The sequence below is a fragment of the Anabaena sp. TISTR 8404 genome (assembly GCF_056847745.1).
This window is the reverse complement of the sequence record NZ_CP180578.1, coordinates 519,045-980,417: the sequence shown is the minus strand read 5'-3', so window position 1 is coordinate 980,417 and position 461,373 is coordinate 519,045. Positions and strand designations below refer to the sequence as shown.

At 40.0% G+C, this 461,373-nt stretch carries 354 protein-coding genes, 10 tRNA genes, 6 rRNA genes, 7 pseudogenes and 2 CRISPR repeat arrays (2 of these 379 running past the window's edge); of the genes and pseudogenes, 185 read left to right on the top strand and 192 right to left on the bottom strand.

The annotated features are described in order from the left end of the window. Positions 1-376, top strand: the final stretch of a protein-coding gene (locus tag ACMX3D_RS04205; protein ID WP_482750214.1) for a carboxylate-amine ligase. 818 nt of this gene lie to the left of the window's left edge; only the last 376 of its 1,194 coding nucleotides appear in the window; the start codon falls outside the window, past its left edge; its stop codon occupies positions 374-376. 63 nt (positions 377-439) lie between these two features. Here ACMX3D_RS04205 and ACMX3D_RS04200 read toward each other — a convergent pair whose 3' ends face one another. Then, complete coding sequence (locus ACMX3D_RS04200) at positions 440-1,303, bottom strand: DMT family transporter (RefSeq protein WP_482750213.1); 864 nt, start codon at positions 1,301-1,303, stop codon at positions 440-442. A gap of 66 nt (positions 1,304-1,369) precedes the next feature. Here ACMX3D_RS04200 and ACMX3D_RS04195 point away from each other — a divergent pair, with 66 nt between their 5' ends. After that, positions 1,370-2,380 carry a proline racemase family protein gene (locus ACMX3D_RS04195; RefSeq protein ID WP_482750212.1) on the top strand — a complete coding sequence of 337 codons (1,011 nt, stop codon included), beginning with the start codon at positions 1,370-1,372 and terminating at the stop codon, positions 2,378-2,380. Between the two features lie 45 nt (positions 2,381-2,425). Further along, positions 2,426-3,037: a chymotrypsin family serine protease gene (locus ACMX3D_RS04190; RefSeq protein ID WP_482750211.1), complete on the top strand. Its 612-nt coding sequence runs from the start codon at positions 2,426-2,428 to the stop codon at positions 3,035-3,037. Positions 3,038-3,321: 284 nt separating this feature from the next. Here ACMX3D_RS04190 and ACMX3D_RS04185 read toward each other — a convergent pair whose 3' ends face one another. The 5 genes from ACMX3D_RS04185 to ACMX3D_RS04165 all read right to left on the bottom strand — a co-directional run bounded on the left by ACMX3D_RS04185 (position 3,322) and on the right by ACMX3D_RS04165 (position 7,840). Further along, complete coding sequence (locus ACMX3D_RS04185; RefSeq protein ID WP_482750210.1) at positions 3,322-4,320, bottom strand: L-lactate dehydrogenase; 999 nt, start codon at positions 4,318-4,320, stop codon at positions 3,322-3,324. A 69-nt stretch (positions 4,321-4,389) separates the two neighbouring features. After that, positions 4,390-4,716 carry a hypothetical protein gene (locus ACMX3D_RS04180; RefSeq protein ID WP_482750209.1) on the bottom strand — a complete coding sequence of 109 codons (327 nt, stop codon included), beginning with the start codon at positions 4,714-4,716 and terminating at the stop codon, positions 4,390-4,392. Positions 4,717-5,039: 323 nt separating this feature from the next. Beyond that, positions 5,040-5,363, bottom strand: a complete 324-nt coding sequence (locus ACMX3D_RS04175; protein WP_482750208.1) for a hypothetical protein — start codon at positions 5,361-5,363, stop codon at positions 5,040-5,042. A gap of 36 nt (positions 5,364-5,399) precedes the next feature. Further along, on the bottom strand, positions 5,400-5,684 hold the full coding sequence (locus tag ACMX3D_RS04170) for a hypothetical protein (RefSeq protein ID WP_482750207.1): 285 nt from the start codon (positions 5,682-5,684) through the stop codon (positions 5,400-5,402). Between the two features lie 212 nt (positions 5,685-5,896). Then, on the bottom strand, positions 5,897-7,840 hold the full coding sequence (locus ACMX3D_RS04165) for a GAF domain-containing protein (protein ID WP_482750206.1): 1,944 nt from the start codon (positions 7,838-7,840) through the stop codon (positions 5,897-5,899). 342 nt (positions 7,841-8,182) lie between these two features. Here ACMX3D_RS04165 and ACMX3D_RS04160 point away from each other — a divergent pair, with 342 nt between their 5' ends. From ACMX3D_RS04160 to ACMX3D_RS04115, 10 genes are all read left to right on the top strand, one after another. Continuing rightward, positions 8,183-8,944, top strand: coding sequence for a photosystem reaction center subunit H (locus ACMX3D_RS04160; protein WP_482750205.1), 762 nt, complete (start codon positions 8,183-8,185; stop codon positions 8,942-8,944). Between the two features lie 2 nt (positions 8,945-8,946). Beyond that, complete coding sequence (locus ACMX3D_RS04155; RefSeq protein WP_482750204.1) at positions 8,947-9,879, top strand: ribose-phosphate diphosphokinase; 933 nt, start codon at positions 8,947-8,949, stop codon at positions 9,877-9,879. Between the two features lie 12 nt (positions 9,880-9,891). Then, the gene (locus ACMX3D_RS04150) at positions 9,892-10,554 is read left to right on the top strand and encodes a phosphoribosyltransferase (protein WP_482750203.1); all 663 of its coding nucleotides are present in this window, start codon (positions 9,892-9,894) and stop codon (positions 10,552-10,554) included. A gap of 15 nt (positions 10,555-10,569) precedes the next feature. After that, positions 10,570-11,238: a dienelactone hydrolase family protein gene (locus ACMX3D_RS04145; protein ID WP_482750202.1), complete on the top strand. Its 669-nt coding sequence runs from the start codon at positions 10,570-10,572 to the stop codon at positions 11,236-11,238. Between the two features lie 90 nt (positions 11,239-11,328). After that, positions 11,329-11,484: a hypothetical protein gene (locus ACMX3D_RS04140; protein WP_482750201.1), complete on the top strand. Its 156-nt coding sequence runs from the start codon at positions 11,329-11,331 to the stop codon at positions 11,482-11,484. A 177-nt stretch (positions 11,485-11,661) separates the two neighbouring features. Then, positions 11,662-12,231, top strand: a complete 570-nt coding sequence (locus ACMX3D_RS04135) for a pentapeptide repeat-containing protein (protein ID WP_482750200.1) — start codon at positions 11,662-11,664, stop codon at positions 12,229-12,231. Positions 12,232-12,295: 64 nt separating this feature from the next. Further along, positions 12,296-13,921 carry an alpha-keto acid decarboxylase family protein gene (locus tag ACMX3D_RS04130; RefSeq protein ID WP_482750199.1) on the top strand — a complete coding sequence of 542 codons (1,626 nt, stop codon included), beginning with the start codon at positions 12,296-12,298 and terminating at the stop codon, positions 13,919-13,921. Positions 13,922-13,941: 20 nt separating this feature from the next. Beyond that, the gene (locus ACMX3D_RS04125; protein ID WP_482750198.1) at positions 13,942-15,099 is read left to right on the top strand and encodes a Glu/Leu/Phe/Val family dehydrogenase; all 1,158 of its coding nucleotides are present in this window, start codon (positions 13,942-13,944) and stop codon (positions 15,097-15,099) included. 184 nt (positions 15,100-15,283) lie between these two features. Next, positions 15,284-17,278, top strand: a complete 1,995-nt coding sequence (locus tag ACMX3D_RS04120; protein ID WP_482750197.1) for an ATP-binding protein — start codon at positions 15,284-15,286, stop codon at positions 17,276-17,278. 123 nt (positions 17,279-17,401) lie between these two features. Beyond that, a complete protein-coding gene (locus tag ACMX3D_RS04115; RefSeq protein ID WP_482750196.1) occupies positions 17,402-17,917 on the top strand; it encodes a GNAT family N-acetyltransferase in 516 nt (171 codons plus the stop codon). 496 nt (positions 17,918-18,413) lie between these two features. Here the strand turns inward: ACMX3D_RS04115 and ACMX3D_RS04110 are convergent, their stop codons facing one another. The 5 genes from ACMX3D_RS04110 to ACMX3D_RS04090 form a co-directional block, all read right to left on the bottom strand. Next, positions 18,414-18,650, bottom strand: a complete 237-nt coding sequence (locus ACMX3D_RS04110) for a DUF4327 family protein (protein ID WP_062297131.1) — start codon at positions 18,648-18,650, stop codon at positions 18,414-18,416. A gap of 1,230 nt (positions 18,651-19,880) precedes the next feature. Next, positions 19,881-20,264, bottom strand: a complete 384-nt coding sequence (locus tag ACMX3D_RS04105; RefSeq protein ID WP_482750195.1) for a metal-sensing transcriptional repressor — start codon at positions 20,262-20,264, stop codon at positions 19,881-19,883. A 142-nt stretch (positions 20,265-20,406) separates the two neighbouring features. Then, positions 20,407-21,798, bottom strand: coding sequence for a metal-dependent hydrolase family protein (locus tag ACMX3D_RS04100; RefSeq protein WP_482750194.1), 1,392 nt, complete (start codon positions 21,796-21,798; stop codon positions 20,407-20,409). Between the two features lie 296 nt (positions 21,799-22,094). After that, positions 22,095-22,778: a hypothetical protein gene (locus tag ACMX3D_RS04095; protein WP_482750193.1), complete on the bottom strand. Its 684-nt coding sequence runs from the start codon at positions 22,776-22,778 to the stop codon at positions 22,095-22,097. 237 nt (positions 22,779-23,015) lie between these two features. Then, positions 23,016-23,264: a DUF4926 domain-containing protein gene (locus ACMX3D_RS04090; protein ID WP_482750192.1), complete on the bottom strand. Its 249-nt coding sequence runs from the start codon at positions 23,262-23,264 to the stop codon at positions 23,016-23,018. A 373-nt stretch (positions 23,265-23,637) separates the two neighbouring features. On the opposite strand from ACMX3D_RS04090, the gene ACMX3D_RS04085 reads away from it, so the two are divergent. From ACMX3D_RS04085 to ACMX3D_RS04075, 3 genes are all read left to right on the top strand, one after another. Next, positions 23,638-24,861 carry an HhoA/HhoB/HtrA family serine endopeptidase gene (locus ACMX3D_RS04085; RefSeq protein WP_482750191.1) on the top strand — a complete coding sequence of 408 codons (1,224 nt, stop codon included), beginning with the start codon at positions 23,638-23,640 and terminating at the stop codon, positions 24,859-24,861. Between the two features lie 622 nt (positions 24,862-25,483). Further along, a complete protein-coding gene (locus ACMX3D_RS04080) occupies positions 25,484-25,699 on the top strand; it encodes a hypothetical protein (protein WP_482750190.1) in 216 nt (71 codons plus the stop codon). 385 nt (positions 25,700-26,084) lie between these two features. Then, complete coding sequence (locus tag ACMX3D_RS04075; RefSeq protein ID WP_482750189.1) at positions 26,085-27,266, top strand: aldo/keto reductase; 1,182 nt, start codon at positions 26,085-26,087, stop codon at positions 27,264-27,266. Positions 27,267-27,371: 105 nt separating this feature from the next. Here the strand turns inward: ACMX3D_RS04075 and ACMX3D_RS04070 are convergent, their stop codons facing one another. Then, on the bottom strand, positions 27,372-28,700 hold the full coding sequence (locus ACMX3D_RS04070) for a hemolysin family protein (protein WP_482750188.1): 1,329 nt from the start codon (positions 28,698-28,700) through the stop codon (positions 27,372-27,374). Between the two features lie 327 nt (positions 28,701-29,027). Here ACMX3D_RS04070 and mfd point away from each other — a divergent pair, with 327 nt between their 5' ends. The 6 genes from mfd to ACMX3D_RS04040 all read left to right on the top strand — a co-directional run bounded on the left by mfd (position 29,028) and on the right by ACMX3D_RS04040 (position 36,700). Next, a complete protein-coding gene (gene mfd / locus ACMX3D_RS04065) occupies positions 29,028-32,555 on the top strand; it encodes a transcription-repair coupling factor (RefSeq protein WP_482750187.1) in 3,528 nt (1,175 codons plus the stop codon). 219 nt (positions 32,556-32,774) lie between these two features. Next, the gene (locus ACMX3D_RS04060) at positions 32,775-34,160 is read left to right on the top strand and encodes an AAA family ATPase (RefSeq protein WP_482750186.1); all 1,386 of its coding nucleotides are present in this window, start codon (positions 32,775-32,777) and stop codon (positions 34,158-34,160) included. Then, positions 34,160-34,720 carry a hypothetical protein gene (locus tag ACMX3D_RS04055; protein WP_482750185.1) on the top strand — a complete coding sequence of 187 codons (561 nt, stop codon included), beginning with the start codon at positions 34,160-34,162 and terminating at the stop codon, positions 34,718-34,720. The genes ACMX3D_RS04060 and ACMX3D_RS04055 overlap by 1 nt, the downstream gene beginning before the upstream one ends. Positions 34,721-34,852: 132 nt before the next feature. Next, a complete protein-coding gene (locus ACMX3D_RS04050) occupies positions 34,853-35,236 on the top strand; it encodes a hypothetical protein (RefSeq protein ID WP_482750184.1) in 384 nt (127 codons plus the stop codon). A gap of 22 nt (positions 35,237-35,258) precedes the next feature. Further along, positions 35,259-35,573, top strand: a complete 315-nt coding sequence (locus ACMX3D_RS04045; protein WP_482750183.1) for a DUF5615 family PIN-like protein — start codon at positions 35,259-35,261, stop codon at positions 35,571-35,573. A 734-nt stretch (positions 35,574-36,307) separates the two neighbouring features. Then, positions 36,308-36,700 (top strand): response regulator, encoded by a 393-nt coding sequence (locus ACMX3D_RS04040; RefSeq protein ID WP_482750182.1) that lies wholly within the window; start codon positions 36,308-36,310, stop codon positions 36,698-36,700. Here the strand turns inward: ACMX3D_RS04040 and ACMX3D_RS04035 are convergent. The 4 genes from ACMX3D_RS04035 to ACMX3D_RS04020 form a co-directional block, all read right to left on the bottom strand. Further along, the gene (locus ACMX3D_RS04035; RefSeq protein WP_482750181.1) at positions 36,669-37,073 is read right to left on the bottom strand and encodes a Na-translocating system protein MpsC family protein; all 405 of its coding nucleotides are present in this window, start codon (positions 37,071-37,073) and stop codon (positions 36,669-36,671) included. The two genes, ACMX3D_RS04040 and ACMX3D_RS04035, sit on opposite strands and share 32 nt — an antisense overlap. An 854-nt stretch (positions 37,074-37,927) precedes the next feature. Then, entirely contained in the window at positions 37,928-38,563 is a 636-nt protein-coding gene (gene upp / locus ACMX3D_RS04030; RefSeq protein ID WP_482750180.1) for a uracil phosphoribosyltransferase, read from the bottom strand. A gap of 75 nt (positions 38,564-38,638) precedes the next feature. After that, positions 38,639-39,874, bottom strand: a complete 1,236-nt coding sequence (locus tag ACMX3D_RS04025; RefSeq protein WP_482750179.1) for a URC4/urg3 family protein — start codon at positions 39,872-39,874, stop codon at positions 38,639-38,641. Positions 39,875-39,953: 79 nt separating this feature from the next. Continuing rightward, positions 39,954-41,213 (bottom strand): GTP cyclohydrolase II, encoded by a 1,260-nt coding sequence (locus tag ACMX3D_RS04020; RefSeq protein WP_482750178.1) that lies wholly within the window; start codon positions 41,211-41,213, stop codon positions 39,954-39,956. A 484-nt stretch (positions 41,214-41,697) separates the two neighbouring features. Here ACMX3D_RS04020 and ACMX3D_RS04015 point away from each other — a divergent pair, with 484 nt between their 5' ends. The 10 genes and pseudogenes from ACMX3D_RS04015 (at position 41,698) to ACMX3D_RS03970 (ending at position 49,246) form a co-directional block, all read left to right on the top strand. Next, entirely contained in the window at positions 41,698-42,168 is a 471-nt protein-coding gene (locus ACMX3D_RS04015; RefSeq protein WP_482750177.1) for a tetratricopeptide repeat protein, read from the top strand. Positions 42,169-42,198: 30 nt separating this feature from the next. Beyond that, on the top strand, positions 42,199-43,266 hold the full coding sequence (locus tag ACMX3D_RS04010) for an ABC transporter substrate-binding protein (protein WP_482750176.1): 1,068 nt from the start codon (positions 42,199-42,201) through the stop codon (positions 43,264-43,266). After that, positions 43,263-44,015 (top strand): ABC transporter ATP-binding protein, encoded by a 753-nt coding sequence (locus tag ACMX3D_RS04005; protein WP_482750175.1) that lies wholly within the window; start codon positions 43,263-43,265, stop codon positions 44,013-44,015. Before ACMX3D_RS04010 ends, ACMX3D_RS04005 begins: the two co-directional genes overlap by 4 nt. A 16-nt stretch (positions 44,016-44,031) precedes the next feature. Further along, positions 44,032-44,844: an ABC transporter permease gene (locus ACMX3D_RS04000; RefSeq protein ID WP_482750174.1), complete on the top strand. Its 813-nt coding sequence runs from the start codon at positions 44,032-44,034 to the stop codon at positions 44,842-44,844. 105 nt (positions 44,845-44,949) lie between these two features. Then, positions 44,950-46,302, top strand: coding sequence for an FAD-binding oxidoreductase (locus tag ACMX3D_RS03995; protein ID WP_482750173.1), 1,353 nt, complete (start codon positions 44,950-44,952; stop codon positions 46,300-46,302). 41 nt (positions 46,303-46,343) lie between these two features. After that, positions 46,344-46,511, top strand: coding sequence for a hypothetical protein (locus ACMX3D_RS03990; RefSeq protein ID WP_482750172.1), 168 nt, complete (start codon positions 46,344-46,346; stop codon positions 46,509-46,511). Positions 46,512-46,536: 25 nt separating this feature from the next. Continuing rightward, the gene (locus tag ACMX3D_RS03985; RefSeq protein WP_482750171.1) at positions 46,537-47,697 is read left to right on the top strand and encodes a glycoside hydrolase family 2 TIM barrel-domain containing protein; all 1,161 of its coding nucleotides are present in this window, start codon (positions 46,537-46,539) and stop codon (positions 47,695-47,697) included. After that, positions 47,676-48,451: pseudogene (gene galT / locus ACMX3D_RS03980) on the top strand (galactose-1-phosphate uridylyltransferase). Before ACMX3D_RS03985 ends, galT begins: the two are co-directional and overlap by 22 nt. Positions 48,452-48,563: 112 nt before the next feature. Next, positions 48,564-48,851 (top strand): hypothetical protein, encoded by a 288-nt coding sequence (locus ACMX3D_RS03975; protein ID WP_482750170.1) that lies wholly within the window; start codon positions 48,564-48,566, stop codon positions 48,849-48,851. Further along, positions 48,851-49,246 carry a type II toxin-antitoxin system VapC family toxin gene (locus ACMX3D_RS03970; protein WP_482750169.1) on the top strand — a complete coding sequence of 132 codons (396 nt, stop codon included), beginning with the start codon at positions 48,851-48,853 and terminating at the stop codon, positions 49,244-49,246. The genes ACMX3D_RS03975 and ACMX3D_RS03970 overlap by 1 nt, the downstream gene beginning before the upstream one ends. A 400-nt stretch (positions 49,247-49,646) precedes the next feature. On the opposite strand, the gene ACMX3D_RS03965 is transcribed toward ACMX3D_RS03970, so the two are convergent. After that, entirely contained in the window at positions 49,647-50,237 is a 591-nt protein-coding gene (locus ACMX3D_RS03965; protein WP_482750168.1) for a hypothetical protein, read from the bottom strand. A gap of 222 nt (positions 50,238-50,459) precedes the next feature. After that, positions 50,460-50,744 (bottom strand): hypothetical protein, encoded by a 285-nt coding sequence (locus tag ACMX3D_RS03960; protein WP_482750167.1) that lies wholly within the window; start codon positions 50,742-50,744, stop codon positions 50,460-50,462. Between the two features lie 344 nt (positions 50,745-51,088). Here ACMX3D_RS03960 and ACMX3D_RS03955 point away from each other — a divergent pair, with 344 nt between their 5' ends. Further along, entirely contained in the window at positions 51,089-51,541 is a 453-nt protein-coding gene (locus ACMX3D_RS03955) for a hypothetical protein (protein ID WP_482750166.1), read from the top strand. Here the strand turns inward: ACMX3D_RS03955 and ACMX3D_RS03950 are convergent. After that, positions 51,453-52,313 carry a hypothetical protein gene (locus ACMX3D_RS03950; protein ID WP_482750165.1) on the bottom strand — a complete coding sequence of 287 codons (861 nt, stop codon included), beginning with the start codon at positions 52,311-52,313 and terminating at the stop codon, positions 51,453-51,455. The genes ACMX3D_RS03955 and ACMX3D_RS03950 overlap by 89 nt on opposite strands. A 76-nt stretch (positions 52,314-52,389) precedes the next feature. On the opposite strand from ACMX3D_RS03950, the gene ACMX3D_RS03945 reads away from it, so the two are divergent. Further along, positions 52,390-52,530 carry a hypothetical protein gene (locus ACMX3D_RS03945; RefSeq protein ID WP_482750164.1) on the top strand — a complete coding sequence of 47 codons (141 nt, stop codon included), beginning with the start codon at positions 52,390-52,392 and terminating at the stop codon, positions 52,528-52,530. Here the strand turns inward: ACMX3D_RS03945 and ACMX3D_RS03940 are convergent. Beyond that, positions 52,527-53,093: a hypothetical protein gene (locus ACMX3D_RS03940; protein ID WP_482750163.1), complete on the bottom strand. Its 567-nt coding sequence runs from the start codon at positions 53,091-53,093 to the stop codon at positions 52,527-52,529. The genes ACMX3D_RS03945 and ACMX3D_RS03940 overlap by 4 nt on opposite strands. A gap of 49 nt (positions 53,094-53,142) precedes the next feature. On the opposite strand from ACMX3D_RS03940, the gene ACMX3D_RS03935 reads away from it, so the two are divergent. The 4 genes from ACMX3D_RS03935 (at position 53,143) to ACMX3D_RS03920 (ending at position 55,591) form a co-directional block, all read left to right on the top strand. Then, a complete protein-coding gene (locus tag ACMX3D_RS03935) occupies positions 53,143-53,280 on the top strand; it encodes a hypothetical protein (protein ID WP_482750162.1) in 138 nt (45 codons plus the stop codon). After that, on the top strand, positions 53,281-54,030 hold the full coding sequence (locus ACMX3D_RS03930; protein WP_482752272.1) for a phytanoyl-CoA dioxygenase family protein: 750 nt from the start codon (positions 53,281-53,283) through the stop codon (positions 54,028-54,030). Positions 54,031-54,098: 68 nt separating this feature from the next. Next, positions 54,099-55,088, top strand: a complete 990-nt coding sequence (locus tag ACMX3D_RS03925; protein ID WP_482750161.1) for a glycoside hydrolase family 43 protein — start codon at positions 54,099-54,101, stop codon at positions 55,086-55,088. Positions 55,089-55,351: 263 nt separating this feature from the next. Continuing rightward, a complete protein-coding gene (locus ACMX3D_RS03920; RefSeq protein WP_482750160.1) occupies positions 55,352-55,591 on the top strand; it encodes a hypothetical protein in 240 nt (79 codons plus the stop codon). Positions 55,592-55,646: 55 nt separating this feature from the next. Here the strand turns inward: ACMX3D_RS03920 and ACMX3D_RS03915 are convergent, their stop codons facing one another. The 5 genes and pseudogenes from ACMX3D_RS03915 to glf all read right to left on the bottom strand — a co-directional run bounded on the left by ACMX3D_RS03915 (position 55,647) and on the right by glf (position 63,195). Continuing rightward, positions 55,647-56,930, bottom strand: coding sequence for an ATP-grasp domain-containing protein (locus ACMX3D_RS03915; protein WP_482750159.1), 1,284 nt, complete (start codon positions 56,928-56,930; stop codon positions 55,647-55,649). Between the two features lie 521 nt (positions 56,931-57,451). Further along, entirely contained in the window at positions 57,452-57,853 is a 402-nt protein-coding gene (locus ACMX3D_RS03910) for a hypothetical protein (RefSeq protein ID WP_482750158.1), read from the bottom strand. 284 nt (positions 57,854-58,137) lie between these two features. Next, positions 58,138-58,276: pseudogene (locus ACMX3D_RS03905) on the bottom strand (NAD-dependent epimerase/dehydratase family protein); the annotation flags it as partial. Positions 58,277-58,478: 202 nt separating this feature from the next. Then, complete coding sequence (locus ACMX3D_RS03900; protein ID WP_482750157.1) at positions 58,479-60,695, bottom strand: family 1 glycosylhydrolase; 2,217 nt, start codon at positions 60,693-60,695, stop codon at positions 58,479-58,481. Positions 60,696-60,798: 103 nt separating this feature from the next. Then, positions 60,799-63,195, bottom strand: a pseudogene (gene glf, locus ACMX3D_RS03895) (UDP-galactopyranose mutase). Positions 63,196-63,660: 465 nt separating this feature from the next. On the opposite strand from glf, the gene ndhI reads away from it, so the two are divergent. Further along, positions 63,661-64,281: an NAD(P)H-quinone oxidoreductase subunit I gene (gene ndhI, locus ACMX3D_RS03890; RefSeq protein ID WP_482750156.1), complete on the top strand. Its 621-nt coding sequence runs from the start codon at positions 63,661-63,663 to the stop codon at positions 64,279-64,281. Between the two features lie 193 nt (positions 64,282-64,474). Here ndhI and ACMX3D_RS03885 read toward each other — a convergent pair. The 3 genes and pseudogenes from ACMX3D_RS03885 to ACMX3D_RS03875 form a co-directional block, all read right to left on the bottom strand. Continuing rightward, positions 64,475-65,203 (bottom strand): annotated as a pseudogene (locus ACMX3D_RS03885) (manganese catalase family protein); the annotation flags it as partial. Positions 65,204-65,371: 168 nt separating this feature from the next. Next, a 5S ribosomal RNA gene (gene rrf / locus ACMX3D_RS03880) occupies positions 65,372-65,489 on the bottom strand. 60 nt (positions 65,490-65,549) lie between these two features. Further along, positions 65,550-68,369, bottom strand: a 23S ribosomal RNA gene (locus ACMX3D_RS03875). A gap of 20 nt (positions 68,370-68,389) precedes the next feature. Between ACMX3D_RS03875 and ACMX3D_RS03870 the strand changes: the two genes are divergently transcribed. Beyond that, entirely contained in the window at positions 68,390-68,545 is a 156-nt protein-coding gene (locus ACMX3D_RS03870; RefSeq protein WP_482747343.1) for a hypothetical protein, read from the top strand. A gap of 50 nt (positions 68,546-68,595) precedes the next feature. Here ACMX3D_RS03870 and ACMX3D_RS03865 read toward each other — a convergent pair. The 3 genes from ACMX3D_RS03865 to ACMX3D_RS03855 form a co-directional block, all read right to left on the bottom strand. Next, positions 68,596-68,668: transfer RNA gene (locus tag ACMX3D_RS03865), tRNA-Ala, on the bottom strand. A gap of 87 nt (positions 68,669-68,755) precedes the next feature. Continuing rightward, a tRNA-Ile gene (locus ACMX3D_RS03860) sits at positions 68,756-68,829 on the bottom strand. A 118-nt stretch (positions 68,830-68,947) separates the two neighbouring features. Further along, positions 68,948-70,436, bottom strand: a 16S ribosomal RNA gene (locus ACMX3D_RS03855). The 16S, 23S and 5S rRNA genes sit together here with 2 tRNA genes alongside, the layout of an rRNA operon. Before the next feature lie 315 nt (positions 70,437-70,751). Here ACMX3D_RS03855 and ACMX3D_RS03850 point away from each other — a divergent pair. The 4 genes from ACMX3D_RS03850 (at position 70,752) to ACMX3D_RS03835 (ending at position 73,453) form a co-directional block, all read left to right on the top strand. Beyond that, the gene (locus ACMX3D_RS03850; RefSeq protein ID WP_482750155.1) at positions 70,752-71,018 is read left to right on the top strand and encodes a hypothetical protein; all 267 of its coding nucleotides are present in this window, start codon (positions 70,752-70,754) and stop codon (positions 71,016-71,018) included. A 266-nt stretch (positions 71,019-71,284) separates the two neighbouring features. Beyond that, positions 71,285-71,956 carry a transposase gene (locus ACMX3D_RS03845; protein ID WP_482750154.1) on the top strand — a complete coding sequence of 224 codons (672 nt, stop codon included), beginning with the start codon at positions 71,285-71,287 and terminating at the stop codon, positions 71,954-71,956. Further along, positions 71,883-72,593, top strand: coding sequence for a hypothetical protein (locus ACMX3D_RS03840; RefSeq protein WP_482750153.1), 711 nt, complete (start codon positions 71,883-71,885; stop codon positions 72,591-72,593). The genes ACMX3D_RS03845 and ACMX3D_RS03840 overlap by 74 nt, the downstream gene beginning before the upstream one ends. 629 nt (positions 72,594-73,222) lie before the next feature. Next, a complete protein-coding gene (locus tag ACMX3D_RS03835) occupies positions 73,223-73,453 on the top strand; it encodes a hypothetical protein (protein WP_482750152.1) in 231 nt (76 codons plus the stop codon). 7 nt (positions 73,454-73,460) lie between these two features. Here the strand turns inward: ACMX3D_RS03835 and ACMX3D_RS03830 are convergent, their stop codons facing one another. After that, positions 73,461-74,243: a TrmH family RNA methyltransferase gene (locus ACMX3D_RS03830; RefSeq protein WP_482750151.1), complete on the bottom strand. Its 783-nt coding sequence runs from the start codon at positions 74,241-74,243 to the stop codon at positions 73,461-73,463. A 73-nt stretch (positions 74,244-74,316) separates the two neighbouring features. Beyond that, a tRNA-Leu gene (locus ACMX3D_RS03825) sits at positions 74,317-74,398 on the bottom strand. 346 nt (positions 74,399-74,744) lie between these two features. On the opposite strand from ACMX3D_RS03825, the gene murA reads away from it, so the two are divergent. The 4 genes from murA to ACMX3D_RS03805 all read left to right on the top strand — a co-directional run bounded on the left by murA (position 74,745) and on the right by ACMX3D_RS03805 (position 78,674). After that, positions 74,745-76,121 carry a UDP-N-acetylglucosamine 1-carboxyvinyltransferase gene (murA, locus tag ACMX3D_RS03820; protein ID WP_482752271.1) on the top strand — a complete coding sequence of 459 codons (1,377 nt, stop codon included), beginning with the start codon at positions 74,745-74,747 and terminating at the stop codon, positions 76,119-76,121. Between the two features lie 185 nt (positions 76,122-76,306). Further along, positions 76,307-77,182, top strand: a complete 876-nt coding sequence (locus ACMX3D_RS03815; protein ID WP_482750150.1) for a M48 family metallopeptidase — start codon at positions 76,307-76,309, stop codon at positions 77,180-77,182. Positions 77,183-77,252: 70 nt separating this feature from the next. Further along, positions 77,253-78,173 carry an RpnC/YadD family protein gene (locus ACMX3D_RS03810; RefSeq protein ID WP_482750149.1) on the top strand — a complete coding sequence of 307 codons (921 nt, stop codon included), beginning with the start codon at positions 77,253-77,255 and terminating at the stop codon, positions 78,171-78,173. 48 nt (positions 78,174-78,221) lie between these two features. Further along, the gene (locus ACMX3D_RS03805) at positions 78,222-78,674 is read left to right on the top strand and encodes a hypothetical protein (protein WP_482750148.1); all 453 of its coding nucleotides are present in this window, start codon (positions 78,222-78,224) and stop codon (positions 78,672-78,674) included. Positions 78,675-78,854: 180 nt separating this feature from the next. On the opposite strand, the gene ACMX3D_RS03800 is transcribed toward ACMX3D_RS03805, so the two are convergent. Next, a protein-coding gene (locus ACMX3D_RS03800) for an ISAzo13 family transposase (protein WP_482752268.1) occupies positions 78,855-80,080 on the bottom strand; the annotation gives its coding sequence in 2 pieces (ribosomal slippage) (positions 78,855-79,600 and positions 79,600-80,080; 1,227 coding nt in all). A 247-nt stretch (positions 80,081-80,327) separates the two neighbouring features. Here ACMX3D_RS03800 and ACMX3D_RS03795 point away from each other — a divergent pair. From ACMX3D_RS03795 to ACMX3D_RS03780, 4 genes are all read left to right on the top strand, one after another. After that, the gene (locus ACMX3D_RS03795) at positions 80,328-80,714 is read left to right on the top strand and encodes an AraC family transcriptional regulator (protein WP_482750147.1); all 387 of its coding nucleotides are present in this window, start codon (positions 80,328-80,330) and stop codon (positions 80,712-80,714) included. 86 nt (positions 80,715-80,800) lie between these two features. Then, entirely contained in the window at positions 80,801-81,502 is a 702-nt protein-coding gene (locus ACMX3D_RS03790; protein ID WP_482750146.1) for a DJ-1/PfpI family protein, read from the top strand. A 65-nt stretch (positions 81,503-81,567) separates the two neighbouring features. Then, a complete protein-coding gene (locus ACMX3D_RS03785; protein WP_482750145.1) occupies positions 81,568-82,668 on the top strand; it encodes an alpha-hydroxy acid oxidase in 1,101 nt (366 codons plus the stop codon). A gap of 60 nt (positions 82,669-82,728) precedes the next feature. Further along, positions 82,729-82,812 (top strand) — tRNA-Leu (locus ACMX3D_RS03780). 360 nt (positions 82,813-83,172) lie between these two features. Then, positions 83,173-85,244: direct repeats of the CRISPR family, unit length 37 nt; unit sequence CTTTCAACCCACCCTGTACTAGAAGGGTTGTTGTCAC. 448 nt (positions 85,245-85,692) lie between these two features. On the opposite strand, the gene cas12k is transcribed toward ACMX3D_RS03780, so the two are convergent. After that, on the bottom strand, positions 85,693-87,612 hold the full coding sequence (cas12k, locus tag ACMX3D_RS03775; RefSeq protein WP_482750144.1) for a type V CRISPR-associated protein Cas12k: 1,920 nt from the start codon (positions 87,610-87,612) through the stop codon (positions 85,693-85,695). An 81-nt stretch (positions 87,613-87,693) separates the two neighbouring features. Here cas12k and ACMX3D_RS03770 point away from each other — a divergent pair, with 81 nt between their 5' ends. Then, entirely contained in the window at positions 87,694-88,146 is a 453-nt protein-coding gene (locus ACMX3D_RS03770) for a MerR family transcriptional regulator (RefSeq protein ID WP_482750143.1), read from the top strand. A gap of 111 nt (positions 88,147-88,257) precedes the next feature. Here the strand turns inward: ACMX3D_RS03770 and ACMX3D_RS03765 are convergent, their stop codons facing one another. From ACMX3D_RS03765 to ACMX3D_RS03755, 3 genes are all read right to left on the bottom strand, one after another. Next, positions 88,258-90,123, bottom strand: a complete 1,866-nt coding sequence (locus ACMX3D_RS03765; RefSeq protein WP_482750142.1) for a GmrSD restriction endonuclease domain-containing protein — start codon at positions 90,121-90,123, stop codon at positions 88,258-88,260. A gap of 127 nt (positions 90,124-90,250) precedes the next feature. Beyond that, complete coding sequence (locus ACMX3D_RS03760; protein WP_190871333.1) at positions 90,251-90,565, bottom strand: hypothetical protein; 315 nt, start codon at positions 90,563-90,565, stop codon at positions 90,251-90,253. Positions 90,566-90,723: 158 nt separating this feature from the next. Then, positions 90,724-91,041: a hypothetical protein gene (locus tag ACMX3D_RS03755; protein ID WP_190871332.1), complete on the bottom strand. Its 318-nt coding sequence runs from the start codon at positions 91,039-91,041 to the stop codon at positions 90,724-90,726. An 851-nt stretch (positions 91,042-91,892) separates the two neighbouring features. On the opposite strand from ACMX3D_RS03755, the gene ltrA reads away from it, so the two are divergent. The 11 genes and pseudogenes from ltrA to ACMX3D_RS03700 all read left to right on the top strand — a co-directional run bounded on the left by ltrA (position 91,893) and on the right by ACMX3D_RS03700 (position 103,889). After that, positions 91,893-93,791 carry a group II intron reverse transcriptase/maturase gene (ltrA, locus tag ACMX3D_RS03750; RefSeq protein ID WP_482749175.1) on the top strand — a complete coding sequence of 633 codons (1,899 nt, stop codon included), beginning with the start codon at positions 91,893-91,895 and terminating at the stop codon, positions 93,789-93,791. Between the two features lie 239 nt (positions 93,792-94,030). Then, positions 94,031-96,359: pseudogene (gene hsdR, locus ACMX3D_RS03745) on the top strand (EcoAI/FtnUII family type I restriction enzme subunit R). A gap of 121 nt (positions 96,360-96,480) precedes the next feature. Further along, entirely contained in the window at positions 96,481-97,113 is a 633-nt protein-coding gene (locus ACMX3D_RS03740) for a hypothetical protein (protein WP_482750141.1), read from the top strand. 34 nt (positions 97,114-97,147) lie between these two features. Further along, positions 97,148-98,587, top strand: coding sequence for a type I restriction-modification system subunit M (locus ACMX3D_RS03735; RefSeq protein WP_482750140.1), 1,440 nt, complete (start codon positions 97,148-97,150; stop codon positions 98,585-98,587). Positions 98,588-98,640: 53 nt separating this feature from the next. After that, a complete protein-coding gene (locus tag ACMX3D_RS03730) occupies positions 98,641-98,856 on the top strand; it encodes a hypothetical protein (protein ID WP_482750139.1) in 216 nt (71 codons plus the stop codon). A 2-nt stretch (positions 98,857-98,858) separates the two neighbouring features. Beyond that, complete coding sequence (locus ACMX3D_RS03725) at positions 98,859-99,290, top strand: PIN domain-containing protein (protein ID WP_482750138.1); 432 nt, start codon at positions 98,859-98,861, stop codon at positions 99,288-99,290. Further along, positions 99,287-100,501, top strand: coding sequence for a restriction endonuclease subunit S (locus tag ACMX3D_RS03720; RefSeq protein WP_482750137.1), 1,215 nt, complete (start codon positions 99,287-99,289; stop codon positions 100,499-100,501). The genes ACMX3D_RS03725 and ACMX3D_RS03720 overlap by 4 nt, the downstream gene beginning before the upstream one ends. A gap of 167 nt (positions 100,502-100,668) precedes the next feature. Continuing rightward, positions 100,669-101,802: an ISAs1 family transposase gene (locus ACMX3D_RS03715; protein WP_482747696.1), complete on the top strand. Its 1,134-nt coding sequence runs from the start codon at positions 100,669-100,671 to the stop codon at positions 101,800-101,802. Between the two features lie 282 nt (positions 101,803-102,084). After that, a complete protein-coding gene (locus tag ACMX3D_RS03710) occupies positions 102,085-102,897 on the top strand; it encodes an ATP-binding protein (RefSeq protein ID WP_482750136.1) in 813 nt (270 codons plus the stop codon). Positions 102,898-102,927: 30 nt separating this feature from the next. Continuing rightward, positions 102,928-103,272: an STAS-like domain-containing protein gene (locus tag ACMX3D_RS03705; protein ID WP_482750135.1), complete on the top strand. Its 345-nt coding sequence runs from the start codon at positions 102,928-102,930 to the stop codon at positions 103,270-103,272. 2 nt (positions 103,273-103,274) lie between these two features. After that, positions 103,275-103,889, top strand: coding sequence for a PIN domain-containing protein (locus ACMX3D_RS03700; RefSeq protein ID WP_482750134.1), 615 nt, complete (start codon positions 103,275-103,277; stop codon positions 103,887-103,889). A gap of 109 nt (positions 103,890-103,998) precedes the next feature. Here the strand turns inward: ACMX3D_RS03700 and ACMX3D_RS03695 are convergent, their stop codons facing one another. Then, positions 103,999-104,133, bottom strand: a complete 135-nt coding sequence (locus tag ACMX3D_RS03695) for a hypothetical protein (protein ID WP_482750133.1) — start codon at positions 104,131-104,133, stop codon at positions 103,999-104,001. A 395-nt stretch (positions 104,134-104,528) separates the two neighbouring features. On the opposite strand from ACMX3D_RS03695, the gene ACMX3D_RS03690 reads away from it, so the two are divergent. Genes ACMX3D_RS03690 through ACMX3D_RS03680 form a run of 3 tightly spaced genes read left to right on the top strand, consistent with a single transcriptional unit; the run spans position 104,529 to position 108,252 of the window. Then, on the top strand, positions 104,529-105,968 hold the full coding sequence (locus ACMX3D_RS03690) for a 3'-5' exonuclease (protein WP_482750132.1): 1,440 nt from the start codon (positions 104,529-104,531) through the stop codon (positions 105,966-105,968). Between the two features lie 3 nt (positions 105,969-105,971). Further along, positions 105,972-106,652 (top strand): DarT ssDNA thymidine ADP-ribosyltransferase family protein, encoded by a 681-nt coding sequence (locus tag ACMX3D_RS03685; protein ID WP_482750131.1) that lies wholly within the window; start codon positions 105,972-105,974, stop codon positions 106,650-106,652. Further along, positions 106,645-108,252: an ADP-ribosylglycohydrolase family protein gene (locus tag ACMX3D_RS03680; protein WP_482750130.1), complete on the top strand. Its 1,608-nt coding sequence runs from the start codon at positions 106,645-106,647 to the stop codon at positions 108,250-108,252. Before ACMX3D_RS03685 ends, ACMX3D_RS03680 begins: the two co-directional genes overlap by 8 nt. A 71-nt stretch (positions 108,253-108,323) precedes the next feature. On the opposite strand, the gene ACMX3D_RS03675 is transcribed toward ACMX3D_RS03680, so the two are convergent. From ACMX3D_RS03675 to ACMX3D_RS03660, 4 genes are all read right to left on the bottom strand, one after another. Next, a complete protein-coding gene (locus tag ACMX3D_RS03675; protein WP_482750129.1) occupies positions 108,324-108,830 on the bottom strand; it encodes a TniQ family protein in 507 nt (168 codons plus the stop codon). Further along, positions 108,827-109,657: a TniB family NTP-binding protein gene (locus ACMX3D_RS03670; RefSeq protein ID WP_482750128.1), complete on the bottom strand. Its 831-nt coding sequence runs from the start codon at positions 109,655-109,657 to the stop codon at positions 108,827-108,829. The genes ACMX3D_RS03675 and ACMX3D_RS03670 overlap by 4 nt, the downstream gene beginning before the upstream one ends. Before the next feature lie 3 nt (positions 109,658-109,660). Beyond that, entirely contained in the window at positions 109,661-111,400 is a 1,740-nt protein-coding gene (locus ACMX3D_RS03665) for a Mu transposase C-terminal domain-containing protein (RefSeq protein WP_482750127.1), read from the bottom strand. 297 nt (positions 111,401-111,697) lie between these two features. Beyond that, positions 111,698-112,165: a hypothetical protein gene (locus tag ACMX3D_RS03660; RefSeq protein WP_482750126.1), complete on the bottom strand. Its 468-nt coding sequence runs from the start codon at positions 112,163-112,165 to the stop codon at positions 111,698-111,700. 425 nt (positions 112,166-112,590) lie between these two features. Between ACMX3D_RS03660 and ACMX3D_RS03655 the strand changes: the two genes are divergently transcribed. After that, positions 112,591-112,851, top strand: coding sequence for a hypothetical protein (locus ACMX3D_RS03655; RefSeq protein WP_482750125.1), 261 nt, complete (start codon positions 112,591-112,593; stop codon positions 112,849-112,851). On the opposite strand, the gene ACMX3D_RS03650 is transcribed toward ACMX3D_RS03655, so the two are convergent. The 6 genes from ACMX3D_RS03650 to ACMX3D_RS03625 form a co-directional block, all read right to left on the bottom strand. Beyond that, entirely contained in the window at positions 112,810-113,532 is a 723-nt protein-coding gene (locus tag ACMX3D_RS03650; RefSeq protein ID WP_482750124.1) for a dienelactone hydrolase family protein, read from the bottom strand. The genes ACMX3D_RS03655 and ACMX3D_RS03650 overlap by 42 nt on opposite strands. Positions 113,533-113,624: 92 nt before the next feature. Continuing rightward, the gene (locus tag ACMX3D_RS03645) at positions 113,625-114,524 is read right to left on the bottom strand and encodes a helix-turn-helix domain-containing protein (protein WP_482750123.1); all 900 of its coding nucleotides are present in this window, start codon (positions 114,522-114,524) and stop codon (positions 113,625-113,627) included. A 443-nt stretch (positions 114,525-114,967) separates the two neighbouring features. Then, positions 114,968-116,335, bottom strand: coding sequence for an NAD(P)/FAD-dependent oxidoreductase (locus tag ACMX3D_RS03640; protein ID WP_482750122.1), 1,368 nt, complete (start codon positions 116,333-116,335; stop codon positions 114,968-114,970). A 72-nt stretch (positions 116,336-116,407) separates the two neighbouring features. After that, complete coding sequence (locus tag ACMX3D_RS03635; RefSeq protein ID WP_482750121.1) at positions 116,408-116,647, bottom strand: hypothetical protein; 240 nt, start codon at positions 116,645-116,647, stop codon at positions 116,408-116,410. Between the two features lie 273 nt (positions 116,648-116,920). Beyond that, the gene (gene hrcA / locus ACMX3D_RS03630; RefSeq protein ID WP_482750120.1) at positions 116,921-117,997 is read right to left on the bottom strand and encodes a heat-inducible transcriptional repressor HrcA; all 1,077 of its coding nucleotides are present in this window, start codon (positions 117,995-117,997) and stop codon (positions 116,921-116,923) included. A 395-nt stretch (positions 117,998-118,392) separates the two neighbouring features. After that, complete coding sequence (locus ACMX3D_RS03625) at positions 118,393-118,752, bottom strand: rhodanese-like domain-containing protein (protein WP_482750119.1); 360 nt, start codon at positions 118,750-118,752, stop codon at positions 118,393-118,395. 122 nt (positions 118,753-118,874) lie between these two features. On the opposite strand from ACMX3D_RS03625, the gene ACMX3D_RS03620 reads away from it, so the two are divergent. From ACMX3D_RS03620 to ACMX3D_RS03600, 5 genes are all read left to right on the top strand, one after another. Next, on the top strand, positions 118,875-120,509 hold the full coding sequence (locus ACMX3D_RS03620; RefSeq protein ID WP_482750118.1) for a DUF3352 domain-containing protein: 1,635 nt from the start codon (positions 118,875-118,877) through the stop codon (positions 120,507-120,509). Between the two features lie 270 nt (positions 120,510-120,779). Beyond that, positions 120,780-121,271, top strand: coding sequence for a hypothetical protein (locus ACMX3D_RS03615; protein ID WP_482750117.1), 492 nt, complete (start codon positions 120,780-120,782; stop codon positions 121,269-121,271). Positions 121,272-121,401: 130 nt separating this feature from the next. Next, the gene (locus ACMX3D_RS03610) at positions 121,402-121,923 is read left to right on the top strand and encodes a CIS tube protein (RefSeq protein WP_482750116.1); all 522 of its coding nucleotides are present in this window, start codon (positions 121,402-121,404) and stop codon (positions 121,921-121,923) included. Positions 121,924-122,133: 210 nt separating this feature from the next. Next, positions 122,134-124,101: a VgrG-related protein gene (locus ACMX3D_RS03605; protein ID WP_482750115.1), complete on the top strand. Its 1,968-nt coding sequence runs from the start codon at positions 122,134-122,136 to the stop codon at positions 124,099-124,101. A 117-nt stretch (positions 124,102-124,218) separates the two neighbouring features. After that, positions 124,219-124,506: a PAAR domain-containing protein gene (locus ACMX3D_RS03600; RefSeq protein ID WP_482750114.1), complete on the top strand. Its 288-nt coding sequence runs from the start codon at positions 124,219-124,221 to the stop codon at positions 124,504-124,506. Here the strand turns inward: ACMX3D_RS03600 and ACMX3D_RS03595 are convergent. Then, positions 124,419-126,212: a GAF domain-containing sensor histidine kinase gene (locus tag ACMX3D_RS03595; protein ID WP_482750113.1), complete on the bottom strand. Its 1,794-nt coding sequence runs from the start codon at positions 126,210-126,212 to the stop codon at positions 124,419-124,421. The two genes, ACMX3D_RS03600 and ACMX3D_RS03595, sit on opposite strands and share 88 nt — an antisense overlap. 787 nt (positions 126,213-126,999) lie before the next feature. Here ACMX3D_RS03595 and ACMX3D_RS03590 point away from each other — a divergent pair. From ACMX3D_RS03590 to ACMX3D_RS03545, 10 genes are all read left to right on the top strand, one after another. Further along, a complete protein-coding gene (locus tag ACMX3D_RS03590) occupies positions 127,000-127,401 on the top strand; it encodes a GPW/gp25 family protein (RefSeq protein WP_482750112.1) in 402 nt (133 codons plus the stop codon). 95 nt (positions 127,402-127,496) lie between these two features. Beyond that, on the top strand, positions 127,497-129,662 hold the full coding sequence (locus ACMX3D_RS03585) for a putative baseplate assembly protein (RefSeq protein ID WP_482750111.1): 2,166 nt from the start codon (positions 127,497-127,499) through the stop codon (positions 129,660-129,662). Positions 129,663-129,705: 43 nt separating this feature from the next. Continuing rightward, the gene (locus ACMX3D_RS03580; RefSeq protein ID WP_482750110.1) at positions 129,706-130,080 is read left to right on the top strand and encodes a four helix bundle protein; all 375 of its coding nucleotides are present in this window, start codon (positions 129,706-129,708) and stop codon (positions 130,078-130,080) included. Positions 130,081-130,095: 15 nt separating this feature from the next. Continuing rightward, positions 130,096-131,169 carry a phage tail protein gene (locus ACMX3D_RS03575; RefSeq protein ID WP_482750109.1) on the top strand — a complete coding sequence of 358 codons (1,074 nt, stop codon included), beginning with the start codon at positions 130,096-130,098 and terminating at the stop codon, positions 131,167-131,169. 58 nt (positions 131,170-131,227) lie between these two features. Beyond that, complete coding sequence (locus ACMX3D_RS03570) at positions 131,228-132,460, top strand: DUF4159 domain-containing protein (RefSeq protein ID WP_482750108.1); 1,233 nt, start codon at positions 131,228-131,230, stop codon at positions 132,458-132,460. Between the two features lie 94 nt (positions 132,461-132,554). Further along, positions 132,555-134,717, top strand: a complete 2,163-nt coding sequence (locus tag ACMX3D_RS03565) for a hypothetical protein (RefSeq protein ID WP_482750107.1) — start codon at positions 132,555-132,557, stop codon at positions 134,715-134,717. A gap of 77 nt (positions 134,718-134,794) precedes the next feature. Further along, on the top strand, positions 134,795-137,527 hold the full coding sequence (locus tag ACMX3D_RS03560; protein ID WP_482750106.1) for a COG1470 family protein: 2,733 nt from the start codon (positions 134,795-134,797) through the stop codon (positions 137,525-137,527). 62 nt (positions 137,528-137,589) lie between these two features. Further along, positions 137,590-139,947 carry a CHAT domain-containing protein gene (locus tag ACMX3D_RS03555; protein ID WP_482750105.1) on the top strand — a complete coding sequence of 786 codons (2,358 nt, stop codon included), beginning with the start codon at positions 137,590-137,592 and terminating at the stop codon, positions 139,945-139,947. 85 nt (positions 139,948-140,032) lie between these two features. Continuing rightward, on the top strand, positions 140,033-141,790 hold the full coding sequence (locus ACMX3D_RS03550; RefSeq protein WP_482750104.1) for a ShlB/FhaC/HecB family hemolysin secretion/activation protein: 1,758 nt from the start codon (positions 140,033-140,035) through the stop codon (positions 141,788-141,790). A gap of 88 nt (positions 141,791-141,878) precedes the next feature. Beyond that, positions 141,879-142,127, top strand: a complete 249-nt coding sequence (locus ACMX3D_RS03545; RefSeq protein WP_482750103.1) for a type II toxin-antitoxin system Phd/YefM family antitoxin — start codon at positions 141,879-141,881, stop codon at positions 142,125-142,127. A 59-nt stretch (positions 142,128-142,186) separates the two neighbouring features. On the opposite strand, the gene ACMX3D_RS03540 is transcribed toward ACMX3D_RS03545, so the two are convergent. Next, positions 142,187-142,420 carry an Arm DNA-binding domain-containing protein gene (locus tag ACMX3D_RS03540; protein WP_482750102.1) on the bottom strand — a complete coding sequence of 78 codons (234 nt, stop codon included), beginning with the start codon at positions 142,418-142,420 and terminating at the stop codon, positions 142,187-142,189. Positions 142,421-143,496: 1,076 nt separating this feature from the next. Between ACMX3D_RS03540 and ACMX3D_RS03535 the strand changes: the two genes are divergently transcribed. The 7 genes from ACMX3D_RS03535 (at position 143,497) to ACMX3D_RS03505 (ending at position 159,045) form a co-directional block, all read left to right on the top strand. Continuing rightward, positions 143,497-147,156, top strand: coding sequence for a CHAT domain-containing protein (locus ACMX3D_RS03535; RefSeq protein WP_482750101.1), 3,660 nt, complete (start codon positions 143,497-143,499; stop codon positions 147,154-147,156). Between the two features lie 456 nt (positions 147,157-147,612). Then, the gene (locus ACMX3D_RS03530) at positions 147,613-149,904 is read left to right on the top strand and encodes a caspase family protein (RefSeq protein ID WP_482750100.1); all 2,292 of its coding nucleotides are present in this window, start codon (positions 147,613-147,615) and stop codon (positions 149,902-149,904) included. A gap of 50 nt (positions 149,905-149,954) precedes the next feature. Continuing rightward, positions 149,955-153,113: a tetratricopeptide repeat protein gene (locus ACMX3D_RS03525; protein ID WP_482750099.1), complete on the top strand. Its 3,159-nt coding sequence runs from the start codon at positions 149,955-149,957 to the stop codon at positions 153,111-153,113. A gap of 145 nt (positions 153,114-153,258) precedes the next feature. Then, positions 153,259-153,480, top strand: a complete 222-nt coding sequence (locus tag ACMX3D_RS03520) for a hypothetical protein (RefSeq protein WP_482750098.1) — start codon at positions 153,259-153,261, stop codon at positions 153,478-153,480. 78 nt (positions 153,481-153,558) lie between these two features. Continuing rightward, entirely contained in the window at positions 153,559-156,174 is a 2,616-nt protein-coding gene (locus tag ACMX3D_RS03515; RefSeq protein WP_482750097.1) for a CHAT domain-containing protein, read from the top strand. 346 nt (positions 156,175-156,520) lie between these two features. Then, positions 156,521-157,855 (top strand): tetratricopeptide repeat protein, encoded by a 1,335-nt coding sequence (locus ACMX3D_RS03510; protein WP_482750096.1) that lies wholly within the window; start codon positions 156,521-156,523, stop codon positions 157,853-157,855. Further along, positions 157,852-159,045: a tetratricopeptide repeat protein gene (locus tag ACMX3D_RS03505; protein ID WP_482750095.1), complete on the top strand. Its 1,194-nt coding sequence runs from the start codon at positions 157,852-157,854 to the stop codon at positions 159,043-159,045. The genes ACMX3D_RS03510 and ACMX3D_RS03505 overlap by 4 nt, the downstream gene beginning before the upstream one ends. Positions 159,046-159,119: 74 nt before the next feature. On the opposite strand, the gene ACMX3D_RS03500 is transcribed toward ACMX3D_RS03505, so the two are convergent. Beyond that, positions 159,120-159,431: a hypothetical protein gene (locus ACMX3D_RS03500; protein WP_482750094.1), complete on the bottom strand. Its 312-nt coding sequence runs from the start codon at positions 159,429-159,431 to the stop codon at positions 159,120-159,122. Here ACMX3D_RS03500 and ACMX3D_RS03495 point away from each other — a divergent pair. From ACMX3D_RS03495 to ACMX3D_RS03480, 4 genes are all read left to right on the top strand, one after another. After that, a complete protein-coding gene (locus ACMX3D_RS03495; protein ID WP_482750093.1) occupies positions 159,406-160,059 on the top strand; it encodes a plasmid pRiA4b ORF-3 family protein in 654 nt (217 codons plus the stop codon). The genes ACMX3D_RS03500 and ACMX3D_RS03495 overlap by 26 nt on opposite strands. 17 nt (positions 160,060-160,076) lie before the next feature. After that, positions 160,077-161,498 carry an ISKra4 family transposase gene (locus tag ACMX3D_RS03490; protein ID WP_482750092.1) on the top strand — a complete coding sequence of 474 codons (1,422 nt, stop codon included), beginning with the start codon at positions 160,077-160,079 and terminating at the stop codon, positions 161,496-161,498. Positions 161,499-161,663: 165 nt separating this feature from the next. After that, positions 161,664-162,296, top strand: coding sequence for a tyrosine-type recombinase/integrase (locus ACMX3D_RS03485; protein WP_482750091.1), 633 nt, complete (start codon positions 161,664-161,666; stop codon positions 162,294-162,296). 717 nt (positions 162,297-163,013) lie between these two features. Then, positions 163,014-163,724: a hypothetical protein gene (locus ACMX3D_RS03480; RefSeq protein ID WP_482750090.1), complete on the top strand. Its 711-nt coding sequence runs from the start codon at positions 163,014-163,016 to the stop codon at positions 163,722-163,724. A gap of 48 nt (positions 163,725-163,772) precedes the next feature. Here the strand turns inward: ACMX3D_RS03480 and cobO are convergent, their stop codons facing one another. Then, positions 163,773-164,468 carry a cob(I)yrinic acid a,c-diamide adenosyltransferase gene (cobO, locus tag ACMX3D_RS03475; protein WP_482750089.1) on the bottom strand — a complete coding sequence of 232 codons (696 nt, stop codon included), beginning with the start codon at positions 164,466-164,468 and terminating at the stop codon, positions 163,773-163,775. A 360-nt stretch (positions 164,469-164,828) separates the two neighbouring features. On the opposite strand from cobO, the gene ACMX3D_RS03470 reads away from it, so the two are divergent. Next, positions 164,829-165,347: an O-acetyl-ADP-ribose deacetylase gene (locus ACMX3D_RS03470; protein WP_482750088.1), complete on the top strand. Its 519-nt coding sequence runs from the start codon at positions 164,829-164,831 to the stop codon at positions 165,345-165,347. A 41-nt stretch (positions 165,348-165,388) separates the two neighbouring features. Further along, positions 165,389-166,564 carry a homospermidine biosynthesis protein gene (locus tag ACMX3D_RS03465; RefSeq protein WP_482750087.1) on the top strand — a complete coding sequence of 392 codons (1,176 nt, stop codon included), beginning with the start codon at positions 165,389-165,391 and terminating at the stop codon, positions 166,562-166,564. A 54-nt stretch (positions 166,565-166,618) separates the two neighbouring features. Here the strand turns inward: ACMX3D_RS03465 and ACMX3D_RS03460 are convergent, their stop codons facing one another. The 3 genes from ACMX3D_RS03460 to ACMX3D_RS03450 form a co-directional block, all read right to left on the bottom strand. After that, complete coding sequence (locus tag ACMX3D_RS03460) at positions 166,619-168,952, bottom strand: PAS domain S-box protein (protein WP_482750086.1); 2,334 nt, start codon at positions 168,950-168,952, stop codon at positions 166,619-166,621. Positions 168,953-169,275: 323 nt separating this feature from the next. After that, positions 169,276-170,178 (bottom strand): phosphotransferase, encoded by a 903-nt coding sequence (locus ACMX3D_RS03455; RefSeq protein ID WP_482750085.1) that lies wholly within the window; start codon positions 170,176-170,178, stop codon positions 169,276-169,278. 35 nt (positions 170,179-170,213) lie between these two features. Next, positions 170,214-170,585 carry a hypothetical protein gene (locus ACMX3D_RS03450; protein ID WP_482752270.1) on the bottom strand — a complete coding sequence of 124 codons (372 nt, stop codon included), beginning with the start codon at positions 170,583-170,585 and terminating at the stop codon, positions 170,214-170,216. A 193-nt stretch (positions 170,586-170,778) separates the two neighbouring features. On the opposite strand from ACMX3D_RS03450, the gene ACMX3D_RS03445 reads away from it, so the two are divergent. Next, positions 170,779-171,729 (top strand): RpoD/SigA family RNA polymerase sigma factor, encoded by a 951-nt coding sequence (locus ACMX3D_RS03445; protein ID WP_482750084.1) that lies wholly within the window; start codon positions 170,779-170,781, stop codon positions 171,727-171,729. Between the two features lie 288 nt (positions 171,730-172,017). Here the strand turns inward: ACMX3D_RS03445 and ACMX3D_RS03440 are convergent, their stop codons facing one another. Then, positions 172,018-172,683, bottom strand: coding sequence for a DUF4142 domain-containing protein (locus ACMX3D_RS03440; RefSeq protein ID WP_482750083.1), 666 nt, complete (start codon positions 172,681-172,683; stop codon positions 172,018-172,020). A gap of 826 nt (positions 172,684-173,509) precedes the next feature. Here ACMX3D_RS03440 and ACMX3D_RS03435 point away from each other — a divergent pair. Genes ACMX3D_RS03435 through ACMX3D_RS03425 form a run of 3 tightly spaced genes read left to right on the top strand, consistent with a single transcriptional unit; the run spans position 173,510 to position 176,774 of the window. Further along, positions 173,510-174,145: a recombinase family protein gene (locus tag ACMX3D_RS03435; RefSeq protein ID WP_482749427.1), complete on the top strand. Its 636-nt coding sequence runs from the start codon at positions 173,510-173,512 to the stop codon at positions 174,143-174,145. Positions 174,146-174,160: 15 nt separating this feature from the next. Then, entirely contained in the window at positions 174,161-175,795 is a 1,635-nt protein-coding gene (locus ACMX3D_RS03430; RefSeq protein ID WP_482752269.1) for a transposase family protein, read from the top strand. Then, complete coding sequence (locus ACMX3D_RS03425; RefSeq protein ID WP_482749428.1) at positions 175,785-176,774, top strand: ExeA family protein; 990 nt, start codon at positions 175,785-175,787, stop codon at positions 176,772-176,774. Before ACMX3D_RS03430 ends, ACMX3D_RS03425 begins: the two co-directional genes overlap by 11 nt. Positions 176,775-177,038: 264 nt before the next feature. Here ACMX3D_RS03425 and ACMX3D_RS03420 read toward each other — a convergent pair whose 3' ends face one another. Next, a complete protein-coding gene (locus tag ACMX3D_RS03420; RefSeq protein WP_482750082.1) occupies positions 177,039-177,200 on the bottom strand; it encodes an NmrA family NAD(P)-binding protein in 162 nt (53 codons plus the stop codon). Positions 177,201-177,321: 121 nt separating this feature from the next. Between ACMX3D_RS03420 and ACMX3D_RS03415 the strand changes: the two genes are divergently transcribed. Beyond that, positions 177,322-177,465, top strand: a complete 144-nt coding sequence (locus tag ACMX3D_RS03415) for a hypothetical protein (RefSeq protein WP_482750081.1) — start codon at positions 177,322-177,324, stop codon at positions 177,463-177,465. A 284-nt stretch (positions 177,466-177,749) separates the two neighbouring features. Here the strand turns inward: ACMX3D_RS03415 and ACMX3D_RS03410 are convergent, their stop codons facing one another. The 5 genes from ACMX3D_RS03410 to ACMX3D_RS03390 all read right to left on the bottom strand — a co-directional run bounded on the left by ACMX3D_RS03410 (position 177,750) and on the right by ACMX3D_RS03390 (position 185,523). After that, on the bottom strand, positions 177,750-179,117 hold the full coding sequence (locus ACMX3D_RS03410; RefSeq protein WP_482749839.1) for an NAD(P)/FAD-dependent oxidoreductase: 1,368 nt from the start codon (positions 179,115-179,117) through the stop codon (positions 177,750-177,752). A 703-nt stretch (positions 179,118-179,820) separates the two neighbouring features. After that, a protein-coding gene (locus tag ACMX3D_RS03405) for an ISAzo13 family transposase (protein WP_482752268.1) occupies positions 179,821-181,046 on the bottom strand; the annotation gives its coding sequence in 2 pieces (ribosomal slippage) (positions 179,821-180,566 and positions 180,566-181,046; 1,227 coding nt in all). 280 nt (positions 181,047-181,326) lie between these two features. Then, positions 181,327-182,502 carry a M20 family metallopeptidase gene (locus tag ACMX3D_RS03400; RefSeq protein ID WP_482750080.1) on the bottom strand — a complete coding sequence of 392 codons (1,176 nt, stop codon included), beginning with the start codon at positions 182,500-182,502 and terminating at the stop codon, positions 181,327-181,329. Between the two features lie 175 nt (positions 182,503-182,677). Beyond that, positions 182,678-183,241, bottom strand: coding sequence for a pentapeptide repeat-containing protein (locus ACMX3D_RS03395; RefSeq protein WP_482750079.1), 564 nt, complete (start codon positions 183,239-183,241; stop codon positions 182,678-182,680). Between the two features lie 524 nt (positions 183,242-183,765). Continuing rightward, the gene (locus ACMX3D_RS03390; RefSeq protein WP_482750078.1) at positions 183,766-185,523 is read right to left on the bottom strand and encodes a serine/threonine protein kinase; all 1,758 of its coding nucleotides are present in this window, start codon (positions 185,521-185,523) and stop codon (positions 183,766-183,768) included. Between ACMX3D_RS03390 and ACMX3D_RS03385 the strand changes: the two genes are divergently transcribed. Next, positions 185,494-185,616: a hypothetical protein gene (locus ACMX3D_RS03385; protein WP_482752463.1), complete on the top strand. Its 123-nt coding sequence runs from the start codon at positions 185,494-185,496 to the stop codon at positions 185,614-185,616. The genes ACMX3D_RS03390 and ACMX3D_RS03385 overlap by 30 nt on opposite strands. A gap of 57 nt (positions 185,617-185,673) precedes the next feature. Here ACMX3D_RS03385 and ACMX3D_RS03380 read toward each other — a convergent pair whose 3' ends face one another. Beyond that, complete coding sequence (locus tag ACMX3D_RS03380) at positions 185,674-187,275, bottom strand: peptide ligase PGM1-related protein (protein ID WP_482750077.1); 1,602 nt, start codon at positions 187,273-187,275, stop codon at positions 185,674-185,676. A gap of 364 nt (positions 187,276-187,639) precedes the next feature. Between ACMX3D_RS03380 and ACMX3D_RS03375 the strand changes: the two genes are divergently transcribed. Then, positions 187,640-188,578, top strand: coding sequence for a phosphoribulokinase (locus tag ACMX3D_RS03375; protein ID WP_482750076.1), 939 nt, complete (start codon positions 187,640-187,642; stop codon positions 188,576-188,578). An 18-nt stretch (positions 188,579-188,596) separates the two neighbouring features. Here the strand turns inward: ACMX3D_RS03375 and ACMX3D_RS03370 are convergent, their stop codons facing one another. Together ACMX3D_RS03370 and ACMX3D_RS03365 are read right to left on the bottom strand one after the other, a co-directional pair. Further along, positions 188,597-188,725, bottom strand: a complete 129-nt coding sequence (locus ACMX3D_RS03370) for a hypothetical protein (RefSeq protein WP_482750075.1) — start codon at positions 188,723-188,725, stop codon at positions 188,597-188,599. A 126-nt stretch (positions 188,726-188,851) separates the two neighbouring features. Continuing rightward, entirely contained in the window at positions 188,852-189,703 is an 852-nt protein-coding gene (locus tag ACMX3D_RS03365; RefSeq protein WP_482750074.1) for a hypothetical protein, read from the bottom strand. A 326-nt stretch (positions 189,704-190,029) separates the two neighbouring features. Here ACMX3D_RS03365 and ACMX3D_RS03360 point away from each other — a divergent pair, with 326 nt between their 5' ends. Continuing rightward, positions 190,030-190,791 (top strand): class I SAM-dependent methyltransferase, encoded by a 762-nt coding sequence (locus tag ACMX3D_RS03360; protein WP_482750073.1) that lies wholly within the window; start codon positions 190,030-190,032, stop codon positions 190,789-190,791. On the opposite strand, the gene ACMX3D_RS03355 is transcribed toward ACMX3D_RS03360, so the two are convergent. Continuing rightward, positions 190,784-191,821 (bottom strand): VOC family protein, encoded by a 1,038-nt coding sequence (locus ACMX3D_RS03355; protein ID WP_482750072.1) that lies wholly within the window; start codon positions 191,819-191,821, stop codon positions 190,784-190,786. The genes ACMX3D_RS03360 and ACMX3D_RS03355 overlap by 8 nt on opposite strands. Before the next feature lie 332 nt (positions 191,822-192,153). After that, on the bottom strand, positions 192,154-194,379 hold the full coding sequence (locus tag ACMX3D_RS03350) for a CHASE2 domain-containing protein (RefSeq protein ID WP_482750071.1): 2,226 nt from the start codon (positions 194,377-194,379) through the stop codon (positions 192,154-192,156). A 138-nt stretch (positions 194,380-194,517) separates the two neighbouring features. On the opposite strand from ACMX3D_RS03350, the gene ACMX3D_RS03345 reads away from it, so the two are divergent. Both ACMX3D_RS03345 and ACMX3D_RS03340 read left to right on the top strand, forming a co-directional pair. Next, positions 194,518-194,904, top strand: a complete 387-nt coding sequence (locus ACMX3D_RS03345; RefSeq protein ID WP_482750070.1) for a nuclear transport factor 2 family protein — start codon at positions 194,518-194,520, stop codon at positions 194,902-194,904. Between the two features lie 100 nt (positions 194,905-195,004). Further along, positions 195,005-196,027 carry a S66 peptidase family protein gene (locus tag ACMX3D_RS03340; RefSeq protein ID WP_482750069.1) on the top strand — a complete coding sequence of 341 codons (1,023 nt, stop codon included), beginning with the start codon at positions 195,005-195,007 and terminating at the stop codon, positions 196,025-196,027. 195 nt (positions 196,028-196,222) lie between these two features. Here the strand turns inward: ACMX3D_RS03340 and ACMX3D_RS03335 are convergent, their stop codons facing one another. Further along, entirely contained in the window at positions 196,223-197,581 is a 1,359-nt protein-coding gene (locus tag ACMX3D_RS03335; RefSeq protein WP_482750068.1) for a GTPase family protein, read from the bottom strand. 256 nt (positions 197,582-197,837) lie between these two features. On the opposite strand from ACMX3D_RS03335, the gene ACMX3D_RS03330 reads away from it, so the two are divergent. After that, complete coding sequence (locus ACMX3D_RS03330; protein ID WP_482750067.1) at positions 197,838-198,695, top strand: metal ABC transporter permease; 858 nt, start codon at positions 197,838-197,840, stop codon at positions 198,693-198,695. A gap of 76 nt (positions 198,696-198,771) precedes the next feature. Further along, positions 198,772-198,844, top strand: a tRNA-Phe gene (locus tag ACMX3D_RS03325). A 992-nt stretch (positions 198,845-199,836) separates the two neighbouring features. Here ACMX3D_RS03325 and psbA read toward each other — a convergent pair. Further along, positions 199,837-200,919 (bottom strand): photosystem II q(b) protein, encoded by a 1,083-nt coding sequence (gene psbA, locus ACMX3D_RS03320; protein ID WP_482750066.1) that lies wholly within the window; start codon positions 200,917-200,919, stop codon positions 199,837-199,839. Positions 200,920-201,182: 263 nt separating this feature from the next. Continuing rightward, positions 201,183-201,527, bottom strand: a complete 345-nt coding sequence (locus ACMX3D_RS03315) for an ArsR/SmtB family transcription factor (RefSeq protein ID WP_482750065.1) — start codon at positions 201,525-201,527, stop codon at positions 201,183-201,185. Between the two features lie 183 nt (positions 201,528-201,710). On the opposite strand from ACMX3D_RS03315, the gene ACMX3D_RS03310 reads away from it, so the two are divergent. Then, positions 201,711-202,595, top strand: coding sequence for a pirin family protein (locus tag ACMX3D_RS03310; protein WP_482750064.1), 885 nt, complete (start codon positions 201,711-201,713; stop codon positions 202,593-202,595). A gap of 253 nt (positions 202,596-202,848) precedes the next feature. On the opposite strand, the gene ACMX3D_RS03305 is transcribed toward ACMX3D_RS03310, so the two are convergent. Then, complete coding sequence (locus tag ACMX3D_RS03305) at positions 202,849-205,872, bottom strand: PAS domain-containing hybrid sensor histidine kinase/response regulator (RefSeq protein ID WP_482750063.1); 3,024 nt, start codon at positions 205,870-205,872, stop codon at positions 202,849-202,851. 345 nt (positions 205,873-206,217) lie between these two features. Here ACMX3D_RS03305 and ACMX3D_RS03300 point away from each other — a divergent pair, with 345 nt between their 5' ends. Together ACMX3D_RS03300 and crtW are read left to right on the top strand one after the other, a co-directional pair. Beyond that, positions 206,218-208,467, top strand: coding sequence for a carotenoid oxygenase family protein (locus ACMX3D_RS03300; protein ID WP_482750062.1), 2,250 nt, complete (start codon positions 206,218-206,220; stop codon positions 208,465-208,467). A 233-nt stretch (positions 208,468-208,700) separates the two neighbouring features. Further along, entirely contained in the window at positions 208,701-209,468 is a 768-nt protein-coding gene (gene crtW / locus ACMX3D_RS03295) for a beta-carotene ketolase CrtW (protein WP_482750061.1), read from the top strand. A 135-nt stretch (positions 209,469-209,603) separates the two neighbouring features. Here crtW and ACMX3D_RS03290 read toward each other — a convergent pair whose 3' ends face one another. The 5 genes from ACMX3D_RS03290 to ACMX3D_RS03270 all read right to left on the bottom strand — a co-directional run bounded on the left by ACMX3D_RS03290 (position 209,604) and on the right by ACMX3D_RS03270 (position 215,299). Beyond that, a complete protein-coding gene (locus ACMX3D_RS03290) occupies positions 209,604-211,013 on the bottom strand; it encodes a TolC family protein (protein WP_482750060.1) in 1,410 nt (469 codons plus the stop codon). A gap of 12 nt (positions 211,014-211,025) precedes the next feature. Further along, positions 211,026-211,697, bottom strand: coding sequence for an ABC transporter ATP-binding protein (locus ACMX3D_RS03285; RefSeq protein ID WP_482750059.1), 672 nt, complete (start codon positions 211,695-211,697; stop codon positions 211,026-211,028). A 150-nt stretch (positions 211,698-211,847) separates the two neighbouring features. Continuing rightward, positions 211,848-213,137 carry an ABC transporter permease gene (locus tag ACMX3D_RS03280; protein ID WP_482750058.1) on the bottom strand — a complete coding sequence of 430 codons (1,290 nt, stop codon included), beginning with the start codon at positions 213,135-213,137 and terminating at the stop codon, positions 211,848-211,850. A 77-nt stretch (positions 213,138-213,214) separates the two neighbouring features. Next, positions 213,215-214,774, bottom strand: coding sequence for an efflux RND transporter periplasmic adaptor subunit (locus ACMX3D_RS03275; RefSeq protein ID WP_482750057.1), 1,560 nt, complete (start codon positions 214,772-214,774; stop codon positions 213,215-213,217). A 147-nt stretch (positions 214,775-214,921) separates the two neighbouring features. After that, entirely contained in the window at positions 214,922-215,299 is a 378-nt protein-coding gene (locus ACMX3D_RS03270; protein ID WP_482750056.1) for a hypothetical protein, read from the bottom strand. Positions 215,300-215,778: 479 nt separating this feature from the next. Here ACMX3D_RS03270 and ACMX3D_RS03265 point away from each other — a divergent pair, with 479 nt between their 5' ends. The 3 genes from ACMX3D_RS03265 (at position 215,779) to ACMX3D_RS03255 (ending at position 222,752) form a co-directional block, all read left to right on the top strand. Then, the gene (locus ACMX3D_RS03265) at positions 215,779-219,486 is read left to right on the top strand and encodes a two-partner secretion domain-containing protein (protein ID WP_482750055.1); all 3,708 of its coding nucleotides are present in this window, start codon (positions 215,779-215,781) and stop codon (positions 219,484-219,486) included. A 110-nt stretch (positions 219,487-219,596) separates the two neighbouring features. Continuing rightward, complete coding sequence (locus ACMX3D_RS03260) at positions 219,597-221,915, top strand: CHASE2 domain-containing protein (RefSeq protein WP_482750054.1); 2,319 nt, start codon at positions 219,597-219,599, stop codon at positions 221,913-221,915. 18 nt (positions 221,916-221,933) lie between these two features. Continuing rightward, entirely contained in the window at positions 221,934-222,752 is an 819-nt protein-coding gene (locus ACMX3D_RS03255; protein WP_482750053.1) for a DUF928 domain-containing protein, read from the top strand. A 3-nt stretch (positions 222,753-222,755) separates the two neighbouring features. On the opposite strand, the gene ACMX3D_RS03250 is transcribed toward ACMX3D_RS03255, so the two are convergent. The 15 genes from ACMX3D_RS03250 to ACMX3D_RS03180 form a co-directional block, all read right to left on the bottom strand. Then, positions 222,756-225,524, bottom strand: a complete 2,769-nt coding sequence (locus ACMX3D_RS03250) for a CHAT domain-containing protein (RefSeq protein ID WP_482750052.1) — start codon at positions 225,522-225,524, stop codon at positions 222,756-222,758. Between the two features lie 40 nt (positions 225,525-225,564). Next, on the bottom strand, positions 225,565-231,555 hold the full coding sequence (locus tag ACMX3D_RS03245) for a two-partner secretion domain-containing protein (protein ID WP_482750051.1): 5,991 nt from the start codon (positions 231,553-231,555) through the stop codon (positions 225,565-225,567). A gap of 251 nt (positions 231,556-231,806) precedes the next feature. After that, complete coding sequence (locus ACMX3D_RS03240) at positions 231,807-232,802, bottom strand: phage tail protein (RefSeq protein WP_482750050.1); 996 nt, start codon at positions 232,800-232,802, stop codon at positions 231,807-231,809. Positions 232,803-233,005: 203 nt separating this feature from the next. Beyond that, a complete protein-coding gene (locus tag ACMX3D_RS03235; protein ID WP_482750049.1) occupies positions 233,006-235,237 on the bottom strand; it encodes a putative baseplate assembly protein in 2,232 nt (743 codons plus the stop codon). Between the two features lie 83 nt (positions 235,238-235,320). Next, entirely contained in the window at positions 235,321-235,755 is a 435-nt protein-coding gene (locus ACMX3D_RS03230; protein ID WP_482750048.1) for a GPW/gp25 family protein, read from the bottom strand. A gap of 94 nt (positions 235,756-235,849) precedes the next feature. Next, entirely contained in the window at positions 235,850-237,766 is a 1,917-nt protein-coding gene (locus ACMX3D_RS03225) for a VgrG-related protein (protein WP_482750047.1), read from the bottom strand. A 70-nt stretch (positions 237,767-237,836) separates the two neighbouring features. Next, the gene (locus ACMX3D_RS03220; protein WP_482750046.1) at positions 237,837-238,556 is read right to left on the bottom strand and encodes a CIS tube protein; all 720 of its coding nucleotides are present in this window, start codon (positions 238,554-238,556) and stop codon (positions 237,837-237,839) included. Positions 238,557-238,600: 44 nt separating this feature from the next. Next, positions 238,601-241,666, bottom strand: a complete 3,066-nt coding sequence (locus ACMX3D_RS03215) for a hypothetical protein (protein ID WP_482750045.1) — start codon at positions 241,664-241,666, stop codon at positions 238,601-238,603. Between the two features lie 69 nt (positions 241,667-241,735). Next, a complete protein-coding gene (locus ACMX3D_RS03210; RefSeq protein WP_482750044.1) occupies positions 241,736-242,236 on the bottom strand; it encodes a phage tail protein in 501 nt (166 codons plus the stop codon). Between the two features lie 5 nt (positions 242,237-242,241). After that, on the bottom strand, positions 242,242-242,388 hold the full coding sequence (locus tag ACMX3D_RS03205) for a hypothetical protein (RefSeq protein WP_482750043.1): 147 nt from the start codon (positions 242,386-242,388) through the stop codon (positions 242,242-242,244). A gap of 9 nt (positions 242,389-242,397) precedes the next feature. After that, a complete protein-coding gene (locus ACMX3D_RS03200) occupies positions 242,398-244,758 on the bottom strand; it encodes a PstS family phosphate ABC transporter substrate-binding protein (RefSeq protein ID WP_482750042.1) in 2,361 nt (786 codons plus the stop codon). 79 nt (positions 244,759-244,837) lie between these two features. Beyond that, positions 244,838-245,185, bottom strand: coding sequence for a hypothetical protein (locus tag ACMX3D_RS03195; protein ID WP_482750041.1), 348 nt, complete (start codon positions 245,183-245,185; stop codon positions 244,838-244,840). A gap of 6 nt (positions 245,186-245,191) precedes the next feature. Further along, positions 245,192-245,683: a phage tail protein gene (locus tag ACMX3D_RS03190; protein WP_482750040.1), complete on the bottom strand. Its 492-nt coding sequence runs from the start codon at positions 245,681-245,683 to the stop codon at positions 245,192-245,194. 79 nt (positions 245,684-245,762) lie between these two features. Then, complete coding sequence (locus ACMX3D_RS03185) at positions 245,763-246,230, bottom strand: phage tail protein (protein WP_482750039.1); 468 nt, start codon at positions 246,228-246,230, stop codon at positions 245,763-245,765. Between the two features lie 101 nt (positions 246,231-246,331). Continuing rightward, complete coding sequence (locus ACMX3D_RS03180; RefSeq protein WP_482750038.1) at positions 246,332-247,990, bottom strand: phage tail sheath family protein; 1,659 nt, start codon at positions 247,988-247,990, stop codon at positions 246,332-246,334. A gap of 376 nt (positions 247,991-248,366) precedes the next feature. Between ACMX3D_RS03180 and ACMX3D_RS03175 the strand changes: the two genes are divergently transcribed. Beyond that, positions 248,367-249,704, top strand: a complete 1,338-nt coding sequence (locus tag ACMX3D_RS03175) for a Pvc16 family protein (protein WP_482750037.1) — start codon at positions 248,367-248,369, stop codon at positions 249,702-249,704. Positions 249,705-249,796: 92 nt separating this feature from the next. On the opposite strand, the gene ACMX3D_RS03170 is transcribed toward ACMX3D_RS03175, so the two are convergent. The 7 genes from ACMX3D_RS03170 to ACMX3D_RS03140 form a co-directional block, all read right to left on the bottom strand. Continuing rightward, on the bottom strand, positions 249,797-250,654 hold the full coding sequence (locus ACMX3D_RS03170) for an eCIS core domain-containing protein (protein WP_482750036.1): 858 nt from the start codon (positions 250,652-250,654) through the stop codon (positions 249,797-249,799). A gap of 227 nt (positions 250,655-250,881) precedes the next feature. Continuing rightward, positions 250,882-252,012 carry a hypothetical protein gene (locus ACMX3D_RS03165; RefSeq protein WP_482750035.1) on the bottom strand — a complete coding sequence of 377 codons (1,131 nt, stop codon included), beginning with the start codon at positions 252,010-252,012 and terminating at the stop codon, positions 250,882-250,884. 225 nt (positions 252,013-252,237) lie between these two features. Further along, a complete protein-coding gene (locus tag ACMX3D_RS03160) occupies positions 252,238-252,939 on the bottom strand; it encodes a hypothetical protein (protein WP_482750034.1) in 702 nt (233 codons plus the stop codon). 62 nt (positions 252,940-253,001) lie between these two features. Beyond that, entirely contained in the window at positions 253,002-255,008 is a 2,007-nt protein-coding gene (locus ACMX3D_RS03155) for an ATP-binding protein (protein ID WP_482750033.1), read from the bottom strand. 117 nt (positions 255,009-255,125) lie between these two features. Beyond that, positions 255,126-257,795 (bottom strand): COG1470 family protein, encoded by a 2,670-nt coding sequence (locus ACMX3D_RS03150; protein ID WP_482750032.1) that lies wholly within the window; start codon positions 257,793-257,795, stop codon positions 255,126-255,128. A gap of 1 nt (position 257,796) precedes the next feature. Then, positions 257,797-260,115 (bottom strand): hypothetical protein, encoded by a 2,319-nt coding sequence (locus ACMX3D_RS03145; RefSeq protein WP_482750031.1) that lies wholly within the window; start codon positions 260,113-260,115, stop codon positions 257,797-257,799. Between the two features lie 267 nt (positions 260,116-260,382). Continuing rightward, on the bottom strand, positions 260,383-261,564 hold the full coding sequence (locus ACMX3D_RS03140; RefSeq protein ID WP_482750030.1) for a DUF4159 domain-containing protein: 1,182 nt from the start codon (positions 261,562-261,564) through the stop codon (positions 260,383-260,385). A gap of 199 nt (positions 261,565-261,763) precedes the next feature. On the opposite strand from ACMX3D_RS03140, the gene ACMX3D_RS03135 reads away from it, so the two are divergent. Together ACMX3D_RS03135 and ACMX3D_RS03130 are read left to right on the top strand one after the other, a co-directional pair. Further along, positions 261,764-263,224 carry a hypothetical protein gene (locus ACMX3D_RS03135; RefSeq protein ID WP_482750029.1) on the top strand — a complete coding sequence of 487 codons (1,461 nt, stop codon included), beginning with the start codon at positions 261,764-261,766 and terminating at the stop codon, positions 263,222-263,224. 37 nt (positions 263,225-263,261) lie between these two features. Continuing rightward, on the top strand, positions 263,262-264,302 hold the full coding sequence (locus ACMX3D_RS03130; RefSeq protein ID WP_482750028.1) for a DUF1822 family protein: 1,041 nt from the start codon (positions 263,262-263,264) through the stop codon (positions 264,300-264,302). A gap of 82 nt (positions 264,303-264,384) precedes the next feature. Here the strand turns inward: ACMX3D_RS03130 and ACMX3D_RS03125 are convergent, their stop codons facing one another. From ACMX3D_RS03125 to ACMX3D_RS03110, 4 genes are all read right to left on the bottom strand, one after another. After that, complete coding sequence (locus tag ACMX3D_RS03125) at positions 264,385-265,893, bottom strand: ATP-binding protein (RefSeq protein ID WP_482750027.1); 1,509 nt, start codon at positions 265,891-265,893, stop codon at positions 264,385-264,387. Between the two features lie 33 nt (positions 265,894-265,926). After that, complete coding sequence (locus ACMX3D_RS03120) at positions 265,927-271,251, bottom strand: trifunctional serine/threonine-protein kinase/ATP-binding protein/sensor histidine kinase (RefSeq protein ID WP_482750026.1); 5,325 nt, start codon at positions 271,249-271,251, stop codon at positions 265,927-265,929. A 582-nt stretch (positions 271,252-271,833) separates the two neighbouring features. Beyond that, entirely contained in the window at positions 271,834-272,466 is a 633-nt protein-coding gene (locus ACMX3D_RS03115; protein WP_482750025.1) for a ThiF family adenylyltransferase, read from the bottom strand. A gap of 127 nt (positions 272,467-272,593) precedes the next feature. Next, complete coding sequence (locus tag ACMX3D_RS03110; protein WP_482750024.1) at positions 272,594-273,421, bottom strand: hypothetical protein; 828 nt, start codon at positions 273,419-273,421, stop codon at positions 272,594-272,596. Positions 273,422-273,851: 430 nt separating this feature from the next. Between ACMX3D_RS03110 and ACMX3D_RS03105 the strand changes: the two genes are divergently transcribed. Continuing rightward, positions 273,852-274,004, top strand: a complete 153-nt coding sequence (locus tag ACMX3D_RS03105; protein WP_482750023.1) for a DUF4351 domain-containing protein — start codon at positions 273,852-273,854, stop codon at positions 274,002-274,004. A 60-nt stretch (positions 274,005-274,064) separates the two neighbouring features. Here the strand turns inward: ACMX3D_RS03105 and ACMX3D_RS03100 are convergent, their stop codons facing one another. Beyond that, positions 274,065-275,498 (bottom strand): vWA domain-containing protein, encoded by a 1,434-nt coding sequence (locus ACMX3D_RS03100; protein ID WP_482750022.1) that lies wholly within the window; start codon positions 275,496-275,498, stop codon positions 274,065-274,067. Positions 275,499-275,525: 27 nt separating this feature from the next. On the opposite strand from ACMX3D_RS03100, the gene ACMX3D_RS03095 reads away from it, so the two are divergent. After that, entirely contained in the window at positions 275,526-275,663 is a 138-nt protein-coding gene (locus tag ACMX3D_RS03095) for a hypothetical protein (protein WP_482750021.1), read from the top strand. A 60-nt stretch (positions 275,664-275,723) separates the two neighbouring features. Here ACMX3D_RS03095 and rplL read toward each other — a convergent pair whose 3' ends face one another. From rplL to ACMX3D_RS03065, 6 genes are all read right to left on the bottom strand, one after another. Continuing rightward, a complete protein-coding gene (rplL, locus tag ACMX3D_RS03090) occupies positions 275,724-276,104 on the bottom strand; it encodes a 50S ribosomal protein L7/L12 (protein ID WP_482750020.1) in 381 nt (126 codons plus the stop codon). A gap of 80 nt (positions 276,105-276,184) precedes the next feature. Next, positions 276,185-276,255 (bottom strand) — tRNA-Leu (locus tag ACMX3D_RS03085). A 32-nt stretch (positions 276,256-276,287) separates the two neighbouring features. Continuing rightward, positions 276,288-277,013, bottom strand: coding sequence for a hypothetical protein (locus ACMX3D_RS03080; RefSeq protein WP_482750019.1), 726 nt, complete (start codon positions 277,011-277,013; stop codon positions 276,288-276,290). Positions 277,014-277,376: 363 nt separating this feature from the next. Then, entirely contained in the window at positions 277,377-277,577 is a 201-nt protein-coding gene (locus tag ACMX3D_RS03075) for a hypothetical protein (RefSeq protein WP_482750018.1), read from the bottom strand. A gap of 106 nt (positions 277,578-277,683) precedes the next feature. After that, positions 277,684-277,755 (bottom strand) — tRNA-Ser (locus ACMX3D_RS03070). 890 nt (positions 277,756-278,645) lie between these two features. Beyond that, positions 278,646-279,521, bottom strand: coding sequence for a hypothetical protein (locus ACMX3D_RS03065; protein WP_482750017.1), 876 nt, complete (start codon positions 279,519-279,521; stop codon positions 278,646-278,648). A gap of 635 nt (positions 279,522-280,156) precedes the next feature. On the opposite strand from ACMX3D_RS03065, the gene ACMX3D_RS03060 reads away from it, so the two are divergent. After that, the gene (locus ACMX3D_RS03060; RefSeq protein ID WP_482750016.1) at positions 280,157-281,020 is read left to right on the top strand and encodes an alpha/beta hydrolase; all 864 of its coding nucleotides are present in this window, start codon (positions 280,157-280,159) and stop codon (positions 281,018-281,020) included. 107 nt (positions 281,021-281,127) lie between these two features. Here the strand turns inward: ACMX3D_RS03060 and ACMX3D_RS03055 are convergent, their stop codons facing one another. Continuing rightward, positions 281,128-281,637, bottom strand: a complete 510-nt coding sequence (locus ACMX3D_RS03055; RefSeq protein WP_482750015.1) for a GNAT family N-acetyltransferase — start codon at positions 281,635-281,637, stop codon at positions 281,128-281,130. Between the two features lie 338 nt (positions 281,638-281,975). Here ACMX3D_RS03055 and ACMX3D_RS03050 point away from each other — a divergent pair. Next, a pseudogene (locus ACMX3D_RS03050) lies at positions 281,976-282,236 on the top strand (IS1 family transposase); the annotation flags it as partial. Positions 282,237-282,471: 235 nt separating this feature from the next. Here the strand turns inward: ACMX3D_RS03050 and ACMX3D_RS03045 are convergent. The 7 genes from ACMX3D_RS03045 to cysE all read right to left on the bottom strand — a co-directional run bounded on the left by ACMX3D_RS03045 (position 282,472) and on the right by cysE (position 286,573). Beyond that, positions 282,472-283,011, bottom strand: a complete 540-nt coding sequence (locus ACMX3D_RS03045) for a (2Fe-2S) ferredoxin domain-containing protein (protein WP_482750014.1) — start codon at positions 283,009-283,011, stop codon at positions 282,472-282,474. Between the two features lie 252 nt (positions 283,012-283,263). Further along, on the bottom strand, positions 283,264-283,467 hold the full coding sequence (gene nifT, locus ACMX3D_RS03040; protein ID WP_482750013.1) for a putative nitrogen fixation protein NifT: 204 nt from the start codon (positions 283,465-283,467) through the stop codon (positions 283,264-283,266). Continuing rightward, positions 283,442-283,729, bottom strand: a complete 288-nt coding sequence (locus ACMX3D_RS03035) for a nitrogen fixation protein NifZ (protein ID WP_482750012.1) — start codon at positions 283,727-283,729, stop codon at positions 283,442-283,444. The genes nifT and ACMX3D_RS03035 overlap by 26 nt, the downstream gene beginning before the upstream one ends. Further along, complete coding sequence (nifV, locus tag ACMX3D_RS03030; protein ID WP_482750011.1) at positions 283,716-284,849, bottom strand: homocitrate synthase; 1,134 nt, start codon at positions 284,847-284,849, stop codon at positions 283,716-283,718. Before nifV ends, ACMX3D_RS03035 begins: the two co-directional genes overlap by 14 nt. 428 nt (positions 284,850-285,277) lie before the next feature. Beyond that, positions 285,278-285,475 (bottom strand): DUF2949 domain-containing protein, encoded by a 198-nt coding sequence (locus ACMX3D_RS03025; RefSeq protein WP_482750010.1) that lies wholly within the window; start codon positions 285,473-285,475, stop codon positions 285,278-285,280. A 125-nt stretch (positions 285,476-285,600) separates the two neighbouring features. After that, positions 285,601-285,834, bottom strand: a complete 234-nt coding sequence (locus ACMX3D_RS03020) for an Asr1405/Asl0597 family protein (protein WP_482750009.1) — start codon at positions 285,832-285,834, stop codon at positions 285,601-285,603. Further along, the gene (gene cysE, locus ACMX3D_RS03015) at positions 285,824-286,573 is read right to left on the bottom strand and encodes a serine O-acetyltransferase (RefSeq protein WP_482750008.1); all 750 of its coding nucleotides are present in this window, start codon (positions 286,571-286,573) and stop codon (positions 285,824-285,826) included. The genes ACMX3D_RS03020 and cysE overlap by 11 nt, the downstream gene beginning before the upstream one ends. Before the next feature lie 882 nt (positions 286,574-287,455). Here cysE and ACMX3D_RS03010 point away from each other — a divergent pair. Then, a complete protein-coding gene (locus ACMX3D_RS03010) occupies positions 287,456-289,030 on the top strand; it encodes an alkaline phosphatase D family protein (protein WP_482750007.1) in 1,575 nt (524 codons plus the stop codon). Positions 289,031-289,182: 152 nt separating this feature from the next. Here ACMX3D_RS03010 and ACMX3D_RS03005 read toward each other — a convergent pair whose 3' ends face one another. Both ACMX3D_RS03005 and ACMX3D_RS03000 read right to left on the bottom strand, forming a co-directional pair. Beyond that, positions 289,183-289,434, bottom strand: coding sequence for a ribbon-helix-helix domain-containing protein (locus ACMX3D_RS03005; protein WP_482750006.1), 252 nt, complete (start codon positions 289,432-289,434; stop codon positions 289,183-289,185). A 57-nt stretch (positions 289,435-289,491) separates the two neighbouring features. Beyond that, on the bottom strand, positions 289,492-291,408 hold the full coding sequence (locus tag ACMX3D_RS03000) for a GTPase family protein (RefSeq protein ID WP_482750005.1): 1,917 nt from the start codon (positions 291,406-291,408) through the stop codon (positions 289,492-289,494). Positions 291,409-291,603: 195 nt separating this feature from the next. Here ACMX3D_RS03000 and ACMX3D_RS02995 point away from each other — a divergent pair, with 195 nt between their 5' ends. The 4 genes from ACMX3D_RS02995 to ACMX3D_RS02980 all read left to right on the top strand — a co-directional run bounded on the left by ACMX3D_RS02995 (position 291,604) and on the right by ACMX3D_RS02980 (position 294,994). Continuing rightward, positions 291,604-291,975 carry a hypothetical protein gene (locus tag ACMX3D_RS02995; protein WP_482750004.1) on the top strand — a complete coding sequence of 124 codons (372 nt, stop codon included), beginning with the start codon at positions 291,604-291,606 and terminating at the stop codon, positions 291,973-291,975. A 17-nt stretch (positions 291,976-291,992) separates the two neighbouring features. Continuing rightward, a complete protein-coding gene (locus ACMX3D_RS02990; protein ID WP_482750003.1) occupies positions 291,993-292,229 on the top strand; it encodes a hypothetical protein in 237 nt (78 codons plus the stop codon). Positions 292,230-292,333: 104 nt separating this feature from the next. Next, on the top strand, positions 292,334-293,167 hold the full coding sequence (gene blaOXA, locus ACMX3D_RS02985) for a class D beta-lactamase (RefSeq protein ID WP_482750002.1): 834 nt from the start codon (positions 292,334-292,336) through the stop codon (positions 293,165-293,167). Positions 293,168-293,488: 321 nt separating this feature from the next. Beyond that, the gene (locus ACMX3D_RS02980) at positions 293,489-294,994 is read left to right on the top strand and encodes a S8 family peptidase (protein ID WP_482750001.1); all 1,506 of its coding nucleotides are present in this window, start codon (positions 293,489-293,491) and stop codon (positions 294,992-294,994) included. 258 nt (positions 294,995-295,252) lie between these two features. On the opposite strand, the gene ACMX3D_RS02975 is transcribed toward ACMX3D_RS02980, so the two are convergent. Next, positions 295,253-295,477 (bottom strand): hypothetical protein, encoded by a 225-nt coding sequence (locus ACMX3D_RS02975; RefSeq protein ID WP_482750000.1) that lies wholly within the window; start codon positions 295,475-295,477, stop codon positions 295,253-295,255. A gap of 384 nt (positions 295,478-295,861) precedes the next feature. On the opposite strand from ACMX3D_RS02975, the gene ACMX3D_RS02970 reads away from it, so the two are divergent. The 12 genes from ACMX3D_RS02970 to cas5 all read left to right on the top strand — a co-directional run bounded on the left by ACMX3D_RS02970 (position 295,862) and on the right by cas5 (position 309,987). After that, positions 295,862-296,260, top strand: coding sequence for an ester cyclase (locus ACMX3D_RS02970; RefSeq protein ID WP_482749999.1), 399 nt, complete (start codon positions 295,862-295,864; stop codon positions 296,258-296,260). 36 nt (positions 296,261-296,296) lie between these two features. Then, positions 296,297-297,349: a tRNA dihydrouridine synthase DusB gene (gene dusB / locus ACMX3D_RS02965; RefSeq protein WP_482749998.1), complete on the top strand. Its 1,053-nt coding sequence runs from the start codon at positions 296,297-296,299 to the stop codon at positions 297,347-297,349. A gap of 383 nt (positions 297,350-297,732) precedes the next feature. Continuing rightward, a complete protein-coding gene (gene psaC / locus ACMX3D_RS02960; protein ID WP_012411495.1) occupies positions 297,733-297,978 on the top strand; it encodes a photosystem I iron-sulfur center protein PsaC in 246 nt (81 codons plus the stop codon). Positions 297,979-298,211: 233 nt separating this feature from the next. Further along, positions 298,212-300,080 carry a glutamine--fructose-6-phosphate transaminase (isomerizing) gene (glmS, locus tag ACMX3D_RS02955; RefSeq protein WP_482749997.1) on the top strand — a complete coding sequence of 623 codons (1,869 nt, stop codon included), beginning with the start codon at positions 298,212-298,214 and terminating at the stop codon, positions 300,078-300,080. 134 nt (positions 300,081-300,214) lie between these two features. After that, positions 300,215-301,033 carry a TnsA endonuclease C-terminal domain-containing protein gene (locus ACMX3D_RS02950; RefSeq protein ID WP_482749996.1) on the top strand — a complete coding sequence of 273 codons (819 nt, stop codon included), beginning with the start codon at positions 300,215-300,217 and terminating at the stop codon, positions 301,031-301,033. Between the two features lie 22 nt (positions 301,034-301,055). Further along, on the top strand, positions 301,056-303,290 hold the full coding sequence (locus ACMX3D_RS02945) for a Mu transposase C-terminal domain-containing protein (RefSeq protein ID WP_482749995.1): 2,235 nt from the start codon (positions 301,056-301,058) through the stop codon (positions 303,288-303,290). Beyond that, positions 303,277-304,938: an ATP-binding protein gene (locus ACMX3D_RS02940; RefSeq protein WP_482749994.1), complete on the top strand. Its 1,662-nt coding sequence runs from the start codon at positions 303,277-303,279 to the stop codon at positions 304,936-304,938. Before ACMX3D_RS02945 ends, ACMX3D_RS02940 begins: the two co-directional genes overlap by 14 nt. A 7-nt stretch (positions 304,939-304,945) precedes the next feature. Then, complete coding sequence (locus ACMX3D_RS02935; protein ID WP_482749993.1) at positions 304,946-305,896, top strand: TniQ family protein; 951 nt, start codon at positions 304,946-304,948, stop codon at positions 305,894-305,896. A 259-nt stretch (positions 305,897-306,155) separates the two neighbouring features. Next, positions 306,156-306,761 (top strand): type I-MYXAN CRISPR-associated protein Cas6/Cmx6, encoded by a 606-nt coding sequence (gene cas6, locus ACMX3D_RS02930; RefSeq protein WP_482749992.1) that lies wholly within the window; start codon positions 306,156-306,158, stop codon positions 306,759-306,761. 13 nt (positions 306,762-306,774) lie between these two features. Then, positions 306,775-308,307, top strand: coding sequence for a type I-MYXAN CRISPR-associated Cas8a1/Cmx1 (gene cas8a1 / locus ACMX3D_RS02925; protein WP_482749991.1), 1,533 nt, complete (start codon positions 306,775-306,777; stop codon positions 308,305-308,307). A gap of 35 nt (positions 308,308-308,342) precedes the next feature. After that, complete coding sequence (locus ACMX3D_RS02920; RefSeq protein WP_482749990.1) at positions 308,343-309,353, top strand: type I-B CRISPR-associated protein Cas7/Cst2/DevR; 1,011 nt, start codon at positions 308,343-308,345, stop codon at positions 309,351-309,353. A 1-nt stretch (position 309,354) separates the two neighbouring features. Then, positions 309,355-309,987, top strand: coding sequence for a type I-MYXAN CRISPR-associated protein Cas5/Cmx5/DevS (gene cas5 / locus ACMX3D_RS02915; protein WP_482749989.1), 633 nt, complete (start codon positions 309,355-309,357; stop codon positions 309,985-309,987). Between the two features lie 276 nt (positions 309,988-310,263). Continuing rightward, positions 310,264-310,734: a CRISPR direct-repeat array (repeat unit 36 nt; unit sequence GTGCTTTACCATTAGATGTCGTTAGGCGTTGAGCAG). 267 nt (positions 310,735-311,001) lie between these two features. Here the strand turns inward: cas5 and ACMX3D_RS02910 are convergent. Next, positions 311,002-311,232 (bottom strand): hypothetical protein, encoded by a 231-nt coding sequence (locus ACMX3D_RS02910; protein WP_482749988.1) that lies wholly within the window; start codon positions 311,230-311,232, stop codon positions 311,002-311,004. A 294-nt stretch (positions 311,233-311,526) separates the two neighbouring features. On the opposite strand from ACMX3D_RS02910, the gene ACMX3D_RS02905 reads away from it, so the two are divergent. Then, positions 311,527-313,437: a TnsD family transposase gene (locus ACMX3D_RS02905; RefSeq protein WP_482749987.1), complete on the top strand. Its 1,911-nt coding sequence runs from the start codon at positions 311,527-311,529 to the stop codon at positions 313,435-313,437. Positions 313,438-313,479: 42 nt separating this feature from the next. Here ACMX3D_RS02905 and ACMX3D_RS02900 read toward each other — a convergent pair whose 3' ends face one another. The 6 genes from ACMX3D_RS02900 to ACMX3D_RS02875 form a co-directional block, all read right to left on the bottom strand. Beyond that, positions 313,480-313,785, bottom strand: a complete 306-nt coding sequence (locus tag ACMX3D_RS02900; protein ID WP_482749986.1) for a hypothetical protein — start codon at positions 313,783-313,785, stop codon at positions 313,480-313,482. 128 nt (positions 313,786-313,913) lie between these two features. Continuing rightward, positions 313,914-314,177, bottom strand: a complete 264-nt coding sequence (locus tag ACMX3D_RS02895; protein ID WP_482749985.1) for a helix-turn-helix domain-containing protein — start codon at positions 314,175-314,177, stop codon at positions 313,914-313,916. Between the two features lie 262 nt (positions 314,178-314,439). Then, positions 314,440-314,766 carry a helix-turn-helix domain-containing protein gene (locus ACMX3D_RS02890; RefSeq protein ID WP_482749984.1) on the bottom strand — a complete coding sequence of 109 codons (327 nt, stop codon included), beginning with the start codon at positions 314,764-314,766 and terminating at the stop codon, positions 314,440-314,442. Further along, entirely contained in the window at positions 314,751-314,936 is a 186-nt protein-coding gene (locus ACMX3D_RS02885; RefSeq protein ID WP_482749983.1) for a hypothetical protein, read from the bottom strand. The genes ACMX3D_RS02890 and ACMX3D_RS02885 overlap by 16 nt, the downstream gene beginning before the upstream one ends. Further along, entirely contained in the window at positions 314,923-318,492 is a 3,570-nt protein-coding gene (locus tag ACMX3D_RS02880) for a WD40 domain-containing protein (RefSeq protein ID WP_482749982.1), read from the bottom strand. The genes ACMX3D_RS02885 and ACMX3D_RS02880 overlap by 14 nt, the downstream gene beginning before the upstream one ends. Before the next feature lie 318 nt (positions 318,493-318,810). After that, the gene (locus ACMX3D_RS02875) at positions 318,811-320,172 is read right to left on the bottom strand and encodes an AAA-like domain-containing protein (protein WP_482749981.1); all 1,362 of its coding nucleotides are present in this window, start codon (positions 320,170-320,172) and stop codon (positions 318,811-318,813) included. Between the two features lie 294 nt (positions 320,173-320,466). On the opposite strand from ACMX3D_RS02875, the pseudogene ACMX3D_RS02870 reads away from it, so the two are divergent. Then, a pseudogene (locus tag ACMX3D_RS02870) lies at positions 320,467-320,628 on the top strand (transposase); the annotation flags it as partial. A 41-nt stretch (positions 320,629-320,669) separates the two neighbouring features. On the opposite strand, the gene ACMX3D_RS02865 reads toward ACMX3D_RS02870, so the two are convergent. From ACMX3D_RS02865 to ACMX3D_RS02830, 8 genes are all read right to left on the bottom strand, one after another. Next, positions 320,670-321,617 (bottom strand): bestrophin family protein, encoded by a 948-nt coding sequence (locus ACMX3D_RS02865; protein WP_482749980.1) that lies wholly within the window; start codon positions 321,615-321,617, stop codon positions 320,670-320,672. Positions 321,618-321,955: 338 nt separating this feature from the next. Next, a complete protein-coding gene (locus ACMX3D_RS02860) occupies positions 321,956-322,891 on the bottom strand; it encodes a bestrophin family protein (protein ID WP_482749979.1) in 936 nt (311 codons plus the stop codon). A gap of 102 nt (positions 322,892-322,993) precedes the next feature. Beyond that, positions 322,994-326,611 carry a nitric oxide synthase oxygenase gene (locus ACMX3D_RS02855; RefSeq protein ID WP_482749978.1) on the bottom strand — a complete coding sequence of 1,206 codons (3,618 nt, stop codon included), beginning with the start codon at positions 326,609-326,611 and terminating at the stop codon, positions 322,994-322,996. Between the two features lie 123 nt (positions 326,612-326,734). Further along, positions 326,735-327,133 carry a hypothetical protein gene (locus ACMX3D_RS02850; protein WP_482749977.1) on the bottom strand — a complete coding sequence of 133 codons (399 nt, stop codon included), beginning with the start codon at positions 327,131-327,133 and terminating at the stop codon, positions 326,735-326,737. Between the two features lie 258 nt (positions 327,134-327,391). Further along, complete coding sequence (locus ACMX3D_RS02845) at positions 327,392-327,745, bottom strand: slr1659 superfamily regulator (RefSeq protein ID WP_482749976.1); 354 nt, start codon at positions 327,743-327,745, stop codon at positions 327,392-327,394. Between the two features lie 45 nt (positions 327,746-327,790). Further along, entirely contained in the window at positions 327,791-328,411 is a 621-nt protein-coding gene (locus ACMX3D_RS02840) for a slr1658 family protein (RefSeq protein ID WP_482749975.1), read from the bottom strand. 72 nt (positions 328,412-328,483) lie between these two features. Then, a complete protein-coding gene (locus ACMX3D_RS02835; protein WP_482749974.1) occupies positions 328,484-330,073 on the bottom strand; it encodes an MHYT domain-containing protein in 1,590 nt (529 codons plus the stop codon). A 150-nt stretch (positions 330,074-330,223) separates the two neighbouring features. After that, entirely contained in the window at positions 330,224-331,561 is a 1,338-nt protein-coding gene (locus tag ACMX3D_RS02830; protein WP_482749973.1) for a hypothetical protein, read from the bottom strand. A 67-nt stretch (positions 331,562-331,628) separates the two neighbouring features. Here ACMX3D_RS02830 and ACMX3D_RS02825 point away from each other — a divergent pair, with 67 nt between their 5' ends. Together ACMX3D_RS02825 and ACMX3D_RS02820 are read left to right on the top strand one after the other, a co-directional pair. Beyond that, positions 331,629-332,021 carry a helix-turn-helix domain-containing protein gene (locus tag ACMX3D_RS02825; protein WP_482747409.1) on the top strand — a complete coding sequence of 131 codons (393 nt, stop codon included), beginning with the start codon at positions 331,629-331,631 and terminating at the stop codon, positions 332,019-332,021. Further along, on the top strand, positions 331,979-332,575 hold the full coding sequence (locus tag ACMX3D_RS02820) for a transposase (RefSeq protein WP_482747408.1): 597 nt from the start codon (positions 331,979-331,981) through the stop codon (positions 332,573-332,575). The genes ACMX3D_RS02825 and ACMX3D_RS02820 overlap by 43 nt, the downstream gene beginning before the upstream one ends. A 336-nt stretch (positions 332,576-332,911) precedes the next feature. Here the strand turns inward: ACMX3D_RS02820 and ACMX3D_RS02815 are convergent, their stop codons facing one another. Further along, entirely contained in the window at positions 332,912-333,604 is a 693-nt protein-coding gene (locus ACMX3D_RS02815) for a class I SAM-dependent methyltransferase (RefSeq protein ID WP_482749972.1), read from the bottom strand. Positions 333,605-333,711: 107 nt separating this feature from the next. Continuing rightward, positions 333,712-334,278, bottom strand: coding sequence for an EF-hand domain-containing protein (locus ACMX3D_RS02810; RefSeq protein ID WP_482749971.1), 567 nt, complete (start codon positions 334,276-334,278; stop codon positions 333,712-333,714). A gap of 470 nt (positions 334,279-334,748) precedes the next feature. Between ACMX3D_RS02810 and ACMX3D_RS02805 the strand changes: the two genes are divergently transcribed. From ACMX3D_RS02805 to ACMX3D_RS02795, 3 genes are all read left to right on the top strand, one after another. Then, positions 334,749-335,498 carry a helix-turn-helix domain-containing protein gene (locus ACMX3D_RS02805; RefSeq protein ID WP_482749970.1) on the top strand — a complete coding sequence of 250 codons (750 nt, stop codon included), beginning with the start codon at positions 334,749-334,751 and terminating at the stop codon, positions 335,496-335,498. A 405-nt stretch (positions 335,499-335,903) separates the two neighbouring features. Further along, positions 335,904-337,037 carry an ISAs1 family transposase gene (locus tag ACMX3D_RS02800; protein WP_482747696.1) on the top strand — a complete coding sequence of 378 codons (1,134 nt, stop codon included), beginning with the start codon at positions 335,904-335,906 and terminating at the stop codon, positions 337,035-337,037. 266 nt (positions 337,038-337,303) lie between these two features. After that, positions 337,304-337,489 carry an AAA-like domain-containing protein gene (locus ACMX3D_RS02795; RefSeq protein WP_482749969.1) on the top strand — a complete coding sequence of 62 codons (186 nt, stop codon included), beginning with the start codon at positions 337,304-337,306 and terminating at the stop codon, positions 337,487-337,489. Positions 337,490-338,126: 637 nt separating this feature from the next. Here ACMX3D_RS02795 and rrf (ACMX3D_RS02790) read toward each other — a convergent pair. Continuing rightward, positions 338,127-338,244 (bottom strand): 5S ribosomal RNA (gene rrf, locus ACMX3D_RS02790). A gap of 60 nt (positions 338,245-338,304) precedes the next feature. Beyond that, a 23S ribosomal RNA gene (locus tag ACMX3D_RS02785) occupies positions 338,305-341,124 on the bottom strand. Between the two features lie 20 nt (positions 341,125-341,144). Here ACMX3D_RS02785 and ACMX3D_RS02780 point away from each other — a divergent pair. Continuing rightward, positions 341,145-341,300, top strand: a complete 156-nt coding sequence (locus ACMX3D_RS02780; protein ID WP_482747343.1) for a hypothetical protein — start codon at positions 341,145-341,147, stop codon at positions 341,298-341,300. A 50-nt stretch (positions 341,301-341,350) separates the two neighbouring features. On the opposite strand, the gene ACMX3D_RS02775 is transcribed toward ACMX3D_RS02780, so the two are convergent. The 3 genes from ACMX3D_RS02775 to ACMX3D_RS02765 all read right to left on the bottom strand — a co-directional run bounded on the left by ACMX3D_RS02775 (position 341,351) and on the right by ACMX3D_RS02765 (position 343,191). After that, positions 341,351-341,423, bottom strand: a tRNA-Ala gene (locus ACMX3D_RS02775). A gap of 87 nt (positions 341,424-341,510) precedes the next feature. Next, a tRNA-Ile gene (locus ACMX3D_RS02770) sits at positions 341,511-341,584 on the bottom strand. A 118-nt stretch (positions 341,585-341,702) separates the two neighbouring features. After that, positions 341,703-343,191, bottom strand: a 16S ribosomal RNA gene (locus ACMX3D_RS02765). A 315-nt stretch (positions 343,192-343,506) separates the two neighbouring features. Between ACMX3D_RS02765 and nadC the strand changes: the two genes are divergently transcribed. The 3 genes from nadC to gorA all read left to right on the top strand — a co-directional run bounded on the left by nadC (position 343,507) and on the right by gorA (position 346,667). Continuing rightward, entirely contained in the window at positions 343,507-344,370 is an 864-nt protein-coding gene (gene nadC, locus ACMX3D_RS02760) for a carboxylating nicotinate-nucleotide diphosphorylase (protein WP_482749968.1), read from the top strand. Positions 344,371-344,670: 300 nt separating this feature from the next. After that, positions 344,671-345,219 carry a redoxin family protein gene (locus ACMX3D_RS02755; protein WP_482749967.1) on the top strand — a complete coding sequence of 183 codons (549 nt, stop codon included), beginning with the start codon at positions 344,671-344,673 and terminating at the stop codon, positions 345,217-345,219. A gap of 95 nt (positions 345,220-345,314) precedes the next feature. Next, positions 345,315-346,667, top strand: a complete 1,353-nt coding sequence (gorA, locus tag ACMX3D_RS02750; protein WP_482749966.1) for a glutathione-disulfide reductase — start codon at positions 345,315-345,317, stop codon at positions 346,665-346,667. A 70-nt stretch (positions 346,668-346,737) separates the two neighbouring features. Here gorA and ACMX3D_RS02745 read toward each other — a convergent pair whose 3' ends face one another. Continuing rightward, positions 346,738-347,250 (bottom strand): GNAT family N-acetyltransferase, encoded by a 513-nt coding sequence (locus ACMX3D_RS02745; protein WP_482749965.1) that lies wholly within the window; start codon positions 347,248-347,250, stop codon positions 346,738-346,740. Between the two features lie 82 nt (positions 347,251-347,332). Between ACMX3D_RS02745 and ACMX3D_RS02740 the strand changes: the two genes are divergently transcribed. After that, positions 347,333-349,213: an ABC transporter ATP-binding protein gene (locus tag ACMX3D_RS02740; protein ID WP_482749964.1), complete on the top strand. Its 1,881-nt coding sequence runs from the start codon at positions 347,333-347,335 to the stop codon at positions 349,211-349,213. Positions 349,214-349,356: 143 nt separating this feature from the next. On the opposite strand, the gene ACMX3D_RS02735 is transcribed toward ACMX3D_RS02740, so the two are convergent. The 4 genes from ACMX3D_RS02735 to ACMX3D_RS02720 form a co-directional block, all read right to left on the bottom strand. Continuing rightward, entirely contained in the window at positions 349,357-350,340 is a 984-nt protein-coding gene (locus ACMX3D_RS02735; RefSeq protein WP_482749963.1) for a sucrase ferredoxin, read from the bottom strand. A gap of 647 nt (positions 350,341-350,987) precedes the next feature. Continuing rightward, positions 350,988-351,527, bottom strand: coding sequence for a hypothetical protein (locus ACMX3D_RS02730; protein ID WP_482749962.1), 540 nt, complete (start codon positions 351,525-351,527; stop codon positions 350,988-350,990). 58 nt (positions 351,528-351,585) lie between these two features. Next, positions 351,586-352,209, bottom strand: a complete 624-nt coding sequence (locus tag ACMX3D_RS02725; RefSeq protein WP_482749961.1) for an exopolysaccharide biosynthesis protein — start codon at positions 352,207-352,209, stop codon at positions 351,586-351,588. 81 nt (positions 352,210-352,290) lie between these two features. Then, entirely contained in the window at positions 352,291-352,896 is a 606-nt protein-coding gene (locus tag ACMX3D_RS02720) for a DedA family protein (RefSeq protein WP_482749960.1), read from the bottom strand. 124 nt (positions 352,897-353,020) lie between these two features. On the opposite strand from ACMX3D_RS02720, the gene ACMX3D_RS02715 reads away from it, so the two are divergent. The 6 genes from ACMX3D_RS02715 (at position 353,021) to ACMX3D_RS02690 (ending at position 362,919) form a co-directional block, all read left to right on the top strand. After that, entirely contained in the window at positions 353,021-353,803 is a 783-nt protein-coding gene (locus ACMX3D_RS02715) for an ABC transporter permease (RefSeq protein WP_482749959.1), read from the top strand. Positions 353,804-353,961: 158 nt separating this feature from the next. After that, complete coding sequence (locus ACMX3D_RS02710) at positions 353,962-354,339, top strand: response regulator transcription factor (RefSeq protein WP_482752267.1); 378 nt, start codon at positions 353,962-353,964, stop codon at positions 354,337-354,339. Then, on the top strand, positions 354,336-355,757 hold the full coding sequence (locus ACMX3D_RS02705) for a sensor histidine kinase (protein ID WP_482749958.1): 1,422 nt from the start codon (positions 354,336-354,338) through the stop codon (positions 355,755-355,757). The genes ACMX3D_RS02710 and ACMX3D_RS02705 overlap by 4 nt, the downstream gene beginning before the upstream one ends. Before the next feature lie 388 nt (positions 355,758-356,145). Beyond that, entirely contained in the window at positions 356,146-356,610 is a 465-nt protein-coding gene (locus tag ACMX3D_RS02700) for an Hsp20/alpha crystallin family protein (RefSeq protein ID WP_482749957.1), read from the top strand. Positions 356,611-356,721: 111 nt separating this feature from the next. Then, positions 356,722-358,599, top strand: coding sequence for a molecular chaperone DnaK (gene dnaK, locus ACMX3D_RS02695; RefSeq protein ID WP_482749956.1), 1,878 nt, complete (start codon positions 356,722-356,724; stop codon positions 358,597-358,599). 903 nt (positions 358,600-359,502) lie between these two features. After that, a complete protein-coding gene (locus tag ACMX3D_RS02690) occupies positions 359,503-362,919 on the top strand; it encodes an ATP-binding protein (RefSeq protein ID WP_482749955.1) in 3,417 nt (1,138 codons plus the stop codon). Positions 362,920-363,320: 401 nt separating this feature from the next. Here ACMX3D_RS02690 and ACMX3D_RS02685 read toward each other — a convergent pair whose 3' ends face one another. Next, on the bottom strand, positions 363,321-365,549 hold the full coding sequence (locus ACMX3D_RS02685) for an HAD-IIB family hydrolase (RefSeq protein ID WP_482749954.1): 2,229 nt from the start codon (positions 365,547-365,549) through the stop codon (positions 363,321-363,323). A 511-nt stretch (positions 365,550-366,060) separates the two neighbouring features. On the opposite strand from ACMX3D_RS02685, the gene ACMX3D_RS02680 reads away from it, so the two are divergent. Then, the gene (locus ACMX3D_RS02680) at positions 366,061-367,419 is read left to right on the top strand and encodes a UDP-N-acetylmuramoyl-tripeptide--D-alanyl-D-alanine ligase (protein WP_482749953.1); all 1,359 of its coding nucleotides are present in this window, start codon (positions 366,061-366,063) and stop codon (positions 367,417-367,419) included. Positions 367,420-367,438: 19 nt separating this feature from the next. On the opposite strand, the gene ACMX3D_RS02675 is transcribed toward ACMX3D_RS02680, so the two are convergent. The 7 genes from ACMX3D_RS02675 to ACMX3D_RS02645 form a co-directional block, all read right to left on the bottom strand. Then, positions 367,439-370,165 carry an EAL domain-containing protein gene (locus ACMX3D_RS02675; protein WP_482749952.1) on the bottom strand — a complete coding sequence of 909 codons (2,727 nt, stop codon included), beginning with the start codon at positions 370,163-370,165 and terminating at the stop codon, positions 367,439-367,441. An 850-nt stretch (positions 370,166-371,015) separates the two neighbouring features. After that, positions 371,016-372,287, bottom strand: coding sequence for a tetratricopeptide repeat protein (locus tag ACMX3D_RS02670; RefSeq protein ID WP_482749951.1), 1,272 nt, complete (start codon positions 372,285-372,287; stop codon positions 371,016-371,018). Positions 372,288-372,473: 186 nt separating this feature from the next. Further along, entirely contained in the window at positions 372,474-372,800 is a 327-nt protein-coding gene (locus ACMX3D_RS02665) for a hypothetical protein (RefSeq protein WP_482749950.1), read from the bottom strand. 127 nt (positions 372,801-372,927) lie between these two features. After that, positions 372,928-373,887 (bottom strand): orange carotenoid-binding protein, encoded by a 960-nt coding sequence (locus tag ACMX3D_RS02660; protein WP_482749949.1) that lies wholly within the window; start codon positions 373,885-373,887, stop codon positions 372,928-372,930. 347 nt (positions 373,888-374,234) lie between these two features. Beyond that, positions 374,235-375,962, bottom strand: a complete 1,728-nt coding sequence (locus tag ACMX3D_RS02655) for a GAF domain-containing sensor histidine kinase (protein WP_482749948.1) — start codon at positions 375,960-375,962, stop codon at positions 374,235-374,237. A gap of 148 nt (positions 375,963-376,110) precedes the next feature. Next, the gene (locus tag ACMX3D_RS02650; RefSeq protein ID WP_482749947.1) at positions 376,111-376,560 is read right to left on the bottom strand and encodes a response regulator; all 450 of its coding nucleotides are present in this window, start codon (positions 376,558-376,560) and stop codon (positions 376,111-376,113) included. 44 nt (positions 376,561-376,604) lie between these two features. Next, on the bottom strand, positions 376,605-378,866 hold the full coding sequence (locus ACMX3D_RS02645; protein WP_482749946.1) for an ATP-binding protein: 2,262 nt from the start codon (positions 378,864-378,866) through the stop codon (positions 376,605-376,607). A gap of 1,184 nt (positions 378,867-380,050) precedes the next feature. Here ACMX3D_RS02645 and ACMX3D_RS02640 point away from each other — a divergent pair. Together ACMX3D_RS02640 and ACMX3D_RS02635 are read left to right on the top strand one after the other, a co-directional pair. Continuing rightward, positions 380,051-382,756 carry a transcriptional regulator gene (locus ACMX3D_RS02640; RefSeq protein WP_482749945.1) on the top strand — a complete coding sequence of 902 codons (2,706 nt, stop codon included), beginning with the start codon at positions 380,051-380,053 and terminating at the stop codon, positions 382,754-382,756. Between the two features lie 402 nt (positions 382,757-383,158). Continuing rightward, entirely contained in the window at positions 383,159-383,572 is a 414-nt protein-coding gene (locus ACMX3D_RS02635) for a DUF6636 domain-containing protein (protein WP_482749944.1), read from the top strand. A 221-nt stretch (positions 383,573-383,793) separates the two neighbouring features. Here ACMX3D_RS02635 and ACMX3D_RS02630 read toward each other — a convergent pair whose 3' ends face one another. Together ACMX3D_RS02630 and ACMX3D_RS02625 are read right to left on the bottom strand one after the other, a co-directional pair. Beyond that, positions 383,794-384,462, bottom strand: coding sequence for a 2OG-Fe dioxygenase family protein (locus ACMX3D_RS02630; protein WP_482749943.1), 669 nt, complete (start codon positions 384,460-384,462; stop codon positions 383,794-383,796). A gap of 323 nt (positions 384,463-384,785) precedes the next feature. Further along, positions 384,786-386,000, bottom strand: a complete 1,215-nt coding sequence (locus ACMX3D_RS02625; protein ID WP_482749942.1) for an MFS transporter — start codon at positions 385,998-386,000, stop codon at positions 384,786-384,788. A 218-nt stretch (positions 386,001-386,218) separates the two neighbouring features. On the opposite strand from ACMX3D_RS02625, the gene ACMX3D_RS02620 reads away from it, so the two are divergent. Next, the gene (locus ACMX3D_RS02620; RefSeq protein WP_482749941.1) at positions 386,219-387,133 is read left to right on the top strand and encodes an ion channel; all 915 of its coding nucleotides are present in this window, start codon (positions 386,219-386,221) and stop codon (positions 387,131-387,133) included. Between the two features lie 63 nt (positions 387,134-387,196). Here the strand turns inward: ACMX3D_RS02620 and ACMX3D_RS02615 are convergent, their stop codons facing one another. From ACMX3D_RS02615 to ACMX3D_RS02550, 14 genes are all read right to left on the bottom strand, one after another. Further along, positions 387,197-387,475, bottom strand: a complete 279-nt coding sequence (locus ACMX3D_RS02615) for a DUF7219 family protein (RefSeq protein WP_482749940.1) — start codon at positions 387,473-387,475, stop codon at positions 387,197-387,199. Between the two features lie 773 nt (positions 387,476-388,248). Further along, positions 388,249-391,311, bottom strand: a complete 3,063-nt coding sequence (locus tag ACMX3D_RS02610; RefSeq protein WP_482749939.1) for a hybrid sensor histidine kinase/response regulator — start codon at positions 391,309-391,311, stop codon at positions 388,249-388,251. A gap of 91 nt (positions 391,312-391,402) precedes the next feature. Continuing rightward, entirely contained in the window at positions 391,403-393,685 is a 2,283-nt protein-coding gene (locus ACMX3D_RS02605; protein ID WP_482749938.1) for a methyl-accepting chemotaxis protein, read from the bottom strand. A 60-nt stretch (positions 393,686-393,745) separates the two neighbouring features. Continuing rightward, positions 393,746-394,243, bottom strand: a complete 498-nt coding sequence (locus ACMX3D_RS02600; protein WP_482749937.1) for a chemotaxis protein CheW — start codon at positions 394,241-394,243, stop codon at positions 393,746-393,748. Positions 394,244-394,247: 4 nt separating this feature from the next. Beyond that, complete coding sequence (locus ACMX3D_RS02595) at positions 394,248-394,625, bottom strand: response regulator (protein ID WP_482749936.1); 378 nt, start codon at positions 394,623-394,625, stop codon at positions 394,248-394,250. Positions 394,626-394,674: 49 nt separating this feature from the next. Next, entirely contained in the window at positions 394,675-395,727 is a 1,053-nt protein-coding gene (locus ACMX3D_RS02590; RefSeq protein WP_482749935.1) for a response regulator, read from the bottom strand. Between the two features lie 2,645 nt (positions 395,728-398,372). Further along, positions 398,373-398,498 (bottom strand): DUF6760 family protein, encoded by a 126-nt coding sequence (locus tag ACMX3D_RS02585; RefSeq protein ID WP_482752266.1) that lies wholly within the window; start codon positions 398,496-398,498, stop codon positions 398,373-398,375. 17 nt (positions 398,499-398,515) lie between these two features. Further along, positions 398,516-398,887, bottom strand: coding sequence for a phage tail assembly protein (locus tag ACMX3D_RS02580; protein ID WP_482749934.1), 372 nt, complete (start codon positions 398,885-398,887; stop codon positions 398,516-398,518). Between the two features lie 120 nt (positions 398,888-399,007). Then, the gene (locus ACMX3D_RS02575; RefSeq protein ID WP_482749933.1) at positions 399,008-399,313 is read right to left on the bottom strand and encodes a hypothetical protein; all 306 of its coding nucleotides are present in this window, start codon (positions 399,311-399,313) and stop codon (positions 399,008-399,010) included. 1 nt (position 399,314) lies between these two features. Then, positions 399,315-399,806, bottom strand: coding sequence for a phage tail protein (locus ACMX3D_RS02570; RefSeq protein ID WP_482749932.1), 492 nt, complete (start codon positions 399,804-399,806; stop codon positions 399,315-399,317). Between the two features lie 166 nt (positions 399,807-399,972). Next, positions 399,973-400,437 carry a phage tail protein gene (locus ACMX3D_RS02565; RefSeq protein ID WP_482749931.1) on the bottom strand — a complete coding sequence of 155 codons (465 nt, stop codon included), beginning with the start codon at positions 400,435-400,437 and terminating at the stop codon, positions 399,973-399,975. Positions 400,438-400,493: 56 nt separating this feature from the next. After that, positions 400,494-400,979 (bottom strand): phage tail protein, encoded by a 486-nt coding sequence (locus ACMX3D_RS02560; protein WP_482749930.1) that lies wholly within the window; start codon positions 400,977-400,979, stop codon positions 400,494-400,496. A 191-nt stretch (positions 400,980-401,170) separates the two neighbouring features. Next, positions 401,171-402,841 carry a phage tail sheath family protein gene (locus tag ACMX3D_RS02555; RefSeq protein ID WP_482749929.1) on the bottom strand — a complete coding sequence of 557 codons (1,671 nt, stop codon included), beginning with the start codon at positions 402,839-402,841 and terminating at the stop codon, positions 401,171-401,173. Positions 402,842-402,918: 77 nt separating this feature from the next. Further along, complete coding sequence (locus ACMX3D_RS02550) at positions 402,919-403,461, bottom strand: Pvc16 family protein (protein WP_482749928.1); 543 nt, start codon at positions 403,459-403,461, stop codon at positions 402,919-402,921. Positions 403,462-403,913: 452 nt separating this feature from the next. On the opposite strand from ACMX3D_RS02550, the gene ACMX3D_RS02545 reads away from it, so the two are divergent. The 4 genes from ACMX3D_RS02545 to ACMX3D_RS02530 all read left to right on the top strand — a co-directional run bounded on the left by ACMX3D_RS02545 (position 403,914) and on the right by ACMX3D_RS02530 (position 409,488). Further along, on the top strand, positions 403,914-405,104 hold the full coding sequence (locus ACMX3D_RS02545; RefSeq protein WP_482749927.1) for a sensor histidine kinase: 1,191 nt from the start codon (positions 403,914-403,916) through the stop codon (positions 405,102-405,104). A 181-nt stretch (positions 405,105-405,285) separates the two neighbouring features. Continuing rightward, a complete protein-coding gene (locus ACMX3D_RS02540) occupies positions 405,286-405,969 on the top strand; it encodes a response regulator (protein ID WP_482749926.1) in 684 nt (227 codons plus the stop codon). A gap of 85 nt (positions 405,970-406,054) precedes the next feature. Beyond that, the gene (locus ACMX3D_RS02535; protein ID WP_482749925.1) at positions 406,055-407,320 is read left to right on the top strand and encodes a Pvc16 family protein; all 1,266 of its coding nucleotides are present in this window, start codon (positions 406,055-406,057) and stop codon (positions 407,318-407,320) included. 158 nt (positions 407,321-407,478) lie between these two features. Then, complete coding sequence (locus ACMX3D_RS02530) at positions 407,479-409,488, top strand: ATP-binding protein (RefSeq protein ID WP_482749924.1); 2,010 nt, start codon at positions 407,479-407,481, stop codon at positions 409,486-409,488. Between the two features lie 72 nt (positions 409,489-409,560). Here ACMX3D_RS02530 and ACMX3D_RS02525 read toward each other — a convergent pair whose 3' ends face one another. After that, a complete protein-coding gene (locus ACMX3D_RS02525; protein ID WP_482749923.1) occupies positions 409,561-413,133 on the bottom strand; it encodes an eCIS core domain-containing protein in 3,573 nt (1,190 codons plus the stop codon). Positions 413,134-413,522: 389 nt separating this feature from the next. Here ACMX3D_RS02525 and ACMX3D_RS02520 point away from each other — a divergent pair, with 389 nt between their 5' ends. The 3 genes from ACMX3D_RS02520 (at position 413,523) to ACMX3D_RS02510 (ending at position 418,104) form a co-directional block, all read left to right on the top strand. Further along, positions 413,523-414,164, top strand: coding sequence for a hypothetical protein (locus ACMX3D_RS02520; protein WP_482749922.1), 642 nt, complete (start codon positions 413,523-413,525; stop codon positions 414,162-414,164). A 172-nt stretch (positions 414,165-414,336) separates the two neighbouring features. Further along, positions 414,337-416,025 carry an eCIS core domain-containing protein gene (locus tag ACMX3D_RS02515; protein WP_482749921.1) on the top strand — a complete coding sequence of 563 codons (1,689 nt, stop codon included), beginning with the start codon at positions 414,337-414,339 and terminating at the stop codon, positions 416,023-416,025. Positions 416,026-416,361: 336 nt separating this feature from the next. Further along, positions 416,362-418,104 carry an eCIS core domain-containing protein gene (locus ACMX3D_RS02510; RefSeq protein WP_482749920.1) on the top strand — a complete coding sequence of 581 codons (1,743 nt, stop codon included), beginning with the start codon at positions 416,362-416,364 and terminating at the stop codon, positions 418,102-418,104. Positions 418,105-418,341: 237 nt separating this feature from the next. Here the strand turns inward: ACMX3D_RS02510 and ACMX3D_RS02505 are convergent, their stop codons facing one another. Continuing rightward, positions 418,342-419,661, bottom strand: a complete 1,320-nt coding sequence (locus ACMX3D_RS02505; protein ID WP_482749919.1) for a D-alanyl-D-alanine carboxypeptidase — start codon at positions 419,659-419,661, stop codon at positions 418,342-418,344. Between the two features lie 330 nt (positions 419,662-419,991). Between ACMX3D_RS02505 and ACMX3D_RS02500 the strand changes: the two genes are divergently transcribed. Further along, positions 419,992-421,830: a HEAT repeat domain-containing protein gene (locus tag ACMX3D_RS02500; RefSeq protein ID WP_482749918.1), complete on the top strand. Its 1,839-nt coding sequence runs from the start codon at positions 419,992-419,994 to the stop codon at positions 421,828-421,830. Positions 421,831-422,044: 214 nt separating this feature from the next. On the opposite strand, the gene ACMX3D_RS02495 is transcribed toward ACMX3D_RS02500, so the two are convergent. Beyond that, on the bottom strand, positions 422,045-423,115 hold the full coding sequence (locus ACMX3D_RS02495) for an LOG family protein (RefSeq protein ID WP_482749917.1): 1,071 nt from the start codon (positions 423,113-423,115) through the stop codon (positions 422,045-422,047). Between the two features lie 140 nt (positions 423,116-423,255). Next, positions 423,256-424,755 (bottom strand): amidase, encoded by a 1,500-nt coding sequence (locus tag ACMX3D_RS02490; RefSeq protein ID WP_482749916.1) that lies wholly within the window; start codon positions 424,753-424,755, stop codon positions 423,256-423,258. A gap of 54 nt (positions 424,756-424,809) precedes the next feature. Here ACMX3D_RS02490 and ACMX3D_RS02485 point away from each other — a divergent pair, with 54 nt between their 5' ends. Beyond that, positions 424,810-425,409: a TetR/AcrR family transcriptional regulator gene (locus tag ACMX3D_RS02485; protein WP_482749915.1), complete on the top strand. Its 600-nt coding sequence runs from the start codon at positions 424,810-424,812 to the stop codon at positions 425,407-425,409. 1,179 nt (positions 425,410-426,588) lie between these two features. Here the strand turns inward: ACMX3D_RS02485 and ACMX3D_RS02480 are convergent. The 3 genes from ACMX3D_RS02480 to ACMX3D_RS02470 form a co-directional block, all read right to left on the bottom strand. Next, complete coding sequence (locus tag ACMX3D_RS02480) at positions 426,589-426,861, bottom strand: hypothetical protein (protein WP_482749914.1); 273 nt, start codon at positions 426,859-426,861, stop codon at positions 426,589-426,591. Beyond that, entirely contained in the window at positions 426,842-427,087 is a 246-nt protein-coding gene (locus tag ACMX3D_RS02475; protein ID WP_482749913.1) for a hypothetical protein, read from the bottom strand. Before ACMX3D_RS02475 ends, ACMX3D_RS02480 begins: the two co-directional genes overlap by 20 nt. A gap of 270 nt (positions 427,088-427,357) precedes the next feature. After that, positions 427,358-427,810, bottom strand: a complete 453-nt coding sequence (locus ACMX3D_RS02470) for an SRPBCC family protein (protein ID WP_482749912.1) — start codon at positions 427,808-427,810, stop codon at positions 427,358-427,360. Positions 427,811-428,220: 410 nt separating this feature from the next. Here ACMX3D_RS02470 and ACMX3D_RS02465 point away from each other — a divergent pair, with 410 nt between their 5' ends. Then, on the top strand, positions 428,221-429,867 hold the full coding sequence (locus tag ACMX3D_RS02465; protein ID WP_482749911.1) for a mechanosensitive ion channel: 1,647 nt from the start codon (positions 428,221-428,223) through the stop codon (positions 429,865-429,867). Between the two features lie 77 nt (positions 429,868-429,944). Here the strand turns inward: ACMX3D_RS02465 and ACMX3D_RS02460 are convergent, their stop codons facing one another. Continuing rightward, the gene (locus ACMX3D_RS02460) at positions 429,945-430,922 is read right to left on the bottom strand and encodes a DUF1517 domain-containing protein (RefSeq protein ID WP_482749910.1); all 978 of its coding nucleotides are present in this window, start codon (positions 430,920-430,922) and stop codon (positions 429,945-429,947) included. Positions 430,923-432,438: 1,516 nt separating this feature from the next. Between ACMX3D_RS02460 and ACMX3D_RS02455 the strand changes: the two genes are divergently transcribed. After that, positions 432,439-433,650, top strand: a complete 1,212-nt coding sequence (locus ACMX3D_RS02455) for a glycosyltransferase family 4 protein (protein ID WP_482749909.1) — start codon at positions 432,439-432,441, stop codon at positions 433,648-433,650. Here ACMX3D_RS02455 and thiS read toward each other — a convergent pair. Both thiS and ACMX3D_RS02445 read right to left on the bottom strand, forming a co-directional pair. After that, positions 433,647-433,859, bottom strand: coding sequence for a sulfur carrier protein ThiS (gene thiS / locus ACMX3D_RS02450; RefSeq protein ID WP_482749908.1), 213 nt, complete (start codon positions 433,857-433,859; stop codon positions 433,647-433,649). The genes ACMX3D_RS02455 and thiS overlap by 4 nt on opposite strands. 36 nt (positions 433,860-433,895) lie before the next feature. Beyond that, entirely contained in the window at positions 433,896-435,011 is a 1,116-nt protein-coding gene (locus ACMX3D_RS02445) for a thiamine phosphate synthase (protein WP_482749907.1), read from the bottom strand. 293 nt (positions 435,012-435,304) lie between these two features. On the opposite strand from ACMX3D_RS02445, the gene ACMX3D_RS02440 reads away from it, so the two are divergent. After that, on the top strand, positions 435,305-437,182 hold the full coding sequence (locus ACMX3D_RS02440; RefSeq protein WP_482749906.1) for a DUF1565 domain-containing protein: 1,878 nt from the start codon (positions 435,305-435,307) through the stop codon (positions 437,180-437,182). 230 nt (positions 437,183-437,412) lie between these two features. On the opposite strand, the gene ACMX3D_RS02435 is transcribed toward ACMX3D_RS02440, so the two are convergent. Both ACMX3D_RS02435 and ACMX3D_RS02430 read right to left on the bottom strand, forming a co-directional pair. Then, on the bottom strand, positions 437,413-437,907 hold the full coding sequence (locus tag ACMX3D_RS02435; protein ID WP_482749905.1) for a peptidoglycan-binding domain-containing protein: 495 nt from the start codon (positions 437,905-437,907) through the stop codon (positions 437,413-437,415). Between the two features lie 583 nt (positions 437,908-438,490). Next, positions 438,491-438,563: transfer RNA gene (locus tag ACMX3D_RS02430), tRNA-Ala, on the bottom strand. 72 nt (positions 438,564-438,635) lie between these two features. Here ACMX3D_RS02430 and trhO point away from each other — a divergent pair. From trhO to ACMX3D_RS02380, 10 genes are all read left to right on the top strand, one after another. Continuing rightward, positions 438,636-439,541 (top strand): oxygen-dependent tRNA uridine(34) hydroxylase TrhO, encoded by a 906-nt coding sequence (gene trhO, locus ACMX3D_RS02425; RefSeq protein ID WP_482749904.1) that lies wholly within the window; start codon positions 438,636-438,638, stop codon positions 439,539-439,541. An 873-nt stretch (positions 439,542-440,414) separates the two neighbouring features. Next, positions 440,415-440,708 carry a hypothetical protein gene (locus tag ACMX3D_RS02420; protein ID WP_482749903.1) on the top strand — a complete coding sequence of 98 codons (294 nt, stop codon included), beginning with the start codon at positions 440,415-440,417 and terminating at the stop codon, positions 440,706-440,708. A gap of 331 nt (positions 440,709-441,039) precedes the next feature. Continuing rightward, positions 441,040-441,651, top strand: coding sequence for a thioredoxin family protein (locus tag ACMX3D_RS02415; RefSeq protein WP_482749902.1), 612 nt, complete (start codon positions 441,040-441,042; stop codon positions 441,649-441,651). A gap of 6 nt (positions 441,652-441,657) precedes the next feature. Further along, positions 441,658-442,347, top strand: a complete 690-nt coding sequence (locus tag ACMX3D_RS02410) for a cytochrome c biogenesis CcdA family protein (RefSeq protein WP_482749901.1) — start codon at positions 441,658-441,660, stop codon at positions 442,345-442,347. A gap of 228 nt (positions 442,348-442,575) precedes the next feature. Beyond that, entirely contained in the window at positions 442,576-443,085 is a 510-nt protein-coding gene (locus tag ACMX3D_RS02405; protein WP_482749900.1) for a DM13 domain-containing protein, read from the top strand. A 309-nt stretch (positions 443,086-443,394) separates the two neighbouring features. Further along, on the top strand, positions 443,395-444,003 hold the full coding sequence (locus tag ACMX3D_RS02400) for a cytochrome b/b6 domain-containing protein (RefSeq protein WP_482749899.1): 609 nt from the start codon (positions 443,395-443,397) through the stop codon (positions 444,001-444,003). A gap of 7 nt (positions 444,004-444,010) precedes the next feature. After that, positions 444,011-444,733, top strand: coding sequence for a molybdopterin-dependent oxidoreductase (locus ACMX3D_RS02395; RefSeq protein ID WP_482749898.1), 723 nt, complete (start codon positions 444,011-444,013; stop codon positions 444,731-444,733). A gap of 53 nt (positions 444,734-444,786) precedes the next feature. Beyond that, entirely contained in the window at positions 444,787-445,674 is an 888-nt protein-coding gene (locus ACMX3D_RS02390) for a DUF928 domain-containing protein (protein WP_482749897.1), read from the top strand. Between the two features lie 14 nt (positions 445,675-445,688). Further along, the gene (locus ACMX3D_RS02385; RefSeq protein ID WP_482749896.1) at positions 445,689-446,624 is read left to right on the top strand and encodes a DUF928 domain-containing protein; all 936 of its coding nucleotides are present in this window, start codon (positions 445,689-445,691) and stop codon (positions 446,622-446,624) included. A gap of 29 nt (positions 446,625-446,653) precedes the next feature. Further along, the gene (locus tag ACMX3D_RS02380) at positions 446,654-447,412 is read left to right on the top strand and encodes a DUF928 domain-containing protein (protein ID WP_482749895.1); all 759 of its coding nucleotides are present in this window, start codon (positions 446,654-446,656) and stop codon (positions 447,410-447,412) included. A gap of 39 nt (positions 447,413-447,451) precedes the next feature. Here the strand turns inward: ACMX3D_RS02380 and ACMX3D_RS02375 are convergent, their stop codons facing one another. The 4 genes from ACMX3D_RS02375 to ACMX3D_RS02360 form a co-directional block, all read right to left on the bottom strand. Beyond that, positions 447,452-450,124: a two-partner secretion domain-containing protein gene (locus ACMX3D_RS02375; protein WP_482749894.1), complete on the bottom strand. Its 2,673-nt coding sequence runs from the start codon at positions 450,122-450,124 to the stop codon at positions 447,452-447,454. Positions 450,125-450,299: 175 nt separating this feature from the next. After that, positions 450,300-452,981 carry a two-partner secretion domain-containing protein gene (locus ACMX3D_RS02370; RefSeq protein ID WP_482749893.1) on the bottom strand — a complete coding sequence of 894 codons (2,682 nt, stop codon included), beginning with the start codon at positions 452,979-452,981 and terminating at the stop codon, positions 450,300-450,302. A gap of 96 nt (positions 452,982-453,077) precedes the next feature. After that, a complete protein-coding gene (locus ACMX3D_RS02365) occupies positions 453,078-453,815 on the bottom strand; it encodes a hypothetical protein (protein WP_482749892.1) in 738 nt (245 codons plus the stop codon). A gap of 298 nt (positions 453,816-454,113) precedes the next feature. After that, positions 454,114-455,931, bottom strand: a complete 1,818-nt coding sequence (locus ACMX3D_RS02360) for an ABC transporter ATP-binding protein (RefSeq protein WP_482749891.1) — start codon at positions 455,929-455,931, stop codon at positions 454,114-454,116. Between the two features lie 175 nt (positions 455,932-456,106). On the opposite strand from ACMX3D_RS02360, the gene ACMX3D_RS02355 reads away from it, so the two are divergent. Beyond that, positions 456,107-458,035: a protein kinase domain-containing protein gene (locus tag ACMX3D_RS02355; RefSeq protein WP_482749890.1), complete on the top strand. Its 1,929-nt coding sequence runs from the start codon at positions 456,107-456,109 to the stop codon at positions 458,033-458,035. A gap of 150 nt (positions 458,036-458,185) precedes the next feature. Here the strand turns inward: ACMX3D_RS02355 and ACMX3D_RS02350 are convergent, their stop codons facing one another. Further along, positions 458,186-458,449: a hypothetical protein gene (locus ACMX3D_RS02350; RefSeq protein WP_482749889.1), complete on the bottom strand. Its 264-nt coding sequence runs from the start codon at positions 458,447-458,449 to the stop codon at positions 458,186-458,188. 372 nt (positions 458,450-458,821) lie between these two features. On the opposite strand from ACMX3D_RS02350, the gene infC reads away from it, so the two are divergent. Then, positions 458,822-459,313 (top strand): translation initiation factor IF-3, encoded by a 492-nt coding sequence (gene infC / locus ACMX3D_RS02345; protein ID WP_482752265.1) that lies wholly within the window; start codon positions 458,822-458,824, stop codon positions 459,311-459,313. A 191-nt stretch (positions 459,314-459,504) separates the two neighbouring features. Here the strand turns inward: infC and ACMX3D_RS02340 are convergent, their stop codons facing one another. The 3 genes from ACMX3D_RS02340 to ACMX3D_RS02330 form a co-directional block, all read right to left on the bottom strand. After that, positions 459,505-459,795, bottom strand: coding sequence for a hypothetical protein (locus tag ACMX3D_RS02340; protein WP_482749888.1), 291 nt, complete (start codon positions 459,793-459,795; stop codon positions 459,505-459,507). Positions 459,796-459,972: 177 nt separating this feature from the next. Then, entirely contained in the window at positions 459,973-460,278 is a 306-nt protein-coding gene (locus tag ACMX3D_RS02335) for a P-II family nitrogen regulator (RefSeq protein ID WP_482749887.1), read from the bottom strand. 145 nt (positions 460,279-460,423) lie between these two features. Beyond that, on the bottom strand, positions 460,424-460,723 hold the full coding sequence (locus ACMX3D_RS02330; RefSeq protein ID WP_482749886.1) for an RNA recognition motif domain-containing protein: 300 nt from the start codon (positions 460,721-460,723) through the stop codon (positions 460,424-460,426). Between the two features lie 339 nt (positions 460,724-461,062). On the opposite strand from ACMX3D_RS02330, the gene ACMX3D_RS02325 reads away from it, so the two are divergent. Further along, positions 461,063-461,373, top strand: the 5' portion of a protein-coding gene (locus ACMX3D_RS02325; RefSeq protein WP_482749885.1) for an alpha/beta fold hydrolase. The gene runs 529 nt beyond the window's last position; the window shows 311 of its 840 coding nt (coding positions 1-311); its start codon is at positions 461,063-461,065; its stop codon lies off the right edge, out of view.

Here is a 461,373-nt window from a genome sequence, read left to right as displayed (position 1 = left end):
AACTCCTCTTCCTTGGTTGATTGAAAGAGAAAACTACTTTCGCGCCTCTCGTTGGGGTTTAGATGCTAATTATATTGAAGATGAACAAGGCAATAGCAGACCCATCAGGAATATAGTTAAAGATATCTTGAATGTACTAGCAGAAACTGCCGATACTTTGGGAAATAGTTCATATCTATTCCAATTAGAAAAAAGATTAGACCAAGGAGCAAGTTATATTCGACAACGGCGAGTGTTTGAAAGCACAGGTTCTGTAAAAGCAGTAGTTGCTTCTTTAGTCAGCGAGTTAGAGGATGACTTATGTAATGTAAGAAAACAGGAAGTAGAAAATAATCAGCTTTCTTCAACAACTTTTTCTCTGTCTGCACTTGATTAGTTATTTATGCCAAGCATTACTTATATATTCTACAGATTTTTTTGGCATTTTTTAAATTATACGCTATTGGTTTTTGCTTAAAAATAATTGTAAAATTCCACTAATAAATATTATCAAGCAACCTATTATTTGTAATCTTGAAATAGTTTCTTCATAAACAGATAAACCTAAAATAGTTGCTGCCAAAGGTTCTAAATATGAAATCATACTATATTCGTATGCCTCTAACCTTTTGAGAGAAGATATAGCCAATGTCACAGCAATAAAACCATGCAAAAAACCTATAGCAATTAACCAATATAAATCTGTGTATTTCAATTCTATTGAAGTAATATCGAAGCAGAATAAAAGTGCAATCACGCCAAACATTAATTGCCAAAAAGACCGAACCAAAGAAGATAATTCTGAGTTTATTTGTTTATTTTCCACTATAAATAGTCCATAAAATATAGCAGACAAAATTCCCCAACAGTATTTGTTTAAATCTATTTGATTAAAAGATAGTTTAAACTCAAGTAGAAATAAACATCCTAAAAAAGCAAAACTGAGTAATAATATTTTTGATAATGTCAAGCTTTCCTTCAAAAAAATTACTGCTAGTCCCGTAGCAATTAATGGGCCAAGATACAGTAAAAATACAGCATTAACTAAGCTTATCGTATTAATAGCTTTTATGTAAAACAAAATACACAAAGATAAAAATATTCCACTTGAGATTAGTGCAAAAGAGAATCTTGTACTTTTAATTAAGTTAATTCTATTAGTTAGGAAGAGATACAATACTAAAAAAAAGAATCCAATTCCAAAACGTGACAATGTAATGATTTGTGCATTTGCTGAAGTATTCCGCACAAAAAATCCCAATGAAGCCATTATAACTGATGCAATACTTCCTAACAGATACCCCAGAAATTTTTGCTGATTCATTACTTTTTTCATCTATCTTTTGACAGAATCAATAATAAGATATCTAACTTTTTAGCGTATTTATTTATGACAAACTTTTCTCAAATTATCTCAGCTATTGACACCCACACCGCAGGAGAACCAACGCGAATTGTTATGAGTGGTTTACCAATAATTCCAGGAACGACAATGGTAGCAAAAAAGCATTACATAAAAAATCATTTAGACTACATTCGTACTCTTCTCATGCACGAGCCTAGAGGACATAAAGAAATGTTTGGTGCGATTATTACTCCACCAACAACTAATCGCGGTCAATACGGCGTTATTTTTATGGATAATGCAGGTTATGTCGATATGTGTGGGAGCGGAATCATTGGCATAACTACAGCTCTCATTGAGATTGGAATGATTAATAAAACAGAACCAGAAACAATTATTATGTTCGATACGCCCGCAGGCTTAATTGAAAGTCATGCTAGGGTTAAAAATAACCAAGTATATGAAATATCTGTTGCTAATGTTTCTTCTTTTTTATACGCCAAAGATATAGAACTAGTGCTTCCTAATTCCAGAAAAATTACTATTGATGTTTCTTTTGGGGGTAACTTTTTTGCTATCACTCACGCAAAGATTCTAGGTGTTTCACTTCAAGCTGAAAATATTTCAAAACTAATCGAATTGGGAATGATGGTGAAAAAAGCAGTTAATGACCAATTTAAAGTGCAGCATCCCATAGAACAGCATATTAATACAGTAGAATTAACTGCTATTTATGAGCAACCTAAACCTTATCAACCTTACTCTAAGAATGTAATCATTTTTGGTAATGGTCAAATGGATCGTTCTCCCTGTGGTACTGGTACTTCAGCTATTATGGCTACACTGTATGGTAAGGGTAAACTTCAATTAAATGTCGAGTTTACTAGCGAGAGTATCATTGGTTCTAGTTTTAGGGGAAAACTGGTTAGGGAAGTTCAAGTTGGTGACTTCGTTGCAGTAGATCCCATGATTACTGGAGAAGCATTTATTACAGGAATTCAACAGTTTGTAATCGATCCAAGAGATCCAATTAAATACGGTTTTGTTATTACTTAATAATTAAGTTTTGCTTAATTCAAGCTAATTCAATCGTTTCTAGGAGTGCATGGTGTTGGTACTCCATCCCGTTACTATATTCTCAGCAATAATCACGTTTTGGCTAACAGTAATGATGCTGCGGTGGGTGATCCGATATTGCAACCAGGCCCCTTTGATGGCGGAAATGCTTCCACAGATGTCATCGCTCGTCTGAACCGATTTGTAACGATTGACTTTGAACCAACAATTCCTAGAGAACAACACCGCAACCTTGTAGATGCTGCGATCGCAGAAGCACCATTCCATGATATTGATCGGGAAATCTACTGGTTGGGTTATGTGCGAGGCTGGCGGCGCAAGCAGGATGTAACTGTGGGAATGCCTGTGTTTAAAACTGGACGCACTACGAACTTTACAAGCGGTAGAATTACAGCGATTAGTGCCACTGTTGATGTCGGCTATGGTAACGGTAGAACAGCCCGTTTCAAGGATCAAATTATTACCACTAACATTTCTGCTGGTGGTGATTCTGGTTCATTGGTGGCGACTTTGGTAAATAATACCCCAGTGGTTGTAGGATTACTATTTGCTGGCTCGTCGGTAGCAACTATTGTCAATCAAATCGAGAATGTGCGATCGCTCCTGCGGGTGGAAATGGCAGAACAGATGCTCTAAGAGTTTGTTTGAAAAGTCTTAAAGTATACTACAAACCCCTCTCCAAACCTCTCCCCGAAACGGAGAGAGGCTTTGAAACCCCCATTCTCTCGTAGGCAAGGGGGGCTAGGGGGGTTAGGTTTTTTAGACTTTGATGTTAATGAACATACTTTTCAAACATCTTCTAAAAGATTAGTCCACTAACCCAACAATATTACTTATGGACTAGAAAAACGTTAAAGGAGGAAAGAGGAATCAAAAACCTTTCCTCTTTGTTCGTTTTTCAGCCAAACGCCATCCCGAAGTTAAATATTCAGTTGCTCAATAGTCTGGCGGAGAATTTTACTAGAATGTTGTAACTGTTGTAATTCAGTTTGATTCAACGAGAGATTCAAAATTCTCGTAACACCCTGACGGTTAACTACCGCAGGTAAACTCAAACACACATCTTGAATACCATGAATATCATTAATGAGGCTGCTGATTGTTAAAACTCGGTTTTGATTACGTAGAATTGACTGTGTAATTTGGGCTACTGCCAAGCCAATCGCATAGGAAGTTGCTCCTTTACGCTGGATAATCTCGTAAGCAGCATTCTTCACTTGTGCAAAAATTTCTTGTAATTGCGGATCTATCTGTTTGCCTTCTTCCCACTTTTCATCTAGAAAGTGCATTCCAGATATATTTACCTTGCTCCAAACCGGAACTTCACTATCACCATGTTCTCCAATAATGTAAGCGTGTAAACTACGCGGGTCAAGTTGAAACTTTTGGGATAACAAATAGCGAAAACGTGTAGTATCTAAGACTGTTCCCGACCCAATTACACTAGAACTAGGCAACCCAGAAATTTTGAGACAGACATAAGTCATGATGTCTACTGGATTGGTAACAATCAGCAAAATCGCTGTTGAACAAAATTTAACAACTTCTGGAATTAAGCTTTGAAAAATTTCTACGTTTCTGTTTACTAAATCTAAACGGGTTTCTCCTGGCTTCTGCTTGGCTCCAGCAGTAATAATGACAATATCTGCATTCTCGCCATCCGCTAAAGTTCCCGCCCTAATTAATGTTGGTTCAACAAAGGGGAGTCCATGTTGTAAATCCATGACTTCCCCTTCTAATTTGTGCTGATTGATATCAACAATTACTATTTCATCTAAGATATTTTGGATCAGCAGTGAATAAGCACAAGCCATCCCTACCTGACCTGCACCAACAATTACTCCTTTACGAGGTTGGCGAATGATAGGAGAAATAAATTTCTCCCCTGATGAGGATGTAAATAAGTTTCCAAAAAACATACAAACAATTAACCTATGTAATGCCCATCTTCCTTTAACCTTAGAGCCTCATTTGACAGACCGAATGATTTAACTCGTTGACCAACGCAGCATTGCACAAACTGCTGTTTGATCTGTGGTGTTGGATTGATTTGTCCACTCTTTCAAAAGAGTTTTTGGCAGCGTTCTCACCATTTCTACCATAACTCCTGCGACATCGTTTTCTGAAAACTGTTGCGGGATTTTAGCTTGCAACTCTGGCGATCGCAGATAATCCAAAAACCCGTGAATTAAAATGGGAGCGTTGCCCGCAGGAGGCGTAAAAATTAACGCCTCATTCTCGGCGACAGCCCGCGAGCGAAACTGCTCTAAGTTTCCCCAACCGATATATTCACACTGCAACGATTTGCCAATCATGGTTGAACTCCTTGGCTCCAATCGGGACAGAAAATTAAATTACATCCATCTTGACAACTCAATCACGACTCACTGCTGACCCCTTGAGTTGTTCGCCCAGTCAAAATCGAAAATGTGCGATCGCTCCTGCGGGTAGAAGTTGCAGAACAGATGCTCTAAAAGTTTGTCTGAGTCCATTAAGTCCGCTAACGTGATGTGAGTTGACGACTGGAACAACCTCTTCTCCAAACCTGTCCTTACAAGGAGGGGTTTGGAGAACTTAAGTTAGGACTAACTTGTAGTCCTAACTTCTCGCTTGTGGCTGGCAAAAAGTTAAAATTGAATTATTTTTTTTCTCCAAAATAAAACCCCAATGCTGAGCCAATTAAACCGACTTGAGCAGTAATTATTAAGGTGGAAAAATCTTTTGCACGGTTGTCATTAAATTTATTATTATTACTATTCTTGTTATCTGGATCTATAAAAAAAGCAATAAATGATAAAGAAATAGTTAATGTAAATATAGCCAGTAAGCACAATGCTAACTTTTCACGAGTAATATTTATATCTACTTTTTTTTCTTCCAGTTGAGTTTTAGGTTCATAACTCACTAATTTCATTGGCGGCATTTTATCCTCAGAGTTAGGATTTTGTTTTTCATTATTCATAAGAAATAATATATAAGGTCAATAAGTTTAATTTATCTAGTCTGTAAATTTTAATTCCTTTATTGTATTGTTACTAGTATTTTCAAGTAAAAGCCTTACATTTGGATTTTTAAGTGTCTTCCATAGATGCACTTCTGTGGCAATTGCTTGTAATATTACTGTGAATATACCATTCTCGGCTCTTCGCTCTTTAGCTATTTTATCTAAATCATCAAATAGCTGTTCGGGAATAATGAAAAAGTATTCATCACCCAGTTTCAGTGTTCTATTAGTATCTGATTTGTATGAATTTTGTGGTTCGTATGAATTTTGTTGCGACATATTTGGTTAAAAATATATTCTAGTAATAATTGATAGAAATTGTAAGGATTTAGGTGGAACGTAGTTGATAAAGGAGATAAGAGTGCGAGAGCATCACTGCCATAAGCTAAAACACAGTAAAAGCCATTCCAGAAAAAGAACTAAACCAATTGTCAAAGGAATAGCTTCCGTAATTTTAGAGCTGAATCCTTACTAAAAATTTTCCCAGCTACTTAAAATTTTAGCCTTTTCATTGTAATAGCTGCCCAAGTAGCAAGAATATCAAGAAAGTGTATTTCCTGAGTGGAAAATTCAAAATGTCGTCGATAACTAATAAATATAACTCCACAAACAACGCCTTTATCTAATTGGTCTACAGTAGTTAAGCTATTTTTTGGTTGACTTTTGACTTCTGTCCTTTCCATCATTTCCATTTCCACCAACGCACCTTTTATTGAATTAACCACCCAAGGTAATGGTAAAATTGTATGTACTTTAAATTCATCTTCTAGCTTTAACAACAAGCCAACTACAGATTTAATATCTTCTCTAATAGAAAAATTTGAATCTTTAAATAGCTCTTCTTCTGGTGATTGAGGTTCATAGACATCTAGTTGCGGAATATAGACACTTTTTCCTTTGTTTATCAGCCGATATGGTACTTCATCTTCATTAATATCTTTATATGATGCTTTGTCGTTTTTGAGTTTTCCTGCACGATATGGTGGGAATATAAGTTTTTTGTTTTTTGCATCATATTCGTAGATAGTAACAATATCTGCACCGAGAATATTCTGAATCATAGCAGCCAAATGTTGCAATAGTTCATTCCTATCTGTCACATAAGAAAGATATGCCGTCAATGAGTGTAGCGCAATTAATTGATGTGTATATTGACGTAGCTTTAAATATGATACAGCGTGTTTAATAGCATTGTTTGCTGTAATATTAAAAGACTCCAACAACCGCTTTTCATCAATAGTAAATTGATGCTCATCTCTAAAATGAATATACAAAACTCCTTGTTGATGATCAGCAAACAATGGCAAAGCTGCTATAGATTTTATTCCTTCTGCATATAGCTCTGAATTAAAATATTTTAGCTCTTGAAGATTATGTCTTTGAATAGGTTCTGGTATTAACTGAACTGTTTTTTCATTGATTGCTTGTTGTCCAATTCCATTTTTACGAGGCAAACATGATTGAATTATGTGACGACCAGTACGACCTGCAAAAACTCCATAAAGAAAATTTATATATTCTGAGTCAGATTGTTGTACTTTTCTGTCATTTGGTAGTTTTAGAAAATGTAGGCTGGCTGAGTCAGCATTCACAAGTGATATTGCACTTTGTGCAATAGTTTCTAATAAATAAGAAAATCTGGTCTGGAGAATTTCTACAGCCTTACTACAAATAAATTTGGTTAATTGAATCGCTTGTTGAGGCTCAATAGCTTTACCGTGATTACGATCTTTATAGACTACCTCCACTGTACCAATCACTTCTAATTCCAAATCTTTAGGCAAAGTGGGTGGTTCAATAATAGTATGCTGTCCCTTACTTTTGTCACTGTTGTCATTTCCCTTAAACCAATCTTCGTTAAAATCCGTTTCATGCCATTTCCTTGAATAATGCCAATTATAATTTTCAAACCAATTTTTTTGTATTTTGCCTTCTATATCTCTACATATAAAAATAGGTGTAAAAATACGGACTAAATTTTGATGGTTATAGCGATTATATACCCATTCATCAAAGCGTGAGTCCCATCCAGCAATAATCTCAGTTTTATGACTGAAAAAAATATCTGCTTGAATATCTCGCAAGTCTGGATCTTCTTCTAAATAGTGTTTAGCTATACCAGCCCACTCACTTCCAATTACCGTCTCAATTGTTCTTTCCCAAGAACTAACTAACTGTATTGCTACAACATCAAAGTTTTGTGATGATTGAATTTCTTGAGAAATTTGATGAAGAATTTCTTCCTGATTGGCTATTTTAGAGGTAATATTCTCTATTTCTATGCCAGCATTGAGAATATTTTCGTTATGTCGCTGGACATTGCCTACTGCATCAACAATTTTGGTAATAGCAACATCTACCTGGTTTCCAATTGCACGGATAGCTCCCACTTGTTCTATTATTTCTAATTCTGTTTTTTCACGATGAATAACCATAATAGCCTCCGCAAGAATCTTGAAAATGAAATTGCAATTAAATTATTTTCTGACGAAAAATAAACTATTAAGTAAATATCAAATCTAATAAGTTGTATGCTTTCATCAAACTTTTGGATTAAGATAATAATATTTTTTTATTTCTAAAGGCAGATGAAAACCTTAATCACAAGAGAAGCTTATCTAAAAAGTTTAAGTCCCCAACAATTCCTCACATATTCCTCACATTTTGTTTATAACCTCAAAGTAGAGTCCACATTTCAAACAGCAAAGTGGCAAAAGATGAGCCACTGTATATATTCATCAAACTCCAAGAGAAATAGAGAGTATTGGAGGAAAAGTATGCTCAATGTTGTGCGTCGCAGTCAAATTATCGGTTGGATAGCAATAGATAGCTCAACAGCTAATAGTTTTGGTGAGTTAGAAGAAGTTTGGTTAGATGATTCTGGGCGTATTGCTTATTTTTCGGGTGGAGAAACTTATTTACCAGTAGAGGGAATTGCTGGGGTAGGCATGGGTGCAGTTTCAATGTATTATCCCCCAGTGGTTGATACTCCAGAAAATCTTCAACGCTTGCATGAAATTACTGTTGAATCTACGCTGGGTGAGCCTCTTGGTTGGATAGAAGATTTTTTATTTGATTGGCAAACGGGAGAAATTGCAGCTTACATTGTGGCTGGAGAAATTGCGGCTCCTTTTGATGGACGCGCAGTGCTTTATCCTGAGGATGTTGAGGAAATTGCCACTGATAAAGTCATTATCCGCGAAGATGTTAAACATCAACTTGAGGCTGAGTCAGAGGGATTAAAGGGTTTCTTCAGCGAGAAATCACAACAGGTGCAACATTTAGTACATATCATAGGCGATCGCCTACATTATCTTATTTCCCCCAGCGATAAACCAGAAGTTGTTCGCGTCAAAATCAAAGAAGTTAGCGATGAAGTAGCAGCTTCTACTAATCACCCACATCATGCTTTGCAAGAAGCTACGGAGTTTTTGCAAGAGCAATGGCATAGTTTGCAACAAAGTATTTCCCGTGCAGGCGATCGCGCAAAATCATCTCTAGATGCCGCTTGGAAGCAAATCCACCAAATAAAGTCTTGATTATGGACAATTTCATCCTCTTTGCTGGCACAGCTAACCCCGATTTAGCTGCCGCAGTTGCCCAGAAACTGGACATCCCTTTGGGTAAATCTCTGGTTGAACGCTTTCCAGATGGTGAGGTAAATGTGCGACTACTGGAATCGGTACGCCAAAAATCTGTATTTATCCTCCAGTCCACTGCACCACCTGTCAATGACCATCTAGTAGAACTTTTAGCTTTTGCAGATGCTTGTCGTCGGGCGGCGGCTACTCGAATTACAGCGATTATTCCTTATTTTGGCTACGCCCGTGCAGATAAACGTCACGGTAGGCGCGAGCCAATTACCGCCAGTATGGTAGCTGAAGTGTTACAGGCTGTCGGGGTAAATCATGTTGTCACCCTGGATTTACACACGCTGCAAATTGAAGGTTTCTTTCGCATTCCTGTAGACAGTTTGACGGCTGTACCCATTTTTTGCGAGGCTATACGCCATTACTTACCGCCTAATTTTGTAGTTGTATCGCCAGACACGGGGCGGGTACAGATGGCAACCCAGTATGCCCAAAAGCTCGATAGTTCTGTGGTGGTGCTACACAAACACCGTACAAGTGGAACGGAAACTGAGGTAACTCGTGTTGTCGGGGATGTCAAGGGTTGTGCCTGCTTAATTATCGATGACATGATTTCCACTGGCGGCACTCTTGCTAAAAGCATTGAAGCCTTACTTAAAGCCGAAGCACGTCCAGAAATAATTATTGCTGCTACTCATGGGTTGTTTGTCAAGGAAGCACGGGCTAAGTTAAGCCATCCCAGCGTTAAGGCGATTTTTGTCACCGACAGTGTGACTCCCAAAGAAACTGACTGGCCGCAATTAAAAATTGTCTCGATCGCACCTTTAATTGCTACTACTATTCAACGATTTAAAACTGATGGTTCAATTAGTGATTTATTTTAGAGGTATAAAAATATGCGACAGAAATTTTATAATCGAACGGAGGCTGGCAGACTGTTAGCTGCTCGGTTAACAGAGTATGCCAATCGTCCAGATGTTTTAGTATTAGGGCTTCCCCGTGGCGGTGTGCCTGTAGCATTTGAAGTAGCAAGGACACTTGATGCACCATTAGATGTTTGCTTAGTGCGGAAACTAGGTGTACCAGGACATAAGGAACTGGCGATGGGTGCTATTGCTACCGGAGGAGTTCGTGTATTGAATGAGAATGTCGTAGATTGGTTGCGGATTCCCCAAGCAACTATTGATGAAGTAGCAGCAATCGAAATGCGGGAATTAGAGCGCCGCAACCAAATCTATCGGGGTAATCGTCCGCTACCAAAAGTCAAAAATCATACAATTATTCTTGTAGATGACGGTATTGCTACGGGTGCAACCATTCGTGCAGCGATCGCCACATTGAAAAAACAACAGCCCCGCGAACTGGTGGTTGCAGTTCCAGTTGCAGCAGCATCCACCTGTGAAGAACTACAAGCAGAAGTGGACAAAATTGTCTGCGTGATGATACCTGAAGATTTGTATGCGATCGGTATTTGGTACGAGGATTTTGAGCAAACAACCGACGCAGAGGTATGTGAACTTTTGACAAGGCAAAAATTACTGGTAGCAAACGACTCGTAAGTAGAGGTTGAGTCAATGGATAGGACATTAACACAGAATCCCCAAGAACATCTTGTGTCAGTAACCGCAGGTGAGGTTAAGCTAGAGGGCAATTTGGTGATTCCTGATGGTGCGACAGGCATAGTGATATTTGCTCATGGTAGTGGTAGCAGTCGTCATAGCCCGCGCAATCGCTATGTTGCTGAAGTCTTACAACAAGCGGGACTTGCAACTTTGTTAATTGATTTGCTGACGCTGGAAGAAGAAGAAATTGACCTGCGGACAAGACATTTGCGCTTTGATATTGGTTTGTTAGCCTCGCGGTTAGTTGGGGCTACAGATTGGCTGACACAAAACCCAGATACTCGACATCTAAAAGTAGGTTACTTTGGCGCTAGTACAGGCGGTGGTGCAGCCCTCGTTGCAGCCGCAGAACGTCCAGAGGCGGTACAGGCGATTGTTTCTCGTGGCGGACGACCTGATTTAGCTGGTTCAGCCTTACCTCATGTCAAAGCGCCGACATTATTGATTGTTGGTGGTTACGATACACCAGTGATAGCGATGAATGAGGATGCACTAGCAAAATTGCGATCGCCAAAACGCTTAGAGATTGTTCCCAAAGCCACCCATTTATTTGAAGAACCAGGTAAGTTAGCCGCAGTCGCACAACTGGCGAGTGAATGGTTTAGTCACTATCTCAAGTAAACAAGAGTTCTGAGAGGATGTTTGAAAAGTGGTAGGTTCTGATTATCATCACTTACTAATCCACCCTTTTTAAGGCAGGGTTGTCACATCATGGCACAAGCACAAGGTTTAAACCCTTGTTATTTTGTGCCGGAGTTCGTCAAGAGTATGGTAGAGATTAACACCACACCAGCTTACACTGGCACAGAACTAGCGAGAGAATATCTGCGCGGACTAACAGAAAATCAAGTTTTGAAACCCACGTAGGTGGGTTTGGTCTGTGTAGACGTGATTTCTAATCGCTGGGTGCAGTAATCTTTTCAAATCCTTCTTCATAAGTTCCTCATATTTTTCCTTTACTATTTAAATTGAGAAGATAATTTGGTTGAATTTTTAATTTTCTATTCAAAGTATTCCAAATAAATTTAGTCACAACTCAAGGCTATGGATGTTAAAGAACTTCTAAATCGATATACAGCAGGCGAAAGGAACTTCTACGGTATTGCCTTACCAAAAGCTGACCTCAGAGGTGTGAACTTGGGTGGTGTAGACTTTGGTAGAGCAGACCTAAGTGGTGCTAACCTGACAAAAGCATCTATGAATGGTGCTAATCTATGTGAGGCAAATCTTCAAGGTGCGAACTTAGAACACGCAAATTTATCAGAAGTGATTTTAAGTGGTGCAGATTTGCGTGAAGCTACTCTATCAACAGCTAACCTAAATGAATCAGACCTGAGTGGTGCATATCTTTGTGATGCAGACTTATGTAATGCAAGTTTGCACATGGCATCACTCAGTGCGGCAAACTTGCAGCGTGTGAACCTCTGTGATGCCAAAATGAGCGGAGTTAGGATGTGGAAAGCTGATTTGCGAGAAGCTGACCTCACTGGTGCTGATTTAAGTGATGCCAATTTGAGTGACGCAAACCTGACTGGGGCGAATTTAAATGCAACTGATATCAGTGAAGCTTTTTTAACTGGGGCAATTATGCCTGATGGTACTGTCCATCAATAGTGTTGCAGGATATCGTTTGATTTGAAGGTCGGTTCTGAAAAAACAGCCTTTGGGGAGGTAGAAAATGCCCCAACTAGCACCGCATATATTTGATATTCTGTATCAACAGGGCGTACAACACGCGTTTGGTATACCTGGGGATTTTGCCATCACGCTATTCGATGCGCTTGCAGCCAGCAAAATTGAACCTATTGTGATGACCCACGAACCCTGTGTAGGCTTTGCTGCTGATGCTTACTCCCGGATGCGGGGTTTGGGTTTGGCGGTTGTTACCTACGGCGTTGGTGGTTTGAATATGGTGAATGCTGTAGCAGGCGCTTATGCGGAGAAGTCACCATTGGTGATTTTAAGCGGCGCACCAGGTATGCGGGAACGAAAGGAGCATGACTTGTTGCACCATAAGGTAAAAACCTTCGATACGCAACGGCGTATTTATGAAGAAGTCACCCTTTACGCCACAACACTAACCGATCCCAAAACAGCCGATACCAAAATTCATCGCGCCCTAGACTATGCAACGACATTCAAGCGTCCTGTGTATCTGGAAATCCCCCGCGATATGGTTTATGCGGAGATTACAGAATCAGAACATTTGTTACCACCAATTAAGCGCACAGATCCAGATACTTTAACAGAAGCCATTGCAGAAACCTTGGAGATGTTGCAGCGATCGCACTCACCAGTGATTCTTGCTTGTGTGGAAGTTCATCGCTTTGGCTTGCAACAACAGCTTCTCGGCTTGGCAGAAAAACTCGCTGTACCAGTCTGTTCAACCATGTTAGGGAAATCTGTTTTTCCCGAAGGACATCCTCAATACATCGGTATCTACAATGGTGAGGCTGGGGATTTAAATGTGCAAAAAATCGTTGAAGAATCAGACTGTGTGCTGATGTTGGGTGTATTTATGACCGATATCAACCTGGGGATGTTTACCGCTCATCTCAACCCTAGTTGTACAGTCTATGCAACCTCAGAACGTATTGCCATTAAGCATCACCAATATCCCAATATCAGGTTTGAAGATTTCATCACCGCTTTGTTAAATAGTCCAGATTTGCCGCATTGGGATGCATCTGGTATCAATACGATGAAACCGCGTGTTGCGCCATCTCTGGGTAAGATTTCCATGAGTGGATTACTTTATGAACTTAATCAGTTCATTGACAGCAATACTCTATTAGTGACGGATGTCGGTGATACCTTATTTGCCGCAGATGATATCCAGACACAACAAGGCACGTCCTTTTTATGTCCCGCCTTCTACGCCAGTATGGGTTTTGGTGTTCCTGGTGTGATTGGCGCTCAATTAGCCGATCCATTCAGGCGGGCGATCGCACTGGTTGGTGATGGCGCATTCCAAATGACAGGAATGGAATTGCTCACAGCTAAACGCTTAGGACTAAACCCAATTGTGATTGTCATCAATAATGGCTCATTTGCTTGCCTGCGGGCGATGGGACATCAAGAAGCAGCATTTGTCCAAATTCCCACAATTGACTATGCCCAGTTAGCCCAAGTCCTTGGTGGTCATGGCTTTACTATCCACACAGATACACAACTACAGCAAGCCTTACACATAGCTCAAAATAGCCAAACTTTCAGCATTCTTGATGTACATCTTTCACCTGACGATGTTTCGCCAGCCTTGCAAAGATTAAGCGCATTATTTACCAAAACCCTAAAAGGTTAAAGCTTTTGTGAGTAAATATTATGACTACATTAGAACCAAAAATTATTATTAATTCGCCACAACAGCTGAAAGTAGATAATATTTTTCGGTTTGCTGACGAACTAGGCCCAGCCAAGATTATTCACATCTACGAGCCGGAAACTGGCTTAAAAGCGATTGTCGTTGTAGATAACATTGCTTGTGGCCCGGCGATCGGTGGAGTCAGAATGGCGCTAGATGTGACAACAGAAGAAGTTTTCCGACTGGCGCGAGCGATGACCTTGAAGAATGCTGCTGCTGACTTACCTCACGGTGGCGGCAAATCTGCAATCTTAGCTGACCCAAAACAGCCTTTAGCCAATAAAGAACGCTTGATACGTGCTTTTGCCCGTGCTATTAGAAACATCACTGAGTATATTCCCGGCCCAGATATGGGAACAGATGAACAGTGCATGGCTTGGGTCAAAGAAGAGATTGGTCGCGCTGTCGGGTTACCTAAAATCATGGGTGGTATTCCTTTAGATGAAATTGGCGCTACTGGTTTTGGTTTAAGTATATGTGCAGAAGTTGCTTGCCAGTTTTGTCACTTTAATTTGGCAGGTGCGCGGGTAGTAATTCAAGGTTTCGGTTCTGTTGGGAAACACGCCGCACGCTTTTTAACTGCTAAAGGAGCAATACTTATAGGTGCAGCAGATTCTCAAGGAACAATATTTAATCCTGGGGGAATTGATGTCGAGGAACTCATCAAATTGAAAAACTCTGGTAAAAGTGTGATTGACTATCCACAAGGAAAGAAACTAGACCGCGACGCAGTTATCGACATCGAATGCGATATTTGGATACCAGCCGCCAGACCTGATGTTATCCATGCAGATAACGTTGACCGCTTGAAAACTCAGCTTGTCGTCTCAGGTGCTAACATCCCATTTACGGAAGCAGCAGAAAGAATCTGTCATGAACGAAATATTCTCTTAGTACCTGATTTCATTGCCAATGCAGGTGGTGTGATTTGTGCTGCGGTTGAGTATGCTGGCGGCAATCAAGCAACAGCTTTTGAAGCGATCGCCCAAAAAATTAGCCGCAATACTACGATAGTGTTAGAACAAGCTACCCAAACAGGCAGACAACCACGACAAGTTGCTGTTGAACTTGCTCAACAACGAGTATGTTTAATTCCTCACCCAACATACTGCTCTTAACCCTTCTTAATCACTATTGGTAGAGAACAATCTAACATCTTTGTTTTTCAAAACTTTTATCCATTTAGGCATAGGTTAGAACAGAAAATTGGGTTCAACCGTGTTAAATATGAGACATTCAACTTGGTAACTTGGAACTGTTACCAAAGTTTGATGTTTTTCTGTCTGCCTAGTTTTGAGTGGTATGTACGAATTTATAATAAATTTGTTTAGCGGCGGCTCATTTATTCCTCATGGTCACTGCTACCTGTGGCAACCTGAGTTAGTGTGGTTGCATTTAATTTCTGATGCCATCACTGCGCTGGCTTACTATTCAATTCCTTTGACGTTATTTTACTTTGTTCGCAAGCGTCAAGATTTACCTTTCTCCTGGATATTTTTGTTATTTGCTGCTTTTATTATTTTCTGCGGCACAACGCATATTTTTGAGATCTGGACACTGTGGCATCCCACCTATTGGTTATCAGGTAGCCTCAAAGCTGCAACTGCGATCGTTTCATTTTTTACAGCAATAGAACTAGTGGCATTACTTCCGCAAGCACTAGCGCTGCCAAGTCCGCTGCAATTAAGAGAAGCAAACAAGGCATTGCAGACAGAAATTGAAGAGCGCTTGCGAGTTGAAAACCAACTAAGGCGACTTCAAGAAGAACTAGAGCAGCGTGTACAGGACAGAACTGCCCAAATAGTAAAAGTTAACCAGCAATTACAACAAGAAATTGATGAGCGATACCGAGCGGCTGCTGCTTTGCGGGCAAGTCGTGAGCGGTTAGTTTTAGCACAACAAGTTGGCAAAATCGGTACGTATGAATGGAATCTCCAAACTGGAGAATTGATATGGACAGAAGAAATGGAAGCATTGTTTGGGCTGGCACCTGGCAGTTTTGAAGGTAGCTATGAGCATTGGTTAAAAAGAATACACCCAGATGATCGCACTGATGCAGATCATGCCGCGCAACAAACTATTACCCAAGGAGCCGAATTAGATACTGAATTGCGGATTATGCTTCCTGATAATAGGATTCGCTGGGTAGCCGCCAAAGCAAAGATTTTTGCTGATGGAGGTCAGCCAGAGCGTTTGATTGGGGTGAATATGGACATCACGGAACACAAGGAAGTGCAACAAGAACTCCAACAAACGCTACAAACTTTAAGTACACTGATCCAAGCTTCACCGTTACCAATTGTGGTAGTTGAACCAAATATGACGGTGACACTTTGGAGTTTAGCCGCAGAGCAATTGTTTGGTTGGAGTGCAGCCGAAGTTATAGGTCAACCAATTCCTCTAGTTTCTCTTGTGGAACCAGAGGAATGTTGTCAATTTCGAGAAGCGATCGCTCAGGGAAAAGTGTTTACTGGTGTCCAAACCTACCGTTGTAAGAGCGAGAATTCAAAAGTGGTGGTCAGCATTTCTACAGCGCCACTCTACGACGAACAAAATAATTTCAAGTGGATTTTGCTGATTTTTCAAGATATTACGGAACAGCAAGCTATTGAGAAAATGAAAAATGAGTTTATTTCCATTGTCAGCCATGAACTTCGTACCCCACTCACAGCCATCCAAGGATTTTTAGGTTTATTGAATACTGGTATCTACGACAATAAACCAGACAAAGCTAAACGGATGATTCAGCAGGCTTTAACTAATAGCGATCGCCTCGTGCGTTTGGTTAATGATATTTTGGACTTAGAGCGATTGTCTTCCGGGCGAGTGCATCTGGTGAAAGAAGTCTGCAATGCCGCCGATTTAATGCAACGAGCAGTAGAGGAAGTACAGTCCATCGCGCTGGCAGCAGCCATCACAATTTCTATAACTCCTACCTCAGCTTGCGTGTGGGCTTCACCTGACTTGATCATCCAAACCTTAACCAATTTGTTGAGTAACGCCATCAAGTTTTCGCCGCGCGACTCAGAGATTACTTTGTCTGCCCAACCTCAAGCCGACTGGGTGCTGTTTCAAGTCCAAGACCAAGGTAGAGGTATTCCTGCTGATAAACTAGAAACCATCTTTGAACGTTTTGAGCAGGTTGATGTCTCTGATGCTCGCGCTAAGGGAGGAACAGGCCTTGGCTTGGCAATCTGTCAAAGTATTATTCAACAGCATAATGGTAGTATTTGGGCAGCCAGCATTCTCGGTGAAGGCAGTATATTTTATTTCACTTTGCCAATTGCAGTATGTTAATTCTCTATAATATCTGGGTTAGTTTAGGTAGATTTTCAGCGATATCTTTCCCTAATGGGGGTGGAAAAGTCAAATAGAGAAATGATGATCTAAGCTAAGACAAGTTTGACGTTCAAAAAAGTTGTGATTAACCTACGCTCCGCCACCTTGGCTGATTTGGATTTATTACGCCACTGGGATGAGCAACCCCATGTGATTTCCTCAGACCCTAACGACGACTGGGGCTGGGAGGTGGAACTGGGATACGCTCACGATTGGAGAGAGCAATTGATTGCTGAAATTGATGGTCGTCCTATCGGATTTATTGAGATCATCGATCCGGCGCTTGAGGACAGTCATTACTGGGGTGATGTTCCGGCGAATCTTCGCGCCATTGATATTTGGATAGGAGAAGAGACCGATTTGGGCAAAGGCTATGGAACAAAAATGATGCAACTAGCTATTAAGCGATGCTTTGCTGACCCACTGGTGACGGCGGTACTCGTTGATCCGCTGGCTAGTAATACTCGCGCCCACCGCTTCTATGAACGTCTTGGTTTCCAATTGATAGAGTATCGGCGATTTGGTGACGATGATTGCTTCGTTTATCGCCTGAGCCGAATAGATTGGCTTAATCAAAGTGAGATGTCCAACTCATAATTCATTAGTCAACAGTCAACACTATTAAAAATATAGGAACAGCTTATATAGCAGTCGAAGCATAGATAAAGACAAATACTAATTATCAAACATAGACACTGAGCGACTTTAAAGCCTGTTTTCTATTCCCTGCTATACAATGCAAAACCTCTATAAAAAAATCACCGGAGCAGTTGGATAGAGAAAACTGCCCCGGTTAGCTAATGTAGATAAAATACTCAAAGTTATGAACGTGGATTTACGCAACAACTTTTCTTGATAAATTCACTTTAGGCTATGATTTCGTCGATACTCTTAAGAAAAGTTGTTTAAATCAAACTTTAATGATTCTGCAATGCTTTATTGCTTAGAAAAATAATAGAAGACTCTGGATCAGGGAATATTTGTAAAAAACTAGAGACTATATCTTCAGAAGGTTGGGCGGTAAATTGTTTTTTGTTAAAGTTAAACATTCAAAAAATATACTCCCAATCCAAAATCTGAAATTATAGACTGATTAGTCATTGTCCCATTGTTCACGACCAATGAGGTCGCCAATGCGATCGCGTAGGAGAAAATCGCATTTTTCTAACTCACATTCAACGCACACCCACTCTCTTGCAGGGATGTATTGGCAGAGTGTATATATTGGCTGTTGTCGGCTAACCATCCCCTTCTGCACCAGGCGGCGTGCTTCGTCTTGGATTACATCTAGAGAGTAGTAATTGATAGAAGGCACCGTATTCACACTCATGATTTGTACTCACACATTTATACGTAGATAGTATTCCCACTTATGATGGGGAACAAACATGACAGAGATTAAACTTGTGGCTAGGGTTTTGTATTTTGCTATACGGAACTAATTTCATTTTGACGCTACACACCCTCAAATTATCTAAAGAAATGTTGAGAAAGTCAACATTTTCTGACATTAGTTTCAAATATAATCAATACAAAAATCCTACGGTAGTTAAATTTACTTCTTGTAAAGATTGTGTTATTTGCTTTAAAGAAGTTCTAAAGCTTGACAGTAACTAGCTTCAAGCATAATTAATCAAAGAATCATAGTTCATACTGCAAATTTAGTTGTGTAGTAAATTGTTATCCAGCCTTGTTTAAATATGCTGGAATCTGTCCATCGCTAAACACCGAAAAGTTTTCCGGCAAGCATTGGAGTATAAACTGTTGCAAAACATAAGCGCTAAAGTACACTACGAAAACTTGCACAGCAGCATATATTAATCATTTCTTAAAAAATAACCGCAGTCTTATTTGTTAATTGTCTCTGTGAATACGTTAAATTCAGCTAGATTTCGATCTATAGCTGTGGTGCGAGAATGATGGCAAAGAAAAACTAACATTCATCTACTGTCATCAGCATTGAGATATATTTTTATAAATAAAATAATAAATTTTTATTGAGTTACTAATTTGTATCGAGAGAAAATATATGAATCCGGTTTGATTTCTGAATTTACTTGAGTAGACAGGGAGTAGGGAGTAGAAAAGAAATCTTGTCTGAGTATACTGATTTTTTTCTTAAATCAAATATGAGTCCTATATATAAGTCATAAGATATTTAAATTTGTAACAATTTTGTGCGCTTACCAAAGTAGTTCGCTTGTGTTGAATTTGAAGATTTGTATTTACCTTTGTTAACTTGTTATACCATTTCACGAAAATCCTGATATACAGCAGGGAACAGGGAACAGGCTTGAAAGTCTTTTTTTACATAGCTTTTTAATGAAAACTTGTACCTCATTCATATGCAATCTGCTGTAAATTCATTGGTTGTTTACTCTTTCCCCCTGCCCCCTGCGGCCTATTTGTATCAAACTTAAAGTGAAACGGTATTACTCTGCCACTAAACCCTGTTGATGTAATAGTTATATTGAAACAGACGCACTTTCGTTACGTCTGTCAACTTCTTGGCGAATATCCAGACATTAATTGTTCTCAAGTTCCTTTTAAATAAACTTGATTAAGGCATAAATCTATCTAAAGCAGCTTTTAATTGTTCAATTTCAACATCTATATTGCCGTCCTTTGCGGCTCTGGCAATACACTCAGTCAAGTGTTCATCTAGCACGATTCTGGCAACCCGATCTAATGCACCTCGAACTGCGGCAATCTGCAATAATACATCAGGGCAGGGAGTACCCTGTTGCACCATTGTTTTAATGCCGCGAATATGACCTTCTATACGTGATAGCCGATTAACAATTTTGCGTAAAGACTCTTCACTATGGACGTGAGCATGACCAGAATCTCCATGCCCATGATGATCTGTATCGTGAGTATGAAAATTTTCTGCTGGCTGGGAGATAGGCAAGGATTCTGGAGTTAATCGGTTTGATCCATTCATGAGTTATTCAAGCACTGGTAGTACTTAAGATCCTAGCCTAGAGAAGCAAGTAGGGAGTAGGGAATGGTATTCTTACATAGATTGTGACAGGCGATCGCATCTAAAATTTTGACTAAAATATAAGCCTCACTCAAGTTTTCCGTTACCTGAGGAGATTCTTATATATCTTTCCGTCCTTCATAATCACAATAAAGTTCTTGCCTGGGTTCTCGATTAGCTTGATGTTTTCCAGCGGATTACCGTCCACCAGCAGCAGATCAGCCAGTGCGCCTTCTTCAACTACACCCAGTTTGCCTGGGTAGGGATTGCGTGGGCCAGACAATGCCAGCAGTTCAGCATTTGTGCTGGTTGCCATCTTTAACACTTCAGCCGGGGTATACCAGCGAATCATTTTTGTTAGCTGCACTCCTTGCCGGGTAGCTAGTTTCGCATCGAATAATAAATCAGTTCCCCAAGCTGTTTTGAGATTGTATTTCTTCGCTAAGGCATAGGCAGTATCTGTTCCCTTGGCTACTTCTAATTGTTTGGCATGGTTAGCCGAACCTTCCGAGAATGGAATTGCATCTTCATCATTCAGGAAAGGCTGTATACTAAGCCAGATGCTTTTTTCAGCCATCATCTTCGCCGTCGCTTCATCCATCAGTTGCCCATGCTCGATGCACTTGACACCAGCCCGAATCGCCTTTTGAATTGCGCGAGGCGTATAGGCATGGACTGTGACATACGTGTTCCAGTCTTCGGCGGCCTCGACTGCGGCACGTAACTCAGCTTCCGTGTACTGACTGACATCTAGCGGATCGTAGTTCGAGATGATACCGCCACCAGCCGCCAACTTAATTTGAGTAGCGCCTTGCATCAGTTGTTCACGGGTGCTGCGGAGTACTTCATCCACACCATCAGCGATCGCAACACTGCCCAAGGCTTCTGGACGACTAATAGTTGTATGGGAAGACCAGACAATATCTTGTGGTGTGCGGTAATCGCCATGTCCGCTAGTCTGGGAAATCATCGCACCACTGGGATAAATGCGTGGCCCCACTGCATTACCTGTATCAATTGCCTGCTTGAGGTCAAACACTGGCCCCGCCATATCACGGACGCTGGTGAATCCCCGCAGCAGCATTTGTTCCGCTGCGGTTTGCGCTTTCTGATTCAAGACTTCAGAACTAACGTCTGGCGATAGTAACTCCTCACTTGTGCTGTTAATCATAAACAGATGGACATGGTTATCAATCAGTCCCGGCATCAATGTGTGATTATTTCCAGCAATTCTGGTCAACTTTATGCCCGATGCTGTGGCAATTGGAGTTTGAGAAATTGTTTGAATTTTATTACCGACGACTAAAACATTCGATGGTTCAGAAAGCTGAGCAGAAGTGCCATTGAAGATACGAACATTCTCGAACAGGATGCTGTTGGGTTCCTGAATGTGAACACCGGGGGATGAGTGAATTTGAGCATAGCCTGTTTGTGCAATAAATCCGAGCAGTGCAAGTATTAAAGCCCCTAATGCAATTTGGTAGCGAAATTGCATATGCTGTCTCCTTATTATTGGCAATTCTAAATGTGGAAGATTAAAAACGACTTCAGGGGCTTTGCAATACTCTCAAAAATGGTTTGTGCGTTGAGCAATTAGTATATAGTAGGGATTCATGAATTTCCTTGCTGTATTAACAAGCCATACAGCAATTTTGGTAACTCTCGGTAAAGGCAAAATGCAGTTGCGGTAAGTAACCTCAAACTCCATACCAACAGTCTCAACCGTCTGCTACATCTGAACCGTTAGCTGTAGCAATGCATATTGGACAAAATTTAACTCAACTTTTAATGCTAAGTCATAGTTTGACTATTATTAATAATTGATGGATTAAGAGCCACTTCGGTTTTACGTTTTCCATATTCAAGAAGTAAACTCCAATCTTCTAAAGGAATATTTGAAAAATTTTCTCCATCAATAATTTTCCCTTTCAATCTGCCAGCTATTGTCAAGCACTTGAATGATTTTTCTGGTATTTGAAATCCAAGAATATCTACTTGAGAATCTTTCAATTTATGTAAAAATAATTCTTTAAATCTATCTTCTACAAATTGAGTGAACTCAAAGTCAACTCTAGGAATAGCGAGCTTTACTATTGCTTTATTGCTTGGAGCATTATTATCTGGTTCATTATATAAACAAATAGGCTCATTGTATTGCAAATAAAATTCATTTTTGTTTTTCAGATAAACTCCCTTAAGAACAATATTTCCGTACGAGGCGTGTACACATAGGTCAAGTTGAAAATCAACTAAACCTGGAACTCTCTCAACCATATTGAATCGTTTAACTTCAATCCTGGCAACTATCCCTCTAATTTGAGAGTAAGCTTTTGGAAGATTTACTATCAAAGCAGTAACTGTAGCTATTGGTGCTAAAGTGCTAAAAATTTTTGGAATCAATGGCAATTTTGTGAGCCATTGCCACAAAGCCGAAAAATCAATATTACTCACCAAATTAAATAAATTTCGTACCATAAGTATATGACTATTAAAGGTTAGCTTTGATGTTATCCCAAAACTACCTAATTTAAAGTAAATATCAGGAAATTTGCTGGGTATTATTCGCAATTCTGTAATTATATTTAACTATGGTGAAAGAATAAGATTTACTTGCTTTGTGTAATCGCAAGCTGTTGAGTAATTTGTTAAACCTCGGTAACTACTTAATACCCCGTTGCAGAAGATATCCATAAACTTTCGTAAGATTGGATATTAACCTGCTTTGGGGAAAGAACGAACTGTTAAAATAGCATCGGGGCGTAGAGCCTCTACCGCAGAAATGGAGACAGCTATCACAGAGAGAGATTCGCCAACAGCATTAAACACTTCCAGTAAACATCCCTGTTCACCACCATGAGGGTGAGAAACAAAATCAACTAGTGTGGCAATATCTCCTGTTCTCAGACTATATTCTGGTAAGTCACAAGTTAAGGCGACTTCCTGGTATAACTCAACTGTCATATCAAGGCTCCCTAAGAGGTTTGAGTGTCACAAACTGGAATTTTCAAACCGCTACCTCTACCACCTTTATCATTAACTCACTATTTCACCAATAACCTAATTACCTACATAGCGTAAAATAGTTTACTTATACATCATGGCACTGGTGATAGCCGAACCTCCACAGGGTAAATGTCCGTAATAGCTATCAAGGGAAATTTTCAATTAATTTAAATTACAGGTAGCACGTACCATGCTTTAGTTTCAGTATTGAGTATCTAAAGCAATAAACAAAAGTTAGTACACAGGAATTTCATCCTAGCTGTAAAAATAACTTTAGATAGATTTGTCACGACTAAGCAAAAATTCGGCTTCTAAATTTAAGGTTGTGATTATGCGATTGTCCAAAATAACCCGTTCTATACGTAGACTCAGTACCCATATTTTCGCCATATTTTTGGGAGTCGTGCTAACCGTTAGCACTCTGCGGGTGTTACCTTCTCAAGCGGAACCTGCACCCAGTTTAGAGAAAGTTGGTGATGCACCAGAACTCATTGCTCAACGGCAATCACCAGCAACTGCGGCTATAGGTAATAGTAGTTTTGTCACAGCAGCAGTGAATCGTGTCGGTACAGCAGTGGTGAGAATTGACACAGAACGGACTATTACGCGCCGCCGCGTTGACCCATTTTTTGAAGACCCATTTTTCCGGCAGTTTTTTGGTGATGCTTATTCTCAACAATTACCGCCAGAACAATTGCGCGGTTTGGGTTCTGGATTCATCATTGATAAAAGTGGTTTGATTTTAACCAATGCCCACGTCGTTGATAAAGCCGATAGAGTAACAGTCCGCCTTAAGGATGGTCGTACCTTTGACGGCAAAGTTCAAGGCATTGACGAAGTGACAGATCTAGCGGTTGTGAAAATTAACGCTGGTAAAGATTTACCCGTTGCACCTTTGGGTTCTTCTAATGCTGTACAAGTCGGAGATTGGGCGATCGCAGTTGGTAATCCTTTGGGCTTTGATAATACAGTTACTTTAGGTATTGTCAGCACCCTCAAGCGTTCTAGCGCTCAAGTAGGAATTGCCGACAAACGCTTAGACTTCATTCAAACTGATGCAGCCATTAACCCTGGTAACTCCGGCGGGCCATTGTTGAATGAGCGTGGAGAAGTAATTGGCATTAACACCGCGATTCGTGCTGATGCGATGGGTATTGGTTTTGCAATTCCTATTGATAAAGCAAAAGCGATCGCAACACAACTGGAACGCAATGGTAAAGTTGCTCACCCCTATCTAGGTGTGCAAATGGTCACTTTGACACCCCAGTTAGCTAAGCAAAATAACACTGACCCCAACTCTACCTTTGAAATTCCAGAAGTTAACGGGGTTTTAGTCATGCGAGTTGTACCAAATTCTCCCGCAGCTAAAGCAGGTATTCGCCGTGGTGATGTTATCGTCCAAATAGATGGGCAAGCAATTACTAGTGCAGAACAGTTGCAGAACTTTGTGGAAAATACCAACCTTGGTCAACTATTACAGGTAAAAGTCCAACGGGGTAGTCAGACACAACAGCTATCAGTACGCACCGCTGAGTTGCAAAATGCGGCTTCGTAAGTGCTGAGTTGAAAGTACTGCGGTGGGGGTAGGCTGAGGCTTATCCCCATATTTGTTTGAGAATAGTTGTCAAGACTATAGCAGGTGACAGGTAATATCATGTCCGGCAAATCAGTTATGATTCAGTATATCTGTGCAGAAAGACAAAACCCTTCCTCCCCCTGCACCCTGCGGTCTTTATGATAAGTCTATTACCGGACACGATATAACAGGTGACATTACCCACACACCCTTACATCCACTCTCAATAATCAATCTGAGTGCGTAAGTCCTAGTTGTATTAAGTTGATAGAAAAGCGATACAGCTTCAATCATGCTGGCATTATGACTTTAGTCAATTATAAATTTATGACTGAAGTCATCTGAGGATTACTACTTTCTTCACGTCCTTATTTCTGCTGAGTTTTCTAAACTGAATATGAAAGTTTCTCAGCAATACCATTGAGAATTTGAAAATATTTTATACTTTGCTTACCGATGTAAATACTTTTCTCAATAGTAAAATCCCGTAGAAGGAAATGCTGTTGTTTAAAGCCTTATACCCAGGTAACAGGTTTAATTGACAAATTCTTGAGGAACGCTGTAGATAACTCAACTCAAAAAAACTACAGGAGATTTGACCATGATGAAACGTATCCTTGCTGGCACCCTACTAGCCATCCCACTCTCAATAGCTGCTGTGCAAACCCAAGCATCAGCTGCACAAGTTATTATCAGACCTAATAACCATAAACCTGTTGCAGTACGCAAAGTCGTTCGTCAGAGATGGGTTCCAGCACACTGGGAAAGAACACCACGTGGTCGGCGTTGGGTTCCTGGTCACTATGAAAGATATTAATCAATCTGCTATACTTGGCACTCTTACTATAGTGCATAACTAAATAGCAGATAAAAACTAGGTGCAAATACCGGAATTGGATAGTTTAAAACTACAGTTTGTCAACAATAAGCAATTGCTGAAATAGTTGGTTATATCAGATTTAGACTAACAAATCCTTTGGATGTGTTGGTCTAATTTCTTTGGTGAATTTTTGAAGTGACTTGCTACTAGCGGGCAGGATGTGGTAATTAGTCTTTTGGGACTGGAAAAAGTTCGCTATCTGACCATCAAAAACCTGACTAATTTTACGACTCGATGGATATTACCAGTGTCAGGACTTGAAAAGATGTGACTAAAGTAATCGCTTGATTGAGACTTGATACCAAAAATCCAAAATTCACTAATGCTATACAGACGATTTGGACGCACAGAATTACAGATGCCGGTGTTTTCCTGCGGCAGTATGAGATATCAGTTCAAATGGCAAGATGTTTCTTGGCCAGAAATTCCCGCAGATAACCAGAAAAATCTCGAAGCAACAGTTCACAGAGCAGTAGAACTCGGAATTAATCACATTGAAACTGCTCGTGCTTATGGTAGCTCAGAAATGCAATTGGGAAAAATACTGCCCAAGTTTCCGCGCAAAGAATTGATTGTTCAAACTAAAGTTTCACCTGTTGCTAATCCAAAAGAATTCCGGCAAAAATTTGAACAATCGCTGCGTAATCTTCAGTTAGATTATGTAGACTTGTTTAGCTTGCATGGAGTGAATAATGCTGAGTTCCTGGAATATAGCATTCGTCCTGGTGGTTGTTTGGAAGTGGCAAAGCAACTACAAGCCGAGGGGAAAGTTAGATTTATTGGCTTTTCAACCCATGCGTCTATCGATGTAATTTTACAGGCAATTAATACTAACCAATTCGATTATGTAAATCTGCATTGGTACTACATTAATCAATGGAATTGGCCAGCAATTGAAACTGCTACCCATCTGGATATGGGGGTGTTTATTATTAGTCCTTCCGATAAAGGAGGAATGCTATATAAACCACCGCAAAAATTAGTGAAGCTTTGTGCGCCTTTGAGTCCGATGGTGTTTAATGATTTGTTTTGTTTGAGTCATTCTCAGGTGCATACTTTGAGTATAGGCGCAGCCAAACCCCAAGATTTTGATGAACACTTGAAAACATTAGCATTATTGGATGACTCATCGGAAATTTTGCCCCCAATTTTAGCGAGATTGGAACAGGAAGCGATCGCCATCTTGGGGGAAAATTGGGTAAAGACTTGGCATACCAACCTACCAAAATGGGAAAACACTCCAGGCGGGGTCAATATTCCGATGATTTTGTTGCTGTGGAATTTAGCTACTGCCTATGATTTGGTAGACTACGCTAAAAAGCGCTACAACCTCATGGGTAATGGTAGCCACTGGTTTCCTGGTAATAAAGCAGATCAGCTCAATCAATTAGATTTACGCCAATGTCTTGCCCACAGCCCACACGCGGATAAAATTCCCCAAATTCTCGTTAAAGCCCATGAAATGTTGGGCGGTGAGGCAGTAAAAAGATTATCTCAATCTTAGGTATTGGGGAGTAGGGAGTGGGGAGTAGAGAATAGGAAATACGGGGTAAAGAGTAGGTAATTTAAAATACTTTACCTTCACCCTTCATACTTCATACTTCACACTTCATTCATCTTCTTGTGCTACTTCTGCTTGATTCACCATTGGCACAACTAATACCTTATCCACGCGATTACCGTCCATATCCATTACCTCAATTCGCATCCCCTCCCATTCAAAATGATCGGCGGCGGCGGGGATGCGTCCTAAATGGGTAATTACAAAGCCTCCTAGTGTTTGATAGCTACCGCGTTCTTCCGATTCCCATTCTTCCATGTCGAAAAGTTCAAAGAACTCGTCTACAGGTAACATCCCATCCAGTAACCATGAACCATCTTCTCGCTGCACTGCTTGGGGTTCATCTTCTCCTGGGCCTGCGGGAACATCGCCGACGATTTCGCTCATGATATCGTTAAGAGTCACTAGTCCTTGAATTACGCCGTATTCATCCACTACCAATGCCATATGCGTGATGGTTTGCTTGAATAACTCCAGCACCTTTAAACCACGGGTGCTTTCTGGGACAAACACAGGTTGGCGTAATCCTACTGTTAAATCTAGGGATTCTCCGCGAAAACTGCGGGCGAGTAAGTCTGTCACAGGGATGATCCCCAGTACATTGTCAAGTCCTCCTTGACAAACGGGATACCGAGAATAACCATTCTCAGTCATTTTTTGGCGGTTTTCTTCAGGAGTGTCTTCTAAATCTAGCCAGACGATATCAGGACGGGGTGTCATAAAAGAATTAACTGGGCGATCGCCAAGGCGAAAAACGCGCTCTACCATATCCTGTTCGGCTTCCTCAAAGGTTCCTGCTTCTGTGCCTTGCTCAATCAGAATTTTAATTTCTTCTTCGGTAACTTGCGGTTCTTCTGAAGGTGTAATGCCTAAAATCCGCAGTACCAATTCTGTGGAAGCACTTAACAAATGCACCGCCGGGGAAGCTATAGCCGCTAAAGCCCGCATCGGTATCGCAACAAACGCCGCTATTCTTTCTGGGTTATTTAATGCCAACCGCTTCGGCACTAATTCCCCGATAATCAGAGATAGATACGTAATAATTAAAACGACTATCCCAAAAGATACTGGTTCGCTGTAAGCAGCCAAAAAGGGGATAAGTTTTATATATACTGCCAGCCGATTAGCAATTGTCGCTCCCCCAAAGGCACCAGTCAGGATACCGATAAGAGAAATTCCAACTTGAACGGTAGACAAGAAATTATTGGGAGACTCTGCTAGTTTCAATGCTGCCCTGGCTTTGGCATCTCCTTGATTGGCAAGCTGCTGAAGCCTGACCTTCCGCGCTGAGACAACAGCCATCTCCGACATCGAGAAGATCCCGTTGGCAATAATTAGTACCAAAATGATTAAAATTTCAGAAGTAATGGAGGACATGTTTGGATTTGCCGCTATAGGGAGCGAACTATGCTTAACCCCTAGTATGTAGTATTAAACGTTATTAAAGTGCTGACATAAGTGCTTCGACCAAAAAAGGATAAAGGCTCAAGGATGAAATTTCAATTTAGACTTCATACTTTACACTTCATACTTCCGTTGACTATGCACAAAGTCGTAGTTTAACTTTTTAAATTTATATATTTATATGTCAATCATCATTCTTCCATAGAAGTAATAAGCGGGGCGTTAACACTTCTAAAATGGTGAACATAAACTACCTATAGATTTTCTTATCACTGACGACTTCCACCTCTAGTAGAACTTATGGCATTTTCTTCTATTGTGCGTGCCTTGGCGCGATCGCCACTCACCACAGAACTACTTTCTAAGCTCAATCGGCAACAAGATTTACGCTTAAATGGTATTCCCCGCCTACCCAAGGGCTTGGTAGCATCGGCATTAGCACAAAATTCAGGAAGGAATTTATTTGTCGTCTGTGCCACCTTGGAGGAAGCCGGACGCGCCTACGCTCAATTAGAGGCGATGGGCTGGCAAACAGTACATTTCTACCCCACTTCGGAAGCATCCCCTTACGAACCTTTTGACCCTGAAACCGAAATGACTTGGGGACAAATGCAGGTTTTGGCGGATTTGGTGAAGAGTCAAGAGTTGGTCAAGAGTCAAGAGTCCATAGTCAATGGTCAAAATAAGACAATAGCGGTGGTTGCCACTACTAATGCATTACAGCCGCATTTGCCACCACCAGATGCTTTTACACCCCTTAGCCTTACCCTGAAGAAGGGTATGGAATTTGACCTCAATGCCTTCAGTACCAAAATTACTACGCTGGGTTACGAGCGAGTCCCCCTAGTAGAAACAGAAGGGCAATGGAGTCGGCGCGGTGATATTGTCGATATTTTCCCTGTGTCTTCAGAATTGCCTGTGCGCTTGGAATGGTTTGGCGACGAAATCGAGCAGATTAGAGAATTTGACCCGTCTACTCAGCGTTCTGCCCTTGACAAAATCAATCAAGTCGTGCTTACCCCGACCAGTTTCACTCCGATCATCCTAGAAGCACTCAAAGATAATGCTGAGTTCCAACTGCTGAGTGCTGAGTTGAAGAATGAATCAGAACTTGCAACCGAAGAAACAGGAGTTTTAGAAGGTAGCCGCAGGTTTTTAGGGTTAGCTTTTGAAAAACCTGCATCGATTTTAGATTATCTGCCCGAAAATACTTTAATTGCTATTGATGAACCAGAACAGTGTCATGCACATAGCGATCGCTGGGTAGAAAGTGCCGAAGAACAATGGTCGCTAGGGACTGGTGAATTAGATTTGGGTTCTCTACAACTGCCCAAAATTCATCGCTCTTTTGATGATTGTCTAGCTGAACTTACCCAATTTCTTACTGTATATTTATCTGAAATAGCAGAAGAAAACAACGGCATTAATTTAGCGAGTCGTTCTGTACCCGTTACGCCGCACCAGTTTGGTAAACTGGCGGAGACATTAAGACAAGAACGCGATCGCAATTTCTCTATCTGGTTAATTTCTGCCCAACCTTCCCGTTCTGTCTCCTTACTCCAAGAACACGACTGTCCGGCGCAGTTTATCCCGAATCCGCGCGACTACCAAGCAATTGAAAAGCAGCAAATCAACCACGTACCAGTCGCCCTGAAATATTCAGGTTTGGCGGAACTCGAAGGGTTTATTTTACCAACTTTCCGCTTAGTAGTTGTCACCGACCGCGAATTTTATGGACAGCACTCCCTCGCCACGCCGGGATATATTCGCAAGCGTCGTAAAGCTGCTTCTAAGCAAGTTGACCCGAATAAACTGCGTCCGGGAGATTATGTAGTTCATAGAAGCCACGGGATTGGTAAATTTGTCAAGCTGGAAAGTTTGACGATTAACGATGAAACCCGCGATTACATAGTCGTGCAGTACGCTGACGGCCTGTTGCGGGTGGCGGCTGACCAAGTTGGTTCTTTGTCAAGGTTCCGCGCCACAGGCGATAAAGCCCCAGAACTTCACAAAATGACTGGGAAAGCTTGGGACAATACCAAGAATCGCGTCCGTAAAGCGATCAAGAAATTAGCGGTAGACTTGCTGAAATTATATGCAGCGCGATCGCAACAACAAGGTTTTGCCTATCCTCAAGATATGCCTTGGCAAGAGGAAATGGAAGATTCTTTCCCTTACCAACCAACTACCGACCAGCTAAAAGCCGTCCAAGATGTCAAACGAGACATGGAAAGCGATCGCCCAATGGATCGGTTAGTATGTGGTGACGTTGGTTTCGGTAAAACTGAAGTTGCAATCCGCGCCATTTTTAAAGCTGTGACGGCTGGTAAACAAGTCGCACTCTTAGCACCAACTACCATCCTTACCCAGCAACACTACCACACCCTCAAAGAACGATTTGCCCCTTACCCTGTGAATGTAGGCTTACTCAACCGCTTCCGCACTGCTGAAGAACGCCGCAATATTCAAAAGCGATTAGCAACGGGTGAGTTAGATATTGTTGTCGGTACGCACCAACTTTTAGGTAAAGGTGTATCATTCCGGGACTTGGGTTTATTGGTGGTGGATGAAGAACAAAGATTTGGGGTGAATCAAAAAGAGAAAATCAAATCCTTGAAAACACAGGTTGATGTACTAACACTTTCCGCCACACCCATTCCCCGTACCTTGTATATGTCCTTGTCGGGGATTCGGGAAATGAGTTTGATTACCACACCACCCCCAACTCGGCGACCAATTCAAACCCATCTTTCACCGTTGAATCCCGAAACAGTCCGCAGTGCAATTCGCCAAGAGTTAGACCGAGGCGGACAGGTGTTTTACGTTGTTCCGCGCGTGGAAGGGATTGAAGAGACGACAGCCAAATTGCGAGAGATGATACCGGGGGGGAGATTTGCGATCGCTCACGGGCAAATGGACGAAAGCGAGTTAGAATCAACCATGCTTACCTTCAGCAATGGTGAAGCAGATATCTTGGTATGTACAACAATTATTGAATCAGGTTTAGATATTCCCCGTGTCAACACCATCTTAATTGAAGACGCGCACCGTTTTGGATTAGCGCAACTATACCAATTGCGCGGTCGTGTCGGTCGTGCAGGTATTCAAGCCCATGCTTGGTTATTCTATCCCAAGCAGCGAACATTATCTGATGCGGCACGGCAGAGGTTACGGGCAATTCAAGAATTTACGCAACTCGGTTCCGGGTATCAATTGGCGATGCGCGACATGGAAATTCGAGGCGTGGGTAACTTGCTAGGTGCAGAACAATCCGGTCAAATGGATGCGATCGGTTTTGATTTGTACATGGAAATGTTAGAAGAGGCGATTCGAGAAATTCGCGGTCAAGAAATTCCCCAAGTTGATGATACGCAAATTGATCTCAACCTCACTGCGTTTATTCCAGCAGATTACATTCCTGATATTGATCAAAAGATGAGTGCATACCGTGCGGTAGCGGCGGCGAAATCCAAAGAAGAACTAACGCAGATTGCAGCTGAATGGAGCGATCGCTATGGTACTTTACCCGTGCCTGCCAATCAACTTTTGCGTGTTATGGAACTAAAACAAGTAGCGAAAAAATTAGGCTTTAGCCGGATTAAACCAGAAAACAAACAGCACGTAATTTTAGAAACACCAATGGAAGAACCTGCATGGAATTTACTTGCAGCCAACTTACCAGAACATCTGAAAACGCGTTTTGTTTACTCTCCTGGTAAAGTCACAGTCCGAGGTTTAGCGGTGATGAAAGCCGACCAACAATTGCAAAGTTTGATTGATGCAATGGGGAGAATGCAAGGAGCGATCGCAGAAGCAACCGTTGTTTGATAAATATTTTATTAGATGAAACAGCAATTTTTCATTCGTCTCAGTGAGATATGATTTAAAGGCTAATGTTCTGATGTCTTCACCCAAGTGGATACAAATATTAACTATGCTGTAGCTTGGAATTTGTTTATTGAGTTCGATAACTCATCTATAACAAGTTTTAGGCTTAAGTATAGCTGAACAGAAATTGTAGAGCATGATCGCTAAAGGAATACGGCAATGAAAATTAAAGTCAAAAATCTTGGTGCTTTAAAGCAAGCCGAATTCACACTTGGCGAATTGACTATAATTTGTGGCTGCAATAATACTGGCAAGACCTACGCTACTTATGCCTTATTTGGCTTTTTATCTACTTGGCAAGATAGGTTGTCAATCAAAATTAATACTGATAAGATTAACCTGCTTCTTACTGACGGTGTAGTTCGTCTTGATATACAAGAATATGTCAAACACTCTGAACACATTATTACTAAAGGTTGTCAGGCTTATACTAAAGAATTATCAAAAGTTTTTGCAGCACCAGCCGAACGATTTAAAACAACAGATTTTCAGATCAGTCTTGATGTCCAAAATATTCCTCTGAAAAGCGGATTTAATCTAAAAATTGGTTCTGGTGAGGTATCACTTTTTTCTATTACCAAAAGTGAAGAAAGTACAGAATTAGTTGTAACTCTACTGGTTGAGAAAGAAAAAGTAAAAATCCCCACCGAAATCATTGAGGAAATCATTGGAGACGCACTAAAAAAGATCATTTTTGATCAGTTTTTTCCTAACCCTTTCATCGCCAGTAGTGAACGAACTGGGGCTGCAATTTTTCGTAAAGACTTAGATTTTGATCGTAATCGCTTGCTAGAAGAAATTAGTCGTGTTGGACAAGATATCAATCGAGTAGAACTGCTACTTAAAGATTTTGGAGATTATGCTCTACCGATAAAGAAAAATGTTGATTTCATACGGCGACTTGAAAGCATTGTCAAAAAAAATAGTTTTATCGCGGAAAATCATCCTGATGTGCTGGTGGATTTTGCCAAAATCATCGGTGGTGAGTACACAGTTACCCGCAATGATGAGCTTTACTATTTGCCTACGGGTAAACGTGTCAAGCTGTCTATGGATGAAAGTTCTAGTGCGGTGCGTTCTCTACTGGACATTGGCTTTTATCTGAGACATGAGGCTCAACTTGGCGATTTACTCATGGTAGATGAACCCGAATTGAACTTACACCCCGAAAATCAACGTTGTGTCGCACGGCTATTTGCTCGATTAGTAAACCTGGGTATTAAAGTTTTCATTACCACACACAGCGATTATATTATCAAAGAACTGAATACGCTGATCATGCTCAACCATGATAAACCTCATCTTAAGCGAATTGCTGAAAAAGAAGGTTATCGACAAGAAGAACTAATATCTGCTGAAAAAATCAAAGTCTATATTGCGGAAGAAGAACTGATAATACCAGATGGTAAAACAAAAAGACAAAAATGCCAGACCCTGACACCAGCAGATATTGATCCACAACTAGGTATTGAAGCCCGTAGTTTCGACAAAACCATCGAAACAATGAATCGCATTCAGGAAGCGATCGTTTGGGGTGAAGAGTAATGTCTGATATCGCTATCCTCAAAGAGATGATTCAGGAAAACGCCACAGTACCATTGCAAGAACACTACAACAAAAAGAAAGTCATACTCACAGAACTGACAGATCCTAAATATTCGGTAACTATTTATGGGATGCCTAAAGATGATGAAGTCATTGTAATTAAGGCAGATAATTTTGAATCACCAAAGACGATATTTAAAGGAAATCGTGGTGAATGCAAACGTGCAGATTTTGTAATTATTGCTGATACAGAAGACAAAAAAGTTATTCTCTGTATTGAAATGAAGGGAGGAAAAGGCGGTTTAGAAATAGAAATCATTCAGCAACTTAAAGGAGGACAGTGTTTTATTGCTTATTGTCAAAAAATTGGTCAGTCATTTTGGAATCAGCAAAATTTTCTCAGCGATTATGTATATCGTTTCGTCAGCATTAAGGAAATTAGTATTGCCAAGCAAAAAACACGCATTAGTCGCCAAACTAACAATCATGATCATCCAGACAAAATGCTAAAAATTAGCTCACCACATTACCTTCATTTCAATCATTTGATCGGAGGGTGATAGGTAATGCCTCCCCTCAACTTTGTTCACAACTTAGTGCGATCGCCTGCTCCCTAGTTTCCTTTTACACTAACAAACCCAATAATCAAATGTACTAAAATTAAGATCCAACCTCTTTTAGAGTGTTTTCTTATGTCCTTGCAAGAGCTTAAGGAACAAGCTTGTAAACTGCCTGTGAGCGATCGCCTTGCGCTTATTAGTGCTGTCATTCAATCCCTACAAGACACGCCTCAGATGGATACCTGGCAATATCTAGTTGCACGTCCTCACCCTTGGCGCAAACAACTTTACATTAAAGGGCGTAAACTACTTGCCTCAACTGTTTGGCAAGATATGATTGCAAACCAGATGTCACCAGAACAAGCAGCCGAAAATTGGGATTTACCGATATCTGCTATTTATGAAGCGATTAGTTACTGTGAGAGTCATCAAGAACTACTGAAATTAGAAGCGGATGAAGAACGTCACCGTGTAGAAGCAAAAGGAGTTCCACTTGAGTCTACGAATGCTGCTTGATGAGGATTCACAGGCAAAATATTTGGTCAATCTTCTTCAAGCAACAGGACACGATGTAGTCACAGTCAATGCAGTGGGTTTGATGAATCGGCCTGATTCAGTAGTGCTAGACTACTCTAGACAAAATCAGCGAGTCCTACTTACACGCAACTGTGATGACTTCCTAGAGTTACATCAAGCCAACCCAATACATTCAGGAATTTTGGCTGTTTATCAAAATTCTGATGCTACCAAAAACATGAGTTATCAGTTAATCGTCAAAGCGATCGCAAATTTAGAGACAGCAGAATACATACTTAATAATCAATTCGTGATTCTCAATCAATGGAATTATTGACGCTCAACCTCTGTAATCACCACCTCATCTCCCCAACGAAAAGCCTACTCTGAGGTGATTGCCGAATTCCCTACTGCTAACAAGTATGGTTGTTGGTATATTCTGAAAAAATAGCTTCACAAGTGTATGAAAATTAATGGCGTTGCTGTCAGTCTCGCCATCGAAAGACAAACGCAGAGTATCGCAAAGGTAAACGCAGAGGAATACAGAGATATCTCTGCGAGACTCTGCGTTAATAAATATATGACCAATAAATTCAACTTCTTCTCGTATATTTACTGCTATTTTTAATTATTGCGATCGCTTTGTTATCATTGGTAGGATTAGCTGGTAAAGCCACATCTCTAAAGGCTTTGGGCGTGTCCTATCATCCAGACAATCGTCAACTAAGGTAAATACTATAATTATCTTCAGAAAAATTTATACTTGCTGTAGTTGCAAATCACACTTGACGAAATGTACACTTTTAATCATGATGTTTGCTTGATACTGCCACTAGCTTGTTATTGTCTACCCTTAACTTCAGCATAGACAATCAACCTAGTGAGTCATGCACGAGCTAGTCCATTTCAAGCCGCCTATTGCCGGGTGAAGATAACCTCGTACAACCGTTAAATAATTACCAGAGAACTTGACCTCGCTTTACCTTGCTTTTAGTGGGGTCATTCTTAGGCTGAAAATGTAGAAGTCGGGTAGGTAGTCTTTAATTTAAGGTTAAGGGTGACTTGTTGTTTATGGATGGACAGCCACTAATTTTAGTTGTAGAAGAAAATCTACACAATTTAGAACTACTCAATTATCATCTCAAATCATTAAATTTTTCTTGCATTTGTGCCAAACAAGGTATTAAAGCTTTGATTTTGACACAAACACATCAACCTGATTTAATCATCTTAGATATGATGATTTCAGATATTAGTGGCGGTCAAGTTATTGATTTCTTAAAGCGAGAACAAAAAACCGCAAGAATTCCCATCATTGCAGCTATTCCTTGGTATTTAGAACAAAACTCCGAACGTCTCTTTCTCACAGGTACTGATGGCTATCTCACAAAACCCTATGATTTTAGTAAATTAAATGTATTGTCTCGCTATCTCACTCAGTTAAATTCTTCAAGTTTGCTTTAGGTATAGATTCAGGATTACGCACTTCTGGTAGCTGTTGTAAAATCACAATTATCCCAGTACGGCCTGTAGCTAAATTTGTATTAGTCATCAGGTCAAGTATTGGCTTGCCAATTATTTCTTCAATCAAATCTTGAAGTTGTTTTTTAAGGATTTTATCTAAAAATAAGCGTACTTGTTCTGCTAAATTTTCATGACCTCCAGATCTGAGCGTAATTTCAACTTGGGTAGTAGATTTTTCTAAAGAAATAACTAATTCTGAATCAAAAAAATGACAAATAACTTGGCTAGGACGTTGCCCTAGTTGTTCATAATATAAAGCACTAATACGCTGTGCAATTTCTCTTTCTAGTTGTCCAATTGTTGGGTGTGACATTAGTCAGTATATATGCTCTAACAATTAATTTTATGGAGTGAGAAATTTTGAACTATGAAATAAGTTTATATATTTAATGTTGCAGGGACATTATTGTATTGATTTTGTTTAATATCCATAACATATATATAAGTACTTTTAAACAATCAAGGTCAACATAAATCCTATTTATATGCATTATAGTTTTATGAAAAAATGTTTATAACGAATAATCGCCTTAGCTATGATACCTGAATAACAAGCGATGTCAACTAAAATAGTGATTATCTGGGTACAGCAGTCGGGAGAATAAAAAACTTTTATAAGTTAATTTTTTATTCATAATTTACCTAGTAAATTGATCACCTAATAGAGCTTGGTCTATATTTTTTGGTTAAAAATAACTGGTGGTTTGGCAATTTCCCATAACCATCATTATTTGTATAAATAATATATATGAAATCAGATAATTTGTTTTAACTATATGTTGCTATAGCTAAGTGTTGAGTAAAAACTTCATTCCTTTCAATACTTGTTTCCCGTCAGGTAAATAGTAAAAAATCACACTCAACAAAAAATTTAAGGATGTGAAATTTTATGTTTAATTTGAGCCGCCCAACGCACTGGCTCAACTTTTCGCAAAATCTAAAATCCAAAATCCAAAATGGTATTAGCTATTATCAGAACAATAATAAATATAATTATACTTGCTCTCTGCCTCAAGATAGATTTAATGGTATCAAAGGTTAACAGTCAACTATCCCATTAAGTAATTATGCGTTATAGCCTTACTAAAAATCAGCAATAGCTAGTCAGCATGGAAGTAAAAAGTTGATGAGATTTTTTAGCTTTTTACTTCCTGAAGAAATCTTGGCTTATTTTGTACCAAATAAGCGATCGCCTGCATCTCCCAAACCTGGAATAATATAGCCATGTTCATCCAAATACTCATCAATGGCAGCCGTATAAATCGGTACATCAGGATGAACACTACAGAAATGTTGCAGACCTTCTGGGGCGGCTAGTAAGCAAACAAACCGCATCGATAAAGGGTTGGTAGATTTCAATCTTTCCACAGCCGCGACAGCAGAATTTCCGGTTGCTAACATTGGGTCAACAATAATCATGTCTCGTTGCTCAACATCGTGGGGAACTTTAAAATAATATTCAACTGGAATTAATGTTTTCGGGTCACGGTATAAACCAATATGTCCAACTCGTGCAGATGGAATTAACTCCAACATTCCATCTAAGATTCCTTGTCCTGCACGCATGATAGAAACTAACACCAACTTTTTATCCGGTGCAAGCACGGGTGCATTCATTGGGGCGAGGGGTGTTTTAATCTGTTCATATTTCAGAGGTAAATTTCGCGTTACTTCATAACCTAACAACAGACTAATTTCTTTGAGGAGGTTACGAAATTTCGTCGTGCTAGTTTCAGCTTTCCGCATCAAAGTCAGTTTATGTTGAATTAATGGATGCTCAATAACTGTTACTTGATTTTGCATTTTGGTCAAATTAAGTATGAAGTATGAAGTATGAAGTATGAAGTGTCAATAATTTCAGCCTTCATTCTTCATCCTTTAAAATACTGTGCCATCACTATCAATTTGGATAGGGGGTTGACCACCTTTTCTGCGTTCTGCGGCAATTTTGCGTCCTGCTGTCCAGGTTCCGCCTTGGAGGATTTTTACTAACGGGAGTTCTTCCACACTCATCCCCAACTTTTCGCGGACGGTTGCAGCAATTTCATCTAACAAAATCACAGTTAAAGCACGCCATTCAACTATTAGTTCTGAACCAACCGAATGGGATGAATGCAAAATTTCTGGGTTTTTCAGCTGAATTAATCCTAAATCAAGACATAACCCACCATTACGATATTCTGGTAAGCCAGTGAGGGCATCTAACTCAGTAATTATTAAACCCAGTTCTTGTAATGGTTCTAACAAAGAGTATGTCAACCACTGAGACAGTTTGTGAAACGGTACTAACTTATCATCAGCTACCGCTGAATGTTGCCATACATCACCAAGATTAACACCAGCAATTGCTAATCTTCCTGGCCAAATATCACTTAGCCCTTCTAAAACTGCACTTAATACCTTTGTTGCAGCTAACTGCCCATTTTGGGATTTACTCACAAGATAATTAACTAAATTTCCGGGACGGGGGTTTTCTTCGCCAAATAAATGGGGGAATGCAACTACAACTTGTCCCAATTTCTGTAATAATTGCGATCGCCCACTAATTCCCACAAGTGGATTTTCTGCACTTACCTGAAACCCAGCGGCTAATTCTGCCTCAGTTAACTTTAGCAATTTCACCGCATCCACTTGCGGTAAGCCTGAAACAGAAAACGCCCCTTGACAAAACATCTCGAAACTAGCAACGGCCAACCCTTCAGAACGTCCCAAACTCAGCCCAGTTTCCTGTTCATGATAACGCCAACTATCTCCCGCCCCCGCATCTAACAACACACTCACTATTGCCAAATCAAACTTGGCTATAGCTTGTTGTAAAGGCGTTAGTCCCGCTAACAAATTATTCAACTTTGCCAAACGCGGTATACCTTGCGCCTCAAAATGTCGCCAACGACTATGAAAGGGAATATTTAAATCTGGATACTCGCAACGCATTACCTCAATTACATAGTCTGCTACTCGTCCCAACTGCGACAAATCACAAGTAAAGTGACGCGACTTACCCTCATTCACCAGCGCAAAAATTTGCCCACAACGTTCTCTAATAGCTGTGGGAGAACGAAGATATTCAATTATTCTATGTGAACTCTGCGCTTCTGCGTTGAATATATCCACCCTTTACCTCACACGCATAATATAGGGGTGAAAGATGAAACTTTCCATCCTTCACCCTTCAGACTTCATACTTCACACTTCACACTTCTAGCGAACGTCCCTTCACCTCAGCCAAGCCGTCTGTATCTAACACATCTCCTGTCGTGTAGTAACCAGCAGCTTTCTTCGCTTCAATTTCTACCCGCGCATCTTGGGGAATTAAATCTTCAGGTATGGGTATGCGTTCGACAATTTCGATGCCTGACTGAGTAATGGCGTTGTATTTCATATTACTCATAGACACCATACGGTCAATACGGGTAATGCCCAGCCAATGCAGTACATCTGGCATCAGTTCTTGGAAGCGCATATCTTGCACACCTGCGACACATTCTGTCCGGGCAAAGTAAGCATCAGCGCGATCGCCTCCTTCCTGACGCTTACGGGCGTTGTATACTAAGAATTTCGTGACTTCGCCCAAAGCCCGACCTTCTTTGCGACAATAAACAATTATCCCCACACCGCCTTCCTGTGCTGTTTGGACACATACCTCAATGCCGTGTACTAGATAAGGACGACAGGTACAAATATCTGAACCAAAGACATCAGAACCGTTACATTCATCATGTACCCGCACCGCCACAGGTTTACTAGGGTCAGTAATTGCTGCTATATCGCCAACAATATATACAGTTAAACCCCCAATTGGTGGTAAAAATACTTCTAAATCAGAACGCGTCACCAGTTCCGGGAACATCCCCCCAGTTTGTTCAAACAACGCCCGCCGCAAATCTCCTTCAGTTATACCAAAGCGCTTGGCGACACCTGGTAAATACCACACTGGTTCTATGGCTGCTTTGGTAACAACTAAATCACCGCCAGGTTTCATAATTTGCCCATCTACCTGCAAGCGCCCTTTGGCTACAGCATCTTGCAGTTCTGGCATATTGATATGCGCCTTCGTAATCGCAATTGTTGGGCGGATATCGTAACCTTTTTGTAAATAAGTAGAAAAAACTTCCGGTGCGATCGCTCCCAACGGATCGAGTGAGACAATTTTATCAGGGTCAGCCCAACTCGGATAAGGGCCGATATGCTCAATTGGCGAAGTATTCGTTAAATCAGCGCGATGATCTGTTTGCAAAGCGCCACTAGCCACCGCTAAAGCACGATAAATTGCATAACCGCCTGAATGCGTGCCAATTACATTGCGATGTGCTTGGTTAGTCAGCGTCGCAATTACCGGGCCACGTTCTATCGGGTCACTTACGCCCCAGCGAATTGGTATTGGCTTGGGGCCAAAATTACTCGGATGGGATGTTAAAACAATATGCCGGGAAACACTATTTGGCTTTGGCATAGTCATACGTTTATGTAATGTTTTTAGAAATTATTCAGCAGGTTAGTACAAATCAATCTAACTAGTTAGAGTCTTTATTTGCCATTTGTCCCTCGTTATGAGTAACAGGTTTTGATATATAGCAATCCTAAATGAGATGCAAACAAATCTGTTCACTGTTCCCTGTTCCCTATTCCCTGCCTCCACGAGTAGTTTGTAAATCAAATAGGATTGCTATATTTATTTTCACTGAAATAATTAGTTACTAAGTACTTGTCAACTATCAAGGGTAAGTTTTTTGTTTAGTGACTAATTATTTACAACTCTGTTATGTGGAGTTTCGTATTTTCAGTATTGGTTAATACAATTACTAACACAAAATTTGCTGATATTTCATACTAATGCCAGATAATTTTAAAGATGACTTTAAACATGCCTGAAGAGATAATTTTGTGCGAAAGTTATTACTAAGGTAAAAACACTAATCTCTGTTTCTCTCAAATTCATGGATTCTTTATCTATTAATTCCTTACTTGAAGATTTAAAAAACCCCAACGCCTCAGTTCGGGAACAAGCAACGAAGAAACTCTGGCGGATCTGGTTTCAGCAAAAGGGAATTCATGGGCTAGAAAAAATCGACCAAAGTCAAAAATTGCTGGATGCAGGTAAAACCACCGAAGCAGAATCACTGTTGACCCAACTGATCAAAGAACAACCTGATTTTGCCGAAGCCTGGAATCGCAGAGCTTTTCTGTACTACAGTGTCGGTAAATATAAAGAATCTCTGGCAGACTGTCAGATGGTTATCCAGATTAATCCGGTGCATTTTGGGGCATTACATGGCATGGGCTTATGTTATGCCGCTATAGGTCAGTATGTTGATGCCATCAAAGCCTTTAAACGCGCTTTGGCAATCCAGCCTTATTCTTTAGTCAATCAAAAATTGATTTTAGAATGTACACTCAGACTTAGTTAAAACATCTGTCTGATTACATTCTCTTGTTCTTTGAATTTGTTACCACCTTCAACAACAGTGATTCATCGCCTAACTCGCCGCCAGTTTATTCAGTATGGTTCTATCTGTATGGGTAGCAGCTTGCTTGCAGCTTGCACCAACAGCAACGAACCAGCAAATTCGAGTTCACAGTTAGATAAAGTCAGCTTTGGCACAAACTGGTATGCACAAGCAGAACACGGCGGATTTTACCAGGCGATCGCGACAGGTATTTACCAAAAGCATGGTCTAGATGTCACCATTAAAATGGGTGGCCCACAAGTACCAAGCGGCACTCAGTTGTTAGTAGGGGGTGCAGTTGACTTTTTCATGGGATATGGCATCGATGCAATTAACGCCATTGCCCAAGAAATTCCCAAAATTACCGTAGCGGCCATCTTTCAAAAAGACCCGCAGTGCCTTATTACCCATCCCAACACAGCAATCAAAACTCTTGCAGACCTCAAAGGCAAACCAATTTATGTCTCGGCGGCTGCTAACGTTACATATTGGCCAGTTCTCAAAGTTAAGTATGGTTTTACCGACGACCAAAAACGCCCCTACAACTTTAATCCCGCCCCCTTCTTGGCAGATAAAACTTCAGCACAGCAAGGCTACATCACCTCAGAACCTTATGCTGTGGAAAAACAAGGCGGATTTAAACCCACAGTCTTTTTATTAGCAGATTATGGTTACTCTACCTACGCCACAACCATTGAAACCAGAAAAGAACTAGTAGAAAAAAAACCCGATTTAGTCCAGCGATTTGTTGATGCCTCAATTAAAGGTTGGTACAGCTACCTCGAAAATCCCCAACCAGGGAATCAACTCATCAAAAAAGATAACCCCGAAATGACCGATGACCAATTAGCATACGGCATTCAAAAACTGAAAGAATATGGGATTATTACTTCTGGTACTGCCGCAAAACAAGGTATTGGCGCAATGAGCCAGGAACGCTGGAAGACACTCTACGATAGCATGGTAACTGCTGGGGTCTACAAGCCCAATATTAACTACAAAGATGCGTTTACCTTGCAATTCGTCAATAAAAGCATAGACTACTACAAGTCTTCATGAGTAACTATCCGGCGATTACACTCCATCAGATTAACAAAGTCTACGCTAATGGCACAGTTGCCTTGCAAGACCTGAACTTAGAGATTCCAGAATCGCAGTTTGTCAGCTTAGTAGGCGCTTCGGGATGCGGTAAAAGTACGGTATTACGGTTAATAGCTGGATTAGGTAAAGTCAGTTCCGGTAAAATTGAATGGGGCATACCTCAAACAGCGCGAAAATTAGCATTTGTTTTCCAAGATGCTGCACTGATGCCTTGGGCAAACCTTAGAGAAAACGTCCGCCTACCGATAAAATTGGCAGGAATACCCAAGGAAGATGCCCAAAATTTAGTACAACAAGCCTTAGCTTTAGTAGGACTCACAAATTTTGCCGATAGTTATCCTAGGCAGTTATCTGGGGGGATGAAAATGCGAGTTTCCATTGCTAGGGCTTTAGTTACTCAGCCCAATATTCTTTTAATGGATGAACCATTCGGGGCATTAGATGAAATTACCCGCAGCAAACTTAACAGCGATTTATTAGATTTGTGGCAAAAATATCGTTGGACAGTGCTGTTTGTGACTCATAATATTTACGAGGCGGTGTATTTATCTAATCGCGTGTTAGTTATGGGAACAAATCCAGGACGAATTGTGGCAGATATCGAAATTGATGTCCCATATCCTCGTGATGAAGAGTTTCGGACATCAGTGTTATATAACGAATATTGTCGGAAAGTTTCCCATTGTTTAGCGGAAGGAATGAATTAACCGCAGATGGACGCAGATGAAGATTAGTGATAGAAATACAAGTAAATTTATCTCTGCTGAGGTTTTAGCACCTATCTTAGTTGGTGTGATAGTTTTGCTGCTATGGGATGTTTTGGTGCGGGTAACTAATTCACCACCTTATATCTTGCCGAGTCCTTTATTAGTATTTAAAACGTTAATTGCCGACTGGAACGAGTTATTTGCTTCGTTATTAATTACGTTACAAATTACAGTAGTTGCTTTTATTGCGGCTGTGGTTTCTGGTTTATTAATTGCAATTTTGTTTACGCAAAGTAAGTGGATAGAAAAAAGTTTATTTCCTTATGCGGTCATTTTACAGACAACACCGATAGTAGCGATCGCACCTTTAATCATTCTTTGGTTTAAAAATAACACCTTTGCCGCCTTAGTAGTCTGTGCCTGGATAGTCGCCTTTTTCCCCATCGTCTCTAACACTACCCTCGGACTCAACAGCGTTGATCGCAACTTACTCAACCTCTTTCAACTCTACAAAGCTTCACGCTGGCAAACCCTTTGGTATCTCCGCCTACCCAGTGCTATGCCTTATTTTTTAGGTGGGTTGAAAATTAGCGGTGGTTTAGCCTTAATTGGCGCTGTCGTCGCGGAATTTGTCGCCGGAACAGGTGGGGCAAAATCAGGTATTGCCTACCGTATCCTAATTTCTAGCTACAACCTGCAAATTCCCCGAATGTTTGCGGCCTTATTCCTTACCACTGGCTTAGGCGTACTAATATTTGTCAGCCTCAGCTACCTATCAGACCTTATATTAAGTAAGTGGCACGAAAGCGCCGTTAAACATGAAAACTAATAAAACGCAAAGGTGCGCTGAGGTTGACGCAAAGGTGCGCAAAGAGATAAATTCTCAGCGTCACTCTGCGCTTACCTCCGTGTAAATCTGCGTTAAAAAAAGACTATGGCAACTACCAATTTAGATACCCTCCGCGCTGCTTTTACAGGCATAGAAATTATCACAGACCCCCACCAAGTAGCCAAATTATCCCAGGATTACCACACTTTTAGCCCCGTTCTTGTACCCAAACTTGCTGGCAAAGTCGGGGATATCGTGGTGCGTCCTGCAAACGAAGCAGAAGTGTTAAAAGTTGCAGCCACCTGTGCAGAATTACGTGTACCTGTAACGGTACGCGGTGCAGGAACCGGAAATTATGGGCAGTGTGTACCGATGCACGGCGGCGTAATTTTAGACATGACCAAAATGCAAGAAATTCTCTGGGTAAAACCAGGGGTAGCGCGAGTAGAAGCTGGGGTGAAATTAGCCGCCTTAGATAAAAAAGCAAAGGGAAGTGGCTGGGAAATGCGGATGTCTCCCTCTACCTACCGCACAGCCACTATTGCCGGGTTTGTGGCTGGTGGAAGTGGTGGTATTGGGTCGATACAGTATGGGTTACTTGGCGATCGCGGCAATCTTTTAGCACTACGCGTGGTAACTTTAGAAGAAGAACCCCGTGTCATCGAACTGCGTGGCGACGATGTACAGAAAGTCAACCATGCTTGGGGAATTAACGGTATCATCACCGAAGTCGAAATACCTCTAGCACCTGCTTATCCTTGGGCGGAAGTAATTGTCACCTTTGACAACTTTATGACAGCAGCAAAGTTTGGGCAGTCTTTAGGTAATGCTGATGGTATGATGAAAAAAATCATATCAATCTTTGCATCACCCATCCCGGAATACTTTAGCGCCCTACACCAATATATTCCTGATGGCACTCATGCAGCGTTATTAATGGTTGCAGAACCCAGTTTAGAATTCTTACCTGGTTTGGTACAGCAATACAACGGTCAAATTACTTATCAAAAGCCAGCACAAGAAGCAGGTAAAGGATTGAATTTGGCTGAATTTACTTGGAATCACACCACCTTACACGCCCGGTCTGTAGATACTTCACTTACCTACTTACAATCTATCTTCCCCGCCGACAAAGGTTTAGAACTAGTAGAGGAGCTATATCATTATTTCGGTGATGAAGTGATGATGCACTTAGAATTTATTCGCGTCAACGGCCAAGTAATTCCTGCGGCTTTACAACTTGTGCGTTACTCCACCGAAGCACGCCTCAATGAAATTATTCACTACCACGAAGCTAAAGGTGTGTTTATTGCCAATCCTCACACCTATATTATTGAAGATGGTGGCAGAAAAGTAATTGACCCTGAGCAATTGAAATTTAAAGAAATGGTCGATCCTTATGGGTTAATGAACCCTGGTAAGAGTAAAGTACTAGAATTCAAGGTAACAAGAAATTGATTTATCCTAGCTTTTTTTTAACGCAAAGGTGAGGCAGCGCGTTGCGGAGGACAGTTGTGTGGGCGGGTTCCCCCGTTGTAGCAAGTGGCGTGGGAAACCTGCCGATGCGGCTGCCTCCCCGTTGTAGCGACTGCGATCGCAGAAAGCCTGCACAAATGGAAGGAAAAGTACCAGAAATCCCTACACGACCCAACTGGCGCAAAGATTGAGAAAGAATTTTAAATTATTGACTTTGTGAAGTTGAGCGTTGATGGACTGGTGTTAGCCTGCGATACATACGAGGTATTCAGTGGAGAAGTTAGCCGCCGCATTGCTTTAGGTGATCCAGGTATTGACGACTGTCGGAATGAATTACTGTGGAGTCCAGAAAAGCCGACGCTGATTGATGCGGAAATTCAGCTATGGTACAAAGACCAGTTGCTAGATCATGTGCAGTCTTATACAGCAATGCGGACTGTGAGTATTCAGCGCGATCACTTTATGCTCAATGGTCGTCCTTACTATCTGCGGCTTATTCTCGACCAAGGTTATTGGCCTGATACCTTAATGACTCCACCCAGTGATGAAGCATTGCGGCGGGATGTAGAACTTGTCAAAGCTATGGGTTTTAACGGAGTCCGCAAACACCAAAAAATTGAAGACCCCCGCTTTTTATATTGGGCAGATTTGTTGGGGTTGTTAGTATGGGAAGAGATGCCCAGTGCTTACCGTTTTACACCGACAGCCGTAGAACGCATGACCCGTGAGTGGACTGAGGTAATCAAACGAGATGTCAGTCATCCATGTATTGTGGCATGGGTTCCCTTTAATGAATCTTGGGGAGTGCCAAATTTAGTAGAGACGGCGGCTCATCGTAACTACGTCTTAGCAATGTATCACTTGACCAAAACCCTCGACCCGACGCGCCCAGTCATTGGTAACGATGGTTGGGAAAGTACAGATACAGATATTCTCGCTATCCACGACTACGATAGGAAGCCTGAGCGATTAGCCCATCGTTATCGACCTGATATCAAGATATCGGATTTATTTGAGCGTAGCCGTCCAGGCGGACGCATCCTCACCCTCGATAACTATCCCCATCAAGGACAACCAGTCATGTTGACTGAGTTTGGTGGGATTGCTTATGTACCACTTGACCAACCTAATGCAGATCAAGCTTGGGGATATGAGAATTGCTCAAATATCTCCGAACTAGAAATGAAATATGCTGCTTTGCTGAAAACAGTGAATGACATTGAGCTATTTAGCGGTTTCTGTTACACACAATTCACAGATACCTTCCAAGAAGCTAACGGTTTATTGTACGGCGATCGCACACCGAAATTCCCTATTGAAGCCATCCGCGCTGCTACCCTTTCAGGACAAGGATTATGTACTCCCACCAGCTGTTAAAGCCCGATGGACGAAAGTTAACTTTATATAGTCGCTATCCTATTGCCCATGAACTAGAAGCTACTAGCCCTAGTAATGAGCCAGTGCAAGCTAATCCTCACCTGCGCTGGCATCCCTTGCGGGGTGAATGGGTGGCTTATGCTAGTCACCGTCAAGGGCGGACATTCATGCCGCCTCCAGAATATAACCCCCTCGCGCCAACTATGGGCAAATTTACGCTTATCCGTTTATACCACCTGTACCAGCGCGGATGTTAGCCATGCAGCAGGAGTATTATCAAGAACATCAAAGGGGTTTGCTGCAAGATTTGATTCAACAAGAGATTGCTGATCACCAACGGATTATATATCAGGATGAAGATGCGATCGCTTTTGTCCCGGTGTGTGCGCGTTATCCCTATGAAGTTTGGGTTGCACCAATTCAGCCAGTGAGCAGTTTTATGGAACTAACTCCAAAACAACGCTTGGGACTGGCTAAAGCATTGAAAACCGTCACCCTCAAGTATGACGGCTTGTGGAATCGTCCATTTCCTTACCTTATGGCTTGGTTTCAAGCAGCTACGGATGGTTTAGCTCATCCTGAAGCACATTTACACGCGCAGTTTTATCCCCCATATCGCACCAGTGACAAGCTGAAGTATTTGGCGGGAACGGAACTTGCAGCCGGGATGTTTGCGAATGATGCTTTACCAGAGGAGAAGGCGAAAGAGTTACAGGCGGTGAGCGTCAATTTGCAAATGCCAATTTCTGCATAAAGGGAAAATGGCTAACTGCTAAAAGGCGCATTTTATAAAGAATGCGCCTCATGTTGAATAATTGGTTAATATCACAATTAGAATATATAAAAATACTAGAACTTAGGTAAACATGAGAGTTAAAGGTATAAAACGCGGGCAAAATATTGAACTGTTAGAACAACTGAATAATATTCCCGATGGTACAGAAATAATAATTGACTTGGAATTAATTGAAGAGCAAATAAACAAACAAAAACTACCTTTAACAGAAGAAGAGAGATTAGCTAAATTAAATAAATTATTTGGGGCGTGGAAAAATCAACCAGATTTAACAGAAATATTTGCAGAAATTGACCAACAACGCCATACTTACCAAGGTAGAACCATAGACTCAATTGATAATCAGGAGAACGGCTAATGTATCTGTTAGATACTAACATTTGCATTGCACTTCTCAAAGATAACCCTCAAGCAGTGACTAAATTTAATCGCTACTTTAGCCAATGTTATCTATCCACAATTATAGTTGCGGAACTTTATAAAGGCATTTACTATTCTCAACAGGTAGCTAAGAACCTGAAGACTTTGCAGCAATTTACTGAACTATTACCCATAGAACCATTTGACTTAGAAGCAGCTATTGAATTTGGCAAGATTCAAAGCGAACTCAAAAAAAATGGTAAACCAACTGGAGAATTAGATGCATTAATTGCGGCTGTTGCTCGTTCTCGCCAGGATATCCTCGTAACTAATAATATTAAAGATTTTACTAATATTTCTAACTTACAATTAGAAAACTGGTTAGAGAAATAAATATAGATTAATACAGTAGTCATTCTTAATCAGTTTGGGAAGATACTCTGTTAATAGTTCTTTGTACTTTTCTGCATTAAAAATAAGGGTAATTTTTTCAATTAACCTTCATAATGTATGCTCATTTTTATCCTCTGGAATAACCTCCACGTTTATATTCAACAAGTGCATCACAGAACCTTTGAACTTCTGGATCTTCTTTAAACAATAACTGAGATGCGAACTTCCTAGATAATAAAAACTTATGCCATTGATTACAATCGTTTTCTTGTAAACCTTGATAAACTGGTAAAGTATCAAACAGCCTAATGTAAATAGAAGCAATACTTTGGATTATTTTTTCATTATTTCTGTTGAATTGATTCAGATAATTTAATTTTTTAATAGCTACGATTAGTTTTTATTTTAGATGTAAAACATGAGTGGGTATAGCAGTGCAATTAAGTTTCAATAATTGATATTCAATCAATAAATATAAATCTAATAGTTCGATAAAGTTACTGGGCAATTCTTTGAGAGTTAGGCATGAGATAGGATATCTAAAATATGCTAATTTTTCATCCCATCCTTGTCTTAATAGGCATTCTCCTCCTGAGTATAATTTATTGTCTATATGAAAGTTACTATGAGATGTAAATTTTAATCTATCGTACCATGTTGTATCTGTATTTTTCTTTTTTGTTCGATTAAGCGACCAAAGAATAAAATCCGTTACCTGAATTCCTGCATTTTTTTTGTCACTAATTTTAGTGGCTATTTCTGGAAAATAAGCCGGAATATCTGGTTGTTGAACTAAGATTCTTTCTACAATTTCATAGAAATGCTCTAGCCATGCCTTTACATTAGATTCTTGAAAATCCTCTCTTTCTTCAAATACAATTTCTATAGGTTCATTTTTGTAAGTAAACGCTAAACAAGTGCGAGTAAGAATATCTAGAAATATACTTTTATCATCATAATCATACCTAAATTTTCCTTGTATAGGACTCATATTTGATTAGTGAAAAAAATCAGTACACATCTAACTTTCCTGTTATCTGTTCGAGAGAGGCAACAGGGAAGAGGCAACGGGTAACAGTCAGATGTCATCAGGAGGAAAGCTTAACAGGCAACAGGTTGTTTCTTTCTATTCCCTGTTCCCTGTTCCCTATTCCCCATTCCCTGTTAAGAGTTCCCTACCTACACAAGGATTTTCAGTAATCAATTCGGATTCCTATATATATTTCCTGATAGATTTACATAAATGACTGTGAGCATTTTTGCTGTCTTCACAAGCATGAAAAAAGCTTCTAGAAAGAGTTTTAGAATCAGCTTCTTTAGATTCTTCTTTATGAATGTCAGGATCTAGCCTGAGATCGTTTAAAGCTTCTATAATTACATCTGTTTCTTCTACGCGATATTTTGTTATTAGCACCCCATAGCCGTAAATATTTATAGGTTGACCATCATGATTGTCTAACTCAAATTTTGTTTCATCAGCATAAAAATATAAAGTCATATCTTACGGCCCATTTTAGTTGGTAGTATTACAAAAGCTTAATATACTTCCCATTTATACAACAAACTCTTCTTTCGCTTGCTAATTCATATTTGGACTAAGCAATACCTAATCTCTCCCCATAGCCTTACCCTTTAAAGATTTCTGAATAGAAGTGCTTGCAGCAACTTTCTCCCGTAGCTAATAGTAATAAACCCTGTCACATACATATGTAAACAGCAGCCAACACTGCCATATCAGGATTGTTGAGTAATCCGGCGGTAATAGCGATCGCTAAACCTCAGACAGACGCAAAAAGCCGCAGATGAATTTGATAATTATCTGTATCTATATATGTTCTTCCTATGAGTGAAGAAGTCTCGACGAAACTAGGATTCATCAGGGAAACTATCTCTCAAACTGAGGTTGGGGGTGTGCGCCTGCGTGGTACAGATTGGTTTGCTTGGGCTACTGCTGGTGCTTGTAATACCGTACTGTTGACTGCTGAAACTGGTGTAGCAGAATTATTGATCACTGGACAAGATGCGTGGGTATTGACGGATGAAATTGAAGCCCAACGTCTCAAAGATGAGGAATTACCCAGCCATTTGAAACTGCATATTAACCCTTGGGCTGATGCTGCGGCTCGTGAGGCTTTTGTTCGTGAGGCTACAGATAAAGAAACGGTGATGAGCGATCGCCCCACTTCACAAGAGCAACCAATACCCCCTAGCTATCTAATTGGTATGAAAGAGCCTGAGACTCAAGCACACAGAGAATTTTTTGATGTTGATGAACTAAACTTTGTATTGCGCTAACTGGATCATGATGAAGGCGATGTTTTTGTTGACGAGGGGCTTCGGACAAGGCTAATTTACGACGTTGAGCTTTGTACTCGTTTACAGGTACTTGCTGAATTTGTTCAAGTAGCTGTTTTTCATTTTCAGCGATGAAAAGAACTTGATATTGCCCAAAATCACGTAATTCGACAGTTGATTTCCGCCCACTAATACGCCGCTGGTGGCGACGTAAATTGCTGAACATAGCTTCCATTTTCAGGTTATCAGGTGGTAAGCCTGGAATATCATAGCAGTGCAATAAGTTAGTCCCGTATTTATCCCATAAACGTTGTAGCTTTTTCTTCAAGGCAAACTGTGCGGGATGATGTTGAGGATCAGGTTGAAACTGCTCTAATAACTCTTCCATGTCGCGCCGAACTTGAAGGCTGGTTAAGGATATTTCCGCAGTTTGTGTAATATCAGTTACATTATCCGCGTTCTGGTTGGAGTATTCAGGATAGCGTAAACAATCAGCAATTTGTCGCAACCACTTGTGCGCTTGGGCCAAATCCAACGCTACAGAAAGATTGTTGTTTAAAGCTTGGTCAATCCAGACTGACAACAGAGATAAATAATCTGTATCAATTTCTCGACATGGTAAACTACGTAGTATTGAACCTATCGCTTCTAATTGCTCATAACCGTTTAAACCACCCCAACGAAAAGGTTTGCGACTAGTACGATTTAAACAATCTCTAATTGCCGCGCGAATCTGGGATTCGATGGAGATTAACTGTGCATCTCGTGACAAATAGGGGATGGCTAAAAAAAAGGGGGAGTATCTGGCTGCTTTGAGCCAGTAGGGTCTTGGGGTCTTTCAGAGTAAGATGGTACTTTTGGCAGCCCATCCAAATCTGCCTTTAATTGTTGCCGTAGCTTTGTATCGAATGGCAGCGCAGATTCACTCAGATTGTTCAAAAAATGTGCCTGACAACGTTGATGCGGTACATTTGTCCAAGTTGATTTAATGGCAGTTATGATTGCTGATTCCCCATCTGACCAATGTTGCCAACACTTTGTACGGTAACTCTTTATAGGGTTGCAACCATTCAGTTAACAGTTCTGCCTGCGCCTGTGCTAACTGAATTCCACTTACTGGTTTGCCACTTAATACCTCGTATAACACATACAGCAAAGTCCCATGACCCTCTGGCTGTAAGGCATCAATTGCCCAAATCAACCCGCCATGCTCATGAGCTGTAGCCCCTAATTTCTCTTGGGTATCTGCCATCGTTCCACCCAACAGTGCCAAAAACTGACGATATAACTTACCTACATTACTCTCGTTAATTTTCACACCACGCTGATTTAATTCCTGTTGAATTTCTACTAACTGTTGATGCTCATGCTCATGTTGCCAACCTATGAATGCCAGCACGTCTAGCCCGTAGGTACTGTAAGGTAAGCTGTATTTTAGTACGCCAGTAGCGTAGTAATGTTTACCATAATGTGGGCAACTGGAATTGGTACATTCTTTACTCTTGCCTGCCACAAACACTGCACCATCCATTGTTTGAATGGTTTTACGCATATGTCTTGGTCGGCGTAGCACTAATTCTGCTCCACAATGTACACATTCAATGAGTGAACATTCTATTATTATTCGTTTGGTATTACTGAATTTTCGTTCCGGGCGATGGCGAGGCAACTTTACTATCACTAATTTTTTACTGCTGCTAGGTGCTTTCCTCAGCTTACCTGCTTTGTATACCAACTAGATAGCTAGGGATCAAGACGGAATTTGTGTAATTCCTCATCTTTTTGAGCAAAAATTGATTGATGAGTGGTTAGAAGCGTTTGAAAAGTTATTTCACGATCGCCAAAATCAAGCAGGTGGTTTAGCTCCTCGGGAAGCTTCCCGGTATTATCTAACTTTGCCTTGGATTTACCCATTTGCTCATGAGTTGGTTTTTGCTAACCCAATAATTATGAGTGTTCTAGAGCGTGTCTTTTATCAAGAATATGTCATGGTGCAATTGGGGGTTGATGTTCCATTCCAGGGTTCAGATTATCAGGAAATCCATCGAGACTTTCGCCCATTATTTTGCGATCGCATAGTTACGCCACTTTACGCTGTAGCAGTTAACTTTCCCTTAATGGAAGTAACCCCAGACAACGGCCCGTTTCAAATGGCCAGGGGAACTCATCTTTTACCACGCGAAGAAGGATTACAAAAGATTGCTAGGGGTGAAATTCCGATGGAATCATTTTATATGCAGCCTGGAGATGTGATGGTGCGATCGCCTTTAGCACTGCACCGAGGTTCACCAAATCGGACAAACCAGCCCAGACCTATGGTAGTCATGGGTTACGCTATGCACTGGTTACACACACCAAAGGTAGATTTAACTTTGCCACAAGACTATTATGATAGTCTCCCAGCAGAACTGAGGCAGATGCTACGGTGCGAGGTTGTAGAGCAATTATCTAAGGAAAAAGTCGAAACTTATATCAATTTCAAGTATTAGTCATTGGTCAATAATTATTAGTTTTTAATGGCTAATAACTATTGACTATGGACTATTAGCTATTAAATATGGAATACACTAATCCCGTTTACCAAGGTTATTTTGCTGATCCCTTTGTTTGGCAATACGAAGGGGTATATTATGCGATCGGCACTGGTGCAGCAGAGGCGGAAGGAACAAAACAATCGTGTGTATTTCCTCTGTTACGTTCCTTTGATTTTGTCAATTGGCATTTTGTTGATCACGCACTGTTGCGGCCAGACCCAGCCCTTGGTGATAATTTTTGGGCCCCCGAAGTTGCTTACAATGATGGACTTTTTTATCTCTACTACTCTGTCGGACATGAAGATAAAAACCATCAGTTGCGAGTAGCTACAAGTGATCAGCCTTTGGGGCCTTATCAAGATATTGGCGAAGCACTTACAGACCTAAATACTTGTCCCTTTGCTATTGATCCACATCCATTTTGTGATGACGATGGACAGTGGTATTTGTTTTACGCCCGTGACTTTTTGCACACAGAAGGCAGTGTGCGTGTTGGTACAGCTTTGTTTGTAGACCGACTCCAAACTATGACCAAGCTGGCTGGACAGGGAAAGGTGGTTTTACGAGCGCGTTCCAATTGGCAAAGATTTTTAGCCAACCGTTTAATGTACGGTGAAATCTATGATTGGCCTACTTTAGAAGGCCCTTGTGTTCGTAAGTATGAAGGTACATACTATTGCTTTTATAGTGGTGGACGCTGGGAAACTGAGGACTATGGAGTAGATTATGGTATTGCCGATAATGTGATGGGGTCTTACTCTGATGCTGGTAACGAAACCGGGCCACGGGTGCTAAAGTCTGTGCCTAATTTTGTCATAGGGCCGGGACATAACTCTATTGTGCTTGGGCCAGATGGTCAAACTGAGTATGTTGTTTACCATGCTTGGACACAAAACATGGATAAACGGCAAATTTGTTTAGATAAACTCATTTGGACACCAGAGGGGCCACGTTGCCAAGGCCCTACTTGGACACCACAGACTATTACTATAGGAACCCGACTTGATTATTGAAATTACTTGCGTAGGTAGGGAACAGGGAACAGAGGTGTACCTAGCTTCGCAGAAATCAAATATGATTCCTATAGCTCTTGAAATTACTTCAGAGAAAATTTGATTTTATTTTTGGTAGTTGCAAAAAATTAATTACTCAATTTATGTCATACACAGCGTATTTTTCCTGAATTAGTTATAGGAATAGTTCTATCTGGGGATAGTAAAGCTAGTAGAAACTAAAAACTAACATTAGAGAATAACTGATTACAAGGTGCAAAGATATGACATCAAAAAACCCTCCCGATAATCGGCAAGATGAAACTAAATACGAACCAGAAGATAATCCTGGGACTCAAACAACTGTTCCCACTACAGAAGAAGGGGATACTCCTCTTGATGAAAGATATCGGATGACTGGTCAAGAATCAGGTACAGAAACTCGTCAGGGTGCTGAACCTGAAGCTCCTGGAGGTACTGTTACAGTTCCTGGTCTTCCCAATCAAGGAACAGAGTCTCGTTAAGATGATTATTGAATTTTTGAAAATCCCCAAAATTAAAGCTTTGGGGATTTATACTTTACATAAATTCCCATGAATTTACATTTAATACGCAGCTTAATTTATGCTCTGTCTGCTGTATTTCTTCAATTGTAGTTCCTGAAATAATACCGTATATTTCTGTATAAATTTGTTCTGATTCACTTTTTTCTAGAGCAGATAAAATCATCAAATCTTTACTATCTAATTCTGCCTTTAAATTCACAAGAATTGATGCTAATGAGCCAATTATACGGTAATTACTAGAATATTTAGCTACTTCTTTCCCCAGATTTAATAAACTATGACGTTGCAAGCAAAGCGGGGTTGAACCATTGACACGGAAATTAACATCAATTACATAAAGGTTTCCATCTTTGTCTTCTAAAACGTCAAAGCCGATAACGCCGAAATATTGGTGCTGGAGAGCATACTGACTAATAGCAGCAATCATTTCAGAGAATCGATTCATTTCTGTTTCACGGGAGTTAATAATACCGCCCACATAGTTACCCGCAGAGGTGACAAGCTGCTTAGTAGTGCCGATGAGCTTAATATCACCTGTTTTACTTACATAAAACTGAACACAGTAGTTTTGTACAACATTTTTGATGTACTCGGAAACAATAATCGTATTGAGTAACTTAATATCAAGATATTTCCTCAGTTCTTTTAAGCAGTAATTCAAATCGCTGGGGTTGTTAATAATATAAGTGCCTTCTCCAGATAGCCCATGAGAGGTTTTGATTAGGTAAGGAAATTGTTCTGGTAAGTGAATATATTCCAGATTAATTTGGTCGAGATGATAAGTTTCGTATTGCGGATGTGGTACTCCGAGTTCGGCTAATGTTGCTTTATTGAGCAAGTGATAGTGAGTATCTGGATGAACGGCGTGTTTTTCTTTTTTGAGATGATCAAAGGGAAATAGAGTAATCAATTTGTGAAAGCGATCGCGATAATTTAACTCATCCAGATATTGCGATCGCGGCATTACCTCTATGTTGTTATAGTTAAACCCAAAATGTTCTTGCCAGTAATTCACTAACAACGGTGGCGGTAGACTGGTAACAATTCCAGGAATAGCGTTACCCAACACAGCCAGATTTTTCCAAGGTTCTTGCTGAAAAATCTTATCGGAGGAAGTCTTAGTGGCTTCACTACTACCATCTTGAAGAAAATATTTTTTCGTGTTGGGATAACTAGCCCAACTAGCAGTCGCAGGATAATTCAGGATGAAGGCATAGCTTGCATTTGTGATATCTTCAGCAAACAGATCAGAAAAACTGCTCCCCTGAAAGTAATCAAAATTGTATTTTAAGTTCATGTCTAATTGAGGAATAAAGCTGGAGACTAAAGAAGAAGCTAAATATGCATAGTGTTCTGTAGGAGAGAGGGATTATAGGGATTCTGAGTTAAGTAAGGTACATAAACAATATTTTTTAACGCAGAGGGATGCAGAGAAAAACGCAGAGTTACGCAGAGTTTTGCTCAATTTGATTAGCAATTTACTCAGTACTTCAACAGGTTAGGAAAGGCTATATAGGACTCATATTTGATTTATGTGAAGCTAGGTACACTTTTATTCCTTTTTACCTGTTCCCTGTCTCTACGAGTAGTTCTCCGAATCAAACCGGATTCCTATAGTAATTACGAATTGGTAGTTGTAACTGGATTATTTTCTAGTAAACACAGCTATCCCATCCATTTTTTCAGTCATATAAGCAACAGCCATAGCTTTATCTTCAGAGATGGTTTTTGCTCCACCATAAACAATAATACTTAGCACCATAATTTTCCTGCCGATTTTATGAATTTTGCAATACAGGCATTACTTCAACAGATTCATCAATTAGTTGTAGTAAATGCTGTTTTAAAGTTTCTAAACCTAACTAGAGCATCTAAATGCTGGCGTGCCATTGCTACTAACACTGCCGTATCAGGAGGTTCTGATTTAAATTGAGTAGCAATACAACGAACTCGGCTTAAACGTTCTGCACTATGTCGCGGTAATTCGGCTTCTGGGATTTGAGTTTGACTTGGTGTGCCTACAGCAATTCGGATTAATTGTCCGCGCCGATTAATATAACAATAAATCGGTTGATGGATGGTTGTACTAATTACAGCTAAGGCTTGAGCAAATTCCGGTGTAATGAATCTATCCGCTGGTTGCAGTTCTTCGTAAAGCTGCTGTAATTGTTTTATGTGGCTCGCTTTTATGCCTTGAATATTGCCATAAACTTTTTGCATAAACTAATATCTGAAACTGTTTTCAAATGAATTAGTTTATATTTATCTTTTTTAAATTGAGAGTTAATCTACCAAGCGAAACAAGATAATATACTTGCTTTATCTCCCAAAAGAAAGCCTATAATATAATTTTTGATAACAAGCAAACTAAACTATTAACTACGCAACTGTAAAATTATAAGTATCACCGTGGTTCAGATACTTAATTTTATGTTCTAAGTCTGTATTTAATACTGCTTTTTTAAAATTTTCCAGAGCCGACTTGAACACAGTTGACTTCTTTGGCAAAACCTCCTCTACAATTTCTCGATGCCCATTGGAAAGATTATCTAAAACAATAACCTCATAACCAGCATTTTTCAGGACTCATACAGCATGAGAGCCAATATATCCTGCTCCGCCTGTAAATAAAATTGTTAACATAATTAGGAACTGGGGATTAAAAATAAAGAATGTAGAGCGTTACATTGCTTATGTATGGCAATACATTATTAATGCAGGGGGATACATTGCTTATGTATGGCGATACATTATTAATGCAAAGAGACACATTGCTCATGTATGTCGATACATTGTTAATGTAGGGCATGACATTGTGAATGCAGGCTAGTGAATAACGAATAAGTTAGCCTCTATCATCAAAGTAGCGAGACATAGCATTATCAAGACAAGGCATTAATTCACCGCGATCGCTACCAAGTACGCTATAAGTAGGACGTTTAGCAGGTAAACCAATTTCTCGCATAGGCAGAGTAATGAGATTCTTGATACTCACACCAGCTTGTTTTGCTGCTAATCGCGCCAAATCAGACCAAGCGATACCTTCGGTAAGCTGCGCTGACGCACTTTTGTTAGCCAAATGCCACAAGCCGCTTTCACCATCAATTAATAAATCGAGACTTGCGTGAACCAAATCCGGCACATAAGTAGGTGACACAACCGCATCCTCAGCCGCCACAAAAGCATTACCAGCACTCAGTTCACGTAAAGCAATCGTCACAAAATTGTACTCATCCCACGGGCCGAAAAATGCGCTGGTGCGAATCACAAGCGATGCAGGATAAGCTTGCAATACTAGCTTTTCTGCTAAAACTTTACTGCAACCATACACATTGAGAGGCGCAGCGTTATCGCTTTCTACATAAGGGTTAGTTACAGCACCATTGAATACTAAATCTGAGGAAAACGTTAACAGTGCGGCGTTATGTTGAGCGCAAGCAGTAGCTAAAATGGCTGCACCTTCAGTATTTATTTTCAGGCAAATATGGGGTTCACGCTCCGCATCATCTACTCGCACATATCCAGCCCCGTTGACAACTGCCCAAGGTTTTAACTCTTCTAGCACCGCATTCACAGACGCAGCATTGGTAATATCCATTTCTTGACGCGTCAGTAAGCGATATTTAATACCTCGCATCTCACACAATCGAGCAAAAGCTTTTCCTAATGTGCCTCTCGCGCCGACTATGATTAAAGGGGGAGTAGGGAGTGGGGAGTAGAGAGTAGGGGTTGTTTCTTTCGCAGTCCCTTTATTGAGACAACTAACGGCTGGGTAGAGTAAACGCTCTGGTCGATGCCACCATCCTGGTGTATCAAGTAAAGGATGATGGGGTTGATGACCAGTAGCTAAATCACGAACTAACTTAGCGATCGCAGTTGGTCTAGGATGTGGAGAACGCAAATCAAATACACCTGATTCGTAATAGCCAACTGAGCGAGTTACTAAACTGTTCCAATTGTAGCTACCCAGCAGTGACCAAGCCGTGACAGCACGAATATCTACACCTTCATTTTGTAATTGCTGGGCAGCATTCCACACTTCATAAAACCAGCGCAATTGCTCCTCACGAGTGCAACTCAGGTGAACTTCAGTAATAGCAAGGGGCAGTTGGTAGCGTTCCCATGCTTCTTTAAGTAATGTGTAAGGGCCTGCCACATTTTCAGCACAAACTCTTACAGCCTCAACATCTGCATATTTATCACGGCCATTACCACCATGTGTCCAAGCGGGATAGTTTTCTAAGTGTTCATCCAAAAAGCGATCGCTCGTTAGATAATGATTAATGCCAATAATATCCGGTGGGCAATAAGAATTTTCGCAAGCGTCTTCTAGTTCCGTCTCAGTGATACCGCAGTAGCGTAAGTAGCCCCAAGTAGGATGAAGCGGGGTCATGTAACCACACAATAAATCAAAGCTCAACCAACGCCGTTCATTTTCCAGATCCGCTTGATAGATTAACCTCCTTGTACTGTAAATCTTACCCAAATCCTCGGTTTGTACAAGTTGAGCATTGGGGTTAACTTCTCGGATTGCTTGCATGGAAAGGGCGATCGCTTGACATTGACCCAACAAAGCACGGGCAAAAATTAAATTATCCCGTCCATGCGGATACCAGTGACCGTACATTCCACTAAATCGTGCTGTTGTTAATGGTTCATTTATCGGCGTGTAATGTGTCACCCAAGGATAGCGTTCAGCCACCGCACGGGCAAACTGGGCTAATTTCTGCGGAAATTCAGGGTCTACCAAACTAGTGTCACGAGGGCCACTACCATGATGCACCAATCCCACAATCGGAGTAATACCAAGTTCCCGTAACCTCTCTAACCGCACATCCACCCAAGACCAATCAGCATTCTCTAACCCATCAGGTGCAACTCGCTCCCACAGTACCGGGTAACGAATTTTCCGTATCCCCAATTGAGCAAACAACTCTAAGTCATCCAAACGCCTAGCATGACCATTACATTCCAACTGGTCAAAATACTCCTCACCCACACGATTAACCGTACACTCCACCCCAGCCCAAACTTCCACCGGATATCTCGCATCGAAGACCATAACTCATACCAATTCGCAATTCCTAGCAAAACACTCCGCGCTTACTCAGCGTACATATGCGTTTAAAAACTACGCCCTAACACAAAGCATTACAAACTAAACCTCAAGCCCTCACAGCCATTTGCTTGTAAACAGACAAAGCCTGAGCCACACATTGATCCATGTTGTAATACTTGTAAGTCGCCAACCGTCCCACAAAATATATTCCGGGAGTGTCATCTACCAAATCCTTATATTGCTTGTAAATCTCCTGATTTTCAGGACGCGGTACAGGATAATAGGGGTCGCCCTCGGCTTTGGGAAACTCATAAACCACACTAGTTTTAGAATGTTCCTGTCCAGTCAAGTATTTAAACTCAGTCACACGCGTATATAAGTGTTCATTCGGATAGTTGATAACTGGCGCAGGTTGAAATACTGGTGTATTGTGTGTCTCATGCTTGAAATCTAGCGAGCGATAAGGTAACTTGCCATAACGGTAATCAAAAAACTCATCAACAGGCCCCGTATAAACCATCTCCCGGCAAGGTATCGCCTTTTCAATTTCTCGATAATCGGTATTCAGCATCACCTTGATGTTGGGATGATTCAACATATTCTCAAACATCCGGGTGAAACCGTGGAGTGGCATAGCTTGGTATGTATCAGTAAAATAGCGATCGTCTCGATTGGTGCGGGTAGGAATTCTCGCTATCACTGATTTATCAAGTTCCGATGGATCTAGTCCCCATTGCTTACGGGTATAACCCCGGAAAAACTTTTCATATAAAACTCGCCCAACTTTGCTGACTACCACATCCTCTGAAGTTTGTATGTATTCTTTCGGTTCAGCCAGTGATTTAAAAAACTCCTCCGCCTCAAAGGAATTGAGACTCATACCGTAGAGTTTATTAATGGTGTCTAGATTGATGGGAATGGGAACAAGTTGTCCGTCTACACTAGCTAACACGCGATGTTCGTAAGCACGCCATTGAGTGAAGCGCGAAAGGTACTCAAAAACTTCGTGGGAATTAGTGTGGAAGATATGCGGCCCGTATTTATGGATGAGAATACCATCTTCGTTGTAATGATCGTAGGCATTACCGCCAAGATGGTTGCGTTTATCTACAACTAAAACTTTCTTTCCCGACTGAGTGGCTAAACGTTCCGCAATGACACTACCAGAAAAACCTGCACCGACAATCAGATAATCAAAGACAAAATCTCTAGTAATAATACTAGGTGCTTGTTTACCTGCAACTGCACCATTAGAGGCAATTTTATCTTCTTTGTTGTGGGTGGCGATCGCTGAGTCTATTAATTTCATCATCGATGCTAATGTCCGATCCCAAGAAATCTTTTCCAAAAAGCCATCAACCCGACTCAGCCATCCCGATGCTGAATTATCCTCCTGCATTGCTTGTTCAGCCGCAACGACGAACTCATCTACTGTATCGGCGATTCGCACTAACTTCGATTCTCCGTAAGGACGGACTACATCTCGAATCGAAGTAGAAACTACAGGTTTAGCTGCGGCTAAATACTCTGGTGTTTTAGTAGGACTAATAAAACGGGTGGCTTCATTGCGTGCAAATGGTAGTAACGCCAAGTCCCATCCCGCCAAGTATGCAGGTAGTTCTTTATAGTCTTTACTACCCAGATAATGAATATTTTCACGCTGTGGCAGAATTGCTGGGTCAATTTTCACCACTGGGCCAATAATTACCAAATGCCAGTCAGGACGCGCCTTAGCAACCCCATACAACAGTTCAATATCCATCCGTTCATCAATTACGCCAAAGAAACCCAGACGCGGATAGGGAATATTTGCTTGGTCTGCGGGTTCTGCAATATTTCTCGCTTGGGCGAAGTGGGCTACATCTACACTGCTAGGAAAAGCATAAACATTAGGGTGCTGATTGACTTTACTTTCGTAAAGGCTTTGTCCGCCTGTAAATACCAAATCTGCACAACGAAATAATTCGGCTTCGTAGTTCTTTAATTTGGGTGATGCACCTTTAAAAGCAGATAATTCGTCCATACAATCATAAACGATCGCCTGGGGTTGCAAGTGATGCGTAAAGGCGATCGCCATTGGTGTGTAATACCAGCAGATATAGCTGTTAATTTCGTATTCTGCAAATAAACTATCAAGCAACAAACGTAAATCTGCGTTGATCCCTTCTTCACTTAAACCTTCTGGTAAACGTGGTACAACCACCACTACCCCGTTATCATCTTGCCTAATATCTAACCGCCCTAATGGTTCTTGGCTAAAAACTGGCTCTTCAATAAAATATACTCGCCTTTCTTGAACACAACGACTCAAAAGATGTTGTGGTCTTTGATAGACAAAATGCCAACGTAAATGAGAAAAACAAACTATATCAGGTGTTTCTGTAAAAAGTTTGACTTTTTGATGTGCTTTTTGGCCAGAAGTAAAATCTGGTGATTATACACCTAAAGATTGCTGTTTCGCTAAGTCTGATAAAGTCGTTTTACTCACTTGCGATGATGCCATCTGGTTAGATTTGTTAGCTTTAATTTCAGATTTTTTTGTGTCATATTTCAAGCAAATAGATACATATTGTCAATCAAATTGAATAATCAATGCTCATTATTTATGATTTTTCACATAAAAACATTCAAATAAATTAAAATACTTTTTAAGTGCAAATAGGGTTAATAACTAAGATTAGATAATATCTTTTGTCTATACTTCCACTATAGATAGATATTTCTTCCACCCAAGGAATTAATTTTAATCGTTAAGTAACATGACTGAAATATTGACAAATCGCTTCAGTAAGTAAGATAAAAAGCATAATAATAGATAATTCAGCCTTCATGTATTCTGATGATTTACTGTATGTATTTAGACTGACAATTAATTTTTACTGTAAGTCTTTCATTTGAGGGAGTTGACTGTTAGTAATTGCTATTAACGTGCTAATTATTAGCACTATTAGTTAATAGTCATTTACTTATGTTTAATTTTCTTAAAGAAGTTAGTAATTATGCCAAACACAGCTTGCTAGCAGGTCGATACATTGGGCAAGGGCTGTCCGTGACTTTTGACCATATACGCCGCCGTCCCATTACTGTACAGTATCCTTACGAAAAACTCATACCATCTGAACGATTTCGAGGGCGGATTCACTTTGAGTTTGATAAGTGTATCTCTTGTGAAGTTTGTGTACGAGTCTGCCCAATTAATTTGCCGGTAGTAGATTGGGAATTTGACAAAGCTAGTAAAAAGAAAAAGCTCAATCATTACAGCATTGACTTCGGAGTTTGTATTTTTTGTGGTAACTGTGTGGAATTTTGCCCAACAAACTGTCTTTCATTTACCGAAGAATACGAACTTAGCGTTTATGACCGTCATGAGTTGAATCTAGACAATGTAGCGATGGGAAGATTACCTTACAAAGTTACCGAAGATGCAATGGTGACAACGCTACGAGAATTAGTTTACTTACCACAAGGTATTCTAAATCCTCACGGTGTGCCTGATGATGCTCATCGAGCAGGTATGTTACCATCTGAAATTTTAGAACAAGCTGCAAACGATGTTAATGAAACTAATTCATTGAAAAATGGCAGCTAATTATTGAGACCGCAGTTCTTGGCAGGGGGGAGAGAGAAAGGAAGAGATTTTGCAGCTTTTATTACCATGAAAATAGTGCAATTTAAATGACGATTAGCTTAAAGGTGAGGAATGCCCGAACAGCATAAAAATAAGGGGCTTTGGGAAAGACAAGTCTTTCCCAAAGCCCCCTAGCATCGATATACCTCAATCATTAGCCACCAATAGTTGTGCGTTCAATTACAGGTGGTGTGCTTGAACCATTTCCTTCGGTTTGGCCAGATATCGGTGTATCATGCAGTTGTGGATTGGCCGGCGATAGTTGCGGTTCTGCCCCCAAGGGTTGAGGATTGGCAACATACTCAAATTCTCCTTTGCCATCCATTGAACGCCCTTTTGCCCAACGACCTTCAGCACTATCCGTCCCCTCTGAGTGATTCCAGAATTGATAAGCAAACTCGTGTTTTTCCAATTCTTGAGGTAATGAACTGGGGACTGGAGTACTTTCGATTCCAGAACTTTGTATATCTTCAATAGCTGCTAACCACTGGTTTTGGTGCATTGTGTCACGAGCGATTAAGAAACTCAGAGTATCTTTTACCCCAGGATCGTCGCTCATCTCATATAGCCTGACAGCTTGTAAGCGTCCCTGGCTTTCGGCGTGGAGATTAGACCGAAAATCTGCCAAAAGATTACCACTGGAGACAATAAAGCGACCGTTCCAAGGAAAGCCAACGCTGTCAGCTGGCTGGGACCCTAAACCAGTAACGATAGTATGCTGTGGGTTCATTGCTGCCGCAATCACATCTGTAATTACATCACGTGGGTTAGTACCGCCCATAACCGCACCCACAACAGGGTCTTGTGCAGCTTGTTCTTGTAATTTCAGCGGTGCTTTATCGAGTAGATGACCAATCAAAGTAGAGAGGATTTCGATATGTCCACAACTAATTGAATCAGAATGGCTGGCAACAGATTGCAAAAGCATCAAATCTATAGTTACAGATTATAGTCAAGCTTACCAATCATTTATCAGTTGCCCGATTAAGCTCTTCAATTATCAAAAAGAAGCGCCTTGATTCATCAAGGCGCTTCTTTTTGATAATAATAGACCTGGCACCGAGCAATTGTGGCAGGAGGCGACCCTCCAACTATCGTAGCCGCAGCAGCGTTTCACCTCTGAGTTCGGGAAGGTATCAGTGTGGTTCCACCGCGCCATAGGCACCAGGAAAACTTGTAAGGTCAGAGACCCTGAAGGCTGCAAGAAACGCGATATTCACCAAAGTTGCGAGGTCAAGCCCTCGGTCTGTTAGCACGGCTCGGCTACATACATTACTGCACTTCCACCTACCGCCTAAGAACCTGTGTTCTACAGGTGACCTTACCCACTTATAGTGGTGAGAGCACTCATCTGGAGGTGGGCTTCCCACTTAGATGCTTTCAGCGGTTATCCGCTCCGCACTTGGCTACCCAGCGTCTACTGTTGGTACAATAACTGGTACACCAGCGGTGCGTCCTTCCCGGTCCTCTCGTACTAAGGAAGGCTCCTCGCAATGCTCTAACGCCTGCACCGGATATGGACCGAACTGTCTCACGACGTTCTGAACCCAGCTCACGTACCGCTTTAATGGGCGAACAGCCCAACCCTTGGGACGTACTTCCGCCCCAGGTTGCGATGAGCCGACATCGAGGTGCCAAACCTCCCCGTCGATGTGGACTCTTGGGGGAGATCAGCCTGTTATCCCTAGAGTAACTTTTATCCGTTGAGCGACGGCCATTCCATGCTGCGCCGTCGGATCACTAAGGCCTACTTTCGTACCTGCTCGACTTGTCGGTCTTGCAGTCAAGCTCCCTTTATGCCTTTACACTCGCCGCACGGTTTCCAAGCGTGCTGAGGGAACCTTTGCGCGCCTCCGTTACCTTTTAGGAGGCGACCGCCCCAGTCAAACTGCCCACCTGAAACTGTCCTCTCTCCGGGTGACGGAGATGAGTTAGAATCCTAGCTTCGCCAGAGTGGTATCTCACCGTTGACTCCCTTCTCCCCACAAGGAAAAGTTCATCGTCTCCCACCTATCCTGCGCAAGCGAAGCCCGGACACCATTCCAGGCTACAGTAAAGCTTCATAGGGTCTTTCTGTCCAGGTGCAGGCAGTCCGTATCTTCACAGACATTCCTATTTCGCCGAGTCTCTCTCTGAGACACCATCCAGATCGTTACGCCTTTCGTGCGGGTCGGAACTTACCCGACAAGGAATTTCGCTACCTTAGGACCGTTATAGTTACGGCCGCCGTTCACCGGGGCTTCGGTCGTCAGCTTCAGTTGCCCTGACCAACTTCCTTAACCTTCCGGCACTGGGCAGGCGTCAGCCCCCATACCTCCTCTTGCGAGTTTGCGGAGACCTGTGTTTTTGGTAAACAGTCGCCTGGATCTCTTCACTGCGACCCAATTTCTTGGGCACCCCTTCTTCCGAAGTTACGGGGCCATTTTGCCGAGTTCCTTAGAGAGAGTTATCTCGCGCCCCTTAGTTTACTCAACCTCCCTACCTGTGTCGGTTTCGGGTACGGGTACAATATGTTCATCACATTACTAGCTTTTCTTGGCACTATCTTTGACTACACGGAGTTCGTAAACTCCTCCCAAACCAATTAGGGTGTAGCTATTTTTCATGCGTCCCTAGCAATGCTCCCATATCATAGTCAGGGAATCTTCACCCTGTGTCCATCGACTACGCCTTTCGACCTCGCCTTAGGACCCGACTCACCCAGAGCGGACGAACCTGGCTCTGGAACCCTTAGGGTTTCGGGGCATTGGATTCTCACCAATGTTTGCGCTACTCAAGCCGACATTCTCACTTCCGTTTCGTCCACAGCTGCTTGCCGCTACTGCTTCTACCTACCACGGAACGCTCCCCTACCGATTAATTAATTAATCCCACAGCTTCGGTACATCACTTAGCCCCGTTCATTTTCGGCGCAGGATCGCTTGACTAGTGAGCTATTACGCACTCTTTCAAGGGTGGCTGCTTCTAGGCAAACCTCCTAGTTGTCTATGCAATCCCACCTCCTTTATCACTTAGTGATGATTTGGGGACCTTAGCTGGTGGTCTGGGCTGTTTCCCTCTTGACAATGAAGCTTATCCCCCACTGTCTCACTGGCAATGTGTGCCCTGGGTATTCTGAGTTTGTCTCGATTTGGTACCGGTCTCCCAGCCCGCACCGAAACAGTGCTTTACCCCCCAGGTATATTCATTACCGCTGCGCCTCAACACATTTCGGGGAGAACCAGCTAGCTCCTGGTTCGATTGGCATTTCACCCCTAACCACAGCTCATCCGCCGATTTTTCAACATCGGTCGGTGCGGACCTCCACTTGGTGTTACCCAAGCTTCATCCTGGCCATGGTTAGATCACCAGGGTTCGGGTCTATAAACACTGATTATCGCCCTTTTCAGACTCGGTTTCCCTTTGGCTGCGTCATTTTTGACTTAACCTACCAGTGCCTATAAGTCGCCGGCTCATTCTTCAACAGGCACGCGGTCATCCGTTGAATCGGACTCCCACTGCTTGTAAGCTAATGGTTTCATGTTCTATTTCACTCCCCTTCCGGGGTTCTTTTCACCTTTCCCTCGCGGTACTGGTTCACTATCGGTCACACAGTAGTATTTAGCCTTACGAGATGGTCCTCGCTGATTCACATGGGATTCCTCGTGCCCCATGCTACTCGGGATTCAGCTACTATCCTTAAGTTTTTGACTACAAGACTTTCACTTTCTTTGGTGCGGTATTTAGCCGCTTCGTCTAACCGCTAGATTCGATATTGCTGTCCCACTACCCCAAAGAGTAAACCCTTTGGTTTAGGCTCTTCCCCTTTCGCTCACCACTACACAGGGAATCTCTTTTGATTTCTCTTCCTCCAGCTACTAAGATGTTTCAGTTCGCTGGGTTGGCTCATACCTGTCTATATATTCAACAGGCTGTATTTAGGGTTGCCCCATTCGGATATCTCCGGCTCAATGTTTGCTTCCAACTCCCCGGAGCATTTCGTCGGTAACCACGTCCTTCTTCGCCTCTGTGTGCCTAGGTATCCACCATTAGCTCTTATTCGCTTGACCACTTTACATTTGGCTTATCCATGCAAACTTTTCTTGGTTCTGTTTACTTCGTGCTTGCCGCTGATTCACTCAACATTCCGCACTCAGCACTCAGCACTTCGATTCGTCTGCCTGCTATTAATCGCGTTTCTATGCAGTTTTCAAGGTTCTGGCTGGAATCACTCCCAGCAGTCTAACTATCGTTAGTTGCTGTCTGTTCCTTTTTTTGGTTATTTTGCTTTTCAGGTGGAGGTTAGCGGACTCGAACCGCTGACATCCTGCTTGCAAAGCAGGCGCTCTACCAACTGAGCTAAACCCCCATCATGAATTTTGGATTTTTGATTTGCGATTTCGGATTGAACAATAACAATCTAAAATCCACAATTTAAAATCTAAAATTCTTTAGGTGGGCCATCCTGGACTCGAACCAGGGACCTCACCCTTATCAGGGGTGCGCTCTAACCACCTGAGCTAATAGCCCCAATGCGAACCAACCTATAGTTTGAAAGCAGGCACTTCTCTCTGCGACCGACCTCGGTTGACCATCTCAGTTTCTATTTGCTGTTTGCTTTCGATACTTGAGTGGGTAGGTCTCCCTAAAAGGAGGTGATCCAGCCACACCTTCCGGTACGGCTACCTTGTTACGACTTCACCCCAGTCACCAGCACTGCCTTAGGCATCCCCCTCTCCGAAAAGTTGGGGTAATGACTTCGGGCGTTGCCAGCTTCCATGGTGTGACGGGCGGTGTGTACAAGGCCCGGGAACGAATTCACTGCAGTATGCTGACCTGCAATTACTAGCGATTCCTCCTTCACGAAGGCGAGTTGCAGCCTTCGATCTGAACTGAGCTACGATTTCCGGGATTTGCTTGCGTTCGCACGCTTGCTGCCCTCTGTTCGTAGCATTGTAGTACGTGTGTAGCCCAAGACGTAAGGGGCATGCTGACTTGACGTCATCCCCACCTTCCTCCGGTTTGTCACCGGCAGTCTCTCTAGAGTGCCCAACTTAATGCTGGCAACTAAAAACGAGGGTTGCGCTCGTTGCGGGACTTAACCCAACATCTCACGACACGAGCTGACGACAGCCATGCACCACCTGTGTTCGCGCTCCCGAAGGCACTCTTCCCTTTCAAGAAGATTCGCGACATGTCAAGTCTTGGTAAGGTTCTTCGCGTTGCATCGAATTAAACCACATACTCCACCGCTTGTGCGGGCCCCCGTCAATTCCTTTGAGTTTCACACTTGCGTGCGTACTCCCCAGGCGGGATACTTAACGCGTTGGCTCCGGCACTGCGAGGGTCGATACTCGCAACGCCTAGTATCCATCGTTTACGGCTAGGACTACTGGGGTATCTAATCCCATTCGCTCCCCTAGCTTTCGTCCCTCAGTGTCAGTTGCGGCCTAGTAGAGCGCCTTCGCCACCGGTGTTCTTCCTGATCTCTACGCATTTCACCGCTACACCAGGAATTCCCTCTACCCCGAACGCACTCTAGCTATGTAGTTTCCACTGCTTTTACAAAGTTAAGCTTTGCTCTTTAACAGCAGACTTACATAGCCACCTGCGGACGCTTTACGCCCAATCATTCCGGATAACGCTTGCATCCTCCGTATTACCGCGGCTGCTGGCACGGAGTTAGCCGATGCTGATTCCTCAAGTACCTTCATTTTGTTATTCCTTGAGAAAAGAGGTTTACAACCCAAGAGCCTTCCTCCCTCACGCGGTATTGCTCCGTCAGGCTTTCGCCCATTGCGGAAAATTCCCCACTGCTGCCTCCCGTAGGAGTCTGGGCCGTGTCTCAGTCCCAGTGTGGCTGATCATCCTCTCAGACCAGCTACTGATCGTCGCCTTGGTGCGCTCTTACCACACCAACTAGCTAATCAGACGCGAGCTCATCTTCAGGCAGCAAGCCTTTCACCTTTCGGCACATCCGGTATTAGCCACCGTTTCCAGTAGTTATCCCCGACCTGAAGCCAGATTCTCACGCGTTACTCACCCGTCCGCCACTATCTCCGAAGAGACCGTTCGACTTGCATGTGTTAAGCATACCGCCAGCGTTCATCCTGAGCCAGGATCAAACTCTCCGTTTTGAATCGTTTGTTTTTAGCTCTCTATATGGCTGCGCTTTTTTAACCTCAGCCTGGTTATTTTATTTACTTGACGCAGGCTACTTGTGCTATGATTGCTTTCAAACTATAATCTTTTCATGGTTCGGTTCCCTATCGAGCGACGCTTTTCCGCGTCCGCCTCTCTCAGGCACTTATTCAATATAACTAACCTACTTAATAGTGTCAACTGTTTTGGCAATTTTTTTTTGACTTTTTTGATGATGTCTCTACAACGCCTATACTATACGGGTCTTAGGCTATATTATTTCTGACAATCACTAGAGAAATCATAACTTTGTGAGTAAATTTGCTGTTTTGCCTCCAGATTTGCTTTTAGACCCTCTTTTGCGTACCTGGTTGCTGGAAGATATTGGCCGCGGCGATCGCTCCACCAATACCCTCCTCTGTCCCAATTCTTCTTTTGGTACTGCCACTTGGCAAGCTAAATCTCCCGGTATCATCTCTGGTCTACCTTTCGCTTCACGTGTCTTTCATCTTCTGAATGACAAAACTCGCTTTACTTCATATGGTGTTCTAAAGATTTACTTCATAAATAGTCTCTAAACCAGAAATAGCAGTAGACATTATTCGAGAGTTGAAAGAATGGGGATTTAAAATCAAGTTAGTTTTCGCAGATAGCCCATACGCGGAAAGTGGAAAGTATACAAGCTACCTAATTTAAATTTCATCAGCAATCAAGCAGAACATCTAGTTCACTGGCGTTTAGACTAAAGAACCGCACCGAAAAGAAAAAAATAAGGGGTGTGCTTGAACACAGGCCCCCTATTAGCAGAATCTGAGAGAAGAACCACCAACTCTCATCTGCCAATATGAAACGTGCCAAATTAGAGGAATTTCGTCAAGCCGCGTACAGCTATTTGGGAAGAGCGCATGATGCAACTTTTGAACTGATGGATGCAATATTGCTGACTCGGAACGCCTACAGTTTGGCAGATTTATCGCTATCACCAGCATTTAGACGGAAGTGGCCAAGTATCTACGAAGCATTGCAAGATAGCAGACCACAGCGGCAGAAATTGATGCAGTTATACATCAAACAGATGCCAGCCCAGGATCGTCCATTATTAGCTGGCGACCACACAGCTTGGTCGCGTCCAGATGCAGTAACTTTACAGGAAAGGACGATTGAACACAGCAGTGTTTCAATGGGAGGTGACAAACCAATTACTGTTGGTCAGGGCTATAGTACCATTGCTTGGATACCAGAGAGTTCGGGTAGTTGGGCATTACCCTTGCGACATGAGCGAATTACCAGTTGGGAAAGCCCAATCCAGAAAGCAGCATGGCAACTACAACAAGTTTGTGAAAATTTACCTACCAGACCAATTTCGGTTTGGGATAGTGAATACGGTTGCGCCCCTTTCGCTTTGAAAACAGCCAATATCAAAGCAGACAATAAGAGTACGTTTGCGTTCAAACTTATGTTTATGGGGCGCACCGCCACCATATTCTGGCAAGGGGCGACCGAGGAAGCATGGTGATAAATTTAAGTTAAATGATGCTTCGACATGGAGTGAAGCCACTCAAACTATAGAAGTCAACCATGCCAAACTAGGACACATCAAGGTGAGCTTGTGGTCAAATTTACACTTTCGCTCATGCGCTACACGTTCGATGTCCCTGATTCGGGTTGAACGTTTGAATGAGCAAGGAACTAAGAGAGTTTCAAAACCTTTATGGTTGGCTTGGCTTGGAGAACAAATGCCGACCTTAGAAGATGTTTGGCAACTTTATCTGCGTCGTTTTACTGTTGACCACTGGTATCGATTTTTGAAGCAACGCCTACACTGGACTCTTCCAAAACTCACCACCCCTAAACAATGTGAGCGTTGGAGTGACTTAATGCCTATTATGACTTGGGAATTGTGGTTGGCGCGTGATATCGTTGCTGATAACCCTCTACCTTGGCAAAAGTTTTTAGTTAGTTTGACTCCGGGAAGGGTTGCTCAGGCAATGAGCAGCATTTTAGCGACAATTGGTACTCCTGCTCGTCCGCCCAAACCTCGCGGAAAGTCCCCAGGCTGGAAGACCGGACAACCACGACAACGTAGAATTCGCTATCCTGTTGTTAGAAAAACTACAACTAAACCCCGGAAAGAACAACCAAAATCTGCATAGTATCTAACATTTTTCTCTTTCTAGCTTGTCTTACATCAACTCAGCCCTGCTGGGGGTTTTCTTCATGCTTAGTCTAACTTCCAGTAGTTCAGAAATATCGTCATTATAAGATAGTCAACAAGTCTGGGAGAACATAGAAGAGTGCTTTGAATAAATTGAGATTGATTATTCAAGCATTGATTTTTTACTGTTTGATTCAAAAAATGCACAGATACACCCTTAGCATTTCACTTTGGTCCGCACATATCACCCCAAAGACGAAGTGCAACTGTAACATCAGGTCTTTAAACATGAATTTTTTGCTCAATAATCTTAAATGTTTCCTCATCTTCCCGTTTTCTTATCCCTGTACCACGTACAAAGATTACGGTAGCCATAGTTAGCCATATTTATAAGTATTTAAGCGCAGAGCTTTCCTTATGTATTATTCACAACCACTTGCTAAGATGCAATTTTAGTTTTTGAGATTGGGTGTAGGGGTGTAAGAGTTGTAATAATTTTGCGGTTCAACTTTGGAGTGTGTAAAGTTGATACAGCAGATAGCTATGAAGCTTTTATCTATGCAAAATAGAAATTTGTAGGAACTGCAATTTAAAACTAAGTTAGTAAATCGAGATTTTTCAGTCAGTATGATGGAGTCAAACGAGCATCAACAGCGCCGCGCCGCTGACCAAGAGTTTCAAAAATCTCTCAACCAATTGGAAGGTATTTTACACGAAAGTCTGACTGATAACGAGGAAACCCAGACTGAGGAGATAACTGACGACGAATTAGTTAATCAGTTGACAGATATTGATTTAGCGGCTTTTGAGGACGCGGTTGCTGATATTGAACAATATCTAGAAGAAAAGACAAAGTGATGCTTGTTTAGCCTACGGTCATTTGTCGCCGAGCTTCATACAACATTAAAGCAGCTGCGATCGCCACATTCAAGGACTCTACTCCTGGAGTAAGGGGAATTTTGACTTGTTTATCTGCCATCTTTGCTAAGTCTGCTGATAAACCAGCGCCTTCATTCCCCAATAAAATCAAACTGGGTTTGCGCCAGTCGATTTCCCAATAAGTTAATGTTGCTGTCGGCAAAGTAGCTATAATTTGCATTCCCGCTTGCTGACTTTGTTTGACTGTTGCTAATAAATCTTCGCTCACCGCCATATTTAAGTGAAACCATTGTCCAGCCGTAGCACGCAGCACTTTGGGATTGTCTAAATCTACACTATCGCTACTCAGCCACAAACCCGATGCACCTGCTGCCGCTGCTGTGCGAATCATTGTGCCTAAATTACCAGGGTCTTGGATGGTTTCTAAAGCTAAAACGATCCCAGTAAATGGTACTTGATTCAAGGATTCGCTACGTTTTGCTGTGGCGACTACTCCATCTGGGTTAATTGTGGTAGCGATCGCCCCTAGAACTTCCTCACTGACAATTTCTGAGCGATCGCAACGACTACAAACTTCTTCCCACAACGAAGTATGAGATGCTTGCCAGTTTGGTGTACAACAAACCGTTACTAAGGGATAATTCACCGCGCAAGCTTCTTCCAACAAATGCGTCCCTTCCAGCAGAAATAATCCTTGCTTGTGCCGCTCCTTAGTAGAGTGCAGCTTGCGAATTTGCTTGACTAGAGAATTTTGTAAGCTAGTTAACATTATGCTAATTATTTGCTATCAGTGCAGCCCTGATTTTACTCAGCACTCAGCACTCAGCACTTTTTACTTTAAATGCGGAACCCGGGACTTGAACCCGGAAGCCTTGCGGCACTAGAACCTGAATCTAGCGCGTCTGCCAATTCCGCCAGTTCCGCTGGCATCGTTTTTATATCGACAACTTATAATTATTACTCAATTATTGATTTTTGTCAACTAATATCCAAATATCTGTGTCAGAGATATTGCAGATTAATGATTGGGAACTATGATGGGTGGTTGGGTTTTCCCCAAGCCAAAGTCTAGTATCTAGGGAGGATGGCGATCGCAACTGAGCGTAATTTCCTAATACACCTTAGACTAAACTATGGTCATTTTTAGCTCTCAATTCCCGTCCAAAAGATATATTGCTTTATACAATATGTAGACAAATTAAATCTTTACTGTAGAATCAAAACCAACTTCAACCCTTGAAAATTACGTATTATTTTTGGAGGTAGGCTTATTAATCCTTCTACCAGCTTACCAGATGCCAAGCTTGCACCTCAAGCAGACTCCTCAGTCTTGCAAATTTGGGGCGGGCATCCTTTGCACGGTCATGTAACAATTAGCGGAGCAAAAAATTCAGCACTGGTAATCATGGCTGGAGCGTTGCTCTGTTCTGGAGATTGCCGCATCCGCAATGTTCCCTTGTTGGCGGATGTGGAAAAAATGGGACAAGTTTTATCAGCGTTAGGTGTACGCGTTACCCGCCAAGGCGACATTTTAGATATTAATGCCAGCCACATTGCTACATCTCAAGCTCCCTACGAACTCGTAACTCAACTACGAGCCAGTTTTTTTGCCATTGGTTCCATACTGGCAAGGCTGGGAGTAGCACAAATGCCATTACCTGGAGGCTGCGCCATTGGCGCTAGACCAGTTGATTTGCACGTCCGGGGACTGCAAGCAATGGGAGCCGAAGTGCAAATTGAACATGGCATTTGTAATGCGTATGTTCCTGGTGGTGGCAGATTAAAAGGAGCCAAAATTTACCTTGATACTCCCAGCGTGGGAGCAACAGAAACATTGATGATGGCTGCAACTCTCGCTGATGGTGAAACTATCATTGAAAATGCAGCGCGTGAGCCAGAAGTTGCCGATTTAGCCAATTTCTGTAACGCAATGGGAGCCAAAATTCACGGTGCTGGCACTAGCATAATTACAATTGAGGGTGTCCCCCAATTGCATTCTGTTGACTACAGCATTATCCCCGATCGCATTGAAACCGGAACTTTTTTAGTTGCAGGTGCGATTACTCGTTCCGAAATCTCATTATCTCCAGTCGTACCCGACCATTTAATTCCCGTGATTGCCAAACTGCGGGAAATTGGTGTACCAATCATTGAGGAAGCCCCAGACTGTTTGCGACTACTACCAGCGGAAACCCTCAAGGCGACATATATTGAAACCATGCCCCATCCTGGTTTCCCCACCGATATGCAAGCACCGTTTATGGCGTTGCTCACCTTAGCTGAAGGTGACAGCATCATCAACGAGTCTGTGTTTGAAAATCGCTTGCGTCATGCTTCTGAGTTAAATCGCTTGGGAGCAGATATTCGCGTCAAAGGTAATGCGGCTTTTGTGCGGGGAGTCCCAACTTTATCAGGTGCGCCTGTTATAGGTACAGACTTACGAGCATCGGCAGCCTTAGTCTTAGCTGGACTAGCAGCGGAAGGACAAACTACCTTTCAAGGATTGCATCACCTTGATCGTGGTTATGATCGCCTTGATCTCAAGTTGCAACAATTGGGCGCTAAAATCAAGCGCGTGAATGAAGTAACAACAGAGCCAGGGATGATAACTAATGGTAGTACCCCACCAGTAACGATTTCAAATTAGGAATTGGGTATGAAGGGATATAAGGGGTAAGGGTGTAAGGGTTTTGATCACCTCACCCTTACACCCTTACACCCTCCCAAACTTGTTCAAGCAATGCCCCCCTTACTTAATCGTTATACTAGCTGTGGAAGCTGTTAATTTAACAGCCAAATTCCTACAGTCTTTGTGTTCAAGCTGCCTACATCATGTCATTCATCAAAACTCCGCTGATTGGTTTAAAAGCTGACTCCTTTCGTCATCCCTTAGACTTGGAATCTACCAAAGCTCTCAAGCAAATACCCGGTATTGATTTGATGGTACGAAATTGGCTTGGGCCAATGGCGGAGCAGATTTTTTATGTAGAAAATATCGCCTCTAGTATTTTAGTCAGTGAAAATCAACTGCCTGATTTACATAAATTATTACTAGACGCTTGTAAAGTTTTAGATATTGAGCCACCCCAATTATATGTACGGCAACATCCGGCTCCTAATGCCTACACTTTTGCCATGCGGGGTAAACAACCTTTTGTTGTGCTGCACACATCTTTAATAGATATCCTGACACCAGAAGAAATTCAGGCGGTAATTGCCCATGAATTAGGGCATCTTAAATGCGACCATAGCGTTTATTTAACGCCTGTCAATTTATTAATTTTAGCTGCGGCAATTGTGCCAAATGTTGGTAATTTGCTTGCCCAAGCTATCCAAACACAACTTTTAGAATGGGTACGCTGTGCTGAGTTTACCTGCGATCGGGCCGCTTTGTTAGCTACCCAAAACCCCAGAGTTGTCATGTCTGTATTGATGAAACTCGCAGGTGGTTCACCGACACTTGCGCCGCAACTCAACCTAGATGCCTTTGTTGCCCAAGCCCGTGCTTACGATGATATTAGTAAGACAGAATTGGGTGAAATGGTAAAAGCAGCCCGCACAGCCCAATTAACTCATCCTGTTCCAGTGCTACGTGCCAGAGAAATTGACCGTTGGGCGAGTAGTCAAGAATATCAAACTTTACTGCAAACTCATGGGTTGAAAAATTCTGGTGAACTACCAGCCAAAGGCGGCTGGCGTAACTGGTAAACTGCAATCTGCGGTAGGTCGTAGGCAATCGCCTTCATGTAAGATATTGGTACAGTGTCCAAGTTAGCTAATGACAAGGTTTCCCTACGACCAATTTGCCAAAGATTATCTTCAAGAATTGTTACAACCACTAGGAACAATAGAAACTAGTCGCAAAGTTTCTGCGGAAATCCGAGAAATTGACGTTTATTTCGCACCTACATCTCCATCAACAAGCGATAAAATAGAATTGGGTTTATTAGGAAAAATTGCATCTGCCCCTGCATTAATTGAACCCTTTAGAAATGCCGCTACAGTTGCAGAAATTCGCAGTTGTATGAATAAGTTATTCGACATTTTTGCTGAAATCAAGCGGCAGTCTAAAGTTGATAATAACCGGATTGCCGAATCAGAATTACCCAGATTATGGATTTTATCACCTACTACGTCTGAATCTATATTAGAGGGTTTTAGATCTAGCCAAGATATCGATAACTGGGGACTAGGTGTACATTTTCTTGGTGATTATTTAAGAACAGCAATTGTGGCAATTCATCAATTACCGCGTATTGAAGAAACACTATGGCTAAGGATTTTAGGTAAAGGCAGAGTCCAGCAACAAGCAATCGATGAACTAGAAGCACTGCCGCTAGATAATCCCTTACGTGCTAAAGCAATTGATTTATTATTGAGTTTGAAGACGACCTTGGAAGTAAATCAAAATATAGATGAAGAGGATAGAAATTTAATTATGCGTTTATCACCTATTTACGAACAAAAATTAGCAGCAGCTAAACAAGAAGGCATTCAAGAAGGTATTCAAGAAGGTATTCAAGAAGGTATTCAAGAAGAACGCCGTAAAATTATAGAGAATTTATTGCGATTTAGATTTGGTTCTGTAGATACAGAATTACAAGGAATTATAGAAACTTTATTGGCTTTATCTCCAGAAGAATTTACTCCTTTATTACTGCAATTATCGCGCGAGGAACTATTAGATAGGTTTCGGTAGACAATACTTTAAAATTTTATGAACCAGTGCGATCGCCTGATTTACTAGATGAACGATAGCAAAAAGCTGAGAGTTAATTTCATCAAGCAGGAGGAGTCACTGCAAATTTTGCCTAGTCCTCCCATCCTCTCAAGCCAAAACCCCAAATGGTCAAATGTTGGGTTATTTTACTATCGTCATCCGGCTCACTCCACAACTGAACATTATTTAACGCATCATGTTCTAGCGATCGCTTACAATCAATTTCAATTAGCAGTCCGAAAAGATGGTAAATCAAGAACTCAGCTAGTAGACAATGGTGTAATTCAACTAACACCTGCCAATGTTAGCCAATGGCTATGCTGGGACAGAGAGGGAGAATTTTTGATAGTTACCCTTTGTCCTCAGTTTCTGGAAAAAGTAGTTTATGAATCAGTCAAAGGAAATGCTTTTGAACTGATTCCGCAATTTTCCATTAGGGACTTCCAAGAAATAAATTACTCAGCAAAAATCATAATTTGATATCTATAAGATAATGATAATCATTCTGAGGGGGGTGAGAGGCGGTTGCCGACGGCAACCGCCTCTCACCCCCTAAAAACACTCATAAAAAAGTCTGCACTCTGTAAATAATGTCAGGTGCATTATCATCATTAATATTGATATTTTTTTAGCTGAAAGCTTTAAAAATAGTCAGAGAAATTAAGTGCTGCCACAACAAATATCAACAAACCATTTACCTAAATTGGGAAACTTTTCATTTGTGGAGTTAGTCAGACGTTCTATTTGTTCTTCAATAGCAGACATAGCTTTATTGGTTAGCTTAACTCCTGTTTCATAAGTCTGAGTTATTAATTTAACTACTACAGGATGTTTGCCTTTCCATGTCATGTTTTTTGCAAAATTTAAAGCAGTTTCAACTTCATCGAGAATGCTGCCATTCCAAGACTTTTCTAATATCCCCCATACTCTTTCAATGGGGTTATATTTGCTGTGATAGGGTGGATAGTAGGCTAACCGTATATTTAGTTGATATTGATGAACAAACTCGACTATACGTTTCATGAACTGGGTACGTCTAGAATTATTATCTGTCCCATTATCCTGGTTAAGAATCAGGGTTTTTATTGTGGGAAATCGCCAACTCTCACTCTTCCAAAAATCTTGTAGAGCATCTACAATAAAATCACTCGTTACATTAGACTCTGTAAAGTATAAAAATAGTTCGTCTAATTCTGGAAGGAAGATGCCGTAAGGAGTTACGGTAGTTTTTGGATGAAAATTATGGTCTTCTGTTTCTGTGACAACTCGGTTTTTTCCTCCTCTGTCAAAGCAGCCAATATCTACACGGGCTTTGGCATCCAGACTAAGACGTAAGATACTTGGATCATCCAGAGCGGATTGATTAACTATTGCTAATTGTTCAAAAATTGCGTCTGTTTCTGGAATTTTTTTTGAGGTAAAACTTTTGCTACTCGATTGAGTCTATAACCTAAATCATTCAATTTGATACGAATTGTTTCTTCAGTTGGTAACTGTTCGTCACTATAGCCACACTTTTCAATTAATAGTTTTCTGACTTTGCTTGCTGTTAGGCGTGTATATAACCTCTGGCTTTTAAAACTTGGGTCGGTTTGGCTCTGTGAATCAACTAATTTTTTAATATCTTCTAACAACGAAGGTAAGTGTTCTTCTGCTTTCCATCGACCCCTAGCTGAATAATTATCAAAGCAAGTAATCCCACTGGTTAATTCTTTAATTCCTTTACGAATGGTTTTTCTATCCCATCCCAACTCGTTTTGAGCTATGAGTTGTCCTCCATAGCCTAATCCCATAACAGTCTGCGCTTGAAAACGTCGTCTGGCTGCACCTTTCAATTGAGTAGCTGTTTCCTTGAGCAAACTTTTCAATGAGTCAGTTAATTCAATTGACACTCCAACACACCCCAAAACTCGAACCATATATTGAAATTACTACAAAAAGGGAAGTCACGGCAGCCGATGGCTGCCGTGACTTCCTACCCCCCTATAATGATTATCATTATTATGCTTTGGGGATTTTATTTCTTGGAAGTCCCTTATTGACCCTGTTATACAACACACAGCAGCCGCGCTCAAAGCAGCGATTGAAACTGAATCCTCACCTAATGCGCTGTTTGGTGAATCTGCTGCGACAATGCTTGCCGTTCGTCTACTACAAGCTTATGCTACCCGTAAGCCAGTAATTAAAGATTACGGCGATGGTCTGGCTAAAAACAAGTTACAACTAGCAATTGACTATATCAATACACATCTTGACCAGGATATCAAGTTAACAGATATTGCCGAACTTTTAGGAGTTAGTCATTACTATTTCTGTCATTTATTCAAACAATCAGTTGGTATAACTCCTCATCAATATTTGATTCTACAACGAATAGAAAAAGCTAAAATTTTGTTGAAAAACCGAGAATTAAGCATTGCTGAAATTGCCTTGGAGTGCGGTTTTACAGACCAAAGTCATTTAACTAAACATTTCAAACGTATAGTAGGGATGACTCCAAAAGCTATGCGATCGCAATAGCAAGAAACTACCAAAAAATCTCAATAATTTACAAGATAGGAACTTTGATGTTTGCCTACAGTAAAACTAGTAGCAACAAAGTAACTATGACTACCTCAATTCAATACAACATCGGGTTATTAATCTACCCAGACTTTACCCAATTAGATGTGACAGGCCCTTATCAAGTATTTTCCATGTTGCCTGCTGCCCGTGTGCATTTGATTTGGAAAAATTTAGAACCTGTAAAAGATACAGGCGGTTTAGTTCTTCACCCCACAAAGACATTTGCTGAGTGTCCACAGCTAGATGTGATCTGTGTTCCTGGTGGGGGAATGGGGACAATTGAAATGATGCGTGATGTCGAAGTACTGATGTTTCTCAACCAACAGGCGAAAAATGCCCAATACATAACTTCAGTCTGTACAGGTTCGTTAATTCTAGCAGCAGCGGGGTTACTCACAGGCTATACAGCAAGCTGTCACTGGATGTTTCGAGATTGTCTGGCTGATATGGGAATTGCAGTCAGTCATGAACGTGTTGTCGTTGATAGAAACCGAATTACAGGCGGCGGTGTTACCGCAGGTATTGATTTTGGACTTGTAGTTATAGCAAAACTCTGTGATGAAAACACAGCAAAATTTATCCAGTTGATTTTAGAGTACAATCCCGAACCACCGTTTAATGCAGGCTCTCCAGAAACAGCAGGTAAAGTCACAAAACTTGTCAAACTTGCAGGCGCAGAAATTTTAGCAGCAACATTAGCAGAATCTCAGCAAGTAGCAATTCGCTTAGGAGTGAAGCCATAACAGTGACTCGTTTAGCCATAAAATAATCAAGAACTTCAGCTAAATCAGCAATTTCATTCCACACCATGACAGATGTATCTCAGCCAATTAACTTGTGGGAATACGAACAGTTAGCCAAACAGCATCTATCGCAGATGGCCTTTGACTACTACTGTAGTGGTGCTTGGGATGAAATTACATTACGAGATAACCGCGCAGCTTTTGAGAGGATGAAATTACGCCCAAGGATGCTTGTAGATGTTAGCGATCGCAACTTAAGCACTAATATTTTAGGAAAGCATTTACAACTACCTTTATTAATTGCACCTATGGCCTTCCAATGTCTAGCCCATCCAGAGGGAGAACTAGCAACGGCCTTAGCCACAGCCTCCGCAGGCGTAGGTATGGTATTGAGTACAATGGCAACAAAAAGCCTAGAAGAAGTCGCTGCGGTAGGTTACAAACATAATGCCTTGCAATGGTTCCAGCTTTACATCCATAAAGACCGAGGCTTAACTCAGAACTTAGTCGAAAGAGCTTACGCCGCAGGTTATCAAGCTCTTTGTTTGACTGTAGATGCACCTATTTTAGGACGACGAGAGCGAGATAGACGTAACAAATTTACCTTACCACCAGGATTAGAGTTGGCAAATATTACCAATATCTCAGGGTTAAATATTCCCCAAGAGTCAGGAGAATCTGGATTATTTACTTATTTTGCCGAGCAATTAAACCCGGCGGTAACTTGGTCTGACTTGGAATGGTTACAGTCTTTATCTCCACTACCTTTGGTACTCAAAGGCATTTTACGCAGTGATGATGCGGTGCGTGCGGTTGAATATGGAGCCAAAGCAATTGTAGTTTCTAATCATGGTGGCAGACAACTCGATGGCGCGATCGCCTCTTTAGATGCACTGGCTGAGATCGTTGCAGCCGTCGATGGTAAAGCAGAAGTGCTGATAGATGGTGGTATTCGCCGAGGTACAGATATCCTCAAAGCCTTGGCTTTAGGGGCAAAAGCTGTACTCATCGGCCGCCCTGTACTTTGGGGATTAGCTTTAGCAGGACAGGTTGGTGTATCTCATATCATCTCACTGTTACAAGATGAATTAAGTGTGGCGATGGCTCTGAGTGGTTGTGCATCTATAAAAGATATTGACTCTAGTTTAGTGGCTTTCAAACATTAATCAGCAAAATTACTTGCAATAAACTTAAAGCCTATGTTATATTAGGAAAGTTGCACCCAAGGGCGGGTGGCGAAACTGGTAGACGCACCACACTCAAAATGTGGCGACCTTGCGGTCATAGGAGTTCGATTCTCCTCCTGCCCATTTGAAAAATATAAAGCTTATGTACAGTGACTAATTATTTGTCGTCGGTGACACATTAGTGTCGTTGGTGACAAATTCTTGTCTTCTTAGACTCAATCCCGTTCTTAGGGAACTAGTGACAAATTATTGTCAGACTTAATATGCTTTTAATTAGCATACTTTTTAAAGTAACTGCTCAAATGAGCTTTGTAAACTTGATTTTGCAAAAAAATATATAGTAAGAGAATCGAACTCCTATCTTTCAACCCTCGATTTAAATCGGCAATCTCTCAATTACAAGCCAATACTTTAACCCATCCTGTGCTTGAAGAGTTATTGTCACTTGACCACTGTAATGTGTGGGAGAGAATACGATTATCGCTTTCAACCCACCCTGTACTAGAAGGGTTGTTGTCACCTTAAGCGCAGAAGTCCTGAAGCGATCGCGTTAATCTCTCATACTTTCAACCCACCCTGTACTAGAAGGGTTGTTGTCACAAGAAGCCGCAGGCGTGAATACTAGTAAAAAGAAACTTTCAACCCACCCTGTACTAGAAGGGTTGTTGTCACGCTACAAAGAATTTTTTGTGCCACAAACTTTCAACTTTCAACCCACCCTGTACTAGAAGGGTTGTTGTCACTTCCTTACATTGTGATTACTTTTTGTGATGGTTCCCTTTCAACCCACCCTGTACTAGAAGGGTTGTTGTCACCTAAAAGTTAAAGCCGTTCTTTAGTTCGAGCTAAAGCTTTCAACCCACCCTGTACTAGAAGGGTTGTTGTCACCGGGATGGAACTACTAGCAGCGATTTACGGTACTCTTTCAACCCACCCTGTACTAGAAGGGTTGTTGTCACTTGCCCCCAAGTCGCTGATTCCGTGGCGTAAGCACTTTCAACCCACCCTGTACTAGAAGGGTTGTTGTCACTTGACCATAGTTAAAAGTTGTTCCGCTAGTGTTCCCTTTCAACCCACCCTGTACTAGAAGGGTTGTTGTCACCGAGGCGATGCAGCAGCTGTTAAGCACTGGGAGACCTTTCAACCCACCCTGTACTAGAAGGGTTGTTGTCACTTGAGAAATACAAGGCTTGGCTGGCACTGTCTCCACTTTCAACCCACCCTGTACTAGAAGGGTTGTTGTCACTTTATAAGGTGCAAACGGTTGCCAATAGAGCTATCCTTTCAACCCACCCTGTACTAGAAGGGTTGTTGTCACGTATTAACGTTAGGTTGAATAAAATGTACAACCTCTTTCAACCCACCCTGTACTAGAAGGGTTGTTGTCACATTAGAGCTTACAAAACCTTTAGGATTAATTCAACTTTCAACCCACCCTGTACTAGAAGGGTTGTTGTCACGGACGACTTGAGCAACCAATTAAAGCTGAGAACTGGGATTAATTCAACTTTCAACCCACCCTGTACTAGAAGGGTTGTTGTCACTGTACCCAGTCAGTAGACTCATCCTCACTTAAACCTTTCAACCCACCCTGTACTAGAAGGGTTGTTGTCACTCCATTACGTCTCTAGGTTCTGTTACATAAGCTTCTTTCAACCCACCCTGTACTAGAAGGGTTGTTGTCACTTTAATCCCTGTGTTTCTAGCACCAAAGCCAGAGGTCTTTCAACCCACCCTGTACTAGAAGGGTTGTTGTCACTTATACGAATGCCAATGTAACCGTTGATACCAAGGGGAGAATCTTTCAACCCACCCTGTACTAGAAGGGTTGTTGTCACTCTCCTGTAGTACTCCAATCAATATTAACTAATGCCTTTCAACCCACCCTGTACTAGAAGGGTTGTTGTCACAGACTACTTGGAACTTTTTAGGCTTTAGATCGCCTCTTTCAACCCACCCTGTACTAGAAGGGTTGTTGTCACTTCTTGCCAGTATTCAGGGGTCATTAGGGTTACCCTTTCAACCCACCCTGTACTAGAAGGGTTGTTGTCACAGACAGTATAAGAGTTTTGTACCATAGCTAAAATCTTTCAACCCACCCTGTACTAGAAGGGTTGTTGTCACCTCCTGTAATCCTACAGCCTCCCCATCTGGCGTATACTTTCAACCCACCCTGTACTAGAAGGGTTGTTGTCACTTTTTGGCAATATGCTTATTGAAATCATTGAGATTCTTTCAACCCACCCTGTACTAGAAGGGTTGTTGTCACTAGAAAAGAGGCGATCTCGTCCGTCCCAATTTCTCTCTTTCAACCCACCCTGTACTAGAAGGGTTGTTGTCACCAACAATCACGGCGCTTAATGGTTGATGAAGCCACTTTCAACCCACCCTGTACTAGAAGGGTTGTTGTCACGGGTACAGCAGGCTCTAACGCAGGTGCGGCTGCCCTTTCAACCCACCCTGTACTAGAAGGGTTGTTGTCACAGATAAATACTCAGAAGCCTTGGAAGCCTTAGATCTTTCAACCCACCCTGTACTAGAAGGGTTGTTGTCACCAACCTAGCTCCAAAACATTGTAGGGCAAAGTTTCCAGATGCCTCTAGCGCGGATGTTTCCCAATTTTCTATTTGAGCCTCAGTCTCAAAAATCATGTTCTGGGAAAAAACGATGAAATTCAGACTGGACAAGCAATTTGGAACTTGCGCGGAACTCTTCAAAATTTTGCCCTGATTTAAGCCCTTCAAAGAAAGAATTGGGGAGGGTTCCCCCTTGATCGGGGGTGATTGGGTAGCCACTACAGCAGTACATCCGCGCCCTTATTGCTGGGAGCGCACCTATCCTATCCGAAGATAGCAGCATCAGGGTGAGCAGCTACCAGGGTCAGAAAGCAAGACTGTATTGCTACAGTCAAACTAACCCTCATTTAACACAGTTCAGAGGCTGCAAGCAGCATGAACTGCGGCGCTATTAAATATTATTCCATTATCAAGGTTCAGATATTTGTCAACTTCGCTTAGTTAGGCGAAGTTGATAAGCACAGAGGGCTAATTCTTTTGCTTTATCCTGGGGACTGCCACGAACAGGTTGTTGACCTTCCTCAATCACAATTCCTATCTGAGCAGCTTTACTTTGAATGCTTTGGATTAATCTGCCGTAGCTCCAGGAATGGACATTGACTCGATACTGTTTGGCGTATTGTTGCTGGATTTCTACCGAGCCAGGACATTTTGTTTCAGCTATGGCTTGAATTTCACTTTGGAGAATCTCTCGCATATCTCCTAATTTAGGCAAAACTATACTACCAGCTTTGTAAGTTTGTGCGATCGCTACAATTTCTTTAGCCAACAATCTGTCCACGTACTGCCCCAACTCAGATGTACCAAATTGATTGGGAGAGAAGCTTTTTTGTGCTTTGTGACGTTCGTGGGATAGTGATCGCTGTTGTCGTCGCTGACGATTTAGCAAGTCATAATTGTCCCCTAGTAATTGCCTGATGCTGCGGTAAGCTAAAACTTTGTTTGCGATCGCATCGACTACGGCTATAGTTGCAGGTTTTTCTAACCCTAAGCTTACTCCAACCAATATGTGTGATTGACCTTGGTACAGGGGTTTACTAGGACGCTCGAAGGAATTATTTATGCGAGTTAGTGTAGATTGTTTACGCTGAATAAAAGCTTGCTGAGTATTACTCAGGTCTGTCTTTTCTTTCATCTTGGTGATGAATTTGGTAATCTCGTGTGCTTTCTCTTGGCGAACTTGTTCTGTTCCTTCAGCACTCCACAGGCGATTGTCTACACAGCAATAAAGGGTCAATCGGTTAATTTGCCAAGGTTCACCTTTACCTTCACCTTCTTGCCAAGCTAAACGACCATTTCTAAGAGTAAACAAGCCACTAGAATGCTGATTTTTGCTGTTGCGTTTGGTCTGTTGGTCTTCTAAGAAACGTTTAAACCAATGCAGTTGACGGCGATCGCAATACACTTCAAAAGTTAAATCACTCAAGCCATTGAAGTGAACACAGAGTCTATCTTTTTCATTTTTTGACCAAACTAGGTCTTCATTCGTTTCAAAAATTAAGGGAAATGGAAGAGAACTTGATCGGGTTAACAGAATATCCTGCCAGCGTTTTGCTTCAGCATTGTTTTCTGGAACGGTAGTTGTAGCAGTGAAGAGTGTCTCTAACCATTTAGCATTGGTTAAATCTCGACCCTTGGGAATTCGACTTGTTAGCTTGTCTGTTAGCCGTTGAATTTGGATTTCAACCTTACGGCGGCGTTTAGCAAATTTTTCTAGGTCTTCTTCTTTGTCATTAAGTTTGCAGCCATTTTTAAGCAGATAACTAATGGCACTACGGCTGAGTATGTCGTCCGTTTCTTGGTAAGCATCAAATAATTTATGAGATAAGCTACGGTCAGGATTGGAAGCGGATGATTTTTTGGATTTTTTAGTCTTTCCTCTTTTAGTCAAAGGAGCAGCTACGTCAGATTCTGGCATAGCCATTACCAAAATCTCAGCAGCTTTGGTACGAATTGCCTCTAAGCTACAACCGCTAATTTCTACTAATTCAGCATCGCTGTTGAGCATTTCTAGCCAGCGTATTTTGCCATCAAGCTGCTGCTGTAGCCGTTTTTGAATGGTTAACCAAGATTTGTAGATGTAATCCACAACATGAATTGCAGATAGATATAAACGGCTTGGCTGTCCTGCAAAGCGAGAGTTAGTTTTCAGGGATTGGCAAAGTTGGTTAACAACTGTTGAGGGCAGTTTGCCATTTTTTCGCCACTTCTCAAAATCTGGATGTTTACTAAGTTGTTGAAGCAGTTCGTTAATTAAGGGTGTGTTCAATTCTGCCATTAACTTCCAGAGTTGTTGGCGGGTAGATTCACTGGCAATTAGGCGACATTGAATAGTAATCTGGCTCATAAAAATAAAATACCATAAAAACACATTATGTTGTACAGAAAACTAATGTGTTTCAGGAGATGCTTCTATAGGATGATTCTTATGGAAGGAAAGTTCTACACAAGCACAGAAGCAGCAGAAATTACTCATTGCTCTCGCCGCCAGTTGCAGTATTGGCGGGAGAAGGGAGTTATAGTACCTACGGTTAACAGTACTGGCAAAGGTCGTAATGTTTACTACTCCAAAGCTGACCTGCTGGCGTTAACGGTAATGGAACAGTTACTATCAATCGGTTTAAATTTTGAGGTTTGCCATGCAGCACTAGAAACACTGCGCGAACGGGAACCTTGGTTATTTGATGAGTCTGTTCCCGAAGAAAAGATGAAGCGGCTAATGTTATTACCCACGCGATCGCATGAACAACCTTTGCAAATGGCAGAGTTTGATAAACAAGCTGCCCTAGAAGCACTTTGTCAAGGACAAACTGTGATTCCCTTTTGGTGCGATCGCATTCATCAAAAATTAAGGGATAATCTCAAAAACTTTAGTAGCTAGTTTGGCTTTGAATACTAAGTTATGTGTTTGCCACGTAGCATAATACTAGATTTATATTTACTGTCACAAACTCCTCTATTTAACCAAGTCAGCGATTTTGATGCTGATAGCTTAATAGTTCTTGAGAGCTTCGGGATGAGGCTTATACTCTCTGCCATTCCCGTGATGATTCTCTTCGACAAAATCCTGAAAGGATTCAAAACTTAAACTCTTGCCCATTGCCTTTCCAATTAGGGTCAGCAAATTGTTTGCCCGCAGATGAAAGAAAGCTTCAAAATCATCTCGGCGCAAAGTTGTTGGAGAGATAGCGTGCGATCGCAATATTTCATCTAGTCTTCTAGTTGATGTCCCAGTATTTTCAAACTCTTCTAAATAAACTGAAGGTGCTTTACTACCAATCTTTTTATTTGTTTTGGCACTTAAAGGTGTACGGTTAATCAAGCAGTTATATTTTTTGGGTTCAATGCCTTTTTTGCGACACCATCCCACAGGGAAGATATGGTGCGAATCTATCTGTTCTTCAAAATAAATCACATCATTGATTTCTTCCCCAGTACACCAATCAATTGCCCCCTCACGTCTTAGTAAAGCCGCTAAACCTTGATAGACTGCACCGTAACGTTTTCTAACGCTAATCAACCTATCAAAAGAAAAATCTGCTTGCACAATAGTAAGCGGCAGTGAGCCACCTGATAACCAATCTGGTACTTCTATCACGTCTCGCCCGGCTCGTGCCTCATACCAACGTGTATATACTTCACCAAACATCCCACACCATAACCAGCGTTCTAGCATAGAACGTATATGAGAAGAACGGGAACGCTCTCCCAAAACAGTAAAAATGGCACTGAGGATGACTAATTGAATGGGATAGGCTAAATCATCTGCATCAAAGATTTTTTGACTATGAAGGAAACGAGCAGATTCTTCAAAACCCCTAGAAATTGGATCAGCCCATTTTTGATATTCTTCTTTGGTGAGTTTGAGAACTTCAGCGCGATCGCAAGCAACACCTGGTAATTTATCGATGTTCCCGCCTTTTTTAATAGCTTCCATCCTCTTGGCATAACTAGCTATTAACGTAACTGCTTGTACAAAATCAGTGCTGCGGAGCTTACGCAATACTTTTAAAGATTGGAAGCGATTTTCGCGCTGTTTCCAATCATCTCTCAAACTGAAGTCAGCAGTGCAATAGCTGGAACTCATTAAATCGAAGTAATTGAGGTCACAGCCAGAAGTGTTTGTATCTTCAAAGACTTGGCAAACTGCTTCTTTTGGTAAGGAGTCACGTAGTTGGATCACAGGTATTTGATAATGCTCAAATTTCTTGAGAACTTCCAGTTCTAAAGTGTCAATTAGTTCCAGTTTTTGGGCATCGTATTGCCAATATTTAGAAAATTTACTTCTCCACTCAGAAAAAAAGAACACTTTAGATAAAGGAAACAAGAGGGCTTTATATTCTTTTTCAGGAGTAGAGCAGTCAACCAATCCCCCTGTGAAGGTGCGCGTAATTCTGGATTCAGGTAAGGCAATAATTGCATTAAGGCGATCGCATTCTGGATCGAGGCATTTTTCAATATCCAGGTAGTACCACTTTTTGATAGTTTTCTGGTTTTTTTGGTCTTTGATGATGACTGGTTGTTCAGACAGTAGCACCATAAATGCAGTTGTTAGGCGTTGCTGTCCATCAAGAATTAACAAGTTTGGCAGATGATTTGGTGGTGTTAACACTCCATCAACAAGACGTGGTTTAAATTGTCGGTGTTGATGACCTTGCTGAAGCATCATGACTGCGCCAATAGGATAAGCCAAAGATATGCTGGCTAGTAGACGACGCACATGAGTATCATCCCAAACCCAATCCCGTTGAAAATCTGGCAGTTGGATGCGTCCAGTTTTAATGTCTTTCATGACATCAAGGAGAAAATACTTAGTGATGTCAAAGGTAGAGATGGAGTTCATTTGATGTTCTGTCATTTTTGCCATCAAGAAAGATGCGACTGTTCACGAAAGTAGGTAGGTCTTTAGGCCAGCCTAAGATTACCCTTGTAGTGAAAACAAGGGGTTTTTGGGGCAATTGGTCGTGAGTCGCGATCGCTTTTGTTTATTCTTGAGGAAAGTCTGGAGGTAAAGTCACAATTCCTTGTGCAACAAGCTGTCTAAATTGGTTGATCAGGTCTGCTTGCCGTAATATGCGAGTAATATATTTAGGTCGCCGACGAAAGTCCGTTCCCCAGTCTTTAACGGTTTTTGGGCTAGTACCTGTAACTTGCGCGATCGCATTGATGCAGGCTTTACGATAATTGCGGCCTGGTTCCTGATTTACCCAACGGCGACAATACTCAGTCGGTTCAAGGGGCAACTGACGGAGTAGATCAATTGGATGATTATTTTGATGGGAGTTTCTCCCAGTCTGCATCTTCGGTCTTGATGAGTCAGATTAAGCTGGCAGAGGCAGGGAGTATTGGAAATGGCAGTAAGCTAAACTTTTACTCCTATAAATCCTGTGCTTGCTGAACCCAAATTAGAAAATATCTGCTCACAGTACAAGTATTTTAGTCACGAATCACGACCAAATTATTTTTGAGGATAATCAGGAGGTAAGACTATTTTTCTAATTTGGTTAAGCATATCTGCCATACGTAGTATATGCACTACATAGTTTGGTCGCCTCTCAAAGTTTTGACCCCAATTTCCTATAGTCCTCTCACTTAGCCCGGTTGCTTCAGCTAGAGCAGCAATACAGGCTTTCCTGTATCCCCGTTCCTCCGAGGACATCTCAACCCATCGTTGGCAATATTCCAAAGGCTCCAAAGGCAAGTCACTGAGCGCATCGATTCTATATTGAGTTGTCTGGGGATTGCTGTCTATTACCCGATTTATTCTTAACTGCACAATCACTCACGAATCGTGACTATTTTATAGATATTATGAGTCACGATGTGTGTAGAAAGCAGTGCGATGCCTGTGGCGGGCGTGCGATTCGTTCAGTCGAAATAAGTAGCAATACTTAGGGATGACTGGCTTTTATTGGGTAACCCATCCTGGGTTGAGTTCGCACTTTAATCCCCAATAAAATGACAACTCATATATCCATGTAGGTGAGGGAATCTAGTCTAGCTACAAGCTGAGAAAACTAGAGAGGAAAAGAAAAGTAGAAGTTCACACTAACACTATAACTTACCCCAAAATACACCAAGTCCTACTGTCCTAGTGCGGGATTAAAAGCACACAGACTACCAGAGGCAACTTTGGTAGCCCCCACATCCGAGACCGATTATCAAAGATGCGAAGCAGGGGTGAAAGCAGTCAATGCGGTAATTGCTGAAAGCGTATACTGCAAGCAAGAATCCTATGGGTAGAACAAGCAAAGTGCCGTTTAACCATCGTTAGCAGGCTCCAGGGGGAATAAGCTTCTTTGGAACTAACTTCCAAACCGCCTGGGTCGGGAATATCCGACATAAAAGAGTCCACTCGGTATGCCCGACCGAGATGGCGCACTACTCTCACCCGGTGGAAAGGCACGCCCTAAAGGATTCAAACATGGATGATGGGAACGAAACAACCCCTGATGTTCTCCTGAAAATACAGGTAGGTATCAGCCATAAGACATAAGGGAGAAGGATGGTACAAAAAGCAAATGCCCAACCTGAATTAACAGGTAAAGCCGGAAAAAGGATGGCTGTAATCGCCGGGATAAGCTGACGTGTACCGCAGTGTGGGAAAGGCTAAAGGTAACAGTAGCAATGAATAAGCCTAAATTGGACTCAGTTTCACTGAATACCGAGGGATGGAAAACTATCAATTGGCTCAAAGCCGAAAGATATGTCTTTAAGTTGCAAAAACGCATTTATGCTGCTTCCCGCCGTGGCGATGTTAAGCGATGTCGCAAACTCCAAAAGACGCTGATGAGGTCTTGGTACAACAGATTACTATCGGCTCGTCGGGTAACCCAAGAAAACCAAGGTAAAAAGACGGCAGGAGTGGATGGCAAAAAAACGCTGTCCCCAGAAGCACGTATGAAACTGGCAAGGGAACTAAAACTTACTGGAAAATCCAAACCCACTCGTAGAGTATGGATTCCAAAACCAGGAACACAAGAAAAACGCCCATTAGGAATACCCACAATGTACGACCGTGCATTACAAGCCGTAGTAAAATCTGCACTAGAACCTGAATGGGAGGCAGTCTTTGAACCAAATTCCTATGGTTTTAGACCAGGAAGGTCTTGCCACGATGCAATTAAACAAATCAAACTCTGTATACAGAATCAGGCAAAATTCGTACTAGATGCGGACATAGCCAAATGTTTTGATTGCATTAACCACATAGCCCTACTTCAGAAACTTAACATCAGAGGAAAAGCTAGGCAACAGATAAAAGCTTGGCTCAAATCTGGGGTCATAGACCAGGGGGCATTTACGGCTACATCTCTTGGAGCACCGCAAGGTGGTGTTATTTCACCACTACTGGCAAATATAGCCCTCCACGGCTTAGAAAATGCACTCAACAACTTTGCCACAACACTCGATATTCGTGATAAAAACGGTAAAAGAGTGTCACGTCAAGAAAGAATCAAATCACTTAGCTTTATACGCTATGCAGATGATTTTGTTGTGTTGCACAAAGATAAGGCTATAGTCCAAAGATGCCGAGAAATCATCTCGGAGTGGTTAAAAGACATAGGCTTAGAACTTAAACCCGAAAAAACCAGGCTAACTCATACACTCACCAATGAACTGAGTGAAGATGGTAAAGCTGGATTCAACTTTCTTGGTCACCATATCCAGCAATACCCAGCAGGGAAGTACCGCAGCAATAAAAATGCTGAGGGAAAAATACTTGGTTTTAACACCCTCATCACCCCATCCACGAAGGCGAGTAAGGCACATCAAGAGGAAATCGGAAGAATCATCAGAAAACACAGGTCTTCGCCCCAAGCGGCACTAATCAAAGACCTCAACCCTGTAATCAGGGGATGGACTTCCTACTACTCAAACTCCGATGCCCAAACTATCGGAGAATTATCAAAACAAGACAACCTCACATACCTGAAACTTCAACGATGGGCAACACGCCGATGTGGAACTACAGCAAAAGGACATACCAAATACTGGACATCCATAGAAGGCGTTAACTGGGTATTCGCAACAAGAGTTGGGGATGCGAACCCCCTTCGGTTACTAAAACATAACCAATTCTCTTGCAGTAGCACTAGTTATGTAAAAGTCAAAGGTGATAAAAGCCCCTACGACGGCGACACAGTTTACTGGAGTTCAAGACTAGGGAAACACCCTCAAATGCCTAGTCGTAAGGCTAAGTTGCTAAAACTTCAAAAGGGTAAATGTCCCTGGTGCGGATTAAGCTTCCAAGAATGGGATGTAATTGAAATAGACCATCAAATCCCCAAAGCACTAGGCGGTAAGGATGAATGGAAAAACCTGCAATTATTACATCGGCATTGTCATGACGAAAAGACCGCAATTGACCTTAAAGAAATTCGGAATAAAGACCACTCCAAATTCCAAGAATTGCTCTCTAAATTTTGGGAGAAATTCGACTGGGAATGGCTAAACGATATTCCAAACTTTCTTGGTCATGCTGTTAGGAAGTCCGACATGACAAATGGACAACACACTGAGTAGCCGTGTGCGGTGAAAGTCGCACGCACGGTTTCGGATGGGAGGGGTGATGCAGTAATGCACACCTCGACCCTACCTACGCTTACGCAATCAATCTCAAAAGCTTTAGTAGCTAGTTTGATGTTGAATAATAGGTTTTCTGGTTCCTAGATAGCAAAATACTAGACTCATACTTAACAGCAAGCAAGAATTAAGTCTAGAATTATACTGCGCCTCCTCTAAACCGAAAGCCGAACTTCTTTATGTCAGAAGCGATAGACAAGAAATCTCTGAGTGAACGTGATATCTGTACAAAGTTTATTACACCTGCTCTAGTTAATCGCGGCTGGAATATCAACACTCAGATTCGAGAGGAAGTGACGCTGACAAAGGGTAGGGTGATTGTTAGGGGTAAGCTTGCTAGTCGAGGTGAGCAGAAACGCGCTGATTATGTGCTGTATCACAAACCTGGCGTACCACTGGCTGTAATTGAAGCTAAAGATAATAATCACAGTGTCAGTGCGGGAATGCAGCAAGCGATCGCCACTGGTGAATTAATTGATGTACCATTCATATTTAGCTCGAATGGCGACGCTTTTATGATTTGCGATCGCACCATTACCGAAGGACAGCGAGAACGGGAAATCCCCCTCAATCAGTTTCCGACACCGGAAGAACTTTGGCAAAAATATTGTGATTGGAAGGGAATTGACTTAGAGATTCAGCCGATTGTTTCTCAAGATTACTATCCTAGCCCTGATAAAAAACAGCCACGCTATTATCAACAGATTGCCATTAATCGCACGATTGAAGCGATCGCCAAAGGAGAAAACCGCATCCTATTAGTGATGGCAACGGGTACAGGTAAGACTTTTACAGCTTTTCAAATTATCTGGCGCTTGTGGAAGTCGGGGGCGAAAAAGCGTATCCTGTTTTTGGCAGACCGCAATATTTTGGTTGACCAAACTAGAGTCAATGACTTTAAACCCTTTGGCTCAAGAATGGCCAAAATTAAGCAGCGACAGGTAGATAAATCTTATGAAATTTATCTCTCCCTGTATCAGGCGGTAACCGGAAATGAAGAAGCGAAAAATATTTATCGCCAATTTTCACCAGATTTCTTTGACTTAATTATTATAGATGAGTGCCATCGGGGAAGCGCCGATGAGGATTCGGCATGGCGAGAGATTCTGGAATATTTTAGCAGTGCAACGCAGATTGGTTTGACGGCTACGCCAAGGGAAACAGAAGAAGTTTCTAATAGTCTTTATTTTGGCGATTCGATTTTTACCTATTCACTCAAACAAGGGATTGAAGATGGTTTTTTAGCTCCCTACAAAGTCATTCGCATTGATTTTGATAAAGATTTGAGTGGATGGAAACCAAAGCCAGGACAAAGGGATAAATATGGTAAAGAAATTCCCGATCAAGTATTTAATCAGCGAGATTTTGATAGAAGTCTGGTTTTAGAGAAGCGTACCGAGTTAGTAGCGCGAATTATTTCTGATTATCTTAAATCAAGCGATCGCTTTGCCAAAACTATCATTTTTTGTGAGACGACTGACCACGCAGAACGGATGCGGGTTGCATTGGTGAATGAAAATACTGATTTGGTGGCGGAGAATAGCCGCTACATTATGCGAATTACTGGGGATGATGCTCAAGGTAAGGCTGAATTGGATAATTTCATTGACCCTGAAAGTAAATATCCCACGATTGTTACTACTTCTGAATTACTGACGACTGGTGTTGATGCTAAAACTTGCAAATTGATTGTTTTAGACCAGCGCATCCTGTCCATGACCAAATTTAAGCAAATTATTGGTCGCGGAACTCGCATTGATGAAGACTATGGCAAAATGTTCTTCACCATTATCGATTTTAAAAAAGCGACCCAGTTATTTGCTGACCCTGATTTTGATGGCGAACCTGTACAAATTTACAAGCCTAAACCCGATGAGCCAATTAATCCGCCTGATAATGGTGATGATGAACAAGTCATAGATGATGGTGAGATTAACCGTAAGCAGAAGCGAGAAAAGTATGTAATCGCAGATGAAGAGGTGGCGGTTGCTTTTATTCGAGAGCAATATCACGGCAAGGACGGTAAGCTGATTACGGAATCGATAAAAGACTATACTCGCAAAACAGTTAGTCAGGAGTACGTTTCATTAGATGCTTTCTTGAAAAAATGGCAATCTACAGAACAGAAGCAGGCTATTATCCAAGAATTACAAGAACTGGGTGTGCCTTTGGAAGCGTTAGAAAAAGAGATTGGTAAGGATTTTGACCCCTTAGATTTGTCATGTTGTCTTTGACCAACCGCCACTAACACGCAGAGAAAGAGCGAACAATGTCCGCAAGCGTAACTACTTTAGCAAGTATGGCGAACAAGCTAGAACTGTTCTCAATGCTTTGTTGGATAAATATGCTGATGAGGGGATTGAAGATATTGAAAGTTGGGGTGTGTTAAATGTTAAACCAATCAGCGATTTAGGCACTCCGTTGGAGATAATTAGTATTTTTGGTGGTAAGCAAGGTTACTTACAAGCTTTGTCGGTTCTTAAGGAAGAACTATATCGAGTATCTTAATAATCCTAAACATTATTTGAAATACTAGTAATAATATTTCAATTATTGGGCTAAATAAAGGAGATATATTAATATATTTTGTTGCCAAAATTAATTGTATTTATAGAAATAGTAAATTTTTATGAACCAATATTTGATTGATACAAAATATGCAGCAAGCAATATTATTGATTTAATTATGCACGATGAAAGAGAGCTTGAAACAGCAGAGGAAAGAAAACGCAAAATTGATGAGGAATTAAGGCTTTCTTATGAAAGATTTTATGCCGGAGATATGTCAGATGATCTCAGCCCAATGCAAGTTCAGTACGAATACGTTCAATTGATGAAGCAATCAGAGCGATTAAGAGAGCAAGAAAAATACTTAATTGCTCAGATGGAATGCTTGAAAAATTTAATATATGCTAAATCATTTGCTGTATCATCTCTTTGCGGTGCCTTACTTCAGATAGCTAAACAAGGCATTTCAATTGTACATACAGGTTTAGGAAATTGCCCTGACGGTAGAAGCATAGGTAATGAAGTTTTAAAAAATATAATTTGGCAAGGTCGAAATCAATCAATGCACTCTGAGGAAGGTAACTTTAGACCACCAGTTGAGCAATGCTTTAATAATTTGGAGACTTATTTTGGTAATGAATTTTCATTAAGCCAATACCCTAAAGAAAATTTTGCACAAAAAATAGTTATAAAGGTTCTTGGTTGGAATGACTATCAAGTGTATGAACACGATATGATATCACTTCTAGGTTAATTGTGCCAATCGGCGATCGCACTCACTTATTATTATGTCAATCAGCACTACAATTAAGACTATTCAAGATATCATGCGGAAGGATGCGGGCGTTGATGGTGACGCGCAACGCATCAGCCAGTTAGTTTGGATGATATTCCTCAAAGTTTTTGATGCTCGTGAAGAAGAATATGAACTGCTAGAGGATAATTATAAATCTCCGATTCCTGAAGGGTTGCGTTGGCGTAACTGGGCAGCAGATGCAGAAGGGATTACTGGAGATGCTTTACTGGATTTTGTAGATAATGCTTTATTTAAAACTCTCAAAGAACTGAGAACTACGGCAACTGATGCGCGTGGGTGGATGATTGGTAAGGTATTTGAGGATGCCTACAACTATATGAAAAATGGTACTCTCATCCGCCAAGTAATTAATAAGCTCAACGAAATTGACTTTAATAAAAAAGAGCAGAAAAAACAGTTCAGCGAAATTTACGAGAAGATTCTCAAGGATTTGCAGAGTGCAGGAAACGCCGGAGAATATTATACTCCTCGTGCGGTGACAAAGTTTATTGTAGATAGAATCAAGCCGCAATTAGGCGAAATTGTTCTTGACCCTGCTTGCGGTACAGGTGGCTTTTTAACAGCAGCTATTGATTACATTCGCCAACATTTTCAAAGTGCTGATGTTCCAGAAATTCTGCAACAGACGATTCGCGGAACTGAGAAAAAGCCGTTACCTTATAACCTTTGTGTAACGAATTTGATTTTACATGGTCTTGATGTACCAGAAGCAGAACATGATAACACTTTGGCACGACCATTGCGCGATTACAGTCCTCAAGAACGGGTGGATGTAATTATCACTAATCCGCCTTTTGGTGGGATGGAAGAAGATGGAATTGAGGACAATTTTCCCGCTACATTCCGCACCAGAGAAACGGCAGATTTATTTCTGGTGCTGATTATTAATTTGCTCAAAGAAGGCGGTAGAGGTGCAATAGTTTTGCCAGACGGTACGCTGTTTGGGGAAGGTGTAAAAACTCGGATTAAAGAAAAACTGCTGCAAGATTGCAATCTGCATACAATTGTTCGCTTACCAAATGGCGTATTTAATCCCTACACAGGTATAAAAACTAATCTGCTATTTTTCACCAAAGGGGAACCAACAAAAACGATTTGGTATTATGAACACCCTTACCCAGCAGGTTATAAGTCATACTCAAAAACTAAGCCGATTCGCTTTGAGGAGTTTGCACCGGAGCAAGAATGGTGGGATAACCGCGAGGAAAATGAATTTGCTTGGAAAGTTTCAATTGCAGATTTAAAGCTGAATAATTACAACTTAGATATTAAAAATCCTCACAAAGTTGATGTAGAACACGCTGATTTAGATGAGATGTTAGCAGAGCATCAAAAACTCATGGCTGAGTTGGGTGAGGTGCGGAGTAAGTTGAAATTTGAGTTAATGGAAGCATTGGAGAGAGATGAGTGATGAAAAAATGCAGTTAGAATTGATTTATATTCTCTATATTAAAGGAATTAAATATGCTAAATGCAGTTGAATTTCAAGCAAAGATTCAAAATGGTTTAATTCAGATTCCTGATGAGTACAAACAAGAACTCGGTGAAGGAGAGGATATTAAGGTAATTGTTTTAGTAAAGAAAAAGCCATCTCGACAAACAGACATAATTGATAAATTGACAGAGAACCCTGTGCAGGTGGAGGGATTTCTCAGCCGTGAAGAAATTTACAATCGATAATTATGACATCTGGTGCATCATTCGTTGATACAAATATTTGGCTTTATCGTTTATTTGACGACCAAAAAATAGAAGTTACAGAAAGAGAAAGAAAGCGTAATATTGCTATTACTATTACGGAAGCTGAAGGAATAATTATCAGTACACAGGTTGTCAATGAAATTTCTAACAATTTACTGAAAAAAGCAGCCTTTAATGAGGAGCAAGTTAAAGCTGTGATTCAGTCGCTTTATCGTCGCTGCACTGTGGTAGAGTTTAACCTAACTATTTTTGAATCTGCTTCTAATCTCCGCAGTCGATTTAATTTCTCTTTTTGGGATAGTTTAATTGTTGCTTGTGCTTTACCTACGGGAGCAAGTATTCTCTATTCTGAAGATATGCAGGATGGGTTAGTTGTAGATAGTCAATTACAAATTGTGAATCCATTTAAATGAAAGTAGATACTTTTTTCCAAAATTTTGAATTGTTGACTGATGCGCCAAATGCAGTTGCCAAATTGCGGGAAATAATTTTACAGTTGTCGGTAAAGGGGAAACTTGTTCATCAATATCTCAATGATGAACCTGCTTCGGTTATGTTAACAAATATTGAAATCGAAAAAGAAAATCTAATAAAACAGAAAAAAATCAAAAGAATTGATTCATTGCCTGCTATTGATTTTAATAACTTACCTTATACAATTCCAAAAAATTGGAAGTGGGTTAGATTAGGTTCACTTGTGGAAGTGATTACTAAGGGATCTTCTCCCAAATGGCAAGGAATAAATTACGTTGAGGATAACTCTGGCACGCTTTTTATAACAAGCGAAAATGTTCAAAATTATATAATTGATGTAACTGAACCTAAATTCGTTGAAGCAAAGTTTAATGAAATAGAGCCACGCTCAATACTAAAGCGGAACGATATTTTAATGAACATTGTAGGCGCATCAATTGGTCGTACTGCGATATTCGACAGAGATGATGTTGCAAATATAAATCAGGCAGTGTGCTTGATAAGATTTATTTCACCTGAAAAGTTTATTGAGCTTCGCTACATACTTCACTTCTTCAACAGTCCTATTTGTATCAGTTTCATGTTCGATAAGCAGGTTGATAGTGCCAGAGCAAATTTGAGTATGGGTAATATTGCAAAATTCCCAATTCCGCTTCCACCCCTTGCTGAACAAAAACGCATTGTAGTGAAGTGCGATCGCTTGCTTTCCATCTGCGACGAAATCGAAAAACGACAGCAGCAAAAGCAAGAAAGTATTGTGAGGATGAATGAAAGTGCGATCGCTCAACTCCTCTCCTCCCAAAATTCTGATGATTTCCGCCAACACTGGCAGCGCATTTGCAATAATTTTGACTTACTCTACAGCATTCCTGAAACAATTCCTAAACTGCGTCAGGCGATTTTGCAATTAGCTGTGCAGGGTAAACTTGTGCGTCAAGATATCAGTGATGGATGTGGTTCAGTTGTTTTACAAGAAATCGCTATATATAAAGAAACACTAATAAAAAAAGGCAAAATCAAGAGTGCCTTATTATCTCCAATAGCAAAAAATGATATTGATTTTAATATTCCAGACAATTGGATATGGACAAGATTCGGTGAGGTTATTCTAGATATCGAAGCAGGAGCAAGTCAGGGCAAACGCATCTAAATATTGATGCACAGAACGAAAGAAGAGGCTTGGAAGTACAACCGTAAGCCATCAGTAACAATAAGAACTGATCGGTTGAGAAGAGAGTAGGGATACAGAACATAAACTCGGTATGGTATTGTCAAAAAGTATCCTCAAGAAAAAAAGCACGCTACACTGACGTTTGGATGAAGCTCAAGCCCAAAATCACAATAGCTGACCATTTTGCACAGATGTCAGATCCAAGAGTAGACCGCACAAGATTACATAAGCTAATTGATATTTTGACAATTGCGATTTGTGCAGTAATCTGTGGAGCAGATAGTTGGGTGGCAATAGAATTGTATGGCTGCACAAAGTATGAGTGGTTAAAAACATTTTTGGAGTTACCAAACGGAATACCATCACACGATACATTTGCAAGAGTGTTTGCACAATTGAATCCACAGCAATTTCAGTCATGTTTCTTAAACTGGATAAAATCAACTCAGAAGATAACAAATGGTGAAGTTGTAGCAATTGACGGTAAAACTTTATGTGGTTCTTATGATAAAAGTAGTGGTCAGAGTGCGATTCAAATGGTAAGTGCATGGGCAACTACGAATAAATTAGTGTTGGGACAGGTAAAAGTAAACGAAGCATCTAATGAAATTACAGCTATCCCAGAACTACTGAATGTTTTAGAGTTGAATGGTTGTATCGTGACAATTGATGCAATCGGTTGCCAAAAAGAAATTGTGAAGTTAATTACGCAACAAAACGCAGATTATGTAATCACCTTAAAAAAGAATCAGGGTAATCTATATGAGTTAGTAGAAGAACTATTAAGAACAGGAATAAGCACAGGGTTTGAAGGGCTTCACCATAGCACATATAAAACAGAAGAAACGGGGCATGGTCGTGATGAAATCCGCAATTATGTGATGTTATCTGGAATTGAATCTCAGCTTGACCCAGATTCAGTTTGGTCAAACTTAAAAAGTGTTGGGATGGTAGAGTCTGTTCGACAAATAGATGGTAAAACAACAGTGGAGACTCGTTATTATATTAGCAGTCTTGAGAATGATGCGAAAAAATTTGCTAATTGTGTTCGCAGTCATTGGGGCATAGAAAATTCGTTACATTGGGTATTAGATGTAGCTTTAAAAGAAGATGACTGCCGGATTAGGAAAGATAATGCTCCACAAAATTTTGCAGTGATGCGGCAGATAGCAGTAAATCTTTTAGGTAAAGAGAAACGTGTGAAGCGGGGAATCAAAAATAAACAGTTTTTGGCAGCAATGGATAATAACTATTTAGAAAGAGTTTTAGCTTTAGCGTAAACTAGCTTGTCAATAATTTGGTTAAGATTGTTGCTTATTTTTAAGGGTAAGCTTACTTATTTATAGCTGAATAGTTAGCTAATTTATCTTTAAACAAGAGTTATTTCATTAGCGATAAGCTAATTTACTTGTTAGCAAAAAAATCGATTTGTTCTATTTATATTTTGGTCAAGTTTTGCACTTATGAAAATGATTTTGAAATCCTTATTAGTTTTTGTTAGGAAATAAGGTGCGTTTTCCCTGGTTCCAACCCTCAACGATGACAAAGCAGACTTCATTCGGATGTTTGGACTTTGGCAGCAAATCAGAGAAATTGATACACCAAAAATTATCTTTGATTTTTCAGGTTGTCGCTTTCTTCGCCCAAACGCTGTAGCGTTTTTAGGTGGTTTAGCTCGCCTCATTCAATCTTGTGGTAGTCAAGCTATTTTTGCTTGGGACACTCTTCAAGACGATATCAGAGGCAATCTTGCTCAAAATGGTTTCTTATACGCCTTTGGAGAACATCAGCAAGGGTGGAAAGGAAATTCCGTTGCTTATAGGGAAGATCCTAATGACGATCTTGAAGGCATTCTCAATTACCTTGATGAGCAATGGCTTGGACGTGGTTGGGTAGACATTAACCAAACTCTCAAGGATGAAATTATCCAGAATGCTCTTGAAATTTATAGCAATGCTTTTGAACATGGTAAATCTGATATCGGTGTATTCACTTGTGGACAGCGTTATCCTAACTTAAATAAACTAAAGCTGACTGTCATTGACTTTGGTGTTGGCATTCCAGGCAATGTACGCCACTTCCTTCAAGACAGTCAGAAATTAGCTGAAGAAGCCTTACGTTGGGCATTTCAACCAGGTAAGACAACGCGACCCAGTAGAATATGCGGAGGAACTGGACTGGATTCACTAAAAAAATTTGTAAAGAGTAAACAGGGTAAAATAGAGGTTTATAGCCATGACGCTTACGGTTTAATTGACGAAACTCAAGAAATTTACCAAAGCGCACCCACCTTCTTTGAGGGAACTTTAATAAATATCACTATTAAATGCGATGTAAATCACCATAACTTTACAGAAAATGAAGTATTATTCTAGTACAAAGGTTCTAATAGAGGTTTTAGAGCCATGAAATACAAAATCTACGAACTAATTGGCGAAAACTCCATAAGCCAAAAGGCTGGGCAGCAAGTCTATGATTTAATTTATCCTCAACTGCAAGCAGGAAAGGCAGTAGAGCTAGATTTTGCTGGCGTAAGAAGATTCTTGTCTGTGTTTTTCAATTTTGCCATTGGTCAATTATTGCGTGATATCAAACCTGAAGACCTGGATCAGCTTCTAGTTGTATCCAACCTCAGTCCTCTTGGTCAACAGACCTATGATGAAGTGATTGAGAATGCAAAGCTTTATTACTCAGATGAGCAGTATCGTAAAGCAGTAGATGAAATGATTCTTGAACAATCTGCCTGTTAATCATGCCAGTTAACTACACCGTAAAAGCAGATGTAATTGACATCACAACAGATTCCCCCCAAAAAGGGGATATTTTTTTAGTTGATACAAATATTTGGTACTGGCTGACATATCCTCCAGCAAGTTTGTCTTTAAATACGTATCAAAGCAGCTATTCAAACTACATTACAGATACTTTTACAGCAGGTGCTACTCTTTGCTGCTCTGGCTTATCGCTGGCTGAATTAGCTCATATTATTGAAAGAGAAGAAAAAAAGCTATCATCTTACAGTTCTAGCAGAATTAACAATAAAGAATACCGCCATAACTATTCTTCAGAACGAGCTAGGGTTGTTTCTAGAGTAAAAGCTGCATGGAATCGAGTCAAGAACACTTATGCTCTTCAAATTAGTGTCGAACTTGATGAAGACACCGTAGATAATGCTTTAACTCAGTTCAGTAATCAATGCTTAGATGGTTATGATTTGTTCATTCTGGAATCAATGAAACAAGAATCAATCAACAAGATAATTACTGATGATGGTGATTATGTGACAGTGCCGGGAATCCAGGTATTTACTGCTAATCCAGGGGCGATCGCCGCAGCACAAAATCAAGGCAAACTTATAACTAGATAAGCATTGTCCTCAAAAACTGCCAGAAATTACACAGCCGTTACCCGCCTCTTCAAAACCAACTGGGTATGGTGTAGTGCGATGTGCGATCGCCTTTTCAAGCAACTACAAATTATTTTGGTGAACAAGATTTGACTGTTGTAGAGTGAATAGCGATCGCATCCATCCTCTTTTCACCTGAAACTGGCAGTGGGCGATCGCCTGAACAACCTCTGAAAATTACCAGAATTTGACAAGGAAGCAGCACTAGAGGTACTTTGTCAGGTCAGACTGTGATTTCTTTGAGGTGCGATCGCATTCATCAACCATTGAGAGATAATCTCAATTGTTTTAGACATTTTGCACAAGATTCTTAGTTTTTTCTATGGATGACAGCTTGATAATAATCTGTAAGCGCAGTTATGATTACACTATTTGATTAATATTTGCTACATCAAACAAATCACAGCCAAGCCTCTTTTATCGCTAAAACAACTATAAATATGTTTAGAATTACAAAAAACTTTTTACTGGTAAAAAATATTTATCCCTATAGAAGTAGAAAGTGAAACGATTTGTTATCACCCATTAGTCTCTTGACTCATGGTTGCTATGTTATTGAGCATAGAATTTTTTCTTAATTTATTTATGAAGTGATTCAGTATGTTCCTTAAAAAAATTAATCCTACACCAGAACAACGCAAAATCTTTTTTCTTAATCCAAATCAACCTACTTTATTGTCGGGAAGAGCAGGTAGTGGAAAAACAACTACAGCAATTTTGCGAGCAAAACAATTAATCAATTTTTTCCAAAGACAAGGACTTGAGCCTAGAGTAGGATTTTTTGTTTTCAACAATACATTAAAAAGTTATTTAGAAACATTAGCGAGTATATATTTACAAGAAGTAAATTTTGAAGTATGGGTTATTGATAAATGGTGCAAGAACTTCTTAGAAACAAGAGGTCTTTTAAACTATATTATTGCTGATGAAGGTTTATGTAAATTTTGTCTAGCACAGGCAATACAAGCAATTGAATTAAGTTCCAAACATCCACAATTAATTAAATTAGGTTATGACTTTCTTGTGGAAGAAATTAACTATTTACTGGGAAGATTTGGTTTAGATACAATGAGCTATATAGAATCAGAACGTATCGGACGTGGTTCTAATCCCAATATTGATAATCAAACAAAACGTTTAATAGCTGAAGAATTAGTTCCAGCTTATCAATTAGCGTTGCAAGAATCAAATTATATAGATTGGAACTACTTACGTGAACAAGTATTTTCTTTTATGCAAGCAGGAATAGAATATGAAAAATATGATATTTTGGTCGTAGATGAAGCTCAAGATTTATCTGCACTACAAATAAAAATTTTGTTAAAACTAACTTCTAGTGACACTAATTCAATTACATTAATTCGTGATACAACACAAAGGATTTACAAAAATAATTATATTTGGAATGACATTAATCTAACTTTTGGAATTAGTTCAAAATTAGACCTACAAAAAAATTATCGAAATACTCATGAAATAGCTATGGTGGCTGCAAGTCTCATGCAGTCAACTTTAATAGAAGAACACGACATTGATATACTTAATCCAGACTTGACTGAAACTTCGGGGTTAAAACCTATTTGGGTACGTGGAAGATATACCAATCAGCAACAATATTTACTCGATATACTCAGTAAAATTGATATCACTCATGAATCAGTTGGTATTCTTCATATCCAGACAAATAGTGTTAATCAATTAGGTCAAAATTTGCGTAATTCAGGATATGAATGTTTTGTATTAAAAGACGAAGACAATTTAAAGGATACTTCAGGTGGAGTCTATGTTTCTACATTACACTCCGCAAAAGGACTAGAGTTTGATCATGTTTTTATAATGGGATACGATGATTTTTTTGCCCCTGGGCCAAATTCTTTATCACACAGAAGCACCTCTGCACATTTATCTGCACACCGTAAACTTTTATATACTGCAATTACCAGAGCTAGGAAAACTCTAACTATCACGTCCTCAATAAATGAGTATTCGCGGTTTTTAAAAGAAATAGATACAAATTTATTACATACAATAAGAGTTTGAAGTATGAATTTAAAACCAGATTATCAGGATTTTAAATCTATAATTGATAAACGTGGCATTAAATATCTTATTCACTTTACTCGATTTGAAAGTGTAACAGCTATTGTAGGTGAAGGTAAAATTTTACCACGTAACCAGTTACACAATATTAGCTACGAATGGAAGGAACTTGTAACGCCAAATTCACCAACAAGGCGTGATAATCCCAAGCATTTAAATACATCCATCATGAACGCAAATATTTATTTACTAAATATATTTCGTGATAAATGGCATCTAGGTAGTCGCTTCTGTATACTTGGTATTAATCCAAAGTATATTTATGAAGAAAAAACAGAATTTTCTATTACTAATGCTACATATAAACCAGCAATAAACTTTGGAATAAATAGTAATATTAAAACATTTAATGCTATGTTTATGGAACAAGTATCAGGAAGATGGGATAAATATACTTCTCAGCACAAAATAACAGTTCGTAAATCCCATTGGACTGATTACTACACAACAGACTCAGAAGCAGAGGTGTTAATTGAAAGTGAAATACCTTATAATGATATTTTATTCATAGCGTGTCGTAACCAGTATGAACACGATATTTTAGCATCTGCATTTGATGTACTAGAACTACCTACGGAGAAATTTCGTGTGCAGCCAACTCTCTTTGAACCTCGAAGTGAATAAGGAAAGTCAAGATAAATTTAGAGGAGCATTCATTGGTGCTGCTATAGGTGATGCTCTGGGATTTATTACTGAATTTATGCGAAATTCAAACGAAATTCGCAGTAATTTTAAACTTGATCAACTTAACAGGTTTGTTGATTGGGAGCGAATTACTACATATTATAAAACGGGTAATAAAAATTATATTAAACTACCTTTATCATCTGGTACTTACTCAGATGATACACAATTAACTCTGGCTACAGCGCGTTCAATAAGGGCTGATGGTTCTTTCAATCCTGAAACATTCTCTAAATTTGAATTACCTTTGTGGTTACAGTATGAATTAGGAGGTGGTTCAGGAACAAAAGCAGCAGCAAAAAATCTTTTAAATACAAATATAAGCTGGCATAATAACTTTTATGAGACATCTTATACTAGCTATATTAAAAGTGGTGGCAATGGTGCTGCCATGAGGATTCTTCCAATTGCATTAGTTAATATTGAAAGTTCAACAAGGCTATACATAGATATATGGCGTAATAGTATTACCACTCATGGACACCCTAGAGGATTAATCGGTGCTTTACTATTAGCAGACTCCATTAAATTACTCATAGAAAATCCTCAGAATCAAGTAGAGTGGCTTGATAGTTTAATAGAAAAATGTAGTAATTACTCTCAATTAGAAAGAATATGGAATCAAGATAATTTATTTTCAAGTTGGAAAAATAAATGGCAGAGTGTATGCAATCACAATTTTACCTTTGCTTGGAACGATATCTGTCAAGAAACAATAGAATACTTATTAATAGTAAAACGAGAATATAACACTGGTGATTTAGATAAAATTTTAACTATAATAGGGTGTTTTGAAAGACAAACTAAAGGTGCAGGTAACATTACAGTAGTGGCATCTATCCTATTTTTATGCCGATTTAGCGATTTTCAAAATGAAAGTAACAATTTTGAAAATGTTATAACTCCTATTGTTAATAAAATAGGAATTGACACTGATACTATTGCTTACTTTGCTGGAGCTATGTTAGGTGTGAAATATGGAATCCGATCCATACCTGAATTGTTTAAGCAAAAAATCCAAGATTATAACTATTTACTGGAAGTAGCTGATTACTGCTATCATCTACACACAAAAAATAAAGATTTAAAGTCAATATTTAGCTATCCAGAAACTAAAAATCTGAATTTACCAAAGATTTCTGCTCTACTACAAAATCCAGATGCCAGTAATACATATATAGATATTCCGATTTTTGGTAATGCTAAAATATTACAAGATAATGATATTACTCCTACATGGCAGGGAAAACATCTTTATTTTGTGAAACTAGAACTTGAGTTTGGTCAAACTATTTATTGTAAAGTGGAGCGTGACCTTTCTCATGTTTCAAGAAAAGTAGAAGAAATACATACAAAGGGTCAATCTTTAATTAATTCGCTACCTGCTTTAGATGAATTCAAGAATCTTGTTGAAAGTAACAATTTTGACGCAAAAGTTATATTAGATATATTGAGAGAACTGAAATTTCAACGAAAAGATAAAGCAATATATAATGCCTTCACTACATGGTTATGGGCATCTCTACCTAATAAAAATTAAGTCATCTTTTAGATGGTGATTATGCTTGAACTCACTCATGATTATGCAAATTAAAGGTACAATAGCTTACTCTAAACAGGCTTTTGGAAGTCAGCCATTTCAGCAAATGGTGTTCTACATCTGTGACAAAATCCATATTCCCATAATGCCGGAATCTTAAACCGCGCACCACATTTAGGACACCTGGAAAGTAAACGCAAATGATGGCGATCGCATTCTCCTGTTTTTTTAAACTGCCACTTAATCTGATGACAAGGTGCTTCAGCATAACAAGCCCCACACAGGCGAATTGGCTCATGCTGCATTCCCACCCCAGCAGGTGGAAGCATTTGAGCTAACCTGTCTGCATCTACTTCTACTACAGATGCGATCGCTTCTAATTCTTTTTGGCTAGGACGAGGATTAAAGTGAAATCGCTCCCACCTTGCTACTACTGCACCAATTCCTGCCAAACGACCCAACCCACTGGGTGATAAATGGTTAGCACGTCTAAACCTACCAAGAAAGTGGCTCAGGCTTTCTCCTTCATAGGGTTCAATCAAGAATAGCCAAGGCTCAACATCTGGTGCCTCTTTCATTTGTACTCCTTAGCAACTTCCTGTAAAACAGCCTTGTTAATCTTCTTTAATCCCCTTGATAAAGAACGAATTGCTGATTCTCTGAGAATCTCATCTAGCCGACCAATGTAACCCTCTGTTGCCGAAGTCAAAATCCGCAGCATATCCTTACTAATGAGATTAGAAGGCAATGGCAACTTTAAAACTTTATCTTCCCAAGTTTGTACAATGTCTTGGAAATCTTTTCCCGATAGCTTACCAAAGCGATGGCAAGCCCGAAAGCGGTTATAAACTTGTTCATCTCGCTTAATTACTGCCTCTAAACGGTCAGTTCCTACTAAAACAACAGCAATGCCCAACTTGTCATAAATATCACGCACCTCTGCAAAAGTCTCAGGTTTGAGGCGATCAGCTTCATCAATAATCAGCATTTCTACCCCGCAACCCTTGATTACTTCGATTGTTCTACCACGCAAATCTGATACGGTTCCCTTTGTCGCTCGAAAATTGAGGTGTTCAATTATCTCTTTGAATAATTCTTTAGAGCCGCATTTTTGCGGAGGTTGAATATAAACTACAGGCACAAATGGCGGTCGCCCTACTTCTTTGGGTTGTTTGTGCCTGTGCCTGTAAGCGTCACAAGCAACGGTCTTACCCGTTCTTGACTCTCCGACAACTCGACAAGATTGCCGTGCCTTGCGTTTTCCATCTAACCAATCATGAAGAGTTATTACTTGCTGTAATAGAACAATATTTTTATTCTTGAGACGAGCAATTTCTGCTTGTAACCACTCATCATCCGGTTTTACCCCACCCAATTGCTGGGCGATTGCTTTTGCATCTGTCATTGTTTAAAATCCGTATTCTTCACGCAGTTGTTCATAATCCCAAACCTCTACTTCTGGGGATGAAGATTGAAGCCCAGTAGTAGATTCAACTTCTACTGCTTCCGTAACTGGAGATGGTAAGGATTCAGTTTTACTTTCATTCACCGCAGTAGAATGCAAAATCTCCTGCTCTAATTTTTGACGTTCCTTGCGACTTTTCTTTTTTGCCACTAGAGCATCACGCTCAAGGACTTCTTGCAATAAGGCTTGATTGCTAACAGTCTTACCCGCATTACGCAATCTACGACTAGCTGCTTCAGCTTCATCTAATGACAGTTGCTCTGTCTCCAAACCTTGAGCATGAGCGCGAGTCAGAAAAACTTCTTGACTTTTCTCTTGGCGATAAACCAGCACAGTTGTAATATCTCTGGGGTCATATCTTAAATTGACCGTTTCCCCCGCATATCCTGCTAGATATTCCCCTCGATACATCACATTTTGAAACTGTAAGCATCCACCTCTTTGTACTGTGCGCCGTGACTGTTTCATCAAGCAGATATCTAAATCACGTTCTTCGATTGGCACTGGTACTGAAGGTAATCCCGCTTCCCAACGCCCAAAACGAGTTTGATCACCCATTCGCGCATCAATACTTTGGTTGTAGCGGTCAACGATGTACCGAACAAGTAGCTGTTCTAGTTCACGCAAGGTGAGTTTTGCGTCCTTCTCTGCATCTTCTGGGCGTTCCTGTACATTAGATCCGGTATATCCAGGTAGCGTGGAAAATAGTTGGTCATTCAATGTCTTAAAAGGACGCTCAACAATACCACCTTCACTGGGGCGATCGCGTAAATGACAAACAAACCCCAATTGTGCTGCAATTTGACTCAAATGGTTTGAACGAAAATCTTTACCGCCATCTGTATAAAAGTGTTCTGGCTTACCGTAAGTTCCCCATTCACAGTGCAGTTTGTACTCTGAACCGTACCTTTTTGGCAAAATTGCATGGCGTAATGCTAAGGCAACTACTACTGAACTAGGCGCATCAAAACCTAAATTGATACCCATAATGCAACGAGAATAGGTATCAATTACAGTTGTTAGCCAAGGACGACTTAGTAGTTCACCATGTTGATCTACTAGCAAAACATCTACACGGGTATGGTCACATTGCCAGACATGGTTGCTGTAATCAACAGATAAATCTTGACCTTCACGGGTTTTAACTGAAAGTGTTGTCCCCCTCCAACCAGGGCTGCGGATACTTTTAGTTTTTTCTTTTTGTTCCAATATGGGAGCTAAAACCCTTAAAACTGTCCTGTAATTAGGAGGCTTGGGGTCGCCTAGTTCTCGTGCTTTAGCTTGAACTCTCAGGGAAACTTGTTTGGGAGTCATGCGTTTACTACCCTTGTTACCTTCCTTGTAAGTTTTAATGATGAAGTTTTCCCAAAACTCACCAATTCGATGTTTTCCTTTATCCGCCCTACCTGTCTGAGCAAATCCTACTAAGCCATTTTCCTCCCACTTCTTCACTAAACGCTGCACCGTTCGCACTGTCACACCCAGTTTTTCCGCAGCATCCTTCAACTTCTGCCCATAAATTGTGCGATCGCATGGTTCCAGCAAACTTTGTATCACTTCTAGCTTGAGTTGGGCTTCCTCTGAAAGTTCTGTAACAATCACATTAGTCTCAGGAGATGTGTTGCTCTCTTGTGATAGAACGTCCGCAGAATTTACAGATGTATGAACAGTAAAGTCAGTCATAATATTTCTGTTCATGAATTAAAAGCACTTTATAAATACATAATGTTATTCTAAGTGTTGGGAAAACGACAGTCAATTTGTCATCATGAAAATATACAAAACCTTTTTTCTAATTTCTGGAGCGACATTTAATTTGTCATAATCGGAACAGACGACAGCCAATTTGTCACTATCGAGAAATAAGATAATACTTTTTGACTAGCGAAAACTCTTGCTGTACAAGCATTTGCCAGATGACATTAATTTGTCATAACGACATTTAATTAGTCACTGTACAACTGGCTTAATTAATTTAATTCATCTATCCTGTTCTGCGGCGCTGCGTTCTCGTGCCAGACTATCAATAGCATCCCCCAAAGCAGTGGTGAGGCTTTTACGTGTTTGGGCGTGGCTTTCTTGTTCAATTTTCAATGCTTGCAATAAGCGATCGCGTTCTTTAATAGCTGCAATCAGTTTTGTCTGCAATTCTTCGACAGCTTGGATTTGGCTAATTTCTGTTTGAATAGCTTCTGTTGCTTTACCGTCAGCGAGTGTTGCGGCTTCAATACCTTGGAGTTTATGAATCTCTGCTTTGAGAGATGCGATCGTTTGTTGGAACATATGTGCGTCTGTCCGGCGTTGTTCTGCTTCTGTGTTATAGAGTTTCCGCCATTTTTCTGCACTTTCCCAAGCAGATGCTAAATCAACTCTTTGTTCTGCCAGTTGGCGTTTGAGTGCTTGAATTTCAGCTAACCACTGCTGTGTTAAAGATGTACTTTCGCTCATTTTTCTAATCTTGATTGTACTTGTATAGTGTCAGTTGTAACTGCACCCTGATTATCTGTCACTGTTAATTGGACGTGTATCTGTTATCTACAAGTGAGATGGTTAGAACTTACGCACCAAGATTGTCTATGGAGACTGGGTATAGGGGTGTGAGGGTTTTGGATATATACACCCCTATACCCCTTCATCCTTCCTCAAACCATTGATTTTTTGTCTTCCTGCGTAAGTCCGAATTGTGAGGGTTGAGTATGGTGGTTACAGTTTTAGCATTGCCAAAGTCCCAAGTGTGGGTATGGATGCAATTATTTTACCTATGGAAGTAATCGCTAAAAATCTTAGAATTTGGTGTTGGGTTACGGTGCAATCATAGATTTACCATGTTGCTGTGAATATTTTTTGTCCGCCGGCTCCCAACCTACAGAAGATTGCGATCCTCAGATGAGGGACTTCCAACTAAAAAAATATACTATCACTGTGTAGGCAGGGAGCAGGGGGAAAAAGAAAAATATCCTCTGTTGAAAATTGGATATTTTATTTTCTACAAGTCCCTGAAAGAACTGATGCCAACGCAAGACCAGAAAGATAATTTAGAAGCGATGCTGGCATTATTTTTAGAGGGACAATGTTCAGGGATAGTTCAAAAATCATTTGCTTTTGCAAAGATGTTTCTCAAAGAATTGCATTAATTCATACCAAGCATCTTCCGCTGCGGGGGGGTTGTAGTCAGAGCGTTCGTGACAGAAAAATCCATGCCCGGCATTGGGGTAAACTTTTAAGGTGTAGTCTTTGTTTAATTCTTGAAATCGAGTGTTGATCTGCTGAATGCGATCGCTGGGAATAAAAGGATCTATTGCGCCAAAAAACAAATAGACGGGTACAGTAATATCTTTGACTGCCTCAATCCACTCATCTAAAACCATACCGTAAAAAGGAGCGGCAGCTGCAATTTGGTTTGATAATTTGCCAGCAGTGAAAAAGGTCAATCCACCTCCCAAACAAAATCCAGTGACTCCAACCCGCTCTGGATAAACATTTGGCAAAGACTTCAAGTACATCAATGCGGCTCGAATGTCATTTTCCATTGGCTGTCCAAAATCTAACCGCTTCATCATTGCCATTGCCTGTTCTACCTCGTCATAGCCAAATTTGTTATTGGGTAATTCACGGTAGTATAAATCTGGTAACAGTACTACATACCCTTCCTGCGCAATTCGAGCGGCGACATCTCGAATGTGTGGTGTAAGTCCAAATGCTTCCATCAGCAGGAGGACAGCAGGTTGGCGCTTATGCTGAGTCGTTGTCATCAAGATACAAGGCATTTGTCCATTTGAAGTGGAAATCAATACCTCAGCTTGTGTAATTCTCATATTCTTTTGCCAGTAGAGTCTACTGATAGCTTAAGAAGCAGAGAATTCAGGATTCTAGAAAAAAGTTGTGAGATTTTAGTAAATTATTGCGGTCAATTTTGCAGTAGTTGTTTGGGAGTTACACCAAACCTGCGTTTAAAGCACCTTGTCAAATGGCTTTGGTCAGAAAAACCAGTTCGGGCTGCAATCTCTGCAATACTCATTTTGCTGTTTTGCAGTAGATACTTTGCTTGTTCAATTCGACATCGTAGAATGTATTGGTGAGGTGTAATCCCCATGTATTGCTTAAAAAGCCTGAGAAAATAATAGGGACTGAGTTGAGCGATCGCGCTTAATTCAATTAGTTTCAAGTCCTGATAAAGATGTTCATGAATATACTGCGTTACTTGTCGTAAGGTTGATTGAGATAAACTCTGTGAATAAGTAGAAAGTTTAGGCTTATTAACACAATAGTTTCGTAACAGATGAATTGCTAATGTTGTTTGAATACTATCAATTAGCAAATCACCTCCGAATTTGCTAAATTCTACTTCCTCTTTTAAGGTGGAGAAAATTCCTTGAATCAAGGCATCAGACCGATTCATAAATTGGGGGATGAGTTCGATGTGTTCCGCCGCCACTAAATCCTGACCAACTTGCGCAAGCAGCGCAGGCTCAATTGCTAGAACCATAAACTCAACTGAAGTGTTCCAGTTACAACGGTGGGCAATTCCCGCAGGAATAATTGAAATCGCTCCAGGGTAACGAATTTCATGGTGAAATTTACCATCTAACCACCGTTCGCCTGGAGAGGATGAAGGAAAAGCACAAGCTGGCGCATGGGCGATCACATGCATCGTGTGCTGATGCTCAGCAATTTCAAATTTAGGTTGCTGAAAAACCTCCAGATGTAAATTAATCCAACCTGCGCTTGATAGCACAGAAGGCTGGGGCAAAAGTGAATGTGCTGCATTGGGTTGACGGTAATCTAGTTTGAGCGCCTTCTCCAACATTTCGCATTGCTCCGCCTTAGACTTTAGATGTCACTCATGATAAATCGCTGAAACAGGTGTTTGCCATTTTCCTGTTTTTCCGTAAACAGAAAATACTGGGCTTAATCAAAAAATATGATTTACCGTTACTTTTAGGTGATTACTAAATTCTGCAATGTCTGCAAAAAGATGCTAAGAGCGTCTATATATGTGCAATTAGGGTACAATTATCAAGTGTTTAGAAGATGCTGTTGATTTAGCCCTGTTTTGTCACTCTCGGAAAACAATAGCGGCACATTGACAATTTAGCGGTCTACAGTTAGTAGTAGGTTTGAATCCCCCACTAACTGATTCTGAATTCTGACTTATGTATCCTTCTTCAAGGATAAGAATTTGATTAAATTTTCTAACATTCTGGCTCCTAGATTCTGACTCCTGAATTCTTACAATTAGACAATAATTCTTTAGCCTTTTTTCTCCTCATCCCCCAACATTCGTAGTAATTTTCTGGCAACTAACACACCAACAACTCCAGCACCAACCACTTCCACCGCCTGCACCACTTTTTTACCTACATCATGCGGGTCAAGATGGTGATGAAATAGCTCTTCATCCAGCCATTCTGTAGTAGCTTTAAAGTCATGAATTGGGGTTGGTAATAGTGTTAAATAAGTTCCTTGACGGATTAAGTGTGCAGCTTCACCTGTCACTTCAAACACATTGAATAAGTTAGCAGCAGCGTCATTTAATCCCAATTTCAACAGAGTTCCTCGGATGTTAACTTTTGCTGGTTTGGGGTCTTCTCCGAGCGCAATTGCTTTCAAATTCCGCGCAATATTAGCTCCTTGTTGATAAGCTACTTGTGCTGTAGGTGGTAGTGAAATATCTACAACTGCTGCACAATCACCACCAGCAAATACTTCTGGAAAGTCGAGTAATTGCATCGTGGGCGTAACTAAGGGACGGTTATGATGATCCCGATGTTCTTGGGGAATTGGTAACTCTTGAATCAGGGGATGAATCGAAGTGCCAGCAGTCCAGATTGTGGTGTATGTTGCTAGTGTATTAACTTGATCATTGCTTTTATATTCGATGGCATTTGAACGAACAGCAGTGGCTTCTGCGCTCGGAAGAATTTCTATGGCTACCCTACGTTTTTGTAATTCTTTCTCAGCAATTGGACGCAACAAATCGTTAATATCGCCATCCAGAATTTTTTCACCATGATTGAGTAAAATCAGTCGAATTTCAGCAGAATTACCACCTAAAGCGCTATACCAATGTGGGAGAAAATCAGCTAAAGTTGCTGCCATTTCCACACCAGATGCACCACCACCAACTACAACTACTGTTAATAGTTTGCGGCGTTGTTCTACATCTTCTGTTTGGATGGCTTTTTGTAAACAGTCGCGTAAATGTCGGTCAAGTGCGATCGCATCTGCTTGTGTCCAAAAAGGAAAAGCATTTTCTTTAGCACCTTCAACGTGATGATAGCCAGTAACACTACCTAAAGCTAATACTAAGTTGCTGTAATTGTAGAAGTTACCCGAAACTAGTCTGACTTCCCGTTGATGCAGGTCTATTGACTGTACTGTATCTTGGACAAAGATGACACCACTACCTTTCAGCAATTCTGAAAAACGCGGTACTACTTGAAGGGTATCCATTTCGCCATCGAAATATTCATAAAGCAATGGCTTAAAGCAAAATCGCTCATTTTGATCAATCAAAATCACAGACCGAGGATAATGTTCATGAGCTAGGTGTAAGGCGGTAAATAATCCGGTAAAACCACCGCCGAGAATTATCGTTTGATAAACTGGGCTGTTCATAAAAACTCTTCAAGGGCAAATTTTTGCTCACGCCCAGACACAGAGGCGCGAAGCCGAATAACTTTTGACAAATCAAATGAATAAAAAGAAGGCGATCAGAATTCCGCTAAGAGCAATAGCAAACACAATCGCATATTCAACTCTGCGGCTAAAAAATCCGACAGCAGCAATTAGGGCGATCGCTAGTCCTATAATGCCGACATACTGACCTTTCTGTAAATTACGTGCAATGAGTGGGTCTTGGTTGATTCCTGGTGGTGGAGTTTCTTCAATTGCCTGTGGAGATGGCAATTCTTGTGCTAATAATTTCATAAAATTACTCCTAGAAATACTCTAATTTTTGAATCTAGATAAAATTTTGCTGTTTAATGCTTTGGAAATTTGATTAAGTTAAATGTATTACTCAATAAATATTTTCTAAAAAATAAATTTTCCAGAACTATCCTAGGGATGATTTTTTATAAAAATTATCAGTTTTGTTTGAATCAAAAAGCATAGATGAGCCAGGGCGATCGCATCTATAGCAGGGGACAGGTGAGACCTTAACTATACAAATCCAGTCAATGTAGTTGCTGAGGCAAGTTGTTAACTAAAAGCTTCGGAGAGGTAATCTGCGGCTGCTGCGACAACTGCGATCGCACTTTCGTAGTCTAGGCGTGTTGGGCCTAAAACTCCTACACTACCTATCGGTACAGAACCTCGGCGATAGGTAGAAGAAATTAAGCTACAGGTACGTATCGGCTCTAGTGGGTTTTCCGCACCAATTCGCACAGTCACCCTAGATTTAGTTGTATCTTCTATCTCTGGTTCATCAAAGATTAATTGCCATAGTTTGTCTTGTTCTTCTTCTAACAATTGCATAATTGTTTTGACTTGTTGCAATTGCGAAAATTCTGGTTGACGCAAGACTTCTGCTACACCCCGCACCATAATTTGTGTTGTAGTTGGTGCTTGAGTGCGACGGCTTAATTCGGCAACTGAACTTTTCAAAAATTCTCCGTAACGTTGAAATTCTTGATCCAATTGAGTCCAATCTAAGTTGGCGATTTCTAATAGACTCCGCCCTCGTAAGTGGCTATTTAAAAAGTTAGAAACAATCTGCAACTCACGATCAATTACTTCAGGATCAAGTTGAGAATCTTGATTTCTTGGAGCTAAATCCATCAATTTAGAATGGGTTTCATAGCTATCTGTTACCAAAATCAACATGATGCGTCCGCTTTCAATTTGCAGCAATTGCAAATGTCTCACCAACGCTGTCGAAGTTTGCGGCATAGTAATCAAGCTAATACAACCACTCAATGAAGCTAAAATCTGTGCCGCTCCATGAATTAGTGCTTCTAAACTCCAATCTTCCCAATGAAGACGCTGTTGGAATGACAGTTCTACGGCTTTAGCTAAGGTTTCAGAAGGTGTGATTAACTGGTCAACATAGATGCGATAACCGGAGTCGGAAGGTACTCTTCCTGCTGAGGTGTGTGGTTGATAAAGTAGCCCAGATTTTTCTAACACACCCATTACATTCCGAATTGTGGCCGAGCTAACGCCTAGGTCATACTCCTCAACCAAAACCTTTGAGCCAACAGGTTCTGCGGTAGCAATGTAGTGACGTATTGTTGCCCAAAGTATGTGCTGTTGTCGATTCGTCAACTGGACTTCCATAAGGTGTCTATTACTGAAAGCAAATGTTAAGCAAAGTTTGAAAAAATTTTTTAAGCTAATGCAAAAAAAAGATTAATATTGGTTAATTAAGATAGCAAAATATTTAGTTCTATTATAGTTAGTTATCGCAATATTTTGAGATAACTAAACTCATAATCATGAAATATTTGCGGTCAAAAAGCTTTTGTGCAATTTAAAATTTTTTAATTATTTAAGTATCTTCCCACAAATTACAGCAACAAGTTGTATTGTTAGATACTTATTTTTCTCACCATTTAAGATAAATGTCGTCAGGGTAAATGCTGATTATGAGGAGTTGGGGTGTAAGGGTGCAGGGATGTAGGGGTGTAGGGGAGAATAACTATTGACTATTGATCAATGACTAATGACCCTGTTTAATATTGCGGGATTGTGGGGTCAACTAGTTGCGAATAGGCAGCAATGCCACCTGTAATATTTTTGACATTGGTAAAACCTTGAGCCACCAACCACTGACACATTTGAGCAGAACGAACGCCGTGATGGCAGAGTACGAGGGTTTCCGCTTCTGGATTTAACATAGCGAAAATTTGCTGGTTCCAGTCGGTGAATTCACTCAATGGTAAGTTGATAAACCCTGGGAGACTAGCGATCGCTAATTCTTGGGGTTCACGCACATCTACTAACTGAATACTTGCATCACTAGCAGCTAAACGTTCTGCTAATTCCTCTACACTAATCTGAGTCATGGGTTGACCAAAGGATTTATCTGTCATGAAGTTTTTGTAAACGATCCTATACATTTATGTTGACAGAAAATCTTTCCCTTAGCATGAGCATCCATTCTCACTAATTCTGATTAAATGGCTGTGAAACTAAGTATTTCATAGGTTTTAGTGTGAATAGGCAAAGCTCATTGTTTGGTTTTATAGCGGCTGGTGCGATCGCACTCATATTAATTGCGATCGCAAGTTTTTGGTTCTTCACCAAAAGTCCTGCGAACATCATCGCTTCTACCACCTCCCAGCCAGGTGCAGCCATCTTTGTATCGAAGCTATCCCCAGTGATGGTATCGTTACTCACCAACCCCGACCGTTTACAAGCCTTGGAAAAGGAAGGGGAAATTTCTAAAATCAAAACCAGCTTATTGGCTAAGAGTGGCATAGATTATCAAAAAGATATTCAGCCTTGGTTAGGTAACGAAATTACACTTGCTGTCACCACCACAGATATAGACCGCGATCCCGCCAACGGACAGCAGCCAGGATATCTCATGGCTTTAGCCACTAATAAACAAGACAAAAGCCGCGAATTTGTCGAGTTGCTGTTTTCTAAGCGAGTATTAGCTGGCTCTAGCTTAGATACCGAAGAATATCAAGGTGTAAAGGTACTTTACGATAGCCAACTCGCCGCCGCAGTTGTTGGTGATGGCTTTGTGTTATTTGCTAATGATCCCAGCGTAGTTAAGGACGCAATCAATAACGTTCAAGCACCAGACCTCAATTTAACGAGTTCTCCCCAATATCAAAAAGCTCTCCAGCAATTACCGCAAGCTTCCTTAGCCGTTGCTTTTTTAAATTTTCCCATCATTGCCCAATGGCAAAATTTAAAACTAGCAGAACCAACTTACGACAGTGAAATTATTTCTCTTGGGTTGAACCCTAAAGGTTTATTGGCAGAAACTAGCTTTTTAACTGCATTAGAACTCACACCGCCATCATCGCCACTCATGAAACCCGTAGGGGCTTTGAAATATATCCCAACCTCGGCGGGTTTGGCAATTTCCGGCGCAAATTTAAGCAATTTGGGTGACAGCGACTTAGCCAAATTCTGGACACAAATCAAAACAGCCATCTCCGGTTCCGAAACAGATGTGATTTCCCGCTTAGTACAACCATTAACAGATGTGCAGAAAACCTGGGGAATTAACTTTGCGCAAGATATTTTTAGTTGGGTGAAAGGCGAATATGCGATCGCACTTTTACCCCGTGCAGGTCAAACTCTCCCCGATTGGATTTTTGTGGTCGAGAAAACAGAGAACGTATCAGAAGGTATTGCTAAATTAGATGCGCTCGCCTCCTCAAGTGGACTTAGCAGCAATACCCTCAGTTTAGATAAACAAAAACTCTCTGCTTGGACACAGTTAACAGCTAAACCAACCCAAGCCAAAGACCGACCATCATTCACCATTGAAGCCAAAGCCCAAGGGATACATACAACCTTAGAGAATTACGAAATTTTCGCCTCTGACTTAGCAACAATGGCCGAAGTTCTCACGGGTAAAGAAAAATCCTTATTAGATGATCGCAATTTCCAAAACAGTGTGGCTGCGATTCCCCAACCTAATCAAGGGTATGTATATCTAGATTGGGCAAAAAGTCAAGGAGTTTTAGAACGGCAAATCCCAGTGCTGAAACTGATAGAAGTCTTGGGTAAACCGTTTTTCAACAGCTTGCGATCGCTCACAGTCAGTAGTTATGGTAGCGAAACTGGCGCACTGAAAGGTGGTGTGTTCTTACAACTGCAAGAGTGAGAAAAAAGTATGAAGTGTGTGTGAAGTATGAAGTATGAAATGAATAAAGAAGACGATTAAGCAGCTTTATTTGGTGTGCCAGTTGCGTAAGTCCTGTGATCAAAACTCAAAAATGATGAATGATCTATTTCAGACTTCAGACTTCAGACTTCATACTTTTGTTTTTGTGTCACATCCTAATGTGGCACAGCTAAATCAAATTCTTCAGGAATGAATTAATTACAATATGTATATATAACTACATTTAGTCAAGCCTGTTGGAGGGCTACTATGAAAGACTGTCGCCCCCGACTTCAGAAGCGAATCGGCTGGGTTTTAGCTATATTAGCTGCTGTCACAACTACACCAGTAGTCGCAGTAACACCAAATTTTGGTACGTTTAGTCTATTACCGGGGTTTGAACCTGCCCAAGGTAAATTTTCTGGTTACACAGGTGGTTCTTTCTCCTTGTCTGCCATTAGTAACCGCGATCGTAATAAGAAAGCTTGTATTGGCTTTGCAGATCCCAAACCAGATTACACAATGGTTTTAGAAAAAGACTTTGACCAGATGAGGATACTGGTTAACACTGGTAATACCGATACAACTTTGCTAGTGAAAGGCCCAGACGATAACACAATTCGTTGCGGCGATGATACTGGTAGAAATAAAGATGCTAGTGTTAGCGATCGCAACTGGAAAAAAGGTACTTATTACATTTGGGTTGGTACATTTAATCCTGATGTTAAGCGTAAGTACACCTTGACAGTTCAGCAGCAGTAATGAGGAAATAGGGGCTACTAAGACAAAAGTAAAAAGTAAAAAGTAAAAAGGTAGAAGATTAGTTCCTTTTTACTTTTGCCTTTTTATTTTTTACTTTATCAATTCCATCCTTACTCCCCACTCCCCAACTATGACTACTCGTTTAGTAAAAGCCAAACTCATCGCCACAGAACAAGCTGCGCCAGATATCGAGTTCATGTTTAACCCTAGTCAGTTGGACTTCTCGCAGCAAATTAATTTGACCAAAAGCAGCGGTGCGCGTACAGGACGAGGTTTACCTAAAGTTAGTTTTGCTTACCCAGAACCGTGCAAGCTCAATATTAATAACATCATCTTTGATACCTACGAAGAAGGTACTAGCGTCCTGACGCATCTCAAAAAATTTGAAAAAGCCGTTAACTTTGCTGAAGCTGGCGCAGGTAAAGAAAAACGTCCACCAGTGTATATATTTACCTGGGGTGACCAGCAGTACTTAAGGTGTTTTGTCCAATCTCTCAACTATAGCCTCACCTTGTTTCTGCCCGACGGTACACCAGTACGTGCCAAAGTTAACCTCACCTTAGAGGAAGTTGATGAATCAATTTCCCAGCCAGGTATGGGGACATCTAGCAGTGTAGACCGTGCTGGCGACAGCAGAGCTAGTCGCAGTTAATTTTAGGACTAACTCCGGATACGAAAAATCAAGGGTTAAAACTAGGGTGTAGGGGTAAGGGTTTCGCTTGCTCACACCCTACACCCCTACACCCTTACACCCAGTCTCAACCGACAATCTGAGTGCGTAAGTCCTGAATTCGACCTTTGGGTAATAGGCTGTAATGCGGTATCTTCATTAGGCTATTGGCAATCACCTCTTGCCATACGTATGCCTGTCCTGTATATACCTGAGCCACTATTGCAAATTGATGGTGCTAATGCTTCTGCTGATTTGCTCAATGATATTTTGCAAATTACAGTAGAGGAAAGTCTTCATCTACCAGGAATGTTTACTTTAGTTATCCGCAATGATTACTTTCCTGGGATGGCTGAAGAAGAAACTTGGAAACATCAAAAATTATTCTCTATTGGTAAAAAAATTAAAATCGGTTTTGTTTCCAGCACGACACAAAACGTAGATTTTGAGGATGCAGAGCAAGGTTACGTATTAGAAGGGGAAATTACAGCGATAGAAACTGAGTTTTCTAGTAGTTCTCAAGCTCCCATTGTGATTCGTGGCTATGATGTTTCTCACAGACTGCATCGGGGACGTTATAATCGCTCCTTTCAAAATGTTACTGATAGCGATGTTGTGAATCAAATTATTGGTGAGTCTGGCATTACCGCAGGTACAGTGACTTCTACCACTATTGTTCATGATTACGTCTTTCAAGAAAATCAGACCAATATGGAATTTCTGCGGGAAAGAGCAGCCCGCCTCGGCTTTGAACTTTATGTGCAAGATGGCAAATTAAACTTTCGCCAACCTACACAAGACCAATCTTTATCGCTCAAATGGTTAGAAGATATACATAACTTCCGTGTTCGCGTTAGTAGTGCTGAACAAGTGAGTTCTGTAGAAGTGCGAGGCTGGGACTACACTACAAAGCAGCCTATTGTTTCTACAGCTTCTACAGAACAAGTTATTACCGCCACAGATAATGGTAAAGGCAGTTCAAGTAGCACTAAATTCAGCATCCAGCCGAAAATGATTGTGGTAGATCAGCCTGTGTTTAGTGTGAACGAAGCACAGAAAATCGCCCAAGCTTTGTGTAATGAACTAGGAGGTGAGTTCATTGCAGCTGATGCGACAGGTGAAGGAAATCCCGAAATCAGACCGGGTAAAGTAATTAAGTTGACAGATATGGGCAGTTACAGTGGTAGTTACTACGTAACTGAAACTCGCCATCTGTTCCACGAACGTAAATTTACCACCGAGTTTAGTGTGCGTGGTTTGCGTTCTGGAGACTTGTTAACTACCCTATCACCCCAAACACATCTACAACCAGGACAAACTCTGTTGGTGGGTGTGGTTAGTAATAACAAAGACCCAAAGGGTTGGGGTCGTGTGCGGGTAAAGTTTCCTACGTTAACTGAGGAACATGAAAGCAATTGGGCAAGAGTAGTAAGTGTAGGTGCAGGCCCAGGTCGAGGTTTTGACTGTTTACCAGAAGTTAACGACGAAGTTTTAGTAGCCTTTGAACACGGTGATATCCATCGTCCTTATGTGATTGGTGGTGTTTGGAATGGCACAGACGCACCACCAGAAAAAGTAGATGACACTGTTGTTAACGGGAAAGTGCGCCTACGCACTTTTAAAACCCGCGTTGGACACAAACTCCAATTTGTCGAAGAAGATAAAAGCACTACTAAAAAAGGTGCATATCTGCAAACAACAGACGGTCATAATTTGCGTATGAATGACAGCGAAAAATTTGCCGAATTAGAAACAACAGGCGGTCACAAATTTCGTTGTGATGATAGTAATAAAACTATTAGCTTGACTTCTACAGGTGACATTACAGTTAAATCTGGAACAACCGGGACAGCAAATAAAATTAGTGTCAACGGTGGTGAAATTGCTTTAACTGCAACTCAAAAAATTACTTTAACTGTAGGCGGTACAAGTATCGAACTCACACCCAGCGGTATCACAATGCGAACTACAGGAACTTTGAGTATACAAGCAGGTAGTTCCATCAGCGTGCAATCTGGCGGTTCTTTGAGTGCTAACGCTGGTGGTTCACTCTCCGCTAATTCTGGTAGCTCGATTAGTGTGAATGCTGGTGCTGCGGTTAGTATTAACGGTGCAGCTTCTGTAGGTATTTTAGGCGGAGTAATTCGGTTGAATTGTTAATGGTCAATAGTCAATAGTCATTGGTCATTTGTCATTAGTAGCTCTTTTCTCACCTGCTCCCCTGCACCTCTGCTTCCCCCACTCTTTACTCCCCCCTACTTCTACTCCCTCAAAATTATGTTTCCAGCAGCACGACTAACTGATTTGACTGTAACAGGCGATCCGATTACTGGGCCTGGTGTGCCTAATGTTTTAATTGCAGGTTTACCCGCAGCTTGCGTTGGTGATTTAGTGGCGGGGCCTGTTGTGACTGGCAGTATTGTGATGGGGTCTTTTACTGTCTTGATTGGTGGTAGACCTGCGGCGCGAGTAACATCTCAGGTAGCGGGTGTGAATACTGTAACTGGTGTGCCGTTAACTACGGTTGTGGGTGTAGGTGCGCCGACGGTGTTAATTGGTGGATGAAAAGTCAAAGAGCCTTTAGTTAGAAGCTTTTTTGGTAAATCAGAATTTTTGCGAGAAGTAATCGGAATTTGAATGCAGAAAGTTGTTCCTTTTCCGGGTTCTGATATGCATTCAATTGTACCGTTGTGCTTTTCAATGATTTTGCGACAGATGGGCATTCCTAACCCAGTTCCTTTACCGATGGGTTTGGTAGTGAAGAAAGGTTCAAAGAGGCGATCGCGCACTGCTTGAGTCATTCCCGAACCGTTATCTTGAATCCGAATCACTGCATGGGGATAATTTGCATATACTTTGCCATTTTCTAATGAGGTGCTAATAGTGATAATTCCCTGTTTTTCTTGGCCATCAAAGGCATCGATCGCATTCGCAATAATATTCATAAATACCTGATTTATTTGGCTGGGATAGCACTCTACTAAAGGCAGTACATCATAATTTTTGATGACTTCAATCCCAAATTTGCCCCGGTTTGTCTTTAAGCGGTTATTCAAAATCAGCAGGGTACTATCAATACCTTCATGAATATCTGTGACTGTCATTTGTGCTTGTTCTGAACGCGAAAAGTTGCGTAAAGACAACACAATCTCACGTACACGCTTGATTCCTAAACTCATCGAACCTATCAGCTTAGGCAAATCTTCAGTAAGAAAGTCTAAATCAATTTCTTCGGTAAGAGCTTGAATTTCAGGGATGTACTGGCAATTATTTTGATAAATCTGCACTAGATGCAATAAATCATCAACATATTGTTGAGCATGGCTAATATTGCCGCTAATAAAGTTAACTGGGTTATTAATCTCATGGGCAATTCCAGCAACCAATTGCCCCAAGCTCGACATTTTTTCACTTTGAATTAATTGTGCTTGCGTTTGTTGTAATTCGTGCAGAGTATGTTGTAATTGTTGAGCTTGTGTTTGGGCAATTTTAGCAGCTTCACAACTTTGCTCGTAGAGTAAAGCTTTTTCGATCGCTACTCCAGCTTGCATTGCTAATATACTTAATAGCTTTAAATCTCTGGTTGTATAGTTGATAGCAGTTTCGCTACATATTACTATTGCACCAACTACCCGTTCTTCTACATTCAATGGTACACAAATTAGAGAAGTAAATTGTTTTTTTTCACCAAGAAATTTGGGATAACATACTATATTGTTGATAATTTCTCCTCTGCCATTTTGAACAATACTACCGATAATTCCTTCACCTAACTTGAGAGGTTGTTGCAGATAACTATTTCCACCAATCTCAGTCAAAATTTCAAATATGCCTGTTTGTTTATCTAATAATAAAATTGCTCCGCCTGTTGAGGGAATTAATTGAGATGCTTCTTGAAGTAGTAAACGAGAAACTTGCTTGAGGTTCAGGCTGGCAGTAACTTGAATAGAAATATCATGGAGTAAATCAATTTCTTGGTATCTTTCTAATAATTCATGAGCTAGATTTTTTTTCTCAAACTCTTGTTTAAGTGCATAGCTTAGTAGGGAAACAACACCAGCAGCATTTTCTGAACCACGTACCCAACCAATCAATTCATCAGCAAACTTTATAGGATATGCGATCGCAGAAATTTCGGCTGGTGTACCAAAGAGTATTTGTCCTTCTGTATCTTCTATTGTGAACTGACAATCTATTACTTGAGCAAAATCATTTAAAAGAGCTAAAGTATCCTTTTTAGCAATAAGACTGTTGAAATTACTTTTAACCATTTGCTCTCACCCTGATTTTATTTCAGCTTTTGCTTAAGCATCAGTTTACTCAATTCAAATTTACCCGATAAATATCAGTGTAAAATTGGGTAAATTTTTGTTGTTTACTGTAGTTAGTATTTATTTTTGTTAATAATAATTTATATTTCAACAAAAAATTAATTAAATAACATTAATTAATTTAATAAAAGTTATTTTTTCAAGTTATTTTTTGCAAAATTAAATTTGCATATCTTATTGGATTCGATTATAGAAGAATTAACCAAAACACTTCACCGTAAATTCATCGAATTTTTATTTTTCAGTAAATACACTTAATTTTATTGCATTTATCAATACGACAAGGCAAGCGGAAGAATGTTTCACCACTTGCCCTGAAGTTAAACTTAATAAATCTAATTAGTGATTGGGACTGAGTTTCACTTTGTTTCACTCAACCTACCAGATATGGCGATCGCACTTTTGAAATTGAAATATTGTTATAGTTGAAAGTTTTGCTGTTTTTTTGATGTCATGTGTTGGGTTTCACTTTGTTTCACCCAACCTACAGGAAATGGCTTGTGATTTGCAAAATAATGAGCGTTAGTGTTTGGGTTATTAATCTACATCTGATATTAATTATAAAGATTGATTACAGTGTAGAGACGCGAAATTTCGCGTCTCTACTTCGTTAATGCTACAAAATCAGGCGATCGCATCATAGTACTGAACTCGACTTTTGGCGAATGGTATTAGTTTTGTCAATGAGCATAAAGTAGCTTAGACTGCTCATCACTATTTATTTACCATGCCAGAACTCAATCAAAATCAACACCTGGGTGCGGGCTGGTCTTTCCCGTTACGGGTGAATGTCCAAGGAGGTTTGCAACTCAGTAAAGTAGAACGCAATATTGAAGAGTCGATGATGTTGATTCTGCGTACCGATTTGGGTGAACGGGTGTATCGCCCTAATTTTGGTTCGCGGTTGTCGGAGTTGACTTTTGCACCGATGAATACTCAAACTTTATTACTTTTGCGTCTACACGTCCAAGAAGCTTTGGAAATGTGGGAACCACGCATTGTTTTAGATGCAGTGCGTGCTGACCCTGATCCGTTGCGAGGTCGGGTAGATATTGTTATTGAATATCATCCTAAAGATACCCATGATTCGCGGAGTTTAGTATTTCCGTTTTATTTGAATGGTCAGTAGTCATTGGTCAATGGTCAATAGTCATTGGTCAATTGTTAAGAGACAAAAGGCGTATTTAATACTCAGCACTTTTAACTCAACACTTTATTAATATTGTGGAATTTGATTTTTTACCAAAGTTACCCAAGTCTAATCTGGACGATCGCACTTTTAAAGATTTAGTTGATGAGTGTATTCTGCGAATTCCGCGCTATTGTCCAGAATGGACAAATTATAACCCCAGTGACCCAGGCATTACGCTGATTGAGCTATTTGCTTGGTTAACTGACCAAATGTTGCTGCGGTTTAACGAAGTACCAAAGCGCAACTATATTACTTTTTTAGAGTTATTAGGTGTTAGGTTACAAGCGCCAGCCCCCGCAGTTGCAGATATTACTTTTTATTTGAGTGCGGCTTTACCGGACACTTACACAATTCCGGCTGGGGTGGAAGTGGCGACAATTCGCACCGAAACAGAAGAAGCGATCGCATTCACTACAGATCGGCCTTTAATTATTGATAAACCACAGATTCGTCACTTTCTCACTTGTCAAACTGCTGATCAAAAACCGGAAATTTTGCGCGATCGCTTTACTAATTTATGGACGATGCGTTCTGATGGTGAGTGGTACGGTAGAGAATTGGCATTTTTTGAAGAACAACCCCAACCAGGTAATAGCTTTTATTTAGTGATTGATGGTGAATCGCAGTGCGAAGGGAATGTTCTTGCGCTGCAATTAAAAGGAGAAGCCGCCACCGCCACCGGGATTAATCCAGATATTCCGCCTCGGCGTTGGGAAGCTTGGAATGGTTTGGAATGGGAATCTGTACTATTGCAAGAATCTGACGACAGCACTAAGGGTTTTAGTTTTAGCGAATTAGCGACGCAAGGGATTAATCCCCTACAAGGTGCAGATATAGTGCTGCATTTACCGCAATCTTGGCCTGTGACTACCTTCACCGCCTATCAAGGACGTTGGTTGCGTTGCGTGTATACAGCACCCCAACCCAATCAACCAGGATATAGCAGTTCGCCGCGCATGATTGGTTTAGCTGTGAGATCCATTGGTGGGACTGTCGGCGCAAGTCAAAGCGAACTAATTCACAATGAAATTTTGGGGGAAAGCGACGGTACACCCGGACAAACTTTTCAATTACAAGGTGTTCCGGTATTGAACCGCCGAGAAGATGAATATTTAATCATTTCACCACCAGGAGGAATTCCTCAAAGGTGGTATGAAGTCAGCGATTTTGCCAATTCTCTCCCCCAAGATTTGCACTACACCATCGATTCACGTACTGGGACAGTACAATTTGGCCCGGTGATTCGAGAACCAGCCCAACTCCAGCAGCAAACGGAATTCAGGCGGGGAGTGGGTAATTTTGCCAACATTCAGGAATTGGAAAGACAATATGGGGCTGTACCACCACGCGGTTCGATCATTCGGATGGTTGCATACCGTACTGGTGGAGGGCGTAAGGGGAATGTGCAACGAGGAACGATTACAGTAGCAAAAACTGCGGTTCCTTATGTGGCGAGGTTAATTAACCATACACCAGCGCGTAACGGTTCTGATGCGGAATCTTTGGAAGATGCGGTAATTCGAGTTCCGGCGATGTTGCGAACCCGCGATCGCGCTGTGACTCCGGAAGATTTTGAAGTGTTGACGCTACAAGCTGGCGGTGGTGCGGTGGCGCGGGTACGTTGCTTACCACCCACATCAACAAAAGAAGCCGGAACCATCAAATTGTTGGTTGTCCCAGCGGCGAATACAGATGCAATTAATCGTGGTGAAGGTATCGAACCGGAATTATTTAGTCTCAGCCCGCAATTGCGCGATCAAATAATTGCTTATTTAGATGAACGGAGGTTATTAGGAATACAAGTTAAATTGCAAGCACCCGAATATGTGGGCGTAGCAGTACAAACAGAAGTTGCTTTGGAACCAGAATACAACCATCCCGCCGCGCAACAAGAGATTTTGGGTAAGTTACGGGTGGCGTTGTATCGCTTTCTCAACCCAATTACTGGTGGACAAGATGGTAAAGGCTGGCCTTTTGGTAGACCTGTTTATCCTTCGGATATTGTCAATTTGTTCCAGCAATTTCCGGCGGTGCGGTATTTGGGAGTGGTGCAGTTATTTGAACTGCGATATGTCGGTCAAACATGGGTGCGATCGCTTCCTCAAAATCCAGTTATTGATCCGGGTACGTTGGGTTTAATTTGTTCTTGGCAAAATACTCGTTTGCGTTCTGGTCATGTGGTCAATTTAATTCAGTAAATAAGTGCTGAGAGCTGAGTGCTGAGTTATGGAGGTAAATCAGTTGAGTAAAGTAGAAAGATTTGAGGATTTAATTGCTTGGCAAAAAGCTAGGGTTTTGACTAAAGCAATTTATCAAATTACCCAACAGGGAGCTTTTAGTAAAGATTATGGTCTTTCAGGACAAATGCAAAGAGCAGCAGTATCAATAATGTCTAATATTGCTGAAGGATTCGAGCGTAATAGACCTAGAGAATTTCATCAGTTTCTTTCAATGGCTAAAGCTTCTTGTGCTGAACTACGTTCTCAACTTTATGTAGCTTTAGATGTTCAATATATTCAATCCAGCGAATTTAATCAGATTTTAAATCAAGCACAAGAAGTTGGCAGAATTATTGGTGGTCTTCGTGCATCTATTGACAAAAATAAACAAGAATAAAAACCACACTTTTTTATGACTAACCAAATCCTGCACCTACAACTCACATCTATGCAACTACCTGATGCGGTACAGTCATCAGCAGTGAGTACAAGTGCAGCCGATTTTTCACACTCAGCACTCAGCACTCAGCACTCAGCACTAAATACTCAGCACTCAGCACTCAGCACTCAGCACTCAAATTTGGTTGTACATCCGCCGGAACCGAGTGAGATAGTTTTGCAGCTGGAAAACTTAGGTAGTCGGATGTTGCGGTTAAATGTGCGCCTTGAGGGGAATTTTCCGGCTGAGTGGTGTCGCATTGGGATGGAAGGTTATGAACTCGCACCGCGATCGCGGATGGATGTGGTGTTATATTTCCAACTTCCCGCCGATTTCTTTGAAACTCCAGCGTTGGCGACTGGTCAATCTTTGGTGTTGGATTATCACAGTCGCATTCACGTTAACTACACCGAGGAGGGGACTGGTAGACAGTTAGTTGAAACGGCTGGTTTGAATTTATATGTCCGTCCCCGCAGTCTCTATCCCAAGTTTTTACCTGCGGTTTATCGAGAAGTTGATTTTATTGGGCGCTTCTTGAAAATTTTTGAACAGGCGTTTGAACCCGCAGTGCAAACGCTGGATGTGTTGTGGGCTTATTTAGATCCAATGACTGCGCCACAGACATTGTTACCTTTTCTCGCCCACTGGGTAGCTTGGCCAATTGACCGCCGTTGGACTTTAGAACGACAACGTTATTTAATTCGTTCGGCTGTTGAACTTTATCGCTGGCGAGGAACACGCAGAGGTTTGCGTTTATATATACATCTTTATACAGATTTACCTTTAGATGAACACATTACCAGAGAAGTTGATAAACATATTTGTATTGAAGAAATTCGCGGCGAAGGTTTTGTATTAGGAAATACGCACTTAGGCGAAGATGCAATGATTGGCGGCGGTCGTCCGTATCATTTTATCGTGCGCCTCCGTCCACAACGCCCAAATCAAGTAGATGAACAATTAGTGCGACACATCATCGACCAAGAAAAACCCGCCTTTTGTACCTACGAACTTTATGTAGAAGAGTCAATGGTCAATGGTCAATAGTTAAAAGGATAAAGAATAAACTTTCATACTTCATACTTCATACTTCACACTTCATATTATGGAAATTCACCCCCTAGAACGACTACAAATTCAAGATGGTTTATTGATTAACGCTGAACGATGGAAGCGATCGCATGATTATCACCGTCAGCGGCAAAATATTCATTATCAGTCGCTTAATGAACCGGGAATAGTTCACGGTTTGGGTGTGAGTTTGATTCCTGCACCGAAGGATATACCATCACAATATAACGATGGGCGATGGTTACAAATTCAGCCAGGAATTGCAATTGATGTTAAGGGAAATCCGATTATTGTTCCGCAACCGATAGATTTTCATATCTCGGCTGATATTACAGAAGAAAAACCCAGACTAATTTATTTAGTAGTGCGTTATGTAGATCCAGATAATTTACAGCGCAAACAAGTGAGTGAGTTTGAAACAGAAACTTTTCGGATTGATGAAAAAACGACACCACCTGATGCTTTTGAGGTGGAATTATGCCGGATTTTGCTGCAACCGGGATTAGTGACTTTAGAAAATCCCCAAGATGTATTTTATCCAAGTTTGAATAGTTTAGATTTTCGCTTTCGGAAAATGGCGCGATCGCGACCTACTGCTGTGGTGCGTGTGGTGCATCTGGATACTCATGAAACTAAAGAAAGCAATAGTTTTGCTAATCTCTATTATCTCGTAAAATACACAGAAAGTCTTACTTGTAATTTCCAAGGAGATGAGCAAATTGCACGTTTAAATTTTCCCTTGAACGACCCAACTATAGCAATTAATTATGATTTGCTATTTCTCGCTGGTAGTGAACCATTAATTCTCAATACTCAAGAATTAGCGAATCTCAAAAGTTATTTAGATAGTGGTGGAGTTTTGCTAGTTGAATCACCCACCGATGCAGTTGACCGATTAGAAAGTGTTTTAGATATTACTGAAAATTTAGGTACACCTTTAGAAGATTTGCGCCGACTTGAGCGCAATCATCCATTACGAACACAGCCATTTTTATTTGCTGCATTGCCAACTTTCAATCAAAAACCTATGCAAATTTTAGTTGCAAGCGGCATTGTTTTAGTTATTGGTGATTTATCACTAGCTTGGGGATTAGATGAAAAGTTAACTTTGCCAAGAGAAACAATTCGCACCGCCCAAGAATTAGGAATTAATATTCTTAATTTTGCATATAACCGAAAGCAAATGACTCAATTAAGGCAACAAACTGCTACACCTGTAGCGACTAAACCAGATCCATTAAAAAGCATTTTCAACAAATTAGAATAATTTTTTTTCACGCAAAGTAACGCAAAGTTCAACGCGGAGGAACGCAGAGTTTTAAATACTCAGCACTCAGCACTCAGCACTCAGCACTCTATTTATGGCAGTTAATCTAGTTAATACTAAAATTTCTAAGCAAGTATTGCACTTTCAGCCAGGTGGTTCGCCAGCTTCTTTTGAAGTAACTGTAGTTAATGAAAGTAATCAGTTTGCATCTTTTCAAATAGAAATCATTGCGGCTGGCGGTGGTGAGAGTTTGGGATCTAATTGGTACACGATTACACCAGCCGTTAGTGCTAAAAATCCGCCAGGAGATAGTACAAAGTTTGATGTCACTATCATCAATACGCCTGTTGCAGGTTTTATCGGCAAAATGAATTTAATAGTCCGCATTTTTTCGCTGGAATTGCGGGATGAAGACAGACAACTACTGCGGTTGATAGTAGAAGCAGGAGTTGGTGCTGTGGCTATGCAAGTTGACTTACCTATCAGAGAATTTACAACTCAACCACAGGGATTAATTGAGATTCCAGTACGTGTTTTTAATCCTAGTCAAATTCCTGCAAGCCTTTCTCTTCGTCCTGTTGGACTCAAACCGCAATGGTTTATCAATGGTGATGAAAGATTGTTAGCAGTTTCTCCCGGTGCTAAAGCAGAAACATCATTTTTATGCCAATTACCAATTCCTGAAGAAGTTCCCAGTCAAGCATATTCTTTCACTATTGAAGCCACTCACACTAACGGAGTTCCATCGCGCAGTCGGGAAGGAATAATTAACGTTAATCCAGCAGGATTTATCGATTTTCAATGCACTCCAGAAAAACAACATATACCTGCATCTCGTCCTTGGCTACCCCAATTAAAAGTTAATTCTACAACTTATCAACTAGAGTGCCAAAATCATAGCAATTTGAGCCAGAAGGTAAGCATTGAAGTCAAAGAAGGTGAGGAGGAACAGCCAAAATGTTTTTGGGAAGTTCAGCCAGAATTTTTAGAATTAAACCCTGGAGAAAATAAGAATTTACAACTATTAGTCAGTAAGCGACGGCGGTGGTTTGGCTTAAAGCAAAAACTTGCTTTTAAAGTCAAGGCTGTTGTGCCGAACCACAAAATTAATGTCAATAATGAAAATCAATATTTACAACTAATTATTCATCCTATCTTACATCCTTGGCTACAGATGGGATTAGGCATTTTGTTGATGTATTTACTCTGGTATTTATCATGGCTTAATCCTAATAACCCATTTTTTGGTCATCGTCAGGCTGTGACATTTGTGCAGTTTAATGGTGTAGGCGATCGCGCTGTTAGCAGTTCTCAAGACCAAAGTATTATTAGATGGAATCTTGCTGGTTTTAGCAATCCCTTGGTTAAACAAGATGATGGTCGAATGGCTAAGAGTGTGGGCAAATCTGTGAGAGTTGTGCGCTATAAACCTGTAGATAATGATGTAGTAGCAGCAGGTTTAGAAAATGGCGAAATTCAAATTTGGGATGTACTTGGAGGTACACAAAAACCAAAAGCTACTTTTTCACTTGATAAAGCAGACCGCGTTTTAGGGTTGGAGTTTAGTCAAGATTCCCGCTTTTTATTCAGTGGTCATGGTAGTGGTTTAGTTTTGCAATGGGATGTAAATGGTGCTTTATTAGGTGACAATCGAAGTTTAGAAAAACCTATTAATATCAAAGATGTCAAGTTTCCTGTTTATGGTTTAACTTTAGCTGGAAATGATAAACAAAATTTAGTAATTGGCGGTAGATATAATAACCTAGCAATTTGGAATTTTCCGCAAAATAAACTGTGGAAAGTTCCATATAATCCTCCTGGAAGTCAAAATGATTATATTGTGAGTCTAGATAGTGCAGATTACAAACCAAATTTATTAGCAACAGCAGATAATATGGGACAAATTACGTTATGGAATATGCAACAATGTCTGAGTAAAAATAACGGTCAGTGTCAAATTTTAGATAAATGGTCTGATGGTCATGGTGGTAAAGCAGCGCGGTCTGTGGCTTTGAGTAGAGATGGCTGTTATTTAGTGAGTGGCGGCGATGATAATCGCGTGATGCTTTGGCCATTAACTAAAGAAGGTAGGAGGGCTTTTCCGAATGGGAGGGAAATACGTAAGGAGAGACAGAGATTTAATAGTGTGGATATTAAGATAGTAAAAAATAAAATTTTAATTGTTAGTGGGAATGATGATCATAGAGTTAGGTTAGATATGAGAGATTTGGATCAAAATGTTGGTTGTAAAGGATAATTAACCACTAACTTACGCAGATAAAATATCTTTTTACTTTTGCCTTTTTACTTTTAACTTCTTGACTGGGGGTAAGCATGACTGCCACAAATTCGAGAACTACCAATTCCCAACTCGGTTTGAGTATGGCAGAGGTGTTGATGCTGCCACCACAGCAACGCAAAATTGTCCAGTGGCTAATCAAGCGTTCTGATAGTGCTACTCTTGTTCAAGTATCTATTCATTTAGATTTAAATCAACAAGCTACTTTAGCTTTATTAGATGAGTTAGTTGAAGAAGGTTTTGTTCAGGAAATCTTAACTTCTGGTGAGGTGAAATACCGCGTTAATCTGGCAGCTAAACGTGGTATTCAACAGCAAAATATTCAACAAACTCTTGCCCCTGGTAATCCTCTTGCAATTATTTTTAATCCTTCTGGAGATTATGCAGTTCAGGCTGGTGCAAGTTTTGAAATTAATGTCACGGTGACGAATAAAGGTGCGGAAAGTGCTTTAATTGATATTTTTATTGATGAATTATCACCGCAATTAATTCAATGGTGTGATGCACCTAAGCAAAGGTTAGCACTTGGCCCGAATTCTGTGGGTGAAGTGTTATTTGAATTTCAAGTACCTGTAACAGCAATTCCTAGCACTTACAATTACTCAATTGTGGTTGATGCGCCGTTGCATTATCCTGAAGATACGCCTATTCGACATGGGGCGAAAATTCAGGTTTTACCTGCGATTGAGACGGTTGTTAGAGTTAGTGACCCCACATTTACTTTACTACCTCTGACGAGTTCGCGATCGCCTGCCAAAATTCCCCCAGGCGGAATATTACAAGTTAATGTTAATGTTCACAATCGTTCTGACAGAGTAGATAGATTTCGCCTCAGTTGTCTTGATTTACCCCAAGACTGGGTAAGTATCCGCTATCCTGAAGGGTTGGAAACCGCCGGACTTGTTATTCCCAACATGGGTTTGAACCTCAACCCCGGCGAGAAAGGCGAAATTTTACTTCAGTTTCAACCACCACTAGGCGCAAACGCCGGACTTTATTACCCTAGTATCAGCTTGTACTCCGCCAACAATCCCGATTTGATGCTGTTGGATGTGGTGTATTGGGAAGTTTTACCGTCTTACTTGCTGAATGCAGAAATGCTGATAGTGGTAAATCGGGTAAGACGCAAAGGCGGAACTTTTGAAGTTAAGTTGACGAATGCAGGTAACACTGTGCGGGAAATCGCTTGTCAAGCAGTTCCTGTCGATGAAGACAAGGTGTGTACCTACACGACTTCTCCAGGGGTGTTGCGAGTACTACCAGGAGAAAAAGCTTCTACACAAGTGACAGTTACACCTGTGAAATGGTGGTATCGTCCCATGTTTGGCGCGGGAAGATTACTTAACTTTCGTGTGGAATTAGTAGATCAACAACAATTCCCTTTACCTAATCCGGCTTTACCAGGAAATTTAATTTGGGAACCGCGTCCTTGGTGGCAATTTTTACTCGTGTTGCTGACAACTTTGGGAATTATAGGTGCGATCGCATTTTTAATTTGGTTATGGTTATTCCGTCCCCCCGCAGTCCCCAAAATTCTGCAATTCCTCTCATCTGACGCGACTTATCAAGCATCTAATAATGATTTTATTCGCTTAAGTTGGCAAATTCGCCACCCGAAAAAATTGCAAACATTGTCTTTAACTGGTTTGTTTGCTGATGGTACAGCGGCAGTTCAACCTGTAGTTTATACCTTCAATGGCCAAATTCCCAACGAACTGCAACCATTCTGTCAGATGGGTGCAGTCTTAACTTGTTCTAACGTGCCTACCGATGCCCGTAAACCAGGAGATTATATTTTTCAACTGCAAGCATTTGCTAATAATAATCCAGACTTGCCAGCCGACACAATTAAAACAAATACTATTAAAATTGTCCCGATTCCACCACCGCAACTTCTAGAATTTTCTCCTGCACAATCTGTTTATCAAGAAGTTAAAACTAGTTCTACCAAAATTAGTCCAGATACCATTCGCCTCAATTGGAAAATCAATGATTTAGATAGGATAAAAGAATTGCGAGTTATTGGGCGATCGCCTGAAAACTTAGTTAACAGTCCACTCCAAACTTATGATATCACTCAAGGCATTCCCGACACACTCAAAGCTTTCTGCACACAACAAGAAAATCAACTAAATTGTCGCAATGTTCCTGCAAACAATCGTGGTGCAGGAGACTATATATTTGAATTGCAAGTATTTGCTAAAACCGATACTGATAAACCAAGCATCTCGCAAAAAACAGACTTAGTTAAAGTCTTACCTTTACCTAGTAGAATTGTCGAATTCAAAATTGATGGCAAAAACCCATTACCAAAATATCCTATATTAATTACTCAAGGTAAACCTAACAAAATTATCAACTTATCTTGGAAAGTTGAAGGTAGCAATAATATTAAAGTCGAACTTCTTCCCGCACCAGGAGATATTCCACGTAACGGTACAATACCTTACCCAGTCAACCAACAACCCGGTAACGAAACAATCACCCTACAAGTTACTAATGCTGCTGGTGAAAAAGTAACTCGTTCCGTCACAATTGAAACTTTCTTACCACCTAATTCAACAGTAAATCAACCACAATTACCACAATTAGAAGGTGCAAAACCAGAAATTCCAGCTATACCCACACCACCAACAACCCAACCCCCCGGTACTTCTCCCGGAACTTCACCATCTCCAACTAACAACACCACCCCGACTCTCAATTCTCCTACACCTTCCCAACCAGACAAACTTTCACCCTTAGAACTACCACCAGGATTTGATTAAAAATTAACCCCTCATCTTTTCTCTCTGCGCCTCTGCGTCTCTGCGTGAGATAAAAAAATACTATGAAACCCCATCTATTTTTAACAATAACCTTAACCTCCCTCCTCCTCTTCTCTCCCCTTCCCGCCAACTCAAACCAACCACTAGACGTACAACAATATCGTGCTAACTTACTCTTAAATCTCGGCAACCGACAACTAACCAACGGACAATTTAAAGCAGCCTTAACATCCTTACAAGAATCATTAAAACTATATCAAATAACAGGCGATCGCACTGGTGAAGCCAACGTACTATTTCGCTTAGGTGCTACTTACTTTACCCTTGGTAGATACCAAACAGCGATTTCTTTTTACAAACAAAGTTTACAGCTAACCCAAGATTTTGATAATCAATCAATTACAGTCCAAATTTTAGAACATCTCAGTAATACTTATACCACCATTGGCGATGAAAAGTTAGCCAAAAAATATCAAGAACAAGCAACAGCACTTAAAAAAGAAATTGGTAATCCCGACAGAGAAGCCGCTTTTTTAGGTAATGTTGGTTTAGAACATGATGCCGCAGCAGAGTATAAACAAGCAATTGCTTTTCATTCACAACAACTAACAACTGCTAAGGCAAATAACAACTATCAACTGCAAATAGATTCCTTACAAAATCTGGCTGCAACTTATCGAAAATTGGGGCAGTATTCACAGGCGATCGCAGCTTATCAGCAACAGTTAAAATTAGCTCAGGAATTAAATAATAATCCCTTAGTAAGTTCGACATTTAAGCAAATAGCAGAAACATATCAAGCACAAGGTGATTTTAAGCAGGCGATCGCTTTTTATCAACAACAGCTAAAACTCACTGAAAAATCTCAACAATCTGAGTTAATTAGGCAACTAGGACGCGCTTATACTTTGGCTAAACAATACGACAAAGCCATAGCATTATATCAGGAACAATTAACTTCTGCCAAAGCTAGTAAAGATAAATATACCCAAGGCACAGCTTTAAATAATTTAGCGTTTGTTTATCTAAAATCTAGCAAGTTGGATGAAGCTCAAACTACACTGCAAGAAAGTATTAAAAACTGGACATCCCTGCGCTTAGATTTAGGGAATACAGTTGATTATGCTGCCGAACAAGCCAATACATATCGCTTGCTACAACAAGTCTTGATTGCACGAAATCAGCCAGAAGCCGCATTAGAAATATCTGAACAAAGTAGTATCATGGCATTCTTACAATTACTGGGAATGCGTTTAGCTTCTGAACCAAAAGATAATAATTTAAAAATAGCACCTAAGTCAATTAGCTTACCCAACATTACCGAAATTCAAGCAATTGCCAAAGAACAAAAATCTACTCTTGTAAAATATGCGATTATTCCTGATGATGGATTGTATGCTTGGGTAATTCAGCCAACAGGTAAAGTTATATTCCGCCAAATTAAACTGAACAATGAAACTACAATTACACCAATAACTTCTATCGCAGAAACAGTTGATAAAATCCCTAAATATCTCGGTTTAAATAGTCAGGAAAATCACCCGAAAGAACTTGTTAATCCTTTATTACAGTTACATCAACTATTAATCAAGCCCATCGCTGACTTATTACCAGAAAGTCCCACAGCCCAAATCATATTTATTCCCCAAGATGAGTTATGGTTTGTTCCCTTCCCGGCTTTGGTTGATATTTCTGGCAAATATTTAATTGAAAAACATCCAATTTCCACTACGCCAGCAATTCAAATATTGAAGTTAGCCAAAGAACAACGCAGTAAAACAGGTGGTAGTAAAGTTGTCATCGTGGGCAATCCTACCATGCCGAAAATTGCCCGTGCAATTAACGCAGCAGCACAGCCTTTACCACAATTAGTAAATTCGGAACAAGAAGCTTTAGCTATTGCTGATTTCTTCAAAACTCCAGCTTTCATTGGTAGTCAAGCAACAAAAGCGGCTATTTTGCCTTTATTACCCAAAGCCAAAATAATTCATCTCGCAACTTATGGTGTTTTAGATGATGTGAAAAGACAAGGGATACCGGGAGGAATTGCTTTGGCTGGAGAGAATAACGGACTACTTACCGCCAACGAAATTCTCAATTTGTATACTCAACCAAAAGGCAAACGTTTGCGTGCTAGGTTAGCTTTTATCAGTGCTGGCGAAACAGGAAATAGTCACTTAGGCAACGGTATGCTGGGTTTATCTTTAGCACTTATAACATCTGGTATGCCTAGTGTTATAGTCTCGCAATGGGCATCATCGGATACACCTACATCTGTACTAACTACCGAGTTTTATCGCCAGTTAAAGCAGAACCCTAACAAAGCCCAAGCCTTACAAAAGGCTATGTTAGCAACGATGAAGCAGTACCCCAATCCTAAAGACTGGGCAGGATTTAATTTAATTGGAGAAGTACGTTAAAAAATAATAAAAAAGACACACAATATAGCAAAAGCATAAACAATAAATCTTACATAGGATTGATTTTTTATAGTTGAAATTTAAAATGTCTAATTTACGCTCTCCGATTTATTTTGTTTCATTCAAGAAATATATATATTTGCTATCTACTAGCTTGATTTTTGGTTGTGCCTGTGTAATTTTAACTTTGCCATCATTAGCACAAGCCCCAAATCCAGAAGGAAACCCTAATCAAGACCGCTTTCCCCAGCCAGCAACAACTCCACAACCTTTACCGCCAGAATCACAACCACCCATACAACCAACACCAACACCAACTCCAGAAACGCAGCCTACAGAGGGTGGTTCTCAAACTATTCGAGTAGAGAAAATCAACGTTACAGGAAGTACAGTTTTTCGTTCAGAGAGATTTCAAAAGATTACTCAGCCATTAGAAGGGCGTGAAGTCACTGTTGAAGAACTACGCAAAGCGGCTGATACCATCACTCAAATTTACCTTGATCAAGGCTACATTACTTCTAGAGCGATTGTCGTAGACCAAACCGTTAACAATGGCGTAGTAGAAATTCGGGTAATTGAAGGGACAATCGAAAAAATTGAAGTTCAAGGCACAAAACGGTTAAATCCAGAATATGTGCGTAGTCGTATAGCTTTGGGTGCGGGTAAGCCGGTTTTGACCTCTGCATTAGAAGACCAATTAAGATTACTCCGGGCTGACCCTTTATTTTCTAACGTTGAAGCTAGTTTACGTGCGGGTAGTGGCGTTGGTCAAAGTATTTTGATAGTGCGCGTTACCGAAGCACAACCTTTCAATGCAGCGTTGACTGTAGATAACTATTCTCCTCCTAGTATTGGTTCGGAAAGATTGGGTGTGAATGCTAGTTATCGCAACCTCTCAGGCTTGGGTGATGAATTTGACGCGTCCTATTATTTAACAACGCGGGGAGGCGCAAATATTTTTGATTTTAATTATCGCCTGCCAGTCAACCCGATGAATGGCACATTACAACTGCGAACCTCATTTAATAATACGAATGTAGTGCAAGAACCATTTGCAGCATTCGATATCAGTGGGGAGTCGCAACTGTACGAAATTAGTTTTAGACAACCACTCATCAGAACACCACGGGAAGAATTTGCCTTGTCTCTAGGTTTTGCAGTGCAGAATGGTCAAACCTTCACCTTTGCAGGGCCGACACCCTTTGGTTTTGGGCCAGATGCAGAAGGTAACAGTCGCACCCGTGTAATTAAATTTGGACAAGATTATGTAGTTCGGGATCTCAACGGTGCTTGGGCATTGCGATCGCTATTTAGTTTTGGTCTTGGTATATTTGATGCTACCAGTAATCCCAGCCCTATACCCGATGGGCAGTTTTTTAGTTGGTTAGCACAAGCGCAACGCGTACAACGCTTAGGTACAGATAATATATTGATTGCCCAAGCTGAGTTACAACTGACACCCGATGCTTTGTTACCAGCCCAGCAGTTTGTTGTGGGTGGTGGTCAGTCAGTACGCGGCTATCGGCAAAACGTCCGCGCTGGTGACAACGGTGTAAGATTTACTATTGAAAACCGCTTAACAGTGCAAAAAGACGCATCAGGTAACTCAACACTGCAAATTGCCCCATTCTTTGATATGGCTTATGTCTGGAATGTAGATGATAATCCTAACACCTTACAACGCCAGAAATTTATTGCAGGTATCGGAGTTGGCGTATTATTTCAACCACTACCACAGCTTGATATCAAACTTGATTACGGATATCCCTTGATAGACTTAGATGACCGGGGAAGAAACGCCCAAGATGATGGTTTTTACTTCAGCGTTGGGTATCGGTTGTAGATTTTGCTAGAGGCGCTTAGGCTAGAGAGCGATCGCCTGTGCAGCTAATGTTATCGTAAAACATATTAGAGAATCACCATCAAAGCAAATGACCATCACTGTCAACGTTGCTGAAGCAACTGCCAAATTTAGTGAACTTCTGAATCAAGTATTATTAGGTGAAGAATTGGTGATTGCTGAACAGGGAATTCCGGTTGCACGTCTAGTCGCACTCACAAATAAGAGTTCTCCTCGTATTCCCGGCTTAGACCAAGGTAAAGTATTTATTGCACCAGATTTCAATGAGCCTTTACCAGAAGAAATCTTGAGTGATTTTGAAAATTCTAAATTTGTTTAGTAATGAGAGTTTTACTAGATACCCATGCCTTCATTTGGTGGGTAACAAATGACCCTCAATTATCTGCTAACGTTCGTAATCTGATTTTTCTTGGCTTCTGCGGCTTTACGGTTTATTTTGGTATCGGATAAACCAAGAGATAGATAGTATCTTTTACCTCCATAACGAAACCGTAGTTGTAATCGGCTATTGGAATCAATGATAGAGACACTTCCCTTGGGTTCTTTCTTTACCTGTAGATGTTTTGGTGTACATATAATTAGTAGTACTTTTGTACCTAAGTTTACACCCAAAGTACCCTAAACTACCCCAAATCATTGTATATTTTTAGTACAAAAATACTATAAAAAACTTTTCTATAAATAAAACAAATCCTTTTAAGCTATGTCTTACAAGGGTTTTAGCTTTTAAGCGGGCGGCGGGAATCGAACCCGCATTAATAGCTTGGAAGGCTATATAAAATCCTTTATTTACAACAGTTTCAGCTTTTTTATACAATTTCTACACCCAATTTACACCCAACAGAACAATATTAAAATTTCATGACTTTTCAATTCCCAGTGACCTTAATTAGAACAAAAATCAAACTTGATTTAGTAATCCATCTTCTCAAATTAATAGTCTCTAATAATCCATCAAGGTCAGACAGTAAAAAGTAAATGGGATTAAATGTGGGCGATCGCCTGTGTATGGGCTAAAAAAACAAGGTGACGTAGATTAAAAAGCGTTGTTATGCGGTACTTACGGCATTTGGAGAACAAACACCGGACAGTTGAAAGTGTACGATAACAAATTTGAGCGTAGAATTAGAGAAAAATTTCAGATTAGTTAATTTTGTGGTTATATCCTGCTAATTTTAAATGATCATACCCAAATAATTAGCAATCAATTCAGCATTGATAAATTTTTTATTTTTTGTTACGCAAAGAAAATAGAGCTTATACTAATAGATACTTACACAGCAAAAGAAAGAGTAAAGTCTTATATGGAAGAATACTTTAAATAAGCTCAGCAATAAAAAGTGATAAATTTATTCGGTTTTGAAAATCAATGAGCGTTTTAAAGCTAAATATAAAATAAGAACGAGAACCAAGAAAACTTTTCTAAATCGGAAGAAACTAAAATCAGGCAATCTGTTTATTTGTACAAAAGATATTTTCCAAATATAAATTATAAATTGTATTGTAATGCTGCGGTAGGCTACGCCTATACAAGGCAGCAGAGGCTGATGTTGTGGCATTTCAACAATAATTCTACTACTTTAGCCAGTGATTATGAGTAGCAATCAGTGCAGAAAACAATGGTTTCAAAATAGGACATATATCGGTTTATAAAGAAAATCCATATTACTTTTTTTGAATTTTTGTATATGTCGAATTATCAATTTGGCAGACGCAGCATAGATTGCAATCACCTTGGAGTTACACTTGTAACTCTTATATTATCGTTTGCTGTCATAGGAGAACTAAAAGCTGTCGCATTTGTTGCAAATCTGAGACTAGGACACACACAAATTGCTCAAAATTTTAAAGATGAGGCCGATAGTCTGCTGACAGAAGGTACACAAAAACTAGGGCAAAACCAATTTCAAGCAGCATTAGAAGTATTTGAAAAAGCTTTAGCCTTATATCAGCAGGCTCATGATCGCAAAGGTGAAGGTGTTACTCTTTACAAAATTGGTGAGACTTATTACTCTCAAAGCAAATTTTCCCAATCAATCAAGTTTTATGAGCAAGCTTTGAAGATTTTTAGGGAGATAGATGATCGCACTCAAGAAGCCCTAACACTCAATAAAATTGGATTATCCTACAGTAATTTAAGTCAATACCCCAAAGCCTTGGAATACTATCAGCAAGCTTTAGCGATAGAAATAAAAGAGGGAGATCGTTCTGGGCAAGGCACTACCCTCAATAATATTGGGGTAATTTACAACAATTTGGGGGAATATCCCAAAGCCTTGGCGTACTATCAGCAAGCTTTAGTAATTCATCAACAAGAGGGAAATCGCTCTGGGCAAGGCACTACCCTCAACAATATTGGCGAAGCTTACCGTAATCTGGGAGAATACTCCAAAGCTTTGGGGTACTATCAGCAAGCTTTAGCGATAGAAATAAAAGAGGGAGATCGTTCTGGGCAAGGCACTACCCTCAATAATACTGGCGAAGCTTACCGTAATTTGGGACAATACTCCAAAGCCTTGGCGTACTATCAGCAAGCTTTGGTGCTTCGTCGAAAACTGGGCGATAAAGCAGCTGAAGGCAATACGCTTAACAATATTGGGGCGGTTTACAACGATTTGCGAGAATACCCCAAAGCCTTGAAGTACTATCAGCAAGCTTTAGTGATAGAAAAACAAGTGGGTGACAAAGCAGGCGAAGGCACTACCCTCAACAACATTGGCGAAGCTTACCGTAATCTGGGAGAATACCCCAAAGCCTTGAAGCACTATCAGCAAGCTTTAGTGATTCGTCAACAAGTGGGTGACAAAGCAGGCGAAGGCAATACCCTCAACAACATTGGCGAAGCTTACCGTAATTTTGGAGAATACCCCAAAGCCTTGGAGTACTATCAGCAAGCTTTAGCAATCCGTCAAAAACTGGGTGACAAAGCAGGCGAAGGCAATACCCTCAACAACATTGGGGCAGTTTACTACAATTTGGGAGAATACCCCAAAGCTTTGGCATACTGTCAGCAAGCTTTAGCAATTCGTCAAAAACTGGGTGACAAAGCAGGCGAAGGCACTACCCTCAACAACATTGGCGAAGCTTACCGTAATCTGGGAGAATACCCCAAAGCCTTGGAGTACTATCAGCAAGCTTTAGCAATTCGTCAAAAACTGGGTGACAAAGCAGGCGAAGGCACTACCCTCAACAACATTGGCGAAGCTTACCGTAATTTGGGAGCATACTCCAAAGCTTTGGAATTCCATCAGCAAGCTTTGGTGCTTCGTCGAAAACTGGGCGATAAAGCAGATGAAGGCAATACGCTTAACAATATTGGGGTGGTTTACAACGATTTGCGAGAATACCCCAAAGCTTTGGAATTCTATCAGCAAGCTTTAGTGATAGAAAAACAAGTAGGCGACAAAGCAGGCGAAGGCACTATCCTAAACAATATTGGCGAAGCTTACCGTAATTTGGGAACATACTCCAAAGCTTTGGCATACTATCAGCAAGCTTTAGCAATTCGTCAACAAGTGGATGACAAAGCAGGCGAAGGCACTACCCTCAACAACATTGGGGCAGTTTACTACAATTTGGGAGAATACCCCAAAGCCTTGAAGTACTATCAGCAAGCTTTAGCGATAGAAAAACAAGTAGGCGACAAAGCAGGCCAAGGAAATACACTTAACAATATTGCTTGGTTGCTAGATCAACAAAAACAACCAGAATTAGCAATTGTTTTCTTCAAGCAATCAGTTAACGTTAGAGAAATAATTCGCAAAGACCTGCGAGTATTACCGCGCGAACAACAAGAATCATATACAAAAACCGTTGCACATACCTATCGTCGCTTAGCTGACCTATTGCTACAACAAGACCGGGTTCTGGAGGCGCAACAAGTTTTGGATCTTTTGAAAGTGCAAGAACTACAAGGTTACCTCCGCAATGTAAGAGGGACTGGTCAGCAGTTGATAGTGCTACGTCCCGAACAAGAAATTTTGCAAAAATACAATGCTATACAAGAAAGCGCCATTCAATTAGGACAAGAACTCACTCAATTGCGAGAAATTCCAGAAGCTAACCGCACTCAAGCACAGCAACAACGTATTGCCCAATTGGTACAATTAGAAAAAGAAATCAATAAGCTATTTAATGAATTTATTCATAGTTCCGATATAGTTCAACTTGTTAATCAACTAACTCGTGAGGTCAGCAGACAAAATCTAGACTTAACAAACTTAGTTTCTCTCCATGACGACTTGCGCCGCCTCAATGCAGTCATTCTTTATCCCCTAATCCTCGATAACCGCCTAGAATTGATAATCACTACTCCGGATACTGCACCTCTACGCCGTACCGTCAATGTGAAGCGAAAAGAGCTAAATCAGGTAATTGTTGATTTTCGTTCTGCCTTAGAACATCGTGACGACAATGTGAAAGTGCCAGCGCAAAAACTCTACACTTGGTTGATCAAGCCATTAGAAACTGACTTGAAACAGGCTAAGGCGACGACCATCATCTATGCTCCCGATGGGCAATTGCGCTACATCCCCTTAACAGCATTGTATGACGGTAACCAATGGCTGGTGCAAAACTACCGTGTTAACAACATTACGGCTCAATCCCTCACCAAGTTCATTAGCTCATCACCATCTGAACTTCGGGTTTTGGCAGGAGCTTTTGCAGATCCCAAACTTAGTTACTCTGTCCACATAGGTCAACAAGAGTTTAACTTAAGGGGTTTACCCTTTGCAGGTCAAGAGGTAGCAACACTTGCCGAGACAATTTCTGGTACTACCAAACTATTAGATCAAGATTTTAGTCTGAAAGCAATTGAACCACGCATGAATGAATATAGTATTGTACATTTTGCTACTCATGCAGCTTTCGTACCCGGACAGCCAGAGGATTCTTTTATTCTATTTGGTAATGGCGATCGCCCTACCCTCAGAGATATTGAAAGCTGGGAACTGCATAATGTAGACCTGGTAGTTTTGAGTGCTTGCGAAACTGGTATTGGTGGCAAACTGGGTAATGGGGAAGAAATTTTAGGTTTAGGTTATCAGTTTCAACATCGTGGGGCAAGAGCAGCAATAGCTTCTCTTTGGGCAGTTGATGATGGTGGTACACAAGCGTTAATGAATGCTTTCTATACCATCCTCAAGCGAGGTAATGTTACAAGGTTAGAAGCACTACAACAAGCACAGATTGCTTTGATTACTGCTAACAAAAAGACTGATGATCAACAACAAAGGAGCAGTATTGAAATAGAAGCGATTAATAACAAATTACCATTAAATGTAGTCCATCACCTCAGCCATCCTTACTACTGGTCACCCTTTATTCTGATTGGTGATGGTTTCTAAGTATTTTTAGTAATTATCTACAAAAATCTTTGATTGTTATTAGTTTTATTTTTCTAAAACAATAAATATTTTAGATATTAGTAAATAAAACTTAATCATAAAATTGTAAACTCAAAGACAAGCTTTACAGCTTATAACATGATTGAGGATAGATTCCAATTAATTTCTTTTCCATAATTCCATCTCAAAGAGGATGAAATTTATGAACAGATTCCTGACGATAATTATGATATGGCTATTGTAGTGATTTAAACATTGCTCACAAGAGATAGAAAACAATAATAAAAGAGTGAAACAACTTATTTTAAGTGATATTTACGAATCATTGATTTTTTAGATAATTTTTATTCCTCATTCTTTATTGAGACAGTTTTAGTTAATTTTTTCTACTAATTATTGCTGATTATCTCTTCAATCAAGAATAGCAAGATTTCGAGACTGGGGGAAAAGCAGGTTATGTCAATTATCAAGCGTCGTCAGTTTTTACAGTTCACTGGCTCGATACTAGCTACTCTCGGTTTAAGTCAGTTAGAGATTGAACAACAAGCTATTCGTTATGCTCAAGTTTTAGGGCAAAATACTCCTCGTAAACGAGCTTTATTAGTAGGCATTAATGACTACATTAATATCGGGCAGTATCAATGGTTTCCATTAGAAGGGGCAGTCAATGATACTCAAATCCAGAAAGAACTCTTAATCAACCTCTTCGGTTTTCAAGCAGACAATATCCGCACATTACACAATCAAGAGGCAACCCGTGACAATATATTACAAGCCTTTGAAGATCACTTAATTAAATGGGCACAGCCAGGAGATGTAGTAGTCTTTCACTACTCTGGGCATGGTTCTCAAGTTGCCGATCCCGATAAAGTTTTTGATGATGGACGAATTAGCACAATCGTACCCATCGATAGTTTCCTACCACCTGGATTTCCCAACAAAGGCGGCAAAGTAAAAGATATTACTGGGCATACCCTGTGGTTGTTAATGCAAGCTATCAACACAGAAAATGTCACCTTTGTGCTGGATAGCTGTTTTTCCGGTGGCGCAAGGAAAGGGATTGTAACCATCAGATCACGTCCTGGTGATCAAGAACTGTTGAGACAGATCACCGATTCTAAAATCCAACTCTTGGCCAATACTCAGGAACAGGAATATCAAAAACAACTAATGTCTCGGTTGAAGTTGACTAACTCAGATTTTGTAAAATTGCGTCAACAAGGTGTACCAAAAGGTGTGATGCTTGCTGCTGCTAGGCGGTATCAGTCGGCTATTGATACTCGCTTTGCTGATACTCCTGCTGGCATTTTTACTTATGTACTCACCCGCTATCTTTGGCAACAAACAGGTGCTGAGTCAGTTAATCAGGTGATGGCGAGTACTACCACTACGACACAAAGGATACTGCAAGAATATTTCCCTACATCTGGTACAGTGCAACAGCCAGAATTTAACATCAAACAGGGAAGTAAAAACGACCAACAAACAGTTTACTTTACGAGCCGAAAAAACACACCAGCCGAAGCAGTGATTACCAAAGTTCAAGGGAATCAGGTTGATCTGTTTTTAGGAGGTATAGATCCTCAGAGTTTAAAAGCCTTTGGTCGGGGTGCGACTTTTATCGTCGTAGATAATCAAGGGCAAGAACAAGGACAAGTACAGATTGAATCGCGGCAACAACTAAACGCACAAGGCAAACTGATTCAGGTATCTAATAGGGGAATAGTTGCACCTGGTACATTATTGCAAGAGCGATCGCGAGCAATCCCCACCAACCTCACCCTCCAAATTGGACTTGATCCATCACTAGGTCAGGAGATAGATCAGGCAAAGCAGGCACTTCAATCGATTAAACGCATTCAAGCAGTCCCACTAGAACAACAAGATGTGCAATATATCCTGGGTCGAATCACCAAAGCCTACTATGAGCAATTGCAAAACCTCAAGGTGAAAAACCTACCGCAAGTCGGCAGTATAGCGCTATTTTCCCCTGCACTTGATTTAATTCCTGATTCAGCAGGATTACCAGAAGAAACAGTAACAGATGCAGTCAAGCGACTACGAGCAAAACTCAAGTCTCTACTAGCAGCCCGAATTGTGAAGCTGACGCTGAATACTACCTCATCACGGTTAGCTGTCTCAGCTGCCATGCAAAGAGTAGACGGTAGCCAGATTGTAGCAGAATCATTCACTGTCAGGGGGGCATCAATTAAAACTCCTAGCAAGACCAGAGGGACAATACCTCAAAGTTCCAATGCTCAAAAAATGCAGCCAGGAACCGAGGTGCAATTTTTAGTAGCTAATAATGAGCCTCGTGACATTTATATTAGTGTGTTGCTCATCAGTGTCGATGGAGAGTTATCTGTCCTGTCGCCATTACCAGGCACTGAAGATGTCGCACCAGTCCCAGCAAAACAGGAAATTCAGATACCCGATCCCGATCGCGGAGAACTATATAAATTTAAGATTGGCAAAGATCCCGGAATCGCAGAGGTGCTGGTGCTTGCTAGTACAACACCACTTACAAGAGCAATTGAAAGGTTACGTGCTTTAGCAGCAGAGCAACCCACAGACAGGAGAGGATTACCTGTTGATTTGAACAAAGAACCAGTAGAGGCGATCGCTAGTTTATTAGACGACATTGATGAAGGTTCCCGCAGTAGAGGAGCGAAACCTGTTGCCGAAACTAGTTTGGTTGATACGCAACAACTAGCAGCAATGTCCATCACCTTTGAGATAGTTGTTTAGCAAGCTATTCCAAATTCAAAAATGTTTTCCTCAGCAAAATGTGAACAGTCATGCAACTATACAGATTCTTCTTGATTGTGATTGCTACTTTAATAATGATGGATTGGCAGTTTTGGAGGCTAAATTTTTCTACTCCAATTACTACATCACAGGCATGGGCACAAACTCCAAACTCACGACAAACTGAAGCAGAAAGATTGTTTCAGGAAGCTAAACAGTTGTTTGAGAAAGGTCAAGTTGAATCGGCATTGCAGTCTTGGCAGCAGGCACTTGTTATTTATCAGGAACTTAACGACCGTCGAGGTCAAGTATTGACGTTACTCCAACTAGGAATTGCTTATGAAAAGCTATTCAACTATCAGCAAGCAATTAAACACTTAGAGGCATTATTGCCTATTGCTAAAGCAATTAACGAACGAAAGCTACTTGCTGTAGCTTTAGAGGTCTTAGGAAATTCTTATAAAGAACAGGAAGACTACGCTAGAGCAAAAGATTACCTCCAACAATCTTTAGCCCTGATCCGAGAAATTAACAATCCTCCTTGGGAGGCAGAAATTCTCAATAATCTAGGACTGGTTTACTGTGCTGAGGGTAATTATAAACAAGGCATTGAATATTATCAGCAGGCATTAATCATTACGCGAGAAGTTCAAGAAAATGAAGCAGAAACACTAATTTTGAATAATTTGGGAGTGGCTTATCATTTTTCTGGAGATTTGGATCAAGCAATTAAATCCTATCAGCAAAGTTTAATCCTTGCACAAAAAATCAAAAACCTCGATTTAGAAGCTAAGTCTTTAAACAATTTGGGGAGTATTTACGAAGACCGCAAAGATTATGCCCAAGCAATTAAATACTATCAGCAAAGTTTAGCAGTCAAGCAGAAAATTCGAGATAGACGGGGAGAAGGGATAACTTTAGGTAATCTGGGCAATGTTTATCGGGAACAGGGAAACTATCGCCAAGCAATAGAATTGTATCAGCAGAGTTTAGCGATCGCCCAAGAACTGAACAACCAATCTGAAGTGAGGCGAGCACTGGGCAATCTTGCCTATGCTTACTTAATCTCTAATAATTACGGCAAAGCTCTCGATTACTACCAGCAAAGTTTAATGCTTGCCAAGTCTATTAAAAACTTGTCAGAGGAATGTGACGCTTTGAATGGATTAGGATTAGCATATATCTATTTGGGTGACTATGCTAAAGCACTAGACTATTATAACCAGAGTTTAGCGATCACTGAACAACTAAAAGACCCATCCAAAAAAGGAAAAGTTTTCAACGGTCTGGGAATGATTTACTTTTTCTTAGGAAATTACCAAAAAGCAATTGATTTCCACCAGATGGCTTTGACAATTGCAAAGGAAAGTCGGGACTTTCTAGGAGAAGGACAAGCATTGGGAAATCTGGCAGTAGTTTACCGTACTCAGAAGGATTATGCCAAGGCAATTGATTACCATCAGCAGAGTTTGGTAATTTTCCGGAAACTCAAAAATCGCAGAGATGAAGGAATAGCACTGACTCTTCTTGGCAATGTTTACCGTGAAATGAGAGATAGTCAGAAAGCAATTGATTATTATCAACAGAGTTTGGTAATTGCGCGAGAAATTAACGACAGAGATACAGAGGGTAAGGCTCTGGGGAATCTGGGAAGTATTTACTCTTATTTAGGCAAATTATCACTTGCAATAGAATATCAGAAAATGTCTTTGGCAATCGCGCGGGAAAGAAAAGATCCGGTGGAAGAAGCCGTTGCACTGGACAATCTGGGATTAGATTTTTTTCAAGCCAGTAATTTTGCCGCAGCCGAGAAGGCACTATATGACGCAATTGAAATCTGGGAATCAATAAGATATAAATTAGGTAGCGACGATATCAATAAAATTTCCATCTTTGAAAGACAGGCTCTAACTTACCAAAAATTACAAGAAATTCTAGTTTCCCAAGATAAAACTGAAGCATCACTAGAAGTTGCTGAACGGGGTCGTGCTAGAGCCTTTTTAGATTTTTTGATTTCCCGATTATCTCCCTATATCAAGCAACAGGATTTAGTTTCCTTAAAAAATCAAGTTGCATCTCCTAATATTCAGCAAATTAAACAAATAGCCCAAAATCATAATTCTACCCTGGTTCAATACTCGATTTTGTTTAACAAATACCTCTACATTTGGGTGGTTTCACCAGAAGGAAAAGTATGGTTACACCAAACAGACCTAAAAAAATCTTTAGACATTTCCTTATTAAATCTCGTCTTAAAAAGCCGTGAGTCTATAGATGTTGGAAGAGGTAGAACCAGTAGTATTATTCGCGAGCAAATTTCTAGGGTAGATCAAACAGAACATCTGAAACAACTCCATAAAATTCTTATTGCTCCCATTGCTGATTTTCTGCCTTCAGATCCTAACGCTCATGTCATTTTCATGCCGCAAGGAGAACTTTTTTTAGTTCCCTTTGCTGCTTTACAAGATGAAGATGGCAAATACTTAATCGAAAAACACACAATTCTAACTGCACCTGCAATTCAAGTTTTAGACTTAACCCAACAGCAACGGCTTAAAGTTCAACAAGCTAACTCTCAAGGAATTGTCATTGTTGGCAATCCTACCATGCCGAAAGTGACTGTCAAAATTGGCGAAACCCCAGAACAACTTAAACCCTTACCAGCATCTCAAGAGGAAGCGATCGCCATAGCAGAAATTTTCAAGACTAAATCGCTCACAGGTAATCAAGCAAGTAAAGCAGCAATCCTATCTAAACTATCTCAAGCGAGGATAGTTCATTTAGCAACACATGGGTTACTCGATGACTTCATGGGACTAGGAGTACCAGGGGCGATCGCCCTTGCTCCCTCTGGTACAGGTGAACTCAACGACGGCTTACTTACTGCCAATGAAATCCTAGATTTAAAGCTAAATGCTGAGTTAGTGGTTTTGAGTGCTTGTGACACAGGAAGAGGAAGAATCACGGGCGATGGTGTTATTGGTTTATCTCGTTCTTTAATCAGCGCAGGTGTGCCTAGTGTTATGGTCTCTCTGTGGTCAGTTCCTGATGCTCCTACTGCCGAGTTAATGACTCAGTTTTACCGTAATTGGCTTTCTGGCAAACTGGATAAAGCCCAAGCTTTAAGACAGGCAATGCTGACAATTATGAAAAGCCATCCTCGCCCTAAAGACTGGGCTGCATTTACATTAATTGGAGAAGCAGAATGAATAAAATTTATCAACAATCTAAATAAGCATAAAACCTGTTCCCATCAGATTACTAACCTTTTTGGTATGGCGACTGGAAGAAACAGTCACAGATGCTGTCAAGCAACTACGAGCAAAACTTAAGTCTCTACTGGGAGCCTGAATTGTGAAGCTGACGCTGAAGGCGATCGCTAGTCTGTTAGATGACTTAGAAGAGGGTCGTCGTGGTGGTCGTACCAGTGTGATCGCCGAAGGTTTTGACAATGCCATTACAGGTGTTAGCCAAATTGATACACAACAGATAGCTGCGCTGTCCATCACATTTGAGGTAGTCGATAAATCGAAAGCAGAAATCCAAGCAAGTGGTGTCAAAGTGTCCGTAGCATAGAGAAATAAAGAAATTTTCAATAATGATTTAGGACTGCTACATAGACTTTTAAAAAATTCGTTTGAGAGGGAATAAAATATGCAATCCCTAAAAATTTACTCCATAGTTAAGTATAGTCGCCTGACTTTACTAACTTTCTTAGTCACAGTTTCCACTTCTGCACCATCTATAGGACTAATAGTTCCTAGCGAAAGTTTAAGAACTGACAATCGCCAACATCTAGTGCAAAATTCCCAAGCACGCGAAGCAGAAGCAGAGCGATTGTATCAACAAGGCAGTCAGCAAGATCAAAATGGTCAACTGAATGCCGCTATCAAATCTTTTCAACAAGCTTTGACTATTTATCAAGAACTGGGAGACCAAAAAGGGCAACTTAGAGCATTAGGAAAGTTAGGGCTTGCTTACTATGCATTGAGAGACTATGACAACGCTATTAAATTCCTTCAGCCGTTTTTAACAATTAGTCAGGAACTCAAACAACGTCAAGGTGAGGAAATTGCACTAATGTATTTAGGCAGTTCTTACCTGTTCCTCAAAAAATATGCCGCAGCCGTTAAATACTATCAGCCTAGTCTAACAATTGCGCGAGAAATTCCAGACGTTCAAGGTGAAGGAATAATTCTCTCAGGGTTAGGAATTGCTTATGACAATTTAGGAGAATATACCAAAGCAATTGAGTCCTACGATCAACTCTTGGATTTGTCCCAGAAAGTTGGGAATCCACAGATCAAAGGATTAGCAGAACTAGGTTTAGGAAATACCTTCGATCATTTGGGAGATGAGGAACAGGCGCTAAAATTTTATAACCAGGGTTTAAAAACTGCTCAATCAACTAGAAATCGCCAACTAGAAGGACGGGTGAGGGGAGGTTTAGGAAATGTTTCAATCTCTCAAGGCAACTATCAAAAAGCTATTGAATACTATCAACAGAGTTTCTTGATGGCTCGAGAAACCCAAGATTTAGAGGGACTAAGTAATGCAGTAGGCAATTTGGGTAATGCTTACTATGTGAATGGCGAGTATCAAAAAGCGCTAGAGGCTCAACAGCTAAGTTTAGCGATCGCTAGAGCTAAGATGGACAAGGAGGGAGAAAGTGAAGCGTTATCCGGTCTTGGGCTGGCTTATGAAGGGTTAGGACAATATGACCAAGCGATCGCATCCTATCAACAGCAGTTAGCGATCGCCGACTCAACTGGTAACCAACTTGATGCCGGAATAGCTCTCAATAATCTTGGCGGTGCTTACATGACAGCAGGTAAGCTGGCAGAAGCCGAAAAAAGTCTGCGTTCTTGTATCCAAAAATGGGAATCACTGCGAAAAGAACTCAAAGATACTAATCGAATCTCCATCTTTGAAAACCAGGTACTTACTTATGGTTTGCTACAAAAACTTCTCATCTTAAAAAATCAACCTACGGCGGCGTTAGAGATTGCAGAACAAGGTCGGGCAAGAGCATTTGTAGCATTATTGGCATCAAAAATATCCCAGCCAACGCCAAACATTACCTCACCCTCAATCCCAGAAATTCAACAAATTGCCCGCAGCCAAAATGCCACATTGGTAGAGTATTCAATTATCTATGATGACCCAGTTCCCAAAAAACCTTTATTCCGAGCCGCAGATTTATTTATTTGGGTGGTTAAACCCACAGGTGAAATAGCATTTCGCAAAGCTGACCTCAAACCTCTATTATCGCAACACAAAATCTCTTTAGAAGATTTAGTGACCAAATCCCGCGAGTCTTTTGGTGTGAGGGGTCGCGGTAGCAGTATTGTAGTAGAACCCTGGAACGATGGTGACCAGACAAACAAAAACTTACAACAGTTGCATCAAATCCTAATTCAGCCAATAGCTGACCTCCTACCAACCGATGCAAATTCTCGTCTTATTTTTCTGCCACAAGCAGCTCTCTTTCTAATACCCTTTCCAGCTTTACAAGACTCATCTGGCAAATACCTAATTGAAAAATACACTATCCAAACAGCCCCCTCAATTCATGCGTTGCAACTGACCTACCAGCGACAACAACAATTGAGAAGTCACCCAACAGACCGCAAGCATCAATTAGCTCTAGTGGTAGGCAATCCCAAGATGCCTAGTGTTAGTCTCAGATTGGGCAATCCTCCTCAAGCATTAAACCCATTACCAGGGTCTGAACAGGAAGCTATTGCTGTTGCTCAGTTGTTGAATACCAAAGCTATTTTAAACCAGCAAGCAACGAAAGCTGCTATTTTGCCTCAACTGTCTCAAGTAAGTATTATTCATCTAGCAACGCATGGACTGTTAGATGACTTCAAGGGATTGGGCTTCCCAGGTGCGATCGCTCTTGCTCCATCCGGTAACGGTCAAGTTAACGATGGCTTACTCACTGCTGACGAAATTTTAGATTTGAAGCTAAATGCTCAGTTAGTAGTTCTCAGTGCCTGCGATACTGGACGGGGACGCATTACTGGTGATGGTGTAATTGGTCTATCTCGTTCTCTCATTACCGCAGGTGTTCCCAGTGTAATTGTATCCCTATGGTCTGTGCCTGATGCTCCTACTGCTGAGTTAATGACAGAGTTTTACCGTAATTGGCTTTCTAGCAAAATAGATAAAGCCCAAGCATTAAGACAGGCAATGCTGACGACTATGAAAAACCATCCTCCAATCAAAGATTGGGCTGCATTTACCTTAATTGGAGAAGCAGAATGAGTAAATTTTATCAGAAATATGAATAGCCATAAAACCTGCTCTCATTGGATTACTAATTTTTGTGTCTTGAAGCTGATGAAGGACTATAATAGCAATCCTATGAACTGGACTGGATTCATCCTAATTGGGGATGCAGATTGAGACCTTGGGGAGTTTACTATAAACTTACAGGCATAGTTTCAAATGACAGATGCTTCTAAATCGACGAGTTAGAAAACTTAGGTCTCAACCTTCCAAAAATATCGGCTCACTTTAAAAAGCAGAGATTATAACTGCATTTATCTTATAACAATTTATTTTCTCCACTTGCTTGACTAAATTACAAAAACTAAGTTTTTAGTAGGTTATGCTTTGTTCTCGACTACAGCAGGCAATTACACGCTATAAAACAGCAATTGAGCAACTTAGAACTGGTAATAATTCCGTTAAACAAGAGAATCAATTGGCTGATTATCAGGTGACAGATGCTTCTAAATCGACCGGATCAGAAGAACAATCAACACAACAACTGAAATCTACTCAAATTCTAGAGGTATTAGCAGCACGAGATGAAGTCCAAGCAGCTTTGGCAGATACTACCCAGACTTCTGGAGAAAGTTTAGCAGCGATCACCGATCTGGATAAAGTCCTAAAAGCTCATGCTGGAGCGATCGCCACTATTCGCAAAACTAACGACTGGCAAACTAGCTTTAACCCAGCTAAAGAAGCCTGGTGGTGGTCATTAGAACCTGAAAGTAAGTCAGATAAATTTTGCGATCAGCCTGATTGGTTCTGGAGTGCTGTTTCCGTATCCTCTCTGACTATATCGTTGGGTTTAGTTGGAGATATTTCGTCGCGATTCCTGATTGGTGGGCCAGATACATTAGGAGCATTGGCAGTTAGTACACAAAGTATGTTAACCTTGCTTACCGCAGGAGGCGCACTGACTGTGGCAGGACAAGAAGCTTACAAGCGCATTCTTCAGAGTAGGAGAATACCAGAGCGATTTGGGCAAAAGATTAGTGCAGGTTGTTCGTTCCTATTAATGATTGGATTATTAGGTTTCCGTCTATCTCTGCCACAAATTTCTAACCTGTACAGTAACAGTGGCTTTCAAAGATTTCAATTCGGTGAGTGGGGTAGTGCTGAACAAAAGTACCAACGCGCACTGAAACTGAACCCTGATAATGCTCAAGCTCACTTTCGTTTAGGTTTACTCTACGAGGAACTGCAAAAATTTGATCGTGCCCGTACTGAGTATCAATTCGCGGTAACACAAAATATTCCTGCCGCTATTAATAATCTGTCTCGGCTCTACATCCTCGACAAAAACTACTCTGCTGCTGTCGCATTGCTATTAAAAGCTGAGGCTTTTGAACAAAAGTTGAAGCCGGATGCAGAGACTAAACACGCTATGCTGAAAAATTTGGGTTGGGCAAGGTTAATGCAAGGCGACTACCCGAATGCAGAAGCAAAATTACTCGAAGCTATCGATTTACAAAAATCCGCTAACCTGAAAAACAATATTACTGCGCCCCACTGTCTACTAGCACAGGTTATGGAAGCCCAAAAGGATAAAAAAGGCGCTCTATTAGAATGGGAGGCTTGTAATCAAGATGTCAATATTGCCACTCATCCAGAGGAAGATAGTTGGCGCATAACTGCCCAAAAACGTCTGACACAACAAGGGAATAGTAAATGACAGGCGCTAAATTAATTTGCCAAATGTTGGTATTAGGAGCGGTAATGCTTGCGATAGGAAAACCTGCGATCGCTGAAGCCGCCCCGAAAGCAATGGTTTACTCTGCTAGAATTGACTCTGCAAAAGGCAGAGTATTGCTCAAGCGTCCCGATTGGTCAGATTTTCGACCTGTTTCAGTTGGGACGGAATTACATCCAGGAGACCAGATCAAGCCTAATAAAGATGCCACGGTCAGAGTAGTTTGTCCTAATCTCTCCAAACCGATTGTTCCCAGAGGAGTGCCATCAGGTCTGAAAACGATCTGTCCTGTCTGGGTAGCAGTCATCCCCAAAGCACCTCCACCTCCTGGGATTCTAGGTGGTGTTAATCCCTTCATCCCTTACTTAATTGCTCCTCGTCACACCCTACTGCTGAGTGACACTCCTACTTTCCGTTGGAACCCGATACCTAGAGCAACGAAATACACTTTGGCATTACTCAACTCTAGAGGAATTGTTTGGCAAACACAGGTAAAACAATCTTTTGTTGTTTACCCTGGTAATCCTCCATTACAACCAGGAACTAACTATTCGCTCGTTGTTAAAGCTGATACTGGCAAATCCTCGCAAGAAGAAGGAACATCTAATCTAGATTTCAGAGTGCTACGTAAATCTGAAGCAGCAACTGTCCAAGCGGAAGTAGCTGAAATAACTAAGTTGGGGTTGGATAAGCAGGTAACTGCTCTAATGGTGGCTAATCTTTACAGTCGCTACACTTTGCCACAAGAGGTAATTCCAGCCTATGGACTAACTGCTGATACTTTTAAAAGCTACAACTTGAGTGCAGAGGCGATCGCAACATTAGAAGCTTTAGTACAGGGAGGCCAGGAATCACCTATAATCTATCGCTCATTAGGGGATATATACTGGCAAACTGGATTAGCTCAAAAAGCAATAGACAATTATTTGACAGCAATCAAACTTGCCAAAGGTGACGAAGATTTAGAAGAGAAGACATTAGCCCAATTTGCTTTAGGGGAAGTTTATGCTGCAATAGATGATATCAAACAGGCGGTAAACTCGTACTCTCAAGCAAAAAATGGATTTACTTTGCTAGGCGATAACAAACGTGCCAATTTTTTACAGCAGCAGATTGAAAGCCTTCAGCAACAATCGTTATTGTTCACGCTTTATTTACATGATATTTATTAGCCTCTCCCATAAGAGTGAATAGTGTTGCATTGCCAACGCTGATACCTTACTAATATGCGATCGCCGCAGTAAAGCTATTCCTCATCGTCTCCCTCTTCGCCATACTGTGCTGGTGGTTCGCCATGATATTCCAGAATCTTTGGCTTTTTCATTTTGGCATTAACAGGCTCAATCTTTTCTAGCTGCAAATCAAACTCCCACTCATCCAGTAAATCAAAGGTAAATTGCAAATGATTTCCTACTTCAATTGGTAATTCACCTAAGCGAAAATCATTAGTGTTAGGGGGAACATCAACAAAGGGATAAGGAGAGCGAAAAATTTCGGGGGAGATGAGGGACAAGACGCGGTAAGATGACTCAATGATTGATCCGGCTGAAAGAGTCATATATCAATTAAAAGTGGTGCTGTTGAGCATCAGCCCCATGATTTGGCGGCGTATAAAAGTCAGCAGCGATAGCACAATAGAAGATTTGCATTACACGATCCAGTTGGCAATGGGGTGGGAAGATATTCACCTCCATCATTTCATCATCCACGGTAAGCAGTACGGGATTACCCAACCAGGGGGAACAGTATTTAGCGATCGCGCCTGTGAAGTAAAACTCTCGTCCCTTGGTTTGAGGGAGAAAGAGAAATTTTTATACGAATATGACTTCAGTATTTGCCCATTAATGGGTGCATGGCGTTATTGGTGGCGGCATCAAATCAGAGTAGAAGCGATACATACTCCAGATCCAACGCAAACTTACCCAATCTGCACTGGCGGTAAAGGTGTTTGCCCCCCTGAGAACTGTGGTGGCCCTTGGGGCTTCATGAAAGCAAGGGAAGAATTTTTTATTTCTGACGTGTTAGAGCGTTTTGCTTCAATGTTAGAGAACAAGAAATTTGACATGGATAGAGAAGAAGCAAGCTCGTTACTAACTTGGCTACTAGTGTATCAAAACTGTTTTGACCGTCAAAAAGTCAACCAAAATCTACTAAAATACGCTACCGGAGACAGAGAATTGATGTAATTGTTTAAGGGGATAGTGTGAAATTTAAAATCCAAGTAGTTGTTGAATCAGAATCAGGAGAAACCCAATTAATCCAAGAAGTTTTACAAATTGAAAAGGGTAATCTACAACCGGAAAACTTAGGACTATCGCTAGACCAAGGCAAAGAATTATTGCTTCAGACACAACGCAGCATAGTTAATCAACAAATTACAGAATATCAAAAACAGCAGGAATTATGCTCAGATTGTGGCAAGAAGTTATTGCATAAAGATAAACGAACAATCACACATAGAACACCTTTTGGTAAATTAAAACTGCAATGTCATCGATTATTTAACTGTGCTTGTAGTGAGCAAACAACTCGTAGTTTTAACCCAGTAGCAAACCTATTAAAAGAGCGTACATCACCCGAATTGCTCTACCTAGAATCAAAATTTGCATCCCTAATGTCTTATGGACTGTCTAGCAAATTATTACAAGAATTACTACCAGTAAAAGGAGAAATAAACGCTACATCTATACGCAACAATCTACACTCACTTGGTCAGCGTTTGGAATCAGAATTACCAGAAGAAGTCGGAATATTATTTGAGGGTTGCCAGAGAGATTGGGATAGGCTTCCCAGACCTGATTTACCGTTGGTAGTAGGTATGGATGGAGGATATGTTCGTTTCTATAACAGAAAAACTAAAACAGCAGGTCAGTTTCAGGTTATTGCAGGCAAGAGTATAAAAGCTGACGGTACATCCAAGCGTTTTGGCATGGTTTATTGTTACGATACCAAACCGCAACGCCGTATATTTGAGGTGCTAAAATCTCAAGGGATGCAAATGAACCAACAGGTCACATTTTTATCAGATGGTGAAGAAAGTATTCGTGACTTACAGTATTATCTGAACCCTAATGCAGAACATATACTCGATTGGTTTCACATCACAATGCGGATCACTGTGATGAAACAAATTGCCAAAGGTATAACTAAAGAAGATGTAGAAACAGGTATTTCGAGCGAATCAATCCAAAAAGATTTGACTTCTTTAAAGTGGTATTTGTGGCATGGGAATGTATTTAAAGCATTATCAAAAATTGAAGATTTAATGGATAGTGCCTGTGCATTAGCTTCAGATGATTATGATACTGAACCAAGCCTGGAAGCAGAAAAACTCTCTGACTATTTAGAGGAATTTGAAACTTACATCTCAAATAATGGTCAGTATATTCCAAATTATGGCGAACGCTACCGGAATGGAGAACGTATTTCTAGCTCGTTTGTAGAATCTACCGTCAATCAAGTGATTAGCAAACGATTCGTTAAAAAACAACAGATGCGGTGGACTCCAGAAGGAAGTCATCTCCTAATCCAAGTCCGAACTAAAGTTTTAAATGATGAGTGGGTTAGCAAATTCCAGCAATGGTATCCCGGATTTAAGGTCGATAGCGAACGGGCAATACGCTAAAGTCTTATGCTTTAAAAAACGCAAAGCAGTGTAATTAAATTTACTTTATAGTCAAAGATTTCTGTAGAAGACTGGCTTGGTTTTTATGTCTTTGTGCTTACCAACTTTCGTGTCTAAGTTGGTAAAATCAGCTCGTATACCCCAAGCTTTTTAGGGGTTTGGGTCATGATCAAGCAGCTCCTCCAAGTACCGAAAGTTGGTAAAACTCAAAAAGGAGAGCGTCAGTCGCCTAACTCTCACAAATACTCAGAGGTTAGGACTAGAGAACATTTGTTACCAGAAGAAGTTGAGTTGATGCGGTCAGCTATCAAAAAATCCAAGGGTCGCCATGCTCATCGAAACTCAACCCTAATTTTGTTAATCTATCGTCACGGATTGCGAGTGGCAGAGGTGGCATCTCTGCGCTGGGAACAAATAGATTGGAATGGTGGTACAATTTACGTGAAGCGGGTTAAAAAAGGTACTCCATCTACTCATCCTCTTTACTCTGAGGAAATTCGTTCTCTCCGCAAGCTTCAAAGAGATTATCCTGCTAGTCCCTACGTTTTCCAGTCCTCTCGACATGGCCCGTTGGCACATGATACGATCGCCGGCATTGTTGAACGAGCTGGTGAGTTAGCTGGTCTACCTTTCAGAGTCCATGCTCATATGCTAAGGCATGGAACGGGCTATTACTTGGCTAATCGAGGTATTGACACTCGGACAATTCAGAGTTACCTGGGACATAAAAATATTCAGCACACAGTTCGTTACACCGAACTTGCATCTACTAAATTTCAAGGTCTTTGGGATGATTAATGCCCATCTCCCCCGAAATTTTTCGCTCTCCTATAGCCATCAAAAGTAGAAACGTTGCATGATAACGTTTCTACTTTTTTACTTACTATTTGAGCTTGACACTAATAGTACTTACGCGAAAAACGGAAAATTAAGGTTTTAGAGCAGGGTAAAACCCTTACACCCCCATACCATTACCTCACAAGTGTAGGTTTTTCATAATTTGATGAGTAATGACTCTAAAAATCACGAGTTAATTGGAGTTGCATACCCCTACACCCCAAATCAACGTTTTTGAGGCAGAACGTAAAAAACCTACACCTGTCAGCATACCATTACCCCTCTACACCCATCTCAACCGACAATCTTTGTGCGTAAGTCCTGAAATATTTAAACAAATTCGGAATGAAGCGCTTGGCTGTTGTAGCTGATAAAAGTCAACATAACTGACAACGCAAATATCAATATTTGTAAAGGAGAAGCGATTAAAAGTTTCAGAATAGTTCATTTCACAGTTACATCACCCAATCGGGTGATTCTGTTGGGTGAAGAGTAAATTCTCTAATTGATGATAGTGTGAGATTATCGTCAAATATTCCAAAAAGCTTCTTTTTTCGACGAATTTTTATTTGGAAAAACCTAAATCAAACCATCGACGGAACCTTGAACAATAGACAATTAGTTATGGTTTAAGTGAGTCGCAGAGGAGACAGTTAATTTCGTAACAGGAGTGGTCGGGTGCTTAACAATATTTCTAAATTCTTATCCCCTCGTCAGCTGACAATTCCCATTGTTGGCTTAGTTTTAACCATTGGTGTTGTAAGTGAGCAGACTAAACCTGTACTAAGTAAACAATTACAAACAGTAACAACTTCCGCTTCTCTAAAGGGTAACTTTTCCAGATTGACGAATCACCAATACAATGGTTCCGATAATTTGTTGTCACGGCTGAGAGAAATTCGGGAACAGCGAACTCAACAGCAAACAGTAGCTTTAGATAGTGAAGTTATAGACGCTGAATCTCCAGAATTATCACCTACAAACTACCAAAAAGCTGGCAAAGATGCAGGAGTGATGCCTAAGAGAAACATTCCTACAAAAGATGGAATTTATCTTTATGGACAATCACCCACACCAAACCAAATTGGTCAAGGCTACATTGTATTCCAGAAGCAGCAAGGTAAAGTAACTGGTGCGTTGTATATGCCTAGCTCTGAGTTTAGTTGTTTTCAAGGCACAATTGATAAATCTGGTGAGTTAGCCATGACAGTCAATGGCTTACAAGATGAAGCTGGCCCATCAGATGTCGCTACAACCAGTACTATCCCTTCTATTTCTGATGATGAATTCAATAACTATGCTTACTCTGTAGCATTACAAGATTATCATCCTATTCCATCTATCAGTCCTAGCGATCGCCGTATTTTACAGATGTGTCAAGCAAATTAATTATGAAGTATGAAGTGTGAAGTCTGAAATTTCAGACTTCACACTTCATTAGAATTCAATTCCTGGTTGAGCTTTAACGCCTTGGTCGCGGAAAGGATGTTTAATTAAAGTCATTTCTGTTACTAAGTCAGCACGCTCAATTAAAGCTGCTGGTGCGCCTCTACCTGTCAGAATTACGTGTTTATGAGGCGGTTTCTCTGCCAAGCCTGCTAAAACTTCTTCTACTTGTAAATAAGCCATTTTTAAAGCAATATTAATTTCATCCAACAGCACTAGATGAAAATCTGGGTTGCGGATATATTCTAAAGATTTTTCCCAAGCTGCATGAGCTTTTTCGAGGTCGCGATCGCGGTCTTGGGTTTCCCAGGTAAAGCCTTCACCCATTGCATGAAATTCGATTTGGTCTTCCCAATAACTGAACACCAGCTTTTCTGAAGGTTCCCATGCGCCTTTGATAAATTGAACGATCGCCACTTTATACCCATGACCAAGCGATCGTAACACCATTCCCAGTGCCGCAGTGGTTTTGCCTTTACCGTTACCAGTATTAACAATAATTAACCCTTTCTCTGGGACAGCTTGTGCTATGCGCCGATCCTGTATTTCTTTGCGGCGCTGCATCTTTTGGCGATACTGTTCATCAGTCAGTTTTGAATCATTATTTAGAGATGCGGACATTACTTCATCAATCAAGCGTTCGATTTCTTTATCTGATTCTAATTCTTCTGGTGTATCTTTGCTCATCAGCATTTTATGGAAATAACTACTACAGGAAATAGGATGACAGGAATTTACTTATATAAAATGATGGGACAACTTGATTGGAACTGAATGTCAAGTTCTATTTTTTGGACAAAAATGATTAAGAAATTATCAAAATAAAGAAATCATGAAAATAAAGTTATACGCTTAATATCAATAAATTAATAGTTTTATTAAAGCATTTTTAAAATAAAGTTCTGTAGTTACTTTGACTGCTCGAAAATCAAGAGACTGAGATTGTCAGCTTCTTTAAAAAGTGGGGATATTTTTATTAATAAATGATATTTTTTTAAAATGTTTAGTGGTTAACAATTGGAGAAACTAAATACAAATCTAGATATTATGCAGCAAATAGAAATAATTCAAGGTGATATTACTCAGTTATCGGTAGATGCAATTGTTAACGCTGCTAACGAGGAACTAATGCCTGGTGGGGGTGTTTGCGGTGCAATTCATCGTGCAGCAGGTGCGGGACTTTGGGAAGAATGTCGGCAGTTAAGAGGCTGTGCAACTGGTGAAGCTAAGATAACGAAAGGTTATAACTTGCCAACAAAATGGGTGATTCATACTGTTGGGCCAGTGTGGGAAGGGGGAAATTATGGAGAGGATGAGTTACTAGCGAGTTGTTACCGTCACAGTTTAGCTTTAGCAGAACAATATCAAATTAAAACCATAGCTTTTCCTGCTATTAGTACAGGTGTTTATAAATTCCCAATGGAACGCGCCTGTAAAATTGCGATCGCGGAAGTTAAAAAGTTTTTTCAACAGCCAAACTCCCTAGAACAAGTGATTTTTGTATGTTTTGGGCAAAGTGCCTATGATTTATACACCAAAACGATGACAGAAGTTACTGAAACATAGTTAACATTAGATTCGGCGCGTTTACTGTTCGGGAGTGCAAAATGTCAAAACAGCGTGGTCAAAAAATCGCACCTACACCCATACCATCTAACATTGGGGTAGTGGATTTAATTAATAATTATTTCACAGCCTACAACTCAGCACGTTTGCGAGAAGTCTGCCAACTGCTAAGTAAAGATGTACTGCAAGATGGCGTGACTGTGGGAGTTAGCCTTTCTGGTGCGATGACACCAGCGGGATTTGGGGTTTCAGCACTAGCACCCTTAATTCGCAACGGTTTCATTGACTGGATGATTAGCACCGGGGCGAATCTTTACCATGATATGCATTATGGCTTAGGGTTTGAACTATTCGCAGGTAATCCATTTGTAGATGATGTCAAACTGCGTGAAGAAGGCACTATCCGAATTTATGATATTGTTTTTGGCTACGATGTGTTGTTAGAAACAGATGCTTTCATTCGCAAGATTTTGCAAGCAGAACCTTTTCAAAAGCGGATGGGAACAGCTGAGTTTCATTATCTTTTAGGTAAGTATGTCCGGGAAGTCGAAAAGCAATTAGGAGTGCAGCATTCTTGCTTGTTGGCGACAGCTTATGAATATGGCGTACCAATTTACACTTCTTCTCCTGGGGATAGTTCCATTGGGATGAACGTTGCAGCTTTGGCTTTAGAAGGTTCGCAATTAATATTAGATCCGGCAATTGATGTGAATGAGACTGCGGCGATCGCCTACAATGCAAGAGAAGATAATGGTAAAAGTGCTGCGGTGATTCTGGGTGGTGGTAGTCCCAAGAATTTTTTACTGCAAACTCAACCGCAAATTCATGAAGTACTAGGATTAGAAGAACGCGGACATGATTTCTTTGTCCAATTTACGGATGCACGTCCTGATACTGGCGGGTTGTCTGGTGCGACTCCATCAGAAGCGGTTAGCTGGGGTAAAATCGACCCAGAAGAATTACCCAGCACAATTGTTTGTTATACCGATAGCACCATCGCTTTACCGTTAGTCACAGCCTACGTCATGAATCAATGTTCGCCTCGTCCATTAAAACGGTTGTACGACAAGCGAGAAACAATGTTAGCCACGCTGCAAAAAGATTATTTAGCAGCTAAAACGCAACCATCTGATCAAGTACCCGTTGCTATGGCTGAAGATGCAGCCCAAGGTGTAGCAACTTATCCTTGTGGTAGATTGATTCCGAATACTCCGTAAATAAAAGTTAAAAGGTAAAAGTCAAAACAGTAGAATCTTTTACCTTTCTACTTTTTACTTTTGCCTTTTCCCACGTAACAGATAAGTTCTCATTTTCTGTTGATTTGCAATTTCTATCTCACCCTGTGGTTCTAGCAAAAATTCATCACGTATTTGTTCGTAAGCAGTGGCGGTGGCTTGGATAGTGTCAGCTAAACATTGCGATTCTAGGCATCTGGCAATGTTGATTGTATCTCTCAAACCCATAGCAGAAGCTGTAACTGAGCCAGTGTGAATGCCAATGCAAATTTTGAGGTTTTGCTGATTTTCGGTATTAAATGTAGCGATCGCTGTTTGCATATCCAGTGCCATTTGAGCTATGGCTTGGGCATGATCTTGGCGTTTTGTGGGTAATCCACCAACCACTACATAAGCTTCATTGATGGTTTTGATTTTTTCTAAACCGTAGCGAGTACTGAGGCGATCAAAGGTGGCAAAAATGGGACTGAATAAATTTACTATTTGCATAGCACTTCCCAAAGCAGCAATTTCTTCTAAACCGACAATATCTGCACATAAAACCGTCACGTTGATGACATCTGCGCCTGAATCGTCTATTTGTGGTTGTAGGCTGTTAGAGGTTAATGCTGGTATTCTTGCTTGCCAGAATTGCTCTGTTTGTTCTTGCTGTTGCTGTAACGCCTCTTCTAGTGCGACTCGTTGGGTAATGTTACGAAAAATACCACGAGTTGCAATTGGCTTTCCACCTGCAAATTTACAGTTAACATTACCTTCCAAAAACACTGTTTGACCATTCTTGGCAATAAAAGCCACCTTCACTTGCTCTAACTGTTCTCCTGACATCAAACGATAAAACATTTGCCGACAATGTGTTTGAAAAACGGGATGGATAATGTCAAAGATATTTATTTGTTCAACTTCTACGGCACTGTATCCTAATGTTCTACACCATGTCCGATTGACATATAAAAACCGACCATAAGGATTAACAGATTGAATTAAGTCATTCGCATTTTCACAAATATCTCGATATCGGGATTCACTTTCTAATAATTTATCTTCTGCTTGTTTGCGTTTCATAAAATGAGCGATTTGACTGCCGACGGAAACCATCATTTGCAATAAATCTGCATCTTTTGGTTGCACATCACGGCTAAAAAAAGTCATCACTCCTAAAATTTTATTGTCGTCTAGAATCGGAAAACCAAATGCTGAACGCAGTCCCGCGTCTACAGCGCTTGACTGACGCTGTAAATCTCCATAGTCTAAAATATTTTTAATCCATAAAGGAGAACGTCTAGCCCAAATTTGACCAGGTAATCCCACATTAGGAAGATATGTAGTCTGCCATGTAACTGCTTTAAATTCACGTACAGATACAGAGCGGCTCGACCAAATTTCCACACATCTTAGAACTGCATTTTCACTTTCTTCAGGCACATCTGTAATGATATATTCACTGGTTGTCCATAATTCCCCCACATCCCACTCTAAGCTAAGACAAATTGCCTGTAAAATTTCTGGCATTACTTGTTTAATGCTTTGTGATTCTGAGAGAATCCGAGTAATTGCATATTGGGCGTTATTACGTTGTTCTCGACGCTGACGGCTGGTAATATCTCGACCAATGTAAATAATATCTTCTAAAACTTCATTTTTTTTCTGCATAACTGAACAAGAAAAAGCTACTAGCACTTTTTCTCGCGTTTTTTTGCGACATACAACTTCAAACTGCTGTAAATTTCGGTTTATTTTACTGTAGTGGTTAATAATTCTGAGCAATAAGAAATTATCATCAAATATTAACGATATTGGTTGATTTATTAACTCTTCCTCTGAAAAATCAAACAATTTTTGTGCTGCTAAATTAACTTTCTTGATTTGTCCTGTATTCGTCGTCACCAATAACGCATCTGCCATTGAACTAATAACTGTATCCATATAATTTTTATATGACACAAGCGTCATTGATAGCAGATTTGCAGAGTTAGTTATTTTTAATAATTTTTGTTTTGTTTTGATTTTTTCTGTAACATCTTCAATTAAAATTATCAATTTTTTCTCAGAAGATTTATTTCTTATTTCACCAATAATATATATGTTTATATAAATTTCTGGTTGATGTTCAAAAATTCGTTGAATTGCTGTTAATTCAAATATTTCTTGTTGACCTTGAATAATAGATTTTAATATATCTTCTTTGCCGAGAAATTCGGGAAAACCAACTCGAATATCTTTGCCTAACACTACCGCTTTTGGTTGAGATGCAAAGCGATGTACTTGTTCAGATTTATCCAGGATACACAAATTAATATCTAATTCTAAGTATTCAAATTTGCGTAAAGTGGAATATTTATTAAAAATCTGCTCTACTACCTCGTATTTCATTATATTTTGAGCCAGTGATAAAATTGTTTTGATAATGGCTTTCTACAGCTATAAACATCTCATGCAATATTGAACTAAAGACCAGCGTCTTTATACTAAGTTGCGTTCAGACATAATATTTTTACTCCCTACTTCCTACTCCCAGCCCAAATTACTATCTTTGATAGCAACTCGGTATTAGTATTAAGACTCACACTTCAGCACCAGTTATAATTTTATAGGTTATTTATTCAAAAATTCACTTAAGAAGGGTATAGGGTGTAAGTGAGCAAAACTATTACACCCAACTCTCAACAAATAACCTTTATGCTTAAGTTCTAAAATTAAGAAACTGTACGAAAGCGATCGCGAAACCAGCCCAGCCTACCTTCTAAGCGTTCCAAACTCTGGGGATTGTTTTGTCCAATGATGAAATTCCACAGAGCGGTTTGAAAATTCCGTGCTTCCAGAAACAAATCTAATATTTCGGGGTCTATCGCTAGACCATAACCTTTCAAAGCCGCTGCCGCACGTTCAATATCCGTTCTAAACACATGACTAGCAGCGATTAGACAGGCAATATCCCAAGCAATGTGTCCAATAAAAGTGTCTTCCCAATCTGTCCAAAGTACGCCGCGTGTTGTGTTCAGTACATTAGAAAAATTGGAGTCGCCATGCAGAGGTTGCATCGGTAACTGAAGTTGCTGAAATCTACTTTGGAGTTTGTCATTCACTGCTTGCAGCATTTGGGCATCACTGCGGCTGAATGCGTCTTGAGAGATCAGAGTTAACAGCAACTGCTCAGACTCACTTAAAGGCTCTAAAACTGTCAGCTCACCTTCAAAGTCTACTAAAGCTTCATGGCACTCTCGTAAAGCTTTTCCGGCAATAGTCGCGTCTGGCAGTTCATCTACCTCTTCGACAAAATCCCAAAAGCTGAAGACTATCCCATTGTACTGATGAGGGCCTGGTGGAATCAGATTAGTTGGACTAACCACAGGTGCGCCTGCTGCGGCTAAATAACTAGCTACTGCAACTTCTTTGGCAAACCAAGCATCACCAAACCGCACTGTACCCGTTGTAGTTGCGATTCGTGCAACTACAGGGGCAGGGCTTAAATGAACAACCAAATTGCTTTTGTCTTGCAGAACAACGGCCTGATCAAATTTCAGGCCTTCTTGCTTGGCGACTTCACAAGCTGCATCGATAGCGTTTTTGAGACGAGACTTTTCTGATGGACTAGTCATTGTTGAGAGTGAAGAAGACTTCAGTCAACTTGATGCTATTTTAGGATTTCGTCTAGTAAAGTTCTTGCTGGTTGTGCTTTTGCCAGTGCAGCTTGATGATCACTGTAAGCACGAACTAGACGTACTAGACCGCTCACTCCGCCTTTAAGTTGCTCAAGCTCTTCACCAGCCAACAATTCTCCATTCAGCATTCGCTCGACTAAAGGTTTAATATCACCGACTTCCTGGCGGACTTTTTGCAGTTTTTCTACGCTGCTGAGTAAAGCTTTCAGGGAGTTGAGTATTTCGTCAATATCTTGAACATCTTCTACTGGTTCAGGTGAATCTGGACTTGTAACTGCATCTTCTGAAACTACAGCTGGTTCCTGTGCAGCAGTTTCACTTTTAGCCCCGTTTGACTTTGCCATGAATGTTTCCTCAAGAATTTTTCCCAGTCTATCGTTAAACCGCTCATCTCGTTTGTGAACTAACGATCGCGATCGCACCCTCAATGATTCGCGATCGTTACCCAAGACTGCATCCCTTGATTCATATTTTTTGTGAGGCTATTTGATTTATACTTTTAGATTCGTCTGAATTATCGAAAATTTTGAAAGTTGTATGTCCAGCCTAAGTTCTGACATGGTACGCGTTTATTTACGAGAAATTGGTCAAATCCCTTTACTAACATCAGACCAAGAAATAACTTATGGCAGGCAAGTACAGCAAATGATTGCCATTGAGGAGCAAAAACAACAGCTTAGTCAACAATTGCATCGGGAACCCACACTAGCAGAATTAGCTAATTTTGTAAACAAAAGCGAAGCTGAAATCAATCAAATACTTCAGCTTGGTCAGAGAGCTAAGCAAAAAATGATCACAGCAAACCTGCGACTGGTAGTTTCCATTGCCAAAAAATATCAGCGTCGGAATCTGGAATTATTGGATTTGATTCAAGAAGGTGCGATTGGTTTACAACGAGGTATAGAAAAGTTTGACCCCAACCGAGGCTATAAGTTATCAACTTATGCATACTGGTGGATTAGTCAAGCTATCACTAGAGCGATCGCCGAAAAATCTCGTACTGTCAGATTACCGATTCATGTTAACGAAAAACTAAATCAAATCAAGAAAGTACAGCGGGAATTATTTCAAACACTTGGTCGCCGTGCCACTGTGACAGAGATTGCCCAAAAATTAGACATAGAACCAAGCCAGATTCGAGAATATCTCAGTGCTGCTAGTGCAACAATTTCTTTAGATTTAAAAGTGGGAGATAACCAAGACACAGAACTCAGTGAGCTTTTAAGTGATCCAGGCATCTCACCCAATGACCAAATTACCCAAGAAATGCTGCGCCAAGACTTGGATAATATGTTATCTTCCCTCAAACCTGTGCAGCGTGAAGTATTAATTTTGCGCTTTGGGCTGTTAGATAATCAAGAACGTAGCTTGGCTCAAATTGGAGAGAAACTCAATGTCAGTCGAGAGCGAGTTCGTCAAATTCAGCAGCAAGCCATGAATATTCTGCGCCGTCAACAACCAGAAATTGGACAATATTTATCTTCCTGAAAAACTGATATGTTGTCTCAATTACTACCCGGACTCTTGTGAAATAATATTAGGCACTTGCCAAGAATAAAATGCCTAGCTTAAAGAAAGAAGCAGTTGCGTTACGCTTCAACGGCTAGGCATTTTATGTTGTTAGGACTGATATCAAGTTCGGATGAAAACTTAGAAAGGGAACAGGGAACGGGCAACAGGCAACGAACGGGGAAAATTAAGCCACCCACCTGTGTAGAAATCGCAAAACCTGCTTTCCTGCTGCCTGAATGATTCAGTCTTTCACCGAACACGATATTACCGAGTATTAGTTGGACTTGGAATACTAGTGGAAGTTCTAGAATTAGCACCAGGATTGACAATAGAACGAGCTTGTTGCAGGTGTTGTTCAAGGGTTGGTAGTGTTTGGGCTGCAAATGCTTTCAAGTCTGAATCTTGCCCCTGTTGAGCTTCACGTCTAAATGCGGAGATATCCTTTTGATGATCTTGAACCATCTGATTCATATATTCGCGATCAAAGTTAGCACCAGAAAGTTTAGATAACCGTTGCTTGAGTTGCTGATCTGTGGAGTTAATAGTAGTTGGGAGCGTTACACCTTTTTGAGTTGCCAACTGTTTGAGTTGATTGTTGATCTGAGTATGATCTTGAACCATACGCTGTCCAAATTGTTTTACCGCATTGTTAGCCGCCCGTTGAGATGCTAGTTGTCCTAGCTGGACTTCTGCTAAACCACCTTGAGCGGCTTCATTGATAAACTGCTTTTCTGAAGAACTGAGCGTATTTTGCCCTGATGTGGTTGGTGAAGCAGTTGGGGATGGACTCTCAGTTGCTTTTACAGGTTTTGTTGTACCCGATGGAACTTCGGATGTATTCTGATTTTGTCGGGGAGTTGTTGTACAACCAGTTGCTAGAGATAAAGCGATCGCCACTAAACCAGTAGAGAGTATTTTGAAGTAAGACATAATTAATGCTTTTCTTGAATCAAGCTGGATTTTAAAACTCACAATTGCAGCGATTGAGAATCATCAAATTAATGATTATCCACTTGAGTAACTCACACTCATACTCAATGATGACTAGCCCAAATCGCTAACTACACCAAAGATTTAGATTGAGGCTATTGTTGTGCCAGAGTTTTGATTGAAAGACTTTTCTCTGCCATCTCCAGGCTGCTTGTAATTTACCAATAGGCTAAACTTTCAGCGTTTAAACTAAGCCTAATTTTCAAATTTATAGGTGTAGCTCAAATATAAAAAAAATGCTTTTAGAAAATACCTACCCGTGGATTGAAGTTGTCCTGGGTTCCAACTATGTGTTGTTCTAACTGAAGAGGGTTAGCAAAAGAAAAATCACTTGGTCATGGAAGTACTATGGCAGTAGAAGCAGAGATAATGACAAAGACTAATGATCAAACATGGACACTGAGCGACTTTAAAGCCTGTTCCCTGCTATATGTAGCGAACTGCAAACATCCGAGGCTAAAACTGCAAACAAGGCGATTTTGAAACCACATTAATTTGCAAATAAAGACGCTTCAAAACGACATTATTTGCAAATGAAACTGCAAACATAATTTTCAAACTGCAAACAAGCGGTTTGAAACCACATTCTCTGCAAATAAGCTGGAATGCTTACTGGGATTGGGATACAGCTATTTTAGCTTTGAGGGCTGTCCAAAAAATAAGAACTTTTATACTGGACATATATGTACACTTTTCATGGTTTAATTTGAACTAATACCGTTCAATTAAATATAGAAAGCTGTTTAAACCGACAGCCCGTTTGGCTATGGCCATTTATGCTTATCTGAGGGTTTCCAGCGACAAGCAAGACGTACACAACCAACGACATGGCATTTTAGAATATGCCAACAACCATGCTTTGAGTCCCGTCCAGTTTGTAGAAGACAGCATTTCTGGAAGAGAGAAATGGTCAGAGCGAGGAGTAGGACTACTACTGACTCAAACAGCCCAAGCAAAAGATGTAGTAATTTTCTCAGAAGTGAGTCGCATGGCACGCTCTACCCTACAAGTATTAGAGATGCTGGAGTGCTGTGTGCGCCGGGGAATCAATGTCCATATCGCTAAACAGGGTATGGTGCTAGATGACTCAATGCAAAGCCGAATCACAGCAACAGTTTTGGGCTTGGCGGCAGAAATTGAGCGGGAATTAATTGTACTTAGAACAACCGAAGCACTAGCTAAACGCAAAGCTGAGGGAAAAACGTTAGGGCGACCCAAAGGAAGGCAATCTACACATTTAAAACTGGACACAAGAGAAGCGGAAATTCGCAGCTATTTAGCCAAAGGCATTAGCAAACGCTCAATTGCCAAACTGGTCGATTGTTCACCTTCCACTCTTTATGATTGGTTAGAACGCAAACATCTCCACCCACGCCACAACAAATTGGTGGAGAAATCATAGATGCCGAAGAAACAAATACCAATCGATGCCATAGTAGACCTTCGCCGCCGCCTAGACCAACTTCCACAACGCAGTCCGGAACGTCGAGTATTAGTCCAGGAAATAGCACAACTGTATGGTATCTCCGAAGATACGGTGTATCGAAGACTACGAGAAAGAAATTTTGTCCGTTCAGCACGCCGAGTAGATTGTGATGTACCGCGTGTGATAGAGAAAGCTACTTTGGAGCGATACTGCGAAATCATTGCTGCCATTAAAATACGTACTTCTAATCGCAAAGGTCGCCATTTATCCACAGTACAAGCAATCCGTTTATTGGAAGAGCAGGGAATTAATACTCCAGATGGTCATGTCACAGTTAAGGCAGGTTTGTTAAAAGTAACCACCGTCAACTGTTACCTGAAAAAATGGGGTTATGACCGCGATACCCTGTTGCGACAACCACCTGCTGTTCGCTTCCAAGCAGAATATAGCAATCAATGTTGGCATTTTGACCTCAGTCCATCCGACCTCAAGCACGTAAAAACACCAGCCTGGATAGAACCAGGACGCGGACATCCCTTGTTGATGCTTTATAGTGTCGTCGATGACCGTAGTGGTGTGGCATACCAAGAATATCACGGTGTTTACGGCGAGGATGTAGAAGCAGCACTGCGGTTTATGTTTGCTGCCATGTCACCCAAACCGGGGAGCGACTTTCCCTTCCAAGGGATTCCCCAAATGCTGTATATGGACAATGGCCCCATCGCCAAGAGCTTAGTGTTTCAAAAAGTGATGGGTTATTTGGGGATTGAAATACGTACTCATTTACCTGCTGGCAAGGATGGGCAGCGAGTAACGGCTCGTTCTAAGGGGAAAGTGGAACGACCCTTCCGCACAGTCAAAGAAATGCACGAAACCCTCTACCACCTGCATGAACCGGAAACGGAAGCTGAAGCGAACGCTTGGTTAATGAAGTTTTTGCTCCATTACAATAGCCGACCCCATCGCAGCGAACCCCATTCCCGGCTGGACGATTGGCTCTTACACTTACCCAAGGCGGGAATTCGACAGATGTGTACTTGGGAGCGTTTTTGTACATTTGCACGTGAACCCTCACGTCGCAAAGTCGGCATCGATGCTCGCGTTACGGTTGAGGGCGTGGCTTATGAGGTTGAGCCTGATTTGGCTGGAGAAACCGTAGTTCTGTGGTGGGGCTTGTTTGACAACGAACTGTACGTTGAACATGGTGAACGTCGCTATGGGCCGTTTCTGCCTGTGGATGGCCCCATCCCCCTGCATCGCTACCGTAGTTTTAAGAAAACACGAACGCAGAAACGGGCAGAGCGGATTGAATCTTTAGCCAAAAAGTTGTCTTTGCCGAACTCTGTCGTTGGTCAAGACAATGAGCCGGATTTGGTCAGTAATCCGACCCAACTGAAAGTGCAACCTTTTGTAGAACCTAACCCATTTCAGGAAGTAACATTTAGCACGGTGATTGCAGCTAAATTGGCGATCGCCGATTATTTGGCACGTCCATTAGCCAAACTCACTCCTGAACAGATGGCTTATATTGATGCGGTGTTGTCGTCTACCCTCAATCAGCAGGAGGTCATGAAACAAATTCGAGATTTCTTCCACCCGTTATCAGGTACGAGCTATGTTGAGTGATGTCATGAATTATTTTGGTCTGAAACGTACCTTAGACCATGCGGGGTATTTTGAGACACAAGAGCAGACCTTACTATTTAAAGAACTCAAGCCCCAAATTAGGCAAGGTCGCTTGATTGCCTTAACAGGTGTTGTTGGCTGCGGTAAAACCACAACTTTACAACGACTGCAATCGGAATTAGCCTCCGAAAAAGACATCATTACTTCTCGTAGTCTGGCAGTTGACAAAGATAAGGTCAATTTAGGTGTGTTGATGAGTGCTTTGTTCTGCGATTTAAGTACAGAAAAGGATGCTAAACCACCAACCCAACCAGAACTCAGAGAACGAAAATTACTAGCCTTGATTCAAAAATGCCGTAAGTCTGTAGTGCTGTTTGTTGATGAAGCTCATGACATTCATCACAGTACGTTAGTCAAAATTAAGCGTTTAATCGAATTAGTACGTCAGAGCGGTTGCATTTTATCTGTTGTACTAGTGGGACATCCCAAATTGAAAAACGATTTGCGCCATCCCCGCTTGGAAGAAATTGGTGCTAGAACCAATGCGTTTAGTTTAGAAGGTATCCGAGGATATCAAGCTGAGTATATAAAATGGCTTTTGGGTGAGTGTATTCACGATGATTACTTGCCTGAAGATTTGATTACGGATGAGGCAATTGCATTTTTGGCTCAACGATTAACAACTCCATTACAAATCGAACATTATTTGCACAGAGCTTTTGAAGACGCTTATAAAGCCGCGACTAAACCTGTCACAGTTGAAATAGCTGAAGCTGTCTTGGCTGTTGGGCTGAACGATTTAGAACCTCGCCTAGTACGGCATGGTTACAATGCTAAAGTGCTGGCTGAGTTATTAAATATACGTGTAAGTGAAGTAAAATCTTTTTTTCATGCTCAGTTACCTCCTAGTCGTTCCCAAGATTTGAGAGACCAGATGTTAAAAATGGGAATTCCTTTGTTTGCGTCAGAGGGAAATTAAATCAAGACGAGAAATACCCTATATAGAATTTTTTTGTTTTATTGGTGTTCAGTTTATATCTAAATAAATGAACATATATGTTCAGTGTAAAAGTTCTTATTTTTTGGACAGCCCTCAAAGCTAAAATAGCTGTATCCCAATCCCAGTAAGCATTCCAGCTTATTTGCAGAGAATGTGGTTTCAAACCGCTTGTTTGCAGTTTGAAAATTATGTTTGCAGTTTCATTTGCAAATAATGTCGTTTTGAAGCGTCTTTATTTGCAAATTAATGTGGTTTCAAAATCGCCTTGTTTGCAGTTTTAGCCTCGGATGTTTGCAGTTCGCTACATCTAACTGCGGCACAGACATGACAATCATGAGATAGCAATAAACGAAAAACTTCTTGACCGACATTTCCCGTCGCACCAGTCACTAAAATTTTTTGCATAATGAGGGATTCCTAGTTGTAAACAAATTTACTCCCTAGTCCCTATTTCCTGCCTCTACCAGTAGTTGATAAATCACCTAAATTGCTATGTACTAAAAAGTTTTTGAAAATGATTTAGAGTATGGCTGGCAAACTCTTGTGGAAAATGTCGCAAATCCCAGTTATGTTCCTTTTGCTCATCATGCCCTACATGGCGATCGCACACAAGCAACATGATTTTGCTACAGCAGCAAGAGTATTTTCTCCAATAAAGAAAATCCACTGAAAGCAGGAAAACTGCCTAGTCGATTTATCTAGTGGTTTACCAACCCAATATTGCCGTGTAGACCTAGCAGGGGTGCAGGGGGCAAGGGGGAGAATATTTCCCCTCCGCTCCCTGCGCCCTGCCCCGAAGCCCGCCACCATGCAGATTTGTCTTGGTAGACTACTAGTAACGCTCGCCAACTTTCAGTAAATTGCCAATCTGACTGACGAGCGATGATGGATTCTCCAGTTCAGGAGTACGCCTTGCCAAAAATATTATCTCCTCACTAGACCAGCGAATATCAGCTAGGCATTAACAGGCTGACGATGGTGAGCAGGCGGATAATGGCTAGTAGCCCCAGCATCATCAACAGCAGCCAAAGACAAAGAATCATCGCCAGTAATCAATCTGGCCCCACGCTTGCAAGTCAGATAATTCCAAGCCCACTGAATCATCACCAACATTTTTTGATTAAACTCAATCAAGAAATAGATGTGAATAAACAGCCAGAACAACCAAGCAAAAAAGCCCTTCAACTTCAGCAAGCCCATATCCACAACCGCCGCATTTTGACCAATCATCGCCAAACTACCGTGATCAGTATATTTAAATGCCGGCAGAGTTTGACCACGCAAGCGTCGCTTAATCAAAGCCGCAACATATTCACCTTCTTGTTTAGCCACAGGAGCCACACCCGGCAGCGGTTGACCATTTTGATCGGCAAAATGCGCTAAATCGCCCACCACAAAAATATTGTTGTAACCCTTAATACTTAAATCAGGTTCCACAACCACCCGCAAAGAGCGATCGCATTCCACACCAGTACGTTCGGCTAACACCTTGCCCATTGGAGAACCTTGAACACCTGCTGCCCATAAAACCGTCTTCGCCGCGATTTCCTTAAATTCATCGCCTTGCTTGAGCGTCACAATATCATTTTCAATATTTGTTACCCGCGTTTTGGTATGTACAATCACACCCAACTGTTTTAAAGACGCTTCCGCCTCTTGTGATAACTCTGGAGCCAGCGTCGGCAGAATCCGCTCTCCGCCTTGCAACAAGATAATTCTGGTTTCAGAAGTATCGATATTGCGGAAATCTTCTTGGAGAGTTTTGTATGCCAACTCCGCCAGCGCCCCCGCTAACTCTACACCAGTCGGCCCTGCCCCTACAATCACAAAAGTCAACAAAGCACGACGTTTTTGCGGGTCAGTTTCGTGTTCTGCCGCTTCAAAAGCTTTAAAGATGCGCCGACGCATTTCAATCGCATCTTCCACAGTTTTCAAGCCAGGGGCAAATTCTTGCCAATTATCTTTCCCAAAATAAGAATGCTTCGCACCCGTAGCCACAATCAAGGTATCGTAGGGGATAACCTTATCACCGAGAATTACTTGTTGTGCTTGTGGATTAATATCATTGACTTCTCCCAGCACTACCTGAGTATTTTTGCTTTTGCTGAGAATTGAGCGCAGTGGAGAGGAAATATCGGAAGGTGAAAGCGCCCCTGTCGCAACTTGATATAAAAGCGGCTGAAATAAATGAAAGTTTCGTTTATCAATGAGAGTAACATTGACATTGGCGTTTTTCAGAGCTTTTGCTGCATACAGTCCACCAAAGCCACCACCAACAATAACAACTTGATGCTGTCGATGATTCTCAAGTGAGGCAACCATAATTAATATTTCCCTTTGTTAAGTCAATGTAACTATTCTTTACAAATATGTAACAAACTCATGATGTGAGTTGCCGTTTGTGTGGAACAGTTGACAAAATCAGGAAATTAATCAAAGTTACCGTTTGAGAATATTCAAGTGATATTTACTCAATTTATGAGTCAAGTAGATATTACTAAAAAATCGGGAAATGACTGTTAAATAAGGATTTTGGAGATTGAGTGATTATGCATATTGACAAAGATGCAATGATTTTTATGGGTAGAAATGCGTTGTAATTAGAAATAAAAAATTGATTGATTAGCTTTATAAATAAATGAGTCCATACTTTCAGATTTATTAAGACAAGTATTTTTGAGTGTTGATTATTGCTAGTAAACAAAATTCATAAATTACTGTGTAATTAAAAGCATAAAAACCTTTAGCTTTGAGTGTATGGCAATATTTGAAGAGCCAAAATCTGGAGATTATGTTGTTGTGGGACTTCCAAGAAATAAATTACTCAGCAAAAATCATAATTTGATATCTATAAGATAATGATAATCATTCTGAGGGGGGTGAGAGGCGGTTGCCGACGGCAACCGCCTCTCACCCCCTAAAAACACTCATAAAAAAGTCTGCACTCTGTAAATAATGTCAGGTGCATTATCATCATTAATATTGATATTTTTTTAGCTGAAAGCTTTAAAAATAGTCAGAGAAATTAAGTGCTGCCACAACAAATATCAACAAACCATTTACCTAAATTGGGAAACTTTTCATTTGTGGAGTTAGTCAGACGTTCTATTTGTTCTTCAATAGCAGACATAGCTTTATTGGTTAGCTTAACTCCTGTTTCATAAGTCTGAGTTATTAATTTAACTACTACAGGATGTTTGCCTTTCCATGTCATGTTTTTTGCAAAATTTAAAGCAGTTTCAACTTCATCGAGAATGCTGCCATTCCAAGACTTTTCTAATATCCCCCATACTCTTTCAATGGGGTTATATTTGCTGTGATAGGGTGGATAGTAGGCTAACCGTATATTTAGTTGATATTGATGAACAAACTCGACTATACGTTTCATGAACTGGGTACGTCTAGAATTATTATCTGTCCCATTATCCTGGTTAAGAATCAGGGTTTTTATTGTGGGAAATCGCCAACTCTCACTCTTCCAAAAATCTTGTAGAGCATCTACAATAAAATCACTCGTTACATTAGACTCTGTAAAGTATAAAAATAGTTCGTCTAATTCTGGAAGGAAGATGCCGTAAGGAGTTACGGTAGTTTTTGGATGAAAATTATGGTCTTCTGTTTCTGTGACAACTCGGTTTTTTCCTCCTCTGTCAAAGCAGCCAATATCTACACGGGCTTTGGCATCCAGACTAAGACGTAAGATACTTGGATCATCCAGAGCGGATTGATTAACTATTGCTAATTGTTCAAAAATTGCGTCTGTTTCTGGAATTTTTTTTGAGGTAAAACTTTTGCTACTCGATTGAGTCTATAACCTAAATCATTCAATTTGATACGAATTGTTTCTTCAGTTGGTAACTGTTCGTCACTATAGCCACACTTTTCAATTAATAGTTTTCTGACTTTGCTTGCTGTTAGGCGTGTATATAACCTCTGGCTTTTAAAACTTGGGTCGGTTTGGCTCTGTGAATCAACTAATTTTTTAATATCTTCTAACAACGAAGGTAAGTGTTCTTCTGCTTTCCATCGACCCCTAGCTGAATAATTATCAAAGCAAGTAATCCCACTGGTTAATTCTTTAATTCCTTTACGAATGGTTTTTCTATCCCATCCCAACTCGTTTTGAGCTATGAGTTGTCCTCCATAGCCTAATCCCATAACAGTCTGCGCTTGAAAACGTCGTCTGGCTGCACCTTTCAATTGAGTAGCTGTTTCCTTGAGCAAACTTTTCAATGAGTCAGTTAATTCAATTGACACTCCAACACACCCCAAAACTCGAACCATATATTGAAATTACTACAAAAAGGGAAGTCACGGCAGCCGATGGCTGCCGTGACTTCCTACCCCCCTATAATGATTATCATTATTATGCTTTGGGGATTTTATTTCTTGGAAGTCCCTGTTGAGTATTGAAAATCAAGTATTGCCAGATGATCGGCGATCGCTTATGGTTCCCTGCTCAATCACTGATAAAGTTAGTTGGTTGTTAACAGTCAACAATCAACAGTCAACACAAAAGAGAAGGTTTTGGTTACAACCAATATTTATAGGCAGCGTAAGCCATAGTTACAACTCCCGTTAAAATTGCAGATTCATCAACTTCAAATTCGGGATGGTGTAATGGGTGATTCAAAAGTCTATCTTTGTAACCAACACCCAAGCGAAACATAGAACCAGGAGCATGTTCTAAATAAACTGAAAAATCTTCAGCACCGAGAGAGGGTTCGGGTAAAACTTGGACGCGATCGCTACTCCATGCTTCTTCCGCAGCTGATTGCAACAACTGTGTTAGGGAATAATCATTTTGGACGCTGGGTACACCTTGACGGTAGCTAACTTGGTAATTTGCTCCGTAAGCATGACACACATTCGCCACAATATTTTCAATCCAATTGGGGAGATGGGCGCGAGTTTCGGGATGAAGCGATCGCACAGTTCCGAATAACTGTACCTTATCCGCAATCACATTTGGCGCTCTACCACCATTAATTTTCCCTATACTCAACACTACTGGGCGCAAAGGATTCTGAGTCCGGCTAATAGCTTGTTGCAACGCAGTAATGACTTGTGCAGCAATCCAAATTGCATCAACTGCTTCATGAGGACGTGCGCCGTGTCCAGATTCACCGATAATCGTAATTTCTAAATCATCGGCTGCGGCTGTCAAAGCCCCATAGCGCACTCCAATCGAACCTGCGGGTATGGAAGGAAAAACATGAACTCCTAAAATTGCAGAAACACTTTCCATTGCCTTATCTTGCACCATCCAGTGCGCTCCTTGGGCAATTTCCTCTGCTGCTTGAAATAAAAATCGTACCTTACCACCCAATTCATCAGCGATTTGGGATAATACCATTGCCGTACCTAACCCAACGGTGGTGTGGACATCATGGCCACAAGCGTGCATTACACCATCTCTACGGGAAGCATATTCTAAACCTGTACGTTCTTGGATGGGTAAAGCATCCATATCCGTCCGAATAGCTAATAAACGAGGATCTGAACCTGTACCCTGCACTTCCCCAATCACACCAGTTTTACCAACACCTTCTTGTACAAGCAGGCCACTAGAAGACAGAACCCCAGCTACAAAGGCGGCTGTTTGGTACTCTTGACCACTGAGTTCGGGATGAGCGTGAATATGACGGCGAATTTCAACTAAACGGGGCGCTAGTTTTGTGGCTATGTCTTTAATACTGGTTAGCATCAATCAATTTCTGTTACGGGCTTTGTTCCCATGATAAAGAAGTGTTAATGAACAAAATGTTCTTAATTGGTGATTGGTGATTATAGCAAAGTAATAAAGAGCCAGCGCAACGCACTGACTCCTCAATTGTCTGAAGTAGCTTAGTGGAGTAGTTTTCCCTACTCCCTACTCCCTGTTATTGTGTATAGCAAGTTGTACCGCGTATATTTTCTGATTTAAATTTGTTGCATTGTCTGGGAATAATGCGTTGTGTTGACCACCAGTAAGGTTTATCAGAAGTCACCCCACCAACAGGCAAAGTTGTCAGTCGGAAGTTAGCTCCCCGGAAATTAGTAAAGTATAACTTAGCACCTGTCATGTTTGTAGCAGTCAAATTAGCACCAAGAAAACCAGCAAAAGATATATCTGAATTTTCCAAAGATGCTGATGTGAGATTTGTACCTGTTAAAGATGCGCCTGTGAGATTGGCAGAATTTAGAACTGCACCTTCTAGATTTGCACCCGTCAAATCTGCATTTGCAAGATTTACTTGCGATAAATTTGCTCCCTTTAAGTTAGCCCCGCGTAAATTTGCACCAGCTAAATTAAATTGAGTGAGTTCAGCACCACTTAAATCGCACCGAGAACAACTTCCGGATGTTTTTAACTGTTCTAGGTCTTGCGGATTCAATCCCAAGGCTTTTTCTGTTAACCCCGTACAAACTATTAGAGCAACAACACTGACAATCTGGAGTTTCATAATTTTTACGGATATTTGTATGAGTGATAAGTTAAGTGTCGATCTACTGCCATACTTAACATATACACATATACCGCTTGCTCAGCAAATCCTGGGAATGAAGTGGCGATGAAGAAGCTATAAAAATAGTATAAATTCTGAGATTGGGACTACACAAAACCAAATTTAGGTTTTAGAATCGATTCGTAAGGAACTATACAGAACCAATTATAGACTATCAAATATGCGATCCCCCTAGCTAGATCAACAAAGTAGCTGGGGGGATCTTGTTTTAGGTAAGACTTACGCACAAAGGTTGTTTGTTAAAACTGGGTAAAAGAATCTAAGGGTGTCGGGCATAATGGTTTTGAACACATATACCCCTGCACCCCTACACCCTTCCCAAACCATTGATTTTTCTTCCCACTATGTATAGCAGTAGAAGCAGAGATAATGGCAAAGACGAATTATTAAACATGGACACTGAGCGACTTTAAAGCCTGTTCCCTGTTCCCTGTTCCCTGCTATTTATTGAGTATATTTACTTAACGCCATCCTAAAAAGCGCAGTCCTGGAACAATTAGGTAGTGACTGACCCCCAGCCAAAAGCTCATCAAGATGGCGGTAAAACCAAACAAAGCCAAAGGTAAGCCTAACTCTGACCAAAGTGGCTGAGGAGAAAAGTTAAAGACTGTGGCGGGGAAGCCTAAAACGAATAAGCCGGAAAAAATGCTGACTGTACCAAAGGCAGCAACTAAAGCATAAACTATGTGATGGCTGCGAAACTTAAAACTAAGGCTTAATAAAAATACAGAAACAGCAATCATGGCTACCAAACCATCGCTGCTTTGTTTTGGGGAAATGAGTTGCCAAAATAGCCAACCGAATCCATAGCTGATGATACCCATCATCGACGCTACTAAAAACCGCCGCCGTTGACTAAAACAGCCAGATATTGTCAGTCCCCAGGCGGTTCCCAAGCCAGCACTAACAAATATTAAAATGTCCGCGCCAAAGGCTGTTTGAGAATTGGGAATTAATTCTGGTAGCTGACGCAAGATTAATTCCACAATGCGATCGCCTAAAATTGTGCGGTAAGCCACAAAAAAACCGACTATTGTCCCTAAACAAGCGCCTATCCCAGATAGCAGCATTGCCCAAATTGTTGACAGACAAGCTTGAATAATTTTGAGAAGTGCTTTGGCTATAAACAAGATAAACTTGCCAATAGCTTGCAGAAAATCGGCTAAAGCTCGCTCAATTGCTTGAATGAGCAGTGTTAAATTATTGGTAGCTTGGGTTGAGGTGCGACTGGCTGAATTTTGCAGTTGCGTAAGTAATTTTGGCTTGGCTGGTTTGTTAATTTTTGCTAATCGCTTGAGAATGATAGCTGCATTTGTTGGACGCGATCGCACGTCTTCCTTGACCATATCATCAAGTAAATCGGCAAACTGTGAGTTTACGTTCACCTGATTTCGCCAACGCAATTCCCCTGTCTGTATATCTTCCAACTCTGGCGGATACTTACCTGTGAGTAACTCAATCATTGTCCGACCGAGGGCGTAAAAATCAGCCGCAGGCGCGACATTCCCCCCAGTTACTTGTTCTGGTGGACTGTAACCAGAAGAAAATAACCGCGTTGAACTCGATTCTCGACGCTGCATTGCAGCATTCATTTGTTTTACACCACCAAAATCAATTAATACTAGTTGTTCCCATCCGGTTCTGGCTTGAGTTGGCGGTGCGGTTGATGCTGGTATCCGCAGCATTAAATTAGAAGGTTTAATATCGCGGTGGATAATTTGACATTTGTGCAATTCTTGTAAAATTTTGACAGCTTGAGTGAACCAGTTCAGCACTAAATTCTCTGGACAGCCTTGAGGATAGTTATTCAGTATTTCATCCAGAGTCGGCCCGTTAATTTTCTCCATCACCAAACAAGCTAATTGGCGCGGTTTCGGACTCGTAATATTTATCTGAAAAAAACCATCAGCTTCGACTTTCGGAACACCAGGATGCTGCAAACCAATTAAAACTGCTGCTTCTTGTGTAAATAATTCCTGGGCTTTTGGTGATTCTTCCACCAAAACTTTTAGCACTTTTTCTGTTTGAGTTTTTTCATCCCAAACTGTATAAATTTGGGCAAAACCACCCGAACCCAGTGGTTGCAATGGGACATAGCGGTCTAGCAGCTGAAGCAATGCGCCACAGCTGTTACAAAATTTGTTTCCCCAAGGTTGGGGGTAAGGACGTTGACAATCAGGATTTATGCAGTGAACCGCCCTCTGAGGGATATGGGACACAACCGCTACAATACAAACGCTGACTCGATTTTAACCTATGGTCAAGAGTCACGAGTCAATAGTCAATGGTCAATGGTCAAAAGTCAATGGTAGAAAGGATTTGAACTTTGTTCGCTTCTTTTAACTTTTAACTTTTGCCTTTTAACTTTCCTAACTGTACCCTTCCCAGGCAATGGGGAATGTGTAATCGGAAAATAGGGGGAAATTTTGATTGTCGCTGCGGGTTTCTTCATCCAGAACTTTAACAACTTTGTTATAAATATCTTCTGCTTGTTGAGGAGAATCGCCGATGCTGGTTAAACCCAATTTGCCAAATTGAGAAAGACATCCCATTAAATGAAAGACTGTGCCTGTTTCTGTGCCGCTGTCAAAGTGCAATCGGTGATGAGCAATAATATCCATTAAATCATTGGGCAACAAGCCTTTATAGCGGTCTTTTTGCAGGTTATCAGTGGCAACATAATATTTAGGGCGACCTTGCTGACTGTAAAACAAGCCTGTGGAGAGGTCATAGCGACCATTAGTTAATAATTTTAAGGTCATGAACGGATGGGTAGTGCCACCTTTGCGCAAGTTAATTTCGATCGCCTGAATATCCCAATTTTTCCCCCCTTGGTCAACGGTGATAAAATCAACGCCAAATCTTTCTAGTGCGCCTTTTTCTGCTAGTTTTCTGCCTACCTTTAAACCTAATTGCTGCAATGGTAAGCGATAGCTTTCATCGGCGGGAAAGCGACATCCGAGATAAATTTGACCGTCTGGGCCGCCGAGTATTTGGTCGTGGGTAGAAAGGATTTCGACTTCGCCTGTGGGTGTGATGCGTCCTTGAACACTGGGAGAACGCTTGATTTCTCCTTCGATAAATGCTTCGACAATTGCGCCTAACTCAGGAATGCGTCCTGAAAAATTAGCCCAAGTTTCTTGTTTAGCTTGAAAGCGCATGGTGGAAAAGCGATCGCTAATTGCTGCTACTCTTTCCTCATGAGTAGCTTGCCCTGGTGCTAAATTCATCATTGGTCTTAAATCTAGCAGTGCGTTGCCTTCTCCCGAAATTCCTTCGTTAAGTTTTACCACCATCCGTTGTAATGTTGGTTGGCGTTCCCATAAATTACTTGCTGCTTCTGCCAAATCTTGAGCATTCCAAACTCTTTCACTACCATCTGGATGAGGAACTCCACTTTCGGCAAAAATTTGCCGACTACCACTTTTGGTTCCCCAAATTTGCAAATCTGGGGCGGCTGCATATAACGGCACGTTCAATTTTAAAGATAATTCTGCTTCTAAATTTGTGGCGTTGTAGCAGATCATAAATGATTTTTCTAGCCTTAAAGCTTGCTGAATTCGATCTAACAAGCGGGGGCGTTCTAAAATCTTTTGGCTAAGGGGTTGCGCTGAAGAATCATAAGTGGAAAGCAAAAGTAAACGATTGCGAGCATGAGAAAATGGAATGCCTGGTAACAGTTGTAAATAGTAGTCAATAATACTAGGATGCAGTGGCATTGATGTGACATAAATTAGTCGCGTGCGCGGATTTCGCAACCGCATCAAAGAAAATAACAATCGTTCTTCATAATGTTCACAACCTTCAATTTTTTGCAGTTCTCGCTGATCAAGGCTGAGGGAAGGAACAACTAATATATCTGCTTCACTATTGTCAAATAGCTCGATAGTTTTCCAGCGATCGCGCAAAGTTGACTGTAAGCGACGAAATTGATCAACCTCATCCAACTCCGAAACATTTAACGTTACCATAATGCCTGCCCTATCCTGATCCCCAACACTACCGTCTTTCTTGGGTATACCGCACAGTTAGCTTGATGCAACCGACCCTTAATACTTCTTGACTGCGAAGATTAATTCGCTATTTCTGTCATAGTAGAAGTTTGTGTAATTTATGGCATACACCCCAAAGTAGGAAAAAATATCCATCGCCTACAGATAAAAAAATTTCTTTCAATTACTACCAATTTGTCAACAAACTATTACACAGATACCGTTATGTATAGAGATGTTGCAGACAAGGCTGGAACATGAGTGACTTGCTAATTCCCTTTTAAAATAAAACAACGGTGTCTGCAAAATTGATTACAAAATTTGTTTGTGTCGGGGGTGGGTCATGAACCGTCCAATAATTCTTGGCATTGTGGGTGATAGTGCTGCTGGGAAAACAACATTAACCAGAGGAATTGCTCAGGTACTTGGGACAGAGAATGTTACGCTCATTTGTACAGATGATTACCACCGTTACGATCGCAAGCAACGTGCCGAAAATGGGATTACGGCCTTACACCCAGACTGCAACCATTTAGATATTATGCAGCAGCACCTGTCCCTACTCCGCACAGGACAGCCCATTCTCAAACCTGTTTACAGCCACAAAACTGGGACTTTTGAAGCCCCAACCTACATCAAGCCGAATAAATTTGTGATTATTGAAGGCTTGCTTGGTTATTCTACCCGCGCCGCCCGCGACTGTTATGATGTCAAAGTTTACCTTGCACCCCCCGAACCATTACGCGCCAAGTGGAAAGTGAAACGCGACACTCAAAAACGCGGCTACACTCCCGAACAAGTATTAGCAGAATTAGAAAAGCGCGAACCAGACTCAGAACAATTTATTCGTCCCCAACGCCAATGGTCGGATATAGTGGTGAGTTTTTATCCACCCAACGGTGAGGAGGATGAAGCGAATGGACACCTCAACGTGCGTTTAGTACTGCGTCCCACTATTCCCCATCCAGATTTTACGCCGATTATCAATTTGACCAATGAGATTTCTGGTTCAGCGATTCGCCTGGGATTAGACCGAGATATGAATAAACCGGTGGATGTCTTAGAAGTTGATGGTCACGCCACTTTAGAACAGGTGAATAAATTAGAACATATTATTTGTTCTGATATGCCACATTTAAAAAGTGTGTGCGATCGCGAAAGTAACCCAGAATTGGGCAAAATTGCTGGCACAACCGGGGAAACCTTACAAAGTTACCCCTTAGCTCTTACCCAGTTAATTATTACTTACCACATGCTCAAGGCGACGCAAATATATCAATAAAAATAAGGAATAGGAGTTTTATCTGATATCGAACTCAAGTTTTTCAAATATCCTCAAAGCAGGCGATCGCACTAAGAGGATGTCTGAAAAGTCATATTGTTGGTAGTAGCCCATCTGTCCCGCCTCGGAATAAATTCCGAGTCTCATAGTGCAAGTCCTCTCAAGAGGACTCAAAGAAAAATTCAGTCCACTTAAGTGGACTTTTGCTATTAGCCTGGAACTTTAGTTCTAGGCGGGATATGGTTTCAACGTGAGAATTTTCGACTTGTGGTTTTACTTTAAATGTTGATTATTACAGTATTCTAAAGTTGGTTTAACAGCCACAACTTCCACTTCAACAGGCTTTTCATTAGTTGCGTTGATGAGAAATTCACTAGCACCAATATGAGGCTTTTGAGGATTTCCCCAATCGTATGTATAGCCTAAACCAGTCCAAGGATAGTATTCTTTTTCTTTATTTTCGTAAGAGTTTGTATATATCTTGTGCAGAATGGAATTACTTTCAGGCACAGGTACAGGTAAAACCCTACAACTAGAATCATTAATTTCTGGGTCAATACATGGTCTGCTTAAATCTTCTGCTTTGACCCACATTTCTACAAAGTGAGTTTTATTAGCATATTTATTTATGACTAAACCTAAATACTGCTGTAACCTCAATGCCAACATAATATTTCCTGGCAAGTTAATACCTGTACCTTTACAGTTTTGGCAAAATTCTTGAACTTGGGGGAATACTGTTAACCAAGTTTGGCGTTTTATATCTTTTGTTCCTACTGGCCAATCTTGACTGGGATTTGGCACATACTGCCAACTTACCATTAAAAATTCCGTTTTACCGTTGCGTTCTCTGGTTTTAATTTTTGGATTAGTATTTGATAACGCCCAAAGATTATTGACTACTTTATCGGTACTTGGCTGTTTAGCATCTTGAATAGATGTGTCTAGTTGCTTTTTCAAAAATTTGTAACTTTCAGGTTTGTTTTTCTCTAAATATTCATTGACATTGGGAATAGTTTGTGACTGCGCTAATAACTTAATTTCTGTAGCAAATAATCTCGAATACCCAGCAGATAAACTAACAGTAGTCAAACTTAAAAATATATATTTATTAATTTTTTGCATGGTAATATTCCTGCTAATTGATAGCAATAATAAATAATAAAGATTGAGTTTGATTTTATAGTGCGTTTGCGGAATGCGCCACTAAATTTAAACTTTGTAATTTTATTTGTAGATATAAAAAATGAGTTATTTGCCAGTTACATCCATTAGATATAAGCAAAGCGTAGACTGAAACTGATATGGTGTTTTTAGAAGAATGCCTGGAATGGGCATCATCTAGCCCATAAATCAATACAGTAAACCTGTAGAGACGCGAAATTGGACTTCGTCCCGCTTCGCTAACGCGTCTCTACTCACCAGATAACCCTATTGGATATTTTTCAACAATGAAGCAAATCCGTAAGTTTTATTTTTTACCTTTAGTAGCAATTATTTTGTTAATTGGCAGTTTTTGGTTTTTGACTGCAAATAAACCAGAAATTACTAATATCTCCTCGACTACAATTTACGAACAAAAAGCCAACCATAGTCCCGATGGTATTGGTAAATTTTATATGGGGCGAGAAATTGCCAAAGTGATGGGACACACAGGCGCAGGTTGGTTAGAACGTCCTAGCCGCGAGTTAGAAGAACAGCCAAGCAAGATAGTCAGTGCGTTGGAATTAAAACCAAATGATGTAGTTGCAGATATTGGTGCTGGTACAGGTTATCTAACTTTTCGTATTGCACCTTTAATACCTCAAGGAAAGGTTTTGGCTGTAGATATTCAGCCAGAAATGCTGGATATTATTCAGGCTGCTAAAAAAGAGAAAAAGATTACCAATGTTGAGCCGATTTTAGCAACCATTAATAACCCCAACCTTCCCGATGCAAGTGTTGACTTGGCTTTGATGGTGGATGCTTACCATGAATTTGAATATCCCTACGAAGTGATGCAAGGAATTGTCAAAGCACTCAAGCCAGGAGGTAGGGTTGTACTGGTAGAGTATCGAGGGGAAAATCCCTTGATTATGATTAAACGTCTACACAAGATGACACAACAACAGGTGCGGAAAGAAATGAACGCTGTTGGTTTAACTTGGCGCGAGACGAAAAACTTATTACCCCAGCAGCATTTGATGATCTTTGAAAAACAGGTTTCTAGTTAAAACCAGTTTCTACTAAATTCCAGAAATAGCCATCTGGTGAAGTGAAGGAGAAACTTTTTTCGCGAAATTCATTTTCGATGATGTTAGTAAAATTTAGCACTTGACTGGACTTGATGCGATCGCAATATTCTTCAATTCTCTGCACACGGTAAGTATACAGTGACATCCCTAAACTTCCTGGTTGCGCGGCTTCAAACTTTGATTCTAAGTTCATCGCTTCTGGGAACCGAATTACATAAAGTCTCCCACTCCGCGCCGCCATTAAGTCAGTCTGCGACGAACGGGGATCATCAAAAGTTGTTACGATAAATTTTTCCCCAGGCTTGAGGTCAAATAAATCTCGACCTGCGGGTGAAGATTCATAGCTAGTTTCTACATCATCTCGCACTCGCAACAAACCCAAAACTTCCTCATAAAATTTCAAGCTAGTTTTGCTGTCATCTTGAACGATAATTCCCATGTGGGTAAACTGGCTGGTTTTAAATACAGATGCGTCGTTGATGTGTCCGTAATTTGGTATTGTGTAGCCAAATCGTTGAAATAAAACTTGCCGTGTTAAGGGTTGCAGAAGTAACATTTCTCGCACCCCTACCGTTGGGTCAATAAAAGGACGGCTTTTGCGTTCTTTGTTATAGATAACTTCCCAGTAGGGAATGCTGTATCTCACGGCAAAACCAGCGGCTTTGGCTTCTTCGGCATGATTTAATATAGTTAAAATATCTGAGGTTAAGGTGGTAGCCCAACGATTTCCTTTAATTTTCATTGATGCTAACCCCAAGCCTTGGTTAGTTGGATTTTGCCAAACCATCAACCTAATCAATCCATGATCTGCGTTTTGATGATATAGGCGAATGGAACGTAAAGCAGAATTTACTCCATATAATTGATAGGCTGTTGTTGCAGGTAATTGACCAACTTGTCCAATGCGATAACCAAATTGTTCCCAATATTGTATGGCAAAAATTGGGTCTGGAACACCAATACATACTTCATAGATACCAGCAATTTTAGTTTCTTTTCCCAGAGTCATAATAATTTTTTATGTATAGATATTGCACAGACTAAATAAGAGGATGTTTGGAAAGTCCAAAATTCTACTAAAAACCCCTCTCCAAACCTCTCACGCCAGTCGCCTCAAGTCGGGAAACCCGCCCACGGCGCTGGCTCCCCGAAGCGGAGAGAGGCTTTGAAACCCCCATTCCCTTGTAGGGAAGGGGGGCTTGGGGGGTTAGGTTTTTGAAATTTTGATGTTACCGACAATACTTTTAAAACAACCTCTAATATTAATTCAAAAATGATGTAGGAAAACAAGATTTTTTTGCCTCACGCAAAGGCGCAAAGAAGCAAAGGGTTACAGAGAGTTTATCTATCGCTAATTTGATTTAAATCTTGCAGAACGGCGGCGGCTGATTGATAGCGATCGCTAAAATGATAACGCACCATTTTATCTAAAATTCTGCTTAGTTCTGCACTTACTTGAACTGTATGTTGCCACATAATATTGCCAGTTTCTGGGTCTGGTTGTAATTCTTGGGGTAAGATACCAGTAATAGCTTGAATTCCCATCATCCCCAAAGCATAAATATCACTAGATAATCGGGGATGTCCGGCAAATTGTTCTGGTGGTGCATAGCCGCGTGTACCGATAGCAACTGTGGCTAATTCTGTTTGTTCACTAGTGGGTGGGTGCATCAATTTGACTGCACCAAAATCAATCAGCACTAACCGATTATCTTGATTACTTCTAATGATATTATGTGGTTTAATGTCTCGATGAATTACTTTATGCTCATGGACAAATGCTAAAACTTCTAATACACCTTTGAGCATCTCAATCACAAAACTTTCACTTTTTGCTCCATGAATAGGTGCTATTTCTTCATGAAGAGTGTGTCCAGAAATATACTCTTCTACTAAATAGAATTCTTGCTGATCTTCAAAATAGGCAAGCAGTGCGGGGATTTGTGGATGTTTACCCAAGGCTTCTAAAATTTCTGCTTCGGTATTAAATAATCTTCGCGCTACTTCCAAAAATTTAGTATCTCGACGTGCCGGCATTAATTGTTTCACAACACAAGTAGGATTCCCCGGACGCTGAGTATCTTGTGCTAAATAAGTGCGACCAAATCCTCCTGAACCAAGTACTCTAGAAATTTGGTAGCGTCCACCCAAAAGTAAATCACCTGTTCTTTTTTCTGCTTGAGAAATTGTCGCAGCAGAATGGATATGTTGGTCACGAATTTTAGTAGTTTCTGTTGCAGAGGTAGTTTCTTTTAATAGAATACTTAATTGCGCGATCGCTTCTTGTTGTTGTTCAACTTGCTGAATAATTAATTTTGTTTGCTGTTGAGTGTGGTATGTACTATAAACCAGCATTCCCACACTACTAAAAATAAACGCGATCGCTGGCGGAATCAATGGTATCCAGCCAGCTTGTAAAAACAACCCAGCACAAATTCCGACTAACCCAGCTAGGCTTGTAACTCCCACAACTAGTAGCACTACAGGATGTCGCAACCGCCAACTTAAAACGCTACCCAGCATAGACCAACCTAACACCCATACCAGTTCAACCCCATCAGACCAGTACCAAATCAGTGGTCTACCATCCAAAACTGTACTGAGAATTTGACTAGCTATTTGTGCGTGAATAAATACAGTTGCTGTTCTAGCTGGATAATCTGGGGAAGCACTAAAGGGTGTGTATACACCAGGATGAACACTAGCAGCAGTAGTACCAATAATTACTAAGCGGTCTTTGACTAAATTGGGATTAACTTTACCTTCCAGGACTTGTGTCAGAGTGACTTCTTGCGTCAGGCGATCGGGATGACGATAATTTAATAATATTTGATAACCAGCAGCATCTAACCCAATGTAGCTGCCAGAATGAGCAGTGAGAATAGGAAAAGTGATTTTACCAAGATGAAAATTATGTTTTTCTGTAAAATCTACATTGATACTTTGTTTTTCTAAATAACTAATGGCAATTAAACTAGCAAAGGAAAATGGTGTTGCACATTTACTATGATTGCTAGGTTCAGCAAATAATAAACTCCGGCGGACAATTTGGTCTTCTTGATTATCCGGAATTAAATCGTTATAGCTAACATTATCTATAGGAAAATTCGGCGGTGGGGGAATTTCTGATCTACCTGTACTGCTTAACAAACAAGTAGTAATTATGTGATTTTTATTCGCAATTCCAGCCGCAAGATTTGTTTGATTTTGTCGATAAATATTTAAACCAATAACACGCGGTTGATAAGATTCAAGTTTGGTTAATAACTGATTGATTGTAGCATCTGATAAAGGCCATTTAAATCGCTCTATATCCTCTTCAGTAATTTTAACCACTAAAAGCCGAGAATCGGGCGGTTCTGGAGGACGCGATCGCAACATTTGGTCATAAGCTTTTAACTCCCAAGATTGCAACCATGTCATTTCCCGCATTCCCCATACCAAAGCGGTGACTCCCACACTAGTAACCACAACCATTCGCCACCAGTGAATCTTGTCCAAGGTGTCACGATAATCTTGATTTTGTATTAATGCAGTTCGCAGGTATTGTAATATTCCACTAATCACAGAGTTGCAGTAATAGCCAGAAAGCAGAAGGCTGAAATTTCACACTTCATACTTCATACTTTACACTTCATACTTCATACTTGGCTTGTTCAGCAAATTATAGGTTGTATAATCTATACCCAGCAAGAGAACTAAATCATGTCAAGCACCGCCATTAAAACCATCATTGATGCCTACTTTACCAACATTACCGCGATGAATCCAGAAGGTTGGATAGAAAACTTTGCTGAAGATGCGGTGAGTTATGACCCAGTTGGTGAACCTCCAGTTAAGATTCGTGAAGATTATCATCAGTTTATCGGGCAATTGCAAGCTGTATTTGAGAAATTAGCCGCGACAACTGAACATATTTTTGTAGCTGGTAATGAAGCAGCCGTCAAGTGGACAATGCAAGGAGTGAGTAAGACTGGTAAATCAGTATCCTTTGAGGGAATCACAATTTTTGAGATTAACAAAGACGGTAAAATTCAAACAACCCGCGCTTATTGGAATCCTAATCTATTGGTAGCGCAATTGCGCGGTTAAAAGGAAGTGTGAAGTCTGAAGTCTGAAGTCTGAAGTCTGAAGTCTGAAATGAAGAAGTCTGTATAATCAAGTTTTTTTACCCCACTCCCAACTCCCGACTTTGAAACGACGCAAATTTATTACAACCTGTGGTGTTGCTACTTTAGCTGCACAGATACCTTTAACTCAAGCTCAAGGTAAACTATCCCCAAATACCATTATCAAACCACCCCGCCTACAACCGGGAGACACAGTAGGATTAATTTCTCCGGCTGGTGTTATTGATGCAGAAGATTTAGCAAATGCCAAGCGATCGCTTACTGAACTAGGATTAAAAATTAAACTAGGAAATCATCTTTTAGATAATTACGGCTACTTAGCAGGTACAGATGCTAACCGCGCCGACGATGTAAACATGATGTTTGCGGATAGTTCTGTCAACGCCATCATGACCATGCGTGGTGGTTGGGGTTGCAATCGTATTTTACCTTTACTGAACTACGCCAAGATTCGCTCTCATCCCAAAATTATTATGGGATTCAGTGATATCACCGCTTTAGTGTTAGCAATTAATGCACGTAGTCGCGTCATTACTTTTCATGGGCCAAATGCCACATCTAACTGGAATGACTTTACAACAGATTACGCCAAACGCATCTTATTTGATGGCGAAGCAGTGACGATGCAAAATCTCAAAACTGATGAGGTACAATTTGAGACTATACTATCAGGAAAAGCCACAGGTAAACTGATAGGTGGTAACTTATCAGTTCTCTCAGCAATGGTGGGTTCACCTTATTTACCTGCTTGGTACAAAAGCATTTTATTTGTAGAAGACATCAAAGAAGATGTTTATCGTGTAGACCGAATGTTAACTCAGCTAAAAAATGCTGGTATTCTTAATCAAATTGCTGGTTTTATCTTTGGCAGATGTACTGACTGTAGCATTGGCGATGAACCTTCTTTTAAACTAACTCAAGTATTGCGCGACCATCTAATTCCCTTAAAAATTCCAACTTGGTATGGTTCAATGATTGGTCATATCAAAGATAAATTTACTTTACCAATTGGTTTGAATGTAGAAATAGATGCCGATGCCGGAACAATTAAAATGTTGGAATCTGCGGTAATTACAGGTGATTGAATAAGGCAAAAGTAAAAAGTAAAAAGTAAAAAGAAAATCCCCATATCTAATATTGGGTATTTAACAAGGACGCATTGTTTCTTAGACTACAGGTCTTGAAACAAATTTTTATCCTCTTTTCTCTGAATAAATTCAGGAGCTTTTTGCATTTTTCTTTTTCTTTCTTTTGCCTTTTACCTTTTTACTTTTGCCTTGTTACCGTTTAATTCCCTTAAACCGTTCTTTCGCCGCTTGAAATTCTGCTTGCATTACAGATTGAATCTTTTGTGGATCAGGTTTTTTTCCACCCATAACATCACCAAAATAAACACAAGCTGCTTCACCTAAAGACCAAGTATAAGCCGCCGCCCAAGATGCCGCGATCGCACTACCGAAACCTGGGATAATTTTGACTAACTCTCGTCCAATTGCTTGGGCGAAAAATCCCCCAGCGATCGCACTTACAATACCCCCTGCTTGGGATGGTGTGATAGTTTGCCCGTATAATTTACCTAGCAGTCCTACCATCGATACTTGCAATGCTGTTAATACAGGCATAGTTGCAAATGGTAAAGGTATAGCTGCTAAGGTTGCTGCCATAACTGAAAAAGTCAGCATATACCGTCGTGCAGCATCACGGTAGATATTACCAATTTGTTTACCTATTCCCTGCTCTAATAACTGATTAATTGCACGAGCTTCGGCTTCTGGCAACAATTCCGCTAAAGAATCTCGAAATTCTTCTAAGCCGTAAAATACAGGATTGTAACCATCTTCTTCTAAGGTAAAGTCAATCAGAACAGCGCGATCGTATAATTCTGTAAAAGCTTGCTGAATTTCAGCAAAGGCACGTTGAACTTCTTCGTAGTTTGGCGGATAAGCCGGATGATCAGTTGCATCCGGAGGATAAACTTCATGTAAACAAGTCACCGCCAGAAGACAGGGGATATCTGGATATTGCTGACGTAGTTTGTGGGCGATTTGACGCAATGTATCAGTCGCAAAATCATTAATCTTGACGGTGAGGATTAACACCCGCGCACCGCGACTAGACTGTTGCAAATCACCCAGTAACTCTTGAATAATTGCCTCAGTTTCTTGATTAACATCTCCCAGTCCCACCGTATCTGTAAAAATGAGTAACGGCAGATCATTAGAAGGATAAGCGTAGCGTTCGGTGTGTTGTGTATGCGGACGAAATCCTTGACCAATAATCTCCGGCGAAACTCCCGTTAGTCCTCGCACAATCGAACTTTTACCAGCTTGAGGTTTACCAATCAATAATGCTTCGGTGGTTGGTAGTTCGGCACGTACAGCTTCTAAAATCTCTGTTACCTGAGCTTCGCTGACACTATACCATTCAACTACAGTTTGTGACACTTGCTCCACAGGTAAAAACTGCATCAAGCTGGTTGTGGCTTTCTTCCAGACATCTGCAATGCGGTTTGTCCAAGCATTATTAACCGACTGCGTTGTTGCACCTTCAGACGGTTCATTGCTAGGCTGATTGTCATTCGGTTTACTGAACTGCTGAGAATCTGCTGATGGCAAGTCAGTATTAGGTTGCTCAGTCATGGTTATCAAAACAGCAGAAATTCCAAGTTGATTCGCTCACTTGTCATTTTAGATGATTCAACACTCCACTAACCTTTAACTTAAACGCAATCTACCAATCAATTCAGTTTTATCTTCCTGGGGATAGAGACTCTAATAAAGAGTGCTGAGTTTTGTAAATGCTGTATCCTGTTTAAACGTCCTAACTAATAGCTGATAAATTCGACAGCTAAAAAACATACGAGCTTTTCAGTATTCACACGACTGAATATCAATTATGAATTACCAAATTGCAGAGTTAGCCATTACTAGTAGTCAAGATTTGGTGAGTTTATTACAATTCCCATTTATGCAACGAGCGCTGATTGGTGCTGTGTTAATGGGAATACTTGGGGGATTATTAGGCAGTTTTGTTACATTGCGCCAATTATCATTTTTTAGCCATGCTGTTGGTCATGCGGCATTAGTTGGTGTCGCCTTGGGTGTGCTGCTACAGTTAAATCCCACATGGATGCTGTTGCCCTTTACCTTAGTGTTTGGTGTTATCGTTCTTTACTTCGTAGACAAAACAGATTTAGCCAGCGATAGCGTACTTAGTATAGTTCTCTCTGGAGCATTAGCGATCGGTATAATTCTTTCTAGCCTGATTCAGGGATATCGTGGCAACCTGATGGGCGTACTTTTTGGCGATATTCTCGCTATTGATACCACAGATTTAGTTTTAACGCTGCTGGTGCTTGTAGGAGGCACCCTATTTTTGTTATCGACTCTACGCCAGCAGATTTTGCTAACCCTGAATCCTGATGTCGCCAAAGTTCAAGGCATTCCTGTGGAATTATATCGCTATGGATTTGTGGTGCTGCTTTCACTAGCCGTTGCTGTGGCAATTAAAGCCGTTGGAGTTTTATTAGTTAATGCCTTTTTGGTTATACCCGCTGCTACAGCCAAACTGATGAGTCAGCAGTTTAGCCGTTTTTTGTGGATGTCTGTCATAGTCGGTTCAACTAGCAGCATTGCAGGCATTCTTGTTTCGGGTATTTTCAACCTCGCTTCTGGCCCTAGTATTGTGCTTGTCCAGTTTCTACTATTCATCACTGTTTTTATGGTAATCAAGCTGGGGTGGAAAACAGCATAACTTTTTTTTGGATAACCCTTGCGGAATTCATTTTTGTTTGCTACATTTATAAATCGTGGCGCAAAACAAAGCGCACGCCGGGATAGCTCAGTTGGTAGAGCAGAGGACTGAAAATCCTCGTGTCACCGGTTCAAGTCCGGTTCCTGGCATCTCAACAAACCCCTTGAAATCGTTTGATTTCAAGGGGTTTTTGCTTTCTCAACCATGAGAAATAGAGGACAAGTGTTCTAGATTTCAGAAGAATTTTGGGCATTAGTTGGACACCTTTAGATAGAAAAGTGGTGTAAATGCTGTAAATAAGTCAGTACAATCAAGAAGCCTAAACCCAAATTAGACCAAATTTGGGATAGGTAGAGCGAATTTAAGAAACCGCAAGTTATTCCTAGCACCTACGCCAAAGACTTTACTAAACATCGAAATCACATCGCTAAGTTACCAACGCGATCGCTCGATGAAGTATCTGCTATTCGAGATTATCTTTTGGCCAATTTAACCCCAGATGCTGCTAAACGTTGTTTAACTCAATTGAAAGCTTGCTGTAATTGGGCAATGGAAGAGGGGCTAATTGACGCTAACCCGTTTGCTGCTATGAAAATAAAAACGCCCAAAGGTGCTACTGAAGAACAAGATATTAATCCCTTCACTAAAAGAAGAAAGAGATTTAATTATTCGGACTTTTGCTGGCGATCACTACTACAGCCATTACACTCACTATGTACGCTTCCTATTCTTTACTGGGTGTAGGCCATCTGAGGCAATTGCTTTGAATTGGAAACATATTACAAGTAGTGCGGTTCAGTTGTGAGAATCAGCATCGGCGATATTCCCAAAAAGGTATTGCAACTATGTATCTGAACAAAACCTTTAAATTTTGTAAATAAATGTGTTATTTTAATAAGGGTGTTTTAACCATTTTTTACTTGGTATTTCAAGCGATCGCTATGCGGTTGCTTTTTACTTTTTGCCATATAGCAGTCCTAGATCAGTTGTCCACAAATTTACTCCTTACTCCCTATCCCCGGTCTCCACAAGTAGTTGATCAATCAACACTGCTGATGGTTAACAATCGACAGGTCACAACAAAAAAACACCCTCAAAAAGAGGGCGCAAAGATAACAGAGATATAAGGCAAAATTAGAAGCTAACTAGCAATTACAGGCGCTACAAGAGCGATTGGTTGAGGCTCACCTGATGCTAAATCTAGAGGGAAATTGTGAGCATTGCGCTCATGCATGACTTCAATTCCTAGGTTTGCTCTATTGAGAAGGTCTGCCCAAGTGTTAATTGTCCGTCCTTGATGATCCAAAATCGAGTTATTAAAGTTAAAACCATTCAAGTTAAACGACATCGTACTAATGCCCAAAGCGGCAAACCAAATGCCAATTACTGGCCAAGCAGCCAAAAAGAAATGCAAAGAACGGGAATTATTAAAGCTGGCATATTGAAAGATTAACCGCCCAAAGTAACCGTGTGCCGCTACGATGTTGTAGGTTTCGTCTTCTTGACCAAATTTATAACCGATATTGGCTGATTCTATTTCTGATGTTTCCCGCACCAATGTGGAAGTTACTAAAGAGCCGTGCATTGCGGAGAACAAAGCTCCACCAAATACTCCAGCAACACCAATCATATGAAATGGATGCATAAGGATATTGTGTTCTGGGGAAAACACAATCATGAAGTTGAAAGTTCCAGAAATCCCCAGCATCATCCCATCTGAAAAACTACCTTGTCCAATGGGATAAATTAACAACACAGCTGTTGCAGCAGCTACAGGAGCAGAAAATGCCACAGGAATCCAAGGACGCATTCCTAAGCGGTAACTCAGTTCCCATTGCCTACCCATGTATGCATAGATAGCTATTAAAAAGTGCAGCACAATCATTTGGTAAGGCCCACCATTGTAAAGCCATTCATCTAGAGAAGCGGCTTCCCATATAGGGTATAAGTGCAAACCAATAGCAGCCGAAGTCGGAACTACGGTAGCAGTAATGATGTTATTACCATACAGAAGTGAACCAGATACAGGTTCTCGGATACCATCTACATCAACAGGTGGTGCGGCAATAAATGCAAGGATAAAAACGATCGCAGCAGTTAAGGCTGTGGGAATCAGTATGACTCCAAACCAACCAATATACATTCGATTTTCAGTACTGGTGATCCAGTTACAGAATTTTTCCCATAAATTGGCGCTACCGCGCTGATTTATAAGCGTTGTCATTGTTCTATGGATGTGAATGGAATGGTGCAAAATTAACAAGGGTCGCTTGTTAATTAACAACTATATAACTTATTAGTGATATAGTCAATAAAATATTTATTCTGATATTCAATCTGTAATGCATATTGTAAGCAGCGCAGTTTAGTTACGAAACTGCGCTGCATCAATCAATATCATTAAGTAACTAATGCTGTAACAATAATTGTGAGCTAATGAGAGGGCATCATTTTACATACTACTTCCCTCAACCCCAGTATTCGATTTCAGCGACTACGCAAAGCTTCTAGTTGTTTTAACTGCTCTGACTGCTGCTCTAGACGAATTGAGAGGCGATCGCACACCAGTTCGCAGAGTTCAAAAATCAATGGATCGACGATTTCATAATAAATACTCACTCCTTGTGGTTGACGCTGGACAATTCCTGCTTGTGCCAAAATTTTTAAATGCTTGGACACATTTGCTTGTCCCAGTCCGGTTGCTTCAATAATTTCTGAGACATTTTTGCTACCAGATTTTAAGCTGCACAAAACCTGGAGTCGACTAGTTTCTGAAAGCACTTTAAAATAATCAGCAATTGGCCCAAGGGCAGCAGGTGAATTTTCTAACATAATAATTGCGCAATATATTTTTTTATTATATTACTATATAGTTTTGTTAGTAAAATTTCTGCTCAAACAGAAATACAACTACGAGTATTAGGAAAGAATCCATAAGTCTTTCACCGGACATGATGTAAGCCCTAGGCAATGTATTTATAATAATTTCAGCATTTATCAATCACCCCATTACTTATGGCAATACTGCAACTGATTGAACCTGAAGTTAAAGATTTGGGTGGGTTTGTTGCCCGCCGCAGTTTGCCATATCCGCATCGCCAAATGGTCGGGCCGTTTATTTTTTTTGATCATCTTGGCCCGTCCATTTTGCCAGCTAACAAAGGCATTGATGTCCGACCACATCCTCATATCAATCTTGCAACACTAACATACTTGTTTGATGGTGCTTTAATGCACCGCGATAGTTTAGGTACTGTACAGGACATTCAACCGGGTGCAGTTAACTGGATGACGGCGGGAAAAGGAATTGTACATTCAGAACGATCACCCGACCTAGACCGTCGCAACGAAGCCATAATTCATGGCATTCAAACATGGATTGCTTTACCTGTGGAATCCGAAGAAATTGATCCTTGGTTCACTCATTATCCATCCCAAAGCCTGCCCACCTGGGAAGAGAATGGTGTTAGCCTCAAACTCATTGCTGGAGAAGTAAATGGTTATACTTCACCTGTCAAAGTTTTTTCACCGATTCTTTATTTAGATGGGGCGTTATCTGCCAATGCTCAGTTTATGATTCCTGCTAGTTATGCAGAAAGAGCAGTATACAGCATCACAGAAGGATTAAGTATTAATGATGAACCAATAGAGCAACATCGCCTCGCCATCTTAGAGCCAGGTTATAAGGTCAAGGTTTCGGCGACGGCTGCGGCTCGATGTATTGTAATTGGCGGTGAACCATTGGGTACACGCTACAAATGGTGGAATTTTGTCTCCAGCCGACCAGAACGAATAGAGCAAGCAAAAGTTGATTGGCGCAACAACCGATTTGCGACAGTGCCAGATGAAACAGAGTTCATTCCACTACCAGAAGTGGTGACAGAGGCTAATCCGTTGTAAGCTGTTCAACATTTAATTTGCACATTGAGACCGCAGTTCTTGGCAGGGCTGACAGGTGTAGGTTTTTTATATGGGGATGAGTGGGTAATCTCAAACAGAGTTCTAAACGTGGTTCAAATCACGAAATTTCGTTCTTATGCGGAAAATCAAAGACTAAAATTTGAGTTTTCAACCAACGGAAAAACCTCATTTCAGCCACGTTTGTAAAATACCTACACTTGTCAGCCCCCTTGCGGTCTGTATGACAAGTCTTTTACCGGACACGATATAACTCCACAATGGCTGTGATTAAATCTTCTGGTTCCACCGGTTTAGAAATATGTTTTTGGAATCCAGCTTTTACTGCCTGTTTTTCATTCATTTCACCAGCATAAGCAGTGAGAGCGATCGCTTTGATATTACCTCCCTGTTCTGGTGGTAGATTTCTCACTTGCTGCATCAACATATAACCATCTACTTGCGGCATTCCAATGTCACTTAACAATACATCTGGTTGGATTTGCCGCAACGCTGTTAGTGCTTCCGTTGCAGAACCTGCCGTTGTCACGTTTGCGCCTTCTTGTTCCAGCACAAAGCCAACGAACTCACGACTATCAGCATCATCATCTACGACTAAAATTTTAATGCCATTTAAGTCTAAAACTTGTTCCATCTGTCCACCATCCTGATTGGTGTGAGATTGAATTAGCATCAGTGGTAGCTTCACTGTAAAAGTTGCTCCTAGTCCTTCTCCTGAGCTATAAGCTTGAATAGTGCCGCCATGCAACTCAATTAAATGACGGACAATTGCCAGTCCTAGACCTAAACCGCCAAACTTTCTGGTGGTAGCACTATCAGCTTGACGGAAATAATCAAAGACATAAGGGAGAAACTCTTGAGAAATACCTTTGCCATTATCACTGACTGTAATTTGAGCGAATTCTTCACAGCGCTCTAGTCGAATTTCTACTAAACCTCCTGAAGGTGTGAATTTAATGGCATTCGACAGTAGATTCCAAACAATTTGTTGTAAGCGGCGGGGGTCGCCTGCTACTTGCTCCACATTTGGCTGGAGCATAGTTTTTATTGTAATTGACTTAGCTTCAGCCGCTAGGCGTACTGTTTCTCTGGCTCCGTTAATTACCGAGGTCAAATCCACTAGGCTCACATTGAGATTGAGCTTGCCTTGTAAAATGCTAGAGACATCTAATAAATCTTCAATTAATTGAGCTTGAAGCTTGGCGTTGCGCTCGATAGTTTTTAAAGCTTCAGTGGTCTTGGTTGAGTCGAGCTTTTGCGATTGTAGTAACCGCGCCCAGCCGAGGATGGGGTTGAGGGGTGTACGCAACTCATGGGATAGTACTGCCAAAAATTCATCTTTAATGCGGTTTGCAGTTTCGGCTTGTTCTCGTGCGGCTTGTTCTTGTTGCAGTAGGTGAATACGCTGTTGTTCCAGTTGTTTTTGGTCTTCAATATCTGTTGCTGTACCAAACCATTTGATTACCTGACCCTGTTCATTCTTAAAGGGTACAGCTTGATGTAAATGCCAGCGATAAATGCCATCGGCGCGGCGCATTCTGCCTTCTGCTTGATAGTAAGTACTATTTTGTTGAGCGATCGCCCAATTTTGGCTCAACTTGGGCGCATCATCAGGATGAACAACTGCGTTCCAGCCTTCTGTTTGCGCTTGTGTTAGTGTTAGCCCAGTGAAATTACACCAGCGTTGATTAACATCAATTAGTACTCCTTGAGTATCAGCTGTCCAAACTAATTGGGGAATAGATTCAGCTAAATATCGATAGCGTTCTTCACTTTCCAGCAAGGCTGCTTCTGAGAGTTTGCGCTCAGTAATATCTAACGCAATGCCTGTCATGCGTATGGGCTGATGATTGTCATTGTAAAAAGTTTGCCCAATTGCTGTCAGCCATCGCTCTCCTTTGGTTGGGTGAAGAATCCGAAATTCTACATTCAGGTCGATGCGATGTTCTAGGGCGGCACGCGCTGCTTGATCGGTGCGATCGCGGTCTTGCTCGATGATGGAAGCGATCCAATTTTCGTAGGAAGGTTGAGTAATTGCAGGATCAAGACCATAAAGACGATAATATTCTTCTGACCAAGTGACGTGATTATTTGTAATATCCCAGTTCCACACACCAGCATTAGCAGCTTTTTGAGCAATTCTCAGTCGCTCTTCACTTTGTCGTAGTGTTTCTTCGGCTTGCTTGCGGTGAGAGATGTCATTTACTAATGCCACAAAACCTACAACATTGCCCTGCTCATCAAACTGTGGCACGTAGTTGACAACAGTATCTCGGATGTTATCGCCTTGATAAGGAATTCTGCTCTCAAAGGCCACTTCTTGCCCTGTGAGTACCTGCTCGACATAAGGACGAATTGTTTGATATGCTGCTTCACCTAAAACTTCCCACAGATACTTGCCATTCATTTCGGTGGCTGGTTTACCAAACCACTCTTCATACTTTTGGTTATTGAAGCAGTAACGCTGTTGGGCATCAACAAAAGAAATGAGAACAGGTAAAGCATTGGTAATCAGGCGCAGTTCTGCTTCCCGTTTTCGTAGTTCCTCCTCAACCCGCAGCCGATCAGTGACATCGAGTGCCATACCAGCTAAAAGTTGTTCCCCAAGTGCATTGCGAAAGGGGAACTTAAAAGACATATAACTGTGTTCCCCATCTTCAAGCTTAATGGTTTCTATCAATTGCATTGGCTGTCCACTTGCCAGTACAGCTATATCATTGGTATGAAATTGCTCAGCTATGGCAGGCGGCAATAACTCAAAATCTGTGTTGCCGATGAAATCTGATTGCGATCGCTTGGTTCTTCGCTCTACCAAGGCATTTACATACACATATCGCCCAGATTCATCTTTAATGAATGCCAAAACTGGACTATGTTTCATAAAACTTTGAAACAGTTCCTGGCTGTCTTGCAAAGCTGTTTCCGTTCGCTTGCACTCCGTAAACTGACTAATCTGGCTATTAATTGCCGCGATAGCTGTGACTGGGCGATCGCCTGGCTCTAAAGTTACTTCTGAGTTAGTTATCGCTTTGATAGCTGATATGCCGGAATTGTTTTCATTTTTTGGTGTTGCAGTTTGTTTTGCCTCATGATTCAAACTACGGGCAAACTGTTCTATAACTTCTGAGCGCGAAGTGCCTTGCTTTTTCGCCTCTTCATCTAATAGTTGCCATGCAGTAGCGGTCAGCGTCATACTAAATCGCTGTTTGGTTTCACCATCGCAATTGCTCACAAATTTACCTGTGCTATCCCGCTTCATGAGGCTTTATCCGTATATATATACGGCTATTATCATTCAATCCTACTTTTTCTGCATAAGAATCTCTCGGAAGAATGATGATTGTGTATGTAAAAAAATATGAGCTTTTTATATAAATAAATTATAAATCAATTTCAATATTATTTAAGTATTTAATAATAGATAATTAACTATCTTAACTGTCTTAACTGTCCTTGCTCCCATATCAAATTACTGATATACACTAAATCACTGAAAATTTTTTCACAATCGTTTTTGTAAGACTATTAGCTTAACTTTCATAAGCTAATAGTTTTCTAACGTTTTGGAAAGTAGTGTTTAATAAGTTCAGCAAGGAAATTGTCAATGTCATATAAAATTACTGGCAAAGTTTATGAAGCTGAAACTGGTATAGGAATACCTAATTTAATTATTCAAGCTTTTGATAAGGATTTACTTAAGGATGATAATTTAGGGGAGACGATAACTGATAGTCAAGGCAAATTTGAAATAAATTACACCGAAAAAGACTTCAAAGAAATATTTGAAGGTGAACCGGATTTATATATTGTGATCAAGACAGGCGATCGCATTAATACCTTATATAACGGCGAAAAAAATATTCGTCACCGAGCCAAGCGTCATGAAAATTTTGAGATAGGAATTTCTCAATCGATTTTGATTAACCAAGTCAAAGATGATAAACAATTGTTAAAAGTTCTCTTTAGTGTTGCTTGGTTAGACGGAGTTCTCGAACCAGGAGAAAAACTATATTTACAGCAAGTAGCAAATCAAAAAAGATTAGCAGATGATCCAGAAATCCAAACTTTATTAGCAGGAAAACCAATCGAGCCTCAAGAAGCTTACGCCTGCTTACAAGCATATTTAGGGACTAATCCTAGTGATGAAGATTATGATGAACTGTGCCAATCACTAGAAACACTAATTGCGATCGATTCTGTAGTCGAAGGTATTGAAACAGAACTTTTAGCAAGCATCCCCAAAAGAAAAGCTCGGCAAATCGCCCTTAGACAAAGACTAACAGGTGCTTTTCTAGATTCGCAATTCATGGCGAAAGTGGCTACACCAAAACTTAAAACCAGCCAAGCAGTACAGAAAAAAGGCTTTTTATCAGAAATACCTTTTAACATCATCAATAAATTGGTTGACACAATTGAACCTCCAGAAATGAGAGGATTACAAACTACTTTATCTAGGTCATTTTTACAAGATAACTTTGCTCCAGTCCAAGAGGAAATTACCACCGATGATTTACCAGTAATTGGTCAAATTCCCCAAGAATTATCGGGGATGTTTTTACGCATTTCGCCTAATCCCCTATTTCCCCCGGTGGGACTCTATCACTGGTTTGATGGTGATGGGATGTTACATGGAGTAAATATCAAAAATGGTCAAGCCAGCTACCGTAATCGTTATGTTCAGACTGAGACACTGAAAATTGAAAAAAAAGAAGGGAAAGCAATCTGGCCAGGTTTACTGAATATGCCACGATTTGACTCTCCTTATGGAATTATGATGAAAAATTCTGCCAATACATCTGTAATTTGGCACGCTGGTAAACTATTGACCCTCTTTGAAGCAGGATTACCGCATCAGATTCGAGTTCCAGATTTAGAAACTGTTGGCCCTTACACTTTTAAAGATAAACTCACCTGTTCTTTTACAGCGCATCCTAAAGTAGATCCCGTCACGGGAGAAATGATATTTTTCGGCTGTTCTTACATAGCTCCACCTTACCTCTACTACGGTGTAGTCACAGCAGAAGGTGAAATTAATCGCATTGAGGCGATCGATTTACCAAATCCCATCATGATGCACGACTTTGCTATCACCGAACATTACTCACTATTCCTAGATTTGCCCTTTTTCTTCCAAATCGGAAAAGTGATGAAAGGTGAAATTCCTCTACATTTTGATAGGAACAAAAAAAGTCGTATTGGTATTATTCCACGTCATGGTAACAACAAATCTATACGCTGGTTTGAAATACCAACTTGTATGGTTTATCATACCGCCAATGCTTACGAAGAAGGAGATGAGATAGTTCTGCTAGGCTTGCGGATGCCTTCCACTAATCTCTTAATCCCTAGTGACGATATAGAAATGGGCAAGAGTTCTGATTGTGAAGTAGCAAAAATGTGTTGCTGGCGAATTAATCTTAAAACAGGAGTTGTCACAGAAAAATTGCTTGATGATCAAGTTACGGAATTTCCCCGCATCAATGATAATTTCATAGGGCGCAAAATGCGTTATATTTACGCCGGACAAGCTGCAATTTATGCTGGTAGACCCCTATTTGATTGTGTGAGAAAATATGATTTAGAAAAAGGTACAGCTGAAAGCTATTTCTTTGGACGAGGACGTTTTGGCGGTGAATGTGTATTTGCTCCTCGTCCTGGGGCGGCTGTTGAGGATGATGGTTGGGTAATTACTTATATTCACGATACGATTACAAACAAGTCAGAATTACTAATTTTAAATGCACAAAACATAACTTCTGAACCTGTGGCGCGGATTATGCTCCCTCAGCGTGTACCCTATGGTTTTCACTGTGGCTGGGTGTCATCTGAACAAATGGCAAGTCAGAAAATTTGATGTGATTTAGAGGCTTTTTCATCTCATCACCTGCTTTCTACACCTATAAAAGATGGGGAAAGCAGGTGAATTTGATACAGCGTATTTCGGGCAAATGAGGTACAAGCGTAAAACCCAAAACTATGTAGAGACGTTACATGTAACGTCTCTACAGTATTCTACTAATATGCAAACTGCTGTAAATGTTGATTTTTTAGTTTGATACATTTTACTATTTTTTCAAGGATTAAGGCATGATTGAGTTTAATTTAGTATCTCTACCAACAAAAAAGACAAACTTTGATATCAATACCCAAATAACAACTACTAATAACGGAATTTTTATTGCTTGCATTATTTTAGGATTGTGGGCAACAAGTCAAACTTTATTATTTTCTTTAGATATTGCTAAAATTCAAATTCTATTCATCGCTTTAGCTGTGCTTTGGCAGACATTTTTATATACAGGATTATTTATTACTGCTCATGATGCCATGCATGGTGTAGTTTTTCCTCAAAATCCCAAAATAAACAATTGGATAGGTAAAATATGTGTACTATGCTATGCTCTATTTTCTTATCAAGAGCTATTAAGGAAGCATTGCTTACATCACCGCTATTCTAGTACTAAAGATGATCCTGATTTTTACGAAAATCAATATCAAAACTTTTTTGCCTGGTATTGGAACTTCGTAAAATCTTACTGGAGTTGGCAACAACATCTCGGATTGATATGTGCATATATTGTTCTTAGATATATTTTTAATATATGTGATGTTAATTTAATTGTATTTTGGGTAATACCATCTATTTTTAGTTCAATACAGTTATTTTATTTTGGTACATTCCTACCCCATAGAAGAGTTGAAGGAGGATATACCAGTGTGCATCGTACACGAAGTATTCCATTACCTACTTTTTGGTCATTTATAGCTTGTTACCATTTTGGCTATCACAAAGAACATCATGAATATCCCAATGTTCCTTGGTGGAGATTACCAGATATTTACAACAGAAATTAGTATAATTTCCAACTTCTAACACCAATTTGAAAAATGTTTGCGACAGATGAATTGATAGAAGCTATACGCAGACAGCAATTCCCAATCCACAATTTAAAATCCAAAATCCAAAATGGTATAACCTTTAATCTCTAGTCAACGTAAGGTTCTAGCACTAACAGAGCGTTGTAAATTAGCTAAAGCCCGATTGTAATTTAAAATTGCTGTAACTCGATTACCTTCGGCTCTGGTTAGGTCATCTTCAGCTTCAATGACTTCTGTTTGTGTGCCAACACCAGCTTGATATCTAATTCTGGCTATGTTTAAAGCTTCCCTAGCTTGTTCTAAGCCAACACTAGAAGTCTGAACATTATCTAAATTAGAGCGTAGTTGAGCGTAGTATTGTTCAACATCAAAGCGAATTTGGTCACGCTGATTGGCAAATTGAGTTTCTGCGATCGCTATGTTAGCCTTAGCTTGCGCCGCCCTGGCATTTGCTGCACCGCCATCGAATAAATTCATGCTGGCTTGCAATCCAATAGAATAACCATCAGTGATGCTGACACTATCGTCAAAGCGATCAAGTAAGTTATAACTACTGACTAAACCAATTTGCGGTCTTACCTGCGCCAGCGCTCTGCGTCGCTGTTGTTCGGCAATATTTCTTTGTGCCAATTGTTGCCGTAATTCCGGACGATTTTGAAAGGCTGCGACAATAGTTTCTTCTAGGGTTGGTTGCCAAAGGCCTGCCAATTTTACTGCATCTGCCGCCGTGACATCTACCGTCTGCGGTAAACTGAGCAAAGTCCCAAACTGACGACGGGCAATTTGCTGTTGTGACAGGGAATTAGTCAAATCTTGTTGGGCGTTAGCTAAATTGACCTGAGCTTGCAACACATCAAATCGTGTCCCGACACCAGCTTGTTCTCTGGCTTGAGCATCTTGCAAACTAGCTTGAGCATTGGCTACCGCAGACTGATTAATTCTGACTTGTTCATCTGCTTGTTGCAAATTGTAGTATTGAGTTGTGACGTTGAGTTCAATTTCTCTAGATTGGTTTTCCACATCCAACTCATCCACCCGTAGCTGTTCTTCGGCTTCTTTGATAGTTGCTTGGCGACTACCAGAGGTGTAAAGGTCATAATTCAGTTGTACTGAACCGTTAAAAGAGGTACTAGGTTGAGAAGAACTGCTACTAAAGCCATTACCATTATTCGTCACACTCCCATTGACATTAACACTAGGAAATAAAGCCGCTTGAGATTCTCGGAGTGCAGAACGACTGCGTTCTAACTCTAATATTGCTACTTGTAAATTTCGATTGTTGCGTCTGGCTAATTCTAAAGCTTGTGCCAAAGTAATCGGAACAGTTCTTTGAATCTGCACTTCTTCTGGCTTAGTGGGAAATTGCAGCGGATTTGGATTTGGATTCAAGTTTTCCGCCGGAATTGGTTGCGGTATCTGTGATGAAGTTTGAGCATTTGCGCTTTTGGAGACAGCAGAGATTAAGATAGCGATCGCCAAAATTATCCAGGTAGAATGCACAGGAGATAACATAAAATTCATAAGTTAAAAAATTCAACCAACAATTAAACCATCTTGCACACGAATAGTTCGTTTAGTTTGATCTGCAATATCTGGCTCATGGGTAACAATTACAATTGTGATGCCTTGCTGATTTAACTCTGTGAGTAAATTCATGACTTCATAAGAAGTTTCTGTATCTAGCGCACCTGTTGGTTCGTCTGCCAAAACTAATGCTGGCCGATTAACTAAAGCACGGGCGATCGCCACCCGTTGTTGTTGTCCCCCAGACAGTTGACTAGGACGGTTGAGAATACGTTGACTTAGACCTACTCTTGCTAAAGCCTCCAATGCTCTTTCCCGGCGCTTACGTTTGGGTAAGTTAGCATAAACCATTGGTAACATAACATTTTCTAGCGCTGTTGCTCGTGCCAATAAGTTAAATTGTTGAAAAACAAAACCTATTCTTTGATTGCGGATATACGCTAATTCATCATCACTAAAAGTAGTCAAGTTTCTGCCTTCAAAAATATAATTACCATTGGTAGGTCTATCAAGACATCCCAAAATGTTCATTAGTGTAGACTTACCTGAACCTGATGCACCCATAATTGCTACATATTCTCCCTCCTCAATTGCTAGTTGAATTCCCTTCAATATTGGCACATTCATTTCTCCTAGTTGGTATGTTTTAGTAATCGATTCCATCCAAATCATGTTTGCCATATTATTAAGTGCTGAGCGAATTAATTTTAGATTTTAGATTTTAGATTAAAAATATTTTAAATGTAAAAACTAAAATGCTTCTGCCTCTGGTTGGTGAGCGACTTGCCTTGAGCAAAGCCGAAAGGAGCCGAACCATTGCCTCATACCTTCTTAATCACTGCGTAAAGCCGTAATTGGGTCTAATTTAGCAGCATTCCGCGCTGGAATAACGCCAGCGACTAAACCCACAAATAATGAAAGTCCAAAACCCACAATTACTGATAAAAAAGAAATCACAAAAGGAAATTTAAAAATATTAGCAGATGCAAAGGCAATTAAAATACCAGTTCCTATACCAATACCACCACCAACAATAGAAATCACGATCGCCTCGGCTAAAAACTGATTCAAAATGGCTGAATTAGTTGCCCCGACTGCTTTGCGAATCCCAATTTCTCTTGTGCGTTCTACCACAGAAACTAGCATAATATTAGCAATACCAATGCCGCCGACTACCAGAGAAATTCCGGCGATCGCTACTACCATAATCGTAAATAAGCCCACAACATTCGTAAATGTGCTAACAATATCAGCTTGATTTGTAATCCGAAAATCATCAACTTGTGGTGGATAAATCTCGTGACGCAAGCGCAAAATATTGGTAACTTGAAATTGCGCTGCTTCTAACTTTTCCTGACTGCTTGATTTAATTAAAACTCCACTTACAGACACACCTGTTAAAGCATTATTTCCGACTAATCTCCCCGACATACTAGTCAGGGGAATAAAAATTTGGTCATCTCGATCCATCGGCCCTTGAGCGCCTTTAGGTTCCATTACCCCAATCACTTCATAAGTTTCTCCTTGAATCCGAATTTGTTCACCGATGACTTTAGTACTATCTCCAAATAACGTTTTTTTGACTGTTGGCCCAATCACCGCAACTTGCTTACTAGAATCAAGTTCTTCTTGATTAAAAAATCGTCCTTCTTGAGGATAAGTATTTCGCGCGTCTGGATAATTTAAATCTGTGCCGTAAATAGTTGTGGAAGTGTTTTCGCCAGCATATACTACTTGGGCATTTCTTTGCAGATATGCCGAAACCAAATCTGCTGATGGCGCTTGTTGTGCTATGGCTTTTGCATCTTCCCAAGTCAAGGTACTGGTAGAACCCAAACCTTGGCGGATATTTCCACTTCTGGCTGCACCTGCTAAAACTTGTAATACATCTGTCCCCAATGCTTGAATTTGGTTTTCAACGCTTTTTTGCACTCCTTGACCAACAGAAGTAATAGCAATAACTGACGCAATACCAATAATCACCCCTAGCATGGTGAGTCCTGTGCGTAATTTATTGCTCCAAAGAGTTTCTATCGCCATTGATAATATTTCTGTCAACGGCACTGTAGACTTACGCGGAATTTTCTGAATTCTCTGAATTTTTTCTAAACCCTGAAGCATAGGAATTTTGGATTTTAGATTAAAAGCGTTGATGTATGAACCTTTAACTTTTGCCCTTTGACTTTTAACTTTTAACTTTAATTAGCATTACCACGAGAACGACCTCCGCCACCTGAAGAACGGCCACCTCCACCGCCTAAACCAGGGAATACGCCTCCGCGCGGTGTTGATTGTGGTCTTGACCCAGGCGGGAAACTCAGTAAAACTTTTTCATTTCCTGTTAATCCAGATTTAACTTCAGTAAAGTTATTAACGGTAACACCTGTCTCAATGCGAGTAAATTTAGGTTGATCATTTTCTCCTAAAATATATACGCCTGTAGCTCTTTCTCGGCGAACAACTGCGGCGGTAGGTACAACTAAAGCATTTTCTATTTCACCAACTTGAAATTCCATATCTACATTCATCCCAGACCTTAGTAAGTTTTGCGGATCTGACAAAGATGCTTTTACCTGAAAACTGGTAACGTTCTGCTCGACAGTTGCTTGAGCAGCAATTTGGCTGACTTTACCTTCAAAAACTTTTCCTGGGTAAGCATCAGCTTTAATTGTCACCTTTTGACCAAGGCGAATTTTCGCAATATTCGATTCTGATAAATTAGCTACAACCTGATTCACCGAAGCCAAAGCCAAAATAGAAGAAGAAGTGGCTGAAGAAACAGCACTACCAGAAGTTGTCGGAGTCACAAAAGCACCGGGATCAGCGAATTTTTGCGTTACCACACCATCAAAAGGTGCGCGGATGATAGTGTCGTTGATGTCGGCTTGAATGTTTTGCAGTGAACCACGCGCCGAAATTACTTGGGCGCGGGCGACATCAATATCTTCTTGGCGGCTTCCGGCTTTTAATAATGCCAAAGCTTCTTGTCGCTGTTTAACTGTAGCCCTAGCTTGTTGAATATCCTCAGAGCGTGAACCAGCTTGTTGCAATGCTAATGCTTGTTGGGCTTCATTTACTTGGGCTTGGGCGCTGTCACGCGCTGACTGCTTTTGAATCACAGTTTGCAGAGAAATTGCACCAGAGTTATAAAGTTGCTGATTACGGCGTAAATCATCCTCTGCCTGAACTAGGTTAGCTTGGGCGCTTCTCAAACGTGCTTGTGCTTGGGCTATATCCTGGGGACGATTACCTGCTTCTATTTTTCGCAGGTTTGCTTCGGCTTCATCCAGTTGGGCTTGAGCTTGGGCAATATCTTGAGGGCGATTTCCGGCTTGAGCTTTTTGCAAATTTGCCTCGGCTTGTGCTAACTGTCCTTGTGCTTGAATTAAACTGCCACGCAGGTTGGAATCATCCATATAAGCGAGAATTTGCCCTTGTTTAACAGAATCGCCTTCTTTGACTAAAAGTTTTTTGAGTACGCCAGAATTTTTGGGACTGACGTTAATTGAGCGCTCCGGCTTGACTGTACCATTAGCTGTAACTGCGATCGCTAAATTTTGTCTTTCTACTGGCTGCGTTAAAATTCTCTGTCTGGCTTCTTGCTTAGGTATCACTGCGACTCGGTAATAAATTGCATAGCCAACTCCACCCAACAGCCCCAACATGAGTAACCAAGGTAGAAAGTTATACTTGCGCCATTTTTTTTGTTCCAGTGGTAAAGCTGATGAATCTACAGGCTGTGATGTATCTATTTTCATAACTGTGTCCGTTGTCAGAAATGGCTACCGAGCTAGTTGTTTAAAGCTAAAACTGTAGCTTAGTAGCCCAAACTATTAATTTCCTCATTTTATTCAATCGCTATAGTGACTATATAGATTGAGGAAATTTTGCCCAATTACCAACGGTTATATTTTCACAATCGTCCCATTGGGAAGTCTAAATGTATCACGAGAAATTCTGACTACACTTCTACTAGGAATAATTTCCTGTGTAGGAACAACGATGTCCCCATTAGGTAGTCTAAAATAACCTTGATTACGCAATCTGACTATTTGGCGATTCGGAACAACTTCCCCGTGAGGAAGTCTAAAATCTCCATTACTAAGTCTGACTACTCTTTGGTAGACAATTACTGGTCTTTTTTCTCTGTAATTAACTTCTCGTCTTGGGGCCACACCTCGACGATAGAATTTTTGTTCAGCACTGGCAGGTGTAGCAGAAAAAATTGGAGTAATCAATAAAGTGGCAGTCAAGAGGACTATTGCACGGTTTCTTGGCAACATAATATTAACTCATTGTTGAAGTTACAATTTTCTGACACTCAAGTTTTGAGACAGAAAATTGAAAATTTGCAACTAATTATCAACCAAAAATTTCCTCTTTTCTGCATGACTAAAGTCATTAATAGCTCCTGATTTATATATGACTAAAGTCACCAATTCAGTTACAGAAGTGTGCAATTTACGCTGAATATTTAACGCGAGTTCAACAGAAATCTAATTTTTTTTTGATAATTACTACTAAAACTTGATTTTTGTCAATCTATAAATAGGATGATAAATATAATATTTCTAGTTTAATTTGCCAAATTCAATTCTGCATAACGCTTTAATGAGAGAAATTTGATAAATAAAATATTATGCTAAGAAAAATTAATAAAAGTAGGAATTTGGAGATTAATAAGTATTTGACTTATAGCGCTTATATGTTTTAATAAATACCTGTGCGAGAAAAACTTTACTACTAGTCTTGGGAGGAAAAAGTGTCTGAGAAAACTATACATTTTTCCTGGATACAAGGGCTAGGAATCGCGATCGCTTGCACAACAATTTTGTCTCCAAATCACGCGATTGCCCAAATCACACCAGACAACACTCTGCCAAATAATTCCCAAGTTAGATTAGATGGCACAACCAGAATCATTGAAGGTGGAACCACACGCGGCACAAATCTGTTCCACAGCTTTCAAGAATTCTCCATTCCCAATAACAGTAGTGCATTCTTCAACAATGCCGCCAATATCCAAAACATCCTCACACGCGTTACCGGAACATCAATTTCCAATATTAATGGCTTAATTAGTGCCAACGGCACAGCCAACTTATTCCTACTCAATCCCAACGGCATTGTATTTGGGACAAATGCACAGTTAAATATTGGTGGCTCATTTTTGGCAAGTACAGCAAATAGTTTCAAATTTCCCGATGGGAGTGAATTTAGTGCCACAAATCCCCAAGCACCACCATTACTAGCAGTCAACATCGTCCCAGGGTTGCAGTATGGCACAAGTCGAACAGGGGCAACTATTAGCAACAAGGGAAATTTAGCACCTCGACAAGATTTGACATTAGTAGCAGACAAACTCGATTTACAAGGACAGCTACAGCCAGGGAGAAATTTAACACTGGTTGGTAATCAAGAAATAAACTTAAAAACAGACTTAACCTTAAACCCAATTACTGATGGTTCGATAGGGAAAGTTAGCTTAACAACGACATCAGGGGATGTAACTACCAAAAATATTACTACTCATGGTCGAGTAATTGAGATTCAAAGTGGTGGAGGAATTACTACTCAAACCTTGGATACGAGGAATGGGGCAAACAATGGTGGTGCAATTACTCTTATAGCTATTAACGATATCAATATTACTGGTATGTTAAACTCTTCCTCATTCTCCATTAGCACAGCTGGAAATGGGGGTGCAATTAACATTCAAGCTGGCAACAACATCAACATTACTGATGGGTTAGATTCTACCTCGGCCTCTGTTGATACAGCGAAAAACGGTGGTGCAATTAACATTCAAGCTGGCAACAGCATCAACATTACTGGCATTTTGGATTCTTCAAGTGGTAACGACTATCTTAAACTAGCAGGAAACGCAGGCGATATTGACCTTAAGGCTACCAACAATATCACTATTAATGGTTCTTTGTTCTCTATTTCAAGTGCTGGTTTTGCAGCAGGAAATGGAGGCAATATTAGCCTAAATACTACCAACGGCAACATTTCCACCGATAGTTTATACTCTTTCTCGTTTGGGGAATATGACAAAGCAGGAAATGGAGGTAATATTAGCCTGAATACCAGAAACGGCAATATTTTTGTCGGTGATTTAGATTCTCGATCATCTTCTTTTCTCAGTTCAGTTAAAAATGGAGGTAATATTAGCCTCAAAGCGATTAATGGTAGCATTAGTGCTGGCTCTGTGTCCTCTTTTTCTTTTTCTGTTTCTAAAACCAGTGGAAATGGGGGTGCTATTAACCTCGAAGCCGCCAAAAACATCCAACTTCTGAGAGGAGAATATGACTCCAACATCGATGCCGTGAAGTTTGTGACAGGTAGTGTTTCAGTTAATTCTACAGGAGCACTAGGATCAGGAAATATTACAATCTTCAGTAATGAGCCTTTTACTTTAGACCGTAGCATAATCTCTAGTGATACTTTTGGTTCTGGGAGAGGAGGGGATATTAAAATTACTGCTCCGTCCATTTCCTTAAGTGGTGGTACACAAGTATCAGCTTCCAGTCATAGCAGTGGAGTCAGTGGGAATATAACTTTCTTAGCCTCAGATTCTATAGACATTTCTGAAACAACTACTCAAGATTTTTCATTTGGGCTTACCCAAAATTTAGGTGTGACTAGAGTTCCACCTAATACTTTTCTCGGTGGTTTTATTCCGACGGGTAATATTTTAGAAAGGCCTTCCGAAGGAACTGTATTTCCAAGTGGAGTATTTACTCAAACAACTGTTGGCTCAACAGGCAACGCTGGCAACCTAACTATAGAAACAGGGCGATTAATCATTAAAGAAGGAGGAGCGATCGCCACCACAACATTCGGTCAAAATAGCAATGCAGGCAACATCTCCATCAAAGCAGATTCCATCCAAGTTAACAACGGCTCAATCTTAAGCGGTGTAGCAGAACAAGCCATAGGTAACAGTGGCAAAATTAACTTGCAAACTCGTTCTTTAGATGTCACAAATAGTGGAATCATACAAACCCAAACCCTAGGACAGGGAACAGCTGGAGAAATTATCGTCAACGCCACCGAGCAAGTGAATATCTCCGGTGCAGGTAGCACTTTACGCTCAAGTAGTGGTGGTAACAATAGTTTACTGGGCGGTAGCTCAAGCTCTACCAAAATCGGGCAAGGCGGCAACATTAACCTGACAACCACCAATCTCAGAGTAGTAGATAATGCTGTATTAGATGCCACAACAGCAACGAATTCTCCAGGGGGCAATATTACAGTCAATGCCAATAATTTTCAAACAACAACAGGCGGGCGATTATTAACTTCTACTTCTGGTACTGGTAACGCAGGGAACATTACAGTCAACGTTCAAGAAGCAAAACTCGGTGCCAATAGCGGACTATTTGCTCAAACCCTCAGTTCTGCCAATGCTGGTAACTTAACGGTACAACCCCTGAATAATGGACAGAATTTGTTAGTGAACTTAGAAGATGGAGCGCAGATATCAGCATCAACTTTCAATAGTGGTCAAGGTGGAACATTGACACTAAAAGCACCTGAGTCGATTACCATTCGAGGCAATGGTTCAATCATCTCAGCGGAAACCACAGGTAAAGGCACAGGGGGCGACTTGACCCTAGAGACAGGAAAATTAACAGTGCGAGATCAAGCACAAGTCACAGTCAGCAGTGTCGGTTCAGGACAAGCAGGTACATTAACAGTTGACGCTAACTCAGTTGTGTTAGATAACCAAGGCAAAATCCGCGCCGACACAACAGGTGGAGGCGGAAATATCTTCATCAACTCGCCTTTACTCCTATTACGTCGAGGAAGCAGCATCACCACAAACGCGCGTGGTCAAGATATCAGTGGTGGAAACATAAATATTGATGCCAAAAATGGCTTTATCATTGCCTTGCCTGGAGAAAATACAGACATCAGCGCTAATTCTGTAGATTTCCGGGGCGGAAATGTGACTATCAACAATCTTGCTGGGCTATTCGGCATCCAGTTTCGAGATATCGGCACTCCCAATACAAATGACATTACAGCCACAGGCGCAAATTCGCAGTTGAATGGCAACGTGCAAATCAATACACCCGATGTTGACCCCAACAATGGCTTAGTGGAATTACCCATCGAGGGGGTAGATGCTTCTAGCTTGATTAGCCAAAACTTCTGTGCAGTTAGAGGTGGTAGTAGCTTCACCATTACAGGAAGAGGTGGTTTACCACCTTCACCAAACGAAGCCCTCAATGCCAATGCTGTTTGGGAAGATTGGGAATTGACAGCTGTAGCAACAGACAATAGAAAAAATCAACATCCGCCTGTGGCGCAAGGTTTAGAGGATGAAACAAAGATTGTGCCAGCGCAGGGATGGGTCAGAAATGAGCAAGGTGAAGTGACATTGGTAGCAACTGCACCTACCGCAGCACCTCACGGTTTGGGGGATTTGCCTTCAGGATGTCAGCCTGCGATCGCTCCATAGCCTCATAATTTAATATATGTAATGCTAAATTAACCTAACAGCCAATTTCTTGATTTGATATTCGTAAAAAGTTAATAATGCTACAAGTAGTAAAAATCGAGAAATCCGCAATGGCTAAGTTAGTAGTTATTAACCTAGAAAAAGGAAATTTAATTGACGGTTTTTCTCCAGTCACTGCACAGATTTGGGAAACTAATAAATCTCGCCCGATACAATTTACAGCTAGTTTACCAGCAGCACCAGAAATTGTAGAAACTTATACGCGGTTTCAATTAATCTATCAATCTTTATATCATCGCATCAAAAGACGTTCTGGACTAGAAATTGAAGAAGTCGGCTTAACTAATGTGAGTGAAGTTGATTTCACAGAAGTTTGCCAACAGTTAAATGAACAAATCAATATTTGGCTCAACTCAAACTCATTTCGACCAATAGACCAACAATTAAGAGCGCGATTAGTTTTAAACGAAGAAATTCAAATAGTTATAGAAACAAGTGATAATCTACTGCAAAAGCTGCCTTGGCATCTCTGGAATTTTTTCGAGGATTACCAAAATGCTGAAGTAGCAATAAGTACTCCCAAATATGAAAAAATCAAACCATTAATTAAAAATCATACAAATAAAGTTAGAATACTAGCTATTTTAGGTAACAGTGAAGGAATTGATATTGAACAAGACCGAGTATTGCTTCAGCAGTTGTCTCATGCCACCACAATATTTTTAGTCGAACCTTCACGCCAAGAATTTGATCATTGGCTTTGGCATAAAGATGGCTGGGATATTCTCTTTTTCGCTGGACATAGTCAAAGTGAAGGAAATACTGGTCGGATTCATATTAATCAAACAACTAGTTTAAAGATATCTGAATTAAAAAATGCTTTAAAATATGCAATTACTCGCGGTTTAAAACTAGCAATTTTCAACTCTTGTGATGGTTTGGGACTAGCAAATCAGTTAGCACAGTGGCATATTCCCCAAATTATTGTTATGCGAGAAGATGTGCCAGATGTAGTAGCACAATCATTTTTGAAACACTTTCTCACGGCTTTTGCAGATAATCAATCTTTCTATTTAGCAGTAAGGTATGCACGAGAAAGATTGCAAGGTATTGAAGATGAATTTCCTGGTGCTTCTTGGCTACCTACAATTTGTCAAAATCCAGCCACAGAACCACCTAATTGGAATGAATTATCTGGAAAAACCAGCAAAGTTGCTTTTTCTTGGTTCAACAGGCAAAGTCTGCACAAAGCTTTACTGGCAAGTTTCGTAGTGACTACATTGCTCGTAGGAGTGCGATCGCAAGGTAAAATTCAAGACTGGGAACTGAAGACTTTTGATGCGATGATGCGCCTAAGACCTGATGAAGGTGCAGATCCCCGCTTGTTGGTGGTGACGGTCACAGAAGCTGATATCCAAGCTCAACAACAAAGGCAAAAGTCTTCTCTATCAGATAGTGCATTAGAAAAATTATTGCAGATATTGGCAAAATCAAAACCCAGAGCGATCGGTTTGGATATTTATCGTGATTTCCCGGTAGAATCTCGATATGCAAAATTAGCGGCTAGTTTGCAGCAAAATCAAGACTTTTTTGCAATTTGTAAAGTCAGTGAAGGTGGTGGAAATGGTGTCTCACCGCCTCCAGAAATTCCGACGCAACGTATAGGTTTTAGTGATGTAATCCGCGATCGCGATTTTATTGTCCGTCGTCATTTACTAATTTTAACCCCAGATTTAGAATCGCCTTGTAAAACTAATTACTCCCTAGGAGTACAGTTAGCCAAACGATATTTAGCAAAACAAGGGATTCCCCTGCACATTAATCAGGAAAGATACTTGCAGGGGGGGAAAATAGTTTTTCGACCGATAGAAGTTCCTACAGGTAGTTACCAAAAATTTGATGATCATGGTCATCAAATACTACTCAACTATCGCTCAACAAAGCAAATCGCCAAACAAGTAACTTTGACAGAGATTTTCAATGGTAAATTTGATCCAGACTGGATTAGCGATCGCATTGTTTTAATTGGTGTTAATGCCGAAAGTGTCAGAGATACTTTCCTCACACCTTACAGTATGGAAAGTATGCCTTACAAAGAAATTCCAGGGGTATTACTTCATGCCGAAATGGTCAGTCAAATTCTCAGCGCGGTTTTAGATCATCGACCTTTATTGTGGGTTTGGCCTTTATGGATTGAGGCTTTTTGGATTTGGGGTTGGTCTTTCATCGGGGGTATGGTAGGTTTATATCGTGGTTCAAAATTGCAACTAGCAATAATCGCTAGTACCGCAATAATTGTCTTATATGGATGCTGTTTTGGTCTGTTGCTATACGGAGGTTGGATACCCTTCTTACCTACTGGCTTGGCATTGGTAATTACTGTTTTTACAGTGATGTCATACACATCATTATTTCATCAGAAAAAATAGCAGACAGAAAAATTAAACATGAAAATAAACTTTTGGTTCAAACCAATAAATCTCGTATTGGCAATGATTTTTGCAGGTGTTAGTTTACAGCAATTTCCGGCAAAATCTCAACAATCTCATCATGCACGAGTACGTTTCATCCAGCCTACCTTAGAAAAAGAACCAGAAAACCGAGGCGCACCCAAAGACAGACAAGGTGCTGGTACTCGTGGAGATTGCCCTAATGCAAGTATACCGCTGACAGCATTAATACCTTTAATGCCAACAAATGTGAGTCAGAAACAACAAAAACCTATTAACGCATCTACAACAAAAGTTGCTTTGGGATTAACAGTTAGTGAATTTCCCACTTTTTGGTTTTACTTTCCCTATACATCTCAATATATTAACTCTGTCAAATTTATCTTACTAGACGCAGAAAATAACTCTGTCACTAAAGAGCCAATTCCTATCACTATATCTGGAACACCTGGAATTATTAGCGTTAGCCTTCCCTCATCTGCCAAACCTTTAGAAATTGGCAAATATTATCATTGGTACTTTGTAGTTGATTGCAACCCTCAAAGCCGTAGTGATGATCTTGCAGTTGAGGGTTTAGTGAAAAGAATAAAGCCAAATTCTGACTTAAATAGTCGTTTCAAGACGACAAAACCAGAAGAACTTGTAGTTCTTTATGCTCAAGCAGGTATTTGGCATGATGCACTATCTATATTAGGTGAACTTCGCCGGAGTAAACCCAAAGATAACCGCCTCCTTGCTGACTGGCAAGACTTATTAGAATCTGTTGGTTTGAAAGAGATTGCAACACAATCCATTACACCATGTTGCAATCCTTGATTTCTAAAGCCAATTACCTACTAAAACGTAAGGAGCCCAGAAAAATGGATGTTCTCTATACTGCTGCAAAATTGACACTTGAGCGCGACGTAGAGCTTCGGCTTTGGTAATATTGGGATTATTTCTTAACTGTCGATAAAATTCACCCATCAGAACGGATGTAGATTCATCGTCTACCTGCCATAAAGAAGCAAGAGTACTACGGGCCCCTGAACGCACAGCGATTCCAGCCAATCCCAAAGCTGCCCGTTTATCGCCAGTAGCTGTTTCACAAGCACTAAGAACGAGTAATTCTATCGGCTCTGATGCTTTTGCTGGCCGTCCTCCAGCATCCTCTCTGGTTTGAAGTACCTCACGCAGTTGCTTAGCATTAATCTTGCCATCCCACGCCAGAATAAATGTATCTTCCAGTTGAGAACTAAATTTGCCGTGAGTTGCCAAATGTACTACAGGGTAAGCATCAGAACTAACTTGGTTTTCGATAGTTGTGTTAGTAAAAGTCTGGTTGAGGAATTCCTTAGTGGGGATAATAGATTTAATGTTTTGCAATTCAGTGGCGACGTTAGGTAAAGCACTGAAACCAAGGCGCGGTTCTGTTAATCCTCCTGCTAAAGCTTCAAATCTTTGTTTTTGCGATTTTGGTTCTATAAGTTGTAAGCCAGGAGATAAAGTTACGCTGTATTTTTCTATTAGATATTGTTTACCATCATAGAGAGCTGCCATTGGGATATTGCGTAAAGAACCATCTAGCACAAAAACTAAATTTTTTATCTTGTTTTGTTCTAATTCTTTTTCGGCAGGTTTGATTAACCAATTGTAAACTTCTTGAGAAAGAGCTTCGCGATCGCGAAAAGTATATCTTGCTTCTAGTTGTTCTCGGAGATTGTCTAAAGTACTTTCTATCTCAGGTTTTGCTTTATAAGTTCTGTAATGACTAAGTTCTTGTTGATGAGGTAATTTAACAATTACCTCTAATCTATCTGCCAAAATAATTGGATAAATAACTGCTGTTGGTGGATTAGCATTATCGACAATTTCATCAATTTGTGTTGGCTGGGCAGTTATACAAGCATCCCGGAAAAAGTTATCTAATTCAGCCAATTGTAAAGTTTCAATTACACTCCGAGCTTGTTTTAAATTTTCAGAACTAGGTTTTTCTGGTTGCAGTAATAAACCTACAAGTTCTCGATACACTGGTTCTACTTGATCTCGAAAATCAAATTGAATTTCCGGATTAAGCGCTACTAAATCACTACGTAAAGATTTTAGACTATTTACAGCCTCAGTATATGCTGCGATCGCTCCTGAAGAATTTTTCTGAGCTAACAGTATGCGACCCAATTGCCATTGCCATTGATATGCAATATCTTTAGCATTAATTATCTGGGCAAGGTTTAAGGCTGATTCTGTATATTTTTGAGCTATGGGCAATTGTTGGTTTTTTTCGTATATTTGACCTAAATGACCCAGTGCATAAGATTCGGCTCGTTGGTCTTTAATATCTTTGGCTTGTTGAATAGCTGTATTTAAAATTTGCAGACTTTCATCTAGACTTGTAACTGATTTGCTATCTGTCTTGATGCTTTGATTAATACACTGTAGACTGTCAGCAAAATTGACTCTAGCATAGACGGCGGATCGGCTCGGTGTCAGAGTTTTCAGTGCAGACTTGATAGAGTTTAGTTCTTCGGTTGTAGACTGTTGATTCAGATACAGCACAACTTTTAAACGATTAAGTTGTGCTTGCACTGTAGCATTAGGTAAATTAGATTTCTCTGCACTTTTTTGATAAAAATCAATAGCATTAGTATAGTAATTTTTGGCATTCTTTGTAAGATTTTTCTGACCACAAGCTGAAGGCGAAATGTTGTCTGCTGCTGTCGTGTCTCGTAATAAACTTTTATTTGCCAAAGAAAGAAATGTGTTGCCTAAACTGAGTAAAGTGGCACTTTCTTCTTGAGGCGATCGCAACCTTTGCGCAACTGCTAAACTTTCTTCAAGTACCGTCTGAGACTTATTTAAATTACCATTAGCTCGCAGCGCATTGCCAAAACTTCTCAAGCCTACCACTTTTACAAGTGAGTCTGGTTGTTCTTGCAGACTTTGTTCTATTTGCGCGAATATTTTCATTGTGCGGTGGTAACGCCCTAAAGATTGTAAGGCTGTAGCTTGATTAATTAAGCTACCTATATAAGCCGCTTGCTCCCCAATTTGGGAATATATCTTGGCAGATGTTTGCCACGCTTCTAAAGCAGATTCAGTTTGACCTAATGCTAGTTGTAAACTACCTTTGGTGTTTTGAGCCAAAGCAAGAATATGCTTTGCTTGATTTGTATTAAGTTGCGAATTATTTAACAAGTCAAGGCTAGTTTTAATTGCCTCAGTTGCTTGTGGCCACTGTCCAAGTTTTTGCTCAGTTAAAGACAGGTAATTTAACACCAAAGCTTGATTCAATATATCTTGTTGCGAATCATATATCTGTGCAGCCTGCTGGAAACTTTGCGCCGCTTGTGTGAATTGTCCCGCTTGGTAAAAGGATTTGCCTTGTTTGACCAGTTGTTCTGCTGTTAAAGGAGTTGGAGATTGTTTTGTAGCGGTTTGGTTTGGAATCGGCGTAAATATAGAGTTAGCTGGGAGTATGTGAACACCAAAGCTGAAAACCAACCCCAACAAACCTAAAAAGATCAGCTTAAATCTGCATTGCCAAAAAAGCTGCACCGACAGTAAAGATAAACGCAGATTTCTAGGTATGTTCCAAAAATGATGTTTCACCGTCTACAACCTCTCAATCAACAATAATCAATGTTTCAGCTTAGTTTGCAGGCTGACATCCTGAAGGCAAATCCCCCAAACCGTGAGGTGCTGCGGTAGGTGCAGTTGCTACCAATGTCACTTCACCTTGCTCATTTCTGACCCATCCCTGCGCTGGCACAATCTTTGTTTCATCCTCTAAACCTTGCGCCACAGGCGGATGTTGATTTTTTCGATTGTCTGTTGCCACAGCTGTCAATTCCCAATCTTCCCAAACAGCATTGGCATTGAGGGCTTCGTTTGGTGAAGGTGGTAAACCACCTCTTCCTGTAATGGTGAAGCTACTACCACCTCTGACTGCACAGAAGTTTTGGCTAATCAAGCTAGAAGCATCTACCCCCTCGATGGGTAATTCCACTAAGCCATTGTTGGGGTCAACATCGGGTGTATTGATTTGCACGTTGCCATTTAACTGCGAATTTGCACCTGTCGCTGTAATGTCATTTGTATTGGGAGTGCCGATATCTCGAAACTGGATGCCGAATAGCCCAGCAAGATTGTTGATAGTCACATTTCCGCCCCGGAAATCTACAGAATTAGCGCTGATGTCTGTATTTTCTCCGGGAATGGCAATGATAAAGCCATTTTTGCCATCAATATTGATGTTTCCACCTGCGATATCTTGACCACGGGCGTTGGTGGTGATGCTGCTTCCTCGACGTAATAATAATAGAGGTGAACTGATAAAAATATTTCCCCCACTGCCTGTTGTGTCGGCACGAATTTTGCCTTGGTTATCTAACACAACTGAGTTAGCGCCAATTGTTAATGTACCTGCTTGTCCTGAACCGACACTGCTGACTGTGACTTGTGCTTGATCTCGCACTGTTAAGTTTCCTGTCTCTAGGGTCAAGTCGCCCCCTGTGCCTTTACCTGTTGTTTCTGCTGAGATGATTGAACCATCGAGTTGTGCTTCTTGGGCGTTGACTATAATGTCACCTGCATTACCAGTACCAGAAGTAGAAGTTAATAATCGCCCACCAGTTGTTGTTTGAAAAACATCTGCATTGACTGTAATGTTGCCCCCTGGAGAATTTGTTGCTGTTGTAGCATCTAATACTGCATTATCTATGACTCTGAGATTGGCTGTTGTCAGGTTGATATTTCCACCTTGACCGATTTTATTAGAGTCTGTGCTACCGCCCAATAAACTATTTTTGCCACCACTACTTGAGCGTAAAGCGCTACCAGTACCGGAGATATTTACTGCCTCGGTTGCATTAACGCTAATCTCTCCGGCTATTCCCTGTCCTAGTGTTTGAGTTTGAACAATTCCACCATTTGTGACATCCAAAGAATGAGTTTGCAAGTTGATTTTGCCACTGTTACCTATGGCTTCTTTTGCTACGCCGCTTAAGATTGAGCCATTGTTAACTAGAATGGAGTCTGCTTTGATGGAAATGTTGCCTGCATTACTATCTTTCCCGAATGTGGTAGCCGCGATCGCTGCTCTATCTTCAACGATGAGTTTTCCCGTCTCAATTTTGATTGTGCCGGTACTACCTGTGGCCTGTGTAGTTGTCTGAGTAAACAAACCACTAGGAAATGACAGGTTCTCGCTGAAATCAGGTAGCCTAGGCTCCCCAGTAGGAATAAAACCACCGTAGTACAAATCTTCTGGAAGCGTGATGATACTATAAGCTTCTCCAAAAATACCATTAGGTGTAACAGTTTCACTTCCACTCAGTTTGACTTCATTATTTACTCCATTAGGAGTGAGTAGAGTAATATTACCGCCGTTGCCGCTATTATGAGTAGACGCAGATATTTGTCCACCTTGTTGGATGGAAATAGAAGGAGCATTAATTAGGATATTTCCTCCATTACCAGGGCCAAATGTATCGCTTGTGATACAGTCTCTAAGATCTAAATTAAAAGGTGCTTGACTGATAATAGTTATACTTCCTGAGCCATTACCGCCTGTAGAGTTGAGAGAAAAAATATCAATAGTGCCTTTAGCTTCCAGGCGAATATCCCCCCCTTTTTGTGATTGATCTCGATTAGAACCAACAATATCTGTAGAGTTAGATGAAAAATTAGTGTTCCCAACTTGCTCAAAACCTTCTTCAACAAAATCAGTGTTCCCGACTTCTTCAAAATCTTCTTCAATAAGAGGAGGCGCAAAGGGTGGTAGATTTGGAAAAATAGGCGAATCGTCAATAGGTTCTTCAAGCTCTGGGTCTGTTGGATTGCTACTACCTCCAGAGATTAAGGAGAAAGATGCTACTGGACGAGAAATCGTAATTCCACCATTATTCGCTTTTATGCTAACTGCGCCCCCATTTCCTACACGACCAGTGCCAGATTGTGAAAAAGAATATATTTCTTGAACGAAGATATTGCCGTTAGTTGAACTGATATCAATTGCGCCTCCATTTCCAGCATTACCAGAGCCAGAGCTTGAGGAAGAGTTGAAAAACGTAAAATGACTTGCATCAGGGTTGTCATTGATGCCTTTGTCAGCACGTAAGGTCATAGCACCTCCGTTTCCAGCATTGCCAGAACCAGAACGGGAGAAAGAATCCAATTGCAGAAAGTCCGCAGAAATGTTGCCGTTGAAGGCAGTCAGATTAATCGCTCCTCCATTTCCCGCATTGCCAGAACCAGAACGGGACGAAGAATCCAATTGCAGAAAGTCCGCAGAAATGTTGCCGTTGAAGGTAGTCAGATTAATCGCTCCTCCATTTCCCGCATTCCCAAAACTAGAGATTGAGAAGGATTCTAATGTATCAGGAGAAATGTTACCGTTGAAGGCAGTCAAATTAATCGCTCCTCCGTTTCCGGCATTCCCAGAACGAGAGTGTGAGGAAGATTTTAGAGAGTTAGTGGTAATTCCCCTACCAGATTCAAGGCTGATGTTGCCTCCATGTCCTGCTCTACCATTAATAGATGATTCTGAGGAAGAGTCTACGCTTTCAGCAATGTTGATGCGATCGCCAGCTTTCAGGACAATTGTACCCCCATTGCCTGCTGTGTACCTAGAAAATGAGGAAGAGTCTAAGCTACCAGTAATGTTGATGTCGTTGGCAGCTTTGATACTAATATTGCCGCCATTTCTTGCTGTGCCATCATCATCCCTATAACGTGAGTAAGCGTATATATTGCCAGTGGTAATGCTACCATTGCTGGCTTCCAGGCTAATCGAACCCCCGTTAGTGTTATTAAAATGCTTAACGTTAGGAGTTTGTTCTCCATTAATGCTAATAAATTGAGTCTTCACATCACCGGATGCAGCCAAAAGACTAACTATCCCCCCAAGTCCATTAAATGGTTGTAAGACAACATTTCCATCTATCGTAATTCCAGGTGGTACAGTGCCAGTACCGTAAGTAGGTATTGAACCAGAATTCACACCCCCGTACACTAGATTTGACTGTCCTGAACGTAGAATTAACGCTGAACGAGTACTCAGGGTTTGTGTATCTGCTCCTATCGGAAAAGAAGTGATATTATCTGCTCTAGTAATATTGATGTCACCTTGGAAACGAATATCACCTGTGGCTTCAACTAATAATGAGGCTCCTACATAATTGGCTGCAACATCAACATTACTATCAGCACTAATAATTGAGCCATATTTACTAACGAAAGTGGCTAACCCTCCAAAGCCGCTTTGAATCAACACACTATCATCGCTGTTAAAGTTCCCATTGTCAGCAATTATTTGATCGGCAACAAAAGTTAAGTTACCTCCACTGATAGAACTGACATCAATGTTGCCATTGGCTGTTATCAGGCTAATATCTCCTCCATTTCCTCCTATCCCGTCAGCAGCAACAGAGTCAGAGTTCAAATCTTCAGCGAAAATGCTACCGTTAAAAGCAACGATATCAATCGCGCCCCCATCTTTGGCTGTTTCACCACTAGAGAACGAGTATAAACTGCCTGTAGAAACGTTGTTGTTCGAGGTAGAGAGATTAATTGCACTACCTTGACCTGCACTACCAAAATTAGCTTGTGAATCAGAGTTCAAATCGCCAGTGATATCAATTCCATTGCTAGATTTAACAGTAATTGCTCCACCATTGCCGGCATTGCCAAACTCAGAGCGTGAGTCAGAACTGAAATTTTGTGCTTCAACCTTACCGTTGGTAGTGCTAATGGTAACTATGCCGCCATTAGCTGCATTGCCAACATTATTTCGAGAGTAAGAGAATAAATCACCATTAATATTGATGTCATCAGCGCCTTGAAGAGTAATTGCACCGCCATTTCCGCCTTTGTCCCTGGAATTCGAGTCTGAATTAGATGCTAACGAGCCAGTCCTAATATAGTTACTAAGATAGCTAATCTCACCGTTGGTAGTGATGCTAATTGCACCGCCATTTCCAGCAATTCCAGAGCTAGAAAAGGCAGAAGAATTTATATTATCAGTGGTAATATAACCTATAGAGGATTCCAGGGTAATTGCACCACCATTTCCGGTATTGCCATTAGTATTACGAGAGTCAGAGAACAAATCACCTTTAATATTGATGTTACCGGCTGCTTGCAGAGTAATTGCACCGCCATTTTTGCCTGTATTTCTGGAATTCGAGTATGAGTTAGATGCTATCGAGCCAGTTCTTATATAGCTCCTAAGCTCGCCAATCCCACCGTTGGTATTGATGCTAATTGCACCTCCATTTCCAGCAATCCCAGAGCTAGAGAAGGAAGAAGAGTTTATCTTACCAATATAAATGCTATCTTCAGAGAATTCATCAATATAACTGCCTTCAGGGAATTCACCAGTATCAATACTGCCTTCAGACGAGCTAAGAGTAATTGCACCGCCATTTCCAGCATTGCCACTGTTGTTACGAGAGTCAGAGAACAAATCACCTTTAACATTGATGCCGTAGGTAGCACTGATGCTTATTGCACCGCCGTTTCCGCCTGTGCTTCTGGAATTAGAGTCTGAATTAGATACTAAAGAGCCAGTCCCAATAAAATTATTTTTGCTAATGAGGCTAATTGCACCGCCATTTCCGGCAATGCCAGAGCTAGAAAAGGCAGAAGAATTTATATTACCAGTAAAAATACTACCTTCAGTGGATTCCAGAGTAATTGCACCACCATTTCCGGCATCACTAAAATTACTGTAAGAGTCAGAAAGCAAATCACCAGTGTCAATATTATCGTTGGCAATTAAAGCGATCGCACCACCATTGTTTGCCCCATTCCTCGTATCTAAGGTTTGAGTGGTAATTCCTCCACCACTTTGAATCTCAATTACTCGACCATGAGTAGTAATATTTTTGGTAGTTACATCCCCTGATGTCGTTGTTAAGCTAACTTTCCCTATCGAACCATCAGTAATTGGGTTTAAGGTTAAGTCTGTTTTTAAGTTTATTTCTTGATTACCAACCAGTGTTAAATTTCTCCCTGGCTGTAGCTGTCCTTGTAAATCGAGTTTGTCTGCTACTAATGTCAAATCTTGTCGAGGTGCTAAATTTCCCTTGTTGCTAATAGTTGCCCCTGTTCGACTTGTGCCATACTGCAACCCTGGGACGATGTTGACTGCTAGTAATGGTGGTGCTTGGAGATTTGTGGCACTAAATTCACTACCATCGGGAAATTTGAAACTATTTGCTGTACTTGCTAAAAACGAACCACCAATATTTAACTGTGCATTTGGCCCAAATACAATGCCGTTGGGATTGAGCAAGAATAAGTTGGCTGTGCCGTTGGCATAAATTAAGCCATTAATATTGGAAATTGATGTTCCGGTAACGCGTGTGAGGATGTTTTGGATATTGGCGGCATTGTTGAAGAATGCACTACTGTTATTGGGAATGGAGAATTCTTGAAAGCTGTGGAACAGATTTGTGCCGCGTGTGGTTCCACCTTCAATGATTCTGGTTGTGCCATCTAATCTAACTTGGGAATTATTTGGCAGAGTTTTGTCTGGTGTGATTTGGGCAATCGCGTGATTTGGAGACAAAATTGTTGTGCAAGCGATCGCTATTCCTAGCCCTTGTATCCAGGAAAAATGTATAGTTTTCTCAGACACTTTTTCCTCCCAAGGCTAGTAGTAAAGTTGATCACACACAGGTATTTATTAAAGCATATAAGCGAGATTGATCAAATATTTATCGGTCTCCAAATTTATATTTCTCAAGATAATATTTAATACTGCAAATTCTTGTCCTAAATGAGCTATACAGAATTTAATTTGGTAAATTAATCTGAGATTTGACCATTTATCTTCCTATTTATAGATTGACAAACCCTAATTAATAATAAATAGCAAATAAGAAGATTCTAGAAGTACTGAATGTCTAGGTCATAAGTACAAAAAGCTGGTTTTTGACGTTCAATAACTTCTCTGACCAATGTTTCATTGATTTGCTCAGACTGTTGCACCCGCAGTTCAACGATAAAATGATAGGGACAACCACCTCCGAGCATAGAATCTTCACCTATACGGGTTGGCCCCATGACAAAACCAAGGTCAAAAACTTCTCTGATATTGATTTGCTCTAAAGGTAAGCCTGTATAAAGGTGGATGTACAAGCGTAAACCATATCGAGTACCATGCCAACGATAAAGAGCGATCGCATTCCGAATTAACAGCCTTTGTTTTTCAATGTCCCACCTGCTATCCATTTCCCAACCTACCCAATAAGCTAAAAAAGGTAGCATTGCCCTAGGCGCAGTGAGTGGATCAAGATATGCCCAAAGAGTATCTAGAGTTTGCACTGCTGGGTCAAAAGCCTGCTCTAAAATACTGACAAATCTTTTTACAAAGTCTACCTCTCGGTAAAGTGCGGGTAAATAATCCAGGTAAGAACTACTCGGTCGTACCGAAAGGTTGAAGATGCGATACTGTATGAGCCTTTGTTCGCTTCCTTCTTGTATATATAGATAAACCTGACTTTGGTAATTCAGTTGCAATCGTGGGTTCTGAGGATGCAGACTTGATTGATTTTCAAAAAAATCTTCTGGGACTAAAAAGCTGATCTCTGTTTCCACCTTTTGATTGGGAGCAATTTCTGCAAACTCTGTTTGATTCCACTCACACCAATCTGAAGGGAAATCTCCTTCTATATGTAATTTCCATCGGAGTAGTCGATTAGCGACATTTTCTAGCCGCACGAACATCTGTCCCTGTTCGCCAGGTTGGAGGAGTAGTTCGTTACCGATGGGTTCGTCAGCTTGGCTATCTTTGAGTGTAAAACCTTTAGATGCCAAAACTTCAGGCGATCGCATGGCCGTTAGCGATAAAGCCAGAGTTTCACGAGAAATTGCTTGAGTCATACCTAATCAGAAAAGTGCTGAGTTAAAAGTGCTGAGTGCTGAGTTACAGCAGTTTTCATTCTTTTTTGCGCCTCGGTTACTGAGCGCAGTCGAAGTATGCGCCTTTGCGTGATGCAAAAAAGATAGTTTATTTACCTGAAAATAGCTGTAAAAGGCTGCTTACAACGAGGTATCAACCTTCTCCCCATAATTTGGCGAGAAATTTAATCTCGAAATTCAATAATATGACCAGATTGGAGTTGAGAATTCTGGTCATCCCAAGAACAAGCCAGACCCAAAGGCCCAGGATCAATTTCTGGTTCTGGGATATCTGCGCGGAACCAGTCACCATCAAACTTACGTAAACTATAGAGTTTTACGGCTCCTAAATAACGCACTCCCGGAATTTGGCGACACACAGCAAAAATATCCGAGGGATAAACACACCGACCTAATTCCCAACCTTGATGAGCGAGTCCTCCTACTAAAGGATTCAAAAAACGATAGAGGGCTGTGAGCAGTTGAGAACGGATGATTTCTTGGTCGCGTGGGTTATTGTATTGTGGTTCTAAGAATACTTCTGTTTCGACACTCACCCCGACATATTCTGGTTCTTCCAATTTTACTTGTACACCCAAAGGCTTGCGATCGCTCATATAATCCAAAATTTCTGTTTTCAGTTCTGTAGATAAATCAAAATATTCATCTGGCTTCATCCCTCGCTGAAAATCAAAAATATCTACATCTACTTTTTTCGGAACCACCAGCAAACGCACAATTCCAGCTGTTGTCTGTTCTGGTCTCGTTAGCGCATGGACGCGAGCAACGGCTCTTTGAGCGGCTGTTTTGGCGACTCGCTCAAAATCTTCAGGAATAACCGCAGATTCACGAGTACGAAGCATTTCTGGTACTCTAATTACAGCTTCGTCTAAAGATTCTGCGTCTGTACCACCATAAGCTGGATGATAATTAATTACGCTTTTCACATAAGGAATAGAATGTTTAATTACAGTAATTTTCCCAGTTTGGACGTTACCCCAACTACCTCCACCTGTGCGGTACGCCAGCATATATATTTCTGAACCAACAGGTGGAACTTTGCCGTATTGTCTATCTAGAACCACACTGTTATTATTAGCGGCTGCTTGTGGTTGAATATAGGCAAAATTGCGTGTGTCTACATTTTCGTGACGAATGATTCTACCTACAGCTTGGATTTGTGACCTTTCTTGTGTCAATAGTCTAATTTGACTCGGTTCGCGCACTAAAGGCCCAAATTGCACTGTCCCGGTTTGAGCATCGATTGTGTAATGCAAGTCATCTGGTGTAGAAGCACCAAAGTTAGGCACTTCTATCCAATCTTGAATATCACCATCTGGTAATCTAACTTCGATATATTCTTGTTGTTCTCGAATTCGGTCTAAAATAGGTGTGCTTTGCAATTCAAAAGATTGACCTGGTTTGCCATTGCTAATCCCTAAAAATTCTTCCTCTACCCGAATACATTGAGTAGCATTAACTGCGCCACCAATGCTGTATATATCTAAGCCAACTATGCTAGGAGAATGGCTATAACTAGGTTGAGTTTCATTCGGATAAGTATAAACACAACGTATCCAATGACCTGCAAAACTAGTACCAAAGTCTGTATGAGGTAATTGTTGGGGTAAATGTAAAATTATATCTGCTCCGTCTAATGGTTCTGTGATTTCGCTAAAGCTGAAACCTTTGGTTTGATCATCATCTTTACGTCGCAGAATTGGTTGCCAATTTACACCATTCCAAGCTTCCCATTGACGCGGCGGATCATCAGGATTAATCCCAGTAGTTGTGGCTGCTTCACCTTTGAAAGTAATAGCAATGACATTCCCCGCTATGGAGTTTTCTGAGTCTTCTAGAACTAGATAAAAACAGTTACCGGGGGTTACTTCTTCAAATAAAAAAGTTTCTTCGATATCTTCCCATTGTCTGTTATTAGGAGTGCGATTGCGTAAATTTTGCGGTATTTCTTCGTTTATATTTGCTGTTAGTAAATGTTTAATTTGTGGATTACCAATTACTAGTTCGTTATCAGTAGTAAAAATTACTGCTTCCTCTGTTTCTGTCCGCACCGTTGCTACTTCGGTGGCAAAAGGTATTCTAACTTCAGCAGGCTGTGCTGTCGTTAAATAAAATGTCAATTCACACCTAGCAGGTGTTGGAGGATTAAGGCGAATTCCTAATAATTCTAGAAAAGCCACATAATTTCTGCGGGGAACTTGATTGAATCGCAGCAACATTTGGTCAGTTAACCAAGCAAACAATTCAATTAAAGTAATTCCTGGATCTCCAGGGTTATGATTTGTCCACTCAGGACAGTAGCGCGGAATACGAAGAATACATTCCTCTACTAAATCTTTAAAAGAACGATCATCAAGATTTGATGTTGGTAATTTTGGTAAAAAATCAAATTCCATTGTTAGTTATTAGTCAATGGTTAATAGTTATTTCTTCACTGCTATTCTGATTTTGTGAGTAATCAACAAATCAAATATGATTACTATATTTCTCCCAATGATTGCTGTGATTCTAAATAAAATGGATAAACTAAACTACGAATATCGGCACTATTTTTAGGTTGATATTCAATGACAATATCTACTTTACCTCTAATCGGATCAGGTTCAGCACGTACTTGTTTTAAGATGATACGTGGTTCCCACATTTCTAATGCTTCTTCGACATAACGCCGAATTAGTAATAAAGTTTGGATACTGAGTGGTTCAAAAACTAAATCAGATAACCGGGAACCAAAATTAGGTCGATACACTCGTTCACCTAAATCTGTGCGGAGAATGATAATAATCGACTCTTCAATATTTGGTTCTGCTGCACTAAGTTGAACTCCGCCTTGTACATTCACTCGTAATGGAAAGGCAAATCCAGCACCGATGTAGTCAGGTTCTTGCAGAAGGTAATCAGTATCTTCAAGCATAAGAATATGTTGACAGCTTTCTAATTTCTTATTAGCTGTAACTTAATTCAACTTATGCAGTTGAAAGAAAAAGAAGGCAATTTTTCTGGAAAATTTACCTCGGTGTGCCGTTTATCAATACTAAACCATTAAGTGAAATAGTAGGAGCATTAATAGTGATTGCTCCACCAGCGGTAATAGTAATTGCACCGCCAGCATTAATACTAGCAGTACCACCAGAACTCATCATTAAGTTAGTAACTGCCGTAGTAGAAATTGAAGCTGCTCTAGAATTGATAGAAGTAGCAGCAACGCTATTAATCATTGTTCTAGCTCGAATATCTATACTGCCAGTCGCATCATTTAAACGGATAGTTTGTCCTCCAGATGTGAAAATTTCTATAAACCTTTGTCTATCATCTAAGCGGATTTTATGTCTTCCAATAGTTTTTATTTCAATAAACCTTTCAGTATCATTAAAGTGCAGACGATGACCAGTACGGGTTCCTGTCTGGATATAGTAACCTCGCTTTTCACGTCCTTTATCTTCATCAACAAATGTTACTTTGTGACCACGACGGGTTTTTTCCTCCCGTAACCGCACTTTTCCGTTGACAACCGTATCAGCTATTTTTCTGGGGGTCGGGTCTTTACCGTTCCAAACTCCACCAATAATATAGGGACGGTGAATATCTCCATGTTCAAAGGCGACTAGCACTTCATCATTAACCTCTGGTAGCCAGTATGTACCACGGTTCTTTCCTGCGCCTAAACCAACGACTCTAGCCCAGTTGCTATTATCTGCTTCTGTCAGGGTGGGAAACTTGACTTTAACTCGACCCAAACCTTTAGGATCTACGATATCAGTAACGATACCAACTAATAAGGTTTGACCCGGTTGCAGCTGAGTAGGAGGGGAAAGAGTTGTTAGCAAGTCTCCACCACGCAAACCACGCACACTGAACTCTGTAATGTATGTGCGATCGTAGTAAGTGTGACGAGTTTCGGTAATGTAATATTTACCGTCATGTTGCCCCATTTCTGTCAAATTAACTACTCGCCCTGGACGAATTTGAGTATCACCCTCAGCTTTGGCATCAGCATAAATAAATTGCCCACCCAGTTCGTCACATAATGCTTGCGCCATGATATCAGCTTCTTTGGACTGGAAAACTGGTTGATCTACCACAATCATTTTTGGTGTGGTTGGTTTACCGTTAAACTTATTGCTTGTAGTAGTACCAATGCCATTGTTTGTATTAGTAATTACCTTTGGCGCAGTTGCTTTAGCTATAATCGGTTTTTTTGTAGTGTAGTCCCAACCTCTGACTTCAACTTCTTTAACTTGTTCAGCACTGGTGACTCTAACTCGAAAACTATGTAAATCTGTTAACCATTTCAGAGTTAATATTTGAGGGTCGGCTTTGGGTTTACGAAAGTAGAGTAAGCCGTTTTGAATGAACAGTTCAAAACCAATTCTTGCGGCTCGTTCCCGCAAGAACTCCATGTTAGTTTGATTTTCTTGAAAAAGATAATCATGGACAACACCACTAGGTTCAATGCTGCCTATTTTTATGCCTGCTTGCGTCGCTATTGTCCTTACAATGTCACTATCAGTTACTTGTTGAAAAGAACGGTTGTAGCGTCCCCGATGCAAGCGATGAGATACATCGTAACCTTGAACTATGATGGGAGCCTGTGACTTGTCTGTGAAGTGAGTATCAATTGCAGTAATTTCTCCTTCTATGACTTCGTTTGGATCTTCATCATCAAAATCTGGTGATTCTGTTGTACTTGATCTAAAACCAATCTTTATCGGTTTACCAATTTGTAATAAGTTTTTGTAGCGCCAAGGTTTTTCTTCAACTCGACCAGGATAGTAATCATTTTGAATAACTAAGGTAAACATTCCTGGCCGATGCAGACTTTCTTCTACAGAAATCTGAAGAATATCATCCATTAATTCATGATCATCAGAAATGGAAATACCGCCGATTTCTAATTTTGGTAAGGCACGGTAGTTAGTAAGCATAGATAACTCCAGATTCAAAATTGCAAAAATTATTGTGATATTGAAGAAAATTTGTAGCTAATTGTGGGATTTATTTTCTCTTGGGACTTGCTTTACCTGTTTTTGGTTTTGGGCTTGTTTTAGCTGCCTTAGAATTTTGTCCTGTTTTATTACCATTTTTTTTGTTTCTGCTTGCCGGAGTATCAGATTGACGAGTTGTTTTATTGGGAGCCGGAGTCGCAAGAGAAGCGTTAGGTTTAGGTTCATCAGCTTCTTTGAGAGTTAAGCCTTCAACCACAGCACGTACTGGCGTACCATCTGGTAAAAACATTGTTAGTTTGTAGTCTAATTTTTCGACAAAACAACGCCGTAAATACTCTTTACTTCCCCAACTAAATGTATATATAGGTGGGCGTTCTTTGCCTTGAACAAATTCAATCGCTTTTTTAAATGGTTCGATATATTTTTCTACTACGTCTAAACCATCTTCATAAGTATCATAGATAATTTTATTAATGACTATCTTGTCAGCTTTTGTATGAGAAAAACTAACTTTTGGTTGTCCCTTTGCTTGAGTACGCGCCCCTGAATTTTCTGATGTTTCAACAATTCTGTGAAATAATAATTCAGTGGGATTGAACATGAAATTTATAGGCGGAACACCATCTTGAGATGTTAGTTTAGCTTTAACCAGATTACCTAACTGGTTTGGCTGTTGTGCAGGTTGATTAGCTTTTTGTGCAGTTTGATTGGATTTTGGTGCTCGCTGACTTTGCTTTTTTGCAGCAGTATTAGATTTTTGTGCTGGCATAAATTTACTTAATAAACTTTGCTACGAGTATAAATTTACGAATGTTATCTTCTTGTGTAGTAATGACCTTGTAGCTCTTGTTCTATTTCTAGCCGTCTGCGAATTGTGAGATAAACTTCATTACTTAAAACTTGTAATCTGCTATTTAATAGAGGAACCTCATTCATATCTTCTACTGTACCTACTTTGCCAATTTCAGAATTAGCTGTATTAGATGCTGAACTGTAATGAGTATAACTTCCATAACTAGAAGTAAAGTTGCTTACCCAAAGTGGATAACCTACACGCTTATTACTTAGTCTTTCTTGTTCTAGAGTTAATTTTTCTCTTAGTAAACGATAAATATAGTGAGATAGAAGTTCTATTTTTTCATCGTTGATATGAAAGTCTGAAGAACCAGCAGCTTTAGGTTGATCAAGCAAAAGAGAATTACTTGATAAAACTTCAGATTTAAATTCGTATTTAATTTTATTATTTTCTTGTGTTGATTTTTGATATTTTTCTAAAAATTTAGGAACATTTGCCCCTAGATTTAGGCTATTCTCAATATATTCTTTATTACTAAAGTTGTTTTTTTCTAAAATGTAATTTGAAGAATTTAATTCTTGTAAATTCTTATTCTGTATTAGATTGTCATTGCTACTAAAAGCGTAGTAACTATTTTTCTCTGGTGCGGATGTTTGATTTAGTAATTCAGCAATACTAGACCATACTTCAGGCTGAGTCGTATTATATGTGCTATTATTACTATTTCCATCTATGTTATTTCTTGAGTTATCGATGTCTTCTAAATAACTACTAGAGATAGTATGATTGTTTGATTGGTTAAAATCAAAATATTCGTTTTGTTGCTGTTCTATAAAATCAGTAACTAAACTAGAAACAAAAAAGTCTGAATTTTGGGCTAATGGCAATGATTGTCCCAAAGGATTGATGATTGGTAAACTTAGGTTATCTTGACGAGTTTGAATAGGGCTTGATTTGTCGTCTAACGTTTCTGATAACTTCAAATCAGGTTGATGCGTAGTTATTGATAAATCTGTGTCAGTTGGTGATAGAGTAACCTTTTCAGATTTTACATCTGAGTGCGATTTTTCTAGTTGTAGTTGAACTACATCAGTATTAGTTAATAACGGAAAAATAGGTTCAACCTTTACTGATGATTCTGGTTTTAATTGTGTAGCGATCAAGTCTACATCAGTATTACTTGATGATGTAGAAACAGGTTGAACTTCTACTGGTGTTTCTGGTTTTGTTTGCGTAGCGATCGCCTCTACATGAGTATTGCTTATTGATGCAGCAACAGGTTGAACTTCTACTGATGTTTCTCGTTTTGGTTGGGTAGTGATCGCAATTTCATCAGTATTAGTTGATGATGGATAAACAGGTTCAACTCCTGCTGATAGTTCTGGTTTTGATTGCGTAGCGTTTGCTTCTACATGAGTATTGCTTGTTGATACAGCAACAGGTTGAACTTCTGCTGATGTTTCTGGTTTTGGTTGAGAGGCGATCGCCTCGACATCAGTATTAGTTGAAGATGCAGCAACAGATTCAAATTCTGCTAATGTTTCTAGTTTTGGTTGCGTAGTGATCGCAATTTCATCTACATTGCTGAATACTGGAGGAACAGGTTCAATTTCTGCTTGTGTCTCTGGTTTTGGTTGAGAAGCGATCGCCTCGACATCAGTATTAGTTGATGATGGAGAAACAGTTTCAACTTCTGCTGGTGTTTCTGGTTTTGGTTGCGTAGCGATCGCCTCGACATCAGTATTAGTTGATGATGGAGAAACAGTTTCAACTTCTGCTGGTGTTTCTGGTTTTGTTTGCGTAGTGATCGCCTCTACATGAGTATTGCTTATTGATGCAGCAACAGGTTGAACTTCTACTGATGTTTCTGGTTTTGGTTGGGTAGCGATCAAGTCTACACCAGTATTAGTTGATGATGGAGAAACAGTTTCAACTTCTGCTGGTGTTTCTGGTTTTGTTTGCGTAGCGTTTGCTTCTACATGAGTATTGCTTATTGATGCAGCAACAGGTTGAACTTCTATTGATGTTTCTGGTTTTGGTTGGGTAGCGATCAAGTCTACACCAGTATTAGTTGATGATGGAAAAACAGGTTCAACTCCTGCTGATAGTTCTGGTTTTGGTTGAGTAGCGCTCGCCTCTACATGAGAATTGGTTGAAGATGTAGAAACAGGTTGAACTTCTACTGGTGTTTCTCGTTTTGGTTGCGTAGCGATCGCAATTTCATCAGTATTAGTTGATGATGGATTAACAGGTTGAACTTCTGCTGATGTTTCTCGTTTTGGTTGCGTAGCGTTTGCTTCCACATGAGAATTGCTTGTTGATGCAGCAACAAGTTGAACTTCTACTGATGTTTCTCGTTTTGGTTGAGAGGCGATCAAGTCTACATCAGTATTAGTTGATGATGGAAAAACAGGTTCAACTTCTGTTAATATTTCTGGTTTTGGTTGAGTAGCGCTCGTCTCTACAGCAGTATTTCTTGACGATTTAGAAACAGGTTGAACTTCTACTGATATTTCTGGTTTTGATTGAATAGCATTTGCTTCTACATCAGTATTGCTTGTTGATGCAGAAACAGATTCAAATTCTACTGATGTTTCTCGTTTTGGTAAAGTAGCATTTGCTTCTACATGAGTATTGCTTGTTGATGCAGCAACAGGTTGAACTTCTACTGATGTTTCTCGTTTTGGTTGTGTAGCGTTTGCTTCTACATCAGTATTTCTTGACGATTTAGAAACAGGTTGAACTTCTACTGATATTTCTTGTTTTGGTTGCGTAGCGCTCAACTCTACATGAGTATTAGTTGATGATGTATTTGGTTTTGTATCTGGATTATATTCATCATTTATATTATTGCTATCATCAGTTATAAGATTTGCATCATATTCTGCTATTACTCCATCAAAATATAATAGTTCTTCTTGACTTGAAAATAGCGGTGACAAAAATGCTGTTGTTCGCAGTTTGTGTCCTAAAGGACTTAATTTATGACCTAAAGGAGGTAAGGGGTGTAGTGATGGCAATTTCTGACAAAGACTGGATTTTATCAATAAATGTTCTTTATAATCAAACTGGTCAAATGGCATAATTGTTAACCGAATACAGAAGAATAATCTTATTAACTACTAATCAAAAGCTATTATCGTAGCAAAATATTAGGTAATAAAATAACCAGAAGTATGTCGGTTACTAAGATTTATCGCACCGCCACCACCTGATTTAGCAATTTTTATGCCTTCATAAGTTAGTGTCAATTCTTCAATGGCTGCTGTACTACCAGAAGCCTGTAATGTTGGTGCTTTCCAAGCAATAGGAACAGCAGCAATTAGTGTCCAGCATTGCATAGTTTCGCCTGCTTGGTTAAAAAGCAAAATGTTCACGTTACGGCGTTGTATTTTAGTTTGACTGATCCATTCCCAAAAAGCCATATCATCCGTTATTCCTCGCTTGAGGATAACATCAGAAAACTTTGGTTGACCGAGGATAACTCTTTGTTGTTCATTAACGCCGCCTTCAGAAAATACTTCTTTATTGATTGTGAATCCCAAACCAGAACATTCACTAAAAGAAGCAGTCACATTACTTTGCATTTCTACATAAAAGCGATTAGCTGTTACGTAATTTAGTTCATAATTAGTGCTATTATTTTTGACCATGATAATTATATCCTGTAGTTTCTAGAGTGATCGCGTTGGATACGCAAATCTTGCAACATTAATTCATAAACTTTATTACTTAACTTTTGAATTAATAATCTTTCTTGCAAAATTTGATTTGCTAACTGAGTAATCTTAGAGTTTTCATTCATAATAGATTTTTAATTACTGCTTGATTTTTTGGGGACAAGTCCAGCTTCACGAAGTAAATCTTGTCCTTCATCAGTTTGAAGTATGTCAGCAAACTTAGATGCTGCCAAAGAAGGTGGAGAATTTTGTGGCTTATTGGGATAAACCACTGTCACAGCATAACTAAGGGGATAAATGTTATTAGCAAAAACATTAGTATTTGGATGATAACTGCCTTTGTCATTGCATAAATCAGTTTTTGGGTTTATATCCTTGCCGTTATTTTGAACTAAAGTTTGTACTTCTCTAGCAGATTCACCTAGACTTAAAGGATAAACTGAACATTGACCAAACACTTTACTAAACAATCCAAACCCAATTCCACCATTAATATTATTTTCAAAATCACCTAGTATTGGGCTTCCTAGGGTTTCTCTTGTTTCTTGTTGAGTAATATATCCATTATTAATTAATCTTTCAAAAAGCTCAATTTCTTCTGTACTATTTCCAAAGACTTCTTCTTTGAAGCGATTAACTACATCTCTTTCTTTTGGAATATAGAGTTTTACTGGTAAGTTTGGTAATTTCCTATCAATTTCTTGCCAGTTAGTTATTTTACCAGTATATAGTTTTCGCAATTGTTCAAAAGTAATTTTGCCCTTTAAAGCTTCAGCTATGCTTCCCTGTCGCAGGGAATCACTAAAAGGTACAAATATTACTATGCCATCATAAGCAATAGTTTGAGTTTTAAAATCTGTCCCCTCAAATTCATTAGGCTCATTAACTGCTAGATTTGTAATTAAAAAACTAACTTTTTGATTTCGCAGTGTTTTAGAAGCTTGTTCGATGGATGACTCAGGCTGATAAGTCAGCCTTAATTTCATACCACGTTCTTGAAGTTCTTGTTCAAATGTTTTACCAAAAGCAACTACACTAGTACGCTGATTTTTGTTTATATAATATAAAGAATCCCATGAGCCTTCAGAGATTGCGGCTGTATAAATAAAGTTGCCGTTTGGTAGATTGCCTATATCTGATATCTGAGAATATTCATTCTTTGGTTGTTTAACTGTTGGGGCTATATTTTTTCTAACTACTAGGAAGGATACAATTCCTATAAAACTAATAGTACTAAATACAATAGCCAATATAATAAACTTGAGGAATTTTGAATTATTAACTATGTATTCTTCTTTCGTATCATCAATTAATTGTGCATCTTGTTTTTTAGAAGATGTGGGTATATATGGTGATGCTAACAAAGATTGGCGGGCTTGTTCTGCATTAGAGAAGAAAGATTCAATTCCTAAAAGACGTAGAATAAATAAATTTAAAGCTTCATCTGTTTTATTTACTGTCCATATCTCATTTTGTAAATTCATTAATGGATAAGTCTTATTTATTGCTTGGCCTATTAATAGAGAATAGCTAATATAGCCTAAGTCTTTTAAATCTTCTATAAATGAAGGGGTTATTGATGAATTATTATGTGCTTGAAATAAATTTTCCCAAAGAGCTAAATCTCGGACATAAATAAAAAATTGTGGAGTTTCTACTAACGAATTTTGCTCATTCACAACAATGAGTAGAGTATCAAGAGAGAGGTTTCCATGAGGTAAGCCGTAACGTACTTCGCCATTTGGTAAACGTACTCTTTGGTTGTGGAGAAACCACAGAGTTTGTAAGACTTGTTTTAAGAATTCACGAACCTGTTGAGAGGTCATAGGGTTATTTTCTAGATAATCTCTGAGGGTAATGCTATTTTCAACAGGTTCGCTAATGAGATAACAACGCTTTTCATCTCGTGGCGCGATCGCATCCCAAGGAACTATCAAGCGAAAATCTTGTCCGCCGCCGTTCTTGAGATTAATATTAGCTAGTTCTTCAAAACTTTCCTTACATTGTCTAGCTTCTTTTTGATTAAACTCTGCTTCAGGTAGTAAGTATTCTTTTATCAAAACAAGTTTATTATTAGCAACTTGAATTCCTTGATAAAAACGCACTCTATCTGATTGCTTAAAAGCTTGTTTACTAATAACTCGATACCTTCCCCTTCTACCTCGTATCTCATCATTTATTTGCAGAGGTGGAATTTCAATTTGAATGTTTGGTTGCAATGCTAATCGTGGAATAGTCTGACTTGCTACCCCAGGATATTGATTTGTATCGTTAATTTGCCGAGAGTCTACAATAGTTACTCTAGGAGAATTACCTGTTAGGACTTGATTTTCTGATTGTTGATTGTTTTGATTAACAGGAATTTCTATTTTTTCGTATTCTTCTTTTAATCGTCGCTGCATAATCATAGAAGCATTAGCAACTGGATAACGAATATAGTTAGTAATTTCTCTAGCTTTAAGACTAATTGAGTTAACTAGCTCACTTAATTTCATTAGTCTTGCTCTCCTTTAAAATATATTGTCTGGCTGTTATTGATTGATTTGTATAAGAAATAACAGCCAATTAAAAAACTTAGTTTTCTATGGTTACAGCTTCAGATTTAAGACTGATCATTTCTGCCTCTTCATCTTCTTCTAATTCATTAATCTGACGGTAGAAGTGATACAAATAGTTGAGATCAGCAGCAAAAAGGTCTTCGATGATTGTAGGAGTAACTTCTTCTAACGCTCCTAAACAGGTAATAACACGAGAAAGAATAATTACAGTAGAATATGCAGGATTTGACTTGACACGAGGGTCGCGTAAGGGAGCAATTTCGTCCATTGCCTTAGCTAAACGCATTACTCCAATGCAGTGTAAGTTGCCATCGTTGTCAAGATATCCTTTAGGTAAAGTAAACTCAAATTCTGTTTGTAACATATAAATTTATTTGTCGCGTGTGAACATTTCAACCGCTATTTCCATTTCTTCTATTTCCACTTCTGTACTATGGGAAATGAGATCACTAGCTTTATAACTAACTGGCCAAGCACCACGAAATTGAAATATTGCCTGTTCTTGACCTGCTTGATTGTAAATAGTCAAAGAACCATCACGTAATTGTTTTGCCCAATTTCCTTTTTGAACTTCTTCAAACCATTTCCACAAAGTCACAGATTGAGTCATTCCACGACTCAAAATAATATTGTTCGCTTTGACATTTCCTGGAACTTTAGTTCGCACCATTAAACCTGATTTAGCCTGACCCCAACGTAAAGGAGTAACTTCACAAACTTCTATAACATCTTGGCTACTTTTAAACCCTTTACATTCTAAAAAGTAAGCATCTACTGGTTCAGCACTACCATCAAGTTTTAATTCAATATAAAAACGCGAACTTGTGAGTATTTCAGGAAATCTTTGAATTAAGTTTGGCATTTCATCTCCAAAGTAAGGAAGTAGGAATTAGCAAGTTGCTGCTGATTTATCATTTCCTACTTCCTAAATTTCTCAATAATTACTGTATACGTTTGATACCTTCATGAACTAAAGTAATAGTTTCATTTGCCACATCATTAGAGCTTGCTTCTAGCTTTGGCCCTTCATATTTTGTGGGATAAGCATTTTGCAATTCCCAACGTGCTTTCATTGAACCGGCTTGGTCATATACAGTGATAGAAGAAGCTTTACGATTTGAAGTCCACTGTGATTGACCACCTTCGTTCTTATTACAATTTTCGTACCACTTATAAAGGTCTGTATTAGTGGTTGCTACAACTTTGACGGTAACAGGAGTAAATTTGACACGAGTAGGCGCAGCTTGACGTAAGTTAACGGCACTTTTGCCTGAGCCTAATACTTTATCACCCCCGGCGGCTGGATTTTCGGCACTTAAACCGGAAACTTCGAGAATTTGTTTGTCTGTTAAACCATCAGCTTCAAAGTAAAACCTACAACTAACTAACAATTCATCTGTTGCTGCCATAATTCAACTCCAAAGTTTTAATTTTTGAATTACAAATTGTGTTATTTGTCATTAGTCAAACTCTTAGGAATGACTAATGAAAATATTTGCAATGAGTGCTTTTATTCTTCGTCTTTACCAGTCCATTGACTGATACGGAAGACAACAAATTCTGCTGGTCGGACAGGACAAACTCCAACTTCTACATACAACCGACCCAAAATCATGGTGTCAGGTGTGTTGATTGTTTCATCACACTTGACATAAAACGCTTGTTCAGGACTAGCACCAAACAATGCACCTTCTCGCCAAATACGTTCTAAGAAGTTGCTAACGGTGCGTCGTACTCTCGCCCATAAATCTGCATCGTTTGGCTCGAACACTACCCATTGAGTACCAAGCTCGATAGATTTTTCGATGTAGCTCATCAGACGGCGAACGCTAATATAACGCCACTCGGTCTTTTCTGGTTCTACTAAAGTTCTAGCACCCCAAACTTTGATACCTCGGTTGGGGAAGGTACGGATACAGTTAATACCTTGAGGGTTCAACAATTCTTGTTCGCGGAAGTTGCAGTCGTAAGCCAAACCAATGACACCACGAGGAGTTTCGTTAGCTGGCGCTTTGTATACACCTCTAGTTTCATCGGTGCGCGACCAAATCCCCATCATGTGACCACAAGGAGGTACAAGAATTGGTTTGCCATTTTTGCGGGGGTTGGGAACTTGCAACCAAGGATAGTACACAGCCGCAAACATAGAGCGACGTTGAAAGTCATTCCGTAGCCAATCACTTACCTGTTGCGGCTTGATTTTGTCGGGTGGTGTATCTAAAACTACCATACGGTTTGGGGGATTAGGTGCGGAGTTTTCGCACAAACCAACCATAAGTTCCATAATGCCGTGAATCTGATCTTCATCGAGCAGACCAGCTTGGTAAGCTCGCATCAAGTCAGGACAAGCAATTATGGTGACTTCATCAATTTCAAATAGCCCTTGAATACCTCTGCGGTCGTTGCGATCGCCTTGGACATATCGCGCTAAATTTTGTTGTGTAGGTAAAATTGGCGGTGGACTAACTTCAAATTGACCATCTAAAGGACGACGAACTAAAGGCAGTCCTTTTTGTGTTAGGTCTTGAACATTAACATATTGAGATTCTTGCAGTGCTGTGACTACATAAGTTCCTACTTCTGACTGGACATTCCTATCCATTGTCAGATTATCAAACTTTTCCAGCTGTTCGCCATTGCGCTTCACCGCCACTGAGAAAAACTCTGCTGGTACTGGTGCAGGAGCATTTTCGTCAGTGGGTGTGCTGGTTTTCGGCTCACTTGGCGAAATTTCGATATTAACTGAACCTTGTTCTATTTCTTCTGGTTTGAGACTAAATTGCAAAGAATTACGCTTGCTATTTGTCTTGAGTGTCAGTGCAGTTGAGTCTGGGCCTGGCTGAGTAGTTTCTTGGGCTGGTTTTGGTAACTGAGTACCAATACTAACTACCCAACAACGAGCGCCACCATTCAAAAACCAGCCGTTAACAGCAAAAGGTAAGTAAGCATCGAAGTCTGTATAACCGTCAGAATTTTCTTTAGCAAAATATTCTTGGTACTGGTTCCAACTAGTAACTAACATCGGCTTGCCGATTTCAGCACCATTGCGTATTGCTTCGCTAAAGCCAACAAAGGCTGCTATGTTGGTTTGCACCCCTTCTATTGGGCGACTACCACGATCAATTTCTTCGACGTATACACCAGGGGCAAAGTAATCAAGTCTTGGCATATATGGTCTTCCTTAAATGGACTTATGCAGGTAGTGAGAAAGCATTTTATGGATGTAATAACAGACCATACACAAAATTTCCGTTGAAAATTGATATTTTCAAGTTATCAATGGTCTGATTATTACTACTGAAAGGTTAATAGTTTTAGGTAAATTTGACTTATGCAGTTATCTCTGAATAATCTTTTATATTTGATAAAAATTAAATATAAAATGCTGAATTAATCTCTAATGCAAGTTGAATCAGATTTTTTACTGCATAAGTTCAATTAGTAAAAATCTATTTAAGGACTAAAAGATATTATCTGTATTTTTGATGAGGAATCTACCACCTCAATATGCGTAATTAATTTATAGGTAATAAACATAAAGCATTATGAGCAATTATCTGGCGATCGCCACTGTAACTGCAACTTTACGCAGAATCGTTCAAGCGGCTATTCAAATAGATGTACCGGGAGCGAGAGTCACTACAGTTAAACCAGACAGTTCTGGAAGTAAAACACCAGAAGTAGGGGTTAACATTTTTATGTATCAAGCTACGCCTAATCCAGCTTGGCGAAATTATGATTTACGCAGCCGTCGCCCCAAAGGAGAATTAATTAAACACGCCCAAGCTGGGTTAGACCTTTATTATTTGATGAGTTTTTACGGTAACGAAGTAGAGTTAGAACCTCAACGCTTGCTGGGTAGCGCTGTGCGTACTATTGTTGACTACCCCATCATCACACCAGAGATGATTCGAGAGACTGTGAATAACCCTACTTATAGCTATTTGGCAGATTCTACTCTAGAACAGCAAATAGAAAGAGTAACGATTATTCCCAGCATGATGGATATAGAAGAACTGTCAAAAATTTGGTCTGTATTTTTCCAAACTCCTTATATATTATCTTTTGCCTTCCAAGGTGGCGCAGTATTAATTGAAGGTAATAAAACTAGTGGTAGACCTTTACTGGTAAGACGTGTAGAATTTTACACTACACCTAATCAACCACAAATATCACAAGTAGTATCAGAAACCGGAGCAAATCAGCCGATTTTAACTACTAGTAATATTGTTATTCGCGGTCAGCATTTAGATGGTGATACTCCTTCCCAGTCATTACGAGAATCTTCTCGCCAAACATTGCGTGAATCTGTAGCACAAGTAACGCGCGATCGCATTCAAGTTAAAATTGGTGATGCCAAACTAACTCCACATCGAATTAGTAGTAATGAAATCAAGGTAGAGTTATCCTCATTACAAGCAGAACAAACTCGTTGGTTGCGGTCTGGCGTACAAAGTTTGCAAGTATTACATACCATTCCCAAAAGAATGCGATTTGAACCAGAACTAGCCATTGGTTCTAATGTTGTGCCATTCGTATTGTGTCCAACAATTCTAGATATAGAAATTCAAGAAATAGCAGATAATAGAGATGGATTTTATACAGCACAATTAAGACTAGAAGTAGATTTAACTGTGGGTATCGGACAGCGCGTAGTATTGTTTTTGAATGAACGAGCATCTACTCCTGCTGCTTATATTTTTGCTGCTAAATCTCGCAGTGAAGACACGAATTTAATTACATTTCCCATCTATGAAGTTAAGCGGGGAGAGTATTTAGTCAGAGTCCAAATCGATGGTGCAGAAAGCCCGTTAGAGGTAGATACAAATCCAGAGAGCAACACATTTGAGCAGTATGTTAGCCCGATGTTAGTAATTGGATAATTAGGATAATTCATCAAATTTTATTAACTTTTGATAATTGGAAGACAGCGTATAAATTTACGCTGTCTTTAGTATTACTAAGCGTTAGCTATTTAATAATAGCCATCTCCTTGATCCATCATGGGAGGCATCATACCTCCACCGCCACCATGTCCACCACCACCAGTAATTGATCTAAAGAGACCATCACCCATTGCGCCACCGATGCCACTAATTAGACCACCTAATAATAGCGGTAGAAAGCATTGAACAGGTTGGGTACTATTTTGGATTGGTGACGAACTACTTGCAGTTGTGTTACCAGTTGCACCAGGTACTTGCGCGACTTCACCTCTGGCGGCCTTTGCTCCCATTTGATCTGCTTCTGCTTCTAGAGCAGAGTCAGCATTGATAGGAGCGCCCTTACTTTGGGTGGGTACAGGTACTCGTCCGGCTCGTTGCTGCACTACATGAGTGAGTTCGTGTCCTAGCAATGACTGTCCGGAAGGGCTTTCTGGGTTGTATTGTCCAGGGGCAAAGTGAATATTGTTGCCTTGGGTGTAAGCTAAGGCTCCAATTGACTTAGCTTGGACGCTGTTAGTGTGGATGTTGACATCGCCAAAACTAGTGCCGAATGACTTTTCCATTTTGGCCCTGACTGCGCCAGGGATGGAATTACTAGAACTAGGGGATGCAGCCTGAAGTTGCATGGAAGATTGAGCATCTGACTTCATTTGCTCAGGTTCTTCTGCGTGCCGTTGAATAGTATCTGTTGCTGTTTTGGTTTGCATTGTTGCCATCTGGTTCATGCTGTGACCAAAACGTGTTGCCCGATTGAGTTGAGTTTTCAAATCAGGAGATGCTTTGTCTGACTTTTTCTGTACTGTGAACTCGCGACTTTCAAACCCACTGTGCGATGATTGCACAGGAGGCATATTTGCGATCGCTTTTTTTTGAATTTGCTGTTGCATTTGATAACTTACTCCTTTAAACAAAGGTAGTTACTGTTATTTTTCTCAATAAAACAGAAGATTTTTACTGCTGTTTTAAGGTAAAAAGAGCATCAGAAATGGAGATTCTCTGGCTCTAATTGAGAATTGGCAATTCTTGTGATTGTTGCCACACCACATGATGATTAAGTTTGAGATTGATTAAAGATAAATGTGATATTACTGCTGCAATTGAGTAATATCCAAACCTATATTTCATTAAAAAATAAATTTTTTCTTGGATAGAATTTATTCAGACCTATGTCATCTGATACACGACGTAAACCTTGCTCACCAGAACTGACATTTGAGGTTAGTTCAGTGTTATTTGTTTTATCAATTGTAGGCATCGTGGCATTGAAACGTATATTGTGAGGTATACCTGCTTCACGCCCAAACTTATGCCAGCTATGGAAAACTTCCATAGTACGCGCATCGTATCTTCCTCCCTTCACAACTGGATCAAATCCTTGCTGTATCCTGCTATTAATAGAACTATCACCTATTCTTAGATTTCCTGGTGTTGTTGATACTATTTTTTGGGATTTGTCTAAGTAGCTATATCTTGCTTTGTTATCACCTTGTCCAAGTGAGTCATTCCAACTATTTTTAGCTTTTGTTGCGGCTTCTATGTCTTTGTTTGTAATTTGATCAATAAATTTATGTGTACCTTGATTAATCTGATTAGCTTTTTGACTGTTGCCAGCGCTTGTTGCATCCAAATAATTTTTGTTAGCAATCAGCATCCCAGCTTTAATGTTACTGTCGGCAAGAATATGATTCCGACTCATTCCTAGTTGTTTTAGTCCCTTCCTAAGTTCATTTGGTTGCTGTATATTATCCTCCAATTGCTTCATCTTTACAGCACTTGCTTCCATACCATCAACCTGTCTCTGTTCCAAGATTCGAGTAGTTACTGAGTCTGGCATAGACGGTCTTGACTTATTGTTATAGCTGCTTTGTTCTTGTGTCAGATTAAAATTTTCTTGTACTAAAACTTTAGGACTATTTGGTATTAATGTACTGTTTTCTTTACGGCGTTTTTTTGGTGCAGAGCCTCCAGTTCCAGCTCCAATTCTTTTTCTCTTTGCCATCTGAATAACTTCAATGTTGTTACTTACACCTGTTTTTTTAGGCTGTACTGCTTGAGAATTTGAAACATTTGAGGTTTGCATCTGATTTAAATGATGACCGTAACGTTCTGCTTGTATCAAAGATGTCTTCAAGTCTAGCTGCTGTGATTTTTCTGATTTTTTCGGCTGCATCGCAAGCGATGAGCGCTCCTGAAACATTCCTTGCTCTGGCGTAATTGTCGGTTTTTTAGCTTGTCGGCTCTGCATATATATCCCCACTCATATTAATTTATATAGTTATGATGTTTTCACAAAAATATTTGTTGGGTCTTGCTGTTGTTTTATCCAAATTATTAGTGATCGCACTCATTATTTAAATAAATGAAATGAGTAGGTCTGTGATTCCTTGTACCCTATGCCTTTTTCTGTTCATCATTACTGTTTCGTTAGCATTTGCTAACAGCAACAAGTGCTATATTATATTTGCTTATTCTATCTCTTGTCTCTGTAATACTGTTCCGTGAGTATGCGCTGATCTAGCATCCGGTCAGTCATTCCTATCAGCGATTGTCGATATTTATCTGTGTTCTCTACTATATTTTTTTGCATTCTATTACCGCCTGGGCGTGTAATTTGGTTATAAGCGCTTGTATCTACTGCTTGATCGAGCATCGTTTTCAATGCTTGGTTAGCTTCTTGATAGTGAGGGTTTCTGTAAGAGCCTGGTTTAATTTGCTGCTCTAATACATTATCAATTGCACTACTAGCATTTTGCTTTGCATTTCCATATTGGTCTGCATTATTTAATCCATCACTGCTATAGTCTACCTTCTGGTTTCTGTAATTTTGTTCTATTCCTAATCCTGAATGCCAAGGCAGAGGAATATTTAATTTGTTCTTTTTCTCTATGTCTCCTATAAAGTCATTAAAGACATGATCTCCCTGCATTCTAAAAGGCTCTTGTGGGTTAGTAGTGTAGTTTCTTGGCATTAGCTGTACTGCTTGAGGGGCTTGAAAACCTGTGGGTTGCATCTGGTTGAGGTGATGACCGTATTGTTCTGCCTGCATTAAAGATGTTTTCAAGTCTGGCTGCTGTGACTTTTTAGCTTTTTTTGGCTGTACAGCAAGCGATCGCTCCTGAAACATCCCCTGTTCTGGCGCATTTGTCGGTTTTTTAGCTTGTCGGCTCTGCATAGATATACCTCACTCGCAATAATCTATATAGGTGACAGCAAATTTGACTTATGCAGATGCGATTAAACCCAGCCTCTAATCTCGGCATCTGTTAAAGTACGCTCTAATTTGATGTACTCACTCTTGGTTGCTTCTAAAATATGTTTCATTGTCAATACTTCCCCAGCGTCAGCCGCTAAAAACGCTGCATTCAAAGCAATATTACGAATATTTCCTCCCGCCACGTTTAATTGTGCCAATCTCTGAAAATCTAAACCTTCTGTGGGTGTGGCTTTGGGGAAAACTCTGCGCCAAATGTCTGTGCGTGTGGCTGCATCTGGGAAGGGGAACTGGACAATAAATCGGATGCGGCGGAGAAATGCTTGATCTAAGGAGTCTTTGAGGTTAGTTGTTAACACCGACAACCCCCGATAAGTTTCCATGCGTTGCAATAGATAACTAACTTCGACGTTGGCGTGGCGGTCGTGGGAGTCTTTGACTTCGGTGCGTTTCCCAAACAGTGCGTCTGCTTCATCAAAGAGTAAGACAACTCCGCCTAATTCCGCCGCATCAAAAACTCGACGTAAATTTTTCTCTGTCTCCCCAATATATTTACTTACCACTGCACTTAAATCAATGCGGTATAAATCTAGCCGCAATTCTCGTGCTAGTACTTCTGCGGCTGTGGTTTTACCTGTACCGCTAACGCCAGCAAACAGAGAACTAATTCCTAGTCCTCTGCCGCTTTTGCCACCGAAACCCCAATATTGGTAAACCTTTGTGCGTTGTTGCACATGGGCTGCTAAATCTTTGAGGATTTTCATTTGTGCTTCTGGCAAGACTAAATCATCCCAGTCAGCGTTAGATTCGATTCGTTGTGCTAAATCGTCTAATTTAGGGCGGGCTTGGGCGCGACAAGTATCCCAGAGGAGAATTTGAAAATCTTGTGTAGTTTTTGACTCCTGTGCTTGCTGCCACTCACTACGAACTTGATTGCAAGCAGCCTGAATTACTGGCGCACTGAGATTAAATTGCGACACTAAAGCATCTACTTGATGATTTACAGATTGAGCAGTTGTTCCTAAAGCAGCTTGCCAAACTTGGTATTGTTCGCTGGGTGTGGGGCGGCCAATGTCAAAAGCCAGCATGGGACGCAGCCGCGATCGCTTTCTATCACTGGTAGTTAAAATTACTGGAGAACGCAGCCATTCACACAAATAGGCGATCGCAGCTTCTCTAGCTGTATCTGCTGTTTCTAAATCGTCGCAATCTATTAATAAAACACTGCTACCTAATGCTACTTCCCGTTCCCACAGCAGTTTAAACTGGTGCAAATCACTAGTTGTAGTGGGGATACTGTGGGCAGCTATACTGTATAAGTTTTGACCTAAAAATTCACAAGCTAAAGCTGCGATCGGACGTTTACTAGCTACCTCGGTTCCACATAGTTGCAATACAGGTAACTTTAGTAAATCGTTAATGTTTACCGTCCAAGCAGCCACCATCTTGTCTACTAATTCCTGGTGAGATGGTACTAACTCCTCCATAACTGCAACAGGTTCTACCATTCCTAACAAACGCGCATCGAGGTGCTGTACACCCATTAAATAATGTAGTATTCGCTCATCAATCCGCAGCGGACTATTCATTAGTCCATTTCCAGTTTCTACCTCAATTAATCGCCATCGCCGCAGCACTCCAGTAGGACTGAAAGCACTCCAATGTATAGCGTCTAATATCGTTACCGCTAACCCAAAAGTTGGATATGAACGTTCTGCATCCCCACAAGCTGCACCGCAAAGCACAGGAAAACTAGCATCCAGTTCTACACCAGCACACAACAAAAGTAAATCTCGCTCAAAATCACTCAAACCAAAAATCATGCAGATTTCTTCTAAAGCAGTTGGTTGAGAAGCTTCAGCGAAATTTTCTATCGCAATTTCTGGGTTTGGAGTGTTTCTGGAAATAACATCCTCCCCAAGCAAACTCGGATCGATACGCTGCACCAAAGCTTCCCGGAGTTTGGCTAAAGCTGCTGTTAGATAAGCATGATTTTTAGCTTGCCAGTTGTTATTTGCTGCTGTGTTCATGGTTGCGGTGGCATTTCATACCATTTTGGATTTTAGATTTTGGATTTTGGATTGTAGAAGGGTTTACTGGTCAGCTTTTCAGCAATTCATCTGTCACAATCAATTTTCAATTTGGTATTAGCTTTGGGGATCAATTGATGGTGATGGATTTGATGTAGGTGCGGGATTAGATGAAGGAGTGGGTGTCGGTGAAGGTGAGGCAGTTGGTGTTAGTGTCGGCGAAGGCTTTGCAGAAGGTATTGGTGAGGCAGTTGGTGTTGGTTTAGAGGATGGCGAAGTTTTTGCTGGTATTGTTTGTTGAGAAGTATTTACACAAGATGGCAATTTAGAAAGACTAGTTAAAGGCCCTTCTACAGTTTCAATCACTACTGAGCGAGTTTTTTGTTCACCAGCTTTATTCGTTATTTTTAGCGTTACCATTTGGCTATTAGGTAATAGATTAACAGCCAAAGGTAGAGAACCTTTTGGTTTATTGACATCGCCAAAAGGCAGCAATTCTACTTTAATATCTTCCCCATCTTGTACTTGCCAAGCTAGAGAAATTTCGTTTGGTATTTTGTTTTCGCTGAGTTCACAAATAAACTTGGGTTTTGTGGTGACATCTTGACCATTCACTGTGAAGGCAAGAATATTGACGGGTGTTGCTGGTGTGGGTGGTATAGGTAAAATTTTGATTTTAGCTGTGGGTTTAGAAATTTCTGGTATTTCTTTTTTTATTGTGGGTATTGCGGTAAGTTTGAAAGAGTAATTCCCTGGTTGTTTAGCATCGGTAGGGACGTTTTGACAAAGAATATTTTTCTTTGTTAGCATACAGTACCTTTCGAGTTCTCTTGGCAATCTCTTATTATTTAGTGAGTAAACTTTTTCAGGGATGCCAATTGTACCATCATCCATCAAACCTACTAGTTTTAATTCTTTGATGCGGTCAGAATGATTAATTTTCCAGTTGAGTAGTATGGGACTTTTTACTAACCCATTTGCTAATTTAGGTTGATTGTTAGTTTGCGCAGCCGTATTCACAGGCTGAGATGATAAGAAATTTATTTCTTGATAAGCAGGATAAGCAGATGTAAAATCAACAATTTCTGGTAAGATAGGCGGTTTGATGGTAATACTATCTGTAATTTGGTTTGATACAGATTGTTGGGTATTTTGAGCAGAAAAGGCTTCTAATTTAAAGGTGTAATTGCCTGCTGGCTGATTATTGGGAATACTAACTTGGCAGTTTAAAAGGTTTTTAGCTGGAACGTAATTAGTATTAGTAGTTCTGCCTATTAAATTAGGAAAAGAAAACCAAAATTGATTTTGTTTCTGTTTTTGTGTATCTGCTGGGCTAGAATTGGTAACAACATCACACCTTCCCCTATATATAGCAAAATTTTGAGAAATATTCTTGGGTAAGAGAAAGTTTTTCCTATCTATTTCGACGTTACCTTGTAGGCGAGTCAGAGTTAATTTTTGAACTTGTTCATAATTAGCAATTTGCCAATTAAGCGGAATATTTTGATTGTCGCCTTCTTCGTATTCTTTGGCTGGAGTTTGAATTTTAATTATTTGCGGAGATGGTTTTTGACTTTCGATATATTTTAACCAGAAGATGGTTGCTATTGTGGCGATCGCTCCTAAACTTACCAGTGCTAACAACCATAAAATCCATGCAGGGCGTGGTTCCCAAATGATAGTTCCTTCTGGTAATGTTTTAGGTATTCCACAATTCCATACTTCCCCTGTTGCAGATGGGGCGTTTTCTATTTCAATACCAAATTTAAATGTTAAACATTCTCCCCAAAAATGTCTCCGCCACCATTTTTTAGGTTTCGCCTGCAAGATAATTTTTTGCTTTTCTCCTGGTGAGAAATTTATTTGCGAAGGTTGCAAATCATAATTAAAAAGCTTATCTCTGTCTCTGACATTAATAATTAGTTCGCGCCAAATATTTCCTTGGTTCGCTAACTCTAGTTCAAATTCTGCGGCTTCGGATGGTATTTTGCGTTCTAATGGATGCAATTCTACATTTAATTGATCATCAGGCAGAATTTGCAAGTACACCACATCCAACATTACCAAATCTTCTGTATTGCTGGATACTAAGTTGATAGTTGGAAAATAATTTCCGGCGGGTGTATATTGCGGGGGATGTAAAATTAAGGTAATTTCTCCTTTACTACCTGGGTTTAGTTCTAAACCATCGGTTTCTTTAACTAAACCCGGAAGATTTAACCCACTTTCTGGATAGCGGACTGTATACCAATCTCTAGCTAATTCTGCACAATTTAGATAATAACGGTCTACTCTTTTAGAACGGTTTTCAACAGTAACTTTTACTTCTAGTTTTTCTTTTGCTTTTAATAATAGAGGGTTTACTGAATTGGTAAATGGCTGTATGCTATAGGCTGGTTCACTGCCAAATTCAGCATCTTGGTTTGAAGGTAAAACCCGGAGTTGTTGCGGACGACGGAATATTTTCCCAGGATATTGGGCTGCTGCTTCTACTAAAACTTCATAATTATATAAGTCAGGAATAGCTGGCTGAGGTACTTGAAAATTTAGGGTAATTTGTTTAGATTCTTTGGGTTGGATACTTACAGGATTTTTCTCACTAAAAGTACACCAGCGCAGTATTGACTCAGATTTGTTGTCAGTAGCGGCTATCCAAATATCGACATCTGCTGTGCGATCGCCAAGATTTTTTACAATAATAATACGTTTAGCAGTGGAACCCCGTTTAATTTCGTTACTAGTCCCAGGAATATCTTCTATAAATAGTGGATTAGTTGTTACGTTCATTTTATTTCATCTCATTAACGCGATATAGATTGACTTTGTAGCGATCATCACCGCTAGTCACAAGCAAATAGTTTTTAAAACCTTTAATATCAACACTATTGATTTTGGCATCAGATTGCGCTACAACTTTCCAGTCTTTTAGCCATGTATTGGGTTTTTTATCTGGTGATAAAGACCAAAGAATGATTCTGCCATCATCTCCAGCAGTGGCTAAATAACGTCCATCTTGAGTTAATGCAACTGAGCGAATCGGCTGTGGATTATCCTTATCTCTGTGTTGAGCAATAATAGCGTTGTCGCAGGAATTAGGCACAAATCTTGTTGCTAGATTTTGCTGTTTTTTATTTTGAGATTTTTGCAGAATTGATTGATTTTTTTTCTTGTTAATTGCTAAAATTGACCAATTATTAATCCAACATTCACGTATCTTATTAACATCCCATAATGTAAGATAACCAGCATTATCGGAACTAGCTAATATATTCTGTGTTGTGGCTAAACTAGTAATATATTGCTGTTGTCCAAATACAGGTTTTTTTCCTTTTTCCCAGTCCAGCCAGGTATATTTCAGTTCGTAGCTATTTTTATTATTCCAATCCCAAACAGTAATTTTGTTAAACCGTCCAGCAATAAATAGTAGAGGAATGCCAGATTGGTTTTCATTAATAGCTAAGGAATAAATCGTAGCTTTATTGTTAAAATAATCTTGAGGAGTGGCTGGTTGACCAGATTTAATTTTTTCTAAGTCCCACTTATTCACACGACCGCTACCATGACCACTAAATAAGTAGCGACTATTTTGAGTAAACACAATATCAAACACGCGGTCTGCTTTATTAGTAGCCAGATTTTTTATCTCTGTATTGGTGGAAATATCCCAAAGTTTTACCTCGCCATTTTCAAGACCAACTGCCAGCCTATCATTATCTTTAGGGCTTTGACGAATTACTCGTACAGCCTTTTTAGTTTGTTTTTTTTCTGCAATCAAAGGCAGTTTATGTTGCAGTCGTAAAAAATCTAATTGCCAAGGACTATCATCAACTTGCCAGCGACGAATGGTTTCATCACTAGAACCACTAAACACCAAGCTACCATTACCAAAAAAGCGCACCGAATTTACATTGCCTGTATGATAGGCTCTGGGTAATAGCCAATATAGCAATAATGCTAAGAGTAATAAACTTCCGCCAAGAACTTGTAATAAAAAAGGAATAATCGGTCGTACCTTCAGTGTTAAAACTTGAGTATTGGGGTCAGGAAATATTTCTGTACTAGGTTCTTGAGAATTGGGAGAAGTTAAATGAGCAGATACTTCAAATAGAAATCTTTGGGTTAGCCCTAATAAAGGTCGTTGCTTGTTAACTAGCAGTTGTAAGTTTTTAGTTTCACCTGGAATTAGATTAAGATTTTCTGGAATTGTGTGAAATTCCATTTTTTTCTGCTCTACTTCTGGAACAGTAATATTTACATGTTGAGATAAATTACTCAAATTATCAAATGTTAGTTCGTAAGTGGCAAACGGAGATTTTTTACTTCCTTTTGCTGGAATTTGTTTTTCTTTATCATCACAGCTAAATTTGACTAACCCTTCAGGCAAAACTTTGATAATTCCCTGTTCACGAGCAGTATATTGACCACTATCTGACTTAGCATCAATAGAAAATAAATAGTTCTTACTCAGAGTATTTTTAGGTGCTTGGCATAAAAAACGTGCTTTTTGAGCGTCACCTGGTTCTATAGTTAATGTGCGGTTACTTTTTTGATTCATCCAATCAGCATCGAATTGTAACCACTCTGATTCTAAGCCTAAGCAAGTTAGGGTGATTTCTAAAAGTTTAGAACTTAAGTTATAGACTATAACAGGAATTTCTATTAGTTCATCAGGATTAGCTTTAAATTCTTTTATTGGTAACTCAATTCGCAAAGGCCTCAAAGGCTTTTTCAAATTCAGCTTGAGTTTTTGACTTGTATATAAGCTTTCATATTCTACCGAAATTACTTTTAAGATAATGTCGATAGTAGTATCGTAAGCTGGAATAGGAGCTTTCGTAATTTCGAGATGAAATTTAGTTTCACTACCTGGAGGTTTTTTAGCACAAATTTCTGGCTGAACTTTATACCATTTAATTTGATGGTTATCATCTAGTCCTGGTGTTGATAGTTCAACTTGAAAACTCGCAAATTTATCACTTTCGTTGATAACTATGACATCAAACTCATTTTCATCTTTGATATGTATGTCATCAAGAGAAGCTAAATGACTATCGGGTGTGAATTCTAAATTTTTTTTAGAAACTAGAGCTTTGACACTGCCTGCCATAATTTAAAATCACAAAATAATTGATATATAGTTTGCTGTAATATTAGGTATTTTGTTGGGTTGTGCTGCGCTTCACCCAACCTACAATTCTTACTCCTTGATATAACTGTGACGTGAGTTCGATGAACCTCTCCCCAACCCCTCTCCGAGGCGGAGAGGGGCAAAAATATTCTTTCTTTTCAACAAAAAAACTGGGAATTCAAAGCCTCTCTCCTTTCAGGGGAGAGGTTTGGAGAGGGGTTTTTGGCATCAGTCGAACTCACCTAACTATTGCAACCACTGTTGCATTTGCCTTCTTTGCAGGGCAAAGTTCAAAATATTAATGCCTAGTTCTTGTGCGGTGCGAATATCGTTGCGTGTAAGGTTCAAATGATCATCTAATCCCCAGGCGGCTGATAAATCTCCTTCTACTAAAACAACGCCGCCAGCATTTGATATTTGCAGAGATTGTTCATTAATACGAGGTAAAGCGGCAAATAAAAAAGGTTGTGTCCTTAAGGGATGTGTTCGGCTTAATTCTGACCAAGCTTGCAAGGAAATACCAAAGTAATAGGCAATTTGGTTTCTGATATCTCCTGTCAGCATGGTGCTATCTGTAGGAACTTCAATGAGAATTACGCCACCTGTTTGTAAATATTGTTGGCAAATATCGAGTTGTTGCGGCTCTAAATTTAATGCTTGCCAAGCAGTGAGGTAGATTAAGTCATATCCTGTGGGTTCTGACTGCAAACTTATCTGTGCAATTGGTGCAGCTACCTGCAAAGCTGGATACAGCGTTTCGACAGATTTTCTAAAATAAGAAAGATTGTAGTATGTGCGATCGCTCGTGTTAAATAAGGTAGCCATACTTACAACCGCTAGGGGTCTGGCTTTTGCTTGAGTACGATGGCGCAAATCTAACTCACCAATACTCGGAAATAAAGCATCTTGAGGATTTAATATTTGTAATGTCTGCGGATGCAACTGAATGCGACACAGTTCCACCTCTTTTTCTGTGGGTGGAGTCGTTTTTTCATCAAATCGAAACCATTCCCTAATCAAGTCAGAAGTATGTCTTTTTCCCGGATTTTGCGGTTCTACATAACTAACAACTAAATATACAGTTAAAGTTCCTGTAGTCGGAGCAGGGGTGGCAATTCTAAACTTGCGGTCAATCGATGGGTCAACAATAATCGGGTTACCCTCTACATCAATCGCAATTCCTGGTTGAATTTCTAACCAGCGCTGATCTCGAAATCTTGCAGGTGCATCATCTGGTGGCGCAATGACTCGCACACCCAAACCGCAGACTATACCAGGTTCGTTCAGTGATTGATAGTGAACATTTTGCCGATGCCGATGGTACTCGTGTGCTAATTGCCAGCGTTCGGCATTCATCATCAAGCTATTATATACATGAAGACGCTGTAAGGGATTAATTGGTGGTGAAGAATATAGTTGATGAACCATAAAATTTTTGTGCCATATTGGCTTCACTATCTAACAGTGAAACCCAAGTTTTTCAGTTCAATTTTTTATAGATGTCAGGAGAATTAACTTATGCACAATTGGTATTAAAGTTAAAAAGAGCATAAGTTCAAAATTCTGGCATCTATATATTTGCTAGAGCTAGAGAAAAGTTAGTAATTATCAGGGGATTGTATGTTCTATGGGTGGAACATCAAGATACTGGAGAATTCTCCGCATTAACTTGGCTGACGAAAAAGTTGGATATAAACAATATGTAGTACCACAAGCACAGGATTTTTTTCATAAACGCATTGAGCATTCCCAAAATGCAGACATCCAAGCAGCATTGTTATCTGATTTTTATGCTGAAAAATCTGGTATTGATACGATACGTCGTGCCGAAGCAGGACTTTGTTTAAGATGTTATGTGTCTGACTCAATTGTGAAAGCCTGCCAAAAAATTGACAATCTCTTTGGTGGAGAAAAGTCTTTTAGCTATCACGATTTACTGCCATTTGTGCTGAATGATGATGGTAAGACTTTAGTAATTTTGGATCGCGATCGCAATACTCAACTTGTAGTAGATGAAACAGGCGCAGTTCAAACCACAGCTTATAAATTTTTTACAGTTGAAGTTTTGCGAAAATTTAAGCATAATGTGCAATCTAGCATGAGTCTAGATAACTGGGCATACTTGCAAACCAAACAAAATCCTGAACTGAAGGATTTTTTATCAGAGTTTGGTTTTAAACTGTTGAGTGATTGGGCATTATTGAATCGAGCTAGATCAAAACAAATTGAAAGTTTATCTGTACGCGATCGCCATTTAGTTGAAGTTTTTCATGCTACATATCGTCGAGACAGACGCGATCGTACACAAGTCCAAGCCAAACGCTGTCCAGACCCTTCTAACAGTCAACTGCAAGAAATGCTCACCCGTTTACAACAGCGAGGAATCATAATTAATACTAGTGAAAAATTAAAAAAAGAACTTGAACAAGTAGCGAGGCAATTAAGACAATATGACATTTGGAGTCACAGAGAGCCTCTAGAATTTCAGGATCAAGAAACAGGAAATTACACACTTAGAGCAGATTTACCCACTGATTATTTAAATGAGACAGACGTGGAACAACAAGAAATTACAGAGTTCTTGTATGAGCAACTCAGTTTAGCTTTAACTGAGTCTATAAAACAAGAAATTGAAAATAACATCCAGAAGTTAACAAATAGCAGAAGGTACGCTACTTTAGCACCAAAATATATCCCTGGACTACAACTATATTATTGTCAAGGTAAATCTTTGAAGGAAATTGTACCTGTTTTAGAAATGACAAGTTGGGATCAAGCTAGACGAGTATTAAATCCAGGAGAGCTTTTAAACAAGGTACGCACTCAGACAGTACAAAAATTACTTGATTGCATCTTAAACATGGCTCACGAAAAAGGCTTAACTCAAATGCCTCCTGAACCTGACTATCTCAAAGCCTTAGCAGAACAAATAGAAAGTTTTGTTGATGAAGAAGTATTCCAAGAAGCAGGCGAAGAAATTAGAGCCGGCAAAAGTCGTTCTATGGATAGTGTGTACGCTCAAAAAATCAAAAGTTTTTTTGCAGAAAAATCACTTTCATGTGAGCCGGGAATTATTTCTTTTTCATAACAATAAAAATAGATTAATCTATGATTAGGAACAACCAATGATCAATATGGCAACTCGATATAATGACTTAAGGCTATTTTTACCCGAATCAATTTTTTTAGATACAGAAGATTTTGAGTGGGCTAAAACTGTTAGCAGTCATGTCTACCAAGAACCTCAACAGTGGCAAGCTTATTTGGATGCACTAGCTTTAGTTGGCTGTGAAAAATGGGTCAAAGAACATTTGTCAACACAAGCAGTACACAAAAATTTCATTGGCAATACTGCTCACCTAAAAATAGGCGATTTCAAATTGTGTATATTAGCGACAGAACACTTACTGGATGAAATAGTTAATTTACCTCAAAAACTAGTTACTCAATCAGAATTAACAGCCCATTTTTATCTAATTATAGAAGTATTAGAAGAACAAGAAGAAATTATTATTCGAGGTTTCCTGCGTTATGATCAGTTGCTAGATGCTCTCAACGCTACTAATCTGATAACCACAGAAGATACTGTTTACCAGATATCTCTATCAAAATTTGATTCAGAACCAAATCATTTGTTGTTCTACTGTTTATACTCTGAGCCAGCAGCTATACCCTTACCTGTAGCTACTGAAGTTACTCAACAACAACTATCAGAATATATTGCCAAAAAAAACACAAAATTGAGCCAGTGGTTAGAGCATATATTTGATGAAACTTGGCAGACAATTGAGGCATTAATAGACCCAAATGCAAGTTTGGCATTTAGTCTGAGAAATACAGAAAAAATGATTAGACGCGGAAAATTACTTGACCTCGGAATGCAATTTGGTAACCTCAACTTGGCTCTATTAGTAAATATTACTAAAGAGGTTGAAAATAAAATACGCGTTTTAATTCAGTTACATCCAACAGGTAGACAAAAATTTCTGCCATCTAATATCAAACTAAGTTTACTTTCGGAAGCAGGGACACTACTCTCGGAAGTTTCATCAAGAAACCAAGATAACTATATACAACTAAAACCTTTTAAAGGTGAAGCAGGCAAGTGCTTTAGTATTGAAGTTAGTTTAGAGGATCTCAAGATTAGAGAAAATTTTGAACTTTAATAAATCAGTTGCTGAAATCAAATCATCTTTTACATCATCAAATACTTGATCAAATTGCCTACTTAATTATGCGTAATAAGTGTTATTTATTATTTTTAGCCCGTTGTTGCTTGCAATCAAAACTAACAGGAATATCCATAATAAACTCTGTTCCTTGGAGAGGCGAGGAAATACAATGTAATTGACCGCAGTGCTTTTCTGCAACAATTTGCTGACTAATCGATAATCCCATCCCTGTGCCTTTACCTATAGGTTTGGTAGTAAAAAAAGATTGAAAAATTTTAGAGCGAACATTCTCTGTCATCCCCGAACCATTATCAGCAATTGATATCCTAGCTTGGGTAGTGGAATTATACCCTTCAATTACTTCTGTATGAATCCGAATTTGTGGATGATAACCTGCGCCACCTTGAGATACACGCTCTTCTAAAGCATCAATAGCATTAGCTAAAAGATTCATAAAAACTTGATTCAGTTGACCAGCATAACAATTTACTAACGGCAACTCACCATATTCTTTAATTACCTCAATACCTGGATGTTCAGAGTTAGCTTTTAATCGATGATGTAATATCATTAAAGTGCTATCAATACCTTCATGAATATCAACAGGCTTCATTTCACTTTCATCTAAATGAGAAAACTTACGTAGCGACAGCACAATTTGGCGAATACGTTGCGCTCCTAATTGCATAGAAGAAACTAGCTTGGGTAAATCAGAAATTACAAAAGGCAAGTCTATCTCTTCAATCTGATTTTCAATTTCTGGTATAGGAGTTGGATAGTGTATTTCGTAAAGTTTTAGTAACTCAATTAATTGTTGAATATATTCCTGCGTAGGCAAGAGATTACCATAAAGAAAATTGACAGGGTTATTAATTTCATGGGCTATACCTGCAACTAGCTGACCTAAGCTAGACATTTTTTCGCTTTGCACTAACTGCAATTGAGTATTTTGCAAAGCCTTTAAAGAATTTTCTAGCGCGATCGCTTTTTCTCGTTCTCTTTGCTCACTGTTGCGTAGTGCAGTTTCTATTTGTTGACAGCGTTCAATTTCTGACTGCAATTTCTGACTTAAAGAATAACTTCTTAAGGCAGTTAATATCGTAGTATATAATTTTTGTGTTGTTAATTCAGTTTTAGTTTTATAGTCATTAATATCGTAGTTAAAAATAATTTCCTTTTCTGGTACATTGCCGGGTTGACCAGTACGTAAAATAATTCGTACCAATTGATTTCCTAAAACTTCTCTAACATATTTGACAAATTCTAGCCCAGCATTATCTGTTTCCATAATTACATCTAAAAGAATTATGGCAATGTCAGAATTTTCTTTAATGATTTGTTTCGCTTGACTAGCTGAGTAAGCATTGATAAAAGCTAAATTTTTGTTTTCAAAAATAAAATTTGTCAGCGCAATATTAGTAGCAGTATGAACTTCAGATTCATCATCTACAATTAAAACTTTCCAGCTTTCGGCTGGTAATTCTTCATCTATTTCAGCAGCAAACACTAACTCATCATCTAAATTGAGTACATCGTTAATGTCAGATTGCTGTTCTTCAACTAAGTTTAAAGTATTCGGTAACATAACTTTTCCTATCAAAATATGGTAGTAATTGAATTAATTTGCAGTTAATCGTAGCGGAAGCTTAATAGTGAACTTTGCGCCTCTACCCACCTCACTTTGGCATTCAATTTCACCCTTGAGTTTTTGGGTAACTAAGTTATAAACAAGATTTAATCCTAATCCACTGCCTCCCTGACTACGTTTAGTAGTAAAGAAAGGCTCAAAAATTTTACTTAAATTTTCGGCAGCAATACCTTTACCATCATCAGCATATTCTAGTTGTAGGTGTTCACCAATTTGCTGGAAGTTAAACACAAGCTTGCCAGAATCTTGTGGTTCGTAAGCATGAATTAAAGAATTCATAAGCAAATTAGTTACAATTTGTGACAATGCCCCTGGATAAGAGTCTAAAGTAATGTCTTGTTCTCCATAAATTTCAATTGTATGTTTGCTGGTTTTTAATTTAGGGTTTAATTGCATTAAAATCTCGTTGAGATAATTTTTAAAGTTAAATACACGTTGTACCTCACTAGATTGATCAACTGCAACTTGTTTAAAACTTTGGATTAATTCTGCTGCTCGATTTAAGTTAATTAACAGGGTATTACCACTTTGTGTAGTTAAATCAAAAAACTTTTCTAAGTCAGAGCGTTTCATAGCACCACTCTGATATTTAGAACAGAAATCTGAAGTATGTTCTACTAAGGCTGAAGCAACAGTTACACCAATTCCGACTGGGGTATTAATTTCATGAGCAACACCAGCTACCAAACCTCCTAATGATGCCATTTTTTCAGCTTCTACTAACTTACTTTGGGTAGCTTTTAAATTAAGTAGTGTCTCTGATAATTCTTGAGTACGTTGGCTAACTAATTGCTCTAAATTTTGATTGAATTTTTGTAGGTTTTTGTAGAGTTGAGCATTTTCAATTGCAATGGCAATTTGCGCAGATAATAATCTTAAAAGCTCTAGCCTATCTGTGGTAAAAGCGCCTTCAATTAGATTGTTTTCTAAGTAAAGAATCCCAGTTATTTTCCCTTGATATAGTAAAGGTGTGCAGAGAATAGATTTAGGCTGAGTAGCTACAATATAAGGATCAGAGATAAACTGACCTTCTTGAGTAGCGTTATTTAAAACAACATTTTCTTGAGTGTGAATTACATAGTTAATAATGGCATCGGAAAGTTTTAATTTCTCCTGATAAGCTGTTATTGAACTTACGGGAATTGATTGTAGTACAGTCACATTATCACTATTGACTGCACCTTCAGCTTCAATCAGCCATTTGCCTTGTTTTTCTAAAATTAAACAACCTTTTTCAGCGCCAGCATTTTCAATCACTATTTTCATTAATCTAGCAAGTAAATTACTCAAAACTATTTCACCAGAAATAGCTTGTGCTGCTTTCATTGCTGTGGCTAAATCTAGGGTAGCTCCCGTGCTAGTAGTAGTAGAATCTGCTGTTGTTTGGAGATTCTTAGTTTTGGCAGTTGTTTTTGCTAATTCTTTAACCAGCACCTTCGGATATTTTTCTTCTAAGTCTTTTACTTTACCAAAAGCTCCCCAAAGCTGATAGTTATAGTGAGCTTTGAGTAGATAAGACTTAGCAAACTCTCCTTTACCTTTGGCTAACCAAAATTTAGCTGCTAATTCATTAGCCAAAGCTTCATCTTGAATAAAATCATACTCTCTAGCAGATGCGATCGCTTTGTCATATAACTCCATAGCTTCGGCAGTTTTCCCGGAAATGCGGGCAAGTTCTGCTTCTACTAACAAATACTTATGCCAAAAGTTTTCTGGACATTGTTCCGCCCATTGTTTTATTTTTCTTTGATTATTTGTCAATATTTCCCAATAGTATTTTTGTTCAGACTCAGCAGCAGCAGGATAAAGTGCTGTGAGAATTAATGAGTAATAAAAATAATGATGAGAACTAGAAATATGTCCCATCAAATAATCAAGTATTTCCGCAGCCGAAATTGACCATTTTTTTGCTTCATCATACTGCTCGTAACTATAAAGAACCTGGGCTTTCAGAACATGGTATTCACAAATAGCCGCCATGCTCTTATGCTGATGAAACATTTCTAGATGCTGGGAATCTCTTGATTCATCTATTACTCCCATCAAATTCAACACAGCTAATTTATTAGCCAAAATAATATCAGCAGCCCACTGGTTTTGGGTTTTTTCACAAAATAAAATGAAATTACCTATCTCTCCTAAAAGAAGTTCCAAATTTAGCCCTTGAAAGAAAAGGCTAATGGTTTGAAACATTCGGTTATATCCTGTCCATTGCAAATTCCCAGATTGCAGCCCAATTTTATAACCTTCATTATTAATATCAACGCTTGTTTTGATATGGTTCATCCAACAATTTAAATAGTTGGCGAATATCACACTATCTTGACAGTTTTGCGCTAAATTATTGGTCAATTCACTCAGTTTTAAAGAAAGCAGTCCAAATTCATATCCAGATTGAGAATCTTCTAATATGCAACTCAGCATAATGCCATAGCAAGAGTAACAATAGGAGCCTCCAGCCACAAAACCATATTCAAAAGACAAGTTAATTGCTTTAATAACAGTAATTTTCCATAAAGCTTGATGAGAAAAGAACGTTAGTGGCCCCATATGTCCTAATACTTTTAGTGCCACTTTTTGTTTGGGAGATTTCATTTTTTCTTCATCAATTAATGAAGCAATTTTTCTATCTGCTAAATATGCTTGGGCTTTGGCAATTTCCCCAGGAAGCATTGCCTCTAAATCTTCTACTTTTTGCGGTAAGTCTATTCCTAATAATGCCAATGCATCTCGCCCAGCTTGAATTGCCTCTTCATATTTAGTTAGTAAGGTATACTGTACAATCAGCATATTATAAACTTCTGCTTTTTCAATAGCTGATTTTGCTTGTAATAATATTAATCTAATTAATGCTTCAGATTGCTCAAAATTACCATTCAAATACTCAACTTCTGCTCGTTCTTTGTAGATTTTGAAAGTTAAGCTATAGTGTTGTGTCCATGTGTCTCCAGACAAACTATCTGTAGCCTCAATTAAATATTCTCTAGCGGCAGCATAAGCCATTGAATCTTTAGCTTTTTTAGCTGCCATTAAGTTCAACTCAGCTAATTGTGCTTTTTGATTTAAATCATCAATTAATTCAACACCACTATTTAGATGATTGATAATATCAAAGATTTTTTCTTCAAGTTCAGCCTTGCTACTATTTTTCAGTAGTAGTTGACCAATTTTTAAATGAACTTGCTTTTTATGTTCTTCTACAATGAGGGCATAAGCTGCTTGTTGTACACGGTCATGTAAAAATTTAAAAGTGAAAATTACTAGCCGAGCATTAATTACTTCTTCTGGGGTAATTTCTAAGTCAGAAATTGGTAAAATCAAGCTTTCTTGAATTGCTGGTAAAATATTTTGAAAAGCTGCCGCTGCTGATTTTTCACTAATTATTGAAAGTGTGTGTAAATCAAAAGTATTACCTACACAAGCAGCTAACTGTAAAACTTGCTGTGTTGCTTCAGGAAGATTTCTTAATTTTCTAATTACCAAATCTACAACATTATCAGTAATCTTCATTGCCTCAATATTGGCTGTATTCCATTGCCATACGGCTTTACGGCTTGTTGATGGAGGTTGAAAAGTTAACAGATTTTCTTGATATAAAGTTTTGAGAAATTGATTAACAAAGAAAGGATTTCCGGAAGTTTTACGTACTACTAATTCGGCTAAAGGCTGAATTGTAAGAGCATCACTATGTAGTGTGTCACTAATTAGCTCGTTAACGTGTTCAATTGCTAAGGGAACTAAAACAATATCATTTATAATAGTGCCTTGAGAACGTAATGAATCAAGACTCATCATCAATGGATGTCTAGAATCAACTTCGTTATCTCGATATGCTCCAATTAAAAACAAATAGCGTGTTTCTTCATCCCTCATCATTACTTCTAGTAACTTTAGAGTAGCTAAATCAGCCCACTGTAAATCATCTAAAAAAATTACTAGAGGATGCTCTATTGAACAAAATACACGGATAAAGTTTTGAAAAACTAAATTAAAGCGATTTTGAGCTTCAGAACCTCCTAGCTCTTGTACGGGAGGTTGTTTACCAATGATGAGTTCTACTTCAGGAATCACATCAATAATTACCTGACCATTAGCACCAAGAGCATTAGATATTTTTGCTTGCCATTGATTTAGTTTTTCTTGATTTTCAGTTAATAGTTGTTTCACTAATGATTGAAAAGCTTTAACTACGGCTGAATAAGGAATATTCCGTTGAAATTGGTCAAATTTACCAGAAATGAAATAACCTCTGGCTTTAGTAATTGGTTTATAAATTTCTTGAACTAATGCTGATTTACCAATGCCAGAATATCCTGAGACTAAAATCATTTCTGTTGTGCCACTACTAACGCGCTCAAAAGCAGCTAGTAAGTTAGAAACTTCTTTTTCTCGTCCATAGAGCTTTTGCGGAATTTGAAATTTGTGAGAAATGTCTTGTTCTGCAATTACAAAATCTGAAATATATCCTTGTGTTTGTAATTGTGCTAGACATATTTCTAAATCAGCAATAATTCCCCAAGTAGTTTGATATCTTTGCTCTACTGTTTTAGCCAACAGTTTCATAACAATCTCTGAAAGAGATTTTGGTATTTCAGGATTAATTTCATGGGGTGGAACTGCTTGTTTGGCAATGTGGCAATGAACTAATTCCATTGCATCAGCATAGTTACAGGGCAGTTGTTGTGTTAGTAGTTCATAGAAAGTTACACCAAGGGAGTAAAAATCAGTGCGATAATCCATTGCTCGGTTCATTCTCCCTGTTTGTTCTGGTGAAATGTAGGCGAGAGTTCCTTCTAGAACATTAGGGTTTTTAATTGTAGGATTTTCGTGAGTTAATATAGTCGAAATGCCAAAGTCTATGATTTTAACTTGAGATGTATTGTAATTAATAACAATATTTCCAGGGTTAATATCTTTATGAATAATATTTTTTTGGTGGATTTCCCCTAAAACTTTAGTAATGGCAATAGCTAAGAATAAAAATTCTGCTAATGTCAGTTTTCTGGTGTTAATTATAAATTTTAATGACTCACCACCAAAATCTTCTAAGATCATGACTAGGCTATTTTGATATTTTTCTAAGCCATAAACTTTAATTACGCCATCTAAATCTAAATTTTTGGTAATTTCATATTCTTGCTTATATCTCACTAGTGCTGAGGGAGTGGGATAGTCTTGTTTCAAAAATTTGAGAATAACAGGTTGATGATCTTGGTTACGCTGTCCTCGATAAACTGAAGAATTGGTGCTTTCGTAAATTTGGTTAAGAATTGTATAGCCAGATAAATTCAACATAATTACTTTATATTTGCCTTGCTGTATGGATGCGATCTGAAAAATATCAATAATCTGTAAATGCAATGCTGTTCAAGCTACAGTTAACAGATGTAACTGTAGCTTGAACACAAATAGCGGCTAGGAACTTATCACTAAATTCAGCCTTACCTGTTTGCTGAGTAGTAAGTCGAGCCTGGACAAAACAATATTTTTTGCTCTTTTACTAAAATGCCCAAAAGTTTAAGAAAAAATTGAATTTTAAATAAAACTAAATATATATTATTCAATCGCTCTTATTTTTTTTACAAAGTATTAAAATTGGTTGTATAGGACTCATATTTGATTAATGAAAAAACTCAGTATACCTTAGAGAGCCTTCTTTCCTGTTCCCTGTTCCCTGTTCCCTGTTCCCTGACTACGTAGATCGTTTCAGAAATCAAACCGGATTCCTATAGTATTTCATGGCAGATGCTGCATGATCTACTAATGATATTGAACTATAAGATTTAATCAATCAGTGGTAGCGATCGCCTGAAGGTAATAAACGTTTAATTCCACCACCAAATATGCAAATTTTAGTGGTGGAAAATAATATAGATATTACAAAGATTGAACAGTTAGGTCTTGGAGGGTGATTGTAAAGTTCCGTTGTTGTGCTGTAGCAATGAATGAAACTATTACTTCACAAGTCACAGCAACAGTTAACATCACTAAGTTTCGTGCCAGAGGATAATCACAGACATCATCATTAACTTCGGAAGGCACTCGATAAGCGTCATTCCAAATTACTTCTGCATAATCAACTGCTAGTCCAGCATGAACACAAGGAATGCTAAATTGATCAGCATAATCTTTCACTGCCTGACGTGCCACACTATTGTCAAAAACATCGACAATTAGCTGGCTATCTTGGAGTAGTTGTGTTGTATTCTCTGGTGTTAATTCCTTTGTCTTGGCCTCTACTTTTGTACCAATGGCTCGATATAAATTGTTTGCCAAAATTTTCGCTTTGAAGGCTCCCACATCAGAGCGGTAGTAAGGTTGGGTAGAAAGATTACGCTCCTCAATGCGATCGCGATCAATTACGGCAAGTTTCTCAAAACCAGACCGAGCCAAGTTCTCAGCAATGTTAGCGCCTAATGCTCCAACCCCACAAATTGTTATAGGATAGTTCTTTAGCTTTGCCATTACAGCATTGCTGCGGTAAAGCTGCTCGTGAAAAAAGATACTCATTGTCGCTTTGCTCCAAGTTAAAAGTAAAAATTAAAAAGGCAAAAGAAAGAAGTAAAGAAAAATAATTGTGAATCACCAAAATTTCTAAAAATTCTATTTTTACTTTTATCTTTTTACGTTTTACTTATTACTGTTGTTCTATTACACCGACTAAGGATTGCAAGTCAAAGTCGCGATCATATCCACTCAGACAAATACCAGAACTAATCACAGTCAAGTCAGTTTTAGCGATCGCGCTACTGTGGCGAACACCATCAACGGTTGTCCAATCGACTGTCCAGTAATCACCGCGATCGTGGAACTGCTGTAATTCACCACCCCCCATCTGCAATGCCTTTCTCAGTCGCTTTTCATCCTGTTTGGATTGATCGAAACCTTCAATTTGCTTAGTTGCTAATTCATACACGGTGCGGATTTCTGGAGTCATGTCTTTGAATTGCAATTCTTCAACCGGAATCAGTTGCTTAACCGCAGATTGCAAAGTTTCTATAATTGCTGGATTGGTACGGCGATCAACATCTTCAAACCAGCAGGACTGACCATTCCAACGAGCAATGATTTGCTCAAAAACTACACCCTCGGTTACTAAATGCACTGCGATCGGTTTCACTACCTGCAAACGTTGACGCATATCTGCTTCGTTGATGGGGTATGCTAACCAAGTTTGTCCTCGTAGTTGCTGTACTAACCGCAGTCGAATTTGGGGAAAGTGTTGCAAGTATTCTGCAACCTGGGGTAAATCTGCTTCTTCCACAACCGTTGCAGTCTTCGCATCCACAGGCTGAAAAATGCCCCAACCTTCAAATTTACTAGGCTTGGGTGTGAAGGTGTAAACCATCCCCGCTACCCGTGTGCGAACTCGTCCACCTTTAACGCAAGGCGCAAGGAATTGGGTAGCAGACAACTGTGCTTCTGCATCAGCAATTTGATTGATCAGCTTACGGATGTTAACCATAAATATTACCAATAAAAAAGGCTACCAATGCAACCCTAGAAAACCTGATAAAATCTCACTTTATTAATTAGGAATTATTAATCTGCGTGCAAGTTGGTGGAGCATTGCGTGTTCTCAGTTACTAGAGGGACTCCGCTGGTGAGTTGTTACACACTCTTTTAAAGATGGCTACTTCTAAGCCCACTTTCCAGGTTCTTCGCACTCCCCGTTCACACACGCCCACTGCATTTGACAGTGTTACTTTTCCTCTCGTACTAATATGTAGGCTCCACGAGTTAGGTCACGCAGATTATACTACATTATACTACAAAAATATTAGAAATGAACAAATAGATTTTGCAGTAGTGCGATCGCAGTTGCTTAATATATCGTTCAACAGCAAATCTCATATAAAATAACCAATAAAATATTGAAATATACTTTACGTCTTGTGAACAGACGTTTTGGTCAGATAGATGCAGTAATAATTGAGCGTCTGCAAATATTATCAACAGAGCAATTAGAAACTTTAGGAGAAGATTTTTTAGATTTCTCAAATATATCTGATCTAGTTACTTGGCTTGAGAGAAATACTAATGTTTAAAATATAAAAAATAGGTAATACTTACTACTTGTAATAATAAGCATTACCATAATTTATAACTTACTTATCCTCTCGCACAGGTAACGGCATATCCAAAATCTCCATTAGCAAATCCAGACGAGAGGGACGTGTTAGCAGTGGAACAAGGTTCGGCAAGCTGTAGTAGTCTCCGGCAAAGGTGAAAGTTTCTACAGGTGCTTGCTGCTGCTTAAGTTGAGTTTCTACCCAGTTGTAATATGTACCTACACGGACAATCACTACATTGGGTATAACTGCAAACTCTCGGCAATAGGTCTTGTAGGCTTCACCGAAGTAAGGAGCAGCATTTTCCCCTTCATCCGTTACCAAAATAATTTGGTCAACAACCTGCTTTTTCTTCCGCATAGCTTCCAATGCACAGCCGATACTAGTACCACCGCCTGCATTGATGTGTTGGAATGCACGTTCCCAGTCAGTTAACTCTTTACCCTTGGCGGTAACAGGATAGGGAATGGTATCGAAGGCGTAGACAAACAATTCTGCTTGAGTGATACCAGAAATTAAAGCAGCAAGTTGTTTACCGATCGCGATCGCATCTTCCATTGAGCCAGATTTGTCCACCAACAGAGCCGTTGGACGCGCAATTGTACCGCGCCGCTTCACTTGCTCGTTGGTCACTTTTTCCAAACGTGCAACGGTGTCTGCGTCGAAATCTGCGTTATCTGCGGCAATCTGTGCTTTGAATGCGGCAACACGGCCACTTTTAGATGCTTCCTCTAGTTTGCCATCAATCAACTTCTTGACTTCTGGATGATCCATTGCTCCTCTGGCTTGAAGTGACTTGAGGTTGTTGATCACTTCTTGAGGAGTCATGCTATTGATCAATGCTACCAGCACAACTGGTGTAAGTTGGTTGATTGCACCGATCGCGATCGCATAAGGAATGTTAAATTCCACAATCAGCCGTGCTTGTTCAGCAGGACTTTCTGCTTTCGCCAGATGCTTCAGTACATTTGCTAAAGAACCCTCTGGCGGAGTATCGCGGAATAAAATTGCATTTGCTCGTTCACTAGGCTTAATATGCAGCGAAGCATACAGGTGCTTCATAGCTTTACGACCCCGCAAAGCAGCGCGATCGAACAAAGCTGGATTACTTTCCCGTGTCTTTAAGTAACGCCGCACCGCAGTACGAGCCGAACGAGGCAATTTATTTTGGTGCTGCTTCATAAAGTCCACTACACGAGCCACCTGATAAGGTGGAAACTCTTGCAGCATCACAAATCCCGCATCTCTGTGTTCAGTTAAGCTGCTAGTTAACAAGTGTGCAACAAACACTTCTTTGTGGTCGCGGACATCCCCATGACGTTGATACCAAACTGCCAAGTGTCCGTAAAATATGGGATCTAATTCAATAATTAATTTATGAGTTTCTGCGACTTGCTCAAGTTTGCGGTGAGGAGTTGTCAGCAAACTATTGAGCATTTCTAAGCGCAGGTCGCGTTCTGCGGTATTCATGAGAACCTCCTGAGAAAATTTTAGATTTTGGATTGCAATCTAAAATCACGCCACTTCGCCCAAGTCGGGAAACCCGCCCAAGCGATTGGCTCCAAAATTGAAGGAGGCAGATGTTGCACGCCAAGCGATCAAGTCACCGCGCAAGTTGTAGAAGCATTGGTTTAACTTTTTCAGAGTTATGTAAGCTTCTGCGATTGGGACGCGGCAACAACTGCCGATAGAATGTTATTTGATAGAAGCGATCGCTCCTGTTTCTTCTAATTGCTGCTTAAGAGTTTGGGCTGCTTCTTGGTTCAATCCTGACTGAACTACTTGAGGAAGAGAATCCACAAAGTCTTTGGCCTCTTTTAGTCCCAGTCCAGTTATCGTGCGGATGACCTTGAGTAAGGCAATCTTTTTCTGTGCTGGAACCGATACCAATAAAACATCAAATTCGGTTTGAATTTGCAGTTGATCCTCATCTTCATCTCGCTTTTTAATTTGAATGAGTTTAGGTGTGGAACTATCAACATTGAAGGTTGCTTCAATTTGTTTTACTAAAGAAGCAGTTTCATTGACAGTTAAGGATTTGATTTGTTCTAAAATTTCTAAAGTTTTGACAGACATAGCAACCTCCAATGAGTTGTAATTAACTCATGTTTAAAATTAATAAAAGCACTTCGTACAAGTTGAAAAAGCTGCTGATTCATACACGGGATTTGTACCCGTAATACCTTGCTTTTAAGTCAAGTGCCTGTTCCAATTCGGCTAGTATGTAAGCTTTTTTGGTTAGGACACGAAGTGAAAAATTTATTTTTTAGAAAGTTGATTTAAAATAAATCGAATTTCTTTCTTATTACACTGCTGTTTACTAACAGCGTAAATTTTGCGACCTCTATAAGTTGCGTGAGAACGGTGGATTAAACCTTTGAAAACATCTGTTACATAATCATTAGGTGGCGGTGGAAAATCTTCAAAGGTAATCAGATACCAAATCTCATTCAGCTTATGGTACTGATGATAATCATCGATGATGACAATATCAGTTGGTTGCTGCTTTTGTTTGTGCTTGCGCGGTGTTTTCTCGATCGCACAAAGTATTCCCGTTTGAGGATGAATATAGAAGCGATCGCGGTAACTTCTATCTAATACAATTTGATATCCTTGGTAAGACTTGCGATAAAGACTACCATCAATAATTTCTACATGACGTTCAACATAATCCCAAACATGACCGATAACGTGCTGCCCTGCCATTGTATTGTGATCTAATCGTTGACACAATTCGCTGTAAACGTCATTCCAAGGCTGTCCGACTTTCGAGCGCAAAAACCGACGCAAGGGGCCAAGATGATCTGAAAGATACTTCGATTTATTTCTAGCTTTAATCAAGTAAGGATTTAATAATCCATCTTTGCTCGCTTCTTCGGTAAGTTTGTGTAATTGCTTTTTAAAACCCTTCAGCTTTTTGAGGCTAATCTTCATGCCATTGCGAGGACGTTCAATCACAATTTCACTTAAACGATGTTCGCTCATATCTCAAGTTGTTTAAATATAGTTTTACCGATTGATTTGTTATTACAAATGAGTTAGCAAACATCATCGAACTCACCTCCGTATACAGACAATTTTAGATTTTAAATTTTGGATTTTGGATTGATACAGAGCAATTTGGGTACTTGTACCATCAATAAATTATTGCTAATTGAATTAAGGTTATAAACAAATACGATGTGAATGATTGAAATCCCGCACAAGTTAGCAAAGCTGTTTTCACAATTGCCTTTACCAATTAGGCGACGCTCCCATCAGTGGAAGCGGCAGGAATCGAACCTACAATCCGTTGCCGGATGGTGTGTAGGCTTTACAAGTTAGGGCGCGGAATCAAGTCTTTAATCTTCAACCATAAACAGCTTCAGGACGAACAATCAAATCTCCACTGGGACGGCGATCTACTACGTAAGCACAGAGGCGATCGCTATTTACATCTAAATGACGAGCAACACGTTCTTTTACGGCTACATCATTCATGCCTGTTGTAATTCCCAGTTGTGTTTCTGCAATATCAACAGAACGCCCTTCAAATCGAATATGAACCATTACAATCACCTCTTTTTAAACACTAGTAGTGGATCTGATCGGGATTGAACCGATACCCTCCCTGTGAGAGTTGCACTCACTCCTCGTGCAAGTTGAAAAAGCTGTGTAACACACGCAGGAATCGCACCTGCAACTAATCGTAATAGCAGACGATTGCTCTACTGTTGAGCTAGTATGTAAGCTTCTTCTGTCAGGACACGAGTGGTATCCGGGAACTCTACCGTTAGAGCTACAGACCCAAGTTTGTATGGTTGTCATGCTTTGATTGAAGCCATTGCAACTTCAACTCAAGTCAAGACAAATGGAGCCGTTGGGAATTGAACCCAAATCCTGCAACCGTCCGTTTGTTGGTTTCGGAGCAGTCGAACGCCAATCGCGACCCCAAAAGTGGGCAGTGCGGAAGTTAGCCACTTAACTACCCTACACAGTAGCGTTTATGTAGTTGTCAAGGTTCCGAAAGAATTTACTTTTGCCTTTTTATATTGCATACTACAAATGTAATACGTTATTTACATCATGTCAAGAGGATAGTTACACTAATTGCGAATGCACTCTGCTGTTGCGCATTTATAAGAATCCGATTTGATTGAGAAAAAAATCTCGGTATATGTAAAGTGCGTTACTGCTTACGCCTAACACACCCAACGCTTTGGTGAAGGGGTGTGACGCTGACACTAAAACACTATATGTGTATTTCAAAAATCAAATATGATTCCCATACAGCAATTTTTGCTGCTGAGGTTCAGGCTTTCACAATGTCTTTATCTATACTTTTTTGCAAAGATAAGGCATGGAGAAAAATTTCACCAATGCCCTATCTTTTGTGTGTTATTTGTCTATTGTGTAGGACTTACATATGAAAAAGACAAATCAAGGGTTGAGGTGGTTAAGGGTGTAAGTGTATAGATATTCAAAACCCATTAATCCTATACCGTTCGGCTGAAGCTCACGGCGAAGCCCTTCAACCCTTACAACGCCAGTCGCTACGGACGCTGGTTCTTCAGTCTCAACAGACAATCTTTGTATGTAACTCCTGCTGTATTTACTGATTGTGTTGCGCTACTAGATTTATACTTTGGCTTTGATTTTTTGTTGTTGTTTGCGTTTTAGTACTGAACCTGTAGCTAAAAGAGAGAATGCTAATAAACCCGTTATAGATGCAGGTTCAGGTACTGATTGTGGTGGTTGAATAGCTTGCACATAATTTAAAACATTAGGTGCATAAATGCTTGCAAACTCGTCTTGTGGTGGATTGGGGCCAAATCCTTCCAAATAATAATCAAGAGGAATTGTAGAGTAATACACAACACCTGCACCCAATCTATAAAAGAACGCAGCTATTTTGTTAGGATCTGAGCCAACACTCAAAATGGCTTCCGCTCCCACTGGTAAAGTACTAGCGAGTGCAAAGCCGTGAGTAGAGGATGTACCTCCATCAAGTGAGAAGTTATTGATGGTGCCATTAGGCCCGTTGGTTACTAAAGTATTACCTGGTGGGATGAGATCAATATCAGCATCATTACTAAAGTCACGTTCTACTAAAATGCTAGACGCACCTATCAAAAAAGGGTTGGATTGAGGAGCATCAATATCGTTGCTCACAAAACGATCATGGACAATAAAAGATTTACCTCCTTGCACCCAGGTGGTGATATCTGCTAAACGACCTAATAAAGCACTAGAAAGCCCACTGTTATTAGTCTCGTTGACAAAGAGAGTGTCAATACTATTCAAGTCGAATGTACTAATGTCGGTGATTTGAATAGGTGTAAATCCAGCTTGGTTAATTGCTGCTGCTGGTGCAGTCGTGCTTTCGTTGAAGTCGGTAAAATAGCCGATTCTAGCAGCTAAAGCGCCTTTACTACCTACCAAAATTACACCAACACTAAATATAGTACTGCTAGCAACAATTGATAAATTTTTGAGTGTATTTAAATTAGCCATGTTACAAACCTCTTTTACAAATGATGTCAACGTTAATACTCCTGAGAGCAATCTTTTTTAAAAGTCTCAGTCTATTTCAGTATTTACAAATGTAAAAATTACTGATGCTTAAAATTTGGCTTTTAGCTTTAACTTGACTTTCACAGCCAGTCTAGAAACACTGGCCAGCATTAGAAAATAGAGGCTAGAAACTCTCAAGTTTTTACTAGGTTTCACACCCTTGAAGTTTTCCGCAGGCCGTGAAAATTCATGTTTTCAGCCTCGTCTGAGTTATAGTACGTATTTGTATCAGGAGTATATGTATTTAGAATAATCACTAATTGATTTAATATCTAGATTTTTTCAGTAGATTTACACAATAAATATACTTTCTTAATCTTGGATAAATACGATCGCAAATATTACGACTGCTTTGAGTTTTATTATCTGCGCTGTGCGATCGCCTTCATACGGTTAATAATCAACAGTTAACAGTTAACTAACATTATGAGTAATTACGTAGTTTACAGGTGTAAGTGATTATGAGCTATAACTTAGTAGATTCACGATCAGCTTCATTGACTGATATTAATGTGCTGATTTTTGTACAACATCCAGCCTTTTAACTTATATAAGGTGTAAATAAGAAAACTTTCATGCTGTACCGCAATTTTCAAACTCAAGCTGAGCTAGATTCTCAGTACAATCCTTCTGAACTAGGTCTTGATATACCTGGGTATATGAATTTTTATACTACTAACAGTGCTAGAGTACGCAAACAATTACGCTGTCATTTAGATGTTGCTTTTGGGCCTACCCTAGTCGAACACTTAGATATTTTCCCGGCATCACAGCCAAACTCGCCAATTGTCGTATTTATCCACGGTGGCTATTGGATAATGGCAAGCAGTAAAGACTTTAGCTTTGTTGCCCAAGGTTTGGTAGCTGCGGATGTCACAGTCGTGGTGGTCAATTATGCTTTGTGTCCCAAAGTGACTATTGATGAAATTGTCCGTCAGAATCGTTCAGCAATTGCCTGGATTTATCGTCATGCTGAAAGCTTTGGCGCAAACCCCAATCGAATTTATGTAGCTGGTCACTCAGCTGGTGGTCATTTAACCGCGATGGTCATGGCTACAGACTGGAAAAACGACTATGGACTGCCAGATCATATTATTAAAGGTGGTTGTGCAATTAGCGGTTTGTTTGATTTGATGCCATTTCCCTACACTTGGCTACAACCGAAATTACAACTAACTTGGGCTGAAGTTCTTCGCAGTAGTCCTATCCGTCATCTTCCTGAAAAAGCTGGTTCCTTACTCATAACCTATGGCGGAGAAGAAACTTCAGAGTTTGAACGACAGTCGCAAGATTTTCTGATGGCGTGGAAGGAAAAAGGATTGACTGGTGAATACTTACCACAGCCTAACGAAAATCACTTTACGGCAATCAATGGTTTTCTAGATGCTGATAGTCCACTATGTACGGCAATTTTGAGACAGATTAAATTAAGTGATTAATTATGATTCTGTCGGGAATATACAGCAGATTGCAGGTGAATGAGGTTGAAACTTTTGACATTCATAGCTCAATTCCGCAACGCCCAATTTACATCAGGCGATCGCAATTAAACAGTTAAACGATAAAGTAAATGAGGTAAATTGGCATGGATAATCTCACGTTCATACTTAAATCCCAATTTTTCTATAACCCTTTTTGAAGCATGATTTGTCGTGAGAGTAAAACAAATTACATCCTGTATTTGCAGCACTTCAAAACCAATTTTCAAGATTTGCTCACTCATTTCTGTCGCTAATCCTTGACCCCAAAATTTAGCCATCAGAGCATAAGCTAATTCAACTTCATTGTTGCCTTCTAAATTCGTATTGCGAAGACCAGCACGACCAACAAATTGATGATTAATTTTGTCTCGAAATACCCATAAACCAAATCCATAACGTTGCCAATGGTGCAAATTATTATAAATAAATACCCGTGTTGCTTCATCAGAATGCACACCACCTAAAGTTGCCATCACTTGTTTATTTTGGTGCATCTGATAAAGTTCATGCAAATGTTGAAATTTCAAGCGTTCTGCTAATAAGCGATTGGTAGTAAATGTTTCTAATAACTGCATATAATTTTTCTGAATCAATTTTCTATAAGAAATAATTCTAATTATTAAAAACTGACATTCCAGTTAGTGCAAACTGGTGGTTTGATATGACTTATGTAGAATAATAGTCTGTTGAGACTGGGTGTAATAGGTTCAGGGTATTTCGCAAATGAAATCACTTTAGTTCGCCAGGGTAATCTAAGAAGGGTTAGATTGGATTCATTGTAGGAAGTTGACTGATATCTTGCACCAAGTAGGCTAAATACTGAATGCGTAAAGTAGACATATAAAGTATCACATATCCAGCAGACCGAAAAGTTTTGCGATCGCTCTGTAAAGAATTGGTTTAGAGGATGTCTAATTCACCTGAATATAATGAGATACCAGAAATTACTCAAGTTGATGATCTGGAAACTTTTGTAGGTAAAAAAAACAAAATTTGGTTGTGGACAGCAGTAGATAAGCATGTTCCAGGAGTTATAGCCTGGGTTTTAGGAGACCGCAGTAAAGACACTTTTAAGCTTTTGTGGCAGATAATAAACTGTTGGCATTCTTATTTTTACGTCACAGATGGCTATCCAGTTTACCCGTGTTTTATTTGCAATGAGGATCATATTGTTATCCCTCTTCTAAGAAACCAGATTATCTGAGGGCTGAGGAATGAGTTCAAAACCAAAAGCCTGAGCCTTTTTGTGGAGATTATTGACCATTTGCTCTCGGTAACGCTGCTCATAATAATCAATACCAGGATCGGTATAATCTCCTCCAGTTGTCCAAAGTTGGTAAAAAATCCGCGCAATCTTATAAGCGGTAGTGGTAATAGCTTTAGGAGCGCCAAGGCGAGAACGTAAACGACTAGGATAAGTGATTTTCTAACAGAGATGCGATCGCTTCTGGATGAAGTTTTTTATACTTCTTTTTACCAAGCAACAATACACAGTTAGGTGCGCTGCTGCAACGCTTTTGACAGCCTGTGTGTTCTATTTTTACTTTGTCTCGCAAACCGCGATCGCACAAAGTTTTTTCTAATTCTGATAATAAACCTTTACCACCTTTCTTAACGCAACCAGATTTTTGACAAACCATAATTTTGGCCTCTGGTTGCGTTGACAATTCTTGATTTGGGCAAGTATCAATTGGTGTGACTTGATGTGCTTTAATTTTAATTTTTCCTGTGCGTGTGTTTACTTTACTAACGCCACAAATACGAATTTGTTCACCAGGCACTAAACTACATTGCAACGAACTACGCAAATCTTTTGGTAATTTAATATGCAAATTTCCTGAAGCAATTGCTAATTGCAGATATTTAGCTTTTCCTGGTTTAATGCCAGCGAAACCTAGGAATTGTCCTTCTAGGTTCAATTCCGATAATCTCAGATATTTTTCACCCATATTAACTACTCAAAATTTACACTAAAAAATAATTAACCCCAAGCTTTTGGGGCGTTGTTGCTCAATCTAGATTTTTTCGACGCAAAGGCACGCGCAGGTTAGCGCAAAGGTGCGCGGAGGTTTTATCAAGTCAATTCGTTCTGTCCCAAAATTATTAGGGACATCTTGATAGAAAATTAGTGTTAGTAAAAAGGAAGAAGGAAAAATTGGTTGTTACCTTTTGCCTTCTCTCTTTACTGTTGACTTGTAGTTCTACGCTAAACGTTTAGCTTCTACAGTTTGAGGTAATTTGGCTGCATCTGGTATTTCTTGGAATTCTAATTCCCAACCATTGGCTAAGGTAAGAATTTTTCCAGCTTCACTGTCTGTTTGTTTAACTACTACTTCTTCTAAATCTTTTTTAGCAACATAGACTGTTAAATTGCCAGCATCATTCATCCGTAGCATTACTTTCATGATTTTCCTCAGCAGATTCTAGTTCTTTTTTGCGACAACCAACAACAATTCCTTTATCTAAGAAATGCACAGCATAGATATAGGAACGTTGTAAAAAAGTTCCTATACTTGCTACGTAGCCAATATCTCCTTTTTTGGCTAAAATTTCCCCAATATCTCTACCGGGAAATGTCCCGTCGTTTTTAATTTGTTTGCGGAGTCTGACTTTTTCACCAATTTCAAAATCGGGTTCTGACTCTAATTCGTATTCATCGGGTTGCATGAGAATACCTCTGTTCTTTTACCAAGTTCAACAGTTCTTCTGTTGTGAGGCTACGTTTTTTCTTAACTGATTGCTGGCGAACTGCATCTAAAACAGACTGGGTTTCTTCGGAGTTGAGAAATATACCATGCTGCTGAAGCAAGTTAGACACCAAGTGCTTTCCAGAATGTTTACCCACGACTAAACGTCTTTCCCAACCTACTTCTTCCGGTGCAAAAGGTTCGTAAGTTTCGGGATTTTTGAGTACGCCATGTGCATGAATTCCAGATTCGTGAGCAAAGGTGTTTTCACCGACAATTGCTTTCCAAGGTGGTACACCCGCACCAGAAGCAGCTGCGACAAGTTGCGATAGTTCCAACAAACGGGGTGTGTTGATACCCATATCTAAGCCATAGATGCGTTTGATGGCCATAACAACTTCTTCTAAAGCGGCGTTACCTGCTCTTTCGCCTAAACCATTAACGGTGGTGTTAACAGATGCGGCTCCACCTTTAATTCCGGCTAGTGCGTTAGCTGTCGCCAAACCGAAATCGTTGTGGGTGTGGATTTCTACAGGAATTGACAACCAAGAAACGAGCCGCTTCACTTTTTTGTAGGTTGTGAAAGGATCGAGAACTCCAACGGTGTCGCAGAAACGAAATCGAGATGCACCCCATTCTTGAGCATACAAAGCGACATCTAACAGAAAGTTTTCATCGGCTCTGGAAGAATCTTCGCCACCGACTGCAACCCAAAGACCGCGATCGCGGGCAAAGCTGATACAATCTTTGAGTCTTTGCAGACTTACCCGCCATTGTCCATGAAATTTCGCAGCGATTTGGATACCAGAAACTGGAATCGCAATATGTACTCGCTGCATTCCACAGGCGATGGAAGCTTTAATATCAGAAATTACAGCGCGGTTCCAAGCGAGAAGGTTAGCTTTTAATCCCAAGTCAGCAATCATGGAGATGGCACGAATTTCTTCTTCACCCATCGCTGGGATACCGACTTCTAATTCATGCACGCCGATCGCATCGAGAAATTTAGCGATCGCCACTTTCTCTTTTAAGGTAAAAGCAACACCTGCTGCTTGTTCGCCATCGCGTAATGTAGTGTCATTAATTATGATTTCACTCATTTCAAACAGCCTCATAGGAATTTTTCTTAATATTCTTTCTGGAGCGTTAACTATTTTCCGCAACGCAGAGTAAGGGTAAATGCTATAAATTAATACAATTAATATTTTGTCTTCATCATTCTTTAATATTAACTAGATAAAGACATCCCATCTGTATGACAGAAAACAAAATAGCAGTATATTTTAACCACCATTTTTACTATTGTCACGCATAGTTTTTTCGAGTAGGAGATAGCCTAGATATGTATTAAATAGACTGGAAGTTAATAAGAAAATAAATCCAAAAACAAAGCTAGAAATCATAATGCTATCTCCCGATAATTTCAAGTCATTTTTGCCAAAAATCTTCAGCAGGCGACTGGATTGAAAAAACTAGACACAGATAGCAATTCTCAATCCCCAATCTAAAATCTAAAATCCAAAATGGTTTAACGCTGGGCATCTAGCCAATCTAAAATCTGTTCAAGCTGTTCTAAGTTAACCAGTCCATATTGCCAAAGCAGCATCGGTAATGGAGCATCATCAAATTTTTTGTGTCGCAATGCTACAGCAATATCTGCATTGGTAAGTTCAAGTTCTGTATGTAAAAAATTGATGAATTTTAACTCTTTTGTACGGGTGGACATAATTAAAGTGGGAACAGATAAGTATAGAGAAGAATTAAAGGTGAAGAATGCAATTTAAGAGACTGAAAAAATCAGAGTTAGAAATATTAGAGAAGCTGAATTTTTTCTGTTTGCCAATGCAGAGTTTACAAATCCCAGCAATGTTCTAACCAATTCACTAATTCTTGACGTGGTGCAAGAAATTGCATAATAATACTACGGACTAAAATTGCTGCGAGTAAACTATTTACTTGTACTCGTAAAGAACCATCGGGTGGACAAGAACAAGGAATCATCAACTCTTGCAAACGGTGATAAATTCGCCAGCGATCGCTCAAAGGAATCTGTAAAACTTGCTCGCCTAAAGTATTATTTGTCATTTGTCCTTTTTATTACCGTTAACTCGTAACTTTTAAGTTTCTGTTCCAGTTGCTCAATGCGAGAAAGTAAGGAACGAATCACAGTTGCTTCCACATCTGGGAGTTTGTTGTGTTCGAGAGGAGAGTGATTGCTATCTTTGCGAGAAATAATCCGTCCAGGAACCCCGACAACTGTGCAATCAACGGGAACATCGCGCAACACAACCGAACCTGCACCCACACGAACGCGATCGCCAATGAGAATATTCCCTAAAACTTTCGCACCTGAGCCAATCACAACGTTTTTACCGACAGTTGGGTGACGTTTCCCGCTTTCTTTACCAGTTCCGCCAAGGGTAACGCCTTGGTAAATCAGTGTGTAGTCTCCGACAATGGCAGTTTCGCCAATGACAACACCCATCCCGTGGTCGATAAATACCCCTTTACCTATCTCTGCACCTGGATGAATTTCAATTCCGGTTAAGAATCGACCAATATGCGAAATTAAACGAGGAAAGAAAGCCACCCCTCGACGATGTAACCAGTGAGCCAGACGATGTAAACAAAGCGCGTGCAATCCAGGGTAGCAAAACACCACCTCTAACCAATGACGTGCTGCGGGGTCACGTTCAAAAATAATCCGAAAATCACTCAACACTGGCTCAAAAGAAATGCCAGAGAGTAAATTTTTCAGCAGGGATGTTTTTACAGCATCTGGCGCTACTGTCGCCTGGTGATTACTGTCTAATGACTGTTGCATCTGTACTGTCTGGGTAAAAAAGCCTTGTGCTATTTTTATGCTTATATCAGGCGACTCCAAACAGGACAGTACACTCTATGTCGGTTGGATTTATTGGATTTATTAAGGTTGTACTCAACTACTTTAAAGCTTGATTTGATATTAATTTCAATTTTCTTTTGGGGGAGGGGTGCTAGTGTTTCAAGGTAGGGGTACTAGTATTTCTTGGGTGGGGGTTTAAGAATTGCGGTACTCACTATCAAATGCTTCGCCTGTCAGAGTTTGCAGCGATTTAGCCAAGTTATTTTACGATATATTAAGCAGTACTCAATTGCCCGGAAATAGGGTGTAGAGACGACTACAACTTAATTTCTGTATCTTCAGTTACGATTGTAATTTTACGATTTTGCCACGCAAAAAACCAATTTCTTCACTTTATTTTAGCTTTTATTTTCTGTAAATAAATATACTTTTTCTAGTTGTGAAATTGTCTAGAAATCCTCTTTGTTTTTTACAAAAATAGGTAAATCCAAAAAGGTATAGCAGGGAACAGGGAACAGGCTTTAAAGTCGCTCAGTATAAATGTTTGATAATTGGTCTTTATCATTATGTATGCTTTGACTGCTATATAAGCGCATTTTTGTAGATCCAAACTGCTTAACATAACGTAATAATATCCAATTATTAAGCTGATATTAACTGTTGCTTTATAAATAATTAATCTTTCATTAATAACGTTAAGTAGACACAGTTACAATTAGTACTCAAAATCTAAAAAGTAATTTTGTAAAGCAATTTTCAGAGGAGCTAATCAAAAATTGCTTACATATTATTACTGTGAAATTGAGTATCAAAATTTGTAGCTTGTTGATTCATTTATTAGTTATTAGTGAGGAATCAACAATGGTAAAGGGCTGGAATTTTGAGCATAAAATCAAGCGACGCAACTTAATTGTTGGTGCAGGAGCATTTACTGGATTAGCGATCGCCACTCAATTTTCGCATCAAAGAGCGATCGCTACAGGTAGATTTTCTAACTATCCCTTTCAGCTGGGTGTAGCCTCTGGTGAACCCTATCCCAACAGTGTGGTGATTTGGACTCGTCTCGCACCTGAACCCTTAAATGGCGGTGGTATGCCACCTGTTAGCGTACCTGTGCGTTGGGAAGTATCTACTGATCCTAATATGCGCCGTATTCTCAGAAGAGGAACCACACTCGCAACTCCAGAATTAGGTCACTCAGTGCGGGTGATAGTTGAAGGTCTACACCCTGACACTTGGTATTGGTATCGATTTTATGTAGGTAACGAAGCTTCTCGTATTGGTCGGACTCGGACAGCACCTTTTGTTGGCAGCTACGTGAGCAAATTAACCTTTGCCTTAGCTTCTTGCCAAAATTATCAACAAGGATATTACACCGCCTACAAATACATGGCTCAGGATGACCTTGACTTAGTAGTCCATGTAGGTGATTACATTTACGAAGGGGGAATCAGTAATACTGCTGTCAGACCACACAATAGTTCAGAGATTTTTACTTTAGACGATTATCGCAACCGTCACGCTCTCTACAAATTAGATACTAATTTGCAAGAAGCTCATGCAATGTTCCCTTGGATTGTCACTTGGGATGACCACGAAGTAGAAAACAACTACGCCGACGAAATTTCTGAAATCGATACAGAACCAGACCAAGACAGAGCTATCTTTTTACAAAGACGAGCAGTTGCTTATCAGGTTTACTACGAACACATGCCACTCTGTCCTTTTTCCCGACCGGTTGGCCCGGATATGCAACTATATCGTCGGCTGACCTTTGGTAATCTGGCAACATTCAACGTTCTGGATACTCGCCAATATCGTACTGATCAACCTTGTGGTGATGGTACTAGAGAACGTTGTGCAGAAGTCTTTGATCCACAAGCAACAATTCTGGGACAAGCACAAGAAGACTGGTTGTACGAAGGTTTAAGTAGCTCACAAACTAGATGGAACATCCTCGCGCAACAAGTTCCTATTGCTCAAAGAGACTTGAGAGCAGGAGAAGGCCAGACCTTTAGCATGGATAAATGGGATGCTTACTTAGCTGACCGCAATGGCTTGATGGCTTTTCTAGAACAACGCAAACCTTCCAATCCCGTTTCTTTGGCGGGAGATGTACATAATCATTGGGCAATGGATCTCAAAGCTAATTTTGATAATCCCCAATCTGCAACAGTTGGAAGTGAATTTGTCTGTTCGTCAATTAGCTCTGGTGGAGATGGAAACGACAATATCCCCGCTTATGTGAATAGCACAGATAATCCACACATCAAGTTCTATAACAATCGACGTGGGTATGTTCGCTGTACACTGACTCCTGATTTGTGGAAGAGTGACTATTTGGCAATGTCAAATGTCACAACCCCATTTGGCACAATTAGTAACCGTGCTTCATACATAGTCGAAAACGGCCGCCCAGGAGTACAAGAAGCTTAATTTAAACCTTATTTCAGTAGGGTGTGTTACGGCTTTAGCCTAACGCACCCTGATATTTTTAACATAAACTTGTAAACTCTTCCTCTGCGTGAGGCAAAAATATTTATGCAAGATGTCTAATAAAATATCCACTTCTACGTAATAACTAAACTTTAAGATTCAAGAGCTTTACGTAATTTTCTTTCTAGTTGTGCTATTAAAAATTGATTGTCGATTCTTTCTAATTCTGCAATAGAAACATCAACATTGTTACGGGCTGCTTCCAACCACTGCTCATATTTTCTATCATGTTCTTCCAAGAGATCTAATGCTTCGGCAATTATCTCCTCAATAGTGTGATATCTACCACTACTGAGTTTTTCTTGAATAAACATTTCGTGTTTTCGGTTGAATTTGGTGTTCATTATTGATAGCTCAAATCTAAATATTGACCCCTGACCGCACAAAGATAACACACGTATTCAAACTTGCTGCAAATAATACTCAAACCGCTCTCGTAGTTGTTCTACTGCCAAATTTTGAGTCCAGTATTCCACAAGAGCGTGACCAAATGCCCAAGCGTTGCGATCAGGTGTTGCAGAATTTTCCAACAATAATGGCCAGAGTAATCTTAAATCAAAATTAATTTTATTGGCATCGTCTGTTTTTAATAATGAGAAAAGTTCATAAGCGATTTGGAGTTTACCAATAACAATCGGTAACTGTTCTACAGGAATTTGTTCTGCTAGTAAGTATGCCAAAGTGGGAGAACCAGTTGACATAGTGGAAATAAACTGAAGCACAGGGCTTTTTAGCAGTGCCGTAAGACCTTGTGTTGTCGCCATTTGGAAAGTATAGTGGTCAATAATTTTAGCTGCGGCGACGGTGCGGGAGTCTAAATCACGCAAAAATCGGGCGAGTCGGAGTTGCTTGGCAGGTGCGATCGCTTCTATCAATCCCAAAGATAAAGTATCTATATTCCAAGCTGTGCGGTTAGTTTTGCTATCACTAGTAACTACAGGCACAACTAAATTAGAAAACTCTCCTAAACGTTCGGCGCGGTACTGGGTGGCTTCGCGGATAGAAATTTCCTTTGGACGTTCGCCCCATTCCCAATTGTATGGCGGTTGCCACTCGCGGATGGGACGCAATTTATCTACTTGTGTGACAACTGCGATCGCAGGTAAATCTGCAATTTCCGCTTTCATATCTTCTAAAAAGTCCACATCCATTTGTAAAGCAGGATCAAGGGCAGGTGTCACCAGCAATAACAAATCTGCGTTAGTGGCATAGTCCAGTACTAGTTGACGTAGTTCTCCCCGCTTCACTTGTTCATAACCAGGTGTATCCCAAAGGGTAAGGCTTTCACCGCTTTGAGTTTGCCAGTGATAATTTTGAATTTGGTCGGTACTGGGTAAGACATCCACCGCCGCGAAGTCGGCTTGAAATAAAGTGTTAATTAAACTGCTTTTGCCTGCGCCTGTTCGCCCTACCAGTAAAATATTGATGGGTTTTTGCTCAACTTCCTCGACTGGTTCGGCTTGAGTTAAGATTTCACGCAGAGTTTGAGTTTTAGCTTTTGGTATAGTTGGTGGTGCAGAAATAACTGCCGTTGTTGTTGATAGTGTAATACCTCCGTAGAGTGCGATCGCTTGCCGACATAAATTTCTCAAAGCTGCTTCGCGCAATAGTTGACCTAAATTTACCAACAATTGCTGATTAGCGCGGTTACCATAACCCTTAGTCGCACGGTTCGCCACCGCCGCCACAGGATTTAATAACCATTGCGCCCAGCCCCATGCTTGCAACAGTTTACGGGCTGATGGTTCCAGCTTGCGGTAAACTTCATAAGCTTGGTAAGCTTGCCCGACAGTAGCTTGATTTAAGGCAGGTGATAATCTCTGCATCCACTGATCTAAATCATCTACTGTTCCTCGGATGAGTCCGTAAGCTTGCGGGACGTATATATTAAGGAGTGGATACTGCACTTGAGGATGGTAGATATTGGCAACAGCCACAACCACATCCTGACAGCGTTGCCAAAAAGTTTGCCAATCTTCCCAAATTGGGCGATCGTTAATAGATGCTTCTAAGATTTTTTGTAGTGCTGCTTCTGCTTGCTGTGTCGCTTCACTACTAACAGTTGGCGCGGTTGTATCTATTGCCGATTCTAGTTCTTCTTTAAATCCTGCTAAAGCCGCTTCCACTTGGGCAATTTCCGGTTGCGTCCATTTCACCAGCAACCAACGCCAAGCAACGAACACAACGGTAAATACAGCCCAAATCCAGTTAATTCCCCAGGCATTGATTTGTATACCTGCGGCAACCAGTAAGAAAATGATAATAGTTGCGATCGGTATTGCTAAGATGAACCACTGCCACAGTTTTAAGCGCACCATTCCCCCATACCTGCCTTGATAAAACTTCTGATAATGCTATTGTTGACTAATATTCCTGTCATGGATACTAACTGTTGGTGTACTGTCCATGCTCTTTAGGAAAGAATTTTTATCTTAGTAGTTAAACAGTATCTATGTATAAAGTGCTGTATTCACCAGCATAAAATAACTGTTTGTTTGATTATCCGAAAAACAATGCAATTCTTTTTAAAAAAATCTAAAAAGTTAAACGATATTTTACAGCGTTCTGAGATGAGCAATGAAGAATTTCTTCTGAAGCTACCATTATCTGATGAATTAGCAATAAAAACAGTGAGTTGTGTCCGAAGCAAATTGGGTAAAGCTTTTCAAGTTCCTCCTGAAAAGTTATATCCAGATGATAAATTTAGAGAGATAATATCACTTCCTTGTTGGGAATGGGATATGATGGAGCTTGTTTTGGCTCTTGAAGAAAGATTAGAAATAGGAATTGATGAAGAGCAAGTACCTAACTGGACTGCTAAAGATATAACTCTAGGTAAATGGATTGTAGAATTTTTATCTAGATGCTTTCCAGAAAAATTTTAAAAATCAGAAGCGGGAGTATGACAAACCCGACACCACAAACAACTCTATCTCCTGTACCTAAAAAGCTGCCATTTTTAGAATCTATTTGTTGGCAGACAGCAGATGTTTATCAGTTTACTCTTGAGCAAATGCTGAGTCGCTATGAGCGGGGTTGGCAGTATCGCCAACTGTTTAATAATCTAGAAGGCGAAGAACTTAATTTTTTAAGAGAACTTGCCAGATATTATGATTCTTGGTTACAAGTCGATTTATGAGCTTTAGGTTTGATCAGCATAATTAATTAACCGATTTCCGTAATTGCCTACTTTGCTGTTGTATTCTCACAAGTTTGCCAAGCAGTTGTGTGAGGATAAAAGTTATGGCTCGACGTGGGCGATCGCTACTCATCATCTCTATTATCATTATTAGTGTAATTACATTTCTAACTATTACAAATTTTCCAGCTATCTCTGCACAGTCAGGTATTTCTCAAAGTGTGAATCTTGAGCGTGCTTTCAAAGAATTAGGTGTTGAAGGGTCAATTGTAATTTACGACCAAAACAACAAAAAATTTTACGAACACAACGTTTCTCGCAATTCAACGCTATTTTATCCCGCTTCAACTTTCAAAATTTTGAATTCTCTTATTGCATTAGAAACCGGAGTCATTAAAGATGAAGTGGCTGTTTTGACTTGGGATGGAATTGTGCGTGAAATTCCGGCTTGGAACCGAGATACTAATATGCGCCAAGCATTCAAAGACTCAACGGTTTGGTTTTATCAAGTATTGGCGCGGAGAACTGGTCATGAAAGAATGCAGAAATTCATCAATCAAGTCGGTTATGGAAATCGTCAAATTGGCACACCTGAAAAAATAGATAAATTTTGGTTAGAAGGGCCTTTACAAATTACGCCTAGACAACAAATAGATTTTCTCCAACGTCTTTATCGCCAAGATTTGCCTTTTTCTCAACGCACTTTAGATTTAGTTCAAGACATCATGGTATTTGAGAGAACACCTAATTATATACTGCGAGGAAAGACTGGCTGGGCAACGAGTGTCAAACCTAACATCGGTTGGTTTGTAGGATATCTAGAACAAAATAATAATGTTTACTTCTTCGCTACCAATATCTCTATGCGAAATGCTGATGATGCTGCTGCAAGAATTGAAATTACTCGGCATAGTCTCAAAGCTTTAAAATTACTGTAATCATAGTCTATTCCTGAAAAATAATATAGGCACAGGTAAATATCAACAAACGATCATTTTTTATCGGCATTTATCTGTGCCTTTTAAAAAATTGAATTTAGCTAAATTTGTATTCAGCCTTGTTTATAGCCAAAAATAGTCGTAAATAATTAAATTATATTTAATATATTTTTGTAAAAAAAACAGCATTTCGCTATTTAATTTCATAGTAATTATTGGCAAGGAGAGCAAATTTACTCTTTAAAACTTTGGGTGCAAGGTTTTAACAGTTAATGCTGCCAAAAATATGGAATTTTGACTTTATTTGAGGAGAAAATACTTATGCCCACTAATGATACTAGTAAAAAATTACTTTCTCATAACGGGCTAAATTCTCAGCTGCTCTCCTCAGCAGATACTTTTCATACTCAAAATGAATATGGCTTATTTAGCAGCAGTAGTTATCACCAAACAAGCAATGAGGTGCAAGTACTCAAGCAAAGTAATGCAAAAACTACTGCGGTAAAAACTACAAACTATAATTCCACTACTGGCTATGGCTTGATAAATGGAGCTGCTGCGGTAGCCAGAGCAGCGGGTAAGAGTACGTTTGCAGATGTTCCTAATTCAGGGAGTAATAACTGGGGAGCCGACCTTGTGAAAGCCCCAGAAGCTTGGGCTAAGGGATATACAGGGAAGGGTGTTGTTGTGGCTGTTATAGATACTGGTGTTGATTACAACCATCAGGATTTGAAAAATAATATCTGGACTAATACGAAGGAAATTCCAGGTAATGGCATAGATGATGATGGCAATGGTTATGTTGATGATGTTCGCGGCTGGAACTTTGTCAGTAACAACAACAACACCCTAGATAATAATGGTCACGGTACTCATGTTTCTGGCACTATTGCAGGAGAAAGAAATGACTATGGTGTAACTGGCATTGCTTATGATGCCAAAATTATGCCGGTTAAAGTGTTAAATGAGTCTGGTTCTGGCTCTTACAATGCTATAGCTAACGGTATTTACTATGCGGTGAACAATGGCGCTAATGTAATTAACCTGAGCTTGGGTGGCACTTTTTCTAACCGCACTCTGCAAAACGCCATTGAATATGCCAACAGTAAAGGAGCAGTGGTTGTCATGGCGGCGGGTAATAGTGGCGGTTCTCAACCAAATTACCCAGCTCGCTACGCCAACAATTCAGGAATTGCTGTTGGTGCAGTGGATAGAAATAATAATTTGGCTGATTTTTCTAATCGGTCTGGGACAAATCAACTTGCTTATGTTACAGCCCCAGGAGTTGATGTTTATTCCACAGTGCCAAATAATCAGTATGCTTCTTATAGTGGTACATCTATGGCAACTCCTCATGTAGCTGGTGTAGTTGCTTTGATGTTGAGTGCTAACCGGAGTTTAACTCCTGCCCAAGTGCGGCAAATAATTACAGAAACAGCAGGAAATAATACCCAAGCTGCAACTTCTAGTTTCAATACTGGCTCAATAGTACGGCAAGCAATCGCACCAATCTCAAATCATCAAATATTACCTACCTCTTGGAGTTTCAACACTAATTCTTTACCCAATACCAACGCCCCCGTTAAAGTTTCTAGCCACAACACCACAACGAATTCTCAAACTGCGTTACAGTTCCGCTACTACGATAACAGTATCGGTATTCAGAGTTACAGCACCACAGATGAAGATAGCCCAAACGATAGCCCAAATAACGGTAATAATGGCAATCTTGGCAATTTTGGCAAATTTTTAGAGCAGCTAGATCAAATTCAAAAGCAACTAGATGAGTATCGCAGATATTTGGGCTTATCTAATGGCAAAGTCTAATACTACAAGTTAGTTTTTAAGAAAACAAAAAGAAACGCTTGTGGTTTAAAAATTCAAAGTGCTTGACCACAAGCGTTTTAGATGTCTACGCTGAGTACTTTTATTAGCCAGTGTAAGCTTGCATTAAGATTTACGTCTTAGTTATGAATTTGGGTACGTAAATCTCATTTATTGTACCTCATAACAGACTATTCTAACAATTAAAAAAAGGTAATAACCTCACTTGAATTTTACGATAGTTAGTGGATTGACTTCTATTTATGAGTTAGATGCTTTCTCTTGCTTCACTTTTTTGATTAATGTCAAATAAACATTAATCTCACTAACTTCTAAATCATGCTCAACTCTGGTAACTTTCCAATTTTCCTTTTTTAGGTAAACTTCTTCGCCTATTCTGGGAATAAATTGGATATCATAGAACTTTTTCATAAAATCTTTTTGGTTTTCTTCCCATAAGATTAGTTTGACTACTTCTCTGCTCATTACTTATCCCTTTTTAGTGACTAAATCAACCTCAATAATTTGAGGTATACTAAGGGCAAGTTTATCTTACTAATTCAAAGGCATATCGTAGTTAAAAACACACTTTTTATATTGATATTTTTTGTGTAATTTTAGTATTTTTGCTTAAGTTGTATCGCTGTGTGATTGGTGATGTAGACTGACATATTTATGGTATTATCATGCACATTTTCTTAAATAACAAAACTCAAAATAAACAATCTGACTGCTTTAATTCTTATTTTGAAGATGTCATAGAGTCTCAACTCTAGAAGTAAAAAACATTAGTACAATTGCCATTGCACATTTGAAACGTGCAAATTGTTGATCAATTCAGTCTGTATATCCAATAGAGATAAAAAGACTATGCCCGCTGAACAAAACAAGTCTACTGTGCTGCAAATGTACAAGTCTTTTGACCAAGGTGATTTAGCAGCAGTGCAGGAATTTCTTGCGCCAAATTTTGTTGCTCACATTCCAGGTGCTACCGAACCGCTAAATCGTGAAGCATTCATACAGTCTATACTAGGAGTTTTTCGTTATGCCTTCCCTGATGGAAGCATTCCGCCCATCAACAAACAAATTATCATCCCATTTTTTCATATCGATCGCATTGTCGATGATCAACTCGTAGAACACTGGGGTCAAAGTGACTTGCTAGGTTTGATGCAGTCAGTGGGCATAATTTCTATACCAAGTGCAGGCTTAATCGTCCGAAAATTGTATTTGGCGATCGCTACCATGATTAATAAGCGTCTTGGATAAAAAGATATCATTAAGTTTGCATTGTGAATTGTTGATATGGTTACTCTGTCTCCCAGTCTGCAAGCTAGACTCTCCCAACCTTTAAAAATCGGCTCTTTTGAAGTCAATAGCCGAGTTCTGCAATCGCCTTTATCTGGGGTGACAGATTTGGTGTTTCGCCGTCTGGTACGTCGCTATGCACCAGATTCGATGATGTACACCGAAATGGTCAACGCTACGGGGCTGCACTATGTTAAGCAGTTACCCAAAATTATGGAAGTAGACCCCAACGAACGCCCAATTAGTATTCAGTTGTTTGACTGTCGCCCCGATTTCTTAGCGGAAGCAGCCGTGAAAGCCGTTGCGGAAGGGGCTGATACTGTTGATATTAATATGGGATGTCCGGTAAATAAAATTACTAAAAATGGTGGCGGTTCTTCGCTGTTGCGTCAGCCAGAAGTGGCGGAAGCAATTGTGCGGGAAGTTGTCAAAGCTGTTGATGTACCAGTAACAGTCAAAACTCGTATTGGTTGGAACGATAAAGAAATTATTATTCTCGACTTTGCCAAACGCATGGAAGATGCTGGGGCAAAAATGATTACTGTACATGGACGCACCCGCGCCCAAGGTTACAATGGTAACGCCCGCTGGGAATGGATAGCCCGTGTAAAGGAAGTACTTTCGATACCAGTGATTGGTAATGGCGATATATTTTCCGTTGAAGCCGCAGTGAGATGCTTAGAGCAAACTGGCGCTGATGGTGTGATGTGTTCTCGTGGAACTTTAGGTTATCCCTTTTTGGTAGGAGAAGTTGACCACTTCTTGAAAACAGGCGAACTTTTACCACCGCCTACCCCAATTGGGCGCTTAGAATGTGCCAGAGATCATTTACAAGCTTTATGGGAATATAAAGGCGATCGCGGTGTCCGTCAAGCCCGCAAACACATGACTTGGTATGCTAAAGGATTCGTCGGTGCAGCGGAATTGCGCGGACAGTTAAGTGTGATTGAAACAGTCCAGCAAGGTTTAGATTTAATCGACCGCGCCATTGAAAAGTTAGCATCCGGTTATGAACTTGTCGAAGAAGCTACTAATTTTCAAATGGTATGAGAAAGAGGCTAGAGATTAGAGATGAGTATTTTTCACTTACTCAGCACTTTCAAGTCAGCTATTCATGAAAAAAAATTTGACAACCAAACATGAAAAACTTTATTCTCTAGCCCCTAGTCCCTAACCCCTAGCCTCTAGGTTTACTTCATATATCTTCACACTCAGCATTGAGCTTAGTGAACAAGTGAGGTAAATACGTTGCTGTCCTGTAGCTGATTTATAAGGAAACAGAGAAATTTCGCAAATTTTCACTTTAAAAAGTGCCTATTACATTGTTTAAAGTTATGTAGCCTTTTACTTACTGTGGCTAAGCCACTGCGGTAAACTATGCCTTGATTATGATTCTTTCGCAGAGAAGAGAACTCGAAAGGAGCCTTTTTTCAATGTCTCATACCGTAAAAATCTACGATACCTGTATTGGCTGCACCCAGTGCGTTCGCGCCTGCCCTACTGACGTGCTAGAGATGGTACCCTGGGATGGCTGTAAAGCTGCTCAAATTGCCTCCTCACCCCGCACAGAAGACTGCGTTGGCTGCAAGCGTTGTGAAACTGCCTGCCCCACCGACTTTTTGAGCATCCGGGTTTACCTGGGCGCTGAAACAACTCGCAGCATGGGTCTAGCTTATTAGACTCACAATTCACTGTCTCCATAGCAAGCTTTTTTAGCAGCGTAGGGTGGGTACTGCCCACCTTACTAGGTAAAACTTCAAAAACCATAAAAATACCTTAGTGGCAAAGGGAGCAGCTTGCTCCTTTTTTTCTCAAAATCTACCCTTATACCCATACACCCTTATACCCCTACACCCCTTTTGACAGCATCTATACTGGATTTAATAATCCTAAAACCAAAATGGTGTGAGCAATGTGTGGAATCGTTGGGTATATCGGCACTCAAGCAGCAACAGAAATTTTACTGTCTGGACTGGAAAAACTAGAGTATAGAGGCTACGATTCCGCAGGAATCGCCACAATTTGGGAAGGTGAAGTTAATTGCGTCAGGGCGAAAGGCAAACTGCATAATCTACGTTCTAAGTTGGAACAGCTAGAAAACCCTGCTCAAATTGGTATAGGTCATACTCGCTGGGCTACTCATGGTAAACCAGAAGAACACAATGCCCATCCACACATGGATACAGCACTACGCATTGCTGTAGTGCAAAATGGCATTGTGGAAAACTACCGCGAGTTACGAGAAGAATTAAAACAAAAAGGACATGAGTTTCGTTCCGAAACTGACACAGAAGTAATTCCCCATCTGATTGCTGAATTATTAAAAAATCCGTCCTTAAATTTCTTAGAAGCGGTTCGCCAAGCTGCTAGTAAACTAGAAGGTGCATTTGCGATCGCAGCTATTTCTGCTGACTATCCTGATGAGTTAATTGTTGTGCGTCAACAAGCACCTTTGGTAATTGGGTTTGGCCAAGGGGAATTTTTCTGTGCTTCTGATACACCTGCGATCGTTGCTTACACCCGCGCAGTGTTACCCTTAGAAAACGGTGAAATTGCTCGTCTCACACCATTAGGCGTAGAAATTTACAATTTTGCTGGGGATAGGTTGAAAAAACAACCCCGAATGCTCAACTTGAGTCCCACGATGGTAGAAAAGCAGGGATTCAAACACTTCATGCTCAAAGAAATTTATGAGCAACCAGGAGTAGTAAGAGCTAATTTAGAAGCTTACTTTTCTAATGTAGGAGATGCTTCCCAGTCGCCTGTTAACCTCGGCTTATCTGAGTCACTATACGCAGATTTAGAACAAATTCATATCGTCGCCTGTGGTACAAGTTGGCACGCCGCTTTAATTGGCAAACACTTGTTAGAACAATTAGCAGAAATTCCCACTCAAGTACACTACGCATCTGAGTATCGCTATGCACCATCACCTTTAACACCAAATACATTAATTATCGGTGTTACCCAATCAGGTGAAACTGCCGATACCTTGGCAGCTTTAGCAATGGAAAAAGAACGCCGCCAAGGTCAAGAAGCAAAATATCAAGCGCGACTGTTAGGCATTACCAACCGCCCAGAAAGCAGCCTTGGTCACATGGTTCCTAATATTATTAGTACCTTAGCCGGAATAGAAATTGGCGTAGCAGCCACGAAGACATTTATCGCTCAATTAATGGCGTTTTATGCTTTAGCATTAGATTTAGCTAATCGTCGTCAAACAGTTTCAAAAGAAACTATAGAAAAAATTATTAACGGACTGCGACGAATTCCTCAAGAAATTGAAGAAACATTGGCAAGTCAGGAACGTTTAACTGAACACCTAGCCCATGAATTTGCTGATACTCAAGATTTCATATTTTTAGGTAGAGGAATTAACTTCCCCATTGCTTTAGAAGGGGCTTTAAAACTAAAAGAAATCAGCTATATTCACGCCGAAGGTTATCCGGCTGGCGAAATGAAACACGGCCCCATTGCATTATTAGATGCGAAAGTTCCTGTGGTGGCGATCGCAGTTCCTGGTAGTGTGTATGAAAAAGTAATTTCTAATGCTCAAGAAGCCAAAGCCAGAGATTCACGATTAATTGGTGTAACACCAGTTAAAGATGGCGAAGCCGCAGAAATCTTTAATGACTTGCTCCCCGTTTCATCAGTTGATGAATTACTATCCCCCATCCTCACAGTAGTACCTTTGCAACTATTGGCTTATCACATTGCCGCCCGTCGCGGTTTAGACGTTGACCAGCCAAGGAATCTAGCAAAATCGGTGACTGTGGAATAAATGAATACTTGTTCTCTTTAAGTAATTGTACAACAATAAAAAAGTCGTATAACAACTAAAAAAGTTATACAATATATAAAAAAGTTGTACAATTTATCCTGTAGGTGTATCTGCAAGCATCTACAGGAGTTTTTATGGCTAGAAGCAAACAAGATTGGACGCAAGCCAAGTTTGAGCGTTATTGTAAGGAAGGCCGAGGTCAGGGTAGTGGCAAAGACTATAAGCCGTGGATAAAGATTCAGGACTTTCCCTCAAAGGGTCGTGTCTCCAGACCACCGGGTTGGAAAACAAACCGAGAACATCATCTTTTTTCTGACAACGAGAAGCGACTGTTTTATGTGTTTGAGTGGTCAGATGCGATCGTTGATATTAGAGAGCAGTTTCCTCTACTTGATCTGGACTTAGCAATTAGTATTGCGAATGAAATGGGTATTAACTATCCCAAAGACCCGCAAAGCAATACGCCCCGTGTTTTAACTACCGATTTTATGCTTTCTGTCAAGCAAGGTAAGAAGATAGTTCAGAAAGCACGAACATTTAAGCTAATAAAGGATTTGGGAAGTCAGTCGGTAGCTGAAAAATTTGAGTTAGAAAAACGTTACTTTGCTGCCAAAGGTATTGATTGGGGAATAATCACGGAAAAAGAAGTTCCTAAACAATTAGCTGAGAATGTTGAATGGGTTCATACTGCTTATAAATTAGAAGAAAATACAGATATAAATCTTGAAGAATTACGTAACATCGCAAATCTTTTAAAGTTCAGACTTCAGGAAAGTGATGCCAGTATCAATAAAATAACAACGTCTTTAGATAAGGATATGAATATAGAGTCTGGAATATCTCTCTACCTTTTTAGACACCTTATTGCTAGGAAAGAAATCATTATGGATATGCTGGTAACTAAAATATCTAGTTGTCACTCTTCTAAAGAAATTCAAAAAATAATTTTTTAGAATATAGGACGAGGTACTTTGTATGATTCATGATTTGTTTGTAAATGACCTAATTGAATGGATTGATGAATCAGGTAATAACTTTATAGAACGAGTTCTCTGGATTGATGAAGGATATATTATTGCCTTTGTTTATGATATAAACGCTAAAACAGGATTTCCAGAAGCTAAAAAAGTTTCAGAGATTAGAGAAGCTATTTCTGATGGTAGTGCATTGAAGCTTAAATCAGACCCGTGGGCAAGAATAGTAAGAGATGAAGATTTGTCAGAGAAAGAAAAGGAACTTAGAGATAGAGCTTGGCAAATCATTTCATTTATTGTTACTCAAGAACCATCGATATACTATCGAAATTATAGAGGTGCTTTAGTTCAACAGGTTATCGAAAAATATAATGAAGGTAGAACTGAATGTGAATTAGTACCAATAACTGTTTATAAATATCTAAGAAGATTTTGGCAGAGAGGTAAAAATAAGAATGCGCTCTTGCCTGATTATGCAAATTCTGGTGGTAAAGGAAAGCCTAAAGCTTCTGGAGTTAAAAAGAGAGGAAGACCAAGAAAATACGCACAAGTTCCAGAAATTGGTATTGGAAGAAATGTTACAGAAGAAGATAAAAAAATATTTAGAGTTGCAATTGCTAAATTCTATAATAATTCCAAAGAAAATTTTTTAACAACTGCTTATGATTTAATGATTAAGGAATATTACGCTGAAGATTTTTATTATGATAGTAATGGAGTCAAGAAAAGTATTTTAATTTCTCCAGATAAACGACCTACATTTACCCAATTTAAATACTGGTACGAAGTAGAACAAACTGATATTAGAAAAACTATTATATCTCGTAAGGGTTCGAGAAAATATGCCTTAGAAAATCGAGCCATTACCGGAACTTCTCAACTGGAAACTATTGGGCCAGGGTCTAGATATCAAATTGATGCTACGATTGCAGATTTATACTTAGTATCCCTTTACAACCGCAACTGGATTATTGGTAGACCTGTTATATATGTGATAATTGATGTTTTTAGTCGCATGATAACTGGGGTTTACGTCGGATTGGAAGGGCCATCTTGGACAGGAGCAATGATAGCTTTAGCCAATGCAGCTACAGAGAAGGTAAAGTTTTGTCGGGCGTATGGTATAGAGATTTCTGAAGATGAGTGGCCATGCAAGCATATTCCTGATACCATTTTGGGCGACAGAGGTGAATTAGCAGGGATGAAAGTAGAAACATTAATCCCTAATTTAAATGTTCGCATTGAAAATGCTGCTCCCTATCGAGCAGATTGGAAAGGATTAGTAGAAAGACAATTTCGTACTATTCATGGGTATGTAAAACCATTTGTTCCTGGTTATATAGATACTGACTTTAGACAGAGAGGAGGACATGATTATCGCCTTGACGGTAGGCTTAACATAGATGAATTTACTAAAATAATCATCTTTTTGATTCTCAATCATAACAATTATGATTATTTAAATAATTATGCTAGAGATGAAATGATGATTACTGATGATGTTAATCCTATACCCAGAGAATTGTGGCAATGGGGAATTGCTAATCGTTCCGGTAGACTAAGAACTTTTCCAGAAGATATTGTCAAGCTAAATTTAATGCCTACTGAAAAAGCAACAATTACTGCTCGTGGTATTAAATTTAAAGGAATGTACTACACTTGCGAGAAAGCAAGGAAGGAATTTTGGTTTGAAAAATCTAGAAGTAGTTTATTATCTAAGTCTGAGAAATCATTGAATGTATCATATGATATTCGACAGCCAAACTTTATTTATTTACGTTTCCCAGGCGGTAGGGATTTTGAAAAATGTTGGCTTTTAGAATCGCAACAAAGATATTTAGACAAAAACTTTTATGATATTGATTATTTATTAGCATATGAAAAATTGCAAAGTCAAGTAAATCAAGGTATTCGACTACAAGCAAAAGCTGATTTGATAGCAAATATAGAAAGTATAGTTAGTCAGGCTAAAGAAGAAACTGAGGCAGTTTTAGATAATAATATAAGTACTAGACAAAAGGTGAGTGGTATTCGACCAAATAGAGCAAGCGAAAAAAATACTCGACGTGAAAATGAAGCATTTGAACTAGCAAAAACAGAAACTCCCGATGCTGATAATAATAAGCATCAAATAAGTACTCAATCTGAAGATTCAAAGGCGTCAAAACTATTACAGCCTGACCATATGGATCTACTTAACCGGAAAAGGCAGGAGCGAAAACGTGGAAAGGAATGAGGAAAAATTTAGTATTCCTAATGGAAAATCAGCAGTTATTGCCAAATACATAGATCAAAAACTTCCAGAATACAACATTAATCCATTAATTCAGGCATTACCTCCTATTCTCTCAGATGAAGAATTCGTAGATAAGGTCACAAGGCTACCAGATTTTGATGAGCAAGAAAGGGAAATTGTAGCTCATTATAGATTTCATTGTATTGAGAGGCTGTCTAGATATTTTGAGCCTCAAAATCACACTCTTGAATTACAAAAAGTTATTTGTACGCTTATCATGACAGGCTATCTGTCAAGGAATCTTCTAAAACCTGAATATGCAAATCGCTCTAGACAAATTTATAATGCAATAGGGAATGGAGGAGGTAAAAATTTAGAAAGCTACGTTAATCTTCCTACATCTGCGTCTGGCTTAACTCTAATTGGCCCATCAGGTATAGGAAAGACTACAAATTTTAAAAATATTCTTGAGCTTTATGACCAAGTAATTTTTCATCCTGATTATAGTGTTTACCAAATAGTTTGGCTGCGGGTAGATTGCCCTAAAACTCTAAAGGGTTTATGTATAGATACTTTTAAAGGGATCGATGGATTGCTGGGAACTAATTTATTAAAGAAATTTAACCCAGCACGCACATCTGAAGATTATCTATTGGCTCAACTTGCACAAACAGCACACACTCATCATCTAGGAGTGTTGGTGATTGATGAAATACAAAATTTAGCAACTGCAAAAAGAAATAGAGACGAAATATTAAATTTTTTAGTAAAGCTCGATAATACTATTGGAATTCCAGTTATTCGTGTAGGTACGAATGAAGCCATTAGTTTTCTTCAAGGTAATTTTAGAAATGCCAGAAGAAATACTGGAGAAGGAAGTAGAATGTGGAATAGAATGGTAAATAATGATGAATGGTGTTACTTCTTAGAAGGAATGTGGGAATACCAATGGACAAAAACACCTGTTCATTTCTCGGATGAAATAAAAGAAGTTTTTTATGAGGAAAGCCAGGGAATTATTGATATTGCTATAAAACTTTATAAAATGGTTCAATGGAGAGCAATTTCAATAGGTGGTCAAGAAATTATTACTATTGAGCTAATTCGTCAAGTTGCTAAAGAAGGATTGTATTTAGTAAAGCCAATGCTAGATGCAATTAGGTCAGGGGACAGAGAGTGGATGGTTAAATATAAGGATATTGCTGACCTCGATACTACAGAATATCACAATAAATGTCTATCTGAGCTTGATGCTAAAGATTTGACAGAGATTAGGAGATTAGCTAGAAAGCAGCAGAATCAGCAGAAAGTATCGCCGAAGCTCAATCATGTAATTCTTGAGCTTTTGAACTTGGAAGTAGAAGCTGCTAAAGCAAAGGAATGTGCAGAAAAAATTTTTTATAGTGATGAAGATGCAGATATTCCGTCTTTAGTTAATAAGGCATATGCTCTCGCTTTGCAAGGGGGTCAAGTAAATGAGAGCCTTACTAAAACAAGTATCAAGAAAGCTAAATCAAAGCCAAAGTACCAAGAGCATGATATTCGACGAATTGTCGAGAATGCAAAGAAAGAGAAAAAATCGGCATATGAGGATTTGAAATCAGCAGGTATAATCAAAAATCCAGTAGAAGATTTTATAAATATTTAGCTCCTCAATGCTTAGTTTCTTCCCTACTCTGTATCCCGATGAGTTGTTATATAGCACTTTGGCTAGATACCACATTCGGAGTGGAAATAAAAGTTTCAAGCAAACTGACTTAGAGCTATTTGGTTACAGTTCTCAACAAATATGCAAAATTACTTTAACTAATAATTTAAATTATTTAGTAAAAAACTTCCCTTTACGCTCCCAGCAAAAAGTTGAGAATTTACTACAAAATCATACATTATATCCCTTTTATGCAACTTTCTTAATGCCACAGGAGGCTTGGCTACTAAAGAATTCAATGAGTAAAAAACTCAGTGGCTCTATACTAGATGTTGCTAAAGTTGCTACTAATTCTAGTGATGATTCAAAAAAATTTTTAAAATTTTGCCCTGAATGTTTAGAAAAAGATACCAAAAAATATGGTGAACCTTACTGGCATAGAATACATCAAATCCCTGGTATTTTGATTTGTCCAATTCATGGCTTTGTTTTATACAATAGCTGTGTAGAAGTGGAATCGAAAGGCATACATTATCATGCTGCCAGCATAGATAATTGTTTATTAGCAAATAATGTAAAAAATTTAACAAATAACACTGTAGAAACACTTTTAACACTGGCAAATGATATTAATTGGCTAATTCATTGCAATTTTGCCTTTCAAGGTTTGGCTTGGCTTCGCGCTCAGTACCAGCGTTACTTAGTGGATAAAGGATTGCTAAAAATCTTTCCTGGTGGCAAGTTTAACTTTGATGAGTATAATTTTGCCCAGCTTATATTTGAGTTTTATGGTCAAGAATCCTTAAATGTCCTCAATCCAAAGTTTACCCAAAATCAAGGTAAATATTTTTCTCACTGCTTGTTTGGATGCGACCTAAACCCAGCAATTGACCGCATAACTCATATCTTAATGATAAAATTTTTAGCAGATTCTATAGAAGAGTTTTTTCAGCCATAATCTTCATTTACAAATTTTAAAGAAATTAATAAAAAGCAATAACAACTAATCAAAATTATTGTTATTGGTTATTATTTTAAGCATCTTTAGATTAGTGAATCAGGTAATCTAAGTAATACGGTAGTTATTCAATACCTGTTTGCATCTGCTTAAATATGTCATATAAAAATGATTGTTGATAGGAACTTACTTACGCAGACTCCGTCAGAATCATCTTCAAAGCCAAGAGAGCTTTTAATGTCTCATTTTCCATTATAATATGGATTTAACTTTTAGCCTTATTGGTGAGACACTACCTTTCGACCACGGCTATGAATTATTTTCTGCGATCGCCCACTTTGAACCAAAACTCCATAAATTGGACACAATGGGAATTCATACCATTGCAGGTATTCCCAAGAATGGCGTGATTAATCTGACCCCAAATTCTAGGCTTCGTATTCGGATACCAGTAAATCAGGTGCGTTTGGTTTACCCATTAGCAGGCAAATCCCTGAGAATTGGCAAGCATACAATTCGTTTAGGTATTCCTGACATATGTTTGCTTCAACCTGCGGAGCAATTGCGATCGCGCATCGTAATCATCAGGGGCTATGCAGAGCCGAAGGGGTTTTTAGCAGTAGCAAAACGCCAGCTTGAAAAACTTGAAATCCAAGGAATGGCTATCATACAGCAAAAAGCTGACGGTAGAGTAAAACATAGAACTATCAAAGTTCACGATTCTACGCTTGTGGGCTTTTCGCTCAATGTGACAAATCTCAGTGATGAGGATTCACTGATATTGCAGATGTACGGCATTGGGGGTAAGCGCAAAATGGGTTGTGGATTGTTTGTACCTATGCAAGAACAGCTAACTAACAATTAAAAATCCCTGCAATATGCCAAGGATTGCTAGTCAAGTCACTCCAAAAATTCATCTAACCATAACTCAGCCCACCACAACTTTATTGCATCGTGCTGGGATGGCTGGGCTTTGGATGACACTCAAGCAACTGGAAAAATTATACCCAAAACTAACAGAACGCCCAGGTAACTTAAATTGGTTATTGACCCCCAATAGCATTAGTCTTTATTGGCAAGGCGAAGATTTAGTTGTTTTAGACTGGCTGTTAAAGAAATCATTTCAGATTAGTGATGAAGGTTTGATTCAGCTAACTGGTTTAAATCCTTATGCAATTAATCTTGAAACTCAGATAGCTATTCACCAAGGAATAACAGGAACATTTCTACAGCATAACAAATTTTTTAAATCTGCTGGTGATGAATCTAAAACCTTGACTTTAGATGGGAAAAAATTTAAAGTCGAGTACAAAAAAGCTGCTGCTTATGCTCAACAAGATTTTGCTAAATACTTATGTGATGATAACAGTCAATTGCTAAAAACATCGATTGGTATCACAGGTTGGCTTTATCCTGGAGCAACAGTACGTCATTTCGCATTTCAGGAGGAAACGAAATTTGAAGAGTCACCTGAATTAGCTTTTGTTTTATTGTTCGCTCCTGTTGCGTGTTGGTATTTTATATTGCCAGTAGAATACCAATATCACAAAGTCAGTTATGCGTTAGTCATTCCAGAAATAAATAATTTTGAATCATACTTAGAATATCACTATAAATTAAGCAATTTTGGATATTCAAATTTTTATACAACTGGAATAGGAGATTCAGGGTTAAAATTTCTTGCCTACGAAAAAACTTTGGAACTGATAAAGCTATACCAAGTAAAAAGATGTCAAGTTATTTCTTTTGGAACATCCCCTTGGTCAAAACAACAAAAAACTCGTACAGAAGCCAAATTAGTTGAGTTAACAGATGAAATATATCAAAAGTATATAGTTTGCTGTAACCATTTCCCCAAGAACAGATTCATCAAATATCAAAATAAAAAAATATTTATTTATACAAGTGTCGCTAGACAAGTTATTACTGATAATTTCGTCAAGCATTTACCCTGGTGGGCAAACCTATCGGTAACTGTAAATAATAGTAATTTATTTAAACAGTTAACTTATGACCAAGAAGGCTTATACAAAATGGTTAATGAAACAGATTGGGATATTGAAGCTCAAAAAAGATTTGTCAAAGCTTGTCATGAAGCATTAAAAATTACTTTTGCTAAAATTTACGACCGTGCAAAAGAAGGAGAATATGCTCAAATTGAACGTAAGAGAGAGCAAATTCGTTCTGAATTAGGACGTTGTAAGAATGCAAATGCTTTTCGAGCTTTCATTATGGATTTTTGGTCGAGAGCAGGATTAATTTCTGTTCTTCAGGATCACTGGGAAGAATTACTTCCACTAACGACAGGAAAAATAGATTGGCAGGTTGCTAGAGACTTAACTTTATTGGCCCTAGCCAGCTATAAACCAGTTGATAAAGAAAATAAAGAATTTAAAAAAAATATTGATTAGTTTTCTTATTACACTAAAACATCTTAAAAATATTTATGCTTCATTTATTCGGCAATATTTTGACTGATTACGGTGTTTCTGCTAATAATCGTGGAGAAAATGAAGGCAACATTTCACGGTTACAAAAAATAATGTGGAAAGGAGATGCTCATACCACTATTTCGGCTGAAGCAATTCGTTGGGCATTGCGTTACTACTGGCAAAATCAAGGCTATAAGGTAAATCGCTATTGGGATAATGATATATCTGACCATAGATGGCAAAACCCTAACTTTGATAAAGTCAACTTTATTGATGATGATGTATTAGGATTTATGAAAACAGAGGCAGCGAGAATAGAGGCTTCTGAGCAGCCCCAAGAAAATGAAGAAAATGAAAATAAAAAATCCCAAAATTCACCAATTGATGAGACTGATCAAACAACAAATAAAGTAACTAAGAAATCTAAATCCAAAAGTACGAAAGCAAAAACTAAAAAAATCCCTGGTACAAAAACAGAAAGACGAGGAGCATTAGAAGTTAATAAAGCAGTATCAACTCTTCCCTTTTTTGGAGATATTACTTTTAATGCTGCTAGTGGTGAAAAAGGAAGAACTTCGCTACATAGCACAGAAGTTCACGCTACACGTTATCAATACGGCTTTGCAATAACTCCTATATACCTAAAAAAACTATTTCGTATTCACGCAGTTTTAGATGGTTTAACTTCAATTGGTGAAGTAGCCGGAAATCATGCTCGGTTTTTATTCGATTTTTCACCTGATAGTATTGTGCTACGTTGGACGCATGATTTTTCACCACGTTTCCTTTATTGCTTTCAACAGGATGAATATGGAAATATTTCCGCACCTGAATTAGTCAGACGTGTAAACGCAGGAGATATTAACCCAAAAGAGTTATGGATTGGTGGTGCTATTTCTAAGTATCTCAGTGATTTGGGTATGGAAAACTTGGGTGTAAAGGTTTTTCCTGGAGTCAAGGAAACAGTACAAAATTTAAAGAAAGTTATAGCTAAAGATTTGATGTTATCAAGGAAGCGTTCATGAAATGACAAGAGTAGCATTGAAAGTTGAGGTTCCCATAGCTTGCTTTCGTAAATCTCGTGCTAGGGAATACATCGAAACTTATCCTGTACCACCACCATCGACAGTATACGGAATGTTACTATCTCTTGTTGGGGAGGTTGATAGATATAAGCATTGTGGGGTGAAGCTGGCGATCGCACTTCTATCTGAACCAGAAAAGTCTACTGTTATTCGTACTTTTCATCGCTTTAAAACTAAGAATATCTATGATCCTAAAAATAATAAACCTGATTACCAGGAGTTACTAACTAATATTGAGTTTGTGGTTTGGGTGGATACTGGCGTAAATATAGCTAAACCCAATTTAGTGCAACGTTTACAACAAGCATTTACTAACCCAGCTTCTGTTCATCGCTTTGGTGGACTGTGTTTAGGTGAAAGTCGGGACTTGGTGAATGATGTTACTCTTTTACCTGAAAATTACCATGCAGAATCAATGCGATGGTTAATCCGAGATGAAGATGGGTTGCTCACTTTACCTTATTGGGTTGACCATGTAGGTTCAAGGGGAACGCGATGGCTGCGTTACAAGATTCAGGAATGTCAATTATTTCAACCACCAGAATTATCTTGGACTTCGGTTCAAAGTGATTAGACGATATCTTTACTTTTGCAAGCACCTCTGCTTGAGAAATTTAAATGGCATAAAAAGTAGCCTTACTTCCTTGTTTTACGAGCCTTTTAGGGATTTTATATGCTTCCAATGTGCTTGCAACTTCCTGGAATGCTGTAAATATAAGGGTTAGGAGTTTTAACAACTTCGCTTTTGCTGTGAATAGCTATTAATTTTTGCAACTTGGCTCATCTTGAATAGTAGGTGCTTGTAAAATTCATGTAGAGCTTAGGCAAGTCAACAAATGTGGTTATCGCTGTGCTTTACCATTAGATGTCGTTAGGCGTTGAGCAGATTACATTGCGGCTAAGGGCAGCGATGAATTCAAACAGTGCTTTACCATTAGATGTCGTTAGGCGTTGAGCAGGAGAGGCAACTATAACGAGTTACCCTAAGACATTAAGTGCTTTACCATTAGATGTCGTTAGGTGTTGAGCAGTTGATAAAACAAATTGCATCGTCGTTACAGCTTTGTTGTGCTTTACCATTAGATGTCGTTAGGCGTTGAGCAGTTTAGTAACTTTTTGTAAGAATCAATCTCCGGCAGGTGCTTTACCATTAGATGTCGTTAGGCGTTGAGCAGGATATGAATTTTATTAAAGATTACGGACTGCATAAAGTGCTTTACCATTAGATGTCGTTAGGCGTTGAGCAGACTTTATGGCGATCGCTTCTGAATCTGAGGTAATAATGGTGCTTTACCATTAGATGTCGTTAGGCGTTGAGCAGGTAGAGATAGTGCCGTTATTAGTCCATCCAGATTTGGGATTTGCATGAGATGTCATTAGGCGTTATTGTCTTGGATACAAATACATTTTCACTGAAGGCAAGATTAGCCATCTTGAGTATCATCATTCCAAGAAATCTTTGCGATTATTTTTTCCCATTGCTCAATTTGGTTCTGTAATGGTAATTTGCGATCACTCAAATCTTGACTATCATCAACAGACAAACCCTGACCACTTAATCGCTCACGGTAAAGAGCAATCAGTTCGGTTAGGGCTTTTTTATTGCTTGCTGATCCTCCTGGGTCAGAGAACTCACATTGACTGGAATCAGCTTTCTGCCAATTCTCTCCACAAATTCAGACCGACTTAAATCCATGCTGTCGGCGATCGCATCTAATCCTTCAATCCCGGTAGGAGTTAGGGCTAGGTTAACTCGTTTCTTCACCTCATCGTACAGTTCTGGTACGTCTTTTTGACCTTTTTGCCCTTTCTTACCCATTGCTGTCTAGTTTTTACATCCCTCCCAATCATAGTAAACACATTCAGCACTTTAAGTTAAACATTAAAACTTTTTCCTACAGTTTAGGTATTGTGTAATGCCTGATTTAGTTAGATAATACAGGTATTGTGTAATGCCTAAATAGCCATTTTGTAGGGGTTATGAGTAACTAATCCCACCGTTTGGCTTGTCAACATCTAAACGGCTTACTTTTCATGGGCAATCATTAATTGCTGGTTATCTAATTCAAATTAATAAAAATCTGCTAAATGATTTGGTCATTTTTAAGACTATATGGTAAGTTTCTTCCCTAAACCTTATCCAGATGAAATTTTATATAGTGTTATTGCTCGTTATCACATTAGAAGTGGCAATACGAGTCCAAAAATTACACTTCAAGAATTATTTAATTCACAAACTACTGTAGCAACAGTAGATTTACCATCGAACCTGAATAATTTAACTCAAAATCTACAATTTATTTCAAATTACCAAGTTGAGGATTTGATATATAAACATACTCTCTACCCTTTATATAGCCCATTTTTGCCTGCTAATAGGTCTAGTCAGGTTCTGGAATCTATTAAAGGAGATTATGGGGGAGATATTCATACACGAGCCGGAATTATGGCAAGCTCAATTACTATGCCAAAATATTTTCGGTTTTGCCATAATTGTTGGGAAGAAGACTTAAAAAGCTATGGAGAACCTTACTGGCATCGCATACATCAAACACCAGGGGTTTTAGTTTGTCCATTTCATGGTGAAGTTTTGCAAAATAGTCTAGTTCCCTTACACGGTTTTAATAAGCATGAATATTATGCAGCTAGTACAGACAACTGTTCTATTACTAAAGAAATAAGTATTTTTAGCACTGACACACTAAACAAATTACTGATATTAGCCAAAGACTTTTGGTGGTTACTTAATAGTGAAATACCTTCTCAAGAACCACAGTGGTTTCGCAAACAGTACACCAATCTGATGATTGAGCAGGGTCTTGCAACTGCAACTGGTCGAATTTACCAGAAAAAACTACTAGATAATTTTTTGTTGTTTTATGGTCGAGAAATGCTCAGTGCCGTTGATTCAATGGTAAATCATAATGATTCAAGCAACTGGGTTACGAGCATTGTCAGGAAACATAGGAAATCTTTCCATCCTCTTAGACATCTGCTAATGATGCATTTTTTGAAAACATCAGTAGAGGAATTTTTCAAGCAAGATACTGAATACAAGCCTTTTGGTGAACCCCCCTGGTTGTGTCTCAATGCTGCCGCAGAACATTATCTACAACCAGTGATTACCAATCTAGTAATTACTTTATGCTGCGATACAAAAAAGCCTGTCGGTACTTTTTCTTGTTCTTGTGGAATGGTTTATTGCCGGACTGGGCCTGATGAAACGGATAAAGACAAACTTCGCATTGGTAAAGTCAAAACATTCGGTCAACTATGGGAACAAAAGCTGAAAGAATTGGTGGAAGTTGAAAAGTTGGGTTTGCGGGAAACAGCCAGAAGATTAAATGTTGATGCTAGAACTGTCAAACGCTATGTATCTCGTCTGAGACTGATAACTTATTGGCAGACTAGAAAAGAAAATGACTCTGTAGGCTTACAGGAAGTACCAGAAATAGACCCCATTTTTGCAACTGAACTCAAATTGAAACACAGGCAAAATTGGATGGCTTTACAAGTACAGAACCCTGAAGCTTCAAAGACAACTCTGAGAAAACTAGCAGCAGCAACCTATATTTGGCTATACAGAAATGATAGAGAATGGCTAAATCAAAACTCACCCGCTTTACAAATTGCTTTTCCTTCCGTTGTGAGAGTTGATTGGCATGAGCGAGATCAGCAAATTCTCACTCAGGTTCAAGATACAGTGCGATCGCTACTTAACGCAGATATACCGGAGAGAATTTCTATTAGTAGGGTAGGAAAAACTATCGGCTTACTTGCATTACTCGAAAAACATCTCGACCAAATGCCTTTAACAAAGGCTTATTTGGAATCAGTAGTTGAAACTGTAGAAGAGTTTCAGATACGTCGAATCAAGTGGGCAATCAAACTGCTTGATGAATGTGGTGAAGAAATTGTGCGCTGGAAGGTAGTTAGAGTTGCTGCTTTACGAGAGGATTGTTCCCAGAGAGTCAACGCATTTCTAGAAAGTGAACTTGACAAAGCATACAAGAAAGAGAGGTGAATTGAATCACCTCCCCAAGCGATGGGATAAATGCTTTGTGTGCTATGCTGCGTCGGCTACCAGTAAGCCATTCACAGCGATGATGATTATTTGCGCTGCCAAAGGAGTATCACAACATGGTTTATCATTGCTATTACAGGGTTGTGCTATCCATTTACCCTCCAGATTCTGGTAGAAAGTTCCAAGTAGTTGAGAACCATTCCAGACCCGATACAGTTCACCTAAGTCATCTGGTACTGAGTCAATTTCAATTTCTGGTGCTACTGGGTCGGCAAGCTGGTCAATATATCCCTCAAACTCTGATTCAGCCGAGGCTGAGTTACTAAAGTCATCTTGTACAATCATCATGAGTGACCTCATTAACGGGGTTGAACAAAAGGCGATCGCATTTCTCTTGCCGGAGGGTGATCGCCTTTTTAATTTCAGGTTTATTTTAGCTACTATGATAACCAATAGCAATATATGTATGGAAAACTTTATTCAGTCACTTCCACCGTGCTAAGAAAATCCTTTAAGGAAATACCCAAAGCCAAGCAAATAGCCTCTAATACTTTAATAGAAACACTTTCGGATTCGGCGTACTCTAATTTTTTCAGGTTTTGGTGAGAGCATTCTCCACCCTTAGCAGCAATTTCATCTACCAATTGCTGTCGGGACTTTTTACCACGCAGACGCTTTAAAACCTTTGCTCTGTCTTTATTCCAGGTAACAGAAACAACGTCTGCAACATAAATATACATTTTAGTTTCCCTATTCCTCTCATTGCTCATATAATAGCTACAGCAGTAAACAAAATTTATCAATTTCGGCTACTACAGTTTACAAATTATGGGAATAGAAGAAAGCGATCGCATCAGGATAAGCTGGTTTTCTCGGTCTTTACTGTTATCGTTGGAGATCGTTGCGAAAATTACTCTTAGTAACGAAAACGCATAATTTTGAGATATTCCCACCCTCGTTGGCGGCTGACTGGGCGACCGATTAAATCAGCAATCCAGTCAGCTACCTTTGTGCCATTCCATTGCCCAACTTCTGCTGGAGCCTCTTGTAACGCCAGCCATAGTAAGGCTTGCTGTACATCCTTCCTTGATTTAAAACTCTTTGATCTCCTAACGTTTCGACTCCGATGCGGTTGTAACCCCAAACCAACTCATAAATCCAACTCCGGCTATAGCCTGTGACTGCTGCTACTTCTTGTGTCTTCATACCTTTAGCCAACAGCCAAATTATTTGGTAATGTGTCCACAATACTCGTTCTTTCGCTTGGCGATAACCTGTTTCTAACTCTTCCAAACTCAGATGTGGCTCAATTTTTATGACTTTTGGCATTGCAACCGCACCAATTCATGCACCTCTACCTTTATTATGTGCGATTGACCGGACATGATATTACAGCCATATTCCAGCAGGTCAAGCTTGAGTATGCGCGGTAAATTCCAGATAATGAGAGTGTTATCTTCACCTACAGAAGCTAAAAAACTGTCATCAGGTGCGATCACACAAATGTCTATCCTCCTCCTTCACCTCTGCATTAGTCCGCAAATAATCTCGCACCCAATCGCAACCCGCCGCTACTACCTTATCTAGCTCTACAGACTGCTCTAAATTCCACAAAATTACCGTTTTGTCCTCAGAAGCCGAAGCCAGAGTTTTGCCATCAGAGGCAAACGCTAATCCCTTCACCCCAGCACTATGTCCAATTAGATTGGTCACGAATGTGCCATTACTCTTCCAGAGTTTAATGATCCCATCATTACTGCCTGTAGCAATGGTCTGACTATCAGGACTAAACGCCACACTCCAAATCCCAGAATCATGTCCCTTAAGAGTATGCAGTAACTTTCCGTCACGGCTCCAAAGTTTAGCCGTCCTGTCTTCACCCACCGAAGCAATCAATTCACCATTAGGGCTGAAAGCTACGCTAATGACTGTATTAGTATGACCTTGAAGAGTCTTGAATAAGCTACCCTGCCCCTTCTTTGGGGTCGGTGGTGTGGGGTGTAGGGTGTAGGGTGTAGGGGATGCGTTGATGCTCGAAACTGTAGCCAAACGCCAAAGCTTGACTGTCTTGTCGCCACTGCTCGATGCAAGTGTCGAACCATCGGGACTAAAAGCAACCCCCCAAGTCCCTGCCGTGTGTCCTCTAAAAGTAGCGATTTCGGTACCGTTTATCCGCCAAAGTTTGACTGTGCGATCGCTACTCGACGATGCAAGCATACTACTGTCAGGGCTAAAAGCGACTTGCTTAATATTACCCTGATGCCCTTTGAGACTATGAAGCAATGTACCGTCTTTCCTCCAAAGCTTGACCGATTGGTCTGCACTAACAGTAGCGATCGTTTGACTATCTGGACTGATAGCAACTGAGCTAAACCGAGGACTTGGCCCTTTTAAGCGCCGATAGCTAGTCCCGTCCTTGCGCCAGAGGATCGTCTCCTTCGGACTCGATGAAGCGATTAACTGTCCGTCGGGACTAAAAGCGATTCCCCAAATTCCAGCCGTATGTCCCCGCAGAATTGTCAGCAACCGATTGCGTAATTTCCACAGTTTTACAGTGCCATCCCAAGATGCAGAGAATAGGGTGTCGCCCCTGGGACTAAATGCAAGATCCTGAATGCCACTGTCATGGCCTTTAATGGCATTCAACAAAGTACCGTCCTTGCTCCAAAATTTTAGCATCTTGTCGTCACAGCCAGAGACGACGATTTGCCCATTTGGGCTGAAGGCTAGTGCGTTAATTGCAGTTTCGTGTGCTGTGAAAGTCTTGAACAAACTGCCGTCACGCCGCCACAGTTGCAGCTTGCCGTCTCCATTGCCTGTTGCTAGGATTTTGCCGTCAGGACTAAAGGCAATTGAGAAAACAGGAGATTGAATATCTGAAAGTGTTCTCAGCAATGTGCCATCCCGCTGCCAGAGTTTTATGGTGCCGTTGTCAGCAGCCGAGACTATTATCTCTCCATCGGGGCTAAAAACTACTGGTGTAATGATCACACCATGCCTCAAGGTCTTGAGTAATGTGCCATCGCTGCGCCAAAGTTTTATCGTACCGTCCCCACTGGAGGCAACAATCAGTTTTCCGTCAGGACTAAACTTGACTCTGCCCGTTGCAGCTTTAAACCCTGTCAAAGTTTTGACGAGAGTGCCGTCACGTCGCCAGAGTTTGACGGTTGTGTCTCCGTTTGATGAAGCAATTAGCTGACCGTTGGGGCTGATGGCCACTCCTATAACTGGACCTTGATATCCTTTGAAAGTGCCCAGCAACCTGCCATCGCGCTGCCAAATTTGAACACCATTTCCGATTGTTGCCACAGCAATCATCTCGCCATCAGAACTTACATCTAATGCGTTGTTGACGGAGGCATAACCTGAAAAGCGGTTAAATTCAACAGCTCCATAAATTGCCCGTCGCAAAGCTAACTCCACCATTGTTTCTGTCTGCGGGTCGGTTGATGCCAAGTGTTTGAGTTCTCTTCTGGCTTTAAGCGATTCAATTAAAGCATCTAACCTTTTGTCTAAGGCAAAGAGAGCTTGCGAATATCTAGCCATGCCTTGAATTTTTTCTATTTGCTCATTGCGTTGGCTGAGAAGTGCTTTTTGGTACTGGAAAAAAGCGAAGATTCCTACTGCGATCGCAATCGCTAAAGCGAACGAAAGAGCAGCAATCCAATATTTTTGGCGTTTAGTGATTGTTTTCTTGAGTTCCAGCCTAGCTTCTACTTCCTTAATCCGTTCCGCTTCTAAAAATAATTGCAATTCTTGTCTGTCTACTTCTTGGCTGGCTGCTAAAAACTGATAGTCCAAATCGCTTAAGCTTTTGCCTTGTGCCCAGTAGGAAGCATCTTTTAAAGCTTGTCCGCGTAATAATCGCGATTCATCTTTTTGCCCAGAAGCGACCCAAGCATCAAACGTCTGCGAGTAAGGACGCAATAGCGCTAATCTTTTTTGAACCCATTGCAGATTAAAGACTTGTTGATAGATGGGATTTTTTAACTTTAATATTCCTTCGTGTCTAACCACTAAGCCACTAAGTAACAATTCGATTTGTTCTTGACTATCATCACAAGTTATTTCAATTCCTTGCAAAACTTGTTGATAAATGCTGAGAATTCTCCCAGCCCGCTGACCGTTACGGTCAATGCGATCGCGTATAGTTCTCAGGTGTTCTGGTTCATCTTGCGATTCCCAACGCTCAATGATGCGGGTTGTGACCAAGTTCTCAATCCAGAACGATTCCGTACCTGGTAAAATACTCATCTTGCCACTGTCCCCCATTGTCTGCTGACTCAATTGCACGACTAAATAACACAACTTTTGAGTCAGAAACGGTTGTCCACCAGTCCAGTCTAAAATCGCCTTCACAATCGATGCAGGTTGTTCCACCATCTTTTCCAGCCCTTGAATTAAAGGAGTTACTTCCTGCCAATCAAAGCCTTTGAGTGCGATCGCTTGCCCAATATTGAACGGTGTCTTCGTTCTGTCTCGAATTAAATCAGAGGGAGTTGCAACTCCGAAAATCGCAAAGGTAATGCGTTGATACTCTGGGTTGATTGCTCGTTGGTTATAACAGAAGCGAATGAAGGCAAAAAAGTCATCAATCGAAAAGTTAAGCCCCAGCAAAGAGTCAATTTCATCGACAAAAATAAACAACTGTTGTTGGGGAAACTGTACAAGTAGCAATTCCTCAATAAACCACCGCAACCTTTGCAGTAAACCCAAATCGTTGCGCTCTTGCCACCAAGTTTTCAGGTTCAAGGTTTCCAGTAGACCCAACTGTCGCCATAAGTCACCGACGAATCCCTTGTACCATTGCAAGGGAGTAATTTGTTCGCTCCCCACCACACTCAAATCCACGGCAGCGCAGCGAAAGCCGTCTTGCTCAAGGCGATGCTTGGTTCGCACCAGCAGTGAAGATTTGCCCATTTGCCGCGAGTTGAGGACATAGCAGAACTCTCCTCGCTTCAGCGCTTCATACAGTTGCAAGTCAGCTTGCCGCTGTACGTAAGTAGGTGCATCAATGGCTAAACTGCCGCCGAGTTGATAGCTATCTTGGGGCATGGAAAATAGAGTAAAAACTTTTGTCAGTAAGGGTAGATATTGTAACTTATTATACCATTTTTTTGTGAAGCTGCGCTAAATCTTAGCTTTTTTTTAACGCATAGGCGCTTCTCTACGAGACGCTACGCGTAGCTTGCTTCTCCGTAGGAGTACGCCTTCCCGCAGGGTAGGAACGCTAAGGGAAACGCAAAGAAACCGCAGAGTTTTTTAACGATAATTTACTGTGTCCTAAAATAATTAGGGGCATCTTTGTAGAGAATTGGTATTAGATAAAATATTTCAAAATTCTATTTGAATACATTCAAAATTAATGAACAATTAATGAGCGTGCCATTGGCGGAAGTACTCTCGATATAGCTCACAGCTAACAGTTGCTTGACTATCGGTAAGATGTACCAATCCTAAACTTTTTAACTTAAACGCTACTTCAATTTCTAACTGAATTGGAGCCGTTAAAGCCAGTTGAAAGGCATCAGCTAATTTAGGATGCTGTTGTAGGTTCCATAATTGATACTGAAGATGTTGTTGATAGATTCCAGTATCCCTTGTAGCATCTTGCAGTAACGTTTGTATGGGAATCTTCAAGCGGGCACTTTGATATAATGCCAGTTGAATTAAATACGGAAAGCCATCAGTGAGCTTCATTAACTGCTCAAGTTCAAGCTTTGTGAGTTGAAGTCTGTAACGTTCGGCTAAATCCTGCACCTGTTCTGGACTAAAGTTTGGTAGTTCGATCGCCAATCCCACATTAAACGGAGAGCGATGGGTCGGTAAGGGAATGTAAACTTCAACTGCATGAGCCATCACAATTCGTAACTTCTGCCAAACTGAAATGTCTTTTGTTTCCTCATACCAGGAACGCAACAAAACGAAAAAATCGCTAGCAAGTTCTGGGTACTCAAATAATTGGTCTACACCATCTAGTGCTAAAATGACGGGATTAGGGATTTCCTTGAGGACATAGCCTTGAAAATAAATCGTGCTGTTAATCAAAGCTCCCATATCCTCGTCCCAGTAGTCATTTATTTTAGATTCCAAACCTAACTGCCGAGTGACATTTGTACAGAACCAACGTAAGAAGCGATCGCTTGAAGTAAACACCTGTGTTCCGGCATAATGTAAGTTGACTCGCACTGTGTAGTAATTCTGACTGTTGGCATAATCCAGAATACGTGCAATCAGGGAAGTCTTCCCCATCTTTCGAGGTGCTTTGATGCGAATAAACGCACGAGGTTGGAGAATTTCTTGACAACAGGTTTGTTCGATAGTCAGGCGCTCAATATAAAAGCATGAACCGAGAGGAACCCATCCTTCTGGAGATTCTAAAACGTAGCCTTCCCTAGTCAAGCCGCCCATTGGCATTGCTACTGTCGTCTCGGTTGTCTGAGGATTATCCCAAGAGACGAAATTTTCTAACCGTTGTTCTAATAGCTTTGAGAGATTCGTCTTATTAACTTTTTCACCGATCGCTTGTGACAGCAACTGCCATAGTCTGGGCGCAACTGTAAACTTAATATAGCTTTCCGAGTAGTTATTTTCTTCAGCAAGTTTAGCGTAAGTCTTTTTGCTTTCAAGTAAAGATTCTCGCAGGATTACCTTATGAATATAGCTCAGTGAAAACCCTGTTTCTGTAGCTACTAACTGAAGCGCAAATTCAACAAGGTATTCAATGTTTTTCATTCAAATAGTAACTTGCTTGGCTGAGATATTGTTGGTTAGCAATCTGTTAATCAACAAAAGGATTAACATTTATTACTATAGCAGAAGCAGAAGGCAAAGTCTTATTATCCCTTGCATTCAAGCTTTTAAACTGTACTAACATATCTGACTACCGCCATATCAAAGAAAATATCGCCGGCTCGTTGTGCGATGGGAGCGAATTTCGGACTACTTAAACGCTTTTCTTTCTCTAGCCACAATTCATATTTGGATTAACCGGATTTTGTTAGTGGGATAGATTTGACTAATAAACGCAGACGAGGTGAGTTTGACAAATCGATTTATAGCCAAAGAAATAGGGTTGAGCGATGTTTCAACCGTTTAAAGCAATTTCGTCGGATTTCTACACGCTATGAAAAGAAAGCTCATAACTACCTTGCAATGTTGACGCTCGCTTCTATCATTCTTTGGCTATAGTTTTAGTTTTAAAACACACTCCAGTACATAAATACTATAAACTAGTGATCACTTTGTGCTAGTTGCGTAAGTCCTGAAACTATATCCTGTTCGTTTAAATTTGCTTCGCCACTAACCCATTCTGTTTCAATTTCAGCTTCTAGCTCTTGGCAAAACCTATCTAGGGGTAAGTCATTGCTATCGTACCCGAAAGGATTTTCAATTTCCACACCAATGTCTTCTATTCCTAATAATGCAAAACTAATGATGCCTACAGTTGGGATAGTAAACCAATCTAGTTGTTCTACAAATTGAAAAGGTAGAGCAAAGCAGTACAACAATAATAAGTGTTTTAAATGAATTGAATAAGGTCTAGGTAGCGGTGTATTTAAAATGCGTTCACAACCACTAAACAGCATTGTTATTTGGTCTAAAGAGCGATTTAATTCTACAAACAAACGGTAGGGAATTACTTTTTTTACATGATAAAGCTGTCCGAAATATTCTGCCAAATATTTAATAATTTTCAAAGGAACTCTATTAGCTAATTTTAATTCTAAATACTGCTCTTTATTCAGGTTTTCCTCAATTATATAATCTAAAGTTTCATTTCTTAAATGTAACTTAATCGACCTGATTAATATGCCAACCAATCTAATATTAAATATTTTAGTTTGTAAATCTTCATGATTATTTACTAAAATAATCACCCACATATTTCGGCATAAAATCCGACTGGCATTGAGTAAGTCATACCAAATCTTACAAGCTTCCCAAAATCTATCATAGGCTGTATTGGTTCTAAAAACTAGTAAAAGTCCAAGGACGACACCAGGGATTAAACTAGCCAGAGTAGGTTGGTTAACGGCGAATCCTTTGTGATAAGCGATCGCAATTATCAAAGCAAATATCATCGTCGCTACTACCCGTCGCCAAATAGCACGTATAACAGAACTTCTTAAATCAATTGCTAAATCTAACCAAGTTGATTTTCTGATGATTTTAACCATTTTTTGTTATCGAATTTACCTATTTGTATGTACCAAAATTATCTGAATATTTCTACTCAAAAAGATGTACAGAAAAAATAATATTCTTCTATAATTGTTGCAGTTCTACTGCTGTATATCCTGATTGGCATAAGAGGAATTAAGTTGTTGTAAAATCCTGCCTATTTTCGGTTTAAAAATATCGTAGCCTTCGCCTTTCTCCAGCACTACAATAGCAGTGCTATCAACCAAATAGTATCTAAACCAACACCAGTGTGAATAAAGTCACTACCGCCGTTGCCATAGATAATGCAAAATTTACGGCTTTGCCAAGTATCTGTGGATAAAAAGCTAATGTTCTAGATATCTTGAGTGGCATCGGAGGAATAAATATGTGTTTCTCTGATATCTAAGTCTGTTTTATACGCAATTAATTCTTCAATGTCTTTGTGTAATTTATGGCAAAGTTTATCAAGGGGAATATCGTTAGCATCACATCCAAAAGGATTTTCAATCTCCAGACCGATCGCTTCAATACCAAACAACGCAAAAGCAACTACCCCTGACACTGGAATTGTCCACCATTGTAAATCTTTCACCATCTGAAAAGGTAAGGCAAAACAATATAAAATTAACAGGTGTCGTAAGTGAATTGAATAAGCATGAGGCATAGGTGCAGCTAAAATGCGTTCACAGCGTGATAAGCATTCAACTAACTGATCGAGCAAGCGATTCAGAGCAGCAAATTGAATACTATCTAGCTGCTGTTGGGCATACTGTTTAGTTAGATATCCGCCAATCCATTGCGTTACTTGTAAGGGCATATTGCTAACATTTTGCAACTTTAAATATTGTTCTGGAGAAAGCACAGACTTTAACTGTTCGTCAACTCCATCGTGTCTTAAATGCTGTTTCATGGCCATAAAAAAAGCTGCAATTAAGCGCAGGTAAGCCGCTTTTTCTTCACGAGCTTCTAAAGTTTTATCAGGAATTGTCAGCCACATTTGTCTGGAAAGGTTACGCCCTGTAAATATAGTCGTCCCGGCAATTTGCCAGCCTTCCCAAAATCTCTCGTAGGCTGTATTGGTGCGGAAAACTAAGATTAATCCTAAAACAATCCCTGGAATTAAGCCCGCTAAGATGGGTTGACTAAAACCTAAATAGCCATGTTTGTAAAAAATGGTAATGATGAGAGCGATTACCATCGTTAAAAGCACTTGAATTTTGATATCCCGAATAACTGAGCCTCTTAAATTTAGGGCTAGGCGAAACCAATTCTTGCGTTCAAAATCCATAGATATTACAGTAATGGAATAGTAGTCTGTACCCGACGATGGAAAATTATTTAGTCAGGATTCAGAACTTTAGTGTTTCTGAATCCTAAATTTTAATATGATTTACGCCTGATGGTGAAACGGACATTTACTAGCAGATGGTTCTTTTTCCCAAGGATCTGGGACATAGAAATAGTTGGGTTTAAGCAGGCGATTTTCAAACTCTAAGGGGTAAACAGGTGTGGTTGAACCCGATAGCGGTGGAAGCAGCCAACGCCAATCTCCATAAACGTGGCGATCGCACTTTTGCTCTTCATCCACAAATTGCATGAAGGAATCGGTGAGGGTATGGTGATCTAACATTCTTACTCCATGCAGTTTGTAAGAGTGCAGCACAGCCACATTCATTTCTACCAATGCTAAATCTTTCCACAGCGTGATATTTTCGCTGCTATCTAAACCCATCTTTTCAGCAATAATTGGTAGCATATTGTAGCGGTAAGTATCGCTAAAATTCCGCCCACCAATTTCTGCACCCATATAAAAACCGTTAAATGGTGTGGGGTATTGAATTCCTCCCATGTCCAACATCATGTTAGCAACAGCAGGTAATCCAAACCATTTCAGACCCAAGTCTGCAAACCATTCGTAGCGAGGGTGAGAAATCGGAACTTCTAAAATAATTTCTGGCGGAATTTCAAACCATTTCGGTTCTCTTCCCCCTATTTGGATAATCAAAGGTAAGACATCAAAGCGGGTTTTAGACTCTTGTGCCCACCCTAATTTAATTGCCTGCTCTGTTAACTCCACATTGGCAGGATCGCCAAGAATACTGCCATCTGGTTGACGATAACCAGCATAACGCAACATTAAATTGTTCCAAACTTTGATATTTAAATTCGGATTCAAAATCGTAATCGTTGAGCGCAGATTGCCGTTATTAGTCGCAAACTTAATGTGTTCAACTAATGTTTGAAAAATCTCCTCCTCTGTTTGTAAATGGCGCATATCCCGCAATTGCAAACTGCGCCAAAAGTTGCGTCCCAAACAGCGGTTACTGTTACGCCATGCCAGCTTTGTGCCGTAAGCTAGTTCATCCAAGGTATGTTCGTAAGTGCCTGTACGCTCAATTGATTCCTTGACTTCTTGCCAACGGGGAAGGAATACTTCTGCTAAACCTTGTTCGAGATAGCATTGCTTGAGGAAAACCTCGGCTTCTTGGGCGACGGAATTAATCGGTTGGACGTAAATGCTCATCTGCTCGATGGGTGTAATCCCACCTGCTAGTTGTACCGCTGGACGCTGCGGAATGGGAGTTTGAACGTTACCTTCTTCATTCAGTTTCGAGGAAAATAATTCTTGGCGAATGGCACAGTCCGGCCAACCTGCTGTTTGTAAATAGCCTCGCACTCCATCCATAAAGGGTTCGGGCCCGCACATAAAGACAACGCTTCCCTCTGTATAAGGATAGAAGCGTTGTACATCTTCAGAGGTGAGTCTACCTGTCTGACGAGTTGACCTAACTGTAAAACTTAAATTAGGGTGAGTACTTGCTAATTGCTCAAGTTCTGTGAGAAAGACTAAATCTTCTGCATGGGGAGCCGAAAAATCGAGGTGAAATTTGCGGGTATCGCCTCTATGAGCGAGAGTTCGCATCATGGCGATCGCGGGAGTAATGCCAATTCCCCCGGCAAAAAAGATGACGGGGTTTTCATCTTCTAAGACAAACTCACCTCTCGGCGCAGAAATGCGTAACAGAGCTTCTGAATCAGCGCGATCGCACAACCAACGGGAAAATAATCCTAGTTCTTCTCGTTTAACCGTGATTTCGTACTGTTCGGTTTGATCGGCTGGGGAACTTAAAGTATAAGCACGAGTCACCCAAGAACTATCCACTCGTCCTTGAATGAGGATATGTTGTCCAGGTTTCGAGGCCACGACTTGTTCATACACTGGGCGGAATTGGAAGCGCATCATCCCCCGCCCCAAATCTTCTTTGTTCACGAGTTCTGCAACAGCCAGATTTGCTGAACCTAGCATTTCTTCAACTAAAGGCTGACAGCTACCGCAGATCATTGTTACTTGTGTTTGTTCGACAATTCCCTCTAAGGAATCCAAACCTGTATCTATCAGTTCTCGCACTCTGCCACAGGTTGTTTTCGTACAATTGCAAACGATATCGCTATCGGCTCCCGATGTCGTTACTTCCTCTATTTGCAGTTCTCCTAACTCGCGGAATAATGCCACTTGCCAACGAGGAAGGGTGCGATCCTCAAAAAATAACCCAATTGCTAATCGTCGCCCACTCCAGCGTCCCCGCACTGATAAACTCGCAATTTTGCCATCTTTTAATCTGAGGATGCGTTCACCACCATTTTCAGGAGTATAGCGAACTTCTTCTAAGTTATCGTTATCTTCATCTGCCCAATACCACTCTAGTACTTCGCCATCAAGCGATCGCTCTCCAATTAACATCCGGTCATTTGCTTGCAGCAGCCGTGTAATTATTCCTGGTTTTCCGGCGACAAACCCCTCACTAATCGTTAAAATACCGCGTCCCGGCAAAATGTAGACGTTAATAAGTTCTAGAATGTGTTGAGCAATCCAATCTCTCAAATCAAGAGTTTTTCGCCCTAACCATTGGGCTGATGCTTCTCCATGATTGGTTAATCCAGATGCATTTAATGCTAGGAGCCACTCTAGTTGAGATTGGGCTGCTTTTTCATTCATTCCCAGAGCCATCGCATCGTGCAAGGCTGCGGATGGTGGTAGATCAAAATAGCGAACTTCTGTAGGCACATCTGCAAGAATTCGGTTTAAATGCGCTTCTAAACCATAGACAAATTCGTCAAAATCAATCGTACCGCTTCCGTCTTTATCAGCTTGTTCTAGGATAGATTGACATTCATCGTGGCTATATCCTAAATCTAAGAGGTAGGGAAGCAACTCTTGAGCGTCAATTTGTCCACTTTGATCGAGGTCGATCGCGTCAAATCGCAAGCGTGCAAATTGTTGAGCCGACAGAGATTTTCGCAGGATTGCAGATATTTCTGAGGCGATATCTGCACCACTAAGTTGGTGAGAACCTGTGAGGATTTCTGGCGGTGGGTTGTTGATTTCACCGTGTAGCCACTTGGATAAACCTTGGGCGATCGCTTCTGGCTCTAACCAAGGTAAGCTGTTAGTACCAAGCGGTAAGGATAAAGTCCGGCGAAACCTCAATTCCTTTTTCTGCATCAGCAGCTGGGAAAATAAAGGCGCGTGACGTAAGATGAGAGTTTCTATATTCAATCCACGTACTAGGCTTTCGGCTTCTAACAAGCGTTCCCCAACCTGTCCGTTCTGACAAGCAGGTGCAACCCAAGCTAAACGGCGAATCCCTTGCTTTTGAGCGATATCTATAAAGGAACGAGTCAGCGATACCACCTCAGATAAGTCTGTCGGCATTATGAAAATTACTGCCGTTTCCGCACCATCAAACTCTTCTGCTAAAATCTTTTGAGAATTTAAGTTTAAATTGAACCACTCGCCACTAACTAGGCTTGTGGGAGTGGCGATCGCCCCCAAACGTTTAAATCCATAAACCCTAAAGCGACGCTCCGTAGGAGCAGCTACGCTAACGCTTGTTGTCACCAACCTGACGAATTCTTTTGCTGGTAAATAGTAAAAATCGGATGTAAAAACTAGAATAGTTGCGGTTGATAATGCTGAATCACTGAACGCAGGGCTAGTAATTTTCATATTTATATCTTATAGTTTCGATATCACAAAGAGTCCGTCTTCAAAAATACTGAGAATGCGATCGGCGCGAATCTTAAAATAGGTAATTTTGAAAATTATCATTGCTTACAAACATTTTGCCTATTATGTTTCAGTCCATAACAAAGGTATTCCTTCTACCGTTCCAGAGGTTTCTATCTCTTCTATTTCCGTAATTAAATTTGCTGTCAACTCTTCCGTAAGTACGTCAATCATTTGCATATTCATAGGGACAACTATTCCCACCTTATCCATTGCTTCCATTAGCATATTTTGTTCTGATTCTTCCAGAAAACCATCAGCGTTAATTAAATTCATTAATAAATCATTTTCCTCTAGCAAAGAGTGCAAATCTTTATCTTGCTGCATAGGCAATAACAATTTCTCGTACTTGTCTTGAGGAACAGAAACTGCTAAAGCCAATTGCAACATCAAGCGAAGATTGCTATTGGGAGGAATAGAACATAAAAACGCCATGATTTTGCCGAGTTGTTTGCTATCCATCGGGATGTAATCACCGTAAATCAAAGACTAATGAACTTTAGGTTAATAGAACACATAGGTAAAGTCGAATGCCTAAAAGTTATAGATGTAATAGTTTTTAGGCATATCAGATGCAATTATTGGAATTAAGTCATAGCCATTTCTAATCCCTGTTGTACCTCATCAGTTTGTTGTGCTTGCTGTTTCAACACTAATAAGATAATGTCAGGTATCAACCTTAAACGGTAATAATTCTTGCAGCATTGATGAGATGAGAGATTATATAACTTCTAGTTTTAGTCCCGGCAGCAAGCGGACTAAATTTTGTAAAGATTTACTTTGCCAAGGTTGATCGTTTGAGCCTAAGACAACTAACTGAGTTTCTTTTTGTTTGCGTAAAGTCATCACAAATTTTGACAGCATACTGATACCAGAACTGTTGAGAAAAGTCAGTTCTCTTAAGTTTAAAGTCATGGTTGCTGGATTGGTTTTTGCAACTTCATTGAGCAAGGTGGTAATTGGTTCGTACTCGCTAGGCCCGCCAAGACTCAATTCGCCTTGAAAGTTAATTGTTTCGGAATTAGGATCGTATTCAACGATGTAATCCTCTGCTTTAATTTTTTGAGCATCCATTGTTTTTCTATGTTTAAGGGTTATTATTTTTGGTATCAATCAATATTACACTTTAATTTGCACCATTGTGGTGACAGTAATAACTGGGGTATCTCCAGGAATTGTCTCCAGCTTCCAACCAATTTCCGCAGCATAATCATTAATCATAGTCAGCAGACCTAAGCCTGAAGCTTCAGTATCTTCTTCAATACTTTTTTCGACTTGTTGCACGTACAAATCGTTAGGATCTGATGTCAACAGTTGTTCAATAAATATTTTTAATTTCTCATCACCACCGGGTTTAATGCTGTTATTGGCAAAGATTACAGCGGTTACTTCCTCTACCTCTTCAAGGAAGTGAATGCCAAATCTAATTTTATATTTAGAATCTTCGTTGTTAAACTTGATTGCATTCTCTAACAATTCATTGGCGACGTAACTAACGGCACTTTTGCTACTTTTAATTCGCTGTTCACGATGCGGATCTTCTTCGTCTGAAGGTAAAAAATTGGTGAAGTAATCTGCTACGAAATGAGCAGAGAGGCGATTATTTTTCCAGCGTTGCTTAATCGGACGAGAGCTAGGAGTAAAAGCAATTTCTAGAGAATCATTTTCTGGTGGGAAGCTGGTGATAAAATTACCCAATAATTCAGTTATATGGGCAGTATCTTGAGAGAGTTGAGTCATAATTGGATATCCTGTAGATGAAGGATTAGTGTTGATTAAATTGGCAAGTTAGCGAGGAGCGATCGCTAATATTTACACTGTCAAAGTTGTTTTTAATTCCTGTTGCAACTCGTCAATTTCTTCTGCTGGTCTTTTCAACACTAATAAGGTGATGTCATCAAATACCTTTTGCTTACCAATATGTCGCCGTAAATCGGCAATAATGTCATCCTTAATGTCTGAAGCAGATTTATGCCAGCTTTTACCGACCGCTTCGCACAGCCGATCGACCTGATACTGTACTTTATTAATATTTTTAGCTTCTGGGATACCGTCGGTGTAAAGTATTATCCCATCGCCAGGATGTAACTCAAAAATAGCATGACTGATAAAATCAGTAATTTCTGCGTCTAAACCAATCGGAAAACCTAAATCCATCGTGTTAATTCTTTCAATATGTCCGCCTTTGCGAACGATAATTGTTTCTTCATGCTGTCCACTAATACTAATTTTTCCCTCCGCATAGTTGACAATGGCTAGGGTGAGACTTTTTTCCGAGTTCATCCGTTGCACATTTTTATAAATTGTGCGATTGAGGGTATCTAAAAATCTTACTGGATCAATTTCTCGAATTTCTTGCAAAGTCCGGACGGCAGTTTGCGTCATTAACATTAAAATACCACTTTCTAATCCGTGTCCGGTAACATCTCCAATGCCTAGCGTGATTACGCCATCAGTCTCTAGTACATCGTAATAATCACCGCCTACTTCATCTGCCGGTTCCATGTATCCAGCAATATCTAAACCAGCAATATTTTCTAGTTCTTCTGGTTTAGGCAAAATCATCATTTGAATTTGACGGGCTACGTCTAATTCTGCTCCCATTCGCAGGTTTTCTTGCTTTAGTTTCTCGTTGAGGGCAATAATTTCTTCATTAGCGGTTGCGAGTTCGGCGGTGCGATCGACAACTTTGGTTTCAGAAGAGGTTATGAGTGATAAACTCAAAATCGAAAACGCTGCAACGCTGGTCAAGGATGCCAACCAACTAGTATCGGCGGGCGGAAACTGCTCAGATAATGATGGCAATGGACTAAAACAAACTGCTGCCATACCGACGTAGTGCATGATCGGCACAGCAAAACCCATTAATGCTGATGCACCAATTTTCTGCCACCAGATAACGGGTTTTTGTTGCCGCAGGTAACGGATTAGCCATAGAGCAACCAGTGATACAGCGATCGCAATTCCGCCAGAAAGGGTGACTAGGCGCAGATCGTAGTGAGCGATCGCGGGTAGTCGCATGGCAGCTATGCCTGTATAATGCATTGTGGTAATACCTGCCCCCATCAGCAGACTTGCACCCAACAGGCTGGCAATCTTTACTGTTTTACGACTGGTAATCCACAGGGCTAGACCTGATGCCAAAATCGCAGGCAAAACAGATACGAAAACAATCGTTTCCTCATAACTAATTGGCACAGTTACGTGAAACGCCAACATACCAATAAAATGCATAGACCAGATGCCAATTCCCATCGAACTTGCACCAGCAATTAACCAACCAATCCAGGTGTTTCCTTTAGCAGTTGTGATGCGTTCTGTGAGATCCACAGCAGTGTAGGCAGAGAGAATAGCGATGATAACGGAGAGAATTACTAAGTTCAGATCGTAGGAAACAAGCATATTTTAACTCAATTATGAATAACTATAAAAAGTGACATTATCTAATATCAATTTAAAAAATAATGCAGCATTTTCTATGATGAAGACGTTCGATAAAACATTTCTACAGCTTAAAAATAGGTTAAGTTTAAAACAGTATCGTCAAATCTTTTATTCTTGCATCCCTTCGTATAACAGTCGTGCAAACAGCCGAGCGCCGTCATCGGTCTTCAAACGTGCATAGCTAGGCGGTTCCGAGGTTCCTGTTCGCAAATCGGACAATAACTCTGGGTGAAACTGACAGGTAAACGATCGCCGAATCTGTTTGCTCTCAAAATCTTTATAGATAATGCAAGTTGCAGAACATTCGGTGACAATTTCATTGTCAATGCTAGTAGAACACAAAATCTCGATCGCATCCGGCAGTTTCAGTAACCAGGCCAACCGACTACCTGCTAATATCGACCGATGGGGAATAATAGCATCGTGCAGCAAGCGGTATGCCCAGTTAGCAAATAAGATTGCTTCTTCGTTGACTTCATCCGAGTGAAACATGGCAATATTGACTTCCCGCTCATACTCAATGGCGGTGTCAATCACGCCTTCATATTCATCAGCCGTAATTTCATGAGCGCTAATTAACTCTTGAGGAATGCCAAGCGCTTCCCCATCCGGGGACTTGTAGTGGTGCAGTCGTCGTTCGCCGACTTCCTTGTGTTCGTTCGGGCCTACGGCAAATTCTGGATGATCCCAGCCTTCGGCGATTACATGCCCATTGCGCTTAGTAATTTTTAGAGAACTGCCAACTTCTTCAATCTTTTGACAAACGCGCTTCAGCGCTTTTAACATTTTGCCATTGCGGTCTCTCGGTAAGGATTCTAAACTCAGCACTTGCCGAACTGCCCGTTTAATTAGATTGATGTGTCCTTGGGCTGCTAATTGATGTCCCAAACAAATAAACAGCGCTAAAGCACTCGTGGGCGATCGCGAGATCAGCAGCTTTTCAACCAAAAAATGGAGATCGTCGAGGGAACATTTGCCACCCTCAAAAGTAGAAGCATCCCGTACTGAGGGATCGCCACCTTCTACTACTACAGCTAAACCCGACGTAATCAAAGGCACTACCAAGTCAGGATCGAGTAGTCCAGAAGACCATACAGGAAACAAGATTGAATCGCAATCGGCAATTTTTTGAGCGATGTATGCAACATTCAGCGATGCGCGGACATCTTCTCCTAATGGATTTTGTCCGACGTGTTCCCAAGGTTCAATGATGGCGATCGCATTGCGAAATAGACAAGGGTGTTTCATCAGAAATTCTAAATCTGACTGAGAGTTAATTACCTTCTCCAATGGTTTGCCGTATCCCCACTGAAATTTGGCATTTTCTATGAGCAGCGATGCGTCTGGTAAAGGATCGGGAGAGTGGCGATCGGCAAGAAACTGACCGATGAGAACATGCACAGATTCAAAGTCAGAATCACCCTCGCTTAAATAACCAGGACGCAACCGCCAATTGCTACAGCACTTTCGAGGTAAATGAGGTACACATAGTATTGGTGCATCAAGACTTAAAATGAAAGCATACTCAATCGATTTACGAGAAAAAATAGTAAATACTTACGAAAAGGGTGGTACTTCAATAAGAAAGGTTGCTGTGCAATTTGGTGTAGCAAAAAGCTATGTGCAAAAGCTAATCCAACTTCATAGAGTGCAAGGACATCTAGAACCCAAAAAGCAAGGTGGAGCCATGAAGGGTAGGCTAGATGATTTCGCGAGCGAATTAGCCGAAATGGTTCAAATTTACCCAGATGCAACTTTATTGGAATATTGCGAATATTTTGGAGAAAAATACAACGTTTGGGTGTGTGCAAGTGTGATGTGTTGTGCATTACAAAAACAAAAATTAACTCGAAAAAAAAGACTTTGCGTAGCAGCCAAGGAAAAACAGAAAGAGTCCAAAAACTGAGAATAGAGTATTGGGAGAAAGTAAAGCAAGTAGACCCAGAAAACCTTGTATTTATAGATGAAATGGGTGTTTTACTTGGCTTAACTAGGACTCATCAAAGAAGCGAGCGCGGCACTAGAGCGTATAATTTTAAACCATATTACCGGGGAGCAAAAATAAGTGTAATCGGAGGAATTAGCTTAAAGAAAGTTTTAGCGGTGATGACTTTAAACGGCTCAATGGATGGAGATGCATATAAAGTTTTTGTAGAACATTTTTTACTTCCGCAATTATGGGTTGGTGCAGTCGTTGTAATGGATAATCTACCTGCTCATAAAGTCGAAGAGATTCAGCTTTTGATTGAAGGAGTGGGAGCAAGTGTTCTTTATCTATCTCCTTATTCTCCTGAATTCAATCCAATTGAACATTGGTGGTCACAATTAAAAGCTTTTCTGAAACAATTTTCTCCCAAGAGTGCATCTGTCGTTGATGGTTTAATTAAAATTGCGCTGAAACTAGTTGATCCAAAGCATCTAAAAAATTGGTTTACTAATTGCTGCTACTGTACCTCATGAACCTCAAATCTGCTGTATTACTTACTGGTTGATGAAAAGTTTGAGTTGCTGTATTCATTCAGTTTCTATACCTTTCTAAGAGGATGTTTTAAAAGTGGGGGTATTGTAAGAAAACTCACAAGGCTTATACTGAGATTTGTAGATAACAGCACCTTGTGAGCGAATGACTAAAGCATACGCCCTGCAATTTGACATGGGAACAGTGGGAATTGATTGCAGGAGAGTTTGCATCAGAAAAAGCTCCGATATTACTATGTATTCGCAATGTATATCAAGGGTTTTAGGGATTTTCATTCTATGTTTACTGGGTACAAATCAAGGAAATCCCAAGTAAATTCAATGATTAGTATCCTTACGAATTGCTTTCATTACAAAAAAAGTTGGATAAATATCTCCACCAATTTGTTCCGAAGCAGGAAAGTCATACCCCTCTTCAAAATTGACAATATCAAATTTTCTCAAGAAATTTGAATTCAGATATTCAGATAGGGTGTGAGATGGTTCTTTCAAATTAATCAAGCCTCCATAAATGATAGAGTCAACAATTTCTTGCTTGAAATAGTTTTTCCCGTTTTTCTTTTTTTCCAGAAATTGTCTGAATGGATGCTTGGTAAGATACACTAGCATTCCATCTGGTTTTAGAACACGTGCAATCTCCTCCAGGATTTTTGGAACATTGTGCGATGTTTGGAGTGCATATTTACTGACAACAATATCAAAGAATTTGTCTTCAAAAGGAAGATTTTCACCGTCAGTTATGAAAAATACTCCATTAGGACTTTTCTCTCTGGCGCTAGTAATAAATTTTTCACACGGATCTATACCAGCAACAAGAGCACCTTGTTTGGCAAAATATGCAGCATCAGTACCATCACCACACCCAACGTCGAGCAGTTTTTTTCCATCAACATAAAAATCAATTTGTCGATAGAAATATTTATTTCCTATTTCATCTTGAGCTTCAAGATTATTGCTGTAGACCTGATTAAAATTATTGTATTGTTTTGCTACTGTTGTGTTTTCGTTCATAGTCTTATAAGAGGATGTTTGAAAAGTTAAAATCAGTCATATCTACCAAGTAGTTTCTAAGGAGAGAGCAAGGATTCTAAACTTCAAGTTGCACATAGCGTTACTTGCTAATATGGACTAAATAAAAAATTTCCTAACGCTTCTGGTTCATCACTATAATGGAACTCATGCAACGCTTTTAAGAACTCATCTTTAGAAATAAATCCATCTTTGTTAAAGTCAAGTTGCGAAAAAGTTTTCTCTGCATAGATGCGATGATTATTATAAACTGCTAGAAAATCTATCCATTCTTTACTACTGATAGTGCCATCTCCATCAACATCAAATACATCAAAAATTAAACTAACAAGCGAGCCAATTTCTACTTCATATCGCTGAGGATTATTCAGAAGAGCTTCGTAATACTTCAGCCAGTCATCTAAACTGACTTTATAGTCACGATTTTTATCCATCTCACCTTGAAGGTGAATCCAGAAATAAACAAACTTGCTATGCAGGGCATCAATTTTTGGATAATTAGATTTCCAGCCTCGATATTCTGCTACTTTTTTAGTAATTTTGTCAAAATCTGCTAAACCAATCAAGCCGCTATTATCACTATCGTAAATAGTAAATAATTTTGTAAGCTTTCGTATTTGCAATTCTGTAAGCATCAGTACTCCTGTGTTAAGCATAATCACTCCTGTATTGATTGAATTAGCTTAATTTTAATAACTGTTTAATTAAACCTTTTCTATAATAGAAATAATGAAACAGTCAATGATTTATATCAAATATCCTACTTTTTTTACTTTTCTTACTTATGTTAAATTCTGTTCGAGCGCGTCTCTTGGAATCAACGTGTAGCTCCTAATTAGCCAATTAATTTACCAATTTAGTTGATTGACAAAAGTCATTAATTGTAAATCCGTAGCTCAAAGTAAGATAACTTTACAGAAACATACCAACTTTATCTATTTTCCTTTGAGCTAAACAACTGAATAATACATAGTGAAGTTTTTTAGTGAATGTACGCTCTCTTAAATTCAGCTCTTGTGCTTGTGATATCTGCATCAAAGCCTTTTTGTTTTAACTACCTGTTTCGGGTGCATAACAATCTAGAGCGTTTTTTACTGTGTGCGTACTATTCAAATGGAATCACTACATGAATGTTGGCGAAGTTCTGGAAACTGTAGAACAAACTCTGCTCTGTAGACAACTGAACACCCTTGAGCGCTTGATTCTGTGTCAGTCATGGCTCGGACGCGGTTATAGCGAGATGGCATCCGATTTTAAATATAGTATCGCTCACATCAAGGATACTGGCTCCCGGTTGTGGCAGGCTCTTTCAAAAGCCATAGGGGAAAGAGTGACGAAAAAAAATTTGTTTCTAGTCCTCAAGCAATATTTGTTCTCCCAAACAGATGAAACAGTTGAAACAGTGACTAGCGACCAGTTATCAGTGACCTTAGAGTTCGTGGAAGTGACAGACCCAGCGCTAACGCCTAACACTAATGAGGTACCAGTTAGCACTGATTTTGGGGAAGCTTTATGTTCAGAGGATAGCGTGCAATTATCAATAATGTGCGATCACTTGATGTTTGATGATATGGCTAAAAAATTAAGGCGATCGCATCGTTTATCGATAAGTTACAGTAACTACATACTTATTACAGCGTTCAACAATTTTTGTCATGGGTATACTGACCTGGTATCTATAATTTGTCATCGCGCCTCTTGGAACCAACTATTAGCTGTTGTTGGGGCATTAATTGACCAATTTAGATTATGGACAAAAGCAATTAATTGTGTATCTGTCTCTCACATCAATCTAAAATATACACAAAAAATACCAATACAACAAAAGTATTTGTTTGAGTTTTACGTCTTTTTTAGCTTTGTTGCAGCTAACTAATTGAATTTTTCAATATTCTTTGTGAAGAACATCAACCGCGATCGCTGTGTTATAGTCCCTATTCTTAACCTATCATGCATGACAGGGCGAACGCACGGTTTTTCTGAAACCCTTACTGTATAAGGATATTGAGCAAAAAATAGGCTAAATTATAAAACGCCAAAACCCTTGCTATTAAAAGATTCTTGTACTTTAGATGCGTTTGCCCTGGTAGCGTGCTTTTTTTCTTGAGGATACTTTTTGACAATACCATACCGAGTTTATGTTCTGTATCCCTACTCTCTTCTCAACCGATCAGTTCTTATTGTTACTGATGGCTTACGGTTGTACTTCCAAGCCTCTTCTTTCGTTCTGTGCATCAATATTTAGATGCGTTTGCCCTGAGCACGCTACACTGACGTTTGGATGAAGCTCAAGCCCAAAATCACAATAGCTGACCATTTTGCACAGATGTCAGATCCAAGAGTAGACCGCACAAGATTACATAAGCTAATTGATATTTTGACAATTGCGATTTGTGCAGTAATCTGTGGAGCAGATAGTTGGGTGGCAATAGAATTGTATGGCTGCACAAAGTATGAGTGGTTAAAAACATTTTTGGAGTTACCAAACGGAATACCATCACACGATACATTTGCAAGAGTGTTTGCACAATTGAATCCACAGCAATTTCAGTCATGTTTCTTAAACTGGATAAAATCAACTCAGAAGATAACAAATGGTGAAGTTGTAGCAATTGACGGTAAAACTTTATGTGGTTCTTATGATAAAAGTAGTGGTCAGAGTGCGATTCAAATGGTAAGTGCATGGGCAACTACGAATAAATTAGTGTTGGGACAGGTAAAAGTAAACGAAGCATCTAATGAAATTACAGCTATCCCAGAACTACTGAATGTTTTAGAGTTGAATGGTTGTATCGTGACAATTGATGCAATCGGTTGCCAAAAAGAAATTGTGAAGTTAATTACGCAACAAAACGCAGATTATGTAATCACCTTAAAAAAGAATCAGGGTAATCTATATGAGTTAGTAGAAGAACTATTAAGAACAGGAATAAGCACAGGGTTTGAAGGGCTTCACCATAGCACATATAAAACAGAAGAAACGGGGCATGGTCGTGATGAAATCCGCAATTATGTGATGTTATCTGGAATTGAATCTCAGCTTGACCCAGATTCAGTTTGGTCAAACTTAAAAAGTGTTGGGATGGTAGAGTCTGTTCGACAAATAGATGGTAAAACAACAGTGGAGACTCGTTATTATATTAGCAGTCTTGAGAATGATGCGAAAAAATTTGCTAATTGTGTTCGCAGTCATTGGGGCATAGAAAATTCGTTACATTGGGTATTAGATGTAGCTTTAAAAGAAGATGACTGCCGGATTAGGAAAGATAATGCTCCACAAAATTTTGCAGTGATGCGGCAGATAGCAGTAAATCTTTTAGGTAAAGAGAAACGTGTGAAGCGGGGAATCAAAAATAAACAGTTTTTGGCAGCAATGGATAATAACTATTTAGAAAGAGTTTTAGCTTTAGCGTAAACTAGCTTGTCAATAATTTGGTTAAGATTGTTGCTTATTTTTAAGGGTAAGCTTACTTATTTATAGCTGAATAGTTAGCTAATTTATCTTTAAACAAGAGTTATTTCATTAGCGATAAGCTAATTTACTTGTTAGCAAAAAAATCGATTTGTTCTATTTATATTTTGGTCAAGTTTTGCACTTATGAAAATGATTTTGAAATCCTTATTAGTTTTTGTTAGGAAATAAGGTGCGTTTTCCCTGATCAGCAACATCTTCATTATCAGTTGTGGAACCTGCAACAGCATCCTAAATTAGCTGATGCCTTTCAACAGGTTTTACAGGCTCCAATCCAGTTAGAAATTGAGGTGGCATTTAAATTAAAAAGTTTAGGATTAGTGCATCTTATCGATAGTCAAGCAACTGTTAGCTGTGAGCTATATCGAGAACACTTCTGCAATTATTTCTGTTAATTGTGGAGCAGCATTTTTACATCTATTGGCTTGCTGCGATCGCATTCGAGAGATTTCTTACGCCTAGAGGTAGGACAGAGTAGATGCAAGCTAAGTTTGAGCTTTACCTCTTTTACATTTACTTAGTAATTGCCCTAAGTGTGTTATGACTGCTTAGGTAGGCTTTTAAGCAACTGATTCAAATGGAGATAAATTGCCTAAAAAGCTTATAGGACATGGTTTTGATAAATTATACAACTTTTTTATTGGTAAATATGAATAAGACTTCGGAAATTATACAACTTGATTTTTTGAGTTTTAGGTAAAAACTAACGTAAATATAGGGCTTGCAAACTATAAAATTATATAACTTTATTATGTTTTTACAGTAGATTGCACAATATTCGTCCACAAATTTTATGCTTGGTTTGGGGCTTCTTGGCTGTGTCATAGTCCCCTCCTGCCTTTCAGACCTCTTTTCTGATTTTACTCTTCCCGGAGTGACAAAAGAAAGTTAATTTTATCCGGAAAGTCACAGAAGAGGGATAACTACGAAAGATTAAGCATTTGAGGGACAGGGATTGTTGAACCGCATTATTCCTCTACAATAAAAACAAAACCCCCTTTCGTGAGTGAAAGAGGGTTTTGATAATAATAGACCTGGCACCGAGCAATTGTGGCAGGAGGCGACCCTCCAACTATCGTAGCCGCAGCAGCGTTTCACCTCTGAGTTCGGGAAGGTATCAGTGTGGTTCCACCGCGCCATAGGCACCAGGAAAACTTGTAAGGTCAGAGACCCTGAAGGCTGCAAGAAACGCGATATTCACCAAAGTTGCGAGGTCAAGCCCTCGGTCTGTTAGCACGGCTCGGCTACATACATTACTGCACTTCCACCTACCGCCTAAGAACCTGTGTTCTACAGGTGACCTTACCCACTTATAGTGGTGAGAGCACTCATCTGGAGGTGGGCTTCCCACTTAGATGCTTTCAGCGGTTATCCGCTCCGCACTTGGCTACCCAGCGTCTACTGTTGGTACAATAACTGGTACACCAGCGGTGCGTCCTTCCCGGTCCTCTCGTACTAAGGAAGGCTCCTCGCAATGCTCTAACGCCTGCACCGGATATGGACCGAACTGTCTCACGACGTTCTGAACCCAGCTCACGTACCGCTTTAATGGGCGAACAGCCCAACCCTTGGGACGTACTTCCGCCCCAGGTTGCGATGAGCCGACATCGAGGTGCCAAACCTCCCCGTCGATGTGGACTCTTGGGGGAGATCAGCCTGTTATCCCTAGAGTAACTTTTATCCGTTGAGCGACGGCCATTCCATGCTGCGCCGTCGGATCACTAAGGCCTACTTTCGTACCTGCTCGACTTGTCGGTCTTGCAGTCAAGCTCCCTTTATGCCTTTACACTCGCCGCACGGTTTCCAAGCGTGCTGAGGGAACCTTTGCGCGCCTCCGTTACCTTTTAGGAGGCGACCGCCCCAGTCAAACTGCCCACCTGAAACTGTCCTCTCTCCGGGTGACGGAGATGAGTTAGAATCCTAGCTTCGCCAGAGTGGTATCTCACCGTTGACTCCCTTCTCCCCACAAGGAAAAGTTCATCGTCTCCCACCTATCCTGCGCAAGCGAAGCCCGGACACCATTCCAGGCTACAGTAAAGCTTCATAGGGTCTTTCTGTCCAGGTGCAGGCAGTCCGTATCTTCACAGACATTCCTATTTCGCCGAGTCTCTCTCTGAGACACCATCCAGATCGTTACGCCTTTCGTGCGGGTCGGAACTTACCCGACAAGGAATTTCGCTACCTTAGGACCGTTATAGTTACGGCCGCCGTTCACCGGGGCTTCGGTCGTCAGCTTCAGTTGCCCTGACCAACTTCCTTAACCTTCCGGCACTGGGCAGGCGTCAGCCCCCATACCTCCTCTTGCGAGTTTGCGGAGACCTGTGTTTTTGGTAAACAGTCGCCTGGATCTCTTCACTGCGACCCAATTTCTTGGGCACCCCTTCTTCCGAAGTTACGGGGCCATTTTGCCGAGTTCCTTAGAGAGAGTTATCTCGCGCCCCTTAGTTTACTCAACCTCCCTACCTGTGTCGGTTTCGGGTACGGGTACAATATGTTCATCACATTACTAGCTTTTCTTGGCACTATCTTTGACTACACGGAGTTCGTAAACTCCTCCCAAACCAATTAGGGTGTAGCTATTTTTCATGCGTCCCTAGCAATGCTCCCATATCATAGTCAGGGAATCTTCACCCTGTGTCCATCGACTACGCCTTTCGACCTCGCCTTAGGACCCGACTCACCCAGAGCGGACGAACCTGGCTCTGGAACCCTTAGGGTTTCGGGGCATTGGATTCTCACCAATGTTTGCGCTACTCAAGCCGACATTCTCACTTCCGTTTCGTCCACAGCTGCTTGCCGCTACTGCTTCTACCTACCACGGAACGCTCCCCTACCGATTAATTAATTAATCCCACAGCTTCGGTACATCACTTAGCCCCGTTCATTTTCGGCGCAGGATCGCTTGACTAGTGAGCTATTACGCACTCTTTCAAGGGTGGCTGCTTCTAGGCAAACCTCCTAGTTGTCTATGCAATCCCACCTCCTTTATCACTTAGTGATGATTTGGGGACCTTAGCTGGTGGTCTGGGCTGTTTCCCTCTTGACAATGAAGCTTATCCCCCACTGTCTCACTGGCAATGTGTGCCCTGGGTATTCTGAGTTTGTCTCGATTTGGTACCGGTCTCCCAGCCCGCACCGAAACAGTGCTTTACCCCCCAGGTATATTCATTACCGCTGCGCCTCAACACATTTCGGGGAGAACCAGCTAGCTCCTGGTTCGATTGGCATTTCACCCCTAACCACAGCTCATCCGCCGATTTTTCAACATCGGTCGGTGCGGACCTCCACTTGGTGTTACCCAAGCTTCATCCTGGCCATGGTTAGATCACCAGGGTTCGGGTCTATAAACACTGATTATCGCCCTTTTCAGACTCGGTTTCCCTTTGGCTGCGTCATTTTTGACTTAACCTACCAGTGCCTATAAGTCGCCGGCTCATTCTTCAACAGGCACGCGGTCATCCGTTGAATCGGACTCCCACTGCTTGTAAGCTAATGGTTTCATGTTCTATTTCACTCCCCTTCCGGGGTTCTTTTCACCTTTCCCTCGCGGTACTGGTTCACTATCGGTCACACAGTAGTATTTAGCCTTACGAGATGGTCCTCGCTGATTCACATGGGATTCCTCGTGCCCCATGCTACTCGGGATTCAGCTACTATCCTTAAGTTTTTGACTACAAGACTTTCACTTTCTTTGGTGCGGTATTTAGCCGCTTCGTCTAACCGCTAGATTCGATATTGCTGTCCCACTACCCCAAAGAGTAAACCCTTTGGTTTAGGCTCTTCCCCTTTCGCTCACCACTACACAGGGAATCTCTTTTGATTTCTCTTCCTCCAGCTACTAAGATGTTTCAGTTCGCTGGGTTGGCTCATACCTGTCTATATATTCAACAGGCTGTATTTAGGGTTGCCCCATTCGGATATCTCCGGCTCAATGTTTGCTTCCAACTCCCCGGAGCATTTCGTCGGTAACCACGTCCTTCTTCGCCTCTGTGTGCCTAGGTATCCACCATTAGCTCTTATTCGCTTGACCACTTTACATTTGGCTTATCCATGCAAACTTTTCTTGGTTCTGTTTACTTCGTGCTTGCCGCTGATTCACTCAACATTCCGCACTCAGCACTCAGCACTTCGATTCGTCTGCCTGCTATTAATCGCGTTTCTATGCAGTTTTCAAGGTTCTGGCTGGAATCACTCCCAGCAGTCTAACTATCGTTAGTTGCTGTCTGTTCCTTTTTTTGGTTATTTTGCTTTTCAGGTGGAGGTTAGCGGACTCGAACCGCTGACATCCTGCTTGCAAAGCAGGCGCTCTACCAACTGAGCTAAACCCCCATCATGAATTTTGGATTTTTGATTTGCGATTTCGGATTGAACAATAACAATCTAAAATCCACAATTTAAAATCTAAAATTCTTTAGGTGGGCCATCCTGGACTCGAACCAGGGACCTCACCCTTATCAGGGGTGCGCTCTAACCACCTGAGCTAATAGCCCCAATGCGAACCAACCTATAGTTTGAAAGCAGGCACTTCTCTCTGCGACCGACCTCGGTTGACCATCTCAGTTTCTATTTGCTGTTTGCTTTCGATACTTGAGTGGGTAGGTCTCCCTAAAAGGAGGTGATCCAGCCACACCTTCCGGTACGGCTACCTTGTTACGACTTCACCCCAGTCACCAGCACTGCCTTAGGCATCCCCCTCTCCGAAAAGTTGGGGTAATGACTTCGGGCGTTGCCAGCTTCCATGGTGTGACGGGCGGTGTGTACAAGGCCCGGGAACGAATTCACTGCAGTATGCTGACCTGCAATTACTAGCGATTCCTCCTTCACGAAGGCGAGTTGCAGCCTTCGATCTGAACTGAGCTACGATTTCCGGGATTTGCTTGCGTTCGCACGCTTGCTGCCCTCTGTTCGTAGCATTGTAGTACGTGTGTAGCCCAAGACGTAAGGGGCATGCTGACTTGACGTCATCCCCACCTTCCTCCGGTTTGTCACCGGCAGTCTCTCTAGAGTGCCCAACTTAATGCTGGCAACTAAAAACGAGGGTTGCGCTCGTTGCGGGACTTAACCCAACATCTCACGACACGAGCTGACGACAGCCATGCACCACCTGTGTTCGCGCTCCCGAAGGCACTCTTCCCTTTCAAGAAGATTCGCGACATGTCAAGTCTTGGTAAGGTTCTTCGCGTTGCATCGAATTAAACCACATACTCCACCGCTTGTGCGGGCCCCCGTCAATTCCTTTGAGTTTCACACTTGCGTGCGTACTCCCCAGGCGGGATACTTAACGCGTTGGCTCCGGCACTGCGAGGGTCGATACTCGCAACGCCTAGTATCCATCGTTTACGGCTAGGACTACTGGGGTATCTAATCCCATTCGCTCCCCTAGCTTTCGTCCCTCAGTGTCAGTTGCGGCCTAGTAGAGCGCCTTCGCCACCGGTGTTCTTCCTGATCTCTACGCATTTCACCGCTACACCAGGAATTCCCTCTACCCCGAACGCACTCTAGCTATGTAGTTTCCACTGCTTTTACAAAGTTAAGCTTTGCTCTTTAACAGCAGACTTACATAGCCACCTGCGGACGCTTTACGCCCAATCATTCCGGATAACGCTTGCATCCTCCGTATTACCGCGGCTGCTGGCACGGAGTTAGCCGATGCTGATTCCTCAAGTACCTTCATTTTGTTATTCCTTGAGAAAAGAGGTTTACAACCCAAGAGCCTTCCTCCCTCACGCGGTATTGCTCCGTCAGGCTTTCGCCCATTGCGGAAAATTCCCCACTGCTGCCTCCCGTAGGAGTCTGGGCCGTGTCTCAGTCCCAGTGTGGCTGATCATCCTCTCAGACCAGCTACTGATCGTCGCCTTGGTGCGCTCTTACCACACCAACTAGCTAATCAGACGCGAGCTCATCTTCAGGCAGCAAGCCTTTCACCTTTCGGCACATCCGGTATTAGCCACCGTTTCCAGTAGTTATCCCCGACCTGAAGCCAGATTCTCACGCGTTACTCACCCGTCCGCCACTATCTCCGAAGAGACCGTTCGACTTGCATGTGTTAAGCATACCGCCAGCGTTCATCCTGAGCCAGGATCAAACTCTCCGTTTTGAATCGTTTGTTTTTAGCTCTCTATATGGCTGCGCTTTTTTAACCTCAGCCTGGTTATTTTATTTACTTGACGCAGGCTACTTGTGCTATGATTGCTTTCAAACTATAATCTTTTCATGGTTCGGTTCCCTATCGAGCGACGCTTTTCCGCGTCCGCCTCTCTCAGGCACTTATTCAATATAACTAACCTACTTAATAGTGTCAACTGTTTTGGCAATTTTTTTTTGACTTTTTTGATGATGTCTCTACAACGCCTATACTATACGGGTCTTAGGCTATATTATTTCTGACAATCACTAGAGAAATCATAACTTTGTGAGTAAATTTGCTGTTTTGCCTCCAGATTTGCTTTTAGACCCTCTTTTGCGTACCTGGTTGCTGGAAGATATTGGCCGCGGCGATCGCTCCACCAATACCCTCCTCTGTCCCAATTCTTCTTTTGGTACTGCCACTTGGCAAGCTAAATCTCCCGGTATCATCTCTGGTCTACCTTTCGCTTCACGTGTCTTTTATCTTCTGAATGACAAAACTCGCTTTACTTCTATTGTTACTGATGGTGAATTTTGTCAACCAGGACAAGTAATAGCTGAAATTCATGGGTCATTAGATGCACTACTGATGGGGGAACGAGTAGCACTTAACTTAGCTATGCGGTTGAGTGGTATTGCCACCTTAACTCATAAATATATAGAGAAAATAGCTGATTTACCGGCTCAGCTTGTAGATACACGCAAAACTACACCAGGGCTGAGACTTTTAGAAAAGTACGCAACTGCTGTGGGTGGTGCAATCAATCACCGTATGGGCTTGGATGATGCAGTAATGATTAAGGACAATCATATTGCTGCGGCTGGTGGGATTGGAGAAGCAATTACCCGTATTCGTTCTCGAATACCTTATCCATTGACAATAGAAGTAGAAACAGAAACCATAGAGCAGGTAAAAGAAGCTTTACATTATAAAGCCGACATCATCATGTTGGATAATATGCGTCTGGATATGATCCGTGAAGCAGTGTCTATCATTCGCAAACAGAATAGTCTTGTAAAAATTGAAGCTTCGGGAAATGTAACTTTAGATAATATTCGTGATTTAGCTGGCACAGGCGTTGATTACATTTCTAGCAGTGCGCCGATCACTCAGTCGAAGTGGTTAGATTTGAGTATGAAGATTGCTTGATAACAGAACTTACGCAAGTATTACAAGTGATGGCAATGTGTGACACTTGCTTAAATCCTGGCTATTAAGGCTTGTTTCGGCTTTCATTGTCAGGATAATTATCGGTTTACTTTATCATTAGTCACCTCCAAACAGTTTCTTTAACTCATACTAGGTGGATATAGCCGCTAGGAGTTAACTTGGAATTTTTTTATTTTTAAGTATTTTTAACTATTGCATATTTCTTAAATCAGAATTATTCTGACTTACATAAGCAAGATTTAATTAACCGCCCATACATAAACTGCTGAAGAGGTAAATATGGCTGTTATCGAAAGAGTTCCTGACGTTGTATTTAAAACCCGTGTACGTGACGAATCTGTACCAGGGCCAAATCCTTACCGTTGGCAAGACCGCACTACTCAAGATATTTTTGGTGGCAAACGTGTTGTAGTTTTCTCTTTACCTGGGGCTTTCACTCCTACCTGTTCTACTTCGCATCTGCCACGCTATGAAGAACTATATGATCAATTCAAAGCTTTAGGGATTGATGAAATAATTTGTATATCTGTAAATGATGCCTTTGTTATGTTCCAGTGGGGTAAGCAACAAGGCGCAAAAAATGTATTTTTACTTCCTGATGGGAATGGCGAGTTTACTCGCAAAATGGGTATGTTAGTAGATAAGTCTAACCTGGGCTTTGGAATGCGCTCTTGGCGCTACTCGATGGTGGTTGATGATGGCAAAATTGAAAAGATTTTTATTGAACCAGGCTTCTTAGATAACTGCCCAACCGATCCTTTTGAAGTCTCAGATGCAGATACAATGCTGGCTTACCTGAAAGAAGCGAAGAAACCTGTGACTGCCTAAATACAATAATTCGTATTTGATAATGCGTAATTCGTAATTATTAATTTAAATTACGAATTACGCATTACGCATTAATAATTATTCACGGGGTATATATGAAGTACGATTTTGACTTATTCGTAATTGGTGCAGGTTCTGGAGGAATTGCCACTGCTAGAAGGGCCGCAGAATATGGCGCTAAAGTGGGAATTGCCGAGTTTGACAAACTAGGTGGAACCTGTGTCAATCGTGGCTGTGTTCCCAAAAAACTGATGGTTTATGCCTCTCATTTTCCTGATTTATTTGAAGAATCCCAAGGATATGGTTGGAGTCCAGTCGAGAGTAGTTTAGATTGGGAAAAGATGATTACGGCGGTGAATAATGAAGTGAATCGCCTGAATGGAATTTACCAACGGATGTTGCATAACTCCAAAGTTGAAGTGTTGCAAGGATATGGTAAATTTATCGATCCACATACTATTATTGTTGGCGATCGCCAAATCACCGCAGACAAAGTATTAATTGCTGTTGGTGGAAAACCTTTCAAACCAAACATTTTGGGAATTGAACACGCTATCACCTCTGATGATATTTTCCATCTGAAAGAACAGCCTAAGCGTATTGTTATTTTGGGTGCAGGATACATTGGTTGCGAATTTGCCTGCATTTTAAATGGGTTGGGTAGCGAAGTTACTCAGGTGGTTCGTGGTGACAGAATTTTGCGGGGATTTGATCAAGATATCCGCACAGAAATTCAGCAAGCAATGACTAATCATGGTATCCGTATTCTCAATAATATTGAGTTAATTGCCATTGAGAAAACTGACGAAGGAGTAAAAGTCACAGTTAAAGGCAGTGATGATACTGAAGAAACTGTATTGGCTGATGCTGTGAGTTTAGCTGCTGTGGGTCGCAAACCCAACACTCAAAACCTTGGTTTAGAAAATACCAAAGTCCAGCGTCGGGATGGGGCGATTATTGTGGATGAGTACAGTCGCACCCATGAAGAAAATATCTATGCAGTGGGAGATTGTACAGATAAAATTAATTTGACTCCCGTGGCGATTAATGAAGGTAGAGCATTGGCAGATACGGTATTTGGTGGTAAGTCCAGAATTATGAGTTATGCCAATATACCGACAGCGATTTTTACCACGCCGGAAGCTGCAACTGTTGGTTTAACTGAAGCCGAAGCGAGAGAAAAATATGGTGATGCAGTGAAAATCTATCGATCGCGCTTCCGCCCCATGTACTACACTCTAACGGGTAAAGACGAAAAAACCTTGATGAAACTAGTAGTTGATAGTAATACAGATAAGGTACTGGGGGCGCATATGGTAGGAAATAGTGCCGCCGAGATTATTCAAGGAGTAGCGATCGCTGTTAAGATGGGTGCTACCAAAGCTGATTTTGATGCGACAGTTGGCATTCACCCAACTTCAGCTGAAGAATTCGTTACTATGCGGTAGTTTCAAAAAAACCGCCGATGCATCAGTTAAATAAAGAAATTTTTTAGAGAGATGTTGCATTGCAGCATCTCTAATTATTTGATTGCCATACTTCTCTGTTAATTGCGTAGTAAACCACATCTACGTTATAAAAATGGGCATCTTTTTCGTATTTCATACCGACTTTTTGAATGACACGCACTGAGGCGATGTTTTGCGGATGAGCGATCGCTACTATACGATTTAGTTTAGCTGCTTCAAACCCATATTTTATGGTAGCAGTAGCAGCTTCTGTGCCAATTCCCATGTTCCAATAAGATTTGTCAAATACGTAACCAAGTTCCACTTCTGGGGTATTGTCCAAAAAACCTAGTCCACAGCGGCCAATTAGTCTACCGCTATCTTTGTCAACTACAGCCCACATCCCGAAATTATATTGTTGCCAATTCTGGATATGTTTGTGTAAGCTGGCTTGTGTTTGTTCCTTGTTTCTGGGTGAGAGGTATTTCATCACCTCTGCATCACTGTAAATGCGGAACAAATCATCCAAGTCATCTGAGACAAAGTGTCTTAATCGCAGTCTTGAAGTTTCTATTTCAGGCATGTCATTAGACAACAGATGTGAGTGCTACATTAAATAAGCGTGTTTTCCCAGTGCAAAATAAAATTAATATCATGCTCCCATTATGAGCATCTACCCATCCTTAAAAAAATCATATAGAAGACAAAATTGGCGTAGCAATGACTGGCGGTTATTTTTGCGCTTAGTACCCTATGCCCGTCGTCATCTCAAATTGCTGATTTTGGCAATGTTACTGCTTGTACCAATCGCTGTTGCTAATGCTATACAACCGTTACTGATTGGACAGGCGATTTCTCTCATCCGCAACGAACCAAGCACTTATGAGTTTCTCAGGAACCTTCCTCTGTGGCAAGGAATAAATATCCTAGAAGGACTAATATTGGTAGGGATTGTTACCCGAATGTTGTTCACTACTGTTCAGGGTTATCTGCTACAGAAGTTAGGACAAAATATCACGGCTGGAATCCGCCAAGACTTGTTTAAGCATGTCACATCTTTAGCAGTCCGCTTTTTTGACCGTACACCTGTAGGTAAACTAATTACCAGACTCACCAGCGATGTAGAAATATTAGGGGATGTATTTTCCACTGGAGCTGTTGGCATAGTCTCCGATATATTTTCTATGGTGGTGATTATTGGGATTATGTTTTCTATTCAGTGGCAACTTGCTTGTTTGCTGCTGTTAATATTGCTACCAATTACTTTTTTAATTATTAACTTTCAGCAACAGTACCGCAAAGCTAATTACAAAGCGCGGGAAGAATTATCGTTGTTAAATTCCCAACTACAAGAAAATATTGTTGGTATTAATGTAGTGCAGCTGTTTAAGCGAGAAAAAATTAATGCAGATTTGTTTCGCGCCGTTAACAACCGCTACATTGGGCTAATGGATCAAACCATATTTTATGATTCTGCGGTGTCAGCTACTTTGGAATGGATTGGCTTAGTAGCGATCGCTGGTGTATTGTGGATGGGTGGTTGGTTACTGTTGGGTCAAAATTTGACATTTGGTGTATTGTCTGCATTTGTTTTATATGCCCAGCGATTATTTGACCCATTGCGAGATTTTGCCGAGAAATTTACCGTTATTCAAGCTGGTTTTACTGCCATTGAGCGAATTAACGATATTTTAGACGAACCGATAGAAATCCGCGATCGCAACAATCAACGCTTCTCAGTTTTTGATCATAGTTTTGGTTACATAGACGAAATCATTGCTGAGATGGAATCACAAAATTTCAATTCCACACCAGAATTAGGAGAAATTCGCTTTGAACACGTCTGGTTTGCTTATAAAGAAGATGATTTTGTCATCAAAGATTTAGATTTTGTGATTCGTCCTGGTGAAAAAGTCGCATTAGTAGGCCCTACAGGCGCAGGCAAAAGTACCATTATTCGGCTTTTGTGCCGCCTTTATGAACCCACCCAAGGACGAATTTTAATCGATGGTATCGATATTCGAGAAGTTCCACAGGCAGAATTGCGCCGCTATATGGCCGTGATTTTACAAGAAGGCTTTTTATTTGCGGGCGATGTTAAAAGTAATATCACCCTAGGAGATAGATACACATTTGAAGAAATTCAGTCAGCTGCACAAAATACAAATATTGCTCAGTTTATTGAAGGATTGCCTCAAGGTTACAATACTCAATTGCGAGAACGTGGTACAAATCTTTCTAGTGGTCAAAAACAATTGTTAGCCTTTGCTCGTGCTGCTATTCGTAACCCACAAATTCTTGTATTAGATGAAGCTACTGCTAGTTTAGATGTGAATACCGAAGCTTTAGTACAGCAGGCGCTAGATCAGTTGTTGGTAAAACGTACTGCGATTATTATTGCTCACCGTTTATCCACAATTCGCAATGTAGATCGCATATTTGTTCTCAAGCGAGGTGAATTAATTGAGCAAGGTAGTCATGAAGAACTCTTAGAACAAGGGGGTATGTATGCAACCTTGCACAACTTGCAAATGCTAGGAACTTAATCACTTGATTCAGTAGGGTGGACATGATAATGACCACCCTATATTGTTTATTTGTTTCCTTTGTACGTTATTCAAATTAATATTGCTAACTAAACTTTTTATCAATCAACACAATTATTGGTAGATGATTAACCCTGTAATTTTTATTTAGTCAAAGTAACCATCTTTGTTGATGTAGAAGTCAGCCAGACATTAGCTACAGCATATTTAACTAACACTGACTCTTTATGAGAATTGCAAGCACTTTTGAGTTTAACAGACTTAGCACTATCCTGAATAAGTTTAGCCTGATACGTATATAAAGAACCATCAGGGCTTTCACAACTAATTTCACCAAGAAAGGTATGATTATCTAAACTTTGCTCTAGGATTTTGCCTGCAACTTTGTAATTAAACCAATTCCATCCATAATGAAAAATTAGTTCTCTTTCCAAAACTTGCAACTGACTTGGTAAAATTCCCCAACCTCTGTAAACTTTTGCCAAGCATTTAATCTCACCAGTACGCGTTAATATCGCTGTCAATGATTCTTGATCAAGAACACCGTAATATCTTCCGTCTGGCAAGTCTATAGCTGTGGGAGCAAAACGATGTCCACCAAAATGACTGGACTTCCAAAGCCGCACATTATCTAATTTCAAATCAGCAATCGTATTAGCAGCATAGAAGTAAAAAGGGTTGCCATATCTAGCACAGCATTTATCATGGCTGCCGTGAGTACACACTAAAATATCTCTTGTTGCGTCTGTGTATACTTGATAATCAGCAGTTCTGTTGTACAACCATTTTTTTACAACACCAGCTACTAGCTCAATATTTGGTAAGTGAAATTCGTACTTGCAGTAACCATGACTCAACCCTTGTTTTTTTTGATAAATTAACAGAGTTGTCTGGTCTGCTTTATGTGATACATCATTAGCAATTAAGAGAAACCTAATTGGCAGTTTTGCACGGGTTATTTCCTCTACCAAAAGTTGTAGGTTTTGTGGAACCCATCGAGAATTAAAAGCTTCTGTAGCCCAAGGTGGCAGACATTCGATTAAAATGTAAGTTTCGTAATTGGTAGCACTACCAATTAATTCTTCTCCTACTTGTCGTGCATAATCAGAACAGAAAAAGGTATTCATCGAACTTATCTCATTGGTTGGCGTTACGAGTAAAGGGGAGTGAATAAAAATTGTGTTTTTGACTACAATTTCTGTAACTCAAAAAGTTAGCAGAAATAATTTGCAGTTAGTACTGAAAAGTAAACTGCCAATTTATAGCATCATTTTGAGAAAAAATCTGTCTAATTAATAAATTCTCCACAACATTGTCAGCTACGTTCCAACAAGATAGTGCTGGACTTTTCAGTAAAAATTTTAAATTTTTGATTAAATTATTACTGTGGCAAGCGTAGACGCGTAGCAGATTGTCTCCAGACATCGCTTCTATGTAGGTTTTGAACAGTTTTTTTAAAATAGTAGATTTTAAGATACCAACTCTTGCAAGCATAATGCAAATAATTATCAATAGTCAGTTAAAAAAAAGAATTGAGAACTTTCCTTGAATGTTAAAATTTATACTATAGTTTGCTCAAATGATCAATTGAGCGGTATAGTACAATCTAAGAAAGTATGTTCTGACTGTAACTGATAGTTAATAACGAAAGCAAGCTTTTGACATTATTTATTACGTTTACTTCCATTGATCAGTTTACGACAACACCTTAAATCTATACTGAAAGGCTTTTTAACCTAGCCATCTAGCTTTTCAATATAATTGATAAAGATTTTCAATTATCATCAGTCGTAGCAGTTAAACTTGCTCCCCAACGAAATAGCCTGGGTAGTTGAGACACATCAATGGCGTAGTTTACAATCCACAGAAGTAACTCAAAAATCAATAAATATCGCACCCATAGCAGTTCTGGTGCAGAACCCAGCAGTGTCAAACCTTCGTATAGCTGCCAGAAACGATAAGGTAGGTAGATATAGGGAACCATTACCCACACTACACTTTGGAATTTTCTGAGGGTCAAACTCTCAAACAGAATTTGCAAACCCAGGATAATAAAGTACCAACCAAGAACAGCCAACACAGTACCATGCTGCCACCATACACCCCACAACAGCATAATTGGCAGTGGCAGTAGTACACCTAGCAGTTGTACAGGTAAAAACCACCACCTGTACCATTTCGGGAATGGTACAGGCAAAGTGTAAGGCTTGGCCGTTTTCCATCCCCGACTCACAATCCAAATAAAAAATGTAGAAACCGTGAGGAACAGGAGATTTTCTAGGAACAGATAGAGATTGATGTTCAAACCAGTCATAGCTTTATTTTCGCTCTCAAGGGGTTCTAGTTCATTCTCCTGGAGAAAGAAATTTTAGTTAACGACCTAACCAAGTTCTGATGACATCTAGAAGGCTGCTACCACCCCAAATCAATGCAATAAGAATTGAAGTGGTCAAAATTGCGCCCATCAGACTTAGGGCTAAACCACCTAAACTAATTGCACCATCATCTTCTAAAAGACCAAAACCAGTGACAAAAATACCCATCGCAGGTAATGTGTTTGTCCCAGGTACAGGAATCATCATGGAAATTGACATTAAAGCGATCACAATGCCAATAGTCACCCTGCCTGGTGTGGTTGTACAAATAAAAGTTAGACGAGGGCGTGCGATCGCTTCAATTCTGCGTAGCCAAGGAATTCCGGCTTTCAAAAACCCTTGAACTGTATCAAGTTGGATGGGATGATTCATCATTTTCTGCGGTAGCCAGGGACTTTTCGCACCGATAACTAGTTGTATAGCCAATAAAAATATTAGGATACCAAAAGGCGTGGAGTATCCTGGAGCCGGAACTGGTAAAGCTGAAGGTAGAGACAAAATAACCAGCAAAAATCCAAATATTCTCTCTTGTGCTAAAAGCAAAATATCTGCCAAAGTCACTTTTGTTGGTCTTTCTTCTTCAAAGAAATAACGATGTAATTCTTGAGATAGTCTAGCCATATAATCTAATCGGAAAAACAGTAATATTCAGTAACTTAAAATATCAAAGTGCAAATTATTATAAATTGCACCAACTCTCATTTATGAGTTTTTGTTTCTGTTTTCTTGAATTAAATGCACAATAGAAGGCACTAAAGAAATCACAATAATTCCGCCAATAATTGGTAATAAATATTTATCTACTTGTTCAGCAGGTAAAGTTCTTCCTAAGAAATAACCCAACAAAGTCATACCAACAGTCCAAATGAAGCCGCCGATGAGGTTATAAAACATAAAAGTTTGATAATGCATAGCACCTAACCCAGCTACAATTGGTGCAAAAGTCCGTACTATTGGTACAAACCTAGCTAAAACAATAGTTTTTTTGCCATGTTTTTGATAAAATTTTTGCGTTTTAACTACGTGTTTTTTATGGAAAAATAACGAATCTTCTTTTTGAAATAATCTTCTGCCAAATTTATGCCCGGTAATGTAGCCAACATTGTCCCCTAAAACCGCACAGACAAACGCGCCAATAATTAAAATCCAAAAATTCAGTAAATGCTGAGAAGCAACAAATCCTGCTGTAAACAGTAAGCTATCACCTGGCAGAAAAAAACCGATGAGTAATCCTGATTCAGCAAAGATAATTGCCCAAACTCCCACGTAGCCGATTGATTTAATTAATTCTGGTAAATCAAAATGCATAAAATCTCACTTGATCAAAAATAAGCATTCAACATTTTAGCGTTCAGGAAAATTGCTGCATGATGAATATTATGAAGTTTGCGTAAGTTTATAAATTGTTTATGTAATTGATTTTAGGGAGAAGATGAGTAAATATTGGAAATTAATCCGACTCTTTTGGGCTACCTCCATAGCAGCAGAGATGGAGTATCGGCTCAACTTTGTTGTCGCTACCCTCAGCAGTTTGGGTAATTTAGGCGGAAGTATTTTTGGATTATTTTTGTTTTATCGCACTGGTTATACCTTTGCTGGCTGGTCATGGGAAGCGGCTTTGGTTGTTTTGGGAATTTTTACCTTACTGCAAGGCTTTTCGGCTACATTTTTGGCTCCTAATTTAAATAAAATTGTTAGTCATGTCCAGTTAGGCACTTTAGATTTTGTACTACTCAAACCTATCCGCAGTCAATTTTGGCTATCTACTCATACTCTTTCGCCTTGGGGATTACCGGATTTAATTTTTGGCAGTATCATCATTGGCTATGCAGGTCAGCGCCTTGGCTTAGGAATTCATGACTATCTGCTGAGTGCTGTACCGTTATTATTTGGCTTGGTGATTCTTTATAGCTTGTGGTTTATGCTAGGAGCAACTAGCATCTGGTTTGTAAAAATTTATAATGTTACCGAAGTGCTGCGGGGTTTGTTAGAAGCTGGTAGATATCCAATGGTTGCTTACCCCGCAGCTTACCGCTTTTTCTTTACCTTTATAGTACCAGTCACATTTTTAACTACTGTTCCAGCAGAAGCTATGCTGGGTCGGGTTCAGTTTACTTGGTTAATAGGTGCGATGGTGTTAGCAGTTGTTTTATTTTGGGTTTCTACAAGGTTTTGGCGGTTTGCTTTACGTTTTTATACTAGTGCTTCGAGTTAGGTATGTTGTCGCAGAGTATCTAGAGTGTATGTTTTACTTGAATTTTCTCTTTTTGCAACATCCATACGACAAATTAGGGGATTTTGTAACCATAGAGAGATGCCAAAGTTAGGATTGACTACACAAGCTAAAATTAGAAGTTGACTGTAAAAATGGAAATGCCGCATATCTTACTCGTAGATGATGAAGCAGCCCTGTGTGATAGTCTTAGCTACACATTACAAAAAGAAGGTTATACGGTAACAACAGCTGCCGATGGACATAGTGCTATCAAACAGTTCCATAAACAAGTCCCCGATGTCATTTTGCTTGATCTGATGCTGCCGGAAGTTAGTGGTATGGAGGTTTGCTGGCGAATTCGGGCATTTTCTGATGTGCCGATTGTCATGCTTACAGCTAAGGATCAAGATATAGATAAAATTTGGGGTTTGGAAGCAGGCGCAGATGATTATGTCACAAAGCCTTTCAACACCCGCGAACTGTTAGCACGAATTAAAGCTGTGTTGCGTCGTCGTTCTGGAGAACAGCCTGTATGAAAGGCTGGATACCGCAGATCAAATTAAATACGATTCATGCCAAGCTGTTAGCTACCTATCTGATGCTGACGGCTTTCGGCACGTCACTGATGGCAGGTTATATTCTGTGGTCGTTTCATGCGTACTTCATGCGGACACGACAAGCAGATTTAGAAAACTGGACAAATGCTTTGGGTGAGAGTGTTGCCGATGCCTTAGAAGAAAAAGATATTTCACGAGTCAAGATATTAGTACAACGCTATGGCGCACCAAAGACAGTGACGTTGCGTGTTTTTAATCGCGAAGGCATTCTCATAGCCACTTCTGACCCAACATTAGATAAACAGGTAACAGATTGGTACAAAGTTCCGGGAATGCTGCAAGCTTATCAAAATACTGCTGCACAAGGTGTTGCTAAAGGAGTTTTAACTAATGAAGATCGCCTTTACATTGCTAGACCTATTGAGCGTAATAATCAATTGTTGGGTGTACTGCGGATGTCAATGACGCTGGAACAGTTTCAGCGTCAGTTTATGAGGGTGATTTGGAGTGTTTTAGGTAGTCTAGCAGTAACAATTTTGCTGTGTGCGTTAATTAGCAGTCGTTTTGCACGCAGTCTCTCAAAACCAATTGAGATTATGCGTAACTTTGCGATTCGTATGGGTAGTGGCCATTTTGGTGACAAGTTAATTATCCATCAAAATAATGAGTTAGATCAGTTAGCCGCAGAACTCAACCGGATGAGTGAACGGTTAGCTTCTCTAGACCAAGAACGTAGGGTGTTTTTAGCTAATGTTTCCCATGAATTACGCACGCCTATCAGTAATGTGCAAGTAACAGTTGATGCACTCAAAGGTGGTGCTTATGAAGAAGCACAATTACGCGATCGCTTTTTTCAAACTATCGAAAGTGAAACTAAACGTTTATCACGATTAATTCATGACCTGCTAGATTTAGGGCGATTAGAAGCAGGAGTCACAGAATTAGAAAAGCAATCAATTTCTTTGCGGGGGTTGATTAACCGTGCTGTAAATGCAGTGGAACCGCGAATGCAAGCTGCGGGTGTTACTGTGCAAGTGAATGTAGCTGAACTCCAAATCAATGGTGATCCAGAACGGTTGTTACAGGCAATTCTTAATTTATTAGATAATGCAATTAAACATTCACGTCCCTATTCTCAAGTAACTATATCTGGGTACAGTGAAGACAAAAAAGCAATTATTCACATTAAAGACCAAGGTAAAGGTATTAGTGACGTAGATTTGCCTCGGATTTTTGAGCAATTTTATACCACAGATCCTTCTCGCAAAGGTAGCGGTAATGGACTAGGACTCGCGATCGCTAAACGAATTGTCGAAGCCCATAAAGGTACAATCACTGCCAGCAGCATCCCGTATCAAGGGGCAACTTTTACAATTAGCTTACCTCTGCAAGTATGAATGGGGAATAAGTTGTCGTGCATTTAACTTTCACATTTTTTATGGTTGACTGTTGAGGGTGAACAGTTAAGGAAGCTGATGAATACAAACATTAATACCCTTAGCGACTAAACTATAATTAATAGTAAAACCAAACAGTAAACTAAAAGGCTTTTTTGTTTATGTTTACGGTAATTACTATCATCAAAAATGAAAAATGTCAGGGGTACGGTTATTGCGATCGCTCTTTGTTATAAAACCGAACCACCTGCTATTTAATCTTGATCTAACGTGTAATTAAGAAGCTTGAGATTAAGCTTTGTGTATCTCAACATAAAACTATTATTTGCCTACAAATAAGCTTGAAATTAAGCTTCAATATCCCGAATATTACATCTTAGAGGTAAATATGGCACTTATTCGTTGGGAACCGTTTAGTGACATTGAACGCTTTGAACCATTCCGGGAACTTGAAACTCTACATCGGCAAATGAACCGCCTGTTTGACAGATTAGCACCTACGGATGGTGAAAGAACAGGTTTTACTTTTGTTCCTGCTGCCGAACTCGAAGAAACAGACGAAGCAATTCTTTTAAGGCTAGAAGTTCCAGGAATAGAAGCGAAAGACATTAATGTAGAAGTTACTCCAGAAGCAGTTTCTATTAGCGGTGAACGCAAAACTGAAACTAAAACTGAAGAACGAGGTATGAATCGTTCTGAATTCCGCTATGGCAGATTTCAACGGATAATTCCGTTACCTTCTTTAGTACAAAATGACAAAGTACAAGCTGAATATAAAGATGGTATCCTCCGTTTAACTTTGCCCAAATCTGAAGCAGAAAGACAAAAAGTTGTGAAGGTTAATATCGGTTAATTTGCTCAAGGATGAAGTATGAAGGATGAAGTATGAAATTTTTGACTTTATCCTTCATACTTCATCCTGTTTTTTAATGCCAAAACTACTCAATTAACAGAGGAAGGGTGTATGGCAAAGGTAGTGGGTATAGATTTAGGCACAACAAACTCTTGTGTTGCCGTCATGGAAGGTGGGCAACCTTTGGTAATTGCCAATGCTGAGGGACAACGCATCACGCCCTCAGTTGTTGCTTATACTAAAACTGGGGAACGCCTTGTTGGTCAAATTGCCAGACGACAAGCAGTAATGAACCCGGAAAATACTTTTTATTCTGTGAAACGCTTCATTGGGCGCAAATATGAAGAAGTTACCCATGAAGCTACAGAAGTTTCTTATAAAGTTTTGCGCGATAGTAACGGTAACGTTAAACTTAGTTGCCCAGCTTTAAATAAAGAATTTGCCCCTGAAGAAATTTCTGCCCAAGTTTTGCGGAAGTTAGTTGATGATGCCAGCAAATATTTAGGTGAAAAAATCACCCAAGCAGTTATTACCGTCCCTGCTTATTTTAATGACTCTCAACGTCAAGCCACCAAAGACGCAGGCAAAATTGCTGGCTTAGAAGTGCTGCGAATTATTAACGAACCAACAGCCGCCGCCCTTGCTTATGGTTTGGATAAAAAACAGAATGAAACTATCTTAGTGTTTGACTTGGGTGGCGGAACTTTCGACGTTTCAATTTTGGAAGTGGGTGATGGTGTATTTGAAGTTAAAGCTACCAGTGGTGATACTCACTTAGGTGGTGACGACTTTGATAAAAAGATTGTTGACTGGCTGGCTAATGAATTTCAGGCTAACGAAGGCATTGATTTACGCAAAGATAAGCAAGCCTTACAAAGACTGACCGAAGCCGCTGAAAAAGCCAAAATAGAACTGTCGAGTGCGACGCAAACTAATATCAACTTGCCTTTTATCACCGCTACTCAAACAGGCCCGAAACATTTAGATGTTACCTTAACCAGGGCAAAATTTGAAGAAATGACGGCAGATTTGCTTGATCGCTGTCGCAAACCAGTGCAACAAGCATTGCAAGATGCAAGGTTAAGTAATGCTGATTTGGATGAAATTGTCTTAGTTGGTGGTTCTACACGTATTCCCGCAGTGCAAGAATTGGTACGGCGGATAACTGGGAAAGATCCTAACCAAGGTGTCAACCCAGATGAAGTTGTTGCGGTTGGTGCAGCTATTCAAGCAGGTGTCTTGGCGGGTGAAGTCAAAGATATCTTGCTGTTGGATGTTACACCGTTGTCTTTGGGTGTAGAAACCTTGGGCGGTGTGATGACTAAGATTATTGAACGCAACACTACTATCCCGGTGAAAAAATCGGAAATCTTCTCCACTGCGGCTGATGGACAAGCAAATGTAGAAGTTCACGTTCTTCAAGGTGAACGGGAATTAGCCAGCAATAACAAGAGTTTGGGTAATTTCCGCTTGGATGGCATTGCGCCAGCACCTAGAGGTGTACCCCAAATTGAAGTTACATTTGATATTGATGCCAACGGTATTCTCTCGGTCACAGCACAAGACAAAGCCACAGGTAAACAACAGTCGATTTCGATTACTGGTGCTTCCACACTCGATAAACGAGATGTCGATCGCATGGTGCGCGATGCGGAAGCCCACGCCGCCGAAGATAAAAAACGCCGCGAACAAATTGACACCAAGAATTTGGCAGATTCTTTAGCTTATCAAGCTGAAAAACAAATGAAAGACTTGGGTGATAAAGTGAGTACCAGCGATCGCGATCGAGTTGAAGCATTAATCCGCGATTTACGCGAAGCAATTGACCAAGACAATGTTGACCGGATGAAATCTCTTACCAATGAGTTGCAACAGACCTTGATGCAAATTGGTAGCGCTGTTTACGCCCAAGCCACCAGCACTAATGGAGGTCAGCAACCACAGGGCAAAGAAGATGTGATTGATGCTGATTTTGTTGATAGTAAGTAATACCATTTTGGATTTTAGATTTTGGATTTTGGATTGTAAAACAGTTATTGCATAACCTGTTGAGCAATCCATCTGTCGTAATCACTTTTCAATTTGGTATGAGGGGTTTTGTTGACTGTTAACTATTGACGGTTAACAGTCAACAACTTAAGGTTCTTGATGAATGAGGTAGTGTTAATCAAAAACTTTACGTCGTTCGTCAGCAACAAGTTAAAGTTCTCTATGAATGAGGTAGCGTTAATAAGAAACCTTACGTCGTTTGTGACAAACAAGTTAAGGTTATCTATGAATAAGGTAGCGTTAATAAGAAACCTTACGTCATTTGTAACAAACAAGTTAAGGTTATCTATGAATGAGGTATTGTTCAGAACAACAGCTAATTTTGCAAGTAGAATTGTATTTTTTTTAGCTGCGTAGGCAATCTCATATCACTTAAGAATTATCATTTATAGGCAAAAGCGGATATATTACAAGATTTTGCGAGTCAAAATCTCAAAAACAATAATTTTTTTATCTTCTTGCTACTAATTACTATCTACTGCTATGCAAAATTAAACCTCAAGGTAGATAGGCTATTGAATAATTCATACAACAATAAAATATGTAATGTTGTTTCCCTGCACACTTAAGCTAGATGCAGTATGTTATTCCAGCAGTGAAATTTAAAAACATCTCATTGCTCAGGCTAACAAAAGTAGGTAACCTGTTTGAACAATTTCGACAGTTGACCAGAGAACAACTGGCAACTGCGTTAAATTTGGTGTATTCTATAAAACATTCTCAGAAACACAATCAACAGCCTCAAACGGCGTTAAGCAATTTTAGCAATTCTCTACAACTCAGGCTACAACAGCAGTTTCCAGATATCTACCTGCAATGTTTTGCAACAGTGGAGCAAAAACAGTGAGTTATCCGATGAAGACAAATTGTTCTGAGGATATCTTTGCGGGCGGTGGAGAAATGGGTTCACTGATGCGATCGCTTGATTGGTCGCAAACGCTATTAGGCCCAGTATCAGCATGGGCGCAAAGTTTAAAAACAGCTCTGAGTATTATTTTGAACTCTCGTTACCCAATGTTTATCTGGTGGGGTAATGAGTTGGCAATTCTTTATAACGATACTTATCGGAGGATACTTGGTGCGAATAAGCACCCCCAATATTTAGGACAATCGGCTAGAGATTGCTGGGCAGAAATTTGGGATGTGGTCGGGCCGTTAGCTGACAGTGTTTTGAGTACAGGTCAGCCTACTTGGTCAGATAATTTACAACTGATCATGGATCGTCATGGCTACCTAGAAGAAACTTATTTTACCTTCTCCTACAGTCCAATTCGAGATGAAACAGGGGGCGTGGGGGGAGTTTTTTGTGCAGTCATTGAAACCACCGAACAAGTAATTGGTGAACGTCGTCTCCGCACACTTCGTGAACTTGCTTCTAACACAGCCGCAACTAAAACAGTAGCCGCAGCTTACAGCATTGTGGCAGAAACTCTAACTCACAATCCGGCTGACATTCCCTTTGCTTTACTGTATCGAGTAGAATCGGCAGGCACACAAGCATGTTTGGTAGGAACGGCGGGGATAACAGCCGGAACTCCAGTAACTCCTAAACAAATTGACTTAACACAATTAACAGATCCTTGGCATCTGGCACAAGTCAAGCAGACAAAACAAGCCAAGATGATTGATAAATTGCCAGAAGGAATTGGCATAAATTCCGCATCATCAGCTTTAGTAGTCCCCATTGCTGAATCAGGAAAAACCGAATTAGCCACAATAGTTGTACTGGGTATTAGTCAGCAACGGGCGTTTGATGATGAATACAAAGGATTTTTTGATTTAGTAATTAATAATATTGCCACAGCACTAGCCAATGCCGATGCTTACGAAGCAGAACGCCAACGCGCCGAAGCATTAGCAGAATTAGACAGAGCAAAAACAACGTTTTTTAGCAACATCAGCCATGAGTTTCGCACACCCCTAACACTCATGTTAGGGCCATTAGAAGAAACTTTAGCTAATCCTAGCGGGCCGTTGCCCAGCGATCGCCAAAAACTTGAAATTGCCTATCGTAATTCTCTGCGCTTACTCAAGTTAGTCAATACCTTATTAGACTTTTCTCGCATTGAAGCCGGAAGAATGCAAGCCGAATACCAGCCAACAGACCTAGCAATATTAACTGCTGATTTGGCTGCTGTGTTTCGCTCAGCCATTGAAAAAGCCGGGATACGCTATTTAGTCAACTGTCCCTCCTTACCAGAACCAATATATGTTGACCGCCCAATGTGGGAAAAAATAGTCCTTAACTTGCTGTCCAACGCTTTTAAATTCACCTTTGCCGGAGAAATTGCTTTAGAGTTGCGTTATTGCCAAGATCATGTAGAACTAGAAGTGCGAGACACAGGTACAGGTATTCCCGCCACAGAAATACCCCGCATATTTGAACGATTTCACCGCGTACCAGCCGCCAAAGGTCGCACCTACGAAGGTACAGGCATTGGTTTGTCATTAGTTCAAGAACTAGTCAAACTGCATCAAGGCACAATTACAGTTAATAGTATTGTCGATCGCGGTACAAGCTTCATTGTTTCTATCCCCACAGGATGCGATCATTTACCAAGCGATCGTATATATTGCACCACAACTACAACGCCCTTAACCATTCCGTCAAGCAATACATATATTGCCGAAGCCCTACGTTGGCTACCGGAAGAAGGGAGCCGGGAGCCGGGAGCCGGGAGCCGGGAAGAATCATATCTGTCACCTGTCACCTGTCACCTATCACCTTCCTCTCCCCGCATTCTCTTAGTAGACGACAATGCAGATATGCGCGACTATATGCAGCGTCTATTAAGTCTGCAATATGAAGTTATAGCAGTAGGAGATGGCGTAGCAGCTTTAGCATCTATCCGTCAACAAATGCCGGATATTTTGCTGACAGATATCATGATGCCAAAACTAGACGGTTTTGGCTTAGTCCGAGAACTAAGGGCTGATCCCCAAACAAAAACCTTGCCGATTATTTTGCTTTCTGCCCGTGCAGAAGAAGAATCTTGTGTCGCAGGATTAGCTGCTGGGGCAGATGATTATTTAATTAAACCTTTTTCTGCCCGTGAACTATTAGCTCGTGTTAACGCTAACCTCAAAATGGCACAAGCACGCCAAGAAGTTGCCCATTATGAGCAGAGGTTACGCTTAGAAGCTGAGGCAGCAAACCGAGTCAAAGATGAATTTTTAGCCATTCTGTCTCACGAACTTCGTTCTCCACTTAACCCCATATTAGGTTGGGCAAGATTATTGCAAACTCAAAAATTAAATGCAGCCAAGACAGCTGAAGCTTTAGCAACTATCGAGCGCAATGCTAAATTACAAACTCAACTCATAGACGATTTATTAGATGTCTCGCGGATACTGCGCGGTAAACTCAACTTGAATGTAGCCCCAGTTGATTTATCATTCATTATTGAGTCGGCAATTGAAACAATGCGAACTGCTGCTGTTGCCAAATCAATTGTGATTCAAACTCAGTTAGGGCAAGTAGGACAAGTTGCAGGTGACTCCGCGCGGTTACAGCAGATACTTTGGAATTTACTTTCCAATGCGATTAAATTCACTCCTGATTCTGGGGAAGTGTCAATTCAGTTACAACAGGTTGGCAAGAATGCACAAATTACTGTGAGTGATACAGGTAAAGGTATCGAACCAGAGTTTTTACCTTATGTTTTTGACTATTTTCGCCAAGCTGATGCTTCCATCACACGCAAATTCGGTGGTTTAGGGCTAGGACTGGCAATTGTACGGCACTTAGTAGAATTGCATGGTGGTACAGTCACGGCTGCTAGTCCTGGTGAAGGATTAGGGGCAACCTTTACAGTGATGTTGCCATTATTACCTAGTCAGTCGCAAAATCATCAGGAAACTCAACCGAGTAATCTTGTGTTGGATTTGACCGGAGTGCGCGTTTTAGTTGTAGAAGATGATCTCGACTCCCGCGAATTCCTGATTTTTGCCCTAGAACAATATGGCGCAACAGTTATGGCCGCTGAAAATGCAGCTACAGGCTTTGAAATGTTGCCACAATTCCAACCAGATGTGTTGATTAGTGACATCGGAATGCCCATTGAAGATGGCTACAATTTAATTCGCCGAATTAGAAAACTGCCAGCCCAACAGGGAGGGAAAATTCCAGCGATCGCGCTAACTGCTTATGCTAAAAATGAAGACAGTCAGCAAGCATTAGCCGCCGGCTTTCAAATACACCTTCCTAAACCCATCGAACCCGCACAGTTAGCCACTGCTGTCGTCAGCCTGCTGGAATGAGTAGTTATGCACGAAAGTTAGTTGTTGGAAATTGGGTGCAAGGGTATAGGTATCTCTGACTTTTCACGGTATCTGGAACACCTTTCTCCAAACCTCTCTCCTACGAGGAGGAGCCACTGCGTTGGGCGGCTTTGCCGACTCCCTCAGTGGCGTTAGAGGCTTTGACTTCTCCCCCTTCCCTACGAGGAAAGGGGGCTGGGGGGTTAGGTTTATTATTTGTTTTTCCACATAACGTGAAAAGTCAGGTAGGTATCTAGGTATTCAAAACCCCTTAACCCTATACTCATACACCCCTACACCCAGTCTCAACACACAATCTTTGTGTATCAGTCCTGAATTTGAATCACGCGTATGTAAAAAAGTAAAAACTTACACCCCTACATACGCGTGAAACCCCAAAATTAAACTGCTAACATTTCCGGTTCCGGCTGGATTTCCGGCTCTGGTTGTGTTGCAGATAAGTTACCAAAAAAGTCGTAGTGATTTAAAGCTTCTAAAATACCCCAAGCATAGCGGCCTTTAGCGAAGTAAATCTGTGGATAACCCCGTAACTTGTGGATTTCTTTGCTGTAATTCCCCACAACAACTGCCAAAGTATTACCAGCCAACATTGATTCATCATTACCTGATGCACCTGCTACTAAGAACCGTTTGACTGGTAAGCCCCATTTCAAAGCTACATAGCGCAAAGCATCGCCTTTAGAAGCCCGAAATGGCACTATGTCCAGATACATATTGTGACTAAAAATGCCTTTGGCAGGAAGTTGTTGCTGGCGAAGATGGCGGATAATTTCGCGGAAATGAGGTGCTTTATCAGCATCTACAAAGTAGCTAATTTTAAACTTGCTTTGAGTGTCTGGTGGCTGCAATTCAAGACCAGGAATATCGTTCATTGCTTCTCGAATTGCCGCAGGTTGCCAATTGTAGCTGATGTGTTTTTCCCAACTTGGATCTTTGACGATTTTCGGCCCATAGTAAATTTCGCTACCTGTGGAGGTAATGAGTAAATCCGGCATGGGAAATCGCCATTCCTCTAACATACTTAAGGTACTGTTGAGGTTGCGGCCTGTGGCAATGCCAACACCAGTTGTATGGCCTTCGTCTTTAATCCGTTGAATCAACTTTTGTAGAGCTTCCTTGTCGCCTAATAAGGTATTATCAATTTCAGTAACTAGGAAGCGATCGGCTGTTGGCAAGTGGTTTGTCTCAGGTATTTTCCAATCTGAGTCCCCAACTGTGGGAAATTCTTGCACTGCACTGAATAGCGAAGAAACTTTCTGTTGGGGAAATCGGCGGATTTTCTCTAAATATTGTTCTACATGACTTTCCCAAGAGAAAGCTTGGCGGACATTAGCCAAGCCGTTGCTCGACCAGCGTTGCCATTGTTCAGGATTTGTCAAAACTTGACGCAGTCCATTTTGGATGTCTTGAATATCCAAGGGATCAATTAATAAGCCATTTTGACAAGCGGCAATAATATCTCGCGGCCCACCATCGGATGTGGCAATAATTGGCACACCACAAGCAGTAGCTTCAATTAAAGTTAGCCCAAATGGTTCTGTGAGTGCGGGATTAATAAATACTCCGCGAGTTTTCGCTGTCAGGCGATATAAATCAGGTACATCATCAGAATTATGATGTTTAGGATAGGCGATGTGACCATAAAGATCATAGCGATCGATTAATTGAAAGATTTCTGCAAACACCTGACGTGGCCCAGATTCCATCGTCGAGATATCTTCTCGTTGTCCTAGCACCAACACTAAGTTTGCTAAGTTTCGCAGTTCGGGATCTTCTCCAAAAGCCTTAATTAGCCGACTGACATTTTTTCGGATAGCCGGACGGGAAATTGCCGTAATCATTGGCTTTTGGGGGTCTTTGAGAAACCGCTGCAATTGCTGTTGAATGGGCGGATTTTGCCAATCTGCTGGTGCTGGATAAAACTTTTCTAAAGTCACTCCAGGCGGAATTACTACCATCCTTTCTGGTTGATATCTGTCGTAGACGCTGTATTGTTCCTCAATTTCTTGATTAGTGCTGGCAATGACTAGTGCTGCACCACCAAGAGTAATTTCTTCGGCTTCAATGCGCGTACTAATATGAAAGTGATCTTCAATGACTTCGAGCTTGGTTCCTTGCTCTAGTAATCGTTGCTGCTTGACTCGTCCTAGGGAATGACCTGTGTGTACAAGCGGTGTACCAAGCCAACCTGCAACACGACAACCGACATATCCTGCATCGGCGTAGTGGGTATGAATGACATTGGGAATTCTCCCAACTTTGCGAATGTGTCTGAGCAATTCATCAGCAAAGGTATCTAAATGTGGCCAAAGTACTTCTTTACGGAGATAGCGACGTGGGCCACAGGCAAGGCGGATAATTTGGGCTTTGTCTGAAAGAATTTCTACAGGTTGAGCGTAGTCAGGACTCACTTTTGGGTCATCTATTAAACGCGTCACCAAGTCAACTCTTTCTACTTGGGGATGTTTGGCTAATGTACAGGCAAGTTCGACCACATATTTTGTTTGTCCACCTGTGTCAGCATCTCTGCCTAATTCTAGATTTTTACCCCTAATTAAGCCGTGAACACTGACTAGTAGAATATACAACCCTGAACTATGTGATATCATGTCTTCCTCTGTCGTTGATTGTAGGTAGGTAATGCTATATTTCGCCTGATGAAATTTAATTAGCGTGGCGAGTTAAAGACAAAACATCTATCATTGGTTAGCCTTGATCAAAGGTTTAATACTTATTCTCCTTGAAGATGAACTTATTATTAAAAATAAACTAAGAAGTTTGTTTTCTTGCATTGCTTCGGTTTCTCAGTTAGTAACCAACTGATATAACAAAAATGCCAATTTATCTGCAAATTTTTGGATAATTGGTATGACAGATTACAAAATTAAGTAATGATATATGTTTTGTCTATGGTTGAATCGACAAAAAGGCTTTTGTATAGAAAAATTAGTCACTCCTTGAACGATCGCCTAAAATTACTGACTCAAAAACAAAGTACTATGCTTTGTTTTTTTGACATCAAGATTATACGATGACCAACTTTTGCTGTTGTCTCCTTTATGGACGATTTAGTTAAGAAAGCAGATAATCATTTTTGATAAAAAACATCCCAAAATTTTTATGCCTTGGTCTTCTACCTTATCCCAACTACTGCAAGTTCTTTCTGCTCAATCTGTCAACTTATCGGCAGCTGCTTTAGCACAAGTTAGCAGCGGTATCCAAACAGATACTCGTATCCTTCAGCCAAAAGAAGTATTTCTAGCGTTACGTGGCGAAAAGTTTGATGGACACGATTTTATCCCGACAGCGATCGCTAAAGGTGCATTAGCAGCAATTGTAGATTTTGACTACGAAAATTCTGAATTTCCTGTATTGCAGGTACAAAACACTCTAGAAGCTTATCAAAAAATTGGCAGATGGTGGCGCGATCGCTTCGATATCCCAGTCATCGGGGTAACCGGTTCCGTGGGTAAAACAACAACTAAAGAATTAATCACGGCAGTTTTATCTACCAAGGGCAAAGTCCACAAAACCTATGGCAATTTTAATAATGAAATTGGTGTACCAAAAACACTCCTAGAGCTAGATGCACAACACAACTATGCTGTAATTGAAATGGCAATGCGGGGTAGAGGCCAAATTGCTGAACTCACACACATCGCTAGACCAACCATTGGCGTAATTACTAATGTGGGAACAGCGCATATTGAGTTGCTGGGTTCCGAAGCAGCGATCGCTGAGGCAAAATGTGAATTACTAGCCGAAATGCCCAAAGATAGTGTGGCAATTCTCAATTACGACAATCCTTTACTAATCTCTACAGCCAAAAAAGTTTGGTCAGGTGAAGTTTTAACTTATGGTTTATCTGGCGGTGATATCCAAGGAAACTTGATTGACAGCGAAACTATAGAAGTCGCAGGCATAAAATTACCGTTACCTTTAGCTGGTCGTCATAACGCGACGAATTTTTTAGCAGCTTTAGCTGTAGCCAAGGTGCTGGGAATTGATTGGTCTACTTTAAGTGATGGTGTGCAAGTGGATATGCCCACTGGGCGATCGCAGCGTTATGCTTTACCCAATGATGTTGTATTATTAGATGAGACATATAATGCTGCACCAGAAGCGATGTTAGCAGCATTGCAATTATTGGCAGACACTCCCGGCAAGCGGAAAGTTGCCGTATTGGGAGCAATGAAAGAATTAGGAGAGCGATCGCCACAATTACACCAAAAAGTTGGCGAAACTGTCCGCAACTTGAATTTAGATAATTTACTCGTTTTAGTAGATGGACAAGATGCCGAAGCGATCGCTCAAAGTGCTAAAGGCATACCTTCAGAATGTTTCGCTAGTCATAGCGATTTAGTGGCGCGACTCAAAACGTTTATTAAAGCAGGCGATCGTATTTTATTTAAAGCCGCTCATTCTGTGGGTTTAGATCGTGTGGTCAATCAATTACGAACAGAGTTAGAACCAAAGTAGGTTGGTCAACTGTCAACAGTTAACTGAAATAGAAAGGAACTGGTCTAGCAACACCATAACCTTGGGCATAATTTACCCCAAGGTTTTGAATTACTTCTAAAATGGCGTTGTTTTCCACAAACTCGGCAATGGTTTGAATGCCCATTACCTGACCAATTTTATTGATAGCATCTACCATTGCTAAATCAATTGGCTCGTCTACAATGTGCTTGACAAAACTACCGTCAATTTTTAAGTAATCCACTGGTAGATTTTTGAGATAAGCAAAAGAAGACATTCCACTACCAAAATCATCTAAGGCGAAACAACAACCAAATTCTTTCAGCGAACGAATAAATCCAGCTGCTTTGCCTAAATTTTTAATGGCGACAGTTTCAGTAATTTCAAAGCAAATTGCTGCGGGTGGAATTTGGTGTAACGCAAACTGGTCGCAGACAAAATCAATGAATTGGTCGTCATTAATACTAGCGCCAGAAAGGTTAATTGTATATATAGAGCCGTGAGAGTAATTCAGTAATGAACAATGTTGAAAATTTCCGCATTGTGCTAGATGAGTAAAAAATGTGTGAATTACCCAACGGTCAATGGTTTGCATGAGATTGTAGCGTTCAGCAGCAGGAATAAAGGCCATTGGTGAGACTAACTTACCCGTTTCATCAATCAGCCGTAAGAGGATTTCATAATGTTCTGTTAAAGACTCGGTTCTACTCACAGGGACAATGGACTGGTAATAAAGTCGGAAACGATTATCTTCTAATGCTTGCGTAATCCTTCCTACCCATTGCATTTCTCCATACTGCCTTGCTAACTCCAGATCATCGGCTTGATAAATGTGTACACGATTGCGCCCTTGATTTTTCGCCACATAGCAAGCTGCATCGGCAGCACTTAAGGCAGTATTCATGGTTTGAGTATCGGCATTAATGGCAACTAAACCAATACTGATGCTGAGATTGAAAACTTTATCTGGTTTCCAGACAAAGCGGAATTTTTGAGTGGTTTCACGTAAGTTATTAGCAACTAATAGTGCTGCTTCTAAAGAACAATTATGGAAGATGATGCCAAATTCATCGCCTCCTAAACGTGCCAGGGTGTCACAGTCAGGTAAATGGGTTTGAAACAAATTAGCAACTTCACACAATAGTTCATCACCAGCAACGTGACCGCAAGTATCATTGACAATTTTGAACTGGTCTAAATCTAAATAACATAATACGTGTTGTCCTCCACCAGTCTGAGCGCTTGTGACTGCTTGTGTTAGGCGGTTCTCAAACTCCCGTCTGTTAACTAGTCCAGTCAAATTATCGTGACTCGCTTGCCAAGATAATAAACGTGCCATATTACGGCTTTGGGTAACGTCGTGAAACACTACCACGACACCAACGATTTGACCGTCACTGGTACGAATTGGTGCAGCAGAGTCTTCAATCGACAACTCTCTACCATTGCGGGTAATCAAAACAGTATGATTGGCTAAACCAACAATCACACCAGAATGTAAAACTTGTTCTACTGGGTTTTCTATTAATTCGCGGGTAACTTCGTGAATAATTTTGAAGACTTCTGTTAACGGCATACCTAATGCCTCGTTGAGACTCCACCCAGTCAGGCTTTCGGCAACTGGGTTAAGATATTGAATCAAACCAGTGGCATCGGTTGTAATTACGCCATCCCCAATAGATTGTAATGTGACTAAAGCCAGTTCTTTTTCGTGAAACAGAGCTTGTTCTATAACTTGGCGTTCGGCAATTTCATTTTGTAATTGTTCTAGAGTCTTTGATAACTCATTTGTGCGGAGAGTAACTCTTTGTTCTAGTTCTTCATTCGCTTTTTTGAGCGCTCTTTGCGATCGCCGTCGTTGATAATCGATAATATTAAGCGATCGGGCATTCTTCCAAATCAACACGGCAAAGACAATAACATTCAAAATGCTTAAAATGCACAGCCCAAATTCGGCAGTGTAAATCTGCATTCTGTAACCAAATAGAACTAACCAGCAGATGAGTGGGGGAAACACAATTGCAGCTGGTAAGAGATTTCTCGCCATCATCCCACCTGCATTTTTATTGGAAACTACAATCATTAACCCACGATTAGGACAAGCAAACAATATGCCACAAATCAGCAAAAGGAAGGCGACAGCTGTATGTATGGCAATTGATGTTAACGAACCAAATCTATAGAAATGTGCATTGCCATACACATAGCCTAATAGCCCCATTCCGGCAATGAAAAATGCTACTACTGCAAATAACTGCGCTATGAGATACTTTGGTGGCGACATACTCAACAGCAGTAGACTCAAGCCCAACAACAAAAAAATCACGGCAGTATGGACTGCCATACGACCAGGAGCAGCATCACCTAAAGGGTCAATGCTAGTCTGAAATAAAATTTGATCAATGCCAAGGTCTACGTTAAACGCATACTGAATCAGTGTCACAAGACCAATCAGTAATACCAAGAAAGCGCAGATTTGAGCCGCAGGACGTGTTATGTGAGTTGTCCATTGCCGATGCCACAGCCATAAAGACATTCCTCCTAAAATCAAACAGATAGCTGTGTTGGCTTTCATCGCTACCCATCCAGGTACAACGCTTTTTAGAATGGCAATGTCTTTAAACCAGCCCACCATGACAATACAGCCAATTAGGACTACTGCAATACTAGTTTTTTGCGAAAAAGACTGGAATAAAAAGTTTACAGCGGAAGACTGACAACGAGACTGGACATCATAAATAGTCATAGCTGATCACTCATAACTAGCAGATATCATGATATCTGCTAGTTATACATGAAATTATATCCATAAAAGTATAAAAATATTTAAGTTAACAGGAGCCTTACTTGACTGATGTTGTGTTTTTGGACTCCAGATTTTTGAAACTACTAGATATGGCGATTCTATTTGATTTACTAACTATTTGCAGAGATAAAGAATAGAGGGTATAAAGCAGATTTACTTGTAACTTGTTGAGGATTTTTATAGTTACGCTTTGGGTACTTATTGAGTATAAAACTAAATATAGCGCATAAATGCTACACAGTTACTTTTTTGCAAGTTGTTTTGCTTTATTATTTGTTTAAACGCAAATTCTTATAAAAAAAAGTCCGCTTTAGCGGACTAACCATAAGGGCTAATTGTTACTTGTATGGGTAACGAATATGTCAGATGGCATTTTTATTATTTCTAATTTAATATGAAAAATCAATATTTAATATTTATTTTTTAGACATAATTAATCTGAAATTTTTTATTTTTTTATTTAAAATAAATGGCGATTGTAATCAAAAAAAAAGTCCGCGTGAGCGGACTGCGGACATTGGATAAGGTTAGGTTGTCACCAAGATCGCTTACTCTTTATTAGAGGTTATATTTATTCTGATATACATCATCTGAAAAATCAAGCTTGATAAATTAAATGTTTAGACATAAGTCCTGATATTCTGTCTTTTGATAATTTAATATTGGGCGTTAATTGCCAGCCAATATTGTCTTTTAATTTCTAACCAAAGTAAGATGTAACCAAGCAAATATAAATATATTGATTTTGCCATTAATTACTGATAATTTATGAAGAATTCAATTACTCTTTTTATTTACCGCGATCGCGTTCTAAATCTTCAATCACTTTTTGCATATACCACTCATCTGACCTACCTGGATAATAATCTTGTTTTTGGTCAATTAATCTTTGAGCAATTTCCCAATAACCACCAACTAAGCGCAAAAGTTTTTGGCGTAGTAAGTTATACTTTTGCTTATGAGATTCAGGATAAGTTGTTTGAATTTTTTGCAAGCTGTTTAAAACTTGTTGATAATTATCCCAGTCTTCTTGTTCACAAAAAATACTAGCTGCACGTTGATAATCTTCGACAGCGCTTTGCATTTCTTCGAGTAATGTATAAGCAATGCCGCGATTGTAGTAAGCTTGGGCATCATCAGCATTAATTTGTAGCGCTTGAGTATAATCTGTAATTGCACCAAGATAATTACCCATTGCTCGATAAACATTACCTCTGGCAACATATATCAAAGCATCTTGGGGTTGCATTTGCAGTGCTTGGTTAAAATCGGCGATCGCACCTTGATGATCTCCTAATAAAGAACGGGCTTTGCCTCGGTTACGATAGACAATGGCATCTTGAAAATTCAGTAACAGTGCTTGGTTAAAGTCAGCGATCGCCTCACGATACTTCCCCATTTTGCAACGCACCACGCCCCGACAGCAATAAGCTTGAGCATCTTGAGGATCAGCTTGTAATACCCAGTTTAAATCTGCGATCGCTTCTTTTGTATCTCCCTTTTCGGCTTTGTCTAATAGTTGCGTAAAATAATCTTTTGTAGAAATTATCGGTGTAGTAGCAGTATTTTGCGGTTGCAATGCTGGTTTAGCTGGAGGTTGTAGCTGTTGAATCTTTTCCAGACAGAGACGACAATTTTCTTTATCTTTTTGCTGTAAATATAATTCTGCGGCTTTTTTAAAACTAGCGATCGCATCTTGAATAAATCCTTGCTTGCGGCGCACCATTCCGCGCAAACCATAAGCTGCTGCATAATTCCCACGCAGATAAATCGCACGTTCCACATCTTCTAACGCGCCAGGAAAATTTTTCAGCGCCACCCGCGCCAACGCACGGCTATAGTAAGCCTCGACAAATTTAGCATCAATTTTTAATGCTTCTGTATAATCTGAAACCGCTGGGAGAATTTGCCCTGAATCATAATATGCTAAACCTCTTTGCAGATAAGCTTCCGCATCATAAGGTGCAAGCTGCAAAGCTTGACTAAAATCTGCGATCGCCCCAGCATAATCTTTTTGCTTGGCTTTTTCTAACCCCTGTAAGTAGAGTTCTTGATGATTCATAATTCGTCATTTGTGGATGTATGTTGCAATCTGCCTACCGTAACTTCTATCTTGCACCATATTAAAAGCTGGGTGTTGCGGAATTTTAATGGTGAATCCATATCTTAAAGTGCTGTATGTAAACGAAATGCAGCAGAAAACATCTCTGTCTGTCTGCTGCTATCAAGTATGAGGCTGGGTCAATTTTTACATCCGTGTCATAACGACTATTTTGGTCAACTTGTCTTTTTCCAGTCCTTGTAGTTCGTCCAGATGCAGCCAACCCTCTTTGATCAATCTAGCAAAGACAAAGATCAGACCTGAATATCTGTAGTCGTATTTACCATCTATTTCATGCCTTCTAGCACTTAAGAAATCATGTAACTGCCACATTTCATCAGGCTGTGTAATCAAACTAGATCTTTGCCGAACTTCTTGGATTACGGCCTCAATTTCTCGCTGATATGCTTTCTCAAAAGCTTGTTTAGCTATCTCTTGCTCGGTCTTAGACCACTCAACTTCACTCACTTGCATTCTGAACCTTAAACTTTATGCGGTTAATTATTTTATCAATGTGCCATTTGCTTCAAAAAAGATAAGCGCCCTTGACTAGAGAGCGCTCATACCATCATTCAAGGTATAGCTATAGGAAGCACTTCTCCTAGCGAACTAAATTTAATAGCTCTTTAGGAGATGCCAGCAAATCAATTGCTACGAAGAAAATTTTACCTTTAGGATTGATTAAAAACCGCCAAGCCATATTCATACCGACACTAGCACCAAACCACGGAGTTTGGACTTTGCCAGTAACTTTGATTTGGGTGTAACCTTCTTCTGCTGGTTCAGCAACACCTCGCTCTGGAAGCAATTTGAGGTTTTGGCATTCTTCATTAAAAAATCGCAGAATAGCATCTCTGCCAACGATTGGTCTTTGGAAAGGAGGTTGTAGGGCAGCATCAGGTGCGAACAGATCAATTAATGCCCCAAAATCATTGGCATTAAGGTTGTTCATATAACTCAGCACCGTTTCATTCGTAATGCCTTCTATGGTGACTTGAGTTCGTTGTGACAACTCTTTAGGAGCAACAACAGGTTCAGAGACTCTGGTATAGTCACCCAACTTGTTTGGATCAAATCCCATATCAACTACAGAATTGCGTAAGACGGTAATTTGTTGTCCCTGATCCAGTTCTCTAACTGCTTGTAGTACTGCTGAAGCATTGGCTGAAAGCTGATAACCAGCAGGAATGGGAGCAACAATACCTTGATCCATCCATACTCCAAGTTGATACCAGAACCCTAGTTTGATATTTGCCGACCAAGTAGCATAGGTGCGACAAATTGGTGTATCAGCATTGTTGGCTAAATCACACATCACCTGACTTTGCTCAGGGAAAGTCATTTGCTTAATTTGATTAAGAGTTGCTTCTGCAAACTGCATACTAGCAGCGCCTGGAGCAGCAACAGTAATTGTTTTACCCATTTCTAGATAAGCAAACCAAGTCCATGCCAGCTGATCTTCCGCACTGAGTTGCTTAAATCTAGCAATTGTGGCTGGTACTGCATCAGCAGATAAGGTTTCTGGAAAAATACCACGGGCTGAGTCAATCGTAATCGCCATATTATTTGCAGACCTAATTTTATTGTGTTTACAACGAGCAACAGGACGGAAGCGAGAGCGTTTAGACGTTTTCGCTTCAGTGACCTGTTAAAAAACTATCATAAAAGTTAACAAAAATTCACATTTTTTAATATGTATTGCATAAAGATATAGAGGTAATCACATAGATTAGGACAAATGGATGCGCTTAAATGCCAGGAATAGTAATACTTCTACCTACTGCCTTGTCATAACGACAATTTTTAACAGCGACCTACTTAGGTGTTGAACAGCTTTAAAGCCATACCATTAGATTCTGCCACCCAGCTTTAACAGATAAACAAGCGTGCTTAAGCCCAAAATCTGAATTATGAATTAGAATGTCGCTTTGGCAACCTAACAATAACTTTAGTTCCCTGTCCCTCTTGGCTAGATAAACTAATACTACCGCCATGCAACTCTACACAAGCTTTAGTAATTACTAAGCCCAAACCTGTTCCTGGGATTGTGTCAACATTACTCCCGCGACTAAAGGATTTGAACAAGTTTTCTTGATCTGCTATGGGAATACCAATGCCTTGATCTTGAATTTCTAAGAGAATTTCTGATTCTTTGCCGTTGAGGTAAATTTCTATATCGCCACCTTCTGGGGAATATTTAATGGCATTCGATAATAAATTCAAAAGTATTTGTCGTAAAAGACCGCGATCGCCAGAAAATCCTTTATTATTTCCTGTAATCTTCAAAATTAATTCATGACGATTGTCTAATAATTCTTGCTGTTCTTCAATTAATTCGGAAATAAATTGCAGTAAATCTAGCGGCTGCGGCTTAAATTTGGTTTTGTCCAATTCTAGTTGGTGAACTAGTAGCATATCATCCACGAGTTTGGACATGTGCCTCGCTTTTTGCTCAATAATTTGCAAAAACCGATTTTTTCTCGACTCATCTAAACGTGCGCCGTGTTGTTTGATTGTTGATGCAGCAGCCAAGATAGAAGCTAAGGGTGTACGATACTCGTGAGAAACTGTGGTGACAATTTGAGTTTTAAATTGGTTAAGTTGCTTCTCTTTTAACAGTGCGGCTTGAGTCATGGCGAACAGTTCAGCCTGTTGAATTGCGATCGCCAATTGCACTGATACTTGATTGAGAATTTCTACTTCATCAGCTGGCCAGAGTCTATCTTGAGAACTGGGTTGGGCAATTAAAAAGCCCCAAAGTTTAGGGTTTGGGTTATTATTGTGATTCAGATTAATCGGAACTACCAAATTTGCTTGAGTATTCAGTTGCTCTTTGTTATGAAAGCAGAAATGACTCAAACTTGCTTCATAGTTCCGTGAAATTCTGCGTCTACATCTCCATTGATGATTTTCACCAAGATTGCTGTAAGCTACAACTAAGTTTTTTTGTTTAGTCGTAGTTGCATTATCTCCTAGCTGTGTAGTTACAAAGCTGTTTTCTGGTTGATAACAGATATCCCAGAGGTGAGCGCATATTTGCTCTGGTTCCCCAGATGATGCAACTATCTTACCACCCATATCAGAAGTGAACTGATAGACCATCACGCGATCGCACTTCAAAAGTTGCTGTACTTCAACTACAGCTGTATGCAAAATTTCTTCTAAATTTAAAGACTGACGAATGCGTAATGCTGTCGTAGCAATCAAACGTTGTCGTTCTTGCGTTTTGCTGAGTTTAACTTTCAGGCAAGATTGCTTAATCGCATTACGAACTGCCAATTGTAATACATCCGCCTGGAGGTGCTGTTTAACTAAATAATCGTCAGCGCCTCGTTTCATCGCTTGTACTGCTACTTCTTCATCACCACGCCCTGTCAGCATAATTATAGACACAGGGGTTTCAAACTTCTGCTTTTTTAAGCGTTCAAGCAAATCTAACCCATTCATCCCAGGCAAACAAAAATCTAGCAGAATCACATCGCAGTGCATTGCTTGGCACAAAGCCAACCCTTCCTCCGCAGAATCTGCCTCGAAAATTTGGTATGAATTTTGAGGATCTTTTAATAGATATCGACGATAAATTTTCCGATCCTCGGCACAATCATCAATGATGAGAAGCGTCCAGGTGTCCGGCATATTAAGAATGGGGGAGAATGTTTACACTCCTTCATTTAGCATCCCATGTATAACGACAATTATTAAATAATCCTTACAAAAATATAAATTAAATATTAAATTTTGAGGCTAGAAGTTAAAAAATAATAACCTCTAGTCCCTAGCCCCTCTAACCAATAGGTGGTACAGTATTTCTCTCCAACCAATAGTCAACAAATGCTTGAACCGTCTTTTGCAGTTCTTGAGCATCCATTGGCTTGACTAGATAGCCATTGGCTCCTTTTTGGTAGCAAAATTCAATGTCTTTTGGGTTGGATGAGGTGGTAAAAACCACAATGGGGATTTTTTTGAAACATATATCTTGCTTGAGCCGTTCTAGAATGTCACGGCCGTCAATCCCTGGTAAATTCAGGTCAAGCAAGATTACAGAAGGCTTTGGTATGGTGTTCGGGTTTTCTGAACTTTCTTCTTGATAAAGAAAGTCCAAAACCTCATCCCCATTTGTACATCTATATATGGGGTTCTGGACAGCCATCCGCCGCATCAGGCGTTGCAACATTTTAAAGTCTTCATTGCTATCCTCAACAACCAACAGAGGTTTGTTAAGTTTTTCCGTCATCAGAGATTTTAAAAAATGTAACAAAATTTTTTAAATATCTTAAACTATTGCCCCACAGTGAAATAAAAGGTAGAACCCAAGCCCACACTGGATTCCACCCAAATTTGACCGCCGTGTAACTCAACAATTTTTTTAGAAATGGCTAGTCCTGCGCCTGTGCCGCCGCCATACTTTTCTTGAGAGTGCAGCCGTTTAAACAGTCGAAAGATAGTTTGATAATGATGCTCTTGAATACCAATACCGTTATCTTTAACATAAAAAACGGGGAAAGCGACATTTTTCCGGTAATTATGCGATTCTTCTGGAGTTATAAAGCCAATTTCAATCAAAGGTTCTGGTTTATCGTTGTACTTCAAGGCATTGATCATCAAATTACTAAAAACTTCATTGAGTAATACCGGGTCACACTGAACTGTTGGTAAAGGCCGAGGAATGCGAATATTAAGTTGAGATTCTTGGCGACTGGCATTCATCACATCAATCACTTGGTTTAGCAATTCATTGAGATCGGTAAGTTGGAGGTGCAGTTCTGTTTGCCCTAATTGCGAGAGACGCAACAAAGAATTAATCAGAGTTTCCATCCGCACAGACAAAGACAGTACAGTCTGCAAGTAGTCAACGCCATCTTCATCTAAGATTTGGGCATAATCTTCGATTAAAATTGTCGAGAAGTTATAAATGCCGCGCAAAGGTTCTTTGAGGTCATGAGAAGCTGCATAAGCAAAGGATGCAAGTTCGCGGTTACTGCGTTCTAACTCTTGATTGATTTTGGCTAGTTCTTCAGCTTTGGAAAGCACAATTCCCACGATCGCATTCTTCAATGCCAAAGCATTATCAATCTCACACTGTTTCCAAGGTAGAGAAGTTAATTGTACTATTTCCTGCCATTTTTCAAAGGATGTGCGCGGACACAGAGTAACGCTACCATCTGTATTTGTCTGTATTGACTCGTTGGGATTGCCCGCCCAATTGATAGTTTGCAAAACTTCAGGCCGAAACCAGAGAATATAGTAACGCTGGATTTGGGAAATGCGTAACAACAGCAACCCACTGGCTGTATCTTTAAATTGGATTGCCTCTGGGTACAATTTAGGCAGAGAATCGGTGGCAAAAATGCGCTCGCTAATTTGACTATCTGCCCAAGCAATCAGTTCTCGAACTTGTTCTATATCTGGCGTTGCACCCACCAATGTAATTTCATTATCCAGGCATACCGCCGCCCCTGTGGCACTGACAAGAGCTAATAAACTAGGTTGAGGCTTAATTAAAGCATCAATAAAATTATCCGCCTGAGAAATTAACTCAACAAATTCCGACTGGAGAGATTTCAGCCTCACTTCATAGTCTAATTCTGAGTGAACAACTTTGTGTCCTAACTCTAACGACACAATTTGCCCCAAAAATTCGCAGATTTTCCGCACTTCGTAAGCAAGATATTTCGGCGTTTGATGATGACAAGAAATTAAACCCCACAACTGCTGATTTTTAATTAAAGCAATCACCAAGATGGCTGCTACACCCATATTTTGATGATATGTAATACAGCAGGGATCAACACTCCGCAGTACAGCCCAGCTTAAATCAATGGGTGTTGCAGGTGAATCTGCTTGTGAAATCAGCTTGACAGGTTGAGCTGTCAGATTGGGGATAAATCGCTGTAAACACTTGGTATATAGCTGTCTTGCAGGTTCAGGTATATCTATAGCGGGATAATGAAGTCCTAAATAAGGCGCTAAGTCTTCTCGTTTGACTTCAGCAACTACAGAACCCGCACCTTGTTCATCAAACTGATAGACCATTACTCGGTCAAAAGCAGTGATTTTGCGGTATTCTGAGGCTACTAAATGCAAAAATTCTTCGAGGTTTGAGGTATTTTGCAATTGTGCGATCGCTTCACTCACCAATGCATGAAAATCTAAAAAACTTACCTCATCCTCACTCTGTTTTGGCTCTAGCTCCAAAATTACAGCATTACTTGTCCGATGAACAATACCATCAAAGTATCGCTCTCCATTTAAAGTTATGATTGGTATTTTTAAAGTTGTCACACTGCCAATTTTTTTCTCTAAGCACTTTTTAATAGTTGCAACCTGTTGAGTAGCAAGTAAACAACTTAGTGGTTGACCAAGTAACTCTTGGGGCTGCTTATCCAAATAGTTTTCGATGTTGTTGCTGACTTGCCAAATCTCTAACTCAGTATTGAGTGCAAGTAATAAACCATGAGGCTGTATCGACCCAGACAGATGAATCGGTTGGTCATGGCTATTCCAAGAAGTCGTTTGAGCAGTGATGTCTTCAGGACTCATGATGTGAATAAATAAAGTTTAACTGATGACAATGCACTAAATCGCAGATACGAATTATTCTGCCTTGCTCTTGCTGCTGATTTATCAACAACCCACCACCGTTTTGGGAGAACAACAAAACCCTTCTGTTACTCAAAGAGTTTAAGCACGCCTCAAAGCCAACGATAGAAATCTATTCCCCAGCGTGTAAAATCTTGACCGTGATAGCACCATCAACCCAAATCCAAATTAATCTACCCATGCACGAAGCGGATTTGATTAAGCTTTGATAGAGCTTGTTTTGCGCCCACATGCTCACTTGCTTTTATCGGCTATTATGAATAAAACTATCAGCAACTGCTAAAGTTCCAGAGATAACATACAAAAAGTAAAGATTCAGATTCTTAACCCAGGTTTTAAAAGCATATTTGTTTAATTAGTATTTATATTTTTAGATTTTACTAACCCTTAACCTTTAATGCCAGTTCATAAATATTTTGAAAAAATATTATTGGATATTATATATACAAACAAATTATATCTAATACTTCTATAGACAGAGGTTCTGCAAATAATTAACTCTTAACCTGCAAGATATAGCTAGAACAGGTGTTACTTAATAGCGATATAAATTGAGGTAAATCCGTATGGATTATCCAAGGTTTTGGTATTCTCATAACAGTAACAACGGAAAAAAGAGGTAAATAAAAACACATTTGTGTAGATTGTAGCCGTCAAATTATTGATGTATGTGAAGTAGTATCCGGTTACTCAGATGAAATCAAACAACAATGTCTGAAATGTAGGTCAATGGCATAGTTTTTCGTGCAGTTGAACTATCAATAGCGCACACCAGACTACTGTAATTCATTGGGTAAAACTCGTAGGAAAACAATTACTGGATACTCCAGAGTATACTGATATGCCACAAATAGGAGAACTCGGTAATTTAGAAACCAGAAACCTTTATCGAAGTAAGAAAAACAAGATTTAGCTTTTGACATTAGTGAATAATTTCACTCAAATATTCTTGCATAGGTACTCGGTGATGTCTGCGACAAGCCCTTCGGGTGACGCTCCTGCGTCGCTAACGCTGTGCTAACAGCGGTTTCAACTCGACGGGAACCACCAAGACTTGAACTGCTCACCACAAAGCGTCTACGCAGTGCAGGAACAAACATTGTCCTAATTCCAAAATAAAAGAAATGCTGAGATCTCCTGTGCAACAGTTATTAAACTATCTGAAAGATCGTTGTGTTCCCTTGTTTAGCAACGCCCTAGAACAGCTAAAACTCATTTATGAACTAGCTAAGGCAGTAATAACTGAAATTACTCCAGAAGTAAAACCAGTAGAAAAACCTGCAAAGACGAAATTTACTCAAGAAACTAAAACTTTCAAAGAGGTAAGCATGAATACTTTAACTATCGATACCAAAACTAATTGTTATGTTATCGACACTAACCAAATGAACAATTTGCAACAAAATATTGCAACATCTTTTGTTTTTGAAAAAGGTACTTTTGATATCAGGATTATTCGAGGTAGATATAGCCACAGCAATACCAGAACAGCAGGAGAACCTTTTGTTTTACTGTGGATATATGGAGATAATGGTAATACATTTATCAACAGGTCTACAGGTTTTGAGGTAGGCGCAACATGGACGACGCTCAATGGTTACAATGATACTTTAAAGCTAGAAGTTAAAGAAAGAGCAGTTCTCAATGCTTTGTTTTTTGATTTTAGTAATGAAGATAATAATGGTTCTATTGACCTCTTAATTACAAGCGATAAGCAATTTTTTAACCCTGTAAACATAACAGTAGACAGCAAACGCAACTGTTATGTTATTGATGATAATTACCTATCTAATCTCAAACAATCTGGTTCTAACTTGGTTGAGTTGAACCCAGGTAATTATCGAATTAAAATTCGTGAAGGCAATGCCAGCTATTGGTCAGATAGCAAAAAGTTTAATATAGAACCTTGGGCTTTAATGTTGGTCAAAGGTGGAAAATTTATTACAAAATTGACTGGTATTGAAACTGACGAAACTTGGGTTTCATTAAATGGACTTAAGGATGAAGTAGTTTTAGAAGTCAAAGAAAAAACTACACTGACAGGTTTATTTTTTGACACCTACAAAGAAGATAACGAAGGGCAGATTATTCTGGCAATAGAGCAAATAAGCAACGCTGAAATAAATGAAAAACGCCAACAGTGGGAAAATAACAATTCTACTTCTATAGAGAAAGAACAGGAAGATATAGTACACAGGCAAGAAAACTATACGTTTGACTTCACATTCCGGTTTGAAGAAGAGGAGTTTAAGAAAAAGTGGGAAGAGCAATTAAAGCAAATTGATAGCTCTATTAAAGTAACAGACAAAATTGATATAACACTAGAAAATAAGTATTGGGAACAACTGGAACAATTACTGCTCAAGAGTTACGAACAGCACTTCAAGAGCCTGTCTATAGAAGTTGCAAAAGTCAAGTTTTCGATGGATGCTTATCTACAACAGGTAGAGTTGAGCTTGAGACAGAACTTGCAAGGTTGGTCTGATTATTACTTAGAGCGGATATTGGAAGATAAAATTAACGTTGAGATATCGAACAAAATTAACCAACAAATCAACCTCTATTTTGACCAAAATTTTGAACAAAAAATCCGCAATAACATTGGCTTAATTATCAGCAATATTATCAACAAGCAGGAAATTAACCAGTACGTTAATCAGCAAGTAAACCATTCTTTTGAGCAAAATATCCGCAATAATATCAACCTGATTACCCATAATATTGTCAATAACAACACTGAGTTGAATCAGTATGTCGGTCAGCAATTTGAGCAAAATATCCGCAATAATATCAACCTAATTACCCGTAGCATTATCAACAATAATACTGAACTGAATCAATATGTCAGCCAGCAAGTTGATAACTCATTCGAGCAAAACATCCGCAACCACATTAACCTGATTACTCACAATATCATCAATGACAATACTGAACTGAATCAATACTTTGACCAGCGCGTACAGATGGCTGTTGATAACAACACAGAAATTAACCAAAATATTGTTAACATCGTTAACAATAGTACAGAAATTAACCACAAAGTTGAGAGCATCTTAAATCAGACATTTATGACTGTAGTGACAGAGCAGGTTGATCAGTTGATTCATGTCATAGGTGGTAGAGAAGCATTCATCAACCTGATTAACCAGAGCATTGTCAATGATAATAATGAGTTGAATCAGTATGTTGACCAACGCTTACAATACAATGTCAGCAACAACAATGTTTTCATTAATCAAATCTTTGAGAATGATCAGTTAACTCAAAAGATTCAGAATATCTTTATTGATAATTCTCAAATTCATCAGATGATTGAAGGCCTGGTTATCAATAGTCCTGAAATTAACAACAGAATTCTCAACTTTGTTGTTAATAGTACGGAAATTAACAACAAGATTAGCAACCTCTACAGAGATATTGACATCAAGATTGAGAGCATCCGTAATGAATGGAATCAAACATTCATCACTCTGGTGAGACAGTACGTTGATGAATTGATTGCTATCATCGGTAATAGAGAATCGTTCAATATTCAAATTGCGAATATCATCAACGTCAAGATGGATGAACTACTCAACCAAATCTGGCGAATTAGAAACGAGTTGACTGTGTTCATCAACAATTCAGACAGAAATCTTTATGAGTGGACTTTGGGTGAACTCATGGTGATTAAAGGTTGTTTAACTGATCGCCAGGCTCTTGTCGAGCAGCTAGTCACTTTCAGTTCTGAACTGAGGGTCAAGCTAGATAATACTAACTGCGTTGACATCAACACATTCAAACCTTTCAAGCCTATCTCAGTTCCCCAACAGTTACCAGCAAATAGATAGATTGAACCATCTTTTGCTACTTTATTTTTTTCTGAAGTAGCAAAAGATTTAACTCGTTGAGAGCTAGAGATTATTTGACCAATAATTCATGCGGTTAACCCCATAGATGAATCTATGGGGTTAGCTGTGCTTGCGATTTTAATCGCCGTTCTAATACATCGACAATGCGTTTTATCAAAGTAAATTTTAATACTAAATTTTTGTTACAAAGCGCCAAAGTACTTATAAAGTTTACCTGTTATGTCTTTACTGTAATTACCCAGTATTGTCCGTATTAATATTTACATTATAATTGAATCTGATAGTTAAATAAGAGAGAGTGTCTATTTTGAAAAATGAACAGCACTTTCTAACAGACAAATTTGCTATCAATAACTTTTTCTGACATCAAAGGCTTTTTTCATGAATCGTAAGAATTTTTTGACCATCCTGACAACAACTGTATTTTCTATCATATCTTGGCCGGCGATCGCTCAAGACGCAACACAATTTCAAACGCCTTCCGGGAATATTCATTGCTTAATCGCAGATCAAAGTATTCGTTGTGATGTCTTAGAAATTACTGCAAAAATTCCACCTCAACCAAGAAACTGTGAATTGGATTGGGGTCATGTCTTTAATCTCAATTTGCGGGGTCGTGGTTATCGTGGTTGTTATGGTGATACAGTCGCAGATCCCCAAAATCCTGTTTTGCAATATGGTAAAACATTGCGTTATCAAGGCTTTGTTTGTACATCCAGAAGGACAGGATTAACTTGCATTAACCGCGATAACAAAGGTTGGGAACTTAGCAGAGAACGACAAAGATTTTTCTAAATTTTCAACATCAGCCTTGAGTGCGATCGCAATTAATTAACTCAAGCTAATTTTTCTTTCTCAGCATTCAACTTCTTACACCACTATCAGCTAAATTATTTTTTATATCAAATAAAAAATCTGGGGAAATGACTAAATTCAATTCCTCAGATTAACAGTAAATTAAGGTTGGGAAGGTAAATATTATTTAACGTCTATAAATGAATTTACTGTGTAAATAATTATTCAGTCAGCAAGCTAGGAGAAGTCAAAACAAAAACATCCCTAATTCCTAACCCCTCAGTTTGTGGTTTTATCGGAGTCGTAAAGTGGAAAAATTCGTGGTCGTTAACTAACAAAAGTTCACCAGAAGTTAGAACTTTGCTAAAAACAGGCTTCTCTTTTTTTCCAGTATATAAATGTGTTTCTCCACCTTGAATATTTTCCCTAGCCACAGAAAATATCCCGATAAAATCAGTACCATCTTGATGGATACCTTCAGGCGCTGGATTGCCCATATTTTCAGGCGAACAAATAGTTCTGATTTGATGAACTCCTATTTCTGCTTCTGGGTGCAGTTTGCAAGAGTCACTAAATGCTAATACCATCTTTTTAAAGATGTCAAGCTCAATAATGCCATCTTCTAATTCAGCAAATTGTCTTTTAACATCTCCTAATAAAGGATTGTAAGTCTTGCTTTGAAAGAGATAACCATGCGGTAGTTTAATTAATTGATTCCCAGAAACAGTAAACCGAGATAATCTTCTCAAACGATAATTGCCTTTGATATAAGGATCAACTGGCAGATGATTAAAGAATGGTTCAAAACCTTCTGGATTAATTGAATTTACCTTTCTGAGAGTAAACAGAAAGGCATATTCTAATTCTGTCGATTCCCATACTTTTTGCATAGGATTTACCTGCTTATTAGGTTTAAATCCTCCGCTATTTTTCTTTCTCGGAGGCTTATACCACCGAGTATATGCTACTTTTTATTAAACTGTCGTTAAATTGACTACATAAATTGACAATTTGTGATAAAGCAATAACTTTACGTAGAAAGAAAAATATTCTGTCTCCAGCCTCTGTTTTTTGACTCAACCCGTATGTGTCTCATAGTAAATACGGCATTAAACTAGTGGGTTTAAAGTAATATGCTAATCTCAGCCCCAAGCATCGACAATTCAGTGTGCAAATTGTATTGTTTCCCGAATGAAAGCATGAGCGTGCTGTACTATTCAATAGTTTTATAAGGTATATAGTTTTTCCGAGTGAAGATTGCCAAAAATAAGACGAGAAAAGTCAAAGTTCCTGCTAAATATAATGGATAGCTATAAGTTTGAGGATGAGATTGATTGATAATCAAACCAGCAATTACAGGACCAATACCATTGGAAATGCTTAAATAAGAAGAGTTCAATCCCATTGCTGTACCTTGTTCTTGTGATTTAGCATTGAGAGAAATCAGTGTATTGATCATGGGTTGAACTAAAGAGTTAAATAAGGAATATAAAATACTAACTATGACGAAATAAGTAATATTCTGCCAAAGCGGCATGATGATGAATGACAAACTGCGAATAAATAAAGCGATAAATAATATACTAACAACATTAAATTTACGGCTGAGAAGTGACACACCCCAAGTTTGCATGATTGTCCCCAACATGCCAAATAAGATAAACATCAGTGTCAAAGATTGGCTAGTTTGCCCTAAAACTTTAATAAAGTAAGGTTGAAAGGCATAAGTAAAAATTGTAAAAGTTGTGCCAATAAAAAAGTTGATAATTAGTAATACACCAATTTTTGGCATAGCTAAACCGCGAATTAAATTACCTAAGCCAATGTCAAAGATGTTGTGTGCTTTAGCAGCTTTGGTGTGTAGCGTTTCTGGTAAGAAGAAAATTGTAATTAACAGGGCGAAAAATGCGATCGCCGCAGAAACTAAAAAAGCCGCCCCTAAAGAAAATTGCTGCGCCAGCAAGCTGGTAACTGGCCCCAACACAAAACCTAAACCAAAGGCTGCACCGTAAATTCCAAAAGCTTTAGCGCGGTTTTCCGGTGCGGTGACATCAGAAATAATCGCCTGTGCTACAGAAGCATTACCGCCAGTAATGCCATCGAGAAATCTGGCGAAGAATAGCCAGCTGGCTGTGGTTGCAGTACCTGCGATCGCATTGGCAATTACCGTCCCAGCTAAACTAATGATCAATAAAGGTTTTCGCCCAAAGCGATCGGATAGTTTACCAATCACAGGTGTGGCGAAAAACTGAGCGATTGAGTAAATCGAAAATAAAAAACTTGTCTGTAAATCACTCAGTCCAAATTGTTTGCCATAAAGATAGATAATAGGGATTAAAATTGTGAGACTGAGGGAATTAATAAAGGCAACTAAAGCGGTAATCCAAAAATTTCGGTTCATCAGCAGTGTACAAGCATTTTGTATCATTCAGCCACTGCACTTTATCAGAAAATAGCGACTTTTAAACTTAGTCCTAGAGCATCGATTTAGTAATCAGAAACCTAACCTCCTAGCCCCCTTCCCTACGAGGGAAGAGGGAAACTCAACTCACCTCTCCTCGTAGGAGAGGGGTTGGGGGAGAGGTTCTTCCAGCATTACTGAATTGGTGTTCTAGTAACGATTCACCGTTCTTTTGGCCACACCCGATGAAATTTCAACTTAAAAAATTTACACGGAAGCAAAGACAGCGTTCACAACCCATTATTCATCTGAAGTTTCGCAATGGTAATTTCGAGATTATGGGCTTAGGTGTATGGCATTCTTATTGGCGCGATCCTTACCATTTACTTTTGACAATTCCCTGGACTGGATTTGTACTCCTAATTTGTGCTTTTTATGTAGCTATTAATACTCTGTTTGCGCTGGCGTATTTATTAGGAGGAGATTGCATTGCTAATGCCCGTCCTGGTTCTTTTTTTGATGCTTTTTTCTTTAGTGTGCAAACCCTAGCATCTATTGGCTATGGGGCAATGTATCCGAAAACCAGTTATGCCAATATGATTGTTACCATTGAAGCGATCGTTGGCGTGATGGGAATTGCAGTAATGACAGGGTTGGCCTTTGCCCGGTTTTCTCGTCCAACTGCCCGTGTCATGTTTAGTCGTGTGGCTGTAATTTTACCCCATGAGGGAGTGCCTACTTTGATGTTTCGTACCGCTAACCAGCGGCGCAATTCAATTTTGGAAGCGCAGATGCGGGTGTACTTAATGCGAGATGAAATTACCGCAGAAGGTCAGTTCATGCGACGCATTCATGATCTCAAACTTGTGCGGCAGCAAACTCCTGGTTTTGCTTTAACTTGGTCAGTCATGCACATCATTGATGAGTCTAGTCCTTTATATGGTGTGACACCAGAATCTTTAAGCCAGACCAATAGTTTATTGATGATCTCTTTAACTGGCATTGATGAAACAGTAGCACAAGTTGTCCATGCACGTCATAGCTACGCTGCTAATGATATTTTATGGAATAGTCGGTTTGTCGATATACTGCACCATGCTGCTGATGGGCATCGTTACATCGACTATAACCAGTTTCATGATGTTCTGCCTTTAGAGTAAAGCCGAGTACAATAAACAGGTTAGCACCCAAAAACGCCAAGTTTTTTTATTAAAAATGATGTACTATTGTTGAGTGTTTTTTGCATCTAATACCTCTGTTGCAATTTCTAGTTGTTTTTTTGCCCGTTTCAATTGTTTCCAGAGAGTTTTTATTTGCTGATAAGCTTCTTCGGGTGACAGTTTACCATTTGTTTGTAGGTTACTGATGTAGCTAACTCTTTGAGCAAATTCCTGTAAATTAGCGTTAAATACTAGGTATTCTGGTTTGAATTGACCATAATAGCAACTGCGTGGATAAAGAAAATCAGAGAGATTAGATAGAAAATCTGATTGCTCTGTCATAACTATTTGAACTTTTATAATTAGAGAGGACATTAGCAGATGAGCAACTTTAGCACATCTGTTGTAAAGACAAAGTAAGCACAGATACAGGGATTCAGACTTTTAAGTAAGAATGCCAGACAACCCTAGTCAGGGAAAAGCCTACCAAAAATTTACTACCAACTTAATTGGTAATAACAGTATACTAACCAAATTAAGAGAAATGTACCAAAATTAACTTTTTCATCCTAAAACAAGTGTTAATGGCGTATTAAGCATGAGAACACCCTCCAATATACAAACTTTGGATATGTTGCACATATACCTAACAGGTTACTTACGACTAATTATGCGACTTGTGTAAGTTAGACTATCAGGGGATGTTGAAGTTGATTTTGATATTGTGTCCGGTGAAAGACTTGTCATTCACACCGCAAGCGTGCAGGGAGAGGGTGTAGAGGAGAAACACTCTTAGAGGATGTTTTAAAAGTATTATTGTTAACATCAAAATTTCAAAAACCTAACCCCCCAAGCCCCCCTTCCCTACAAAGAAATGGGGGTTTCAAAGCCTCTCTCCGCTTCGGGGAGCCAGTGCGTTGCGGGGGTTACCACGACAGTCCGCTCAAGTCGGGAAACCCGCCCACGCGGCTGTCTCCCCGTTGTAGCAACTGGCGTGAGAGGTTTGGAGAGGGGTTTTTAGTATCTTTTGCGGCTTTCTAAACATCCTATTACATCCATACACCCTTAACCCTTTACACCTAGTTTTAACAGACAACCTTTGTGCTTAATTCCTATTAATTAGAAGCTGCGGTTTCTGCTAAATTACCAATAAGTTGCTCTAGGGTGCGGAGCAATTCTTGCTCGTTGTAAGGTTTAGAAAAATAGGCTCTAGCACCTAATTGCATAGCAAGTTGTCGATGTTTATCGCTGCTGCGAGAAGTTAGCATGGCAACTGGAATATTTTTCAAATCAACGTTGTTGTTAACTTTTCCTAAAAATCCATAGCCATCAAGACGAGGCATTTCGATATCACAAATGACAGCGGCAATTTTTAAGCCTGTCTCTAATTTTTCTAAGGCTTCTTGACCGTCTTTTGCTTGTTCTACTTGATATCCGCCTTTCTCTAGGGTGAGTGCCAAAAAGCGGCGGACATTAATCGAGTCATCGATGATTAAAATCTTGCCTTTTGGCTTATGAGGTAGCGCCGCCAGTTTTTCACTGTCAACAAATAGAAAGGGTGTTTTTAATCTGACCGAGGGTAATTGATTGTTTTTTGGTGTGTTTTGATTAGTGGCAATCCAATATAGTAATTCGTTAGCGCTAACTAATGCCACAACTCGTCCATCACCGAGAATTGTGCAGTTACTAAAACCTTTTGGTAGAGGTATATTACCTTCAACTTGGCGGATGGCTACTTCTTGTTCACCCCAGCAACGGTCTACTTGGATGGCTACTGTTTGATTGTTGCCTTTAACTATCAAGACACTACTAGCGTTAATTGCTGCGGGAGTTTCTAGTTCAGGACTATCGTAGCGCGGACAATTAAATTCAAAATATTGACCAAGGCGAATTAACGGTAGCATTGTGCCTTGCCAATTGAGGACTTCGCTACCTCCCATTGAGATAATGCGATCGCTTTGTAGTAAAAATATTTCTGTAACCACATCTGTGGGAAATGCCAGCAATATTTTACTGGTTTCGACTAATAGCACTCTTGCGACGGAAAGGGTAAATGGTACTGATAAGGTGAAAGTTGTGCCAACGCCTGGTTCGGTATCAACTGTAATATCACCGCGAACAAGTTTCAGGTTGTTGCGAACCACATCCATACCAACACCACGGCCAGATAAGGCGGTAACTTTTTCGGAGGTGCTAAACCCTGGTTCAAAAATTAATGAGAGTAGTTCTTCATCACTCGCACTTTCTATTAGTGAACTATCCAACCCCATCGCTAAAGCACGAGCGCGAATTTTTTCTAAAGAAATCCCGCGTCCATCATCCCGCATGGTGATAATGGTACGATTACTGCGGTGAGTAGCTTGAATTTCTATTAATCCTTGTTCTGGTTTACCTAAGCTACGACGAGTGGCTGATTCTTCAATTCCATGATCAAAAGCATTTCTTAATAGGTGCATTAAAGGATCATTCAATGCTTCTAAAATGCTGCGTTCAATTAAAGTACTGCCACCTTCAATTTTTAACTGCACATTTTTGCCATACTCAACATTTAAATCACGGATGGCTCTTGGAAAACGCTCCACTAATTCTGAAATTGGCCGCATCCGCACTTGATTGAGTTTGGTTTGCAATTGTTTGGATGTTTTGTTCAATTTGCGGGCAATTTGATCAGCATCGTCAACACTTAATTGAATATCTGTAGAGATTTCTTGCACCTGGACAATAGTTTCGATAACATCCTGAGATCGCAAATTAATTTCTTCTAGGGAGTGCTGAGTATCTATGGAGTGCTGAGTCACCGAAGTTTGCTCAACGGGGGGAACCCCCGCACGCAACTTCTCGCTGAGTGCTGAGTGCTGAGTCGAATCTATTGAGTTATTTTGGGTATTTTCGACTAGTGTTATTTCATTATTTTGACGGGCATTAGATGATATAACTCTGTTATATGCTATGCGTAGTTCTTGATTTTCTCGGTCAAGAGTTTGGACTCTTTGGCTGAGATTACGTGCGAGTTTGCGTAATTTTTCGAGTTGGGAATGTAGACCGTTTCTTTGAACAATTATTTCACTAAATAAATCATTAATTTGTTCTAGATTTTTACTTGGAACTCTGACTGTATTTTCTGAATGTTCGCGGTCTTTAGCGTTACTAATTGGTTCGGCTTTGTGTTCGGCAATAATTGTGTTTATCTCAGGAAGATTAACAGTATTAATGCCTTGATTAATCTCTGGATTTACAGAAATAAAATTACTAGCAATTATTTCCTCTTCTTGTTCAGCTACAGGTATTTCTGCTAATTCTATTTCGTGGTTGACACCGTTATCTGTAGCGAGAAATTGGGCAATTGCCTCTGCGGTTGATATTGGTTCAAATTGATGATAATTTGTGGAAGTAGTTGGTACTTCATTTAACTCAATTGCTTTAGGCAGACTATCAAGTTGATTTGTCAATACTAACGCTTGCGATCGCCGCCATGTTTGCAATGCTATCTGGGCAATTTCAGGGACACATTCTGGTGTGGCAAATTCAATACAGCGTTTAATTGAATCACACAGTTGGGTAAACGCTGACAATTGCAACATTTCTCCCAAACCACCTAATTCAGCTGCCATAATTGCAACTTCTTCTTGCAAACAAGGTTGTTGACTATCTGCTAACACAGATTCTAAGCGTTGCAAACAGCCTTCAACTTCTGTTTCAAATAATAAAGGAATAATATTTTGTCCATCTTCTGGTGACAACATTGTTGTCGCATCTTCAGGAGTAGGATCACCCAAACGTTGATGAAGTTCGTCAAAAACTGGATAACAAAAACTTGTTAACCATTGTTCTTCAATTACGCTGTCTGTTGATAGTAATTCCACAATCTGACGCATCCAATCTATTGCAGAAAGCAGTAAACTTTGCAATTGCTGGTCAATTTCTAGAGAACTTTTTCTAGTTTTAAGAACTTTAAAAGCATCTTCCAAACGGTGTGCTAAATCACTTAACACCCGAAAGCCCATCATTGCCGCGCCACCTTTAATTGAGTGGGCAGCGCGGAGTGCGCCATTAATTTTGTCTAAATCTATGCGATGGCTGGTGTCGATTTCCAGCAATACTCCTTCTAAAGTATTGAGATAATCTGTCGCTTCTTCCAGAAATTGCATCTGGATTTCTAATTCTTTATTTTGTGACATTGTTTTTATTATTTAGTCAATAGTCAATGGTCAATAGTCAATGGTCAATAGCCCAACTTTTGACTATTGACTTTTGACTTTGGACAATTATTTAGTTAACTTTAAAAGTCTCAACAGTCTCTTGCAACTTATGAGAAATCTCGACAGTTTGTTTGAGAGATTGTCCAACTAAGCTAGAAGAATTACTGGTACGTTGAGAAATAGCAGCGATATCTTTCATTAATAAGCTAACAGTTTGCGATGTTTGCACTTGAGATGCGGTTGCAGAAGAAATAGACTGTACTAAAGAATCAATCTGACGAGAAACATCAAAAATTTGGCTGAGATTTTGTTTGGCTTCTTCTACTACCCGCGCACCTTCACCGACTTGGGTAGTACCAATTTCTATCGCCTTGACTACAGCGCTAGTTTCCCGTTGAATGTTCTCGACAATTTGTTCAATTTCTTGGGTAGCTGCGGCACTACGGACTGCTAATTCACCTACTTCTTCGGCAACCACAGCAAAACCTTGGCCTTCGTCACCAGCACGGGCGGCTTCTATACCTGCGTTGATGGCGAGTAAGTTGGTTTGCATAGCAATTTGATTAATCAAAGCAACCACACGGGAAATTTGTTGAGAAGATTCTCCCAAACGTTTGACTTTTTGGGCAGTTTCGCCAACAGTTTCCCGCAAGGAGAGGATGTTCTGCACTGTTAAATACATCGACTCTTCACTCTTGGAAGCGTTTTGTGCAGCGTTGTTAGCCACAGTAGCGGCTTGTTCAGCACTTGTGGCTACGGCCTGCATGGAACGAGTCATATTATTCACAGCATCAAGGGCGCGGTTAATTTCCTCTGCTTGCACCAGTGCTTCGTCAGCCAGGTGACGAATAGCTGTTTCGTTAGAACCGATGGCAGTATTTACCTGGGTGGCTGCTTGTTTAACTTGGGTAACGATATCCCGCAAATTTTCGACAATAGAGTTGAAAAAGTCAGCAACAGTACCGATTTCGCCGTCTGTCACGTCAGCGCGTACTGTTAAATCACCTCTAGCTGCACCTTCTATGTCATTTAATAGTTCTAGAAGTTGCAGTTGTAAGGCTTCGTGTGTTGATAGTTCAGAGGTGGAGGTTAGTTCGCTGCGAGTCTTAGTGTGGGCAATTTCGGCTTGTTCGTTAACTAATACCTGCAATTGCGCAGCCATATTATCAATATTGGCACTCAATACACCTAATTCGTCTCCTCTATCTGATGCTAGACGAGTGTTGAGTTCACCTTGTCCTAACTTGGCGACGGCTACGGTCGCATTCAGGATGGGCTGTGTGGTACGTTTGGCTAACCAAGCTGCGATCGCGGCTACAATCAGTCCTACTAAACCTGTACCAATGCTGACTATCCACCACAATTGTTGTTGAGTTCTATATAAAATTGCGGCATCGGTAGTTAGCAAAACTTGCCAATTTAATTCAGATAAACCTGCAATTTTTGGCGCTGGTACGTAACTAATTAACTGTCGGTGATGATGACTTTGGGGAACAGTTGTCAGAGTATCAATATTATTTGTGGCAAGAATTTTTTCCAGCCCAGGATATTCGGTTGTTGCTGTTTTTCCTAATAATGATTTTTGTGAACTTAAAAAGACTTTACCTGAATTATCTAGCAAAGCATATTGATGACCATTAACAGCATAATTTTTGATTGTTTCTTCTAATGCTTTAGTTGGTAGGCTTGTTCGCACTACTGCAATAGTTCTACCTGTGGCTGTATCTTTTATAGGTGCAGCTAGATAGATATTGGTAGATTTTTCTGCCTGACTAATAACCGCAGCATCTTTTTGCAGAGTTTCTTGAAAATAATTATGATCTTTTTGGTTATTCAGAGTTTCCCCGGAAGATTGGGCAATCAAATCACCGTCAGTATCAAAGACAGCAATACTATCATAAGCTTGATAAGTTGTGAGGATTTTGTCTAGTAATGCTTGCTTTTGTTGGGCATTGACATTCCCATTGGTCAACAAAGGCAAGTTAGAAAGTAACTGAATGTCTCTATATCTTTCAGACATAAAGCGGTTAACTTTATCTGTTAAACCAACAGCTTCTGCGGTTTGAGATTGGGTAACTTGCTTAGACAGGGATTTACTAGCCAAATTATAGGCGATCGCACCGATAGTTAAAGCTGGTATAGTACTAATAGCGATCGCTAAAATTGTTGCTTTTGTTTCTAAACTTAGCCGTTTGAAATATCCACCTATATGATGTGGGATATTATCATCAGCTTTTGCATGATTAGCACTAGTTGATAATTGGATTTTATTCTCAGAAACTTTGGTAGATGTAATCAACGAAGTCCGATTTTTACCATCACCACTCTTAGCCATATCAGTTTTATTAAACATTCTGAACTTCTCCTGCATAGGTAAAACAAAAATATCCAAAGTTGCCTTATAAAAAACAACTTAATCATTGCGGAGAATAGAAGATTGCACAATAGCCTCTGCATCTAATACCAGCAATATTTCTTCTTGTTGGACAACACACCCACGCAAATAGGGAACTAAACTTGATGTTACTTGTCCAATTGGGGAATGAATATCGTCAAGCATAATCTTAGTTGTACCTTTAATTTCTTGGACAACTAAACCTAAAAGCAGTGATTCTACTTTAATGACGATGGCATTGTACTGCTGCCTTCGCGTATCTATAGCTTCTAAATTCAGCAATCTTGGTAAATCAACCGCCCAAATTATCCGACTTCGCCAATTCATTAATCCTAAGATACATCCTGGCATATTCGGCATCGGAGTTACAGCTTCAATCGGCAAAATCACTGCTTCTTGCGTATGATTCATTGCCAACATAGCAGCAGTTTGTTGATTTAGCTGAAACTTCAGATAACCATCTCTGAGGTGATTTTGGATAGGTTTTTCAGCAAGTATAACTTTGGCATTATTCATTGATTTAAATTACCACTGATTTAATAGCTTTTAATAACTGTTCGCGTGTATATGGCTTAGTTAAATAAACATCAGCACCTTGTTTCATAGCCCATAATCTATCAATTTCGAGATTTTTTGAGCTACAAATAACTATTGGTAATTTTTGTGTCGCTGGATTTTTTTTCAGTGAACGACATAACTCAAAACCGCTCATTCCTGGCATCACAACATCAGTCACAATGGCATCAGGATTTTGCAAAATAGCCTGTTCTAAAGCTTCTTTAGCACCACTTGCTTTGATAACGTTGTAACCACTCTCCTTGAGATAATGGCTCATCAGTTCTAATTCGCTGGGCGAATCTTCAACAATTAAAATTGTGCCAACCAAAGTCAGACTCACTCTTAATTCTCCTCAATAAATCTAATTTTGTGATAAAAAGCTGCGAAATTCAGTCAATATGTTTAAACACAATTTTCAGTAATTCTGATTGAGTAAAAGGCTTAGTCAAATAACCCGATGATCTAACCATTTTGGCTTTGGCTCTATCAATAAATCCTGTCCTCCCAGTCACCATAATGATGGGTGTATTTTTAAAAGCTGAATGCCTTCTTAATAATGAGCAAAGTTCATAGCCATCTAAGTTAGGCATTTCTACATCTAGTAGAATTAGGTCAGGTTTACTGCGGAGAATCTGCATTAATGCCTTCACTGGATCATTAATAGTCACCACAGTAAATGTATTTTCATCTAAAAACAATTTGATAGAATTTAAGACTGTTTGACTATCATCAATACAAGCAATTGTATATAAGCTATTTTTTTCTGCTTGCTTGACATTTTTATGATTTATATTTTCAGCAGACTCAAAATTGTTATTTTTTGTTAATGTCTTGCTATTTGGCAGTGAATTTATTGTGGGTAAAACGGGAGAACCTTTAGTAACATTAACTGTTGACTGGAGTTGATGGCGATGTCGTAATTGTCTTTGACAATATTCCACTAGTAAACGCAAGTCTAACTGACAAAACTTTGGTAGATCATTCCATGAACTGTCAGGATAAAATTCGTATGTTCCTTCTTTTAAAGTTAAAAATGACCCCAGCACCTCTTTAGCTAATTCGTCTACTAAGGTGGCTGCTTGCATAGAACTGATGTAACGCTGCTCTACCAACCAGCAAATAGCTTGGTAGTCGGCATGTGGTATGGACAGACTTTCGCTGGCTGGCTCAAACATTAGCCGCATCTGCACACGAGTAGCGCTGTTGAGGGTAGGAATATTGAGACTCAAGCGCCGCAACTGGTTATCAAGTCGCTCAAACATCTTATCTGATGAAGAAGCGTAAGTAAGTTTACCTTCTTCTAAATGAATTGACCAGGAAGTTGATCCAGTAAATACACGTAAACAACCAGTAGCACGCCGACTAGTTAACTGTGCTAATAAAGATAGTGGATGTAGTTTTTGGATTAACCGATGACTACTCATAGGAGTTAGATTTTGCATTTACTTCAGCTAAATTCAATAGGTGTCATATCACTTAAGTGCTTTAGTTACCATCCCCAGAAAAATTGATGTTTTTGCGTAAAATATACTACAAATATTGATAGTAGAATTTTGGGGGATCAGTAGCGTACTGCAATGGATTTTTGCTGTTTACATCTTTTTTATATACATATTTAAAAGTTAGATTAATTACTCAAAAGGAGATGGATAAGCATTAGGATAATTAACTTCACAAACAGTAAAAATTAAAACAATCCACTTGCCTTTAATCAACTTTTAAATAGGCGAGTCTGAAAGAATACTGCTAAATTAGCAAAATTTAACTGATTTTTTCTCAGTAGTTACACTTAAAAAAAATCAGCTTTGCCCAAACCAGAAAGAATGTAATGTTTGGTTAAGTAAGATTACTGGGAATTCATATAAATTCACCATATGCAATCACTTCTAGCCTTTGCTAGTGCAATTGTCTATATGATTCCCAATAAAAGCACAAATATTAATGTTCTTAATGAAAATTCAACAGTTTACTTGCTGGACTATCTACTCAAAAAGTATGTTGATTTCTGCGGTTACGTACTACTATCAGTACAGATGTCAGTATTTCAAGAGTTTTTCGCAAACTCTGCCAGTATTACTGAGGCACAATCTTTGGTTATAATTTTTAAGTGTGATGTATCAGCCAATTTACTTCTTAATCAAATAGGATGAATAGATTGAAGCGATCGCCAGTTTCACTCTAGAGAATTTATCATCTCAAGCATACCTAATAAAGCTTGTTTAAATTATGTCACACCAGTCGTTGATCTATACTTGCATTCCCGTGACGAACAGATTGACCTCTAAAAATGTACAAAAAAGGCTTGGTTTAACCAAGCCTTTATGTATACCAAGCATTTACTACACCAAGCTCAATTTATCCTAAGCTCTACTTTAGTTCATCTTCCTAAAGGGTGTATACAAATAATTTGATAACTGATATTGCCATATTTACAAATAGTATTTTAAATTCTGCAATATTTTATTAATAAGAAATTTTTATTCAAAATTATCAAGCCAAAATGCCCATAGTTTCTTAGCCACAAAAAAGGTTTGGCTAATTACCAAACCTTAAAAATTGCTGTGCTTAACAACGTACTAAATTAATTTAGTACTTTCTATTTAAAGACTTCATCTTCCTTTAGGATGTAGCTAAACAATAAACCAATTGATAATTATTTATTACACATATAGCCTATCTATAGGAATCCGATTTGATTCCTGAAAACATTTGCGTAGGAAGGGAACGGGGAACAGGGGACGAGGAACAGGTAAGAAGGAATAAAAGTGTACTGAGTTTTATTCAGAAATCAAATATGAATCCTATATTTATAAATATAAACACCCCAATATAGTTTGGGCTTGATGCACATTAAGTTAGCAAAAAAACATAAAAATATTTTTTTAACACTCTCTATTTTTAAAATAAGTCTACTGTCTGAAAAATATGAAAAAGGCTTGGACAATAGCCAAGCCTATACATACCAGGTGTTTACCATATCTAGATAATTTATCTTCACATTGGATACAGTTCATCTTCCCTTTAGCTGTGGACAAAAAATATAAATTATGATATTCACCAGATACCAGATTATAGATCACATGAATAAAAATCAAGCCTCTATAGTAACTTTATAATTAATTCACTCTACCTATAGTAATAAACCATATCAAAATAAGTTACATACAGCACATTTTAACTTCATGACGTACAAAAATATCTGCCTGACCTATCGCATATCGTTACTTTGGCAAGGGTAGATGTATGCATGAAGCACTTGCAAAATCTTATATTTAATTTTTTAATTGAATTAAAAAAACCCTGGCTTTTCTTCCAGGGCGAATACACGTTTTTCAGGCATTATGAAACAAAATATTAACAAGCTAAATAATTTATTTCACCTATCTGTCGAAGGATAGAAAAAACAGTTTACATCAAGAGAAAAATTATTTTGAGAATTTTTCTTTAAACAAAGAGACTCAGCTTATAGCTAGGTCTAGATATACCAAGAGTTTACCATATATAAGTATCTTATACCTTCTACTACTTTAGTTCATCTATCAAAAGGTTGTAGTCAAACATCCGAGGATCTGTTATGTAATTTTCCTACCCGGTTTTATTCGGTAAAGTTGTGTATTCAGCCAAACATTTAATATGATACTAGGATATAACAGGCGGATATATTAAATTTAACCATCTTTATTCTCAAAAAAATTTTAAAAAGTATCATCAAGCACACTAATATAAGCTTGATACAAGAGTTTTAGTTAGCTTAAGGCTTTGAATGTCAATTAATATACCCAATAAGCGTATATAAATTATAGTTAATAATTACACTTGAAATTTATCAGTCTAGTATTCATTTTTTAAACTTAAGCTGATATACTCTGAGAAAGACATATATCTCAGCCAACATCAATCACACGTATCATTAAGCAGTTAGTTTTTCATAAAACCATAAAATACAAAAAAGGTTTAGCGCTGAGCTAAACCTCTGTAGAAAGCAGTTATTTGACACACCAGAACAAATTTAGACTGAGTTTAATATTGGGGCATCTTCCTATAGTATGTACTCAAAGATTTATGGGTGTGGTAAGACATTCCTCTGTTATTCTGGTTGCACTATTTTTCCAATTTCCCCAACCCAATGCTGACGGTCGGAATGTTCTAAATTTAAAATATCTTCTAAACTCCAGTGGAAATGAAACGCAATACAGGCTACCTCCTCATGCAGTACATCTGAGGGGTAGCCTATGATTCCCCCGCTAAAAATAACTCCACTTGAAAGTTACTATTACATTGAGGACACTGCACAGGAATATAAGGATCACCTTGCTGATTAATTCGATTGTAAAACTCTCGCAAATATGCCAAGTCTCGTGAAAAAAGATTTTCTAGTAAATTAGGAGTTATTTCTGTTAAATTGCCTAAACGAGTGATTACCTGTGATAGCATCACGATCGCAGCATAAACTGTATTTTCCTGCGCAGCCCGGTTTTTCTGCACAATTATTTCATCTTTGGCTGTCGCTAGACGCATCAAACCTTGGCGATGCAAGTTCCCCTCAGCATCTAATAAGCCTTTAGGGAGGGTAAAGTCAAATTCTGTATGTATATTTGACATTTATCACGTGTTATTTTTTACTAGATTTAAATTACTATAAAAGGCAGAAGCATAAAATACGACAATCAACTTCATACTAGCCTGCGGCAAGCCGCTAAACGCGTCTACACACTTCATATTTCATACTTCAGCCTCTTCTTCTAATTCATTAATTTGGCGATAAAAATTTTGTAAATAACTTAAATCACAAGCAAAAAAGTTTTCTACAACCGCAGGTGTAACTTCTTCTAAAGCACCTAAATGAGTAATCACACGAGATAAAATTATCACCGTCGCATAAGCTGGATTTGATTTCACACGGGGGTCGCGTAAAGGAATAATTTCGTCCATCGCCCTGGATAAACGCATCACGCCTTTACGGTGTAAATTACCGTCTGCATCTAGATAACCTTTTGGTAAAGTAAATTCAAATTCAGTTTGCAACATCCTATGCTACTTTCACCCGTTTTAATTCTTCTACTACCACTTCTATCTCTTCAATTTCATGTTCACTACCAGCGGCATTAACATCATTAATTTTATAACTAGTAGGCCAAGCATTTTTAAATTCTAGTCTAAACTTTCCTTCAGCAGCTTGATTGTAAATTACTAAAGAACCATCACGTCTTTCGTCACCCCATTTGCTTTCTTGCACAGCAGCTAACCAATTCCACATTGTCATAGAAATAGTTAAACCACGCCGCAAAACTATATTTGAATAAGATATATTTCCGGGTATTTTTGTACGGACAACTCTACCGCTAGTATTGCCATTCTTTCCCCAAGTTTGCGGTGTAACTTCAGCAACTTCTATCACCTGTTGATTAATTTTAAAACCTTGGCATTCCATAAAATAGCCATCTACTACTTCTTGGCTACCTGTAAGTTTAAGCTCTAGATAAAACTTACTATTTGTCAGAATTTCAGGAAAATCAGCCATGATATCTACCTCATAAAAAGTATGAATTATGAAGGATGAAGTCTGAAATTTTAATTTTAGTAAATATTAAAACGCACCGTGAGGTTGTGGTGCGTTATGCGTTGCTTTAACGCACCCTACTGAAATTTTAATTTCACACTTCACACTTCATACTTCATACTTCTACTTACTTCTTCCTGACAAAATAAGTAAAGCCAATGGTGACTGTTTCTGTTAGTAAGTCACCACTACCTGCTGTAAAATCTCCTGTTCCATAAGAAGTAGGAAAGACATCTGTAAATTCGTACTGAACTTTTTCATCCGAGCCATCGTAGATAGAAAGTTTTCCTAATTTCCGGCTCTTACGTCCTTCTGATTTCCCTCCTGAAAGAGCTTCAGCATGGCATTTGTTATACCAATCAAGAAGTTGTTTAGAATCAGCGGTTGCTACACATTCAAGGGTAATTTCTGAGCATTCTACACCACCGATAGTAGCTTGTGTCTGGGTTTTTCCATCCTTGCTTACACCAATAGGTGCTTCTCCACCAGCAACTACCATTTTCATTTGCATCCCACTGATTTTCTGAATCAAAATTTCTGTCAGTCCATCAGCTTCCCAGTAAAACTTGGCATTAGAGATAAACTCTGCCATAAATAAACCTCCAGGTAACTACATAATGATTAATTAACTAAAAAATTAGGCAAAATCTATTTTTTGCGATTGATATTTTCACAAGTTAGAGTGTAAGTTTCTTCAATATAGTCGTTGCCATTCACATCTAAATCTCCGATTTTATATTCCGAAGGCCAAGCTTCTTTTAAATCCCAACGCAGCACTTCATTTCCATCAGTATCATAAGCAACAATAGAGCCTGTTTTTTTACTTTCTGCCCATTTACCTTCACCTTTTTCGGTTTTGGGCATACATTTTTTGAACCAGTTATACATTTTTTTGCTAGTGCTATCATCATCCCCACTCATCAGAGTTGAAACTTCTATTTTGAATAATCCTTCAAACCCAGCAGAGTTAATTTGTCGAATAGTAACACCACCTTTTGTAGACATTAAAGGTTTATCTTGACCTTTGACTTTTGCTTCAAACTTGATACCACCAACTTTGGTAAAAGCCATATCGGTCATGCTATCAATTTCAAAGTAAAAATTACTGGCGGCAATTGGTTTTAGTTCAGGCATATTTGTAACTCCTGTCTATATTTATCTAATATTTCTGTTGATTTTGTATACTTACAAGGTCTAGCTATTACCCTGTAAGTATATTGAGACTAATTAAAATTTTTGGATATTAGTTATTTTGGAAAATTTAGAAATAACTTAATTAATAAAGACATTAAATCTAAAATCCAAAATCTAAAATCCAAAATTGGTTATTGGTTAGGCGACCACTGACTAAAGCGGAAGATAACAAATTCCGCCGGACGTACAGGACAAACACCAACTTCGATATACAACCGACCCAACATCATGGTTTCGTGGGTGTTGATACTAGCGTCACACTTGACATAAAAGGCTTCAGCAGGTGAAGCACCAAATAACGCACCTTCACGCCAGAGTCTTTCTAAAAAGTTACTGACGGTACGAGTAACACGCGCCCATAAGTCTTGGTCGTTAGGCTCAAATACTACCCATTGCGTACCGAGTTCTACTGATTTCTCGATATAGCTCATCAAGCGACGAACGCTGATATAACGCCACTGCACGTTATCTGGTTCTACCAAAGTCCGAGCGCCCCAGACGCGGATACCACGGTTAGGGAATGTACGGATACAGTTTATACCTAAGGGGTTGAGTAATTCTTGTTCGCGCAGGTTGGTTTCGTAGGCTAAACCAATAACACCTCTGGGTGTGTCGTTGGCGGGTGCTTTGTAGACACCGCGAGTTTCATCGGTACGACACCAAACACCCAACATGTGACCTGCGGGAGGAATCAAAATTGGTCTACCACCGTTACGGGGGTTGGGAACTTTAATCCAAGGATAGTAGAGGGCGGCAAATTGCGATCGCCTGTTAAATGCACTTAACCACTGCGCCATGTGCTGGGGCTTTACTTGAGTAGGCGGTACAGGCGCACCACCACCTTTACACGGTGGCGGATCTAACACTACCATCCGGTTAGGGGCAGTATTTTCGCACATACTGACCATCGCTTCCATGATGCCGTGAACTTGATCCAAATCCAAGATGCCGTTTTGATAAGCACGCATCAAGTCAGGGAAAGCAATCATGGTAACTTCGTCAATTTCAAAGATACCTTGCATCCCGGTGCGATCGTCTCGTACACCTTGCACATCACGCGGGAAACGTTCTGGGGTAGAAACTACTGGCGGGGGGCTAACTTCGTAATTACCATTGGCTGGACGACGAGACAGAGGTTGTCCTGGTGATTGTAAATCAGCGACAGTGACAAACTGCGACTCTTGCAAAGCTGTTACTGCATAGGTACCCAGTTCTGCTTCAACTTGTGGGTTCATCGAAAGATTGTCGTATTCTTCCAGAATTTCCCCATTGCGACTAATGATGACTTTAAAAAATTCCCCAGTATTTGCAGGTGGTTCTGCTTCTGGGTTTTCTGGCGGACGCGGTTGACTTTCAGTTACAGAAACATTAATTCTGCCTTCTGCACCACCTTCATCTTCATCTTCCGCAGGTTTCAGGGCAAAGCTTAAAGATGCACGGTTCCCTGTAGTGCGAATTTTTAGGGCTGTTTCTTCCGGTGGTGGCGGCTGAGAACCAGGAAGTTTTGTCCCGATACTAGCTACCCAGCAACGCCCACCACCGTTGAGAAACCAACCATTTACCGCAAAGGGTAAATAAGCATCAAAATCTGTGTAACCATCAGAACCTTGTTTGGCAAAATATTCTAGGTATTCGTTCCACGATGTCACAAGCATCGGCTTAAATAATTCCGCATCACCGCGTACATCTTCGGTAAAGCCGATAAACCCAGCAATATTCGTACTCACCCCTTCTATTGGGCGACTACCTCGGTCTACTTCTTCAACGTAGACACCAGGTGCAAAGTAATCTAATCTTGGCATAACACTTGGTTTTCCTAATTTTTAAGTATGAAGGATAAAGTATGAAGTATGAAATTTTATACTTCACACTTCACACTTCATACTTTTTGTGTTGGTTTTGAACAATCAACCGACCTTGGCTGAGTGACAGAGTTACTATCCAGGTTGAGAGGAATTGTTAATGTCACATACAAAGCGGGACGTAATGGCACTCCTAGGGCATTCCACAAAGCCGCAGCATCCAGAGGATGAATAGCAGAAACGGTCATTGCTAATTCGCCATGACCGCGCAGTGCTGGAGGCAACACTTCCTCTCGTAATGAGTGATGATGCAAAAGTAGTATTAATGCTTCAGACAAGAGACGTTGTTCACCCAAACAGGTGAAATCCCAGGCACTTACCAAAAATGAGACATCAAACCACCTCGGTGTTGATAAGATTAATTTCCCTTTGTCTGCTGGTTGCTGACAATTGGATGGCTGTTTATCAACACTTTCTTGAATGTTGTAACAATACAAATTCAGCCTAGGGTTGATATTTTGTCTCACACCAGGGTGGTTGAAATCAATTTGCTCTGTACTGAGCAGGGAAATCCCGCCAGCTAGAATTTTTGCTAAAGTCTGGGTAGCAGCTGGGATCATAAAACACAACAGCAGGGTGACTGAAATGCTCCCTGAATCAGTCTGGCTAGTATATTGTTACCGCCAGCATGAATCTATGGAGGTTGAAGCGTCCTTACCAGAGTTCCTGATGCAGGCAGCAGAAAGTACTACTTTGCTACCTAACTTACGGAAGGTAGAGGGCTGACAGCACAAAATAAACCTTTGAATAAGGCTTTTTTGTGAGCTAATTTGCCACTATTGGGCTAACTGTTTCTAGCTTAGGGATCTACCTGTCTGGCGGTTATTAGACTTTGGTCGATATTGTAAAATTATTGTTTTAAATTCCCCAAATTCCAAAGCTGTAGAGTAAGCTAATCTCGTCCGTATTTATACAGTAATAAGCAAAATTTCTCCCAGCCAAAAATATTTGAGATTTTATAGCAACCATAAATGCTTCTTAGCTGTTAGAGTGTTTCGGAGTGTAAAACAGGATGAGGGTGGCTACACAAAAATTAACCTCTCAATTTCCGCTACCTTTGTTGGTGAACAATTCAGGAAGTAAGCTGCCAGAGTCAGATTTTAACCAAATTTGTCAGTTAATAATTCAACAATTAATTGTTTTATTACCGACTGTTGCTATCTGGACTGTTTATCACGATTTAGAGGCGGGAAAACGCCAGTTAGTGGCAGAATATCTACCAGAACGGTTATGTGCTGTGCAGGCGACACCAGCTTTGCCAATAAATTACTTTGCTGCTGGACAATTCAATCCAGATTTTTCCTATTTACAAGCCGAAACTTGGTGGCGAGAGGATTTTCCTGTTCTCCAAATTACGGAATTAAAAGCATCTGATTTATATCACACATATATTTGTCGCATTAGCAACCAGAGTGTTATAACACCTGAATATTTATTGATATGTACTAGTAAATCGCTGTCAGCCCAACAACAACAGTTACTGCTGGGTAATGCTCAAATACTGAGTAATTATTTAGCTATGTATAGAGAGCGATCGCACCAAAAACAAGAAATCGCGGCTTTATCTCAAACCCTCGGACAAGCAGAACATCAACTGCGTAATCCTTTGGCATTAATTAATCTTTATGCGGAAAATCTGCGCTTGGCATTGCCAGAGGGTAACTTACAAGAACAAGCAGCATTAATTCGTCAAACTGTAGATGAATTGAGTGCTAAACTAACTGATTTACTCTACCGTGGTCAACGGGCAAACTTAAACTTAAAAAAACATAATTTACAAACCTTAATTCAAGAATGTATTAAAAATTTACAATATCTGTTAACAGAAAAAAAATTAACAATTAAATATCCGAAACAGCCTATTTATGTAATAGCAGATAGCTGGCAGATGAAACAGGTGTTTGATAACTTATTATCGAATGCAATTCATTTTAGTCCCCACGGCGGGACAATCACTTGCAATTGGTACGCATATAGTAATGAAGTGCTAATAGAAATCTGTGATCACGGTTCCGGAATTGCACCAGAAGAATTGAAGCAAATATTTAAGCCTTATTATACTCGCCGTTTAGGTGGTACAGGTTTAGGATTAGCGATCGCTCAAAAAATTATCCTCGCACATCAAGGTAACTTGTGGGCAGAAAATCTCCCGGAAGGTGGCGCACAATTCTCTTTTACATTACCCTATACAAGGCAAAAGTAAAAAGGCAAAAATAAAAAGGTGAGCCATTGCGGTGGACGGGTTTCCCGGCATAAAGCAAATGGCGAACCCGAAGGGCAAAAGTAAAAACTAAATAATAATTAGACAGCAAGCTTTTTAACAGTTTTAGATAGTCTGCTGATTCAGACTTCAGACTTCTCTTTTACATACCAGGCACACTACCATGAATACTAAAAAAGAGTTAATCTCTATTCTGCTCGTCGATGATGAACCACATTTTCGTAAAGGTATACGCACCCTACTAAACTTTTATACTAATAGTAGTAATCTCGGTTTAAATGTTATTGGTGAAGCAGCCTCCGTTGAACAAGCTGTCAAATTAACTGCTGAACAACATCCAGCCTTAATATTATTAGATTTAGAATTGCCTCCAGAAGATGGCATTACAGCATTGCACCGTCTTAGTGAATTATCTTATAACGGTAAAGTTCTAATTTTGTCTGCTCATCAGCAAGATGAATGGATATTTAAAGCTATGCAAGCTGGTGCTTGTGGTTATGTTTTTAAAGACCAATTAGCAACTCAATTATGTGAAGCTATCAATACCGTAATTAATAATCAAGTTTATTTACCGCCAGATGTCGCAACTGCGTTTTTTAGGTTGTTTCACTACTACACAGGACACTCATTAAACTCTGGTAGTCATTGTGTTCATTTAACAGAAAGAGAACAAGAAGTTTTAAATTGGTTAGTCCAAGGTGCTTCTAACGAACAAATTGCTGGCAATCTATACATCACAGTCGCCACAGTCAAAGCACACTTAACAGCTATCTTTGAAAAATTAAGTGTCACCAGCCGCACTCAAGCAATTGTTAAAGCCTTAAAACTCGGTTTAGTTTGTCCATAAAAGAGTCAAAAGTCCAAAGTCAAATTATATTGACTATCGACCATTAACTATTGACTATTGACCTTTGACTATTGACTAATCACCAATGAGTAACTATTTAGCCATCGCCACTGTCACTGCAACTTTGCAAAGAACATTGCAAGCCAGCGTCCAAGGAGATGTGGATGGTGCGCGGGTGACAACCGTTAGACCCGATCGCCTGAATAATGCTACACCAGAAGCAGGAGTGAACATATATCTTTACGATATTTTGCTCAATAGTGCTTGGCGCAGTGTTGATTTAAGACAACGCCACTCTCATGAGAAATATACTAAGCAGCCGCAAACTGGTTTAGATTTATATTACTTGCTAAGCTGCTACGGTAACGATGTGGAGTTAGAACCACAGCGTCTTATGGGTAGCATCGTCCGTACCTTCAATAGCAAATCGCTTGTCTCACAAGAGATGATTCGGGAAACCCTAGCCGATTCTACTTTCACATTTTTAGCCGATTCTAATCTAGCCGAACAAGTCGAAGCGATCGCAATTTCTCCCGTTGATTTAAATGTCGAAGACATCTCCAAAATTTGGTCTGTATTTTTTCAGACACCTTATTCTCTATCATTAGCTTATAAAGCCAGCGTTATCTTAATTGATGGCGGCGAAATTACGAAAAAACCCTTACCTGTTCGCAATATTCAGCCTTACATTACACCATACCAACCTGCGATCGCTCACATCAAGGTAGTTGAAGAACTATCCAAAATTTGGCAAATCCAAAATGCTGCATCACCTTTAATTCTCGCAACCAGTACCTTGTTAATTCAAGGCAACAAGTTAAATGCAGATATTACCCAAGTCCGCATTGGTAACGCAATAGCAACGCCGCAAACTGTCACTGAAAAACAAATTACTTTAGACCTTTCCACCATACCCATAGAATCATTACGGGCTGGTATCCAGAGCTTACAGGTAATTCATCCCCAGGCAAAAGTTAGCTCAAATGTCGTACCTATCTTGCTACGCCCCACCATTCAAAAAGTTACCGTATCTCATTTACAGGGCAGAGGTGACGAGTTGCGATCGGCTGATATTAAAATTACTGTTAACTTCAAAATTGATAAAACACAGCAAGTAACTTTAGTTTTAACAGAACTTTCATCGACGCAATTTACTGGATACTCTTTCGACCAACCCAAGCAACGCCGCAACAATAGCAACTCAATTACCTTTACCATTACTGATTGTTTACCAGGCAACTATTTAGTACGTCTAGTAGTAGACGGTGCAGAAAGCTTACTCTCAGTTGATACAGACCCTAACAGCCCTACATTTGAAAAATATATCGGGCCTGTAGTAGCGATCGCATAATTATAGGACTCATATTTGATTAGTGAAAAAAATCAGTACACATTTAAATTTCCTCTTATCTTTTCTCCGTTCCCTGTTTCCTGTTCCCTGTTCCCTAGCTACACAAGGATTTTCGGTAATCAATTCGGATTCCTATAGCTATATGAGATTTTAAATTAATGATAGATAAACTATTAACTCAAAACTATGAATGGCAAGCAGCTAATTATGATTATTTAATCAGCACACTAGATATAGTTCGCCATGCCTTAATTCCAGAAAATCAACCAGAAACAGTTAGTCCAGATTTTCCTGACCTTCCACCGCCAGCCCTAAATACTCTGTGTCAACTTTTCGGTTTATCTGAATTTGAACGTGATGTATTGTTATTGTGCGTTGGCATGGAATTAGATCCTAATTGGAGTGTTTTGTGTGCTAACGCCCAAGGCAGTTTAGGAAAACCTTATCCCACCTTTTTGTTGGCGACAGCAGTGTTACCGCAACCACATTGGAATGCCTTTGCGCCTGCTGCACCGTTAAGAAAATGGCAATTAATCCAAATTGGTGAAGGTTCTGCTTTGAATCTGAGTCCGCTACGAATTGACGAACGGATTTTGCATTACTTGCTGGGGATGAATCATTTAGATGAAAGGTTACAAGGCATTGTGCAACCTTTGAAAATACAAAGTGTGGCAAATGTCTTATCTCATCAGCAGTTAGCCGAACAATTAGCCACAACTTGGATAGAAACGCAAACAGCACTGCCCATCATTCAGTTATGTGGCGATGAAATCGCTAGTAAAAGAGCGATCGCATCCACAGCTTGCAAGTTGCTTAACCTTAATTTACACGTAATGTCCGCTGGGGCAATTACTAACTTACGGCAGAACGAGATGAACGACTTGTTGCGCCTCTGGGAAAGAGAATCTATGCTCACCAATAGCGCTTTGTTATTAGATTGTGATGAACTAGATCATACAGACCCAGCCAAAGAAAATGCGATCGCCCATTTAATTGCCAATATTTCCAGTCCTTTGATTATCACCTGTCGGGAAAAAAAGCGATCGCCCCAACGTCCTCTGATTGCAATTGAAGTCCAAAAACCCAATACCGCCGAACAACGTATAATCTGGCAAAATGTTTTAGGCGAAGCAGCCACCAGCCTCAACGGCCACGTAGACACCTTAGTTTCCCACTTCAACCTCAGCGCCTTTACTATTCAAACAGTTTGTGCAGAAGCCAAAGGCAAGTTAAAAGTCAAGAGTCAAGAGTCAATAGTCAATAGTCAAAGCAGTACTCAGCACTCAGCACTCAGCACTCAGCACTCCTCACTCAGCACTCTCCTCTGGGATACTTGCCGTTCTCAAGCGCGAACTCGTCTTGATGAATTAGCCCAACCACTTGAACCTAGTGCAACTTGGGATGATTTAATCTTGCCAGAAGCACAAAGGCAAGTTTTACGAGATATAGCAGCCCATGTGCGCCAACGGGCAAAAGTCTATGAAAAATGGGGCTTTGGCAATAAGGGCGGACGAGGTTTAGGGATTAGCGCCTTATTTGCTGGTGCTAGTGGTACTGGTAAGACAATGGCAGCAGAAGTCATTGCCCATGAATTGCGTTTAGATTTATACCGCATAGATTTAAGCCAAGTTGTCAGTAAATACATTGGCGAAACCGAAAAAAATCTGCGACGTGTATTTGATGCCGCCGAAGCTGGAGGTGCAATTTTATTATTTGATGAAGCCGATGCTTTATTTGGCAAGCGCAGCGAAGTTAAAGATAGCCATGATCGTCATGCCAACATTGAGGTAGGTTACTTACTGCAACGTATGGAATCTTACCGGGGTTTGGCAATTCTCACCACTAACTTAAAAACTTCCTTAGATCAGGCATTTCTGCGTCGGATTCGGTTTATCGTTCAATTTCCTTTCCCCGATGTCACTCAGCGCACCGAGATTTGGCAACGCATCTTCCCACTGCAAACCCCTACTCAAGATTTAGATGCAAGTAAGTTAGCCAAGTTAAATGTTTCTGGCGGTAACATTCGCAACATTGCCTTAAATGCCGCTTTTTTAGCAGCCGATGCTGGGGAAGCCGTAGAGATGAAACATATTTTACAAGCGGCTAAAAGTGAGTATGCCAAATTAGAACGACCGTTAACCGATGCGGAGGTTAAAGGCTGGATATAAAACAGGTTAATCACCAATTTGTGAGCATTGCACTAAAATTTCAACAGATTTTCTAGAAATAATAGCGATGCTTCACCCTAAAAAAATTGGCGATCGCGGCTTTTTGGTTGCAGGTGACTTCGATTTTGAATCATCGTCATCTGATTCATCATCAAATGATCGTTTATTTTCAGCACGAAGTCGTTCAAGTTCATTGTCAATCGCAGGTTTATATACATCTTCGGTAATATCTGTTATCTCTATATAGTAACTTTCCAGAGAACCTGCATCAGTAACATCATCCGGATCATCAATAGTTACTCCGACTTCATTAAGAAGGGATAGAACATAATTGTCATCATCTTCATCGATATCTAGCCCTTGGCCATCGGCAAAATCCATTATCTCTTCTATTTTTTTGAAATATATATCTTTTGCTATTATCGGGGCATAAATATTTGGGCGAATTTCGTCCATTTTATCAAGAAAGTTTTGATATTCGGTATGGTTTGGGATAGAGGTACTATCGATCGAAGCGTAACCATGCTCAGCAAGTTGCTCTTGCAAGTACTTCCGCACCACATCAACAGGGTAATTAATGTCACATTCGGCGGCAGCTACCCTGATTTCATCAATCTTGTCTTCAACCAACAACTCTGCCTTGTGCCAATAAACAGAATTGCGCTTAACCTCAAAACTAGCAAGGTTTTTGTAAATTGTTTCCGCAACTGAAGAATCAAGAGAAAGAGGTTTTTCTTTCAAAAAATCCTCTATCGATTTCTGACTATCGAAATTAACTACCCGAAAAGCAGTCGGAAAGGCAGTTTCGACAGTGACCAAATGCTGTTGGATTGCATCAACAAGGCGGTTGCTTGGCGGATCAATCTTAGTATCTCTACCAATCCCAGCTGCTTTACTAGAATCGGTTTCATCCATCATACGCTTGACGGCTTCTGCATCAAAAAACCCCCACATATATTTGCGTATGTCGTCAATATTGTAGTTTACTAAAGCTTGTTTTTTATCTGTATTGAGATCATTTTCAAACTTTTTGACTTGAGCAACACGTTCACCATGATTTACACTTCTATTTTCGTTGAAGACTATGGACAACGGAAACGCGTTGCGGAAGTGCAAATAGGCTTGAATCAATTGCTGTAGTTTCGGAAAGACTGTCCCAGCATCCGGGTCAGTAGTAGTAAGATTGTTAATTGCTTTTTCAGCATTATCGAAATTAGTTTTGGCTTGAGAACCAACAGTATTTTTTAGATTTTTAATTCGGTCGTAACCTGGCAGTTCAACTTTATCAAATGCAATGCGTTGCTTTATCCATTTCCAGGCAAAGAGTAAGGGACGACCCTCCAAATTATATTTAATTAATTGCTCAAGCACTGCAAATGCCGTCACATGATCGCCCTCAGCCTTTCCGTATGTCTTTGGTGGGCGACCTACAAGCGTTATCTCTTCGATATGAGTATTATCATCCTCCAGTGTAATTTGTACCCCTACCTCACTTTTTTGGGTAAATAGCTCACGCTTCTTAAAATCATTTGGAATCTGATCTCGCTTGGCTCGTTCTTTTTTCTCAAACTCTTCTTTTTTACTTCGATAGTCTTTACCAATATTTGTTGGTAATTCTATTCCTTTTTCAGCAAGATTATCTATTTCTGGCTGTTTATCTTTATAAGTGCGTTTTTTCTCCTTAAAGAGATATGTGAAAGAATCATCTGCATCTAAATCTCCATCTTTGTAAGCCTTCGGAAATGCTGCTTTAATTGTGAGGAGATGCTGGGTGAGTACATCTAACAAGCGTGCATAGTATTCTTCTTCAGTTATCACTAGCTCCATATCTTCATAACTCTGGCTGTCTTCACTCGGTAATAATTCAGTCATTAGCTTATTGTTAAACGTTTTAATGCCTGGCACTTCATAGCGCCGGATTTGTTCAAGAATCTTTTCGACTTTACCAATATCTAGCAATCCCCATGCCGCTTCACGGATTCGCATTTTGTCAAGGGGATTAGGTACCCATTTTTTGGCCTGATCAAGCGTCTCATCGCCATTGGCAACACGCATCCACTCCATATAGTCAGACTCTCTGTGACCAGTACCCTCTCCAGAGACTGCGGAAAAGGGGAGTGCATTGCGGTACAGTAAATAAGCGTTAATAAATCCTTGCAAATTAAGCGCTATATCTGATTCCGACATAGAACTTGTATCAATTTTTTCGTAAGCATCCGCTTTCTCTTTCGCAGTATCCAGGTTGAAAATAGCTTTTTGGTTTGAATTCTCAGCTAGATAGCCTATGCGGGTTGCCCCAGGTAAATTCTGCGCTTCACTGTACAAATCTTTCACAACATCCCAGGCTTCGCTGAGTGTTAAACCCATAAGTTCTCGTTTGACAACATGGCTAATAACAGCCCAAGCTGTTGTATGGTCTCCTTCTTCGCTAGTAAAAAGCTTGGGGGGACGACCGACAATCTTTACCTCAGTCACTTTCATTGGCGTATCGTTTCCGGATAGCACCTGAATCGTTAATCCTTCTCTTTGGATTCGACCTCCGCTGATTTGTGTGATTTGCTGCGCCAAGCCATGCATATTATCCTTGTGTCTTGGCTGATACATCCGCTGAAGTACTTCAGCTTGAGCCAATGAGGTATCTGGCTGGAGTGCTTTTCCCCTGGCTTGTGGTTGTGATGAGCGCTGCACCATCCCCTGATTCTGCTGCACCACATGAGTCAACTCATGCGCTAACAACTCCTGTCCATCCCGACTAGAAGGTTCATACGCCCCCTGGCGAAAGAAAATATCGCTCCCTGTGGTAAAAGCCTTCGCCTGTATCGACTTATTTAACTCATGCGACTTTGCATCCGTATGTACTCTTACCCCACTAAAATCTGCACCAAACTCCAGTTCCATTGGTTCCTGCACCGACTCATGCAACGGCTGTCCACTCCCTTTCGCTTGTTGAATTGACGCTTCCAAATCTGGTGTTGCATCCATAGCCTCCTCAGATATACACTGCACCAGCGGTTTCATTTGCAATTCTTCTTCATCCTCAATCATTTCCTGGCGCTGAATTAGACTATTATCTGACTTCAGTTGCAGTTCTTCTTCATCTTGCATTTTCTCTCGCTGCACAGATGGATTCTCAGGGGCATTAATGTTTTGCACCACATCAGCTGCTACCTTATTCGCCTCTTGCTCGTACTTATCTCCAGGCTGTCCTATGGTCAGTTTCATCTGTAACCGTGGTGCTGGGGGCGTCTGATATTCTTTTGGATATGCTGTAAATTTGGGATACCATGAAGGCTTTGTTGCAGTTTGCTCTGGCAAATCTGGCATTTCTTGCGACTGGCGTTTGTCCACGTCTCGCTGAACTGTCTCACCAAGAACATTTCCTTGATAATTCGGATTTATTTTTAGATTCTGCTCAGGATAAATAGGTTTTTTTGGCTCTAAGTGCCTCATTAACATTGACACATCAGGAACACTTGATTGATACTTGCTTACTTCTTCCTGTTGTGTTTGCACATCTGCTGTTGAAGATTGGGGTAATACTTGCTCAGGTAAAGGTTGTACTTTAAACTTTGGCGGTGCAAACTGGTTTGGTGCTGGTGTATCTGAAGAAGAATTTGTGAATGCTCTTGTGCGTCTGGAATACATTAAACTATCCTCAAAATGTTGCAAATTTGCAGAAATGCCTAATTCAATACAGCAGCACGCTACTAGATATTTTTACTCAACAAATAATGCACAAGAACCAAAACGTTCTCTAAAACCCAGCATTATTAACTACTAAGCAATTCCGCCTATATTTTTGAGCATTTTAACCAGAAAACCCCACTTTTTGATTTTATGATAGATTTTCTTTATTTATTGGCTCTCTTTTATCTGTAGATTTTGTTGACGGCAAAAAAGAGCGATCGCTATCTATGTAAACAAGAGTATCAATAGTGGCGATCGCTAACCATATCTTAAAAATAGTGCCAAAATCGATACTAACTATGTTTCAGTGATTAACCACTACTTTAAAAGATGGGAGAGTTGAGTAAATGTACACAAGAAAATATAAAACAAAAAAGACTGCTGGAAATTCTGCTGATACAGCAACCTCCAATCAATTCGCACCACGCCGCTTTGTCGCCCAGCCAGATGAGGAAATAACAAACAACCGAACGCCTGATTTGCAGACTCAATTAGACAAGAAAAAGCAATTTGGCAATAACCTGAAAAATATATCCGTATTTGCCAGCAATGTTACTCAATCCCAGCCACCCGGAATTCAGAGGAAGCTCACCATCGGCCAGCCAGGTGACAAATACGAACAAGAAGCGGACAAACTAGCAGCAGATATGGTGCAGCGAATTAATGCACCTGAGAGTGACAAAGTTCAACGTCAAGAATTAACAGGCGATGAAGAAAAACTGCAAACCAAACCAATGGTGCAGAGTCTTTCTTCAGAAAAGGCTAAAACACTACAAGCTAAGAAAGAGAAAGAGAAAGAGAAAGTGAAGAAGAAAGATGAAGATGAAGATCTAGAGCTAGAGGAAGAGCTAGAAGAAGAGGAAGAACTAGAAGAGGAAGAGGAAGAGCTAGAGCTAAAACTAGAAGAAGAGCTAGAGGAAGAGTTAGAAGAAGAGTTAGAAGAAGAGTTAGAGAAAAAAAGCTACAAAAAGAAAGAGAAAGAGAAATAGAAAGAGATTCTACGAAATGTCACCAGCAAATTCTTCTCTAGTGTACAAAACACTATGAACAATAATATCAATAGTGGCGATCGCTAACTAATCTCTCAAGGTAGTTCCAATATTGATACTGAATATGTCTGGATGACAAACCACCACTTTAAAAGATTGGAGAGTTGGATAAATGTACACAAGACAATATAAAACAAAAAAGACTGCCGGAAATTCTGCTGATACAACAACCTCCAATCAATTCGCACCACGCCGTTTTGTCGTCCAACCCCAAGTTGAGGAAATCACCAACACCCAAACGCCAGATGTGCAAACTAAATCAGATAAGAAAAAGCTATCTAGCAATAGTTTGCCAAAAGTATCCGTATCTGCCAAAAGTATCACTCAGCCACAACCAACTCGAATTCAAATGAAGCTGACAATTGGTCAGCCAGGTGACAAATACGAGCAAGAAGCAGACAAATTAGCAGCAGATATCGTACAGCGAATTAATGCACCTGAAATCGCAAAAGTTCAGCGTCAGGAATCAACAGAAGATGAAGACAAACTGCAAACCAAACCAATAGTGCAGCGTCTGTCTATTGCGGGTGGTATGGCTGCAACGCCAGATTTAGAAGAATCGATACAACAAGCTAGGAGTAGCGGACAGCCACTAGCAGAAAATATCCGCCACCCAATGGAACAAGCATTTGGGGCTGATTTTAGTGGAGTGAAAGTTCACACTGATGCTCAATCGGATCAGTTAAATCAATCAATTCAAGCGAAAGCCTTCACCACAGGGCAAGATATTTTCTTTCGTCAAGGAGAATATCAGCCAGGAAATCGTGGGGGACAAGAATTACTTGCTCATGAATTAACCCATGTGGTGCAGCAAAATGGTAATGCCGTGCAGCGAAATTTAAACAATGAAATAGCAACACCAAACTCTGTCACTCAAAGTCCAGAAAAAAAGCCAGACACTCACCCAATTATTCAACGGTTAGTTGCTAATGAATACAGCGGTCAACTTTTTGTCCCTAATGCTTGGCTTAATACAACACTAGAAGAAAGAACACAGACACTCAAAGATGTGATTAGTGATGTCAAAAGTCCCTTGTACAAAGAACTAATAGATAATTTAAATAGTCTTAGCGGCATTGATATCAATGGAATTAAAGAAGTTAACCCTAATAGTGAAATATTTCAAACTTTAGTAGACGAAGGTATAGTACCGGAAGGTTTACAAAAACCAGAAAACCAAGAAACCTGTAATAAATGGAAAAGTAGTTTAGAAACTTCATTATCAGTATTAAATACAATAACTATATTAACCCTTAGCAATCAGACTGGTAAGATTAGTAATAAGAGAGAAAAACTAATAATCAACCCGGAAGAATTAGTCAAAGCTCCTGATGACTTAGCGTCAGGATTCGATGCGACCAAAGCTTGTGCTTTAATTGCAATTGTGAAGAGTGAAGGTCAAAATCGGACTAATTTAGATAACAAATTAGGGTTGAAACAAAGTCTCAAAAATGATTTAGATTACTATAAAGCTTTACACAACTATTATTATATAAATCATGGGATTCAGTACGATGAACCAGTTACTAGTCCAGCACTTTTGAATGAATGGGGATTTAAGCTAATTTTCTCAGGCAAAAAAGCTTTTAAAGATTTAAGAGTTCCATTGAAAAAAGGTAAACAGTATATATTTGCAATTGAAGGTCATATCGTTTACGTCACGATGAATGAAGATTTGCCTGCAACAGGAGTTCCTAGCGGCGAAAACGTTACTGACTACTTTGAATTTCATAGCGATCGCGCTCACAACTTCAACAAACACGAGTATCTATTCGATGTAAAATATATTTTTGAGAAATAACTAAACTTCATTAGTTCCGCAGTACAGATTTTTCCGATTTTCAGAGCGATCGCTATCTATGTAAACAAGAGTATCAATAGTGGCGATCGCTTACAAAGTCTACAGGACATTGATCTAAATATATCAGTGGAACAAATTTTTAGTTGGCTAAAAATGACAAATAGTTAATGAAAAAATCCTTTGGGTTTTTGAAAGTAATTGCTTGTTATATGAACAATAATATCGATTGTGGCGATCGCGATTTTTCTTCAGTAAGATAGTGCCAAATTTTTACAATACCTCTGACGCAAAATTACGGTAGCTTCTGTGCTGGCAAAAAATATCTGGAGGAGAAAAATGTATAAGCGACATCACAATACAGGTAAAGCATCTGCAAATCACTCTGATGTACCAGTAAATCAATTCGCACCCCGTCGCTTTGTCATCCAGTCCCAAACCGAAGAATCAGAGCAAATACCCGATTTACAAGCTCAATCACAAACAACAGAAATATCTAGTAACAACTTAGCTAATATCTCAATTTTTCCCCCTGGCTATCAACCACCACCACCACCAAGAGTACAGATGAAGCTCACCATTGGTCAGCCAGGTGATAAGTATGAGCAAGAAGCTAACAAACAAGCAGCAGATATAGTGCAGCGAATCAATGCACCGCAAACTCCACCTGTACAGCCACAGCAACAGCAACCAGAAGAGGCATTGAGAAAAAAACCTTTAATACAACCTCTCTCAGATGCAGATGAAACGAGTGCAACACCAAATTTGGAAGCATCTATCCAAAGGTCAAGAGGCGGTGGGCAAACACTAGCAGAGAATATCAAAGAGCCGATGGAACAGGCATTTGGGGCTGATTTTAGTAAAGTGAAAATTCATACAGATACTCAGTCTGACCAAATGAATCAATCAATTCAGGCAAAAGCATTTACAACAGGACAAGATATTTTCTTTCGCCAAGGAACCTACGATCCTGGAAGTAAAGGTGGACAGGAATTAATTGCTCATGAATTGACTCATGTAGTGCAACAAACTGGCTCAGGAAAAGTCCAAAAATCAGAAGATAGCCAAAGAATTAACAGAGAAGTAGTATCTATTGGCAGAGCCGAAAAACAAATTCAAAGAATTACAGATGAGGAAGAAACTGAGTTTCAAAAGAAGTATAAATTGAAGTGGCACATGATCAAAACCGCTCTGAATAGGGTGGCAAAAATTAAAGGACATGAGGACTATGAGGCATATAAAGCAGCTACAAACAAAGAAGATTTTGCAGAAGCCTGTGAACTAGCTGCCAAAACGGAAAGCACTTTAAGCGAAAAAGATAAAAATGCAATGGCTAATGATATAGTCGTGCCTCAAAGTTATTATCATGTGACAAAAAGCTTTAATCAAATCAATGGCTTGGTAACAACAGGAGCCGCAACTTGCACTGGCTTAGCGATGTCTGCTAGTAACGAGGACGGCGAAACTATATATGCTCTCACACATATAGATGGGGACAATGACATTCCTAAGATAATTGATGGGATGTTGAACGATATGGAAACCCAGCTTAAAGGTATTTCTGGAACAGTTAATGCTTACATTGCTTCCGGGGGAATCGGGTCGCAAGGTGGTTTAGAACATACTCCCAAAGAGGTTGTTGATTATCTCAAGAAAAAAAATGTAGCTCTTCAGTTTGCCAGCCAACTACAGCAAATTAGAATAGGAGGTAATTCCAAGCATGGAGATCTTGTTAGAAGTGGCGAAAATGTTGATCAACTTCATAGAGGATCTGGAAACAAAAATGTAGATGGACTCATCCAACAAGTGACTGCTTTGCCTCAGATGAAGGGTGGTCATGCTTGGGAGAAGCTAGACCAAGAAGATGGTTACATAAGTGGTACACACGATCCGATGGAACCTACAATTCAGCAAGTCTATACCAAAGCATTATCTTTAGAAAAAGCCGCAGACATTAATGACCAAGCTCAGCAACAAAAACTGAAAAATCTGAAAACAGCAATAACAAATCAACAGCAATGGTTCAAAAATTATCTTTTTGGCAAAAAACTTGTGGAATGGGCTGTTACTGAAAATAAATGAACATTTCTGAGTCAAGAAGGATAGCTGGTTTGTCTCTGGTAATTTAATAGGGCGATCGCCACTATTAATAGATTGTAAGGAAACATGCCATCTTACTAGCTGGGTATGTGACAAATAGGAGCGATCGCTTACCCAGCCTAAAGGAAATTGACTTAGAGTTATCCGTAGAGCAAATTTTTGCTTGGTTGAAGATAACAGGTAATTAGGCAAAAAAGATGCTCTACGGTTTTCTAGAGCTTAACCTCTAAACAAAATTTCATTCCTACTAGTAGCGCCTAATTCAGGTAAAGAATTAGCAGGTGAGTGCGGAGTAATAGCGGTAGGAACTGCGGGAGCTACATCTAATTGTTTGACTAGACTTTGCAAGAATTTATCTTGTTCTATGCGGTAATTTGAAACGAAGGGGCCACGGTTGAGGATAGCAAACCAAACTAAACCGCGATCGCGTGTTGGCATAACACCAGCTAAAGAACTCACATCGCGGAGAGTGCCAGTTTTAATTACAGTACCCACTGGCATATGTCTGCTGTGTACTGTTCCTCGATGATCAAATCCAGACATCGGAAACAAATCTGCCAAATTCAGGTCGTGTGCTGCTGCTTGCTGTTGAATTGCCATTAACATTGCACAAATAGCCCTGGGAGAAATGCGATTTTCCGGGCCAAGTCCAGAACCATTAATTAATTGAATTTCTGACTCAGGTACTCTCGCCAGATAAGCTGCTGTTGATTGCACTACACCTGCACCGCCTACCGATTCTGCCAGCATTTCTGCCATTTCATTATTGCTGTAAACATTCATTTCCTTCAGCAATTGACGCAAGGGCAAAGATTTGTGACGTATCAGCAAAGTTTGTTGCGGCGGCTGGGCGGCAACTTTGACAGTACCTGTAATCACAACTTCCGGCTTAGGTGTGCCTTTGGGCATGATGGAGTAGATATAATTTGCTGGACGAGTCCAACTTTTATGATTTAGCGCTTGCTTGAGCATTTGACCAGCCAGTAGCGGGTGACGCTGAAAATTCATGGCAAAATGTCCTGTAATTAGCAAATTGCCTTTGACTTGCTTAATGCCCATTTTATTGAGTGTATTGCCAAGAGCGATCGCTTCTTCCCATACAAACATTGGGTCGCCACCACCAGCTATTACCAAATCACCTTGCAATACACCGTTGACTACTGGCCCTGTAGTCCCAATCAAAGTTTCAAATTGGTGATCTGGCCCCCAAGTTTTCAAAGAAACCAGAGAAGTTGCAATCTTAGTTAAAGAAGCCGCCGGTAGCGGTGTCGTACCTTGATGATTAGCCATGAGTATTGGCCCCGACTGTAACCAAATTCCCTGACTCTCGGCTAAATTTTGGGTGACTAACTTAGATTTGATGAGTTCTTGTAAGTATTGTTGTACTGTATTCACCCCAGTGGGATTCGGATCAGAAGCCAGAACCAAGCCAGGGTTTACTTGCCCAGCCAATGCTTCCAAAGCATCAGAGGGCTTGATTTCCACCCCAGCCATTTCCAGCCACAGAGAAACCAAACCCGAACTCAATAATTCCAGCATTTCTCACTCCCCAATTTCTAAAATATGATGTTTGATTTACTGTGCTACTATACAGACTTTGTTTATGCTAATCAGCATTGGGTAATCATAACTGGTCTGTTTCTAATCTGGTAGTAGGTAGAATAAATTTTTGTTTGTTACTTATTTGACTTGACAATTAATTTCTCACTTTAGTGTTCCTGTAAATAACAAATACTAATATTTATAGCAACGCCTACATAGTTTAGGCTAAAAAATTTCCAAATTAATTCTCCATAATTCAGTTTCTCTTATTAAAGGTTGTAGTCTTTTTAGTTGGGGAATTATATATATAAAGTCACTAGAGATTTTATGTCACTTTTAACAGATGCGCTGGATCGGATTGAGACTTGGTTAGTCAAAAATCAACCAGAATTTGCCTTAAGTTTAGCGCCAGGACTAACTCGTGCAGAAATAGACGCAATTCTCCAGAATTTTCCTTATTCCTTGCCAGAAGAATTATATGAGTTCTACGGGTGGCATAACGGTTGCAGAAATTTGAGTTATGGCTATGTAATTCCTAAATATGACAATTATCTTTCTTTACAAGAGGCTTTAGAATGGTATACAAATTTTTTAAGTTGGGATTCAGAGTGGAATCCGCACTGGCTACCAATATTAGATTTTAATGGTGATTATAGATACGCTGTTGTTGTGGGAGAAGAAACTGCTCCTGTTTGGTTCATCGATCCAGAATGTTGTATTGAAGAAATTCGCTGGGATAGTTTGACAGACTTGATGCTGACGACAGCAGAGTGTTACGAAACTGGTGCTTATTATATTGATACTGAAGGATACATAGAGGAAGACAAACAAAGAGTTGCGGAAACTCAACGTAAGTATAACTATCGTGGAGTCGAAAAATCAACTACGAATGAACCCTACAATCCTTATCCGCCAACAGTCGCCAGCCAAGTTGATTTGTCCAATCCTAATGCGCTGGAAGAATTAACTCAGGCTTTGCAGGCTGTACCGTTGAGTCCTGATGCTAGTATCTTGCAAGGAATGGCTGCTAATACGTTAGATAATTTGGCGAATCTCGGTTTGACGGAACAAGTAGGTGCTGAACCTTTGGTAATTGGTTTACAAAATCTAATTTACGATAATGCTGGTCATGCTCTAGCGGCGAAAAAGTTAGGTGAATTAGGTGATATTAGAGCAGTTGAGCCACTTTTACAAGCTTTAAGCGATCGCTCCAGTGAAGTCAGGACAAATGCAATTGAATCACTAGCAAAGTTAGGAGATTCCAGAGCATTTGAACCACTAATTCAGTGCTTGCAAGACTCAGACTTTTTTGTGCGAGCCAAAGCCGCATGGGCGCTGGCAGAATTAGGAGATCCGAAAGCTATCGAACCGCTCATTCAAGCATTGAGAGATGAGAATCAGTCTACTGCTTGTGGTGCGATCGCCTCAGCATTAGGTAAGTTTGCCGATATCAGAACCATAGAACCTCTGATTGAAGTGTTACGTAGCAATGGTAATCATCTCAGAGATTATTTTAGTTTCTCTCACGTCAAATTATCCCTAATTCATGCTTTACAGCTAATGGATGATTCCAGAACAACAGACATTTTTCTAGAAATTCTCAGGGATAAAGAAAGCATCTTACAAGCACGCAGGACAGATTGGCGAGAATCCTTGCAAGCAACACAGATGGTGATCGAAGCACTCCTCACACGTCAACATCCAAATTTGATAGATATACTAGCGCAGTTGCTTCAAGATTCTGAAAGACCAATTCGAGCCAACACACTTCTAGCAATAACTCATATCGCAGATCCGCTGATGGTCGATTTGTTAATTTTAGGATTAGCAGATGAAGATGTCTTGTTACGCACAGCTGCTATCGGCTCCCTTGGCGAACGAGGCGATATAAAAGCAGTTGAGCCTCTCATCAGTATTTTGCAAGATACAAATGCGGATGTGCGTTTAAAGGCGGTTCAGGCTCTAGAAAAAATTGACGATGCTAGGGTTGTAAATGCTCTAATTGAGATGCTCAAAGATGAAAATCCTAATGTTCGCAGTGCAGCAGCATTGGCTGTAGGCAATTTAGGAAATTTACTAGCATTGGAACCACTTAATCAATCCTTAAAAGATGAAAGTTCAATTGTTCGGAAAATAGTTCAACAAGCCTTAAATAAGCTTGCATGATTGGCAATATATTCGTTTTTAGTATAGGGATAAGACTTTGCCCTATCCCTATTAGCATGATATTTAAATCGCCTTAATTGCCAGAAATTTAATTTATTTATGTATTTCGTTAATTTCTTTAGCCATCCTCACAATCAGCAGACTTGCAAACAACCTCTGCACAACTTTCCGAAGGATAGCAAGCGACGCAAATTTTAATCATTCAATCTTGATACTACTTTCTTTCTGGATGTGCTATTTCCTCTTCTGAAGGGCTACCCATTTGATTAATCATGGCAATCATCTGATATAAACGCCCTAAATCTCGTTGATTAAAGTGCAAAATTAAACGAGGTAAATCCGAAGTTTCATCTTGAGCTTCTTGAGGCAATGCCTGACTTTTTTCAATTTTTCCTTTGACCAGGATGTCGCTAAACTCAGCGTTCAGTCGTTCTACCTCAGCATCTAATAAATCACAACTGAGACGAATTACCAATTGATTACTAACGTAGCGGCTGGAGTGATAAACCTTGTAAAAACGGGTGATGGCATTACAAGCTACTTCCAGGTTATCTGTCACAGTATAAAGGCTAGGATCTTCGGGACTCACCAGTCCTTTCTGTACTAATTGTTGATCGATATAATCGCTCCAAGACCGCCAATAATCCCCACCAGGATGGTCAATTAAAACTAAAGGTACAGGGCCAAATTTTCCCGTTTGACTCAAGGTCATGCATTCAAAAGCCTCATCTTGAGTGCCAAATCCACCGGGAAATAAAGCAACTGCATCACTTTCTTTGAGCAGGAACAGCTTGCGGGTGAAGAAATACTTAAAGTGAATTAGCTTGGGATCACCTTCAATAATTGGGTTTGCTTGCTGTTCAAAGGGTAACTGAATATTTAAACCGAAGGAATTTTCTCTCCCAGCGCCTTCGTGACCCGCTTGCATAATACCACCGCCACCACCTGTCATCACCATGAACCCTAACTGAGTAACAGCGCGACCAAACTCCAGCGCCATTTGATACTCTGGCGTTTCTGGTGACAGGCGAGCAGAACCAAAAATAGTTACTTTACGTACATGGCGGTAGTTGTAAAATAACTCGAAACCTCGCTCCATATCCGCTAAAGCAGCCGATAATATCTTCCAATCCAGACGATCAATGTCACTATCAGCTAGGCGAATTATAGTAGCAAGTGCTTGCTGGATATATTGCCGATGTTTTAACGTCGGTAGGCGATCAATTAATTCAATGATATCGGCTTGCAGAGACTCTAATGTGTCAAACGAGGCAGATGAGGTCATGAGAAAGGCTGGCGCAGTGGCACTACATTTTACCTAATTTTGGGGTGCTATTTACAATGGTTTTATCAAAGAGTAATCAAATAGCAGTCGGCAAGCTAGATAGTTTAGTTATAGATAATAAAATTTTTTCGGATTGACTTTTAACAGTCAACAGTCAATAAGCCATAACCAGATGGGTGTTGGAAAGCATTGATTAGTTGATCAAGCTGCTGGGCGATCGCTAACAATTCTATTTCACGCCACCGCTTGCCCACAATTTGCATTCCAATCGGTAAATTATTTGCAGTTTGTCCAATTGGAATTACCACAGCGGGATGTCCACTCAGATTAAATGGCATGGTGTAAGCTCCGTTTGCTACTGCATGAGGGTAGGATCTACCATCAATGTCAATAGCACTCCAGGCAGGACGATGAGTAAAAGCTGGAGTAGCTGCAACTGGTGTTAGCCATACATCCCAAGGTTCTAATGCCTCATCGATTTCGGCAGTAAAGCGATCGCGTTCGGTAAGTGCTGCAAAATATCCTTTCAGGCGGGGGTTTAATAGTTCTGGAAGGACACGGCTGAAATCTCCTAACTTCCGCAGTTCTTTATCGCCTTGGGTAGCAGTGCGAAAAATCTGCTGCCAACTCCGACGCAAATTGTATCGATCTACTGGTTGAGCGTAGATGTTAATGTATGCAGCCATCCGCCCATACAGGTTGAGTATTTTTGATAAGTCAAAATTTTTCGGCAACCAGTGTTCTATTTGCACACCTGCTTGAGAAAGCTTGTGGGCGATCGCTCTCATGGCATTTCTAATTTCGGATGCGACGGGAACCTCTATCCATTCATCAATCCAGGCAATTTTCAGATTCTGCCAAGACTTAGCACAAGGGGTAACGAAAGGAATTGGTGGCACATCCGGACGGCGAATATCAGCACCTGCAATTAACTCTAAACACAAACGGATATCTGCGAGCGATCGCCCAAAACAACCCACCGTCATCATTTGCCGCAGACATATTGGCATTCCAGGCACTTCCGGAATTTGACCGGCTGTAGAAATCCGCCGATCAGTAGGTTTCAAACCATATACGCCACAGAAATGAGCAGGCTGACGCACTGAACCTGCAAAATCGTTGCCTAAATCTAATGCTGACAGCCCTGCTGCTACAGCTGCTGCACTACCTCCAGAACTTCCGCCAGCAGTGTAGTCTAGATTCCAAGGATTGTTGACTCGTGGGAAAAGGGAATTAGTGCTTTGATAATCACCAGCTAGTTCTGCCATATTTGTTTTTCCCAAGATGATTGCTCCTGCTTGCCGTAGCCTGGCTACAACAGTGGCATCTTGTTGCGGCACATAATCTTTGAGGGGAATGTAGCCTGCGGTTGTCAGTAATCCTTCTGTTTCAAAAATATCTTTAATAGTGATGGGTACTCCATGTAAAACTCCCCAGTTTTCGCCTCGGCTTAAAGCTTCGTCAGCCAGCTTTGCTCTGATCAGAGCATTATCTTCATTGAGTGTACAAACTGCATTCAGCTTACTGTTGTGTTGAGCAATTTGATTTAAGTAAGCATTGATAACTTCAACAACTGACACTTCCCGATTCCGAATCATTTGTGCCAGAGCAGACGCTGGGGCAAACGTTAGGCTACTCATAGATAGTAAACTGGTAGTTTTGCATAAAGTTAATTGTATTAACTAAATTAGTTTATGGGTCGTCCTCCGAAAGAAAAATCTCTAACACGACAAGATGTAATTGATACTGCGATCGCCTGTATCGATCAAGAAGGAGAATCAGCCTTAGGAGTAAATCGAGTAGCACGGGAGTTAGGTATTAAGCCCCCTGCCATATACAAACATCTTGATGGTAATACCGGACTGCGACGAGCCGTAGCCTTGACAATTTGGCGAAAGTATCTCAGAGATTGCCAACAACGAATGGAAGGAATTACTGAGCCTCACCTACTACTCCGTACAGGCGCACGAGCAACTCGTAATTTTGCCAAAGGGCATCCCGCACTTTATAAAGTTATGATGGAGTATCAGATGCAGCCATCCGACCCTGAAGAAGCTGCAATTATTCAGGATTCTCTGAGGATATTAAAAAAATCACTGCAATTGTACACATTAGACAATGATGCTTTCATTGATGTCATGCGAATGGTCAATGCAGCGATTTACGGCTTTATTATCCGAGAACAATCAGAATTGATGACGCTCAATCGTTCAACAGATGCTAGTTATGAAGCAATGCTAGATGCACTCATATTAGCTATTCAACATATTTATAATTCCGAAAATCATCATTGAAAAACTTATGTCCACAAATCAGCAATAATTCTAGAGATGTAGTTGTCAAAGCTCACAAACACATCCTAAATCTTGAGCAAATTATTAATTGTTATGAAATATTAAGTTATCCTGTTTGCCTATTGAGTTGCACGATGAATTTAATGTTCATCTGTTAAATTCACTGATTTTTAAGCAAAATAGGCAAAATACTGATTATTACTGATGTGCTTAGGCTATTACTTAAGTAAGATTATGGCTTACTTAAGTGCTGGGCAAAATCAATTTCATAAGTGAGCAAACAGCATTTTCAAATTTAGCTGATTACCAAGGCACAGGATAATAGTCAAAAATCTGAATTCAAAATTCAGAATAATTCAATCTGGATAAAAATTGCTATTAATCAATAATTCATCAGGATATTTTACTATTTATCAGTGTGCTTTGAATTCTAATCTATTGGAAAATTTTGCTGGATAACTAAAGTATTTTTCTCCAAAAGTAAAACCTTGATATTGAGAGGAACTAGCAAATGAGTTATTATGATTTTGATGACCATTTCTGGTCACCAAAGCTGGTATGTGTTCAGTCAAAGCCAGTAAACTCTGAAGATAATTCCCTTGGGATAAAATTAACAAATATTCTATTGATAATATTTGTTATTGTCTGGTCAGGTTTATTAATAAAAGTGTTCCTGAGAGTTAGTAATAACCAGCTAAATCAAAGCGGATTAAACATAGATGCGTTTAGCAGTAATTGCTTGATGCTTAAAAGCGATACTGTCAGACAAATTTATTGCGCTCCATTAAAAAGTGAAAACTAAAGCTCAAAAAGGCTTTCAAGAATTGGGTAATTTCAGACTAATAAAACAGGAATATATATTTTTGTACTAAGTTGCAATCAGAAATAGTCTTCTTACACCATTTCACGAAAATCCTGATACAAATTCATTGGTTGTTTACTCTTTATCCCTGCGCCCTGCTCCCTTGCAGTCTATTTGTATCAAACTTAAAATGAAACGGTATTACTGCTTACTCTCCACTCCCACCTTAATTGGCTATCTTTGACTGCAACTTGGTTTTCTCTAGAATTTTGATTCTGAATTCAGACTCCTAACTTCTGTTGTATTATTGTTTGCTTAAAAAACAAAACCCCTTGCACGAGCATCGTGAAGGGGCAAAGAGTGGGAAGAAATTTACTTCAATTGTTATCAAAATCATGCAAAGGCTGGAACAGGCGTAGTTTTTTACGTTTATTCTTCTTGTGATTTGTTAAATAATTATCAGCGTAACGGAAAGCTGAGGCACAATCGTAAGCAGCGATCGCCACAGCTTGTAAAAAAACCTGAATGGGAATATCAAAACTAGAAATTTTTTCGGTTAACAGCAATAATTCTCCGTCTGTTGCTGGTACAGCAGTCTCTTCTGCCCATTCCGGCTCATTAAAAATGTTATCAACTAGCGCCTTGGACATTTTGTACCTCCCCAAAAGCATAAGAAGCAAAGCCTGCGATGAAGTTTAACTGTTCTTCACGAGTTTGTAAGTTCACCGGAAGTTCAGCACTAGGAAATCCTAGTTCTTTTAAAATATCCAAACAGTAAGCGCTGGTTTGACTATATGAAGCTTGTTCCCATTTGTGGGCAACTTCTTTTGCCATTTCCAGATTGACTCTAATAAATCTCATCGCAGGGCTTGTCATAGTTGCACCCTCATAAACTGGATATTGGCAGTTTTGATCAGAACCCCAATTCAATGTAACCGTGATTCTGCTGAATTTATGAAGATGGGCAATTTGATCATCAGCGCATTTGCGTAATCAACAGATGAGAGAGTACGGAGTTAAGGAAGGATAAACAAAGACATAAAAACTCAATATTACGTAATTACTGAGAGTATTTACTTGGATTTAAGTTATTTGGTTTAAGTATTTGAATATAAGAAACAATAACAAATGACACAAGACAATTGACTATTGACTAATTTGTACTTCTTCCGCAACACGTTTGAGGCGACGCAGTTGAGCTTGCATATCTTCCTTTGTCCAAGAAGCTGCAAAATTGTTGAATCCCCAACTTACTATGGGGTTAGGAATATCGAATTCAAAGCGATTTAATAAACGCGTTCCCTTTTCTACTGGCTGACATTCCCAGCGATCGCGTCCTTGAAAAAATCCCTGAAATTCCCAAACAACTAAACCTGGTTGTCGTTCTACTACAACACTCTTCAAAGTTGGCTGAACCAGCGGAATTTGAATGACAAAGCGACTTTGACTACCGATCTCTGTACTCCAAACTTCACTCACAGGTTCGCAACGTAGCGCAGGATTCAGCCAGCGGTGCATCAGCGCTAAATCGGTAATACAGCGCTCTACAACCGCAGCTGTGGCGTTAATTTGAATTGATTGTTCAAATATTTGTGTCATGCCAAATGGTTCATCCTGTCGCTGCCCTTAGATTAACCCAAAATTTGCTGTCGTCTGCAAGCTACATTTATGTGACAGATAAGCTATTACCCATCTAAACTTGCATATTTTTTCCCATTGGCTGTTGACTGTTAACCGTCAGCATTTACCGAACCTGATGAGTGAGCGTGTAATTTAAAAGCCTCATAGCTTAACTGTATTTTCACTCAAAAAAATCCATAGAGAAAATTCAAATTATTTTTTTATTTGTAACAAATTAGCCTATCAATCAGTTAGCTATACATATTTACTGGTAAATTGATACGCAAAATCCGCGTGAACTTACTAGAGTCTAATTTTGCACCATCAAATTTACTCTACTGAGTTGACAAGTATTTTTAGCGAACACATAACCTTAATTCCAGAAAACCATGAACACAACTTGGCCAGGAATAATCCGGTTGATAGACATGGGTTTGTCGATGAAAAGGCAGCAATTTTTAGGGCAATCACCTAACCTGCCACTAAATCAACCGAGCGTAAACCAAGGGCTTGCGGAACTGCAAGGAATTGGGCAACAAGTGATTCTGTATACACCACGATTGCTAGGAGCAGCCGCAATTTTGTTGGTAGGTATACTGATTGCTGCCAGCGTTGCCGCAGTTACTCGAAGCATCTTGAATCGGACAAACATAGATAATCGCATTGCCGCAGGAGTGACGGGACGCAGGGATGTTCCCCAAGTAGAGAAGTTAATCTCTAGTTTGGTGTTTTGGAGCATCATTTTACTGACTGTAGTGGCTGTCTTACAAGCGCTAGGACTAGAGGTGGCTTCTCGTCCACTCAATAGTTTTCTTGACCAACTGATTGGCTTTTTGCCAAAAGTGGTGGGTGCGGGAGTTCTGTTAGGAGTTGCTTGGGTTTTAGCAAGTATTGTCAAAATTGTAACTTTGCGAGGATTACAGGCACTCAAGCTAGATGAGCGTTTAAATCAAGCATCTCCTGAAGATAACATTAGCCTCGATCGCATTTCTTTAAGTGAGACGATCGCTAATGCTTTATATTGGTTTATCTTTTTACTGTTTCTCGTCCCAGTTCTTGATACTCTCGGACTCAGGCAGGCTCTTTTACCAGTACAAGCACTGATTACCGAAATTCTCTCAATCTTACCCAATATTTTGGCGGCAATTTTAATTGCGGTGTTGGGCTGGTTTTTAGCTAATATTGTCCGTCGGATTGTTACTAACCTTTTAGCAACAACTGGCATCGATTATTTAGGTAGTCGGTTTGGACTATCTTCGGCTGCGGGTGTGCAGCCGTTATCGACAATTATCGGCACAATTGTTTATGTTTTAATTTTGATTCCTGTAGCGATCGCTGCTCTTAATGCTTTAAAAATTGAAGCTATATCTGTGCCAGCAATTACCATGCTGCAACAGATTCTAAATACTTTACCTGCTGTTTTTACAGCCGCAGCCATCTTAATTGTTGCCTTTTTTATCGGACGCTTTGTTGCAGATTTAGTCACTAGCATTTTGACTAGTTTAGGCTTTAATAATATTTTTGTGGCACTCGGTTTACCATCACCTGCTAGACATGAAATGTATGCAGAAACCGAACCCCTAACACCACTCCGCACACCATCAGAAATTGCTGGCATTATTACTTTAGTCGGCATTATGTTATTCGCCACAGTGGCAGCAGTTAATATTCTAAATATTCCTGCCCTGACAACATTAGTCACTGGCATTTTAATTATTTTGGGGCGGATTTTGGCAGGATTAATTGTGTTTGCTGTAGGTTTGTTCTTGGCAAATTTGGCTTTTAGTTTGATTAGCAGTTCCGGCGATCGCCAAGCTAAAATTTTAGCTCAAGTAGCCAGAATTTCTATTATTACTTTAGTTTCGGCTATGGCATTACAACAAATTGGTGTTGCCAGCGATATTGTCAATTTAGCATTTGGATTGTTACTCGGTGCGATCGCTGTTGCTATTGCCCTAGCTTTTGGTCTTGGCGGCCGGGATATTGCCCGCGAACAAGTCAAAGAGTGGTTGGATTCTTTCAAAAGCAAGAGCTAATACCAATTAAAAAACCCGCCTACACGAATGGATTAAGCATCATGGGCGGGTTTTTTAATGCAATTATTGTGATTCTATTACACCAGTTTCAAATCAGGATATTCTGCTAACAAATCATCGGATGTGAGGGTATCACCTTCAGCTTGGGGAGTCCATAAAACTTCAATTGCTAACAGTTGCTCACCGGGAATGCCACCAATTTGACGCAAAGCTTGACGTAAATCTTCTGTGGTATTGATAGCTGGAATTTCAAACTTGCCTAGGGTTGCTGCCAACAAGGTAACGATAATATATTCCCCAGGGCCTTCGCTAATTAGACGAGTTGGATTGTCGAGTTCACCACTAGAAGGTAAAGCTTCTTTAGCAAGAGCCGCTTTTAGTTGGTTATTAACGTTAGAAAGTGTTTCTTCGCTAAATTTGCTGCGTTCTGCTAATGCTAACCGGTTAAATTGACCCTCAGCAGAACTCAATTTAGCTTGTTGTGTGCCACCGCCTGCATATACCCAGTATTCTGGATGGCGGAGTAAAGCAAGACTAGTTTCTTGCATCACGGCCGCTCTACCTTCAGGAGAGTTGGTATCAGCAAGTTCGGCAATTTTGTTGAGTTCCGGTTGCAAATCACGAGCTTGAGCTAACAAACCAACTTGCAAACGAGTTACAGAAACATTGGGGTTGCTACCGTAACCGACTTCTTCAACTTCACCACTACCTGCACGGCGGAAACTTTGAACTAAGAAATTAGCGATCGCAATAAAAATTAAAATCGTAAACAGACCGCCAAATCCGCCGCCAATACCCCAAAAAGGAATGAGGAAAGGAAAGCCAAAACCACCGCCAGGATAAGGAGCATAATATCCACCGCCACCAGGAGGCGCGTAGGTACGCGGTGTGTAGGTGCGGCTTGAAGGTACTCTAAAAGAACCGCCGCCAATACGACCACCACTGCGGGCAGCTAATGCTCCATCAGCATGACCTAGCGCTAAAGCTAACACCAGACTGAGGACAAAAAAAGTTTTTAACAGTGGTTTGATGGTTTGTTGTAGTTTTTTACGCATAACACAGTCGCTTGAAAAATTTTATTGCTGATGATTGCATCCTATGCTAGTAGGATTTCTGCGGTATATAGCTGATGCCAGCCCGCGACTAGTAAGCGAGTATTTAATTGGCAGTAGCTTTTTGTAACATCATTAATTGTTGCTACATCTTCAATTTACCGCGTCTTATCCTAGGTACACAGCAGACGCAGGGGGGATTTCTGTAGTAGATTACCGTACCTTGGAACTTATGCTGGATAGTAGGAACTTTGGGATCAATTAATATTTGCCGTAAAATCAGGCGAAAGGTAGAAGGCCAGATGTTGTTGCAGCAGAATTTTGAATTCTGAATCAGAACTGTCTTTCTATATAGCTTTGAGACCTAAATCAGGTTATGCCTATTCCTCACAACCGAGCATTTCCCTATCTAAACATCTATAGTTTCTATTGAAAAACTCTTTGGCATTTTGGCTGCCCATACCGCATCATATAAGTTAAACTAACGTGTCTAGGTATTTTTAGTATTTTCTGTAGCTTTCACTTGCAGTTTGTTCAGCTATAATTATCGGTCTTTCACTAAGGATTTTTTAATCTAAATTTCCGAAATTGCGTCAATTGTTACCAAAATATATAATTAACAAACACTTCACATAAATGACAATCAAATCTCTATACTGATTGTTTTAAAATATTTGTTAAAGCTTGGTAATACATTCACTCAACAAAGAGGAATTGAGAATGAGGTTTATCTCAGCCTGTTACTACAAAGTGGACATGAAGAATGTCGTAAGAATTCAGCATCCAGGTGGTCGCTGAGCTTAGTCGAAGGGTCAGAATGGGTAAGAGATTGAATCTGCGGTTACTGATTTATTTCTTCTTCATTCTCAAATATTCTGCTGATTATTTAACTATTCTGACTCCTGAATTCTTACAGAATGTCAATATTGTTCATCAGTCTACAATAATTACAATTTGTAAACAAATTTGACAAAAAATATAGCTATTTGGCGCTGAATACAATCCAAATTTGGAATTTGGCTAACCGACAAATGCGCAAAACTTCTGTAACAGAATGCCAAAATTGTTCTACCTATTACAAAGTACAAACTGCTACAAGTAAATTCCGCTTCGCTTTTTGACAATTTCGATTGGCTAAAATGTTCTCAGGGTGAAAATTAAGCGCATACCTGACATTTTATCCCACCATGACAAGATAGAAATAAATTGCGATTCCACTTATAGTGGAAATAGCACTCGATGCAGAGCAAATTTGTTACCAAAACAATGTAGATTAGTGGAGTTTGCTTTGTCCAACTTCAGTAAGTTATTGGTACACAAAACTACTATTAAGCGATGATTTAACTTTGTTGGAATATTCAGACTGAGGGTAAATTTTGGCTGACAACAACATTAACAAACAAGAGCGATAATCAGTGGCTAACTATCATTGGTTACAGCTAACTTACTAGCAGCGGTTTGGCTTAAATTTAGTATGCACAATTAAATTTTTTTTTCATTTGAAGTTACCAAAGTTAACATGGAACATATTTCTCAACTAGCAACAAATATTAGAGAAAAAACCTCATGTCCAGATATTTTAGTAATATCACGTCTATTTTTACCAAAAGAAGCGGTTATTGGTGAATATATTTATAATCGTTGTCTTCAAGATCCAGAGCGGATTATTGTTTTAGCGGCTAGTTGTGCAGGTGATAAAAAATTTGATGAAACTCAACAGTTCCCTATCTATCGCTGGCCTACTTCTCAATATTGGCTAGGAGGATTTTTGGGAAATCTCCTCAAGCCGTTGATTAATTTAGTTTGGTCGTTTGTACTGGCAATCAAACTTTATTTTCGCTATCACTATCGTTATATAGAATGGGGACACAGCTACGATTTTCCTTCGCTGTTATTATTGAGCTATTTGTTACCTATCCGCTTTTTTATTTATCTGCATGGTCATGATATTCGCACTGTATTAGGCAACCCAGTAGGGCGATCGCTCTTTAAATTAACATTGTCACGCGCCACAGGCATTGTTTGTAACAGCGCCTTTACAAGAGATTATCTCAGAAACACTTTCCGCCTCCAAACTCCTACCCACGTAATTCATCCTGTGGTCAGACCAGAGAAATATAGTGTTGGTGCAAATCACAACAATCTTGATGACTTACGAGTGCGGGTGCGTCAGACTTACAACATTCCCGAAACAGCAGTTGTCATTCTTTCTGTTGGACGACTGGTCAAACATAAAAGCTTTGAGCGGGTGATTGAGAATCTACCATTATTGCTGACTATTGGGGTAGATGTTCACTACATACTCTGTGGTCAAGGTGCTTGTGAAGGAGAACTGAAAACTCTAGCGCAGCGCTTGCGGGTAGACCAGAGGGTACACTTTGCTGGTCAAGTACCTGATAGCGAGTTAGCAGGCTACTATGCGGCTTGTGATATTTTTGCCATGCTGACTTTGAATGATCCCAAAGCTAGATTTATTGATGGTTTTGGTGTTGCATATCTAGAAGCAAGTTACTTTGGTAAGCCTGTAATTGCTTCTCGTTTAGGTTCTGTGATTGAGGTAGTAAGTCACGAAGAAAATGGGATATTGGTTAACCCGAAATCTGGACACGAAGTTTTCCAAGCCTTTAAGCGCTTGTGTCAAGATCAACAATTGCGTGAACAACTCGGTCGCAAAGGTAAAGAATTAGCTAGACGCAAAACTCTTCACCGGATGCTTTATCAAGAAAATTAACCACCGCCGACAATGGTAACTACTTCCAAGCGATCGCCTGGCTGTAAGATAGTTTGTGACCAAAATTGGCGATGTAAAATTTCCCCGTTATACTCCACCGCTACTAAGCGCGGATTGAAACCCAATTGTTGCAATACATCGGGTAAGAACGATGGAGATGGACAGCTGCGGGTTTCCCCATTCACCTGAAGGGTAATTTGCTCGGACATAAGTGCTGAGTGCTGAGTGCTGAGTGCTGAGTAAGTTTAATTTTGAATGACTTCTGGTTGTGGTTTGACACGCTTTAACTGAGACAGCAAGTATTGAGTGACTAAAGTAGGCTGTTCTGCTTGCATGAGCGATCGCACTACCGCCACCCTTTCTGCACCTGCATCAATGACATCATTGATATTATTGGCATCAATGCCGCCAATGGCAAACCAGGGTATAGGGCTATTTTGGGCAGCGTACCTGACATATTCTAAGCCTGCTGCTGCTTTACCTGCTTTTGTCGGAGTTTCGTAAACCGGGCCGACACCGATATAATCTGCACCTTCGGTAATTGCTCTTTGCATTTCTTCCGAATTAGTGGTGGAACGACCAATTATCCGTTGTGGCCCCAATAATTGCCGAGCCATAGCAATGGGCATATCTTGTTGTCCCAGATGTACACCATCGGCATCTACTGCTAAGGCCAAGTCTACGCGATCGTTCATCATAAACAGTGCGCCATAAGCATGACATAGCTGCCGCAGTTTTGTTGCTTGTTCTAGCCGCACAGTATCATCAGAATTTTTATCGCGGTACTGTACCAAAGTCAATCCGCCTTTGAGGGCAGATTCTACCGTTGCTAACAAAGTTTCTGACGGAGATGTCACTAAATATAAATGCGATCGCCACAATAACTGATGGCGCTGATAACCCATCAAATTACTTTCTAGGGTGTAAACCCGATAGCGCATTTGCTTAAAAGCTTTCCCCATATTTGCGCTATATAGCTTGCCGTATTCTTCCAGCACTCGCAATGCTTCTTCAACACGGCAAAAGTTAGCTTGCAACAACGACTTAATCCCAGAGCGTTGTTCTTCTTGAGGGTGCGACAAATCAGTGCCAGCATCTCCTAGTGTATCTCGTGCCGCCCGGATTTCTGCTGTGTGCCATTTAGCTAACTCTTGTCGCAGGTATTTGCATTCCCCTGCTAACTGGGCATTATTCAAACCAAAACGACACCACTCCTCGATGATTCGTAGACCTTCACGAGCGCGGTCTAAATTAGCATCTAATATGCGGTAAACAACTTGCTGTATTTGCTCTTTTTGGCTATACGGCTCGACCATTACCACAACTCCATTAGTGCTTTCATAATAGTCAGCCTCTTTCATATGTGCAATGTGTTTAGCATCGTTAATTTACTAAGCAAGAGGTATTAAGAAGAGGAAAGTGTGAAGTATGAAGTATGAAGTATGAAAGATGTTGACACCATTTGGGTGGCTTCCCGGAGGGTAATTTCATCCTTCATTCAGCTTCTAGCCTTCATCCTTGACAGTCCCTACTTCCTTCATTAATTACTTTGTCTTCAAAATAGCCAATAGGTCAATATTGTGGGTAACATTATCGACATATTACTGTCTCAGGGTATAAGACTTTATTGTTATTTCTCAGGAGTTTTGTAAAAATGGTTTCCCCCAATGTGTCTGGTCAACATCGTAGACTGGCGCTCAAGCTAATAACCCTTGATCAACCACATCCATTTTTGGGCTTAGTTCTACCTGTAGCTTTTGGTTACTCACTGTTGCTTTGTACGCTTGGTATGGGAGTGGCAGGCTTAACTTTGATGGCGATTAACGGTAGTGCCGTTGCTCAGGTGCCATCTATACCAGATCAAATGCCCCTGGGTGAAAGAACACTTTCTCAGGTTAATGTACTGTTTGTCAACCCAAGTATCGGAGATGACACTACAGGCAATGGTAGCGATCGCACACCCTTTAAAACTATTACCCAAGCTTTACAAATTGCTAAAGGTAATACAGTAATTATGCTGGCTCCTGGTAATTACAGTACAGAAACCGGAGAAATGTTTCCCTTAATACTACGCTCTGGAATTTCTATCCAAGGAGATACAACTAACAAGGGTAGTGGAATCACAATTCAGGGAGGTGGCGTATACCTAAGTCGCAGCTTTGGTGGGCAAAATGTGACGATTGTTGGTGCAAATCAAGCTGAGTTAAAAGGGGTGACTGTCACTAATGCCAATCCCCGTGGTTATGGTTTGTGGATTGAATCAAGCAATCCTGTGATTTCAGAAAATACTTTTACTGGAAATACTCAAGATGGTGTGGCTGTTAGTGGTAATGGCGCACCCACAATTAGTAAAAATTATTTTTATCGGAATGGAGCGAATGGTATCACCCTGAGTGGCACTTCTCAGGCCAAGGTACAGGAAAATATTTTTCAAGAAACAGGTTTTGGGGTAAATATTACCCAAAATGCGACTCCTATAGTTACAGCTAATCAAATTCAAAATAATCGTGCTGGAATTTTAGTCCAAGGAAAAGCACGTCCGATTGTCCGCAATAATTTAATTGAGGGTAGTAAAGAAGATGGTTTAGTTGCGATCGCCCAAGCAATGCCAGACTTAGGTAATGCTACGGAACCTGGAGGTAACGAATTTCGGAATAATACTCGCTATGATATAAATGCCAGTACAGCCCAACAAGCGATCGTCGCCACCGGAAATACTTTAAGTAGCAACAGACTGGCGGGCAAAGTAGATCTTAGCGCTCAAACTACTTCTGTTGCAGATAATTCTCAACCAACTACACCTAATACAACCGTCTCGGCAATTCCTGTTAATCAAGAAATCACCTTTTCTGCCACCGAAGTTCCGAAAACTCCTAATCCAGTCACAACATTACCCGCCAAACCCATTGCACCCAAAAAATCTTCTCAACAACTTACTCCTCCCCCTGGTGGCTTTCCTGTACCCAGCAGCTTAGTAGGAACACAAGCACCAACAAATACTCCAGCTACTCCCACAGCTAAAACAACATCACTGCCAGTTCTGCAACCAGCATCGCCACAGTTAAATTATGTGCATATTGATACTAATACCATTGAATTTGCCGCACCTGATGCTGTTATCCAACCAGCTGCAACATTACCCAGTCGAGGCCAAGCATCAGCCTTAACTATACCTAGCAGAGAAGTTAATTCTCCAACTAATGCAGCCCTTTTACCAGTTCCCAACGGTAATGTTCCCCTTGGTGATACGCGCAATTTGCGAAAAGTACCAGTTCCACAAACTAATACAACTGCTTACAATCAAAGCTATTTACAGCCTGCCAGAGGCACACGTTACCGCGTCATCGTCGAAGTCGCAAACGAAAGAGAACAGGAATTAGTACGATTTGTGGCCCCTGGTGCATTTTCTACAATCTGGCAAGGGCGCAAAGTTATGCAAGCCGGAGTATTTAGCAATAAGTCTAACGCTGATGAAATTTTAAAAACACTCACAAGCAATGGTTTGCGAACCATTATTGAGCCATTGAATTAAAGTACATATGATTGAGGCTAGTAGCTAGAGTTGAGAGAGTAAAACTTACCTACTAACAACGGCTAATTTTCTTAGCCTCATTTCTAAATCTGAAATAATTATTAAATATAAATTAGTAAAGACTAATCAAAAAAAGAGGCTGGGACAGGGAAAGTTCTAGTTGTTGGCTTAAATTTGTACGGTTTAGCCAAAATAAATAAAACATCCCTGTTTCCCACTAGTAAATTACTTTACTTCATAGCAGTCAAAGTACGACTGCCAATAATTCCATCTGCTTTTAGCCCTTTAGACTTTTGGAATTTAATTACTGCTAAACGTGTTTGTTTATCAAAAACACCATTTACAGTTCCAGTATAGAAGCCTTGCTGCTTTAAAAAACTCTGTGCATTTTTAACTGCTTCTCCTTTACTACCTATAGTAAGTACAGAGCTATGCTTCACTACAGCATTGGGCTTTTTCACTACTTTAGGCTTTTGTACTACATTCAGCTTTTTCTCTGTAGTCGGCTTTTTCATTGCGTCGCCATTCGGCTTTGCCATTGCGTCGCCATTCGGCTTTGCCATTGCGTCGCCATTCGGCTTTTTCATTGCATCGCCTGTTCGATGATTTTGAGCTAGTTGGCTAGAACTAGTAGTATTATGAGTTTTAGGATTATTCTGAGAATAACCAGGTAAAGCAGTAGCTAAAGTTAAAAATGGGATCAAGGCAAGTAATTTCCAATTCATATTTCTTCTCCCAATAATGTAGAGATTTTCAGTTAAGGAGTTTTATTGTAATAGTTATTGCCTAAAGATAATTCCTGTCGAGACTATTACTTCTAGACGATAGTATTACTTAACTCAGTACTTAAGGATCACACTTTCTATTGACAAAGTTGTGGCAAAATTATGAAGAAAGTATGGACAATTTTCAGGCGCTATAATCAAGTTTTTAAACTGATTAAGCACGACAAAACCATCCAGATTTAACAACAATTCCATTTACAGCAGATTGCAGGTGAATGAGGTACAAGTTTTAATCAAAAAGTTATGTAACAAAAGACTTTCAAGCCTGTTCCCTGTCCCCTGCGATGCACGCTCGCTTGTCTTGAGCGTAGCCGTACCCCTTCGGAGAAGCAAGCTACGCGCAGCGTCTCCGACAGGAGAAGGGCTTATTGAAGTGTTACCTGTTCCCTGCTGTATGTTTATACAGTTAATGCATTCTTGAGAATTCAAGCAAGGACTATCAATCAAGAAATAGGTCAGCCAAAATTGCCAGAAGTGCTAGTTATGTTAGACCTCTGCTTCTGGAACATAAAACAATAACCAGTGGAGGTTAGCGGACTCGAACCGCTGACATCCTGCTTGCAAAGCAGGCGCTCTACCAACTGAGCTAAACCCCCGTAAAATTAAATAGGTAGTTAAATTTCACTACCTTAGATATATTACCTGAAAATTGTTCGATTGCTAAAGGGATGAACCAAAAAAATACCCAAATTGTGGCAACATTTTATAAATTTGTCAGTTTGCCCGACTTTGCTGAGAAACAAGAACCCTTGCTGTCTTTTTGTTTAGCACAAGGCATTAAGGGAACAATTCTGCTGGCAGCAGAAGGTATGAACGGCACAATTGCAGGTTCGCGTCAGGAGATTGACGCTGTTTTTGCCTATCTACGTAGCGATCGCCGTTTAGCAGATTTAGAATATAAAGAATCTTATACTCAGACCCCGCCCTTTGAACGTATGAAGGTGCGATTGAAGTTAGAAATTGTTACTTTGGGGTTGCCAGAAATTGACCCAAATCAGCAAGTAGGTATTTATGTCAGCCCAGAGGAATGGAATGATTTAATTTCTGACCCTGAAGTTACCGTGATTGACACTCGCAATGAGTATGAAGTAAGAATTGGTACTTTTAAAGGAGCGGAGAATCCTCACACGCAATCATTTCGAGAGTTTCCCGAATATGTTCAGCAATACCTCAACCCTAATCAACACAAAAAAGTTGCTTTATTTTGTACTGGGGGGATTCGCTGCGAAAAAGCCTCATCTTTTATGCTTGCCCAAGGATTTACTGAAGTTTATCACCTTAAAGGCGGCATTTTAAAATATTTAGAGGAAATTCCTGCCGCAGAAAGTTTGTGGAAGGGAGAATGTTTTGTCTTTGATGAACGGGTAGCTGTTCGTCATGGCTTAAAAGCTGGTAGCCACGAGTTGTGCTTTTGTTGTGGACATCCGATTTCTGCATCAGATAAAGTTTATCCCCAATATGAAGAAGGCATTTCTTGCCCCTACTGTTTTGATCAACTTACTGAAGAGAAACGCGTCCGTCAACAAGAAAAATGGCGACAGTATCAACTATTGCAAGCTAGTCAAGGACACTAAGGGACTTCCATCCAAAAAGATACACTATCACTGTGTAGGCAGGGTGCAGGGTGTAGGGGGAAAAAGAAAAATATCCTCTCTTCAACACCATTGCCTGTAACTTATGGATGAACCATGAGATATATATCGAACTAATCTACAGCTAATGTAGAAGTCATTCCATTGCAGCATGACAAGATGCGACAATTCTAGGTATTATCACTACCAAATTTGGTAGATGATGACTCATATCAAAGCTGGTTAAAAAATTTTTGCTACGGAGTTGTAAAAATGTACGACAAAAGCGACATAGAGATAATGATAGAGAATATGAGTTTATCTGGTGTGCTTAGTATACTTTCGCAGGTCTGTTATGAGAAAGCTGAACATTTGAGAACTAATTGGCAAGACTTGGAGACAGCTAGAACATGGGAGAAAGTTGGTAGAGCCGTCGGTAAAATCAAAATTAAGACTGATTTATAAATTTTATTGCTATAACCCTAAATAATCGGGTTTTTGCGGGAAACTGGAGAGCATAAAAGTGCAGAATTTCCCAGAAACCCGGTTAATCAAGTTCATCAAAGGAAAAAAACGCGATTCTTCAGTTAATAGCAGACTCAGACCCTTGGAAAATTTGCGCGGTTATCTGTTTTCCCCGGTAAACGATATGTGCTGAAGTCCTGACTTTTTGCGTAATCCCCAGACACAGCACTGTACTAAATTAATAGACATTCTTCCAATAGCCGATGTAGTCAGATAGTTAAGCAGAATTAATTTTTGCGAAGGAATTTAAAAAAAAAATTAATTTGTTATCAAAATCTGGCTTCATCCGTATGATTATACAGGATGATCCTTGTCTATTCCTTTAGTAAGACTTTTAAGGGGTTCCAAAAGATGATGAAGTTAAAATTCGTTGGTGTGATGATGGCAAGTCTTGCTTTGATGGGAAGCTTAGTTGCTTGCTCAAGCCCTTCTGATAATCAAGCTGCTCCTAGTGCTAGTCCGACTGCCGGCGATGCAATGAAAAATGAAGGCGGCGCGATGAAAAATGAAGGCGGCGCGATGAAGAATGAAGGCGGCGCAATGAAGAATGAAGGCGCGATGAAGAAAGATGGCGACGCAATGAAAAAAGAAGGCGACGCGATGAAGAAAGAAACTACACCACCAAAACCAACTAGCACACCCTAATATGTGTTGCTGAGGATACATTTGTCAAAAAACAGTTTTTAACCTAAATAAGAAAAAGTTTGTATCCTGTAGCCACTTGTACATACAAGAATTGCCTCAAAAAAACTTTTTGTAACCATTCTTAAAAACTGTTGAAGTAGTAATTGGGTGTATTTTTATACTGTAAAACTTGAGTTTTAGAACTCTTTTTCAATACAGGTAAAAATTACCAAAGCAATTTATGGGTGCGTTATTTACGCACCCATTTCTCCAAAAAATGTTTCGATATCTCCGTAATCATCCGAAACTAGAAAGTATTTAAATTTATCTTCATAACCACAACAATAGCTTTATGGATAAATATTTCATCAAGCGCCGCCGACTGCTTACGTATCTGGGGTTAGGAGCTATAGGAGCAGGTGGCGCGGCGATCGCTTCTGGATGTTCTCAAAAAATTACAGTTCCCACAGCGATTACTCCTCATCCTAATAGCACTCCCATTCAAAATGCCACCGCAGCCCCAGCTGCTAACACGCAACTCCTCCCAGAATTCCAAGGAATATCTCAGTGGCTCAATTCTCCTGCTTTAACGACTGCTGACCTCAAAGGTAGCGTGGTGTTAATTCAATTTTGGACATTTGCTTGTATCAACTGTCAGCGCACCCTACCATACGTTACGCGTTGGCATCGAGAATATGCAGACAAAGGACTCAAAGTTGTAGGTGTCCATACGCCAGAGTTTGCTTATGAGAAAGTTCTCAGCAATGTGAAGCAAGCCTTACAAAAACACAAAATTACCTACGCAGTACCAATAGATAACGATTTCAAAACTTGGAACGCTTATAAAAACGAATATTGGCCGCATTTGTTTTTAGCAGACCGCCAAGGCGTGATTCGTTACGACCATATTGGAGAAGGTGCTTATTCCGAGACAGAACAGATGATTCGGCAACTTTTAGGATAAATCAAGATGGCAATCACTTCCCTATCAGCGGGATTAGCAGTTTTGGCAGGGTCTTTAACTGTACTGTCGCCTTGTGTTTTACCTGTTTTGCCTGTTTTAGTGGGGCGATCGCTTTCGACACATCGTTATGGGCCTGTAGCTTTAGTAACTGGTTTAGTGGGCGGATTTGCTATAGCAGGTAGTTTACTCGGAATTGCCAGCAGTTGGTTGGCAGAACTCGCCAGTACTTTGCGATATGTGGGCATATTTATTTTATTGCTCATGGGTTTGTTAGCTATCTTTCCCAAATGGAATTATCTGCTGCTGAGTTATTTGCAGTTGGGCAAAATCAAAAGAACCAGCGGGGTAGGATTAACAGGAGAATTTTGGTTAGGGACTCAGCTTGGTTTATTGTGGACTCCTTGTGCTGGCCCTGTACTGGGGAGCATCTTAATTTTGGCTGCTGCCAAACATCAAGTTATAGAAGCGTTTGTGCTGTTATTGGCTTATGGTGTGGGTGCAGCGTTACCACTATTAGCGATCGCTTATGCTGGGCGTTATACAAGCAAATCTTTGCTGGGTTTGCGTTCTCGTAGTGAAATTTTACACAGAGTTGGCGGTGTTTTAGTAGCCGCATCGGCGATCGCAATTCTCCTGGGTTGGGATGTGCAAATTCAACTGTGGTTGGCCCCGATGTTTCCTCGCTTACCACTGTAAATTCTCTAACAACAGTATTAAATTTTTGGGCTAATTTATAAATTCTTGCTAAATTTTCAGGGTTTTCCGCTACTGAATGTGTAGTTACATAGTAAGTTCATGGTAAGTTGCAATCATAACAGTAACAAAAAAGACTTCAGGAACCAGAATCAATTAGTAGCGGGCGAAATCTGCAAACACAAATGTTGGTAAATCAATAGAAATATCTAAATAGGAGGCTTTTGAGCCATGCAAGGCAAATTACTAATTTTGAGTTTAACCACTTTGGCGATCGTTGGTTGTGCAAAACAAGCCGCTACACAACCTCAAGAAAATTCTTCTAGCCAAGGTGTTAAAACCGTACAAGTTACTGAGACTGCAACTCCAACAACCTCACCACAACCGACTGAATCTCCAACATCAACAGTTATCAAATCTGGTAGTTTTGTCAAAGGAGAACACGTAACCAAAGGAAATGCCCGTATCATTACAGAAAATGGGAAAAACTTTTTGGAATTAGATCAAGACTTTAAGACAGACAGTGGCCCAGAATTGCACGTGATCTTACATCGTCAAGCAAAACCCAAAATTTATGGACTGACTGAAAAAGATTATGTCAGTTTAGGGCGCTTACGAAAAACTTCCGGTATGCAACGCTATGCGATCCCAAATAATATCAAGATTGCAGATTTCGCCAGTGCAGCAATTTGGTGTCGTCCATTTAACGCTACTTTTGGTTATGCTACCTTCAGCAAATAATCTCTGGGCTGGTTAATTCTTGGTGAGCAATATTAATTGGTAAGAAATACAGCAGATTGCAAGTGAATGAGGTACAAATTTAAAGAACAAACCTATATATTACTAGGCTTTCAAAGCTGTTAAGCGTTCCCTGTTGCCTGTTCCCTGCTGTAAATAGTTTTGATGACTATCATTTATAGAAATAAATGCATAAAACCGAGAAATCCACCTGATATAAGTAAGTACGTAATTTAGTAAATTTTTGTAGCAGTAGAGCAGTAGAATATCTGAGACATTTTAGGGTTGAAAATATAAAAATTAGGACTTTCTATGGCTTCTTCTAAAGCTGGTAAACGTGGCAAACCTTCTGCGGGGCCGAAACAAGAGTTCCTTGCCAAAATATTTCATGCAGTCAATATCATTAGTTTAATCATCATGATTGGCAGTGGATTGCAAATTTACAACGCTAACCCTGTGTTTGGTGGACGGGGAGGCTGGACATTTCCCCGGACATTTTTACTGGGAGGATGGTTAGGCGGGGGACGAAATTGGCACTTTGCTGCAATGTGGATTTTTTCGTTGAACTTGTTAGCCTATGGTATTTATATATTCTTGACGCGGCGATGGGAAAAGCGATTTGTTTCTCAAAGTGACTTGCAAGTTTTACAAAAAGGGCAGAATCCGAAACGGAAAAACTATGCTTGGCATCGGTTAATTTACACCGGAATTGTACCAGTATTAATACTAGCGATCGCCTCTGGATTAGCAATGTACAAACCCGCACAACTGCATTGGTTGTCTGGGTTATTTGGCAGTTGGCAAATTCTGAGAGTCGTTCATTTTGTTACCGTGCCAATGGTTGTCATATTTGCGATCGCTCATTTTCTGTTATCTCAGAAAGTCGGTGGTTATCGTCTGATTAAATCAATGTTTACTTAGAGGTGGTATGGAAAAATTCACAGCACCGCGCCATCTGTTGACACGCCGCAGATTGCTGCAACTATCGGGAATGTCGAGTATGGGATTGCTCCTTAGCAGTTGTGGTACAAGCCTACTGTCAGAATCAGTTGGGAGTCTGACTGAACCACTCAACCTCAAAGTCGGAGAATTATTACTCAAACCGCAGATACCTGTACCAGAATTTTCGATGAGTGCGATCGAACCAAACGCACTGCTAATTAATAGCTATGAAGGTACTCCCCAAATTGATCTCACCAAATTTCGCCTAATCATAGATGGAGAAGTAAACCAGCCATTGGCATTAAGCATGGCAGACATCCAAAAATTACCCCTAACCTCTATGGTAATCCGGCATGTGTGCGTCGAAGGTTGGGCGGCGATCGTGCAGTGGGGAGGTGTGCGTTTACGAGATTTACTGAATTTGGCACAACCAAAATCTCAAGTCCGTTACGCCTACTTTCAGTCGGCTGATAATTACTACGAAAGCTGGGATATTGCCTCTGTACTGCATCCCCAAACTCTACTGGCTTATCAAAAAAATGGTCAGCCATTACCAGCAGAGAACGGTGCGCCACTGCGTTTGGCTGCTCCTATCAAGCTTGGTTATAAACAATCTAAATGGGTAACTCGCGTTACATTAACTAGTAATCTCAGCAGTAAAAAAGGTTATTGGATTGATCAAGGTTATGAGTGGTTTGGTGGGATATAGTTAAAAATTGATAAAAATTCCTGAATAGTAGGAGTAACCGGATGCTCGCCACGATGCCAAAAAAAATTTGGCTGATATTTCTCACAGCAATTTTTGGGTTTACTGTTCTCTCTCCTACTAAGATTGCGATCGCTCAGGCAGAAAAACCAACTGTGCCAAATAGTTTAGGGCGGCCTATTAGAACAATCCAATCTGGAACTCGCATTAGATTAAATCTGCCACCTTTAGGCGCACCTGGTAGAATCATCCCAGGCGCTACACGCGGAGTCAGTTGTGTAGCCAAAAATCAACGCCTAACAGCCTTAATTCCTAAATCCAACCTGGGATTAACGACATTAGGAAACCCGACTTTGTATTTCTTTATTCCCCAAACTTCTGCTTCTTTTATGGAACTAGTTGTTCTAGATGAAAATGAGCAAATCATTTACCAGCAGAAGTACAAACCAAATACCAAAGCCGGAATAGTAGGCATACATCTGCCACCAAATTCTTTAGCTGTAAGTAAAAGGTACACATGGAATTTTTCAATAGTTTGCAATCCCCAAGACCGTTCTTTAGACAAACTAATTCAAGGTACTATCCAACGTTTTGAAAATCCTTCACTGATGAAAAAACTAGCATCAGCTACTCCTGAAGAGCGTGTACTACTTTACGCAGAAGCAGGTATTTGGCATGATGCACTTGATACCGTAGCAAGGCTAAGGTACTCTCGTCCTAATGATCCAAAACTCAAAGCTGATTGGGAAGCTTTGTTAACAGCACCAGGAGTAGAATTGGATCAACAATTGACACAAAAACCGTTAATTCCAGAACAACAAGCTCCTCAACCACTGACACAAAAACCGTTAATTCCAGAACAACAAGCTCCTCAACCATTGAAAAATCACAAGCTAGGACTCAAAGATTCTGTTGTTAAACCATCGAGCAAAATTTCCCAATAGCAGGAGTCCAGCAGATGATCTCCCCACAACTACAAAAAATCGGGATAACAGTCTTAGCCACTACTATTGGTGTTACTAGCCTCTTATCAGTAAATACAGCAGTAGCAAGACAAAAAATTATATTTCTACCTCCAGTTGGTAGTCCACAAAGATTGATACCCGCAGGAACACGGGTATATGAACCACCGTCTGGGGGAAATACAGGTAGAAATGCTGAATTAGAACGAGCATCACCAGTACCCCCAGGAAACCCTAAACAAACTTTCCCCGCAGATACCTTAAATGGTATTAGGGGAATTTTAAATCCACGTCCACCAATCACAGCCCCTCGAAATGAAGACAGGAATATACCATCTAGAACAGTTCCTAATCAGTGTTTACAAGGAAAACTGCCTTTAACAGCTTTAATTCCCGAATCTCAATTGGGATTAACAACAGTTTCCAACCCCACTTTGTTTTTCTATGTTCCTCAAACTTCTGCACCAGAATTAGAACTAGTTGTTCAAAATGAAAATGAGCAAGAGATTTACACACAAAAATATAAACCAAGCAACAAAGCTGGCATAATTAGCATACGTCTGCCTGTTAATTCTTTAGCAGTAAATAAACAATATAAATGGAAGTTATCTGTAATATGTAATCCTACAGACAAGTCTCAAAATAAGGTTGTAGCTGGTTTAGTAGAACGTAGGCTACCAGACCCACAACTGGTGAAAAAATTACAACAAGCAACTGGACAAGAGCGTGCAATTTTGTATGCAGCAGCAGGTATTTGGCATGATGCTCTGGCTACGATCGCACAAATGCGCTACTTGCTTCCTAATAACCAAACACTAGCATCTGATTGGCAAGAATTGTTAACAGCAACAGGTGTTCGCTTGAATCGAGAAATCGCACAGCAGCCTTTAATTCCTCCGCCAGAAGCATTACAACCCCAAAATAAGCATTAACTTTAAACTCCAACCTAGGATTACATTATATGAACAACTCATTAGCATCAAAACTTTGTTCCAAAGCCATCTCTGCAATTGTTGGATTGGCAATTTTAGGTTCCTTAGTGCCAGTACAAGCACAAATTAACATCAATTTACCAAAGCTAGGCGTACCTGGTAGAAGAGTTCCTGGTGGTTCACGAGGAATAAATTGTGTAGCCAAGAATCAGTATCTGACTGCGATTGTTCCAATGTCGAATATTGGGTTAACAACTGTAGCCAACCCCACCTTATATTTTTATATTCCTGAAAATAAAGCACCAGAAGTAGAGTTAGTGCTTCAAGATGAAAATGACCAAGAGATTTACAAGCAAAAGTACAAACCTAGTGGGAATGCTGGCGTAGTTGGAGTTAGTCTACCAGCTAATACATTAGCCAAAGGCCAAAAGTATAGATGGAATTTCTCAATCATTTGCAATACTCAAGACCGTTCTTTGGATAAGTTAGTTCAAGGTGCTATCCAACGCATTGACGATCCCCAATTGATGAGTAAGTTAGAAAAGGCATCTCCCCAAGAACGCTTGAAGCTGTATGCAGAAGCTGGCATTTGGCAAGATACTTTATATACCTTGGCACAGTTGCGCTATTCTCGCCCTCTAGATTCAGCTCTCAAAGCTGACTGGGAAGGTTTGTTAACGACAGAAGGCGTAAAATTAGATGCGCAAGTTGCTCAAGCACCATTAGTTAAAGAACAAAATGTGCTGCAACCAATCAATCAGACTTCTGAGGTTAGTACACCTCAGTAAAAAAGAAACAACGACTAGTTCTGCTAGTCGTTTTTCCAATTAGGGTACTTGGCAGGAAGTACCACGATACCCCACGCTAGAGGTAGAAAGATTGGCTGAGTGAGACACGAGAGTAACTTTGCCCAGGCGATCGCGCACCCAACCAGAGGCAGGTACAATTGCCACATGATCAACAGTAGTTGGCTGTTGTTGAGTTACTGGAGTTAGGGAATTAGGTTGGGGTTTGGTAGCTAAAGTTAAGCGAGTATCTGACCAGACTACATCACTACTGAGGGGTTCATTGGGATTAGGAGGTAAACCACCGCGTCCGGTAACAGTAAATTGACTACCTGTTTGATTAGCATAGGTACTACAACTTTGCGCAATTGGTTCTGGAATATCTACAGTTGTAGGTAGAGACGCTAAACCTTGAACTGGGTCAATATTAGGTGTGTTTAAGGTGATAGTTCCCGTTGCTACAATGTCGCTACCCTGGGTGATTTGGGGCTGAAACTGCAAACCAAAAATGTTTTGTGCATTGATGACAATATTTCCGCCGCTACCGTTAAAAGCATTAGTAATAATGTCGCTATTTTCTGAGGGTACAGCGACGATAAAACTAGCATCAGCAAAAAAGTTGCCTCCGGTTCCTCCAGCTTCTGGCGTACCAGAGACATGAGAAATTAAGCTATTGCGGCGTAGTAATAAAATATCACTGACTTGTAAGGAAATATTTCCACCTTGCCCTGATTGTGAAGTTGCAGTGATTTGTCCTTGATTATCTAGCGAGATGATCCGAGCATTAGCCCTAATACTGCCAGCATTACCTATAGCACGATTACTGACAGTCACTTCCGCGCCATCTCTGACTGCTAAATTTGAGGTGGCTATGCTTAAATTACCACCACTACCTACTGCGCCTGCGCCAACAAGGCTTAAAATTCCGCTACGAGTAGCATTGGCGCTTCTACCAGAGACAGTAATTGTATCATGCACATTGATATTAACATTACCAGCATTACCCCGACCGCCTGGAAGATTTTCCTCAGCGGAACGTACACTGGCACTTATTTGTGCGCCATTGGTTAAGGTGAGCGATCGCGCTTTAATATTAACATTACCGCCGTTACCTTCTGCGCCCGCATCAATATAACTAATTGCCGAGCTAATTAAGCCATTATTAGCTACACCATCAAAGGCGACAGCGTCACTGGCTTTAATTGTGATGATACCTGCATCACCTCGCCCAAAAGAACTAGTGTTTACTTGTCCGCCATTGGTTGCTGTTAATGAGGCTGCATTGATGGTGATATTGCCACCTCTGCCTTCTGCACCAACACCAATGAGGCTAAGTACACTACTATTAGCATTTTTGATATTGACGGCATCACGCACATTAACATTGACATTACCAGCATTACCCCGACCGCCTGGAAGATTTTCCTCAGCGGAACGTACACTGGCACTGACTTGTGCGCCATTGGTTAAACTGAGCGATCGCGCGTTAATATTAACTTGACCACCATTACCCACTGCACCCGCATCAATATAACTAATTACCGAACTAATTGAGCCATTATTAGCTACACCATCCAAGGCGACAGCTTCATTTGCTGTAATTGTGATATTTCCGCCATTGCCTTGTCCAAAGGAACTAGCATTCACTTGTGAACCATCAGTTGCTAGTAGAGATTTAGTAACGATATTAATATTGCCAGCAGTGCCAGTAGCATTCCTTTCTACGGCCGTTGAAATATTGCTTTCCTGTTGCAGTTGGATATTACCTGTTGTGTTGACTTTAATATCTCCGGCACGGGTATTTATATCTCCGGTTCCTTGAGGTATTGCAGCTTGTATCTGACTGCCATTTTGTAGATTTAAGTTTTGGGCATAAACGTTAATACTACCGCCAACTTCTGCGAAAACATTTACCTGAGCGTTATTCCAGAGAGATATATCTGCCCGTGCCAAATTTTGCGGAAAATTTAGACTGAGAGTATTGCCATTCGTAGTGAGTCCTACCGTTCCTAGTGCGCCAACTGCTCCAAGTTCAATTCTGCCACCAATTGGTGAATCAACCACCAATAAGCTGTTATTTAAGTTAATATTACCGCCCACTAACAACAAGCTTTGACCTTGAGCAACCCGCAGTTCACTACTATTTACCTCTATTGCTTGTGGTGGTCTAAGGTTGAATAAAAACCCACTCGGATCGCCGACAATGGTAAGTAAGCTATCAACTCCATTAGGATTAGTAGCACTGAATCGGCTACCATTAGACCACACTATGGCATCTGCTGTAGTGGCAATAAAAGAGCCTCTGGTACTTCCGCCTACATTCAGTCGGGCATTCGGGCCAAACACAATGCCGCTGGGGTTGATGAAGAAAAAAGTGACATTATTACTTTGTGTGCTGATTAGACCATCAATTCTAGATGGCAAGCCTCCGGTAACACGCGAGAGAATATTTCTGATTGCTGCGCCACTTTGAAAAACCGCACTTTCACCTGTATTTAAACTAAAACGACCAAAACTGTGAAACAAGTTATTACCAACTGTTTGTCCGACTGACTCAGGAATTGTGTAGTTGGGGCCATTGATAGTCTGTGTAGTGCCTAAAGTGCCATCCAAGGTGATACTCTGGGCTATGCAACTCTGTATTGAGGTGGTAGCTAAAGCTCCACTCATCGCTAAAACTATTCCCAGATGTAACTGCCAACGGATGAGAGTCATCAGTAAGCACCTCTTATACACATCTCAGTCGTATGACTTGTGAAAACATTACCACTGTTGGGTAGTTGGCAAAAATATCTCGTGGGGATTATTTACAACAGTTTTTAAACGCAGAGACTCACTGAGGTAAACGCAGAGTTACGCAAAGTTTTTGGGGGAGAAGCTGTCACAATATTTAGTGGCTACGGCAAGCAGTGGAGGTAAATCCGACATTCCAGGAAGTAGTATTAGATACATGAGAAAGCAAGGTAACTTCGCCTTTGTTGTTAAATACCCAACCAGATGCCGGGGTTATAGATATACTATTTGGTTTCTGAGATGGTTGAACGGTAGTAGTTGCTGAGAAATTCTTTGCCTCTGAAACTACTGTGGGGCGCGTATCTGACCATACTGCATCAATACTGAGTTGGTCATTGGGAGTAGGAGGCATTCCGCCGCGGCCAGCTACGGTGAATTGGCTTGTTACTTGTCCTGGTTTTGTGTCACAACCTTGGGCTATTAGTCGGGAAACATCCACTACACTTTGAGGTAAAGTCGTTAAACCTTGAGTAGGGTCAACATCTGGGTTATTGATGTTGACAACGCCATTCACACCAAAACGCGAACTAGCAGTAATATCACTTTGGGATGTTTCCAATAGTTGGGGTTGAATGCCAAAGAGGCCTCGTGTGGTGATATTAACTTGACCGCCATTACCTGTAAAAGCATTGGCTTTGATATCACTATTTTCGGAGGGGATAGCCACAATCAATGGAGCTTTGATATTGATAATGCCACCATTACCACCCGCAGAGTTGTTACCTGCTGTAGTGGAGATTAAACTGTTGCGGCGCAGTAGTAGTACCTCATTTAAAGTAAGTGTGATATTTCCACCATCACCAGAGGCAGTTTCAGCGATGAGTTTGCCTTGGTTATCTAATGTGACAATACGCGCTGTGATATCTAAATTGCCAGCTTGTCCAGAGCCATCACTACTTACTGTTAATTCTGCTCTATCTCGTACCGACAAGCGATCGCTCTGAATAATCAAGTTACCAGCGTTTCCAGCAGCTTGAGCTTCAGTAAACAGTGTACTGATAACACTTTCACCACCAATATTCCCAACACCGACAACCTCTATCGAATCTGTAGCTTTGATATTTAAAGTTCCACCAGCACCTTCTGCAAAAGAAGCCGCACGAATCTCTCCACCATTCTGCACTACCAGCTGTCTGAGATGGAAAGTTGCGTTACCACCTGTTTGACTTGAACCAAAGTTAGCAGCAGAGATTCTGGCTCCATTTTCTACTGTGAGTAGTCCTGTTGTAATATTTAAGTTGCCGAGATTACCTGTAGCACCTGGGTCAGCACCAACAAAAATTCCACTACGATAAATATCGAAGGGTGAAGCAGTAGCTTGGGAAGACGCACCACTAACAAGAATTGCCTCTGAAGCTGTAATCTTAATGTTGCCGCCGTTTCCCCTATTGCGAACAGTTGTAGCTATTTGTGCGCCATCTGTAACAATTAACTTTTGTGTTTCAATATCTAAGGTTCCGGCATTAGTTGGTTGTTGTGTAGATTCTTGAGCAATTTGAGCAAAAATCCCACTAGGCTGCTGACTATCGATGAGATTTCTACCACGCAGTTCTACAGAGTTTGAAACTTTAATACTAATATTTCCTGCTTGACCAGACCCAAAAGTGGAAGAATCTATAGTTGCACCATCTCTTACCAGTAGTTTTTTAGCTTCAATTGAGATATTACCAGCGTTACCTGTAGCTGACTCTATAACTTGAGACACTATACTGCTAGGAAAAAAACCATCTGAAGTTGTACCTGCCAATTCCACAATATCTGAAGCTTTAACTTGTATATTGCCAGCGTCACCTTCACCCAAAGCAAAAGTTCCTAGAAACGCACCTTCATCAATAGTCAAATTTCTAGCATTAACTGACAAATTATCTTGTCTACCTTTCTCAAAGCTATTAATAAATACTAAAGAACTGTCCGTAAGGTTGACATTTTTACCTTGAAAGTGGATGTTGCTACCATCATTACCACTACCATAAATAATCGAAAATTGGGAAACTTGGATATCCCGAAAGTCTTGTACACCTGAATAGTCAAAGGCGTAACCTTTCTCAACTTCTGTTAATTTGACTAAACCTGTACCAACGCTACCCAGTTCAATTCTGCCTGCGGTTGTGGTTAGGTTTCCCCCTTCTATAGCAACATCACCTCCTATCAATGCCAAGGTTTTACCAATAGGAGCTTTTAAACCGATGGGGTTAGGAGGATCAGCATCCGTAAGTTCTCCATTCGGGCTGGCTTGGGACTGATTAACAATCCTACCCATATTAGAGCCAAAGTATAAACCTATAGGAGTGCTGACTGTTAACAACGGGTCAGGAGTATGATTTGTCGCGCTAAATTCTCTACCATCCGCAAACTTAATACTATTGGCTGTACTAGCTACAAAGGAACCGCCAACATCCAAGCTGGCATTAGGGCCAAAAATTATGCCACTAGGATTAATTAAAAATAAATTAGCTGTGCCGTTGGTTCTGATAATACCATCGATGTTAGAAATGGAGCCGCCTGTTATCCGTGCAAAGATGTTTCTGACTGCCGAATTATTGTTGAAAAAGGCAGTATCTCCTGTAGTAGCAGCTGTATTGACAGAAAAGGAAAATTCTTGAAAGCTGTGGAATAGGTTTGTACCTCTCAACGTACCGCCCTCAATGACTCTGAGGTTAGCAGAGTTGGTGACAGTCGTATTTGTCGGGAGGGTGGTATCTGCAACGATGTCTGCAACAGCGGGGTTACAAGCTAACAACCACAATATCGCACTGCAATACCAGTTTACCTTTACCACGGCGATCGCACCTTTTAATTACATAAAAATCGAGAGCCTCATATCCCCGATTTTTTCAAACAGTCGGGAATCTGGTTGTTCATGAATAGTTAAAAGTTAGGACTGTTGTTTCTGGCGCTTGCGGTATTGCAGTAGCGATCGCATACCCAAACCGCCTATAGTCAGTAAACTAGCGGCAACAGTAGATGGTTCGGGTACTGGTTGACTACTTTGCAGGTCAATAGCAAATGTTCCGCCGCTACTAGCTTGACGAGGAAAGAATCCGGCAATTCTATTAACTTCTTCTAACCCTGTTAAATTATTAATCAGATTAGAGTTATCAGACTGAACCAACCAAACTACATCAGGTCTATCTCTATCTTCTCCTCCCGAAAAGCTAACATCATACCTCAATATATTACTTATATTTGAAAAATTAATTCCATTATTAGCAGGTAACAAAAACCCTAAACTCTCTACTGTAATCGTAGATCCACCATCAACAAAGAGATCGCTGATAGTCATACCATCAGCTTCAGTTGTTAATCTTCTAACAGTTAAATCTCCTAATGGACAAGGGTCTTGACCACAAATAGAGAAATTATTTAAAGAAAAATTAGGCTGTGTAATATTAAAATTTTGAATTGCTCCTAGAAAATATCCTAAATTCTCATCGCCTACACTAGAGGAGTCTTCAGTAACAGTAGTGTTTATATCAAAATCAATAATTGGGCCGTTAATGGAAGCACCAGAATAACGCGCCCTTTGTGCTTGAGCAACATCTGGCATAATAGTAGCCGTAAGAGTAATTAATGTGGCTGCTCCTACAACTTTCTTAAAAACATTGTTAATCATAGAATAACTCATTTCATTACTGAACTAATATCTGCAATCAATTGCTAAGATAAAACTTTGGAAAAACCCTAATTAAAGACGCATACCAAACTTTATTTAAGTCAGTATTAACTCTATTATTGCTGTATGGAAAACAGTATTTAATTATTGTGATTTAAGCATAAATCAGCAAATCTACGATATATATTTTAGTATTTCTTTGTATTTGCTTTATGAAATCTACACATTTAATCTCAGTAGATAGACGTAAATATTTGTCTTTATAACTAAATTAGTATTTACCTAAACTGTTATTACTCTACTGATAACCTGCTGCTTGCAACAAAAATAATTTGGCGTAAATTCCCCCAGCTGCGAGTAACTCTTCATGAGTTCCTTGTTCCTTAACTTCGCCATGTTCAATTACAACAATGTTGTCCGCCATTCTGACAGTAGAAAAACGGTGAGAAATCAAGAACACCATTTGATTTTGAGTCAAGATACGAAAATGATTAAAAATTTCAAACTCAGCTTGCGCATCAATCGCAGATGTTGGCTCATCTAGAACTAAAATATCTGCCTGAGTACGCATAAAAGCACGGGCGAGGGCAATTTTTTGCCACTGTCCACCAGATAGTTCCTGTCCACCTTTAAACCACCGACCAAGTTGTGTTTGAAAGCTTTGGGGTAATTTTTCAATAAAAGATTGCGCTAAACCTTTTTGGGCTGCAATTTGCCAACGATGTTTATCTTCAAGATTTTTAACATCGCCAACGCCAATATTCTCGCCTACAGTGAATTGGTAACGCACAAAGTTTTGAAAAATTACGCCAATGCGTCGCCGCAATACTTCAATATCCCATTCTTGTAAGTCCAAACCATCTAATAAAATTCTCCCGGAGTCGGGAGTATAAAGTCTGGTCAGAAGTTTAATTAACGTAGTTTTACCAGAACCATTTTCCCCAACAATTGCTAGTTTTTCCCCAGGTTTTAAATGTAGGGAGATATTTTTTAAAGCTGGTTTATTACTACCTGGATAAGTAAACGACACATTCTCAAAGCGAATACCATCTTCGGGAGATAAACCTTTGGTAGCGTAACCCCAAGGCTTGATAACTTTCTCTTCGAGGAAGTCGTAGAGGTTGGATAAGTATAAGTTGTCCTCGTACATCCCACCAATGGAAGTCAAGGCGTTAGAGAACGTAGACTGTCCTTGACGAAACACGGTGAGATACATGGTCATATCTCCTAAAGAAATCTTACCCGCCACTGCTTCTAGGACTATCCAAGCGTAGGCGATGTAAAAAGCACCTGTACTGACTAAACTCAAAAAATATCCCCACAGCCCTCGCCGCAGTGTTAAGTTTCGGTCTTCGTCGTAGAGTTGATGAAAAATATCACGGTAACGTCCTAACAGCATATCTCCTAGCTGGTAGAGTTTGACTTCTGTGGCAAAGTCTTCTCGTGCTAAGAGATTTTCGATGTAGTGTTGTTGACGAGTTTCCGGCGCACGCCAGCTAAACAAGCGAAAGGCTTCACCAGCAAATTTAGTTTCGGCAATGAACGCAGGCATAGCTGCTACGATTAAAACTATGACTGCCCAAACTGAAAATTTCACTAACAAAACGCCGTAAGTAACAAGAGAAAGGGCGTTCTGCACTAACCCAAATGTGCGGTTAACAAGAGAAAGGGGACGTACTGAGGCTTCGCGCCTAGCATTTGTGAGTTTGTCATAAAATTCTGAGTCTTCAAACTGGCGCAGTTCCAAGGTGAGGGCTTTTTCTAAGATGAGAACATTCACCCGTTGACCAAGTAGAACTCGCAGTAAAGATTGACAAACAATTAAACCGCGCTGACTCCCGGCTAATAAAGCAACTGCGATCGCTTCTAAGCCAACATACAATAAAGGGTGATAACCAGTAACTACATTACTTTGAGAAGCCGATAACACAGCATCCACAATCAGTTTACCAATGTAGGCGATCGCAGCTGGTAAAAGTCCTGCTACTAAAGTTAACGTCGCCAAACTAATCGTTAAACTACGGCTGGTAGTCCATACTAAATTTATCGCCCGTCCACTGTAGCGGAATACGGACAGTGATTGTCGCAGAGTGTTCCGTGTTTTTTTTATCCCCATTATTTTTATTTATAGCGTAAAAACACTAATGAAGTGTGAAGTATGAAGTATGAAGTGTGAAATAAGATTGAAATTTAGGACTTTTGAAAAAGGACAAATGACTATTGACCATTGATCAAGGACAAATGACCAAAGACAAACGTATACTACTGATACATTCTGCCTGTAGCTTGATATGAGCCTGTGCATCAACCCCTTCTGCCCTAGTCCAGAAAACCCGGAGAATGATAATTACCGCTTTTGTCAAAGTTGTGGTTCCCAACTACTTCTAGAAGACCGCTATCGGGTAATGCGCCTATTAAGTGACAAAACCAGCTTTGGCAAAATCTATGAAGTTTACACAAGAAGTACGCCAAAAATTCTCAAAGTGCTGAAAGAACACCTCAACAACCACTCTAAAGCGGTGGAACTCTTTCAGAAAGAAGCAAATGTTTTAAGCCAATTAAATCATCCCGGAATTCCGCAAGTTGATTGCTATTTTCAATATCAAACTAGCAATCAAGTCAAACTACATTGTTTAGTAATGGAAAAAATTGATGGGGTCAATTTAGAGCAGTGGTTACAACAACAAAGTTATCAACCTATTTCAGAACAACAAGCGATCGCCTGGTTAAAACAATTAGCAGAAATCTTGAACATAGTCCATAGTCAAGGCTGGTTTCATCGAGATATTAAACCAGCAAACATTATGCTACGAAATAATGGACAATTAGTTTTAATTGATTTTGGCACTGCTAGAGATGCAACCCACACCTATCTAGCCAAGTTAGGTGAAGGAAACCAAATTACAGCCGTATTTTCAGCCGGGTATACTGCACCAGAACAAGCAAGTGGTCAAGCAGTACCACAATCAGATTTTTTCTCAATAGGGAGAACTTTTGTTTATCTACTAACTGCACAGTATCCTCTACGATTTTACAATGCGCGTGATGATGTTTTAAACTGGCGAGAAGCCGCAAATGTCTCGCCAAAATTTGCCGATTTTTTAGATAATTTGATGGCAAGAACAGCCTCAAATAGACCACAAAATTCTGAAATGTTTTTACAAAAACTTCTACAAGTCGAACAGACCATAGCAGCACCTCCAACTACCTTAATTTCTCATAAATTTCCTAAAGGCGTAGCTGTCGGAATAATGCTATTTATCGTTGGAGTGTTAAGTTATGGCTTATTTCAATTACCTAAATCGCCAATTATATCTCACAATCAATTAGAACATCTCCAACTAGCTAAAACCATATTAGGTCATTTAAACTATGTGAAAACTCTGGCTATTACTAAGGATGGCAAAACTTTAGCTAGTGGTAGTAGTGACAAAACCATCAAAATTTGGAACTTAGCAGATGGTAGTTTAATTCGGACATTATCTGGTCATAAAAGTGGAGTTATTGCTGTAGCGATTAGCCCAGACGATCAGAAATTAGTTAGTAGTAGTAATGACCAAACTATCAAAATTTGGAATTTAGCAACTGGTGAGTTAATTCGTACTCTTACTGGACATGAAGGTGCAGTTTGGTCAATTGCTATTACACCTGATGGACAAACTTTAGTTAGTGCTAGTGGAGATAAAACTATCAAAATTTGGAATTTGCAAACTGGTCAGTTAGTTAATACTCTCACGGAGCATTTAAGTTCTGTGATGTCATTAGCAATTAGTCCAGATGGCAAAACTTTAGTCAGTGGTAGTAATGATAAAACAATTAAAATTTGGAATTTAGCAACAGGTGAATTAATTCGGACACTTACAGGTCATGATGATGCAGTGATTTCTCTGGCTATTAGTTTAGATGGTAAGACATTAGCTAGTAGTAGCAATGATAAAACGATTAAAATTTGGAATTTAGCAACAGGTGAATTAATTCGGACACTTACAAGTCACAATGCAGAGGTATTTTCTGTAGCTATTAGTCCAGATGGTAGAACTTTAGCTAGTGGTAGCGGCGATACAACAATTAAACTATGGAGTTTGAATAATGGTCAATTAATTCGGACACTCACAGGTCATACGACCACTGTTTATTCTGTAGTTTTTAGTCCTAACTCGCAAAGTTTAGTAAGTGGTAGTAGTGACAAAAGTATCAAAATCTGGCGAATGAAGCGGTGAGCTAGTTGTTACAAAAAATCAAACATCAACAATTAGATCAAGTTGTAGATAATTTACAGCAATAAGGTACTATTTTGGCAAAGCATTCTAGAGCTTGTTACGGTTATGCACCAGAGACTATGCTAAAAATATTGCTATCTTGATTTTTCTCTATCTTAATTCAACATCTTGTTCAAAAACTAATGTAAGCTCATTGACAGTTTTTTTATACTGAAAACCATAATCTAAGAGAGCTTGCTTTAAAGCTTGTGACTCCGATTCTTTGAGTGTCCTATTGTTGCATTCTATTTCAATAGCTTCCTTGTTTACTTTAAACTTGAAACAGTCTTTGAATTGCTGATAATCCCAGTTTAATTGTCTAGCTGCATTTAACTCGATGGCAGCTAATGTATTCTCAAATTTATTTGTCATCATAATTTTACTCGGTGCATTGTCTTAACCTATATTTTAACAATCACAAGAGAGAAACAATAATTGTAAATATTAATCAAGACTCAATTTGAAGATAAATATTAAAAAAGATCCACCTTTTGATAAAGGTTGCAAAGGCAGTAATAAAGTAGTAATTGATAGTTAATAAATAGCTGCCGAACCGATGCACAAGATTTTTCAGAAAAAATTAGACTTATATTAGGCAATACTTAAAATATTTAAGTTAATTTTAGCCTTTTAGGTCAAGTAACGAAAAATCAGCATTTTATGCCAGATGGCTGAAGAAGAATAGATTGTACTGTGTTACCTTAGTAATACTCGCAAGGCAAAGTGTTGAATAATTGAGAGGAAAAAATTATCGTAGCCCAAAAGCAACTAATTAACTCACAAATTAAGTCTCCTCAGGTTTTCTTGATTGACCATGAGAATAATAATCGTGGTTTGATAGACACCTATGAAGCTCTACAGTTAGCGGAGAGTTTAGAGCTTGACCTAGTTATAGTATCCCAAAGCGAAGATATTCCAGTAGCGAAGATTCTTAACTATGGCAAGCTTCAGTATCAAAAGAAAAAACGTCAGGGTACAAGTGCTAGACCTACTGTAAAAGAAGTTAGGTTCCGTCCCAATGTGGGTGCTAGTGATTATAATTTACGCATTAATCAAGCGCTTCAGTGGTTGAGTAAAGGCGATTCAGTGAAATTTGCTATTCGTTTACGAGGGCGAGAAAATCAATATCGCCAGCAAGCTGGAGAAATGCTAGACCGTATTGTGAATGATCTGGGTCAGGTAGGTAAAGTCCAGTCGCTTGATAAAAGATCGCTGATTGTTCAAATTATGCCTGCATAAAATATTTTTAGCGCTCTATACTTTGCATAGAGCGCTAACTACTCACATAAAGTGAGTATCTTTACTCTAGGAAAGAGAAAAATCCTGAAGTTGTTTTATGTAGCATAGCTGTGCCGAATAGATAACTATTTCAGATTTAGCAAGAAAAACTGATAAAAAAGTGGGAAAATCTGAAGTCGCTAATTTTTAGCTCATTGGGCAGTAATCATGATACTTTCTTGGATACTAGTCACACAAAAATTAATATGAGCGCGGATAGCTCGTTCGTAAACTACAGTTTGTTGCGTGCGTATTCCTACAGGCTGATATATTAACTTAATTTCTGGAAATTCGCACCAATACATCAAAAAAATGTCTTTAGCAGGAGTAGTAATTTCATAATTGTTCTCTTGCCTTTTCCTTCTAAACTTACAATTATTTAGTTGTAATTTTTGTCTCAATAATTTTTCAAATTCTGGAATTATATTTGAAGCAGTTTCCATACTTGATACACCTGGCAATGTGTTATTAGAACAAACATGATTGTGCGATGTCATTTAGTATGACATTTCAGCTATATGATATTACAGCTAGAGTCATATCAAACTTTTCAATTACGTGACACCTTATGAGATTTGCGAAGACAACTTATCTATAAAATCTTACTTATAAAAAGTTAATTAATAGAAAGCTTCTATATTGTGTCGAAAAGCAATCAAAGCATGCTTACCCTGCTCTTCTTTTAGCGCATAAAGGATCGCATCAGATACTTCTAATGAAACTATTGTCTTGATTTCAATATTAGTGTTGTAGCCTGCTATGTCTGCCAAACGTCTTCCGTGGCCGCCTTCTCCTTGCACTTGACTAATAGTGTAACCGCTAACATTATGGCTTTTTAACAGCTTAACAATACGGTCTTTCAAAACCGTTTCACCAATGATGGTAATTAAAACAGCAGGTTCGACGGGAGTGGTTGAGTTGGACATGAAGAACTCCAGAGATGAGATTTTAGCTTATTGTCCAGTCCAGATTTTTTATTAAAAAGGCTCAAGCATTTCTGTCTGAGCCGATAATAAATGCAATTAATGTGCTGGATTAATGAATTAGCTTAAAGAGCTAATTACATCAAGCTTAGTAGCGGTTCCGTCCGCCGTAGCCTCCCCGGTTACCACCAAATGAACCTCTGTCTTCTTTTGGTTTAGCCTTATTCACTTTGAGGTCACGTCCCATCCATTCAGCACCATCAAGAGCTTCAATGGCAGCTGTTTCTTCAGCATCTGTACCCATTTCCACAAAACCAAAGCCCCGTAAACGACCTGTTTCACGGTCAGTAGGTAGCTGAATCCGTTTTACAGAACCATATTCTGCAAAAACTGCATTCAGACTATCTTCTGTAACTTCGTAAGAAAGATTGCCTACATAAACTGACATAGATTGTCTCCGAAATCATAGGTGTGTAGAGATTTAGGTTTCGGAGAAAAGTCTGTAAATACCAAAAGGAAAAGGCCTGTCAATAATAAAAACAAACGCTGTCGCCGAATTAACTCTCACTTCCTAGTATGACATAGCAAGCAATTATCAGGAGGTAGTTGCCAAAAGCGTTATATAAAGTCATGTAAGCAATTCATAGCTAAGTATAGGTGATCAGGTACGATCGCATTCAACTATTAATTATTGTAACTATCAAAAGTTTAATACTTACCTTTAGTAGGTCTAGCCTTTCGCAGTACTATATAAGCGCAAAGCTATATCTCCAAAGGTAGATATACAATGATCCCTGTACGGCAAACCTTAGTTAAATCTGATATTCAACTGTCTTATTTAGAGTGGAATCAAGGTCAAGAACCTTTGCTGTTATTACATGGTTTAGGCGACCATGCCCTTGTGTGGTCTAGCTTGGGAGACCATTTAGCAGCAGATTACCATATAGTTGCACCAGATATGCGGGGTCACGGTGAAAGCAGTAAGCCAGAGAAAGATTATAGCTTTGAAAGTGCGATCGCAGACCTCGAAGCCCTGATGGATAAATTAGGATGGGCTTCTGCCCATGTTGTTAGTCATTCTTGGACAGGTAAATTAGC

Bases quoted from the DNA above. Each gene is read 5' to 3' on its own strand.
- ACMX3D_RS02455 (WP_482749909.1), top strand. From the start codon at position 432,439: ATGGAACATATTTCTCAACTAGCAACAAATATTAGAGAAAAAACCTCA.
- nifT (WP_482750013.1), bottom strand. From the start codon at position 283,467: ATGAAAGTAATGCTACGGATGAATGATGCTGGCAATTTAACAGTCTAT.
- ACMX3D_RS03220 (WP_482750046.1), bottom strand. From the start codon at position 238,556: ATGCCAGCACAAAAATCTAATACTGCTGCAAAAAAGCAAAGTCAGCGA.
- blaOXA (WP_482750002.1), top strand. From the start codon at position 292,334: ATGGCTCGACGTGGGCGATCGCTACTCATCATCTCTATTATCATTATT.
- ACMX3D_RS03010 (WP_482750007.1), top strand. From the start codon at position 287,456: ATGGTAAAGGGCTGGAATTTTGAGCATAAAATCAAGCGACGCAACTTA.
- ACMX3D_RS02815 (WP_482749972.1), bottom strand. From the start codon at position 333,604: ATGAACGAAAACACAACAGTAGCAAAACAATACAATAATTTTAATCAG.
- ACMX3D_RS03590 (WP_482750112.1), top strand. From the start codon at position 127,000: ATGCCAGAACTCAATCAAAATCAACACCTGGGTGCGGGCTGGTCTTTC.
- ACMX3D_RS03470 (WP_482750088.1), top strand. From the start codon at position 164,829: ATGCAGCAAATAGAAATAATTCAAGGTGATATTACTCAGTTATCGGTA.
- ACMX3D_RS02465 (WP_482749911.1), top strand. From the start codon at position 428,221: ATGAACACAACTTGGCCAGGAATAATCCGGTTGATAGACATGGGTTTG.
- ACMX3D_RS02895 (WP_482749985.1), bottom strand. From the start codon at position 314,177: ATGTATATTTATGTTGCAGACGTTGTTTCTGTTACCTGGAATAAAGAC.
- ACMX3D_RS03635 (WP_482750121.1), bottom strand. From the start codon at position 116,647: ATGAAATTATTAGCACAAGAATTGCCATCTCCACAGGCAATTGAAGAA.
- cysE (WP_482750008.1), bottom strand. From the start codon at position 286,573: ATGCAACAGTCATTAGACAGTAATCACCAGGCGACAGTAGCGCCAGAT.
- ndhI (WP_482750156.1), top strand. From the start codon at position 63,661: ATGTTTAATTTTCTTAAAGAAGTTAGTAATTATGCCAAACACAGCTTG.
- crtW (WP_482750061.1), top strand. From the start codon at position 208,701: ATGATTGAGTTTAATTTAGTATCTCTACCAACAAAAAAGACAAACTTT.
- ACMX3D_RS04090 (WP_482750192.1), bottom strand. From the start codon at position 23,264: ATGACAGTTGAGTTATACCAGGAAGTCGCCTTAACTTGTGACTTACCA.
- ACMX3D_RS03460 (WP_482750086.1), bottom strand. From the start codon at position 168,952: ATGAAATACGAGGTAGTAGAGCAGATTTTTAATAAATATTCCACTTTA.
- ACMX3D_RS04060 (WP_482750186.1), top strand. From the start codon at position 32,775: ATGAAAATTAAAGTCAAAAATCTTGGTGCTTTAAAGCAAGCCGAATTC.
- ACMX3D_RS03205 (WP_482750043.1), bottom strand. From the start codon at position 242,388: ATGAATGAAAACTCTAAGATTACTCAGTTAGCAAATCAAATTTTGCAA.
- ACMX3D_RS02475 (WP_482749913.1), bottom strand. From the start codon at position 427,087: ATGACAAGCCCTGCGATGAGATTTATTAGAGTCAATCTGGAAATGGCA.
- ACMX3D_RS03450 (WP_482752270.1), bottom strand. From the start codon at position 170,585: ATGGCAAAGTCAAACGGGGCTAAAAGTGAAACTGCTGCACAGGAACCA.
- ACMX3D_RS04125 (WP_482750198.1), top strand. From the start codon at position 13,942: ATGACTACATTAGAACCAAAAATTATTATTAATTCGCCACAACAGCTG.
- ACMX3D_RS02735 (WP_482749963.1), bottom strand. From the start codon at position 350,340: ATGAATACCTTTTTCTGTTCTGATTATGCACGACAAGTAGGAGAAGAA.
- ACMX3D_RS02615 (WP_482749940.1), bottom strand. From the start codon at position 387,475: ATGACAGAGCAATCAGATTTTCTATCTAATCTCTCTGATTTTCTTTAT.
- ACMX3D_RS04195 (WP_482750212.1), top strand. From the start codon at position 1,370: ATGACAAACTTTTCTCAAATTATCTCAGCTATTGACACCCACACCGCA.
- ACMX3D_RS03565 (WP_482750107.1), top strand. From the start codon at position 132,555: ATGGCAGTTAATCTAGTTAATACTAAAATTTCTAAGCAAGTATTGCAC.
- ACMX3D_RS03045 (WP_482750014.1), bottom strand. From the start codon at position 283,011: ATGGGTGAAAAATATCTGAGATTATCGGAATTGAACCTAGAAGGACAA.
- ACMX3D_RS03675 (WP_482750129.1), bottom strand. From the start codon at position 108,830: ATGAAAGAGGCACCAGATGTTGAGCCTTGGCTATTCTTGATTGAACCC.
- ACMX3D_RS03915 (WP_482750159.1), bottom strand. From the start codon at position 56,930: ATGAACTTAAAATACAATTTTGATTACTTTCAGGGGAGCAGTTTTTCT.
- ACMX3D_RS02610 (WP_482749939.1), bottom strand. From the start codon at position 391,311: ATGTCACAAAATAAAGAATTAGAAATCCAGATGCAATTTCTGGAAGAA.
- ACMX3D_RS03065 (WP_482750017.1), bottom strand. From the start codon at position 279,521: ATGGCTAATTTAAATACACTCAAAAATTTATCAATTGTTGCTAGCAGT.
- ACMX3D_RS03160 (WP_482750034.1), bottom strand. From the start codon at position 252,939: ATGCAGAGCCGACAAGCTAAAAAACCGACAAATGCGCCAGAACAGGGG.
- ACMX3D_RS02405 (WP_482749900.1), top strand. From the start codon at position 442,576: ATGCAAGGCAAATTACTAATTTTGAGTTTAACCACTTTGGCGATCGTT.
- ACMX3D_RS04180 (WP_482750209.1), bottom strand. From the start codon at position 4,716: ATGATTGGCAAATCGTTGCAGTGTGAATATATCGGTTGGGGAAACTTA.
- trhO (WP_482749904.1), top strand. From the start codon at position 438,636: ATGAACCAAAAAAATACCCAAATTGTGGCAACATTTTATAAATTTGTC.
- ACMX3D_RS03845 (WP_482750154.1), top strand. From the start codon at position 71,285: ATGAAACGTGCCAAATTAGAGGAATTTCGTCAAGCCGCGTACAGCTAT.
- ACMX3D_RS02630 (WP_482749943.1), bottom strand. From the start codon at position 384,462: ATGCAAAAAGTATGGGAATCGACAGAATTAGAATATGCCTTTCTGTTT.
- cobO (WP_482750089.1), bottom strand. From the start codon at position 164,468: ATGAGCAAAGATACACCAGAAGAATTAGAATCAGATAAAGAAATCGAA.
- ACMX3D_RS02705 (WP_482749958.1), top strand. From the start codon at position 354,336: ATGAAAGGCTGGATACCGCAGATCAAATTAAATACGATTCATGCCAAG.
- ACMX3D_RS02780 (WP_482747343.1), top strand. From the start codon at position 341,145: ATGCAAACTTTTCTTGGTTCTGTTTACTTCGTGCTTGCCGCTGATTCA.
- ACMX3D_RS03835 (WP_482750152.1), top strand. From the start codon at position 73,223: ATGATGGAGTCAAACGAGCATCAACAGCGCCGCGCCGCTGACCAAGAG.
- ACMX3D_RS03330 (WP_482750067.1), top strand. From the start codon at position 197,838: ATGAATTACCAAATTGCAGAGTTAGCCATTACTAGTAGTCAAGATTTG.
- ACMX3D_RS02390 (WP_482749897.1), top strand. From the start codon at position 444,787: ATGCCAAAAAAAATTTGGCTGATATTTCTCACAGCAATTTTTGGGTTT.
- ACMX3D_RS03725 (WP_482750138.1), top strand. From the start codon at position 98,859: ATGACATCTGGTGCATCATTCGTTGATACAAATATTTGGCTTTATCGT.
- ACMX3D_RS03765 (WP_482750142.1), bottom strand. From the start codon at position 90,123: ATGACAGAACATCAAATGAACTCCATCTCTACCTTTGACATCACTAAG.
- ACMX3D_RS02620 (WP_482749941.1), top strand. From the start codon at position 386,219: ATGAAATTTCAACTTAAAAAATTTACACGGAAGCAAAGACAGCGTTCA.
- ACMX3D_RS04095 (WP_482750193.1), bottom strand. From the start codon at position 22,778: ATGGTACGAAATTTATTTAATTTGGTGAGTAATATTGATTTTTCGGCT.
- ACMX3D_RS02900 (WP_482749986.1), bottom strand. From the start codon at position 313,785: ATGATGATTGTACAAGATGACTTTAGTAACTCAGCCTCGGCTGAATCA.
- ACMX3D_RS03380 (WP_482750077.1), bottom strand. From the start codon at position 187,275: ATGGTAACGTTAAATGTTTCGGAGTTGGATGAGGTTGATCAATTTCGT.
- ACMX3D_RS03670 (WP_482750128.1), bottom strand. From the start codon at position 109,657: ATGACAGATGCAAAAGCAATCGCCCAGCAATTGGGTGGGGTAAAACCG.
- ACMX3D_RS02375 (WP_482749894.1), bottom strand. From the start codon at position 450,124: ATGACTCTCATCCGTTGGCAGTTACATCTGGGAATAGTTTTAGCGATG.
- ACMX3D_RS03230 (WP_482750048.1), bottom strand. From the start codon at position 235,755: ATGCTTGAAGATACTGATTACCTTCTGCAAGAACCTGACTACATCGGT.
- gorA (WP_482749966.1), top strand. From the start codon at position 345,315: ATGAAGTACGATTTTGACTTATTCGTAATTGGTGCAGGTTCTGGAGGA.
- ACMX3D_RS02710 (WP_482752267.1), top strand. From the start codon at position 353,962: ATGCCGCATATCTTACTCGTAGATGATGAAGCAGCCCTGTGTGATAGT.
- ACMX3D_RS02440 (WP_482749906.1), top strand. From the start codon at position 435,305: ATGGTTTCCCCCAATGTGTCTGGTCAACATCGTAGACTGGCGCTCAAG.
- ACMX3D_RS02570 (WP_482749932.1), bottom strand. From the start codon at position 399,806: ATGGCTGATTTTCCTGAAATTCTGACAAATAGTAAGTTTTATCTAGAG.
- ACMX3D_RS02950 (WP_482749996.1), top strand. From the start codon at position 300,215: ATGGCTAGAAGCAAACAAGATTGGACGCAAGCCAAGTTTGAGCGTTAT.
- ACMX3D_RS02380 (WP_482749895.1), top strand. From the start codon at position 446,654: ATGAACAACTCATTAGCATCAAAACTTTGTTCCAAAGCCATCTCTGCA.
- ACMX3D_RS03790 (WP_482750146.1), top strand. From the start codon at position 80,801: ATGACTACCTCAATTCAATACAACATCGGGTTATTAATCTACCCAGAC.
- cas5 (WP_482749989.1), top strand. From the start codon at position 309,355: ATGACAAGAGTAGCATTGAAAGTTGAGGTTCCCATAGCTTGCTTTCGT.
- ACMX3D_RS03155 (WP_482750033.1), bottom strand. From the start codon at position 255,008: ATGAACACAGCAGCAAATAACAACTGGCAAGCTAAAAATCATGCTTAT.
- ACMX3D_RS02580 (WP_482749934.1), bottom strand. From the start codon at position 398,887: ATGTCAAATATACATACAGAATTTGACTTTACCCTCCCTAAAGGCTTA.
- ACMX3D_RS02980 (WP_482750001.1), top strand. From the start codon at position 293,489: ATGCCCACTAATGATACTAGTAAAAAATTACTTTCTCATAACGGGCTA.
- ACMX3D_RS03945 (WP_482750164.1), top strand. From the start codon at position 52,390: ATGGTACTTTTGGCAGCCCATCCAAATCTGCCTTTAATTGTTGCCGTA.
- ACMX3D_RS03735 (WP_482750140.1), top strand. From the start codon at position 97,148: ATGTCAATCAGCACTACAATTAAGACTATTCAAGATATCATGCGGAAG.
- ACMX3D_RS03415 (WP_482750081.1), top strand. From the start codon at position 177,322: ATGGCTGGCAAACTCTTGTGGAAAATGTCGCAAATCCCAGTTATGTTC.
- ACMX3D_RS04130 (WP_482750199.1), top strand. From the start codon at position 12,296: ATGCCCCAACTAGCACCGCATATATTTGATATTCTGTATCAACAGGGC.
- ltrA (WP_482749175.1), top strand. From the start codon at position 91,893: ATGAATAAGCCTAAATTGGACTCAGTTTCACTGAATACCGAGGGATGG.
- ACMX3D_RS03235 (WP_482750049.1), bottom strand. From the start codon at position 235,237: ATGGAATTTGATTTTTTACCAAAATTACCAACATCAAATCTTGATGAT.
- ACMX3D_RS02510 (WP_482749920.1), top strand. From the start codon at position 416,362: ATGTATAAGCGACATCACAATACAGGTAAAGCATCTGCAAATCACTCT.
- ACMX3D_RS04110 (WP_062297131.1), bottom strand. From the start codon at position 18,650: ATGAGTGTGAATACGGTGCCTTCTATCAATTACTACTCTCTAGATGTA.
- ACMX3D_RS02890 (WP_482749984.1), bottom strand. From the start codon at position 314,766: ATGCCAAAAGTCATAAAAATTGAGCCACATCTGAGTTTGGAAGAGTTA.
- ACMX3D_RS03910 (WP_482750158.1), bottom strand. From the start codon at position 57,853: ATGCAAAAAGTTTATGGCAATATTCAAGGCATAAAAGCGAGCCACATA.
- ACMX3D_RS02330 (WP_482749886.1), bottom strand. From the start codon at position 460,723: ATGTCAGTTTATGTAGGCAATCTTTCTTACGAAGTTACAGAAGATAGT.
- ACMX3D_RS03360 (WP_482750073.1), top strand. From the start codon at position 190,030: ATGAAGCAAATCCGTAAGTTTTATTTTTTACCTTTAGTAGCAATTATT.
- ACMX3D_RS02550 (WP_482749928.1), bottom strand. From the start codon at position 403,461: ATGATCCCAGCTGCTACCCAGACTTTAGCAAAAATTCTAGCTGGCGGG.
- ACMX3D_RS03575 (WP_482750109.1), top strand. From the start codon at position 130,096: ATGACTAACCAAATCCTGCACCTACAACTCACATCTATGCAACTACCT.
- ACMX3D_RS02715 (WP_482749959.1), top strand. From the start codon at position 353,021: ATGAGTAAATATTGGAAATTAATCCGACTCTTTTGGGCTACCTCCATA.
- ACMX3D_RS04080 (WP_482750190.1), top strand. From the start codon at position 25,484: ATGATGAAACGTATCCTTGCTGGCACCCTACTAGCCATCCCACTCTCA.
- thiS (WP_482749908.1), bottom strand. From the start codon at position 433,859: ATGTCCGAGCAAATTACCCTTCAGGTGAATGGGGAAACCCGCAGCTGT.
- ACMX3D_RS03145 (WP_482750031.1), bottom strand. From the start codon at position 260,115: ATGGCAGGCAGTGTCAAAGCTCTAGTTTCTAAAAAAAATTTAGAATTC.
- ACMX3D_RS03605 (WP_482750115.1), top strand. From the start codon at position 122,134: ATGCCTGTCCTGTATATACCTGAGCCACTATTGCAAATTGATGGTGCT.
- ACMX3D_RS04175 (WP_482750208.1), bottom strand. From the start codon at position 5,363: ATGAATAATGAAAAACAAAATCCTAACTCTGAGGATAAAATGCCGCCA.
- ACMX3D_RS03625 (WP_482750119.1), bottom strand. From the start codon at position 118,752: ATGACAGATAAATCCTTTGGTCAACCCATGACTCAGATTAGTGTAGAG.
- ACMX3D_RS02460 (WP_482749910.1), bottom strand. From the start codon at position 430,922: ATGCGTAAAAAACTACAACAAACCATCAAACCACTGTTAAAAACTTTT.
- ACMX3D_RS03355 (WP_482750072.1), bottom strand. From the start codon at position 191,821: ATGACTCTGGGAAAAGAAACTAAAATTGCTGGTATCTATGAAGTATGT.
- ACMX3D_RS02840 (WP_482749975.1), bottom strand. From the start codon at position 328,411: ATGACTCAACTCTCTCAAGATACTGCCCATATAACTGAATTATTGGGT.
- ACMX3D_RS03615 (WP_482750117.1), top strand. From the start codon at position 120,780: ATGAAAGACTGTCGCCCCCGACTTCAGAAGCGAATCGGCTGGGTTTTA.
- ACMX3D_RS02350 (WP_482749889.1), bottom strand. From the start codon at position 458,449: ATGATGACAAATAAATTTGAGAATACATTAGCTGCCATCGAGTTAAAT.
- ACMX3D_RS03810 (WP_482750149.1), top strand. From the start codon at position 77,253: ATGACAAGGTTTCCCTACGACCAATTTGCCAAAGATTATCTTCAAGAA.
- ACMX3D_RS02605 (WP_482749938.1), bottom strand. From the start codon at position 393,685: ATGTTTAATAAAACTGATATGGCTAAGAGTGGTGATGGTAAAAATCGG.
- ACMX3D_RS03705 (WP_482750135.1), top strand. From the start codon at position 102,928: ATGAAATACAAAATCTACGAACTAATTGGCGAAAACTCCATAAGCCAA.
- ACMX3D_RS04020 (WP_482750178.1), bottom strand. From the start codon at position 41,213: ATGCCAAAGCCAAATAGTGTTTCCCGGCATATTGTTTTAACATCCCAT.
- ACMX3D_RS03730 (WP_482750139.1), top strand. From the start codon at position 98,641: ATGCTAAATGCAGTTGAATTTCAAGCAAAGATTCAAAATGGTTTAATT.
- ACMX3D_RS04050 (WP_482750184.1), top strand. From the start codon at position 34,853: ATGTCCTTGCAAGAGCTTAAGGAACAAGCTTGTAAACTGCCTGTGAGC.
- ACMX3D_RS03955 (WP_482750166.1), top strand. From the start codon at position 51,089: ATGAGTGAAGAAGTCTCGACGAAACTAGGATTCATCAGGGAAACTATC.
- ACMX3D_RS03185 (WP_482750039.1), bottom strand. From the start codon at position 246,230: ATGGCAGCAACAGATGAATTGTTAGTTAGTTGTAGGTTTTACTTTGAA.
- ACMX3D_RS02470 (WP_482749912.1), bottom strand. From the start codon at position 427,810: ATGACACAAATATTTGAACAATCAATTCAAATTAACGCCACAGCTGCG.
- ACMX3D_RS03195 (WP_482750041.1), bottom strand. From the start codon at position 245,185: ATGTTACAAACAGAATTTGAGTTTACTTTACCTAAAGGATATCTTGAC.
- hrcA (WP_482750120.1), bottom strand. From the start codon at position 117,997: ATGGAAGTCCAGTTGACGAATCGACAACAGCACATACTTTGGGCAACA.
- ACMX3D_RS03920 (WP_482750160.1), top strand. From the start codon at position 55,352: ATGACATCAAAAAACCCTCCCGATAATCGGCAAGATGAAACTAAATAC.
- ACMX3D_RS03175 (WP_482750037.1), top strand. From the start codon at position 248,367: ATGAGCAATTATCTGGCGATCGCCACTGTAACTGCAACTTTACGCAGA.
- ACMX3D_RS02730 (WP_482749962.1), bottom strand. From the start codon at position 351,527: ATGACTGGTTTGAACATCAATCTCTATCTGTTCCTAGAAAATCTCCTG.
- ACMX3D_RS02410 (WP_482749901.1), top strand. From the start codon at position 441,658: ATGGCAATCACTTCCCTATCAGCGGGATTAGCAGTTTTGGCAGGGTCT.
- ACMX3D_RS04160 (WP_482750205.1), top strand. From the start codon at position 8,183: ATGCTCAATGTTGTGCGTCGCAGTCAAATTATCGGTTGGATAGCAATA.
- ACMX3D_RS04185 (WP_482750210.1), bottom strand. From the start codon at position 4,320: ATGTTTTTTGGAAACTTATTTACATCCTCATCAGGGGAGAAATTTATT.
- ACMX3D_RS03060 (WP_482750016.1), top strand. From the start codon at position 280,157: ATGCTGTACCGCAATTTTCAAACTCAAGCTGAGCTAGATTCTCAGTAC.
- ACMX3D_RS02850 (WP_482749977.1), bottom strand. From the start codon at position 327,133: ATGGATAGCAAACAACTCGGCAAAATCATGGCGTTTTTATGTTCTATT.
- ACMX3D_RS03560 (WP_482750106.1), top strand. From the start codon at position 134,795: ATGACTGCCACAAATTCGAGAACTACCAATTCCCAACTCGGTTTGAGT.
- ACMX3D_RS03285 (WP_482750059.1), bottom strand. From the start codon at position 211,697: ATGGCAAACATGATTTGGATGGAATCGATTACTAAAACATACCAACTA.
- ACMX3D_RS03545 (WP_482750103.1), top strand. From the start codon at position 141,879: ATGACCATCACTGTCAACGTTGCTGAAGCAACTGCCAAATTTAGTGAA.
- ACMX3D_RS03020 (WP_482750009.1), bottom strand. From the start codon at position 285,834: ATGACAAATAATACTTTAGGCGAGCAAGTTTTACAGATTCCTTTGAGC.
- ACMX3D_RS02935 (WP_482749993.1), top strand. From the start codon at position 304,946: ATGCTTAGTTTCTTCCCTACTCTGTATCCCGATGAGTTGTTATATAGC.
- ACMX3D_RS03535 (WP_482750101.1), top strand. From the start codon at position 143,497: ATGTCGAATTATCAATTTGGCAGACGCAGCATAGATTGCAATCACCTT.
- ACMX3D_RS03410 (WP_482749839.1), bottom strand. From the start codon at position 179,117: ATGGTTGCCTCACTTGAGAATCATCGACAGCATCAAGTTGTTATTGTT.
- ACMX3D_RS02670 (WP_482749951.1), bottom strand. From the start codon at position 372,287: ATGAATCATCAAGAACTCTACTTACAGGGGTTAGAAAAAGCCAAGCAA.
- ACMX3D_RS03270 (WP_482750056.1), bottom strand. From the start codon at position 215,299: ATGTTGCCAAGAAACCGTGCAATAGTCCTCTTGACTGCCACTTTATTG.
- ACMX3D_RS03805 (WP_482750148.1), top strand. From the start codon at position 78,222: ATGAACGATAGCAAAAAGCTGAGAGTTAATTTCATCAAGCAGGAGGAG.
- ACMX3D_RS03400 (WP_482750080.1), bottom strand. From the start codon at position 182,502: ATGCTAACCAGTATTAAAGACATAGCCACAAAACTAGCGCCCCGTTTA.
- upp (WP_482750180.1), bottom strand. From the start codon at position 38,563: ATGCAAAATCAAGTAACAGTTATTGAGCATCCATTAATTCAACATAAA.
- ACMX3D_RS02485 (WP_482749915.1), top strand. From the start codon at position 424,810: ATGGGTCGTCCTCCGAAAGAAAAATCTCTAACACGACAAGATGTAATT.
- ACMX3D_RS02995 (WP_482750004.1), top strand. From the start codon at position 291,604: ATGCAATTCTTTTTAAAAAAATCTAAAAAGTTAAACGATATTTTACAG.
- ACMX3D_RS04135 (WP_482750200.1), top strand. From the start codon at position 11,662: ATGGATGTTAAAGAACTTCTAAATCGATATACAGCAGGCGAAAGGAAC.
- nifV (WP_482750011.1), bottom strand. From the start codon at position 284,849: ATGAGTGAAATCATAATTAATGACACTACATTACGCGATGGCGAACAA.
- rplL (WP_482750020.1), bottom strand. From the start codon at position 276,104: ATGTCTGTCAAAACTTTAGAAATTTTAGAACAAATCAAATCCTTAACT.
- ACMX3D_RS02385 (WP_482749896.1), top strand. From the start codon at position 445,689: ATGATCTCCCCACAACTACAAAAAATCGGGATAACAGTCTTAGCCACT.
- ACMX3D_RS02920 (WP_482749990.1), top strand. From the start codon at position 308,343: ATGCTTCATTTATTCGGCAATATTTTGACTGATTACGGTGTTTCTGCT.
- ACMX3D_RS02365 (WP_482749892.1), bottom strand. From the start codon at position 453,815: ATGATTAACAATGTTTTTAAGAAAGTTGTAGGAGCAGCCACATTAATT.
- ACMX3D_RS03720 (WP_482750137.1), top strand. From the start codon at position 99,287: ATGAAAGTAGATACTTTTTTCCAAAATTTTGAATTGTTGACTGATGCG.
- ACMX3D_RS02490 (WP_482749916.1), bottom strand. From the start codon at position 424,755: ATGAGTAGCCTAACGTTTGCCCCAGCGTCTGCTCTGGCACAAATGATT.
- ACMX3D_RS03075 (WP_482750018.1), bottom strand. From the start codon at position 277,577: ATGGTTCATATTCGATTTGAAGGGCGTTCTGTTGATATTGCAGAAACA.
- ACMX3D_RS02740 (WP_482749964.1), top strand. From the start codon at position 347,333: ATGAGCATCTACCCATCCTTAAAAAAATCATATAGAAGACAAAATTGG.
- ACMX3D_RS02520 (WP_482749922.1), top strand. From the start codon at position 413,523: ATGTACACAAGAAAATATAAAACAAAAAAGACTGCTGGAAATTCTGCT.
- ACMX3D_RS03595 (WP_482750113.1), bottom strand. From the start codon at position 126,212: ATGGTTAAAAGTAATTTCAACAGTCTTATTGCTAAAAAGGATACTTTA.
- ACMX3D_RS03970 (WP_482750169.1), top strand. From the start codon at position 48,851: ATGTATCTGTTAGATACTAACATTTGCATTGCACTTCTCAAAGATAAC.
- ACMX3D_RS04075 (WP_482750189.1), top strand. From the start codon at position 26,085: ATGCTATACAGACGATTTGGACGCACAGAATTACAGATGCCGGTGTTT.
- ACMX3D_RS03035 (WP_482750012.1), bottom strand. From the start codon at position 283,729: ATGCAACCCGATGAATACGAATTAGAGTCAGAACCCGATTTTGAAATT.
- ACMX3D_RS02810 (WP_482749971.1), bottom strand. From the start codon at position 334,278: ATGCTTAACACAGGAGTACTGATGCTTACAGAATTGCAAATACGAAAG.
- ACMX3D_RS03640 (WP_482750122.1), bottom strand. From the start codon at position 116,335: ATGAACAGCCCAGTTTATCAAACGATAATTCTCGGCGGTGGTTTTACC.
- ACMX3D_RS02865 (WP_482749980.1), bottom strand. From the start codon at position 321,617: ATGGTTAAAATCATCAGAAAATCAACTTGGTTAGATTTAGCAATTGAT.
- ACMX3D_RS03275 (WP_482750057.1), bottom strand. From the start codon at position 214,774: ATGAAAATAGATACATCACAGCCTGTAGATTCATCAGCTTTACCACTG.
- ACMX3D_RS02505 (WP_482749919.1), bottom strand. From the start codon at position 419,661: ATGCTGGAATTATTGAGTTCGGGTTTGGTTTCTCTGTGGCTGGAAATG.
- ACMX3D_RS02905 (WP_482749987.1), top strand. From the start codon at position 311,527: ATGGTAAGTTTCTTCCCTAAACCTTATCCAGATGAAATTTTATATAGT.
- ACMX3D_RS03600 (WP_482750114.1), top strand. From the start codon at position 124,219: ATGTTTCCAGCAGCACGACTAACTGATTTGACTGTAACAGGCGATCCG.
- ACMX3D_RS02845 (WP_482749976.1), bottom strand. From the start codon at position 327,745: ATGGATGCTCAAAAAATTAAAGCAGAGGATTACATCGTTGAATACGAT.
- ACMX3D_RS03315 (WP_482750065.1), bottom strand. From the start codon at position 201,527: ATGTTAGAAAATTCACCTGCTGCCCTTGGGCCAATTGCTGATTATTTT.
- ACMX3D_RS02420 (WP_482749903.1), top strand. From the start codon at position 440,415: ATGATGAAGTTAAAATTCGTTGGTGTGATGATGGCAAGTCTTGCTTTG.
- ACMX3D_RS03440 (WP_482750083.1), bottom strand. From the start codon at position 172,683: ATGTCTTACTTCAAAATACTCTCTACTGGTTTAGTGGCGATCGCTTTA.
- ACMX3D_RS03310 (WP_482750064.1), top strand. From the start codon at position 201,711: ATGGCAATACTGCAACTGATTGAACCTGAAGTTAAAGATTTGGGTGGG.
- ACMX3D_RS03570 (WP_482750108.1), top strand. From the start codon at position 131,228: ATGGAAATTCACCCCCTAGAACGACTACAAATTCAAGATGGTTTATTG.
- cas8a1 (WP_482749991.1), top strand. From the start codon at position 306,775: ATGCCAAGGATTGCTAGTCAAGTCACTCCAAAAATTCATCTAACCATA.
- ACMX3D_RS04070 (WP_482750188.1), bottom strand. From the start codon at position 28,700: ATGTCCTCCATTACTTCTGAAATTTTAATCATTTTGGTACTAATTATT.
- cas12k (WP_482750144.1), bottom strand. From the start codon at position 87,612: ATGAGCCAGATTACTATTCAATGTCGCCTAATTGCCAGTGAATCTACC.
- cas6 (WP_482749992.1), top strand. From the start codon at position 306,156: ATGGATTTAACTTTTAGCCTTATTGGTGAGACACTACCTTTCGACCAC.
- ACMX3D_RS03135 (WP_482750029.1), top strand. From the start codon at position 261,764: ATGGGTGGAACATCAAGATACTGGAGAATTCTCCGCATTAACTTGGCT.
- ACMX3D_RS03660 (WP_482750126.1), bottom strand. From the start codon at position 112,165: ATGAGCGAAAGTACATCTTTAACACAGCAGTGGTTAGCTGAAATTCAA.
- ACMX3D_RS03525 (WP_482750099.1), top strand. From the start codon at position 149,955: ATGCAACTATACAGATTCTTCTTGATTGTGATTGCTACTTTAATAATG.
- ACMX3D_RS03375 (WP_482750076.1), top strand. From the start codon at position 187,640: ATGAACCGTCCAATAATTCTTGGCATTGTGGGTGATAGTGCTGCTGGG.
- ACMX3D_RS02525 (WP_482749923.1), bottom strand. From the start codon at position 413,133: ATGTATTCCAGACGCACAAGAGCATTCACAAATTCTTCTTCAGATACA.
- ACMX3D_RS04100 (WP_482750194.1), bottom strand. From the start codon at position 21,798: ATGCAATTTCGCTACCAAATTGCATTAGGGGCTTTAATACTTGCACTG.
- ACMX3D_RS03550 (WP_482750104.1), top strand. From the start codon at position 140,033: ATGTCTAATTTACGCTCTCCGATTTATTTTGTTTCATTCAAGAAATAT.
- ACMX3D_RS03530 (WP_482750100.1), top strand. From the start codon at position 147,613: ATGTCAATTATCAAGCGTCGTCAGTTTTTACAGTTCACTGGCTCGATA.
- ACMX3D_RS03555 (WP_482750105.1), top strand. From the start codon at position 137,590: ATGAAACCCCATCTATTTTTAACAATAACCTTAACCTCCCTCCTCCTC.
- ACMX3D_RS02415 (WP_482749902.1), top strand. From the start codon at position 441,040: ATGGATAAATATTTCATCAAGCGCCGCCGACTGCTTACGTATCTGGGG.
- ACMX3D_RS04155 (WP_482750204.1), top strand. From the start codon at position 8,947: ATGGACAATTTCATCCTCTTTGCTGGCACAGCTAACCCCGATTTAGCT.
- ACMX3D_RS02435 (WP_482749905.1), bottom strand. From the start codon at position 437,907: ATGAATTGGAAATTACTTGCCTTGATCCCATTTTTAACTTTAGCTACT.
- ACMX3D_RS03130 (WP_482750028.1), top strand. From the start codon at position 263,262: ATGATCAATATGGCAACTCGATATAATGACTTAAGGCTATTTTTACCC.
- psbA (WP_482750066.1), bottom strand. From the start codon at position 200,919: ATGACAACGCTTATAAATCAGCGCGGTAGCGCCAATTTATGGGAAAAA.
- psaC (WP_012411495.1), top strand. From the start codon at position 297,733: ATGTCTCATACCGTAAAAATCTACGATACCTGTATTGGCTGCACCCAG.
- ACMX3D_RS03365 (WP_482750074.1), bottom strand. From the start codon at position 189,703: ATGCAAAAAATTAATAAATATATATTTTTAAGTTTGACTACTGTTAGT.
- ACMX3D_RS02540 (WP_482749926.1), top strand. From the start codon at position 405,286: ATGAATACTAAAAAAGAGTTAATCTCTATTCTGCTCGTCGATGATGAA.
- ACMX3D_RS02860 (WP_482749979.1), bottom strand. From the start codon at position 322,891: ATGGATTTTGAACGCAAGAATTGGTTTCGCCTAGCCCTAAATTTAAGA.
- ACMX3D_RS03815 (WP_482750150.1), top strand. From the start codon at position 76,307: ATGTCATTCATCAAAACTCCGCTGATTGGTTTAAAAGCTGACTCCTTT.
- ACMX3D_RS04200 (WP_482750213.1), bottom strand. From the start codon at position 1,303: ATGAATCAGCAAAAATTTCTGGGGTATCTGTTAGGAAGTATTGCATCA.
- ACMX3D_RS03180 (WP_482750038.1), bottom strand. From the start codon at position 247,990: ATGCCAAGACTTGATTACTTTGCCCCTGGTGTATACGTCGAAGAAATT.
- ACMX3D_RS03785 (WP_482750145.1), top strand. From the start codon at position 81,568: ATGACAGATGTATCTCAGCCAATTAACTTGTGGGAATACGAACAGTTA.
- ACMX3D_RS02660 (WP_482749949.1), bottom strand. From the start codon at position 373,887: ATGGCGATTACGATTGACTCAGCCCGTGGTATTTTTCCAGAAACCTTA.
- ACMX3D_RS03300 (WP_482750062.1), top strand. From the start codon at position 206,218: ATGTCATATAAAATTACTGGCAAAGTTTATGAAGCTGAAACTGGTATA.
- ACMX3D_RS03690 (WP_482750132.1), top strand. From the start codon at position 104,529: ATGTTCCTTAAAAAAATTAATCCTACACCAGAACAACGCAAAATCTTT.
- ACMX3D_RS03455 (WP_482750085.1), bottom strand. From the start codon at position 170,178: ATGACTAGTCCATCAGAAAAGTCTCGTCTCAAAAACGCTATCGATGCA.
- ACMX3D_RS03190 (WP_482750040.1), bottom strand. From the start codon at position 245,683: ATGCCAAACTTAATTCAAAGATTTCCTGAAATACTCACAAGTTCGCGT.
- ACMX3D_RS03685 (WP_482750131.1), top strand. From the start codon at position 105,972: ATGAATTTAAAACCAGATTATCAGGATTTTAAATCTATAATTGATAAA.
- ACMX3D_RS02970 (WP_482749999.1), top strand. From the start codon at position 295,862: ATGCCCGCTGAACAAAACAAGTCTACTGTGCTGCAAATGTACAAGTCT.
- ACMX3D_RS02545 (WP_482749927.1), top strand. From the start codon at position 403,914: ATGAGGGTGGCTACACAAAAATTAACCTCTCAATTTCCGCTACCTTTG.
- ACMX3D_RS03280 (WP_482750058.1), bottom strand. From the start codon at position 213,137: ATGCTTCAGGGTTTAGAAAAAATTCAGAGAATTCAGAAAATTCCGCGT.
- ACMX3D_RS03140 (WP_482750030.1), bottom strand. From the start codon at position 261,564: ATGGTTCATCAACTATATTCTTCACCACCAATTAATCCCTTACAGCGT.
- ACMX3D_RS04040 (WP_482750182.1), top strand. From the start codon at position 36,308: ATGGATGGACAGCCACTAATTTTAGTTGTAGAAGAAAATCTACACAAT.
- ACMX3D_RS03150 (WP_482750032.1), bottom strand. From the start codon at position 257,795: ATGAACGTAACAACTAATCCACTATTTATAGAAGATATTCCTGGGACT.
- glmS (WP_482749997.1), top strand. From the start codon at position 298,212: ATGTGTGGAATCGTTGGGTATATCGGCACTCAAGCAGCAACAGAAATT.
- ACMX3D_RS02515 (WP_482749921.1), top strand. From the start codon at position 414,337: ATGTACACAAGACAATATAAAACAAAAAAGACTGCCGGAAATTCTGCT.
- ACMX3D_RS03925 (WP_482750161.1), top strand. From the start codon at position 54,099: ATGGAATACACTAATCCCGTTTACCAAGGTTATTTTGCTGATCCCTTT.
- ACMX3D_RS03240 (WP_482750050.1), bottom strand. From the start codon at position 232,802: ATGACTCAAGCAATTTCTCGTGAAACTCTGGCTTTATCGCTAACGGCC.
- ACMX3D_RS02445 (WP_482749907.1), bottom strand. From the start codon at position 435,011: ATGAAAGAGGCTGACTATTATGAAAGCACTAATGGAGTTGTGGTAATG.
- ACMX3D_RS03215 (WP_482750045.1), bottom strand. From the start codon at position 241,666: ATGCCATTTGACCAGTTTGATTATAAAGAACATTTATTGATAAAATCC.
- ACMX3D_RS03900 (WP_482750157.1), bottom strand. From the start codon at position 60,695: ATGGTCTTCGATGCGAGATATCCGGTGGAAGTTTGGGCTGGGGTGGAG.
- ACMX3D_RS02640 (WP_482749945.1), top strand. From the start codon at position 380,051: ATGCTGAGATCTCCTGTGCAACAGTTATTAAACTATCTGAAAGATCGT.
- ACMX3D_RS02560 (WP_482749930.1), bottom strand. From the start codon at position 400,979: ATGCCTGAACTAAAACCAATTGCCGCCAGTAATTTTTACTTTGAAATT.
- ACMX3D_RS03610 (WP_482750116.1), top strand. From the start codon at position 121,402: ATGACTACTCGTTTAGTAAAAGCCAAACTCATCGCCACAGAACAAGCT.
- ACMX3D_RS02990 (WP_482750003.1), top strand. From the start codon at position 291,993: ATGACAAACCCGACACCACAAACAACTCTATCTCCTGTACCTAAAAAG.
- ACMX3D_RS03500 (WP_482750094.1), bottom strand. From the start codon at position 159,431: ATGACTCTTTCAGCCGGATCAATCATTGAGTCATCTTACCGCGTCTTG.
- ACMX3D_RS03120 (WP_482750026.1), bottom strand. From the start codon at position 271,251: ATGTTGAATTTATCTGGCTATACAATTCTTAACCAAATTTACGAAAGC.
- ACMX3D_RS03305 (WP_482750063.1), bottom strand. From the start codon at position 205,872: ATGAAGCGGGATAGCACAGGTAAATTTGTGAGCAATTGCGATGGTGAA.
- ACMX3D_RS03965 (WP_482750168.1), bottom strand. From the start codon at position 50,237: ATGAGTCCTATACAAGGAAAATTTAGGTATGATTATGATGATAAAAGT.
- ACMX3D_RS03370 (WP_482750075.1), bottom strand. From the start codon at position 188,725: ATGAGACTCGGAATTTATTCCGAGGCGGGACAGATGGGCTACTACCAA.
- ACMX3D_RS02825 (WP_482747409.1), top strand. From the start codon at position 331,629: ATGAAAGCATACTCAATCGATTTACGAGAAAAAATAGTAAATACTTAC.
- ACMX3D_RS03975 (WP_482750170.1), top strand. From the start codon at position 48,564: ATGAGAGTTAAAGGTATAAAACGCGGGCAAAATATTGAACTGTTAGAA.
- ACMX3D_RS02680 (WP_482749953.1), top strand. From the start codon at position 366,061: ATGCCTTGGTCTTCTACCTTATCCCAACTACTGCAAGTTCTTTCTGCT.
- ACMX3D_RS02645 (WP_482749946.1), bottom strand. From the start codon at position 378,866: ATGAGTCCTGAAGACATCACTGCTCAAACGACTTCTTGGAATAGCCAT.
- ACMX3D_RS03225 (WP_482750047.1), bottom strand. From the start codon at position 237,766: ATGCTTACTAACTACCGTGCCTTACCAAAATTAGAAATCGGCGGTATT.
- ACMX3D_RS04105 (WP_482750195.1), bottom strand. From the start codon at position 20,264: ATGAATGGATCAAACCGATTAACTCCAGAATCCTTGCCTATCTCCCAG.
- ACMX3D_RS03395 (WP_482750079.1), bottom strand. From the start codon at position 183,241: ATGAAACTCCAGATTGTCAGTGTTGTTGCTCTAATAGTTTGTACGGGG.
- ACMX3D_RS03255 (WP_482750053.1), top strand. From the start codon at position 221,934: ATGAAAATAAACTTTTGGTTCAAACCAATAAATCTCGTATTGGCAATG.
- ACMX3D_RS03200 (WP_482750042.1), bottom strand. From the start codon at position 244,758: ATGAAATTAAGTGAGCTAGTTAACTCAATTAGTCTTAAAGCTAGAGAA.
- ACMX3D_RS02755 (WP_482749967.1), top strand. From the start codon at position 344,671: ATGGCTGTTATCGAAAGAGTTCCTGACGTTGTATTTAAAACCCGTGTA.
- ACMX3D_RS02635 (WP_482749944.1), top strand. From the start codon at position 383,159: ATGAATCGTAAGAATTTTTTGACCATCCTGACAACAACTGTATTTTCT.
- ACMX3D_RS02975 (WP_482750000.1), bottom strand. From the start codon at position 295,477: ATGAGCAGAGAAGTAGTCAAACTAATCTTATGGGAAGAAAACCAAAAA.
- ACMX3D_RS02665 (WP_482749950.1), bottom strand. From the start codon at position 372,800: ATGCAAGTGAGTGAAGTTGAGTGGTCTAAGACCGAGCAAGAGATAGCT.
- ACMX3D_RS03055 (WP_482750015.1), bottom strand. From the start codon at position 281,637: ATGCAGTTATTAGAAACATTTACTACCAATCGCTTATTAGCAGAACGC.
- ACMX3D_RS03700 (WP_482750134.1), top strand. From the start codon at position 103,275: ATGCCAGTTAACTACACCGTAAAAGCAGATGTAATTGACATCACAACA.
- ACMX3D_RS04035 (WP_482750181.1), bottom strand. From the start codon at position 37,073: ATGTCACACCCAACAATTGGACAACTAGAAAGAGAAATTGCACAGCGT.
- ACMX3D_RS02945 (WP_482749995.1), top strand. From the start codon at position 301,056: ATGATTCATGATTTGTTTGTAAATGACCTAATTGAATGGATTGATGAA.
- dnaK (WP_482749956.1), top strand. From the start codon at position 356,722: ATGGCAAAGGTAGTGGGTATAGATTTAGGCACAACAAACTCTTGTGTT.
- ACMX3D_RS03335 (WP_482750068.1), bottom strand. From the start codon at position 197,581: ATGACTGAGCAACCTAATACTGACTTGCCATCAGCAGATTCTCAGCAG.
- ACMX3D_RS02655 (WP_482749948.1), bottom strand. From the start codon at position 375,962: ATGCCGGACACCTGGACGCTTCTCATCATTGATGATTGTGCCGAGGAT.
- ACMX3D_RS04055 (WP_482750185.1), top strand. From the start codon at position 34,160: ATGTCTGATATCGCTATCCTCAAAGAGATGATTCAGGAAAACGCCACA.
- ACMX3D_RS03425 (WP_482749428.1), top strand. From the start codon at position 175,785: ATGTTGAGTGATGTCATGAATTATTTTGGTCTGAAACGTACCTTAGAC.
- ACMX3D_RS03830 (WP_482750151.1), bottom strand. From the start codon at position 74,243: ATGTTAACTAGCTTACAAAATTCTCTAGTCAAGCAAATTCGCAAGCTG.
- ACMX3D_RS02700 (WP_482749957.1), top strand. From the start codon at position 356,146: ATGGCACTTATTCGTTGGGAACCGTTTAGTGACATTGAACGCTTTGAA.
- ACMX3D_RS03665 (WP_482750127.1), bottom strand. From the start codon at position 111,400: ATGACTGACTTTACTGTTCATACATCTGTAAATTCTGCGGACGTTCTA.
- ACMX3D_RS03495 (WP_482750093.1), top strand. From the start codon at position 159,406: ATGATTGATCCGGCTGAAAGAGTCATATATCAATTAAAAGTGGTGCTG.
- ACMX3D_RS02590 (WP_482749935.1), bottom strand. From the start codon at position 395,727: ATGCAAAATCTAACTCCTATGAGTAGTCATCGGTTAATCCAAAAACTA.
- ACMX3D_RS03115 (WP_482750025.1), bottom strand. From the start codon at position 272,466: ATGAGTATCTTTTTTCACGAGCAGCTTTACCGCAGCAATGCTGTAATG.
- ACMX3D_RS03000 (WP_482750005.1), bottom strand. From the start codon at position 291,408: ATGGTGCGCTTAAAACTGTGGCAGTGGTTCATCTTAGCAATACCGATC.
- ACMX3D_RS03760 (WP_190871333.1), bottom strand. From the start codon at position 90,565: ATGCAGACTGGGAGAAACTCCCATCAAAATAATCATCCAATTGATCTA.
- ACMX3D_RS03420 (WP_482750082.1), bottom strand. From the start codon at position 177,200: ATGCAAAAAATTTTAGTGACTGGTGCGACGGGAAATGTCGGTCAAGAA.
- ACMX3D_RS03110 (WP_482750024.1), bottom strand. From the start codon at position 273,421: ATGGTTAACATCCGTAAGCTGATCAATCAAATTGCTGATGCAGAAGCA.
- ACMX3D_RS02855 (WP_482749978.1), bottom strand. From the start codon at position 326,611: ATGAAAATTACTAGCCCTGCGTTCAGTGATTCAGCATTATCAACCGCA.
- ACMX3D_RS04000 (WP_482750174.1), top strand. From the start codon at position 44,032: ATGAAGATTAGTGATAGAAATACAAGTAAATTTATCTCTGCTGAGGTT.
- ACMX3D_RS03510 (WP_482750096.1), top strand. From the start codon at position 156,521: ATGCTTTGTTCTCGACTACAGCAGGCAATTACACGCTATAAAACAGCA.
- ACMX3D_RS04150 (WP_482750203.1), top strand. From the start codon at position 9,892: ATGCGACAGAAATTTTATAATCGAACGGAGGCTGGCAGACTGTTAGCT.
- ACMX3D_RS02480 (WP_482749914.1), bottom strand. From the start codon at position 426,861: ATGTCCAAGGCGCTAGTTGATAACATTTTTAATGAGCCGGAATGGGCA.
- ACMX3D_RS02500 (WP_482749918.1), top strand. From the start codon at position 419,992: ATGTCACTTTTAACAGATGCGCTGGATCGGATTGAGACTTGGTTAGTC.
- ACMX3D_RS02355 (WP_482749890.1), top strand. From the start codon at position 456,107: ATGAGCCTGTGCATCAACCCCTTCTGCCCTAGTCCAGAAAACCCGGAG.
- ACMX3D_RS03485 (WP_482750091.1), top strand. From the start codon at position 161,664: ATGATCAAGCAGCTCCTCCAAGTACCGAAAGTTGGTAAAACTCAAAAA.
- ACMX3D_RS03940 (WP_482750163.1), bottom strand. From the start codon at position 53,093: ATGCGTAAAACCATTCAAACAATGGATGGTGCAGTGTTTGTGGCAGGC.
- ACMX3D_RS03100 (WP_482750022.1), bottom strand. From the start codon at position 275,498: ATGAATACCGCAGAACGCGACCTGCGCTTAGAAATGCTCAATAGTTTG.
- ACMX3D_RS02835 (WP_482749974.1), bottom strand. From the start codon at position 330,073: ATGCTTGTTTCCTACGATCTGAACTTAGTAATTCTCTCCGTTATCATC.
- ACMX3D_RS02800 (WP_482747696.1), top strand. From the start codon at position 335,904: ATGAAGCTCAAGCCCAAAATCACAATAGCTGACCATTTTGCACAGATG.
- ACMX3D_RS03770 (WP_482750143.1), top strand. From the start codon at position 87,694: ATGGAAGGAAAGTTCTACACAAGCACAGAAGCAGCAGAAATTACTCAT.
- ACMX3D_RS03165 (WP_482750035.1), bottom strand. From the start codon at position 252,012: ATGCAGAGCCGACAAGCTAAAAAACCGACAATTACGCCAGAGCAAGGA.
- ACMX3D_RS04170 (WP_482750207.1), bottom strand. From the start codon at position 5,684: ATGTCGCAACAAAATTCATACGAACCACAAAATTCATACAAATCAGAT.
- ACMX3D_RS03445 (WP_482750084.1), top strand. From the start codon at position 170,779: ATGTCCAGCCTAAGTTCTGACATGGTACGCGTTTATTTACGAGAAATT.
- ACMX3D_RS03870 (WP_482747343.1), top strand. From the start codon at position 68,390: ATGCAAACTTTTCTTGGTTCTGTTTACTTCGTGCTTGCCGCTGATTCA.
- ACMX3D_RS02685 (WP_482749954.1), bottom strand. From the start codon at position 365,549: ATGATATCACATAGTTCAGGGTTGTATATTCTACTAGTCAGTGTTCAC.
- ACMX3D_RS03960 (WP_482750167.1), bottom strand. From the start codon at position 50,744: ATGACTTTATATTTTTATGCTGATGAAACAAAATTTGAGTTAGACAAT.
- ACMX3D_RS03505 (WP_482750095.1), top strand. From the start codon at position 157,852: ATGACAGGCGCTAAATTAATTTGCCAAATGTTGGTATTAGGAGCGGTA.
- ACMX3D_RS03795 (WP_482750147.1), top strand. From the start codon at position 80,328: ATGCTTGCCGTTCGTCTACTACAAGCTTATGCTACCCGTAAGCCAGTA.
- mfd (WP_482750187.1), top strand. From the start codon at position 29,028: ATGGCATTTTCTTCTATTGTGCGTGCCTTGGCGCGATCGCCACTCACC.
- ACMX3D_RS02625 (WP_482749942.1), bottom strand. From the start codon at position 386,000: ATGATACAAAATGCTTGTACACTGCTGATGAACCGAAATTTTTGGATT.
- ACMX3D_RS03210 (WP_482750044.1), bottom strand. From the start codon at position 242,236: ATGGTCAAAAATAATAGCACTAATTATGAACTAAATTACGTAACAGCT.
- ACMX3D_RS02745 (WP_482749965.1), bottom strand. From the start codon at position 347,250: ATGCCTGAAATAGAAACTTCAAGACTGCGATTAAGACACTTTGTCTCA.
- ACMX3D_RS04015 (WP_482750177.1), top strand. From the start codon at position 41,698: ATGGATTCTTTATCTATTAATTCCTTACTTGAAGATTTAAAAAACCCC.
- ACMX3D_RS02650 (WP_482749947.1), bottom strand. From the start codon at position 376,560: ATGACGGAAAAACTTAACAAACCTCTGTTGGTTGTTGAGGATAGCAAT.
- ACMX3D_RS02535 (WP_482749925.1), top strand. From the start codon at position 406,055: ATGAGTAACTATTTAGCCATCGCCACTGTCACTGCAACTTTGCAAAGA.
- ACMX3D_RS03740 (WP_482750141.1), top strand. From the start codon at position 96,481: ATGAACCAATATTTGATTGATACAAAATATGCAGCAAGCAATATTATT.
- ACMX3D_RS04005 (WP_482750175.1), top strand. From the start codon at position 43,263: ATGAGTAACTATCCGGCGATTACACTCCATCAGATTAACAAAGTCTAC.
- ACMX3D_RS04085 (WP_482750191.1), top strand. From the start codon at position 23,638: ATGCGATTGTCCAAAATAACCCGTTCTATACGTAGACTCAGTACCCAT.
- ACMX3D_RS03345 (WP_482750070.1), top strand. From the start codon at position 194,518: ATGTCAAGCACCGCCATTAAAACCATCATTGATGCCTACTTTACCAAC.
- ACMX3D_RS04140 (WP_482750201.1), top strand. From the start codon at position 11,329: ATGGCACAAGCACAAGGTTTAAACCCTTGTTATTTTGTGCCGGAGTTC.
- ACMX3D_RS03435 (WP_482749427.1), top strand. From the start codon at position 173,510: ATGGCCATTTATGCTTATCTGAGGGTTTCCAGCGACAAGCAAGACGTA.
- ACMX3D_RS02340 (WP_482749888.1), bottom strand. From the start codon at position 459,795: ATGGAAACTGCTTCAAATATAATTCCAGAATTTGAAAAATTATTGAGA.
- ACMX3D_RS02575 (WP_482749933.1), bottom strand. From the start codon at position 399,313: ATGTTGCAAACTGAATTTGAATTTACTTTACCAAAAGGTTATCTAGAT.
- ACMX3D_RS02720 (WP_482749960.1), bottom strand. From the start codon at position 352,896: ATGCATTTTGATTTACCAGAATTAATTAAATCAATCGGCTACGTGGGA.
- ACMX3D_RS02555 (WP_482749929.1), bottom strand. From the start codon at position 402,841: ATGCCAAGATTAGATTACTTTGCACCTGGTGTCTACGTTGAAGAAGTA.
- ACMX3D_RS03080 (WP_482750019.1), bottom strand. From the start codon at position 277,013: ATGAGCGAACATCGTTTAAGTGAAATTGTGATTGAACGTCCTCGCAAT.
- ACMX3D_RS02495 (WP_482749917.1), bottom strand. From the start codon at position 423,115: ATGACCTCATCTGCCTCGTTTGACACATTAGAGTCTCTGCAAGCCGAT.
- ACMX3D_RS03170 (WP_482750036.1), bottom strand. From the start codon at position 250,654: ATGCAACAGCAAATTCAAAAAAAAGCGATCGCAAATATGCCTCCTGTG.
- dusB (WP_482749998.1), top strand. From the start codon at position 296,297: ATGGTTACTCTGTCTCCCAGTCTGCAAGCTAGACTCTCCCAACCTTTA.
- ACMX3D_RS02910 (WP_482749988.1), bottom strand. From the start codon at position 311,232: ATGGGTAAGAAAGGGCAAAAAGGTCAAAAAGACGTACCAGAACTGTAC.
- ACMX3D_RS02395 (WP_482749898.1), top strand. From the start codon at position 444,011: ATGGAAAAATTCACAGCACCGCGCCATCTGTTGACACGCCGCAGATTG.
- ACMX3D_RS02805 (WP_482749970.1), top strand. From the start codon at position 334,749: ATGAATGTTGGCGAAGTTCTGGAAACTGTAGAACAAACTCTGCTCTGT.
- ACMX3D_RS03005 (WP_482750006.1), bottom strand. From the start codon at position 289,434: ATGAACACCAAATTCAACCGAAAACACGAAATGTTTATTCAAGAAAAA.
- ACMX3D_RS03260 (WP_482750054.1), top strand. From the start codon at position 219,597: ATGGCTAAGTTAGTAGTTATTAACCTAGAAAAAGGAAATTTAATTGAC.
- ACMX3D_RS03025 (WP_482750010.1), bottom strand. From the start codon at position 285,475: ATGTCCACCCGTACAAAAGAGTTAAAATTCATCAATTTTTTACATACA.
- ACMX3D_RS03290 (WP_482750060.1), bottom strand. From the start codon at position 211,013: ATGAATTTTATGTTATCTCCTGTGCATTCTACCTGGATAATTTTGGCG.
- ACMX3D_RS03710 (WP_482750136.1), top strand. From the start codon at position 102,085: ATGTTTGGACTTTGGCAGCAAATCAGAGAAATTGATACACCAAAAATT.
- ACMX3D_RS04120 (WP_482750197.1), top strand. From the start codon at position 15,284: ATGTACGAATTTATAATAAATTTGTTTAGCGGCGGCTCATTTATTCCT.
- ACMX3D_RS02400 (WP_482749899.1), top strand. From the start codon at position 443,395: ATGGCTTCTTCTAAAGCTGGTAAACGTGGCAAACCTTCTGCGGGGCCG.
- ACMX3D_RS02565 (WP_482749931.1), bottom strand. From the start codon at position 400,437: ATGGCAGAGTTTATCTCTAATGCCAAGTTTTACTGGGAAGCTGATGGA.
- ACMX3D_RS02675 (WP_482749952.1), bottom strand. From the start codon at position 370,165: ATGACTATTTATGATGTCCAGTCTCGTTGTCAGTCTTCCGCTGTAAAC.
- ACMX3D_RS04145 (WP_482750202.1), top strand. From the start codon at position 10,570: ATGGATAGGACATTAACACAGAATCCCCAAGAACATCTTGTGTCAGTA.
- ACMX3D_RS02360 (WP_482749891.1), bottom strand. From the start codon at position 455,931: ATGGGGATAAAAAAAACACGGAACACTCTGCGACAATCACTGTCCGTA.
- ACMX3D_RS02530 (WP_482749924.1), top strand. From the start codon at position 407,479: ATGATAGATAAACTATTAACTCAAAACTATGAATGGCAAGCAGCTAAT.
- ACMX3D_RS02600 (WP_482749937.1), bottom strand. From the start codon at position 394,243: ATGAATAATGCCAAAGTTATACTTGCTGAAAAACCTATCCAAAATCAC.
- ACMX3D_RS02725 (WP_482749961.1), bottom strand. From the start codon at position 352,209: ATGGCTAGACTATCTCAAGAATTACATCGTTATTTCTTTGAAGAAGAA.
- ACMX3D_RS02880 (WP_482749982.1), bottom strand. From the start codon at position 318,492: ATGCCCCAAGATAGCTATCAACTCGGCGGCAGTTTAGCCATTGATGCA.
- ACMX3D_RS02875 (WP_482749981.1), bottom strand. From the start codon at position 320,172: ATGAAAAACATTGAATACCTTGTTGAATTTGCGCTTCAGTTAGTAGCT.
- ACMX3D_RS04165 (WP_482750206.1), bottom strand. From the start codon at position 7,840: ATGGTTATTCATCGTGAAAAAACAGAATTAGAAATAATAGAACAAGTG.
- ACMX3D_RS03125 (WP_482750027.1), bottom strand. From the start codon at position 265,893: ATGTTACCGAATACTTTAAACTTAGTTGAAGAACAGCAATCTGACATT.
- ACMX3D_RS03515 (WP_482750097.1), top strand. From the start codon at position 153,559: ATGCAATCCCTAAAAATTTACTCCATAGTTAAGTATAGTCGCCTGACT.
- ACMX3D_RS03650 (WP_482750124.1), bottom strand. From the start codon at position 113,532: ATGAGAATTACACAAGCTGAGGTATTGATTTCCACTTCAAATGGACAA.
- ACMX3D_RS02335 (WP_482749887.1), bottom strand. From the start codon at position 460,278: ATGTCCAACTCAACCACTCCCGTCGAACCTGCTGTTTTAATTACCATC.
- ACMX3D_RS03935 (WP_482750162.1), top strand. From the start codon at position 53,143: ATGAGTGAACATTCTATTATTATTCGTTTGGTATTACTGAATTTTCGT.
- ACMX3D_RS03995 (WP_482750173.1), top strand. From the start codon at position 44,950: ATGGCAACTACCAATTTAGATACCCTCCGCGCTGCTTTTACAGGCATA.
- ACMX3D_RS03645 (WP_482750123.1), bottom strand. From the start codon at position 114,524: ATGTTGGAGAAGGCGCTCAAACTAGATTACCGTCAACCCAATGCAGCA.
- ACMX3D_RS03465 (WP_482750087.1), top strand. From the start codon at position 165,389: ATGTCAAAACAGCGTGGTCAAAAAATCGCACCTACACCCATACCATCT.
- ACMX3D_RS03715 (WP_482747696.1), top strand. From the start codon at position 100,669: ATGAAGCTCAAGCCCAAAATCACAATAGCTGACCATTTTGCACAGATG.